Annotated in this window: 451 protein-coding genes and 7 pseudogenes (1 of these 458 only partly in view); 233 read left to right on the top strand and 225 right to left on the bottom strand. The window is 72.7% G+C overall.

From position 1 onward, the window contains the following. The 4 genes from ACFQBR_RS02875 to ACFQBR_RS02890 form a co-directional block, all read left to right on the top strand. Positions 1–1,765 carry the 3' portion of a hydantoinase/oxoprolinase family protein gene (locus ACFQBR_RS02875; protein WP_344175950.1) on the top strand. Its footprint begins 419 nt before the window's first position, so only the last 1,765 of its 2,184 coding nucleotides appear in the window; the start codon falls outside the window, past its left edge; its stop codon occupies positions 1,763–1,765. Beyond that, positions 1,762–2,433, top strand: a complete 672-nt coding sequence (locus tag ACFQBR_RS02880; protein WP_352985230.1) for a hypothetical protein — start codon at positions 1,762–1,764, stop codon at positions 2,431–2,433. The genes ACFQBR_RS02875 and ACFQBR_RS02880 overlap by 4 nt, the downstream gene beginning before the upstream one ends. Further along, the gene (locus tag ACFQBR_RS02885) at positions 2,430–3,761 is read left to right on the top strand and encodes a transporter (RefSeq protein WP_378551969.1); all 1,332 of its coding nucleotides are present in this window, start codon (positions 2,430–2,432) and stop codon (positions 3,759–3,761) included. Before ACFQBR_RS02880 ends, ACFQBR_RS02885 begins: the two co-directional genes overlap by 4 nt. Positions 3,762–3,933: 172 nt before the next feature. Continuing rightward, positions 3,934–4,857, top strand: a complete 924-nt coding sequence (locus tag ACFQBR_RS02890) for an alpha/beta hydrolase fold domain-containing protein (RefSeq protein WP_267944639.1) — start codon at positions 3,934–3,936, stop codon at positions 4,855–4,857. An 89-nt stretch (positions 4,858–4,946) separates the two neighbouring features. Here ACFQBR_RS02890 and paaK read toward each other — a convergent pair whose 3' ends face one another. Further along, entirely contained in the window at positions 4,947–6,305 is a 1,359-nt protein-coding gene (gene paaK, locus ACFQBR_RS02895; RefSeq protein WP_267944638.1) for a phenylacetate--CoA ligase PaaK, read from the bottom strand. 246 nt (positions 6,306–6,551) lie between these two features. On the opposite strand from paaK, the gene ACFQBR_RS02900 reads away from it, so the two are divergent. From ACFQBR_RS02900 to ACFQBR_RS02950, 11 genes are all read left to right on the top strand, one after another. Beyond that, positions 6,552–7,787 (top strand): thiolase family protein, encoded by a 1,236-nt coding sequence (locus ACFQBR_RS02900; RefSeq protein ID WP_344175958.1) that lies wholly within the window; start codon positions 6,552–6,554, stop codon positions 7,785–7,787. After that, entirely contained in the window at positions 7,784–8,533 is a 750-nt protein-coding gene (locus tag ACFQBR_RS02905; RefSeq protein WP_267944636.1) for an enoyl-CoA hydratase/isomerase family protein, read from the top strand. Before ACFQBR_RS02900 ends, ACFQBR_RS02905 begins: the two co-directional genes overlap by 4 nt. Next, complete coding sequence (locus ACFQBR_RS02910) at positions 8,530–9,420, top strand: 3-hydroxyacyl-CoA dehydrogenase family protein (RefSeq protein ID WP_352985234.1); 891 nt, start codon at positions 8,530–8,532, stop codon at positions 9,418–9,420. Before ACFQBR_RS02905 ends, ACFQBR_RS02910 begins: the two co-directional genes overlap by 4 nt. Before the next feature lie 4 nt (positions 9,421–9,424). After that, positions 9,425–10,213, top strand: a complete 789-nt coding sequence (locus tag ACFQBR_RS02915; protein WP_267944634.1) for an enoyl-CoA hydratase/isomerase family protein — start codon at positions 9,425–9,427, stop codon at positions 10,211–10,213. A gap of 97 nt (positions 10,214–10,310) precedes the next feature. After that, the gene (gene paaA, locus ACFQBR_RS02920; protein ID WP_267944633.1) at positions 10,311–11,288 is read left to right on the top strand and encodes a 1,2-phenylacetyl-CoA epoxidase subunit PaaA; all 978 of its coding nucleotides are present in this window, start codon (positions 10,311–10,313) and stop codon (positions 11,286–11,288) included. After that, positions 11,285–11,602: a 1,2-phenylacetyl-CoA epoxidase subunit PaaB gene (paaB, locus tag ACFQBR_RS02925; protein WP_344175965.1), complete on the top strand. Its 318-nt coding sequence runs from the start codon at positions 11,285–11,287 to the stop codon at positions 11,600–11,602. Before paaA ends, paaB begins: the two co-directional genes overlap by 4 nt. Before the next feature lie 44 nt (positions 11,603–11,646). Continuing rightward, complete coding sequence (gene paaC / locus ACFQBR_RS02930; RefSeq protein WP_344175967.1) at positions 11,647–12,525, top strand: 1,2-phenylacetyl-CoA epoxidase subunit PaaC; 879 nt, start codon at positions 11,647–11,649, stop codon at positions 12,523–12,525. Then, positions 12,519–13,040 (top strand): 1,2-phenylacetyl-CoA epoxidase subunit PaaD, encoded by a 522-nt coding sequence (paaD, locus tag ACFQBR_RS02935; RefSeq protein ID WP_267944630.1) that lies wholly within the window; start codon positions 12,519–12,521, stop codon positions 13,038–13,040. Before paaC ends, paaD begins: the two co-directional genes overlap by 7 nt. A 2-nt stretch (positions 13,041–13,042) precedes the next feature. Continuing rightward, complete coding sequence (gene paaE / locus ACFQBR_RS02940) at positions 13,043–14,146, top strand: 1,2-phenylacetyl-CoA epoxidase subunit PaaE (RefSeq protein WP_267944629.1); 1,104 nt, start codon at positions 13,043–13,045, stop codon at positions 14,144–14,146. Further along, complete coding sequence (gene paaI, locus ACFQBR_RS02945) at positions 14,143–14,550, top strand: hydroxyphenylacetyl-CoA thioesterase PaaI (protein WP_267944628.1); 408 nt, start codon at positions 14,143–14,145, stop codon at positions 14,548–14,550. The genes paaE and paaI overlap by 4 nt, the downstream gene beginning before the upstream one ends. A gap of 287 nt (positions 14,551–14,837) precedes the next feature. Then, on the top strand, positions 14,838–16,979 hold the full coding sequence (locus tag ACFQBR_RS02950; protein ID WP_344175969.1) for a LamG domain-containing protein: 2,142 nt from the start codon (positions 14,838–14,840) through the stop codon (positions 16,977–16,979). 198 nt (positions 16,980–17,177) lie between these two features. Here the strand turns inward: ACFQBR_RS02950 and ACFQBR_RS02955 are convergent, their stop codons facing one another. Next, positions 17,178–18,380: an MFS transporter gene (locus tag ACFQBR_RS02955; RefSeq protein ID WP_344175971.1), complete on the bottom strand. Its 1,203-nt coding sequence runs from the start codon at positions 18,378–18,380 to the stop codon at positions 17,178–17,180. A gap of 274 nt (positions 18,381–18,654) precedes the next feature. Next, positions 18,655–19,641: a LacI family DNA-binding transcriptional regulator gene (locus ACFQBR_RS02960; RefSeq protein WP_267950406.1), complete on the bottom strand. Its 987-nt coding sequence runs from the start codon at positions 19,639–19,641 to the stop codon at positions 18,655–18,657. Between the two features lie 744 nt (positions 19,642–20,385). Between ACFQBR_RS02960 and ACFQBR_RS02965 the strand changes: the two genes are divergently transcribed. Continuing rightward, positions 20,386–20,748 (top strand): ADP-ribosylation/crystallin J1, encoded by a 363-nt coding sequence (locus ACFQBR_RS02965; RefSeq protein ID WP_267950405.1) that lies wholly within the window; start codon positions 20,386–20,388, stop codon positions 20,746–20,748. A gap of 57 nt (positions 20,749–20,805) precedes the next feature. Here the strand turns inward: ACFQBR_RS02965 and ACFQBR_RS02970 are convergent, their stop codons facing one another. Continuing rightward, positions 20,806–20,958 (bottom strand): hypothetical protein, encoded by a 153-nt coding sequence (locus ACFQBR_RS02970; RefSeq protein ID WP_267944625.1) that lies wholly within the window; start codon positions 20,956–20,958, stop codon positions 20,806–20,808. Positions 20,959–21,429: 471 nt separating this feature from the next. Between ACFQBR_RS02970 and ACFQBR_RS02975 the strand changes: the two genes are divergently transcribed. From ACFQBR_RS02975 to ACFQBR_RS02985, 3 genes are all read left to right on the top strand, one after another. Further along, positions 21,430–21,591 carry an LPXTG cell wall anchor domain-containing protein gene (locus tag ACFQBR_RS02975; protein WP_344175973.1) on the top strand — a complete coding sequence of 54 codons (162 nt, stop codon included), beginning with the start codon at positions 21,430–21,432 and terminating at the stop codon, positions 21,589–21,591. Continuing rightward, positions 21,588–23,066 (top strand): glycosyltransferase family 2 protein, encoded by a 1,479-nt coding sequence (locus ACFQBR_RS02980; RefSeq protein WP_344175975.1) that lies wholly within the window; start codon positions 21,588–21,590, stop codon positions 23,064–23,066. Before ACFQBR_RS02975 ends, ACFQBR_RS02980 begins: the two co-directional genes overlap by 4 nt. Before the next feature lie 220 nt (positions 23,067–23,286). Beyond that, positions 23,287–24,396: an LLM class flavin-dependent oxidoreductase gene (locus tag ACFQBR_RS02985; RefSeq protein ID WP_344175977.1), complete on the top strand. Its 1,110-nt coding sequence runs from the start codon at positions 23,287–23,289 to the stop codon at positions 24,394–24,396. Between the two features lie 54 nt (positions 24,397–24,450). On the opposite strand, the gene ACFQBR_RS02990 is transcribed toward ACFQBR_RS02985, so the two are convergent. Next, positions 24,451–24,894: a hypothetical protein gene (locus tag ACFQBR_RS02990; protein WP_344175979.1), complete on the bottom strand. Its 444-nt coding sequence runs from the start codon at positions 24,892–24,894 to the stop codon at positions 24,451–24,453. Positions 24,895–25,133: 239 nt separating this feature from the next. Between ACFQBR_RS02990 and ACFQBR_RS02995 the strand changes: the two genes are divergently transcribed. The 11 genes from ACFQBR_RS02995 (at position 25,134) to ACFQBR_RS03045 (ending at position 38,425) form a co-directional block, all read left to right on the top strand. Continuing rightward, positions 25,134–25,754, top strand: a complete 621-nt coding sequence (locus tag ACFQBR_RS02995) for an FMN reductase (RefSeq protein WP_344175982.1) — start codon at positions 25,134–25,136, stop codon at positions 25,752–25,754. A 196-nt stretch (positions 25,755–25,950) separates the two neighbouring features. Beyond that, on the top strand, positions 25,951–27,249 hold the full coding sequence (locus tag ACFQBR_RS03000; RefSeq protein WP_344175984.1) for an extracellular solute-binding protein: 1,299 nt from the start codon (positions 25,951–25,953) through the stop codon (positions 27,247–27,249). An 87-nt stretch (positions 27,250–27,336) separates the two neighbouring features. Continuing rightward, a complete protein-coding gene (locus ACFQBR_RS03005) occupies positions 27,337–28,206 on the top strand; it encodes a carbohydrate ABC transporter permease (protein WP_267944617.1) in 870 nt (289 codons plus the stop codon). Beyond that, complete coding sequence (locus ACFQBR_RS03010) at positions 28,203–29,042, top strand: carbohydrate ABC transporter permease (RefSeq protein WP_267944616.1); 840 nt, start codon at positions 28,203–28,205, stop codon at positions 29,040–29,042. The genes ACFQBR_RS03005 and ACFQBR_RS03010 overlap by 4 nt, the downstream gene beginning before the upstream one ends. Further along, a complete protein-coding gene (locus ACFQBR_RS03015) occupies positions 29,039–29,947 on the top strand; it encodes an IclR family transcriptional regulator (protein WP_344175987.1) in 909 nt (302 codons plus the stop codon). The genes ACFQBR_RS03010 and ACFQBR_RS03015 overlap by 4 nt, the downstream gene beginning before the upstream one ends. Positions 29,948–29,969: 22 nt before the next feature. Continuing rightward, positions 29,970–30,641 carry a maleylpyruvate isomerase family mycothiol-dependent enzyme gene (locus ACFQBR_RS03020; protein ID WP_267944614.1) on the top strand — a complete coding sequence of 224 codons (672 nt, stop codon included), beginning with the start codon at positions 29,970–29,972 and terminating at the stop codon, positions 30,639–30,641. A 206-nt stretch (positions 30,642–30,847) separates the two neighbouring features. Then, positions 30,848–31,567 (top strand): nuclear transport factor 2 family protein, encoded by a 720-nt coding sequence (locus ACFQBR_RS03025; RefSeq protein WP_267944613.1) that lies wholly within the window; start codon positions 30,848–30,850, stop codon positions 31,565–31,567. A gap of 540 nt (positions 31,568–32,107) precedes the next feature. After that, positions 32,108–34,243 carry a glycoside hydrolase family 48 protein gene (locus ACFQBR_RS03030; protein WP_344175992.1) on the top strand — a complete coding sequence of 712 codons (2,136 nt, stop codon included), beginning with the start codon at positions 32,108–32,110 and terminating at the stop codon, positions 34,241–34,243. Positions 34,244–34,330: 87 nt separating this feature from the next. Further along, entirely contained in the window at positions 34,331–35,761 is a 1,431-nt protein-coding gene (locus ACFQBR_RS03035) for an endo-1,4-beta-xylanase (RefSeq protein WP_344175994.1), read from the top strand. Between the two features lie 156 nt (positions 35,762–35,917). Next, the gene (locus ACFQBR_RS03040; RefSeq protein WP_267944610.1) at positions 35,918–37,276 is read left to right on the top strand and encodes a cellulase family glycosylhydrolase; all 1,359 of its coding nucleotides are present in this window, start codon (positions 35,918–35,920) and stop codon (positions 37,274–37,276) included. Between the two features lie 78 nt (positions 37,277–37,354). Beyond that, positions 37,355–38,425, top strand: a complete 1,071-nt coding sequence (locus ACFQBR_RS03045; protein ID WP_344175997.1) for a lytic polysaccharide monooxygenase auxiliary activity family 9 protein — start codon at positions 37,355–37,357, stop codon at positions 38,423–38,425. A gap of 230 nt (positions 38,426–38,655) precedes the next feature. On the opposite strand, the gene ACFQBR_RS03050 is transcribed toward ACFQBR_RS03045, so the two are convergent. After that, complete coding sequence (locus ACFQBR_RS03050) at positions 38,656–39,249, bottom strand: flavin reductase family protein (protein WP_344175999.1); 594 nt, start codon at positions 39,247–39,249, stop codon at positions 38,656–38,658. Between the two features lie 59 nt (positions 39,250–39,308). Here ACFQBR_RS03050 and ACFQBR_RS03055 point away from each other — a divergent pair, with 59 nt between their 5' ends. After that, positions 39,309–40,268 carry a threonine ammonia-lyase gene (locus tag ACFQBR_RS03055; protein WP_344176001.1) on the top strand — a complete coding sequence of 320 codons (960 nt, stop codon included), beginning with the start codon at positions 39,309–39,311 and terminating at the stop codon, positions 40,266–40,268. A 315-nt stretch (positions 40,269–40,583) separates the two neighbouring features. Here ACFQBR_RS03055 and ACFQBR_RS03060 read toward each other — a convergent pair whose 3' ends face one another. Together ACFQBR_RS03060 and purB are read right to left on the bottom strand one after the other, a co-directional pair. Continuing rightward, positions 40,584–40,826, bottom strand: coding sequence for a histidine kinase (locus ACFQBR_RS03060; protein WP_378551989.1), 243 nt, complete (start codon positions 40,824–40,826; stop codon positions 40,584–40,586). A gap of 202 nt (positions 40,827–41,028) precedes the next feature. Beyond that, on the bottom strand, positions 41,029–42,459 hold the full coding sequence (gene purB, locus ACFQBR_RS03065) for an adenylosuccinate lyase (protein ID WP_344176005.1): 1,431 nt from the start codon (positions 42,457–42,459) through the stop codon (positions 41,029–41,031). A gap of 192 nt (positions 42,460–42,651) precedes the next feature. On the opposite strand from purB, the gene ACFQBR_RS03070 reads away from it, so the two are divergent. The 3 genes from ACFQBR_RS03070 (at position 42,652) to ACFQBR_RS03080 (ending at position 45,812) form a co-directional block, all read left to right on the top strand. Next, positions 42,652–44,040, top strand: coding sequence for a sensor histidine kinase (locus tag ACFQBR_RS03070; protein ID WP_344176007.1), 1,389 nt, complete (start codon positions 42,652–42,654; stop codon positions 44,038–44,040). Beyond that, positions 44,007–44,696 (top strand): response regulator, encoded by a 690-nt coding sequence (locus ACFQBR_RS03075; protein WP_267944603.1) that lies wholly within the window; start codon positions 44,007–44,009, stop codon positions 44,694–44,696. The genes ACFQBR_RS03070 and ACFQBR_RS03075 overlap by 34 nt, the downstream gene beginning before the upstream one ends. A gap of 186 nt (positions 44,697–44,882) precedes the next feature. After that, complete coding sequence (locus tag ACFQBR_RS03080) at positions 44,883–45,812, top strand: oxygenase MpaB family protein (protein WP_344176010.1); 930 nt, start codon at positions 44,883–44,885, stop codon at positions 45,810–45,812. Between the two features lie 215 nt (positions 45,813–46,027). Here ACFQBR_RS03080 and ACFQBR_RS03085 read toward each other — a convergent pair whose 3' ends face one another. Continuing rightward, complete coding sequence (locus ACFQBR_RS03085; protein ID WP_267944601.1) at positions 46,028–47,125, bottom strand: pyridoxal-phosphate-dependent aminotransferase family protein; 1,098 nt, start codon at positions 47,123–47,125, stop codon at positions 46,028–46,030. A 188-nt stretch (positions 47,126–47,313) separates the two neighbouring features. Between ACFQBR_RS03085 and ACFQBR_RS03090 the strand changes: the two genes are divergently transcribed. From ACFQBR_RS03090 to ACFQBR_RS03105, 4 genes are all read left to right on the top strand, one after another. Next, positions 47,314–47,601: a hypothetical protein gene (locus tag ACFQBR_RS03090; protein WP_378551993.1), complete on the top strand. Its 288-nt coding sequence runs from the start codon at positions 47,314–47,316 to the stop codon at positions 47,599–47,601. A 129-nt stretch (positions 47,602–47,730) separates the two neighbouring features. After that, positions 47,731–48,264 (top strand): GNAT family N-acetyltransferase, encoded by a 534-nt coding sequence (locus tag ACFQBR_RS03095; protein WP_378551995.1) that lies wholly within the window; start codon positions 47,731–47,733, stop codon positions 48,262–48,264. Between the two features lie 226 nt (positions 48,265–48,490). Further along, the gene (locus tag ACFQBR_RS03100) at positions 48,491–49,981 is read left to right on the top strand and encodes an aminopeptidase P family protein (protein ID WP_267944599.1); all 1,491 of its coding nucleotides are present in this window, start codon (positions 48,491–48,493) and stop codon (positions 49,979–49,981) included. Positions 49,982–50,230: 249 nt separating this feature from the next. Next, a complete protein-coding gene (locus tag ACFQBR_RS03105) occupies positions 50,231–51,388 on the top strand; it encodes a glycerol dehydrogenase (protein ID WP_344176015.1) in 1,158 nt (385 codons plus the stop codon). A gap of 160 nt (positions 51,389–51,548) precedes the next feature. On the opposite strand, the gene ACFQBR_RS03110 is transcribed toward ACFQBR_RS03105, so the two are convergent. After that, positions 51,549–52,595, bottom strand: coding sequence for a phosphotransferase family protein (locus ACFQBR_RS03110; protein WP_344176017.1), 1,047 nt, complete (start codon positions 52,593–52,595; stop codon positions 51,549–51,551). 811 nt (positions 52,596–53,406) lie between these two features. Between ACFQBR_RS03110 and ACFQBR_RS03115 the strand changes: the two genes are divergently transcribed. The 8 genes from ACFQBR_RS03115 to ACFQBR_RS03150 all read left to right on the top strand — a co-directional run bounded on the left by ACFQBR_RS03115 (position 53,407) and on the right by ACFQBR_RS03150 (position 63,182). Continuing rightward, positions 53,407–55,047, top strand: coding sequence for a BCCT family transporter (locus ACFQBR_RS03115; RefSeq protein WP_267944596.1), 1,641 nt, complete (start codon positions 53,407–53,409; stop codon positions 55,045–55,047). Between the two features lie 296 nt (positions 55,048–55,343). Further along, positions 55,344–56,831: an MDR family MFS transporter gene (locus ACFQBR_RS03120; RefSeq protein ID WP_378552001.1), complete on the top strand. Its 1,488-nt coding sequence runs from the start codon at positions 55,344–55,346 to the stop codon at positions 56,829–56,831. A 190-nt stretch (positions 56,832–57,021) separates the two neighbouring features. Continuing rightward, a complete protein-coding gene (locus tag ACFQBR_RS03125) occupies positions 57,022–57,549 on the top strand; it encodes a hypothetical protein (protein ID WP_344176021.1) in 528 nt (175 codons plus the stop codon). 36 nt (positions 57,550–57,585) lie between these two features. Next, positions 57,586–58,146 (top strand): TIGR03086 family metal-binding protein, encoded by a 561-nt coding sequence (locus ACFQBR_RS03130; protein ID WP_267944593.1) that lies wholly within the window; start codon positions 57,586–57,588, stop codon positions 58,144–58,146. A 205-nt stretch (positions 58,147–58,351) separates the two neighbouring features. Further along, on the top strand, positions 58,352–58,870 hold the full coding sequence (locus ACFQBR_RS03135; RefSeq protein WP_267944592.1) for a 2Fe-2S iron-sulfur cluster-binding protein: 519 nt from the start codon (positions 58,352–58,354) through the stop codon (positions 58,868–58,870). Next, on the top strand, positions 58,867–59,859 hold the full coding sequence (locus ACFQBR_RS03140) for an FAD binding domain-containing protein (protein ID WP_344176024.1): 993 nt from the start codon (positions 58,867–58,869) through the stop codon (positions 59,857–59,859). Before ACFQBR_RS03135 ends, ACFQBR_RS03140 begins: the two co-directional genes overlap by 4 nt. Next, positions 59,856–61,946: a xanthine dehydrogenase family protein molybdopterin-binding subunit gene (locus ACFQBR_RS03145; RefSeq protein WP_344176026.1), complete on the top strand. Its 2,091-nt coding sequence runs from the start codon at positions 59,856–59,858 to the stop codon at positions 61,944–61,946. The genes ACFQBR_RS03140 and ACFQBR_RS03145 overlap by 4 nt, the downstream gene beginning before the upstream one ends. Positions 61,947–62,063: 117 nt before the next feature. Then, a complete protein-coding gene (locus tag ACFQBR_RS03150) occupies positions 62,064–63,182 on the top strand; it encodes a sodium:calcium antiporter (protein WP_267944589.1) in 1,119 nt (372 codons plus the stop codon). Positions 63,183–63,651: 469 nt separating this feature from the next. Here ACFQBR_RS03150 and ACFQBR_RS03155 read toward each other — a convergent pair whose 3' ends face one another. Then, positions 63,652–64,320 carry a lysophospholipid acyltransferase family protein gene (locus tag ACFQBR_RS03155; protein WP_267944588.1) on the bottom strand — a complete coding sequence of 223 codons (669 nt, stop codon included), beginning with the start codon at positions 64,318–64,320 and terminating at the stop codon, positions 63,652–63,654. A gap of 147 nt (positions 64,321–64,467) precedes the next feature. After that, the gene (locus ACFQBR_RS03160) at positions 64,468–65,397 is read right to left on the bottom strand and encodes a threonine/serine dehydratase (protein WP_344176029.1); all 930 of its coding nucleotides are present in this window, start codon (positions 65,395–65,397) and stop codon (positions 64,468–64,470) included. A 99-nt stretch (positions 65,398–65,496) separates the two neighbouring features. Between ACFQBR_RS03160 and ACFQBR_RS03165 the strand changes: the two genes are divergently transcribed. Continuing rightward, a complete protein-coding gene (locus ACFQBR_RS03165; RefSeq protein WP_267944586.1) occupies positions 65,497–66,417 on the top strand; it encodes a LysR substrate-binding domain-containing protein in 921 nt (306 codons plus the stop codon). 264 nt (positions 66,418–66,681) lie between these two features. Here the strand turns inward: ACFQBR_RS03165 and ACFQBR_RS03170 are convergent, their stop codons facing one another. Next, a complete protein-coding gene (locus ACFQBR_RS03170; protein ID WP_330159290.1) occupies positions 66,682–67,314 on the bottom strand; it encodes a trimeric intracellular cation channel family protein in 633 nt (210 codons plus the stop codon). Between the two features lie 303 nt (positions 67,315–67,617). On the opposite strand from ACFQBR_RS03170, the gene ACFQBR_RS03175 reads away from it, so the two are divergent. Beyond that, complete coding sequence (locus ACFQBR_RS03175) at positions 67,618–68,976, top strand: dihydrolipoyl dehydrogenase family protein (protein ID WP_344176032.1); 1,359 nt, start codon at positions 67,618–67,620, stop codon at positions 68,974–68,976. A 22-nt stretch (positions 68,977–68,998) separates the two neighbouring features. Here the strand turns inward: ACFQBR_RS03175 and ACFQBR_RS03180 are convergent, their stop codons facing one another. Further along, entirely contained in the window at positions 68,999–69,853 is an 855-nt protein-coding gene (locus tag ACFQBR_RS03180) for a siderophore-interacting protein (RefSeq protein ID WP_267944583.1), read from the bottom strand. A gap of 212 nt (positions 69,854–70,065) precedes the next feature. Continuing rightward, entirely contained in the window at positions 70,066–71,094 is a 1,029-nt protein-coding gene (locus ACFQBR_RS03185) for an N-acetylglucosamine kinase (RefSeq protein ID WP_352985352.1), read from the bottom strand. Between the two features lie 345 nt (positions 71,095–71,439). Here ACFQBR_RS03185 and ACFQBR_RS03190 point away from each other — a divergent pair, with 345 nt between their 5' ends. The 10 genes from ACFQBR_RS03190 to ACFQBR_RS03235 all read left to right on the top strand — a co-directional run bounded on the left by ACFQBR_RS03190 (position 71,440) and on the right by ACFQBR_RS03235 (position 85,436). Next, positions 71,440–72,711, top strand: coding sequence for a GNAT family N-acetyltransferase (locus ACFQBR_RS03190; protein WP_352985274.1), 1,272 nt, complete (start codon positions 71,440–71,442; stop codon positions 72,709–72,711). A gap of 35 nt (positions 72,712–72,746) precedes the next feature. Continuing rightward, the gene (locus ACFQBR_RS03195; protein WP_267944581.1) at positions 72,747–74,024 is read left to right on the top strand and encodes a GNAT family N-acetyltransferase; all 1,278 of its coding nucleotides are present in this window, start codon (positions 72,747–72,749) and stop codon (positions 74,022–74,024) included. Between the two features lie 389 nt (positions 74,025–74,413). After that, positions 74,414–75,862 (top strand): alanine/glycine:cation symporter family protein, encoded by a 1,449-nt coding sequence (locus ACFQBR_RS03200; protein WP_267944580.1) that lies wholly within the window; start codon positions 74,414–74,416, stop codon positions 75,860–75,862. A gap of 380 nt (positions 75,863–76,242) precedes the next feature. Further along, entirely contained in the window at positions 76,243–76,332 is a 90-nt protein-coding gene (locus ACFQBR_RS03205) for a potassium-transporting ATPase subunit F (RefSeq protein WP_267944579.1), read from the top strand. Continuing rightward, positions 76,332–78,002 (top strand): potassium-transporting ATPase subunit KdpA, encoded by a 1,671-nt coding sequence (gene kdpA / locus ACFQBR_RS03210; RefSeq protein ID WP_267944578.1) that lies wholly within the window; start codon positions 76,332–76,334, stop codon positions 78,000–78,002. Before ACFQBR_RS03205 ends, kdpA begins: the two co-directional genes overlap by 1 nt. 6 nt (positions 78,003–78,008) lie before the next feature. Continuing rightward, positions 78,009–80,171, top strand: a complete 2,163-nt coding sequence (gene kdpB / locus ACFQBR_RS03215; RefSeq protein ID WP_344176039.1) for a potassium-transporting ATPase subunit KdpB — start codon at positions 78,009–78,011, stop codon at positions 80,169–80,171. Between the two features lie 24 nt (positions 80,172–80,195). Then, positions 80,196–80,816, top strand: coding sequence for a potassium-transporting ATPase subunit KdpC (gene kdpC / locus ACFQBR_RS03220; protein ID WP_344176041.1), 621 nt, complete (start codon positions 80,196–80,198; stop codon positions 80,814–80,816). Further along, positions 80,813–83,314: an ATP-binding protein gene (locus ACFQBR_RS03225; RefSeq protein ID WP_267944575.1), complete on the top strand. Its 2,502-nt coding sequence runs from the start codon at positions 80,813–80,815 to the stop codon at positions 83,312–83,314. Before kdpC ends, ACFQBR_RS03225 begins: the two co-directional genes overlap by 4 nt. Next, positions 83,311–84,018 carry a response regulator transcription factor gene (locus ACFQBR_RS03230; RefSeq protein ID WP_267944574.1) on the top strand — a complete coding sequence of 236 codons (708 nt, stop codon included), beginning with the start codon at positions 83,311–83,313 and terminating at the stop codon, positions 84,016–84,018. Before ACFQBR_RS03225 ends, ACFQBR_RS03230 begins: the two co-directional genes overlap by 4 nt. A 53-nt stretch (positions 84,019–84,071) precedes the next feature. Next, on the top strand, positions 84,072–85,436 hold the full coding sequence (locus ACFQBR_RS03235; RefSeq protein ID WP_344176044.1) for a TrkH family potassium uptake protein: 1,365 nt from the start codon (positions 84,072–84,074) through the stop codon (positions 85,434–85,436). Positions 85,437–85,715: 279 nt separating this feature from the next. Here the strand turns inward: ACFQBR_RS03235 and ACFQBR_RS03240 are convergent, their stop codons facing one another. From ACFQBR_RS03240 to ACFQBR_RS03250, 3 genes are all read right to left on the bottom strand, one after another. Further along, a complete protein-coding gene (locus ACFQBR_RS03240) occupies positions 85,716–87,074 on the bottom strand; it encodes a flavin monoamine oxidase family protein (RefSeq protein WP_344176046.1) in 1,359 nt (452 codons plus the stop codon). Between the two features lie 164 nt (positions 87,075–87,238). Then, positions 87,239–88,294, bottom strand: coding sequence for an aminotransferase class V-fold PLP-dependent enzyme (locus ACFQBR_RS03245; protein ID WP_267944571.1), 1,056 nt, complete (start codon positions 88,292–88,294; stop codon positions 87,239–87,241). Between the two features lie 114 nt (positions 88,295–88,408). After that, entirely contained in the window at positions 88,409–88,948 is a 540-nt protein-coding gene (locus ACFQBR_RS03250; protein WP_267944570.1) for a MarR family winged helix-turn-helix transcriptional regulator, read from the bottom strand. Positions 88,949–89,310: 362 nt separating this feature from the next. On the opposite strand from ACFQBR_RS03250, the gene ACFQBR_RS03255 reads away from it, so the two are divergent. From ACFQBR_RS03255 to ACFQBR_RS03280, 6 genes are all read left to right on the top strand, one after another. After that, a complete protein-coding gene (locus tag ACFQBR_RS03255; RefSeq protein ID WP_267944569.1) occupies positions 89,311–90,273 on the top strand; it encodes an MBL fold metallo-hydrolase in 963 nt (320 codons plus the stop codon). A 96-nt stretch (positions 90,274–90,369) separates the two neighbouring features. Next, positions 90,370–92,067, top strand: coding sequence for an FAD-dependent monooxygenase (locus tag ACFQBR_RS03260; RefSeq protein ID WP_352985284.1), 1,698 nt, complete (start codon positions 90,370–90,372; stop codon positions 92,065–92,067). A gap of 143 nt (positions 92,068–92,210) precedes the next feature. Continuing rightward, entirely contained in the window at positions 92,211–93,419 is a 1,209-nt protein-coding gene (locus tag ACFQBR_RS03265; RefSeq protein ID WP_267944567.1) for a homogentisate 1,2-dioxygenase, read from the top strand. After that, complete coding sequence (locus tag ACFQBR_RS03270; protein WP_378552015.1) at positions 93,416–94,285, top strand: hypothetical protein; 870 nt, start codon at positions 93,416–93,418, stop codon at positions 94,283–94,285. Before ACFQBR_RS03265 ends, ACFQBR_RS03270 begins: the two co-directional genes overlap by 4 nt. A gap of 78 nt (positions 94,286–94,363) precedes the next feature. Beyond that, entirely contained in the window at positions 94,364–95,578 is a 1,215-nt protein-coding gene (gene fahA, locus ACFQBR_RS03275; protein WP_344176053.1) for a fumarylacetoacetase, read from the top strand. Positions 95,579–95,869: 291 nt separating this feature from the next. Beyond that, entirely contained in the window at positions 95,870–96,493 is a 624-nt protein-coding gene (locus tag ACFQBR_RS03280) for an HAD-IA family hydrolase (protein ID WP_344176055.1), read from the top strand. Between the two features lie 57 nt (positions 96,494–96,550). On the opposite strand, the gene ACFQBR_RS03285 is transcribed toward ACFQBR_RS03280, so the two are convergent. The 5 genes from ACFQBR_RS03285 to ACFQBR_RS03305 form a co-directional block, all read right to left on the bottom strand. Then, positions 96,551–97,888 (bottom strand): MFS transporter, encoded by a 1,338-nt coding sequence (locus ACFQBR_RS03285; RefSeq protein WP_267944562.1) that lies wholly within the window; start codon positions 97,886–97,888, stop codon positions 96,551–96,553. A gap of 309 nt (positions 97,889–98,197) precedes the next feature. Beyond that, positions 98,198–98,854 (bottom strand): nucleoside/nucleotide kinase family protein, encoded by a 657-nt coding sequence (locus ACFQBR_RS03290; RefSeq protein WP_267944561.1) that lies wholly within the window; start codon positions 98,852–98,854, stop codon positions 98,198–98,200. A gap of 61 nt (positions 98,855–98,915) precedes the next feature. After that, complete coding sequence (locus ACFQBR_RS03295; protein ID WP_344176058.1) at positions 98,916–99,530, bottom strand: TetR/AcrR family transcriptional regulator; 615 nt, start codon at positions 99,528–99,530, stop codon at positions 98,916–98,918. Then, the gene (locus ACFQBR_RS03300) at positions 99,493–100,176 is read right to left on the bottom strand and encodes a hypothetical protein (protein ID WP_344176060.1); all 684 of its coding nucleotides are present in this window, start codon (positions 100,174–100,176) and stop codon (positions 99,493–99,495) included. Before ACFQBR_RS03300 ends, ACFQBR_RS03295 begins: the two co-directional genes overlap by 38 nt. 142 nt (positions 100,177–100,318) lie before the next feature. Then, entirely contained in the window at positions 100,319–100,855 is a 537-nt protein-coding gene (locus tag ACFQBR_RS03305) for an NUDIX hydrolase family protein (protein ID WP_267944558.1), read from the bottom strand. Positions 100,856–101,306: 451 nt separating this feature from the next. Between ACFQBR_RS03305 and ACFQBR_RS03310 the strand changes: the two genes are divergently transcribed. Then, a complete protein-coding gene (locus ACFQBR_RS03310; RefSeq protein WP_267944557.1) occupies positions 101,307–101,666 on the top strand; it encodes an STAS domain-containing protein in 360 nt (119 codons plus the stop codon). A gap of 55 nt (positions 101,667–101,721) precedes the next feature. On the opposite strand, the gene ACFQBR_RS03315 is transcribed toward ACFQBR_RS03310, so the two are convergent. Further along, positions 101,722–103,593, bottom strand: coding sequence for a PH domain-containing protein (locus tag ACFQBR_RS03315; protein ID WP_344176062.1), 1,872 nt, complete (start codon positions 103,591–103,593; stop codon positions 101,722–101,724). After that, entirely contained in the window at positions 103,590–104,087 is a 498-nt protein-coding gene (locus tag ACFQBR_RS03320; protein WP_267944555.1) for a PH domain-containing protein, read from the bottom strand. The genes ACFQBR_RS03315 and ACFQBR_RS03320 overlap by 4 nt, the downstream gene beginning before the upstream one ends. A gap of 105 nt (positions 104,088–104,192) precedes the next feature. Between ACFQBR_RS03320 and ACFQBR_RS03325 the strand changes: the two genes are divergently transcribed. Continuing rightward, a complete protein-coding gene (locus ACFQBR_RS03325; protein WP_267944554.1) occupies positions 104,193–105,101 on the top strand; it encodes an SPFH domain-containing protein in 909 nt (302 codons plus the stop codon). 17 nt (positions 105,102–105,118) lie between these two features. Beyond that, positions 105,119–105,379: a type II toxin-antitoxin system antitoxin gene (locus tag ACFQBR_RS03330; RefSeq protein ID WP_267944553.1), complete on the top strand. Its 261-nt coding sequence runs from the start codon at positions 105,119–105,121 to the stop codon at positions 105,377–105,379. A gap of 63 nt (positions 105,380–105,442) precedes the next feature. Here ACFQBR_RS03330 and ACFQBR_RS03335 read toward each other — a convergent pair whose 3' ends face one another. The 3 genes from ACFQBR_RS03335 to ACFQBR_RS03345 form a co-directional block, all read right to left on the bottom strand. Further along, positions 105,443–106,084: a Uma2 family endonuclease gene (locus tag ACFQBR_RS03335; protein ID WP_344176065.1), complete on the bottom strand. Its 642-nt coding sequence runs from the start codon at positions 106,082–106,084 to the stop codon at positions 105,443–105,445. 155 nt (positions 106,085–106,239) lie between these two features. After that, positions 106,240–107,904, bottom strand: coding sequence for an FAD-binding dehydrogenase (locus ACFQBR_RS03340; RefSeq protein ID WP_344176067.1), 1,665 nt, complete (start codon positions 107,902–107,904; stop codon positions 106,240–106,242). A 195-nt stretch (positions 107,905–108,099) separates the two neighbouring features. After that, positions 108,100–109,194, bottom strand: a complete 1,095-nt coding sequence (locus ACFQBR_RS03345; RefSeq protein ID WP_344176069.1) for an alcohol dehydrogenase catalytic domain-containing protein — start codon at positions 109,192–109,194, stop codon at positions 108,100–108,102. A gap of 205 nt (positions 109,195–109,399) precedes the next feature. On the opposite strand from ACFQBR_RS03345, the gene ku reads away from it, so the two are divergent. From ku to ACFQBR_RS03360, 3 genes are all read left to right on the top strand, one after another. Next, the gene (ku, locus tag ACFQBR_RS03350; RefSeq protein ID WP_267944549.1) at positions 109,400–110,377 is read left to right on the top strand and encodes a non-homologous end joining protein Ku; all 978 of its coding nucleotides are present in this window, start codon (positions 109,400–109,402) and stop codon (positions 110,375–110,377) included. 229 nt (positions 110,378–110,606) lie between these two features. Continuing rightward, positions 110,607–111,443, top strand: a complete 837-nt coding sequence (ddaH, locus tag ACFQBR_RS03355) for a dimethylargininase (protein WP_267944548.1) — start codon at positions 110,607–110,609, stop codon at positions 111,441–111,443. 204 nt (positions 111,444–111,647) lie between these two features. Continuing rightward, positions 111,648–112,274 carry a TetR/AcrR family transcriptional regulator gene (locus ACFQBR_RS03360; protein ID WP_344176074.1) on the top strand — a complete coding sequence of 209 codons (627 nt, stop codon included), beginning with the start codon at positions 111,648–111,650 and terminating at the stop codon, positions 112,272–112,274. Between the two features lie 45 nt (positions 112,275–112,319). On the opposite strand, the gene ACFQBR_RS03365 is transcribed toward ACFQBR_RS03360, so the two are convergent. From ACFQBR_RS03365 to ACFQBR_RS03380, 4 genes are all read right to left on the bottom strand, one after another. Next, positions 112,320–113,762, bottom strand: a complete 1,443-nt coding sequence (locus ACFQBR_RS03365) for an aminobutyraldehyde dehydrogenase (protein ID WP_344176076.1) — start codon at positions 113,760–113,762, stop codon at positions 112,320–112,322. Between the two features lie 112 nt (positions 113,763–113,874). After that, positions 113,875–115,500, bottom strand: coding sequence for a thiamine pyrophosphate-binding protein (locus tag ACFQBR_RS03370; RefSeq protein WP_344176078.1), 1,626 nt, complete (start codon positions 115,498–115,500; stop codon positions 113,875–113,877). A gap of 4 nt (positions 115,501–115,504) precedes the next feature. Then, positions 115,505–116,458 carry an agmatinase gene (gene speB / locus ACFQBR_RS03375; RefSeq protein WP_267944544.1) on the bottom strand — a complete coding sequence of 318 codons (954 nt, stop codon included), beginning with the start codon at positions 116,456–116,458 and terminating at the stop codon, positions 115,505–115,507. Between the two features lie 71 nt (positions 116,459–116,529). Beyond that, complete coding sequence (locus ACFQBR_RS03380; protein WP_344176080.1) at positions 116,530–118,038, bottom strand: sodium:solute symporter family protein; 1,509 nt, start codon at positions 118,036–118,038, stop codon at positions 116,530–116,532. Positions 118,039–118,286: 248 nt separating this feature from the next. Between ACFQBR_RS03380 and ACFQBR_RS03385 the strand changes: the two genes are divergently transcribed. Beyond that, entirely contained in the window at positions 118,287–119,882 is a 1,596-nt protein-coding gene (locus ACFQBR_RS03385; RefSeq protein ID WP_352985305.1) for a PucR family transcriptional regulator, read from the top strand. A 367-nt stretch (positions 119,883–120,249) separates the two neighbouring features. Then, positions 120,250–121,569, top strand: a complete 1,320-nt coding sequence (locus ACFQBR_RS03390) for a helix-turn-helix domain-containing protein (protein ID WP_344176084.1) — start codon at positions 120,250–120,252, stop codon at positions 121,567–121,569. 298 nt (positions 121,570–121,867) lie between these two features. On the opposite strand, the gene ACFQBR_RS03395 is transcribed toward ACFQBR_RS03390, so the two are convergent. Beyond that, positions 121,868–122,479 carry a hypothetical protein gene (locus ACFQBR_RS03395; RefSeq protein WP_344176086.1) on the bottom strand — a complete coding sequence of 204 codons (612 nt, stop codon included), beginning with the start codon at positions 122,477–122,479 and terminating at the stop codon, positions 121,868–121,870. A gap of 560 nt (positions 122,480–123,039) precedes the next feature. On the opposite strand from ACFQBR_RS03395, the gene ACFQBR_RS03400 reads away from it, so the two are divergent. Further along, on the top strand, positions 123,040–124,272 hold the full coding sequence (locus ACFQBR_RS03400; RefSeq protein WP_267950402.1) for an aminotransferase-like domain-containing protein: 1,233 nt from the start codon (positions 123,040–123,042) through the stop codon (positions 124,270–124,272). A gap of 56 nt (positions 124,273–124,328) precedes the next feature. After that, on the top strand, positions 124,329–125,279 hold the full coding sequence (locus ACFQBR_RS03405; protein WP_344176088.1) for a D-alanine--D-alanine ligase family protein: 951 nt from the start codon (positions 124,329–124,331) through the stop codon (positions 125,277–125,279). Between the two features lie 226 nt (positions 125,280–125,505). On the opposite strand, the gene ACFQBR_RS03410 is transcribed toward ACFQBR_RS03405, so the two are convergent. From ACFQBR_RS03410 to ACFQBR_RS03440, 7 genes are all read right to left on the bottom strand, one after another. Beyond that, positions 125,506–126,504 (bottom strand): FAD binding domain-containing protein, encoded by a 999-nt coding sequence (locus tag ACFQBR_RS03410; RefSeq protein WP_344176090.1) that lies wholly within the window; start codon positions 126,502–126,504, stop codon positions 125,506–125,508. Next, complete coding sequence (locus tag ACFQBR_RS03415) at positions 126,501–129,152, bottom strand: molybdopterin-dependent oxidoreductase (RefSeq protein WP_344176092.1); 2,652 nt, start codon at positions 129,150–129,152, stop codon at positions 126,501–126,503. Before ACFQBR_RS03415 ends, ACFQBR_RS03410 begins: the two co-directional genes overlap by 4 nt. Positions 129,153–129,389: 237 nt before the next feature. Beyond that, positions 129,390–130,832 carry an NCS2 family permease gene (locus ACFQBR_RS03420; protein WP_267944536.1) on the bottom strand — a complete coding sequence of 481 codons (1,443 nt, stop codon included), beginning with the start codon at positions 130,830–130,832 and terminating at the stop codon, positions 129,390–129,392. Positions 130,833–131,044: 212 nt separating this feature from the next. Further along, positions 131,045–133,477 carry a xanthine dehydrogenase subunit D gene (pucD, locus tag ACFQBR_RS03425; protein ID WP_344176094.1) on the bottom strand — a complete coding sequence of 811 codons (2,433 nt, stop codon included), beginning with the start codon at positions 133,475–133,477 and terminating at the stop codon, positions 131,045–131,047. Beyond that, positions 133,477–134,859 (bottom strand): 8-oxoguanine deaminase, encoded by a 1,383-nt coding sequence (locus ACFQBR_RS03430; RefSeq protein WP_344176096.1) that lies wholly within the window; start codon positions 134,857–134,859, stop codon positions 133,477–133,479. The genes pucD and ACFQBR_RS03430 overlap by 1 nt, the downstream gene beginning before the upstream one ends. Further along, positions 134,856–135,371 carry a (2Fe-2S)-binding protein gene (locus ACFQBR_RS03435; protein WP_267944533.1) on the bottom strand — a complete coding sequence of 172 codons (516 nt, stop codon included), beginning with the start codon at positions 135,369–135,371 and terminating at the stop codon, positions 134,856–134,858. Before ACFQBR_RS03435 ends, ACFQBR_RS03430 begins: the two co-directional genes overlap by 4 nt. After that, a complete protein-coding gene (locus ACFQBR_RS03440; RefSeq protein WP_344176100.1) occupies positions 135,362–136,231 on the bottom strand; it encodes an FAD binding domain-containing protein in 870 nt (289 codons plus the stop codon). The genes ACFQBR_RS03435 and ACFQBR_RS03440 overlap by 10 nt, the downstream gene beginning before the upstream one ends. Before the next feature lie 244 nt (positions 136,232–136,475). On the opposite strand from ACFQBR_RS03440, the gene ACFQBR_RS03445 reads away from it, so the two are divergent. From ACFQBR_RS03445 to ACFQBR_RS03465, 5 genes are all read left to right on the top strand, one after another. Next, positions 136,476–138,050 carry a PucR family transcriptional regulator gene (locus ACFQBR_RS03445; protein ID WP_344176102.1) on the top strand — a complete coding sequence of 525 codons (1,575 nt, stop codon included), beginning with the start codon at positions 136,476–136,478 and terminating at the stop codon, positions 138,048–138,050. A gap of 44 nt (positions 138,051–138,094) precedes the next feature. After that, entirely contained in the window at positions 138,095–138,796 is a 702-nt protein-coding gene (locus tag ACFQBR_RS03450) for a pentapeptide repeat-containing protein (RefSeq protein WP_344176104.1), read from the top strand. A gap of 138 nt (positions 138,797–138,934) precedes the next feature. Then, positions 138,935–139,504: a TetR/AcrR family transcriptional regulator gene (locus tag ACFQBR_RS03455; RefSeq protein ID WP_267944529.1), complete on the top strand. Its 570-nt coding sequence runs from the start codon at positions 138,935–138,937 to the stop codon at positions 139,502–139,504. Between the two features lie 153 nt (positions 139,505–139,657). Beyond that, positions 139,658–140,842, top strand: coding sequence for a GDSL-type esterase/lipase family protein (locus ACFQBR_RS03460; protein WP_344176106.1), 1,185 nt, complete (start codon positions 139,658–139,660; stop codon positions 140,840–140,842). A gap of 257 nt (positions 140,843–141,099) precedes the next feature. Beyond that, complete coding sequence (locus ACFQBR_RS03465; protein ID WP_344176108.1) at positions 141,100–141,666, top strand: hypothetical protein; 567 nt, start codon at positions 141,100–141,102, stop codon at positions 141,664–141,666. A 400-nt stretch (positions 141,667–142,066) separates the two neighbouring features. Here the strand turns inward: ACFQBR_RS03465 and ACFQBR_RS03470 are convergent, their stop codons facing one another. Next, a complete protein-coding gene (locus ACFQBR_RS03470; RefSeq protein WP_344176110.1) occupies positions 142,067–142,987 on the bottom strand; it encodes an NAD(P)H-binding protein in 921 nt (306 codons plus the stop codon). An 80-nt stretch (positions 142,988–143,067) separates the two neighbouring features. Between ACFQBR_RS03470 and ACFQBR_RS03475 the strand changes: the two are divergent. Next, positions 143,068–144,008, top strand: a pseudogene (locus ACFQBR_RS03475) (AraC family transcriptional regulator). A gap of 93 nt (positions 144,009–144,101) precedes the next feature. Here ACFQBR_RS03475 and ACFQBR_RS03480 read toward each other — a convergent pair. Together ACFQBR_RS03480 and ACFQBR_RS03485 are read right to left on the bottom strand one after the other, a co-directional pair. Further along, a complete protein-coding gene (locus tag ACFQBR_RS03480; RefSeq protein ID WP_344176115.1) occupies positions 144,102–145,037 on the bottom strand; it encodes an aminoglycoside phosphotransferase family protein in 936 nt (311 codons plus the stop codon). Positions 145,038–145,217: 180 nt separating this feature from the next. Further along, a complete protein-coding gene (locus ACFQBR_RS03485) occupies positions 145,218–146,186 on the bottom strand; it encodes a LysR family transcriptional regulator (RefSeq protein ID WP_344176117.1) in 969 nt (322 codons plus the stop codon). Between the two features lie 38 nt (positions 146,187–146,224). Here ACFQBR_RS03485 and ACFQBR_RS03490 point away from each other — a divergent pair, with 38 nt between their 5' ends. Both ACFQBR_RS03490 and ACFQBR_RS03495 read left to right on the top strand, forming a co-directional pair. Then, positions 146,225–147,085, top strand: a complete 861-nt coding sequence (locus ACFQBR_RS03490; protein WP_267944522.1) for a serine hydrolase — start codon at positions 146,225–146,227, stop codon at positions 147,083–147,085. Positions 147,086–147,207: 122 nt separating this feature from the next. Further along, entirely contained in the window at positions 147,208–148,176 is a 969-nt protein-coding gene (locus tag ACFQBR_RS03495) for an MBL fold metallo-hydrolase (RefSeq protein WP_267944521.1), read from the top strand. Here the strand turns inward: ACFQBR_RS03495 and ACFQBR_RS03500 are convergent. Both ACFQBR_RS03500 and ACFQBR_RS03505 read right to left on the bottom strand, forming a co-directional pair. Then, on the bottom strand, positions 148,100–149,272 hold the full coding sequence (locus ACFQBR_RS03500; RefSeq protein WP_378552249.1) for an endo-1,4-beta-xylanase: 1,173 nt from the start codon (positions 149,270–149,272) through the stop codon (positions 148,100–148,102). The genes ACFQBR_RS03495 and ACFQBR_RS03500 overlap by 77 nt on opposite strands. 183 nt (positions 149,273–149,455) lie before the next feature. Then, the gene (locus ACFQBR_RS03505; RefSeq protein WP_344176120.1) at positions 149,456–150,709 is read right to left on the bottom strand and encodes a cytochrome P450; all 1,254 of its coding nucleotides are present in this window, start codon (positions 150,707–150,709) and stop codon (positions 149,456–149,458) included. Positions 150,710–151,273: 564 nt separating this feature from the next. Between ACFQBR_RS03505 and ACFQBR_RS03510 the strand changes: the two genes are divergently transcribed. Continuing rightward, positions 151,274–153,082: a serine/threonine protein kinase gene (locus ACFQBR_RS03510; protein WP_355011848.1), complete on the top strand. Its 1,809-nt coding sequence runs from the start codon at positions 151,274–151,276 to the stop codon at positions 153,080–153,082. A gap of 750 nt (positions 153,083–153,832) precedes the next feature. Continuing rightward, positions 153,833–154,498 carry a lytic polysaccharide monooxygenase auxiliary activity family 9 protein gene (locus tag ACFQBR_RS03515; protein WP_330160490.1) on the top strand — a complete coding sequence of 222 codons (666 nt, stop codon included), beginning with the start codon at positions 153,833–153,835 and terminating at the stop codon, positions 154,496–154,498. Positions 154,499–154,581: 83 nt separating this feature from the next. Here ACFQBR_RS03515 and ACFQBR_RS03520 read toward each other — a convergent pair whose 3' ends face one another. Beyond that, positions 154,582–155,745, bottom strand: coding sequence for a 4-hydroxybenzoate 3-monooxygenase (locus ACFQBR_RS03520; RefSeq protein ID WP_344176125.1), 1,164 nt, complete (start codon positions 155,743–155,745; stop codon positions 154,582–154,584). Between the two features lie 296 nt (positions 155,746–156,041). On the opposite strand from ACFQBR_RS03520, the gene ACFQBR_RS03525 reads away from it, so the two are divergent. The 4 genes from ACFQBR_RS03525 (at position 156,042) to ACFQBR_RS03540 (ending at position 160,225) form a co-directional block, all read left to right on the top strand. After that, positions 156,042–156,905: an ABC transporter permease gene (locus ACFQBR_RS03525; protein WP_378552043.1), complete on the top strand. Its 864-nt coding sequence runs from the start codon at positions 156,042–156,044 to the stop codon at positions 156,903–156,905. After that, a complete protein-coding gene (locus ACFQBR_RS03530; protein ID WP_352985329.1) occupies positions 156,902–157,759 on the top strand; it encodes an ABC transporter permease in 858 nt (285 codons plus the stop codon). Before ACFQBR_RS03525 ends, ACFQBR_RS03530 begins: the two co-directional genes overlap by 4 nt. A 64-nt stretch (positions 157,760–157,823) precedes the next feature. Further along, the gene (locus ACFQBR_RS03535; RefSeq protein ID WP_344176168.1) at positions 157,824–158,672 is read left to right on the top strand and encodes an ABC transporter ATP-binding protein; all 849 of its coding nucleotides are present in this window, start codon (positions 157,824–157,826) and stop codon (positions 158,670–158,672) included. Positions 158,673–158,764: 92 nt separating this feature from the next. Next, positions 158,765–160,225: an aldehyde dehydrogenase family protein gene (locus ACFQBR_RS03540; protein WP_344176131.1), complete on the top strand. Its 1,461-nt coding sequence runs from the start codon at positions 158,765–158,767 to the stop codon at positions 160,223–160,225. 162 nt (positions 160,226–160,387) lie between these two features. Here the strand turns inward: ACFQBR_RS03540 and ACFQBR_RS03545 are convergent, their stop codons facing one another. Then, positions 160,388–161,041 (bottom strand): TetR/AcrR family transcriptional regulator, encoded by a 654-nt coding sequence (locus ACFQBR_RS03545; RefSeq protein WP_344176133.1) that lies wholly within the window; start codon positions 161,039–161,041, stop codon positions 160,388–160,390. A 59-nt stretch (positions 161,042–161,100) separates the two neighbouring features. Here ACFQBR_RS03545 and ACFQBR_RS03550 point away from each other — a divergent pair, with 59 nt between their 5' ends. Further along, the gene (locus ACFQBR_RS03550) at positions 161,101–162,513 is read left to right on the top strand and encodes an aldehyde dehydrogenase family protein (RefSeq protein ID WP_267944512.1); all 1,413 of its coding nucleotides are present in this window, start codon (positions 161,101–161,103) and stop codon (positions 162,511–162,513) included. A gap of 148 nt (positions 162,514–162,661) precedes the next feature. Here the strand turns inward: ACFQBR_RS03550 and ACFQBR_RS03555 are convergent, their stop codons facing one another. Together ACFQBR_RS03555 and ACFQBR_RS03560 are read right to left on the bottom strand one after the other, a co-directional pair. Continuing rightward, positions 162,662–164,287: a polysaccharide deacetylase family protein gene (locus tag ACFQBR_RS03555; protein ID WP_344176136.1), complete on the bottom strand. Its 1,626-nt coding sequence runs from the start codon at positions 164,285–164,287 to the stop codon at positions 162,662–162,664. Positions 164,288–164,430: 143 nt separating this feature from the next. Then, the gene (locus tag ACFQBR_RS03560; protein ID WP_344176138.1) at positions 164,431–165,525 is read right to left on the bottom strand and encodes a pyroglutamyl peptidase; all 1,095 of its coding nucleotides are present in this window, start codon (positions 165,523–165,525) and stop codon (positions 164,431–164,433) included. 201 nt (positions 165,526–165,726) lie between these two features. Here ACFQBR_RS03560 and amaB point away from each other — a divergent pair, with 201 nt between their 5' ends. The 3 genes from amaB to ACFQBR_RS03575 all read left to right on the top strand — a co-directional run bounded on the left by amaB (position 165,727) and on the right by ACFQBR_RS03575 (position 168,410). After that, a complete protein-coding gene (amaB, locus tag ACFQBR_RS03565) occupies positions 165,727–167,274 on the top strand; it encodes an L-piperidine-6-carboxylate dehydrogenase (protein ID WP_344176140.1) in 1,548 nt (515 codons plus the stop codon). A 150-nt stretch (positions 167,275–167,424) separates the two neighbouring features. Next, positions 167,425–167,916, top strand: a complete 492-nt coding sequence (locus ACFQBR_RS03570) for a MarR family winged helix-turn-helix transcriptional regulator (RefSeq protein WP_330160480.1) — start codon at positions 167,425–167,427, stop codon at positions 167,914–167,916. Between the two features lie 65 nt (positions 167,917–167,981). Next, the gene (locus ACFQBR_RS03575; RefSeq protein WP_267944507.1) at positions 167,982–168,410 is read left to right on the top strand and encodes an organic hydroperoxide resistance protein; all 429 of its coding nucleotides are present in this window, start codon (positions 167,982–167,984) and stop codon (positions 168,408–168,410) included. Between the two features lie 303 nt (positions 168,411–168,713). Here ACFQBR_RS03575 and ACFQBR_RS03580 read toward each other — a convergent pair whose 3' ends face one another. The 4 genes from ACFQBR_RS03580 to ACFQBR_RS03595 all read right to left on the bottom strand — a co-directional run bounded on the left by ACFQBR_RS03580 (position 168,714) and on the right by ACFQBR_RS03595 (position 172,678). Further along, entirely contained in the window at positions 168,714–169,724 is a 1,011-nt protein-coding gene (locus ACFQBR_RS03580) for a hemolysin family protein (RefSeq protein ID WP_267944506.1), read from the bottom strand. Beyond that, positions 169,721–171,103 carry a hemolysin family protein gene (locus ACFQBR_RS03585; protein WP_267944505.1) on the bottom strand — a complete coding sequence of 461 codons (1,383 nt, stop codon included), beginning with the start codon at positions 171,101–171,103 and terminating at the stop codon, positions 169,721–169,723. The genes ACFQBR_RS03580 and ACFQBR_RS03585 overlap by 4 nt, the downstream gene beginning before the upstream one ends. Before the next feature lie 235 nt (positions 171,104–171,338). After that, positions 171,339–171,899: a TrmH family RNA methyltransferase gene (locus ACFQBR_RS03590; protein WP_267944504.1), complete on the bottom strand. Its 561-nt coding sequence runs from the start codon at positions 171,897–171,899 to the stop codon at positions 171,339–171,341. A 122-nt stretch (positions 171,900–172,021) separates the two neighbouring features. Then, a complete protein-coding gene (locus tag ACFQBR_RS03595; protein ID WP_267944503.1) occupies positions 172,022–172,678 on the bottom strand; it encodes a class I SAM-dependent methyltransferase in 657 nt (218 codons plus the stop codon). Between the two features lie 140 nt (positions 172,679–172,818). Between ACFQBR_RS03595 and ACFQBR_RS03600 the strand changes: the two genes are divergently transcribed. Next, a complete protein-coding gene (locus tag ACFQBR_RS03600; protein ID WP_267944502.1) occupies positions 172,819–173,325 on the top strand; it encodes a dsRBD fold-containing protein in 507 nt (168 codons plus the stop codon). A gap of 342 nt (positions 173,326–173,667) precedes the next feature. Next, entirely contained in the window at positions 173,668–174,933 is a 1,266-nt protein-coding gene (locus ACFQBR_RS03605) for an APC family permease (protein ID WP_267944501.1), read from the top strand. Positions 174,934–174,970: 37 nt separating this feature from the next. On the opposite strand, the gene ACFQBR_RS03610 is transcribed toward ACFQBR_RS03605, so the two are convergent. From ACFQBR_RS03610 to ACFQBR_RS03630, 5 genes are all read right to left on the bottom strand, one after another. Continuing rightward, positions 174,971–175,744: an NUDIX hydrolase gene (locus ACFQBR_RS03610; protein ID WP_344176147.1), complete on the bottom strand. Its 774-nt coding sequence runs from the start codon at positions 175,742–175,744 to the stop codon at positions 174,971–174,973. After that, complete coding sequence (locus ACFQBR_RS03615; RefSeq protein ID WP_267944499.1) at positions 175,741–176,481, bottom strand: HAD family hydrolase; 741 nt, start codon at positions 176,479–176,481, stop codon at positions 175,741–175,743. Before ACFQBR_RS03615 ends, ACFQBR_RS03610 begins: the two co-directional genes overlap by 4 nt. Before the next feature lie 141 nt (positions 176,482–176,622). Continuing rightward, the gene (locus tag ACFQBR_RS03620) at positions 176,623–177,570 is read right to left on the bottom strand and encodes a VWA domain-containing protein (RefSeq protein ID WP_267944498.1); all 948 of its coding nucleotides are present in this window, start codon (positions 177,568–177,570) and stop codon (positions 176,623–176,625) included. Between the two features lie 77 nt (positions 177,571–177,647). Further along, on the bottom strand, positions 177,648–178,616 hold the full coding sequence (locus tag ACFQBR_RS03625) for a DUF58 domain-containing protein (RefSeq protein ID WP_344176150.1): 969 nt from the start codon (positions 178,614–178,616) through the stop codon (positions 177,648–177,650). Between the two features lie 4 nt (positions 178,617–178,620). Continuing rightward, entirely contained in the window at positions 178,621–179,688 is a 1,068-nt protein-coding gene (locus ACFQBR_RS03630) for an AAA family ATPase (RefSeq protein WP_267944496.1), read from the bottom strand. Between the two features lie 149 nt (positions 179,689–179,837). Here ACFQBR_RS03630 and ACFQBR_RS03635 point away from each other — a divergent pair, with 149 nt between their 5' ends. The 5 genes from ACFQBR_RS03635 (at position 179,838) to ACFQBR_RS03655 (ending at position 185,638) form a co-directional block, all read left to right on the top strand. Then, positions 179,838–180,548, top strand: coding sequence for a hypothetical protein (locus tag ACFQBR_RS03635; RefSeq protein ID WP_267944495.1), 711 nt, complete (start codon positions 179,838–179,840; stop codon positions 180,546–180,548). Positions 180,549–180,880: 332 nt separating this feature from the next. Further along, positions 180,881–181,648 carry a HipA family kinase gene (locus ACFQBR_RS03640; RefSeq protein ID WP_267950399.1) on the top strand — a complete coding sequence of 256 codons (768 nt, stop codon included), beginning with the start codon at positions 180,881–180,883 and terminating at the stop codon, positions 181,646–181,648. Further along, positions 181,645–182,082 (top strand): DUF3037 domain-containing protein, encoded by a 438-nt coding sequence (locus ACFQBR_RS03645; protein ID WP_267944494.1) that lies wholly within the window; start codon positions 181,645–181,647, stop codon positions 182,080–182,082. The genes ACFQBR_RS03640 and ACFQBR_RS03645 overlap by 4 nt, the downstream gene beginning before the upstream one ends. A 147-nt stretch (positions 182,083–182,229) precedes the next feature. Beyond that, on the top strand, positions 182,230–183,537 hold the full coding sequence (locus ACFQBR_RS03650; protein WP_378552054.1) for a multidrug effflux MFS transporter: 1,308 nt from the start codon (positions 182,230–182,232) through the stop codon (positions 183,535–183,537). A gap of 142 nt (positions 183,538–183,679) precedes the next feature. Next, on the top strand, positions 183,680–185,638 hold the full coding sequence (locus tag ACFQBR_RS03655; protein WP_344176153.1) for an AMP-binding protein: 1,959 nt from the start codon (positions 183,680–183,682) through the stop codon (positions 185,636–185,638). Between the two features lie 58 nt (positions 185,639–185,696). Here ACFQBR_RS03655 and ACFQBR_RS03660 read toward each other — a convergent pair whose 3' ends face one another. The 3 genes from ACFQBR_RS03660 to ACFQBR_RS03670 all read right to left on the bottom strand — a co-directional run bounded on the left by ACFQBR_RS03660 (position 185,697) and on the right by ACFQBR_RS03670 (position 188,681). Beyond that, a complete protein-coding gene (locus ACFQBR_RS03660) occupies positions 185,697–186,344 on the bottom strand; it encodes a LuxR C-terminal-related transcriptional regulator (RefSeq protein ID WP_267944492.1) in 648 nt (215 codons plus the stop codon). Continuing rightward, positions 186,296–187,561, bottom strand: coding sequence for a sensor histidine kinase (locus tag ACFQBR_RS03665; RefSeq protein ID WP_344176155.1), 1,266 nt, complete (start codon positions 187,559–187,561; stop codon positions 186,296–186,298). The genes ACFQBR_RS03660 and ACFQBR_RS03665 overlap by 49 nt, the downstream gene beginning before the upstream one ends. 148 nt (positions 187,562–187,709) lie before the next feature. Beyond that, positions 187,710–188,681 (bottom strand): hypothetical protein, encoded by a 972-nt coding sequence (locus ACFQBR_RS03670; protein WP_344176157.1) that lies wholly within the window; start codon positions 188,679–188,681, stop codon positions 187,710–187,712. Between the two features lie 376 nt (positions 188,682–189,057). On the opposite strand from ACFQBR_RS03670, the gene ACFQBR_RS03675 reads away from it, so the two are divergent. From ACFQBR_RS03675 to rnhA, 3 genes are all read left to right on the top strand, one after another. After that, positions 189,058–189,501, top strand: coding sequence for an SMI1/KNR4 family protein (locus tag ACFQBR_RS03675; RefSeq protein ID WP_267950397.1), 444 nt, complete (start codon positions 189,058–189,060; stop codon positions 189,499–189,501). Positions 189,502–189,606: 105 nt separating this feature from the next. Continuing rightward, complete coding sequence (def, locus tag ACFQBR_RS03680) at positions 189,607–190,275, top strand: peptide deformylase (RefSeq protein ID WP_267950193.1); 669 nt, start codon at positions 189,607–189,609, stop codon at positions 190,273–190,275. Positions 190,276–190,778: 503 nt separating this feature from the next. Beyond that, positions 190,779–191,252 carry a ribonuclease HI gene (gene rnhA, locus ACFQBR_RS03685; protein WP_267950192.1) on the top strand — a complete coding sequence of 158 codons (474 nt, stop codon included), beginning with the start codon at positions 190,779–190,781 and terminating at the stop codon, positions 191,250–191,252. A 91-nt stretch (positions 191,253–191,343) separates the two neighbouring features. On the opposite strand, the gene soxR is transcribed toward rnhA, so the two are convergent. From soxR to ACFQBR_RS03700, 3 genes are all read right to left on the bottom strand, one after another. After that, positions 191,344–191,817, bottom strand: a complete 474-nt coding sequence (gene soxR, locus ACFQBR_RS03690; RefSeq protein ID WP_267950191.1) for a redox-sensitive transcriptional activator SoxR — start codon at positions 191,815–191,817, stop codon at positions 191,344–191,346. Positions 191,818–191,858: 41 nt separating this feature from the next. Then, positions 191,859–192,557 (bottom strand): ABC transporter ATP-binding protein, encoded by a 699-nt coding sequence (locus ACFQBR_RS03695; RefSeq protein ID WP_378552059.1) that lies wholly within the window; start codon positions 192,555–192,557, stop codon positions 191,859–191,861. A gap of 213 nt (positions 192,558–192,770) precedes the next feature. After that, the gene (locus ACFQBR_RS03700; protein WP_378552062.1) at positions 192,771–193,535 is read right to left on the bottom strand and encodes an SDR family oxidoreductase; all 765 of its coding nucleotides are present in this window, start codon (positions 193,533–193,535) and stop codon (positions 192,771–192,773) included. Between the two features lie 132 nt (positions 193,536–193,667). On the opposite strand from ACFQBR_RS03700, the pseudogene ACFQBR_RS03710 reads away from it, so the two are divergent. The 3 genes and pseudogenes from ACFQBR_RS03710 (at position 193,668) to ACFQBR_RS03720 (ending at position 196,429) form a co-directional block, all read left to right on the top strand. Then, positions 193,668–194,621 (top strand): annotated as a pseudogene (locus ACFQBR_RS03710) (GlxA family transcriptional regulator). Between the two features lie 87 nt (positions 194,622–194,708). Beyond that, on the top strand, positions 194,709–195,362 hold the full coding sequence (locus ACFQBR_RS03715) for a DJ-1/PfpI family protein (protein ID WP_378552069.1): 654 nt from the start codon (positions 194,709–194,711) through the stop codon (positions 195,360–195,362). An 83-nt stretch (positions 195,363–195,445) separates the two neighbouring features. Beyond that, positions 195,446–196,429: a DUF2332 domain-containing protein gene (locus ACFQBR_RS03720; protein WP_378552072.1), complete on the top strand. Its 984-nt coding sequence runs from the start codon at positions 195,446–195,448 to the stop codon at positions 196,427–196,429. Between the two features lie 55 nt (positions 196,430–196,484). Here the strand turns inward: ACFQBR_RS03720 and ACFQBR_RS03725 are convergent, their stop codons facing one another. After that, positions 196,485–197,474, bottom strand: a complete 990-nt coding sequence (locus tag ACFQBR_RS03725) for an adenosine deaminase (protein ID WP_267950188.1) — start codon at positions 197,472–197,474, stop codon at positions 196,485–196,487. A gap of 193 nt (positions 197,475–197,667) precedes the next feature. Between ACFQBR_RS03725 and ACFQBR_RS03730 the strand changes: the two genes are divergently transcribed. Then, entirely contained in the window at positions 197,668–198,849 is a 1,182-nt protein-coding gene (locus ACFQBR_RS03730) for an aminotransferase class V-fold PLP-dependent enzyme (protein WP_344185022.1), read from the top strand. Between the two features lie 64 nt (positions 198,850–198,913). On the opposite strand, the gene pip is transcribed toward ACFQBR_RS03730, so the two are convergent. Next, positions 198,914–199,858 (bottom strand): prolyl aminopeptidase, encoded by a 945-nt coding sequence (gene pip / locus ACFQBR_RS03735; protein WP_344185023.1) that lies wholly within the window; start codon positions 199,856–199,858, stop codon positions 198,914–198,916. Between the two features lie 175 nt (positions 199,859–200,033). On the opposite strand from pip, the gene ACFQBR_RS03740 reads away from it, so the two are divergent. Together ACFQBR_RS03740 and ACFQBR_RS03745 are read left to right on the top strand one after the other, a co-directional pair. Next, positions 200,034–200,219, top strand: a complete 186-nt coding sequence (locus tag ACFQBR_RS03740) for a MerR family transcriptional regulator (RefSeq protein WP_344185024.1) — start codon at positions 200,034–200,036, stop codon at positions 200,217–200,219. A 135-nt stretch (positions 200,220–200,354) separates the two neighbouring features. Then, the gene (locus tag ACFQBR_RS03745) at positions 200,355–200,921 is read left to right on the top strand and encodes a TetR/AcrR family transcriptional regulator (protein ID WP_344185025.1); all 567 of its coding nucleotides are present in this window, start codon (positions 200,355–200,357) and stop codon (positions 200,919–200,921) included. Positions 200,922–201,087: 166 nt separating this feature from the next. Here ACFQBR_RS03745 and ACFQBR_RS03750 read toward each other — a convergent pair whose 3' ends face one another. Next, positions 201,088–201,477: an Hsp20/alpha crystallin family protein gene (locus ACFQBR_RS03750; RefSeq protein ID WP_267950183.1), complete on the bottom strand. Its 390-nt coding sequence runs from the start codon at positions 201,475–201,477 to the stop codon at positions 201,088–201,090. A 168-nt stretch (positions 201,478–201,645) separates the two neighbouring features. On the opposite strand from ACFQBR_RS03750, the gene ACFQBR_RS03755 reads away from it, so the two are divergent. Continuing rightward, positions 201,646–202,053: a pyridoxamine 5'-phosphate oxidase family protein gene (locus tag ACFQBR_RS03755; RefSeq protein ID WP_378552077.1), complete on the top strand. Its 408-nt coding sequence runs from the start codon at positions 201,646–201,648 to the stop codon at positions 202,051–202,053. 107 nt (positions 202,054–202,160) lie between these two features. Here the strand turns inward: ACFQBR_RS03755 and ACFQBR_RS03760 are convergent, their stop codons facing one another. The 3 genes from ACFQBR_RS03760 to ACFQBR_RS03770 all read right to left on the bottom strand — a co-directional run bounded on the left by ACFQBR_RS03760 (position 202,161) and on the right by ACFQBR_RS03770 (position 204,770). Continuing rightward, the gene (locus ACFQBR_RS03760; RefSeq protein WP_378552252.1) at positions 202,161–203,195 is read right to left on the bottom strand and encodes an aminotransferase class V-fold PLP-dependent enzyme; all 1,035 of its coding nucleotides are present in this window, start codon (positions 203,193–203,195) and stop codon (positions 202,161–202,163) included. Positions 203,196–203,218: 23 nt separating this feature from the next. Then, positions 203,219–204,202 (bottom strand): phosphotransferase family protein, encoded by a 984-nt coding sequence (locus ACFQBR_RS03765; protein ID WP_344185027.1) that lies wholly within the window; start codon positions 204,200–204,202, stop codon positions 203,219–203,221. Positions 204,203–204,284: 82 nt separating this feature from the next. Continuing rightward, entirely contained in the window at positions 204,285–204,770 is a 486-nt protein-coding gene (locus ACFQBR_RS03770) for a MarR family winged helix-turn-helix transcriptional regulator (RefSeq protein WP_344185029.1), read from the bottom strand. A gap of 77 nt (positions 204,771–204,847) precedes the next feature. Here ACFQBR_RS03770 and ACFQBR_RS03775 point away from each other — a divergent pair, with 77 nt between their 5' ends. Then, a complete protein-coding gene (locus tag ACFQBR_RS03775; protein WP_378552079.1) occupies positions 204,848–206,497 on the top strand; it encodes an FUSC family protein in 1,650 nt (549 codons plus the stop codon). Between the two features lie 54 nt (positions 206,498–206,551). Here ACFQBR_RS03775 and ACFQBR_RS03780 read toward each other — a convergent pair whose 3' ends face one another. The 5 genes and pseudogenes from ACFQBR_RS03780 to ACFQBR_RS03800 form a co-directional block, all read right to left on the bottom strand. Further along, positions 206,552–207,499, bottom strand: coding sequence for a DMT family transporter (locus ACFQBR_RS03780; RefSeq protein WP_344185438.1), 948 nt, complete (start codon positions 207,497–207,499; stop codon positions 206,552–206,554). Between the two features lie 32 nt (positions 207,500–207,531). Then, a complete protein-coding gene (locus ACFQBR_RS03785; RefSeq protein WP_344185437.1) occupies positions 207,532–208,233 on the bottom strand; it encodes an ArsR/SmtB family transcription factor in 702 nt (233 codons plus the stop codon). A 178-nt stretch (positions 208,234–208,411) separates the two neighbouring features. Beyond that, positions 208,412–209,692 (bottom strand): purple acid phosphatase family protein, encoded by a 1,281-nt coding sequence (locus tag ACFQBR_RS03790; RefSeq protein WP_344185436.1) that lies wholly within the window; start codon positions 209,690–209,692, stop codon positions 208,412–208,414. Between the two features lie 142 nt (positions 209,693–209,834). Then, positions 209,835–210,053: pseudogene (locus tag ACFQBR_RS03795) on the bottom strand (ribonuclease Z); the annotation flags it as partial. Positions 210,054–210,114: 61 nt separating this feature from the next. Further along, positions 210,115–210,690 (bottom strand): recombinase family protein, encoded by a 576-nt coding sequence (locus ACFQBR_RS03800; protein WP_344185435.1) that lies wholly within the window; start codon positions 210,688–210,690, stop codon positions 210,115–210,117. 320 nt (positions 210,691–211,010) lie between these two features. On the opposite strand from ACFQBR_RS03800, the gene ACFQBR_RS03805 reads away from it, so the two are divergent. Both ACFQBR_RS03805 and ACFQBR_RS03810 read left to right on the top strand, forming a co-directional pair. After that, positions 211,011–212,231, top strand: a complete 1,221-nt coding sequence (locus ACFQBR_RS03805) for an FAD-dependent monooxygenase (protein ID WP_344185434.1) — start codon at positions 211,011–211,013, stop codon at positions 212,229–212,231. Between the two features lie 42 nt (positions 212,232–212,273). Then, positions 212,274–213,002, top strand: a complete 729-nt coding sequence (locus ACFQBR_RS03810) for a TetR/AcrR family transcriptional regulator (protein WP_344185433.1) — start codon at positions 212,274–212,276, stop codon at positions 213,000–213,002. Positions 213,003–213,034: 32 nt separating this feature from the next. On the opposite strand, the gene ACFQBR_RS03815 is transcribed toward ACFQBR_RS03810, so the two are convergent. From ACFQBR_RS03815 to ACFQBR_RS03825, 3 genes and pseudogenes are all read right to left on the bottom strand, one after another. Further along, positions 213,035–216,016: a Tn3 family transposase gene (locus ACFQBR_RS03815; RefSeq protein ID WP_344185432.1), complete on the bottom strand. Its 2,982-nt coding sequence runs from the start codon at positions 216,014–216,016 to the stop codon at positions 213,035–213,037. Positions 216,017–216,192: 176 nt separating this feature from the next. Then, positions 216,193–216,906 (bottom strand): annotated as a pseudogene (locus ACFQBR_RS03820) (ribonuclease Z); the annotation flags it as partial. Positions 216,907–217,004: 98 nt separating this feature from the next. After that, positions 217,005–220,265, bottom strand: coding sequence for a BTAD domain-containing putative transcriptional regulator (locus tag ACFQBR_RS03825; protein ID WP_378552085.1), 3,261 nt, complete (start codon positions 220,263–220,265; stop codon positions 217,005–217,007). Positions 220,266–220,393: 128 nt separating this feature from the next. Between ACFQBR_RS03825 and ACFQBR_RS03830 the strand changes: the two genes are divergently transcribed. Further along, complete coding sequence (locus ACFQBR_RS03830; RefSeq protein WP_267950173.1) at positions 220,394–221,272, top strand: alpha/beta fold hydrolase; 879 nt, start codon at positions 220,394–220,396, stop codon at positions 221,270–221,272. Between the two features lie 169 nt (positions 221,273–221,441). Here ACFQBR_RS03830 and ACFQBR_RS03835 read toward each other — a convergent pair whose 3' ends face one another. Next, entirely contained in the window at positions 221,442–221,813 is a 372-nt protein-coding gene (locus tag ACFQBR_RS03835; RefSeq protein WP_344175343.1) for a VOC family protein, read from the bottom strand. Positions 221,814–221,975: 162 nt separating this feature from the next. Further along, positions 221,976–223,193, bottom strand: coding sequence for an acyltransferase family protein (locus tag ACFQBR_RS03840; protein WP_378552088.1), 1,218 nt, complete (start codon positions 223,191–223,193; stop codon positions 221,976–221,978). A 270-nt stretch (positions 223,194–223,463) separates the two neighbouring features. Here ACFQBR_RS03840 and ACFQBR_RS03845 point away from each other — a divergent pair, with 270 nt between their 5' ends. Continuing rightward, positions 223,464–224,513 carry a sensor histidine kinase gene (locus ACFQBR_RS03845; RefSeq protein ID WP_344175349.1) on the top strand — a complete coding sequence of 350 codons (1,050 nt, stop codon included), beginning with the start codon at positions 223,464–223,466 and terminating at the stop codon, positions 224,511–224,513. Next, entirely contained in the window at positions 224,510–225,130 is a 621-nt protein-coding gene (locus tag ACFQBR_RS03850) for a response regulator transcription factor (RefSeq protein ID WP_344175351.1), read from the top strand. Before ACFQBR_RS03845 ends, ACFQBR_RS03850 begins: the two co-directional genes overlap by 4 nt. A 924-nt stretch (positions 225,131–226,054) precedes the next feature. On the opposite strand, the gene ACFQBR_RS03855 is transcribed toward ACFQBR_RS03850, so the two are convergent. Next, a complete protein-coding gene (locus ACFQBR_RS03855) occupies positions 226,055–226,675 on the bottom strand; it encodes a TetR/AcrR family transcriptional regulator (RefSeq protein ID WP_344175353.1) in 621 nt (206 codons plus the stop codon). A gap of 122 nt (positions 226,676–226,797) precedes the next feature. Here ACFQBR_RS03855 and ACFQBR_RS03860 point away from each other — a divergent pair, with 122 nt between their 5' ends. Continuing rightward, positions 226,798–227,790: an aldo/keto reductase gene (locus ACFQBR_RS03860; protein WP_344175355.1), complete on the top strand. Its 993-nt coding sequence runs from the start codon at positions 226,798–226,800 to the stop codon at positions 227,788–227,790. 265 nt (positions 227,791–228,055) lie between these two features. Here the strand turns inward: ACFQBR_RS03860 and ACFQBR_RS03865 are convergent, their stop codons facing one another. After that, positions 228,056–228,310 (bottom strand): DUF4158 domain-containing protein, encoded by a 255-nt coding sequence (locus ACFQBR_RS03865; RefSeq protein ID WP_344175357.1) that lies wholly within the window; start codon positions 228,308–228,310, stop codon positions 228,056–228,058. A 137-nt stretch (positions 228,311–228,447) separates the two neighbouring features. Between ACFQBR_RS03865 and ACFQBR_RS03870 the strand changes: the two genes are divergently transcribed. Further along, entirely contained in the window at positions 228,448–229,041 is a 594-nt protein-coding gene (locus tag ACFQBR_RS03870) for an XRE family transcriptional regulator (RefSeq protein WP_344175359.1), read from the top strand. Positions 229,042–229,371: 330 nt separating this feature from the next. Continuing rightward, positions 229,372–230,244, top strand: a complete 873-nt coding sequence (locus ACFQBR_RS03875; RefSeq protein WP_344175361.1) for a class I SAM-dependent methyltransferase — start codon at positions 229,372–229,374, stop codon at positions 230,242–230,244. 157 nt (positions 230,245–230,401) lie between these two features. Here the strand turns inward: ACFQBR_RS03875 and ACFQBR_RS03880 are convergent, their stop codons facing one another. Continuing rightward, a complete protein-coding gene (locus ACFQBR_RS03880; protein ID WP_344175363.1) occupies positions 230,402–231,241 on the bottom strand; it encodes an alpha/beta fold hydrolase in 840 nt (279 codons plus the stop codon). A 394-nt stretch (positions 231,242–231,635) separates the two neighbouring features. Between ACFQBR_RS03880 and ACFQBR_RS03885 the strand changes: the two genes are divergently transcribed. The 3 genes from ACFQBR_RS03885 (at position 231,636) to ACFQBR_RS03895 (ending at position 234,287) form a co-directional block, all read left to right on the top strand. Then, the gene (locus ACFQBR_RS03885) at positions 231,636–232,199 is read left to right on the top strand and encodes a TetR/AcrR family transcriptional regulator (RefSeq protein ID WP_267950163.1); all 564 of its coding nucleotides are present in this window, start codon (positions 231,636–231,638) and stop codon (positions 232,197–232,199) included. Positions 232,200–232,243: 44 nt separating this feature from the next. Continuing rightward, on the top strand, positions 232,244–233,749 hold the full coding sequence (locus tag ACFQBR_RS03890; RefSeq protein WP_267950394.1) for an MFS transporter: 1,506 nt from the start codon (positions 232,244–232,246) through the stop codon (positions 233,747–233,749). A gap of 94 nt (positions 233,750–233,843) precedes the next feature. Then, positions 233,844–234,287 (top strand): hypothetical protein, encoded by a 444-nt coding sequence (locus ACFQBR_RS03895; protein ID WP_267950162.1) that lies wholly within the window; start codon positions 233,844–233,846, stop codon positions 234,285–234,287. An 88-nt stretch (positions 234,288–234,375) separates the two neighbouring features. On the opposite strand, the gene ACFQBR_RS03900 is transcribed toward ACFQBR_RS03895, so the two are convergent. Beyond that, positions 234,376–235,383: an aldo/keto reductase gene (locus ACFQBR_RS03900; protein ID WP_344175370.1), complete on the bottom strand. Its 1,008-nt coding sequence runs from the start codon at positions 235,381–235,383 to the stop codon at positions 234,376–234,378. A gap of 225 nt (positions 235,384–235,608) precedes the next feature. Here ACFQBR_RS03900 and ACFQBR_RS03905 point away from each other — a divergent pair, with 225 nt between their 5' ends. Both ACFQBR_RS03905 and ACFQBR_RS03910 read left to right on the top strand, forming a co-directional pair. Continuing rightward, the gene (locus tag ACFQBR_RS03905) at positions 235,609–236,460 is read left to right on the top strand and encodes a helix-turn-helix domain-containing protein (protein ID WP_344175372.1); all 852 of its coding nucleotides are present in this window, start codon (positions 235,609–235,611) and stop codon (positions 236,458–236,460) included. 86 nt (positions 236,461–236,546) lie between these two features. Further along, entirely contained in the window at positions 236,547–237,089 is a 543-nt protein-coding gene (locus ACFQBR_RS03910; protein WP_267950160.1) for an MOSC domain-containing protein, read from the top strand. Positions 237,090–237,160: 71 nt separating this feature from the next. Here the strand turns inward: ACFQBR_RS03910 and ACFQBR_RS03915 are convergent, their stop codons facing one another. After that, the gene (locus tag ACFQBR_RS03915; protein WP_267950159.1) at positions 237,161–238,033 is read right to left on the bottom strand and encodes a sigma-70 family RNA polymerase sigma factor; all 873 of its coding nucleotides are present in this window, start codon (positions 238,031–238,033) and stop codon (positions 237,161–237,163) included. Between the two features lie 100 nt (positions 238,034–238,133). Between ACFQBR_RS03915 and ACFQBR_RS03920 the strand changes: the two genes are divergently transcribed. After that, a complete protein-coding gene (locus tag ACFQBR_RS03920) occupies positions 238,134–239,444 on the top strand; it encodes an FAD-binding oxidoreductase (protein WP_344175375.1) in 1,311 nt (436 codons plus the stop codon). 42 nt (positions 239,445–239,486) lie between these two features. Here the strand turns inward: ACFQBR_RS03920 and ACFQBR_RS03925 are convergent, their stop codons facing one another. Further along, positions 239,487–239,912, bottom strand: a complete 426-nt coding sequence (locus tag ACFQBR_RS03925) for a DNA-binding protein (RefSeq protein WP_344175377.1) — start codon at positions 239,910–239,912, stop codon at positions 239,487–239,489. A 147-nt stretch (positions 239,913–240,059) separates the two neighbouring features. After that, positions 240,060–240,800 (bottom strand): SDR family oxidoreductase, encoded by a 741-nt coding sequence (locus ACFQBR_RS03930; RefSeq protein ID WP_344175379.1) that lies wholly within the window; start codon positions 240,798–240,800, stop codon positions 240,060–240,062. Between the two features lie 227 nt (positions 240,801–241,027). Between ACFQBR_RS03930 and ACFQBR_RS03935 the strand changes: the two genes are divergently transcribed. The 3 genes from ACFQBR_RS03935 (at position 241,028) to ACFQBR_RS03945 (ending at position 243,851) form a co-directional block, all read left to right on the top strand. Further along, complete coding sequence (locus ACFQBR_RS03935) at positions 241,028–242,404, top strand: FAD-binding oxidoreductase (RefSeq protein WP_344175381.1); 1,377 nt, start codon at positions 241,028–241,030, stop codon at positions 242,402–242,404. Between the two features lie 58 nt (positions 242,405–242,462). Further along, the gene (locus tag ACFQBR_RS03940) at positions 242,463–243,065 is read left to right on the top strand and encodes a helix-turn-helix domain-containing protein (RefSeq protein WP_267950154.1); all 603 of its coding nucleotides are present in this window, start codon (positions 242,463–242,465) and stop codon (positions 243,063–243,065) included. Positions 243,066–243,140: 75 nt separating this feature from the next. Continuing rightward, positions 243,141–243,851 (top strand): hypothetical protein, encoded by a 711-nt coding sequence (locus ACFQBR_RS03945; RefSeq protein ID WP_344175383.1) that lies wholly within the window; start codon positions 243,141–243,143, stop codon positions 243,849–243,851. Between the two features lie 10 nt (positions 243,852–243,861). Here the strand turns inward: ACFQBR_RS03945 and ACFQBR_RS03950 are convergent, their stop codons facing one another. After that, positions 243,862–244,491: a histidine phosphatase family protein gene (locus ACFQBR_RS03950; RefSeq protein ID WP_344175385.1), complete on the bottom strand. Its 630-nt coding sequence runs from the start codon at positions 244,489–244,491 to the stop codon at positions 243,862–243,864. A 207-nt stretch (positions 244,492–244,698) separates the two neighbouring features. Between ACFQBR_RS03950 and ACFQBR_RS03955 the strand changes: the two genes are divergently transcribed. Then, complete coding sequence (locus tag ACFQBR_RS03955) at positions 244,699–245,244, top strand: type 1 glutamine amidotransferase domain-containing protein (protein ID WP_344175387.1); 546 nt, start codon at positions 244,699–244,701, stop codon at positions 245,242–245,244. Between the two features lie 84 nt (positions 245,245–245,328). Here the strand turns inward: ACFQBR_RS03955 and ACFQBR_RS03960 are convergent, their stop codons facing one another. The 9 genes from ACFQBR_RS03960 to ACFQBR_RS04000 form a co-directional block, all read right to left on the bottom strand. Then, the gene (locus ACFQBR_RS03960) at positions 245,329–245,442 is read right to left on the bottom strand and encodes a methionine/alanine import family NSS transporter small subunit (RefSeq protein ID WP_267950150.1); all 114 of its coding nucleotides are present in this window, start codon (positions 245,440–245,442) and stop codon (positions 245,329–245,331) included. Further along, positions 245,442–246,986, bottom strand: coding sequence for a sodium-dependent transporter (locus tag ACFQBR_RS03965; protein ID WP_344175389.1), 1,545 nt, complete (start codon positions 246,984–246,986; stop codon positions 245,442–245,444). Before ACFQBR_RS03965 ends, ACFQBR_RS03960 begins: the two co-directional genes overlap by 1 nt. A 266-nt stretch (positions 246,987–247,252) precedes the next feature. After that, positions 247,253–248,299, bottom strand: coding sequence for a pirin family protein (locus ACFQBR_RS03970; RefSeq protein WP_344175391.1), 1,047 nt, complete (start codon positions 248,297–248,299; stop codon positions 247,253–247,255). Positions 248,300–248,363: 64 nt separating this feature from the next. Further along, entirely contained in the window at positions 248,364–249,368 is a 1,005-nt protein-coding gene (locus ACFQBR_RS03975; RefSeq protein WP_344175393.1) for a DUF2804 domain-containing protein, read from the bottom strand. 140 nt (positions 249,369–249,508) lie between these two features. Beyond that, on the bottom strand, positions 249,509–250,027 hold the full coding sequence (locus tag ACFQBR_RS03980; RefSeq protein ID WP_344175395.1) for a hypothetical protein: 519 nt from the start codon (positions 250,025–250,027) through the stop codon (positions 249,509–249,511). A 181-nt stretch (positions 250,028–250,208) separates the two neighbouring features. Next, on the bottom strand, positions 250,209–250,841 hold the full coding sequence (locus ACFQBR_RS03985; RefSeq protein WP_344175397.1) for a GyrI-like domain-containing protein: 633 nt from the start codon (positions 250,839–250,841) through the stop codon (positions 250,209–250,211). Between the two features lie 105 nt (positions 250,842–250,946). Further along, a complete protein-coding gene (locus ACFQBR_RS03990) occupies positions 250,947–252,092 on the bottom strand; it encodes a winged helix DNA-binding domain-containing protein (RefSeq protein ID WP_344175400.1) in 1,146 nt (381 codons plus the stop codon). A gap of 116 nt (positions 252,093–252,208) precedes the next feature. Beyond that, on the bottom strand, positions 252,209–253,180 hold the full coding sequence (locus ACFQBR_RS03995) for a CPBP family intramembrane glutamic endopeptidase (RefSeq protein WP_344175924.1): 972 nt from the start codon (positions 253,178–253,180) through the stop codon (positions 252,209–252,211). 53 nt (positions 253,181–253,233) lie between these two features. After that, positions 253,234–253,797, bottom strand: coding sequence for a DUF3887 domain-containing protein (locus tag ACFQBR_RS04000; protein ID WP_344175926.1), 564 nt, complete (start codon positions 253,795–253,797; stop codon positions 253,234–253,236). 333 nt (positions 253,798–254,130) lie between these two features. Between ACFQBR_RS04000 and ACFQBR_RS04005 the strand changes: the two genes are divergently transcribed. The 6 genes from ACFQBR_RS04005 to ACFQBR_RS04030 all read left to right on the top strand — a co-directional run bounded on the left by ACFQBR_RS04005 (position 254,131) and on the right by ACFQBR_RS04030 (position 259,950). Continuing rightward, on the top strand, positions 254,131–255,285 hold the full coding sequence (locus tag ACFQBR_RS04005; protein ID WP_267950143.1) for a Gfo/Idh/MocA family protein: 1,155 nt from the start codon (positions 254,131–254,133) through the stop codon (positions 255,283–255,285). After that, complete coding sequence (locus ACFQBR_RS04010; RefSeq protein WP_267950142.1) at positions 255,282–256,442, top strand: dihydrodipicolinate synthase family protein; 1,161 nt, start codon at positions 255,282–255,284, stop codon at positions 256,440–256,442. The genes ACFQBR_RS04005 and ACFQBR_RS04010 overlap by 4 nt, the downstream gene beginning before the upstream one ends. Then, a complete protein-coding gene (locus ACFQBR_RS04015) occupies positions 256,439–257,359 on the top strand; it encodes a sugar phosphate isomerase/epimerase family protein (RefSeq protein ID WP_378552104.1) in 921 nt (306 codons plus the stop codon). The genes ACFQBR_RS04010 and ACFQBR_RS04015 overlap by 4 nt, the downstream gene beginning before the upstream one ends. Positions 257,360–257,429: 70 nt before the next feature. Further along, positions 257,430–258,335, top strand: coding sequence for a 5-dehydro-4-deoxyglucarate dehydratase (locus ACFQBR_RS04020; protein ID WP_267950141.1), 906 nt, complete (start codon positions 257,430–257,432; stop codon positions 258,333–258,335). 2 nt (positions 258,336–258,337) lie between these two features. Continuing rightward, on the top strand, positions 258,338–259,426 hold the full coding sequence (locus ACFQBR_RS04025; RefSeq protein ID WP_344175404.1) for a mandelate racemase/muconate lactonizing enzyme family protein: 1,089 nt from the start codon (positions 258,338–258,340) through the stop codon (positions 259,424–259,426). Positions 259,427–259,563: 137 nt separating this feature from the next. After that, entirely contained in the window at positions 259,564–259,950 is a 387-nt protein-coding gene (locus ACFQBR_RS04030) for a DUF2784 domain-containing protein (protein WP_344175407.1), read from the top strand. Positions 259,951–260,111: 161 nt separating this feature from the next. Here the strand turns inward: ACFQBR_RS04030 and ACFQBR_RS04035 are convergent, their stop codons facing one another. Continuing rightward, the gene (locus tag ACFQBR_RS04035; RefSeq protein WP_344175409.1) at positions 260,112–260,897 is read right to left on the bottom strand and encodes a hypothetical protein; all 786 of its coding nucleotides are present in this window, start codon (positions 260,895–260,897) and stop codon (positions 260,112–260,114) included. A 228-nt stretch (positions 260,898–261,125) separates the two neighbouring features. On the opposite strand from ACFQBR_RS04035, the gene ACFQBR_RS04040 reads away from it, so the two are divergent. Further along, positions 261,126–261,614: a GNAT family N-acetyltransferase gene (locus ACFQBR_RS04040; RefSeq protein ID WP_267950137.1), complete on the top strand. Its 489-nt coding sequence runs from the start codon at positions 261,126–261,128 to the stop codon at positions 261,612–261,614. A 138-nt stretch (positions 261,615–261,752) separates the two neighbouring features. Here ACFQBR_RS04040 and ACFQBR_RS04045 read toward each other — a convergent pair whose 3' ends face one another. Both ACFQBR_RS04045 and ACFQBR_RS04050 read right to left on the bottom strand, forming a co-directional pair. Continuing rightward, positions 261,753–261,896 (bottom strand): hypothetical protein, encoded by a 144-nt coding sequence (locus ACFQBR_RS04045; protein ID WP_344175411.1) that lies wholly within the window; start codon positions 261,894–261,896, stop codon positions 261,753–261,755. Positions 261,897–261,911: 15 nt separating this feature from the next. Continuing rightward, positions 261,912–262,313: a MerR family transcriptional regulator gene (locus ACFQBR_RS04050; protein ID WP_344175413.1), complete on the bottom strand. Its 402-nt coding sequence runs from the start codon at positions 262,311–262,313 to the stop codon at positions 261,912–261,914. 64 nt (positions 262,314–262,377) lie between these two features. Between ACFQBR_RS04050 and ACFQBR_RS04055 the strand changes: the two genes are divergently transcribed. Both ACFQBR_RS04055 and ACFQBR_RS04060 read left to right on the top strand, forming a co-directional pair. Beyond that, a complete protein-coding gene (locus ACFQBR_RS04055; protein WP_344175415.1) occupies positions 262,378–263,169 on the top strand; it encodes an SDR family NAD(P)-dependent oxidoreductase in 792 nt (263 codons plus the stop codon). Positions 263,170–263,210: 41 nt separating this feature from the next. Then, entirely contained in the window at positions 263,211–264,008 is a 798-nt protein-coding gene (locus ACFQBR_RS04060; protein WP_344175417.1) for an SDR family oxidoreductase, read from the top strand. A gap of 56 nt (positions 264,009–264,064) precedes the next feature. On the opposite strand, the pseudogene ACFQBR_RS04065 reads toward ACFQBR_RS04060, so the two are convergent. Continuing rightward, positions 264,065–264,705 (bottom strand): annotated as a pseudogene (locus ACFQBR_RS04065) (DUF4158 domain-containing protein). A 33-nt stretch (positions 264,706–264,738) separates the two neighbouring features. Beyond that, positions 264,739–265,305, bottom strand: coding sequence for a TetR/AcrR family transcriptional regulator (locus ACFQBR_RS04070; RefSeq protein ID WP_344175421.1), 567 nt, complete (start codon positions 265,303–265,305; stop codon positions 264,739–264,741). 103 nt (positions 265,306–265,408) lie between these two features. Between ACFQBR_RS04070 and ACFQBR_RS04075 the strand changes: the two genes are divergently transcribed. Continuing rightward, positions 265,409–266,332: an NmrA family NAD(P)-binding protein gene (locus tag ACFQBR_RS04075; protein ID WP_344175423.1), complete on the top strand. Its 924-nt coding sequence runs from the start codon at positions 265,409–265,411 to the stop codon at positions 266,330–266,332. 86 nt (positions 266,333–266,418) lie between these two features. Here the strand turns inward: ACFQBR_RS04075 and ACFQBR_RS04080 are convergent, their stop codons facing one another. The 5 genes from ACFQBR_RS04080 to ACFQBR_RS04100 form a co-directional block, all read right to left on the bottom strand. Further along, on the bottom strand, positions 266,419–267,480 hold the full coding sequence (locus tag ACFQBR_RS04080; protein WP_344175425.1) for a LacI family DNA-binding transcriptional regulator: 1,062 nt from the start codon (positions 267,478–267,480) through the stop codon (positions 266,419–266,421). 85 nt (positions 267,481–267,565) lie between these two features. Continuing rightward, positions 267,566–268,456, bottom strand: coding sequence for an NAD-dependent epimerase/dehydratase family protein (locus ACFQBR_RS04085; protein ID WP_267950133.1), 891 nt, complete (start codon positions 268,454–268,456; stop codon positions 267,566–267,568). Between the two features lie 367 nt (positions 268,457–268,823). Next, complete coding sequence (locus tag ACFQBR_RS04090) at positions 268,824–269,669, bottom strand: DUF6807 domain-containing protein (RefSeq protein ID WP_344175427.1); 846 nt, start codon at positions 269,667–269,669, stop codon at positions 268,824–268,826. Next, the gene (locus ACFQBR_RS04095; protein WP_344175429.1) at positions 269,666–270,883 is read right to left on the bottom strand and encodes a Gfo/Idh/MocA family protein; all 1,218 of its coding nucleotides are present in this window, start codon (positions 270,881–270,883) and stop codon (positions 269,666–269,668) included. Before ACFQBR_RS04095 ends, ACFQBR_RS04090 begins: the two co-directional genes overlap by 4 nt. Further along, positions 270,880–272,199, bottom strand: a complete 1,320-nt coding sequence (locus ACFQBR_RS04100; RefSeq protein ID WP_267950130.1) for a Gfo/Idh/MocA family oxidoreductase — start codon at positions 272,197–272,199, stop codon at positions 270,880–270,882. Before ACFQBR_RS04100 ends, ACFQBR_RS04095 begins: the two co-directional genes overlap by 4 nt. Positions 272,200–272,623: 424 nt before the next feature. Here ACFQBR_RS04100 and ACFQBR_RS04105 point away from each other — a divergent pair, with 424 nt between their 5' ends. Genes ACFQBR_RS04105 through ACFQBR_RS04115 form a run of 3 tightly spaced genes read left to right on the top strand, consistent with a single transcriptional unit; the run spans position 272,624 to position 275,801 of the window. Next, the gene (locus tag ACFQBR_RS04105; RefSeq protein ID WP_267950129.1) at positions 272,624–273,589 is read left to right on the top strand and encodes a carbohydrate ABC transporter permease; all 966 of its coding nucleotides are present in this window, start codon (positions 272,624–272,626) and stop codon (positions 273,587–273,589) included. After that, a complete protein-coding gene (locus ACFQBR_RS04110) occupies positions 273,579–274,454 on the top strand; it encodes a carbohydrate ABC transporter permease (RefSeq protein WP_267950128.1) in 876 nt (291 codons plus the stop codon). Before ACFQBR_RS04105 ends, ACFQBR_RS04110 begins: the two co-directional genes overlap by 11 nt. Positions 274,455–274,472: 18 nt before the next feature. Beyond that, on the top strand, positions 274,473–275,801 hold the full coding sequence (locus ACFQBR_RS04115; RefSeq protein ID WP_344175433.1) for an ABC transporter substrate-binding protein: 1,329 nt from the start codon (positions 274,473–274,475) through the stop codon (positions 275,799–275,801). A gap of 108 nt (positions 275,802–275,909) precedes the next feature. On the opposite strand, the gene ACFQBR_RS04120 is transcribed toward ACFQBR_RS04115, so the two are convergent. Both ACFQBR_RS04120 and ACFQBR_RS04125 read right to left on the bottom strand, forming a co-directional pair. Then, entirely contained in the window at positions 275,910–276,866 is a 957-nt protein-coding gene (locus tag ACFQBR_RS04120; protein WP_344175435.1) for an EamA family transporter, read from the bottom strand. Positions 276,867–277,162: 296 nt separating this feature from the next. After that, complete coding sequence (locus ACFQBR_RS04125) at positions 277,163–277,687, bottom strand: GNAT family N-acetyltransferase (RefSeq protein ID WP_267950125.1); 525 nt, start codon at positions 277,685–277,687, stop codon at positions 277,163–277,165. Between the two features lie 40 nt (positions 277,688–277,727). Here ACFQBR_RS04125 and ACFQBR_RS04130 point away from each other — a divergent pair, with 40 nt between their 5' ends. The 3 genes from ACFQBR_RS04130 (at position 277,728) to ACFQBR_RS04140 (ending at position 280,579) form a co-directional block, all read left to right on the top strand. Then, complete coding sequence (locus tag ACFQBR_RS04130; protein WP_330159765.1) at positions 277,728–278,291, top strand: helix-turn-helix domain-containing protein; 564 nt, start codon at positions 277,728–277,730, stop codon at positions 278,289–278,291. 207 nt (positions 278,292–278,498) lie between these two features. Next, positions 278,499–279,404 (top strand): NADP-dependent oxidoreductase, encoded by a 906-nt coding sequence (locus ACFQBR_RS04135; RefSeq protein ID WP_344175437.1) that lies wholly within the window; start codon positions 278,499–278,501, stop codon positions 279,402–279,404. Between the two features lie 311 nt (positions 279,405–279,715). Continuing rightward, complete coding sequence (locus ACFQBR_RS04140; protein WP_344175439.1) at positions 279,716–280,579, top strand: DUF1963 domain-containing protein; 864 nt, start codon at positions 279,716–279,718, stop codon at positions 280,577–280,579. 391 nt (positions 280,580–280,970) lie between these two features. Here ACFQBR_RS04140 and ACFQBR_RS04145 read toward each other — a convergent pair whose 3' ends face one another. Next, the gene (locus tag ACFQBR_RS04145) at positions 280,971–281,804 is read right to left on the bottom strand and encodes a phosphotransferase (RefSeq protein ID WP_344175441.1); all 834 of its coding nucleotides are present in this window, start codon (positions 281,802–281,804) and stop codon (positions 280,971–280,973) included. Positions 281,805–281,900: 96 nt separating this feature from the next. Between ACFQBR_RS04145 and ACFQBR_RS04150 the strand changes: the two genes are divergently transcribed. Together ACFQBR_RS04150 and ACFQBR_RS04155 are read left to right on the top strand one after the other, a co-directional pair. Then, positions 281,901–282,278, top strand: coding sequence for a hypothetical protein (locus ACFQBR_RS04150; protein WP_344175444.1), 378 nt, complete (start codon positions 281,901–281,903; stop codon positions 282,276–282,278). Between the two features lie 313 nt (positions 282,279–282,591). Further along, positions 282,592–284,160 (top strand): helix-turn-helix domain-containing protein, encoded by a 1,569-nt coding sequence (locus ACFQBR_RS04155; RefSeq protein WP_378552111.1) that lies wholly within the window; start codon positions 282,592–282,594, stop codon positions 284,158–284,160. Between the two features lie 140 nt (positions 284,161–284,300). On the opposite strand, the gene ACFQBR_RS04160 is transcribed toward ACFQBR_RS04155, so the two are convergent. Further along, on the bottom strand, positions 284,301–285,353 hold the full coding sequence (locus ACFQBR_RS04160) for a Gfo/Idh/MocA family protein (protein WP_344175449.1): 1,053 nt from the start codon (positions 285,351–285,353) through the stop codon (positions 284,301–284,303). 289 nt (positions 285,354–285,642) lie between these two features. Here ACFQBR_RS04160 and gdhA point away from each other — a divergent pair, with 289 nt between their 5' ends. Beyond that, positions 285,643–287,010, top strand: coding sequence for an NADP-specific glutamate dehydrogenase (gdhA, locus tag ACFQBR_RS04165; protein ID WP_267950116.1), 1,368 nt, complete (start codon positions 285,643–285,645; stop codon positions 287,008–287,010). A 193-nt stretch (positions 287,011–287,203) separates the two neighbouring features. Here the strand turns inward: gdhA and ACFQBR_RS04170 are convergent, their stop codons facing one another. Further along, positions 287,204–288,235, bottom strand: a complete 1,032-nt coding sequence (locus ACFQBR_RS04170; protein ID WP_344175451.1) for an aldo/keto reductase — start codon at positions 288,233–288,235, stop codon at positions 287,204–287,206. A 139-nt stretch (positions 288,236–288,374) separates the two neighbouring features. Continuing rightward, positions 288,375–288,797 (bottom strand): VOC family protein, encoded by a 423-nt coding sequence (locus ACFQBR_RS04175; RefSeq protein WP_267950114.1) that lies wholly within the window; start codon positions 288,795–288,797, stop codon positions 288,375–288,377. A 265-nt stretch (positions 288,798–289,062) separates the two neighbouring features. Here ACFQBR_RS04175 and ACFQBR_RS04180 point away from each other — a divergent pair, with 265 nt between their 5' ends. After that, positions 289,063–290,067 (top strand): helix-turn-helix transcriptional regulator, encoded by a 1,005-nt coding sequence (locus ACFQBR_RS04180; RefSeq protein WP_344175454.1) that lies wholly within the window; start codon positions 289,063–289,065, stop codon positions 290,065–290,067. 136 nt (positions 290,068–290,203) lie between these two features. Here ACFQBR_RS04180 and ACFQBR_RS04185 read toward each other — a convergent pair whose 3' ends face one another. Further along, positions 290,204–291,178 (bottom strand): aldo/keto reductase, encoded by a 975-nt coding sequence (locus tag ACFQBR_RS04185; protein ID WP_344175456.1) that lies wholly within the window; start codon positions 291,176–291,178, stop codon positions 290,204–290,206. A 142-nt stretch (positions 291,179–291,320) separates the two neighbouring features. Next, the gene (locus tag ACFQBR_RS04190) at positions 291,321–292,295 is read right to left on the bottom strand and encodes a helix-turn-helix domain-containing protein (RefSeq protein ID WP_344175458.1); all 975 of its coding nucleotides are present in this window, start codon (positions 292,293–292,295) and stop codon (positions 291,321–291,323) included. A gap of 51 nt (positions 292,296–292,346) precedes the next feature. Between ACFQBR_RS04190 and ACFQBR_RS04195 the strand changes: the two genes are divergently transcribed. Further along, on the top strand, positions 292,347–292,748 hold the full coding sequence (locus ACFQBR_RS04195) for a cupin domain-containing protein (RefSeq protein ID WP_267950110.1): 402 nt from the start codon (positions 292,347–292,349) through the stop codon (positions 292,746–292,748). A 33-nt stretch (positions 292,749–292,781) separates the two neighbouring features. Here ACFQBR_RS04195 and ACFQBR_RS04200 read toward each other — a convergent pair whose 3' ends face one another. Beyond that, positions 292,782–293,438 carry a CatB-related O-acetyltransferase gene (locus tag ACFQBR_RS04200; RefSeq protein WP_344175460.1) on the bottom strand — a complete coding sequence of 219 codons (657 nt, stop codon included), beginning with the start codon at positions 293,436–293,438 and terminating at the stop codon, positions 292,782–292,784. 191 nt (positions 293,439–293,629) lie between these two features. On the opposite strand from ACFQBR_RS04200, the gene ACFQBR_RS04205 reads away from it, so the two are divergent. Further along, positions 293,630–294,385, top strand: coding sequence for a class I SAM-dependent methyltransferase (locus ACFQBR_RS04205; RefSeq protein ID WP_267950108.1), 756 nt, complete (start codon positions 293,630–293,632; stop codon positions 294,383–294,385). Here ACFQBR_RS04205 and ACFQBR_RS04210 read toward each other — a convergent pair. Beyond that, positions 294,351–295,169: a TetR/AcrR family transcriptional regulator gene (locus ACFQBR_RS04210; protein WP_344175463.1), complete on the bottom strand. Its 819-nt coding sequence runs from the start codon at positions 295,167–295,169 to the stop codon at positions 294,351–294,353. The genes ACFQBR_RS04205 and ACFQBR_RS04210 overlap by 35 nt on opposite strands. Positions 295,170–295,242: 73 nt before the next feature. On the opposite strand from ACFQBR_RS04210, the gene ACFQBR_RS04215 reads away from it, so the two are divergent. After that, the gene (locus tag ACFQBR_RS04215; RefSeq protein ID WP_344175465.1) at positions 295,243–297,516 is read left to right on the top strand and encodes an excinuclease ABC subunit UvrA; all 2,274 of its coding nucleotides are present in this window, start codon (positions 295,243–295,245) and stop codon (positions 297,514–297,516) included. A gap of 131 nt (positions 297,517–297,647) precedes the next feature. Here the strand turns inward: ACFQBR_RS04215 and ACFQBR_RS04220 are convergent, their stop codons facing one another. Beyond that, positions 297,648–298,511, bottom strand: coding sequence for a hypothetical protein (locus ACFQBR_RS04220; protein ID WP_344175467.1), 864 nt, complete (start codon positions 298,509–298,511; stop codon positions 297,648–297,650). Between the two features lie 553 nt (positions 298,512–299,064). On the opposite strand from ACFQBR_RS04220, the gene ACFQBR_RS04225 reads away from it, so the two are divergent. After that, entirely contained in the window at positions 299,065–299,685 is a 621-nt protein-coding gene (locus tag ACFQBR_RS04225) for a TetR/AcrR family transcriptional regulator (protein WP_344175469.1), read from the top strand. Between the two features lie 29 nt (positions 299,686–299,714). Further along, positions 299,715–300,902 (top strand): acyltransferase family protein, encoded by a 1,188-nt coding sequence (locus tag ACFQBR_RS04230; RefSeq protein ID WP_267950103.1) that lies wholly within the window; start codon positions 299,715–299,717, stop codon positions 300,900–300,902. A gap of 185 nt (positions 300,903–301,087) precedes the next feature. Here the strand turns inward: ACFQBR_RS04230 and ACFQBR_RS04235 are convergent, their stop codons facing one another. Next, positions 301,088–302,263, bottom strand: coding sequence for a winged helix DNA-binding domain-containing protein (locus ACFQBR_RS04235; protein ID WP_344175471.1), 1,176 nt, complete (start codon positions 302,261–302,263; stop codon positions 301,088–301,090). Positions 302,264–302,362: 99 nt separating this feature from the next. On the opposite strand from ACFQBR_RS04235, the gene ACFQBR_RS04240 reads away from it, so the two are divergent. Both ACFQBR_RS04240 and ACFQBR_RS04245 read left to right on the top strand, forming a co-directional pair. Beyond that, positions 302,363–303,028, top strand: coding sequence for a TetR/AcrR family transcriptional regulator (locus ACFQBR_RS04240; protein WP_344175473.1), 666 nt, complete (start codon positions 302,363–302,365; stop codon positions 303,026–303,028). A 177-nt stretch (positions 303,029–303,205) separates the two neighbouring features. Continuing rightward, positions 303,206–303,748, top strand: a complete 543-nt coding sequence (locus ACFQBR_RS04245) for a sugar O-acetyltransferase (protein WP_344175929.1) — start codon at positions 303,206–303,208, stop codon at positions 303,746–303,748. A gap of 377 nt (positions 303,749–304,125) precedes the next feature. Here the strand turns inward: ACFQBR_RS04245 and ACFQBR_RS04250 are convergent, their stop codons facing one another. Both ACFQBR_RS04250 and ACFQBR_RS04255 read right to left on the bottom strand, forming a co-directional pair. Beyond that, positions 304,126–306,024, bottom strand: a complete 1,899-nt coding sequence (locus ACFQBR_RS04250; protein ID WP_344175475.1) for an ABC transporter ATP-binding protein — start codon at positions 306,022–306,024, stop codon at positions 304,126–304,128. A 134-nt stretch (positions 306,025–306,158) separates the two neighbouring features. Further along, positions 306,159–307,136, bottom strand: coding sequence for an EamA family transporter (locus ACFQBR_RS04255; protein WP_378552117.1), 978 nt, complete (start codon positions 307,134–307,136; stop codon positions 306,159–306,161). 33 nt (positions 307,137–307,169) lie between these two features. Here ACFQBR_RS04255 and ACFQBR_RS04260 point away from each other — a divergent pair, with 33 nt between their 5' ends. Then, positions 307,170–308,033: a LysR family transcriptional regulator gene (locus tag ACFQBR_RS04260; protein WP_267950387.1), complete on the top strand. Its 864-nt coding sequence runs from the start codon at positions 307,170–307,172 to the stop codon at positions 308,031–308,033. Positions 308,034–308,064: 31 nt separating this feature from the next. Here the strand turns inward: ACFQBR_RS04260 and ACFQBR_RS04265 are convergent, their stop codons facing one another. Continuing rightward, positions 308,065–308,802, bottom strand: coding sequence for a sensor domain-containing protein (locus ACFQBR_RS04265; RefSeq protein WP_344175477.1), 738 nt, complete (start codon positions 308,800–308,802; stop codon positions 308,065–308,067). 107 nt (positions 308,803–308,909) lie between these two features. Next, a complete protein-coding gene (locus ACFQBR_RS04270) occupies positions 308,910–309,620 on the bottom strand; it encodes a GAP family protein (protein WP_344175479.1) in 711 nt (236 codons plus the stop codon). Positions 309,621–309,691: 71 nt separating this feature from the next. On the opposite strand from ACFQBR_RS04270, the gene ACFQBR_RS04275 reads away from it, so the two are divergent. Further along, positions 309,692–310,321: a TetR/AcrR family transcriptional regulator gene (locus ACFQBR_RS04275; protein ID WP_344175481.1), complete on the top strand. Its 630-nt coding sequence runs from the start codon at positions 309,692–309,694 to the stop codon at positions 310,319–310,321. 111 nt (positions 310,322–310,432) lie between these two features. Further along, positions 310,433–311,005: a GNAT family N-acetyltransferase gene (locus ACFQBR_RS04280; protein WP_344175483.1), complete on the top strand. Its 573-nt coding sequence runs from the start codon at positions 310,433–310,435 to the stop codon at positions 311,003–311,005. Positions 311,006–311,023: 18 nt separating this feature from the next. Here ACFQBR_RS04280 and ACFQBR_RS04285 read toward each other — a convergent pair whose 3' ends face one another. Next, positions 311,024–311,431, bottom strand: a complete 408-nt coding sequence (locus ACFQBR_RS04285) for a MarR family winged helix-turn-helix transcriptional regulator (RefSeq protein WP_344175485.1) — start codon at positions 311,429–311,431, stop codon at positions 311,024–311,026. 208 nt (positions 311,432–311,639) lie between these two features. Here ACFQBR_RS04285 and ACFQBR_RS04290 point away from each other — a divergent pair, with 208 nt between their 5' ends. Further along, positions 311,640–312,134: a macro domain-containing protein gene (locus ACFQBR_RS04290; protein ID WP_267950094.1), complete on the top strand. Its 495-nt coding sequence runs from the start codon at positions 311,640–311,642 to the stop codon at positions 312,132–312,134. Between the two features lie 111 nt (positions 312,135–312,245). On the opposite strand, the gene ACFQBR_RS04295 is transcribed toward ACFQBR_RS04290, so the two are convergent. Next, a complete protein-coding gene (locus ACFQBR_RS04295) occupies positions 312,246–313,721 on the bottom strand; it encodes an MFS transporter (RefSeq protein ID WP_344175488.1) in 1,476 nt (491 codons plus the stop codon). A gap of 367 nt (positions 313,722–314,088) precedes the next feature. On the opposite strand from ACFQBR_RS04295, the gene ACFQBR_RS04300 reads away from it, so the two are divergent. Together ACFQBR_RS04300 and ACFQBR_RS04305 are read left to right on the top strand one after the other, a co-directional pair. Then, complete coding sequence (locus tag ACFQBR_RS04300; protein WP_344175490.1) at positions 314,089–314,538, top strand: MarR family winged helix-turn-helix transcriptional regulator; 450 nt, start codon at positions 314,089–314,091, stop codon at positions 314,536–314,538. 229 nt (positions 314,539–314,767) lie between these two features. Next, on the top strand, positions 314,768–316,021 hold the full coding sequence (locus ACFQBR_RS04305; protein ID WP_344175492.1) for an oxidoreductase: 1,254 nt from the start codon (positions 314,768–314,770) through the stop codon (positions 316,019–316,021). Positions 316,022–316,243: 222 nt separating this feature from the next. Here the strand turns inward: ACFQBR_RS04305 and ACFQBR_RS04310 are convergent. The 4 genes and pseudogenes from ACFQBR_RS04310 to ACFQBR_RS04325 form a co-directional block, all read right to left on the bottom strand. Next, positions 316,244–316,621: pseudogene (locus ACFQBR_RS04310) on the bottom strand (SAM-dependent methyltransferase); the annotation flags it as partial. Between the two features lie 69 nt (positions 316,622–316,690). Further along, positions 316,691–318,124 carry a tyrosine-type recombinase/integrase gene (locus ACFQBR_RS04315; protein WP_344175494.1) on the bottom strand — a complete coding sequence of 478 codons (1,434 nt, stop codon included), beginning with the start codon at positions 318,122–318,124 and terminating at the stop codon, positions 316,691–316,693. A gap of 145 nt (positions 318,125–318,269) precedes the next feature. Then, positions 318,270–318,620, bottom strand: coding sequence for a hypothetical protein (locus tag ACFQBR_RS04320; RefSeq protein WP_344175496.1), 351 nt, complete (start codon positions 318,618–318,620; stop codon positions 318,270–318,272). 195 nt (positions 318,621–318,815) lie between these two features. Beyond that, positions 318,816–319,358, bottom strand: a complete 543-nt coding sequence (locus ACFQBR_RS04325; protein WP_344175498.1) for a helix-turn-helix domain-containing protein — start codon at positions 319,356–319,358, stop codon at positions 318,816–318,818. 155 nt (positions 319,359–319,513) lie between these two features. Here ACFQBR_RS04325 and ACFQBR_RS04330 point away from each other — a divergent pair, with 155 nt between their 5' ends. The 13 genes from ACFQBR_RS04330 (at position 319,514) to ACFQBR_RS04390 (ending at position 325,540) form a co-directional block, all read left to right on the top strand. After that, on the top strand, positions 319,514–319,747 hold the full coding sequence (locus ACFQBR_RS04330) for a helix-turn-helix domain-containing protein (RefSeq protein WP_344175500.1): 234 nt from the start codon (positions 319,514–319,516) through the stop codon (positions 319,745–319,747). After that, entirely contained in the window at positions 319,744–320,019 is a 276-nt protein-coding gene (locus ACFQBR_RS04335; RefSeq protein ID WP_344175503.1) for a helix-turn-helix domain-containing protein, read from the top strand. Before ACFQBR_RS04330 ends, ACFQBR_RS04335 begins: the two co-directional genes overlap by 4 nt. A 73-nt stretch (positions 320,020–320,092) precedes the next feature. After that, positions 320,093–320,428: a hypothetical protein gene (locus ACFQBR_RS04340; protein ID WP_344175505.1), complete on the top strand. Its 336-nt coding sequence runs from the start codon at positions 320,093–320,095 to the stop codon at positions 320,426–320,428. Next, on the top strand, positions 320,425–320,655 hold the full coding sequence (locus ACFQBR_RS04345) for a hypothetical protein (protein ID WP_344175507.1): 231 nt from the start codon (positions 320,425–320,427) through the stop codon (positions 320,653–320,655). The genes ACFQBR_RS04340 and ACFQBR_RS04345 overlap by 4 nt, the downstream gene beginning before the upstream one ends. A 1-nt stretch (position 320,656) precedes the next feature. Next, a complete protein-coding gene (locus tag ACFQBR_RS04350; RefSeq protein ID WP_344175509.1) occupies positions 320,657–321,151 on the top strand; it encodes a hypothetical protein in 495 nt (164 codons plus the stop codon). Then, on the top strand, positions 321,148–321,336 hold the full coding sequence (locus ACFQBR_RS04355; RefSeq protein WP_344175511.1) for a hypothetical protein: 189 nt from the start codon (positions 321,148–321,150) through the stop codon (positions 321,334–321,336). Before ACFQBR_RS04350 ends, ACFQBR_RS04355 begins: the two co-directional genes overlap by 4 nt. Then, positions 321,336–322,220 carry a PD-(D/E)XK nuclease-like domain-containing protein gene (locus ACFQBR_RS04360; protein ID WP_344175513.1) on the top strand — a complete coding sequence of 295 codons (885 nt, stop codon included), beginning with the start codon at positions 321,336–321,338 and terminating at the stop codon, positions 322,218–322,220. The genes ACFQBR_RS04355 and ACFQBR_RS04360 overlap by 1 nt, the downstream gene beginning before the upstream one ends. After that, positions 322,220–322,975 carry a hypothetical protein gene (locus ACFQBR_RS04365; protein WP_344175515.1) on the top strand — a complete coding sequence of 252 codons (756 nt, stop codon included), beginning with the start codon at positions 322,220–322,222 and terminating at the stop codon, positions 322,973–322,975. Before ACFQBR_RS04360 ends, ACFQBR_RS04365 begins: the two co-directional genes overlap by 1 nt. Before the next feature lie 238 nt (positions 322,976–323,213). Continuing rightward, positions 323,214–323,633 carry a hypothetical protein gene (locus ACFQBR_RS04370; protein WP_344175517.1) on the top strand — a complete coding sequence of 140 codons (420 nt, stop codon included), beginning with the start codon at positions 323,214–323,216 and terminating at the stop codon, positions 323,631–323,633. Positions 323,634–323,699: 66 nt separating this feature from the next. After that, positions 323,700–324,083 (top strand): hypothetical protein, encoded by a 384-nt coding sequence (locus tag ACFQBR_RS04375; RefSeq protein WP_344175519.1) that lies wholly within the window; start codon positions 323,700–323,702, stop codon positions 324,081–324,083. Continuing rightward, positions 324,080–324,766, top strand: a complete 687-nt coding sequence (locus ACFQBR_RS04380; RefSeq protein WP_344175521.1) for a WhiB family transcriptional regulator — start codon at positions 324,080–324,082, stop codon at positions 324,764–324,766. The genes ACFQBR_RS04375 and ACFQBR_RS04380 overlap by 4 nt, the downstream gene beginning before the upstream one ends. A 283-nt stretch (positions 324,767–325,049) precedes the next feature. Then, positions 325,050–325,358, top strand: a complete 309-nt coding sequence (locus ACFQBR_RS04385) for a hypothetical protein (RefSeq protein WP_344175523.1) — start codon at positions 325,050–325,052, stop codon at positions 325,356–325,358. After that, positions 325,355–325,540 (top strand): hypothetical protein, encoded by a 186-nt coding sequence (locus ACFQBR_RS04390; RefSeq protein WP_344175525.1) that lies wholly within the window; start codon positions 325,355–325,357, stop codon positions 325,538–325,540. Before ACFQBR_RS04385 ends, ACFQBR_RS04390 begins: the two co-directional genes overlap by 4 nt. A gap of 49 nt (positions 325,541–325,589) precedes the next feature. Here the strand turns inward: ACFQBR_RS04390 and ACFQBR_RS04395 are convergent, their stop codons facing one another. Beyond that, on the bottom strand, positions 325,590–325,820 hold the full coding sequence (locus tag ACFQBR_RS04395) for a hypothetical protein (protein WP_344175527.1): 231 nt from the start codon (positions 325,818–325,820) through the stop codon (positions 325,590–325,592). A 223-nt stretch (positions 325,821–326,043) separates the two neighbouring features. On the opposite strand from ACFQBR_RS04395, the gene ACFQBR_RS04400 reads away from it, so the two are divergent. The 19 genes from ACFQBR_RS04400 to ACFQBR_RS04490 all read left to right on the top strand — a co-directional run bounded on the left by ACFQBR_RS04400 (position 326,044) and on the right by ACFQBR_RS04490 (position 336,772). After that, positions 326,044–326,232, top strand: a complete 189-nt coding sequence (locus ACFQBR_RS04400; protein ID WP_344175530.1) for a hypothetical protein — start codon at positions 326,044–326,046, stop codon at positions 326,230–326,232. A 36-nt stretch (positions 326,233–326,268) separates the two neighbouring features. Then, positions 326,269–326,448: a hypothetical protein gene (locus ACFQBR_RS04405; RefSeq protein WP_344175532.1), complete on the top strand. Its 180-nt coding sequence runs from the start codon at positions 326,269–326,271 to the stop codon at positions 326,446–326,448. Beyond that, complete coding sequence (locus ACFQBR_RS04410) at positions 326,445–326,999, top strand: hypothetical protein (RefSeq protein ID WP_344175534.1); 555 nt, start codon at positions 326,445–326,447, stop codon at positions 326,997–326,999. The genes ACFQBR_RS04405 and ACFQBR_RS04410 overlap by 4 nt, the downstream gene beginning before the upstream one ends. 11 nt (positions 327,000–327,010) lie before the next feature. Then, on the top strand, positions 327,011–327,310 hold the full coding sequence (locus tag ACFQBR_RS04415) for a hypothetical protein (RefSeq protein ID WP_344175536.1): 300 nt from the start codon (positions 327,011–327,013) through the stop codon (positions 327,308–327,310). A 72-nt stretch (positions 327,311–327,382) separates the two neighbouring features. Then, the gene (locus ACFQBR_RS04420) at positions 327,383–327,799 is read left to right on the top strand and encodes a hypothetical protein (RefSeq protein WP_344175538.1); all 417 of its coding nucleotides are present in this window, start codon (positions 327,383–327,385) and stop codon (positions 327,797–327,799) included. A 216-nt stretch (positions 327,800–328,015) separates the two neighbouring features. Next, the gene (locus ACFQBR_RS04425; RefSeq protein ID WP_344175540.1) at positions 328,016–328,891 is read left to right on the top strand and encodes a GIY-YIG nuclease family protein; all 876 of its coding nucleotides are present in this window, start codon (positions 328,016–328,018) and stop codon (positions 328,889–328,891) included. Between the two features lie 25 nt (positions 328,892–328,916). Continuing rightward, the gene (locus ACFQBR_RS04430; RefSeq protein WP_344175542.1) at positions 328,917–329,894 is read left to right on the top strand and encodes a hypothetical protein; all 978 of its coding nucleotides are present in this window, start codon (positions 328,917–328,919) and stop codon (positions 329,892–329,894) included. Beyond that, a complete protein-coding gene (locus ACFQBR_RS04435) occupies positions 329,891–330,595 on the top strand; it encodes a P-loop NTPase family protein (protein ID WP_344175543.1) in 705 nt (234 codons plus the stop codon). Before ACFQBR_RS04430 ends, ACFQBR_RS04435 begins: the two co-directional genes overlap by 4 nt. Further along, positions 330,592–330,918 carry a hypothetical protein gene (locus tag ACFQBR_RS04440; RefSeq protein ID WP_344175544.1) on the top strand — a complete coding sequence of 109 codons (327 nt, stop codon included), beginning with the start codon at positions 330,592–330,594 and terminating at the stop codon, positions 330,916–330,918. The genes ACFQBR_RS04435 and ACFQBR_RS04440 overlap by 4 nt, the downstream gene beginning before the upstream one ends. After that, the gene (locus tag ACFQBR_RS04445; protein ID WP_344175545.1) at positions 330,915–331,475 is read left to right on the top strand and encodes a WhiB family transcriptional regulator; all 561 of its coding nucleotides are present in this window, start codon (positions 330,915–330,917) and stop codon (positions 331,473–331,475) included. The genes ACFQBR_RS04440 and ACFQBR_RS04445 overlap by 4 nt, the downstream gene beginning before the upstream one ends. 1 nt (position 331,476) lies before the next feature. After that, positions 331,477–332,604, top strand: coding sequence for a DNA cytosine methyltransferase (locus tag ACFQBR_RS04450; RefSeq protein ID WP_344175547.1), 1,128 nt, complete (start codon positions 331,477–331,479; stop codon positions 332,602–332,604). A gap of 154 nt (positions 332,605–332,758) precedes the next feature. Next, positions 332,759–333,163, top strand: coding sequence for a hypothetical protein (locus ACFQBR_RS04455; protein WP_344175550.1), 405 nt, complete (start codon positions 332,759–332,761; stop codon positions 333,161–333,163). Beyond that, a complete protein-coding gene (locus tag ACFQBR_RS04460) occupies positions 333,160–333,405 on the top strand; it encodes a hypothetical protein (RefSeq protein WP_344175552.1) in 246 nt (81 codons plus the stop codon). The genes ACFQBR_RS04455 and ACFQBR_RS04460 overlap by 4 nt, the downstream gene beginning before the upstream one ends. Next, positions 333,405–333,596, top strand: a complete 192-nt coding sequence (locus ACFQBR_RS04465; RefSeq protein ID WP_344175554.1) for a hypothetical protein — start codon at positions 333,405–333,407, stop codon at positions 333,594–333,596. Before ACFQBR_RS04460 ends, ACFQBR_RS04465 begins: the two co-directional genes overlap by 1 nt. Next, the gene (locus ACFQBR_RS04470) at positions 333,596–334,066 is read left to right on the top strand and encodes a single-stranded DNA-binding protein (RefSeq protein ID WP_344175556.1); all 471 of its coding nucleotides are present in this window, start codon (positions 333,596–333,598) and stop codon (positions 334,064–334,066) included. The genes ACFQBR_RS04465 and ACFQBR_RS04470 overlap by 1 nt, the downstream gene beginning before the upstream one ends. A 325-nt stretch (positions 334,067–334,391) precedes the next feature. Then, a complete protein-coding gene (locus tag ACFQBR_RS04475; RefSeq protein ID WP_344175558.1) occupies positions 334,392–334,556 on the top strand; it encodes a hypothetical protein in 165 nt (54 codons plus the stop codon). A gap of 44 nt (positions 334,557–334,600) precedes the next feature. Next, the gene (locus ACFQBR_RS04480; protein ID WP_344175561.1) at positions 334,601–335,146 is read left to right on the top strand and encodes a hypothetical protein; all 546 of its coding nucleotides are present in this window, start codon (positions 334,601–334,603) and stop codon (positions 335,144–335,146) included. Between the two features lie 48 nt (positions 335,147–335,194). Beyond that, positions 335,195–335,875: a phage minor head protein gene (locus tag ACFQBR_RS04485; RefSeq protein ID WP_344175563.1), complete on the top strand. Its 681-nt coding sequence runs from the start codon at positions 335,195–335,197 to the stop codon at positions 335,873–335,875. A gap of 96 nt (positions 335,876–335,971) precedes the next feature. Next, positions 335,972–336,772 (top strand): hypothetical protein, encoded by an 801-nt coding sequence (locus ACFQBR_RS04490; protein ID WP_344175565.1) that lies wholly within the window; start codon positions 335,972–335,974, stop codon positions 336,770–336,772. A gap of 212 nt (positions 336,773–336,984) precedes the next feature. Here the strand turns inward: ACFQBR_RS04490 and ACFQBR_RS04495 are convergent, their stop codons facing one another. The 26 genes from ACFQBR_RS04495 to ACFQBR_RS04620 form a co-directional block, all read right to left on the bottom strand. Further along, positions 336,985–337,185: a hypothetical protein gene (locus ACFQBR_RS04495; RefSeq protein WP_344175567.1), complete on the bottom strand. Its 201-nt coding sequence runs from the start codon at positions 337,183–337,185 to the stop codon at positions 336,985–336,987. A gap of 47 nt (positions 337,186–337,232) precedes the next feature. Further along, positions 337,233–338,063: a peptidoglycan recognition protein family protein gene (locus ACFQBR_RS04500; protein ID WP_344175569.1), complete on the bottom strand. Its 831-nt coding sequence runs from the start codon at positions 338,061–338,063 to the stop codon at positions 337,233–337,235. A gap of 59 nt (positions 338,064–338,122) precedes the next feature. Further along, positions 338,123–338,425: a putative phage holin gene (locus ACFQBR_RS04505; RefSeq protein ID WP_344175571.1), complete on the bottom strand. Its 303-nt coding sequence runs from the start codon at positions 338,423–338,425 to the stop codon at positions 338,123–338,125. After that, positions 338,418–338,639 (bottom strand): DUF7620 family protein, encoded by a 222-nt coding sequence (locus ACFQBR_RS04510; RefSeq protein ID WP_344175573.1) that lies wholly within the window; start codon positions 338,637–338,639, stop codon positions 338,418–338,420. The genes ACFQBR_RS04505 and ACFQBR_RS04510 overlap by 8 nt, the downstream gene beginning before the upstream one ends. Continuing rightward, positions 338,636–338,932 carry a hypothetical protein gene (locus ACFQBR_RS04515; RefSeq protein ID WP_344175575.1) on the bottom strand — a complete coding sequence of 99 codons (297 nt, stop codon included), beginning with the start codon at positions 338,930–338,932 and terminating at the stop codon, positions 338,636–338,638. Before ACFQBR_RS04515 ends, ACFQBR_RS04510 begins: the two co-directional genes overlap by 4 nt. An 8-nt stretch (positions 338,933–338,940) precedes the next feature. After that, the gene (locus ACFQBR_RS04520; RefSeq protein ID WP_344175576.1) at positions 338,941–339,129 is read right to left on the bottom strand and encodes a hypothetical protein; all 189 of its coding nucleotides are present in this window, start codon (positions 339,127–339,129) and stop codon (positions 338,941–338,943) included. Positions 339,130–339,137: 8 nt separating this feature from the next. After that, complete coding sequence (locus ACFQBR_RS04525; protein ID WP_344175578.1) at positions 339,138–341,006, bottom strand: hypothetical protein; 1,869 nt, start codon at positions 341,004–341,006, stop codon at positions 339,138–339,140. Position 341,007: 1 nt separating this feature from the next. Beyond that, on the bottom strand, positions 341,008–342,276 hold the full coding sequence (locus ACFQBR_RS04530; RefSeq protein WP_344175581.1) for a hypothetical protein: 1,269 nt from the start codon (positions 342,274–342,276) through the stop codon (positions 341,008–341,010). Between the two features lie 17 nt (positions 342,277–342,293). Further along, positions 342,294–343,307, bottom strand: coding sequence for a hypothetical protein (locus ACFQBR_RS04535; protein ID WP_344175583.1), 1,014 nt, complete (start codon positions 343,305–343,307; stop codon positions 342,294–342,296). Positions 343,308–343,316: 9 nt separating this feature from the next. Continuing rightward, positions 343,317–344,207, bottom strand: a complete 891-nt coding sequence (locus tag ACFQBR_RS04540; protein WP_344175585.1) for a phage tail family protein — start codon at positions 344,205–344,207, stop codon at positions 343,317–343,319. Then, positions 344,200–347,694, bottom strand: coding sequence for a hypothetical protein (locus ACFQBR_RS04545; protein ID WP_344175587.1), 3,495 nt, complete (start codon positions 347,692–347,694; stop codon positions 344,200–344,202). The genes ACFQBR_RS04540 and ACFQBR_RS04545 overlap by 8 nt, the downstream gene beginning before the upstream one ends. An 11-nt stretch (positions 347,695–347,705) precedes the next feature. Beyond that, a complete protein-coding gene (locus ACFQBR_RS04550; RefSeq protein WP_344175589.1) occupies positions 347,706–348,038 on the bottom strand; it encodes a hypothetical protein in 333 nt (110 codons plus the stop codon). Positions 348,039–348,127: 89 nt separating this feature from the next. Continuing rightward, on the bottom strand, positions 348,128–348,490 hold the full coding sequence (locus ACFQBR_RS04555) for a hypothetical protein (RefSeq protein ID WP_344175592.1): 363 nt from the start codon (positions 348,488–348,490) through the stop codon (positions 348,128–348,130). An 86-nt stretch (positions 348,491–348,576) separates the two neighbouring features. Further along, the gene (locus ACFQBR_RS04560; protein ID WP_344175595.1) at positions 348,577–349,398 is read right to left on the bottom strand and encodes an Ig-like domain-containing protein; all 822 of its coding nucleotides are present in this window, start codon (positions 349,396–349,398) and stop codon (positions 348,577–348,579) included. A gap of 83 nt (positions 349,399–349,481) precedes the next feature. Beyond that, a complete protein-coding gene (locus tag ACFQBR_RS04565) occupies positions 349,482–349,940 on the bottom strand; it encodes a hypothetical protein (protein ID WP_344175597.1) in 459 nt (152 codons plus the stop codon). 8 nt (positions 349,941–349,948) lie between these two features. After that, complete coding sequence (locus ACFQBR_RS04570) at positions 349,949–350,230, bottom strand: hypothetical protein (protein ID WP_344175599.1); 282 nt, start codon at positions 350,228–350,230, stop codon at positions 349,949–349,951. Beyond that, entirely contained in the window at positions 350,223–350,528 is a 306-nt protein-coding gene (locus ACFQBR_RS04575; RefSeq protein ID WP_344175601.1) for a hypothetical protein, read from the bottom strand. Before ACFQBR_RS04575 ends, ACFQBR_RS04570 begins: the two co-directional genes overlap by 8 nt. Positions 350,529–350,536: 8 nt before the next feature. Then, complete coding sequence (locus tag ACFQBR_RS04580) at positions 350,537–350,917, bottom strand: hypothetical protein (protein ID WP_344175603.1); 381 nt, start codon at positions 350,915–350,917, stop codon at positions 350,537–350,539. Position 350,918: 1 nt separating this feature from the next. Next, complete coding sequence (locus tag ACFQBR_RS04585; RefSeq protein WP_344175605.1) at positions 350,919–351,287, bottom strand: hypothetical protein; 369 nt, start codon at positions 351,285–351,287, stop codon at positions 350,919–350,921. 1 nt (position 351,288) lies between these two features. After that, the gene (locus tag ACFQBR_RS04590; RefSeq protein WP_344175607.1) at positions 351,289–351,690 is read right to left on the bottom strand and encodes a head-tail connector protein; all 402 of its coding nucleotides are present in this window, start codon (positions 351,688–351,690) and stop codon (positions 351,289–351,291) included. A 14-nt stretch (positions 351,691–351,704) separates the two neighbouring features. After that, positions 351,705–351,890: a hypothetical protein gene (locus ACFQBR_RS04595; protein ID WP_344175609.1), complete on the bottom strand. Its 186-nt coding sequence runs from the start codon at positions 351,888–351,890 to the stop codon at positions 351,705–351,707. Then, entirely contained in the window at positions 351,890–352,234 is a 345-nt protein-coding gene (locus tag ACFQBR_RS04600) for a hypothetical protein (RefSeq protein WP_378552148.1), read from the bottom strand. The genes ACFQBR_RS04595 and ACFQBR_RS04600 overlap by 1 nt, the downstream gene beginning before the upstream one ends. Next, on the bottom strand, positions 352,227–353,294 hold the full coding sequence (locus tag ACFQBR_RS04605) for a major capsid protein (RefSeq protein WP_344175613.1): 1,068 nt from the start codon (positions 353,292–353,294) through the stop codon (positions 352,227–352,229). Before ACFQBR_RS04605 ends, ACFQBR_RS04600 begins: the two co-directional genes overlap by 8 nt. 15 nt (positions 353,295–353,309) lie before the next feature. Beyond that, positions 353,310–353,993, bottom strand: a complete 684-nt coding sequence (locus ACFQBR_RS04610) for a hypothetical protein (RefSeq protein ID WP_344175615.1) — start codon at positions 353,991–353,993, stop codon at positions 353,310–353,312. A gap of 51 nt (positions 353,994–354,044) precedes the next feature. Then, the gene (locus ACFQBR_RS04615) at positions 354,045–355,571 is read right to left on the bottom strand and encodes a phage portal protein (protein WP_344175617.1); all 1,527 of its coding nucleotides are present in this window, start codon (positions 355,569–355,571) and stop codon (positions 354,045–354,047) included. Positions 355,572–355,687: 116 nt separating this feature from the next. Further along, positions 355,688–356,827, bottom strand: coding sequence for a PBSX family phage terminase large subunit (locus ACFQBR_RS04620; protein WP_378552256.1), 1,140 nt, complete (start codon positions 356,825–356,827; stop codon positions 355,688–355,690). Here ACFQBR_RS04620 and ACFQBR_RS04625 point away from each other — a divergent pair. Continuing rightward, entirely contained in the window at positions 356,766–356,933 is a 168-nt protein-coding gene (locus ACFQBR_RS04625) for a hypothetical protein (RefSeq protein WP_378552262.1), read from the top strand. The genes ACFQBR_RS04620 and ACFQBR_RS04625 overlap by 62 nt on opposite strands. An 84-nt stretch (positions 356,934–357,017) precedes the next feature. On the opposite strand, the gene ACFQBR_RS04630 is transcribed toward ACFQBR_RS04625, so the two are convergent. After that, positions 357,018–357,554, bottom strand: a complete 537-nt coding sequence (locus ACFQBR_RS04630; protein WP_344175621.1) for a hypothetical protein — start codon at positions 357,552–357,554, stop codon at positions 357,018–357,020. A gap of 82 nt (positions 357,555–357,636) precedes the next feature. Between ACFQBR_RS04630 and ACFQBR_RS04635 the strand changes: the two genes are divergently transcribed. Continuing rightward, complete coding sequence (locus ACFQBR_RS04635; RefSeq protein ID WP_344175623.1) at positions 357,637–358,029, top strand: putative periplasmic lipoprotein; 393 nt, start codon at positions 357,637–357,639, stop codon at positions 358,027–358,029. Between the two features lie 54 nt (positions 358,030–358,083). Here ACFQBR_RS04635 and ACFQBR_RS04640 read toward each other — a convergent pair whose 3' ends face one another. From ACFQBR_RS04640 to ACFQBR_RS04675, 8 genes are all read right to left on the bottom strand, one after another. Next, complete coding sequence (locus tag ACFQBR_RS04640; protein WP_344175625.1) at positions 358,084–358,341, bottom strand: hypothetical protein; 258 nt, start codon at positions 358,339–358,341, stop codon at positions 358,084–358,086. Positions 358,342–358,465: 124 nt separating this feature from the next. Next, complete coding sequence (locus tag ACFQBR_RS04645; RefSeq protein ID WP_344175627.1) at positions 358,466–358,651, bottom strand: hypothetical protein; 186 nt, start codon at positions 358,649–358,651, stop codon at positions 358,466–358,468. Further along, on the bottom strand, positions 358,648–358,797 hold the full coding sequence (locus ACFQBR_RS04650; protein ID WP_344175630.1) for a hypothetical protein: 150 nt from the start codon (positions 358,795–358,797) through the stop codon (positions 358,648–358,650). Before ACFQBR_RS04650 ends, ACFQBR_RS04645 begins: the two co-directional genes overlap by 4 nt. A 32-nt stretch (positions 358,798–358,829) precedes the next feature. Further along, the gene (locus ACFQBR_RS04655) at positions 358,830–359,084 is read right to left on the bottom strand and encodes a hypothetical protein (protein WP_344175632.1); all 255 of its coding nucleotides are present in this window, start codon (positions 359,082–359,084) and stop codon (positions 358,830–358,832) included. Between the two features lie 190 nt (positions 359,085–359,274). After that, the gene (locus ACFQBR_RS04660; RefSeq protein ID WP_344175634.1) at positions 359,275–359,655 is read right to left on the bottom strand and encodes a hypothetical protein; all 381 of its coding nucleotides are present in this window, start codon (positions 359,653–359,655) and stop codon (positions 359,275–359,277) included. A 78-nt stretch (positions 359,656–359,733) separates the two neighbouring features. Next, complete coding sequence (locus tag ACFQBR_RS04665) at positions 359,734–359,943, bottom strand: hypothetical protein (protein WP_344175636.1); 210 nt, start codon at positions 359,941–359,943, stop codon at positions 359,734–359,736. Positions 359,944–359,960: 17 nt separating this feature from the next. Next, complete coding sequence (locus ACFQBR_RS04670) at positions 359,961–360,173, bottom strand: hypothetical protein (protein WP_344175638.1); 213 nt, start codon at positions 360,171–360,173, stop codon at positions 359,961–359,963. Positions 360,174–360,182: 9 nt separating this feature from the next. Further along, on the bottom strand, positions 360,183–360,536 hold the full coding sequence (locus ACFQBR_RS04675) for a hypothetical protein (RefSeq protein ID WP_344175640.1): 354 nt from the start codon (positions 360,534–360,536) through the stop codon (positions 360,183–360,185). Between the two features lie 152 nt (positions 360,537–360,688). Between ACFQBR_RS04675 and ACFQBR_RS04680 the strand changes: the two genes are divergently transcribed. Beyond that, complete coding sequence (locus ACFQBR_RS04680) at positions 360,689–360,898, top strand: helix-turn-helix transcriptional regulator (protein ID WP_344175642.1); 210 nt, start codon at positions 360,689–360,691, stop codon at positions 360,896–360,898. A gap of 36 nt (positions 360,899–360,934) precedes the next feature. On the opposite strand, the gene ACFQBR_RS04685 is transcribed toward ACFQBR_RS04680, so the two are convergent. The 14 genes from ACFQBR_RS04685 to ACFQBR_RS04750 all read right to left on the bottom strand — a co-directional run bounded on the left by ACFQBR_RS04685 (position 360,935) and on the right by ACFQBR_RS04750 (position 366,197). Next, the gene (locus ACFQBR_RS04685) at positions 360,935–361,144 is read right to left on the bottom strand and encodes a hypothetical protein (RefSeq protein WP_378552155.1); all 210 of its coding nucleotides are present in this window, start codon (positions 361,142–361,144) and stop codon (positions 360,935–360,937) included. Between the two features lie 29 nt (positions 361,145–361,173). Then, positions 361,174–361,326, bottom strand: a complete 153-nt coding sequence (locus ACFQBR_RS04690; RefSeq protein WP_344175646.1) for a hypothetical protein — start codon at positions 361,324–361,326, stop codon at positions 361,174–361,176. A gap of 635 nt (positions 361,327–361,961) precedes the next feature. Next, positions 361,962–362,126 (bottom strand): hypothetical protein, encoded by a 165-nt coding sequence (locus ACFQBR_RS04695; RefSeq protein ID WP_344175648.1) that lies wholly within the window; start codon positions 362,124–362,126, stop codon positions 361,962–361,964. Continuing rightward, on the bottom strand, positions 362,123–362,362 hold the full coding sequence (locus ACFQBR_RS04700) for a hypothetical protein (protein ID WP_344175650.1): 240 nt from the start codon (positions 362,360–362,362) through the stop codon (positions 362,123–362,125). Before ACFQBR_RS04700 ends, ACFQBR_RS04695 begins: the two co-directional genes overlap by 4 nt. A gap of 82 nt (positions 362,363–362,444) precedes the next feature. Continuing rightward, positions 362,445–363,653 (bottom strand): helix-turn-helix domain-containing protein, encoded by a 1,209-nt coding sequence (locus ACFQBR_RS04705; protein ID WP_344175652.1) that lies wholly within the window; start codon positions 363,651–363,653, stop codon positions 362,445–362,447. 14 nt (positions 363,654–363,667) lie between these two features. After that, entirely contained in the window at positions 363,668–364,174 is a 507-nt protein-coding gene (locus ACFQBR_RS04710) for a flavoprotein (RefSeq protein ID WP_344175654.1), read from the bottom strand. Positions 364,175–364,299: 125 nt separating this feature from the next. After that, positions 364,300–364,551 (bottom strand): hypothetical protein, encoded by a 252-nt coding sequence (locus ACFQBR_RS04715; protein ID WP_344175656.1) that lies wholly within the window; start codon positions 364,549–364,551, stop codon positions 364,300–364,302. Next, entirely contained in the window at positions 364,548–364,838 is a 291-nt protein-coding gene (locus ACFQBR_RS04720; RefSeq protein WP_344175658.1) for a hypothetical protein, read from the bottom strand. Before ACFQBR_RS04720 ends, ACFQBR_RS04715 begins: the two co-directional genes overlap by 4 nt. Continuing rightward, a complete protein-coding gene (locus ACFQBR_RS04725) occupies positions 364,835–365,155 on the bottom strand; it encodes a hypothetical protein (RefSeq protein WP_344175660.1) in 321 nt (106 codons plus the stop codon). The genes ACFQBR_RS04720 and ACFQBR_RS04725 overlap by 4 nt, the downstream gene beginning before the upstream one ends. Further along, the gene (locus ACFQBR_RS04730) at positions 365,155–365,361 is read right to left on the bottom strand and encodes a hypothetical protein (protein ID WP_344175663.1); all 207 of its coding nucleotides are present in this window, start codon (positions 365,359–365,361) and stop codon (positions 365,155–365,157) included. Before ACFQBR_RS04730 ends, ACFQBR_RS04725 begins: the two co-directional genes overlap by 1 nt. Continuing rightward, a complete protein-coding gene (locus ACFQBR_RS04735; protein ID WP_344175666.1) occupies positions 365,361–365,498 on the bottom strand; it encodes a hypothetical protein in 138 nt (45 codons plus the stop codon). Before ACFQBR_RS04735 ends, ACFQBR_RS04730 begins: the two co-directional genes overlap by 1 nt. A gap of 54 nt (positions 365,499–365,552) precedes the next feature. After that, positions 365,553–365,750 carry a hypothetical protein gene (locus ACFQBR_RS04740; protein WP_344175668.1) on the bottom strand — a complete coding sequence of 66 codons (198 nt, stop codon included), beginning with the start codon at positions 365,748–365,750 and terminating at the stop codon, positions 365,553–365,555. A 13-nt stretch (positions 365,751–365,763) separates the two neighbouring features. Continuing rightward, entirely contained in the window at positions 365,764–365,952 is a 189-nt protein-coding gene (locus ACFQBR_RS04745) for a hypothetical protein (protein ID WP_344175670.1), read from the bottom strand. Next, positions 365,952–366,197, bottom strand: coding sequence for a hypothetical protein (locus ACFQBR_RS04750; RefSeq protein ID WP_344175672.1), 246 nt, complete (start codon positions 366,195–366,197; stop codon positions 365,952–365,954). Before ACFQBR_RS04750 ends, ACFQBR_RS04745 begins: the two co-directional genes overlap by 1 nt. A gap of 94 nt (positions 366,198–366,291) precedes the next feature. Here ACFQBR_RS04750 and ACFQBR_RS04755 point away from each other — a divergent pair, with 94 nt between their 5' ends. The 6 genes from ACFQBR_RS04755 (at position 366,292) to ACFQBR_RS04780 (ending at position 370,420) form a co-directional block, all read left to right on the top strand. Continuing rightward, on the top strand, positions 366,292–366,501 hold the full coding sequence (locus tag ACFQBR_RS04755; protein ID WP_344175674.1) for a helix-turn-helix transcriptional regulator: 210 nt from the start codon (positions 366,292–366,294) through the stop codon (positions 366,499–366,501). Positions 366,502–366,759: 258 nt separating this feature from the next. Further along, positions 366,760–368,016 (top strand): hypothetical protein, encoded by a 1,257-nt coding sequence (locus ACFQBR_RS04760; RefSeq protein WP_344175676.1) that lies wholly within the window; start codon positions 366,760–366,762, stop codon positions 368,014–368,016. Positions 368,017–368,082: 66 nt separating this feature from the next. Next, positions 368,083–368,541, top strand: coding sequence for a hypothetical protein (locus tag ACFQBR_RS04765; protein WP_344175678.1), 459 nt, complete (start codon positions 368,083–368,085; stop codon positions 368,539–368,541). 118 nt (positions 368,542–368,659) lie between these two features. Further along, on the top strand, positions 368,660–369,127 hold the full coding sequence (locus tag ACFQBR_RS04770) for a tyrosine-type recombinase/integrase (RefSeq protein ID WP_344175680.1): 468 nt from the start codon (positions 368,660–368,662) through the stop codon (positions 369,125–369,127). Positions 369,128–369,198: 71 nt separating this feature from the next. Then, positions 369,199–369,444 (top strand): hypothetical protein, encoded by a 246-nt coding sequence (locus ACFQBR_RS04775; protein ID WP_344175682.1) that lies wholly within the window; start codon positions 369,199–369,201, stop codon positions 369,442–369,444. Positions 369,445–369,877: 433 nt separating this feature from the next. Beyond that, complete coding sequence (locus ACFQBR_RS04780; protein WP_344175684.1) at positions 369,878–370,420, top strand: hypothetical protein; 543 nt, start codon at positions 369,878–369,880, stop codon at positions 370,418–370,420. Positions 370,421–370,454: 34 nt separating this feature from the next. On the opposite strand, the gene ACFQBR_RS04785 is transcribed toward ACFQBR_RS04780, so the two are convergent. The 4 genes from ACFQBR_RS04785 to ACFQBR_RS04800 all read right to left on the bottom strand — a co-directional run bounded on the left by ACFQBR_RS04785 (position 370,455) and on the right by ACFQBR_RS04800 (position 373,882). Then, entirely contained in the window at positions 370,455–370,889 is a 435-nt protein-coding gene (locus tag ACFQBR_RS04785; protein ID WP_344175686.1) for a GNAT family N-acetyltransferase, read from the bottom strand. 56 nt (positions 370,890–370,945) lie between these two features. Then, positions 370,946–371,707 carry a metal-dependent hydrolase gene (locus ACFQBR_RS04790; protein ID WP_344175689.1) on the bottom strand — a complete coding sequence of 254 codons (762 nt, stop codon included), beginning with the start codon at positions 371,705–371,707 and terminating at the stop codon, positions 370,946–370,948. A gap of 180 nt (positions 371,708–371,887) precedes the next feature. Next, positions 371,888–373,048, bottom strand: a complete 1,161-nt coding sequence (locus ACFQBR_RS04795) for a hypothetical protein (protein WP_344175691.1) — start codon at positions 373,046–373,048, stop codon at positions 371,888–371,890. Positions 373,049–373,135: 87 nt separating this feature from the next. Beyond that, entirely contained in the window at positions 373,136–373,882 is a 747-nt protein-coding gene (locus ACFQBR_RS04800) for a GIY-YIG nuclease family protein (protein WP_344175693.1), read from the bottom strand. Between the two features lie 58 nt (positions 373,883–373,940). On the opposite strand from ACFQBR_RS04800, the gene ACFQBR_RS04805 reads away from it, so the two are divergent. Next, entirely contained in the window at positions 373,941–374,162 is a 222-nt protein-coding gene (locus tag ACFQBR_RS04805) for a type II toxin-antitoxin system prevent-host-death family antitoxin (RefSeq protein ID WP_344175695.1), read from the top strand. 175 nt (positions 374,163–374,337) lie between these two features. Here the strand turns inward: ACFQBR_RS04805 and ACFQBR_RS04810 are convergent, their stop codons facing one another. From ACFQBR_RS04810 to ACFQBR_RS04865, 12 genes and pseudogenes are all read right to left on the bottom strand, one after another. Further along, complete coding sequence (locus tag ACFQBR_RS04810) at positions 374,338–376,311, bottom strand: hypothetical protein (RefSeq protein WP_344175697.1); 1,974 nt, start codon at positions 376,309–376,311, stop codon at positions 374,338–374,340. A 27-nt stretch (positions 376,312–376,338) separates the two neighbouring features. Beyond that, a complete protein-coding gene (locus ACFQBR_RS04815) occupies positions 376,339–377,274 on the bottom strand; it encodes a hypothetical protein (protein WP_344175699.1) in 936 nt (311 codons plus the stop codon). A gap of 709 nt (positions 377,275–377,983) precedes the next feature. Continuing rightward, the gene (locus ACFQBR_RS04820; RefSeq protein WP_344175702.1) at positions 377,984–378,220 is read right to left on the bottom strand and encodes a hypothetical protein; all 237 of its coding nucleotides are present in this window, start codon (positions 378,218–378,220) and stop codon (positions 377,984–377,986) included. Positions 378,221–378,304: 84 nt separating this feature from the next. After that, on the bottom strand, positions 378,305–378,493 hold the full coding sequence (locus tag ACFQBR_RS04825; protein ID WP_378552171.1) for a hypothetical protein: 189 nt from the start codon (positions 378,491–378,493) through the stop codon (positions 378,305–378,307). Next, a complete protein-coding gene (locus tag ACFQBR_RS04830) occupies positions 378,490–379,077 on the bottom strand; it encodes an NUDIX hydrolase (RefSeq protein WP_344175706.1) in 588 nt (195 codons plus the stop codon). Before ACFQBR_RS04830 ends, ACFQBR_RS04825 begins: the two co-directional genes overlap by 4 nt. 74 nt (positions 379,078–379,151) lie before the next feature. Next, complete coding sequence (locus ACFQBR_RS04835) at positions 379,152–379,454, bottom strand: hypothetical protein (protein WP_344175708.1); 303 nt, start codon at positions 379,452–379,454, stop codon at positions 379,152–379,154. A 94-nt stretch (positions 379,455–379,548) separates the two neighbouring features. After that, complete coding sequence (locus ACFQBR_RS04840) at positions 379,549–379,770, bottom strand: hypothetical protein (RefSeq protein ID WP_344175710.1); 222 nt, start codon at positions 379,768–379,770, stop codon at positions 379,549–379,551. Next, positions 379,767–380,000: a hypothetical protein gene (locus ACFQBR_RS04845; protein ID WP_344175713.1), complete on the bottom strand. Its 234-nt coding sequence runs from the start codon at positions 379,998–380,000 to the stop codon at positions 379,767–379,769. Before ACFQBR_RS04845 ends, ACFQBR_RS04840 begins: the two co-directional genes overlap by 4 nt. Then, on the bottom strand, positions 379,997–380,212 hold the full coding sequence (locus ACFQBR_RS04850; protein ID WP_344175715.1) for a hypothetical protein: 216 nt from the start codon (positions 380,210–380,212) through the stop codon (positions 379,997–379,999). Before ACFQBR_RS04850 ends, ACFQBR_RS04845 begins: the two co-directional genes overlap by 4 nt. A 224-nt stretch (positions 380,213–380,436) precedes the next feature. After that, positions 380,437–380,868 (bottom strand): annotated as a pseudogene (locus tag ACFQBR_RS04855) (class I SAM-dependent methyltransferase); the annotation flags it as partial. Positions 380,869–380,930: 62 nt separating this feature from the next. Next, positions 380,931–381,353, bottom strand: coding sequence for a DUF4180 domain-containing protein (locus tag ACFQBR_RS04860; RefSeq protein ID WP_344175717.1), 423 nt, complete (start codon positions 381,351–381,353; stop codon positions 380,931–380,933). Continuing rightward, positions 381,350–381,790, bottom strand: a complete 441-nt coding sequence (locus tag ACFQBR_RS04865) for a helix-turn-helix domain-containing protein (RefSeq protein ID WP_344175719.1) — start codon at positions 381,788–381,790, stop codon at positions 381,350–381,352. Before ACFQBR_RS04865 ends, ACFQBR_RS04860 begins: the two co-directional genes overlap by 4 nt. 200 nt (positions 381,791–381,990) lie before the next feature. On the opposite strand from ACFQBR_RS04865, the gene ACFQBR_RS04870 reads away from it, so the two are divergent. Further along, positions 381,991–382,473, top strand: coding sequence for a VOC family protein (locus tag ACFQBR_RS04870; protein ID WP_344175721.1), 483 nt, complete (start codon positions 381,991–381,993; stop codon positions 382,471–382,473). A gap of 310 nt (positions 382,474–382,783) precedes the next feature. On the opposite strand, the gene ACFQBR_RS04875 is transcribed toward ACFQBR_RS04870, so the two are convergent. The 3 genes from ACFQBR_RS04875 to ACFQBR_RS04885 form a co-directional block, all read right to left on the bottom strand. Next, a complete protein-coding gene (locus tag ACFQBR_RS04875) occupies positions 382,784–383,089 on the bottom strand; it encodes a hypothetical protein (protein WP_344175723.1) in 306 nt (101 codons plus the stop codon). A gap of 532 nt (positions 383,090–383,621) precedes the next feature. Then, complete coding sequence (locus ACFQBR_RS04880) at positions 383,622–384,377, bottom strand: SAM-dependent methyltransferase (RefSeq protein ID WP_344175725.1); 756 nt, start codon at positions 384,375–384,377, stop codon at positions 383,622–383,624. A 91-nt stretch (positions 384,378–384,468) separates the two neighbouring features. Further along, on the bottom strand, positions 384,469–385,200 hold the full coding sequence (locus tag ACFQBR_RS04885; protein ID WP_344175727.1) for a (2Fe-2S)-binding protein: 732 nt from the start codon (positions 385,198–385,200) through the stop codon (positions 384,469–384,471). A gap of 96 nt (positions 385,201–385,296) precedes the next feature. On the opposite strand from ACFQBR_RS04885, the gene ACFQBR_RS04890 reads away from it, so the two are divergent. From ACFQBR_RS04890 to ACFQBR_RS04900, 3 genes are read left to right on the top strand one after another with little or no spacing between them, the layout of a single operon-like run. Further along, a complete protein-coding gene (locus ACFQBR_RS04890) occupies positions 385,297–386,694 on the top strand; it encodes a sensor histidine kinase (RefSeq protein WP_378552177.1) in 1,398 nt (465 codons plus the stop codon). Beyond that, the gene (locus ACFQBR_RS04895) at positions 386,691–387,401 is read left to right on the top strand and encodes a response regulator transcription factor (protein ID WP_267950084.1); all 711 of its coding nucleotides are present in this window, start codon (positions 386,691–386,693) and stop codon (positions 387,399–387,401) included. Before ACFQBR_RS04890 ends, ACFQBR_RS04895 begins: the two co-directional genes overlap by 4 nt. A gap of 46 nt (positions 387,402–387,447) precedes the next feature. Next, entirely contained in the window at positions 387,448–388,422 is a 975-nt protein-coding gene (locus ACFQBR_RS04900; protein ID WP_344175731.1) for a DUF4097 family beta strand repeat-containing protein, read from the top strand. Between the two features lie 16 nt (positions 388,423–388,438). Here ACFQBR_RS04900 and ACFQBR_RS04905 read toward each other — a convergent pair whose 3' ends face one another. Continuing rightward, positions 388,439–388,822: a hypothetical protein gene (locus tag ACFQBR_RS04905; RefSeq protein WP_267950082.1), complete on the bottom strand. Its 384-nt coding sequence runs from the start codon at positions 388,820–388,822 to the stop codon at positions 388,439–388,441. Between the two features lie 132 nt (positions 388,823–388,954). Between ACFQBR_RS04905 and ACFQBR_RS04910 the strand changes: the two genes are divergently transcribed. Next, complete coding sequence (locus tag ACFQBR_RS04910) at positions 388,955–389,971, top strand: Gfo/Idh/MocA family protein (RefSeq protein ID WP_267950081.1); 1,017 nt, start codon at positions 388,955–388,957, stop codon at positions 389,969–389,971. Here the strand turns inward: ACFQBR_RS04910 and ACFQBR_RS04915 are convergent. From ACFQBR_RS04915 to ddaH (ACFQBR_RS04935), 5 genes are all read right to left on the bottom strand, one after another. Continuing rightward, complete coding sequence (locus ACFQBR_RS04915; RefSeq protein ID WP_267950080.1) at positions 389,949–390,866, bottom strand: GNAT family N-acetyltransferase; 918 nt, start codon at positions 390,864–390,866, stop codon at positions 389,949–389,951. The genes ACFQBR_RS04910 and ACFQBR_RS04915 overlap by 23 nt on opposite strands. Positions 390,867–391,172: 306 nt before the next feature. Then, a complete protein-coding gene (locus tag ACFQBR_RS04920) occupies positions 391,173–392,129 on the bottom strand; it encodes a helix-turn-helix transcriptional regulator (RefSeq protein ID WP_267950079.1) in 957 nt (318 codons plus the stop codon). Between the two features lie 156 nt (positions 392,130–392,285). Continuing rightward, positions 392,286–392,690 carry a RidA family protein gene (locus tag ACFQBR_RS04925; RefSeq protein WP_267950078.1) on the bottom strand — a complete coding sequence of 135 codons (405 nt, stop codon included), beginning with the start codon at positions 392,688–392,690 and terminating at the stop codon, positions 392,286–392,288. A gap of 133 nt (positions 392,691–392,823) precedes the next feature. Next, positions 392,824–393,579 (bottom strand): alpha/beta fold hydrolase, encoded by a 756-nt coding sequence (locus ACFQBR_RS04930; protein ID WP_267950077.1) that lies wholly within the window; start codon positions 393,577–393,579, stop codon positions 392,824–392,826. 162 nt (positions 393,580–393,741) lie between these two features. After that, the gene (gene ddaH, locus ACFQBR_RS04935) at positions 393,742–394,527 is read right to left on the bottom strand and encodes a dimethylargininase (protein ID WP_276567192.1); all 786 of its coding nucleotides are present in this window, start codon (positions 394,525–394,527) and stop codon (positions 393,742–393,744) included. A 134-nt stretch (positions 394,528–394,661) separates the two neighbouring features. Here ddaH (ACFQBR_RS04935) and ACFQBR_RS04940 point away from each other — a divergent pair, with 134 nt between their 5' ends. Both ACFQBR_RS04940 and ACFQBR_RS04945 read left to right on the top strand, forming a co-directional pair. Continuing rightward, a complete protein-coding gene (locus ACFQBR_RS04940) occupies positions 394,662–395,780 on the top strand; it encodes an NAD(P)/FAD-dependent oxidoreductase (RefSeq protein WP_344175734.1) in 1,119 nt (372 codons plus the stop codon). A 121-nt stretch (positions 395,781–395,901) separates the two neighbouring features. Next, complete coding sequence (locus ACFQBR_RS04945) at positions 395,902–396,183, top strand: YiaA/YiaB family inner membrane protein (protein WP_344175736.1); 282 nt, start codon at positions 395,902–395,904, stop codon at positions 396,181–396,183. Between the two features lie 107 nt (positions 396,184–396,290). On the opposite strand, the gene bioB is transcribed toward ACFQBR_RS04945, so the two are convergent. Then, positions 396,291–397,352 (bottom strand): biotin synthase BioB, encoded by a 1,062-nt coding sequence (bioB, locus tag ACFQBR_RS04950; protein ID WP_344175739.1) that lies wholly within the window; start codon positions 397,350–397,352, stop codon positions 396,291–396,293. A 319-nt stretch (positions 397,353–397,671) separates the two neighbouring features. Between bioB and ACFQBR_RS04955 the strand changes: the two genes are divergently transcribed. Beyond that, the gene (locus tag ACFQBR_RS04955) at positions 397,672–399,120 is read left to right on the top strand and encodes a sugar porter family MFS transporter (protein WP_352982510.1); all 1,449 of its coding nucleotides are present in this window, start codon (positions 397,672–397,674) and stop codon (positions 399,118–399,120) included. Between the two features lie 163 nt (positions 399,121–399,283). Continuing rightward, positions 399,284–400,714: a sugar porter family MFS transporter gene (locus ACFQBR_RS04960; RefSeq protein ID WP_344175743.1), complete on the top strand. Its 1,431-nt coding sequence runs from the start codon at positions 399,284–399,286 to the stop codon at positions 400,712–400,714. A gap of 25 nt (positions 400,715–400,739) precedes the next feature. Here the strand turns inward: ACFQBR_RS04960 and ACFQBR_RS04965 are convergent, their stop codons facing one another. After that, positions 400,740–400,988: an SHOCT domain-containing protein gene (locus tag ACFQBR_RS04965; RefSeq protein ID WP_344175745.1), complete on the bottom strand. Its 249-nt coding sequence runs from the start codon at positions 400,986–400,988 to the stop codon at positions 400,740–400,742. A gap of 416 nt (positions 400,989–401,404) precedes the next feature. On the opposite strand from ACFQBR_RS04965, the gene pabB reads away from it, so the two are divergent. Then, complete coding sequence (gene pabB, locus ACFQBR_RS04970) at positions 401,405–403,477, top strand: aminodeoxychorismate synthase component I (protein WP_378552185.1); 2,073 nt, start codon at positions 401,405–401,407, stop codon at positions 403,475–403,477. Between the two features lie 8 nt (positions 403,478–403,485). On the opposite strand, the gene ACFQBR_RS04975 is transcribed toward pabB, so the two are convergent. Then, positions 403,486–404,229: a TetR/AcrR family transcriptional regulator gene (locus ACFQBR_RS04975; RefSeq protein ID WP_344175749.1), complete on the bottom strand. Its 744-nt coding sequence runs from the start codon at positions 404,227–404,229 to the stop codon at positions 403,486–403,488. A 131-nt stretch (positions 404,230–404,360) separates the two neighbouring features. On the opposite strand from ACFQBR_RS04975, the gene ACFQBR_RS04980 reads away from it, so the two are divergent. From ACFQBR_RS04980 to helR, 3 genes are all read left to right on the top strand, one after another. Continuing rightward, positions 404,361–405,749 (top strand): serine hydrolase domain-containing protein, encoded by a 1,389-nt coding sequence (locus ACFQBR_RS04980; protein ID WP_344175751.1) that lies wholly within the window; start codon positions 404,361–404,363, stop codon positions 405,747–405,749. A gap of 86 nt (positions 405,750–405,835) precedes the next feature. Then, the gene (locus tag ACFQBR_RS04985; protein ID WP_344175753.1) at positions 405,836–406,444 is read left to right on the top strand and encodes a DUF4291 domain-containing protein; all 609 of its coding nucleotides are present in this window, start codon (positions 405,836–405,838) and stop codon (positions 406,442–406,444) included. 186 nt (positions 406,445–406,630) lie between these two features. After that, positions 406,631–408,793: an RNA polymerase recycling motor ATPase HelR gene (helR, locus tag ACFQBR_RS04990; RefSeq protein WP_344175936.1), complete on the top strand. Its 2,163-nt coding sequence runs from the start codon at positions 406,631–406,633 to the stop codon at positions 408,791–408,793. A gap of 80 nt (positions 408,794–408,873) precedes the next feature. On the opposite strand, the gene ACFQBR_RS04995 is transcribed toward helR, so the two are convergent. After that, positions 408,874–409,476 (bottom strand): hypothetical protein, encoded by a 603-nt coding sequence (locus ACFQBR_RS04995; RefSeq protein WP_344175754.1) that lies wholly within the window; start codon positions 409,474–409,476, stop codon positions 408,874–408,876. A gap of 195 nt (positions 409,477–409,671) precedes the next feature. On the opposite strand from ACFQBR_RS04995, the gene ACFQBR_RS05000 reads away from it, so the two are divergent. Beyond that, on the top strand, positions 409,672–410,064 hold the full coding sequence (locus ACFQBR_RS05000) for a nuclear transport factor 2 family protein (protein ID WP_344175756.1): 393 nt from the start codon (positions 409,672–409,674) through the stop codon (positions 410,062–410,064). A gap of 4 nt (positions 410,065–410,068) precedes the next feature. Here ACFQBR_RS05000 and ACFQBR_RS05005 read toward each other — a convergent pair whose 3' ends face one another. Both ACFQBR_RS05005 and ACFQBR_RS05010 read right to left on the bottom strand, forming a co-directional pair. Next, a complete protein-coding gene (locus ACFQBR_RS05005; RefSeq protein ID WP_344175758.1) occupies positions 410,069–410,419 on the bottom strand; it encodes a helix-turn-helix domain-containing protein in 351 nt (116 codons plus the stop codon). 2 nt (positions 410,420–410,421) lie between these two features. After that, positions 410,422–410,784: a type II toxin-antitoxin system RelE/ParE family toxin gene (locus tag ACFQBR_RS05010; protein WP_344175760.1), complete on the bottom strand. Its 363-nt coding sequence runs from the start codon at positions 410,782–410,784 to the stop codon at positions 410,422–410,424. 281 nt (positions 410,785–411,065) lie between these two features. Here ACFQBR_RS05010 and ACFQBR_RS05015 point away from each other — a divergent pair, with 281 nt between their 5' ends. Further along, the gene (locus tag ACFQBR_RS05015; RefSeq protein WP_344175762.1) at positions 411,066–412,022 is read left to right on the top strand and encodes an ABC transporter substrate-binding protein; all 957 of its coding nucleotides are present in this window, start codon (positions 411,066–411,068) and stop codon (positions 412,020–412,022) included. A gap of 59 nt (positions 412,023–412,081) precedes the next feature. Next, on the top strand, positions 412,082–413,710 hold the full coding sequence (locus ACFQBR_RS05020; RefSeq protein ID WP_344175764.1) for a thiamine pyrophosphate-dependent enzyme: 1,629 nt from the start codon (positions 412,082–412,084) through the stop codon (positions 413,708–413,710). Between the two features lie 50 nt (positions 413,711–413,760). Here the strand turns inward: ACFQBR_RS05020 and ACFQBR_RS05025 are convergent, their stop codons facing one another. From ACFQBR_RS05025 to ACFQBR_RS05045, 5 genes are all read right to left on the bottom strand, one after another. Then, the gene (locus tag ACFQBR_RS05025) at positions 413,761–414,264 is read right to left on the bottom strand and encodes a GNAT family N-acetyltransferase (RefSeq protein WP_344175766.1); all 504 of its coding nucleotides are present in this window, start codon (positions 414,262–414,264) and stop codon (positions 413,761–413,763) included. 121 nt (positions 414,265–414,385) lie between these two features. After that, positions 414,386–415,030 (bottom strand): response regulator transcription factor, encoded by a 645-nt coding sequence (locus ACFQBR_RS05030; protein ID WP_344175768.1) that lies wholly within the window; start codon positions 415,028–415,030, stop codon positions 414,386–414,388. Continuing rightward, positions 415,027–416,064, bottom strand: coding sequence for a sensor histidine kinase (locus ACFQBR_RS05035; protein WP_378552192.1), 1,038 nt, complete (start codon positions 416,062–416,064; stop codon positions 415,027–415,029). The genes ACFQBR_RS05030 and ACFQBR_RS05035 overlap by 4 nt, the downstream gene beginning before the upstream one ends. Positions 416,065–416,245: 181 nt before the next feature. Then, a complete protein-coding gene (locus tag ACFQBR_RS05040; protein WP_344175772.1) occupies positions 416,246–417,031 on the bottom strand; it encodes a hypothetical protein in 786 nt (261 codons plus the stop codon). Positions 417,032–417,387: 356 nt separating this feature from the next. After that, positions 417,388–417,831: a winged helix-turn-helix transcriptional regulator gene (locus ACFQBR_RS05045; RefSeq protein WP_267950056.1), complete on the bottom strand. Its 444-nt coding sequence runs from the start codon at positions 417,829–417,831 to the stop codon at positions 417,388–417,390. 130 nt (positions 417,832–417,961) lie between these two features. Between ACFQBR_RS05045 and ACFQBR_RS05050 the strand changes: the two genes are divergently transcribed. Beyond that, entirely contained in the window at positions 417,962–418,834 is an 873-nt protein-coding gene (locus tag ACFQBR_RS05050) for an oxidoreductase (RefSeq protein ID WP_344175775.1), read from the top strand. 13 nt (positions 418,835–418,847) lie between these two features. Here the strand turns inward: ACFQBR_RS05050 and ACFQBR_RS05055 are convergent, their stop codons facing one another. Both ACFQBR_RS05055 and ACFQBR_RS05060 read right to left on the bottom strand, forming a co-directional pair. Then, a complete protein-coding gene (locus ACFQBR_RS05055) occupies positions 418,848–419,405 on the bottom strand; it encodes a putative immunity protein (RefSeq protein WP_344175777.1) in 558 nt (185 codons plus the stop codon). Positions 419,406–419,561: 156 nt separating this feature from the next. Continuing rightward, the gene (locus tag ACFQBR_RS05060) at positions 419,562–420,491 is read right to left on the bottom strand and encodes a LysR family transcriptional regulator (RefSeq protein ID WP_344175779.1); all 930 of its coding nucleotides are present in this window, start codon (positions 420,489–420,491) and stop codon (positions 419,562–419,564) included. A gap of 97 nt (positions 420,492–420,588) precedes the next feature. Between ACFQBR_RS05060 and ACFQBR_RS05065 the strand changes: the two genes are divergently transcribed. The 5 genes from ACFQBR_RS05065 (at position 420,589) to ACFQBR_RS05085 (ending at position 424,787) form a co-directional block, all read left to right on the top strand. Further along, positions 420,589–420,798: a hypothetical protein gene (locus ACFQBR_RS05065; protein WP_267950052.1), complete on the top strand. Its 210-nt coding sequence runs from the start codon at positions 420,589–420,591 to the stop codon at positions 420,796–420,798. 92 nt (positions 420,799–420,890) lie between these two features. Continuing rightward, positions 420,891–421,589 (top strand): metal-dependent transcriptional regulator, encoded by a 699-nt coding sequence (locus ACFQBR_RS05070; RefSeq protein WP_267950051.1) that lies wholly within the window; start codon positions 420,891–420,893, stop codon positions 421,587–421,589. A gap of 124 nt (positions 421,590–421,713) precedes the next feature. Beyond that, complete coding sequence (locus ACFQBR_RS05075; RefSeq protein ID WP_344175782.1) at positions 421,714–422,538, top strand: class I SAM-dependent methyltransferase; 825 nt, start codon at positions 421,714–421,716, stop codon at positions 422,536–422,538. A gap of 173 nt (positions 422,539–422,711) precedes the next feature. Further along, a complete protein-coding gene (locus ACFQBR_RS05080) occupies positions 422,712–423,734 on the top strand; it encodes a DUF6924 domain-containing protein (protein ID WP_344175784.1) in 1,023 nt (340 codons plus the stop codon). 153 nt (positions 423,735–423,887) lie between these two features. Further along, positions 423,888–424,787 (top strand): aminoglycoside phosphotransferase family protein, encoded by a 900-nt coding sequence (locus ACFQBR_RS05085; RefSeq protein ID WP_344175786.1) that lies wholly within the window; start codon positions 423,888–423,890, stop codon positions 424,785–424,787. 47 nt (positions 424,788–424,834) lie between these two features. On the opposite strand, the gene ACFQBR_RS05090 is transcribed toward ACFQBR_RS05085, so the two are convergent. Then, positions 424,835–425,083: a hypothetical protein gene (locus ACFQBR_RS05090; protein WP_344175788.1), complete on the bottom strand. Its 249-nt coding sequence runs from the start codon at positions 425,081–425,083 to the stop codon at positions 424,835–424,837. 197 nt (positions 425,084–425,280) lie between these two features. Between ACFQBR_RS05090 and ACFQBR_RS05095 the strand changes: the two genes are divergently transcribed. Continuing rightward, complete coding sequence (locus ACFQBR_RS05095; protein WP_267950046.1) at positions 425,281–425,619, top strand: hypothetical protein; 339 nt, start codon at positions 425,281–425,283, stop codon at positions 425,617–425,619. A 68-nt stretch (positions 425,620–425,687) separates the two neighbouring features. Here ACFQBR_RS05095 and ACFQBR_RS05100 read toward each other — a convergent pair whose 3' ends face one another. Continuing rightward, the gene (locus ACFQBR_RS05100; RefSeq protein WP_267950045.1) at positions 425,688–426,638 is read right to left on the bottom strand and encodes a phosphotransferase; all 951 of its coding nucleotides are present in this window, start codon (positions 426,636–426,638) and stop codon (positions 425,688–425,690) included. A 24-nt stretch (positions 426,639–426,662) separates the two neighbouring features. On the opposite strand from ACFQBR_RS05100, the gene ACFQBR_RS05105 reads away from it, so the two are divergent. From ACFQBR_RS05105 to ACFQBR_RS05115, 3 genes are all read left to right on the top strand, one after another. Continuing rightward, entirely contained in the window at positions 426,663–426,902 is a 240-nt protein-coding gene (locus ACFQBR_RS05105) for a DUF397 domain-containing protein (protein WP_378552202.1), read from the top strand. Positions 426,903–427,022: 120 nt separating this feature from the next. Beyond that, positions 427,023–428,270, top strand: coding sequence for an MFS transporter (locus ACFQBR_RS05110; RefSeq protein WP_344175793.1), 1,248 nt, complete (start codon positions 427,023–427,025; stop codon positions 428,268–428,270). 61 nt (positions 428,271–428,331) lie between these two features. Then, on the top strand, positions 428,332–428,913 hold the full coding sequence (locus tag ACFQBR_RS05115; RefSeq protein ID WP_267950043.1) for a hypothetical protein: 582 nt from the start codon (positions 428,332–428,334) through the stop codon (positions 428,911–428,913). A gap of 90 nt (positions 428,914–429,003) precedes the next feature. Here ACFQBR_RS05115 and ACFQBR_RS05120 read toward each other — a convergent pair whose 3' ends face one another. Further along, positions 429,004–429,702: a type 1 glutamine amidotransferase domain-containing protein gene (locus ACFQBR_RS05120; protein WP_267950042.1), complete on the bottom strand. Its 699-nt coding sequence runs from the start codon at positions 429,700–429,702 to the stop codon at positions 429,004–429,006. Between the two features lie 182 nt (positions 429,703–429,884). Continuing rightward, positions 429,885–430,871 (bottom strand): phosphotransferase enzyme family protein, encoded by a 987-nt coding sequence (locus tag ACFQBR_RS05125; RefSeq protein ID WP_344175796.1) that lies wholly within the window; start codon positions 430,869–430,871, stop codon positions 429,885–429,887. Positions 430,872–431,404: 533 nt separating this feature from the next. Between ACFQBR_RS05125 and ACFQBR_RS05130 the strand changes: the two genes are divergently transcribed. Together ACFQBR_RS05130 and ACFQBR_RS05135 are read left to right on the top strand one after the other, a co-directional pair. Further along, entirely contained in the window at positions 431,405–432,205 is an 801-nt protein-coding gene (locus tag ACFQBR_RS05130; RefSeq protein WP_344175938.1) for a SigB/SigF/SigG family RNA polymerase sigma factor, read from the top strand. A gap of 134 nt (positions 432,206–432,339) precedes the next feature. Further along, a complete protein-coding gene (locus ACFQBR_RS05135; protein ID WP_344175799.1) occupies positions 432,340–433,116 on the top strand; it encodes a tyrosine-protein phosphatase in 777 nt (258 codons plus the stop codon). A 113-nt stretch (positions 433,117–433,229) separates the two neighbouring features. Here ACFQBR_RS05135 and ACFQBR_RS05140 read toward each other — a convergent pair whose 3' ends face one another. Then, positions 433,230–433,472, bottom strand: coding sequence for a peptidoglycan-binding domain-containing protein (locus ACFQBR_RS05140; protein ID WP_267950040.1), 243 nt, complete (start codon positions 433,470–433,472; stop codon positions 433,230–433,232). 967 nt (positions 433,473–434,439) lie between these two features. On the opposite strand from ACFQBR_RS05140, the gene ACFQBR_RS05145 reads away from it, so the two are divergent. Both ACFQBR_RS05145 and ACFQBR_RS05150 read left to right on the top strand, forming a co-directional pair. Continuing rightward, on the top strand, positions 434,440–434,766 hold the full coding sequence (locus ACFQBR_RS05145) for an AbrB/MazE/SpoVT family DNA-binding domain-containing protein (protein WP_344175802.1): 327 nt from the start codon (positions 434,440–434,442) through the stop codon (positions 434,764–434,766). 86 nt (positions 434,767–434,852) lie between these two features. Then, positions 434,853–435,071 (top strand): hypothetical protein, encoded by a 219-nt coding sequence (locus tag ACFQBR_RS05150; protein ID WP_344175804.1) that lies wholly within the window; start codon positions 434,853–434,855, stop codon positions 435,069–435,071. 217 nt (positions 435,072–435,288) lie between these two features. Here the strand turns inward: ACFQBR_RS05150 and ACFQBR_RS05155 are convergent, their stop codons facing one another. From ACFQBR_RS05155 to ACFQBR_RS05165, 3 genes are all read right to left on the bottom strand, one after another. Next, positions 435,289–436,953 (bottom strand): alkaline phosphatase D family protein, encoded by a 1,665-nt coding sequence (locus tag ACFQBR_RS05155; RefSeq protein WP_267950039.1) that lies wholly within the window; start codon positions 436,951–436,953, stop codon positions 435,289–435,291. A gap of 447 nt (positions 436,954–437,400) precedes the next feature. Further along, the gene (locus tag ACFQBR_RS05160) at positions 437,401–437,898 is read right to left on the bottom strand and encodes an SRPBCC family protein (RefSeq protein WP_267950038.1); all 498 of its coding nucleotides are present in this window, start codon (positions 437,896–437,898) and stop codon (positions 437,401–437,403) included. Between the two features lie 3 nt (positions 437,899–437,901). Then, the gene (locus ACFQBR_RS05165; RefSeq protein WP_267950037.1) at positions 437,902–438,243 is read right to left on the bottom strand and encodes an ArsR/SmtB family transcription factor; all 342 of its coding nucleotides are present in this window, start codon (positions 438,241–438,243) and stop codon (positions 437,902–437,904) included. Positions 438,244–438,400: the final 157 nt, after the last annotated feature.

Raw genomic sequence — 438,400 nt, forward strand, 5'->3', positions numbered from 1 at the left:
CGCGGCCGCGCTCGCCGGCGTGGACCGGGTGCTCGCCGAGGGCGCCGAGGTCGTGGTCGCGGTCGAACCCTTCAGCGTGGACGACCCCAGGGGCGAGGCCGCCGTCCGGGCGGCGGCCGAGCTGCGGGGCGTCCCCGTCACCGCCACCCACGAGATCACCCAGCTCTACGGCCTGGGCAAGCGGGCCCGCACCGCCGCGCTCAACGCCGGGGTGATGCCCCGCATGCTCAGGACCGCCGACCTCGTCGAGAGCAGCATCCTCAAGGCCGGGGTGAGCGCGCCGCTGATGGTGATGCGCTGCGACGGCGGGGTCATGTCCCTGGCCGAGATGCGCAGCCGACCCCTCCTGACGGTCCTCTCCGGCCCCGCGGCCGGGGTCGCGGGAGCCCTCATGGGGGAGAAGGTGAGCGAGGGCGTCTTCCTGGAGACGGGAGGCACCTCCACCGACGTCAGCGTGATCCGGCGCGGGCGCGTGCAGATCAGGCACGCCGAGCTGGGGGGTAAGGAGACCTACCTGTCGGCCCTGGACGTGCGCACCGTCGGGGTGGGCGGCGGCTCCCTCGTGCGCCTGTCCGGAGGCGACGGCCCCGGCGGGGCCGCACTGACGGACGTGGGCCCCCGCAGCGCCCACATCGCGGGCCTGCCCTACGCCTGCTTCGCCGACCCGGCCGAACTGGAGGGGGCCCGGCTGGTCCGGGTCAGCCCGCTGGCCTCCGACCCCGCCGACTACGCCGTCCTGGACACCGGAGGACGGCGCTTCGCCCTCACGGTCACCTGCGCGGCCAACGCCGCCGGGCTGGTGCCCGAGGGCGACTACGCCCGCTCCGACGCCCGCGCCGCACGGGCCGCCCTGGCCCCGCTGGCACGCGCCCTCGGGGTCGACGTGGACGGGGCCGCGCGCGCCGTCCTGCACCGGGCCACCGAGCGCGTCAGCGCCGTCGTGGAGGCCCTCGTGCGCGACTACGGTCTCGACCGCGACGTGTGCGACCTCGTCGGCGGGGGAGGCGGCGCCGCCACCGTCACCCCCTACCTGGGCGAGCGCACGGGCATGCGGTCCCGCATCGCCGCCCACAGCGAGGTCATCAGCCCCCTCGGCGTGGCCCTCGCACTGGTCCGCGAGTCCGTCGAGCGCATCGTCCCCGGCGCCACCCACGCCGACGTGCTCGCCGTGCGCTCCGAGGCCGAGCAGGCGGTGCTCGCGCAGGGCGCCGACCCCTCCGGGGTGGAGGTGGACGTCACCGTCGACCCGCAGCGCAACCTCGTCACCGCCGTCGCCACGGGCGCCACCGAGCTGCGCACCAAGGACCGCACCGCCGTCACGGACGCCGGCGCGGCCCGCGCCGCGGCCGCCGCCAGCCTCGGCGCGGACCCGGGGGCCGTCACCGAGTACGCCTCCAACGGCTGGTACCGGGTCTTCGGCCTGCTCCGCCGCCCCGGGGGGCCGTTCGGCCGCTTCGCCCGGGAGCGCGCCCACGTGCGCGTCGTGGACGCCGAGGGCGTCGTGCGCCTGCACAGCGCCGACGCCCGGGTGGACACCCTGACCGCCGCGGAGGCGGAGGGAAGGCTCAGGGACCTGGTGGCGGAGCGCACCGCCTACGGCGACGGAGGGGCGGTCCCGCCCGCGGTGTGGCTCCTGCTGGGTCCCAAGCTCGCCGACCTGTCGGGGGTCATGGACCCCGGCCACCTCCTGGCGCTCGCGGCCACCGAGATCGGCCGCCGCGGCCCCGACGAGACGGTGATCGCCCTGATGGAGACACGCCGATGACCGCGCCGCCGCGCCCCGGTGCCGACTACGGCCGCATCTCGGCGGCCTCCGACGAGGACCTGGCCGCCGAACTCCTGGCCCTGACCCCCACGCACGAGGGCCGCGACCCCGGGCAGCTGCGCGACTGGGCGCGCACCGCCCTGGCCTTCGGGCGCGAGCTGGCCGACACCGCCCGCGCGGGGCCCGCCGGGCCCGGGGGAGCGGGGGCCGAGGTGACCGACAGGGCCACCGGGGGCCTGCGCCCCGGCGAGGTCCTGCTCGCCGAGTACCTCCACCGGGCCGCGGGGGACCGGGTGATCGTCTACGCCGACGCCCTGGACTACGCCCGCGGGGTGGCGGAGGCGGCGGGCTGGGGCCGGGACTACCCGCGCGCCGCGCTGCGCGGGGCGGCGCTCGCCCACGAGGAGGCCCACCGCATGCTGCACCGCGGCCACGGCCGGGAGCTGCGCCGCAGACTCGGCCACACGGCGCTGAGGCTGGGGCCCCTGCGGGTGCGGGGGCACGTCGCCGGCGCGGACGAGATCGCCGCCCACGCCTACGCCGGACGGCGCGGGGCGCTCCGCCGGAGCCCGCTCGCGCTCACCGCGGCCATCGCCGCCACCCTCGCCCACCGGGGCCCGGACCAGCACGGTCCGGGCCCGAGAACCACCTCCGGAGACCGCCCGTGACCGCCCTGGGAATCCTTCTCGCCATGGCCGTGGGCGTCGGCCTGATGCTGACGCGCCGCCTCCCCACCGCCTTCGCCCTCGTCCTGCTGTCCGTCGCCGTCGCTCTGATCGCGGGGGCGCCCCTCACCGGGGAGGAGGGCAGCGTCGTCGGCACGGTCGTCCAGGAGGGGGCTCCGCGCCTGGCGGCGACCATGGTCGCCATCCTGCTGGGCTGCTGGCTGGGCACGCTGATGTCGGAGGCGGGGATCGCCTCGACGCTCGTCCGCAAGATCGTGGAGTTCGGCGGCGAGCGCCCCTCCGTGGTCGCGGTCGGCGTGTTCCTGGTCGCGATCCTGTGCGGGGCCATCACGGGCTCGGCCCCGGCGGCGATGCTCGCGGGCGTCGTCGGCATCCCGGCGATGATCGCGGTCGGGGTCACGCCCACCGTCGCGGCGGGCACCGTCCTGGTGGGCATCGCCGCCGGGCTCCCCCTGGAGCTGATCAACTGGCAGTTCCTGTCCGACGCCATCGGCGTCCCGGTCTCCACGGTGCAGCACTTCCAGCTGCGCATGTTCCCGATCGCCCTGGTCGGCGGCCTCGCCTACATCCTCGTGGAGATGCGCCGCAAGGGGGCGCGGCACACGTGGGCGGTGCGCGTCCCCGCGCCCGACGGGGGCGGGGGCCCCGGCCGTCCCGCCGGCCGGCGCGCACGCGCCGCCGAGCGGCGCCGCCGCCGCGGGGACGCCCCCTGGTACGCGCTGGTCACACCCCTGGTCCCGATCGTGCTGGCGCTGGGGCTGGAGATCCCCATCGTGCCCTCGCTGATCGCGGGCGTCGTCTACGCGCTGCTCACCGCCGTGCCCTGGCGGGACATGACGAGCACCGCGCTGCGCACCCTCTACCAGGCGTTCGACGTGGCGGCCCCGCCCATCGTCCTGTTCATCGCGATCGGGATGCTCCTCGCCGCGGTGAACCTGCCCGGCGCGGTCCAGGCGCTCAGCCCCGTGGTCACCGCGATCAGTCCGGGCAGCCCGTGGCTGTTCGTCCTGGTCTTCGCCGCACTGGTGCCGCTGGCCCTCTACCGCGGTCCGATGAACATCTTCGGCCTCGGCGCGGGGGTGGCCGGGGTGCTCATCTCCGGCGGCATCTACCCCGCCCCGGCGGTGCTGGGCATGATGGCCTCCTACGGCCAGGTCCTGGGCGTCTCGGACCCCACCAGCACCCAGACGGTGTGGGCCTCGCAGTACGCCGGGGTCCGCCCCGAGCGCTCCATGCTCTCCACGCTCCCCTACACGTGGGTGGTCGCCGTCGCCGGCCTGGCCCTCACCGCGTTCCTCTACCTGCGGTGAGCCGCCCGGCGGCGGGTCCCGCCCGGAAGGGGCGAGGCCTCCCGGGCCCGTCCGCCGGGGCACGTCACCGCGCTGACGCCCCGGCCCTCCCGGAGGGCCGGCGCCGCAGGGGAGCCCGCCGGTGGGCCGATCGGCCCACCGGACCGCGGCCGCGCTGGTAGCGTGGCGCGCCATGACGATCCTGAGCCGCCCCCCGTTCGCGCGCCTGGTGGCCCGGTCGATGCAGGCGGGCATGGCGCTCGCGGCGGGACCCGCGACCCGCCGCGCGCACGCGAGGCTTCCCGAGTACCCCCGAAGGACCGAGGCGCTCACCGTCCCCACCTCCTACGGTCCGGCGCGCGTCACCGTCCACCGCCCCGGACCCGCTCCCAGGCCCCCGGCGGTGTACGTCAACCTGCACGGCGGGGGCTTCGTGCTGGGGTGGACGGAGATGGACGATCCGCTGTGCCGCGCGCTGGCGGCCGAGGCCGGGGCGGTCGTGCTCAACGTCGGCTACGCGGTCGCGCCACAGCACCCGTTCCCGGCCCCGGCCCGCCAGGCGCACGAGATCGTGCGGTGGGCGGCGGCCCACGGCGGCGAGCACGGCTGGGACGGGTCGCGCCTGGTGGTCGGCGGGCAGAGCGCGGGAGGCGCCCTGGCCGCGGCGGCGGCGCGGCTGGACCTGGAGGCCGGCGAGTCCCTGGTCGGGTTGCAGGTGCTGCACTACCCGCCGCTGGACATGACCGTGGCGGCGGGGGACAAGCCCTCGGTCGTCGACCGGCCCCTGCTGCGGCCCTGGATGGGCGAGGTCTTCAACTCCTCCTACCTGCCCGACCCGGCGGAGCGGGGCCACCGGCTGGCCTCCCCGGCGGGGCCGCGGGACACCGCGGACCTCACCGGTATCGCGCCCGCCCTCGTCATCGTCGCCGAGCACGACATCCTGCGCGAGGAGGGGCGCCGCTACGCCCGCCGGCTCGACGGGGCCGGCGCGCTCGCGGCCCTGCACGAGGTCGCCGGCCGCGACCACGGCTACGACGTGGGCGACGACGACGCGGCCCGGCAGACCTACCGTCTGATCGCCTCCCACGTCGCACGGGCGCTTCCGGCGCCGGGGTAGGGCCCGCGGGCCCGGCGCCGGGCCCGTCTTCCGCGGGCGGCACGCGCACGCCGACGGCCGCCGGCGTGCAGGACCGTGGGACGTGCCGCCTACGCCCGGGGCCGCTGGTCGACGATGCGCCGGAACTTGCCCACGGACCGCTCGATCTGCTCGGGGTCCACGACGTCCACGGTGACGCTCACGCCGACCCTGTCCTTGACCGTGGCGACGATCTCCCGGCTCAGGGCGGTGCGGCGCTCGGCGGTGCAGTCCGGGGCGGCCTCGATCCGCACGGCCATGCGGTCCAGGCGGCCCTCCTTGGTGAGCACCAGCTGGAAGTGCGGGGCGAGCCCGTCCAGGCCCAGGACGATCTCCTCGATCTGGGTCGGGAAGACGTTGACGCCGCGCAGGATGATCATGTCGTCGCTGCGTCCGGTGACCTTGTCCATGCGGCGCATGGGCCGGGCGGTGCCCGGGCGCAGCGTCGTCAGGTCGCGGGTGCGGTAGCGGATCACGGGCATCGCCTGCTTGGTGAGCGAGGTGAAGACCAGCTCGCCGCTCTGCCCGTCGGGCAGGACCTCCTGTGTGACGGGGTCCAGGACCTCGGGGTAGAAGTGGTCCTCCCACACGTGCAGGCCGTCCTTGGTCTCCACGCACTCGTTGGCCACGCCCGGCCCCATGACCTCGGACAGGCCGTAGATGTCGACGGCGTGGATGTCGAAGCGCTCCTCGATCTCGCGGCGCATCTGCTCGGTCCAGGGCTCGGCGCCGAAGATGCCGATCCTGAGGGAGGTCGTGCGCGGGTCGATGCCCTGGCGCTCGAACTCGTCCATCAGGGTCAGCATGTAGCTGGGGGTGACCATGATGATCTCGGGCCGGAAGTCCTGGATGAGCTGGACCTGCTTGGCGGTCTGGCCGCCGGAGGCCGGGATGACCGTGCAGCCGAGCTTCTCGGCGCCGTAGTGGGCGCCCAGGCCGCCGGTGAAGAGCCCGTAGCCGTAGGAGACGTGGACCTTGTGGCCGGGCCGCCCGCCCGCCGCGCGGATGGAGCGGGCCACGACCGTGGCCCAGGTGTCGATGTCCTCGCGGGTGTAGCCCACGACCGTGGGGCGGCCCGTGGTGCCGCTGGAGGCGTGGATGCGGCTGACCTGCTCCTGGGGGACGGCGAACATGCCGAAGGGGTAGTTGTCGCGCAGGTCGGCCTTGGTGGTGTGCGGGAAGAGGCCGATGTCCTCCAGCGTCCGCAGGTCCGCGGGGCGCACCCCGGCCTCGTCGAACTTCTTCCTGTACAGCGGCACGTTGGCGTACGCGTGGTCCAGCGTCCACCGCAGGCGCCTCAGCTGGAGGGCGCGCAGTTCGTCGACACCCATGCGCTCGGCCGGGTCCAGGAGGTCGGGCGCGGGCGCCTGCCCGAGGCGCTGGTGAGGGGCGGCACCGGCCGACTGCGTGGTGGTGTCGTGGCTTGCCATGGGCCTCTCCGTGTACTGTGCGCGGGAACCCGCCGGGCCGGCAGGCCCGGGGGGAGGGTGGGCGGGGGCCGCGCGGTCGTGGATGTGGTGCGGGCCCTGTGCGGGGGGACCCGACTTGCTTACTGACCGAACGTTCGGTTACTAATGCATTAACGCAGTCTCCGGGCGAGCATGTCAAGGAGAAGTGTCGATGATTTCACAGATGGCGGTGGCGCAGGCCACTGCCGCCAACACGGGAGGACGCACGTGAGCGACGTCTACTTGGTCGACGGGGTGCGAACCCCCCAGGGCCGCTACGGCGGCGCCCTCGCCGCCGTCCGCCCCGACGACCTCGCCGCCACGGCCGTCGCCGAGGCGGTCCGCCGCTCGGGAGTCCCCGGCGAGGCCGTCGACGAGGTGATCCTCGGCGCCGCCAACCAGGCCGGCGAGGACAACCGCAACGTGGCACGCATGGCCGTGCTGCTCTCCGGACTCGACCCCCGGGTCCCCGCCTACACCGTCAACCGGCTCTGCGCCAGCGGGCTGACCGCCGTCTCCTCCGCAGCCCAGGCCATCCGCGCCGGGGAGGCCGACGTGGTCGTCGCGGGCGGCGTCGAGTCCATGACCCGCGCCCCCTGGGTGATGGCCAAGCCCGGCACCCCCTGGGCCAAGCCCGGAGAGGTCGCCGACACCTCCCTGGGCTGGCGCTTCACCAACCCGCGCTTCACCGAGGCCGACGCGCGGGTCCCCGCCGGCGCCGCGCCCACCGACCTGCGCTACACGCTGTCCATGGGCGAGACCGCCGAAGAGGTCGCCCTCCTGGAGGGCCTGACCCGCGAGGAGTGCGACGCCTTCGCCCTGCGCAGCCACGAGCGCGCCGTCGCCGCGGCCGGGGCCGGGCGCTTCGACGCGGAGATCGTCCCGGTCACCGTCACCGACCGCAAGGGCCGGACCCACGAGGTCACCGCCGACGAGGGCCCCCGCCCCGACTCCGGCATGGAGAGCCTGGGCAGGCTGCGACCCGTCTTCCGCGAGGGCGGCGTCGTCACCGCCGGCAACTCCTCCTCGCTCTCCGACGGAGCCTCCGCCCTCGTCCTGGCCGGCGGGAACGCCGTCCGCGAGTACGGCCTCACCCCCCGCGCCCGCGTCGTCGCCTCCGCCTCCGCCGGGGTGGACCCGCAGCTCATGGGGCTGGGCCCCGTCCCGGCCACCCGCAAGGCCCTGGACCGCGCGGGCTGGACGGTCGGCGACATCGGTGCGGCCGAACTCAACGAGGCCTTCGCCGCCCAGTCCCTGGGCGTGGTGCGACAGCTGGGGATGGACGAGGGGATCGTCAACGCCGACGGCGGCGCGATCGCCCTGGGCCACCCGCTCGGCAGCTCGGGCTCCCGCATCCTCGTCACCCTGCTCAACCGCATGGAGCGCGAGGACGCCCGGCGCGGACTGGCCACCCTGTGCGTCGGCGTCGGCCAGGGCGTCGCCCTCCTGGTGGAGCGCCCGTGAGCGCCCGCCAGGACTTCGGGACGCTCCTCGTCGACCGCCGCGAGGACCGCGTGGTGGTCGAGCTGCACCGCCCCGAGGCGCGCAACGCCATCAACGCACGGATGATCGCCGAGCTGCACGAGGTGTGCGCCGAGATCGAGGCCGACCCCAGGCCGCTGCTGCTCACCGGGCACGGGAGCGTGTTCGCGGGCGGCGCCGACATCGCCGAGCTGCGCGAACGCGGACGCGAGGAGGCGATGGCCGGCATCAACAGCCGCCTGTTCGAGCGCCTGCACCGGCTCCCGGCGCCCACCGTGGCAGCCGTGGACGGGTGGGCGCTGGGCGGCGGGGCAGAGCTGTCCTACGCGTGCGACATCCGGCTCGCCACGCCCACCGCCGTCTTCGCCCAGCCCGAGCCGGGACTGGGCATCATCGCCGGGGCCGGCGCGTGCTGGCGGCTGCGGGAACTGGTCGGCGCCTCGGTCGCCAAACAGGTGCTGCTGGGCGGTTTCCGGCTGGACGCCGAGGCGGCCCTGCGCCACGGCCTGGTCGCCGAGATCGTCCCGGCCGGGGAGCTGCGCGCGAGCGCCCACGCCCTCCTGGACCGGATGGCGGCCTCCTCGGCACCGGCCCTGCGCATGACCAAGCTGGTCCTGGACGCCGACGGGGCGCACCCGCTGGCCGACGACATGGCGCAGGCCGTGCTGTTCGAGAGCGCCGACAAGCACGACCGGATGACCCGTTTCCTGGAGAGGAAGAAGCGTTGAGCACCCACGAGCAGAGCGCCGCCGGGGCGGGCGTCCCCGCGGTCGTCGCCGTCGTCGGCGGCGGCACCATGGGCGCCGGGATCGTCCAGCAGTTCCTCACGGCGGGCGCGGACGTGGTCCTGGTCGAGGCCACCGCCGAGGCCGCCGGGGCCGGCCGCGCCCGGGTGGCCGCCGGTCTGGAGGGGGCCCGCTCCCGGGGCAGGATCGACGCCGAGCCGGCCGTCTACCTGGCCCGGCTGCGCACGGTCACCGACACCGCAGCCATCCCCGCCGACACCGGCCTGGTGGTGGAGGCCGTGCCCGAGCGGCCGGAGCTGAAGATCGCCGTGCTCACCGCCGCGGAGGCGGCCGTGGGCGAGGACGCCGTCCTGGCCTCCAACACCAGCTCCCTGTCGGTCACCGAACTCGCGGCCGCGCTCCAGCGCCCCCACCGCTTCCTGGGCACCCACTTCTTCAACCCGGTCCCCGCCTCCAAGCTGGTGGAGATCGTGGTCGCCCCCGGGACCGACCCCGCCGTGCTGGAGTCGGTGCGCGGCTGGGTCGGCGCCCTGGGCAAGACCGAGATCGCGGTCAGGGACGCACCCGGGTTCGCCACCAGCCGCCTGGGCGTGACGCTCGGCCTGGAGGCCATCCGCATGGTCGAGGAGGAGGTCGCCTCCCCCGCCGACATCGACACCGCCATGGAACTGGGCTACCGCCACCCGATGGGGCCGCTCCGGCTCACCGACCTGGTCGGGCTCGACGTGCGCCTGGCCATTGCGGAACACCTGGCCTCCGAGCTGGGGGACCGGTTCGCGCCCCCGGAGCTGCTGCGCCGTATGGTCGCGGAGGGAAAGCTCGGCAAGAAGACCGGCCAGGGCTTCCACACCTGGGACGAGGGAGAATAGAGCGTTGAGCGAACAGAGGGCGGCGGAGTTCGTCGAGGCCGACGGGATCGCCACGGTGCGCCTGAACAGGCCCGCGCTGACCCGCGAGGTCAAGGAGGAGCTGCTGGCGGCGCTCCGGGGCGCGGCGGCCTCCACCACGGCCCGCGCCGTACTGCTGCTGGGGTCGGCCAAGGCCTTCTGCGTGGGCCAGGACCTGGCAGAGCACGCGCGGATCCTCGAGGAGGAGCCGGGGCAGGCGCTCACCACGGTGCGCGAGCACTACAACCCGATCGTGCTGGCCCTGGAGGGCATCCAGGTGCCCGTGGTGGTTGGGATCGGCGGGGCGTGCGTCGGGGCCGGCCTGGGGTTCGCCCTGGCCGGGGACGTGCGCATCGCCGCGCGCAGGGCCAAGTTCGGCACGGCCTTCACGGGCATCGGGCTGGCCTCGGACTCCGGCCTGGCCTACCGCCTGGTGTCGTCGCTGGGACAGGCACGGGCCATGGAGCTGATGCTCCTGGGTACCGTCGTCGGCGCGGACCGCGCCCTGGAGCTGGGCCTGGTCACCGAGGTCGTGGAGGACGACGCCTGGGAGGGGCGCGCCCGCGAGGTCGCCGCCCTGCTCGCCTCGGGCCCGACCAGCGCGTTCGTGGCCGCCAAGCGCGAGGTCCGCTCGGCCGCCGACGGCGCCCGTGACCTGCCCGAGCTGCTGGAGGAGGAGGCCGACCTCCAGAACCAGCTCGGGATGACCGCGGACCACGCCGGGGCGGTCGAGGCCTTCCTGGCCAAGCGGGCCCCGACCTTCGGCGGCGGCTGAGCTGGGGGATCCCCCCGCCCCGGGGACTTGCCCGGGCGGGGGAATCCGGGGATACTAATTACTGACCGAACGTTCGGTTATGAATGGGGAACGATCAATGTCCACCGTGACGGCCCAGGAGACGCCCCCCGGCGCAGACCTGGAACACCAGGCGGAGTTCGACGCCAAGGTCGCCGCCGACCAGCGCATCGAGCCGCGTGACTGGATGCCCGAGGCCTACCGCAGGACCCTGGTGCGCCAGGTCTCCCAGCACGCCCACTCGGAGATCATCGGCATGCAGCCCGAGGGCGACTGGATCGCCTCCGCGCCCAGCCTGCGGCGCAAGGCCATCCTGCTGGCCAAGGTCCAGGACGAGGCCGGGCACGGCCTGTACCTGTACGCCGCGGCCGAGACCCTCGGCGTGGACCGCGCCGACCTGACCGAGCGCCTCATCGAGGGGCGCCAGAAGTACTCCTCGATCTTCAACTACCCGTCGCTGACCTTCGCCGACGTCGGCGTGATCGGCTGGCTGGTCGACGGCGCCGCGATCTGCAACCAGGTCCCGCTGTGCCGCAGCTCCTTCGGCCCCTACTCCCGCGCCATGGTGCGCATCTGCAAGGAGGAGTCCTTCCACCAGCGGCAGGGCTACGAACTGCTCATGCGGATGATGGAGGGCACCGAGGGCCAGCGCCGGATGGTCCAGGACGCCGTCGACCGGTGGTGGTGGCCCTCCCTGATGATGTTCGGCCCGCCGGACGCCGAGTCGCCCAACACCCGCCAGTCCATGGCCTGGCGCATCAAGCGCGACACCAACGACGACCTCCGCCAGAAGTTCGTCGACATGAGCGTCCCCCAGGCCGAGAAGCTGGGCGTCACCCTCCCCGACCCCGAACTGGCCTGGAACGGGGAGCGCGGCCACTACGACTTCGGCGAGCCCGACTGGGTCGAGTTCAAGCAGGTCGTCTCCGGAGCCGGCCCCAAGAATGCCGAGCGCGTCGCGCGCCGCCGCGCCGCCCACGAGAAGGGCGCGTGGGTCCGCGAGGCCGCCACCGCCTACGCCAGGAAGCACCAGAGCGCCGAGGAGGCCACGGTATGAGCGACGACGGCACCGGCGCCACCGGGGCGGCCCGCCCCGAGTGGCCCCTCTACGAGGTCTTCGTCCGCGGCAAGCGCGGCCTGAACCACGTCCACGTGGGCTCCCTGCACGCGCCCGACCGCACCATGGCGCTCCACAACGCCCGCAACCTCTACACCCGCCGCAACGAGGGCGTCAGCATCTGGGTGGTGCTCGCGCAGGACATCACCGCGTCCAGCCCCGACGAGAAGGACCCCTTCTTCGCGCCCAGCGGTGACAAGGTCTACCGCCACCCGACCTTCTACCCCATCCCCGAGGACGTCCCGCACATCTAGCGCGGACGACGGGACCGGGGAACACGAGGCCAAAGGAAACAACCATGAGTGGCGACACCATCTTCACGGCCCTGACCGAGGAGCACGGCGGCGACGCCCGCTGGGCCTTCGGCACCGGCTTCACCGACGCCCTCGCGGGCGTGGACACCACCCTCCCCGCGGGGGTGGACGGCGGCGACCTCGCGCTGTACTGCCAGATGCTCGGCGACGACGCCCTCGTCCAGGCGCAGCGCCTCGTCGAATGGGTGACCGACGCGCCCGAACTGGAGGAGGAGGTGGCGCTGGCCAACATCGCCCTCGACCTCCTCGGCCAGGCGCGCCTGCTGCTGGCCCGCGCCGGCCAGGCCGACGGCACCGGCCGCGACGAGGACGCCTTCGCCTACCGGCGGGGCCCCACCGAGTTCCGCAACGTGCACCTGGCCGAGGCCCCCCGGGGCGACTTCGCCCGAGCCGTGGTCACCCTGCTGGCCCTGTCCAGCTCCCGGCTCGCCCTGTTCGCCCGGCTCACGGACAGCAAGGACCCCGTGCTCGCCGCGATCGCCGCCAAGGCGGTCAACGAACTCGCCTACCACCGCGAGTACGCGGTCTCCTGGACCCTCCGCCTGGGCGACGGCACCCCCTACTCCCGCGAGCGCACGGCCGAGGCCGTCGCCGCCGTGTGGCCGCTCACCGGCGAACTCTTCGCCACCCACCCCGTCGAGGCGCGCCTGGCCGGCCAGGGCGTGGGCGTGGACCCGGCCACCGTGCGCGACGAGGTCCACGCCGTCCTCGCCCGGGTGCTGGTCGAGGCCACGCTGGACGCCCCCGCGCCCTTCCCCGAGAGCGCCACCGCCGGGCGCGACGGCAGGCACACCGAACTCCTCGCCCCGCTGCTCGACGAACTCCAGAAGGTGGTTAGGGAGCACCCGGAGGCGACATGGTAGCCACGGACCGGACCACCGGCCCCGAACGCGCCCGGGCGGCGGCCGCGGCGGTCACCGACCCCGAACTGCCCATGCTCACCCTCGCCGACCTGGGCATCCTGCGCCGGGTCGAGATCGAGGAGGACGGGACCGCGGCCGTGTGGATCACCCCCACCTACTCCGGCTGCCCTGCGCTGGCCGAGATGCGCGCCGACGTGGACCGGGCCGTGCGCGGCGCGGGCTTCGACCGGGTCGAGGTGCGCACCGAGCTGTCCCCGCCCTGGACCACCGACTGGATCACCGACGAGGGCAGGCGCAAGCTCTCCGAGAACGGCATCTCACCGCCCGGCGGGGCGCCCCGCCGGGCGCCGGGGCCCGTGCCGCTGACCCTGATGCCCACCCGCACCGTTCCGCGCTGCCCGCTGTGCGGCGCGGCCGACACCGAGGAACTGTCCCGGTTCGGCGCGACCTCCTGCAAGTCGCTCCACCGCTGCCGGTCCTGCCTCGAACCGTTCGAGCACGTCAAGGAGATCTGACAGTGACCACACCCGTCACCGACGCCGGGCAGGCCCCGCCGCGCCGCCGGGGCGCCTTCCACCGGCTGCGCGTGGCCGCCGTCGAGCGCCTGTGCGACGACGCCGTCGCCGTCACCTTCGAGGTGCCCGACCACCTGGCCGAGGAGTACGCGTTCGCCCCCGGGCAGTCGCTGACCCTGCGCCGCGAGGTCGACGGCGTGGAGGAACGGCGCAGCTACTCCATCTGCGCCCCCGTCGGGGAGGCCCCCCGCGTGGGCGTGCGCCTGGTACCCGACGGCCTGTTCTCCGGATGGCTGGTGAACGAGGTCCGGCCGGGCGACGAGGTCGAGGTGGGCGCGCCCACCGGACGCTTCAGCCCCGACCTGGGCGCCTCGGCCCGCCACGTGATGATCGCCGCCGGCTCGGGCATCACCCCGGTGCTGTCGATGGCCTCGTCCCTGCTGCGCCGCACCGGGTCCCACGTCACCCTGCTGTACGGCAACCGCCGCAGCGACACGGTGATGTTCGCCGACGACGTGGCCGACCTCAAGGACGCGTACGGGCACCGCTTCGAGCTGGTGCACGTGCTCTCCCGCGAGCCGCGCGAGGCCGACCTGTTCACCGGGCGCCTGGACGGCGGGAAGCTGGAGGCGCTCCTGGACACGGTCGTCGCCGCCGACGCCGCCGACCACTGGTGGCTCTGCGGGCCCTACGGGATGGTCACCGACGCCAGGGAGGTCCTGGAGGGCCGCGGCGTGCCCGGCGACCGCATCCACCAGGAGCTGTTCTTCGTCGAGGGTGCGGAGCCGCCCCCTCAGACCAGGCACGAGGAGCCCGGGGTGGAGGGGCCCTCCAGCGAGGTCACCGTCGTCCTGGACGGCCGCACCAGCACCCTGACCCTGCCGCGCGGCGTACCTGTGCTCGACGCGGCCCAGCGCTACCGCCCCGACCTGCCCTTCGCCTGCAAGGGCGGCGTGTGCGGGACCTGCCGGGTGAGGGTCTGCGAGGGGGAGGTGCGAATGCTGCGCAACTACGCGCTCAGCGACGCCGAGGTGGAGGCCGGGTACGCCCTGTCCTGCCAGTCCGTCCCCGAGACCGACACCGTGACCGTGGACTTCGACTCGTGAGCGCCCGCAACGAGACCGCCTGGCGGATGTTCGAGGCCGACCGCGCGTCCAAGAACCTGGGGATGCGCCTGGTCCGGGCCGACCACGGCACCGCGGTCGTGGAGATGACCGTCGGCCCGATGATGGTGAACGGGCACGGGATCGCCCACGGCGGATACGTGTTCACCCTCGCCGACACCGCCTTCGCCTGCGCGTGCAACACGGACGGGGGAGGGGTGACGGTGGCCTCCGGCGCGGACGTGACCTTCGTGGCCGCCGCCCACGAGGGCGACGAGCTCGTGGCCACCGCCCAGGAGCGGACGCTGTTCGGCCGCAGCGGCCTCTACGACGTCACCGTGCGCCGGGGCGAGGAGGTCGTCGCCGAGTTCCGGGGGCGCAGCCGCACCCTGCCCGGCCGCACCTGACGCGAGAGGGGACCCGACACACGTGGGGCCGGGCCGATGAGGGCCCGGCCCCACGTGTGCGCGGGGGAGAACATCCGTGATTCCTGCTGCGCAAGTCCTGGCCCTTCGTGTGCGGAAGAGTCCGTGTCCGCAACCGGCCAAGGGGGTTTATGGCCAAGTCACTGTACACAAAGGGCCTTGTGGGGCTTTCGAGAGTCTTGTTGCTTATGTGGGGTTGTCAGTAGGTTTCTCCCATTCGGTCCCTCCGTCCGCGCACAGGCGGACCCGACCAGACGGGCATCCCCCACATGCGTCGTTCCCTGACCCGTACGACGGCGGCCGCGGCCGCCCTCGCACTGGCCCTCTCCCTTCTCGGGCAGTCTCCCGCACTGGCCGAGGACAATCGCCCCCCGGACCGGCCGGAGACCTCCACGCTCACCGCGCGCGGCGAGGCCTGCTCGACGGACCCGGCCGATCCCACCCTCCTCAACAGCACTACGCTCACCCTGAGCGGAGGCATCTCCGACCCCGACGCGGAAACGGTGTCACAGCAGGTCAAGGCACAGTTCGAATGGGGCCTCGAAGGCTCCGAGGAGCCACTCGGCAGTTCGGACTCCGTGTACGTCTCACAGGCTCCGGGCGGTCCCCCCGTGACGCACTCGGTCACCGCGAGGGACCTGCCCGAAGAGGTCCTGGTCGGCTACCGCGCCCGGGGCCACGACACACGGGCGTGGGGCGAGTGGTCCGACCGGTGCTGGATCGAGATCAGCACGAGCAAGCCCGCAGTGCCGCCGACCGTCACGTCCGACGACTACCCCGCCGACAACAGGTTCCACGGTGCACCTGGGCGGTCGGGCGACTTCACGTTCGACGCCAACGGCGTGGACGACGCGGTCGCCTTCTACTACTCCGTCGACGACAACATCTGCACCACGCGGGTGGAGCTGGAGGAGCCCGGTGGGGAGGCCACGGTTCGGATCACACCGCAGAGGTCCGGCCCCCGGTCGATCCACGCGCGTTCCGTGGACGCCTACGGCAATTCGTCTCCGTGCGCGAGGGTCTACGAGTTCTGGGTCGCGCCGCACGCCGACCCCGTCGCCTACTTCCCCCTCGACGAGGGCGGGGACTCCACCGCACACGACTCCATGGTGAGGGGCAGGACCGCCGAGGGCACCGGTGCCATCGACTGGGCGCGGGGCAGGGCGGGCACACGCGGCGGCACCCACCGACTGGAGGGGGCGTCGGTGGTGACGTCCGACGGCCACCTCCGCACGGAGGGGCCCGTCGTCGACACCTCCGGCGCGTTCACGGTGACGGCCTGGGTGCGGCTGGACGACGCCGACGAGGACGCCGTCGCCGTTTCCCAGGACGGTGAGCACGTCAGCGGATTCCAGCTCGGCTACGACGCGCACGAGCGGCGCTGGGCCTTCCGGCAGACGTCTGCCGACGACGTGGACGCCGAGTTCGACCGTCAGGTCCTCTCCCGGGAAGCAGCCGAGACGGGTGCCTGGACCCGGTTGCTCGCGACCCACGACCCCGCGGAGGACAGGATCGACCTCTACGTCGACGGCGTCCACCAGGGCGGAGCGGACCACGCGTCGGCGTGGAACGCCGGGGGAGCCTTCGCCATCGGCGGCGGCACGGGGCAGGGCGGATCGGTCCTCGGCTGGCCGGGGGCGGTCGACGACGTGATCGTCTGGGAACGTGTCCTCTCCGACGAGGCACTGGTCGATTCGAGCACCGGTCGATCGGAGGTCTGGGAGTACGCCAACAGGCCCGTCGTCCAGGAGGGCGTGTGGCTGCTGGACGAGTACGACGGTCCCGCGGCCGCCGACAGCACCGACCACGGGCTCGACGCGACGCTGCACGGCGATCCCGCCACGGTGTGGGACGCCACCTACTCCGAAATCCGGTTCGCCCCCGCCGTCGTGCTGGACGGCGCGCTCGCCGAGCACTTCCGCACCGACGGGGCCGCCGTGCGGACCGATCGCAGCTTCACGGCCTCGGCTGAGGTCCGTCTGGACGATGGCGAGGCCGACGCGGTGGCGCTGTCACAGAGCGGCGAACACACCTCGGGGTTCGCGCTCGGGTACGACGCGGACAGCCGCCGGTGGGTCTTCGAGACGGCCTCGGAGGACGCCGGCGGGGGCGGCGGTGCGCACCGGGTCCTCTCCGACACCTTCGCCGTGACCGGTAGGTGGGTCCACATCCTCGGCGTCTACGACCACACCGTCGGCACGCTGGAGCTCTACGTGGACGGACAGCTCGCGGGAACGACGACGCGTGAAGGGTCCTGGCACGCCGACGGGGACGTCGTCATCGGCGGAGCCGGCCACGCCGGCGGCGTCGAGCGTGCCTGGACCGGAGCGCTCGGCCTGGCCCAGGTGCACCAGGGAGTGGCGCTGCGGCAGGACATCACCCACATCAGGTTCGGTCGGCCCCCGGTGTGAGCCCGGCGGGGCGGGCCCGTCGCCGACGGGCCCGCCCCGCCGCTGTCGTTCGTGGCGTCCCCGACCGCGAACACGCGGGGAAGGAGGTGCGTCCCATGGGGGACGGTCCTTCTTCCCTCCCCGGTGAGGAGACGCCCTGCGACCGCGCCGTGGAGACCGCCGGGGAGGCTGCTTCGGCCTCCCCGGCGCGGCCCGGACTCAGGGGGCCGTGCTGAAGCTCGGCGACTCCGCCCCGGCGCCCTCCCGGGCGCCTCCCGCGCGGGGGCGGTCCAGGAAGCCCGCCAGCACGGCGATGCCCAGGCCCACGACGGCCAGCAGCGCGCCGATCGCGGCGGGGGAGGTGTAGCCCAGGCCCGCGCTGATCCCGACGCCGCCCAGCCAGGCCCCGCCCGCGTTCGCCAGGTTGAAGGCGGAGTGGTTCGAGGCCGCGGCCATGGTCGGCGCCGCCCCGGCCCGGTTCATCACCAGGACCTGGAGCGGGGTGCACACGCCGAACCCCACCGCCCCCAGGACGACCAGGCTGACCGCCGCCGTCCAGGGGTTGTGCACGGTCACGGTGAACAGCGCCAGCACGATCGCCAGCGCGGCGAGGGAGCCGTAGATGGTGGGGCGCAGCGCGCGGTCGGCCAGGGGCCCCACGACCAGGGAGCCCAGGGTCATGCCGACCCCGAACAGGGCCAGGACGACCGGCACGGACGACGCGGACATCCCCGCCAGCTCGGTCATCATCGGCGAGACGTAGCTGTAGACGGCGAAGACCCCGGCGAAACCGAAGACCGCGGTGGTCAGGCCGAGCACGACCTGGGGGCGTCCCAGCTCGGACAGCTCCTGGCGCAGGCCAGCCCCCGGCGCCGCGGGCTGGCGCGGCACGAACGCCGCGACGCCCAGGGCGGCGAGCAGGGCGATGCCGGAGACGACCAGGAAGGCGGCGCGCCATCCCATCGCCTGGCCCAGGAAGGTGCCCACCGGCACCCCGACGATGTTGGCCACGGTCAGGCCCAGGAGGACGCGCGACACCGCCGTCGCCTGGCGGCCGGGGCCGGCCATCTGCGCGGCGACCAGGGACCCCACGCCGAGGAAGGCCCCGTGCGGCAGGCCGGCCAGGACCCGGGAGGCGAAGACGGCCCCGTAGGAGGGCGCCAGGACGGTGGCGAGGTTGCCCGCGAGGAAGAGTCCCATGAAGAGCAGCAGGACCGTCTTGCGGGGGACACGTGTGCTGAGCGCGGTGAGCAGCGGCGCGCCGACGACCACGCCCAGCGCGTAGGCGGAGATGAGATAGCCGGCGGTGGGGACCGAGACGCCGAGGTCGGCGGCGACGTCGGGCAGCAGCCCCATGATGACGAACTCGGTGGTACCGATGGCGAAGGCCCCGAGGGCCAGGGCGAGCAGGGCCAGAGGCATGGGTGGGCCCTCCAGACAAGGGACGGGGAAGAGACGGGGATCGCGGCGGGCGCCGTCGCCCGAAAAGCCCGCGCCTCGGCGACCCTGCCGGAGCGCCGAGGCGCGCAAGGGTCGTTTGGCACGTGCTAAATCCAGCCTCGCAGCACGGCCGGGGGGTTCTCAAACGATTCCGGTGTGATCTGTCCCGTGCGGGGGGAGAGCCTCACCACTCCCGCGTCCCGGCCGGACCCGCAGCGGGGGCAGGCCCCGGCGGGGCCGCCCCGGCGGGGCCGGATCAGCGCCGCGGAGGAGGTCCGGTGCTGCTCCGGACGGTGAGCACGGGCTCCAGGACCAGGTGTCGGCTCCCGGTGCGCCCGTCGTCCAGCCGCTCGGCCACCGAGCGGACCGCGAGCCGGGCCATCTGCGCCGCGTCCTGGCGCACGGAGGTGAGCCGCAGGAAGGGCAGGCGGGCCGTGCGGCTGTCGTCGTATCCCACCACGGACATGTCCTCCGGAACGGAGGTCCCGGCGCGGACCAGGGTTCCCGCCAGGCCCAGGGCGCACAGGTCGTTGCACGCGACCACGGCCGTCGGGGGCCGGACCCGGGAGAGCAGCGTGCGCGCCGCCCGGGCCCCGGACTCCTCGGTGTAGTCGCCGGGGAGGACGTCGACGCGCCCGGAGAGCCCGTGGGCGGCCATCCCCTCCCGGTACCCCCTCAGGCGCTCACGTGCTCCGGGCAGGTCGCCCCCGTCGACGTGGGCGATGTCGCCGTGCCCCAGGGAGACCAGGTGGTCGACGGCCTGGCGGACCCCGCGCGCGTCGGCGGTCCGGACGCTGTCGGTGCCGGGCGCGCCGGTGCGCTGCCCGATCTCCACCACCGGCACGAGTTCGGCGACCTTGGCCAGGTCGGCCGGGGCGGCGGCGGACATGCCGATGAGGATGAGGGCCTCGCACCGCAGGCCCAGGAGGTCGTCGACGGACTCGCGCTCGGTGCGGGTGGGCAGCATGGCGCTGAGGACGACGCTGTAGTCGAGTTCGGCCGCCACCGGGTAGACGGCCTCGACCACGTGCGCGTCGAGGGGGTGTTCCAGGGTGAACAGCACGCCGACCTGGCGGCTGCGCGTCCGGCGCAGGAGGCGGGCGGCGGTGTCGGCCCGGTAGCCGAGCTCCTCGGCCGCCCGCAGGATCTGCTCGCGGGCGGAGGCACTGGGACCGGGGCGCCCGCCGAGGACGAGGGAGACCAGCTGCCGGGAGACGCCCACGCGGGCGGCGACGTCGGCCATGGTCGGGCGCCGGGCGGGCCGCTGCCCCCCGGGCCCGCCCGCGCCGGGGTCACCGGGCTTCGGCATCTGCGTCCCCTCGGACTCGCTGGTGTAAGCGCATCGTACTGCGGGGCGCGGCCCCGGCCGTCCGGGTGCCGTCCGCGTCCTCGGCGCGGGGCGCCGGTAGGGCCCGACACCTCGCGGAGGAGATGTGGGAGTCGGGGGTCCGTGCCGGGGGCCTCGTCTCGCGGGCGGGCCCCGGCCTTCCGCCGGAGCGGCGGGGCGACCCCGGCACGCGCACGTGCGGGAGGCACGGGGAGCGGAGGCCGGGGGAAGGGCGGTGAAAAGGGTCCGGGGACGTGCCGGTGTGGCGGCACGTCCCCGGACGTAGCTGTGGCCCACGTCCCCCAACGCGGGCCACAGCGGGCGCGGCCAGTGTGCACTGAGTGCGGTCTGGCCGCTGGGAAGGCGGATGCAGCGACTGAATACGTGCCGGAAACCCCCATTGCCGACACGAGCGCGTGCATCCGCGCTTGGTTTGTGGTGGGAGCGCCTCACAGGACCTGGGTGGGTGTGGGAAGACTACGGGGTCGGGGTTCGGTCTGGGGCGCTTCACCTGTGAGAACGCTTCGTCTGATTGTGGTGTTCCCGTTCCTCGCACCGATTTTCGGTCCGGCCGGTAAAAAGCGGGTGCTGACTGGGGCAAGGGATGCCTATGCTCCTGCTGTGAACAGCACAGCAGGGGGCGCGGGCACGCCGGGGACGATGACCCTGTGGCGGCCCACAGGGCCCCGGGAACTCGCCCTGGTCAGGGATTCCGGCTGGCGGGAGTGGCCGCCGCGGCTGCCGGAGCAGCCCATTTTCTACCCGGTCCTGAACCGGGGGTACGCGGAGAGGATCGCCAGGGAGTGGAACCTGCCACGCGACGGTGAGGGGCACGTCACCCGGTTCCGCGTGGACGCCGGATTCGCGTCCCGGTACCCCGTGAGGCAGGCGGGCGGACGCACGATCCTGGAGCTGTGGGTGCCCGCGGAGGAGCTGGCGGAGTTCAACGCCCACCTGCGCGGCCCGATCGAGCTGGTGTGGTCCTACCTGCCCGAGCACCCCGAGGGGGTCTCCCCCCGCTGACGGGAGGGGAGCGGGCGGGACCCCGGCCGCGGGGGCGGGGTCCCGCCGGTCGGCGTGTCAGGCGTCGGGCACGAGTGCCAGGTCGGGGTCCAGGTCCGTGAGGGCGGCGAGGACGTCGCCGAAGGCGTCCGCGAGCACGACGGGCTCGCGGTCGGTGCGGTCGGTGGCCGGTGCGGAGGGGTCGCGTCGGGGGTCGAGGGTGGTGGCCATGGGGTTCCGGGCGCGGGGGCCGGTGGGGCGCGCCCTCCTCCTTCTCGTGTGATCACGTGCTCGGACGTCCCGGTCGCCGTGACTCCCGGTGACCGCGGGGTTCGGGTCAGGGATAGCACGCGGTGACGACCGTTCGGCTTGCGTCGCACCGGTCTCCCTTCCCCGGGAGGTGTCCGGTCCCTGGGCATGGTCATACCCGCGCACCACATCCGCGTGAACAGACGGTCTCCGGCCTGTGGACGGAGTGCCGGAGCGGGCCGGGCCGACCGTCCGGCGGACCGCTCGACACCGGTTCCGGTGCCGTGTTCCGGACATGTCGGTCCCGCGCACGCTCCGGTGTCCCCACCCCCGGCGGAGCGGTTCGCGAACCATGCCCCGGTCTTTGCGTGAAATTGGCCTTTCTCTTTTGGGGGCGAGGACGTTCCGTGGGAGACATGTGACGTAAAGTCACCCGATCCCGAGGAAGCCCACATGCCCTACGGATACTCCACAGGTTCCGGAGCGACGCTCGCGGCGACGGGGTTCGCCGCCGGCTACCTCTGGCTGGTCGTCGTCGGCCTCGTCCTGGTCGTCGCCGGAGCGCTGCTCGTCCGCGTCTCCTTCCGCCGGAACAGGGGGCCGCTGGAGCGATGACCCTCACTTTCCGCGACGCGGACCGGTCCGGGGGCCGGACCCGGCCGCCGCATGACCCGGTCCTGCCCACCGCCAGGACCGCGCGCCCCGGCGCGATGGCGTTCCTGGGGATGCTCGCGTTCGCCGCGTTCACCGTGTGGGGCATGGCCCACGTGGTCGGCGCGGTCGGCGGGTTCCACGAACCCCGGGCGAGCCTGGCCATGGTGTGGCTCGCCTCGTTCCTGCTCCTGTGGTGGGCGCCCTTCGCCTGGCTGGAGAGGCCCGTCCGCGCGACCGCCGACGAACAGGTGGCGCTCGACTCCCTGACCGTGACGGTCCAGGTCCCCGTCTACAACGAGGACCCGCTGGTCCTGCGCGCGTGCCTGGACTCGGTCCTCGCGCAGAGCCGCGCGGTGGACCGTGTGCGGGTCGTCGACGACGGCTCCGTGGACGCCGACGGGGAGCCCGTGGACTACGGCGGCATCCGCGACGCGTTCCTCGCCCGGGCCGCCGGCCTCGGGGTGGAGGCCACCTGGGACCGCACCGCCAACCGCGGCAAGCGCTTCGCCCAGATGCACGTGCTCGCCGAGGACGACGCCGACGTCTTCGTCACCCTCGACAGCGACTCGGTGCTCGACCGCCACGCCGTGAGGGAGGGCCTCGCGCCCTTCGCCGATCCGCGGGTGCAGTCGGTGGCGGGCCACGTCCTGGTGCTCAACAGGGACGCCAACCTGCTCACCAGGCTCACCTGTGTGCTCTACCTGCCGTTCACCCGGGGCCTGCGCAGCGCCCAGTCGGTCCTGCGCCGGGTGACGATCAACTCCGGCACCCTGGCCTTCTACCGGGCGCAGACGGTCCGCGAGAGCGCGGGGGCCTACGAGAACGAGCACTTCTGGGGCCGTCCCATGCAGATGAACGACGACTCCATGCTCACCTTCTACGCCCTGCTCAAGGGCGACACCGTCCACCAGCCGTCCGCGATCGTCTTCACCCTCGTCCCGGAGCGCCCGCGCCACTACTTCGGCCAGCAGCTGCGCTGGATGAGGGGGACGACGGTGCGGCACCTGTGGTGGCTGAGGTACATGCCGCTGCGCGGCGTGGTGTTCTGGGGGACGGTGACCGAGTACCTGCACATGCTCGTGGCCTACGCGGTTCCGCTGCTCGTGCTGTGCGACGAGGGCCTGCGCGAACAGTGGAGGTCCATCGCGGTCGCCGCACTCGTGATCGGCCTGGCGATCAACTACATCATGGCGCTGCGCCTGTTCACCGTGCGCAGGAGCGACGAGTCGGCGGGCTACCTGCTCCTGCTGTACCTGGTCTCCCCCGCGGCCGCGGTGTGGAGGCTCCTGGTGCTGCGGCCCCTGTACCTCTACGCGATGCTGACCTGCAGGCGGATCACCCGCTGGGGCACCAGGGAGGGGGTCGAGGTCGCCATGGCCGGCGGTTCCCCGCAGGCGGAACCCGGGGCCGCCGCCCGGAGCGCCTCCCCGGGGTGAGGGAGCGGGGCCGTCGGGGCCGGGGGAGGGGACCCATGAACCGAGGGGACCCCTCCTCCCGCACGGGGCGCCCCGGACCCCGGGGCGGCGGTCCTTCGGGGGCGCCGCCGTCCACGCCCTCCGCTCCGGAGCGCCGGGGAATACCTGTGTCGCCCCACCCGTTCCCCGTGATACCTTCATAGGAAATTACTTCTCAGGAAACAATATCGGGGAGCAGGCCATGCAGTTCGGAATCTTCTCAGTCAGCGACGTGACCACCGACCCGACGACGGGACGCACGCCGACCGAGGCCGAGCGGGTCAAGGCGATGGTCGCGATCGCGCTCAAGGCGGAGGAGGTCGGCCTCGACGTCTTCGCCACCGGAGAGCACCACAACCCGCCGTTCGTGGCGTCCTCCCCGACGACGATGCTCGGCTACATCGCGGCGCGGACCGAGAAGCTGATCCTGTCCACCTCCACCACGCTGATCACCACCAACGACCCGGTGAAGATCTCCGAGGACTTCGCGATGCTGCAGCACCTGGCCGACGGCCGGGTGGACCTGATGATGGGCCGCGGCAACACCGGCCCCGTCTACCCCTGGTTCGGCCAGGACATCCGCCAGGGCATCCCGCTGGCGCTGGAGAACTACAACCTGCTCCACCGCCTGTGGAGGGAGGACGTCGTCGACTGGGAGGGCAAGTTCCGCACCCCCCTCCAGGGCTTCACCTCCACGCCCCGGCCCCTGGACGGGGTGCCGCCTTTCGTCTGGCACGGCTCGATCCGCAGCCCGGAGATCGCCGAGCAGGCCGCGTACTACGGTGACGGCTTCTTCCACAACAACATCTTCTGGCCGGCCACGCACACCAAGAAGCTGATCTCCCTGTACCGGCGCCGCTTCGAGCACTACGGCCACGGCAAGGCCGACCAGGCCGTCGTCGGCCTCGGCGGGCAGGTCTTCATGCGCAAGAACTCCCAGGACGCGGTCAAGGAGTTCCGCCCCTACTTCGACAACGCCCCCGTCTACGGCGGCGGGCCCAGCCTGGAGGAGTTCACCCGCGAGACCCCGCTGACCGTGGGAAGCCCGCAGGAGGTCATCGACCGCACCCTGACCTTCCGGGACTCCTTCGGCCACTACCAGCGCCAGCTCTTCCTCATGGACCACGCCGGCCTGCCGCTGAAGACGGTCCTGGAGCAGCTGGACCTGCTCGGCGAGGAGGTCGTCCCGGTGCTGCGCAAGGAGTTCGCGGCCGGGCGGCCCGCCCACGTCCCCGACGCCCCGACCCACGCCTCCCTGCTGGCGGCCAAGGCCGCCGGGGGCGACAAGGGTGCGCAGACCGGCCGCGCCTGAGCCCCGGCCCGCCCGGCCCGGGGTGCGGGTGCGCCCCGCACCCCGGAGCGGGTGTCAGGCGAGGGTGCCCGGCGCCGCCGGGGAGGCGCTCCCGGCGAAGTACGCCCTGGCGCCCCCGGAGTAGAGCAGCGCGATCACGGTGAAGGCGAACGCGGCGGCGACGAGCTCCGGGAGCCCCGCGACCGGGGTGAAGGCCAGGGCGAGGATGCCCACGCCGTAGACGGCGTTGACGCCCAGGGCCGCGGGCCGCGCCGCGGGACGGCCCCGGGCGACCATGACGGTGAGCGCCAGCGAGGCGGCCCCGTACACGAGGGCCACGGCGGCGGCCACGAAGATGGCCCAGGGCGGGACCTCGGTCGCGGTCGGCATCGAGGGCGCGGCCTGCGCGGCGAACCCGCCGAGGAGGGCGAGCCCGCCGGCTCCGAGCTGGTAGAGGGTGATCAGGATCAGCAGGACGAGGACCGCGGTGACGCTCGACGGTCTGGTGCGTGCGTTCATGTGACGTTTCCTCCGCGCTAGGGGACGTCTCCTCCCAGGCACATAGCCGCAGGGAAGGGCCCTACACGTGAGCCGTACGGGCGCCGGGGCGTTCCCCCAGGTGGTGCGGGGGAAACTCATGCGTTCCCGGGGAGCTCGGCCGACCGGTCACGGGGAATAGGCCCCGGGGGCCGGACGTTCCGAGTGTTATCCTTTCCAGGAAACTTCTTCTTAGAAAACCTTTCGCGTGGAGGCCAGGCATGAGCACCCGAAGGATCGTCACCGTGTCGGCGGGGCTGAGCACCCCGTCCTCCACCCGGCTGCTGGCCGACCGGCTCACCGCCGCCACCGAGGCCTCGCTGGCCGACCGGGGGGAGAAGGCCGAGACCCGGGTCGTGGAGCTGCGCGACCTGGCCCACGACATCATGAACGCCATGACGACCCGGGTGCCCACCGGGGAGCTCCCCGGGGTCCTGGAGGACATCGCCGCCGCCGACGGCGTCATCGCCGTCACCCCCGTGTTCAACGCCTCCTACAGCGGCCTGTTCAAGTCGTTCTTCGACATCGTCGAGCCCGAGGCCCTGGACGGGACGCCGGTGCTCGTCGCCGCGACCGGCGGCAGCCCGCGCCACTCGCTGGTGCTGGAGCACGCCCTGCGCCCGATGTTCGCCTACACCCGCTCCGTGGTCGTGCCGACCGGCGTGTACGCGGCCTCGGAGGACTGGGGGGCGGGAGGCGGCGGCGGTCGGGAGCTGTCCGAGCGCGTCGACCGCGCCGCACGGCAGCTGGCCCTGCTCGCGGCCGACCACGCCCCCGGGGCCGACGACCCCTACGAGGAGCCCACGTCGTTCGCGGAACTGATGTCCGGCCTGGGAACCTGACCCCCCGCCGCACCCCGAACACGCCCGACCGGGGCCGATCCACGGCGCGCAGTGCACTGCACTGCGCGCCTCCGTTGTGCCCTGCACAACATTGGCACTCCTCCCTTCAACGGAGTCGGACCGAGTGACTACGGTCACTCCACCAGGCTGTCGGTCCCCACCGACCCCACCCCACCGGCCTGGTGAGGGAGTACCGATGCGATTCTCAGGACCCGCGCGCGCCTGCGCGCTCCTCGGGCTTGCCGCCCTTGTCTCCGCGTGCGCGCCCCTCCAGACCAGCGGCGCCGCCTCCGGTGTCGACGAGACGGAGGGAACCCTCCGCGTCTGGCTGTTCTCCGAGGTCGACCAGGCACCCAAGGAACGGGTCGTGGCGGCGGCGGTGGAGGAATTCGAGGCCGCGCACGACGGGGTCGAGGTCGAGGTCCAGTACATCCCGGTGGAGACCCGCGCGGAGCGCTTCCAGGGCGCCTTCCTCGACCCCGCCTCCGCCCCCGACGTCGCCGAGTACGGCAACACCGACCTGGCCGGGTACGTGGAGTCCGCGGGCCTGGCCGACCTCACCGAGGACCTGGCCGACTGGGAGCCCCGCGCGGACATCTCCGACGACGTCGCGGCCACCGCACGGGTCGACGGCGCCGACTACGGCGTGCCCTGGTTCCTCGGCGTGCGCGCCCTCTACTACCGCACCGACGTCCTCGGGGACCTCGGGCTGGAGGTCCCCCGGACCCTGCAGGAGGTCGTGGAGACCGGCCGGGCGGTGCGCGAGGACGACCCGCGGATGCTGGGCGTCTCCGCCGGCGGCGCCTACACCTACGCGATGATGCCGTTCGTCTGGGCGCACGGCGGCGACATCGCCGAACCCGACGGCGACTCCTACACCGCGACCATCGACTCCGCCGAGGCCAAGGAGGGCCTGGAGCTGTACGGGCAGATCCTCTCCGACGACGTGTGCCCGCCCCAGACCTGCTCGGAGATGCGAGGGGACGCCTCCGTGCAGAACTTCGTGGCCGGCAGCGCCGCGATGACCATCGGGGGCAACTTCAACCTCAACGCGGTGCGCGCCAGCGACATCGCCGACGACGCCGCGGTCGTACCGCTCCCGGGCACCGAGCCCGGCAGCATCGCCCCGGCCTTCGCCGGGGGCAACAACCTCGGCGTCCTCGCCGGAACCCAGCGGCGCACGCTCTCCGTGGAGTTCGTGAAGCTGCTGGCCGGAAAGGAGTACCAGCTGCGCATGTACGAGGCCATGGGCAACCTGCCCGTCTTCACCGACGTCCGGGCGGGGCTGGCCGCCTCCGACGACGAGATCGCCCCCTTCGTCGAGACCATCGACGCGGGCACCCGGTTCGTCCCGGTCACCCCCTCCTGGGCGACCGTCGACGCCGAGGGCATCCTGCCGGCCATGGTGCAGCGCCTGGCCGCGGGGGACGCCTCGGTCGACCAGGCCGCGGACGAGGCCGCGCGGGCCCTCGACGACGCCTTCGGGCGGGGGTGACGCGCCGACATGGACAACCGGACAGCTCTGCGCCGCCGCCCGACCGGCGGACCCTCCGGCAACCGGAGCCGAAGGGTCGAACCCTGGATGTACCTGGTGCCCGCCGCGGTGGTGCTGGGCGGGATGCTCGTCTACCCGCTCTACCAGCTGGTGCTCGTCTCCTTCTTCGACTACCGCCAGCCCCAGGTCACGGGCGCCGAGCCCCTGCGCTTCGTCGGCTGGCAGAACTACCGTGAACTGCTGGCGGACGCCCAGTTCTGGGAGGTGCTGCTCAACACGGTCGGCTTCGCCGCGGCGTGCGTCGCGGGCACGCTCGCCGTGGGCGGAGCGCTGGCCGTGCTCGCCACCCGGCTGACCCCCTGGGTGCGCACCCTGCTCTTCCTCGCCGCACTCGGGGCCTGGGCGACGCCCGCCGTCACCGGCAGCGCGGTCTGGCTCCTGCTGTTCGACCCCACCCTCGGCCCGGTCAACCAGGCGCTCGCCGGGCTGGGCCTGACCGAGTTCGCCGGGCACTCCTGGACCTACGACAAGTGGTCGGCCTTCGGCCTCGTCGGCGCGCAGGTGGTGTGGTGCTCGTTCCCGTTCGTCATGGTCACCCTCTACGCCGGCATCCGGGCCATCCCCGGGGAGGTCGTCGAGGCCGCGCGTCTGGACGGCGCCTCCACGTCCCGGATCGCCTGGTCGGTGATGCTGCCGATCCTGCGCCCGGCCGTGACCATCGTGACCATCCAGTCGATCATCTGGGACTTCAAGATCTTCACGCAGATCTACGTCATGACCGGGGGCGGCGGGATCGCCGGACAGAACCTCGTGCTCAACGTCTACGCGTACCAGAAGGCGTTCGCCTCGGGCCAGTACGGGCTCGGCTCCGCCATCGGCGTGATCACCACGCTGCTGCTCCTCCTGATCACGCTCGTCTACCTGCGCGCCCTGCGCCGCCAAGGGGAGGTCCTGTGACGCTCCGCCGACTCAGGAACGACATCGCGGGACTGCTCGTCGCGCTGGTCGTCGCCCTGCCGCTCTACTGGATGCTGCTCTCGGCGCTCAGGCCGCGCGCCGAACTGGAGGCCGGCGACACCACGCCCTACACCCTCACCCCGTCCCTGGACTCGTTCCGACGGGTGCTCACGGTCGACGGGTTCGGCCAGTACCTGCTGAACAGCGCGCTGGTGGCGGTCGTGGTCGTGACCGCCTCGACCCTCTGCGCGTTCCTGGCCGCGGTGGCGCTCACCCGCTACCGCTTCCGGCTCCGCACCACTCTGCTCGTCATGGTGCTGGTGGCGCAGATGGTCCCGGTGGAGGCGCTGACCATCCCGCTGTTCTTCCTCATGCGCGCCGTGGGCCAGGGGGTCCCCGAACTGGGCCTGAACCACCTGGGATCGCTCATGCTGGTGCACACGGCGTTCGCCCTGCCGCTGGCGATCTGGATGCTGCGCAGCTTCGTCTCGGCGGTCCCCCGGGAGCTGGAGGAGGCGGCCTGGCTGGACGGCGCCGGAAGCCTCGCCTTCGTCACCCGGGTGCTCTTCCCCCTCGTGGCCCCGGGCGTGGTGGCCTGCAGTATCTTCTCGTTCATCATGACGTGGAACGACTTCCTGTTCGCCCGGACCTTCATCATCTCGGCGCAGGAGAACCAGACGCTGCCGATCGCCCTGCTGTCGCTCTTCAAGCCGGACCAGAACGACTGGGGCGGCATCATGGCGGGCTCGGTCCTGATGACGATCCCCGTCCTGGTGTTCTTCCTGTTCGTGCAGCACCGCCTCGCCTCGGGGCTGGGAGGGGCGGTGAAGGGGTGAACCGGGCCCCGGCGCCCCGGCGCAACTCGTCGGCGTCGCTGCGCCGCGCGCTGGCCATCGTGGACTTCGTCCGGGCGAGCCCGGCCGGGAGCGGCGGCGCGACCCTCACCGAGGTGGCCGAGAACGTGGGGGTGAACAAGAGCACGGTGCTGCGCCTGTCCGTGCCGCTGGTGGAGTACGGCCTGCTCACCCGTGACCCGCGCAGCGGACGGTTCCGCCTGGGCACGGCCGCCCTCACCCTGTGGCAGGCCTACCTGGACGACATGGAGCTGCGCTCGGTCGCCTCGGACCACCTGCGCGACCTCATGAGGCGCACCGGGCACACCTGCCACCTGGTGCTGCTGGACGGCCACGACGTCGTCTACGTGGACAAGGTGGAGAACACGGCCACGGTCCGGATGGCCTCGCGGATCGGCGCGAGGATGCCCGCCTACCGCACCGCGGTGGGCAGGGCGATCCTCGCGTTCTGTCCGGACGACCTCGTGGAGGACGTGGTGGCGGCGGGCCTCCCTGCGGTCACCGCGAGGACGGTGACCGATCCGGCGGTCCTCGCCGGGGAGCTGCGCCGGGTGCGCGAGCGCGGCTACGCCATCGACGACCGGGAGAACGAGCCCGAGGTCCGCTGCGTCGCCGCACCGGTGTTCGACCACAACCGCGACCCCGTGGCGGCGATCAGCGTCTCCTCCCTCGTGAGCCGTCTGCCGGTGGTCGAGGTGCGCAGGCTGGGGCCGGAGGTGGCCGCGGTGGCCGCGCGCATCTCCGCCGAGCTGGGCGGCGGGCAGGTCGAGGCAGCGAGCAGTGCACGTCGGGCGGGTAGGGGCGCCGCGGCCCCCGCTCCCCGGAGCCGCACCCGGGAGGCGTCCGCGGGGACCGCCCTCCCCGGGGGCGGCCCCACCCTGGCCTAACGCTGTTAGTTAGGCTCGGGGGATGGACTCCGCGCGCATCTACGAGACGTGTCAGAACCGCCTGCTCGACCTTGCCGCCACCCTTGACGGGGAGCAGCTCGGCACCGTCGTGCCCGCCTGCCCCGACTGGACCGTCAGGCAGGTCTACGCCCACCTCGCCGGGCTCTGCGCCGACGTGGTGCACGGCGACGTCACCCCTCCGGCCGGCGACGAGGTCACCGCGCGCCAGGTCGCCGACCGGGAGGGCCACGGCCTCGAGGCCGTCCTCGCCGAGTGGACCCGCACGACCCCGGCCCTGCTGGAACTCCTCACCGCCCGGAGGCGCAGGCGCCACAGCCTGCCCGCCCTGGACGTGTGGCACCACGAGAACGACGTCCGGGGCGCCCTCGGCCTGCCCGCGCAGACCGAGGACGCCGACCAGCTCGCGGACTTCCCGCTGGGCGGCCTGGCCGGGGGATGGTCGGCGCAGCTCCCGCCGGTGCGCGTGGTCGCGACCGACACCGGCCAGGAGTGGGCGCTCGGCGAGGGCGCCGTGCTCACCCTCAGGGGCACGGCCTTCGAGCTCGCCCGCGCCGTGACCGGTCGGCGCAGCCTCGCCCAGATCCTCGCCATGGACTGGAGCGGCGGCGACGCCGCGTCCGCGGCCCCGTTCCTGCCGACGCTGCCCGCGCCCGCGGCCGACCTGGTCGTGTGACGGCAACGCGGCCCCGTGCCCCGCGGCCGGGGACGGGGACGGGGACGGCGGCCCCCGACAGCAGGGGGCGGCGCCCGGGGCCTCCGCCGGCATGTGCAGAGATGGCCCCGTCTTGACGCAAGCGGGACCCGGACCGGGCGCAGACTGGGTAGAGAGCCCGACCGGTCAAGGGTTGGCCGCCCGGGCAGGGAGGGGAGGGCCGGACGATGTCCACCCGTACCGAGACGGACCCCCGGTTCGACAGCGGGGCGCTGACGCGCGCCGTCGAGTCGGCGGACGCCGACGCGATGCTCGCGCTGTTCGCGGACGACGCCGAGATGGAGATGATCGACAAGAGGGCTCAGCCCAGCAGGCCGGCGGTCCTGCACGGGAAGGCCGCCATCGCGCCGGCCCTGCGCGAGGTCTTCTCGCGCGACATGACCCACGAGGTCCTCGACTGCGTGGTGGACGCCGACCACGCCGCCTACACCGAGCGCTGCTCCTACCCCGACGGCACCCGGGTCATGAGCATGACCATGCTCGACCTGAGGGACGGGCGGATCTCCCACCAGTCCACGGTGCAGGCCTGGGACGAGCCCGCGGCCCCGCGGCCGGAGACGGGCGACTTCGCCCGGGCGGAGGAGACCGAGGTCCTCGACCGGGCCCGCACGGAGGCACTGCGGGTGGGCGGCCACACCGCCGTCCGGATGACCCTGCGGCCCGGTTGGCGCTGGACGGTGGACATGGCCGAGTCCAGGGGTACCGCGAAGTGCATGGCGAACCACCGCGCCTACGTCGTCTCGGGCGCCCTGCGCTGGCAGATGGACGACGGCACGGAGGGCGAGGTGCGCGCCGGACAGGTCGTGTGCCTGCCGCCGAACCACGACGCGTGGGTGCTCGGCGACGAGCCCGTCACCCTGGTCGACTGGCCGGTGGCCGAGGGCTGACCGCCGCGGCGGACCGAAACGCTCCGGGGGCCGGGGCGCGTCGGTCGCGCGCGTTCCGGAGCGGGAGCGGGGGCCGGTCCCGTCCCGGCTCCGACGGGCCCCGGGACGGAGGGTCCGGCGGTCTCCGGTCCCTCCTTCGGGCACGCTTCCCACTGTCTGTCCGAAAAGCCCCGTAGATCACGAATCCTGGGCCGGATTCCTCTGGTTGACCCCATTGCAGGCGCTTATCAATGGTGTTAACTTTTCGGCACTGCTCATGGGAGCGCTCCCGAAAAGGGATCGGGTCCCCCTGGGCACCGGAAGGCACCGCTAGCGAGACCGGCGCGGACACCGCGCCCCCCATGGCCCCGCACCGTCGACGCCGACGCCGCCGCGGCCAGCGCCCCCCGTCCTCAAGGCCCGCACAAGCCCCCTGTCTCGGCCCCCCGCTGCCCCCGCCGAGGCGCCGCCACACCCCGGCCGACGCACCGCCCGGGGCGCCGCGCCCCTGCTCCGCGGCACCGGAGAGGCCCCTGCGGGGCACCCTCCGAGGAGAACGATGTGACCGACCGACCCGCAACCCGCCGCCACAGACGGCGGTGGCCCCTCCCCGCGGCCGTGAGCGCCGCACTCGTGGCGGCCACCTTCACGGTGGCCCCCTCCGCCCAGGCCGGGCCCGCCGAGCCCGCCTCCACCTACGAGTACACGCCCGTGGCCGACGCGCTCCTGGCCGAGAACCCGGAGATCACCGAGTACGAGGCCTCCTTCCTGGAGCAGTACGACAAGATCAAGGACCCGTCCAGCGGCTACTTCCGCGAGTTCGACGGCCTCCTCGTCCCCTACCACTCCGTGGAGACCCTGATCGTGGAGGCGCCCGACCACGGGCACGCCACCACCTCGGAGGCCTTCAGCTACTACCTGTGGCTGGAGGCGACCTACGGGCGCGTCTCCGGCGACTGGCAGCCGTTCAACGACGCCTGGGCCTCCATGGAGGCCTTCATCATCCCCGGGACCGCCGACCAGCCCACCAACGGCGCCTACGACCCCTCGTCGCCGGCCACCTACATCCCCGAGTCCCTGGATCCCAGCGACTACCCGATGCCGCTCGACCAGGGGGTGGAGGCCGGACAGGACCCCCTCGCGGCCGAGCTCAGCAGCACCTACGGGACCGACGAGGTCTACGGCATGCACTGGCTGCTGGACGTGGACAACACGTACGGCTACGGGTTCTGCGGCGACGGCAGCGACGAGGCCCCCGCCTACATCAACACCTTCCAGCGCGGCTCCAACGAGTCGGTCTGGGAGACCGTGCCCCACCCCTCCTGCGAGACGTTCGCGCACGGCGGCGACGACGGCACCGGCTACCTCAACCTGTTCGTCGACGACCCGCAGGCCTCGGAGCAGTGGCGCTACACCAACGCCCCCGACGCCGACGCGCGCGCCGTCCAGGTCGCCTACCTCGCGCACGAGTGGGCGAGCGAGCAGGGCAACGAGTCCGCCATCGCGGAGAACGTCTCCAACGCGGCGATGATGGGCGACTACCTGCGCTACGCGATGTTCGACAAGTACTTCAAGGAGGTCGGCGACTGCGTCGGCGCCCAGTCCTGCCCGCCCGGAACGGGCAAGGACTCCGCGCACTACCTCATGGCCTGGTACTACTCCTGGGGCGGCGCCCTGGAGAGCGCCCAGTACCCCTGGGCCTGGCGCATCGGCGGATCCTCCGCCCACCAGGGCTACCAGAACGTGATGGCCGCCTACGCGCTCTCGGAGGTCGACGAGCTCCGGCCGCAGTCGGCCACCGGGGCCGACGACTGGGGCACCAGCCTCGACCGCCAGCTGGAGTTCCTCCAGTGGCTCCAGTCCTCCGACGGCGGCATCGCCGGCGGCGCGACCAACAGCTGGGAGGGCACCTACGCGCAGCCCCCCGCGGACACGCCCACCTTCTACGGCATGTTCTACGACGAGAAACCGGTCTGGCACGACCCGCCCTCGAACCGGTGGTTCGGCTTCCAGGTCTGGGACATCGAGCGCGTGGCCGAGTACTACCGCATCAGCGGGGACGAGCGCGCCGGGGACATCCTCGACTCCTGGGTGCCCTGGGCCATCGCCAACACCACCGTCGGCGAGGGCGGCGACTTCGCCGTCCCGGCCGACATGGAGTGGAGCGGCGCCCCCGACGACTGGACCGGTGAGCCCACGGGCAACCCGGACCTGAGCGTCGAGGTCGTCTCGCACAACCAGGACGTCGGCATCGCCGCCGGCCTGGCCAAGACCCTGATGCACTACGCCGCCGCCACCGGCGACACCGCCTCCCAGGAGACCGCCGAGGGCCTGCTCGACGCGCTGCTTGTCCACCAGGACGACCTGGGCGTCGCCGTCCCCGAGACCAGGGCGGACTACGAGCGCTTCGACGACCCGTTCGACTCCCCGAACGGCGGGCTCTACGTCCCCGACGGCTGGACCGGGCAGATGCCCAACGGCGACGTGATCGACTCCGACTCCACGTTCGCCTCCATCCGCTCCTTCTACGAGCAGGACGAGGACTGGCCGCAGGTCCAGGCCTACCTGGACGGGGGAGAGGCACCCGAGTTCACCTACCACCGCTTCTGGGCGCAGGTCGACGTGGCCACCGCGCTCGCCACCCACGGCGAGCTGTTCGGCGGCGCGGCCGGGGAGGGCGGTGAGGGCGCGGGATAGGCACGGACGGACCACCTCGGGGCCGGGCGCCACGGGCGCCCGGCCCCCCATCCCGCAACGCCACATCGTGGAAAGGTAGGAGACACCATGTCGGAGAACACGGGGCACGCGCGCCGCCGTGCCGGGGCCGTCGCCGCGACCGTCCTCGCGGCGGGCCTGCTCGCCGGGGGCTTCGCGGCCTCCGCCCACGGGCAGGAGGAGCCGCCGGCCCAGACAGCGCAGGAGGAGACCCTCCGGGACCTGGCCGACCAGCGGGGCGTGTTCATGGGCACCGCCCTCGCGTCCCACCGCCTCGGAGAGGCCCAGTACGCGGAGACCGCCTCCGCCGAGTTCAACTCCGTCACCCACGAGAACGACCTCAAGTGGGAGGCGGTCCAACCGCAGCGGGGCCAGTACTCGTGGGCCGGCGCCGACCGGGTCGTGGACTTCGCCGAGGCCAACGGCCAGGACGTCCACGGACACACCCTGGTCTGGCACAGCCAGCTGCCCTCGTGGGTGTCCGGCGGCGGTTTCACGGCCGACGAGCTGCTGGCCGTCATGGACGACCACATCAGCACGACCATGGGCCGCTACGCCGGGCGGATCGACACCTGGGACGTCGTCAACGAGCCCATCGGGGACGACGCGCGGTTCCGGGACTCGGTCTTCCACCGCACCCTGGGGGAGGACTTCGTCGCCGAGTCCCTGCGCATGGCCAGGGCGGCCGACCCCGCGGCGGAGCTGTACATCAACGACTACAGCATCGACGGCGTCAACGCCAAGAGCGACGCCTACTACGACCTGGTCGTCGACCTGCTGGACCAGGGCGTCCCCCTGGACGGGATCGGCTTCCAGAGCCACCTGATCGTCGGACAGGTCCCCGCCAGCATGCGCCAGAACATCGAGCGGTTCACGGACCTCGGGTTGAAGGTGCGGATCACCGAGCTCGACATCCGGATGAACGTCCCCGCGAGCCAGGCCGACCTGGAGCGGCAGGCGGACGACTACCGGGAGGTCGTGACCACCTGCCTGGAGGTCGACGGCTGCACGGGCGTGACCGTCTGGGGCGTCACCGACGCCTACTCCTGGGTCCCCGACCACTTCGACGGCCAGGGCGCGGCCCTGCCCATCGACGAGTCCTATCAGCCCAAACCCGCCTACTGGGCGGTCCACGAGGCCCTCGGGGGCACCCCGGGCCCACAGCCGACCGACCCGCCCACGGAGGAGCCCACCGACCCGGCCGGGGACTGCGAGGCCGAGTACCGCGTCACCAACCAGTGGCCGAACGGCTTCCAGGCCGAGGTGACCGTCACCGCCGGCAGGGACCTCGACGGATGGACCGTGACCTGGGACTTCGGCGGAGGTGAACGCGTCGGCCACGCCTGGAACGCCTCCGTCTCCAGCAGCGGGTCCGCCGTCACCGCCGTGAACGCCGTCCACAACGCCAGGGTCGCGGCAGGCCGGTCCACCTCGTTCGGCCTCACCGGCACCCACGAGGGGACCGTCTCCGCACCGCAACCCGTCTGCACCGGGACCTGACCCCCGCGGGTCCGCCCCACGACCGGGCACCGGGGACCGGGGCCGCCTCCCACGGCGGCCCCCGGCCGGCGCCCACCGACCGCCACCGGCCCGCCCCTCCTCGGGCCGGTGGCGCCCGGACCCCTCCGCGACACACCCCCCACCACTGGAGACCCCATGGCCACACGCCTGCTCATCGCCCTCGGGGCGGTCCTCAGCCTCGTCACCGCACTCCTCGTCCACACCGCGCCGGCCCACGCCGACACCGGGTTCCGGGTCAGCGACGGCCGACTCGTCGACGCCGCCGGGAACGACTTCGTCATCCGGGGCGTCAGCCACGCCCACACCTGGTACCCACAGGAGACCGGCGCCCTCGCCGACATCAAGTCCCTGGGCGCCAACACCGTCCGCGTCGTCCTCAGCAGCGGGCAGCGCTGGACCGAGAACAGCGCCGCCGACGTCGCCGCCGTCGTGGCCGACTGCAAGGCCAACCGGCTGATCTGCATGCTGGAGGTGCACGACACCACCGGCTACGGCGACCAGGACGGAGCGGCCACCCTGGACCAGGCCGTCGACTACTGGCTGCGCGTCCAGGACGCCGTCGAGGGGGAGGAGGACCACGTCCTCGTCAACATCGGCAACGAGCCCTTCGGCAACGACGCCGCCACCAACCAGAACTGGGCCTCCGCCACCGGCGAGGCGATCAACCGGCTGCGCGACGCCGGGTTCGACCACACCCTGGTCGTGGACGCGCCCAACTGGGGCCAGGACTGGTCGGGGACCATGCGCGACAACGCCCAGGGCGTCTTCGACGCCGACCCCGACGCCAACACGGTGTTCTCCGTCCACATGTACGGGGTCTACCAGCAGGAGTCCACGGTGGTCTCCTACCTGGAGCACTTCACCGACGCCGGCCTGCCGCTGATCGTCGGCGAGTTCGGCATCGACCACAGCGACGGCAACCCCGACGAGGACGCCATCATGGCCCACACCGAGCGCCTGGGCCTGGGCTACATCGGCTGGTCCTGGAGCGGCAACGGTTCCCCCGTGGAGTACCTCGACATGGTCGAGGGGTTCGACGTCGACAGCCTCACCCCCTGGGGCGAGCGCATCTTCCACGGTCCCGACGGCATCGCCGAGACCTCCGTCGAGGCCCCGGTCTACGGCGGCCCGGGCGAGCCCACCGACCCGCCGACCGAGGAGCCCACCGACCCGCCCACGGAACAGCCCACCGACCCGGCCGGGGACTGCGGGGCCGAGTACCGCGTCACCAACCGGTGGCACGACGGATTCCAGGGCGAGGTGACCGTCACCGCCGCGACCGACATCACCGGCTGGACCGTCACCTGGACCGCCGGCGCGGGCGAGGCCGTGGGCCACGCCTGGAACGCCACCGTCTCCAGCAGCGGATCCGCCGTCACCGCCGTGAACGCCCCCTACAACGGAGCGCTCGACGCGGGCGAGTCCACCTCGTTCGGCTTCACCGGCACCCACGGCGGCACCCTCTCCGCTCCCGCACTCTCCTGCTCCGCCTGACCCGTACAGGGTCGGAACAGAACCCCGGCCGCGCCGCCCCGCGCGGCCGGGCCTCCCCCACAGAGATAGGAGTGGCCCATGAGGTCACGCAACGCCATCGCCCTGGCAGCGGCGCTCGGCGGGCTCGCCGTCGGCACCGCCGTCGTCGTCCTGCCCGAATCCGCCGAGGCCCACGGAGCGTTCACCTACCCGGCCAGCCGCACCTACGCCTGCTTCCAGGACGCCACCGGCGGCACCGGCGGCGGCGCGCTCCGGCCCACCAACGAGGCCTGCGCCGACGCCCTGGCCGAGGGCGGCGACTACCCGTTCTGGAACTGGTTCGGCAACCTCATCAGCGACGCCGACGGCCGCCACCAGGAGGTCGTGGCCGACGGCGAGCTGTGCGGCCCCACCGACAGGTTCGCGGCCTTCAACGCGGCCCGCACCGACTGGCCCACCACGGCCCTGGAGCCGAACACCACCGTGGAGTTCCGGCACAACGCCTGGGCCCCGCACCCCGGGGTCTTCCGCACCTACGTCACCGAGGACGGCTTCGACCCCGAGCAGGCGCTGAACTGGGACGACCTGGAACTCGTCGACGAGGTGACGGACCCGCCGCTGCGCAGCGGCGGCGACGCCGGAGCCGAGTACTACTGGGACGTGGACCTGCCGGACAGGGAGGGGCGCCACATCGTCTACGTGGTGTGGGAGCGCTCCGACAGCCCCGAGGCGTTCTACAACTGCTCCGACGTGGTCTTCGGCGAGGACCCGGGCACCGGCCCCGGACCGGACCCGGACCCCTCCCCGGACCCGGATCCCTCCCCGGACCCCACGGAGGAGCCGACGCCCGGCCCCACCGACCCGCCCGGTGACCACTGCACGGCCGAGTACACCGTCACCAACCAGTGGTCCAACGGCTTCCAGGTGGACGTCGAGGTCACCGCGGGGGAGGAGGGCGTCGACGGCTGGATGGTCGACTGGGTGTTCGCCAACCGCCAGGAGATCTCCAGCGTCTGGAACGCCACCCTCGTCAACCACGGCGCGCACTTCGAGGCCCGCAACTCCGCCCACAACGGGCAGCTCGATCCCGGGGAGTCCACCAGCTTCGGGTTCACCGCCACCCACCCGGGCGTGAACATCGAGCCCCTCGTGGCCTGCCACGAGGACTGACCGGCCCCGCCCGCGACCGCGGGCCCGGACCGCCGCGCTCCGACCCGCGCGGGGCGCCGGCGTGCGAAACGCCGAACACCGGCCGCAGCACGCCGCGCCCCGAACCGCTCCCGGGCCGGAGCGCGGACCGGCCCCTCGGGCCGGGGGCCCCGGTGGCGCGCCGGCGGCCCGGGCGGAGCCGCCGGCCCCGGAACCGGCTCTTCCGGGGCCGGTCGCCTCCGCGCCCGCACTCAGGGGCGGTAGGGGAGGCGGTCCACCGCCCGCACCTCGCCCAGCGTCGACCACTCGTTGCGGCCCAGCCGCGCCAACGGGCGCATCAGCTCCACGTCCGGGTGCCCGTCCGCGAGCACGTCCTCGCGCACGGCCACACGCACGACCCTTCCGAACACCACCGTGGAGTCGCCCAGCCCCAGCGTCGAGTGCAGGGTGCACTCCAGCGCCACCGGGGACCCCGCCACGCGCGGCGGACGCACCGACACGCTCGCCTCGCGCCCGATCCCCAGGGCCTCGAACTCGTCGACCTCCGGCGGGTAGGGGGTGCCGCTGGCGTTGACCTGGTCCCACATCGCCTCCGGGGCCAGGTTCACCACGAACTCGCCGGTCTCCTCCGCGTTGCGCAGCGAGTCCTTGCGCCGCACCGACGTGAACTGCACGATCGGGGGCTCGGTGCAGGAGATCGTGAAGAACGAGTGCGGCGCCAGGTTGTCCACGCCGTCGCCGGACGTGGTGGAGACCCACGCGATGGGGCGCGGCACCACCACGGAGGTCATCAGCTGGTAGAACGCCCGTGCGGGCAGGTCGTCTGGGGTCCATTCGGTACGCATCGGCTCCGATTATGCAGCCTCGGCCGTGTGCCGGCGCAGCCGACGGGCATACACGGCGCATGGAACTGGTCACCGCCGACGACGTCCGCGCCGCAGCCACCCGCCTCCAGGGCCACGTGGTCCGCACGCCCCTGACGGCGGGTCCCCCGGGTGCGGACTTCCTCCTCAAACCCGAGAGCCTTCAGGCCACGGGCGCCTTCAAGATCCGGGGCGCCACCAACGCCGTCGCCCTGCTCGGCCCGGGGCAGCGCCGTTCCGGCGTGGTCACGCACTCCTCCGGCAACCACGGACAGGCCCTCGCCCTCGCCGCCGCCCGGCACGGGGCGCCCTGTACCGTCGTGGTCCCCGAGGGGGCGCCCGAGGTCAAGGTCGACCGGATACGCGCCCTCGGGGCCCGCGTCGTCATGGCGCCGCCCCGGGAGCGGGAGGCGGTCGCCGGGGACCTGGCCCGGACCGAGGGGCTCGCGCTGATCCCGCCCTTCGACGACCCGGACGTCATCGCCGGGCAGGGCACCGTCGGCCTGGAGATCCTGGAGCAGTCGCCCGAGGTGACCACCGTCGTCGTCCCCGTGGGCGGGGGAGGGCTGGCCTCCGGGGTGTCCACCGCGGCCTGGACCGTCCACCCGCGCCGCGTCCGCGTCATCGGCGTCGAACCCGAGCTCGCCGCCGACGCGGCCGAGAGCCTGAGCGTGGGACACCCCGTCACCTGGCCGCCCGAGCGCACCGGCCGCACCATGGCCGACGGCGTCCGCGTGGGCCTCTCCGAGCGCACGTTCGCGCACCTCGCCGCCAGACTCGACGGGATCGTCACCGTCACCGAGGACGAGATCGCCCGCGCCGTCGGCGTGCTGGCCCACGGCGCCCGCGTCGTCGCCGAGCCCAGCGGGGCCCTGGCGGCCGCCGCCCTCCTCGCCGGCCGGATCGACACCGTCCCCGGGCGGCCCGAGGCGACCGTGGCGGTGGTGTCGGGAGGCAACGCCGATCCCGGCCTCTTCGCCCGCCTGGTGGCGCAGGGCTGAGGACGGCTCCCCTCGGGGCCGGGGCCGGCGGAGGCGCAGGCGCCTCCCGGTGGGCAGGTCCCCGGGCTGCCGGGCACGGCCCTGCCCCTCCGCCGGCCGTCGGCGTTCGTGTGGGCGGCCCGCCGCCCGGGCCGCACGGCCGAGGCCGACAGCCGGCTCGTGTCGTCGGTGATCACGGCGTTTGGCCGGGCCCGGCCCGGGACCGGCGCGCGCGTCCACGACGGGCCCGGCGGCCGAGCGAGGGGAGGCGGAGCGCTGCGCGGTCACGGTCTCCGCGGGCGGGCACCGGACGTCCCGCGGGAGGTGCTGCTGCGGTCAGCGGCGTTCGGCGGCGTCGCGGTCGGGGGCGCCGCCCGCGGTCGCGCCCGCCTGCGGCGCCCGGGGGGCGTGGGAGGCGGAACGGGAGCCCGGGCCGGTCGCCGGGGTGTTCCGGGCGGCTCGGTCCTCGCGGCGGCGCATGGCCATGTCGGACACGGCGGCCAGTCCCAGCGCGACGACGAGCGCGGCGACGATCAGCAGGGTCCACAGGGCGGTGCCGAAGGAGGAGGGGTCGGTCACGGGGGCTCCGGGGGTTCGCGGGCGGTCTGGTCCCCTCACCGTAATAGGCGTTAACTTTCGGACCCAGTGTTAGCACGAGTGAACTGCGTCATACGCGGCCCCGGACGGGCGAGGGCCCAGGACACACGGAGGGCCCGGGACGGCGCCCCCGTCCCGGGCCCGGCGGCCGGCCCCGCGGCGACGCGTCGCGGGGCCGGAACGGCTACAGGATCGAACCGGGGGAGTAGGCGGCGGCCTCCGGGCGCTCCGCCACGATCCCGTCGATCCGCGCCACCACGGAGGCGACCTGGTCGGCCGCGGCCCCCGTGAAGGTGATCCGGTCCTCGAGCAGCTCCTCCAGCGCGGCACGGTCCAGCGGGAAGCGCTCGTCCGCGCCCAGCCGCTCCAGGAGCCGGTTGCCCGCGCCCTCCTGGCGCATCGCCAGGGCCGCACCCACCGCGTGCTCCTTGATCAGCTCGTGGGCCGTCTCCCGGCCCACGCCCGCGCGCACGGCCGCCATCAGCATCTTGGTCGTGGCCAGGAACGGCAGGTACCGGTCCAGCTCGGCGGAGACCACAGCGGGGAAGGCGCCGAACTCGTCCAGCACCGTCAGCATCGTCTCGACCAGGCCGTCGAAGGCGAAGAACGCGTCCGGCAGCGCCACCCTGCGCACCACCGAGCACGACACGTCGCCCTCGTTCCACTGGTCCCCGGCCAGCTCGCCGGCCATCGACGCGTAACCGCGCAGGACCACGGTCAGCCCGTTGACCCGCTCGCACGAACGCGTGTTCATCTTGTGGGGCATGGCCGACGAGCCGACCTGGCCCTCGGCGAACCCCTCGGTCACCAGCTCGTGCCCGGCCATCAGCCGGATCGTCTTGGCCAGCGAGGACGGGCCCGCCGCCAGCTGCACCAGCGCCGTCAGCACCTCGAAGTCCAACGAACGGGGGTACACCTGCCCCACGCTCGTGAACCGGTGCGCGAAGCCCAGGTGCCCGGCCACCTCGTCCTCCAGGGCGGCCAGCGCCCCGCGGTCGCCGCCCAGCAGGTCCAGCATGTCCTGCGCGGTGCCCACCGGCCCCTTGATCCCGCGCAGCGGGTAGCGGGCGATCAGCTCCTCCAGCCGGCCGTGGGCGACCAGCACCTCGTCGGCGATCGACGCGAACCGCTTGCCCAGGGTCGTGGCCTGCGCCGCCACGTTGTGGGAGCGGCCCGCCATCACCGTCCCGCCGTACTCGGCCGACAGCCGTCCGAGCCGGGCCAGCAGCGCCACCACGCGGTCGCGCACCAGCAGCAGGCTGTCGCGCACCTGCAGCTGCTCGACGTTCTCGGTCAGGTCGCGCGAGGTCATGCCCTTGTGCACGTGCTCGTGGCCGGCGAGGGCGTTGAACTCCTCGATCCGGGCCTTCACGTCGTGCCGGGTGACCCGCTCGCGCTCCGCGATCGAGGCCAGGTCGACCTGCTCCAGGACCTTCTCGTAGTCCTGGACGACGCCGTCGGGGACGTCGACGCCCAGACGCGACTGGGCCCGCAGCACGGCCAGCCACAGCCGCCGCTCGGAGACCACCTTGTACTCGGGGGACCACAGCCGGGCCAGCTCCGCCGAGGCGTAGCGGGCAGCCAGGACATCGGGGATCAGAGGTTTCGCGCTCACGTCGCCCCACCCTACCGTCCTGAGCTGCGCCGCCCGGCCCGTTCGTGCTCCACGGGTGGGGAAGCGCGGTGGGAGGAGGCCCGGTGGACGCGGGCCCGGAGAAGGGGGCACGCCCCGGGTGGGTCCTGCCCCACCCCAGGCCCGGGGGCGGGGCCGATTCCGGCCCCCGCGCCCGCTGCCTACGGTGGGGGCATGACCACGCCCCGCACGACGAAGGCGCAGCCGAGGACACTCCTGGCAGCCCTGCTGAGCCCCCGCTTCCTCCTCACCGCCTGGCCCTGGCGCGCCCTGGCCCATTCCGCGAACACCGTGTTCGTCGGCCTGGCGGTGGCCGTGGTCGCCATGCCCGTCTACCTGCCGTGGACGCTCGTCGGGGGGATGCTCCTGAGGAGGCCGTGGGACACCCTCTCCACCGGCCCCGTGGCGGCCGGGTTCCTGGGCGGCCTGGCCATGGTCCTGGTCTTCGCGCCGCTCATCGCCCTCCCCCTGGGGGCGCTGGAGCGCAGGCGCCTCGTGTTCATCACGCGGGGGCCCTTCCCCAGCGGCCACCGTGTGCCGGAACCCGGCCTGTGGGCCTGGGCCCGCACCCGCCTGACGGAAGGAGCGACCTGGCGGGAGATCGCCTACTCGGTGCTCCTGGTCCCCGTCGCACTCCTGGTCTGCCTGGTCCTGGGCTCCCTGATCAGCGCGGCGGCGGTCTTCGCCACGGGCCCGCTCCTCGCCCAGGAGTCCCGGGGCGGCCAGGTCTCCCTGGGCCTTGTCACGATCACCTCCTCCGCGGAGGCCGTGCCCTACATGCTCCTCGCCCCGGTCATCCTCGTCGTGCTGCTCTACGCCTCGGCGGTCCTCGCCCAGACGCACCTCGCCATCGCCCGCGCCCTGCTCGTGGGGCCGCCCAAGGACGAGCTCCGCGCCGAGCTCAGCCAGGTCACCGAGTCCCGCGCACGGCTGGTCAACGCCTTCGAGTACGAGCGCAGGCGCATCGAGCGCGACCTGCACGACGGCGCGCAGCAGAGGCTCGTCGCCCTGTCCGTGGACCTGGGGCTGGCCCGTCTGGACCTGGAGGAGGGCAGTGAGGCCGACCGCCGCGTGGCCGCCGCCCAGGCCAACGCCGACGAGCTCATCGACGAACTGCGCGAACTGGTGCGCGGCATCCATCCCAGGGTCCTCACCGACCGCGGCCTGCCCGCCGCCCTGGAGGAGTTGGCCGACCGCTGCCCCGTCCCCACGCGCGTGGAGGCCGCGGTCCCGGTCCGCCTGCCCGCCCACGTCGAGGGCACCGCCTACTTCGTGGTCGCCGAGGCGCTCACCAACGTGGCCAAGCACGCCGGGGCGACGGCGGTGACCGTGCGCGCCTCCGTCCCGCCCGGGACGGGCGGTTCCCCGGACACCCTCGTGGTGGAGGTCGCCGACGACGGTGCGGGCGGGGCCGAGCCCGGCCGGGGAACGGGCCTCACCGGGCTCACGGACCGGGTGGCCGTCATGGGCGGCACAATGGAGCTGTCCAGCCCCCAGGGCGGACCGACCCGAATCCGAGTGGAGCTGCCGTGCGGACCGATTCCCCCGACCCCGCTGACCTGACCCCCGTGCCGACCGTCCTCGCCGAGGACGGCGTGCTGCTCAGGGAGGGCCTGGCCGGGGTCCTGGAGCGCTTCGGCTTCCCCGTCGCCGCCGCGGTCGGGGACGGGGAGGCGCTCCTGGCCGCGGTCGCCGAGCACCGCCCCGGCCTCGTCGTCACGGACATCCGCATGCCCCCCGGCTTCACCGACGAGGGGCTGCGCGCCGCGGTCCGGCTGCGCGCCGAGCACCCCGGGCTCGCGGTGGTGGCCCTGAGCCAGTACGTGGAGCTGAGCTACGCCTCCGACCTGCTGGACTCGGGGGACGGCCGGGGCGTCGGCTACCTGCTCAAACAGCGTGTGGGGGACGTGCGGGAGTTCGCGTCCGTGCTCCGGCGCGTGGTGGACGGGGCGACCTTCGTCGACCCCGAGGTGGTCCGCCAGCTGCTGCGCCGCCGGTCCGACCCGCTGGAACGCCTCACCCCCCGGGAGCGCGAGGTGCTCGCGCTGATGGCGGAGGGGCACTCCAACGGGGCCATCGCCCGCAGGCTCGTGGTCAGCGACGCCGCCGTCGGCAAGCACGTGGGCAACATCCTGGCCAAGCTGGACCTGCCCCTGGACGAGGACGTCCACCGCAGGGTCCAGGCGGTCCTGGCCTACCTGCGGGGGCGCTCCGCCTGAACGGCGGGCGGGCCGGGCCCCGCGAACGGTTCGGCCGCCCCTCCCCTCCGGAGCGCCGCGCACGCACCCCACCGGCCGGGACGGCGTCCGAGGGGGCCGGGGGCGGCGCCCGGACCCCGGACGTATCGTGGGACCACCGCCCGCCACAAGGCGCGAACCCCCCCCGCGCAGCCCGGAGGAGAACGGATGCAGCCCACCGCCGCCGCCCCGGAGAGCGTCACCTGGAAGATCCACCTGGACCGGTCGATGTGGGTGGCGGGCGTGCGCGCCCTCATGCTCCAGGCGCTCCACCCCGTGGCCATGCAGGGGGTGTGGCAGCGCTCGGACTTCCGCTCCGACCCGACCGGACGCCTGCTCCGCACCGCCCACTTCGTGGCCGTCACCACCTACGGCAGCCTCACCGAGGCCGAGGCCCTCGGCGCGCACATCCGCCGCGTGCACCGCGCGCTGTCCTTCACCGACCCGGCCACCGGACGCCTGCACCGGGTGGACCAGCGCGACCTGCTCGTGTGGGTGCACTGCGCGGAGGTCTCCTCCTACCTGGAGACCGCCCACCGCGCCGGAGTGCCGCTGACGGCGGAGGAGGGGGACCGCTACGTGGACGAGCAGTCGCGCACCGCCGCCTACGTCGGCCTCTCCCGCGACGACGTGCCGCGCGACCTCGCCGGGATGCGCCGCTACCTCGCCGCGGTCCGGCCCTCCCTGCGCGCCACCCCCGAGGCCCGGCAGGCGGTGCGGTTCCTGCTGTGGCCCAAGGTGCCCGAGCGCCTGGCCTGGCTGACCCCGCTCAAACCCCTGTGGTTCCCCGTCGGCGCGCTGTCCTACGCCACCCTGCCCGCGTGGGCGCGCCGCGCCTACGGGATGCTGCCGGACCCGCCGGGGAGCGACGCCCTCGCCACCACCGCACTGCGGGGGCTGCGGGCAGGGCTGGAGCTGGTGCCGGAGCGGTACTACAACCTCGTCTTCGACGAGGCCACCGTGCGCAGCGCCGACGAGGCGAGGAAGCGCCTGCTGGCCGCGGGGTACGAGGTCGAGAACGGGTTCCGGGCGCTGCGCGCCCGCACGCGCTTCCGGGCGCCGGCCGTGCCGGCGCCCCGCGACCCCGCCGAGGTCTGAGGCCCGCTCGCGGGCGGGCCGCCGTCCGGCACGGCGTGGGGCCGGTCGCGGCCGGAGCCCGCCCCCGGCCCCGCGGGCCGGTACGCGTCGTGGTCCGGCACACGCCCGAGGAGGTACGGCCTCCGGCGGGGGGACTTCGCGCGGAGAGGACGGGACGGCCCGTGGGCGGCCCCGCCCGAGCCCCGGGGCTTCCGGGCCGACTGCGGGCCGTGCCCCTACCTGTCCAGGACCCGGCGGAGCGCGGCGAGCACCACCTCGGCGCGGTCCAACCGGGCATTGTGGCCCATGAGGCCGATCCGCCACACGGACGCCGCGTAGCGGCCCACGCCCGCGCCGATCTCCAGGCCGTACTCGTCGAGCAGGCGCATCCGGACCTTGGCCGAGTCCACGCCCTCGGGGACGAGCACCGACGTGAGCTGCGCCAGCCTGTGCCCCTCGGCGGCGAACAGCTCCAGCCCCATGTCCACCAGGCCCTCGCGCAGGCGGGCCCCGGCCGCGCGGTGGCGCTCGGCCACCGCTTCCGGGCCCTCGGCCTCGATGCGTGCGAGCGCGGCGTCCAGGGACGCGATCATCGCCGTCGGCGCGGTGTGGTGGTAGGCGCGTCCGCCGGGGCCGCCGCGCACGTAGGCGCCCAGGAGCCCCAGGTCGGCGTACCACACGGGCGGGGTCGTGACCCTGCGCTCCCAGGCGCGCTCGGAGAAGGTGAACGGGGCCAGCCCCGGTGCGACGCCCAGGCACTTCTGGGTGCCGGAGTAGGCGATGTCGACCTTCCACGCGTCCAGCTCCAGGGGCATGCCGCCCAGGGAGGTCACGCAGTCGGCGAGCAGGAGGGTGTCGTCGGAGCGCTCGCGCAGGGCGCGGCCCAGGGCGCCGACGTCGCTGACCACGCCGGTCGAGGTCTCGGCGTGCACCACGGCGACCAGCCTCGGGGAGGGGTGGGCGTCCAGCACGCGCCGCACGTCCACGGGCTGTCCCCACTCGTGGTCGACCCGTACGACATCGGCTCCGTAGCGGCGGGCGACCTCGCACATGCGCTCGCCGAAGAGGCCGTTGACCGCGACGACCACCACGTCGCCCGCGGAGACCGTGTTGGCGAAGGCCGTCTCCATGCCCAGGGAGCCGGTTCCCGACAGGGGCAGCGTCAACGGGTTCCCGGTGCCCCACAGGGCCCGGAGCCGGTCGCAGGTGCGTTCGAGCACGGCGATGAACTCGGGGTCGAGGTGACCGAGGAGGGGCGCGGCGAGCCCCAGGGTCGCCTCCGGATAGGGGTTGCTCGGGCCGGGGCCGAGCAGGATGCGGTCCGTCAGTGGCATGCGCACACACTAGCGGGGCGTGTGCGCCGGACGCGTGACGGGGAGCGGGGGGAGGTCCGCCCCGCGGCGGCGGTGCGGACGGCGGGGCCCGGCCCCCGGACGGGTTCCCCGGGGCCCGCGGCCCGGGCCGCGGGTGCGGGTAGCGTGGATGCCAGCGCCGGTGAGGGGGTTCCCCGATGAGACGCAGGGTGCGACAGTACGGGATCCTCATGGGTGTCTGCCTCGTCCTCTTCGCCGGTTCGCTACCCGTCTACTACGTGTTCGGCACGGGGTGGGCGGTGGCCATGTGCGCGGTGGCGTCGGTCCTCCCACCGGTCGCGGCCACCCTGGGCAACCTCGCCGACCCGGCCGACCCGCAGGACCGCGGCGCCCGTTTCGGGCCCAACGCCGACCCGGGCGGCGGGAGCGGCGACGGCCCCGACCGCGGGGACCCCGGCGACGGTGACGGTCCCGGCCGCGCCCCGGGCCCTCCGTAGCCCCGCGGCCCCGGGCCGGCCGACCCCCTTCGGCGGGAGCGGCGGTCCCGCACGTAGTATTCCGGCGGGGTCGGGCACCGTGCGCCCGGACGGCCGCCGCGACTCCCGGACGACAGGGGAGGGGAAGCGGTGACGCACACCAGCACCGAGGACGCCGGGGCGGGCGGCAGCACCGGAGGGGTGCGCATGCTGCGGGTGCTCCACGACGACCCCCGGGTGGCGGGGCTGCTCGCGGGCCTGCTGGAGGAGTACACCGAGCGCTACGGCGCCGAGGGCGCCGCGAAGGAGCTCGCCCGGTACCCGGTGTCCGAGTTCGTCGCCCCCCACGGCCGCATCGTCCTGGCGGAGTCGGACGGGGAGGTCGTCGCCGGGGGCGCGATCCGCCCCTACAAGAAGGACCGCGCGTCCATGGCCGACACCGCCGAGTTCAAGCGGATCTGGACCTCGGGCCGCCACCGCCGCCGCGGGCTCGGACGAAGGGTGATGGCCGCACTGGAGGAGGCTGCCCGGGACCTCGGCTACACCAGGGTCCTGCTCTTCACCGGCCCCTCCCAGCCCGAGGCCGTCGCCCTGTACGAGGGCATCGGCTACCGGTGGGTCGACCCGGCCGAATTCGACGAGCTGCCGTACTCCTCCGCGATCCCCTTCGCGCACGAGCTGTGAGCCCGGACCCTCCGCCACAAGGGCCGCCCGACCTGCGGCGATCCGGTTCCGCGGGGTCGGCTCCGGGCACAGCGGGCGCCCCACGGGCGTTATGGGGGCCGCTATGCCCGTCGGTCGGTCGCCCGTACGGTACCCCCCGTACGATGGGCGGCAACGGCCGTCACCAGCGGTCACCGAGGGCCGTCACCCGCGGCCCCTACGACGGATCCGACAGGAGAGTCACGACGTGAGCGAGCAGCAGCGCCCCGGAGCCCAGACGGACGCACCCGTGTTCAGTCCACGCAAGAACGGGCAGGCGCAGTCGGTCTCCGACGAGCTCGCCGCGTGGATGAGCACCGGGTGGGCCGACACCGAGCTGCGGGACCTGAAGCCGGTCGAGCAGGCCGGGCACACCGCCCGCCGCCGCGCGGCCCTCAGCGCCGCCTTCCCCGGCGAGCGCCTCGTCGTCCCGGCCGGACAGCTGCTCACCCGCTCCAACGACACCGAGTACCCGTTCCGGGCCGCCACCGCCTACGCGTACCTCACCGGGGACACCTCCGACGGCGGCTGCCTGGTGTTCTCCCCGGACTCCGACGGCGGCCACGACGTGGTCCTGTACCTCAAGCCCCGCTCCAACCGCGAGAACGGCGAGTTCTGGCTGGGCGGCTACGGCGAGCTGTGGACCGGCCGCCGCCACAGCCTGGACGAGGCCGCCGCCCTGCTCGGCGTGCCCACCGCCGACGTGACCGGCCTGACCGAGGCCCTGCGCTCCGACGCGGTGACCACCCGGATCGTGCGCGGCCACGACGCCGCCCTCGACGCCCTGGTGGACGGACTGCGCGCCGACGCCGACGAGGACTCCCGCGCCGGGTCCGCCCGGCTCGACGAGGAACTGGCCGTGACGCTGGACGACCACCGCCTGGTCAAGGACGAGTGGGAGGTCGCCCAGCTCCAGCTGGCGGTGGACGCCACCGTCCGCGGCTTCGAGGACGTCGTCCGGGCGCTGCCGCAGGCCAAGGACACCTCCGAGCGGTTCGTCGAGGGCACGTTCTTCCTGCGCGCCCGGGTCGAGGGCAACGACGTCGGCTACGGCACCATCGCCGCCTCCGGCGCCAACGCCACCACCCTGCACTGGACCCGCAACGACGGGCCGGTGCGAGAGGGCGACCTGCTGCTCCTGGACGCGGGTGTGGAGACCACCACCCTGTACACGGCCGACGTCACCCGCACGATGCCGGTGTCGGGCACCTTCACCGACCTCCAGCGCAAGGTGTACGACCTGGTCTTCGCCGCGCAGGAGGCGGGGATCGCCGCCGTCGCCCCGGGACGGCCGTTCACGGCCTTCCACGAGGCGTCCCAGCGCGTGCTCGCCGAGGGCCTGGTCGAGTGGGGCCTGCTGGAGGGTCCGGTCGAGAGGGTCCTGGAACTGGGCCTCCAGCGCCGGTACACGCTGCACGGCACCGGCCACATGCTCGGCATGGACGTGCACGACTGCGCGGTGTCCCGCCAGGAGGTGCACCTGTACGGCGACCTCGAGCCGGGCATGGTGCTCACGGTCGAGCCCGGCCTGTACTTCCAGCCCGACGACCTGACCGTCCCCGAGGAGCTGCGCGGCATCGGCGTGCGCATCGAGGACGACGTGCTGGTCACCGAGGAGGGCCGCACCGTGATGTCGGCCGGCCTGCCCCGCTCCTCCGCCGACGTCGAGGCCTGGCTGGCCGAGCGCCTGCCGCGCTGACCCCGCCGAGCCGTACGCGCACGGGCCGTCTTCCCTTCCGGGAGGCGGCCCGTCGCCGTCGGGGCGCCGCGACGTCGGACGACGGATCCGGGACGGGGACGCCGAGCCGCGTGTGGGACGCCCGCCGCCGAACCCCCGGGTTTGCCCAAGGACGGGTGATGCTTCGCACCCCGGGGTTTGCGTCGCCGTGTGAACGGTGAGCAGGGGGAGAAGGACAGGACACACCGAGCAAGAGGAGGTTCTCCTCTCATGGGAGACGACAACCAGGGCCCCACGCTGCGGATCTTCGCCTCGCCGGGGCGCTACGTCCAGGGACGCGGCGCCCTGGCCCGGTTGGGCGAGCTGGTCGCCGACCACGGATCGCGGCCGCTCGTCCTGGCCGACGACGTCGTCCGCGGCCTGACCGAACAGGTCGTCACCGACTCCTTCCGCGAGGCGGGGCTGCCCCTCGTCTTCGAGCGGTTCGGGGGCGTCCCGACCCGGGCGGAGGCCGCGCGCGTCGCCGCGGTGATCGGGGACGGCGGCCACGACGTCGTCATCGGCCTCGGCGGGGGGACGGCGATCGACACCGCCAAGGCCGCGGGCGACGACTCGGGGGTCCCGTGGGTGAGCGCGGCGACGGTCGCGTCGACGGACGCCCCCACGTCGGCGCTGTCCGTCGTCTACACCGAGTCCGGCGCGTTCGAGTCGTACCGCTTCTACGACCGCAATCCGGCCCTGGTCGTGGTGGACACGCAGCTGGTCGCCGAGGCTCCCACCCGGTTCCTCGCCGCGGGGGTCGGCGACGCGCTCGCCACGTGGATCGAGGCGCGGGCCGTGCGCGACGCGCACAGCCACAACATGGTGGGCGGCCTCCCGACCCGCTCGGGGACCACGCTCGCGCGCCTGTCCTGGGACATCCTGTGGGAGTCGGCCCTCCCCGCGCTGGAGGCGGTCGACCGGAACCTGGTGACACCCGCCGTCGAGGCGGTGGTGGAGGCCAACACCCTCCTGTCCGGCCTCGGCTTCGAGTCCGGCGGACTGGCCGCCGCGCACGCGGTCCACGACGGCCTGACCGCGGTGGACCAGACGCACCACCTGGCGCACGGGGAGAAGGTCAACATCGGCTCCCTCACGCAGCTGCTCCTGGAGGGCGCCCCGACCTCGGAGGTGGACGCGTTCGCGGAGTTCACGGCCCGTGTCGGCCTGCCCACCACACTCACCGAGGCGGGGCTGGGCGACGCCGACGACGCCACGCTCGACCGGGTGGTGGCCGCGGCGACCGCGCCGGAGGAGACCATCCACAACCTGCCCTTCGCCTTCACCCCCAGGGACGTGCGCGACGCGCTGCGCGCCGTCGAGGGGGTCGGCCGCCGCGCACGCGCGCGGGCGGGCCTCGGGGAGCCGTCCGCGCCGGACCACGGCTGACCGTCGTCCCGTGCCGGCCCGGGGCGAGGACCCGCCCTGCCGGGCCCGTGCTCCGGGGGCAGCGGCTCCGGCGGCCCGGCCCGGCGGGGCGCCCCCGCCCGGGGCCCCGCGACCGTGCGGGAAGGGGGCCGCGGGCGGCGCCCGCGCCGGAGGGCCCGCCTCAGGAGGCCGGTCCGGCGAGCCCCGCCAGTTCGGCCTCCAGGAGCGGTCCCAGGAACCCCCTGGTGCGGGCCGCGTCCGCGGGGGCGCGACCGCGCGGCGTGGGCTCGACGAACATGATCAGGTACAGGTACGTCCGGTAGAGGGCGAGCCGGCGGAGCAGGCCGGGGGAGAAGTCGAGGACGCCGCCCGTGTCGCGGTACCCCGCGAGGAAGTCGGCGTCGTCCCGGATGTCGCCGAACAGGGCCAGGGAGACCAGGTCTGCCGCGGGATCGCCCCAGAACGCGCGCTCGGCGTCGATGATCCCGGTGAGGCGCGGTTCGCGGTCGGGGCCCCCGTCCGCGCCGGGCCGCGACGCCAGGACGTTGCCGTCCCACAGGTCGAAGTGCGTGAGGACGGGGGTGCGGACCGGTGCGAGGTGGACGAGGTTCGCGGACACCAGCCGCACGACCTCGGCGCCGCCCCCGGGCAGGGGCACGGAGAAGCGCCGCGCGTCCGCCACGACCGCCTCGACCATGGCGCGGAAGGCCTCCGGCCAGGTGTCTGCCCGAAGCCCCGCGGACCCCGCCGGATAGCCGAAGGCGTCGCCGGTGACCGTGTGCAGGGCCGCCACGGCACGGCCCAGGTCCCGGCGGGCGGCGGAGGACCGCACGGGCGCCTCGCCGGACCGCAGGTCCTCCAGGGTCTCCCCGGGCAGGTGGTCGAGGAACAGGTACTCCCGGCCCGGTTCTCCGGGGACCCGTCCGGAGGCCAGGACGCGAGGGACGAGTCCGCCCAGCAGCGGACGGGCCCTCGCGTAGACCAGGGCCTCCGTGGCCAGGAGGCCCTGCTCATAGGTCAGGCGGGGGCGGTCGGCGGGCGGCGCGACCTTGAGGACCGACCTCCGGCCGTCGCGCAGGACCACGGAGCGGACCGTGTTGTAGGTGCCGCCGGACAGGGCGGTGTGCTCGCGCACCCGCGCCCCGCGCCCGAAGGCGGAGCCGACGAGGGCGTCGAGGGCGGGGTCTGCGGGAAAGGGGCGGTCGGCTGCGGGGGGCTGCACGCACATGGGCCCAACCTAGCCGTACCGGCCACGGAGGCCGGTGACGACCTCCCCGCCCGACACACGGCAAGAGGGCCTCCGGCATCGGTGCGGACCGCGGCATCCGCACCGACGCGCCGGAAGGCCCTCGACGCCCCTCACCACCCATGCCCGTGCCACCCCCGCACCCGCCGGACGCCGCAGCCGCCCGAGGGGCGCGGGGCGGCCGCGGCGCCCCGCACCCTGTCTGCGCCGGTTCCGGTCGGCCCGCCTACACCGCCCGCCCCGGCCCGGAAGACCACGCCTCCGGCCCGGGCCGCCCCGTGTGCGTCCCCGGCCCGGTCGGGAAGCCGCCGTGGCGGGCGCCCCCGGAACGGCCGCGTGCTCCGAGGACGGGAGTTCCGGTCCGGACGTGCCGGGGCCGGGCGGCCCCCGAGGCGTTCCCGGGACACGGGTGCGTTATCTCACGGGCGCCCCGGAGCCCCCGCACAGGCGTCATCGCGGCCGGACGTGGCCTCCCTCACGGGAGAAGCACGCCCCGTCCCTGGTTGACTGGTCCGCGCTGCACGGGCCGGAGGCGTGCCAGGGGGCCGTAACGCACCGCCGCCCCACCCCTCCGCTCCGTCCACAGTCCGCGTACGTCGCCGAAGCGGCCCGGGACGACCGTCTCCGGGCGGACCCGCGCCGCCCGACGGCGTCCGGCTCCGCGTTTCGCCGGACGGCGCGCCCCGTAGCGGGCGCCGTCCGACCGGCCTGCCGCCGACCGGGGCGGACCCTTCCACGCCGACCGTCGACAATGCCGGTCGGCAGTTTCCCACCGAGGAGCATCCCCTTCTCCATGTTCTCCACCCTGCGCACACGTGTGTCCGCGTCAGGAAACCGTCCCGACCTCTGGGTCATGGGCGTCACCTGCGTGCTCCTGATCGCCTTCGTGGTGACGGCCCTGGCCTCACCCGGGGCGGTCGGCGCCGCCGTCGACGCCGCCTTCGCCTGGTCCGCACAATGGTTCGGCGCGTACTGGCAGGTCCTGCTCCTCGCCATGCTCGCCGTCGCCGCCGTCCTCGCGTTCTCCCGCTACGGCAGGGTCCGCATGGGCGGCATGCCCGCACCCGAGTTCGGCATGTTCCGGTGGGTCGCGATGGTCATGACCACCCTGCTCGCCGCGGGCGGGGTGTTCTGGGCCGCGGCCGAGCCCATCGCCCACTACACCGCAGCGCCGCCGGCGTACGCCGACCAGGCCGGAGGCATGGAGGGGGCCGCGGTCGCGCTGGCCCAGAGCTTCGTGCACTGGGGCTTCCCCGCCTGGGCCATCGGAGGGTCCCTGGCCACCCTGGTCATGATGCGGGGTGTCGAGAAGGGCATGCCGCTGCGCCCCCGGACACTGCTGTGGCCGGTCATGGGCGAGCGTGTGCGCACCCACTGGATCGGCGCGGTCGTCGACATCAGCTGCGTGGTCGCGGTCGTCGCCGGGACCGTCGGACCGATCGGCTTCCTCGGTCTCCAGGTGTCCTACATCGGGGGCCGGCTGTTCGGGCTGCCCGACGGGTACGGCACCCAGGCCGCCATCATCGCGGGGCTGACCGTCGTGGGCGCCGTGTCGGCGGCGAGCGGCCTCAACCGGGGCATCCAGCTGCTGAGCAAGGCCAACGTCTGGGCGGCCCTCGCGCTGATCCTGGCCATCGTCGGACTCGGCTCCGTGCCCTTCGTCGTCGACCTCTACCTCCAGGCGATGTCCGTCCACGTCCGCGAGTTCGTGCCGATGGCGCTCTTCCGGGGCGACCAGGAGTGGCTGGGCTACTGGACCGTCTTCTTCTTCGGCTGGTTCCTGGGCTACGGGCCGATGATGGCGATCTTCATCGCCCGCATCTCCCGGGGCCGCACCGTGCGCCAGATCTTCGTGGGGGCCACGGTCGCCCCGGCCGTGGTGACCACCGTCTGGTTCACCGCGCTGGGCGGCACCGGCATCTTCCTGGAGCAGCAGAACCCCGGAGCCGTCTCCGGCGCCTACGAGGCGGACGGGCTCCCCGCCGCCGCCCTGGCCATCGTCGAGGCGCTGCCGATGAGCGCGTTCCTGGGGGTGCTCATGGTGGTGGTGACGCTGATCTTCTTCGCCTCCACCCTGGACGCGATGTCCTACGCGATCGCCTCGTCGAGCATGCACGAGGGCACGCCGCCCGGGTACTTCCGGGCGTTCTGGTGCTTCGGCATGGGCGCCGCCGCCATCGCGCTCCTCCTGGTCGGGGACGGCGGCGTGCAGGCGCTCCAGTCCTTCATCGTGGTCACCGCGGTCCCGGTGGGGCTGATCATGCTCCCGACGCTGTGGACGACTCCGCGCCTGCTCCGGACCATGGCCGTCGAACAGGGGATCGTCGCCGACCCCGCCTCCCCGGCCGCGCGGGACGGGGGAGCGCAGTCGGACCCGGGGGACGGCGCCCCCTCGGCAGAGGGCGACCGGGTCGCGGCGGGCGGCGCCCGGTAGCCGCGGCGCCGTCGGCGGCGCGGGCGGGTACACCCGTCAGGGACCCCGCCCGCGCCGTGGACGGGCTCCGTGCAAACCTTCCGGACAGCCGGTTCCCGGCACGCGGAACGGCCTCCGAAGGTTCCCGGACGATCCATGATCTGGAACACAGAAGTAAATGGGCCCCGTCCCGTAGGATCGGGAATGTCCCGGTCCCATGGGAGGTTGGTGTACCTCTGGGCGGGTCCGAACGCGTCCCCCGCGGACCCCGTTCCTTTCCACGACACGACCACCCACACGACGACGCGAGGACACCAGTGACCGGGCAGCACAATCCATCAGTGGCCGAGGAGAACTCGGCCGGCAGTAGCGGCGGAGCGGAGCCGCGCACCGCCGACCGCCTCGTCATCCCGCTGCTCCTCGTCTCGGCGTTCGTCGTGATCCTGAACGAGACGATCATGGGAGTGGCGCTTCCCGCGCTCAACAGGGACCTCGGGATCTCCGTCTCCACCGGGCAGTGGCTGACCTCGGCGTTCATGCTCGTGATGGCCGTGGTCATCCCGGCCACCGGGTTCCTGCTCCAGCGGTTCCACCTCCGCCAGGTGTTCATGGCGGCCATGACGCTGTTCAGCATCGGCACGCTGATCTGCTTCCTCGCGCCCGGGTTCGGGCTCCTCCTGGCGGGCCGTGTCGTCCAGGCCGTCGGCACGGCGATCATGATGCCGCTGCTCATGACGACCGTGCTGAACCTCGTGCCGCCGGACCGCCGCGGCCGCACCATGGGCAACATCTCCATCGTCATGGCGGTCGCCCCCGCGGTCGGCCCCACACTCGCCGGCTTCATCCTCAGCGCCCTGGACTGGCGCTGGATGTTCGGCCTCGTCCTGCCCATCGCCCTCCTCGGCCTGGTCCTCGGCTCGCTGTTCATCCGCAACGTCACCGAGCCCCGCCACGCCAGCATCGACCTCCTCTCGGTCCTGGTGTCGGCGTTCGCGTTCGGCGGCCTCGTCTACGGGTTCTCCAGCCTCGGCGAGGGCCACGCCACCGCGATCGTGCCCCCGTGGGTCGCGATCGGCGGCGGCGCCGTGGCACTGGTGCTGTTCGTGTGGCGGCAGCTGCGCCTCCAGCGCGGCGACCGCGCCCTGCTCGACCTGCGCGTGTTCCGCTCGCGTCAGTTCTCGATCTCGATCGGCCTCGTCGCGGTCAGCTTCATGGCGCTGTTCGGCACGCTCATCCTGCTGCCGCTCTACATGCAGAACGTCCTCCAGCACGACACGCTCGTCACCGGCCTGACCCTGCTGCCGGGCGGCCTGACGATGGGCCTGCTCGCCCCGGTGGTCGGCCGCCTCTACGACCGGTTCGGCCCGCGCCCGCTGGTCATCCCGGGCGCGGCGGTCGTCTCGCTGGTGCTCTGGACGATGACGCTGTTCGGCACCGAGACACCGCTGGGCTTCGTGGTCGCCACGCACGTCCTGCTGAGCGCCGGGCTGGGCTTCATGTTCACCCCGCTGCTCACCGGCGCGCTCGGGTCGCTCAAGCCCGAGCTCTACTCGCACGGCAGCGCCGTGGTCGGCACGGTGCAGCAGGTCGCGGGCGCGGCGGGCACCGCCACGTTCATCGCGGTCATGTCCGCCAGCTCGGCGAGCCTGCTCACCGACGGCCTCCCCGAGATCAGCGCCCAGGCCGGCGGCATCCACGTCGCCTTCCTCCTCGGGGCCACGATCTCGGTCCTGGCCTTCGCGGCGACCTTCTTCGTGCGCCGCGTCGAGTCGGGCACCTCGGAGGGCGCTCCGATCGCCCACTAGGAACCTCGCGACGGCGACGGCCGCGCACGGGAGCTCCCGTGCGCGGCCGTCGCCGTGTCGGCGGGTCCTCCTTCCCCGCCCTCCTCCACGCGCCGCGCCGTCCGCGGCTCGTTCGCCCCGTCCCCGGGACGCCCCTGGATAATCGGTGCGGAGCGGCCGTGCACGGGCGGCCGGGACCGGAGGGGGAGACATGGGCACGACGCGAACGCACGCGGTCGGCGCCGTGATGCTCGGTCTGGCGGCGGGCGCGCGCTCCTCGCTCGGGACGGCCGCACCCCTGTGGCCGGCCTCGTCCGGGCGGCGGCGGGTGTTCCTCGCCGCTGGAGTCCTCGGGGAGTTCGTCGCGGACAAGTCTCCGGTCGTCCCCAGCCGCCTCTCCTGGCCGAGTCTCCTCGCCCGCTCCGCCAGCGCGGCCGCCGGAGGCGCGATGCTGGCCCGGGAGCGCTCGCGACCGGTCGCCGGCAGCGCCGTGCTCGCGGCCGCCGCCGCGCCCCTCGGCGCGCTCGCGGGGTCCGGGTGGCGGAAGCTGTGGACCGACGGCGGACTCCCCCCGTGGATCGGCGCCCTCGTCGAGGACGGCCTCGCCCTCGCTCTCGCGGCGGCCGCCTGCCGGGGGGTCCGCGGCGCGGCCGGGGACGAGGGGCCCGGCCCGTGGTGGCCGGCCGCCCGCACCTCCTCGCAGGGGCGGGTTCGGCCCGCGCCCGCTCCGGGTAGGTGATCCGGGCAGAACACGCATCCGACCCTGGGGAAGCACATGGCACGCCTGATCGACCTGCACGGCACCGCGCTGGAGGAGTTCGACCGCCGGGTCCGGGCGGTCGGGCTCACCGACTGGGCCCGGCCCACGCCCTGCACGGACTGGGACGTGCACGACCTGGTCAACCACCTGGCCACCGAGCAGCTGTGGGTCCCGCCCCTGCTGGGCGGGGCCCGGATGGAGGACGTCGGCGACCGTTTCGACGGGGACAACCTGGGTGAGGAGCCCGCGGCCTCCTGGGCGGTGGTCTCGCGGGAGGCCCGGACGGCCTGGCTCGGCCTGTCGTCCCTGGAGCGCACGGTCCACCTGTCCTTCGGGGACGTGCCCGCCGAGGTGTACCTCTGGCAGATGACCTTCGACCTGGCCGTCCACGCCTGGGACCTGGCCCGCGCGATCGGCGCGGACGAGGCGCTCGACCCCGACCTGGCCAAGGAACTCCACGCCTGGGCCTCCGATCAGGACTTCGGGCCGGGGCAGATGTTCGACGCGCCCTCCCCGGTCGGCCCCGACGCGACGGCCCAGGACCGCCTGATCGCGCTCACCGGACGCACGCCCTGAGCGGTCCCCGGACGCGGGCGGCCGGGGGACGCACCCGCCCCTCCGCCGGGCCGCCGCAGCCCCTGTCCCCGGCGGCTCCGGGGCGCCCCCGGACGCGGCACGAGCCGTCCGGCACCGCCCCGACGTGGCGGCTTCGCCGAGCCACCCCCGTGTCACACACTGGGACGAGAGCTGTACGAGGGGCAACGAGGGGAAGGCACATCCGGTGGACGCCACGATCACCCTGCGGGTCGACGGTGAGGAGCGCCGGCTCACCGTCGACACCCGCACCACACTGTTGGACGCGCTGCGAGACCGGCTGGAGGCGACCTCGCCCAAGAAGGGCTGCGACCACGGGCAGTGCGGAGCGTGCACCGTCCTCCTGGACGGGCGCCGCATCCTGTCCTGCCTGGCGCTCGCGGTCGCGCACGACGGCGCCGACGTCACCACCGCGGCCGGCCTGGGGAGCGGGGACGGCGCCCCCGGCGGGGAACTCCACCCCGTGGCCCGCGCCTTCGTCGACCACGACGGCTTCCAGTGCGGCTACTGCACCCCCGGCCAGGTCTGCTCGGCCGTGGGCATGCTGCGGGAGGCCGAGGCCGGCTGGCCCAGCCACGCGACCGCGGACCTCGACGCCCCGGTGAGCCTGGACGACGAGGAGATCCGCGAGCGCATGAGCGGCAACCTGTGCCGGTGCGGCGCCTACACCAACATCGTCGCCGCGATCAGGGAGGCGGCACGGTGAGGCCCTTCGACTACACGCGGCCCGACGGGCCCGCGGACGCCGTCGCCCTGGTCGCCGACGACCCCGGCGCCGCCTACCTCGCGGGCGGCACCAACCTGGTCGACCACATGAAGCTCGGCGTGGCCTCGCCCACCCGGCTCGTGGACGTGCGCGGCCTGCTCGGCAACCGGGTCGAGGAGCTCCCCGGCGGGGGGCTCAGGATCGGCGCCTCCGTGCCCAACAGCGACCTGGCCGCCCACCCGGCGGTCCGCCGCCGCTACCCGGTCCTGTCCGCCGCGCTGCTCGCCGGCGCCTCGGGGCAGCTGCGCAACGCCGCCACCACCGGCGGGAACCTCTTCCAGCGCACCCGCTGCCCGTACTTCCAGGACACCACCACGCCCTGCAACAAGCGCGAGCCCGGCACGGGCTGCTCGGCCCTGGAGGGGCACGGACGCGACAACGCCGTCCTCGGCGCCTCCGACCACTGCGTGGCGACCCACCCCTCCGACATGGCGGTGGCGCTCGCCGCACTGGGCGCGGAGGCGCGGGTGCTCGGCCCCGGCGGGGAGCGCGTCGTGCCGATCCCGGGCCTGCACCGGCTCCCCGGCAGCGAACCCGAACGCGACACCGTCCTCGGACACGGCGACCTGGTCACCGCGGTCGACCTGCCCCACCTGCCGGTGGCCGCACGGTCGGCCTACCGCAAGGTGCGCGACCGCGCCTCCTACGCGTTCGCGCTGGTGTCGGTGGCCGCCGCGCTCGACGTCGTGGACGGCACGGTCGCGGACGTGCGCATCGCCTTCGGCGGACTGGCGCACGTCCCCTGGCGCGCCCACCGCGCGGAGGAGGCGCTGATCGGCGGACCGGCGACGGAGGAGGCGTTCCGCGAGGCCGCCCGCGCCGAGCTCGCCGACGCCCGCACCGGGCGCGACAACGCCTTCAAGGTCCCCATGGCCGTCAACACGCTCGCGTCCACGCTGCGCGGCCTCACCGCCGAGGAGGCACGATGACCACCACGCCGAGCACGCCGTCCGTCGGGCGTCCGCTGACACGCCTGGAGGGGGAGGCCAAGGTCACCGGCCTGGCGCCCTACGCCTACGAGTACGCCCTCGCCGACCCGCTGTACCTGGGCCCGGTCCTGTCCACCGTCGCCCGGGGCCGGGTCAGCGCCGTGGACACCGCACGGGCGGAGGAACTCCCGGGGGTGCGCGCCGTCCTGACGCCCGCCAACGCCGAACGGCTGGCCGACACCGAGGACCGGGAGTTCGCCGTCCTCCAGAGCGACGAAGTGTCCTTCCGCGGCCAGTTCGTGGCGGCCGTGGTCGCCGACACGCCCGAGACGGCCCGCGAGGCGGCCGGGCTGGTGGACGTCGCCTACGAGACGCTCGCGCACGACGTGACGCTGACCGCCGACCACCCGCGCCTGTACCGGCCGGAGGCGGTCAACACCGGTGTCGAGGCGGACACCGAGCAGGGGGACCCCGACGCCGCGCTCGCCCGCGCGGCCGTCGTGGTGGACCGCACCTACCGCACGCCCATGGAGCACAACAACCCCATGGAGCCGCACACCACCGTCGCCCTGTGGGACGAGGGGGGCGGCCGTCTCACCCTCTACGACTCCACCCAGGGAGCGCACCCCGTCCGGCACACGGTCGCCGGGGTCTTCGGCCTCGACCCGGAGCGCGTCAGGGTGGTCGCCCCGTACGTCGGGGGAGGGTTCGGGTCCAAGGGCTCGGCGCACGCGCACAACGTCCTGGCCGCGATGGCGGCCCGCGCCGTCCCCGGACGCCCGGTCAAGTTCGCGCTGACCAGGCAGCAGATGTTCAGCCTGGTCGGCTACCGGACGCCCACCATCCAGAGGCTGCGGCTCGGGGCCGACCGCGACGGGCGCCTGGACGCCGTCGTGCACGACGTCGTGGAGCAGACCTCGAAGATCAAGGAGTTCGCCGAGCAGAGCGGGGTGTGCACCCGCATGATGTACGCCGCCCCCCACCGGCGCACCACGCACCGGCTGGCGCCCCTGGACGCGCCCATCCCGTTCTGGATGCGCGCCCCGGGCGAGGCGCCGGGGATGTACGCGCTGGAGTCGGCCATGGACGAGCTCGCCCACGAGTGCGGGGTCGACCCGGTGGAGCTGCGCCTGCGCAACGAACCCCCGGTCGACCCCTCGACGGGGGAGCCCTGGTCGGACCGGGCTCTCGTCAGGTGTCTGCGCGAGGGCGCCGAGCGCTTCGGCTGGCACGGGCGCGACCCCGCGCCGGGCGCCCGCCGCGAGGGCGACTGGCTGGTGGGCACGGGGGTCGCCTCCGCCATGTACCCGCACATGGTGAACCCGGGGTCGGTGGCCGAGATCCGGTACGGCGAGGACCGCCGCTACCACGTCGGCATCGGCGCGGCAGACATCGGCACCGGAGCGCTGACGGCCCTCACCCAGATCGCCGCGGACGCGCTGGGGCGCCCGCTGTCGGAGGTCGTGGTCTCCATCGGCGACACCGACCTGCCGGAGGCCTCCGTGGCGGGCGGCTCCAGCGGCACCACGTCCTGGGGGGCGGCGCTGGTCGCCGCGGCCCGGGTCTTCAGGGCCGAACACGGCGAGGCTCCCGCGCCGGGCGCGAGCGCGCGCGGGACCGCGCCCGAGGACACCGCGACGCCGGGCTACTCGCAGTACTCGTTCGGCGCCCACTTCGTGGAGGCGCGGGTGCACGCCGACACGGGGGAGATCCGGGTCCCGCGCATGCTGGGCCTGTTCTCGGTCGGCCGGGTCGTCAACCCCCGCACGGCGCGCTCGCAGTTCCTCGGGGGGATGGTCATGGGCCTGTCGATGGCGCTCTACGAGCAGAGCGTGGTCGACCCCGCCTTCGGCCATGTGGTCAACCACGACCTGGCCCAGTACCACGTCGCCGTGCACGCGGACGTGTCCGGGCTGGAGGCCGACTGGCTGGAGGGGGAGGACCCGCACGCGGGCCCCCTCGGTTCACGGGGCGTGGGGGAGATCGGCATCGTCGGCACGGCGGCGGCCGTCGCGAACGCCTGCCACCACGCCACCGGCGTCCGGGTCAGGAACCTGCCCCTCACCCCGGACCTCTTCCTGCGCTGACCTGCGAGGAGGGACGGCTCGCCCCGGCGGCGGGCCCGCGCGCGTGCGCGGGCCCGATTGGAGCGCCCCGCCGCGGGTAGCTCGGGGACCGTGCACCGACACGGGGAGGGAACGCACATGGTGGAAGCGATGGCACCGCCGTGGTCGCTGGGCTGGAGTATCGCGATCTTCGTCCTGGTGGCCGCGGTGACCGTGGTGGCCAGCGTCAGGATGGCCACCCTCGGGGACGTCCTCGCGGACCGCACGGGGTGGGGGGAGGCCGTCTTCGGCGCGGTCTTCTTCGGCCTGGCCACGTCCCTGTCGGGGATCGTGATGACGGCGGTGAGCGCCGCCGCGGACCAGCCGGGGCTGGCCTACAGCAACGCCGTCGGGGGGATCGCCGCCCAGACCCTCGCTCTGGCGGTGGCCGACTTCTTCCACCGCCGCGCCAACCTGGAGCACGCCGCGGCCTCGTCGGCGAACCTGCTCTTCTGCTGCCTGCTGATCGGGATGCTGTCCCTGGCCCTGATGTCCGGCTTCGGGCCCGACGTGACGGTGCTGGGGGTCCACCCGGCCTCGGTCGTCCTCGTCGCCTTCTACGCGGGCGGGCTCCGGCTGATCCACCACGAGGGAGCGCACCCGATGTGGCGCGCCGTACACACGCGGGAGACGGTGGTGGACGTCCCCGGCGCCTCCGGCGGCGCCCCGGCGCCCGGCTCCGGGGGCGGTTCCGCGGGGAGCGGGACCGTGGACGCCGTCCGCGCGGACACCCCGGCGGGCGAGGGGGCCGGGGGCACGGCCTCCCTGTGGGCGGGTTTCGCGGTGGTCGGCACCGTCGTGGCCGTGGGCGGCTGGGCCCTGGCGGAGGCGGCGGTCGTCGTCGTGGAGTCCACCGGGCTCAGCGCGGGGCTCGTCGGCGCGGTGGCGATGGGCGCGGTCAATGCCCTGCCCGAGACGGTCGCGGCGGTCGCCGCCGTCCGGCGGGGCGCCATGACGCTGGCCGTGGCGGCGATCATCGGCGGCAACAGCCTGGACGTGCTCAACCTGGCGGTGGGCGACGTCTTCTACCGCTCGGGGTCGCTGTTCCACGTCGCGGGAACCGACGAGCTCTTCCTCACCTGCGGTGCGCTGCTGATGACGGTGGTGCTCCTCGCCGGGCTCATCGTCCGCCAGGCGCGCGGATGGGGCCGGATCGGCTTCGAGGGCGTGCTGCTGATCGCCGTGTACGCGGGGATCGTCGGTGTGCTGGCCTTCTGAGGCGGGTCCGCCGGCCGCCCCGCCGCGGGGCGCGGTCCGGAGGGCGCCGGGCGGGAAACCCGCCCGGCGCCCCGCCCGCAGGAGGTAGGCGGCTGGGAGTCGGCCCCCGGAGGGGGCGCCGGGGGCCGAACTGGGGAGAGGGTCAGCGGTCCCCGGCCCTCGCCCGGGGAGGAGAACCGGTACGGCCCGCAGGCGCGCCTTCGGCTTCCATGACCCTAGGTGACCACATTCCGGGACGCACGGTGTGCGATTCCAGAAAAAAACTTCGGGAAATCCGGGAACGGCCAGGACCTCGGTCCCGGAAAACGCCCCGGCCGCTCCGATCGCCCGGGAGCCGGGCCCCGGGAGCCCGTGTTCCGATACGCACACGGAGTCGTCGTCCACCCACGGAAAACCCGTGTGCGCACGGCTCCGCCGGAAGGGCGGGGCCGTGCGCACACGGGAAGGGAGAGGGAGGCGCCGGGACCTGCTAGCCGCCGCTGTAGGAGTTGTACCTCTCGGCGCGCTCCTGGCCGGACATCGCCTGGATGGCGTCCATGACCTGGTCGGCGATCACCCTGCGGGCCTTGCCCGGAGCGAGGTGGTCGTAGCCGGAGGAGAAGTCCAGGGGTTCGCCGAAGCGGATGGTGAAGGGGCGCGGACGCGGCATGGACGCCCCCACCGGCTGCACGTCCTGGGTGCCCGACAGCGCCACCGGTACGACGGGGGCCTTGGACTCCATCGCCAGGTGCCCCACACCGGTCCGGCCCCGGTAGAGGCGCCCGTCGCGCGAGCGGGACCCCTCGGGGTAGATCACGCACGCCTCGCCCTCGCGCAGGCGGTCCAGCATCAGCTCCAGCGACATCATGGCGCCGCGGGCGTCGGAGCGCTTCACCGGCATGGCGCCCAGCGAGGAGAACACGGCCTTGGTCAGGCGGCCCTTGACGCCGGAGCCCTCGAAGTAGTCCGACTTGGCGAGGAAGCGCACCGGGCGCTGCGTGACCGACAGCGGGATGATGATGCTGTCCACGAACGACAGGTGGTTGCTGGCGAGCAGGACCGCGCCGGTGGCGGGGACGTTCTCACGGCCCAGGATGGTCGGGCGGCACAGGGTGCGCGCGAGTACCGACGCAGACTGCCTGAACGCACCATAGAGCACGTGGTCTCCCTCACGAGATTGGTCGGATGCCGGATCCAATGTAAGGGCGACCGGTCGGTAACATCGGCACCGGGTCACCCGGGTGCCCCAGGTCACCGCTTCGCGCGGCGGAGCCCGGGGACGGAGCGGCTCCGCTGCCCCGGCCCGTCAGCCGACGCGTCTCCAGTCCGCGTTGGCGCCGCACACGACCAGGCAGGGGCGCTCCCCGGGGACCCGTCCGGCGAGCCAGGCGGCGAAGGGCACCGCTGCCGCCGGTTCGGTGGCGATCCGGAACTCCTGCCACAGGCGGTCCTGCGCCTCGACGATCTCGGCGTCGTCCACGAGCGCCGGGGTCACCGGGTGGGCGCGCAGCACCTCGAACGGCACGCGGCCGAGGACGGACGCGCCCAGGGCGGAGGCGGCCACCGAGTCCACCGGGGTCTGCACCGGCCGGCCCGCCGCCAGTGCGGCGTGCAGGCTCTGGCAGCCCTCGGGCTCCACGCCCACGACCTCGCGTCCGCCCGCTCCCAGACGCACGCCGGCGGCGAGCCCGCCCCCGCCGACCGCGACCGCGATCGTGTCGCACTCGGGCGCGTCCGTGGCGATCTCCAGACCGATCGTGCCCTGGCCCGCGACGACCAGGGCGTCGTCGAAGGCGTGGAGGTAGCGCACACCCTCCGCCTCCGCGCGGGCCCTGGCGGCCTCGGCGGCCACGGCGTAGTGCTCGCCCAGCCGGACGATCTCGGCCCCGGTGGCGGCCAGTGGCGCCGCCTTGGCCTCGGGGACGGTCTCGGGCACGTACACCGTGGCGTGCACGCCCAGCAGCCGCGCGGCGGTTGCCACGCCCAGCCCGTGGTTGCCGCCGGAGGCGGTGATGACGCGCTCGGCCGGCTCCCCGCCGAGCAGCGCGTTGAGGGCCCCGCGCAGCTTGAACGCGCCCGTGAGCTGGAGGTGCTCCAGCTTCAGGGACAGCGGACGGCCGTCCACCTCGGTGTGCAGCACGGGGGTCCGTCGGGCGTAGGGCGCGATGCGCTCCGCCGCCGCGCGGACGTCGGTGGCCGTGGGCGTGCGCGCGGCGTGCGCGGTCGTGGGGCTCATGGCTCCACTCTGCCGCTACTGACGATTAACTTAAAGTTGGGTCTGCTAAAGATCAGTAAGCAGAACTTTGTGCCGGATGTTGTTTGGGGGAGGGTCGCCGTGCTGGACGCCAACCGGCTGCGCGTGCTCGTGGAGATCGCGCACGCGGGATCCATCGCCGCCGCGGCCGAGCGACTGTCGTTCACCCCGCCCGCCCTCTCCCAGCAGCTCACCAAGCTGGAGCGCGAGGTCGGCTGCGCACTGGTCGAGCGCGGACGCACGGGGGCCACCCTCACCGAGGCGGGGCGGGTGCTGCTCGCCCACGGGGAACGCGTCCTGGGCGAGCTGCGCGACGCCGAGACCGCCGTCCGCGCGTTCGCGGGGGTGGTCCCCGACCGCCTGTCCCTGGGGGCCTTCGCCAGCGCGGGCAAGGTCCTGCTGCCCGCCACCCTCGCCGCCTTCGGCCGCGAGCACCCGCACGTGCGGCTGTCCCTGTCCGACATCGAGCCGCCCGGAGGGTACGGCCTGGTCGCCTCCGGCGAGCTGGACCTGCTCGTCACGCACCGCTACCCGGGCGTGCCCCTGCCGCGGGCCGGCGGCCTGCACCGCGAACGCGTCCTCGTCGACCCGCTGCTCGCGGTCGCCCCCACCGGGCACCCCCTCGGCGACCACGACCTGGGGCTGGCGGACCTGGCCGACGAGGAGTGGATCTGCGGGGCGCCCGGGATCCACAACCGCGTCAGCCTGGACACCGCGGCGGCCGCGGCAGGGGTCCGCCTGACCGTGGCCTACGAGACCCGCGACTACGAGGTCGCCCTCGCGCTCATCGAGGCCGGGGTCGGTGTGGCGCTCGTGCCGAGCAGCATCCTGGGCGCCGCGCGCCCGGGGCTCCGGGTGAGCCGCCCCCTGCGCGACGCCCGCCTGGCCAGGGAGATCTACGCCGTCCACCGGCGGCGGCCGACCGGGCCCGTCCACGCCATGGTCACGATGCTGCGCGAGGTGGCGGACCGTGCCCTGGGGGCGACACCGGAACTCCCCTGAGGCGGGGACGGCCGTCGGCGCGCACGCGGGTGCGCGTGCGGAGCTCGCCCCCGCCCGGCCGAGCGCCTGGCCCGTCGGCGCGCACGCGTGCGTGCGAGGTCCCGCACGACGAGTGCCGCCGGCCGGGAGAGGTCCAGGGTCACCCGTGCGGGCCCCGCGCCCCGCTCCCCGGGGACCGGGTCCTCCTCCGCGCACACGGATGCCCGGGCCCGCGCCCCGTCCGCGGACGTGCGGGGCGGCCGGAGCCCGGTGCCGGGGCGGGGGTCACAGCGGCGGCGCCCCGGGCGGCAGGGGGGCGTTCCACCGGTACCGCAGCGCGAGGATCCGCACGGTGAAGCAGACCAGGGCGCCGACGACCGCGACCAGGCCCGTGCCGAACCCGGCCACGTTCGCGAGCACGACGAACGCGGCGCCGAGCATCGCCGGTATGGCGTACAGGTGCGAGTTGGCGCTGAGCACGGTCGGTACGCGGTTGAGCAGCACGTCGCGGACGGTGCCGCCGCCGACCCCGGTGATCGCGCCCAGCAGGACCGCCTGGAGCGGACCGAACCCCATCTCCTGCGCCTTGGTCGCGCCGATCACCGCGAACAGGCTCAGGCCGGCCGCGTCGAACAGCAGGATCGGCCTGGACAGGTGCGTCAGCTGGCGGCTGAGGAAGAAGGCCAGCGTGCCGCCGACGAGCGCGGTCGTGATGTAGCGCCAGTCCTGGAAGGTCGCCGGGGTCACCCCCAGCAGGACGTCGCGGATGACGCCGCCGCCGATGGCGGTGACCAGGCCGAGGGACAGCACACCGACGATGTCCACCCGGGCGGTGCGGATGGCCGTCAGGGCTCCGTCGACGGCGAACGCCAGGATGCCGACGAGGTCGAGGACGAGGAGGAGGCTCTGCGTGGACATGGGGATGCGCCGGGGAGGCGGTTCCTTCCGGATCGGACCGGGTGACGACCTGCAATTCCATCACGCCCCGGCCCGCGCACGGCCTGTTCTGGGGGTGACGCGCCGCACGCGGGCGCTCCGCCGGACCGCGCTCCCCGTGCGCGTCCGCGGACGTCCGCCGTACGCGTGCGGGCCGCCTCCGCGCCTCCCGCGCGGTCCCGGGGGCGCGAACCCGTGGAATAGCCGCGTGTCGGACCTTCCCCCCACCCCGGGCAGGGGCCACCATCGTGGTTGACCCACCGGGCTGCGGGCGGAACGAGGCACATGGAACACCTGGACGCGATCATCATCGGCATGGGACCGGGCGGCGAGACGGTCGCGAGCCGTCTGCTCGAGGCGGGCAGGCGGGTCGCCGTCATCGAGCGCGAACTCGTCGGCGGCGAGTGCGGCTACTACGCCTGTATCCCCACCAAGGTGCTGCTGCGCCCCCCGGAGGTGCGCGCGGAGGCCGCCGGCGCGGCGGGCGTCTCCCGGCCGGACCTCGACTGGCCCCGGCTGCGCGAGTACCGCGACCAAATGATCCGCCACCTCGACGACTCCGCACAGGTCCAGGGGTACCGGGACCAGGGCGCGCTGGTGTTCAAGGGCGAGGGGCGCGTGATCGGCCGCGACCCGTGGCGCGTGGCGGTGGGGGACACCGAGCTCACCGCCGACCACGTGGTCGTCGCCACCGGATCCTCGGCCGTGCGCCCGCCGATCGACGGCCTCGACGCCCTGGACGAGTCCGTGGTGTGGACCAACCGGGAGGCCACCACCCTCACGGAGATCCCCCGCAGCGCCCTCGTGGTCGGCGGCAGCGCCGTCGGCGTCGAACTGGGGCAGTTCCTGTCCCGGATGGGCGCCGCGGTGACGGTCGTCCAGCGCGGGCCCCGTCTGGTGAACCGCGAGGAACCGCGGCTGTGCGAGCTGATCGGCGACCAGTTCGCCCGCGACGGCATCTCCGTGCACCTGGGGGCCCAGGTCGCCTCGGTGTCCAGGGACGGCGACGGCGTGCTGGCCACCCTCGACAACGGCGAGCGCGTCCGCGCCGACGTGGTGGTGCTCGCCACCGGGCGACGGCCCCGGACCGACGGCCTCGGGCTGGAGGAGGCCGGCGTGCGGACGGAACGGAGCGGCCTGCCGGTGGACGAGCGTTGTCGGGCGGAGCCGGGCCTGTGGGGCATCGGCGACGCGACCGGGGTGTCGATGTTCACCCACGTGGCCAAGTACCAGGGGCGCGTCGTCGCCGACAACATCCTGGGCACGGAGCGCACCGCCGACTACACGGCGGTCCCCCGCGTGATCTTCTCCGAGCCCGAGATCGCGGCGGTGGGGCTCACCGCCGGGCAGGCGGTGGAGCGCGGGATCGACGCGGTCACCGCCGAGGCCGACCTGCCCGAGTCCCTGGCCCGGCCCTGGACCTACGGGACCGACCCGCGCGGCACGCTCGGGCTGGTCGCCGACCGCGGGCGCGGGGTCCTGGTCGGCGCGTGGGCGTTCGGGCCGATGGCATCGGAGTGGATCCACACCGCCGCGCTGGCGATCCGGGCAGGGATCCCGGTGGCGACCCTGCTCGACTCCGTCCCCCAGTTCCCGACCTTCAACGAGGCCTACCTGATCGCGCTGGAGAAGCTGGAGGCGTAGCGGCCGGACCGGGACCGCGGCGTCAGCCGGAGGAGGCCAGGGTGGCCTCCTCCTCGGCCTCCACGCTGCGGTTCCACTCGGCCTTGGAGGCCTGCCAGCCGTCCTCGTCGCGGCCCAGGCGCCAGTAGCCGGAGATGGACAGGCTCTCCTTGGCCAGCCCGTACTCGACGCGCAGGAGGCGGCGCAGGTCGCGGACGAAGCCCGCCTCACCGTGCACGAACGCGTGCACGGCGCCCTCGGGGAGGTCGAGCGCGCGCACGGCCGGGACCAGGAGGGACCCGACGGGCCGGTCTCCGCGGTGCAGCCAGTGCACGTGGACGTCGTCGTGGGCGTCGAGCTTGTGCTCCTCCTCGGGCCCCTGGACCTCGACGAACACGTGCGCGGTGCGGCCGACCGGAAGCCGCTCCACGGAGGCGGCGATGGCGGGAAGGGCGCTCTCGTCCCCGGCCAGCAGGTGCCAGTCGGCGCCGGGGTCGGGGGAGTAGCCGCCGCCCGGCCCCAGCATGCACAGCCGGTCGCCGTGCGAGGCGCCCGCCGCCCAGGCACCGGCCAGGCCGGAGCTGCCGTGGTGGACGAAGTCGATGGTCAGCCGACGGGAGTCGGGGTCCCAGGCGCGCACGGTGTAGGTGCGGGTGACCGGCCACTCCTCGCGGGGGCGCTCGGCGCGGATCCGGTCCACGTCGAGGGGTTCCGGGTCGCCTGGGGCGGGCGGCGGGAACAGGAGCTTGACGTAGCTGTCGGTGTGGCCCCCGGTCGCGAACGAGGAGAGTCCGTCACCGCCGAACACGACCCGGACCATGTGCGGCGTCAGCTGCTCGACCGACTCCACCCGTCCCGTGTGGACGGTCCTCTTCGGACGTTCCCGCCGCTCTGCCATGGTGTCCCCGTTCTCGCGTCGTGGGTTAGGTAAGCCTAACCACCTCACACGGTAGGGCACCCTGCGCCAACAGGGCAAACCGCCGCGAACCACAGGGCCGGTCCGGGGCCGGGGCGGAGCCTCACGGACGTTCCCGCGCGGGGGCCGGGGGAAGTGTGAACGCCCCGTCACGCGTCCCCCGGCACCGCCCGCGCGGGCTCGAGGGCCGGCCCCTACGCCGCGTCGGTGCGGTCCCTGCCGCGGTCGGCGCCCCCGTCCGGGGCGGGCCGGGTGAACGCCCCGTGCAGCTCGCGGTCCCCGTCCGCCGCACCGGCCCGCAGTGCGGCCAACCAGGCCGCTCCGCCCTCCGTGCACCCGGCCGCGACGACCTCCGACCCGGCGGTGCCCATCGTCAGCTTGCGGGTGAGCGCCGACCGCACCGGTTCCGAATGCGCGAGCACGCCGCCCGCCAGCACCACGGGCAGGCACTCGCCGGGGTTGCGCACCTGGTGCACCGAGTGCGCCAGGTGTCCGGCGGCGGCGTCCACGATCACCTCGGCCGCAGGGTCGCCCAGCGCGTACGCCTCGCTGACCAGCGGCGCGAGTGCGGCGAGTGCGATCGGGGGCGCCGCGGTCAGGGTCCGGGCGAAGTTCCTGGCGTGCTCCTGGGGTATGTGGGACTCCCCGTCCACCGGCCTCTGGCCGGGGATGACACGTTTGGCCACCGCCCGGGCCAGCGGGCTGAGGTCGCCGCCCCGGGACAGCTGACGCGCCGTCTCCTTGGCCGCGTGGTGCCCGATCCAGAACGCCGAGCCGTCGTCGCCGATCAGCCACCCCATGCCGTCCGCGGACCGGGTCCGTCGGCGGTCGTCGATCCGGGTGGCGATCGCCCCGGTCCCGGCGATCAGCACCGTGCCGTGCGCGGACGGGGTCCCGGCGGCGAAGGCCACCTCGTCGTCCCCGGTGAAGACACCCCGGCCGACGGCCGGCCCGGCCTCGTGCAGGGCGCGCTCCATCCGCGCGCGCACGCCCGGGTCGCGGAGCGCGGAGACTCCGGCCAGGCCCACCACCACCGCGGCCACCGCGTCGCGCGCCCCCCGCCCGGCCTGGTCCAGGGCCCCCGCGACCGCCTCGGCGAGCCGGTCGGCGGCCGTGTCGGCGCCGTGCGCGTTGGGGTTGGCTCCCCCGGACCGGGCCCGGCCCAGGCGCTCGCCGGACAGGGTGGCGACCAGTGCGCGGGTGGCGGTGCCGCCCGCGTCCACCCCCACCACGAGTCTGCGCCGACCGTCGCGGGGCGGGTGGTCGGACGGGGTCCTGAGGGGAGGGGTCGTACGTTTCACACGGTAGGAGTGCCCCCTGGGGCGGCGGGTTACTCCTCGGTCCCGCGCCTGTGGACGACGGCCGCGGGACGGAGGTCGCGCGCGACCTCCGGCGCCGCGACGGCCTCCTCCTCCTCGCGGCCCCGGAGGGGCGCGGGCCGCGGGGGAGCGGTCGGGTCGGCGAGGTGCACCCGCCCCCGGCGACCGGGGCCGGTCGCCGGGGGACGATCGCGCCGACACGCGGAAAACCACTGGCGCCGCGCCGGGCGCGACTGAGAGGGTCGGCCCATGGCAGGCGCTCACCACCCCGTTCCCCCTCGCAACGACGACCTGGGATGGGCCGTGCGCACAAGCACGGAGCAGGAGTACCCCGAGTTCGCGGCGGTCTTCTCGGAGGCCATCGGCCTGCCGGTGGAGAGGCTCCTCCGCGAGGAGCGGGACTTCCCCAGCGCGGAGTACGACCGCGCCCTGGTCGCCCTGGACGGTGAGCGGATCGTCGGCACCACCATGGCGTACTCGCTCACCCTCACCGTGCCCGGCGGGCCCCGCGCGGTCGCGGGGGTCACCGCCGTGGGCGTGTGGCCCACGTACCGGCGCAGGGGCGTGCTCAGCGCGCTGATGCGGCGCCAGCTGGCCGACGTCCGCGAGCGCGGCGAGAAGCTCGCGGTCCTCTGGTCCTCGGAGGGCACGATCTACGGCCGCTTCGGCTACGGCCCGGCCGTCCGGCAGTTCGAGGCCTCCGTCCAGCTCGCCCACGCCGCGCTGCGGCCCGGGGCCCCGCGCGACCCGGCCCTCACCGTCGACCTCACCGAACCCGGGCACGTCCGCGGCGAGATCGAGGAGCTGCACCGCCGGACGGCCTCCGCCCGCAACGGCCACATCCTCCGGAAGCCCGGCTGGTGGGGATGGCTCCTGCACGACGAGGAGCGGGACCGCCGGGGCGCCGGGCCGCTGCGCGCCGCCGTCGTGCGCGGCCCCGACGGGGCCGAGGGCTACGCCCTCTACCGCGTCCTGCACAAGTGGGAGGACCGCCTCCCCACGGGGGAGGTCCGCGTCCGGGAGGCCGTCGCGGCCACGGCCCGGGCCGGGGTCGCCCTGTACGACCACCTGTTCTCCAGGGACCTGGTCTCCTCGGCGCACCTGGACAACCTCGCCGAGGACGACATCCTCACCGTGCTGCTGGCCGACCCGCGCCGACTGGCGCGCCGGGAGTTCGACTCCCTGTGGGTACGCCTGGTGGACCTTCCCGGCGCCCTGGCCGAACGCTCCTACGCCACGCCCCTGGACACCGTCCTGGAGGTCACCGACCGGTTCGCCCCCTGGAACGCCGGGCGCTGGCGGCTCAGGGCCGGCGGCGGGGAAGCCCGCGCCGACGCGGCCGACGCGGCCCCCGACCTGACCCTGGACGTGTCCCACCTGGGCGCCGTGTACCTGGGGGGCGGTTCCCTGACCGCCTTCGTGGACGCGGGCCTGGCCGTCGAGCACGCGCCGGGGGCGGCCGCCCGCCTGGACACCGCGCTGCACGTGCCCCGCGCACCCCTGTGCACCACGGACTTCTGACCGACCGCGAAGACACGAAGAACGGTAGCAACGGCATGACGAAGAACCCCGAGACCGAGAGACCCGCGTGGACCGTGCGCGGCTCCGACCGGGACGAGTTCCCCGAGGTGCTCAGGGTCGTGGGCGAGGCCCTCCTCGCGGGCGACGACCCGGACACGATGGCGGAGCGCGCCTTCCCCCTGCACGACGCCGTCGGGTACGACCGCGTCCTCGTCGCGGTCGACGGGGAGGGGGACGCGGAGGAGGTCGTGGGCGCCACCAACCACTTCCCCTTCGAGATGGCGCTGCCCGGCGGGCCCCGCGCGGTCGCGGGGGTCACCGCCGTGGGCGTGTGGCCCACGTACCGGCGCAGGGGCGTGCTCAGCGCGCTGATGCGCCGGCAGCTGGCCGACATCCGCGCCTCCGGCGGCAGGTACGCGGCCCTGTGGGCCTCGGAGGGGGCCATCTACGGCCGCTTCGGCTACGGCCCGGCCGCGACCGAGATGGAGACGGCCGTCCAGCGCCAGTACGGCGTGCTGCGCCCGGAGGCGCCCCGGGACCCCGCCCTGCGGGTCCGGCTCGCCGACCCCGTCCGGGTCCGCGACGACCTCGCGCTCGTGCACCGCGAGGTGGCGGCGGCCCAGGTCGGCCAGTTCCAGCGCGGGAGCCACTGGTGGGACAGGTTCTTGCGGGACAAGCCCGACTCCCGCGACGGTAAGAGCCCGAGGCTGGCCGCCGTCGTGAGCGGGCCGGACGGCCCCCTGGGATACGCCCTCTACCGCACCCTGAACAAGTGGTCGGGTGACGGGGCCCGTGGCGAGGTGCACGTCGAGGAGGTCCTGGCGACCGCCCCCGCCGCCTGGACGGCCCTGTTCGAGCACCTGTTCAACCGCGACCTGACGAGCAGGGTCAGGTTCGGCTTCCTGGCGGAGGACAACCCCCTGCGCCACCTGGTCGTGGACAGGGACCGCGTCGTCCCCACGCTCTACACGTCCCTGTGGATGCGGCTGGTGGACGTGCCGGGGGCGCTCGCCGAGCGCTCCTACGCGGCACCGGTGGAGGCGGTGGTGGAGGTCGCCGACCGCCACGCGCCGTGGAACGCCGGGCGGTGGAGGATCGGCGCCGACCGCGGGGGAGCCCGGGTGGAGGCCGTACAGGACGCCCCGGACGTCTCCCTGGACGTGTCGCACCTGGGCGCCGCCTACCTGGGGCAGACCTCCCTGGAGGGGTACCTGCGCGCGGGCCTGCTCACCGAGCACACCCCCGGCGCCGTGGCCGGCCTGGACGCGGCCCTGCACCGGGCGGACGCCCCGTTCTGCGGCCGCATCTTCTGACCGTCGCCCGCCGCGGGCCGGTCCGCTCCCGCCACGGGCAGCGGACCGGCCAGCAGGGCCCCCTCCCGCCGCTCCGACGGGCACGGGACACGGCGTGCCCCGCCCCGGGGCTCCACGGCCCGCCCCGGCGGACCGTCCCGGGACCCGCCGCGCGTGGGCGCGTGTCCGCGCCCCCGGAGCGGGATACTGGTCGCCGCGGCGGCGCCGCCCGGCCCTCCGGACGGCCGGGGACCGCGGTGCGGGCGGCGCGGCGCGTGAGCAGAGACCGTAGCGGCAGGAACACGTGACACGGATGTAACCGTCACCTGTAACGCTTCCGTGCACGCCTTCGGACCCGCCTCCGGCCCGCCGGGGGCGCCCACCCATCGACGACAGGGAGACACACTCTGATGACCGATACGATCCAGGCGATCCTGGACGCCGTCGTTTCCTTCGTGTGGGGACCGTTCTTCCTGATACCCCTGCTCCTGATCGTGGGCGTCTACCTCACCATCAGGCTGGGCGGGCTCCAGTTCCGCGTGCTCGGGCACGCGCTGTGGCTGGCGCTGATCCGCCGCACCGAGGGCGGCCAGGCCAAGGGCGACATCTCCCACTACCAGGCGCTCAGCACCGCCCTCGCGGCCACCGTCGGCGTCGGCAACATCGCGGGCGTGGCCCTGGCGATCGGCGTCGGAGGCCCCGGAGCCCTCTTCTGGATGTGGGTCACCGGCGTCCTGGGCATGGCCACCAAGTACAGCGAGGCCCTGCTCGGCGTGAAGTACCGCCGCCCCGACTCCAAGGGCGAGATGAGCGGCGGCCCGATGTTCTACCTGCGCCACGGGTTCGCCGAGAAGTTCGGCCCCGGCAGCGGAGGGGCGAGACTCGGCCTGGTGCTCGGCACCCTGTTCGCGCTCTTCGGCGCCGTGGCCTCCTTCGGCATCGGCAACATGACGCAGGCCAACGCCGTCGCGGGCCAGCTCGACTCGACCTTCGGCGTGCCGACCTGGCTCTCCGGGATCGTCATGGTCGTGCTGGTCGCCGCGGTCATCCTCGGCGGCATCAAGAGCATCGGCCGCTTCGCCGCCGGCGTCGTGCCGTTCATGATCATCGCCTACGTCCTGGCCGCCCTCGTGGTCCTGGCCGTCTACGTCACCGAGATCCCGGCGGCCATCGCCCTGATCTTCACCGACGCCTTCACCGGCACCTCCGCGGTCGGAGGGTTCCTGGGCTCGGCGTTCATCCTCGCGATGCAGCAGGGCATGGCGCGCGGCATGTTCTCGAACGAGTCGGGTCTGGGCACCGGCGGCATCGCCGCCGCCGCGGCCAAGACCGCGCACCCGGTCCGCCAGGCGATGGTCTCCATGACCCAGACCTTCATCGACACCATCATCGTCGTGACGATGACGGGCCTGGTCATCATCGTCACCGGCGCCTGGCACGCCGAGGCGGACACGGGCGACGGCGCCCTGATGACCAACTGGGCCATGAGCGAGGCCCTGGGCTCCATCTCGCCGGGGCTGGCCCCGGTCGGCGGCGCCATCGTGGCGATCAGCCTGATGTTCTTCGCCTTCACCACGCTGGTCGGCTGGTCCTACTACGGTGAGCGCTGCCTGGACTACCTGGTCGGCCGCAAGGCGGTCATCCCGTTCCGCATCGTGTTCGTCCTCGTCGTGTACGTCGGCGCCACGACCGACCTCAGCATCGCCTGGGCGTTCAGCGACGCGGCCAACGGCCTGATGGCGGTCCCCAACCTCATCGGCCTGCTGGTGCTCAGCGGGGTCATCGTCGCGGAGACCAAGAAGTACTTCTCGGACCCGGACTGGAAGAAACCCGACCTGGTGGACGCCCGTCAGCAGTGACGGGGGCGCCGGAGCGGATCCGGACGGGGTGAACGGGGGCGCGGTCGAGACCGCGCCCCCGTTCCGTGTTCCGGGGAGTCTGGGGCCACGGCTCCGCAGGGAAGGGCGCCGTGCGGGGGCCGGCCCCGCGTCCCGCACGGCGACGGGCCGCATGGATGCCGTGAGGATTCACCACCGGTTCCGCATGGAAGCCGTTAGGAACGGCATCGGCGCAGTTCCAGGGGTTTTGTATGGGTTTCAGGCCTTCGAGGCCCGTGCCCCGGACAGAGGGGCACACCCTTCACCCCAGGGAGTCGCCCCGTGCTCGACGTTGTCTACGTGCTCACCGCGCTCGCCGCTTTCGCGCTGGTCGGCGTGATCGGCCGGGGGGTCGCGAAGCTGTGATCGCCTTCGACCTCCTCGCGGCCGCGCTCGCGGCGGCCGCGGTCGCCTACCTCGTGTACGCCCTCGTCAAACCGGAGCGGTTCTGATGGCCGTCCTCCTCGCGGTCCTCCCCGCCGCCGCCGTCGCGCTGGTCCTCGCCCTGCTGTACCGGCCCCTCGGCGAGTACATGGCGCGCGTCTTCACCTCCCCCCGCGACCTCGCGGTCGAGCGGGGCTTCTACCGGCTCATCGGAGTGGACCCGGCGTCCGGGCAGTCGTGGCAGGCGTACCTGCGCGGGGTGCTCGCCTTCTCCGCGGTCGGCCTGCTGTTCCTGTACCTGCTCCAGCGGCTCCAGGCGTTCCTGCCCCTCTCCCTCGGGCTGCCGCCCGTCCCCGAGGGGCTCGCGTTCAGCACCGCGGCGTCGTTCGTGACGAACACCAACTGGCAGTCGTACTCGCCGGAAGCGACCGTGGGCCACCTCGTGCAGTTCGGCGGGCTGGCCGTCCAGAACTTCGTCTCGGCCGCCGCGGGCCTCGCGGTCGCCGTCGCCCTGGTCCGCGGACTGGCGCGCCGCCGGTCGGGCACGATCGGCAACTTCTGGGTCGACCTCACCCGTGGAACGCTGCGCATCCTCCTGCCGATCTCCCTGGTCGCGGCCGTGGTCCTGATCGCGGGCGGTGTCGTCCAGAACCTCGGCGGCCCCACCGAGGTCCGGACCCTGGCCGGCGCGACGCAGACGATCCCCGGCGGAACGGCGGCCTCCCAGGAGGCGGTCAAGCTCCTGGGCACGAACGGCGGCGGTTACTTCAACGCGAACTCCGCGCACCCGTTCGAGAACCCCTCGCCGTGGACCAACCTGTTCGAGATCGTCCTCATGCTGGCGATCCCGTTCTCGCTGCCGCGCACCTTCGGCCGGATGGTCGGCGACCACCGGCAGGGCTACGCCGTCCTCGCCGCCATGGCGGCGATCTTCGTGGTCTCCCTCACCGCCCTCACCGCCCTGGAGCTGAACGGCGCCGGAGCGGCGCCCGAGGCCGCCGGAGCGGCGCTGGAGGGCAAGGAGCAACGGTTCGGCGTCATCGCCTCCGCCCTGTTCGGCTCGGCGAGCACCCTGACCTCGACCGGCGCGGTCAACTCGATGTTCGACTCCTACACCGCCCTCGGCGGCATGGTGCCGATGGTCAACATGATGCTCGGCGAGGTCGCGCCCGGCGGTGTCGGCTCCGGCCTCTACGGGATGCTGGTGCTCGCCCTCCTGGCCGTCTTCGTCGGGGGCCTCCTGGTCGGCCGCACCCCGGAGTACCTCGGCAAGAGGATCGGTCCGCGCGAGATCAAGCTCGCCAGCCTGTACATCCTCGTCTCCCCGACCCTGGTCCTCGCGGGGACGGCGCTCAGCTTCGCCGTGCCCGCCGTCCGCGCCGGCGTGGAGGCGACGTCGATCCTCAACCCCGGCCTCCACGGCCTGTCCGAGGTGCTGTACGCGTTCACGTCGGCGTCCAACAACAACGGCTCGGCCTTCGCCGGGCTGACCGCGGACACGCCCTGGTTCAACACCGCGCTGGGCATCGCCATGCTGCTGGGACGGTTCGTCCCGATCGTGTTCGTCCTCGCCCTGGCCGGCGCACTCGCGGCCCAGGACAAGGCGCCCGCGACCGGCGGCACCCTGCCCACCCACAGACCGCAGTTCGTCGGCCTGCTGATCGGCGTCACCGTCGTGGTGACCGCCCTGACCTACTTCCCCGTGCTCGCGCTGGGCCCCCTGGCGGAAGGACTGTAACCGACCATGACCACGACATCCCGCACACCCGTCGCCGAGGCGCCGCCGAGCGCCGACCCCGCGACCGGAGACCGCCGCAGGGCGTTCGGACCGGCCCAGGTCGCCGCCGCGCTCCCCGGGGCGCTGCGCAAGCTCGACCCGCGGATCATGTACCGCAACCCCGTCATGTTCGTCGTCGAGGTCGGGGCCGCGCTCACCACGGCCATGGCGGTCGCCGAACCGTTTTTCGGAGGCCCCGAGGCGTCCGGGGGCTCGCCGATCCCGGCGGGCTTCACCTGGGCGATCGCCGGCTGCCTCTGGCTGACCGTGGTCTTCGCCAACCTGGCCGAGTCCGTGGCCGAGGGCAGGGGCAGGGCCCAGGCCGACAGCCTGCGCAGGACCCGGACCAGCACCGCGGCGAACCTGGTGGTCGGCTACGACCCGGAGGCCGACCCCTCCGCGGAGGACACCGGGACACGCCCCGTCTCCTCGGCCGATCTCAGCCCCGGGGACGTCGTGGCCGTCTCGGCGGGAGAACCGGTCCCCGGCGACGGCGACATCGTCTGGGGCATCGCCTCGGTGGACGAGTCGGCGATCACCGGGGAGTCCGCGCCCGTGGTGCGCGAGTCCGGCGGCGACCGCAGCGCCGTCACCGGCGGCACCCGCGTGCTCTCGGACCGGATCGTCGTCCGCATCACGTCCAGGCCGGGGGAGACCTTCGTCGACAGGATGATCGCCCTGGTCGAGGGTGCCGAGCGGCAGAAGACCCCCAACGAGATCGCGCTCAACATCCTGTTGGCGAGCTTGTCGGTCGTCTTCGTGGTCGTCGCCCTCACCCTGCACCCGATCGCCTCCTACGCCGGGGCGCCGGTCAGCGTCCCCGTCCTGGTCGCGCTGCTCGTGTGCCTGATCCCCACCACCATCGGCGCCCTGCTGTCCGCCATCGGCATCGCCGGCATGGACCGCCTCGTGCAGCACAACGTGCTGGCCATGTCCGGCCGCGCCGTCGAGGCCGCCGGCGACGTGACCACCCTGCTGCTGGACAAGACCGGCACCATCACCCACGGCAACCGGCGGGCCAGCGAGTTCGTGCCCCTGGAGGGCGTGCGGAAGCCGGACCTGGTCAGCTCCGCGGCGCTGGCCTCCCTGGCTGACCCCACCCCCGAGGGCACCTCCGTGGTGGAACTCGCCCGCGCCGAGGGGGTGGTGGTGGACGCCGCGTCACCCGGCGAGGTCGTCCCCTTCACCGCCCAGACCCGGATGAGCGGTGTCGACCTGCCCGACGGCACCCTGATCCGCAAGGGCGCGGGCTCGGCGGTGCTCGCCTGGGTCCGGGAGACGGGCCCCGTGGGCCCCGTCGTCCGCACGGAGCTGGAGGACCGGGTCGGACGGATCTCCGACAGCGGGGGCACACCGCTGGTCGTGGCGGTGCGCAGGCCCTCGGGACACACCGCCGTACTGGGCGTGATCCACCTCAAGGACGTGGTCAAGGAGGGCATCGCCGAACGCTTCGCGCAACTCCGCGAGATGGGCATCCGCACCGTGATGGTCACCGGGGACAACCCCCTGACGGCGAAGGCGATCGCCGCCGAGGCCGGGGTGGACGACTTCCTCGCCGAGGCCACCCCGGAGCAGAAACTCGCCCTCATCCGCAGGGAGCAGCAGGGGGGCGGGCTCGTCGCGATGACCGGGGACGGCACCAACGACGCCCCCGCGCTGGCCCAGGCCGACGTCGGCGTGGCGATGAACACCGGCACCTCGGCGGCCAAGGAGGCCGGGAACATGGTGGACCTGGACTCGGACCCCACCAAGCTCATCGACGTGGTCCGTATCGGCAAGCAGCTGCTCATCACCCGGGGGGCGCTGACCACGTTCTCCGTCGCCAACGACATCGCCAAGTACTTCGCGGTCATCCCGGCCATGTTCGCCGGGGTCTTCCCCGGTCTGGGCGCGCTGAACGTCATGGGCCTGGCCTCTCCCGCGTCCGCGATCATGTCGGCGATCGTCTTCAACGCCGTGATCATCGTGGTCCTCATCCCGCTCGCGCTGCGCGGTGTCCGGTACCGGCCCCTGCGCGCGCCGCAGATCCTCAGCCGCAACCTGCTCGTCTACGGGCTCGGCGGAGTGGCGGCCCCCTTCGCCGGCATCAAACTCATCGACCTCGCCGTCAGCCTTCTTCCCGGTTTCTGACGGCTCCGAAGGGAGACACCCACCATGGGTTCCACACGCGTACTGATCCGCCACCAAGGAACCGCCCTCCGGGCGTTCCTGGTCCTCACCGTCGTCCTGGGCCTGGTCTATCCGCTGGCTGTGACCGGCGTCGGCCGGGTGCTCATGCCGGAACGCGCCGACGGCTCGCTCGTCAGGGCGCAGGACGGCACGGTCGTCGGCTCGTCCCTGATCGGGCAGTCCTTCACCGGCGCCGACGGCGCACCGCTCCCCGAGTGGTTCCAGTCCCGGCCCTCCGCCGCCGGCGACGGACACGACGCCGGGGCCTCCGGCGGGAGCAACCTCGGCCCGGAGAACCCCGACCTCGTGGACACGGTCGAGGAACGGCGGGCGGCGGTCGCGGAGTTCGAGGGGGTCGATCCCGGGAGCGTCCCCGCGGACGCCCTGACCGCCTCGGGTTCCGGTCTGGACCCGCACATCAGCCCCGCGTACGCGCTGCTCCAGGCGCCGCGCGTCGCGGAGGCGCGGGGGGTGCCGGCAGCGGACGTCCAGGACCTGGTCCGGCGTAGTATCGAGCCCCGGGACCTGGGGTTCCTGGGCGAGGAGAGGGTCAACGTCCTGAAGCTGAACCTCGCCGTCGACGGGTGGGGGGCGGAAGGCAGATGAGGAGAGGCCGGCTGAGGGTCTTCCTGGGCGCCGCTCCCGGGGTCGGCAAGACCTACACCATGCTCGAGGAGGGGCGGCGCCTGCGCGAGGAGGGCGGGGACGTCGTGGTCGCCGTCGTCGAGACGCACGGCCGCTGCGGCACGGCGGCGATGGCCGAGGGCGTCGAGGCGGTGCCCCGGACGACGGTGTCCCACCGGGGCGTCGGCCTGGCCGAGATGGACCTGGACGCCGTCCTGGCGCGCCGTCCGGGGACGGCGCTGGTCGACGAGTACGCGCACACCAACGCCCCGGGGGCGCGCCACGAGAAGCGCTGGGAGGACGTGTCGGCGCTGCTGGCGGCCGGGATCGACGTCATCACGACCGTCAACATCCAGCACATCGAGTCCCTCAACGACGTCGTCCAGCGGATCACCGGCGTCCCGCAGCGCGAGACCGTCCCGGACCAGGTGCTGCGCGCCGCCGACCAGATCGAACTGGTCGACCTGGCGCCGCAGGCCCTCCGGGACCGCCTGGCGGCGGGGAACGTCTACCCCGCCGAGCGGATCGACGCCGCCCTGTCCAACTACTTCCGCCTGGGCAACCTCACCGCGCTGCGCGAGCTCGCGCTGCTGTGGCTGGCGGACGAGGTGGACAGCGCGCTGAAGGACTACCGGGCCGAGCACCGCATCGACAGCACGTGGGAGGCCCGGGAGCGCGTCGTCGTCGCCCTGACCGGCGGGCCCGAGGGGGAGACCCTGCTCCGCAGGGGGGCGCGCATCGCCGCGCGCTCCTCCGGGGGCGAGCTCCTGGCCGTGCACGTGAGCAGCCAGGAGGGGCTGCGCGAGGGCCGTCCCGGGGCACTCGCCGCGCAGCGGGCCCTGACCGAGAAACTCGGCGGCACCTTCCACCAGGTGGTCGGCGACGGCATCCCCGAGTCCCTCGTCGGGTTCGCCCGCGCGGTGAACGCCACCCAGCTGGTCATCGGCATCAGCCGCCGGGGGCGCCTCGCCACCGCCCTGACCGGCCCCGGCATCGGCGCCACCGTCATCCGCGAGTCCGGCGGCATCGACGTCCACATCGTCAACCACGCGGCGGCCGGGGGACGCTTCGCGCTCCCCCGGCCGGGCGGGGCGCTGACCGCCAGGCGCCGCCTCCTGGGCTTCGCCCTCTCGGTGCTCGGCGGCCCCGTCCTGACCTGGCTGCTCGTCGGCCAGCGCAGCGCCGAGTCCATCGTCGTCGAGGTCCTGGCCTACCAGCTGCTGGTCATCGTCGTCGCGCTCGTCGGGGGCATCTGGCCCGCGCTGTACACCGCCGTCCTGTCGGCGGTCACACTGGACTACTTCTTCATCGAACCGGTGCGGACCATCACGGTCGACGAACCGGTCCACCTGCTCGCCCTGGTCCTCTACGTCGTCAACGCCTCCCTCGTCAGCTACATCGTCGACCAGGCGGCGCGCCGGTCGCGCTCCGCCCTCCGGGCCGGGGCGGAGTCCGAACTCCTCGCCACGGTCGCGGGCAGCGTCCTGCGGGGCCAGGACGCCCTCCAGGCGCTGGTGGACCGCACCAGGGAGGCGTTCGGACTGGACGCCGTGCGGCTGCGCTCGGGGGAGGACGTCCTGTGCGCGTCCGGGCAGCCACGGGGAGGGGAGGAGCCCGCCGTCGTGCGGGTCGGCGACCGCGCCTCCCTCGAACTCCACGGCGCCGAGCCTGGCGCCTCCGAGAGGCGGCTCCTCGGCGTGATCGCCGCGCAGATCGACGCGGCCCTCGAACACCAGGACCTGAGCGACACGGCCAGCGAGGTCGGCCCGCTCGCCGAGAACGACCAGGTGCGCAGCGCCCTGCTGTCGGCGGTCAGCCACGACCTGCGCAGGCCGCTGACGGCGGCGACCACCGCGGTCAGCAGTCTGCGCTCGTCCGAGGTCAGCTGGTCCCCCGCGGACCGCGACGAGCTGCTCGCCACGGCGGAGGAGAGCCTGACCACGCTGACCGGCCTGGTGACCGACCTCCTCGACGTCAGCCGCATCCAGGCCGGAGCCCTCGTGGTCTCGCTCGCCGCCACCGACGTCGACGAGGTGATCCTGCCGTCCCTGGACGAGCTGGACCTCGGTCCCGCCGACGTCGACCTGGACCTGGACCCCGACCTGCCGTGCGTGCGCGCGGACGCGGGCCTGCTGCAGCGGGCCATCGTCAACATCCTCGCCAACGCCGTCCGGTTCTCGCCGGGCGACCGCAGCGCGCGCGTGGCCACGAGCGTGTTCGGGGACACCGTGCAGATCCGCGTCATCGACCACGGGGGCGGCGTCCCGCCCGACCGGCGGGAGCAGCTGTTCGTACCGTTCCAGCGCCTGGGCGACACCGACAACACCACCGGGCTCGGCCTGGGGCTCAGCCTCTCCAAGGGCTTCGTGGAGGGGATGGGGGGCGGGCTCTCCGCCGAGGACACCCCCGGCGGAGGACTGACGATGGTCATCTCCCTGCCCGTCGCGGACGGACAGGCTTCTGGAAGGACGGACCGGTGAAGATCCTCGTCGCCGACGACGACCCGCAGATCCTCCGGGCACTGCGGGTCACCCTGCGCGCACGCGGCTACGACATCGTCGTCGCCACGAACGGCGCCGACGCCCTCAGGGCCGCCGTCGACCAGCGCCCGGACCTGTACCTGATCGACCTGGGCATGCCCCGCCTGGACGGCGTCGGGGTCATCGAGGGCATCCGGGGGTGGACGAGCGCGCCCATCCTCGTCGTCTCCGGGCGCACCGACTCCGTGGACAAGGTCCGGGCCCTGGACTCCGGTGCGGACGACTACATCACCAAGCCCTTCGCCATCGACGAGCTGCTGGCGCGCGTCCGCGCCCTGACCCGCCGGGGCGTCGGCGGCGACTCGGACCCGGTCGTGCGGGTGGGGGACCTGACCGTCGACCTCTCCGCCAGGACGGTGACCCGGCCCGGCCCCTCCGGCGGGGAGCTCGTCCGGCTGACGCCCACCGAGTGGCGCCTCCTGGAGATCCTCGTCCGCCACTCGGGCAAGCTCGTGACGCGGCAGACGCTCCTCTCCGACATCTGGGGGTCCGACCACGTCCACGACACCGGCTACCTGCGCCTGTACGTCTCCCAGATCCGCAAGAAGATCGAACCGGAGCCGAAGTCGCCGCGCTTCCTGATCACCGAGCCCGGCATGGGATACCGGTTCCTGCAGGGCGGCTCCGACGGCGGGGAGGCGTGAACCCGGGCCCCGGGCGAAGACCTGGACCGCCGCGGCGTCGGGGCCGGACCGGCGTGCGCGCCGGACGACGGCTTCGGGACCTCTCGCAGCGGATCAGCCCGCCGCAGCTCACCGTGCTGACGTTCGCGCTCCTCGTGCTCTGCGGGGCGGGTCTGCTGGCGCTCCCCGCCGCCACCGAGAGCGGGGAACGGACGCCGTTCGCCGCCGCCCTGTTCACCTCCACCTCCGCGGCCAGCGTGACCGGCCTCGCGGTGGTCGACACGGGGGGCCACTGGTCCCCCCTGGGCGAGGGCGTGATCCTGGCGCTCATCCAGGTGGGCGGCTTCGGCATCATGGCCCTGGCGACCGTGCTCACCCTCGTGGTGGGCCGCCACCTGGGCCTGCGCATGGCCGTGCGCACCGGCTCGGAGACCAAGACCCTCACCCTGGGGGAGGTGCGCCGGATCGCCGTCGGCATCCTCACGGTGACCCTCGTCTTCGAGACGGCCGTCATGGCGGTCCTCACGCTGCGCTGGTGGATCGGGTACGACCTCCCCCTCGGCTCCGCGGCCTACCTGGGCCTCTTCCACGCGGTCTCGTCCTTCAACAACGCCGGCTTCTCGCCCTTCGCCGACAGCCTCATGGGGTACGCCACCGACCCGTGGATCACGGTGCCCGTCGCCGTGGGGGTCGTCGCGGGAGGTCTGGGGTTCCCGGTGTGGGTGGAACTGTGGCGGTTCGCGCGACGCAGGGGTGAGCGGCACACCTGGACGATCCACGCCAGGATCACCCTGTCCGTCACGGGGTGCCTGCTGGCGGTCGGCTTCGCGGCCTTCCTGGCCCTGGAGTGGGACAACCCGGCCACGATGGGCGGGCTGGACCTGCGCGGCAAGCTCCTCACCGGGTTCTTCCAGGCGGTCATGCCGCGCACGGCCGGCTTCAACAGCCTGGACTTCGGTGCCATGAACACCCAGACGCTGCTGGTCACCGACCTCCTGATGTTCGTCGGCGGCGGCAGCGCGGGCACCGCCGGCGGCATCAAGGTGACGACGTTCGCGGTCCTGCTGTTCGTGGTCCTGGCCAACGTGCGCGGAGAGCCCACCGTCCACGTCGGCCACCGCCGCCTGGGCGAGGGCGTCGCCTCCCAGGCGGTCACCGTGGTGCTGCTGTCCCTGTCCCTGGTCCTCGCCGGCACGCTCGCGCTGATGACGATGACCACCTTCACCCTGGACGAGATCCTGTTCGAGACGACGTCGGCCTTCGCCACGGTCGGCCTGTCGACCGGCATCACCGCGGACCTCCCGGTCCCGGGGCAGATGGTGCTCGTCTTCCTGATGTTCGTCGGCAGGATCGGCCCGATCGCCCTGGCGTCGGCCCTGGCGCTGCGGCGCCGGGCGCGCGCCTACGAGCTGCCCGAGGAGCGCCCCATCGTGGGCTGAGGGACCTCCGCGCCCCCCACGGGCGGGCGCCGCGGTGGCTCCGGGTCCGGCGGGACCTCTCCCGGAGCCTCCGCCCTCACGGGCGCCACCGCCCCGCGCCGGCGGGTCGCGGGGCCCTGCCGGGGGCGGGACAGGCGCCTCCGCCCCCGTCAGGGAGGAGCGGGGCCGCCGCGGCGGAGCAGGGGCGGCACGGCGGCCCCCGCCCCGGCCGCAGCGGCGGCCCCTCCCCGCGCGGGGAGGGGGTCTCCGGTCCCGCGCCCCTCCCCGGGCTCCGGACCCTCAGGCTCCGCGGGCTGTCGGGTCCAGGACCTCGTCGGCCGCGCGGTACCCGCTCCTGACGGCGCCGTCGAGGGTCCCGTTGCACGGGAACACCGCGGTCTCCGTCGCGGCCCAGTGGAGCGGCCCCACCGGAGCGCGCAGGAGGGGGCCGAACTCGGTCAGGAACCCCGGAGGCATCGGGGACTGGTAGGCGCGGCTGTAGGGGTCGGCGTCCGGCAGGGGCTGGCGGAGGGAGACCGGATTCGCCGCCAAGGGGCCGAGCACACCGCTCAGGTTCTCCAGCAGCAGGGCCCGGTGGCGTTCCGGGTCGTCGGCGACGCTCTGGTCGGCGCCCAGGGGATCGGCCTCGCCGAACGTGTAGGTGTGGGCCACCAGGCGTCCCTGGGAGGCCCCGGGCGGGCTGTCGTCGACGGTCCACGCGGGGACGCCGTCGTCGAAGTGCATCTCCCCGGACAGGCCGAACCCGCGCCAGAAGGGTCGCCAGTAGACGATCTCGGTGCGGATGACCTCGGCCTGCGGCCACTGCCTCTGGAGTCGGCGGCGGCTCGCCGGGAGCGGGGGCGCCACCTCCAGGCGGCCGGCGTCGGAGGGCGGGCACGCGACGACCACGCGGTCGGCCGACAGCGACCCCCAGTCGCCCGAGAGCCGCACCCTCCCGTCGCCGTGCTCGATGCGGGAGACGTGGTGGCCGGGCCGGACGGCGTCGCCCGCCCACGCGGCCAGCCTGCGCACCAGGAGGTCGGCGTCCAGGCGCAGGGGCCGTTCGCCCCTGTCCGGCTCCGGCCCCAGGTGGGCGAGCAGCCACAGCATGCTCATGCGGTCGGCGGGCAGGGCCGCGGCCAGGGTCAGCTGCTCCTCGACCAGTTCGAGCAGGTCCGGGTCGGAGGTGTGCGAGCGCAGCCACCCGCGGACGGTCAGGGCGTCCAGGTGCTCGGCGTCGGCCGAGCGCCAGGGCTCGGCGAAGTCGACCCCCTCGGCGAGCCGGGCGACGCGCCCCAGGATCCACTCGTTGCGGAGCAGGGTCCACCAGGAGGCGCCCAGGGGCATGTGCTCGTCGCTGGCCTCGGTCCCGCCGTCCTCGTCGATGCGCAGGTCGCTCAGCCCGGGGTCGTCGGGCAGCTCGTCGACCGGGACGTCCAGGGCCGCCGCCAGCTCCAGCAGGTCCCGGTCCGACCGCCGCGCGTACATGCTCGCCGGAGGCAGGCCGTCCGGCGGCGGGGACACCGCGGCCGCGCGCCCTCCCGGCGCGACCCGGCCCTCCAGGACCACCACCGAGCGGACGCCGCCCGCCCTCAGCCGCCACGCCGCGGCCAGTCCCGACAGCCCGGCTCCCACGATGACGACATCGCTGTGCTCCACGGCCCACTCTCTCCTCGTCTTCCGCTTCCCTGTGATGGCTCAACGGTCCCAGGTGCGGTGGAGTGCCGGGCGGCGGCCCCGAGCGGGCCGCCGGCGCCGTACGCGACCGGCGCGGGGAGGGCGGACGCGCGGGACCGGCGCCGGGGGAGCGGGAGCCCGGGGTCTCAGGAGGTCAGGACCTTGACGAGCCGGTCCACCTCCTCCTCGGTGTTGTACAGGTGGAAGGACACCCTGAGCCGTCCGGCGCGGGTGGACGCGGCGATCCCGGCCTCGGCGACCTTCCGGGACAGGTCCTCGGACACGGCCAGGGACACGATCGCCGACCCGGCCGGCGGGAGGTCCAGTGCCGTGAGCAGCCGGTCGCCGAGCCCGGCGTCGTGTTCGCGGACCGTCTCGAGGCCGACCTCCTCGACCAGCTCCAGGGCGGGCGCCAACCCGACCCACGAGAACCACACGGGGGCCAGGTCCAGGCGCCGCGCCCCGTCGGCGAGCTCCAGGGGGCCTCCGTAGAGGGAGTTCCACGGGTCGGCGGCGGCGTACCAGTTCGCGGCCAGGGGGCCGAGCCCGGCCAGCGCCTCCGCGGTCGCGGTGAGGAAGGCCGAGCCGCGCGGCCCCAGCAGCCACTTGTAGGTGCTGCACACGGTGTAGTCGACCCGCTCCAGGGGGAGGGGCAGCCATCCCGCCTGGGTGGTGTCCAGCATCAGCCGCGCCCCGTGGTGGGCGCAGGCCTCCAGGAGGTCCTCCACCGGGGCGACGGCGCCGTCGGAGGACTGCACCGCCGAGACGGCGACCAGGGCGGTGCCCGGGCCGACCTCGTCGGCCAGCCGGTCCAGGGGCACCTCGCGCACCCGGACGCCGTGCGGCTCCCGGGCGAGGAAGGGGTGGACGACGGAGCTGAACTCGCGGGCGGCGGTCAGGACCTCGGAACCGGGCGGCAGGCTCGCGGCGATCGTCCCGACGAACTGGGAGGCGTGGGAGCCGATGGCCACCCGTTCGACGGGAACGCCCGTGAGGCGGGCATAGGCGCCGCGGGCCGCGGCGATGCCGGGGTCCGCCTCCGCGGGGGAGAACCGTCCGGCGCCCACCGAGCGCAGGTGCCGCTCCAGTTCGAGGAGGGCCGTGCGGGGGGTCAGCCCGTGGGTGGCGGTGTTGAGGTAGGTCGTCTCGGGGGAGAACTGGCTCTGCGCGGAGCGGAGGCGGTCGCGGCCGGTGTTGTGCATGGTCCGATGCTCGCCGTTCGCGGGACGGCGCTCAAGGTCCAATCCGGGTCGGAGCGGACTCCGCCTCGGCCGGGGCCCGCCGGCTCCGGGCGGCCCGGGGCGCAGGCGTGCGGGTCAGTTGCGGAACTTGGCCTTGGCCTCGGTGGACCCGGCCATGAGCTTGTTGAGCAGGCGGACCAGCTCGGTGCGCTCCTCGGGTTCGAGGGCGGCGGCCCAGGCGGTCTCGCGCCTGTTGTGCGCGCGGAAGCCGCCGAGGATCGCCCCGTACCCGGCCTCGGTGAGGGTGAGCTGGAGGGCGCGCCGGTCGTGGGTGGCGCGTTCGCGGACGATCAGCCCGTCGCGTTCGAGGGTGTTGAGGAGCGCGGACAGGGCCGCCCGGCTCATGCCGGAGATCTCGGCGGTGGTCTTGGCCTCCATGGGGCCGGCCAGCCACAGCGCGAAGATCACCCGGAACCCCGGCCAGGTGAGACCGCGCGGGCGGTGGACGGAGGACTCCAGGTCGTAGACGACCATGCTCGTGGCCCGGTTGAGGGTCAGGACCATGCGCATGGCGTCGGCGTTGACGGAGGGCAGTTCCTGTTCGGCCTTCCGCACCGCGTAGTCGACGAACGACCAGAAGGTGAGATCGCTTGGGGGGGCGGTGTCGTGGGTCACGGCGCCCAGCCTAACCCCTGGTGCGGCGCGTCCGCGGGCCGGGGAACGCACGCTCCGGCCCCGTGTCGCGGCGGGCCGGAGCGGCGCGCGGGCACGCCGGCGCCCCGGCGGGAGCCCGGGGCGGGACCGGGACCGCGATGCTCCTTCGGCGGGGTGCGCGGTGGTCGTGGGGCGGGTGGGACAGGCGAACGGGCTGGTCGGAGTGGTTCCCCGGGTAGCCTTGATGTGTGACCTGTATCACTCCACTGGTGGCTCCGCGTCTCTTGGTCCTGTGGCGTGGAGCACGTTAGGGTCATGATCGTCAAACCTTTGATCAATTGGGTGGCCGCGGCCATCCTGAGCGAGTGAAGGGTCCTCAGACCATGGCAGCCAAGCCGTTCGCCTCCTCCGCCGACACCGAGGCCAAGCCGCAGACACTGGAGGTCCTGGCCGACGGGGTCTACGCGCTGACCGCGGAGGGCGACCCCAACGTCGGCGCCATCGAGGGCGAGGACTTCGTCGTCGCCTTCGAGGCCCTCGCCACCCCCGCCGCCGCACGCGACTGGCTGAAGGTCCTGCGCGAGCAGACCGACAAGCCGGTCCGCTACCTGGTGCTCTCCCACTACCACGCGGTGCGCGTCCTCGGGGCCAGCGCCTTCGACGCCGAGATCATCCTCACCCACGAGAAGACCCACGAACTCATCCGCGAGCGGGGCGAGGAGGACTGGGCCAGCGAGTTCGGCCGCATGCCCCGCCTGGCCAAGGACGCCGACTCCGTCCCCGGCCTCACCTGGCCCACGCAGACCTTCGCCGACCGCACCACCATCGACCTGGGCGGCGACCGCGGAGAACTCGTCCTGCAGTACTTCGGGCGGGGCCACACCGAGGGCGACATCGTCGCCTGGCTGCCCCGGCAGAAGATCCTCTTCGCCGGCGACCTCGTCGAGGCTCAGGCCGCCCTCTACACCGGCGACGCCTTCCACAAGGACTGGGCCGGGCAGACCCTGGACCGGGTCAAGGCGCTCGGCGCCGAGATGCTCGTCGGCGGGCGCGGCGCCGTCAGCAGGGGCCGCGACGAGGTCGACGCCGCCATCGAGCAGACCCGCAACTTCCTCGACGTGATGATCCGCGAGGTCGGGGCCGTCCACGAGCGCGGCGGCACCCTCAAGGAGGCCTTCACCGCCACGCACGCGGCGCTCGAGGGCGACTACGGCCACTGGCCCATCTTCGAGCACTGCCTGCCCTTCGACGTCTCGCGCCTGTGGGACGAGTTCCGCGGTATCGAGCGGCCCGTCATCTGGACGGCCGAGCGCGACCGCGAGGTGTGGGCCCAGCTCCAGGGATGATCCGGCCTGACCCGTCCGGCACGGGTCCGGCGCCGACCGCCTCCCATCCACTCCACTCCGCGCCCCGCCGGGCGCCCAGACCGAACGGAGCCCCACATGCGACCCCCCGCTCCACGCACCCCCGCCGACCCCGGCGCCGACCCCGTCCTGGTGCTCGGAGCGGGACCGGTCGGCCAGACGGCCGCCCTGCTGCTCGCCCGGCGCGGCGTCCCCGTCCAGCTCCTGGACGGACGCCCCGAGCGGGACGCCGTGGGCTCCAAGGCCATCTGCCAGCAGCGCGACGTCCTCGACGTCTGGGACTGGCTGGGCGCGGGCGGCCTCGTGGAGGAGGGCGTCACCTGGGACACGGCCCGTACCTTCTACCGCGAGAACGAGCTGTTCAGCGTCCACCTCGCCGACCCGGGGGCCTCGCCCCTGCCCCCGTTCGTCAACATCTCCCAGTCCCGCACCGAGGAGGTCCTGGACGAGCGCCTGGCCGCGGCGGGGGTGCGGACCCGGTGGAACCACCGGGTCACCGGCATCGCCCAGGACGCGCGCGGCGTCACCGTCGAGTGCGACACCCCCGGGGGGCCCGTCCTGCTGCGCGGCTCCCACGCGCTCTCCTGCCTGGGCGCCCACGGCGGCGTGGTCCGCGACGCGCTCGGGCTGTCCTTCGACGGGACCACCTTCGAGGACCGCTTCCTCATCTGCGACATCCGCGCCGACCTCCCCGGGTGGGAGCGCGAACGCCGCTTCTACTTCGACCCCGCATGGAACCCGGGCCGACAGGTCCTCATCCATCCCTGCCCGGACTCGGTGTACCGCATCGACTGGCAGGTCCCGGCCGACTTCGACCTGGAGGCGGAGGAGTCGGACGGGCGCCTGGACGCGCGCATCCGCCAGATCGTCGGGGACACGCCCTACGAGATCGTCTGGCACTCGGTGTACCGGTTCCACACCCGCGTCGTCGAGCGCATGCGCGAGGGACGCGTCCTGCTCCTCGGCGACAACGCCCACCTGGTCGCGCCCTTCGGCGCCCGCGGGCTCAACTCCGGGGTCCAGGACGCCGAGAACGCCGCCTGGAAGCTCGCCTACGTCCTCGCCGGATGGGCGGGGGAGGACCTCCTGGAGAGCTACCACGCCGAACGCCACGCCGCGGCGCGGGAGAACGCCGAGGTCACCGGTGCGACCATGCGCTTCCTCGTCCCCCACGGGGACGAGGAGCACAGCACCCGCGTCGGCGTGCTCGAACGGGCCCTCACGGACGACTCCGCCCGGGCCCTGGTCGACTCCGGCCGCCTCGCCGAACCCTTCTGGTACACGGAGTCGTCCCTGACCACCCCCTGCCCCGAACGCCCCTTCGGCGGACGGCCGCCGAGGGGCGCGACCCCCTCCCCGTGCCCCGGTGTGATCCTTCCCGACGCCCCGGTCACCGTTCCCGGCGCGGCGGAGCGGATCCGGCCGCTGCTGCGCGAGGGGCTCACCCTCCTCCTGGGCGCCGCCCCCGCCGGCCTCGACCCGGCCTCCTTCCTGGACGGCGCGCGCAGCGCCGCGCAGGAGGCGACCCGGGCCCCCGTCACCGCCCTCTACCTCGACGGGATCGACACCACGGGCGCGCTCGCCGCCGCGCTGGAGCCCGAACCCGGACAGGTGTGGCTGGTGCGCCCCGACGCCCATGTCGCCGCCGTCGTCCCCGGAGCGGACCACGGCGCCGTCCGCACCGCCGTCCGCACCTGCCTCGGCCTCGCCGCGGCGGAGGCCCCCGCGTCCCCCGCGGCGACCGCCCGCCCCGAGCGGTCGGCCCCGACCGCCTGACCCTCCGCCGACCCCGGTTCCGTGCCCGCCCCCGGGCGGGCCGGGCCGCCGTCCGCACCGGACCAGGAACCCGAACCACGACAGCCCAGCACGGGTACGACCACGGTCGGCCCGGACCAGCCCACGGTGAGGAGAGAACCGCCATGGCCCACTACCGACGGATCGGCGAGGTGCCCCGTACCCGCCACACCCAGCACCGCAACCCCGAAGGCGGGCTGTACTACGAGGAGCTGATGGGGGAGGAGGGATTCTCCTCCGACTCCTCGCTCCTCTACCACCGCGCCATCCCCTCGGCCATCGTCGCCGCGGCCGAATGGGAGGTGCCCGCCCAGACCCGCACCCGCAACGCGCCGATGGTCCCGCGCCACCTCCGCCTCCACGACCTGTTCACCGGAGAGGACTGGAAGGCCGCCGACGTCGTCGAGTCGCGCCGCCTCGTCCTGGGCAACGACGACGTGCGCATCTCCTACGTGGTCGCGGGCGCCCCCTCCGAGCTGTACCGCAACGGCATCGGCGACGAGTGCGTGTACGTGGAGTCCGGCAGCGCCCGGGTGGAGACCGTGTTCGGCCTCCTGGAGGTCGGTCAGGGCGACTACGTCATCCTGCCGCGCGCGACCACCCACCGCTGGGTGCCCACCGGCGAGGAGCCGCTCCGCGCGTACGTGGTGGAGGCCAACAGCCACATCGCCCCGCCCAAGCGCTACCTGTCCAGGTACGGCCAGCTCCTGGAGCACTCCCCCTACTGCGAACGCGACCTGCGCGGCCCCTCCGAGCCGCTGCTGGCCGAGGGCGAGGACGTCGACGTACTCATCAAGCACCGGGGCAACGGCCCCGGCGGGATCTCCGGCACCCGGTACACCTACCCCCAGCACCCGTTCGACGTCGTCGGCTGGGACGGCTGCCTGTACCCGTACGCCTTCAACATCGCCGACTTCCAGCCCATCACCGGCCGCGTCCACCAGCCGCCGCCCGTCCACCAGGTGTTCGAGGGCCACAACTTCGTCATCTGCAACTTCGTCCCCCGCAAGGTGGACTACCACCCCGGCGCCATCCCGGTGCCCTACTACCACTCGAACGTGGACTCCGACGAGGTCATGTTCTACTGTGGCGGCGACTACGAGGCCCGCAAGGGCTCCGGCATCGGCCAGGGCTCCGTCTCCCTGCACCCCGGCGGCCACTCCCACGGGCCGCAGCCCGGCGCCTACGAGCGCAGCATCGGCGCCGAGTCCTTCGACGAGCTCGCCGTCATGGTGGACACCTTCCGCCCGCTCGACCTCGGGGAGGGCGGCGTCGCGAGCGACGACGGCGGATACGCGTGGACCTGGGCCGGGGGAAGGGGGGACCGGTCGTGAGCGGCGCCCTCTACCGGAAGCTGTTCGACGACGCGGCCCTCTTCCCGCCGGGCAACGCGCCGATGGGCGAGGCGCTGGCCGCCCACCGGGCCCACCTGGCGGGCCCCCGGGCCGGGTACGTGGGCCCCTTCCTGGTCGCCGACGCGCGCGTGGCCGAGCTGCGCGCCGTCCTGGGCAGGGAGCCGGAGGACGACGGCCGCGCCCCCCTCGCGGTGGCCGTCACCGTCCCCGGCGGCGCGGGCGCGGTGGGGGCGGCCGTCGACGCGGTCCTCGCCGACCCGGCCCTGCGCCTGGCCGGTGTCGAGGTCGCGGCGGCGCCCGGCGGCGCCCGGGAGGCGGCCGGGGCGCTGGACTCCCACCTGCCGGGGGGCGCCGAGGGCTTCGTGGAGGTCTCCCGCGGGGCAGGCGTGCGCGAGGACCTGGAGGCACTGGCCGGCAGCGGCCACAGCGCCAAGTTCCGCACCGGAGGACTCACCCCGGAGGCACACCCCGGCGAGGACGAGCTCGCGGAGCTCCTGCACGCGGCCGTCGCACTGGGCCTGCCGTTCAAGTGCACCGCCGGGCTCCACCACGCGGTCCGCCACACGACCCGGGAGGGGTTCGAGCAGCACGGGTTCCTCAACGTGCTCCTCGCGACCGGCGCCCTCCTCGACGGCGGCGGTTCCGGCGACGCAGCCCGGATCCTGGCCGAACGGGACGGCACGACCGTGGCCGGCCTCGCCGCCGGGCTCACCGACGGCGGGGCGGAGGAGGTGCGGGGACGCTTCCGGTCCTTCGGCACGTGTAGCGTCACCGAGCCGCTGGAGGACCTGGTCGTCCTCGGAGCCCTGCCCGCACCCCGTCCCCGGCGGGCCCTGCACCACTGACCGGCTCCGGGGCGGCTCCCCGGCCGGACCGCCCCGGACCCCGGACCACCGAACGCCCACTCCCAGAAAGCACCGCTCATGCCCGACAGCTGGCTCGACCTCGACCCGGACGCGCAGTTCGGCCCGGCCACCCTGCCCTACGGGGTGTTCAGCACCGCCTCCGACCCCGGGCCGCGCGTGGGCGTGGCCATCGGGGAACACGTCCTGGACCTCGGCGGCACGGCCCGCGCACTGGGCGCCCCGTTCGCGGACACCGTCGCCGGGCCCGGCCTGGACGCCCTGCTGGCGGCCGGACGCCCCGTGTGGGACCAGGTGCGGACCGCCCTCACCGCGTGGCTGACCGATCCCGTCCACGCCGACGCCGTCCGCCCGCACCTGGTGGACCGGTCGTCGGTGCGCCTGCACCTGCCGTTCACCGTGGCCGACTACGTGGACTTCTACGCCTCGGAGCACCACGCCACCAACGTCGGCCGGATCTTCCGCCCCGACCAGGAGCCCCTCACCCCGAACTGGAAGCACCTCCCGATCGGCTACCACGGCCGCTCGGGGACCATCGTGGTGTCGGGCACCGACATCGTGCGCCCCACCGGCCAGCGCAAACCGCCGACCGAGCCCGCACCGGTGTTCGGGCCGTCCGTGCGCCTGGACATCGAGGCCGAGGTCGGGTTCGTCGTGGGCACGCCCAGCCCGATGGGCGAGAGCGTGCCGGTGGACTCCTTCGCCGACCACGTGTTCGGGGTCTTCCTGCTCAACGACTGGTCCTCCCGGGACCTCCAGGCCTGGGAGTACGTGCCGCTGGGCCCGTTCCTGGGCAAGTCGTTCGCCACCTCCGTCTCCCCCTGGGTCGTGCCCGTCGCCGCCCTGGAGGCAGCCCGGGTCGAGCAGCCCGCCCAGGACCCCGAGCCGCTGCCCTACCTGCGGGGCACACGGCCCTGGGGTCTGGACCTGCGCCTGGAGGTACGGCTCAACGGTCACGTGGTGTCGAACCCGCCCTTCGACCAGATGTACTGGACCGCCGCGCAGCAGCTCGCCCACATGACCGTCAACGGGGCCTCCCTGCGCACCGGGGACGTCTTCGCCTCCGGGACCGTCAGCGGCCCGGAGCCGGACCAGCGCGGCTCCCTCCTGGAGCTGACCTGGAGCGGCAAGGAGCCGCTGCGCCTGCCCGACGGCACCGAGCGCGCCTTCCTGGAGGACGGCGACGAGGTGGTCATCACCGCGACCGCGCCGGGGCCGGGCGGGACGGTGGTGCACTTCGGCGAGGTGGCAGGCCGGATCCTCCCCGCCAGGTAGGCGGGAGCCGCGGCCGCGCCGACCAGGGGGTCGGCGCGGCCGTTCGCGCGGGGCCGCCCCTTCTCAGGGGAGGGCGGGGACGAACCCCCTTCGCAGGGTCGACCCCTCCCCGCGGAGATCCGCTCCGATCACCCGGGTCCGGGGACGCCCGCCCGCGCGACCGGAAGCGGCCGGGCGGAGGCCCCGGCCCCGGGCGGACACGGGCGGCCCGGGGCGCGTGCGGCTCTGGGCCCGGAGTGTCCTCGCGGGGACGCTTTGCCCGGGCGCAGCTCCGTCGGGTTCACTGGCGGCATGGTGCATTCCGAATATCCCGGGCAGACCCCCGACATCGTGCTCTTCGACCTCTTCGGCGTCATCGCGTGCCACCAGTCCGAGGAGGGCAGGGACCGGTTGGTGAGAGTCGCGGACGCGCCGGCGCCCGCCTTCTGGAAGGCGTACTGGGACCTGCGCCCCGACTACGACCGGGGCGATGTGGACGGCCCCGGCTACTGGGACAGGATGGGCCGGGCCCTGGGCACCCGCTTCGACGACCGCCGGGTCGCGGACCTGGTGGAGGCCGACATCGCCAGCTGGAGCGCCGTCGACGCCGCCATGGTCTCGCTGGTCGCGGAGCTGGCGGACGCGGGGCGGACCGTCGCCCTGCTCTCCAACATCCCGGAGGAGCTGGCCGCCCACTACGAGGCCGAGCATCCCTGGTTCGACCGCTTCCGGGTCCGTGGCCTCTCCTGCCGCATCGGCCACGCCAAGCCCGAGGAGGGTGCCTACCTCTGGTGCCGGGACGCGCTGGGAGCGGACGCGGAGCGCATCCTCTTCGTGGACGACCGGGAGGACAACATCCGCGCGGCGGAGGGGGTCGGCATGCGCGGCCACGTCTTCACGTCCCGCGACCTGCTCGCGGAGGTCCTGGCCGCGTAGCGCCCGTACGAGGACGGGCCGGCCGGCTCCGGCCGGCCCGTCGGAGGGGCTGGGGTCCTACCGCGCCCGGGCGGGGATGGCGTCCAGGTCGTCGTCCCGGGTCTCGCGGCTGATCAGCAGGGCCACGAGGGTGATCACACTGACGAGCACCAGGTAGCCGCCGACCCACGCCAGACCGAAGGTGCCCGCGAGCCAGGTCGCGATGTAGGGGGCGAACGAGGCCCCGAGCAGGCCCGCCAGGTTGTACGCGACCGAGGCGCCGGTGTAGCGGACGTTGGTCGGGAACAGCTCCGGTAGGACCGCTGCCATGGGGCCGAAGGTCAGGCCCATCAGGGACAGGCCGATGATCAGGAAGGCCATGACCCCGACCGTGCCCCCGCCGGCCATCATCGGCCCCATCGCGACGCCGAAGGCGATGATCGCGACGGTGACCGCGATCAGGGTGGGCTTGCGGCCGAACCGGTCCGCGAGGAGGCCCGAGACCGGGGTGAACAGGGCGAAGAACACCACGCCGATCATCAGGAAGACCAGGAACTGTGAGCGCTCGTAGCCCAGGCCGTCCACGGGGTCGGTGCCGAAGCCCAGCGAGAACACGGTCATCAGGTAGAACAGCACGTAGGTCGCGACCATGATCAGGGTCCCCAGGACGACCGCGCGCCAGCTGGTGCGGAACACCTCGACCATGGGGGTCTTGACCCGCTCCCCGGAGGCGACGACCTTGGCGAACGCGGGGGTCTCGTGCAGGGTCAGCCGGACCCAGAGGCCGACGACGATCAGCAGGGTCGAGAGCAGGAACGGCACCCGCCAGCCCCAGGCCAGGAACGTCTCGTCGCTCATGGTCTGGGTCAGGGCCAGGAACACGCCGTTGGCGAGGAAGAACCCGATCGGGGCGCCCAGCTGCGGGAACGTGCCGTAGAAGCCGCGCTTCCCGGCGGGGGCGTTCTCGGTCGCCAGCAGCGCCGCGCCGCCCCATTCGCCGCCCAGGCCGAGGCCCTGGCCGAACCGGCAGACCGCCAGCAGGACGGGGGCGAGGACGCCCACCTGCGCGTAGGTCGGCAGCACGCCGATGCCGACGGTCGCGATGCCCATGGTGAGCAGGGAGGCGACCAGCGTGGCCTTGCGGCCGATCCGGTCGCCGAAGTGCCCGAACACCCAGGAGCCGATGGGGCGGGCGACGAACGCGATCGCGAAGGTGGCGAGCGACTGGAGCCGAGCCGCCAGCATGTCGCCCTCGGGGAAGAACAGCAGCGGGAAGACCAGGACCGCGGCGGTGGCGTAGATGTAGAAGTCGTAGAACTCGATGGACGTGCCCACGAGGCTGGCCGTGAGGACCTTGCGCCTGGGGTTGGTCGGTGGCTCTGCCACATCCGGTGAGCGTGGGGCGACGTCCGTCATGGGACTTCTTTCCAGGTCAGTGCTGTGATGATGGCTGGATGCTAGCCCCGGTGGACACTATGTGAAACATTTGTCTCGCTATGTGGACGCCTGGGGTGCTCGTGTCCGTCTGGTGTCCCCCGGGCGGAACGCGGGGAAGCCGTTCGTTCCAGGCGTTCCCGTCCCTGGGCGTGAGACCCGTCACGCGGGGCGGGTGCGGCCCCGGGACGCGCGCGGCGGGCCGGGGAGCGCCGGGGGCACGGTGCCGGGTCGGGGCGCTCCCGCGGCCCCGGCCCCTTCCCGCGGACGTCCCGGGCGGAGGGGCCGGACTCACCTCCGGGGCACGGTCCCCGTCGTCACCACCCGGGTGCAGTTCGCACGGAACCGTTTGACCAGCTCGCCGTTGGGGCGGTCGCTGCGCTCCACCCAGTCCCGGGCCGCCTCCTCGCTCGCCCCGCCCGACACCTGCCGCCGGTGCAGCCTGCGCTCCCGCAGCCCGTCGTCGGCCTCCACGTACCAGAGCCCGGCGAACAGGCCCCGCAGCCCCGCCCAGGGCTCGTCGTCGCTCGCGAGGTAGTTGCCCTCGGTCACGACCAGCCGCGTGTGCGGATCGATCACGTGCCGCGCCGCCACCGGCTCGTGCAGGGTCCGGTCGTAGTCGGGGACGTAGACGGGGTGGTCCGCCTCGGTCAGCAGACGGCGTACGAGCGCCGCGTACCCGTGCGCGTCGAAGGTGTCCGGCGCGCCCTTGCGGTCGAGCCTGCCCAGCCGGTCGAGCTGGGCGTTGGACAGGTGGAAGCCGTCCATGGGCAGGTAGCCGGCGGCCCCGGGCCCCAGCACCCGGCAGACCTCGGCCACCAGGTGGCGGGCGAGGGTCGACTTCCCCGCGGCGGGAGGGCCGGTCAGGCCGAGCACGGCCCTGCGGGCCCCGCTCCCGGCGGCCTCCCGGGCCAGGGCGAGGGCGTCGGGGACAAGCGGTTCGGGCATGGGTCCGAGCTTATGCGCCGGGGGCTCCCCGCGTCCTCCCCCCGGGCCCGCCGGAGGGCGGTCACGGCCCGGTCGGCCCGCCCTCGGCGCGCAGGCCCGACAGGCAGACCTCGACCACGGTGCCGGCGAGCCCGTCCAGCCGTACGCCGGGGTCCATCAGCCACTGGACGAGGCAGCCCTCGATCGCTCCGACCACCACGGTGGCCTCGGGTTCGCCGACACCGGGGCGCAGGTCGCCCTCGTCGGCCGCGCGGCGGAGGAGGTCGGCGACCGCGCCCCGGTACTCGCGGTAGACCGAGGCCATGTCGAGGGGGGCGGCCCCGCCGTGGCGGCCGGCCGCCCACAGGTCGACCATCACGCGCGTGAGGTCGGGTTCGTCGGCGAGCATGGCCACGGCCGCCCGCACGAGTGAGGCGAGCCGTTCGACCGCCGGGGCCCCCTGTGCGGAGGCGTGTGCCAGCACGTCCGCGGAGCGCTCGGCCAACCGCGCGAACGCGGCGGCCAGCAGTTCGTCGCGGCTGCCGAAGGAGAGGTAGACACTGCCCTTGGCGATACCGGCCTCGGCGGCGACGTCCTCGATCCTCGTGGCGGCGAACCCCCGGCGCGCGAACACGCGTACGGCGGCCGAGAGGATCTCCTCACGCCTCGCCTCCCGGTCGACCCTCTTCGGTGCCATGGGCTCCCCTCTCCGCCGCTCCCCGTGCCGCTCCGGGGAGCATATGGCCCAGGAGGAGTTTGACGAGCATGACCGGGGCCAGCCAGGACAGGGCGTCGGGCACCGGCAGGAGCAGCAGGGCTGCGGCGGAGCCGGTCGCCGTGGCGCAGAACGCGACGGGCGGGCGCAGGGGGAGCGGGGCCAGGCCCACGGCCGCCGCGCTCCCCAGGGCGAGCAGGTACAGGGCGGTGGCGGTCCACCAGTCGAAGCCGGGCACGAACAGGGCCAGGGCGAAGGGCTGGACGTGGAGGGCCACGAACCCCAGATGGTGGCGGAGGGTGCGGCCCGGCGCGTGGTAGCGCCGTTCGGCCGCCGCCGTGGAGGTGGCCGCGGCACCGCCGAAGAAGTCGAGGGCGACGACCCCGGTGACCGCGGTCGCCGCGGCCGGCAGGCCCGCGGCCAGACAGGCCCCGACGGCGAGTGCGGTGCCCGCCGCGGCGGAGACCAGGGTGGCCGCGGTCTCGCCGGGGGAGGGGTCGGGGCCGACCAGGACCGTGGCGAGACCGCGCAGGGTGCGTGCGAGGGGACCGGTGCGCGGTGCGGGCGGGCCCGTGCGCGGTCCGCGCGCGGCGGCGGGCCCGGAGGCCGGTGGGCGGGTGTGGTTCACGGTGGCGCCGCTCCTTAAATGACTGACTGGTCAGTCATAATAAGGGACGGGGCGGGGGCGGGAAAAGGGGTCGGCGCCGGAGAAGCTCCGGCGCCGACCCCTCAACGGTCGTGCGGGGCCGCCGCGGCCCGCGCGGCGGGTCTCAGGGCGCGTGGCCCACGTAGGCCAGCGCCTGGCGCAGCAGCACCCCCTGGCCGCCCGTCATCTCCTCGCGCAGCTGCGGGCTGGCCGCCTCCTCCGGGGTGAACCACACCAGGTCCAGCGCGTCCTGGCGGGGCTGGCAGTCGCCCGAGACGGGGACGATGTAGGCCAGCGCCACCGCGTGCTGGCGGGCGTCGTGGAACGGGGTGACGCCCGGGGTGGGAAAGTACTCGGCGACCGTGAACGGCTGCGGGGAGCCGGGGATGCGCGGCAGGGCCACCGGGCCCAGGTCCTTCTCCAGGTGACGGAGCAGGGCGTCGCGCACCCGCTCGTGGTAGAGCACGCGGCCCGAGACCACCGAGCGCTGGAAACTGCCGTCCGGGGTGGCGCGCAGGAGCAGGCCGATGTGGGTCACCTGCCCCGCCTCGTCCACCCGGACGGGTACCGCCTGGACGTAGAGGACGGGCATCCGGCCCCGGACGCTCTCCAGTTCCTCGGGGGCGAGCCAGCCGGGCTGTGTGTCGGCGGTTTCGGTCATCGGGTGCGCGGTGGGTGCCCCCGGTCTGACGGCCGGACGCGGTCACCGCTCCCTCCCTTCGTCTTGCTGTCCCTGAGGTCGGCCCGGGGGTCCGGCCCGGAGGCGCGGACACCTGCGGGTGTCACATGTACTGCTTCTACCGCATTCACGACCGTAAAGCACGGCGCGGCCGGGGGTTCGGGAGTGTCCGAGAGAGATGAGGAGGGGTCCGGAGCCGCGGACCCGCAGCCGTGTGTCCCGGCATCCCCGGACAGGGTGACACCAACCTGACCGGGTGGCCATATCAGCGAGATTTCGCGGGTTTTTCTCACGGAAAGCCTCCCAGGGGTTCTCTGTAGAGGCTACGATCTCGTACGCGGTTGCGTAGTGGAAAGGTTACGTCCGGTGAGAGGTGGCCCGAGTGGTGATGGATGCCCGGTTCTCTGCCCAGGAGCGTTTCCGCTGTACAGGTGTGACGGTCGTGCCCGTCCACGGCGAGGTGGACCTCGCCACCGCCGACCGCATGCGCGATCGGCTGCTCCAGGCCGCGCACGCCTCACGGTGCGACTGCCTGGTCGTGGACATGTCGGGGCTCGACTTCTTCGACGCGAGCGGGGTGAGCGCCCTCGTGTCGGTCTTCAGGACCCTCACCGCTGAGGGGCGCCACGTGGTGCTCGCCGAACCCGCGCCCATCGCCGCGCGCGTGCTCGACGCACTCGGCATGGGGCGCCTGTTCGAGATCTACCCGATCCTGGAGATGGCACTGACCCACACCAGCGGACTGCGGGTCAACGGCGACCCGATCGGCGACACGGTCCCCGGCGGACCGTGAGCCGACGCCGGCCCCGGGCCCCCGCACCAGGGGGCCCGGGGCCGGGACGCGGCCCTCAGTGCGGGTCGGGGACCCCGGGACCGCCCGCCGGCCCCCCGCCGCCGCGCACCAGGAACGGCTCCAGCAGTTCGGGCACCGCCTCGTCGGCCCAGGCCAGCCCTTCACCCAGCCCCACGTCCGCCGCCGCGTACATCCCCTCGCCCGCGGCCGTGGTCGCCGCCACGTCCGCCAGGCCCAGCCGCCGCTGGAACGGCGACCTGGTGATCCGCCAGCCGATCACGGCGGCCCTCTCCAGGGTCACCGTCCTGCGCACCGCCATCCCCCGCCGGACCACCAGGTAGCGCGGGTGCAGCCCGTGGCCGAGCCCCCGGTAGGAGCCGACCGCGTACCAGAACGCCGCCGCGCCGAGCAGCACGGCGACCACCGCCCACCCCCAGCCCGGAGCGGACTCCACGGCCCGGACCGTCAGCGGAACGGGCATGATGTACTCCTCGACCTCGTGCGCGGCCTCCCACCACGCCTCGGACGCCAGCGTGTGGAGCCAGGCCAGGACCCCTGCCAGCACCAGGGCCAGCACCGTGGCGTACCCCGCGCGGGTGAGCCGGCGGCGCAGCGCCGCCCGCGGGTGGGGGGCCAGGGGCACGTCCAGGGGCGAGTCCTGCGTCCGCATCAGGTCGGCGGCCAGCCCCCGCGCCAGCTCCCGGGGCATCACCGGGGACAGGCGGCTCTTGGCGCTGGCCTTCTGGTCGTCGGCCGCGCCCAGGCCGGTCGCGACCGCCCGCACGTCCGCGCCGCCCGCGGACCTCAGCAGGAACGGCTCGTACAGGGTCACGCCGTTCAGACGGCGCCCCTCCACCGACAGCGACACGCTGGTGAGCAGGCCTCGGCGCAGGCGCACGGTGCCGTCCGCCTCCCGCGTGAGCCGGTAGTCCCACCAGGTCTCCACCGCCACGGCCGTCACGACGAGTACGCCGGAGACCAGCAGGCCGAGCAGGGTCAGGGGCGCCACGAGCAGTATCTGGCCCACGACGAAGGAGGCCATCTCCTCGCCGCTGGGCAGGTTCGCCCGGTCGGAGATCCACCGCCACGGGGCGCCGTTGCTCTGGGCGTTCGCCCCCAGGAGCGTGGCGATGACACCGAGGCCCACGCCCACCGTGGCGGTGGTCACGGGGGCGAAGGCGAACCAGCGCCGGTCCAGCCGGGCCAGTTCGACCTCGATCCCCCCGTCGTCGCCGGGGGCCGGGTCCTCCCCCGCGGCGGTGGCCCCGGCGGTCCGGGGGGCGCCCCGGTGGAGGAGTTCGCGGCGCAGCCATTCGCCCTGCTCCGCGGTGACGTAGAGCAGCTGGAGCTGCTCGGACCCCGCGCCGACCTGCTCGCCGGTGCCGACCGTCACCGAGCACAGGCCGAAGACCCGGGCGTAGAGGGGGGCGGCGACGTCCACGCTGCGCACGCGCTCGCGCGGGATGGAGCGGTACGACTTGGCGATGATCCCGGACCGCACCTCCATGCGCTCGACGGTGACCCGGTAGCGGGTGGCCCGCAGCCGCAGCAGGTCGAGGTACGTCATGAGCGCGAGGAAGGCGAGTGCGCCGGGAACGGGGGCGAGGGCCCACAGGGGCTGGCCCGCGACCACCAGGACCACGGTGGCGACGATCGCCCCGGGAACGAGGAACGCGCCCGCCACGAGGGTGCTCGCCCACACGCTCAACGGGTGCAGCCGCCGCCAGCCATCGTCCTCGGTGGCAGCGGTGCCCGCGCCGGGGGTGTTCCCCGCCTCCGGGCCGTCCGCCCCGACGGGGTCGTGGGCTTCCGCGCCGCCGGTCGGCGGCGGGAGGGGGGAGCCGCCGGCCGTGAGGCCCTCCGGCCCGTCCGGGCGGACCGGTCCGCCTTCGCCCAGGGGCTGCCTGTGCTCGTCGGGGGTGCTCATGTCGCGTCTCCCGGGGTCGCCTGGGTGGTCTCGGTGAGCTGCTCCGCGACCTCGGTGGCCCGGACGTGGTCCAGGCCCGCGATCTCGATCGGTCCCGCCGCCGAGGCGGTGGTCACGGTCACGCTGGACAGGCCGAACATCCGCTGGAGCGGGCCCCGCGCGGTGTCGACGGTCTGGATGCGCGACATCGGGGCCACGCGCCACTCCTGCCAGATCCATCCGCTGGACGTGTACACGGCGGTGTCGGTGACCTCCCACCGGTGGACGCGGTAGCGCCACTGCGGCATGAGGACGGTGATCAGGAGTCCGACCCCGCCGACCACGGCGGTGGCGAGCAGGAACCAGGCGCGCGGCGGTTCCCAGATGATCGCGGGGACGAGGGGGATCGCCGTGAGGACGACGGTCACGGCCAGCGACCGTGTCGTCCACCACCGGATCGCCCGTCGGTCCACGCGGTGGTGGGGCGGGCGCAGGCGCGGCGCGTCTGTGGTCATCGCTTCCACGTCTCCTCTCTTCGGGGCCCTGCGGGCCGTTCGCTATTAAAAGTGATATCACAATGCTATGCTCGAGTCATCACCTTGAAGAGAACGGAAGAAGCGATGGCCGAAACCAGCCAGCCCACCACACCGGCGCCCGAGTACAGGGAGCACACGGCGAAGAGCCACGACGGCATCCTGTTCGCCGTGATCAGCCTCGTGCTGGTCCTGGGCGGCGTGGGCACCGCCCTGCTCCCGATACTCGGACTGCCGCCCCTCCTGATCGGCGTCGGCATCGTCGTCGGACTGGTCGGACTGGGGCTCTCGTTCGGGCTGACGATGGTCGCGCCCAACGAGGCCCAGGTCGTCCAGCTGTTCGGCCGCTACGTCGGCAGCGTCCGCACCGACGGCCTGCGCTGGGTCAACCCCTTCACGCTCCGCAAGGGGATCTCCACCCGCATCCGCAACCACGAGACCTCCGTCATGAAGGTCAACGACGCCTCCGGCAGCCCCATCGAGATCGCCGCCGTCATCGTCTGGCAGGTCGAGGACACCGCCCGCGCCTCCTTCGAGGTGGACGACTTCGTCGAGTTCGTGTCCATCCAGACCGAGGCGGCGGTCCGCCACATCGCGGGCTACTACCCCTACGACTCCTACGACGCCGACACCAGCCGGTCCCTGCGCGGCAGCGCCGACCTCATCACCGAGGAACTCTCCAGGGAGGTCGGCGAGCGGGTCCAGGCCGCGGGCGTCAAGATCGTGGAGTCCCGGTTCACCCACCTGGCCTACGCGTCGGAGATCGCCCAGGCCATGCTCCAGCGCCAGCAGGCCAGCGCCCTGATCGCCGCCCGTCAGGAGATCGTCGAGGGGGCCGTCGGCATGGTGGACCGCGCGCTCACCCGCCTGTCGGCGGAGAACGTGGTCGAGCTCGACGAGGAGCGCAAGGCCGCGATGGTCAGCAACCTGCTCGTGGTGCTGTGCTCCGACCGGCCCGCCAGCCCCGTCGTCAACACCGGGACCCTGTACCAGTAAAACGGGGGGAGGCGGCCGTGCCCGATCGCAAGAAGGTGCTGCTGCGGCTCGACCCCGCCGTCCACGACGCGCTCGCGCGGTGGGCCGGGCAGGAGCTGCGCAGCACCAACGCACAGATCGAGTTCCTCCTGCGCCGGGCGCTGGACGACGCGGGGCGGATGCCGAAGGAGGCCGGGGTCATCCCCCGCCGGGGCAGACCGCGCAGATCCGCGCCGGAGCAGGACGCGCCCGTGGAGGAGCCCCGGGGCGAGGAGTCCCAGGAACCGACCGAGGAGTGACACCCCCCGCCCACGACGGCGCCGGGCACCCGAAGGTGCCCGGCGCCGTTCGCCGTGTGCGGCCTAGTCCCCGGCCGGGGGCCTCGTGGTCTCCTCGGTCTCCTCCGGTCCGGCGATGTGCGCGCGCCAGTCGCCGTCGAGCCTGAGCATCCATTGCGGAACGATCCGGGCCGGGAAGGGAACGCTGGTCTCGAAGACCTCCTCCCCGAACGCGGCCGAGACCTCCGCGTACTCGCCGTCCTCCAGCCGCAGTTCGATGATGCTCGCCTTGTCCCGGTCGGGGGTGATGACCCAGTACGAGGGGATGCCGAACTCCGCGTACTCGCGGCGCTTGGTGTGGTGGTCGCGGAAGACGCTCTCGGGGGAGACCACCTCGATCGCCAGCACTGGCGGCCTCGTCGTGTACGGCATCTGGAAGTCCTCGCTCCGGATCACGGCCACGTCGGGTATCCGGTGCCGTGTCCGCTCCGTGTCGAGAGTGATGCCCGGGCCGTCCATCACGAGCATTCCCACGGGTGCGGCGTAGCTCAGGTGGGCGGTGAGGCGCCCGGTGGCCAGCGTGTGCAGGCTGGAGGGAGCGGGAGCCACGTCAAGCCGCCCGTCGACCAGCTCGTAGCGCCGTCCGTCGTCCGGCGTGTGCTGAAGGTCGTCCACTGTGAGCGGCCCCGGTTTCGGGACGGTCTTGCCGATAGTCATAACTGCCATCATGCCTCCTCATATGCATGAGGACCAGGATTGTGGAGGAGAGGCGGTCGTGGGCCGGAATCGAGAAACTCGTGAATAAACGACCTTCCCTCTCATCTTGGGCGGTCGGCCGTAACCCGGATCGGGGGGCGGGGCCCCGCCCCCGACGCGCGACGCTAGTCGACGGCGGACGCGGCGGCCCGGCCCGCGATGCGGCCCGAGAAGAGGCATCCGCCCAGGAACGTCCCCTCCAGGGCCCGGTAGCCGTGCACGCCCCCGCCGCCGAAACCGGCGACCTCACCCGCCGCGTACAGGCCCGGCACCGGGGCGCCGTCCGCCCCCAGCACACGCGCGTCCAGGTCGGTGTGCAGACCGCCCAGGGACTTGCGGGTGAGGATGTGCAGCCGCACGGCGATCAGGGGGCCGGCCTTCGGGTCCAGGATCCGGTGCGGCCTGGCCACCCGCACCAGCTTGTCGCCCCGGTAGGTGCGTGCCGAGTGGATGCTCATGACCTGGAGGTCCTTGGTGAAGGTGTTGGCCATCTCGCGGTCGCGGGCCACCACCTCGCGGGTGACGGTGTCGGCGTCGAGCACCCCGTCCCCGGCGATCTCCCGCATCTTCCGGATGAGCGCGGGCAGCCTGTCGGCGACGACGAAGTCCGCGCCGCGCTCCTTGAACGCCTCCACGGGGTCCGGGGCGCCGGGGAGGACGCGCTGGAGGAGAAGTTTGAGGTCCTTGCCGGTCAGGTCGGGGTTCTGCTCCGAGCCCGACAGGGTGAACTCCTTCTCGATGATCTTCTGGGAGAGTACGAACCACGTGTACTCGTGGCCGCTCCGCATGATGTGGTCGAGTGTGCCGAGGGTGTCGAACCCGGGGAAGCAGGGCGCGGGCAGCCGCTTGCCTGTCGCGTCCAGCCACAGGGAGGACGGGCCCGGCAGGATGCGGATGCCGTGCCCGGCCCAGACGGGGTCCCAGTTCTGGATGCCCTCGGTGTAGTGCCACATGCGGTCCGGGTTGACGATCCGCCCGCCCGCCCGCTCGGTGATGCCGAGCATCCGCCCGTCCACGTGCTCCGGCACACCCGACAGCATGTGCTTCGGAGGGGCGCCCAGGCGCTCGGGCCAGCTCTTGCGGACCAGGTCGTGGTTGGCACCGATCCCCCCGGAGGTGACCACGACCGCCTGCGCGGCCATCTCGAAGTCGCCGACCACGTCGCGGTTGCTGGCCTGGCCGCGGGAGATGCCACTGGGGGCCAGGACGGCGCCGCGCACCCCGGTGACGGTCCCGTCGGTCACGACCAGTTCGTCCACCCTGTGCCGGAACCGCAGCGTGACCAGGCCCCGTTCGACCGCCGCGCGCACCCGGCGCTCGAAGGGCGCGACCACGCCGGGACCGGTGCCCCAGGTGATGTGGAAGCGGGGGACGGAGTTCCCGTGTCCGCCGGCCAGGTGGCCGCCGCGCTCGGCCCAGCCCACGACGGGGAAGATCCGCAGCCCCTGGGCGTGCAGCCAGGAGCGCTTCTCGCCGGCGGCGAAGTCCACGTAGGCCTCGGCCCACCGGCGCGGCCACTCGTCCTCGGGGCGGTCGAAGGCCGCGGTGCCCATCCAGTCCTGGAGGGCGAGTTCGCGGGAGTCCCTGACACCCATGCGCCGCTGCTCGGGGGAGTCCACGAGGAAGAGGCCGCCGAACGACCAGAACGCCTGGCCGCCGAGGGACTGCTCGGGCTCCTGGTCGAGCAGGACCACCCTCTTTCCCGCGTCGGCCAGCTCGGCGGCCGCGACCAGCCCCGCCAGTCCGGCTCCGACGACGATCGCGTCGGCTCGGTCGGCTCCGCTGCTCATCTGCTTCCTTCCCCTCGGATGGTCCGCGCCCGGAGGGCACGGTGTGCGCGATGGTGACGACTGTGCCGCGCCGTGCCCCCGCCGACAAGGGTGTCGTGTGTCCTGCGCCACATCATTTGTCACACCGTGACAAACGAGGCGGGTGTTCCGCGGTCGGCGCCGTGCCGTGGGGAGGAGGTGGCGCCGACCGCGGGCTCAGGCGCCGAAACGCACGAGGGACCGCCCGCCCAGGCCCCGGCGCATGCGCTCGAAGGCCTCCGGCAACCCCTCCAGGGAGATCTCGTCGGTGACCATCGCGGCGAGCTTCAGCCCGCCGGAGCGCACGTGCGCGGCGATCACCGGGATGTCGCGCTCGGGGTCGCTGGAGCCGTAGACGCACCCGCGCAGGGTGCGTCCCTGGTGGAAGAGCTCCAGGGCGTTGAACGAGACCTCGTCGTCGAGTGCCCCCACGCCCACCACCGTGACCGTCCCGCCGCGCCGTGTGGCGTCCCAGGCCGAGCGCACCACCCGGGCGGAGCCGACCACCTCGAACGCGTGGTCCGCCCCCCGGCGCCCGGTCAGCCCGCGCACGGACCGGGTCAGCGTCTCGTCGGCGATCAGGAAGTCGGTCGCCCCCAGGGACCGGGCCAGCTCCTCCTTGTCGGGGGACACGTCCACGGCGATCACCTGGTCGGCGCCGGCGAGGCGGGCGGCCTGCACCACCGACAGCCCGACCCCGCCCAGGCCGAGCACCACGGCCGTCTGCCCCGCGCGCACGGCCGCGGAGTTGTTGACGGCGCCCCAGCCGGTGAGCACCGCGCAGCCCAGCACGGCGGCGACGGAGGGGTCGATCCCGTCGGGCAGGGGCACGACGGCGCGGGCGGGGACGACGGTGGCCTCGGCGAAGGCCCCGCAGCCCAGGCCCGGGTGGACGGGGGTGCCGTCGGCCAGCTCGGCGTACGGTCGGGCCGCGCCGTCGAGGGCGTGCTCGCACAGGTGGGGCTCGCCCTGGAGGCAGAACCAGCACTCCCGGCAGGCCGGGGCCCAGTTGAGGATGACGTACTGGCCGGGCACCACGCCGGTGACGCCCTCGCCCACGGCCTCGACGGTCCCCGCGCCCTCGTGGCCGAGCACCGCGGGCCACTTCTGCGCCAGGGTCCCGTTGGACAGGGAGAGGTCGGAGTGGCACACGCCGGCCGCGGCGATGCGCACCCGGACCTGTCCGGGGCCGGGGTCGGGCAGGACCAGGTCGCGGATCTCGGGGGGCGCGCCCTGCTCGGAGAAGACGGCGGCCTTGACGGTCGTACTCATGGGAGCAACTCCAATCGGGGATTGCCGCGACAGTAGCAATACCGACCGGTCGGTCCGATCCCGGGGCGCTCTCTCCCGCCCCGGCGCGCCGCGGGGCCGCGGTCGCCCGGGACGGCCGCCGTCCGGTGGACCTGACCTCCCCTTTGCCCTCCGTGGGCGGAGTCCTGCCCGGTGGGAGTGATGATGGGAGGCAGAGGGAGGGATCATGGTCAATCCGGTTTGGGTGGGAACCCTGATGTTCGGTCGGGTGCCGATCGGCGTGCGCCTCTACAGCGCCCGGGAACGCAGGGGCCCCGTGCTGCACCAGTTCCAGCGGGGCACCGCGGACCGCATCCGCTACGTGCGCGTCAACGAGCGCACCGGGGAGGAGGTCGCCCCCGAGGAAGTCGTGCGCGGGGCGCGCACCGGGATCGAGGACGAGTACGTGGTCCTCGAACCCGAGGAGCTGGAGGACATCCTGCCGGCGGGCTCGCGCACCATGCAGATGCACGGCTTCCTGCCGGAGGGGGCCGTCGACCCGCTCTGGTACGCGTCCACCTACTACGTGTCCCCCCGGGGCCCCGCCGACACCGAGGCCTACCGCCTCCTCCACGCGGCCCTGGACCGGACCCGCCGGGTGGGCGCGGCCACCGTCGTCCTGCGGGAGCGCGAGTACCCGGTCCTGGTCCAACCGCACCGGGGGGTGCTGGCAGCCTCCACCCTGTGGTGGCCGGACGAGGTCCGGGACCCGGACGACGTGATGCCGCCCGTCACGGGCGCCGAGCCCGGCAAGGGCGAGCTGGAGCTGGCCCAGGAGCTCGTCAGGGCACTGTCCGTGGAGTGGGACCCCGGGGACTACGAGGACAGCTACGGCAGGCGGCTCACCGAACTGGTGCGGGCCAAGGCCCGGGGGAGCACGTTCTCCCACCGCCCCGACCGCTCGGAGGGGGGAGGGGAGGTCGGCGCGATCGGCGAGGCGCTCCGGCAGAGCCTGCCCAACCGCCCGCACAAGCGGGGGCGCGCCCCCGTGCCGCGCAGGCCCGCCACCGTCCGCGCCGAGGCGAGGGGCGCAGCCGAGGGCCGCCGGACCAAGCGCGAACTCCTCCGGCAGGCCTCGGAGCTGGAGGTCCCGGGCCGCTCGAGGATGAGCAGGGACGAACTGGAGGAGGCGGTCGGCCGGGCGGGCGCGGGCCGCCGCCGGTGACCGGCGCCCGCCGGGCGGGGCGCGGCGCCCTCCTCGGACCGGCGCCGCGCCCTGTTCCGGACCGGGGCCGGGGGAGGGGCGGGGCCCGGGGGACAATTCTGGAAAAACGGTCTGTTGCCGGAACTCCGGGGGAGGGTATCTCCTCTTCATCCGTGCGGGAACCACGATGTGGTAAATGCGTGTACCACCGAGGGCTGAACAGCGTTCCGCGCGTCTCACGGGAGGTCCCATGGCTCGTCCGGCTGCATCGGCACCGGCAGCGCGGCACTACCTGATGTGTCGGCCGACCTATTTCGCGATCGAATACGCCATCAACCCCTGGATGGACCCGGCGGCGGGAGTGGACAGGGAAAGGGCGATCCGGCAATGGGAGGGGCTGCGCGACCTCTACCTCCGCCTCGGGCACCGGGTCAGCGAGATCGAGCCCGTCGACGGCCTGCCGGACATGGTCTTCGCGGCCAACGGCGCCCTGGTCGTGGACGGCCGGGTCTACGGCGCGCGCTTCGCCAGCGCCGAGCGCACCCCCGAGGGCCCGGCCTACCTGGACTGGTTCCGCAAGGCGGGCTACACCGAGACCCGTGAGCCCAAGCACGTCAACGAGGGGGAGGGGGACTTCGTCACCCTGGACGACGTGGTCCTGGCCGCCACCGGGTTCCGTACCGAGGCCGCCGCGCACCAGGAGGCCGAGCGCTTCCTCGGACGCCCCGTCGTCACCCTGCAACTGGTCGACCCGCGCTTCTACCACCTGGACACCGCGCTGTTCGCGCTCTCGGGCCGAGAGGTCGCCTACTACCCGGGGGCCTTCTCCGAGGGGAGCCGCCAGGTGCTGCGGGCGCTCTACCCGGACGCGCTGCTGGCCACGGAGGAGGACGCGGCGGTGCTCGGCCTCAACGCCGTCTGCGCGGGGAACGACATCGTCGTCGCCGCGGAGGCTACGGCCCTCGCCGACCGCCTGAGGGAGCTCGGCCGGACCGTCCACCCGGTCGAGATGGACGAGCTGCGCAAGGCCGGGGGCGGCGCCAAGTGCTGCACCCTGGAACTGCGCGACACGCCGGACCCCGTGTGACGGGGGCGGCCGGGTCCCGCGCACCCGTGCGCGGCGCCCGGCCGCCCGCACCGGCCCGGTGTGGGAAATACCACCGCGGGCCGGCGGCGGTCCGCCCGTCGCCACAGGTCACGCATGCGCGGGCCGCCGGCGCCCCGCGGGGCGGGCGGCGCGTGTGACAAGCGGCCCTGGACCCGCGCCCCCGCCGCAATAAAGTCTGGGTTCGTGAAGACCACACAGCGCAGACTTCCGCGACGGATCAGGGAACAGCAGATGATCGACGCCGCGGTGACGGCGTTCTCCCGTGGCGACTACCACTCCGTCAGGGTGGAGGAGATCGCCGAGGCGGCCGGCACCTCCAAGCCCACGGTTTACCACTATTTGGGCTCGAAGGAGGGGATCTTCACGGCCTGCGTGCACAGGGAGGGCGAGCGGCTCATCGCCGCGATCCGGGAGGCGGTCCACGACCCCCGGGCCCGCTCCGGGGAGGACCCCCTGCGCCGGGGCATGCACGCCTTCTTCACCTTCGTGACCGGGAACCGTGAGAGCTGGACCGTCCTGTACCGGCGCGCCGCCGTCCAGGGGGAGCCGTTCGCCGCGGAGGCCACGCGCATGAGGGACCGGGTCATGGACGAGGTCGCCGGCCTCATCACCAGCTGCACCGGAGGCCTCCTGGACGAGCACGGCGCCAAGGACGCGCAGCTCCTGGCCCGCATCGCCGTCAGCACGGCCGACGCCTACGCCGACTGGCTCCTGGACCACCCGGAGGAGAGCCCCGACGCCATGGCCGGGCACGTCACCGAGCTCACCTGGTCGCACCTGCGGGCCCGGCGCGCGGCCCCCGCACTCTGAGGGAGGCCCCGAGCCCCGTCCGGGCCCGGGACCGTCCGCCCGCGGTCAGCGCAGCGCGCTCATCACGTGCTTGACCCGGGTGTAGTCCTCCAGGCTGTACGCCGACAGGTCCTTGCCGTAGCCCGAGTGCTTGAACCCGCCGTGGGGCATCTCCGACACCAGCTCCCCGTGGCTGTTGATCCACACCGCGCCGAAGTCCAGCTCACCGCTGACGCGCAGGGCGCGCCCGTGGTCGGCCGTCCACACGGACGAGGCCAGTCCCTGCTCCACGCCGTTGGCCAGCCCGACCGCCTCCTCCTCGGTGGCGAACCGCTGGACGGTGACGACGGGGCCGAAGACCTCCTCGCGCACGATCTCGTCGTCGGCCCGGAGCCCGGACACGACGGTGGGCGCCAGGAAGAACCCCTCCCCGCCCACGCGGTGCCCGCCGGTCTCCACGACCGCGTGCCCGGGCAGGCGCTCCAGGAGCCCGGTGACCCGGGCGAACTGGTCGGCGTTGTTGAGCGGGCCGAAGTCGGAGGGCTGCTCCGAGGGGCGCCCCGTGACCTGTGCGGCAGCCCGTGCGGTCAGTTCGGCGACGAACGCGTCGTGGACGCCCTCGTGCACCAGGACCCGGGTGGCGGCGGTGCAGTCCTGGCCCGCGTTGAGGAAGGCCCCCGCCACCACCCCCGCGGCGGCGCCGGCCGGGTCGGCGTCGTCGAAGACCAGGACCGGGGCGTTGCCGCCCAGCTCCAGGTGCAGCAGCTTCAGGTCGGCGGAGGCCGCCCGTGCCACCTGCACGCCCGCTCGGGTGGAGCCGGTGATCGACACCAGCCGCGCCGCCGGGTGCTCCACCAGCAGGCGGCCGGTGTCGCGGTCGCCCACGACCGCGTTGAGCACGCCCGGGGGCAGGACCTCCGCGGCGGCCTCGGCGAGCATGACGGTGGTGGTCGGCGTGGTCTCGGCGGGCTTGAGCACCACGGTGTTCCCGGCGGCCAGGGCCGGCCCGATCTTCCACACCGCCATCATCAGGGGGTAGTTCCACGGGGTGATGCCCACGCACACGCCCACGGGCTCGCGGCGGATCCACGAGGTGTGCCCCTCCAGGTACTCGGCCGCCGCCCGCCCCTCCAGGTGGCGCGCGGCCCCGGCGAAGAACCGCAGGGTGTCCACACAGAACGGGATCTCCTCGTCGAGCACGGACGCGCGGGGTTTGCCGGTCTCACGGCACTCGGCGTCGGCGAACTCCCCGGCCCGGGCCGCCAGGGCGTCGGCGAGGGCCAGGAGGGCGTCCTGGCGGCGGGCGGGGGTACCGCCCCGGCGCCAGAGCCGGAAGGCCCGGGCGGAGGAGGACACGGCGGCCTCCACCTCCCCGGGGCCGAAGACCCCGGACCTGCCCGCGACCCCTCCCGTCACGGGGTCGACCAGGTCCTGGACGCGCCCGTCCGCGGGCGCCAGGGGTTCTCCGTCGACGAAGCCGGGCAGTGTGTCGAACTCGTGGATGCGCATGGTGTCCTCGCGTCGGTTGCGGTGGTGTCGGGAGGCCGGGAGCCGGGCCGACCGGTGGCGGCGCGCCGTCCGGTCGGCCCGCCCGGCGGGCCGGGCCAGGGCGGCGGAGGCCCTACCCGTCCAGGTGGGTGGGGGCGAACAGCCCCAGCACCATGGGCAGCACGACCACGTTCGGGCCGGGCCGGGACAGGGCGGCGGACAGGTCCTCGCGCAGCCGCTCCGGGGAGGTCCGGGTGGCGGGCACCCCGAACGCCCCGGCCAGGGCCACGAAGTCCGGTCGGGCCAGCTCGGTGTGGGTGGCCTCCCCGAACGACGACTCCATGTACTCGCGCAGGATGCCGTAGCCGCCGTCGTCCACGACCAGCCACGTCACGTCCAGGTCGTGCTGGCGGGCCGTGGCCAGCTCGGCGACCGAGTACATCGCGCCCCCGTCCCCGGAGACGGCCAGAACCGGGCCGCGCCCGGCCGCCGCGGCGCCCAGGGCGGCGGGGAACCCGTACCCCAGGCCCCCCGACCCCTGCGCGGAGTGCGCACCGCCCCCGCGCGGGTCCCACGCGGACCACGCCCAGTAGGCCAGCATCGTCATGTCCCAGAAGCTGGGTGCCCCGTCGGGCAGGGCATCCCGCACGGCCGCCAGCACGGCGCGCTCCGCTGCCAGGTCCTGCGCGTCCAGGCGGGCGGCCACAGCGGCCTTCACGGACGCCACCTCCCCTTCCACGGCCGGATCGGCGGGACGGCGGGCCACCGCCTCCGCGAGGCCGGCGAGGGTCGAGGCCGCGTCGCCGTGCACGCCGAGCGCGGGGTGGTTGGACTCCAGCTTGCCCAGGTCGGCCTCGACCTGGACCACGCGGCCCCGGGGCGCGAACGTGTGGTAGTTGCTGGACAGCTCGCCCAGCCCCGAACCCACCACGAGCAGGACGTCGGCCCCCTCCAGGTAGTCGGTGGTGTGCCGGTCCTCGATCCACGACTGGAGGGAGAGCGGGTGGTCCCAGGGGAAGGCGTCCTTGCCCCCGAAGGTGGTGGCCACCGGGGCCCGGAGGGCCTCGGCCAGGGCGACCAGCGCGTCCCGCCCCCCGGAGCGGCTCACCCCGCCCCCGGCCAGGATCCTCGGGCGCCGGGCCCCGTCCAGCAGGCGGGCCGCCTCGGCCACCAGTTCGGCGCGCGGCGTGAGCGGGGCCGGGGCCGGGTCCACGTCCTCCACCGGGGGCACCACGGTCGGCTCCAGCAGCACGTCCTGCGGGATCTCCACCAGGACGGGACCGGCCGGGGCGCTCGCCGCGGCCCGCCAGGCCCCGGCCAGGGCCGAGGGGATCTGCGAGGCGTGCCGCACCGTGAACGCCGTCTTGGTGACGTTGGCGAAGCTCGCGGACTGCTCGGGCAGCTCGTGCAGGTACCCGTGGCGCCCGCCCCCCAGTCCCGCGCGCGGGACCTGGCTGCTGATCACCAGGACCGGGGCGCTGGACGCCCGGGACTCCTGGAGGGAGGCCAGCGTGAGCAGCGCCCCGGGCCCGGTGGAGACCAGCAGCGGTGTCACCTCGCCGGTGAGCCGGGCGTGCCCGTCGGCGGCGAAGGCGGCGTTGTTCTCGACCCGGCTGGAGACGAACCTCAGCCCCGGGGCCCGGCGCAGCGCGTCGAACAGCCCCAGCGCGTGCTGACCGGGGATGCCGAAGGCCACCCGCGCGCCGAGCGCGGTGAGCGTCTCGGTGACCAGGTCCCCGCCGTTGCGCGGAGCTCCCATGGGCTCAGGCTCCCGTCGTGTGGTGGAGGGCCAGGACGCTGACCAGGTCGTAGGCCACGTGCGAGGCCGCGGTGGCGGTGATCTGCGCGTGGTCGTAGGCGGGGGCGACCTCCACCACGTCCGCGCCCACCAGGTTGCAGGCGGCCAGGCCGCGCAGGATCTCCAGCAGTTCGCGGCTGGTCAGGCCGCCCGCCTCCGGGGTGCCGGTGCCGGGCGCGTGCGCGGGGTCGAGCACGTCGATGTCCACCGACACGTACAGGGGGCGGTTGCCGATGCGCTGGCGCAGCGCGTCGGCGATCTCGTCCACGCCCTTGCGCATCACGTCGGCCGAGGTGACGATGCCGAACCCGAACCGGCGGTCGTCCTCCAGGTCCTTCTTGCCGTAGAGGGGGCCGCGGGTGCCCACGTGGCAGATGGCCTCGGTGTCGAGGATGCCCTCCTCCACGGCGCGGCGGAACGGGGTGCCGTGGGTGTAGGGCTCGCCGAAGTAGGTGTCCCAGGTGTCCAGGTGGGCGTCGAAGTGCACCATCGCGATCGGCCCGTGCACGCGGTGCAGCGAGCGCAGCAGGGGCAGGGCGATGGTGTGGTCGCCGCCCAGGGTCACCAGGCGCGTGCCCTCCCGCACGAACCGGGAGGCGCCCTCGTCCAGGGTCTCCACGGCGTCGCCGATGGAGAACGGGTTGACCGCGATGTCCCCGGCGTCGACGACCTGCGCGTGCGCGAACGGGGACACGTCCAGGCCCGGGTTGTAGGGGCGCAGCAGGCGGCTGGCCTCACGGATGGCGGAGGGGCCGAAGCGGGCGCCGGGGCGGTAGGAGACCCCGGTGTCGAAGGGGACGCCGACCACGGCGATGTCGGCCTTCTCGACCTGGTCGATGCGGGGGAGGCGGGCGAAGGTCGCCGGCCCGGCGAAGCGCGGTACGAGGCTGGAGTCGGTGGGTCCGATCGGTGCGTTCATCGCGTGGTCCTGTCCTTCTCGTCGTCGGTGCGGCCGGTGGGGCCGCGGTCGGTGCGGTCGGTCGGTGCGGGTCAGCCGTCCCGGGGCGCGGGCGCGTCCACGGGGTCCACGGCGGCCGGTGCGGCCCCGGCCCCCTCCGGTGCGTCGTCGCCGCGCAGGCGGCTCTGCCAGGCGGCCAGGACGGCCGGGTCCGTCGGCGGGGTCAGCAGGCTCACGGCCACGTACACCACCAGGGCGGTGCCGAGCCCCACGTAGATCGGCTCGTTGGCGAGCATCCCGGTCAGGGCCATGGTGACGATGACGGCCACCGACCCGGTGAGCATGGAGGCCAGGGCGCCCGCGCGGGTGCCGCGCTTCCACACCAGGCCGCCCAGGATGGCGACCAGCAGGCCGCCCACGAGCACGTTGTAGGCCAGGGTCAGCGCCGCGACGACGTCGTCGACGGCCAGGGAGACGCCGATGGTCGCGGCGCCCAGGACCAGGGTGAAGACGCGGTTGGAGGCGACCTCGTCGCGGTTCCCGCCCCCGTGGGAGGCCCCGCCGCGCCCGAACAGGCGGCGGACCTGGGGCCACAGGTCGGTGGACGTCACCGTGGAGCAGGCGATGAGGGCGCCGCTGGCGGTGGACATCACGGCCGACAGCGCGGCGGCGATCACCAGGCCGGCGAGGCCCACGGGCAGGGTCGCGTCGACCATCAGGGTGAACGCGTCGTCGGGGTTGGCCAGGTTCGGGAAGAGAACGGCCGCCGCGGTGCCGATGAGGGCCCCGCACACGCCGTAGACCAGGCAGTAGACACCCGCGCCGATGCCGCCGACCCTGGCGACCCGGTCGTCGCGGCCGGTGAACACGCGCTGCCAGATGTCCTGGCCGATGAGCAGGCCGAGCGAGTAGATGACGAAGTAGGTCAGGATCGTCTCCCCGCCGATGGCGGTGGGACTGAAGTAGGAGGGGTCCAGGGACTCGCGCATCCCGGAGAAGCCGCCCGCCGACCAGATCGCCACCGGCGTCAGGATGAGGACGAGCCCGATGGTCTTGATGGCGAACTGGGTCATGTCGGTCATGGTCACCGACCACATGCCGCCCATCGTGGAGTACAGGACCACGATGGAGCCGCCCAGGATGATCGCCACCGCGCGCGGGAGCTCGAAGAGGCCGCTGAAGATGGTGGAGAACGCCAGGGTGGAGGGCACCGTCAGCATGAAGGTGTAACCCCACATGACCAGGCCCGACACCACCCGCGAGTTGCCGCCGTAGCGCAGGTCCAGCATCTCGGAGACGGTGAAGACCCGCAGCCGCGAGATGCGCTTGGCGAAGAACAGGTGCAGCGCGAGGATGCCGACGCCGATGGCGACGACCAGCCAGGCGCCGGAGACGCCGTAGGTGTATCCCAGGCCGATGCCGCCGACGGTGGAGGCGCCGCCGAGCACGACCGCGGCCATGGTGCCCGCGTACATCAGCGGACCCAGGCGGCGTCCGGCGACCAGGTAGTCGGACTTGCTGGTGGCGCGGCGCATGCCCCACCAGCCGAGGGCGACCATACCCAGGAGATAGGCGGCGATCACCGCGAGGTCGACGGTCATGGCACTCCAAATGTGGACGCGGGGGTACGGGGGAGTGAACAGCGGCGACATTGACGCAGGTCACACGGACTTCGGACAGACTAGGCAGCGTCTCGACTACGCTCCAGTGGACGAACCGCACCGTCAAACCTCCTTGTATGTGCGAACCATCCAGAAAGTGCGGTCGGCGCACCCCTGTGCGCAACACGGGGGACACGAGGCACCCGGCGCCGGAACCTGCGGCGCGGGGCGGGGAGAAGGGGAACGCCGTGGCAGACCGGGCCCGACGCACCGACGTCCACACCGTGCCGCTGAGCGTGGTCACGGGCCGCCGAGATCTGGCGCTGGCCACCGTCGTCGAGGCGGGCGACCCGGGGATCGCCTGGGCCGTGGTCAGCGAGCTGACGGACCCCTCCGCCTACCTGCGCGGCGGCGAACTCCTGCTCACGGCGGGGGTCAACCTGCCCCGAACCGCCGCCGGCCTGCGCGCCTACGTCGACGCCGTGGTCGGCGCCGGGGTCAGCGCGGTCGGCTTCGGAGTCACCCCCGTCCACGACACCGTCCCCGCGGGCCTGGTCGAGCAGTGCCACGCGCGCGGACTGCCGCTGGTCGCGGTCCCCCGCCCCACCCCGTTCGCCGCCGTCAGCCAGGCCGTCGGCGCGGAGCTGGAGGAGCGGCGGCTGCGCGACCTGCGCCGCCTCGGGGAGGCGCACCAGGCACTGGCCCTGGCCGTCACCGCCGACGCGCCGGTGGACCGCGTCCTGAGGGTGCTCGCCGAGGCCCTCGGAGGGTGGGCGCTGCTCGCCCGCGTCCCGCCCGGGGCCCCGGACGCCGGGACCCCGGCCTCGTCCGGGGAGGCCGCACCGGCGCGGACGGGGGCCGCAGCCGGTGGACGGCACGCGACACCGGGTGCGCCCCGGGACCTGGACCCCGACCTCCACGGGCTCGTCGCCCGGCTCACCCTCCCGCACGGTCCCCGCAGCGCCAAGGCGCGGTACGGCGCGGACGAGGTCTTCCTGCACACCGTCGGCTCGCCCCCCGACGACCACGGGGTGGTCCTGGTGGGGCGCCCCGACCCCCTCGGCATCACCGACCGCGCGGTCCTGCGCACCGCGACCGCGCTGCTCGACCTCCTCGCGCGCACCGACCGGGCCGCCCCGCCCGCCCCGGGCCGCCTCCTCACCGCCCTGCTGCTGGACGGAGGGGTCGCCGAGGAGGCCCTGCCCCTGCTCGCCGGGCTCACCGGGGGCGGGGACGGCCACGCCGGCGCCTACCGCGTCCTGCACGCCCTTCCCGCCGACCGGGGGCGGCACACCGCTCCCGCCGGCCTGCCCCTGGACACCCGGGTCCTGGACGCCGCCCCCGGCCCGCCGGGACTGCTGCGCGCCGTCCTCGCGGACCGCGGCGACGCCGCGCACCGGGAAGGGCTGGACCTGCTCCTGCTCCACGGGTGGATCGGCGCGCTGAGCGGCCCGGTCTCCCCCGAGGAGCTGTCCTCCGCCGACCGCGCGGCGGCCTCCCTCCTCCCCCGCGCCCGTGCGGCCGGGGGCCCGCTGCTGTGGGAGGAGGACACCGACCCCTTCGAGGCCCTCCTGGACCCGCTGGGCGCGGACGCGCTCGCACGCGGCGTCCTGGGGCCGCTCGCCGAGGACACCGCTCCCGCGGGGCTCCTGCGCGCGACCCTGCGGGCCTGGCTCACCCGCCACGGCAACTGGGACCGGGCCGCGGCCGACCTCGGAGCCCACCGCAACAGCGTCCGCTACCGGATCGGCAGGATCGAGCGGGACCTGGGAGTGGACCTGGCCGACGCCGAGCAGCGCATGCGCCTGTGGTTCGCGCTCACCCGGTGGCGGTCCGGCCCCTGACCGCGCTCCCGGGACCTCTGCCGCGCTCGGGCCCAGGCCCGGCCGCACGTGCGGGTGTGCGACGCGCACGCACGTGCACGGGCCCGGACCGGCCCCTCCCACCTGCCCTCGCCCGTGCGGGCGTGGCCGCTTCCGGCCAATTCCCCGATTCGGGGTGCGCGGTGCCCGATCCTGGTCGCGCACATCGTCGTCCCGGCGGGGGCAGCGGCTGCCATGTGCGGCGTACGGACCCGGTTTTCGCTGGGAAAGCGGAAGTTGTGCGCCGACCACGGTTCCGAATCGTGCGCGTGTTCCGGTTCCCTCACCCTGTCGGGGCTCAGCCTGGACACTTGGTATCTCCGTAGCGAACCCGAAGTCAGGGGGCCACATGTCGTTTCCTCCGCTGGACACGGCCCTGCCCGCCGGGGCCGATGCCCGCGAGCACGCGCTCATGCTCAGACGGGTGCACGAGGCCTCGCTCACCGGGCGTCCCGCGCCCGCGCCGCTGCGCCCCGTGATCGAGGACTCCTGGGGAAGGATGCGCGGCTTCGGCATCGACCCCGACAGCGCGCCGCCCCCGCGGGTGGCGCGCGTGGACGAGCTCCAGCGCAACCGCGACGCCTCCCCGATCGCGGCGGTCCTCCCGCTGATCCGCCGGTCCCTCGTCTCGGTCGCGGACGAGGCCGACCACATCATGCTGGTCGCCGACTCCGCCGGGCAGGTCCTGTGGCGCGAGGGCTCGCACCGCATGCGGTCGGTCGGCGACAGGGTGGGGCTGGTCGAGGGCGCCTACTGGAACGAGGGCAGCACGGGCACCAACGCCATCGGCACGGCCCTGGTCGTGGGACGTCCCGTGCAGGTCTACTCGGCCGAACACTTCGTCCGGAGCCTGCACACCCTCACCTGTGCCTGCGCCCCGATCCACGACCCCCGCGACGGGCGCCTGCTCGGCGCCATCGACGTGACCGGTCCCGTCTCCACCATCCACCCCGCGACGCTGGCGCTGGTCAGCGCGGTCGCCCAGCTCGCCGAGGCCCACCTCCAGGGGATCCACCACACGCATCTGGAGCGGCTGCGCTCGGTGGCGGCGCCCCTGCTGGCCGGGATGAGCGAGCGCGCCCTGGTCGTGGACGACGCCGGGTGGACGGCCGCCGCCGTCCACATGGAGCCGGTCCGCAGGGTCCTGCTGCCCACGCAGCGGGACACGGGGACGGCCTGGCTCCCCGCACTGGGGGAGTGCGCGCTGGAGCCCCTGCCCGGGGGCTGGCTGGTGCGCCCCCGGCCGGAGCGGGAGAGCGGCGGGGCCACGGTCACCCTGGACCTGACCCGTTCCGCCCCCACGGTGGCGGTCGCCGGGGCCAGCGGGGAGTGGACGCACCGGCTGACGCCGCGCCACGCGGAACTGCTCCTGCTGCTGGCCGGCCACCGCGAGGGGCGTACGGGCGCACAGCTGTCGCAGGCCGTGTTCGGCGCGGGCGGCCACGTCGTGACCGTGCGGGCCGAGCTGTCGCGCCTGCGCCGGCACCTGGGCGGCATCATCGAGAGCCGCCCCTACCGGTTCAGCGAGGAGGTCCTGGTACGGGTCGTCGCCCCGCCCGCCCCGACCGACCTGCTGCCCGGGTCGGTGGCGCCCGGCGTCCGGGACCTCCGCGAGGCACTGAGGTCGGGCGACCACTCGGTTGCTCTGCGCGATCTTCTCGCAACCTAGTGCAACCGTTGCGCCCCGTTCCCGGGTGCGGTGGACTGTGCTTGCGCGGCCCCGGCCGGGGCGGTCGCCGGGCCGGAGAGGGCACGGCGACCGGAGTACCGGTCCACCGGCGCGTTCACGACCTTCGGGCCTTGAGGGGGGCCACGGGGAGGGACGTACGCGCCGCGGGGCCCAGGCGGTCGTTCGGGGTATCGGGGGAGAGCCCGAGACCGCCGCGCGACGCGGCGGGACGTCTCCCGAGGTGGTCTCCTCCGGGACGTCCCGCCGCGCACCACGGGGGCGCGGGCGCGCCGGAGCCCTAGTCGAGGGCCTCCTCGACGTTCTCCGCCTTCTCCGTCCCGGGTTCCTCGCCGCCGGGCTCCCGTTCCCCGGCGTCCTCGGCCGCGGGGGAGCACTGGAAGCAGTCCATGGTGAAGACCTGCTCGCCGTCGACGCTCCCGGTGAAGCTCCCGTGAAGGCTGTCGTCGCCCGCCTCCCGCTCGGCCAGCGCCCCGCGCAGGAGGCGCCCCTCGAACACCGCCCGCGCGCCCTCCTCGGTCTCGCCGGTGCAGTGGACCTCCAGCCGGCCGCCGCGGGGCTCGGGGGAGGCGGACGCCTCGTACCCCTCCGTGCCGGCGGTCCGGTTCGGGCCCGGGGCCACAGAGGCGGCCGGGGAGGCGGCCGGGTCTCCCTGCGGGCGGCTGCCGCAGATCAGGCCCCCCGGGACGGGGTGTCCCTCGCGGGCGAAGGCGCGCTCGGCTCCCGGCCGCAGTGCCGTCGCGGACAGGGCGTCGGCCGCCTGCTCCAGTTCGACCCGCGCCGCGTCGGCCTCCGCGTCGTGCGCCCCGCCGGGGGAGCAGGACGTGGCGAGCACCCCGCCCAGGACGAGGACGGCCAGCGGGACGAGGACGGTGGTCGAGCGGACTCTCATGGCTTCCCCCTGGAATGTCGGGCCGGGCGGCGGCCCCACGGACCACCGTGCCCCATGCGACCAATGTCGCTGATGGGAAAGATGGGGCCTATGTCCGACTCGGAGGAGAAGCGTGAACAGTTCCTCATATTCTCGTCATCCCCCTGTGAGTCGACCGCGGGGGATGGGTAGCCACGATGAGGACGATTCGGGATGAAGGAGACGGGGGTGGTCGGTGTGGCGAACAGCACGGAAGGCCCTTCCCCCCGGACCCGGGGCCGTGGGCTGGGCTACACTCAGCACATTTACCGAACCGTGCTCACCCACGGCTCGACCGACCCGACCGTCTCACCAGACCCCCGCGGCCCAGCCGCCACAGGGGCACCGTGTGAACCATGGGGGCACGACGGGCGTCGTACCGGAAGACCGCACCCGGGTCCCGGCCGACACCCTGCCGGCCCCTCAGACCGTCCTTCCTTCGGAGGTGGACCGTGTCCGCTGACCACCGAGAGCAGCAGCCCGCGCAACAGGGCTCGCGCATCGACCCCCACGTCGGCCGCTACGCACGTCGAGCACAGGGAATGGTCGCATCGGAGGTCCGGGCACTCTTCGCGGTGGCCTCCAGGCCGGAGGTGGTCTCCCTCGCCGGGGGAATGCCCAACGTCTCCGCCCTCCCCCTCGACCAGATCGGAGAGCTCGTCAAGGACGTCGTCTCCGAGGAGGGCACGGCCGCACTCCAGTACGGATCGGCCCAGGGCGACCCCGTCCTGCGCGAGCAGCTCTGCGAGTACATGGCCCTGGAGGGCGTCACCGCCAGCCCCGAGAACGTCATCGTCACCGTCGGCTCCCAGCAGGCCCTCGACCTCCTCACCCGCGTGTTCGTCGACCCGGGCGACATCGTCCTCACCGAGGCCCCCACCTACGTCACCGCGATCAACACCTTCGCCGCCTTCCAGGCCGACATCCGGCACGTGGCGATGGACGACCAGGGCGTCATCCCCTCCGACCTGGAGGAGGCGCTCGTCCGGGCCGAGCTGGACGGCCGCCCGGTCAAGTTCTTCTACACCGTCCCCAACTTCCAGAACCCGGCCGGGATCACCATGAGCGCCGAGCGGCGCGCCCAGGTGGTCGCGGCCTGCGAGCGCCACGACGTGCTCATCGTCGAGGACAACCCCTACGGCCTCCTCCGCTACGACGGCGAACCCGAGCCCACCCTGTACTCGCAGAGCGAGGGCAACGTCGTCTACCTCGGATCGCTCTCCAAGACCTTCTCCCCGGGACTGCGCATCGGCTGGGCGCTCGCGCCCGCCGCCGTGCGCGCCAAGCTCGTCCTGGCCGCGGAGTCGGCGATGCTCAGCCACTCGACGTTCAACCAGCTGGTCGTGCGCCGCTACCTCAACACCTTCCCGTGGCGCGAGCAGATCAAGGCGTTCAACTCCATGTACGGCGAGCGCCGCGACGCGATGCTCAACGCGCTGACCGCGATGATGCCCGCCGGGTGCACCTGGACCAGGCCCGAGGGCGGGTTCTTCGTGTGGGCCACCCTGCCCGAGGGCATCGACGCCAAGGCGATGCTGCCCCGCGCCGTCGCCGAGCGGGTCGCCTACGTCCCCGGCACCGGCTTCTACGCCGACGGCCGCGGGCGCGACAGCATGCGCCTCAGCTTCTGCTACCCCACGCCCGAGCAGATCCGGGAGGGCGTGCGACGCCTCGTCGGCGCCATCGAGGGGGAGGTCGACCTGCGTGATACGTTCGGCACCACCCTGGCCCCGAGCACCGAGGGCCACCAGTCGCCGGCCCCCGACCTGCCCTGACACCCCCGAGCAAGGCACCAAGCACCATGACCGCAGCACAGAAGGAGGTTGGCGCCGTGGCCGACCTTGACCGGGTCCTCGTTCTCGCCGGGGGCCTGTCCCCCGAACACGAGGTGAGCGTCCACTCCGGGCGCAGCGTCGCCGAGGCGCTCCGCCGACTGGACGTGGAGGTCCAGGTCGCCGACGTCGACTCCACCCTGCTCGACCGGCTCTCCGACGACCCGCCGCAGGTCGTCTTCCCCGTCCTGCACGGGTCCGCCGGCGAGGACGGCGCCATCCGGGAGGTCCTGGAACTGGTCGGGGTGCCCTACGTGGGAGCCCGGCCCTCCGCCTGCCGCCTGGCCTACTCCAAGCCCGCGGCCAAGGCCCTGCTCGCCGAGCAGGGCGTGCGGGTGCCGCGCGGCGCGGCGCTGCCCAAGTCGGCGTTCCACGACCTGGGGGCCCCGGCCCTGCTCGACCGGCTCGCCGAGCGCCTGGGCCTGCCGCTGTTCGTCAAGCCGGACAGGGGCGGGTCGGCCTTCGGCGCCGCCCCGGTGACGTCGGTGCAGGGCCTGTCCACCGCCCTGGTCTCCTGCTTCGCCTACAGCGACTCGGCCCTGGTCGAGGAGCAGGTCCAGGGCACCGAGCTCGCCGTGGGGGTCCTGGACACGGGCGACGGCCCGGTGGCCCTGCCGCCGGTGGAGATCGTGCCGGACGGCGGGGTCTACGACTACGCCGCCCGCTACACCGCCGGCCGCACGGAGTTCTTCTGCCCGGCCCGCCTGGACGCGGAAGCCCTGGCCGCGGCCGCGGAGGTGGCGCTGACCGCGCACCGCGTCCTGGGGCTGCGGGACTTCTCCCGCACCGACCTCATCGTGGGGGCGGACGGCCGGGCCACCTTCCTGGAGACCAACGTCGCCCCGGGGCTGACCGAGACCTCCACGTTCCCGATGGCGGCGGCCGCCGCCGGGCTGGACTTCGCGGTCGTGTGCCGCGAACTCGCCCACCGGGCGCTGCTGCGGCACTGACCGGAGCCGCCCGGCGGACGCGGGGCGCCCTTGCGGCGCCCGAACCCGCAGACCCGATCGGAACAGCACGCCCGAACGCCCGGCCGGGGCACCCCGGCCGGGCGTTTCGCGTGTGTGACCGCCGGGCGGCACGGCCTCCGTCCCGCACCCGGGCCGCCGGTCCGGGACCCGTGGGCGCGGACCGGCGCCGTCACGCCGCCCCGCGCCCGGCGGGGTCTCCCGCGCCTCAGGACCGGGGGACCCCCAGAGCCCGTTCGAGCACGTCGCGCACGGTGGCGCGAAGCAGGTCCACCTTGTACCCGGTGGAGGGGAGCGGGGAGCACAGCGAGGCCAGGTCCGCGAGGGCGTCCTCCGCCTCCGGGCCCAGCGCGCGCCCCGGAAGGGCGCCGACCAGGGCGGACTCCACGCCTGGCAGCCTCAGCGGGGTGCGTGCCACCCCGCCGACGGCCACGGCCGCCCGGGTCACCGGTCCGGCGCCGTCCACGCCGCAGTCCAGCCGCGCCACCGCCTCCACCAGCGGCCACTCCGAGCGGGAGCGTCCCGTCGCCCTCCTGTGGGAGGAGCGCTCGCCCCGCACCGGAACCGGCAGGGAGACCGACACCAGCACCCGGCCCGGCGCCAGCACGTGGTCCCGGGCGGGGTCCGCCCCGTCGTACAGGTCGGCCACCGGCCTCTCCTCCGGCTGCGCGGAGCCGGCCCCCGCGACCAGCACCGTCGCGTCGTGCGCCAGCAGGGCGACCGCCAGCGACGAGGGGTGCGGGGCCACGCACGGCCCCTGGTCCACGACCACCCCGTACAGGTGGTCGCCCGAACGGGCGGGGCAGGAGTCACCGCCCGTCTGGAAGCAGTCGAAGGCCGGGTTGCGCAGGTACCAGCAGCGGTTGCGCTGCAACAGGTTCCCGCCCAGGGTCGCCGCGTCGCGTACCTGCGGGGTGGCCAGGACCCGCGCCACGGCGGCCAGCGCCGGGTAGGCGTCGGCCAGCCCCGGGTCCCCGGCCAGTTCGCCGACGCCCGTCAGGGCGCCCACCCGGGCCGATCCGTCGGGGAGCCAGTCCACCCCGCGCAGCTCGCCGACGCCGGACAGGTCGACCACCGGCGCGGAGCCGATGACCCCCGATCCCAGGCAGGCGGTCAGGTCGGTTCCCCCGGCGCGCGGGAGCGCGCCCGTGCCGTCCAGTCCGGACAGTGCCTCGTCCAGGGTCGCGGGTCGTGTGACGGTGATCATCGCAGTCCTTCGATCAGTCGGTCCGGACGGACGGGCAGCTCGTGCGGCCGCCAGCCGGTGGCGTCGTGCACGGCGTTGGCCAGGGCTGCGGCGACGCCGACGACCGACACCTCTCCCAGGCCGATCCCGCCGCCGGGGACGTGCTCGAACCCCTCCTCGTGGAAGTACACCTCGGTCTCGGGCACGTCCCCCGGCCCCGGGATCCGGTAGTCCTCCATGTTGTCGGTGAGCGTCACCCCTGTGGCGGGGTCGTGGCGCCGCTCCTCGAACAGCGCGTACCCGACCCCCTGGACGACCGCGCCCTCGCACTGGTTGCGGGCCAGCCGTTCGGCGTAGACGCGGCCGGCGGCGATCCCGGCCCAGCAGCGGGTGGGCTGCACCCGGCCCAGCAGGGTGTCCACCTCCACCTCCATCACGTGCACCGCGCCGCTGAGGCCCCGGCCCAGGGCCAGGTCGTCGGCCATGTTCGGGGAGAGCTGGCCCCAGCGGTCCAGGCCGCGCCCGCCCTCCACGCGCACGCCCTCGGCCGCGGTGAGGGCCTCCTTGAACGCGTGCTCGGGGACCGGGCCGACGGCGGGGACCGAGGGGGAGCGCTCCCGCAGGGCGTCGCGCAGCCGGTCGGCGGCCTGCACAGCGGCGGGCCCCATCGACGTGGTGGTGCGCGAACCGTACGACCCGGTGCCGTGCACCGGCCCGCTGCGCCCGATCTCCACCCGCAGGTCCGAGGCGGGCACGCCCAGCCTGTCGGCGACGGCCCCGGCGAGCACCGTGCGGATCCCGGTGCCGATGTCCTGGGTGGACGATCGCACCACCAACGAGCCGTCCTCCACCGAGAGCTCGACCCTGGCCTGCGGCCCGAGGAGGTAGAGCCAGCTCGCGGCGGCCACCCCCACTCCGCGCCGGAAGCGGCCGGAGCGGGGGCCGCGCGGCCGGTCCCGCCACAGGTCCAGTTCCGCGGCCCGCGCGTACAGGGCGCGCCGCTTGGGGTTGCCGTCCCAGCGGGCGCGCAGCGCCAGCGGGTCCTCGCCCAACCGGTGCGCCATCATGTCGACGGCCTGCTCCAGCGCCCACGCCATGGGCGGTCCGCCAGGGCCGCGCATGGGCATGCCGGGGGGCAGGTTGGTGACCACGTCGAAGTCGCGGACCCGCCGGGGCGAGCGGCCGTACATCATGAAGGCGAGCGCGGCGGCGGAGGAGCCGACCGACACCCCTCCCTCGCCACGGGAGTCCACACTCATCGCGGCCAGGTCCCCGTTCCGGTCGGCGAGCAGCGCCACCCGGGTGCGGGCCGCGGGCCGGTGCCCGGCGTCGGTCAGCTCCTCCGCGCGGTCGAACGCGACCCGTACCGGCGCGCGGGCGGCCCTGGCCAGCTCCACCGACGCCACGATGTCGGCGGAGAGGGCGTTCTTGGCGCCGAACCCGCCGCCGACGTACTCGCTGACGACGTGCACCCGGTCCGGGGGCAGGCCCCAGTGCTTCGCGGCGCGTTCCGCGGTCTTGGCCACGGCCTGTGTGGACACGCGCAGGTACAGGTCGCCCCCCGGCTCCCAGGAGGCCACACACACGTGCGGTTCCAGGGGGTTGTGCGCCTGCGAGGCGGTCGTGAACTCCCCGGAGACCAGGAGCGGGTCACTTGCCCGCGCGGCCCGGCGCAGCCTGCGCACGGCGGTGGGACCGCGCCAGCTCAGGGTGCCGGGACCGCGCAGGTTGCCCTCCCACCGGGCCGGAGGGGTCGGGGCCTCGCCGTAGCTGGGGGCGGCGGCCCGCTCGGCCCGGGTCGGGTAGAGGACCGGGGCCCCGGGCGCCCGGGCGGCCTCGGCGTCGAGCACGGCCGGGAGCGGGTCGTAGTCGACCCGGACGGCGGCCGCGGCCGCCCGGGCGCCGGCGGAGGTCGGCGCGGCGACGGCGGCGATCGGCTGGCCGACGTAGCGGACGGTGCGGTCCTCCCCGAGCAGGTCGGTGAACACGGGTGCGGTTCCGGGGGCTGCGGCGGTGTCCTCCGGGGCGCCCCCGGTGCGCGCGGCGCCCGGGTCGACGGCGCGCACGCGGGCGTGGGCGTGGGTCGAGCGGACGATCACCCCCTCCCAGTGGCCGTGCGGAGCCAGGTCGGCGCTGAACCGCGCCCGGCCGGTCACCTTGTCGACGGCGTCGCGGCGGGGGGGCTCCCGGTCCGGCCGGGAGTCGAACTCCCCGGCGCAGGCGGCGGCGACGGCGGCGAAGATCCCCTCGTAGGCGCCGCAGCGGCACAGGTGGCCGGACAGCGCTTCGGCGATCGTGTCGCGGTCGGGCCGGGTGTCGCCGTGGTCCGCCCGCCAGGTGTCGACGAAGACCGAGGCGGAGACGACGAACCCCGGGGTGCAGTATCCGCACTGGAGCGCGTCGTGCGCCGCGAAGGCGTACTGGACGGGGTGGGTGCCGCCGAGGCCCTCGACCGTCGTGACGGTGCGGCCCGCCAGGCGGTCGGAGGGCAGGAGGCAGGAGACGGTGGGGGAGCCGTCGACGAGGATCGTGCAGGCGCCGCACACTCCGCCGCCGCAGGCGATCTTGGTGCCGGTGAGGCCGAGGCGGTCGCGCACGTGCTCGGCGGTGCTGGTCTCGGGGTCGACGGGTGCGGGATGCCGTGCGCCGTTGACCGTGACGTGGTCCATGGGTGTCCGTCCCTGGTGCGCATGAAAGTTGTCAATGTCAACTTAGGGTGGCTCCGCCGGGCTGTCAACGCCCTTCGGACACCGGCCGCGGACGCTTCCGCCGGGGCACAGGTCAGCGTTCCGCGGTCCGCTCCGGGGGCGCCGCCGACCCGCCGCGTGCCGGCGGCGCCCGTGCTCCCACGACGGCGGGGCCGGTGCGCGCCGAGGTGCGCACCGGCCCCGCGGGGGCGTGCCGGGTCAGAGCCCCAGGGCGTGCATCGAGAAGTGGAACACGAACACGGCGCTGAGCAGCCACATCAGCCAGCCCACCTCGCGGAACCGGCCCTGTGCCGACCTCAGGACCGTGGAGGCGATGATTCCGATGCCGATACCGCTCGCGATGTCGTAGGCGAACGGCATGACCGCGATCGTCAGGAACGCCGGGATCGCGACGGACATGTCGTCCCAGGCGATGCCGCGCACCTGCGTCATCATCAGGGCCCCCACCAGCACCATCGCCACCGATGCCGCCTGGGCCGGGACGATAGCGAACACCGGGGCGAACACGATGGCGGTGAGGAAGAGCAGGCCCGTGACCACGCTGGCCAGCCCGGTCCGGGCGCCCTCGCCCACCCCCGCCGTGGACTCCACGAACACCAGGGTGGCCGACGAGCTGGTCAGGCCGCCGACCACGGCCCCGGTCCCGTCCGTGGCCAGGATCTGGTTGACCCGGGGCATGTTCCCGGCGGAGTCGGCGATGTTCGCCTTGGCGCCGATGGCCAGGATGGTGCCGACGGCGTCGAAGAACCCGGCCAGGACGAGGGTGAACAGGATGACCCCCGCGGCCGTGGGCCCCGCCGTGGTCCAGGCCCCGAACATGTCCACCTGGAACAGGAGCCCGAAGTCGGGCACGGCGACCGGGCTCGCGGGCAGCTGGGGCGCGCCGCCGCCCCAGTCCTCCGGCGTCAGGCCCAGGGCGTAGTGCACCGCGACGGCCATCACCGTGGCGCCGACGATGCCGTAGAAGATGGCGCCGGGGACGCCGCGCGCCAGGAGCGCGCCGGCCAGCACCAGTCCGCACACGAACACCAGCAGGGGCCAGCCCAGGAGGTGCCCGCCGTCGCCGGAGGCGCCGATCTGGAGCAGGCCGTCACCGTCGCCCTTGCTGACGAAACCGGCGTTGGCCAGGCCGATCAGCGACACGAACAGGCCGATGCCCACGCCGATCGCGAGCTTGAGGTCGTGCGGCAGCGCGTTCATCACGGCGGTGCGGACACCGGTGACGACCATCGCGACGATGGCGACGCCCTGCCACACGACCAGGCCCATCGCCTCGGGCCAGGACATGACGGGGGCGGCCTGGTAGGCGACGACCGCCATCACCCCGAGGGCGGCGGCGCAGGCGATCGGCGCGCGGCCGACCACCCCCATCATGATCGTGACCAGGCCCGCGGCCAGGGCCGTCATGGTGGTCAGCTGTGCGGCCGACAGGGTGTCCCCGTTCACGTCGGCGACGCCGCTCAGGACGATCGGGTTCAGGACGATGATGTAGGCCATCGCCATGAACGTGGTGAGACCGCCCCGGACCTCGCGGGCGATGCCGGAGCCGCGCTCACCGATGAAGAAGAAGCGGTCGAGCCAGGATCGACCTGTGGCGGACGCGGGCTGTTCGCGCCTACGGGCGCGCTCACTTCGGGTCATGTCCCCTCCTGGAGGGAAACGGGGCGGCATGGAGCCACCATAGGTGAGGGGGGCGCTACTGTGCGTAGTCACCTGGGTGTCGGCGCCGGGACGGTACCGTCCCGGCGCCGACCGGCCGCGGCACCCGCGTGGCGGGGCCGACGGACCGGGGGAGCGGGAGCAGGGGGTCCACGGGGCGCGGCGGGGCTCCCCGCCCACCGCGCCCCGACGGGCTACAGGTCGATGCCCACGATGTCCTCCGGCCGCACCGGTGCGTGCGTCAGCGGACGCCCCGTCGCCGCGCGCACCGCGGCGACGACCGCCGGGGTCGACGACAGCGTCGGCGGCTCGCCGGCGCCCCGCAGCCCGTACGGCGCGTGCGGGTCCGGATGCTCCAGGACCTCGATCCGCATCGGGGGCGTGTCCAGGATCGTCGGGATCAGGTAGTCGGTGAACGACGGATTGCGGATCACGCCGTCCTCCACCAGGATCTCCTCCATCAGCGCCAGGCCCAGGCCCTGGGCGGACCCGCCCTGGATCTGCCCGGCCAGCTGCTGAGGGTGCATCACCTTGCCGACGTCCTGCACCGCGTCCAGGGCCACCACCTTCACCAGGCCCAGGTCCACGTCCACGTCCACCACGGCGCGGTGGACGCACATCCCGAACTGGGTGTGCGAGGCGCCCTGGCCCAGCAGCGGGTCGAGCATCTCGGTGGGCCGGTGGTGGAACTCACGGGTCTCCTCGACCACCACACCGCCCTGCGCCGCCTCGCCCAGCAGGTCCGCCAGCGACACCAGCGCTCCGGCCGTCGCCGACACCACCTTGCCGCCGGCCAGGGCCAGGTCGGTGTCGGGCAGGTCGCCGGGCACCAGCCCGCGCTCGCGGGCCAGGGCGAACACGGCGGCGCGCACCGACGCGCACGCCGTCCTGACGGCGCCGCCCGTCATGTACGTCTGGCGAGAGGCGGAGGAGGAGCCCGCCGAGCCCACCTGGGTGTCGGAGGGGTGGATGACGACCTTCTCCACGCCCAGCTCGGTCCGGGCGATCTGCCCCTTGACCGTCACCAGCCCCTGGCCGACCTCGGCCGCGGCGGTGTGCACCATCACCACGGGCTCGCCCGCCACGACCTCCAGCCGCACCCGGGCGGTGGAGTAGTCGTCGAAGCCCTCGGAGAAGCACAGGTTCTTCAGCCCCACGCCGTAGCCGACGCCGCGCACCACGCCCTCGCCGCGGGTGGTCCCCGCCACCCCGCCGGGCAGGGTGCGCAGGTCGCCGGGGTCGGGCAGCGCCCCGCGCTCGGGCGGCATCGGCAGGTCGCGGCAGCGCTGCAGCATCTCCGCCATGGGCAGCGGCATGTCGATCTCCTGGCCCGTGATGATCCGCGAGCCCTGCGACAACGCGTTCTTGATCCGCAGGTCCACCGGGTGCATCCCCAGCTCGGCCGCGAGCCTGTCCATCTGCGACTCGTAGGCGAAGCACGCCTGCACCGCGCCGAACCCCCGCATCGCGCCGCACGGCGGGTTGTTCGTGTACACGCCGTAGGCGTCGACCAGCACGTTGGGCACCTCGTAGGGGCCGATGCCCAGCGAGGACGCCACACCCACCACCGCGGGAGTCGCCGACGCGTACGCGCCGCCGTCCACGACCACCTCGGCCGTGGCGTACAGCAGCCTGCCGTCGGACGAGGCGCCGTGCTCGTAGCGCATCTTCGCCGGGTGCCGGTGCACGTGCCCGTAGAAGGACTCCTCGCGGTTGTACACGAACTTGACCGGCCTGCCGGTGCGCAGCGCCAGCAGGCAGGCGTGGATCTGCATCGACAGGTCCTCGCGCGCGCCGAACGCACCGCCCACGCCCGCCAGGGTCAGCCGCACCTTGTCCTGCGGCAGCCCCAGGGCGGGGGCGATCTGGCGCTGGTCCACGTGCAGCCACTGGGTGGCCACGTACAGGTCCACCCCGCCGTCCTCCGCCGGAACGGCCATCCCCGACTCCGGGCCCAGGAAGGCCTGGTCCTGCATGCCCACCTCGTACTCGGAGGACACCACCACGGCGGCCTCCGACCGCAGCCTCTCCAGCACCGCGCCCTCGCGGGCGGCCGACCCGGCGGCCTCGGCGAACGCGCCCGTGCGGATCGGCTGGTGGCGCAGCCGGTTGCCGCGCTGGTTGAACTCGGGGTGCTCGGGCAGCGACCCCGCCTCGTGCACCGGCGGGCAGTCCGGGTCCATCGCCGCGCGCCGGGAGTCGGTGACCGGCTCCAGCACCGCGTAGTCCACCCGGATGCGCTCCATGGCGCGCCGGGCCGTCTCCGGGTGGTCGGCGGCGACCACCGCCACCGGCTCCCCCTTGTAGCGCACCTTGCCGAAGGCCAGCACCGGCTGGTCCTGGAACTCCAGCCCGTAGCGCTTCTCGCCGGGCACGTCCTCGTGCGTGAGCACCGCGTGCACACCCGGCACCTCCAGGGCCCCGGTGACGTCGATGCCGCGGATCTCGGCGTGCGGGTGGGGACTGCGCAGGGTCGCCCCCCACAGCATGTCCTCCATCCACATGTCCGAGGAGTACGCGAACTCACCGGTCACCTTCAGCGTCCCGTCGGGACGCCGCGGGCTCGCGCCCACCCCGTCCTTCGTGGTGCTGGTCAGGCCGGTCACGGTACGGGTCGTCGCCGCCATCAGCGGTTCACCTCCTGTGTCAGTGCGCGGTGCGCGGCCCGGCCGCGCGCGGCGGCCGTCTCGGCGGACAGGGTGCGGAGCTCGCCGCGGTCGACGACGGTGCTCCCGCCGACCCAGAGCCGCTCCAGCGGCGGGGTGGGGCCGAAGACCGCCGCCACCACCGGGTCGGCGACGACGTCGTAGCCGAACCCGTCCACCCGCCACAGCGCGATGTCGGCGAGCTTGCCGACCGTCAGCGAGCCCAGCTCCGCGTCGCGGCCCAGCACCCGGGCACCGCCCAGGGTGGCCATCTCCAGGGCCTGGCGCGCGCTGAGCGCCTGCGGGCCCTTGCGGGCCCGGGCCATCAGCAGGGCCTGGTGCATCTCCCCCGCCAGGGGCGTCAGCTCACTGGAGGCGGGGCCGTCCACGCCCAGCCCGACCCGCACGCCCGCCTCCAGCAGCTCGGTGACCCGGCAGATCCCCGCGCCCAGGCGGGCGTTGGAGGTGGGACAGTGCGCGATGCCGGTGCCCGTCGCGGCGATCCTCGCGATCGCCGCGTCGGACAGGTGCACGGCGTGCGCGAACCACACGTCCTCGCCCAGCCAGCCCAGCTTCTCCGCGTACTCCACGGGGGTGCACCCGAACTCGGCCAGGCACTGCTCCTCCTCGTCGAGGGTCTCCGCCAGGTGGGTGTGCATCCGCACCCCCCTGTCCCTGGCCAGCGCCGCGCCCTCCACCATCAGCTCCCGCGAGACGGAGAACGGCGAGCAGGGGGCCACGGCCACCCGCGTCATCGCGTCGTCGGCGCGGTCGTGGTAGGCGTCGATGGCCGCGGCGGTCCCGGCCAGCGCCCCCTCCAGCGTCTCGACGACGCCGTCCGGGGGCAGTCCGCCCTGGCTCCGGCCCCGGTCCATCGACCCCCGGGCCAGGTCCAGGCGCACCCCCACCTCGCGGGCGGCCTCCACCTCGGCGGCCACGATGTCCCCGCGCCCCGAGGGGTGGATGTAGTGGTGGTCGGAGGCGGTCGTGCACCCGGACAGGGCCAGGTGGGCCAGCCCGGCCGAGGTCGTCCCCGAGACCACGGCGGCGTCCAGGCGGCCCCAGATCTCGTAGGACCCCACCAGCCACTCGAAGAGCGTGCCGTCGGCGAACAGCCCCTGCGTCGCCCACTGGTAGAGGTGGTTGTGCGTGTTCACCAAGCCCGGCGTGGCCAGGCACCCGCGCCCGTCCACGCGCTCGGCGCCCGGGGCCGCCGGGGCCGGGCCCGCGCCCACGGCGGTGATCCTCCCGTCGCGCACCACCACGTGGCCGTCGGCGTACTCCGCCCCGTCGACGGTGACCACGTGCGCGCCCTCCACGACCACGGCCCGGCCGGTCCCCGCCACGGTGTCCGCCGCGCTCATGCCCCGCCCCCGGTTCCCGCGTGGCGCTCGGCCGCCAGGTGCACCGCGTCGATGATCTTCTCGTACCCGGTGCACCTGCACAGGTTGCCCGCCAGCGCCTCCCGGATCTCGGCGTCGTCCGGAGCGGGCAGGCCCGCCCCCACGGTCCGCTCCAGCAGGTCGTCGGTCTGGACGAGGAGTCCCGGCGTGCAGAAGCCGCACTGGACCGCCCCCGCCTCGACGAACGCGTCCTGCACCGTGCCCAGCTCGCGTTCGGGGCCCTTGCCCGACCCCTGCGCCAGGCCCTCCACGGTACGCACGCGGCGCCCCTCGGCCTGCCCGGCGGCGATCATGCACGAGCACGCCGTCACGCCGTCGAAGTACACCGTGCACGAACCGCACTCGCCCTGCTCGCAGGCGTTCTTGCTGCCCGGCAGGCCCAACCGCTCACGCAGCACGTACAGCAGGCTCTCGCCCGGCCACACGTTGTCGGCGGTCACGTCCTCGCCGTTGACGTTGAAACTCACGCGCATCGCGTGACTTCCTTCCTGTAGTCGGTGACGGACCAGCTCAGAGCGCGGCGCGCCATCACCGAGAGCGCGTGCCTGCGGTACCCGGCGCTGCCCCGCTGGTCGTCGATGGGACGGGAGGCCGCGGCCACCAGCTCCCCGAAACGGCGCACGGCCGCCTCCGAGAGCGGTGCGCCGCCCTCCCAGTCGAACTCCCCGGCCAGGAACTCCTCCGCCGCCTCGGCCCGCAGCGGTGTGGGGCCGGCCGAGCCCAGGCCGGTGCCCACGGTCCTGCGCTCCGCGTCCAGCGCCAGGGAGAAGGAGGTCACCGCGATGACCATCGCGTTGCGCGTGCCGATCTTGGCGAACTGCTGGGGCCCCGACGGCTCGGGCAGCAGGACCGCCGTGATCAGCTCGTCGTCACGCCTGGCCGTGGTCCGGAACGACAGGTAGAACTCCCGGGCGGGCACCCGGCGCCTGCCCCGCACCGACGCCAGTTCGATCACGGCGTCGGTGGCGAGCAGCGGCGGGTGCGCCTCCCCCGCGGGGGAGGCGCCGCCCAGGTTGCCCCCCACGGTGCCGCGGTTGCGGATCTGCGGGGAGGCCACCGAGCGGGAGGCCTTGGCCAGTGCCGGCGCCGCCGCCGACAGGTGCTCGATGATCCGGGTGTAGGGCACACCCGCGCCGAGGCGTGTGCAGCCGTCCTCGGCGCCCCACTCGGCCAGTTCGGGGATCCGGGTCAGGTCGATCAGGGCGGCCGGGCGCCGCTTGTCGAAGTTGAGTTCCACCATGACGTCGGTGCCGCCCATGATGGGCAGCCCGTCGGGATGGGCGCTCTTCGCTTCGAGCGCCTCCTCCAGTGTGGAGGGGCTCAGGAATTCCATGCTGGTCCTCGTCGTCGGGGTTCGGTCAGGTCGTCGGCGGGCGCGCAACCCCTGCTCGGTCCGTTGCTGTTGTGAAGTACAACACCGATACACGGGCCCGGCCAGAACGTGATGACATGAAGTGATCCTGGAACGAACCGTTAGGGTTGGGCGTTTCCTACAAGCGGCGTTTCCGAAAAACCTTCCCACCGCCGCCCACCGGTCTCGGGCGAGCACCCGCCCGCACAAGCACAGAAGGACGTCAATGCAGATCAGTGAGCTGCTCGCCATCAAGCGGCTGCACCTGAGGTTCCTGTCGGGAGCGGAGCACGCGCACCGCACCCTGCGGTGGGCGTACACCACCGATCTGCTCGACCCGGCCCGCTACCTGCGCGGCGGGGAGTTCGTCCTCACGGGCATGATGTGGCGTACCCGCCCCCAGGACTCGGAGGCCTTCGTGTCCTCCGTGGCCGGGGCCGGCGCCGTCGCCCTGGGGGCCGGCACCGCCCTGGGCGAGGTCCCCGACGACCTGGTGGAGGCCTGCCTGGCCCACGACCTGCCCCTGGTCGAGGTCCCGGCGGAGACGTCCTTCGGCGCGGTCACCGAGGAGGTGCTGCGCTCCCTCACCCAGCGCCGCTTCACCACCATCGCCGAGACCCGCGACCGCCACCGCCGGCTGATGGCCGACGTCGCCGCCGGGGCCGACTTCTCCGACGCGTTCACCGCCGCCACCGCGCAGGAGGGGCGGACCGCCTGGGTGATCTCCTCCACCGGGCGCCACGTCGCCTCCTCGGGGGCGCCGCTGCCGGAGGCCGACCGCGAGTGGATCGCCGCCAAGGCGCTCACCTGGCAGAACTTCCCGCACACCACGCGCCTGCCGGAGGAGGGGGGCCGCGTCCTGACCGTGGTCCCCGTCCAGACCAAGGAGTCCCACCCCCTCGCCACCTGGCTGATGGTCTGCGCCGGCGACCACACCGCCTGGACCGACGAGGAGCACGAGGCGGTCGCCGAGCTCGCCTCCGTCGCGGGCCTCGCCCGCAGCCGCGCCGACGAACGCGCGCTGGCCGACGCGCGCCACCTGGAGGGGCTGCCGCGCCTGCTGGCCGCACAGCGCTTCGACGAGGTCACCGAGCTGATGCGCGGAACCGGGACGGCCACGGGCGCCGACGAGGGGGGCCACGTCGTCGTGAGCGCCGTCATGCTGCCCGAGCCCCGCGTGCCCGACCTGCCCCGGCGGGTGGTCACCGAGCTCGTCGCCGACCACCCCGGCGCCGTCGTCACCGGGGACGCCGACACCCTCGCGATCCTCCCGGTGGCCGGAGCGGGGACCGACGCCCGCGCGCGGGCCGAGGAGATCCGCGCCCGACTCCTCCACCGCGCCCGGGTGCTGGACGGAGGCCTGCTCGACCACCGCCTCGCCATCGGTCTCAGCTCGGCCGCCCGGGGCATCCCCGAGCTGCGCGGCGCCGCCGTGGAGGCGCGCCACGCCCGGCGGCTGGCCGAGCTCCGGGGCGGGCGGTCCCGCGTGATCGCCGGGGCCGAGATCGACTCCCACGAGCTCCTGCTCGCCTCGGTCCCCGAGGAGGTCCAGGCCTCCTACCGGGAGCGCCTCCTGGGGCCGCTGCTCGCCTACGACCGCGACCACCGCTCCGAGCTGGTGGACACCCTGGAGCGCTTCCTCGCCCACTCCGGCTCATGGCAGCGCTGCGCCGCCGCCATGCACGTCCACGTCAACACCCTGCGGTACCGGATCGGACGGGTGGAGGAACTGACCGGGCGGGACCTGAGCAGCCTGGAGCACAGAGTGGACCTGTTCCTCGCCCTCAAGCTCCGCGACTGAGGGGACGGCGCCGGATGTCGCCGGCGACCGCTAGGGTCCTCGCGATGAGTACCGACCCTTCCTCTCCAGAGACCACGGACGCGGACCTGTCCGACTCCGACCTGCGCGACGTCCTGGCCGACGCCGTATCCGCCCCGCGCGTGTTCACCAGGTGCGACCTCTCCGGCGCCGACCTGAGGGACACCGACCTGACCGATGCCGTCTTCGCCGACTGCCGCATGGACGGCGCCCGGTTCGAGCGCGCCGTCCTGGACGGCGCGAGGTTCACGGGGGGAGGGGCGCCCGGGGCTCTCTTCGCCGGGGCGGAGTGCGCCGACACCCGCTTCGAGAGGATGGACCTCGCCAACACCCGCTGGCAGGGCGCGCTGCTCACCGACACGGTGTTCACCGGGTGCCGGCTCACCGGCGCGGGGCTGACCTCGCTGCGGGGGATCGGCTACACGTTCTCCCAGTGCAACATGATGCTGGCCCGCTGCAAGGGGCTCTCGCTGCGCGGCCGCACGCTGGAGGGCCTGCGCCTGGACGAGGCCGACCTGGCGAGCGCCGACCTGCGGGAGACCGTGTGGAAGGAGTCGCGCCTGCGCGGCGCCAACCTGGTCAACGCCAGGTTCGCGGGCGCGGACCTGCGCGGGGCCGACCTGGGCGAGCTCGGCCTGGACCAGGCGGGGTACCTGCGGGGGGCCAACATCAGTCCTGCCCAGGCCGGCCTCATCCTCGGCGCCCTCGGCATCACCGTCGTGGAGTAGGAGCCCTTCGGGCCGGGCCGTCGCGCACCTCGCGGACGGCCCGGCCCTTTTCCGTCCCCGTCGGCCTTCGATCTGACGGGACTTGCCTAAAGGCTTTAGGGAGAAGTAGAGTACTTCAAGGCGAACGGAGAAGGCATGATGGCACGCGCGGGACTGACCCCGGAGCGCCTCGCCCGGGAGGGCGCGGAGATGGCCGACGAGGTCGGCTTCGAGAACGTGACCGCCTCGGCGCTGGCCAGGCGGTTCGACGTCAAGGTCGCAAGCCTGTACTCGCACGTGCGCAGCTCCCGGGACCTGAGGACCCGGATCGCGCTGCTCGCCCTGGAGGAGATGGCCGACCGGGCCTCCGAGGCCGTGGCGGGCCGGGCGGGAAAGGACGCCCTCGGCGCTCTCGCGAACGTCTACCGCGACTACGCCCGCGAGCATCCCGGCCGCTACGAGGCGGCCCAGCTCAGACTCGACCCGGAGACGGCGGCCGCCAGCGCCGGCGTCAGGCACGCCCGGACGACCCGGGCGATCCTGCGCGGCTACGAGCTGGACGAACCGGACCAGACCCACGCGGTCCGCCTGCTGGGCAGCGTCTTCCACGGCTACGTGACCCTGGAGATGGGGGGAGGGTTCAGCCACAGCGCCCCCGACACCCAGGAGACCTGGTCGCGGACCATCGACGCCCTCGACGCTCTGCTGCGCAACTGGCCCGCGGCCTGACCTGCGGCGGACACCCGCTCGCCCCTCGCGCACGGTGCCGGTGCCCAGTTCCGGCACCGGTTCAGGTGAGCTGTCGCCTCGGCGCCGTCCCGCCGTGCCCGGGCGCCGGACCGGCCCACCACGCACACACGACCACCACAGGAGGCCGCCACCATGCACGCCCAGGACGACTGGACCACCACGACCGTCACACCGGAGCTCCTGCGCGGAGCCCTCGACCTGGAGCGCACCGAACGCGGACTGCTCCCGCACAGGCTCCCCGCCCGGGCCCGGGCCCAGTGCGCCGACCCGCAGCTCGCCATGGCGGAGTCCCAGCCCTCCGGGGTGCGCCTGGCCTTCCGCACGCGGGCCACCGCCGTCGAACTCGACACGGTGCCCACCAGACGCGTCTACCCGGGAGCGCCGCCCCGCCCCGCCGGGGTGTACGACCTGCTCGTCGACGGCCGCCTCACCGACCAGGCCGTCGCGACCGGAGGTGACACCCTGCGCGTCGACCTGGCGACCGGCGCCGTGGAGCACAGCCGGGGTCCCGCGGCCACACTCCGCTTCGCCGGCCTGCCCGACCGGGACAAGGACGTCGAGATCTGGCTCCCGCACAACGAGACCACCGAGGTCGTCGCCCTGCGGGCCGACGCCCCGATCGCGCCCCTGCCGGACCGTGGGCGCCGGGTGTGGCTGCACCACGGCAGTTCCGTCAGCCACGGCTCCGACGCGGCGAGCCCCACCACCACCTGGCCCGCGCTGGCCGCATCGCTCGGCGGCGTGGACCTGGTCAACCTCGGCCTGGGCGGCGGCGCCCTGCTCGACCCCTTCACCGCCCGCGCCATGCGCGACACCGACGCCGACCTGATCAGCGTCAAGATCGGCCTCAACCTGGTCAACGGCGACCTGATGCGCCTGCGCGCCTTCGGCCCCGCGGTGCACGGTTTCCTCGACACGATCCGCGAGGGCCACCCCGAGGCGCCGCTGCTGGTCGTCTCGCCGATCCACTGCGCCATCCACGAGGACACCCCCGGGCCCTGCGGTTTCGACGCCGAGGCCCTCCGGGCGGGTGAGCTGCGGTTCCGGGCCAACGGGGACCCGGCCGAGCGGGCCGAGGGCAAGCTGACGCTCACCGTGGTCCGGGAGGAGCTGGCGCGGATCGTACGGCAGCGGGCGGTCGAGGACCCGAACCTGCACTACCTGGACGGCCTGGTCCTCTACGGCGGGGCGGACGCCGACGAACTGCCCCTGCCCGACCGGCTCCATCCGGACGCCGCCACGCACCGGCGCATCGGGGAGCGCTTCGCCGGGTTCGCCTTCGGGGAAGGGGGCCCGCTCTCCGGGAAAGCGGCCTGAGGGCCCCTCCCGCTGGTTCCGCGTGGCCCGGCGGGCGGTGCCCGCGCCGGACGGCGGACTCGCGTCGCCGGTGAGCGCGCTTAGCACACCGGTCGGCTCCAGGGGTGGATTCGGTGTGATTGGCCGGGTCGGGACAGTCCTGTTACGCAAAGTGAACCAGTGGATACGTTTGTCCCGGCGGTGGTCGTCGGCCGGTTCGGCTCACCGGCCCGGCCGAGCACCGCCACCGGCAGCGCACTGGTACAGGAAGAGGTTGTATGGCCAACGAGATCAGGTTCGGCGACCGGATCCACCTGCTGAACGGCTACAACGGCTGGCACGGCGGTTACCTCGACAGCATCAACCACCGCCCGGCCCCCGCCAAGTACGGGGTGCAGACCGCGGACACCCCCACCCGCGGGGCGGGAACCGGGACCTGGGAGATCCTCTCGCCCGAGGGCAAGGCCACCGGTGCGAACGTCCTCAGCGGTGACGTCGTCTGGCTGCGCAACCTCTACGGCGGCGACGGCGGCTACCTCGACACCAACGGCCACGCCAGCAGCACCCAGAAGTCGGCCGGCGCCAAGTACGACGTGTCGACCTCCCAGAGCCGGGACCGCGCCGAGGGTACCGGGCGGTGGCGGATCTTCGCGCAGACCTCCACCCCCACCGACCAGCACGTGCGCACCGGTGACGTGCTCCTGATCTGGAACCTCTACGCCGGCAACGGCGGCTTCCTGGAGACCAACCAGCACTCCACCGAGGGCGACAAGTACGACGTGTGCACCAACGCCTACTTCAACCGCGCCGCGGACGTCGCCTACTGGAAGGCGTCGCGGGCCTGACCGCGGGGACGGGCCGGTAGCGCTCCCGCGCGGAGGGCGCACCCGTCACGGGGGTGGAACGAGGACACCCCCGCCATAGCGCGCCCGTGCGGAGGGCGTACCCCGGTACCCCGGACCGGCGCGGTGGCGGGGGAGTGCGGGGACCTCCCCGGCCCCCCCCGGGCACGGCTCCGCGCACGCACGCCCCCGGCGCTCCTGCCGGGGGCGTGCGTTCCACCTTCAGGCCCGCCGACGCCCCCGGAGGAGCCCGTGGAGGTGCGCCCCCGGGGCCCGCTCCCACCTCCGCCGGCTCGCGGGTGTCAGGACCCGGTCGCGGGCCGCTCCGTCGAGTGCCCGGCGGAGGAGGGCCGGGGGGGCGGCCCCGGCGTGCACGCCGCCTTCCTCGGCGACTTGCGTGAATCTACGAGGTAAAGGTGGCCGTTCCTCTTTTTTCCGAAACTGGCCCAGAACTCGCCCAGGCACCTGACGCCACCGCATTCCTCACGTATTCCCCGAAGGCCCGTGGCTCGCGTCCCAGAACCCGCTGGACCCCCTCCGACAGGTGCGCGTCCTTGCCGCGCAGGATGGGGGAGACCGTCGTCGCCAGCGCCTCGGCGTCCTCGGCCCCCACCCCCTGGCCGACGAGCTCCGCGACGAACTCCTCCGGTGGGAGCGCGACGTACTCCACCGTCCGTCCGGTGGCCGTGGAGATCTCCGCCGCCACCTCCGCCAGGGTCAGGGCGCGGGGTCCCGACAGTTCGTGGATCAGACCCGCGTGTCCCGTCCCGGTGAGGGCGGCGACGGCCACGTCCGCGATGTCCTCCGCGTCGACGAAACTCGCCGCGCCGTCCCCGGCGGGCAGCCCGATCCTGCCGGAGCCGACCATGTCGGCGAGGAAGCCCTCGTCGAAGTTCTGGGAGAACCATCCCGGCCGGAGGATCGTCCACTCCAGGCCGCTGGAGCGGACGGCCTCCTCGGCGTCCACGAGCGTGCTGCCCGCCAGGGCGTCTCCGGGCAGGTAGTCGGGGTCGTCGATCCCCCGGCCGGAGAGGAGCACGAGCCTGCGCAGTCCTGCGGCCTCGGCCTGCTCGACGAAGGGCCGTACGACCGGTGCGGGGTCGAAGGGGACCACGTAGGCCGTCTCCACGCCCTCCAGGGCAGGGCCCCACGTGGTGCGGTCGTTCCAGTCGAAGGGCCATGCCCCGGAGCGTGACGCCGCGCGCACCTCGTGTCCGGCTGCGCGCAGCCGCGCCGCCACCCTCCGGCCCGTCTTGCCCGTGGCGCCGACCACCAGGACCGGTCGCCGGGCCGTGCTTCGCGCGGTGTTCCGTGTGTCTGTCATGCCCTGAGTCAACCGGAGGAGAGTGAGACGATCCATGGTTGAAAGCCTCACTCAGATGTCTTCGCGTCTAAGGTGGGGGCATGGATGCTCTCGCTGACCTGTTGGACGGAGTCCGGGCCCGGGGGCCCTGTTCAGCCAGTCGATCATGGCCCCTCCCTGGGCCGTGCGCTTCGAGAACCGGTCGCCGTTGAGCGTGGCCACCATGGTGCGCGGGCGTGGCTGGGTCGTTCCGGCGCACGGCGAACCGGTCGTGCTCGGCACCGGTGACGTCGCGATCGTGCGCGGTCCCGATCCGTACACCGTGGCGGACCGTCCGGACACCCGGCCCACCTGCCTGGTGCACGGCGCCGACCTCTGCACGACCCCCGAGGGGGAGGAGTTCGACGAGGGGGCCCTGCTCGGGCCGCGCACCTACGGGGACCGCCCCGACGCCCCGGACCGGTTGCTCGGGGCCTCGTACGAGGTCGGGGGAGAGGTCGGCCGGCGCCTGCTCTCCGCCCTCCCCGAGGTGCTGGTGGTGCCGGCGGACGACTGCCACCGCCCTGTCACCTCCATGATCGCCGAGGAGGTCGTCTGCCGGGCGCCCGGGCAGCAGGTGGTCCTGGACCGCCTGCTGGACCTGCTGCTCATCTCCACCCTGCGTGCCTGGTTCGACCGCCCCGGCACCCGGGCGCCCTCCTGGTACGCCGCCATGGGCGATCCTGTGGTGGGCCGGGCCCTGCGGCTGCTCCACGACGCCCCGGCGCGCCCGTGGACGGTCGCCGCCCTGGCGGACGGCTGCGGGGTCTCCCGGGCCTCGCTGGCGCGCCGGTTCACGTCGTTGGTCGGGGAGCCGCCCATGGCGTACCTGACCGGTTGGCGTATCGCCAGGGCGGCCGACCTGCTGCGCGGAGGGGACGCCACGGTCGCCTCGATCGCCCGGAGCGTGGGCTACGCGAACACGTTCGCGCTGAGCGTGGCGTTCAAGCGCCTGCGCGGTGTGAGTCCCACCGAGTACCGCCGGGCGCTCGTCGCCGCCTGAGCGGTTCGCCGGTCCCGGGTGCGGACGTGTCGGCCGGGAGGGGCCGGGGCACGCCCGCCGGGCGGCGGGCCCTGCCGCCGCCCCGCGGGCGCCTCACCCGGTCAGGGCGTCGGCGACGGCCCTGGTGGCGCCGAACCGTGTGCGTTTTCCCTCCTCCATCTGCCAGAGGCAGTCCTCCAGGGCGCGGACGAGGGTCCAGGCGCGGGCGCGGTCCCGGTCGATGCCTGCGGCGCCGGTCAGCCGGTCGAACCTGCGGCGTACGGAGGCGGGGGCGCCGCCGGGGGCCGCCTCCTCGGCGAACCTGTTGCGGAGCGCGGGCATCAGCTCGTATCCGGGGTCGCCGACGAGCGGTTTGGGGTCGATGGCGACCCAGGGGTCGGGGCGTGTGCCGGGCAGGGGGGCGAGGACGTTGGCGTAGTGCAGGTCCCAGTGCAGGAGCCGGTCGCCGGGTTCGGCGGCCATCTCCCGGGCGACCGCCGTCCATCGGGCCAGGGAGCTGCGTGCGCGGTTGTCGATCCGCTCGTCGGTCAGGAAGGGTCGGACGCGTTCCACCAGGGACCGGGTCATGGTTGCGAGCCTGCGTACCCCGGTCGGTCCGGGGTGGGCGCCGAGCCGGGCGAGGAGTTCGCCGACGGTGGTGAGGGCCTGGTCCAGGGGCGCGTGTTCGAGGGTGCGGGTGGGGTCGAGGGCTTCGAGGAGCAGGGCGCCGGTGTCCGGGTCGTGGTCCAGGAGGCGGACGGCTCCGTCTCCCGCCCAGGCGCGCAGGGCCCGGGGTTCGCCCTCGGTCTCTTCGTCGACGGGTTGCATCTTGAGTACGGCGGGGGTGCCGTCGGCGCGCCGCACGGGGACCACGAGGGCGACCATGCCGTGCATGGGAGTGCCCGTGGGGTGCAGGTTCCACCGTCGGAGCAGGTGTGCGGTCAGTGCGGGCAGGCAGGAGGTCCACTCGGTGCCGAACTCGCGGTCCAGGAGCGGCGCCAGGGTCTCGGGGACCCTGATGGGGTGTGGTGGGGGTGTTGTCTCGTGCACGGGTTCCTTCTCTTCTTCGTCGTCGGTTCCGGCGGTGACGGAGAAGGGCGGGGGGCCACGGGTCTAAGGCATGCCGAACACCTCACGGCTCGTCGGCGGTCACGGACGGCACGACCCTACCGGCGCCGTCCGTGCGGCGCTTCCCATTGGGGGGTGTCCGGCGGGGCGCCGGCCGGGTTCTCACCGGGGGCGGGTGAGGGTTCCGCCTCCGTAGACCAGTGACCAGGGGCGTTCCCCGTGGGGGTCGGCGAGGGCGCTGCGGGGGTGTTCGGCGAGTACCCGTGCGGCCACCTCGGCGAAGGCGGGGGCGGCCGGGTGGGCGTCCCGGGCGGGGCGTACCGCCTCCGTGCTCCGGAGCAGGGGTGCGCCCTCCAACGGGCGCCAGGCCAGGCGGGGCTCCCGTGCGGCCACCCGTGCGCTCTCCAGTCCCACGCCCAGGCCTGCCAGGACCAGGCCCAGCAGGAATCCCGCGTCGCCGGCCTCCCGGACCCTGGGAGGCGTCCATCCGTGTTCCCGGCACACGGACAGGACGCGCTCGAACCAGGCGGGGTCCGAGCGGCGCGCGGACAGGACGAGTTCGCGGTCGGCCAGGTCGGCGAGGGCGACGGGGGCGGAGTGCGGTGGCGCCTCGGCCCGGGGGAGCACCGCGCCCAGCTCCTCCCGGAGCACCGGTTCGCCGAGCAGGCCGGAGCCCTCGAAGGGTGTGGTGAGGAGGCCGGTGTCGACGGTGCCCTCGCCCAGGGCGCGCACGAGTTCGGCGCCGGTCATCTCGCACAGGTCGACGTCCAGTCCGGGGGCGTGTTCGGCCATGCCCCGGAGGAGGCCGCGCAGTGCCGTCGCCGGGGTGCCGGGTCGTACAGCGGCCCGGAGGGTGCCGAGTTCGCCGTCGCGTGTGCGGCGCATGGTCTCCCTGAGCCGGGCCTCGCCCGCGACGAGGTCGCGGGCCTGGGAGACCAGGAGGCGTCCGGCGGGGGTGAGGGAGACCCGGCGGCGTGACCGGTCGAAGAGGGTGACGCCCAGTTCCTCCTCCAGCCGGCGCACCGATTGGCTCAGGGCCGGCTGGGCGATGCCCAGCTCGACCGCCGCCTCGCCGAAGTGGCCTTCGCGTGCCACGACCAGGAAGTACCGCAGGTGTCGTCCGAGATCCACGGCCAGACACTAGCGGAAGGGGTTGTAGCGTGAGCGCCGTGACCACCACCGACGCCCCTGCCGTGCGCGTGCACGTTCGCGAGGTCGACGGGACCCGTGAGTGGGGGCGCCTCGCGGACGTCCCCGTCGTGCTGGCCTCCGTCGCCAAGGTCCTCATCGTCCTGGAGTTCGCCCGTCAGGCCGGGGCGGGGATCCTGGATCCGGCCGAGCGGGTCGTGGCGCGGCGCGCGGACCGCCTGGGCGGGTCGGGCATCGCGGACTTCGCCGACGACGTCGAGTTGTCCCTGCGCGACTGCGCCCACCTGGCGATGACCGTCAGCGACAACACGGCGGCCGACCTGCTCGTGGACCGGGTGGGCGTGGAGCCCGTCCAGCTGCTGGCGGCCGAGCTGGGGCTGGGTTCCACCCGTTTCACGGGCGGTCCCCGGGACCTGTTGCGGATCCTGTTGGAGGAGGGCGGGCCGGGGGGTGCGGGTTCCGCGGTCCTGCCGGCCGGTGTGCTGGGGCGCGTCACGTCCGGCACGCCGGCGGATCTGACGCGGCTCCTGCGGCTGGTGTGGACGGACGGGGCCGCGCAGCCGGAGGCGTGCGCGTTCGTCCGCGATCTCATGGCGCGCCAGCTCGTGCGTACGCGGATCGCGTCGGGGTTCGGTCCGGGGGTGCGGGTGAGTGCCAAGTCCGGCACGCTGCCGGGGCTTCGTGCGGAGGCGGGCGTGGTGGAGTACCCGGACGGTGCGCGCTATGCCGTGGCGGTGTGCGCGGTCGGCCCCGACCCGGGGAGGACGGGGCTGGAGGCGGACCTGGCGCTGGGGCGTGCGGCGCGCGGTGCGGTGGAGCGGCTGCGCCGGGTTTCCGGGCTGCCCGCGGCGGGGCGGACCGGGGTGGACCGGGGCCGATAGGCGAACGCCTATGGTCGGGTGCCGCCTGCTTATTGGACGCCTGTTCGGAGCCCGTGTTTGGCTGTGCGCCGTTCGGTCCACCGGGGCCGGGCTCGGGAGCGGGTGGAAGAGGTGACCGGCGCATGGCGATCGGACGACGGGGTTTCCTACGGGGTGCGGTGGCGGCGGGGGCGCTCACGCCCTTGCTGTCGGGGGCGGCGGGTGCGGTTGCGGGGGCGCCGTCGGAGTCCTCGGGCGGGGGGTCGGGTGCGACGTTCCGGTGGCTGGGGACCAGTGGTTGGCGCATCGATGTCCCGGGGCGGGCGCCGATTCTGGTGGATCCGTTCCTCACCCGGTTCTCCACCGGCCTGTTCGACCCCGAGCGGGGGTTCGACGCCGCGACGGAGCTGGTCGTGGACCCGGTGCTCGTGGACGAGCACACCGCCGACCTCGGTGAGGACGGCGTCGTCCTGGTGACCCACAGCCACTGGGACCACTTCTCCGACGTCCCCCACATCGCGACCACGACGGGGGCGCGGGTCGTGGGGACCCTGACGACGTACCACCTGGCCCGGGCGATGGGGGTTCCCGCGGGCCAGGTGTCCACGGTGCGGGGCGGGGAGGTCCTGGACTTCGGCGGGTGCGTGGTGGAGGTCGTCCGGGCGCTGCACAGCCGCAACGCCTCCAGGTCGGTGCTCTTCCCCGGGGTGCGCGTCGGTGTCCCCGAGGCCCCGGTCACGGTCGCGGACCTGCCGGAGGGCGACACCCTCGCCTTCCAGGTGCGGCCGGGGTCGGGGCCGTCGGTGTTCTTGATGGGGGCGAGCGACTTCGCGGAGCGGGAGGTGGCGGGGCTGGCGCCGGACGTGGCGATGGTCGCGCTGCCGTCGACCTCCAGTACGCACGAGTACGTGCCGCGGCTCATCGAGGCGCTGGACAGGCCGGCCACGGTCGTGCCCGTGCACTGGGACCACTTCGAGCGGGAGCTGGTGAACCCGCCCCTGGACGGGACGGGGGAGGGGATGGGTGTGGAGGAGTTCACGGCGGAGGTGTTGCGGGTCGCTCCGCGGACGCGGGTCGTGGTTCCCGAATACCTGGTCCCTTTGAGTTTTTGAGCCGTGTCCTGTGGCCCGGGGGCGTGCGAGGGGTCGTCCGGCCCGGTCGGGCCCCTGTCCGGCGTCGTTCCAGTGCCTGCGCCATGCCTGCCAGGGCGGGTTTGGGCCGGTAGGAGCCGTCGAAGGGCAGGGCCGCGGTGTAGCCGGGGAACCACTCGGGGATCCAGGAGTGCTGGTCGCTGACGCCCCACACCGTGACGTTGACGCACCGGGGCACGTCCAGGCAGGCCTGGACCACCCGCCGGTACTCCCGGGCCTGTTCCTCCAGCTGTTCCTGTCCGGCCGGTTCGGGTATGCGCACGTCGAGTTCGCTGACGGTGACGTCCAGGCCGAGGTCGCTGTAGCGGCGCATCTGCTCGGTGAGGTCCTCGGGGACGGAGCCGTGGACGAAGTGTCCCTGGAAGCCGATGCCGTGCAGCGGCACGCCGCGGTCCAGCAGGTCGGTCACCAGGGTGTGGAGGGCGTCGGCCTTGGGGCCGGCGCCCTCGATGCCGAACTCGTTGATGTAGAGCCTGGCCCCGGGGTCGGCCTCGTGGGCCATGCGCAGCGCCTCGGCGATGTAGTCCTCGCCCAGGACCCGGTGCCACAGGTTGTCCCGCAGCCGGGGGCCGTCGTCGACGAGGGGTTCGTTGATGACGTCCCAGGTGGTGATCCTGCCCCGGTAGCGGCCCAGCAGCGCGTCCGTGTGCTCGCGCATCACCTCGCGCAGCTCCGTGCCGGTCCAGGTCCCCTCGGACAGCCAGGGCGGCTGCTGGTTGTGCCAGAGCAGGGTGTGGCCGCGCACGTCGAGGCCGTGGCGTCGGGCGAAGTCCACCACCGCGTCGGGGCCGCTCCAGTCGAACTCGTCCCGCTCGGGCTGCACGTACTCCCACTTCATGGTGTTCTCCGCGGTGACGGAGGTGTAGTTGGAGGTGACCACGTCCTGGTAGCCGCCGTCGCGGGCCAGCGGGTCCACGGCCACGGCCACCCCCAGGCCGATGCCGTGCGAGCGGGCCAGCGCGGGGAGTTCGCCGACCGGCGCCCGGTCGGGCAGGGCGAGGAGCAGGGTCGCGGTGACCGTGAGGACCGCCGCGCCCAGGGCGCCGGCGGTCAGCAGCGCGCCCCTTGCCCGGGTGGGGGCCCGGCGGGCGCCGGGGGCCGTGTCGTGCCTGTGGTCCGCCGGTGTGCCGTGTTCCTCGGGTTCTCGCGGGCTCGGTTCCACCGGGGTTCCTCTCGCTGGGCCTGTGTGCCGGTGGGGCACGCCGGGGTCGGGTCGCGCGTGTCGTGCGGGGGCTCCTCCTCAGGGGGTGCCGGTGGTGACGGGGAACCGGGAGAGGGAGCGTACGACGGTGGTGCCGCGGCGGGTGGGGACGGCGGTGGGCCGCAGGCGCGGGAGCCGTTCGGCGAGGGCTCGCAGGGCGATCTCGCCCTCGAGGCGGGCCAGCGGGGCTCCCAGGCAGTAGTGGGCGCCGCTGGAGAAGGAGAGGTGGTCGGAGGCGTCCTCGCGGGTGATGTCGAACCGGTCGGGGTCCTCGAAGCGGTCCGGGTCGCGGTTGGCGGACCCGATCAGGCACAGTGCGTAGTCGCCCGGTTGCAGTCGCCTGCCCTGTACGGTCGACTCGGTGTGCGCCCATCTGGTGGTCATCTGCACCGGTGAGTCGAAGCGCAGGACCTCTTCCACGGCCCCCGGCGCCAGGCCGGGGTCCCGCACCAGCCGTTCCCACTGTTCGCGGTGGCGCAGCAGGGCCATGACCCCGTTCCCGATCAGGTTGACCGTGGTCTCGAACCCGGCGACCAGCAGCAGGCGGCACATCGCGCGCAGTGCGGCGGGGGTGAGCGCGCCGTCGTCGGCCTCGGCGACCAGGGCGGAGATCACGTCCTCGCGGGGGTGGGTGCGCCGTTCGGCCATGAGCCGGTCGAAGAGGGCGTCCAGTTCGGCCGAGGCCTTGTCGATCCGGCGCAGGTGGCCCGCCGAGCGGGCGCCGTCCAGGGCGCCGCCGATGGTGTGGCCGATCTGGACGAACCGGGCGTCGTCGGACTCGGGGATGCCCAGGAGGCGGCTGATCACCGCGATCGGCAGGGGTTGGGCGAAGTCGCGCATGAGGTCGAAGTCGCGCCGGGCGGTCGCCGTGTCGAGGAGTTCGTGGGTGATCTTCTCGATCTCGGTGCGGTACCCGGCCATGCGGCTCGGGCTGAAGGCGGGGCGGGCGAGGGCGCGCAGACGGGTGTGCTCGGGCGGGTCGAGCATGAGGAAGGACAGGTCGATGATGTCGAACTGTCCGGGGAGGGCGGCCCCGGCGGGCGGTTGCACGCCGAAGTCCCGGCTGCGCAGGAGGGTGCTCACCGCCTCGTAGGTGTTGGCGGAGCGGAAGCCGAGCTTGCTGGTGGTGAAGGGGCCCTGGGAGCGCATCCGCCGGTAGGTCGGGTAGGGGTTGTCGCGCCAGGGGTGGTGCAGGAGGCGGCTGGGGTGGTCGCCCGTCTGCGCGGACAGCCATGACAGGCTGTGGGCCGCGCGCAGCCGGGCGTCGATGCGCAGTGCGTCGATGGTCTGCATGGCCGTGTGGTCCTCTCCTCGGTGCTCCGGCGTTCCCGGCCCGGGCGGGCGGGCCCGTCCTCGCACGCAGTGCGGCGGGGGAGCGGCTGTCGGGTGGCGGGCCGGGGTTGCTGTGCCGTTCCGAGGGGGCCGGGCCGGAGGGCGCGTACCCGGTCCCCCGTTCCCCCGCGGGCGCGGCGGGGGCCGCCGTGGCGGTCCTGTGCCGGGCCGGACGCCGTCCCCGGGCCGGCGTCCGCGGCGTCCTCCGTGCGAGTGGGGGTGATGTGGACGACACTAGGTGTGACGTGAGGGCCGCAGCCACTGCGTGCGGCAACTTGGCCGGTGGCGGCCAGGGGGGAACTTCGCGGTCGGCCGGGGCGTTTCCGGCGGGGTCCGGCGAACGGCGGACACGCGCCCCCGCTTCCGGGAGGGAGGGGTGCCGTGTCGGCCGAACCCCCTAGACTGGGCCCCTTCCCGCGCGGACGCGGGGGTCGGTCCGCGGTCGGCGCGCCACCCGCCGTTGGCTACGATCGCGGGGGTCCCGGGAGCGCAGTCGCGGGACGACAGTCGCGGCAGAGTCGGAGGATGAGGACGTTGGGTCCCCTAGAGAACACTGACCCCGAACGCATTGGCCGGTACCGGCTGATCGGGCGCCTGGGCGCCGGCGGCATGGGGCAGGTGTTCTTCGGACGCTCGGCCGCCGGCCGGGCCGTCGCGGTCAAGCGCATCCATCCGCACCTGGCCGCGGACGCCTCCTTCCGCCAGCGCTTCGCGCGCGAGGTCACCGCGGCCCGCCAGGTGAGCGGGGCGTTCACCGCCCCGGTGATCGACGCGGGTCCCGACGACGAGGTGCCGTGGCTGGTCACCTCCTACGTTCCCTCGCTGCCCCTGGACGAGGCGGTGCAGGCGTACGGGCCGCTCCCGGAGGCGAGTGTGCGGGTGCTCGCCGCGGGGCTCGCCGAGGCGCTCGTGGAGATCCACCGGGTCGGCCTGATCCACCGCGACCTGAAGCCGGGCAACGTGCTGCTGTCCGAGGACGGGCCGCGGGTGATCGACTTCGGCATCGCCCGTGCCACGGACGGCACGGCCGCCACCCAGTCCATCATCGGGACCCCGGGGTTCATGAGCCCCGAGCAGGTGCAGGGGGAGCACCTGACGCCCGCCGGCGACCTGTTCGCCTACGGCGCCGTCCTGGCCTTCGCGGCGTCGGGCACCGGGCCCTTCGGCGAGGGCAACATGCCCACCATGGTCATGCGCATCATCAGCCGGGAGCCCGACCTGTCGGCGGTGCCCGAGAGCCTGCGCCACCTGGTCGCCGCCTGCCTGTCCAAGGACCCGCAGGGGCGGCCCGGGCCGGGCGAGATCCTCGACTACCTGGGCGATGTGCACGCCGGGGCGTCCTGGCTGCCCCCGGCGGTGATGGCGGGTGTGCAGGAGCAGGTGGCCAAGGTCAACCGGGCGCTGGCGACCTCGGCGGGGGACCCGCAGGCCACCGGCGGCCACCAGCGCACGGAGGTGCTCGGCGCCGGCGGCGCGGCCGCCCTGGGCGGCGCGGCCGGGGCCCTGGGGGGAGCCGCCGCGGCGGGGGCGTTCGGCGACGACCAGGCCACCCGGGTCGCGGGCACGCAGGGCGCCGGCCACGGGGCGGGTTCCGCGCCGGGCGGGTACCAGCCCACGGCGCAGTTCCCGCCCACGCAGCAGCAGCCCGGACAGACGGCCTCCCCGTACGGGCAGGGGGCCACGTCCCAGTACCAGCAGGGGCAGGCGTACGGCGACCAGGGCGCGGACGACCCCTACGCCGACCTGTACGGCGGGCCCCGCGGCGGGCGTGCCGACACCGGCGCCCACCAGCGGCGCCAGGAGGAGGAGCGCCGCCGGCAGCAGGAGGAGCAGCGCCGCCTGGCCGCGGAGCAGCAGCGCCAGCAGGAGGAGCAGCGGCGCCGCATGGAGGAGCAGAGGATCGAGGAGCGCCGCCGGCAGGAGGCCGAGCGCGTGCACCGCGACCGCCTGCGCGCGGAGCAGGACGCGGCCCGCAGGGCGCAGTCCGAGGCGCGCCGGGCCGACCAGCCCGGCCTGTGGGGTTTCGTCAAGCTCCTGCCGCTGCTGATCCTGCCGCTGATCCAGATCCCGCTGGGGTACGGTGCGGCCCTGGCGTGGGCGTGGTTCACGACCGAGACGGATGTGTGGACCGGTTCGGCCTACTACTTCGAGCCGCTGTCGATGGACGGGTTCTGGCACGCGACGATGCTGGGCTACTTCCTCCTCAACAACCTGGTGTCGCTGGAGTTCCTGGTGCGTTCGCTGCGCACCTCGTTCGTCACGGGGGCTGTGCTCGCCCTGGGCGTCGTCGCGGCGACCAACGGCCTGCTGTACAGCTTCGGTTTCTGGGGCTGACCCAGGAGGGCGCCCCCGAGGGGCCCGGGCCGACCGGGGGCGCCGTGCCGGTGGGAGCGGAGAGGGTCCTCGGGCCTGCTCCGCTCCGCCCGGAGGTGGGCGCCCGGGGGCGCCGGTCCGGCCGGGCGGCCGCCCGGGGAGGGGGCGGGGCGGTCCCCGTCGGCGGGGCGGCCCCGGCCATGTCCCCGGGCCCCTCGTGCACGGGGTCGCGCCACCCCGTGCGGTGCGCGTCGGCGGGCCTCGCCGGACACGGTTCCGAATACTTTCCTGAGGGTGCGAACACACTGACCTTTGCGCACTCCGGCGTTCGCGGCGGTGGGCTCGCGCGGAGGCGGTCCCGGGTGCCCGGGCGGTGGTCGGCGCACGTCAGGGGCGCCCGGTCCGTGCGAGGACGGACGGGGTTCCGCAAGGGCCTGTAGCTCAGCGTGTCCGGTTCGATCCGTACCGCGAAAATTCTTCTCCAGGACCCGTTGTGGGCCTGTGTCGTTCCTGTTAACTTGCACCGTGCAAGGCCATGGGAGCGTTCCCAAAATGAATGCCCGTTCATGGTGCTCACGAAAGCCCTGATACGCCCCCGCCCCCGTCGGGGCGGCGCAGCCGATTCCTCGGCGGGCGCCGCCATCGTGCGAGGAAAAGGGGCGGTCGGGGCAGCCCTGCCGGGGCCCTCGCCGGGTCCACCCGGAACGGGCAGGGCGAGGAGCCGCCGGGAGGCCGGGCGGACAGGCCCGCAGACGGAAAGGAAGACCCCCCGTGAAGACTGTGACCAAGGCGGGCGCGATCGCCGCGGCCGGCACCCTCGCAGGTGCGCTGGCCGTGTCGCTCGCCCCGCAGCCCGCCGCCGCCCACGGCGCGTTCACCTACCCCGCCAGCCGCACCTACGCCTGCTACGTCGACGGACTGGAGGGCGGCGCGGGCGGCAACGTCGAGCCGACCAACCCCGCCTGCGCCGACGCCCTGGCCGAGGGCGGCTCGTACCCGTTCTGGAACTGGTTCGGCAACCTCATCAGCGACGCCGACGGCCGCCACCAGGAGGTCGTGGCCGACGGCGAGCTGTGCGGGCCCACGCCCGCCTTCTCCGCGTTCAACGCGGCGCGCACCGACTGGCCGACCACCGGCCTGCCCTCGGGGCAGACGGTCGAGTTCCACCACAACGCCTGGGCCCCGCACCCGGGCACGTTCTTCACCTACGTCACCGAGGAGGGGTGGGACCCCGGCTCCCCGCTCGCCTGGGACGACCTGGAGCTCATCGACGAGGTGACCGACCCGCCGCTGCGCCAGGGCGGCGTCCAGGGCGCCGAGTACTACTGGGACGTCGACCTGCCCGAGCGGCAGGGCCAGCACATCGTGTACGTGGTGTGGGAGCGCTCGGACAGCCCCGAGGCGTTCTACAACTGCTCGGACGTCGTCTTCGGGTGATCCGCAGCCCCGGCCGCGCCGTTCCCCCGCGCGGGGGCAACGGCGCGGCCGGCCGACGTGCCCGCGTCCGCCGCCGAACGCCTCTAGGGGTGTGGCAGGCCGGTGTAGTTCTCCGCCAGCTGGGTCGAGGCGGCCCGGGAGGAGGCCAGGTACTCCAGGTGCGAGAGCTGGAGGCGGTGGTCGAAGGCGTCGCCCGAGGTGTGCAGCAGCGTGGTCATCCAGTAGGAGAAGTGCTCGGCCCGCCACACGCGGCGCAGCGCCGCGGCCGAGTAGTTCTCCAGCGCCCCCGTCCCCCCGTGCGTGTACCGGGCGCGCAGGCCCTCCGCGAGCAGCGCCACGTCGTGCAGCGCCAGGTTGAGCCCCTTGGCCCCGGTGGGCGGCACGATGTGCGCGGCGTCCCCGGCCAGGTAGAGGCGCCCGTGGCTCATCGGCTCGGTGACCAGGCTGCGCATGGGGGTCAGGCCCTTGGAGGTGAGCGGTCCGCGTCGCAGTTCCCAGCCGGGCACGGCCATGCGCTCGGCCAGCTCCTCCCACACCCGCTCCTCCGGCCAGTCGTCGGGGTCGGTGCCGTTGGGCACCTGGAGGTAGAGGCGGCTCACCTCCTCCGAGCGCATGCTGTGCAGGGCGAAGCCGCGTTCGTGGCGGGCGTAGACCAGCTCCTCGCACGAGGGCGGCACGTCGGCCAGCACGCCCAGCCAGCTGAAGGGGTAGAGGCGCTCGAAGGTGCGGACGACGCCCTCGGGCAGGCTGCGCCTCCCGATCCCGTGGAAGCCGTCGCAGGCCGCCACGTAGTCGCACTCCAGCACCTCCTCCCGGCCCTCCAGGGTGTGGCGTACGCGGGGGCTGTCGGTCTCGATCCCCTCGATCGCGGTGGCCCGGGCCCCGAAGAGGACCTGTCCTCCGTCGGCCAGGCGCCGGGCGGTCAGGTCCTTGACGATCTCGGTCTGTGCCCAGATCTCGACGCTGCGCCCGCACAGGTCGGAGAAGTCCACGCGGTGGGATCGGCCGTCGAAGCGCAGTTCGATGCCGTCGTGGGTGATGCCCTCGCGGTCCATGCGCTCGCCGAGACCGCTGTGGCGGAGGAGGCGGGCGACGCCGTGTTCCACGACGCCCGCGCGCTGGCGGGCCTCGACGTAGGCGCGGTCCCGCGTTTCCAGCACCACCGACTCGATGCCGGCCAGGTGCAGCAGGTGGGAGAGCAGGAGGCCGGCGGGCCCTGCTCCGATGATGCCGACGCGTGTGCGCATCAGGTGTCCCCTCGTCGGTCGGGCGTGGCGCCCGGGTGCCACAGAAGTTCCTTATGCGAACACATATTCACATGACGAACGAGCAGGAGGGGCGGTGGGCCCCGTCCGGCGGCGCGGATCCCGGAGCTTCCCGCCCGGGCGCGGCCGTCCCGCCGTCGGCGTCCATGGCGTCGAAATGCGCCCGCGCCATATCTTGACCCGGTGAGCCGCATCACCTATGTTCGCCAAAAGAACAAGTGTTCGCAAAACGTACAGTGGTGGGCGCCGGTGCCCACCCCGACGCGGTTGGAGCGCCGATGCGCCGTGGGCCGGCAGTCCTCACCACCGGGGCCGCCCCGCCGGCCGCACCCGCGGGCGGCGGCGCCCGCACGCCCCGGGCCGCGCGCGCGGGCCCCGACAGGCCGCTCCTCGGGGCCCTGGGCATCGCCGCCCTCCTCGCGCTCTGGGAGGCCGCGCCGCGCCTGGGAGCCGTCTCCGCCCGCCACCTGCCGCCCGCCTCCGAGGTCCTGGCCACCCTGGCCGAACGCGCCGCCACGGCCGCCTTCTGGGCGGCTGTGGGCGACACGCTCACCGGATGGGCACTGGGCCTGGCCATCGCCTTCGCCGCCGCCGTCCTGCTCGGCCTCACCCTGGGCTCCCTGCCCCGGGTGCGCGCCTTCACCGACTCCACGGTGGACTTCCTGCGCCCCATCCCCTCGGTCGCGCTCATCCCGCTCGCCGTCCTCATGTACGGCACCGACCTGCGCTCCACCCTGCTCCTGGTCGTGTACGCCTCCTTCTGGCTCCTCTACATCCAGGTCCTGTACGGGGTGGCCGACGTCGACCCCGTCGCCGAGCAGACCGCGCGCTCCTACGGGCTCGGCCGCCTGGCCCGCGTCCGCCACGTCGTGTGGCCCACCACCCTGCCCTACCTGATGACGGGCCTGCGCCTGGCCGCGGCGGTCGCGCTCATCCTGTCCGTCACCGCCCAGCTCGTCATCGGCTCCCCGGGCCTGGGCCGCGAGATCGCCGTCGCCCAGTCCAGCGGCGCCGTCGCCTCGGTCTACGCGCTCATCGTCGCCACCGGCGGCCTCGGGGTCCTGGTCAACACCGGGGTGCGCGCCCTGGAACGCCGCGTCCTGCACTGGCACGCGTCCGTCCGAGGGGAGGCAGCGGCATGAACCGTCCCCTCGGGGCCGCCCGGTCCGACGACCGCGCCGGGACGCGGGCCCCGGCCGCGCGACCGCGCCGCGGCGCCGCGGGCCGGCTGGGCCTGCGCACCCTGCACGTGCTCCTGCTCCCCGTCGTGCTCGTCGGGGTCTACGCCTACGCCGGCGCCGCCTCGGACAGCTACTACACGCCCACCCCCGACCTCATCGCCGCCGCCTTCGTCGAGCTGTGGTTCTCCGAACGCCTCTTCACCGACGTGCTCCCGAGCATCGCCCGCCTGCTCACCGGCTTCACCGTCGCGGCGGTCCTCGGTGTGGGCCTGGGGGTCCTGCTGGGCCTGTCCCCCCGGACCCGGGCCCTCCTGGAGCCGGTCCTGGAGTTCCTGCGCGCCGTCCCGCCGCCGGTCCTGGTGCCGCTGATGATCCTGCTGGCCGGCATCGACGACTCCATGAAGGTCATGGTGATCGTCTCCGGCTGCGTGTGGCCCGTCCTGCTCAACACCGTGGAGGGCGTGCGCGCCGTGGACCCGGTCCTGGCCGACACCGCCCGCTGCTACGGCATCACCGGCGCCACACGGCTGCGCGTCCTGGTCCTGCGCTCGGCGGCTCCGCAGATCATGGCCGGGCTGCGCCTGGCCCTGGCCCTGGCGATCATCCTCATGGTCATCAGCGAGATGTTCGCCAGCTCCAGCGGCCTGGGGTTCGCCATCGTCCAGTTCCAGCGCAGCTTCGCCATCCCCGAGATGTGGGCGGGCATGGTCCTGCTCGGCCTGATCGGTTTCGCCCTGTCGGCGCTGTTCGAGCTCGTCGAGGGCCGCGTCCTGGGCTGGTACCGGGGCCTGCGCGCCGCGAACCGGGGCGGGTGAGCCCGTGGGCGCCGCCGCGGAACCGACCACGACCACGACCGACCACGAGGGAGAACGCCCCACCATGCTCAAGGTCACCGGCCTCCGGAAGGTCTACGACGGGGGAGCCGTCGCCGTCGAGGCCGTCCGCGACCTCACCTTCGAACTCGCCGAGGGCGAACTCGTCTGCCTCGTCGGTCCCTCCGGCTGCGGCAAGACCACCCTGCTCAAGTGCATCGCCGGGCTCATGCCGCCCACCGGCGGCACCGTCGAGCTCGAAGGCCGCCCCGTCACCGCGCCGCCGCCCGACATGGCCGTGGTCTTCCAGGAGTACGGGCGCAGCCTCTTCCCGTGGATGAGTGTGCGCGCCAACGTCGAACTGCCGCTGAAGCAGAAGAGGCTCCCCGTGGAGCGGCGCACCGGCCTCGTCCGCGAGGCACTGGAGGCGGTGGGGCTGGCCGGATCCGCCGACGCCTACCCCTGGCAGCTCTCCGGCGGCATGCAGCAGCGCGTGGCCATCGCCCGCGCCGTCGCCTACGAGCCCAAGGTCCTGCTCATGGACGAGCCCTTCGCCGCCGTCGACGCCCAGACCCGTGCCGACCTGGAGGACCTGATCCGCGCGCTCTGGAAGCGCCTCGGGGTCACCGTCCTGTTCGTCACCCACGACATCGACGAGGCCGTCTACCTGGGGGAGCGGGTCCTCGTGCTCTCCTCCTCGCCGACCGTGGTGCAGGACGACGTCACCGTCGACCTGCCTGCCGGGCGGGACCAGCTCACCACCCGCCGGGACGGTCGCTTCACCGAGCTGCGCACCCGCGTCTACGCCGAGATCCAGAGGGCGAAGAGGGGCGCCGCGGGGGCGGACGGCCGCCCGCAGGACCGGACCGGGGGCCGGGAGGACAGCCCGGTCGCCGGCGGGTCCCCGGCGGGCTGACCGCCCACCGTCCGCGGGCGCCGGTCCCGTGCACCGGCCCCACCGAACAGCTCCCGCACGCACGCGCGGGAAACCGTCGAAGGAGACACACCGTGACCCTGATCGCCTCCGAGGACTTCACCTCCGCCGTCTTCACCGGGGCGTGGACCCCGGCCAAGGGCGGTGACGCCCCCGTGGTCTCGCCGTCGAGCGGGGAGGTGCTGGGACGCACCGGCATCGCCGACGCCGACGACGTCCGCGACGCCGCCGCGCGGGCCGCCCGGGCCCAGAAGGGGTGGGCCGCCGCGTCCTTCGAGGAGCGGGCCGCCGTCCTGCGCCGCGCCGGAGACCTGTTGGAGGCCAACGTCGGCGAGATCATGGGGTGGCTGCGCCGCGAGGGCGGCGCGGCGGCCGGGATGGCCGGCTTCCAGGTGCACGTGGCGGCGGGGGAGTGCTTCGAGGCCGCCGCCCTGGCCTCCCAGCCGTACGGCGAGATCCTGCGCACCGGGAAGCCGAGGCTGAGCTTCTCCCGCCAGGTGCCGGCCGGGGTGGTCGGTGTGATCGCCCCGTTCAACGTGCCCCTGATCCTGGGCATCCGCTCGGTCGCCCCGGCCCTGGCCGTCGGCAACGCCGTGATCCTCAAGCCCGACCCGCGCACCGCGGTCTGCGGGGGCGCCGTCATGGCCGAGGTCTTCCGCAGGGCGGGTGTACCCGGGGGCGTCTTCCAGGTGCTGCCCGGAGGGGCCGCCGCGGGGGAGGCCCTGGTGGCCGACCCGCACGTGCGGGTCATCTCCTTCACCGGGTCCACCGCCGCCGGGCGCAGGGTCGGAGAGGCGGCCGGGCGCCACCTCAAGCGGGTCCACCTGGAACTGGGCGGGAACTCGCCGCTGGTGGTCCTGGACGACGTGGACGTGGACGCGGCCGCCTCCGTCGGCGCCTGGGGCTCGTTCCTGCACCAGGGGCAGATCTGCATGACCACCGGCCGCCACCTGGTGCACGAGTCCGTCGCCGACGCCTACGTGGACCGGCTCTCGGCCAGGGCGGACGCCCTGACCGTGGGAGACGCCGAGTCGGACGGCTCGGCGCTCGGACCGGTCATCGACGCCGGCCAGCGCGACAAGATCCACGCGCTGGTCACGGGCAGCGTGGACCACGGGGCCGAGCTGCGCGCGGGCGGGACCTACGAGGGGCTGTTCTACCGGCCGACCGTCCTGGACCGGGTCGACGCCGCGACCCCCGCCTACGCGGAGGAGGTGTTCGGGCCGGTCGCCCCGGTCGTGCGCTTCTCCTCGGTGGACGAGCTGGTGGAGCTGGCCAACTCCTCGGAGTACGGCCTGTCCCTGGGTGTGCTCACCAGCAACCCGATGCGCGGCATGGAGATCGCGGACCGGGTGCCCAGCGGGATCGTGCACATCAACGACCAGACCGTGGACGACGAGGCCGTCGCCCCCTTCGGCGGTGTGGGCGACTCCGGGACGGGGTCCCGTTTCGGCGGCACCCGCGCCAACCTGGAGGCGTTCACCGAGACCCAGTGGGTGACGATGCAGGCCGCCCCGGCCCGTTACCCGTTCTGACCCCGCTCCCGGCGGCGGGGGCCGCGGGGATCTCGGAGCCCCACCGGTTCCCCGGGGCCCGGTCCCCGGGTTCCGGGGCCTGCGGGCGGGGCAGCGCGCCCTCGCGGTCCGCGCCGAGGCGGAGCAGGCGGGCGCCGCGGGCCCTTCGAGGGCCCGCGCTCCTCACTCCCGCCCGGCGGCCTCGGGCACGGGTGCGGTGGCCGCTCCCAGGGCCCTCAGCAGGTAGGGGAGCAGCCGCTCCGCCATGTCCACGCCCGGTCGTGACCCCGGGGTGTGGGGGATGAGGAAGGTGTGGCTCACCATGGGCCCGATGACCATCTCCCCCACCACGAGGGCGTCCTCCACCGGGGGGATCTCCCCGCGCCCGGCCGCCCGGTCCAGGACGGCGCCGACCCGCTCCTGCAGGGGCATGACGAACTGGTCCATGAGCACGTCGGCCAGGGCCCGGTTGTGGGCGGCCTCGCCCAGGACGGCGCGCAGGAGGCGGCCGGAGGGCCCGTCCAGGGCGGCGGCCTTGTCGTGCAGGAGGGCGCTCAGGTCCGAGTGCAGGGCGCCGGTGTCGCGGTCGGGGCCCAGTTCCTCGGCCCAGGCGCGGGCGGCGCCGACGACGAGGTCCTCCTTGGAGCGCCAGCGGCGGTAGAGGGTGGCGGTGGAGACCCCGGCCCGTTTGGCGACGGCCGCGGTGGTCAGGCCGCTGTAGCCGTTGGCCTGGAGTTCGGCGAGGGTGGCGTCCATCAGCGCGCGGTCCCGGGCGGCGTCCCGCGGGCGCCCCCGGCGGGGGGTGCGGGAGACGCCGGGCAGATGGTCGGTGGTCATACCGGAATCCTATGCGAGCGCCCTGTTGGAAACGAAACACTTTCGTTTACCATCGGTTCATGACGACAACCGACACCCCCGCCGAACCGCTGACCCTGACCACCGACATCCCGCCGATCGTGGCAGGGCTGCGCTCGGCGTTCGCGTCGGGACGCACCAAGCCGATCGCGTGGCGGCGCGCCCAGCTGCGCGCGCTGCGGCGCCTCCTCACCGAGGAGCGGCCGGCCCTGGAGAAGGCCCTGTACACCGACCTGGGCAAGAGCCCGGTGGAGGCCCACACCACCGAGATCGGCTTCGTGGTCAACGAGATCGACCACACGCTCAAGCACCTGGCGTCGTGGCTGCGCCCGCAGCGGGTGCCGGTGCCGGTGGCCCTGGCCCCGGCCAGGGCGCGCAAGGTCCGCGAGCCGCTCGGCACCGTGCTGATCGTGGCGCCCTGGAACTACCCGGTCAACCTGTCGCTGGCGCCCCTGGTGGGCGCGATCGCGGCGGGCAACGCGGCCCTGGTCAAGCCCAGCGAGCTCGCCCCGGCCACCTCGGCAGCCCTGGGGGAGCTGGTGCCCCGGTACCTGGACGGCGAGGCGATCGCGGTGGTGGAGGGCGGCATCCCCGAGAGCACCGCCCTGCTGGAGGAGCGCTTCGAGCACATCTTCTACACGGGCAACGGCGCGGTGGCCCGCATCGTCCTGGCCGCGGCCGTCAAGCACCTGACCCCCGTCACCCTGGAACTGGGCGGGAAGAGCCCGGCCGTGGTCGAGCCCGGCGCGGACCTGGCGGTCACCGCACGGCGCCTGGCCTGGGGCAAGTTCACCAACGCGGGCCAGACCTGTGTGGCCCCCGACTACGTGCTCGCGATCGGGGACACCGCCGAACCCCTCCAGCGGGAGCTGGCGGCCGCCATCACGGAGATGTTCGGCGAGGACCCCTCCCGAAGCGCCGACTACGGGCGCATCGTCAACGAGCGCCACTTCGACCGGCTGTCCGCCCTGCTGGAGAGCGGGACGGTGACGGCCGGGGGCGAGCGCGACCGCAAGCGGCTCTACATCTCCCCCACGGTGCTGGGCGACGTCGACCCCGACTCGCCCGTGATGGGAGAGGAGATCTTCGGGCCGATCCTGCCCGTCGTCCGGGTGCCGGACCTGGACGCCGCGATCGCCTTCGTCAACGAGCGGGACAAGCCGCTGGCGCTGTACGGGTTCACGGCCTCGGACCTGACCAAGCGGCGCCTGACGACCGAGACCTCCTCGGGCGGCCTGGCGTTCGGCCTGCCCATCGCCCACCTGGCCGTCCCCGGCCTGCCCTTCGGAGGCGTGGGGGACAGTGGCATGGGCGCCTACCACTCGACGGCCTCGATCGACACGTTCTCGCACACCAAGTCGGTGCTCGACAAGTCGCTCTTCATGGACACGATGAAGGTCGCCTACGCGCCCATCACGGGCGTCAAGGAGAAGCTGCTCCGCAAGCTCCTGTGACCGGGGCCGGGCCGGCGGGGCCGCGCGGAACTCCCCGGCGGCGGGAGCGCGGCCCGCGGGCCCGCCGCCGGGGACCTGCCACGCGCCCGCGGCCCGGACCGGGGCCCCCGTGGGAGCCCGGACCGGGCCGCGGATGCGATCCCCGGGATCAGTCCCCGCCGCCCTCTCCGTCCCCGTCCCCGCCGTCCTGTCCGGCGGGCTGGGCGTCGGTGTACACCTTGCCCGCGGTGAGCGCGTCCGCGCCGAAGATGTCGGTGACCGTCACGAAGTGGTAGCCCTCCCGGTGCAGCCCGGAGAGCACGTCCGGGATGGCCCGCACCGACGTCTCGTGGATGTCGTGGAAGAGGACGACGCTGCCGGGCACGGAGTGCTCCAGCGCGTGCTCGCTGATCGCGCCGGTGTCGCGGCTCTGCCAGTCCAGGGTGTCCACGTCCCACAGGATGAGCGGCTGGTCGACGGCCTCGCGCACCGTGCCGTTGAGCGACCCGTAGGGCGGGCGGATGGTCGGCGGGTCGGAGCCGATCACCTCCTTCACGGCCTGGTTGGTGCGTTCGATGTCCCGCCGCACCGCCTCGCCCGACATGCCCGCGAGGTCGTCGTGCTTCCAGGTGTGGTTGCCGAGCTCGTGCCCCTCCGCCGCCATGCGCTCCAGGGGCTCGGGGAACTCGCCCACCAGGGACCCCAGCACGTAGAAGGTGGCGCGGGCGTCGTACTCGGCGAGGATGTCCAGGAGTTCGTCGGTGTGCTCGCCGGGCCCGTCGTCGAAGGTCAGGGCCACGCACTTGAGGCGCTCGCAGTCCAGGGCGCCGGCCCGGGCGCTCAGCCCCCCGCCCAGGGGGAAGTCCTCGTCGGCGGTGTTCCGGCCCAGCGCGGCCTCGCGGGCGTGGTAGCCCAGCTCGGACAGCAGCTCCTCGGCGTCCCCGGGCTCCACCGGCAGCAGCACCTCGTCGACACGGCCCGCGCCCGGCACGTCGGCCGCCTCCATGCGGACGGCCAGGCCGCCCGCGGTGCTGAACGCCAGGTCCTCCAGAGGGGAGCCCGCCCAGCGCTCGGCGGCCTCCGCGGCCTGCTCCGGGTCGGTCAGGTCCAGGGGCTCGCCGCTCCCGTCCGGCCCCCCGTCCCGGGGGTCCCCGGGGGACGGGGCGCCGCCATCGGCGGCGGCGGTGTCGGCGCCCTCCTCGCCCTCCTCCCCGTTCTGCGCGGCCCGGGCGGCGACCTCGCCGACCAGGCCCGGCATCTCCTGGACCGGGAGGTGGTAGCTGTCCTCCAGGATCCCGGCCACCTCCAGGTGCGCCTGCTCGATGGCGGCCTCGTCGCGAAAGAGCGAGGTCCAGGGCAGGACCCTCTCCCCGGCGACGTCGTACCACAGGCTGCGCGCGTCGAAGGTGTCGTTGGTCCCCGCGGAGGCGGCCGCGGTGAGCCGCACCCCGACGACCTCGGAGGAGGCGGCCAGCAGGGCCACGTCCTGGTGCAGTTCCGGGGTGCCGCCCCCGGGAAGCTCCTCCAGGAAGGCCGTCTGCCGCTCGGCCATGGAGGTGCGGAGTTCGGTCATGAGCGCGGGCGCGCCGCTCAACAGCGGATACCGGTAACTCACCACACTGTGGTCGGTGGTCACCGACAGGGTCTCCGACTCCAGGCCGGGCATCTCGTCGACCGGGGTGCGGACCGCCTCGGCGTACGGGAGCGCCTGGTCCGCGGCATGGCAGCCCGGGACCAGGAGCAGGCCCAGGGCAGCGCTGACAGAGAGATTTCGTCGCAGTGAGGTGACAGCCACGGGGGGACCATATCGAAGCGCCCGGCCGGGGGAGGACCACCGCGCGTCTCCTGGAGCACTCTGGGTGCCGAATTGGCCAATTCGATGCACTCACCAGGCCGAACGGGACCGTGAACGCCTCCGCGGCCCCGTCGGCCGACCCCTCAGGCCGTCGGGGGAGCGGCCCCCGCGGCCTCGGCCACGGTGCGCACGATCTCGCGCACCTGGGCCAGGACCGCGGCGTTCTCGCCCGGATCCGCGACCTTGGGCAGGTGGACGTGCCCGGCCGGGACCTCCCACCCGGAGCGGTCCCGGAGCAGGGTGTTGCGGTAGGCGATCTCGTTGGAGAGGTAGTTCCCGCCGCCCCCGCGGCGCGCGGCGGAGCCCTCGCTGGGGCCGTCGGGCCGCTCCCTCTGCTCGTCGGCCCCGGCGGGGACCTCGGTGACCGCGGTGTTGACCACCACCGGGTAGGGGCGCCCCGCGGTGGCCTCCGCGATCCTGGCGCCGGGGAGCGACGAGCGCGTCCACTCCGGCGCGTCGGGGCCGGGCACCGGGGCGCGGCCGGTGCGGACCTCGCGGACGTTGTCCGGCCCCCCTCCGCGCCAGATCCCGTTCCACTCCTCGATGTCGAACCGCCCGGGGCGCCCCCGGCTGAGGGTGACCACGGCGTCGGCGCGCCCGTGCTGGTCGGCCAGGGCCTCCTCCACCAGGCCGGCGTCGAAGTCCGCCCACCGCACGGGGAACACGGCGGTGCGCACCACGGCGGTGCGCCCGCCCACGGGGAAGGTCCATCCGTTGAGGTCCAGGGCCGCGGCCCCCGACGGGTTGGAGCACCCCGGGTCCTCGTCCAGGCGGAAGGGGTCGAAACCGGTCACGACGATCCGGATCCACCGCTCGCCCGGAGGGAAGTCGAGGTCGGTGATCCCGCGCGAGCCGGTCTCCAGCAGGTGCAGCAGGTCGGCGCGCTCGGCCTCGGAGAGCGCGAACCCCGGTCTCCAGGTGCGCAGGCGGGCGGCGAGCACCAGCCGTGCCCAGTACGGGGGGCGGTCGTCGGGGCCGTCGACGTCGGTGCGTGTGGCCTCGGTCCACAGGCGGGAGGCGTGTGCGGAGACCGCCTCTCGGGCCTGGGCGAGGTCGGTGGCGGCGCGCAGGTCGGCGCTGAACAGGGGTTCGGCTGCGCCGAAACCGGAACGGGCCAGGATGCGGCGGGGCTCGGGGAGCCCGGCGCGGTCCTCTTCGGGCGTGGTGTCGTGGTGCACGGGGTCGCTGTCTGTCGGAAGGCGGGGCTGGCGTGTGCGGGGATCCGGGGGGTGGAGCCAGCCGAGTCTAACGTCGCCCGAACCCCGCTGTGGCAGGGGTGTGCGGCGCGTCCCGGAACAGGTCCCGGGGGCTGGACCGGGCGGCTCGGACTTGGCAGGGTGTGTGGTGACCGCAGGCCCTCTCAACGGAGAGAGAAACACATGGACACTTCCGCCCTCCCCGACACCGAGCGACTCGCCGGGCGCGCGAGGGACGCCCTGGGACGGTGCGGCGTCGAGCGGCTGCGCGAGCCGGTCGGGGCCGCCGGGGTGGCGAGGACGCCGATCACCGGACAGATCCTCTTCCCCGTCGAGTTCGACACCGCCGCCTCCGCCGAGCGGGCCGTCACCGCCGCCCACGAGGCCTTCACGTCCCAGTGGCGGGACACCCCGGCGCCCGTGCGGGGCCGGCTCGTGCACCGGCTGGGCGAGCTCCTGCGCGAGCACAAGGCGGACCTGGCCGCGCTGGTGACCGTGGAGGCGGGCAAGATCCACTCCGAGGCCCTGGGCGAGGTCCAGGAGATGATCGACATCTGCGACCTCGCGGTGGGCCTGTCCCGGCAGCTGTACGGCCGCACCATGCCCTCCGAGCGGCCCGGCCACCGCCTGATGGAGACCTGGCACCCCCTGGGCGTGGTCGGTGTGATCACGGCGTTCAACTTCCCGGTGGCCGTGTGGTCGTGGAACACCTGTGTGGCGCTGGTGTGCGGCGACACGGTGGTGTGGAAGCCCTCGGAGCTGACCCCGCTCACCGCGCTCGCCTGCCACGGGCTCCTGATGAGGGCGGCGGAGGACGTGGGCGCGCCCGCCGACGTCCACCGGCTGGTGCTGGGGGACCGCGAGGTCGGTGAGGCCCTGGTGGAGGACGGGCGGGTGGCGCTGCTGTCGGCGACCGGGTCGACGGCGATGGGCCGCGCCGTCGCGCCGCGTGTGGCCGCGCGGATGGGCCGCTACCTGCTGGAGCTGGGCGGCAACAACGCGGCCGTGGTCGCCCCGTCCGCCGACCTGGACCTGGTGGTGCGCGGGAGCGTGTTCGCCGCGGCGGGGACGGCGGGGCAGCGGTGCACGAGCCTGCGGCGGCTCATCGTGCACGAGGACGTGGCCGACGAGGTCGCCCGGCGGGTCGTGGACGCCTACAAGCAGCTGCGCGACCGCATCGGGGACCCCTTCGAGGAGTCGACCCTGGTGGGTCCCCTGATCGGCGAGCGCTCCCACACCGCGATGCGGGCCGCGCTGGAGCGCGCGCAGGCCGACGGGGGCGAGGTGCTGGTGGGCGGCGCCCGCAGGTGGGAGGAGGCCGCCGCGGACGCCTACTACGTGGAGCCCGCGGTGGTGCGCATGCCGGCGCAGACCGAGGTGGTGCGGGAGGAGACCTTCGCACCCGTCCTGTACGTGCTGGCCTACAGCACGCTGGAGGAGGCGGTCGAGCTGCACAACGGCGTGCCCCAGGGGCTGTCGTCGGCGATCTTCACCCAGGACCAGGCCGAGGCCGAGCGGTTCCTGTCGGCGGCGGGGTCCGACTGCGGGATCGTCAACGTCAACATCGGCACCTCCGGCGCGGAGATCGGCGGCGCCTTCGGCGGTGAGAAGGACACCGGTGGCGGCCGCGAGTCGGGCTCGGACTCCTGGAAGGCGTACATGCGCCGGGCGACGAACACCGTGAACTACGGCGGAGAGCTGCCCCTGGCCCAGGGGGTCCGCTTCCTGTGACACCCCGCTGTCCGCGCCCCGCCGCGGGGCGCGGACAGCGCGCCGCACAAAAAGTTGTGGTCAACCATGTTGTGTGCAACTGAATTCTGCTACGGTGGTGCCACCGGCAAGCCCGCAGGCGCGGGGGCCCGCGAGGCAGGAGGGAACACCGTGGCGCATCCCGACGAGGGCGACCCCCTCGCGCTGGACAACCAGCTGTGCTTCTCCCTCTACACCGCCTCCCGGGCCCTGACCGGGCTGTACCGGGAACTGCTGGGGGACCTGGGACTCACCTACCCCCAGTACCTGGTGATGATCGTCCTGTGGGAACGCGGAACGCTCACGGTCAAGGAGCTCAGCCGCGCCCTGCACCTGGACTCGGGCACGCTCTCCCCCCTGCTGCGCAGGCTGGAGGCCTCCGGGCTCCTGACCCGGGAGCGCAGCACCACCGACGAGCGCGTCGTCCGCGTCACCGCCACCCCGCGGGGCCTCGCCCTGAGGGAGCGGGCGACGGACATCCCCGGCCGGCTGGTCTGCGCCACGGACCTGACGGCCGCCCAGGCCCGCGAGCTGCGGGACGCGCTCGGCCGCCTCACCTTCTCGGTGGAGACGGCCGCGAGCAGGCGCGCCCCGTGCGACACGGCCGACGCGCCCGGAACCTGACCACGCACCGGAAGAAACCCACCACTGTTGGCTCCGCGCGCGCGGAGCCGGGAGAGAGGCAAGCAATGGCATACAAGGCCATGTACACCACCAACGCCACCGTCACCGGCGAGGGCCGCAAGGGCAGCGGGAAGACCGACGACGGGCGCCTCGCGGTCGACCTGTCCGTGCCCAAGGGCGTGGGCGGCGACGACGGCCTCGGCACCAACCCCGAGCAGCTCTTCGCCGTCGGCTACGGCGCCTGCTTCCACGGTGCGCTCAAGAACGTGGCCCGCCAGTCCAAGACCGACGTCGAGGGCTCGTTCATCGAGGCCCGGGTGACGCTCGGCAAGTCCGACGAGGGCCTGGACATCGCCGTGCAGCTCACCGTCACCATCCCCGGCGTGGAGCAGGCCAAGGCCGAGGAGCTCGTCGAGGCCGCCCACCAGATGTGCCCCTACTCCCGCGCCACGCGCGGCAACATCGAGGTCGACCTGGTGGTCAAGACCGCCTGACGCGCCGACCGCAGGCGCGGCCGGTACGGGGCGGGGGCCCGCTCCCGGCGGTCCCCGTACCCGCCGGCCGGGGTTCGACGCCCGCACGCGCCCCCGGCAGGGGAGGGCGGCGGAGGGCGGGCCCCGGCCGCCGCATCCGGCACGATCCACGACGAGGGGGAGGGCGCGTGAGCGCCCTCCCCCTCACGCGTGCGCCAGGCCGCCGGGCGCACGCGCAGCCCCCCGGCGACCCGCGCGTGCGAAGGGGCCGGGAGGGACCCCTCGGTCCCTCCCGGCCCCCGTGACGCACCGGTTCCGCCCTCGTCAGGCGGCCGTCTCCAGCAGCAGCAGGCGGTCCAGGATGTCCTGGAGGGTGACCAGGCCGATCACCTCGCCGTCCTCCTCCACCAGCGACAGGTGGCTGCGGCTCTCCCGCATGATGCTCATCGCCGCGTACATCGGCGTGCCCGAGGGCAGCGTGAGCACGGGGCGCATCAGGTCCGCCGCGGTCGTCCCGGCGGGGCTCGTCAGAGCCTCGCGCACGTGCAGGACGCCCACGGGCTCCTCGCGGTCCATGACCACCAGCCTCAGGTGCGTGGAGCTGCGCGACACCTGCTTGATGACCTCGACCCCGTCCTCGGGGGCGACCGAGGCGATCTCCTCGCGCCGGGTGACGATCTCGCTCAGCGGGCGGGAGTTCACCTCCAGGGCGGTGGCCAGCTGGGCGCGCCTCTCGGCGTCCAGGGCGCCCGCCTTGGCGGAGTGCTCCACCAGCTCCCGCACGTCGTCCGGGTTGTGGCCGGAGGACATCTCGTCCACGGCCTCCACACCCAGCCGGTGCAGGCACCAGTTGGCCATGCCGTTCAGCATCAGCAGGGCCGGGCGGGTGAACCACATGAACGCCCGCATCGGGATCGCCAGCATGATCGCCGACTTCTCCGGGTGGGAGATCGCCCAGGACTTGGGCGCCATCTCGCCCACGACCAGGTGCAGGAAGGTCACGATGATCAGCGACACCACGAACGAGACCACGTACCCCACCGTGCTGGGCAGGCCGCCGAACAGCGGCTCCAGCAGGTGGTGGACCGCGGGCTTGGAGATCGCGCCCAGCGCCAGGGCGCACAGCGTGATGCCCAGCTGCGATCCGGCCAGCAGCAGCGACAGGTCGCGGGCGCTCTTGAGCGCCGCCCGCGCCGAGGCGCTGGTCTCCGCGGCCTCCTCCAACCGGTAGCGGCGGGCCGCCACCAGGGCGAACTCGATGGCCACGAAGAACGCGCTCAACGCGATGATGACCGCGGTCACCGCCATGGCCACCCACACGTTCATGTCACTCATGCGCGCACCTCCTCGGCGCCGTTTTCGGCCGCTTCGCGCAGGCGCAGCTCCACGGTGTGCGGAACGTGCCTCTGCACGGTGTTGACGATCAGGGTCAGCGCCATGTCGGGGTCGCCTTCATGGGCGCTGGGCGGACGGGGCAGGGCGATGTCCACCCGGTCGCCCGTCTCGGGCAGCCGGTGCAGCTCGTGGATGACCAGCCCGCCGACGGTCTCGTAGTCGCCCTCGGGCAGGTCGTGCCCGATCAGCCGCTCGACCTCGTCGATGTGCAGCGCGCCGGGGACCAGGTAGGAGCCCTCGCCGTCCAGGTAGGACGGGGACTCCTCCTCCGGGGTGTGCTCGTCGGCGATCTCGCCGACCAGCTCCTCGGCCAGGTCCTCGGTCGTGATGACCCCGGCCAGGCCGCCGTACTCGTCCACGACGCAGGCGAACTCCTCGCCCGCCTCGCGCAGCTGGTCCAGCAGCACGGGCAGCGGCAGGGACGCGGGAACCATGACGGTCTCCCGGGCCACCTCGCTGACCTTGACGTCGGACAGGTCGCGATCGCCCTGGGCGAGCACGTCCCGCAGGCAGATGACGCCCACGATGTCGTCCACCCCGTCGCCCAGGACCGGGAAGCGGGAGTGGTCGGAGGCCATCAGCTCGACGACCCGGCTGACCGGGTCGCCCTCCTCCACGGTGGTGACCTCCGGACGCGGGATCATCGCGTGCCCGGCGGTGCGCTCGTGGAAGTCCAGGGTCCGGTCCAGCAGGGTGGACAGCTCGGCGGGCAGGTCCCCGCTCTCGCGGGACTCGGCGATGATGCTCTCCAGGTCGCGGGCGGTCGCCGCGTGCTGGACGTCCTCCACCGGCTCGATCCGCACCGCCTTCAGCAGCAGGATCGCGGCCTGGTCGAAGAGCCAGATGACCGGACCGAAGATCTTGAGGTAGATCCCCGTGGACAGCGCCAGCCAGCGTGCCACGGGCTCGGGCCGGGCGATGGCCAGGTTCTTGGGGAAGAGCTCACCGAAGACCATCTGGATGACGGTGGAGAAGACAAGGGCGAGAACGGTGCCGATCGCGACGCCGGCGCCCGTGGGCACCCCGACGCCGCCGAGGAGTTCACCGATGCCCTGGCCGATCATGGGCTCTGCCACGTAACCCACCAGAAGGGCGGTCACGGTGATGCCCAGCTGGGCGCCGGAGAGCATGAACGACGTGCGGTTGGTGATGTCCAGGGCCCGTTTGGCCCCTGCGTCACCGGCCGCGGCCCTCGCCCGCAGGCGCGAGCGGTCCACGGCCATGTAGCCGAACTCCTGGGCGACGAAGTAGCCCGTCGCCACGGTGATCAGGAAGACCACCAGGAATCCGAAGGCGATACTGAGGACTGTGCTCATCATCGGGCACGCACCGCCTGGTTCCGGTTCGTGGTCGGATCCTGGTTGCTACGAGGGTGCGCGCCCTTCGGAGAAGGAGGCTCGTCGAGGTCTGGGTCACAGCATCCGTGAGGGATGCTGCTGGTACTTCGGGACGGGTCCACTGTTCCTCTCTCTGCGCTGACACGCGTTGAGTGTGTGACTGGTGTTGGTACTGCGATGGAATGACGAAAAAGCCGCCGGGAAAGTTCCCGGACGCTCAGCTCCCGACGGGAGCGTCGGCCTCTTCGCCGAAGGAGACCCACTCACGACGGCGGGCCTCGGCGAGGGCGATCGAGGTGGCGACGGCCACGTTCAGCGATCCCACCCGCCCGATCTGGGGAATGTAGGTGACGGCGTCCGCGCCCGCCAGGAGGGCGGGGGAGCAGCCGTGGTCCTCGGCGCCGACGGCCAGGCACACGTCAGGCTCCAGGGGGGCCGCGTGCAGCGGCACCGCGCCCCGGGCCAGTTCGACGGCCACGACCTTGTAGCCGTCGGCCCGCGCCGCGGACAGGGCCTCGGCGGTCGAGGAGAGCCGCGTGTGGCTCACCTTGGCGGCGGTGCCCAGGGCGGTCTTGCCGACCTTGGGGTCGTCGGGGTCCGCGCTGTTGCCCGTGAGCCAGACCTGGTCCACCCCGAAGGTCGCGCAGGTGCGCAGGATCGATCCCAGGTTGAAGGGCTGGGTGACGGATTCGACGATGAGGGCGAGTCGCCCCTCGGTGCGCCGGCGCCATTCACGGTTGAGGCGTTTGACGTCGGTGGGGCGCAACTGCGTGCTCAACTGCGGTGTGTTCCTCAGCGGGTGTACCCGGGCGGTCCCGGTGTGCGGATGTTCGCAACAGGCTACCGGTCAGCGGGCCCGCGCGCACGCATGACCCCTGACACATCCAGGCAAAACGTCTCTCAGTCGGCCGAACGCCGCACGGCCAGGACCCGGAAGCCGGCCCGTGAGGCCACACGTTCGGCGGGCAGGCCCTCGGCGTCCAGCCACTTCTGGAGCGAGTCGGACCCCAGGTGGCGCTGGACCACGAGGTGGGCCACGCCCTCGGGGGAGAGCCGGCCGAGCCAGGTGCGCAGCATCGCGTGCAGCACGCCCTTGCCCACCCGGATCGGCGGATTGGACCACAGCGCGTCGAAGGGGCCGAGCAGGTCCTCGGCCAGGGGCGCGGGAGCCCCTTCCCGGTCCTGCTCCGGCACCGGCTCCCCCTCGGGGGAGACGACCGCGAACCGGACGTTGTCCAGCCCGTGGTCGGAGGCGTTGCGCCGGGCCAGGCCCACGGCGCGGGAGTTGACGTCCACGCCCAGCACGGTCGCGCCCGGGGCGCGTGAGGCCATGGTCAGGGCGACGGGGCCGTAGCCGCACCCCAGGTCGAGCAGGCGCCCGCCCGCCGGCGGGGCCGGGACCGTCTCCAGGAGCACGCGTGTGCCGAGGTCGACCCTGTCGGGGGAGAAGACGCCCCGGTCGGTGTTCAGGCGCAGGTGCAGGTCCGGCAGGACCAGGTCCGCGGTGGAGGGCCGGCTGGCGGCGTCGGGGTCGGAGTCGAAGTAGTGCTGGGCCACGCCGTGACGCTACCAGGGCCCGTGGCGCGCCGCGTACCGGCAAAAACCTCACCTGCCCGGGGGAACGAAATCCCCAACCCCGGAGACCGTGCCCGGGACAGTGCGGAAGATGGAGGTATCCGAGGTTTGTGGGGTATCCCATGCGAGCAGAGGTAGGGGACCGACTGGTGGTGGAGAGCCCGCGCGACGACGCCCACCGCAGGACCGGCGTCGTCACCGGGATCCGGGGGGCGGGCGGGTCGCCCCCGTACCAGGTGCACTGGTCCGACGCCGAAGGCGGGCACGACGCCCTGGTCTACCCGGGGCCGGACGCCCACATCGAACACCCGCCCGGCGGCACGGGCGCGGAGGCAGAGGGGACGGACGCAATGCACACGACCAAGCGCTGGAACGTCGACGTCGTCGTCGAGGAGGAGAACGAGGGCGAGAGCGCGCGCACCTGGGCCGAGGTCGGGCTGGTGGCCGACGACGGTACGGCTCTGCGCGGACACGGCATGTCGCGCAAGCACCCCACCGACCTCGACGTCCCGGAGATCGGTGAGGAACTCGCGGTCTCGCGGGCGCTCTCCGACCTCTCACGCCAACTCCGCCAGGTCGCCGCGGAGGACATCAACGACAACACCGGGACCCCCTGGCGTCCCACCTGACGCCCGGGAGGCACGGCCGCCGCTCGCCCGCCCGGGTCGCCCGGAGGTCCGGAACCGGCCACCTCCGCCATAGGAGGTTTGCACCCGGTGGTCACCGGCATCGGGCACACTCGGAAGTCGGGCACGACTCCCGCCCCCTCGGCGGGGGGACGTCCCAGCCCCGGACGGGCTGGGACTTCGTCGTGTCCGCCAGGGAACGGACGACGAGGGGCGGATTCACCCGAGCAGCACAAGGCCCGACGTCACGTTCCGAGGTACCGCTGTGCTTTTGCCGGAGGAACTCCGGGGAGAAGCGCGTCGCCGTCCGGCGCGAGCCGGGAGTACTCACGCAAGGAGACCCCGTTGACCACCCCTTCCGGGCCCCAGGCCAGACCCGCCAGGGTCCTCGGTACCGTCGACGCCGTCGCCATCGGTGCGGCCTCGATGCTCGGCGCGGGCGTCTTCTCCGTCTTCGCCCCCGCGGCCCTGGGCGCGGGGGCGTGGCTGCCCGTGGCCATCCTGATCGCGGGCGCCGTCGCCTACTGCAACGCCGTCTCCTCGGCCAGGCTCGCCGCCCGCCACCCCGAGTCGGGCGGGGCCTACGTCTACGGGCGCGAGCGACTGGGGGAGCTGTGGGGCTACCTGGCGGGCTGGTCCTTCGTCGTCGGCAAGGTCGCCTCGTGCGCCGCCATGGCGCTGACCTTCGCCGCCTACGTCCTGCCCGGCTGGGAGAAGCCCCTGGCGGTGGCAGCGGTGGTCGCGGTCACCGCCCTCGACTACCGGGGCCTGAGACGTTCGACCCTGGTGCTCAAGCTCATGCTGGGCGCGGTCCTGGCCGTCCTGGCCGCCGTCGTCGTCACGATGCTGCTCAGCGGCCGGCTGGCGGCCGTGGCCGAGGTCGACGGCCTGGGGCCCTGGCCCGGCTCCTTCGGCGTGCTGGGCGCGGCCGGGATGATCTTCTTCGCGTTCGCCGGGTACGCGAGGGTGGCGACACTGGGCGGGGAGGTGCGCGACCCCGGGACCACCATCCCCCGCGCCATCGCCCTGTCCCTGGGCGGCGTGCTGGCGCTGTACCTGGTCGTGGGCACCGGCCTGCTGATCGTGCTGGGGCGCGAGCGCCTCACGACCAGCGCCGCGCCGATGGCCGACGCCGTCCAGGTGGCCGGGTTCCCGTGGATGGTCCCGGTGGTGGCCGCGGGCGCCGCCGTGGCCAGCCTGGGCGCGCTGCTCACCCTCGTCCTGGGGGTCTCGCGCACGACCGCGGCGATGGCCTCCGACGGGCACCTGCCCCGCGCCCTGGCCGCGGTCCACGAGCGCCACGGCGTGCCGCACCGCGCGGAGATCGCCGTCGCGGCCGCGGTCGTCGTCCTGGTCCTGGTGGCCGACCTGCGCGGCGCGATCGCCTTCTCGGCGTTCGGCGTCCTGGTGTACTACGCCATCACCAACGCGTCGGCGCTGAGGCTGGGCCCCGACGAGACCCGCCCGCCGCTGCTGGTCCCCCTGACCGGGCTGGTGGGGTGCGTGGTCCTGGCGTGCAGCCTGCCGCTGCCGGCGGTCATCACCGGGATGGCGGTCCTGGCCGCCGGAGCGGGCCTGTGGTGGCTGCGCGAGCGGCTCGCGCTGCGCTAGCCGGCCCTGGCGGGCCTCCCCGGCGGCACGCGCCGCCTCAGCGGGGCGGGGCCGACCGGCCGTCGCCCGCGACCACGTGGGCCAGGCCCCTGCGGGCGGTCGTGGACAGGTGCAGCCCGGCCACCTCCCCCGGCTCGAACCAGCCGCAGTCCGAGGTGGAGCCGTTCTCCTCCATCACCCGGGCCGGCCCGGGGTTCGCGACGTACACGCGGAAGAAGGCCCACACGGCGTAGATCTCGTAGCCGGTCGGCGGGACCCGGTGGTGGCTGGCGGCGGTGACCAGTTCCCCGACCTCGCCGTCCTGCCCGGTCTCCTCGGCCACCTCGCGCCGCAGCGCGGTGCGCACGTCCTCGCCCGCGTCCACGCCCCCGCCCGGAAGGTGCCAGGTGCCGCCGCCGGGGAACCCCTCGGCGATCCGGCTGAGCAGGATGCGCCCGGCGGGGTCGGTGACGATCCCGTAGGAGGCGAACCGGCGCAGGCGGGGACGGGTGTCCTCGGGGAGCTCCTCCTCGGGCAGCAGCTCGGCGGCCGAGGGCGCCAGCACGCCCTGCGGGGCGTCCGCCGGGGCGGTCCCGGCCTCGGCGAAGACGACCCGCTCCACGTGCAGGGGGGTGCCGTCGGGGGCCTGTACCAGTTCGGTCAGCACGTCCACCGCGACCAGGGGCGTGTGGGGGGAGAGCCCGCCCAGCTCGCGCACCACGTCGGCCGGGTCCTGCCCGAACAGCACGCGCGCGCCGAGGACGGAGGGGCCCCCGGTGAGCAGGTGCGCGGTGACGCGCCGGCCGGGCGCCTCCGGGGGGACTGCTGTCACAGGGACCCCGCGGCCGGCGCCAGGCCGGGCGCGCCCAGGCCCACCATGCGCAACAGCTCGTCGAGGCCGCCGATGGTGGTCACGCCCTCGACGCGCGGCCGGCCGTGCCGGTCGATCAGCACCGGGCGCATCCGCGAGGCGACCGCGCCGACGCCGTCGGACTGGATCTGGTCGCCCACGTGCCAGCAGGCGGCGGGGTCCACGCCCAGGCGCTGGGCGGTCATGTGGAAGATGCGCGGGTCGGGCTTGCCCGCCCCCGCGGTGTCGGCGCACACGACGGCGTGGAAGTAGGGGGTCAGTTCCAGGGCCTGGAGCTTGGCGTGCTGGAGCGACTCGGCCCCGTTCGTGAGCACGGCGAGGCGGTAGCCGGCCGATCCCAGGGCGTTGAGGGCGGCGACGGTGTCGGGGAAGACCCTCCAGGCGGAGCGGTGCGCCTCCAGGTAGAGCCGGTAGAGGTCGTCGCAGTGCTGGTCGGCGATGTCGGCGTGCCCGGCCTGGACGGCCAGGGCGCGGACGCGCTCGCGGCGCTGCTGCTCCAGGCTGAGGTTTCCCCGCAGGTAGGCGGCGAAGGAGATCTCGGTCTGCACGTCCCACAGGGCGCGGGCCGCGCCGAAGTCGGGGTGTCCGAGCCGCTCCATGACCGCGCGCAGCCCCTGGGACGAGGCCCCGGTGTCGTCGATGAGGGTGTCGTCCAGATCGAAGCAGATGGCGGTCGGCGGTGCGGGTAGGTTCGGCATCGTTCCTCAACAGGGTGGCCTGACAAAACATGCCAACGCTAACCCCTGGACATAACATAAATGGTGTAAACCCCACCTAAAGGGTTGTGACCAACCTCACCGAAGCCCTGGTTTACGACCGGTTTCCGCACTCCGCCGACGTCACGGAAGCCGCTGGAACCACAGCAGGGACGTGAGAGCGGTGGCCAGCCCCAGGATGATCGCGACCAGCACGAACCGTGTGACGATCTCCTCGTGGACGAGCTCGGTGCCCAGGGACGAGCCGATGTCCTCGTAGACCTCGTTGAGCTCCGTCTCGCTCTCCGCCTCGTAGAAGTGGCCCTCGGTCTCCTGCGCCAGCCCGCGCAGCGCGTCCTTGTCGATGTCGGCCGGCACCTGGTACCCGTCGATCTCGATCATCGCCGCCCCCGTGCCGAACGCGATCGTGGAGACCGGCACCTCCTGCTCGGCCGCCGTCGCGGAGGCCTGCACGATGTCGCGCCCGCTGGTGTTCTCCCCGTCCGACAGCAGCACGATCGCCGACGGGGGCGGGTCCTCCTCGGAGTCCTCGTCGAAGCTGCTGATCGCCTCCAGGGAGGCGAACACCCCCTCGCCGATGGCCGTGCCCGGCCCCAGCTGCAGGTTCTCGATCGACCCGATCACCGCCTGGTGGTCCTGCGTGGGCGAGGACACCACCGTCGCCGTCGAGGAGAACGCCACCAGCCCCACGTTGAACCGGTCCGGGAGCGTCTCCACGAACCCCTGCGCCGACTCCTTGGCCGCCTGCAACCGGTCGGGCTCGATGTCGGTCGCCGCCATCGACAGCGACACGTCCACGGCCACCATGATGGTCGCCCGCTCGCGCGGCTGCTCCACCGGCATCGCCGGCAGGGCCATCGAGGCGATCAGGACCGCCAGGGAGGACACGAACAGCACCGCCGGGACGTGCCTGCGGATGTCGGGGCGGTGCGGCGCCACCTGGTCCAGCAGCGCCAGGTTCGTGAAGCGCAGCGTGTACTCGCGCCGCTGGTTCTGCGCGAACACGTACGCCCCGACCACCAGGACGATCAGGAGCAGCCACCACAGCCGCTGGGGCTCCAGGAAGGTCATCGCTCAGTCCCCCGTGCGTCGGCACTGTCCCGCGGGTCCGGCCCCGCGCCCTCGTTCGGTTCCATCGTGCTCCGCTCTCACCGGGGAGACCCCGGGGTGTGGCGGGCCAGGTGGTGCGCGGTGCGCCGTTGGTGGATGACGAACCGTGCCGTATCCAGTACCCAGTCCCGGTCGGTTCGTAGCAGGAGGTGGTGCACCCCGCACCGGCGCAGGGCGTCGCGCACCGCCGTCCTCTGGTCGGCCGCGGCCCGCCGGTAGCGCTCGCGCACCGCCTTCGTCAGCCGCACGTCGCGCACCCGGCCCGACCGGGGGTCGCGCATGGTCACGTCCCCGACCTCCGGGAGGTCGAGTTCGCGCGGGTCGACCACCTCCACCACGAGCACCTGGTGCCGCGAGGCCAGCTGGCGCAGGGGCCGCTCCCAGTCGATCTCACCGCCGAACGCGGGGGTGTCCAGGAAGTCCGACACCACCACGCGCAGGCCCCGGCGCCGACGGGTGCGGACCAGGTCCGTGAGCGCGTCGGCCAGGGTCGCCCGATCGGCGGAGGGGGCGCGCTCGTCGCCCGTCGGGGCCGCGGCCACCGTGGCCAGGAGGGCCAGCAGCGCCTCCTTGCCCGAGCGGGCCGGCCAGCGCCGGATCCTGCCGTGGTGCAGGAAGTGGGCGCCGAACCGGTCGCCGACCTTCTGGGTCAGCAGGTTCGCCGCCACCATCGCGCCGACGGCGACGTCGCGCTTGGAGCGCAGACCGGTGCCGAAGTCCATGCTCGGCGACAGGTCCAGCAGGGTCCAGCTCTCCAGCTCCCGGTCCGCGACCAGGTCGCGGACGTGCGGGGTGTCGGTGCGCGCGGTGACGGCCCAGTCCATGCGCCGCACGTCGTCCTCGCCCGGCTGGTAGAGGCGCGCCTCGGCGGCCTCCGAGCCCGGGCCGAGCCGCAGGCCGAGGTGCTCGCCGTGCAGCAGCCCCTCCAGCCGGTGGACGATGTTCAGGTCGAGGCGGCGCAGTGCCGCGCGGAGTCGGGGATCGGTGCCGATCGCCGGAGTGGTCACGGGGTCACCTCGGGGAGGCGAGGGAAGCGGTCTCTCCGCTGGGAGGCTCGTCCCAGATCACGCGGGGCGCCAGGACGGTCGACAGGATGCGGTCGACGACCTGGGCCGGGGTGATCCCGTCGGCCAGGGCGTCGAAGGTGAGCACCAGCCGGTGCGCGATGACGTCGTGGGCGAGCACGCGCACGTCGTCGGGGAGCACGTAGTCGCGCCCGCGCAGCAGGGCCAGGGCCCGCGCCGAGGCCACCAGGCCCAGGGTGGCGCGCGGGCTGGCGCCCACCTCCAGCACCTGGCGCAGGTCCGGCATCTGGTAGGCCTCCGGCTCCCGGGTGGCCATGACCAGCCGCACGACGTAGTCGGCGATGAGCTGGTGGACGTGCACGCGCTCGGCGTCGGACTGCAGCTCGCCCAGCGTGACCGGGTCCAGGACCTGGTGTGCCGTGGGAGGGCTGCTGGACATGCGCCGCAGGATCTCCATCTCCTCGTGCGCGCGGGGGTGCCCGACGTCGACCTTCATCAGGAACCGGTCCCGCTGGGCCTCGGGCAGCGGGTAGACGCCCTCGGACTCGACCGGGTTCTGTGTGGCGATGACGATGAAGGGGGAGGGGAGTGGGTAGGTCGTCCCCCCGAGGGACACCTGCCGCTCGGCCATGACCTCCAGCAGGGCCGACTGGACCTTGGCGGGGGCGCGGTTGATCTCGTCGGCGAGCACGAAGTTGGCGAACACCGGCCCCAGCTCCACGTCGAACTTCTCGGTGGAGGGATGGTAGATGCGCGTTCCGACGATGTCGGAGGGCACCAGGTCCGGAGTGAACTGGAGCCTGGTGAACGAGCCGCCGGTGACCTTGGCCAGGGTGGACACGGCCAGGGTCTTGGCGATGCCGGGAACACCCTCGATCAGGCAGTGGCCCTTGGCGACCAGGGCGATGAGGGAGCGCTCCACCATGCGTTCCTGGCCGACGATGACCGTGGACACCTCGTGCAGCGCCGCGCGCAGCAGCCTGGTCGGCTCGCCCGGCGCGCTCTCGGAGCCCGACCGGGGCGCTGAGCCGTTTCCGGGTGAGGTTTCTGCCATGTCCCGCCTTCCTGGCTGGGAGCCCCCGGGAGGGGCACCGGATAGGTTGTGGATCACTCACCTGTGGCGACACTACCTGCTTCGCGGCCGCCGGTCCGGTACACGACGCGGCGGAGCGGACCGGGTGGGGACGGGAAAGGGGGCGTGACATGGCGGTTCCCACGATGGGACTGAACGAGGGCGATCCGCGCCAGCTGGGCGGCTACCGCCTCCTGGGAAGGTTGCGCGACTCCTCCCTGGGCGTGGTGTACCTGGGACGGGACGGTGCGGGGGACCGGGTCAGCGTGGCCGTGCTCGACTCGGGCGCGGGCGGCGACGGCTCGGCGCGCTCCCGCTTCGTGGAGGCGGTCAAGGGGAGCGAGGACGTGGTGGCGGCGCGCACCCACGGGCGCTCGCCCCTGTGGGTGGCGGTGCCCTACGACGGCTCCGGCCGGGGCGCGGAGGACTTCCTGGAGTCGGCGGCCAGGTCGGGGCGCGTGTCCGAGCACGGGCCGGTGGTCATGCCGCACTGGGCGGGTTCGCGGGGAGGGGCCGCGGTGCGGTGGGCGCCGTGGGCCTCGCGCGGGGGCAGTGCGGTGGAGTCGGGGAGGGGCAACTGGTGGCTGATCGGCGGCCTGGGCCTGGTCCTGCTGCTGCTCCTGCTGCTGGTGTCGCTCCTGTACTGGTGGATGCTCCAGTTCCCGCCGCCCGAGATGCCGGGGCCGGCGCAGCCCTCGGAGGCGGAACAGGAGGAGGGCGGCGAGGGGGAGGAGGCCCAGCCGACCCCCGGTGAGGACGGGGGGAGCGGACCCTCCCAGCCGATACCGACGCCGGGGGAGGGCGACGGGGAGTGGGGCGAGCAGCCCGAGGACAACCTCTGACCGGGGGTCGGGGGAGATTGCCGGGGGCGCGGCACAGGTCCGCGCCCCTTCTCGTCCCATCACAAAAATCTACGTCGTAAAGGTGGGCTGCTGCTTCTGTAAAAACAGAACAGAGAAACCTGATTCGTGCGGCTACGCCGCCCCCTTCCAAAACTTCCGATGCCGGAGAAGCCGGGCGTGTCGTGGTCGGAGAGGTAAGGGCCTGGAACGTGTTCAGCGTCGTTCAGTGGGCCCGCCGGGGAGGGACCCGGTAGGCGGGGAGGGGCGGAGGCGCGCTCCTCCTACCGGCGATCTGAGCGCCGCGGCGTCCGGGCGTCGGCGGGCCGGTGCCTATGCTGGTCCGCGTGCTGAAAAAGGTGATAGCGACGCGATACGTGCTCGCGCTGCGCGAAGGTGGTTCGCTCCCGGGGTTGGTCGAGGCCGACGACCTGGGGATGTACGTGGTCAAGTTCATCGGCGCCGGCCAGGGGCGCAAGACCCTGGTCGCGGAGGTCGTCGCCGGGGAGCTGGGCCGGGCCCTGGGGCTTCCGGTTCCCGAGCTGGCCCTGGTGGACTTCGACGCGGTGATCGCCCGCGGTGAGCCCGACCAGGAGGTGCAGGCGCTGCTCAAGGCCAGTGGCGGGCTCAACCTGGGGATGGACTTCCTGCCGGGGTCGCTCGGGTTCGATCCCCTGACGTTCGAGGTGGACCCGGGGTTCGCCGGGCGGGTCCTGTGGTTCGACGCGCTCACGGGCAACGTGGACCGCTCGTGGCGCAACCCGAACATGCTGCTGTGGCACGGGAGTCCCTATCTGATCGACCACGGTGCGACGCTGATCTTCCATCACAACTGGTCGGGCGCCGACCGCTTCGTGGGTCGTGCCTACGATGCCGCCGACCACGTCCTGTCGGGGTTCTCGCCCGACGTGGCCGCGGCGGACGAGGAGTTCGCCCCCCTGGTGGACGAGGATCTGCTGCGGGGTGTGGTGGGGCTGGTGCCTGACGAGTGGTTGGTGGACGAGCCGGGGTTCGGCGCCCCGGAGGAGGTGCGGGAGGCGTACGTGAAGCACCTGTCGGCGCGTGTGGCCGACCGTTCGTGGCTGCCGGGGGTGGCGGGGTGAGCGACGTGAGGCGTTACAGCGATGCGGTGACGACGGGGCGTGTGGGCGTGGAGCGTGACCGGGTGGTGTTCGAGTACGCGTTGTTGCGGGTGGTTCCCTGTCTGGAGCGCGGTGAGTGCGTGAACGCCGGTGTGATCGTGTACAGCCAGGAGCGGGGGTTCCTGGCGGCCCGGTGGTCGTTGGACGAGGGGCGTCTGCGTGCGGTGTCGCCGGGGGTGGACGTGGCCGGTGTGCGGCGTGCGCTGGAGGCGGTGGAGGCGATGTGCCGGGGTGGGGCCGGGGCGGGTGCTGCGGGGCGTGAGCGGCCGGGGCAGAGGTTCCGGTGGTTGACCGCTCCGCGGAGCACGGTGGTGCAGCCGGGGCCGATTCACGGGGGGTTGGCGGAGGATCCGGAGGCGGAGTTGGAGAGGCTGTTGGATCGCCTGGTGCGGTGACGCACGGGTTGGTAACGGACATCACAGGCGATTGGTCGGTCGGCGGGGGAGCGATTCGTCCCTTTGGGGTGTTGGTATGGAGTGGTCCATGCCTGTGGGTTCGCTCCCACGCGGCCCCCTTTTCCTCTTTCTTGAGCTGGAGCGCCTGTGCAGTCCCCGAACTCCCCCGCCTCGCCCCCTGTGCAGGGGGCGGGTGAGAGGTCCGAGAACCTGTCGTCGTCCGAGAGTCCTGCTGTGTCCCGGACCGTGCCTTGGACGCGGTCGCGTAGGTCGATCGCGCTGTTGGTGATGGTGCTGGGTGTTCTGACGGCCACGGGGCCGTTGGCGACCGACATGTACCTGCCGGCTTTTCCGGAGATCACGCGGGCTCTGGGGACGGGTGAGGCGCAGATCCAGCTGACGCTGACCTCGATGATGCTGGGTCTGGCCGTGGGGCAGTTGATCCTGGGGCCGATGAGTGACGCGTGGGGGCGTCGGGGGCCTTTGTTGGTGGGTGTGGCCGTGTTCACGGTCACGTCGGTGCTGTGTGTGTTCGTGCCGGATGTGACGTCGTTCATCGTGTTGCGGTTCGTGCAGGGTGTGGCGGGTGCTGCGGGTGCGGTGATTTCGCGTGCGGTGGTGCGTGACCTGTTCGCCGGTGATGACGCGGTGCGGTTCTTCTCGCGTCTGGCGCTGGTGATGATGCTGGCTCCGCTGTTGGCGCCTTTGGCGGGTGCGCAGTTGTTGCTGGTGGGTCCGTGGCAGGTGAGTTTTTGGGTGCTGGCGGTGATGTCGGCGGTCAGTTTCGTGTTGGTGCTGGTGTGGTTGCCGGAGAGTCTTCCGGTGGAGGCGCGTCGTCGTCAGGGGCCGCGTCAGTTGTTGTCGACGGTGGCGGGGTTGGTGCGTCAGCCGCGTTTCGTGGGTCCGGTGCTGACGCTGGGTCTGAGTTTCGGGATGTTGTTCACGTATGTGTCGGCGTTCTCGTTCGTGTCGCAGCAGGAGTTCGGTGCGTCGCCGCAGACGTATGCGTGGCTGTTCGCGGTGAACTCGTTGGGGATGATGGCGGGTACGCAGGCGAACGGTTTCCTGGTGGGTCGTGTGGATACGTTGCGGCGTCTGGGGTTGGGGCTGGGGATGGCTCTGGCTTCGGTGGGTGTGCTCGCGGTGTTGGCGTCGGTGGGTGTGGCGTCGTTGTGGACGGCTGTGGGGTTGTTGGCGTTGATGATGTTCAGCGTCGGTTTCATCATGCCGAATGCGACGGTGACGGCTCTTGACGGGCAGCCGGTCTCGGTGGCGGGTACGGCTTCGGCGTTGATGGGGTCGTTGCAGTTCGCGCTGGGTGGTGGTGTGGCGGCGTTGGCGGGGATGACGCCTTCGGGGCAGGCGTCGTTGTTGAGCATGGCGGTGGTGATGGTGTGTGCTGCGTCGTTGTCGTTGGCGGCGTATGTGTGGACGGTGCGTGCGAAGGTTCGGTGATCCCGGTGGTGTTGGGGTTCGGGTCGTGGTGCCAGGTTGCCGTGGGGTGTGGATTGTGGGCACAGTAGGTCACAATTCACCGATTGAGGCGGGTCTGGTCTTGTGTGGGCCCGTCTTCCGATGTGGCAGAGGATGAATTGGTATGGGCGAGCCGAGTGACACCCCTGGTGCGTGGGCTGTGGGCCTTTCGGGTCTGAGTGACCTGGTCTATGGGGTGGCGAACTCCGACGCCCATGCGGAGGTGTTCTCGGTGCCCCGGGGTGAGGGTGGTTGGGAGCGGGTCACGGCGGGTGAGTTCGCGACCGAGGTGACGGCGGTGGCCAAGGGGTTGGTGGCTGCCGGGGTGGGGGCGGGGGACCGTGTCCTGGTGGCGGCTTCGGCGCATCAGGACTGGGTGCGTGTGGCGTTCGCGGTGTGGTCGGTGCGGGGTGTGCTGGTTCCGTTGCCGGAGTCGGCTTCGGTGGAGCGGGTGGCGCATGTGGTGCGGCAGACGCGTCCGGCGGCGGCGGTGATCCAGGGGGATCGGTTGTTGCGTGCTGCGACGGGGTTGCAGCGTGAGTTGCCGGATCTGGGTCGTGTGTGGCGGATGGAGGCGGGCCTGGAGGGGATCGTCTCGTTGGGCCAGTACATGGATGCGTCGTCGGTGCGGTTCAGGCGGGACGAGACGATGCCGGAGGATGCGGCGGTGGTGCTGTATCCGGTGAGTACGGTGTCGCGTTCGATGCGTGGTGTGGTGTTGTCGCACGGGGCGTTGTTGGCGTCTGCGGCGGGTGTGGTGGATCGGGTGTGGCCGCGGTTGTCGGAGTTGCCGGCGGGGCGGGCGAGTGCGTTGTTGGATCTGCCGTTGTCGCAGGTTCAGGGGTTGGCTTCGTTGTTGGCGTGCATGGTGGGGCGTGTGCGTGTGGGTTTGGCGGGGCCGGGTGGGTTCTTGCGTGGGGCGGAGGTGTTCCGGCCGACGGTGTTGGTGTGTGGTGCGGGGTTGTTGGAGTCGGTGTTCGAGTCCGAGCGCGGGAGTGCGCGTTCGACGGGGTGGGACTCGTTGGGGACGTTCAATTCTGCGGTGGATTCGGCGGTGCAGTTCGACCGGTCGCCGAGGAAGGGTGCCTGGCAGCGGTTGTCGAGGTCGATGTACGACTGGCAGTTCGCGAGGTTGCGTGAGGCGTTGGGGAACCGGGTGCACTTGGCGGTGTGCTGGGGCGGGGGGTTGTCGGACCGGTTGGACTCGTTCTTCGGCGGTGTGGGGATTCCGGTGTTCCAGGTGTTCGGTACGGCGGAGACGGCGGGGGCGTTCGCGGCGGCCGGTGTGGGGGAGCGGGTGCCGGGGACGGTCGGGCGTGCGGTTGGCGGTCGGGAGGTGTGGGTCTCGCGGGAGGGTGAGGCCCATGTGCGTGGCGGGGGCGTGTTCTCGGGTTATTGGGGGGATGAGGAGGCGACGCGGAGTGCGTTCCGTGAGGGGTGGTTGGCGACGGGGTTCGCGGTGGAGGTGGACGGGGACGGTTTTGTGAGTGTGGTGGGGCGGTTGCGTCCGCAGGCGGCTTCGGTGGAGGTGCCCGGGCGGTTCGTGTCCGGGGCCGTGGCGGAGTTGGAGGTGTCGTCGGAGTCGGAGTCGGTTTTGGTGGGGCGGGTTGTGGAGCCGGCGGCTTCTCCGGTTGCTGCGGTTGCTGCGTTGCCGGCGGTGGAGGAGCCGGTGGAGCGCGGTGATGCGGAGTTGGTGGCGGAGTTCGAGGCGCGGTTGCGTGCTCATCCGTTGATCAGTCAGGTGCTGGTGATCGTGGAGGGGCGTCCGTTCGCGAGTGCTCTGGTGACGTTGGTGCGTGATCAGTTGGAGTACTGGCGTTTGGTGAACGGTCGGCCGTTGGCGATGGCGCCTGAGGAGATCGCGGGGGATCGTGATCTGCTGCGTGAGGTGCAGGGGTTGGTGTATGAGGCCAATCGGAGCGTGCCGCGGCATTTGGCGGTGCGGTCGTTCCATGTGTTGGCTGAGGAGTTCACGGTGCAGTCGGGGTTGGTGCAGCCTTCGGGTGAGTTGCGGCGTGAGGCGGTGTTGCGGGCGTTTTCGGAGGAGATCGACGGGTTGTATCGGGCGCGTCGGGATCGGTAGTGGTGTGGTGGTGGCCGCGGCCCTCGGTGTTGTTGCCGGGGGCCGCGGTTTTTTGTGTCTATTGGCCGTTGAGGTAGGCGAGGACGGCGAGGACGCGGCGGCTGTCGTCGGAGGAGGGGGGGAGGTCGAGTTTGGTGAAGATGTTGTTGATGTGTTTGCTGACGGCTTTTTCGGTGATGTAGAGGCGTCCGGCGATGGCGGAGTTGGAGCGTCCTTCGGCCATTTCGGCGAGGACTTCGCGTTCGCGGGGGGTGAGTTGGGCGAGGGGGCCGCTCTGGTCCTGGCGGGCGAGGAGTTGGGAGATGACGGCGGGGTCCATGGCGGTGCCGCCGGCGGCGACGCGGCGGACGGCTTCGATGAACTGGCCGATGTCGAAGACGCGGTCCTTGAGGAGGTAGCCGACTCCGCCTTCGGCGTCGGAGAGGAGTTCGCGGGCGTAGAGCTGTTCGACGTGTTGGGAGAGGACGAGGATGGGGAGTCCGGGGATCTGGGCGCGGGCTCCGATGGCTGCTTGGAGGCCTTCGTCGGTGAAGGTGGGGGGGAGTCGGACGTCGACGACGGCGACGTCGGGTTTGTGTTCGGTGAGGGCTGTGTGGAGGTCGGGTCCGTTGTCGACTGCGGCGACGACGGTGAAGTCGTGTGCTTCGAGGAGTCTGATCAGTCCGTCGCGGAGGAGGGCAAGGTCTTCGGCGATGACAACGCGCACGGGATCTCCAGGGTCACGATGGTGGGGCCGCCCGGTGGGCTGGTGATGTTCATCGTGCCATCGAAGGCGTCGAGGCGTCGTCTGATGCCGGCGAGGCCGCTGCCGGGGGCGGGGTCGGCGCCGCCGGTTCCGTTGTCGGTGACGGTGATGACGAGGTGGTTGCGGCCGTGGTTGATGTGGATCCAGGCCTGGGTGGCGTGTGCGTGTTTGGCGGTGTTGGTGAGGAGTTCGGCGATGGCGAAGTAGGCGGCGGATTCGACGGGGTCGGCGGGGCGGCCGTCGAGGTCGATGGTGACGGTGATGGGGAGGTGGTGGGTGAGGGCGAGGGCGTGGACGGCTCCGTGGAGTCCTCGTTCGACGAGGACGGGTGGGTGGATGCCGCGGACGAGGTCGCGGAGTTCGGTGAGGGCGTGGCGGGTGGTTTCGCGGGCTTCGGTGAGCATGGTGCGGGCGGTGTGGGGGTCTTGTTCGACGATTTGTTCGGCCATGCCGAGGTGCATGCCGAGGGCGACGAGTCGGGCTTGGGCTCCGTCGTGGAGGTCGCGTTCGATGCGTCGGATTTCGGAGGCCTGGGTGTCGATGGTGTTGGCGCGGCTGGTGGCGAGGTGGGCGACGCGGGCGGTGAGTCGGGCTTTTTCGGAGGGGGCGAGGAGGAGGCGGTTGAAGCGGAGGTAGATGTCGAGGGCGGGTGGGAGGAGGAGGAGTCCGAGGGTGAGGAGGAGGGCGGAGGGGGCGAGGAGGATGAGTTGGTCGGTGAGTGTGGTGGGGGCGTAGGTGTTGTAGAGGGCGTTGCCGGCGAGGCCGAGGGCGAAGAGGAGTTGGTAGAGGGCGTGGCCTATGAGGGCGCCGGGGATGGCGATGAGGGTGATGTTGGCTGTTCCGGCGATGAGCCAGAGGAGGTCTTTCCAGGTGCCGGGGTCGGTGATGATCGTGGTTCCGCGGCGGGTGAGGCCTCCTGGGGGGATGGGGCGGTAGGCGGAGGGGATGGGGCCTTTGGGGAGGAGGTGGCTGAGGGTGCGGCGTTGGCTGTCGGCGAGGGTGCGTAGGAGGGTGCCGGTGAGGATGACGAAGGGGAGGCCGATCCAGAAGAGGGTGAGGATGGCGGAGGCGAGGACGAGGGGGAGCAGGAGGAGGGCGGCGATGTTCTGGGAGAGCAGGAGGAAGAGGTAGGCCAGGGTGGTGAGGCGGCCTGCGCGGTGGTGGGGTGCGGTGGCCATGGGTGTTCTTCCGTTCCTGCTGGTGTGGTGTGTGGTGTCCATTCTGGCTTGTGGTGGGTGGTGGTTGCGGTGGTGGTGGCTCCCCTTTTTCGGGGGTGGGCATGGGTGTGGCCCGCCCGGGTGGGGGCGGGTGGGGTGGTGTTGTGGGTCAGGGCCAGCGGATGTCGGTGGCGGTGTCGAGTGCGGGGATGCGGGTGCTGGCGTGGGCGTTGAGGGCGTCGGTGAGTTGGGTCCAGGCCTGGCGGGGGGTGTTGTCGGTGTTGTTGCAGGTGCGTTGTTGGCAGGCGGTGTGTTGGGACATGGCTCCGGCGAAGCGGAGGGGGTCGTCGGCGTGGGTGTGGCCCCAGCGGCTGATGTTGGCCCATTGGCGGGCTTGGATGCCGTCGGTGCGGTAGATCTGGGGGAGGGCGTGGACGGTGGGTCGGCCGCCTCCGGCGAGGTGGTGGACGTCGGCGAGGGTCCAGTTGTTGTTGCAGTGGGCGGTGCCGGTGGTGGGGCAGCCGTCGGCTGAGTTGGCGGTGTGCAGGGGTGTGGTGGTGTTTTTCGTGTAGGCGTCGATCCAGCCGCGGGCCCAGGTGGGGGTGGACCAGGCGGGTTCGGCGTCGAGGGCGCCGGTGATGGTGACGGCGGGTGTGGTGGAGCGTTGGCGTGCGTCGTGGACGAGGGTGGCCCATTGTTTGCCGGCGGTGGGGCCGGTGAGGTTGCCGTCGTCCTTGTTGTTGACGCCGAGGGCGAGGGTGGCTGTGGTTTGGCCGGTGCGGCAGTCGGTGAAGCCTTGGGCCCAGTGGTGGGCGTAGGAGGCGGCTTTGGTGGTGGCTGCGCGGGGTGTGGTGGTGGCGTGGCTGGTGCCGGGTTCGCGGAGTTGGTGGTCGGTTTCCTGGGTGCCGAAGAAGAGGATGCGGACGCCGTTGGTGCCGGTGCGGGCTTCGGTGCATCCGGCGTCGCGTGCGTGGTCGGCTGTGGCGGGGCCCAGGGGGACGTAGCGGCTTGTGGTGTGTCCGGGGTAGGTGGTGGTGTGGGTGGGGGTGGTTGTGGGGGTTGTGGTGGCGTGTGCGGGGGCGGGCAGGGTGAGTGCGGTGGCGAGTGCGGTGGCGAGCAGGCGTTGTGTGGTGGTGGCCATGGCAGTATTATTACCGTTTGTGGCTTTGCCTACACTCAGAGTGACGTTTTGGGCGTGTTCGGGGCGTTCGCGGCATCTGGTGCGTGGGGTGGGAAGGAGTGCGGGACGGTGCGGCGGTCGCCTCACGGCGTGGCGCACAACGCGGTTCCGTGGCCGCCCCTGGGGGCGCGGTGTTCCGCGAAGGCTTTGTGTGAGCCCGGGGGACACTTGCTACCGCACCGTCCCGCAGTGGGGTCAACGGGTCGGGGGGTGCGGCTATTCCCGTGGGGGCCGGTTGGGGGTGTGGGTGGTGGTTTGTGACGCTGCGGACGTGGTCCGTGCGGGTTTTTGGCGCAACTCGCCGTCGACGATTTCCCGTGTCTTGCCACGACCTGTGATGATCGGGAGTGTGTGGCGTGAACTGATCCTGGAGATGTATCCCGAGGCCGATCTGTACGATCCGGCCGATGAGGTGACCCTTGCCGAGGTGGAGAAGCGGTTGATGCTGCCTCTGCCGTTCGAGTTGGCCTCCCTGTTGCGGGAGACGGACGGGGTGACCAACGAGTACGGGGACGCGGTGGTGTGGAGTGCCCGGCGCCTGGTGGAGGACAACCTGGCGATGCGGGGTGAGCCCGATTATCTGGAGTTGTACGCGCCTTTCGACGAGATGATCTTCTTCGGCGACTCCGACATGGGGCCGCAGTTCGCCTACGTGCACACCGACTACGGTCCGGGGATCGTGGTGTGGGATCATGAGAGCGACCGGCGGCGGCTGGTGGTGGTGTCGTTGCGCGACTACCTGGCGCGATGCCTGATCCAGGGCAATTCCTGGTTCCGTTGACCGGGTGCTCCGTGCGTGGCTGACCTGCCGTTTCGTGCTATTTTTCGGGGTATTGGTGGCGTTGTGTCACTGTTTGTCTCCCCTAGTGCGTTTGAGAGTAGGACCATGTCGGAGCAGTCCACGCCTGCCCATGTCGCCGCTGTTGTCCAGGGCCGGGAGGTGGAGGACTTCCCCGAACTGGCCCCGGAGGCCTCGCGCGGCCGTGTGCGGCGCATCACCGTGACGGGTGAGGAGGTCCTGCACCGGCGCAACGCGGAGGTGCCCGAGCAGATGTGGGGCGGCCGGGAGCTGCACCAGCTCGTCGACGACATGTTCGTGACGATGTACGCGGCCGAGGGTGTGGGCCTGGCGGGCAACCAGGTGGGTGTGGACCTGCGGCTGTTCGTCTACGACTGCCCCGACGACGACGGGGTGCGCCACGTGGGGCACGTGGTCAACCCGGTGCTGGACGAGCGCGACCCGGAGGAGGCCGTGGAGGTCGACAGCGAGGGCTGCCTGTCGGTACCGGGCCCGCACGCGGACCTGGGGCGGGCCGCGACCGCGACGGTGCGTGGCGTGGACCGGGACGGCAACCCGGTGGTGGTGAGCGGGAGCGGGTACTTCGCCCGGTGCCTGCAGCACGAGACCGACCACACCATGGGCCGGCTGTACGTGGACCGGCTCTCGGCGCGCGAGCGCAAGCGGGTGTTGAAGAAGATGAACGAGATGGCCAACGACGTGTTCGCGCGTCGTGAGGAGCGTGCGGCGCAGCTGGCGGAGGAGTTCGCGGGCTGAGCGCGCGAGCGCGAAGGGGGTGTCCCGGCGTCGGCCGGGGCACCCTTTTTCTGTGGCCGCCGGGGTGGGCGGTCGGCGCCGTGTTCTCACCACGTGCCCTGCCCGTGGCCTGTGGCGGGGGCGGCCTCCGGGGCCGGGGCCCGAAGGCGTGCGGACCGGTGGGGCCGGGGCGGGCGCCCCGGGGAGTGGGGTCGGAGGGGTTCGGCCGCTTGTGCGGCGCCGTGGTCCCCCGAGGGCCCCGCCGACGGGGTCCGGCGTTCTGGGGCTAGGCCTTCGCGACGGCCGGTTCGGGTACTCACGGTGGCGTTGTCATCGCGGAGGGTGGCGGTGGATGGTCGTGTGCGGTGGTCGGTGGTGGTGTGGTCGGCGGGTGCCTTTGGGGGACTTGTTGGTCCGAAATGATGGGTTTAGGGGTGCCAGTGGTGGAATGTGGCTCTGTTTATGGCTCCTCCGGTGGGGGGTGTGACTCTTCTGTGACCGCGGGGGGCGGTAGATTGCGCGGCATGCACAACGGGGACGAGGTCGGCCGGGAGCCGGCGCACAGGGTGGTCGTCTACACCGACGGGGCGTGCAGCGGCAACCCCGGCCCGGGAGGGTGGGGGGTGTGGCTGAGCTACGGCGAGCACGAGAAGGAGCTGTACGGGAGCGAGGAGCAGACCACCAACAACCGGATGGAGCTGATGGCGGCCATCCAGGCGTTGGAGAGCTTGAAGAAGCCGCTGCCGGTGCTGGTGCACACCGATTCCTCCTATGTGCGCAACGGGATCACGACCTGGCTGCACGGGTGGAAGAAGCGCGGGTGGCGCACGGCCGACAAGAAGCCGGTGAAGAACGTGGACCTGTGGCAGCGCCTGGACGAGGTGGCCTCGCGCTACGAGGTGGAGTGGCGCTGGGTGCGCGGGCACAGCGGCGACGAGGGCAACGAGCGTGCGGACGAGTTGGCCCGGCGCGGGCGTGATGAGGCGGCCGGGCGGTAGGCGGTCTGCGGGTGTGGGGTGGCGGCGGTCCCTGTGGGGGCCGCCGTTCTCGTGTGCGGGGCCGGGTGCGGCGGGGTGGGCCGCGGGTGGTTCAGAGGGCGTCGGCGTCCTGGGCGAGGGCCTGGACCATGAGGCGGCGGGGTCCGGGGCCCGCGGCGGCGAGTTCGTCGTCGGGGTTGGACAGGGTGCAGGTGTCCAGGGACAGGCAGCCGCAGCCGATACAGCCGGTGAGGTCGTCGCGCAGGCGGATGAGCTGGGCGATGCGCGTGTCGAGTTCGTCGCGCCACTGTTCGGAGACGGCGGCCCAGTCGGTGCGGGTGGGGGTGCGGTTGTCGGGGAGGGCTTCGAGGGCCTGGCGGATGCGGGCCAGGGGCATGCCGACGCGTTGGGAGATGCGGATGAAGGAGACCCGGCGCAGGGTGTCGCGGCGGTAGCGGCGCTGGTTGCCGCTGGTGCGGCGGCTGTGGATGAGCCCTTGGCGTTCGTAGAAGTGCAGGGCGGAGACGGCGACTCCGGCGCGTTCGGCGACCTGGCCGACGGTGAGTTCCTTGGTGATGGGTGGCACGGTGCCCATCTTAGGTCGTGGGTGGTGGTGGGGTGCGTGGGTCAGGGGGTGCGGGTGCGGTGGGCGCCGTGGAGGGCGTACAGGCGTGCGTAGGCGCCGCCGCGGACGAGGAGTTGGTGGTGGGTGCCGGTTTCGGTGACGCGTCCGTTGCGCAGGAGGAGGATGCGGTCGGCGGTGCGGGTGTGGGTGGGGTGGTCGGTGAGGGAGAGCAGGGCGGTGTCGGGGGTGGGGGTGGGCGGGGGTGGTGCTGGGGTGGTCAGGAGGAAGAGGCGGGCGCCGGTGTGGCGGGTGTAGAGGGTGCGGGCCTGGTGGATGCGGGTGGTCAGGGCGGGGTCGAGGCGGGTGAGGGGGGTGTGCAGGTGGGCGGGGTCGAGTCCGGTGGTGGTGAGGGTGTGGGTGAGGTGGGGGTCGTGGGGGTCGGGGGCGGGGTGGCCGGTGATGGTCTGGGCGAGGGTGGTGTGGGGGGCGGGGGTGAGCAGGTGGGTGGGGGTGTGGGTGGTGATGCGGCCGCGGGTGGGGGTGGTGCGGTGGGTGAGCAGGTGGGTGAGGGCGGTGGTGGCGGTGGGGGTGAGGCCGACGAGGGAGACGTGTTCGCCGGGGTGGACGGTGAGGTCGAGGTGGTCCAGCAGCGGGGGGTGGGCGGGGGGCAGGGACACGTCGTGGAACTCGAGGAGGGGTCGGGTGGTGGGTGGGGTGTGTGCGGGGCTGCGGCGCAGCTTTCCGCGGTTGGTGAGCCTCACGGGTGTCCGTTCGTGTGGGTGGTCGTCACCTGCCTGGGATTGTCCTGGGCGCATGAGAGTTCTCGTTATCTGTTCGTGTCCTTGGTCTCCGTGGGTGGGTGTTCGGTGTGTGGAACGGGCGGTGGGGCGGGTTGGTTCCCGGGGGTGGTGGTGGGTGTGGGCAGGGGTGTGGGCCCGCGCCCGGTGGTGGGTGCGGGCCGTGGGGGGCGGGGGTCAGCGGAAGTCGGTGGCGTGGTCGGCGACCCATTGGCGGTAGGAGCGTGCGGGGCGGCGGAGGATCTTTTCGACGGTGGTGGTGGCGGGTTCGGGCTCGGCGGAGGCGGGGTCGTGGGGGGCGGTGTGGGTCAGGGTCAGGTCCAGGACCTGGGCGAGGATGCGGACCTGTTCGGCTTCGGTGTGGTGGTGGGGGCCGGTGAGGTGGTGGGTGCGCTCGTGGTGGTGTTCGGGGTGGGTGAGGGCGTGGACGGCGACGTCGGCGATGTCTGCTTCGTGGATGAGGGGCCCGCCCGGGTGGGGGCGGGTGGAGTGGACGGTGCGGTGGGTGCGGATGCGGGGGGCCCAGCGCAGGGTGGTGGCGGCCGGTGTGCCGGGGCGCAGGAGGGTCCAGTGGGCGCCGGAGCGGGTGATGAGGTTCTCGAGGTGTCCGTGGGTGCTGTCGCGGGGGTCGGGGGCGCGGGGGTCGGCTGTGGCTGAGGAGAGGTAGACGATGTGGCGGGCGTGGTGGGCCAGGGCGGTGATGAAGTCGGCGGCGTGGTCGGGGGTGGGGTGGGGCCAGGTGAGGAAGGCGGAGGTGGCGCCGTGCAGGGCGGCGGGCCAGGTGGCGGGGTCGTGCAGGTCGGCGCGGACGGTGGGTGTGCCGTGGGGGATGCGGGGGTGGTGGGGGTGGGGGGTCAGGGCGCGGACGGGGTGGGTGTGGGTGAGCAGGGTGGTCAGGACGTGGTGTGCGACGGTGCCGGTGGGTGTGGTGATCAGGTGCACGGGTGGTTCCTCGGGGTGGGTGGGTGTGCCCCCACGCTTGCACCTGAAGTTTGGTTGAGGTCAAGGTGTGGTGGCAGGAAGGGTGGGGTGTGCGACCTTGTGGCCGCCTCGGGGGCCGGTGAGGATGGGGGCATGGTCCATGAGGTGGTGGTGGTCGTCTTCGACGGGGTGCAGAGCCTGGACGTGACGGGTCCGCTGGAGGTGTTCTCGGGGGCCTCGTATGTGCGCGAGGGGTTCTACCGGGTGCGTACGGCGTCGTTGGGCGGGGGCGCGGTGGTCTGCTCCAGCGGTCTGGGGTTGGCGCCGTAGGTGGCGTTGGAGCGGGCGGGGCGGGTGGACACCCTGGTGGTGGCGGGGGGTGAGGGCACGCGGGGCGAGCAGCCCGGCCTGGTGGGGTGGCTGCGCGCGAACGCGGGGGGTGCGGGGCGGGTGGCGTCGGTGTGCACGGGGGCGTTCCTGTTGGCGGAGGCGGGTGTGCTGGACGGGTTGCGGGCGACCACGCACTGGGCCTCGTGCGGGCGTCTGGCGCGGGAGTACCCGTCGGTGCGGGTGGAGGCGGAGCCGATCTTCGTGAGGTCGGGGGGTGTGGTGACCTCGGCGGGGGTGACGGCGGGGATCGACATGGCGTTGGCGCTGGTGGAGGAGGACCTGGGTGCCGGTGTGGCGCTGGAGGTGGCGCGCCACATGGTGGTGTTCCTGCGCAGGCCCGGCAACCAGGCGCAGTTCTCGACCCATGTGTCGGTGCGGGCTGCGCGTGCGGGGCCGGTGCGCCGGGTGCTGCACTGGATCGCCGAGCATCCGGGGGAGGACCTGTCGGTGGGGGCCCTGGCGGAGCGGGCGGGGTTGTCCGCGCGCCAGTTCGCGCGGGTGTTCGCGCGTGAGGTGGGGTGTACGCCGGGCCGGTATGTGGAGCGGGTGCGGGTGGAGACGGCGCGGCGCCTGTTGGAGGAGGACGGGGCTCCGGCGGCGGTGGTGGCGCGGCGGGCCGGGTTCGCCAGTGCCGAGGTGATGCGGCGTTCGTTCGTGCGTGCGCTGGGGTGCGGGCCGGCCCTGTACCGGGAGCGGTTCGGTTCGGGGGCGGGCTGAGGGCCTGCCCCCCTTTTTTCTTTTTCCGTGGGTTGTTCGTGTGTGTCCCGCCGTGTGCGGCGGGGCCTGTTAGGTGATGGACGGAGTGTGGTCGTGGTGCGTGCGGCGATCGTGTTGTTCGAGGGTTTCACCCTGTTGGACGCGGCCGGTCCCTATGAGATGTGGAGCGGTCTGCCGGGGGTGGAGACGGTGTTCGTGGCCGCCGAGCGGGGGCCGGTGCGCGATGCGGGCGGGGGTGCGGCGCTGGTGGCGCAGGCGTCCTTGGGGGAGGTGGACCGTGCGGAGGTGGTGTGCGTGCCCGGCGGTCCGGGGCAGGGGCGGCACATGGGGGGCGGGCCGCTGGTGGAGTGGGTGCGCCAGGTGGACGGGGCCAGTACGTGGACGACGTCGGTGTGCACGGGTTCGCTGGTGCTGGCGGCGGCGGGGCTGTTGGAGGGGCGCCGGGCCACCTCGCACTGGGCGGCGGTGGAGGAGCTGGGGCGCTGGGGTGCGGTGCCCGTGCGCGAGCGGGTGGTGTGGGAGGGCAAGTACGTGACGGCGGCGGGGGTGTCGGCGGGGATCGACATGGCGTTGGCGCTGGCGGAGCGGTTGGCGGGGTTGCAGGCGGCGCAGCTGGTGCAGTTGGCCACCGAGTACGACCCGCGCCCGCCCTTCGACGCGGGGTCGGTGGAGAGCGCGCCGGCCGGGGTGGTGGCGCTGGCGCGCTCGTACTCGCGGTTCCTGCTGGGGGAGCAGGGGTGAGGGGCGCCACAGGGGCGGTGCGGTGTGGGGGCGGGTAGGGGTTCGGTGTCCTCTTCCCCCGGTGTGAGAGGTGGGTGTGGGCCGTGGGCCCTGCTGTGGACGGTGGAGCGGACCTTGAGCGCCTTGCGCGCGGGTACCGCGGTTTCGCCCGGCACTGTGCGGCGGGGGGTTCCCCCGCCTATGCGCGGATCTGTGAGGAGGTGGCGCGGGACGGGGAGGTGCTGGGTCTGGTGGCGTCCCTGCCGCGGGGCAACAAGAGGCAGCCCAACCTGTTGTTGGGGGCGGTGCGCTACCTGGGCGGGCCGGTGCAGGGGTGGGAGCCGTGGCGGGCGTGGCTGGTGGGGCACTGGGAGCAGGTGCGGCGGGTGGTGATGGAGCGGCACACCCAGACCAACGAGGTGCGCCGGTGTACGGCGCTGCTGCCGGTGCTGGCGGGTGTGCCGGGCCCGTTGGCGCTGTTGGAGGTGGGTGCCTCGGCGGGGCTGTGCCTGTATCCGGACCGGTACCGGTACTCCTTCGACAGCGGGGCGCAGGTGGGCCCTGCGGGCAGCCCGGTGCTGTTGGAGTGTGCGACCTCGGGCGGGGTGCCGGTTCCGGAGCGGGTGCCGCGGGTGGTGTGGCGGGCGGGGGTGGACCTGAACCCGTTGGATGCGGGCGCCGAGGAGGATGTGCGCTGGTTGGAGGCGCTGGTGTGGCCGGGGCGGGAGGAGGAGGGGCGGCGTGCGCGGCTGCGCGGGGCGGCGTCGGTGGTGGCGGCCGATCCGCCGCTGCTGGTGGAGGGGGACCTGGTGGAGCGGGTGGGTGCGGTGGCGGCCCTGGCCCCGGCGGGGGCGACGCTGGTGGTGTTCCACAGTGCGGTGCTGGCCTACCTGTCGCAGGAGCGGCGGGAGGAGTTCGTGCGGGTGGTGGGTGCCCTGGAGGGGCGCTGGGTGGCGAACGAGGGGTGGCGGGTGTTCGCGGGGTGGGAGAACGCGGAGCCGGTGGTGGAGACCGATTTCACGGTGGCGGTGGACGGGCGGGTGGTGGCCTATGCCGGTGAGCACGGGCAGTCGCTGGCCTGGGTGTGAGGCGGTGGCGGTGGAGGGGCCCCCTCCCCTGGGGGGGAGGGGGCCTGTGGTGTGTCTACCCGGTGGCGGGGTGGGCGTCGACTTCGGCGATGAGGGCCTTCTTGCGTTCGGGGGGCAGGAAGGAGGCGGTGAAGGAGTTGCGGGCGAGTTGGCGCAGGGTGGCCTCGTCCAGGCCCAGGTGGGTGCGCAGGGCCTCGTAGTTGTCGTGGACGTAGCCGCCGAAGTAGGAGGGGTCGTCGGAGTTGACGGTGACCAGGAGCCCGGCGTCGAGGAGGGCGGGCAGGGGGTGCTGGGCGAGGGTGGGCACGGCGCGCAGGCGCACGTTGGACAGGGGGCACACGGTGAGGGGGGTCTGGGTGCGGGCCAGGTGGGCGAGCAGGTCGGGGTCCTCCAGGGCGCGGATGCCGTGGTCGATGCGTTCGGCGTGCAGGAGGTTCAGGGCCTGCCAGATGTAGGAGGGGGGTCCTTCCTCTCCGGCGTGGGCGACGCAGCGCAGGCCCAGGTCGCGGGCGGCGGCGAAGACGGCGGTGAAGTTCTGGGGCGGGTGTCCGACCTCGGCGGAGTCCAGGCCCACGGCGCTGATGCGGTGCAGGTGGGGGCGGGCCTGGTGGAGGGTGTGCAGGGCTTCGGAGGCGGGGCGGTCGCGGAGGAAGCACAGGATGAGGGCGGTGCTGATGCCGTGGTCGCGCAGGCTGGTGTCCAGGGCGGCGGCCAGGCCGTTGACGACGGTGTCCAGGGGGATGCCGCGGCTGGTGTGGGCCTGGGGGTCGAAGAAGATCTCGGCGTGGCGCACGCCCTGGGCTGCGGCGCGGGTGAGGTAGGCGTTGGCCAGGTCGGTGAAGTCGGCTTCGGTGCGCAGGACGTCCATGAGCTCGTAGTAGAGGTTCAGGAAGGACTGCAGGTCGGTGAAGGAGTAGGCGGCGCGCAGGTCCTGGACGGTGGGGTGGGGCAGGGTGATGCCGTTGCGGTGGGCGAGGGTGAAGGCGAGTTCGGGTTCGAGGGTGCCTTCGATGTGGAGGTGGAGTTCGGCTTTGGGCAGGGGCATGGCGGTGCTCTCTTGTGACGGGTGTGGTGTGTGTGGTCATTGTGGCTGATGGGTGGGGGTGGGTGGGTCGTGTGCGGGGGCGTTGTGGCCCACATCGGGTGTGGGTGTTGTGGGTGGCTGCGGTGCGCTGGGCGGGGTGGGCGGTGGGTAGGTTCCGGGGGGTTGGTGGTCTCCTCCTGGAAGGTGGCGGTGTATGGGAATCGATGTGGGCGCGGTGCGGGCGGACACCCCGGCGGTCGCGGATCTGGTGCATCTGAACAACGCGGGTTCGTCGTTGCCGCCGGTGCCGGTGGTGGAGGCGGTGGTGGGGCACCTGCGGTTGGAGGCGCGGGTGGGCGGCTATGAGGCGGCCGAGCGCGCCGAGGGGCTGGTGGAGGGGTTCTACACGGCGGTGGCGCGGATGCTGGGGGCGCGGCCGGAGGAGGTGGCGTTCGTGGAGAGTGCGACGCGGGCGTGGGAGGCGGGGTTCGGTGCGGTGCGCCTGGAGGCGGGGGACCGGGTGCTGACGACCACGAGCGAGTACCCCAGTAACGCGTTGGGGCTGGTCAAGGCGGCCCGTGAGCGGGGTGTGCGGGTGGAGGTGGTTCCGGACGGCCCGGAGGGGGTGGTGGATCTGGGGGCGTTGGAGCGGGAGCTGGGGCGGGGCGGGGTGCGGTTGGTGGCGTTGAACCACATGCCCACGCACAACGGGTTGGTCAACCCCGTGCAGGAGGTGGGGGCGCTGTGCCGGGCGGCGGGGGCGGTGTTCCTGTTGGATGCGTGCCAGTCGGTGGGGCAGTGGGATCTGGATGTGGAGCGGTTGGGGTGCGATCTGTTGACGGGGACGGGGCGCAAGTTCCTGCGGGGGCCGCGGGGGACGGGTTTTCTGTACGCGCGTGCGGGTGCGGACCTGGTGGAGCCGGCGGTGGTGGATGTGTCCTCGGCGCACTGGGTGGGGGAGGGCGAGTACCGGGTGCGTGCCGATGCGCGTCGTTTTGAGAGTTTCGAGCGCAGTGTGGCTGGTCAGATCGGTTTGGGTGTGGCGGTGGACTACGCGGTGGCGCTGGGGTTGGAGCGGGTCCGGGAGCGGGTGGGGGCTCTGGCGGAGTACGCGCGGGAGCGGTTGGGGCAGGTGGCGGGGGTGCGGGTGCTGGACCGGGGGGCGGTGCGGTCGGGGATCGTGACGTTCGCGGTGCGGGGGGTGCCGGCCGAGCATGTGCGGGCGCACCTGGTGGGGGCCCGGGTGAACGTGAGTGTGGCGCGGGTGTGGAACCAGGTGTGGGAGCCGCGGGAGGGGGTGGACGAGGCGGTGCGGGCCTCGGTGCACTACTTCAACACCGAGGAGGAGGTGGAGGTGTTGGTGCGGGAGGTGAAGGAGCGCCAGGGGCGGGGGTGAGCCCTGCCGGGCGGGGCGCCTGAGGCGCCGCCCCGCCCGGCGCTCGGCCGCTGGGGCGGGGGTCTCAGGGGGCGAGCCGGTCGGTGGCGGCGCGGGTCGCCGCTTTGAGGGTGGTGGTGCCCGCTCCGTGTCCGGCTTCTTCGACCACCACCAGGTCGGCGTCGGTCCAGGTGCGCGAGAGCCGGTAGGCGATGTCGGCGGGTCCGCTGATGTCCATGCGCCCGTGGACCATGGCCCCGGGGGTGCCCGCCAGGCGGTGGGCGTCGCGTTGGAGCTGCCCGTCGGGGAGGAAGGCGGCGTGGGACCAGTAGTGGGTGACCAGGCGGGCGAAGGTCATGCGGAAGGCGGGGTCGGCGAAGGCGGGGTGGGGGGTGTGGCCGGGGGCGGTGGAGACGTGGACGTCCTCCCAGCGGCACCAGGCGCGGGCGGCGTCGAAGCGTACCTGGGGGTCGGGGTGGGCCAGGCGGTGTGCGTAGGCGGTGGACAGGTCGTGGGGGTCGGCGCCGGGTCCGGCGCCGTGGCGGAAGAGTTCCCATTCCTCGGGGAAGACCCGGCCCATGGCGTGGGTGAGCCAGTGGACCTCGGCGGCTGTGGTGTTGGTGACCGCGGCCAGGATCAGGGCGCTGACGTGTTCGGGGTGGGCCTGGGCGTAGGCCAGGCCCAGGGTGCAGCCCCAGGACAGGCCCAGGACGTGCCAGGTGGTGAGGCGGTGGTGGGTGCGCAGGGCTTCGATGTCGTGGATGAGGTGGTGGGTGGTGTTGGTGCTCAGGTCGGTGGTGGTGTGGCGGGCGTTGGGGGTGGAGCGTCCGCTGCCGCGCTGGTCGAGCATGATGACGCGGTAGCGGTCGGTGTCGAAGAAGTCGGTGTAGGCGGGGTGGCAGCCGCTGCCGGGGCCGCCGTGCAGGACCAGGGCGGGGTGGCCGCGGGGGTTGCCGTACTCGTGCCAGTACAGGTGGTGTCCGTCGGCGGTGGGGAGTAGGCCCTGGGTGTGGGGGGTGGGCGCGGTCATGGGGGTCTCCGCGGTCGCAGGGGTGGGCCGGGGACTCTACTACAGGGCGGTGCGGGGTCGACCGTGCCCTTGGGGCAGGGGGCACACTGGCGCGCATGGTTGCCGAAGGGGTCCGGGGCGGGCTGTCGCGGGGGGAGTTCGCGCGTCGTGGGGGCTCTCTCCCAAGGCGTTGCGGTTGTACGAGCGTTCGGGGCTGCTGGTGCCGGACCGGGTGGGGGACTGGTTCTATGCGCCGGGGCGGGTGGAGCGGGCGCGGCGGATCGGTCTGCTGCGCCGGTTGGGGGTGCCTTTGGCGCTGGTGGCGCAGGTGGTGGATCTGGTCTCGCGGCGGGCGGATCCGCCCGTGTGGGGGCGGGGGTGAGGGGTTTCCTCCCGGGGGTGGTGGTCGCGGGGGTGCGGAGGTCCCCGGCTTGCGACTCTACCGACTGGTCGGTAGAGTCGCGGGTGCGGGTCGGCGCCCCGGTCCGCACCGCCGTCCACCAGCGAGGAGCCCACCATGACCGGCGACACCCGGGCCAGGGCCATGTCCGTCTACGCCGCCCACTTCGCCGCCCGCGGCTACCGCGGCACCTCGCTGGAGGCCGTGGCCACCGAGGTCGGCGTGCGCAAGCCCACGCTCTACCACCACTTCCCCGGCGGCAAGGAGACCCTGCACAAGCTCGTGGCCCTGGACTTCATCGACAGGCGCGGCCGCAGCCTGCAGGAGTCGCTGGCCGCCCCGGGCGGGCTCGCCGCTCAGCTGCGGGCCGTCATCGTGGGCGCCGTGGCCGACCCCACGGGTGCCACCTCCTCCTTCGAGCAGCACCTGTTCGACTCCCTGGGGCAGCTGGAGGGGGATGCGGAGAAGGAGCTGCGCGAGGCGTACGTGAGCAGGCTGCTGGAGCCGGTGACGGCGCGCCTGGCGCGGGCGGTGGCCGAGGGCGAGCTCGCCGACCGGGACCCGGCTCTGCTGTGCAACGCCTTCCTGCACCTGGCCAGGGCGGTGGACATGGCGCCGGGTTCCCCCGAGGAGGCGGCCGCCGCCCTGGTGTCGCTGTTCCTGGACGGGGCCCGCGCGGCCTGACCGCGCACCGGCCCCCCGGGTGCGGGGCCGGGCGCCGTCGGCCCCCGGTGTGCCCGGCCGCACCTGCCCGCGCGGGGGCGCCCCTGGGTGGGGCGCCCCCGCGCGTTCTCGCGCCGAGGGGGCGCGGGGTTCCCCGTGGCCCCGCGCCCCCTCGGCCGTGTGGGCGTCAGAGGGTCGCGCCGCCCTGGTCCAGGAGGATCTTGCGCGGCTTGGCCTTCTCGGCCACGGGAAGGCGCAGGGTCAGGACGCCGTCGGTGTAGTCGGCGCCGATGTTGTCGGTGTCCAGGTCCCGGCCCAGGCGCAGGCGCCGGGTGAAGGGGCCGGTGGGGCGCTCGGTCAGGACGGGGGCGGCCCCCTCCTGGCGGGCGGGGCGCCGGGCGTTGACGGTGAGTACGTCGCGTTCGACCTCCAGGTCGATGCTGTCGGCGTCGGCGCCGGGCAGGTCGAGCCGGACGAGGAGTTCGTCCTCGGTGCGCAGGATGTCCATGGGGACGGTGCGCTGGTGGGCGGTGGCGGCGCGGGTGGGGTCGAAGGGGATGGTGCGGGTGAGGAGCATGGTGTGAACCCCCGAGAAAGTCTCAGAAACATAACTTGATGCTGATGGACTCAAGTTTATTGACGGAGTTTGACGCGTCAATGTGGTGTGCGCCACCGCACACCCGGGGTTCTGGGATCCTGGGGTCCTCAGCCGTGCCCTGATTCGACGACCAGAGAAGAGCCGCCCGTGTCCCAGATCCCCGACGACCCCTTCCTCGCCTTCTGGAGCGAGCGCCGCATCTGCACGCTGGCCAGTCCGCGTCCGGACGGCAGCATCCACCAGGTCCCGGTGGGGGCGACCTACGACCCCGGGCGCCGCCTGGTCCGGGTGATCGCCGACGGGGCCAGCTTCAAGGCGCGCAACCTGGCCGCCCACCCCGGGGCGCGGGTGTCGGTGTCGCAGGTGGAGGGTGCGCGCTGGTCCACCCTGGAGGGCACGGCCACGGTGACGCGCGACCCGGAGGCGGTGGCCGAGGCGGTGCGCCTGTACACCGGGCGCTACCGGGCCCCGCGTCCCAACCCCGGGCGGGTCGCCATCGAGATAGCGGTCACCCGGGAGCTGGGCAACGTCCGCTCGGGCCCGGCGCGGGACTGATCCGGGGCGCACGGGTGCGGGCGCGGTGGCCGGTGCGGGTGAGGGCCCGGCCCGCAGGGCCGTGCGTCCTTGCGGCCACCGCGCCGTGCCCCTGCCGGGCCCGCGGCTCAGAGCAGGGCGCGCGCGGCCAGGTCGGCGTCCTGCGGGGTGTTGTACAGGTGGAAGGCCAGGCGTGTCCCGCCGCCCCGGCTCGTGGTGACGATCCCCGCACGCGCCAGGCGCTCGGCGGCCCCGGGCCGCTCCACCGAGGTGATCGCCGAACCGCCGGGCTCCTGGCCCAGGGCGGCGCGCAGGCGGTCGGCCAGGGCGACGTTGTGGTCGCGGACCCGTTCCACTCCGGCCTGCAGGAGCACGCGGGTGGAGGCGGCCGCGGCCACGCACGCGAACCAGTTGGGGGAGGTGTCGAAGGCCCGGGCGGTCTCGGACAGCTCCGGGGCCGGGTCGCCGGCGTAGAGCGAGGCGGCCGGGTCCCGGGTGGCGGCGGGGCCGGCGTTGTGGGGGCGCAGCTCGGCGCGCAGTGCCGGTGACAGGTAGGCGAAGGCCAGCCCGCGCGGGGCCATGAGCCACTTGTAGGCGGCGCCGAGCAGGGCGTCGAAGTCGGTGGCCCGTACCGGCAGCCATCCGGCGGCCTGGGTGGCGTCGCCCACCAGGCGCGCGCCGTGGGCGCGTGCGGCGGAGGCGATGTCGGCGGTGGGGGCGATGCGCCCCGTGGCGGAGTGGACCAGGCTGTAGGCGACCAGGTCGGTGTCGGGGCGCACGCTCTCGGCCAGGTGCTGCAGGGGGGCTGTGCGCACGGTGACGCCGCGGTCGGCCTGGGACAGCCACGGCAGGACGAGGGAGGAGAACTCGTCCTGGGGGACCAGGACGCGGGCCCCGGCGGGCAGGGAGGCGGCGAGGGTGCCGGCGATCTGGGAGACCGCGGTGCCCAGGGCGATGTCCTGGGCGGGGGCGTGCACGAGCGCGGCCAGGTTGGTGCGTGTGTCGTGGACGGCCCGCCCCCAGTGCAGGGGGTCGCCGGTGCCCGACCTCCAGGCGTGCAGGGCCTGGTCGAGGGCCTGGTGGGCGGGGGCGGGCGGGATGCCGTACTGGGCGGTGTTGAGCCAGACGGTGTCGGTGTTCCACAGGTGGTCGAAGGTGTCCATGGTGTCCATGGTCGGCGAGTGTGTCAGGCGGTGGTCTGCAGGGCGCGTGCCAGGTGGTGTTCGGCGATGGAGAGCATGAAGGCGCGGTCGGGGTAGTCGCCCTCGAGCAGGCGCAGGGGGCCGGCGACCAGGGACAGGTGCATGGCCAGGTCGTACAGGGCGCTGCGGTGGGGGTCGGGGGTGCGTGTGCGCAGGCGGGGGTGGTGTTCGCCGAAGCGCAGGCGCAGGAAGGAGTGCTCCCATTCGGCGTCGAAGAACATCATGCCCTCGATGTCGATGAGGACGGGGGTTCCGTCGGTGTCGACCAGGACGTGGTCGGGGCCGAGTTCGCCGTGGATGAGCACGTGTTCGCGGCGCGGGGTGATGCGGTGGGCCAGGGTGTGCAGGGCGCTGGTGAGCCGTGCGTGGTGGGGGTGCAGGCGCGCATCGCGTGCGGCGGCCTCGTCCAGGTCGGCCAGGGCGCGGTCCAGGACGGTCTGTTCGCAGGAGGGGGCGTGGGGGCGGCCTCCCGTGGTGAGGTGGTGGACCTTGCCGAAGCCGGGGTGGGTGGTGGCGTGCATGGTGCGCAGGAAGGCGCCGAGGCGGTCCAGGACGGGGGCGGCCGTGGCGGGGTCGCGTTCGAGGAGTTCTTCGAGGGTGGGGCCGGGCACGTCCTGGACCAGGGCGATGGCGCCGGGGTGGTGGGTGCCGGTGGTGTCGTGGGCGAGCAGGCGGGGCACGCGTACGCCCAGGTCGGTCAGGGCGCGGTGGGCGGCGGTGAACAGGTGGGGGCCCGAGGCGTGGGAGAAGGGGTCGGCGGGGTCCTGGCTGTGGGCGGCGCCGGTGTGCCAGTAGTCCTCGGTGCTGTGCCACAGGTAGGCGATGACGGTGTCGGTGTGGTCGAGGGTGAGGCGGTAGACGCCCTTCTTGCTGCCGCCGCGCAGGCGTTGGACGCCGGTGACGGGGCGGGGGTCCTGGAGCAGGGCCGCCAGGGCTCGGGCGAGGCGGGTGTGGGGTTCGCGGCTCATGAGGGGGTCCTGGTGGGTGTGGTGGGGCGGGTGGTGGACGGGGGTGGGTGGTGGACGTCCGGGTGGTGGGGCGGGTACGGGTTCAGGCTCGGTCGATGGGGGCCAGGACGCGGGCGAGCAGGTCGGCGAGCTGGGCTTGTTCGTCGGTGCTCAAGGGGGCCAGGACGGTGGCCTCGCGGTCGAGTTGGGCGGCGAAGAGGGTGTCGGCCAGGGTGCGGCCGCGGTCGGTGAGGCGGACCTGGACCTCGCGGCGGTCGCGTTCGAGGGGGGTGCGGGTGATGAGTCCGGCGGACTCCAGGCGGGTGAGGCGCTTGGTGGTGGAGGCGCCCGAGGCGATGGTCTCGCGGGTGAGCTGGCGGGGGCGCAGGCCGTCGGGGGAGCGGCGCAGGGCGGCCAGGACCTCGAACTCGGGGCGGGTGACCTCGGCGCCGGCCAGGCCGTCCTCGGTGATGTTGTTCATCAGGGCGGCCAGGCGCAGGACGCGGCCCATGGCGGCCACGGTGGACAGGTCCAGGTCGGGGCGCAGGCGGGTCCAGCTGCGGAGGAAGCGGGAGACGGCGTCGCTCATGGTGGCCTTCCTGGTGGGGGAGGTCTCCCTCTCCGCGGGTGGTGTGTGCCGGTGGACCACCCTAATATAATTTACTTGTGAATTACTTTTTGTCCAAGGTGGCGTCCCTGCGCGGCGTCCTCGGTGTCCGCGGGGCCTTCGCCCCCCGCCGCGTCCACGGCAACGTCACCCTCACCGCCCTGCGCGCGGGGGCGTGCGTGGCCCTGCCCCTGCTGCTGCTCCACGCCCTGGGGCGCGTGGACCTGGCGCCCTACGCCGCCATGGGCTGCTTCACCGCCCTGTACGCGCGCGACGACACCTACGCCCGCCGCGCCCGGGTCCTTGCCGTCGTCGGCGCCGCCCTCACCCTGGCGGTGGCGGTGGGCGGGCTCACCGCGGCCCTGTTCTCCCACCCCCTGGCCGCGGTCCTGGCGGGCTCCCTGGTGGCCGCCGGAGCCAAGTACCTCTCCGACGCGCTGGCCTTCGGCGCCCCCGCGGGGCTGATGTTCGTCTTCGCCACCGGTGTGGCCGCCTACAACCCGCAGACCCTGGCCGCGCTCCCCCTGGAGGTGGCCGTCACCGCGGCGGCCGCCGCCCTGTGCTGGGCCGCGGCCGTGGCCGGAGCCCTGGTCCACCCCACCGCCCCCGAGCGCCTGGCGGTCTCCCGCGCCCTGTACGCCCTGGCCCGGCACCTGGGCGGGCCCACCGGCGCCACCCGCGCCGCCGCCGAGTCCGCCGTGCAGCACGCCTGGACCACGCTGCTCTCCCGCACCCGCCCCGCCCGGCCGGGGAGCGCCCCCGTGCTGGAGTCGCTGGAGATCCTCACCGCCCGGTCCGAGTCCCTGCTCGGCGGCACGGGGGACGCCCTCGGCGACGCCCGCGCCGCCGCCGAGATGGGCGAGCTCGCCCGCCGCACACGGCGCGAGCGCGGGGTGCGGCCCCTGGTCGCGGGCCGAGAGCGCGCCGCCCTGGCCGCCCACGCCGAGCACCTGCGCCGGCACAGCACCCCCGCGCCCGGTGCGGCCGAGCGCCTGCGCGGTGCGCTGCGTTCCCCCTCGCCCACCCCGGTCTCGGTGGCCCGGGTGGGGCTGGCCTCCCTGCTCGCCGGGGCCCTGGCCTGGGCCGCGGGGATGGACCACGGGTACTGGGCGGCCGTCTCGGCCGGGTCGGTCCTGCAGGCCACCGACGTCACCACCACCTGGCACCGCACCCTGCAGCGCGCCCTGGGCACGCTCGTGGGCGTGGCCCTGGCGGCCGTGCTCTTCTCCTTCGACTACTCGCCCCTGGGCGTCATCGCGCTGGTGGTGCTGTGCCAGATGGCCGCGGAGATGGTGGTGGTCACCAACTACTCCTACGCGATCGTGTTCGTCACCCCGCTCACCCTGGCCCTGTCGGGGCTGGCCCACCCGACGGGCGGGGCGCAGGACCTGGCGGCCGAGCGGCTGTGGGCGACCGTGCTGGGGGCCGCGGTGGGCATCGTGGTGTGCGCCGTGCTGGCCAACCGCAGGGCCGACGAGCACCTGGAGGCCGCCCTGGCCGAGGGGGAGCGGGCCCGCCTGGCGCTGGAGCGGGAGGGCGGCGCCCACCCGGCCGCCCGGCGGGGCCTGGCCCGCGCACTGGTCGCGCTGCGCGAGGCCCACGCCCTGGCCTCGGGCGAGCCCCGCTCCCGCGGGGCGGCGCGCACGGGCGAGGTCGAGGACCTGCACCGGCGCGCCCGCGCCCTGCTGGACGCCCCCCGCGGCGGCTGAGGCCGGGGCGCCGCCTCCTCGCGCGGGGGGACCGTCGGCCCGCAGGCGGGCCGCTCACGCACCTGATGCGCGGCCGGGGGAGGGCGCCGTCGGCGGGCCCTCGTGCGCGGGGGAGGGCGGTGCGGGCGAACGGCGGCGGGAGATCGCCACCCCGGCCAGGCACAGGGCCCCTCCCGCGAACGCCGGCGGCGCGGGCGTCTCCCCCAGGGCCGCCCAGGAGAGCACCACCACCAGGACCGGCACCAGGTAGGTGGTGGCGCCCAGCCGGCCCGCGGGCATGCGCGCCAGGGCGTAAGCCCACGTGGTGAAGGCGATCGCGGTCGGGAACACCCCCAGGTAGAGCATGTTGAGCGTGGCCGCGGCGGGGGCGCGGGCCGCCTCGGCGGCCAGGTCCCCGGCGAAGGGCAGGCACGCGGCCGTGCCCACCAGGCAGCCGAACGCGCAGACCTGCAGGGGGGAGGCGTGGCGCAGCGCGGGCTTCTGGCAGACCGTGCCGACGGCGTAGGTCACCGCGGCCACCAGGCACAGCAGGACGCCCAGGACGGAGGCGTCCTCGGTTCCGGCGGTGGCGATCCCCACGACCACGGCGCCGGTGAAGGCGACCGCGGTCCCCCACAGCAGCGGGCGGGGGAGCCCCTCGCCCAACCACGCGGCGCCCAGCAGGGCGATGAGGATCGGCCCGAGGTTGACGACCATGGCGGCGGTGCCCGCGTCGACCTCGCGCTCGCCCCGGTTCAGGGCGACCGTGTACACCCCGAACCAGAGCACGCCCGAGGCGGCGATGCCCGGCCAGGCGGCGCGGGCGGGCAGGCCTGTGCGGGTCGCCGCCAGGAGTGCGACCAGGACCAGGGAGCCGGCCGCCAGGCGGCCCAGGGCCAGGGCGCCGGGGGAGTAGAACTCCCCGGCGCTGCGGATGGAGACGAAGGCCGAGGCCCACAGCAGCACGGTGAGGCCTGCGGCTGCCGGGGCGGCCCGGTGGCGGGGGGTGGGCGAGGAGGTCATGGGAGGACGGTAGGGGGCGGACGCTGCGGCGGTCAGCGAAGTGTGTCCGCGTCCAGGTCCAGGGCCTCCCCCAGGGCCTGCGCCCCCCGGTCGGTGATCCTCAGGGCGCGGCCCGAGCCGATCCGGGTGAGCCAGCGCGCGTGGAGGGCGTGGGCGCACAGTGCGGCTCCGGCGGTCCCGGCCAGGTGGGTGCGGCGTTCGGTCCAGTCCAGGCAGGGGCGGGCCAGGGGGCGTGAGCGGGTGCGCTCCAGGGGGATGGAGTGGTCGCCGAACCAGGCCAGGCCGTCCTCGGTGAGGGCGAACCCGGTGTCCTGGCGGAGCAGTCCGCGGCGGGTCATGGCGTCGGTGAGGGCGCAGCCCAGGCGTCCGGCCAGGTGGTCGTAGCAGGTGCGTGCGCGGGCCAGGGCCTCGTTGGCTCGTGAGGTGCGCAGGGTGCGCGGGGGGTCGGCGGCGGGGGCGGCCTGGGAGGCCAGGGTCTCGACCAGGCGGGCCGCGCCCGCGTCGGCCAGGCGGACGTAGCGGTGGCGGCCCTGGCGTTCCTGGGCGAGGAGGCCGCCCTCGGTGAGCCTGGTCAGGTGCGCGCTGATGGTGGAGGCGCCCACACCGGTGTGGCGGGCGAGTTCCCCGGCGGTCCAGGCGCGCCCGTCCAGCAGGGCCAGGCACACCCCGGCCCGGGTGGGGTCGGCCAGGAGTGCTGCCAGTGCGGCCAGGCGGGATCCGTCGGGAGCGTGCATGTCCTCCAGGATGCGTCATGGACGGTGCGTTCGCGGACGAAGCGTCCGGGCGGGTGCGGGCAGGTGGTCCGCGGGGCGCCGTGCCCGGGGGCGCGCCGTGTGCGGGAGGCTCCTGCCGCCCCGGGGGCGGGGTGTCCCCGCCCGAACACGGGGACACCCCTGGAGGGAGGGCCGGGGGTCAGAGGGTGTCGGTGACGCGCTTGCCGTCCTGGTCCTTGACGATGGTGAAGGAGTCCACGACCGTGCCCTGGGCGGTGCGCGCCCGGTACCGCAGGGTGTCGCCGTCCACCGACACCGCCTGGAAGGTCTGGGTGTGGCCGAGCTGTACGCGGGCCTCGGCTCCGTTGGCGGTCCAGTTGCCGTCGCCGACGTCGTACATCTTGGGGCCGGTCACCGTGACCGCGTAGACGGGGCCGGTCTGCACGTCGGGGTCGCCGGTGCGGTTCCGTACCAGGTTGCCGCGGCTGTAGGAGTGGTCGTGGCCCTGCAGGACGAGGTCCACGTCGTACTCCTCCAGGGTCTGCAGCCAGGCCTGGCGCAGGGGGGCGTTGTCGCGGCCGGGGCTGTTGGAGAAGACGGGGTGGTGGAAGGTGACCACGGTCCACCGGTGGGGGTTCTGGCTCAGGGCCTGCTCCAGCCACTGCTGCTGGGTGCGCAGCCACGCCGACGCGTTGAGCGGGGCGGCGTTGCGGTAGTTGGAGTTGAGGACGATGAAGCGCACACCCTGGTAGTCGGTGTGGTAGACGGTCCGGGGCAGGTCGCGGCCGGAGTCGGGCCCGTTGGCGGCGCCGGGGAACTGCGGGGCCCAGTGGCCGCTCAGGTTCGCGCCGGAGTACTCGTGGTTGCCGGGGGCGGCGATGTGGTTGATGCCGCCGGTGGCCTGGGCGCCGAAGGCGTCGAACCACTCCCCCCACTGGGAGTCGCTGTTGGCGCTGTCGACGAGGTCGCCCGCGTGCACGGCCAGTTCGGCGTCGGGTTCGGCGGCCAGGGCGGCGCGGACCACGGGGGCGGCGCCCCGGGTTATGTCGTTCTGGATGTCGCCGAAGTAGAGGAAGTCGAAGGGCTGCGCGTCCTGGGCGGGGGTGGTGAGGGTGCGCCAGGGGGTGTCGGCGCCGGCCCCGTCGCCGACCCGGTACCGGTAGGCGGTGTCGGGTTCCAGGCCGGTGGCGGTGGCGGCGTGGTAGGTGCCGCCGATGCGGGCGGTGGTGCGTGCCGGGACGCGGGTGACCTGGTCGGGGTCGGTCCGGGGGGCGATCTCCAGGACCTGGTCGCCGGCCTCGGCGGTGCGCCAGGTGAGGGTCTGGGAGGTGGAGGGGTCGGCGGTGGGGGAGAGGAGGACGCGTTCGGGGACGGTCTGGGCCAGGGCGTGGGGGGAGGCGGGGAGTGCGGCCATCGCCAGGGCGGCGCCGCTCAGGAGGGCGAGGGTGCGGCGGGCGGCGGATCGGGGGGAGGCGGGCATGGGGTGCCGGGCCTTTCTGCCGGGTGCGCTGACGGTGCGAACGTAGCGACCCTGCCGCAACGGTGCGTGAACGCCCGGCGCTCCTCCGTGTCCGGCCGGTGAACTCGGCGCCCGCGCGCCCGCCCCGCGCGGGGGCGCCCCTTCAGGAGTCGCGGGCCGGCAGGGGGATGCGGTCCAGGTCCTGGGCCAGGACGATGCGGCCGTCGAACTCCTGGCCGGCCTGGGCGGCGAAGAGCGGGTCCTCGCTCTGCTCGTAGCGTTCGGAGATGTGGGTCAGCACCAGGGTGCGCACCCCCGCCCGGGCGGCGATGCGCCCGGCCTGGCGTGCGGTCAGGTGCCCGTAGGAGGCGGCCAGCCCCTCCTGGGGGGCGAACCAAGTAAGCCCGAAAGGGGCAATGGGCAGGTCGTCGGGTAGCTGAGAGCTATTGCGGCTCGGGGTTGTTCTCCGCTGCTTTGATCTCACCGTGCACCACAGCCAGGCTCACCCCGACGCCGCGGGCGATCTGCCTCAGCGACTGGCCCTCGGCGCGGCGGGCCAGGATCGCGCGGCGCTTGTCGGCATCGACCACGCGGGGGCGTCCGCCCTTGCGCCCGGCGCGGGCGGCCGATTCCAGGCCGCTCTTGGTCTTGCGGACGATGTCGCGGCGGCGGTCCTCGGCCAGGGCCAGCGCCAGGTCCAGGATCAGGCTGCGCTCGGTGTGCTCGCCGGCGGCGATGCCGTCCAGGATCTTGACCGCCACGCCGCGCTCGAACAGGTCGTTGAGCACGATCAGCCCTTCGAGGAGGTTGCGGCCCAGCCGGTCGGCCTCCTGGACGGTGAGCATGTCGCCGGGGCGCATGTAGTCCAGGGCGGCCTTCAAGGCGGGCCGGTCGCTGACCTTGAGCTTGCCGCTGACCTTCTCCTCGAAGACCTTGACGCAGATCGGGTCCAGGTCCGCGTGCTGGCGTCGGGTCTCCTGCTTGCTCGTGCTGACCCGCACCAGTCCGACCAGCGCCATCCCTACCTCCCGGCGTTCGGAAAACGCGTTCGGAATCCAGGGTAGGACCGCCGGGTGAACGAACGGGTTGATGAACACCGTGTCCTGGAAGAACGCCACCGGCCCGCCCCAGGCCGGTGGCGTTCGGCAATCGACCGTTTGAACGACACCCGAAGCATCTGCGCGCCCAGTCGCTCTCACCGCGAGGAATGCCACCGCCCAAGCCCGGGCCGATCCCCCCGGAGGGGCATTGTGCCCCACGCCACAAACTGACTATTTGGGTATTTTGGTCAGTTGGTTCTACCGTGGGGCGGACAGCCTCCGATGAAGGGACGAAAGATATGACGGGCACGAGTCGCAAACCGCGTGCGCTGGTAGTCGGGCTGGGTATCGCCGGGGCCGCTGCCGCGCTGCGGCTGCACCAGATCGGCTGGGAGCCGGTGGTGGTCGAACGCGCCCCCTCGCGGCGTTCGGGCGGCTACTTCGTCGGTGTGTTCGGCACCGGCGTCGCCACGGCCCAGCGACTGGGGGTCCTGGAGCAGATCGGTGACCGCACCGCCCCTGACACCGCCGGCTACGAGGTCGACCGCGCCGGCAGGCGCAGCAAGGGGATGTCCTACGGCGAACTGCCCGGCCATCCGCGCCTGGTGCTGCGCGGCGACATCGAGGGCGCCCTGTTCGAGGCCCTGCCCCAGAACGTGCAGATCCGCTACGCCACCGTGCCCGTGCACATCCGCCAGGACGCCGGGGCCGCGCACGTGACCCTGCGCGAGACCGACGCCGGTACCGAGACCACCGAGACCTTCGACCTGGTCGTGGGCGCGGACGGGATGCGTTCGACCGTGCGCCGCCTGGTCTTCGGCCCCGACGCCAACCACCTGCACGCCCTGAACTACATGATCGCTGCCACGCTCATGCGCGAACCGTTGGAGGGCTTCCGCTCCCAGGACGCCGTGGTGATGGCCGAACCGGGCCGCTCCGCCTGGACCTTCGCCTTCGGCGACCGCGCCCCGGGCCTGCTCTTCTCCTGGCGCACCGACGACATCGACGCCGAGTTCACCCGCGCGCCCATCGACTCGGTGCGCGCCGCCTTCGGACCTGACGCCCCCGGGCCGGTCCTGGGCCCGCTGATGGAGGAGTTCGAGCAGGCCGAGGACTTCCTCTTCGACTCCGTCCACCAGGTACGGATGAAGCAGTGGCACCACAACCGCGTCGTGCTGCTGGGCGATGCCGCCTGGTGCCTGACCCTGTACTCGGGCATGGGAGCCTCCACCGCCATGGCCGGCGCCGAACTGCTGGGCACCATGCTCGACCGCCACCCCGACGACCTGGACCGTGCCCTGGACTCCTGGCACAAGCGCCTGTCACCCTTCATCGCCCACCAGCTCAAGAGCGGCATGCAGATGCGCCAGCTCTTCACCCCCGGCGACCGGCCCCAGCAGCGTCGGCGGACTGCGATGATGCGGCTGAGGAACGCGCCGCTGATCGGCACGGTCCTGCAGAAACAGATGTCCAAGAGCGAGGACTTCCAGATGAAGACCCTGGACATCGCCGCGCCCTGACGGCTTACCGGGCCTGCCCACGACCCAGGAAGGACGATCCCCATGCCTCAGCCGGTCGAGCACGACTCGCCCAAGGCCACCCGGATCCTCAGAGCCACCCGCGAGCTGGTGTTCGACCACGGGATCCGCAAGGTCACCATCGCCGAGATCGCCCGTGCCGCCGGGGTGGGCAAGGGAACCGTGTACCTGTACTGGGCCACCAAGGAGGACCTGCTACTGGACCTGTTCGGCCGCGAGCTGGTGGGGGGCCTGAACCAGGTCCGCCGAGCCCTGGCGGCCGATCCGGGCCTGGTGCGGCCCGGACGCCTGACGGCTCTGCTGCTGCACACCATGCTCACCCCGCCGTTGAACCGGCGCCTTCAGGCCGGTGACGAGGACGCCCTGCGGTTGATGGCTTACCACACCGACAGCAGGGACGTCTTCGCCCGGGCCGCGCCCGCGGCCCTGTGCACAGCGGTGCTCGATGTCCTGCGCCAGTACGGTCTCGTCCGCCAGGACCGGGCCCTGAGCGACCAGGCCTACGCGCTGCACGCGCTGCTGAACGGGTTCTTCGAAGTGGAGACCAGGGCGGTCTTCACCGGACCGCCCATCGACCGCGACCCCGGCCTGGTCCTGGCCGAGACGGTCACCACGTTGTTGGAGGTGGACTCCGAACCCGCAGAAGCGGTACTGGAGGCGGCCACCGAGAAGGTCTTGGTCGTCTTCGACCGGGTATGCGCCGACATCGTCGAGCACCTGCGGTCACTGGCCGTGGGCGCGCCCCGGAGTTGATCGCACCCACGCCTGCTGTGGCCAGGTCTGTTCTAGGCGGCCAGGTCCAAGGCGGTGAAGTCGATCTCGGCCAGGGCGGCCTCGAAGGCCTCCGGTTCGATCCCGAGTTCGTCGGTGGCGTAGGCGCCGAACCGGCGGATGTGGGCGCGCAGGTAGGGCGAAAGCCCGGCCAGGTCCTCGGCGGTGATGGTCCACCCCTCGGCCACCAGGGCGCGGACGATGTCGGCGATGTCCAGGGCGTTGTGGAAGATGACCAGGTTGGCCAGCAGGGTGTTGAGCTTGATGAGCTTCTCCTGCTCGACGGGGTCGTTGTCGGCCAGCACCCCGCCGTTGCCGAACCGCAGCCAGGCGGAGAAGGCGTTGTAGGACTCGACCTTGTTGGTGGCCGCGGTGATCCGTGAGCGCAGCGCCGGGTCGTTCAAAAAGCGCAGCAGCGCCACCGTGCGCACCGACCGGCCCACCTCGCGGAACACCTTGTAGATACGGTTCTTGCGCGAGTTGGAGCGCAGCCGGCGCATCAGCGCGGCCGAGGACAGCCGGCCTTCGCTGATGGAGAGGGCGACCTGCATCAGGTCGCGCCAGTGCCGCTCGATCAGCCGCCAGTCGATCAGGTTGCGGCCCCTCTCGCCGTACAGCTCCTCGGTGCCGGGGTAGAGCACCTTGTCGGATGCGCGGAAGAACGTCAGGTCGGCGAAATTGCGGATCCGGGGCAAAAGGTCGAACCCGAACAGGGTGGCCAGGGTGAACACCGGCGCCGACTGCCCTTGCGTGTCGGCGTGCACAGTGGAGGGCTTGACCTCGGAGGTGTTGGACAGCAACCCCTCGATCAGGTGGACCGCCTCCCACACCCCGCAGGGGATGAACCGGGAGAACAGGGCCACGTAGGTGTCGGCGACGTAGTGGTAGGCGATGCCGCCGACCCCGCCGTAGCGGATCGAGGTCTCGGCCAGCAGGTTGTCGACGTAGGTGGCCACCTGGGTGCCATCAGCGGCCACCGAGGTTCCGTCCCCCCAAGCCTTGACCACGTCCAACTCGTTGAAGGCGCCCACCACGGTGCCGATGGCGGCGTTGACCTTGGCGATGTCGATGTGGCGGTTGCGCACCATCGACAGCTCCCGCGCGGTGACGCCGGCGATGTGGCGGGCGGCCTCGGTGGGGCCGATGTTGATGCCGCCGGTGAAGACCGCCAGCGCGTACCGGTCCAGTGGGTCCTTGAGCTTGGGGTCCGATCCCGAGGCGGGCCCGAACCGGTGGTGCCAGCCCAGCCAGTGCGCGGTGCGGCCCACGATCCCCAGCAGCGACCGCTCGGGCAGGCGGGCCTCGATCGCCGCAGCCAGCCGCTCCACCGCCTGGGCCGAGCCGGGGCCGCGGCGCTTCTTCAGCCGGGGCACACCCTCGTCGATGACCAGGTCGGCGTTGTCGGCGTACCCCACCTCCAGGGCCCGGGAGGCGTCCAGGTGCCGGTTGCGCAGGTGGTCCACGAACCCCGCCGCGGTGGCGGGCAGGCCGACCTCGGCGCAAAAACCCTCCAGGCGGCGCTCGCACTCCTCCCACGGCAACAGGTGTTCGGTCCAGTCGGCGTACTCGTTCGACCCGGCCACGGCGATATCGCCGGTGCGCAGCTCCTCGGCCAGATAGCAGAAGACCATCGCCTCGAAGTGGCGCCGCTCCACCATGCCCGGGCGGCGCCGGTCGCACACCACCCGCCGCCAGTTGCCCGAGGCGAAGCCGACCCCCGAGGCGGGGTCGCCGGGGTCGGTGGGCGGGGGCAGCGGGATGAAGTCGCGCCGCTTGGCCGCGTACTCCCGGGCGTGCTCCAACGCGACCAGCACCGAGTCGTCCGAGGAAGTCGCCGTCAACTCCAGCTTCTCGACCAGGTCGAACATCACCGCCCGGTCCTTGCGGAAGAACCGGTGCACCAGCACCTCGTGGTTGTCGCCGTGCAAGGCCGACACCTCCTCGATGTCGGCGAACTGGGCGTCGAACCCGCCCGCCTGCTCCACCACCTGCGCAGCGCGCTCAGCCCGCTCGGCCGCAGTCTCGGGGGTGGCGGGATCCAGGTGCTCCAGCACACCCCGGTAGGTGCCGATCAGGTGCTCGTTGACCGCCCGCTGCCGGTGGCGGATCTCCTCCAGCTCGGTCTTGGCCTTCTTCACATTGGAGGCCACCCGCTTGCACAGCATCTCGGCCAGGTCATCGCGGGCCCGCATCCGGGCGGCGTGGACCAAGCACGCCACCAGCGCCAGGCGCTTGACAGGCTCGTAGCGCGAGAGCGTGTCGGCGTCCTGGGCCGCGGCCTCCCCGGCGAAGTCCGCGACCTTGGTCGGCGCCACCCCCTCCAGCCAGAGGTCGGTGTCCCCGATCTCGTCCACCTGGGCCAGGTGGGCGGCCTGGGCCTTGAACCGCGACCACGACGCCCGCTGCGCCGGTTTCTTGAGCCGATGGAACATCGAGTACCCGTCCTCGGCCACGCTCACCAGAGCCTGGAGGCGGGCCTGGCCCTGCTCGCCCATCCGCTCGGTGATGCGGGTGGCCATCTCGTTCAGGGTGGAGAACCCCGGCAGTTCGAGGGAGGCTTCCACCAAACGGTCCAGCGCGACGTTGATCAGGTCCGGCGGGTTGTTGCGCGCCTGGGCGGCTTCTGCGATCGCTTGGGCGGCCACCGCCCGGGCCCGCACCGGGTCGTAGGTCACGCCCAGCCGGGTGCGGATCTGCTTGCGGTGCCACTTGGCGGTGCGCCCCGCCCCGTGGTCGGGCTCGACCTCGGCGTCCAGGTCCAGGCAGCGGCGCACGTGGTCGACCACCTCATCAGGCACCTCACCCGCGGCGGGGAAGCGTGCCATTTTCTGATGGCACTTCAACGCGACCAGCACTGCGAGCAGCGCCTGGGGGCTGTTGGTGTGCCCGCGCGCCCAGTCGATCTCGTCGCTCTGGGGGGTGAAGGAGGCGTGCAGCATTCGCGCGGAGGTCAGCTTGGCGAACCGGGGGTAGGCCGTGCGCTCGATGGAGGTCACCGGCAGTCCTTTTCGACCAGGGGGTGGTGAACGCGCACACCGTAGCCGGGGGCCGGGCGGGGCCGCAGGGGGTTCACCGAACCGCAACCGGCCGGGGAGAGATCAGCGCCTCTCAGTGTTTCGCGACGGGCTCAGGGGGTGGCGTTGCCCCTTTCGGGCTTACTTGGTTCGCCCCCCTCCTCGGTGTCCAGGTAGGTGGACTCGATCACCAGCATGTCGGCGCCGCGTGCCAGTTCCAGGGCGCCCTCGCACTCGGCGGTGTCCATGACGAACGCGAACACCTGGCCGCGGCGCGGGCGGGCGCACTGGGCCAGTTCCACCCGGCGCCCGTCGCCGGTGGTGACCGCGCCCTCGCGCTGCAGGCGTCCCACCAGGGGGCCGCGGACCCCGTGGGCGGCCAGCCGTTCGGGGAGCATCCGCCACCCGTCGGGCTCGGCGAGCCGGTACCCGTAGGCGGGGACCGAGTGGCGCAGCGGCAACGCGGTCAGCGTCAGGTCCTCCTCGCCCAGTAGGCAGGCGCCCAGGCCGCCGACCGGTTGGGGCAGGACGGCGTCGGTGTCGCGGAAGGGGGTGGCGTGGCGCAGCCTGCGCCAGTACTCCTCGCCCTGGGCGGGGTAGCAGACCCGCACGGTGTGGGGGACCTGGTCGCGGGCGATGCGCTGGAGGGTGCCGGGCAGGCCCAGGCTGTGGTCGCCGTGGAAGTGGGTGAGGCAGATGCGGGTGATGTCGGTGGCGGCGAGCCCGGCCGTGCGCATCTGGCGCTGGGTGCCCTCGCCCGGGTCGAACAGGATGCCGTGGCCGTCCCAGCGCAGGAAGTAGCCGTTGTGGTTGCGGCGGCGGGTGGGCACGGCGCTGGAGGTCCCCAGGACGACGAGTTCGCGTACGGACATGACAGGGATGCTGCCACATTCGTGGCGGGGCCCCGGCCGCCCCGGGGGTCGGTGGCCGGGGTCCCGCCGGCGGGGTCCGGGCTGCCGGTGCGGGGCGCTCAGCCCAGTGCGTCCGCGGCGCGGCGGGCGGCGCGCGCCCAGTGCGGTGCGCCGGCCCGCTCGGCGGTCTCCAGGGCCCGGCGGTAGTGGCCCGCGGCCCGGGCGGGGTCGCCCAGGGCCAGGGCGAGGTCGCCGAGCTGGTGGGCGACCGGGCCCAGGGTGAGCAGTCCGCTGCCGGCCCCGGCCAGTTCCCCGGCGGCGGGCAGCAGCAGGCTGTGGGCCCGTTCCATGGCGGCGCGGTCGCCGCGTTCGACGGCGGCCCGGGCGCCCAGACAGGCCAGGGCCTCGGCGAGCAGCCCGGGGGGCGGTCGGGGCGGCAGCGGTGGCCGGTCGGGGTCGGTGAGGGCGCGGATCCACGGCGCGTGGGGGCCGGGGGCGTCGGTGGTGGGCGGGGGGTGGCCGTGCTGCAGGTGCAGGCACACCAGGGCCAGGTCCAGCAGCCCCTCCTCCATGCCGGGCATGCCGCCTCCCGCCAGGCGCACGCTCGCGGTGCGGTAGGCGGCCTCGGCCTCGCGGGCGGTGCCGGTCACGGCCAGGCGCAGTGCCGCGTACCAGTGGGTGAACACGCCCACCAGGGGGATCTCGTGGAGGGCGCCCAGCCGGTCGGCGGCGCGCATGTGGGTGTCGGCGGCGGCCAGGTCGGCCAGGGCCGCGTGGGCCTGGACCAGGATGAGGTGGCCCAGGACCTCGAAGGTGACCAGGGAGTGCTCGGTGGCCAGCGCGACCAGTTCGGCGCCGATGCGCAGCCGTTGCGGGGCCCGGCCGGTGCGGGAGAAGGACTGCATGAAGCGGGCGTTGAGCGCCAGGGCGAGCAGTGCGGGCTCGTCCAGGCGTCGGGCGCTCTGCTCGGCCAGGCGGGCGGCCCGGGCGCCGCGCCCGTCGAGGGTTCCGCGCATCTCCAGTGCCTGGGCGGCCAGCAGGCGGGCGCGCAGGGCCTCGCGGTCCCGGGGCAGGGCGGCCAGGGTGCGTTCGGTGGCGCGGACCAGGTGCGCGGACAGGTCCGGGTCGTCGTTGCGGGGCCACAGGGCGGGCACGTCGAAGGCGGTGATGACGCGGGCGCTCAGGTCGGGGTCGCCGAGCCGTTCGGCCTCGGCGACGGCCCGGCCGCGGTGGTGGCGGGCGGACTCCAGGCGGCCGGTGAGGGCCAGGGCCCGCACCAGTCCGGTGAGGGCGTCCAGGCGGGCGCGGGGGTCCTCCTCGCCGGAGCGGTCGTGGGCGGTGAGGGCGTCCTGCCACAGGCGGGCGGCCTCGTAGGGGGCGAAGCGGTGTTCGGCCTGCAGGGCGGCGGCGCGGGCGTGGTGCGCGGCCAGGGCGGCGGTGGCGGGGGTGTGCGCGCGGGCGTAGTGGTGGGCCAGGGCGGCGTCGGCGCCGGGCCGGTCCGGGTGCAGGGCGGTGATCGCCTCGGCGGCGGCGGTGTGCCAGCGGGCCCGGCGGGGGTGGGACAGGGAGTCGTAGAGGGTGTCGCGCACCAGGACGTGGGAGAAGCGCAGCGGTGTGTCCTGCTGGGTGAGGAAACCGGCGTCCAGGGCGGCGTCCAGGGCGTCCAGGTGGGTGTCCTGGTCCGGGGCCAGGGCGGCCAGGACGTCGGGGTCGATGTCGTGGCCGATGACGGCGGCCTGGTGCAGGAGGCGCTGCGCGGGCGGGGGCAGGGCGGCCAGGCGGTGGCGGATGACGTCGCGTACGCCGGCGGGGACGGTGGCCAGGGCGCTCGGGCCGTCGGTGCGCAGCAGGCGGGCGAGCTCGCGGGCGAAGAAGGGGTTGCCGCCGCTGCGCCGGTGGATGGTGCGCAGGGTGGGGGCGTCCACGTCGTGGTCCAGGACGGTGCGCAGGAGTTCGCCGGTGGTGTCCTGGGGGAGTCCGCCCAGGTAGACGCGGACGGGTTCGTGGGGGGCCAGGCGGGCCAGGGCTGCGGCCAGGGGTGCGGAGATCTCCCCGGTGCGGTGGGTGCCCACGATGAGCAGGGGGCCGGGGATGTGTTCGGCGACCAGGGCGGTGAGCAGTTCCAGGGTTTCCTGTGCGGCGCGGTGCAGGTCCTCCAGGACGAGCAGGAGGGGGCCCTGGCCGGTGGTGCGTGTCAGGAGGTCGGTGGTGCTGCGCAGGGTGTGGAAGCGTGCGGCGGCGGGGTCGCCCGGGGCGGGGCCGGGGTGGGGTGTGTCGGTGTCGGTGCCGGTCAGGGCGGTGGTGATCTGTGTCCAGGGCCAGGTGGGCGGGGCTCCGTCGTGTTCGGGGCTGCGCCCCCAGGCGGTGCGCCAGCCGCGGTGGGCCAGGCGCCGGGTGAGTTCGCGGGCCAGGGCGCTCTTGCCCGCCCCGGCGTCGCCGGAGACCAGGACGGGTGTGGTGCGGGCGTGTGCGGTGGCGGTGGCGGCGGCCTGTTCGAGCAGGTCCAGTTCGTGGGCGCGGCCCACGAAGGGGTGATCGGCGGGGAGGGGGCGGTCGGTCGGGCCGGGCAGGTCGGGGGCCGCGGGGGTGGGGGGAGTCAGGCGGGGTGCGTGGTCGAGGATGTCGGCTTCGAGGCGGCGCAGGTCGGGGCCGGGGTCCACGCCGAGTTCGTCGGCCAGGGTGCGGCGGGCGCGGCGCAGGGCGTGCAGGGCCTCCCCCTGGCGCCCGCACCGGTACAGGGCCAGGGCCAGCAGGTTCCAGGCGTTCTCGCGCAGGGGGTGGGCGGCGGCGTGGGGGTCCAGGTCGGCGGCGGCCTGCTCGGCGCGGCCCAAATCCAGCAGGGCGCGGGCGCGCTGTTCCACGGCCAGGAGCCGCAGCCCTTCGAGGCGGTCGGCCTCCTGGTGCGCCCACGGGTAGGCGGTGAACTCGGCGTAGGCGGGGCCGCGCCACAGGGCCAGCGCCCGGTCCAGTTCGGCCAGTGCGGGGCCCGGCTCCCCGGTGTCCAGGTGGGTGCCGGCGCGGGTCAGGGCGGCCTCGAACCTCCAGGCGTCGACGCCCTCGGGGCCGGTGCGCAGGGCGTAGCCGGGCGGGGCGGTCACGAGCAGGCGGGCGGGCCGGCGCGGGGCCCGGTCGGGTTCCAGGGAGCGGCGCAGCGCGGAGACGAAGGTGCGGACCGCGGACACCGAGCCCTCGCGGGGGTGTTCCCACAGGTCCTCCACGAGCAGGTCCACGGGGACGGTGCGGCCCCGGGCCAGGATCAGCCGTGCCAGGACGGCCCGGTGGCGGGGGCCGGGGAGGGGGAGCGGCCCCTGGGCGCGGTGGGCCTCCAAGGGGCCCAGGACGCGCAGCTCCACGGCCGTGTCCTCGTGTTCCCCCGTCATGTCCTCCACGGTAGCGGGCTCGGGGCCGTGGCCGGTCGTCGCAGGCGGGGGCGCTCAGCGGGCGCTCATCGCCTGCTCATCCGCGCCCGGCATGCTCTGGACCGAGAACCGAACCAGTGGAGGTAACCGTGGAACCGAGGATCAGCGGATTCGACTACCAGCGTGTGCCCGTGGCCGAGGGGGTGGCGCTCAACGCCGCCGTGGGGGGCTCGGGCAGCCCCCTGGTGCTGTTGCACGGGTTTCCGCAGACGCACCTGATGTGGCGCCACGTGGCGGCGGACCTGGCCGCCGACCACACCGTCATCTGCCCGGACCTGCGCGGCTACGGTGACAGCGACAAGCCCGCCGACACCGACGGGCGCGCCTACGCCAAGCGGACCATGGCCGCGGACGTGGTCGCCCTGGCCGCGGCCCTGGGCCACGACCGGTTCGCGCTGGCGGGCCACGACCGCGGTGCGCTGGTCGCGATCCGCGCGGGCCTGGACCACCCCGGCGCCGTCACCCACCTGGCGTCGCTGGACGTGCTGCCGACCCTGGACATGTGGGACGTGATGCACGGGGTGTCGGCGTCGGTGGGCTTCCACCTGTACCTGATGGCGCAGCGGCCGGGTCTGCCCGAGGCGTTGATCGGCGCGGAGCCCGACGTGTTCTTCGGCCACTTCCTGGACGTGTGGGCGCGTGACCCCGAGGCGATCCCGGCGCCGGTGCGCGCCGCCTACCTGCGGGCGAGCCGGGAGGCGGTGCCCTCCATCGTCGCCGACTACCGGGCCTCGGCCGGGGTGGACGTGGCCGACGACGAGGCCGACCGGGCGGCGGGGCGGACGTTGTCGATGCCCGTGACGGTGCTCCAGCAGGACTGGGGGTCCGAGCTCGGCTTCGACGCCCTGTCCCGGTGGAGGGAGTGGGCGCGGGACCTGCACCACGCCACGGTCTCCTGCGGCCACTTCATGGCGGAGGAGGACCCGGCGGAGGTCGTCAAGGCGCTGCGCGCCCTGCTGGCCCGGTAGGGGGGACGGACCCTCGGCGGGGGCCTGCTCCTGCCGGGGGTCCGGGGCGCCGCCGCCCCCGGGGCGCGGTGGAGGAGCCGGGCCGCGCCGTGGGGGGATTCTCACGCCCGGGGGCGGGTGCCACCGCCGGGGTCGGCGCGGTGTGCGGTCCCCGCCCCCGGCGGTGGGCCTAGGAGTGCGCCCATACCCCCAGTTCGTTGCCGCTGGGGTCGGCGAAGTGGAAGCGGCGCCCGCCCGGGAAGGCGTAGGGGGCTTCGACGATGCGCCCCCCGGCGCGGGTGACCGCCTCCACCGACCGGTCCAGGTCCTGGGAGAAGAGCAGCACGAAGGGGCCTCCGGGCTGTACCCGGCCCTGGGTGGTGAGGCCGCCGACCTCGTGGTCCTCCTCCCCCGGGCCCCGGATGCCCGCGTACATGGGGCCGTAGTCGTTGAAGCGCCACCCGAACGCCTCGGCGTAGAAGCGTTGGGCCTCCTGCAGGTCGGTGACGGTGAGTTCCACGTAGTTCAGGGCGTGGTGGGCTGGTGCGGCTGACGGGTTCATGGGCCGCATTGTGCCGGAGGGGTCCGACAGCGGGCGGTCGCGTGTCCCGGACGCGGCCCCCGTGGCGTTGCCCGTGGGGCGGGGCGTGGAGCCGGGAGAAAACGTCGGATGCTCCGCGAAAACTACTGGGACACCGGCAGCGCGGGAGCGGCCAAGCGGCGTTCACGCCCCTCGTTCGGCACTCTTCCACGGGTGTCGGTGTCCGTTCAGCCAGGCGCCGAGCGGTGTGCAGCGGACGGCTAGCTGGTACGTGAGGAGCAGCATCGCGCTGGAACCGATCAGGGTGATCGACAGCTTGACCGCGACCGGGAGGCTCAGGTCCGCAAGGCTCATCCCGATGGCGACCACGATCGGCAGGTGCATCAGGTACATCCAGTAGGAGGCGTCGGCCAGGTACCGGATCGCCGGGCGGGGGCGGCTGAGGAAGCGCACGCACACGCCGACCAGACCGTAGGTCACGCACCATCCGCCGAGGGCGACCAACGCCGCGCCCATGGGTAGCGGAACCTGCCCTTGGGCGATCAGCATGATCGACAGGCTGATCGCCCCGACGGTGAGATACGCGGCCCAGTCCCTGCTGATTCCGGCCAGTGCGTCGGAGCGACGGCGCAGCGCCCAGCCGACCGCGAAGGCGCCGAGGTATCCGACGAGTGGGGCGACCTCGGGAACGATCGTTGCGGGCTCGATGATCCCCGACATCGGCCTCCCCTGGATCAACACGACGACGGTGTAGGGCACGGATGCCACGAGGACGCCGGCGCGCGACGAGAACAGCGTCGCCATCCGCTCGGAGAACGCCGACGCCCGTTCCCTCCCGATGAACCGGATGAGCAGAGCGCGCACCGCCACGGTGATCACGATGCATTCCATGAGCACGAGAAGGAACCAGAGCTGACCGGGACCGAACATGACCAGCGGGTCGGTCACCTCGGGCTGCGCCGTGCCGGGATGAGTGCTTGCGAACATGAGCGCCAGCAGGCCGAGCGGAAACACCGCGACCGGCCAGAACGCGAACATGGGCAGCAGGACGCGCTTGGCTCGATCACCCACGTACCGCCGGGCGCCGCGCCGGTCGAGCATCAGAGCCCCGAAGTAACCGGCCAGCGTCATGAACAGCACCATCCTGAACGAGTGGATGACGAAGTTCGTCTCGGCGAGTCCCACCGGCGTGTATCGATCGTGGAAGAACCAGGGCTGGGTCGCGATGAACGGCACGCATGCGTGCAACACGATGCCCAGCAGCAAGGCACCGCCACGAAGCGCATCCAGTCCGTGTATCCGTTGCGGGCGGCCGGCGGGCTCCGCCGTGCGGACAGGGGCCGGTTCCTTGGAGGAGGTCGTCATGCCAGCGACGCTACGGATCGCACCGGGCCGGCACATCGATCATCGGGTCAGCCGGATATCCACCGATCGGTGGAGCGGAGACGCTGGCGGATCGTCGTTCGGGACGGCGACAATCGAGTGGTGCCAAGACGAAGCGGATCGGGGCGAGGCCCGGCGCCGACATCTGCCGGCCCGGCGGGAGCCTCCGCGCTGTGGATCGGATTGTCGGTCGCCGCGCTCTCCCTCGTGCTCGCGATCAGCCTGGGAATCGGCGGAGACTTCCCTCCTCTTCTCAGTGGTCGAGCGGAGCCGGCTCCGCTGCGGGTCGTGTCACCGATCGTCGTGCTGCTCGTGCTCCGCGTCTGTATGGAACTGGTGCACCAGAGGGCGCAGGAGGGCAGCCGCGTGGCGACGGCCCTCTACCTCGTGCACGGCCTCACCCTGCTGGCGGGGGTCACCCTCAACCCGTTTCTGTGCGTCTACGCCTTTCTGGGCTTCCTCGACGTCGAGCGTTTCCTGCCTCGACGTGTCGTCTTCGCAGGGATCATCGGTACGGCTCTGCTGTGCGCCTTCGGCCAGGCGGGCGCTGTCGCAGGCGTGACGACCAGCCCGCTCGTCTTCGTCACCCTGCTCCTGGTCAACGTCGGCCTCGCCGGCGCGATGACATGGTTCGCGCAGTTGCGGGAGGAGCACGCGGACGAACGGGAGCGCGTCGCCGCCGAACTCGCCGAAGCTCACCGGGAGAACCTCGCCCTTCACGAGCTACTGCTCGAACAAGCCCGCTCCGCGGGCGTCGCTCAGGAACGCGCCCGGCTGTCGCGCGAGATCCACGACACGGTGGCCCAGGGCCTCGTCGGAGTGATCCGCCAGCTCGAGGCGCTCCCCGGCGATCTCGGGCAGAGCGCACGGCCGGGGATCGAACGGGCGGAGCACGCAGCAAGGGACTGCCTCTCCGAGGCACGCAGAGCCGTGCGCGCCCTGGCTCCACACCAACTGGCCAAGGACGATCTCACCAGCGCGCTCCGCGGCCTCATCGAACGCTGGGCCGCGTCTCAGGCAACGCCGGCCGAACTCGTCGTCGTCGGAGCCCCGGTCGCCGGCGACGGTGACGACGTGGTGCTACGAGTCACGCAGGAGTCGTTGGCCAATGTCGCACGCCATGCCCGGGCCTCGTCGGTCACCGTGACGCTGAGCTGGCTCCCTGACACCCTGCTGCTGGACGTCGCGGACGACGGCGTCGGATTCGACCCCGACACGATAGTTCGAGGAAGGGGTCTCTCGGGAATGAAGGAGCGACTCGCCGAAGTCGGCGGCCATCTGATCGTCGAATCCGAACCCGGCCACGGCACCACGATCGCAGCGAAGGTGCCACGATGAGCGCCGTCCGCATCGTCATCGTCGACGACCATCCGATCGTCAGGCACGGCCTGGCCGGAGTCTTCGCCGACGAGCCCGGCATCGACGTGGTCGGCGAGGCGGACAGCGGCCCCCGAGGCCTGGTTGTCATCGCCGACACCGAACCGGACGTCGTCCTCATGGACCTGCGCATGCCGGACGGCGACGGTGCCCCCGCGATCCGGGAACTCGTCAAGAACAGAACCCGGGGCCGACCGCGAGTGCTGGTCCTCACGACCTACGACACCGATCGTGACATCCGCAGCGCCCTCAACGCGGGCGCAGACGGATACCTGCTCAAGGACGCCTCGCGCACCGAACTGGTCCGCGCCGTGCGCGACCTGGCCGTTGGCCGGCCGGTGCTGGCACCCGCAGCACTCGCGGCCCTCCTCGGACGCGAGGCGGAGACCGAGCTCAGCACCAGAGAAATCGACGTACTGCGCCTCGTCGCCGACGGCCTCACCAACAGAGCGATCGCAACCCGACTGCGAATCAGCGAGTCCACCGTCAAAACCCATCTCCTCCACACGTACTCGAAGCTGGGAGCCGCCGACCGCGCGCAAGCCGTCCGCATCTGCTGGGAACGCGGCCTCGTCTGACCCCCAGCAGTGCGGGATCCCGCTCTCGGGACCGGCCGACAGGCGCCGCACGACCCTGGCCCGTCGCGCCGATGGCCCGTCGCTGGGCGCGATCCCCCGCGGGGCCGGGGTAAGCCTGGCCGTCGTGCACTGCGAGGTCACCGCAGTTCGCCTTCCGGAAGCCGACCGGGCCTGCCGGTCTTCGTCACGAGCACGGGTCCCGGGGTGTGCCGGCGCATGTCCGGCGGCTCACCGCACCGGGGTCCGCACGGGTGTGATCCAGGGGGCGTCGGCCCCCGCGGCGTGAAGAGGGCCCCGCACCCGGCGACATGACAGCGGACACTGAATTCAGGGGATGGTGTACCCATCGCGTTCTCGATGCCCCCTGACCTGCCCTGAATTACGTTGCGGGGCCCTGGAGGGGGTCGCCGGGGGCCTCGGCCGCCCCCGCGGGGGTAACCGCCGATAAGGTTCACTTATCGGGGGTGAGGATTCGGAGGCCTTCAGGGATTCGTTTCGTGTGCTCGAGGGGTTTTTGTTGTTGAGTTACGTTACCAACGAAACGTTATTAACGAGGGGTGGGGAACGGCCGCCCACGGGAAGGACGCCGGTCGCGGGGCGACACGGGCGGGCATCGCCCGCGTACACGGGGCCCGGTAGCTTTCGTGGAAAATCCAACGCTCAGCGCTCGACCCGGTTGAGCAAACGAGGGTGCGCACCGCCGCACGGTGCCAGACCGGCCCGCACGAACGAGGGCGTCCATCGCGGCGAGCCACCCCGGTGCCGGTGTGCCGTGGCCGCGGCCAGCCGACCGTTGCCCCTTTCCGGCTTATCGGGACCCCGGGAGCGCTGATTCGTCAGCAGGATGTGCCCATCGGTGAGCGGCAAGGGTGGCCGACGCCGTTCGGGGGATGTCCGGGCAGGGCTGCCGCAGGTCGGGGGACCTCAGCGCGCTCGAGGGAAAAGCCGCTCGACGGCGGTCACCACCGCGGTGCGGCGGGCGGCGGTGGTGGGGTCCACGGCGTGTGCGGCGGCGGCCTCGCTGAGTTCGGGCTGAGACGCCCAGGTCATGGCGATTTGATTCACCAGGGCGAGGACGTCCGCCGGGTCCCAGGCGGGGTCGAGCTGTCCGGCCTGCTGCACTTGGCGGATCTGGTCGATCTTGCGGGCGATCGCTGCCCGGGCGGGATCGTCGGCACCGGCTGCGGCGCCCGCCAGTTCGAGGCGGCCCCAGGTGATCAGGCGGTGGTGGTCTGGACGGGCGACGAAGTAGTCGAACAGGCGGCCCGCGTAGCCGGGGAGGTCGGACGGGTCTATCTGGGTGGCCTCGGCGATGACGACGTACTCCCGTGCAGTGACGTCGGCATAGAGCGCGTCTTTGCCGCGAAAGTAGGCGTAGACGCGTTCTTTGCTGGTTCTGGCGAGTTTGGCGATGCGGTCCACACGGGCGCCTGCGATGCCGTGGCGGGCGAACTCCTCCATGGCAGCGTTGAGAATGCGCTCGCGGGTGGCGTCGCCGACGGCGGCTGCTGCTGTGCTCTGATCGGAGTCGCGAGACTGAGGCATATCCCCAGGGTAGAGCACCGAACCGTTCGGTTTGCCGTTGCGGTGATCGACGCGTAGTGTCAAACCGAACAGTTCGGTTTGACCTCTGGGTGGAACCGGCGAACCGTTGAGGGAGTGAACTCATGCAGCACCGCAATCTGGGCTCTCAGGGTCTGCGCGTCTCGGCGCTCGGCCTGGGGACCATGGGCATGTCCATGGCCTACGGCGCCTCGAACGACGACGAGGGCATCGCGACCATCCGCCGCGCCCACGAACTCGGGATCGACTTCTTCGACACCGCCGAGCTGTACGGCGCCGGGACCGGCAGCAACGAGATCCTCCTGGGCAAGGCGGTCAAAGACTTCCGCGACGAGGTGGTCCTCGCCACCAAGTTCGGCTTCGACATGACCGCCCCGGCGATCGGCTCCGCCTTCGACAGCCGCCCGGAAAACATCCGCAAGGTCGCCGAGAACAGCATGCGCTACCTGCAGAGCGACCACATCGACCTCTTCTACCAGCACATCTCCGACCCCGACATCCCGGTCGAGGAGGTCGCCGGCGCGGTCGGCGAACTGATCACCGAAGGCAAGGTGAGGTACTTCGGCCTGAGCAACGTCGGCCCCCGGTACATCCGCCGCGCCCACGCCGTCACCCCGGTCTCCGTGCTCCAGTACGAGTACTCGCTCTTCGAGCGGGAGGTCGAGGAGGAGATCCTTCCCGTTCTGCGGGAACTCGGCATCGGCCTGGTGCCCTACTCCCCGCTCGGCCGCGGCTTCCTCACCGGCCAGGTCAAGCCCGCCGGCGAGTACGCCGCGGACGACATGCGCAGCTGGGACGAACGTTGGCAGGGCGAGAACTACGCCTACAACCTGCACGCCACCGAACAGCTCAAGAATCTGGCCGACACCAAGGGCACCACCACCGCCCAACTCGCGCTGGCCTGGCTGCTCGCCCAGGGCGAGGACGTCGCGCCCATTCCCGGCACCCGCAGCACCAAGCGCATCGAGGAGAACGCCGGTGCCACCGACGTCCAGCTCTCCGCCGCCGAACTGGCCCGCATCACGGAGATCCTTCCCCACGGCTCGGCAGGCAGCCGCCTCCCGGCCGCGGCCCTGTCCAGCTTCACCACGGACTGACCGTGTCGGCACCCGCGTGTGCGCTCGTAGGCGCAGCGGCTGACGTGGACGTACGGGCGGCGGCGCCCCGGTTCGGTCCTCCGTGCTGCCACACCGGGCCGGGCCGGATCACACACGCGCTGCGAAGGTGCGCGCACGCGGCGCGGAACAGGGCGGTGGGCGAGTCGTGCTCCATCGCGCGGGCGAGCGGGTAGGTCTCCAGCTCCTTGGCCTGGGCCTCCTTCATCGCCCGCCGTCGCAGCCGGAGCGGGGGCGGGGACCCCGGTCAGGTCGGTGGGCACGTACCCGGGCCAGGGCAGTGTGCACAGTTGCACCGCCGGCCGAGTCGGTTGGCCGCTCCGCGGCGGTGTTCGACGAACTCGACGTCGGTGGGGGCCAGGGTGAAGTAGCGGATCAGCTCCTGGGAGCTGATGGTGTCGGGGAACGCGCGGAGCTGGTCGGGCTCGGCCTCGGAGAAGACCTGGATGGCCGACGTGAGCCTCCGGTCGGGGGTGAGGAGTGACCGTCGGCGAACAGCCAACAGCGGGGGCGGCTCAGCGTTGGATCTTCCGCGAGAACTACCGGGCCCCCTACGCAGGGGCCTCGGCTTTGCCCTCGTGTCGGGCTCCGCGCCCACAGGGACGGCCCCGGGCGCACCGGAGGCATACGCTATTGCTCATGACGCACGAAGACGGGGAGCTGGACAGCCTCGTACGCAAACGCATCCGTGCCCTGCGGGTGGCGCAGGGGTGGTCCCTGGCCGAACTGGCCACCCGTGCCCACCTGAGCCAGTCCTCGCTGAGCCGCATCGAGAACGGCAGGCGCCGCCTGGCCCTGGACCAGCTGGTCACCCTCGCCCGGGCCCTGGACACCACGCTGGACCAGCTCGTGGAGACCGCCACCGACGACATCGTCACCAGCCCGATGATCGACGCCGCCCACGGCCTGATGCGCTGGCCCGTCAAGGGTGACCCCGGCATGAGCGTGGTGCGCCAGCGCATGACCGAACCGCCGCCCGACAACCCCGCGCGCATGCGTGCCCACCCCGGGCGCGAATGGCTCGTCGTCCTGTCCGGCACCGCGACCCTCATGCTCGGCCACCGCCGGTTCCGCGTCGAGGCGAACCAGGCTGCCGAGTTCCCCACGATGATGCCGCACGCGATCGGCGCCGAGGGCGGCCCCTGCGAGATCCTGGGCATCTTCGACCGCGACGCCCGCCGCGGACACCAGCGCGAGGGCGAGGCTCCCGGGGGTCGGGGCTCCGACGGGTGAGCTCACCGGCCCGGGGCGGCATCGGACCGGCGGGACCGGTCCCGCCGGCGGCGGCGAGGCGGCCGCCGAACCGGTCGACGTGCTCTGGCGGCCGGACCGATGGGGCACGTCGGCCCGGACACCGCCCGCCGCTGTGCCCTGCCCGGCGAGGTGGGCGCGGCCCGGGCGTCGGAGGCGCTCACCGGTGGGCCGGTGGGTCCTGAGGCCGCCATCCCCTACCGATCCTCCTCGACCCGCGTGTCTTGCGCGTCGGGCCGCGCATCCGACCATCGTCTTGCGCAACGGGGAAGGAATCGCGCTTCAAAGGCATGACCGTCCTACGGTGAAGGCATGAACGAAGCGCACTCGCACACTTCCCACCACGGCACCCGGCACGAGCACCACCGGGAGCACGACTCCGAGGTCCAGGCGGAGATCCTCGACCTGGACGCCGAGGTCCTCGCCGAACACATGGCCTCGATCACCGCGTGGCTGCCGCTGGAGACCGTCCCGCGCCGGATCGTGGACCTGGGCTGCGGCACGGGCGCGGGGACCTTCGCCCTCCTGGAGCGCTTCCCCGACGCGCACGTCACGGCCGTGGACACCTCCGCCGGTCACCTGCAGCGGCTGCGCGCCAAGGCCGCTGACCGCGGCGTCGGGGCGCGCGTGCGCACGGTGCAGGCCGACCTGGACGCACCCGGGTGGCCCGACCTCGGCTCACCGGACCTGGTGTGGGCGTCGGCCTCGATGCACCACCTGTCCGACCCCGACCGCGCCCTGCGCAACGTCCGTGGCGCGCTCGCGCCCGGCGGCCTGTTCGCCGTCGTCGAACTGGCCGGGTTCCCGCGCTTCCTGCCCGAGGGCGCCCCGGAGGAGCGGCCCGGCCTGGAGGAGCGCTGCCATGCCGTGGCCGACCGCCTGCACGCCGAGCACCTGCCCCACCGCGGTGCGGACTGGGGTCCGATGCTGGCCACCGCCGGGTTCACGGTCGAGGGCGAGCGCACGGTCTCCGTGGACGTCAAGGGCTCCCGCAGCGAGGCGGTCGGCCGCTACGCGCTCGGTGGACTGCAGCGCATCCGCACCTCCGTGGCCGCGGAGCTCTCCCCGGAGGACCTCGCCGCGCTCGACCGGCTGCTGGACGCCGGGAGCCCGCACGGCATCCTGCGCCGCGAGGACCTGGCTGTGCGCACCGAACGCACCGTGTGGGCCGCGCGCCGTGCCTGACCCCGGGTTCCTCCTGGTTGCGGGGCGGGCCGACCGGTAGCCGGCGGCCCGCTTGTTCGCGCGGATCGGCGGGGCCGGTCCCCGGTCACCGGCCGGCTGTGGCCGGGCTCCTGTACGGCCCGGCCCGGGTGTCCGCCCCGGGTCGGGCCCGCCGTGGTCAGGCGCGGAGGAATTCCAGGACGGCCCCGGACCGGTCCAGGATCGCGTGCCCGACCCCGGGCAGGACGTGCACGGAGGCGTGCGGCACGCACCTTCGCACGCGGCTCGCGGTTCCCGCGGAGTCGAACATCGCGTCCCGCTCGCCCACGCTCACCTGCACCGGCATGGTCAGGCGGCGCAGAGTGTCGTCGGAGAACACCGGGAGCCGCTCCGTGCGCGGCCGGAACTGCTCGAAGGTCAGGCTGATCCGGTCCAGGGCGGGTCCGGCCGAGAGCGCGTCCAGGCCGGTGGCCACCAGCACCGAGCGGCGCCGGCCCCGGCGCCCGAAGGGTCGCAGCAGGAGGGTCGCGAACAGCCATCCCACTTTCTGGGCGCCCACGCCCCCGGGGCACAGCAGTGCCAGGCGGCGCACCCGGTCGGGGCGGTGGGCGGCGTAGTCCAGTGCCATCCAGCCGCCCAGGGAGGTGCCGACCAGGGCCGTGTCGACGAGCCCCAGTCCCTCCAGCACGTCGTCGAGCCAGAGCCGGTGGGCGCCCGAGGACAGGGGCGGGCGGGAGGGGGCGCTCAGGCCGGGTTCGCCCACCAGGTCCACGGCGTAGGTGCGGAAGTGCCGTGCCCAGGCGGCCGCGTCCTGGCGCCACATCGTCGCGTTGGCCCCCGATCCGTGCAGCAGGACCACGGGGGGCGCGTTCGCGGGGCCCGAGGCGAGCACGAAGGTCTCGCCCTCGCGGGTGGGCACCCGCAGGTGGTCGGCGGGAACAGGCCAGGTGCGCAGCTCCTCCTGGTGGCGGCGGCGCAGCTCCTGTTCCCCCGCTTCGGTCTTGTAGATGGCACTCATGGGTGGAGCGGTCCTCCCCGGATCGGCCGCCCGTGTCCGTCGGGGCAAGGGGCCCCGGTCGACACAGACGAACATGTGCCACCAAAGTAAACCAAACTTCCCTAAAAGCGAACCAATAAAGGGTGTTTTAGGGAGTATTAGAGTAGGGCGGTGGAAGGCCGGTGGCCCCTGGCGTGCTCCTGCGGCCCCGTGAGCCGGGGATACTGCGCACGGCGACGCGCCCCGACCGGGGCGCGGGGGTTCCGGAGTGGCCGGGATCACCTCCGCCGCAGGGCCTCGGGGGCGTGCGGGGTTCCAGTACTCTCGTACATGTACAGATGTACTAGAGCTTGTCCGGGGCAGGAGGGATACGTATGCGCCGCAGGAACGGCCGCGCGCCCGGGGCGGTGCGGCGGTGAGCGCCCGACGCGACCCCCAGGGGCGCCGCCGGAGCATCGTCGAGGCCGCCGCCGCGCTGATCACCGAGAGCGGCGTCTCCGGCCTCACCCACCGCGGCGTCGCCGCGCGCGCCCGTGTGCCGCTGGGCGCCACCACCTACTACTTCGCCACGCTGGACGACCTCAGCACAGCGGCCCTGGAGCACCTGGCCCAGGACACCGACGAGGCCCTGCGCGAGCTCGCCGGGCAGATCGCCCGCGACCGGGGCGACCCGGCCGCCGTGGCCGCGCTCCTGCACGACTACCTGCGCCAGGGCCCCCGGGTGCGGGCCGACGCCGAGCTGTACCTGGCCGGAGTGCACCGGCCCGACCTGCGCCCGCTGACACTGCGCTGGTTCGAGGGGCTGGTGCGGATCCTGGCCGAGCACACCACCCCCCGGGCCGCGCGGGCGCTGGCCCTGTACGTGGACGGGGCGATGCTGCACGCCCTGACGCACGACGACCCCCTGGACCCGGACGAACTCGCCTTCGCGGTCACCGCCCTGATGGGCCGGGCCGCCACCACCGACACGGAGCTCTGATGGGAACCGATCCCGCCCCGACCGCCACCACCGGGAAGGGGCCGATGTCGGCCGCCCGGCGCTGGGCCGCGCTGATGGTGCTCTCCGGCAGCCTCCTCGTGGTGGTCATGGACATGACCATCCTCAACGTGGCCCTGCCGGCGCTCTCGGCCGACCTGAGGCCCACCTCCGGCCAGCAGCTGTGGATCGTGGACGCCTACTCCCTGGTGCTGGCCGGGCTCCTGGTGACGATGAGCGCCCTGAGCGACCGGTGGGGCCGCAAGAGGATGCTGCTGGCCGGCTTCGCGGTCTTCGGCGGCGCCTCTCTCGCGGTGCTGGCGGCCGACAGCCCCGGCACCGTGATCGCGGTGCGCGTCCTGCTGGGCGTGGGCGGGGCGATGATCATGCCCACCACCCTGTCGATGATCCGCACCGTGTTCCCCGACCCCCGCGAGCGCGCCACCGCGCTGGGGATCTGGGCGGCCATCGCGTCGCTGGGCGCGGCGGTGGGCCCCATCGTGAGCGGGCTGCTGCTGGAGCACTTCTCCTGGCACGCGGCGTTCCTGGTCAACGTGCCGTTCATGGCCGCGGGCCTCCTGGCGGGGCTGCTCCTGCTGCCCGAGGCCCGCGACCCGCACCCGGGCAGCTGGGACATGGTGGCGACCGTGCTGTCGATCGTGGGCATGGTCGCGCTGGTGTGGGGCATCAAGCAGTTCAGCAAGGCCGGGATCCTGGACCCCTCGGCGCTGCTGGCGTTCGCCCTGGGCGCGCTGGTGCTGGGCTGGTTCGTGGTGCGCTGCCTCAGGCGCCCGGACCCGCTGCTGGAGGTGCGTCTGTTCTCCTCCCCGTCCTTCACCGCGGGGACCGTGGCCGCGCTGGCCTCCATGTTCGCCATGGCGGCGATGCTGCTCCTGGTCGCCCAGTGGCTCCAGCTCGTGGAGGGGCACTCGCCGCTACAGGCGGGGGTGCGGCTGCTGCCGATGGCGCTGGGCGCCGCGGTGGCCTCGCCTCTGGCGCCGGTGCTGGCCCGGCGCCTGGGGAGCCGCACCGTGCTGGCGGGCGGGCTGTTCGTGGCCGCGCTGGGGTTCGTGCTGATGTTCGCCCTGCCGGGGCCGCTGTCCTACCCGGTGGTCATGGTCGCCCTCGTCCTGCTCGGAACGGGTTCGGGCTCCCTGGCGATCGCCTCGGCCGTCATCATGTCCAGCACCCCGCAGGCGAAGGCGGGCAACGCCGCCGCCATCGAGGAGACCTCCTACGACCTGGGCAACGTCCTGGGGGTGGCCGTCCTGGGCAGTGCCGCCGCGGCGGTCTACCGGGCGGAGCTGCCCGTGGGGCTCCTCACCGGCACCGGCCTGGGCGAGCAGACGGTGCTCGCCGCCCAGGAGTCGCTCGGGGGAGCCCTCGACATCGCCGCCGAGACCGGCTCCGCCGAGCTCGCCGCGCTGGCCCGGTCGGCCTTCAGCGAGTCGCTGACACAGATCAGTCTGGCGGGCGGCCTCGCGCTGCTGGCCGCCGCGGTGGCCGTGTTCGTGCTCACGCCCAGGTCACTGGACGTCTCCCAGGGGCACTGAGCCCGGGCCGGGGGCGGACAGGGGCGAGAAGGGCCGGAACCGGGTCTGTGGACAACCGGTTCCGGCCGCCTCCGACCCCGCATACTCCGTAGGTATGGACTCCCACAAGGTCCGGGCCCTCCTCGACCCGCTCCTGGACGGCGCCCCCGGCGACCTGCACATCCTCACCCTCCTCACCACCTCCTCCGCCTACACCTGCCTGCGGCGCCGTCTGGGCGTGCTCAGCGTCGAGCACCCCGAGGTGGTCGACGCCCTGGGCGCGGCCCTCCTGGACGGTTCCCCCGGGACGGCCGTGCTGCGCACCTTCACCGACCGCACCTCCCACACCCTGCCCGACGGCCGCGCCGTCCCCCTCAAGAGCGTGTGCGGGTGGCGGCTCGACGGGGGAGGGCTCCATCCGCTGGACGCGCGGGGCGTCGCCGCGGTCGCCCGTACCGACGCCCTCACCGGTCGGCGGCTGCCGCCCGAGCGCGGGGTCGGGTACGCCGACGCCTGGCCCGTGGACCTGGCCCGCTTCCACGCCCCGGCCAGGAGGTGAGGGGCGTGGAAGCGGCGGCCCGCGCGTGCGGCGCGGGCGCGTTCGGCACGGGTCCTCGCCCCGCTCCTGGGGCGAGGACCGTCGGCCCCTAGGAAACCTGCGCCCCGCTCCTGGACGGCGGGACCACCTCGCTGTCGCCGTTCAGCCATGAGCGCGTGCCCCTGTCCTCGGGTCCCGGATATCCGGGGTCGAACCCGGCCACCGCGTCCAGGCGGCGCACCGCCTGCTCGGGCAGGTCCACCCGGACCGCGCCCAGGTTGTCCCGGAGCTGGTCGGCGGTGCCGGCGCCGATGATCGGGTGGACGGTGTGCGAGCGGGCCAGGGTCCAGGCGATCGCGACCTGGGCCGGGCTCGCCCCCACCTCCCCGGCCACCTCGCGTACGGCGCGTGCGGCCCCGTGCTCGTGCGGGGAGAGGGCGGCGGCGTCGACCCGGCGGCCGGAGGCCTCGGCGCCGGGGCCGGTGAACCTGCCCGAGAGCACCCCGGCGGCCAGTCCGCCGTAGGTGGCCGCGCTCAGCCCCAGGGCCTCGGACATGGGCAGCAGTTCGCGTTCGATGTCGCGCCGCAGGAGGCTGTAGGGCACCTGCACGCCCACAAAGGGGGACCAGTCCCGCCACAGGGCCAGGGTGTTGGCCTGGGCGACGAGCCACGCCGGAAGGTTGGAGGCCCCCACGTACAGGACCTTTCCCGCGCGCACCGCCTCGTCCAGGGCGCGCATGGTCTCCTCCACGGGGGTGTACTCGTCCCAGGTGTGCACCCACAGCAGGTCGACGTAGTCGGTGCGCAGCCGTCGCAGGCTCCGGTCGAGGGAGCGGGCGAGGTTCTTGCGGTGGGTGCCGCCGGTGTTGGGGTCGGTGGGGTCCCGGGGCAGGGCGTACTTGGTGGCGAGCACGAACCGGTCGCGACGCCCCCGCAGGAGTCCGCCCACGACCTCCTCGCTGTCGCGGTAGGCGGAGGCGGTGTCGATGACGTTGCCGCCCGCGTCCTGGTAGAGGTCGACCATGCGGCGCGCCTCCTCGGGCCCGGAGAAGGTCATCGCTCCGAGGAAGAGCTGGGAGACGCGCAGGCCCGAGGGGCCCAGGAGCCGGTAGCGCATCAGGCGGCTTCCCCCGTCGCGTGTGCGGCGCCCCCGGTGCGGGCGGGCCGGTCCGCCGCCGGGTGCGGCCTGCTCGCCGGGGGCCGGCCGTGCGGGTGGGCGGTTTCGTCCGGTGTGAAGGTCATGGGGCCAGTGTGGAGAGGAGGCGGGCGCGGAGGAAGGCCGTGGCGAGGCTGGCCCTGAGGGGGCCAGGACGGCAGGGGCGCCCGATCCTAGACTCGGCCCATGGACGACAACGCATTGGGAGAGTTCCTGCGCGCCCGCCGGGAGGCCCTGCCCCCGGACCGGGTGGGGCTTCCGGCGGGGCCGCGGCGGCGCACCCCCGGTCTGCGGCGGGCCGAACTGGCCACCCTCTCGGGGGTGAGCGTGGACTACCTGACCCGGTTGGAGCAGGGGCGCGACCGCAACCCGTCCGGGCAGGTGCTGGTGGCCCTGGCCGACGCGCTGCGCCTGTCCGTGGGAGATCGGGTGCAGTTGCGCAACCTGTCCAAGGCCGCCTCCGGGGTGGGGGCGCTGTGCCCGCAGCAGCCGCCCGAGCGCGAGGTGCGCCCCACCATGGTGTCCCTGCTGGAGCGTTTGGAGCCCGCCCCGGCGGTGCTGTTCAACAGGGTCGGTGAGACGCTCGCGCACACGGCCGCGTACGCGCGCCTGGCGGGCCCGGTCGGGCTCCTGGACGAGGACGGCGAGCCGGTGAACCGGTGGTGGTTCGTGTTCGCCGACGACCGGGCGCGGCAGGTGTACCCGGACTGGGACGGCGTCGCGGACGAGCGGATCGCCGAGCTCAGGGCCGAGAGCGCGCTCGACGACCCCTTTCTCGCGCACCTGGTGGAGGAGCTGGAGATCGTGGGCGGCGCGCCCTTCACCGACCGGCTCGCGGCGGCGCCTGCCGTGCCCCGGCGCACCGGCCTCGAACGCCTGGTGCACCCGGAGGCGGGCGAGCTGCGGTTGTCCTACGAGAGCCTGGACGCCGGAGGCCAGCGCCTGGTGGTCTACCTCCCCGCCGACGAGGGGACCGCCGCGGCCCTGGACCGCCTCACCATGCGCGGACCCGTTCCCCTGCGGGCGGTGTCCGGGTAGCGTCTCCGGCCGCCCCGGCACGGGGGCGCCCGCCTCCCGGTGGCTAGGCTGTGGGGCTCTGGCGGCCGAGAGAGAGGACTGCGCCCATGGGACCGGTCGTGGAATCGGTGAGCAGCAGCCCCGTGCACGCTTTCAGCAAGGACGTCCTTCCCGGTATCCGGCTCCTGGCCGGGCTGGGTGTGGAGGGCGACGCCCACATGGGCGCCACCGTCAAGCACCGGTCCAGGGTGGCCGTCGACCCCACCCGGCCCAACCTGCGCCAGGTGCACCTGATCCACGCCGAGCTGTTGGAGGAGCTGGCCGCGGCCGGTTTCGCGGTCGCCCCCGGGCAGTTGGGGGAGAACGTCACCACGCGCGGGCTGGACCTGCTCGCCCTGTCGACCGGGACCGTCCTGTGCTTCGGCGGCCGCGCCCGGGTGGAGGTCACCGGGTTGCGCAATCCGTGCCTGCAGATCGACGGGTTCGCCGGGGGCCTGCTCAAGCGGCTGGTCCACCGCGACGGGGACGGGGGCATCGTGCGCCGGGCCGGGGTGATGGGGGTCGTCCTGGAGGGAGGCCCCGTGGAAGCGGGCATGCCCGTCGAGGTGAGCGCGCCCGCGGGGGAGCACTCCCCCCTCGTGCCGGTCTGAGGAGGGCCCGTCCCCGCCCCCGTGGCCGGGGGCGGGAGCGGGGGGCGGTCCCGCCGTCGGGGCCCGCGGGGTCAGGCCAGCCCGGCCAGGAGTTCGGGTTCGTAGAGGACGTCGAACCCGGTGATGCGGTCCCCGTGCACCGTGAACGCCAGTGCGGCGTAGGGCCGCCCGTCCTTGAGGGAGACGAACCCGGGCAGGCCGCGGACCAGTGCCGGGCGCGCCTGCTCCGCCAGCCGCGCGAAGGTGATGGCCTGGGAGGCCACGGCCCGCGCGCCCCGGGTCTCGGCGGGGACGCCGGCGAGTCTGGCGGCGGTGTCGGGGCGGACGACCACGTCGGGGGCCAAGACCCGCAGGAGCGCCTCGAAGTCGCCCCCGCGGGCCGCGGCGAGGAAGGCGTCCACCACCTCCCGGCGTCGTGCCAGGTCGGTGCGGCCGTCGGCGCCGCCCCCGCGGACCCTGCGCCGGGCGCGGCTGGCCAGCTGCCGGGTGGCGGCGGGGCTGCGCTCGACGACGGGGGCGATCTCCTCGAAGGGCAGGGCGAACATGTCGTGCAGCACGAACGCCAGCCGTTCGGCGGGAGAGAGGGTGTCCAGGACCACCATGAGCGCCGTGCCGACGGTGTCGGAGAGGACCGCCTGGTGCTCGGGGTCGGTGTCCGGGGCGGGTGCGGCGGCGGGTGCGGGTTCGGGCAGGTCCTCGCCGGCGGGGTCCTCGCGGCGCGCCGAACGGGATCTGAGCAGGTCCAGGCACACCCGGCCGGTGACCGTGGTCAGCCAGGCCGCGAGGTTGTCGATCTGCGAGGCGTCCGTGCGGCTCAGCTTCAGCCAGGTCTCCTGGACGGCGTCCTCGGCCTCGGCGCGGGAGCCGAGCATGCGGTGGGCGATGGAGTGCAGCAGCCCGCGGTGTTCGTGGAAACGGGCGGCGAGGGATTCTGCGGTGTTCACCGGTCACATTCTTCCGTGCAGGTTCGTCGTGGTTCCGACGCTTGTTGATGCTGACGTTTTCGGGTCAGCCGGTGTGACCGATGTCGACGGAGGATGACGCATGAGTGACCTGGGCGATCTGCGCGGGATGCTGCGGGGCCGGGTGCTGGTGGCGGGCGAGGAGGGCTTCGACGCCGCTGCCCGGCCCTGGAACCTGGCGGTCGAGCAGCCGGTGGCGGCGGTGGTGGAGGCCGCCGGTGCGGACGACGTGTCCGCGCTGGTCCGCCACGCCCGCCGGTGCGGGCTGACGGTGGCGGTGCAGCCCACCGGGCACGGCGCCTCGGGGGCGGTGGAGGGTGTGGTGCTGCTGCGCACCGGGGCCCTGGACGGGGTGGAGGTGGACCCGGTCCGGCGCACCGCCCGTGTGGGGGCGGGGGTGGCCTGGGGGCGGGTACAGGAGGCCGCCGCCGCGTACGGTCTGACCGGGCTGCCGGGAAGTTCCACGGTGGTGGGGGTGGTGGGGTACACGCTGGGCGGCGGTCTGAGCTGGTTCGCCCGACGCCACGGGTGGGCTGCCGACAGTGTGAGGGCGTTCGAGGTGGTGGACGCCGAAGGCGGGCGGGCCCGGGTGGACGCGGCTTCGGACCCGGACCTGTTCTGGGCGCTGCGCGGGGGCGGAGGGGACTTCGCCGTGGTCACCTCCGTGGAGTTCGACCTGTACCCGGCGCCGGAGCTGTACGGGGGCCGGGTGGTGTGGCCGGTCTCGGCGGCGGCGCGGGTGATGGCGGCTTTCGCCGAGGTCGTGTCCGGGGCGCCGGAGGAGTTGACGGTGTGGGCGAACCTCCAGCAGATCCCGGGGCTGGATCCGACGGTGTCGGTGGACGTCACCTTCCTGGGCGGGGAGGAGCGGGCGCGCAAGCTGCTGCGGCCGCTGGAGGCGGTGGGCGCGCCGCTGCGGGACGGGCGCGGGACGATGTCGTCGGCGGCGCTGGGGTCGATCACCGCCGAGCCCACCGCCCCCTCGCCGGGGATGGCGCGTGCGGAGCTGCTGAGGGGGTTGGACGGGGGTGCGGTGCGGGCTCTGGTGGAGGAGCCGCCGGCGCCCCTGCTGGGGGTGCAGGTGCGGCACCTGGGCGGCGCCCTGGCGCGGGAGTCGGCCACCCCGTTCGGTGCGGTGGAGGAGCCGTACTACGTGTACGCGCTGGGGGTCCCCGTCTCCGCGCAGGCGGCGCAGGGGATCCGGGAGCGCCTGGGGCGGCTGGTGGCGGACCTGGGGCCGCTCGTGAGCGGACGCAAGCCGCTGACGGCGCTGGCCCCGGGGGAGTCGGTGGCCGACGTGTTCGGGCCGGAGGCGTTGGCGCGGCTGCGGCGGATCAAGCGCGAGCGCGACCCGCACGGGGTGGTGCGGTCCAACTATCCGGTGGGCGGCTGAGGGCTGCGGGGGCCGGCCGCGCGGCCGGCCCCCGCAGCGCGGTCAGGAGTCGGTGCGCCGGGAGAGCCGTTCGTGGCGCTGTCGGGCGGCCTGGGCCGAGCCGAGGCCCAGTCCGAAGGCGATCTCCTGCCAGGTCATGCCGCGGCCCCTGGACATCTGGAGCAGGCCGGCCTCCAGCTGGTCGAACTCCGCGCGGGCCCAGGGCACCAGGGTGAGTGCGGCGGTGAGGTCGTCCTGGTCGACGGGGGGTTCGCCGTCCTGGGGCAGGGCGCTGCCGGCGGCGAGGTCGGCGACGCGGCGCAGGGCGTCGAAGGGCTGCATGGGCATGCGCTGCTCGTCCCAGCGCGTGCGGTGCTCGCCGGCGGCGTGGCGTTCGGTGATGTGCAGGAGCGCCTGGTGGGTGCGCAGGCGTTGGGCGTTGCGGGCGTCGGGCCGGGTGAAGGCGTCGTCGCGTTCTTGCTCGGTCATGCACCCAGCATGGAACTTGAACAAGTTGTTGTCAACTAGTTTTTTTCAACCAAGTGTTCACGGTCGGGGTGGCGGGTCCCGGGGCCGTTCCCCGGCGACCGGTCGGCGCGCCCGCCGCACGGTCCCGGCCCGGGAGCGCCCTGGTCCTCAGCGGGCCAGGTACTCCGCGAAGGTGGTCCTTCCGACCGCCCTGTCCGGGGCCAGGTGACCGCCCGCCCGGTAGGCGGCGAAGGTCCTGCCGGGCAGGCGCACCGGCAGGAGCCGCCGACGCAGCCCCTCCGCCTCCAGGTAGGCGCGGGCCAGGTCGCGGAAGGACTCCACGCGCGGTCCGCCCATGTCGGGGGCGCGGCCCGCCGGGGCCCCCTCCGCCAGGCGTGCCAGGCGGGAGGCGACCTCGGCGCTGTCGACCGGCTGCACGTCCACGTCCGGAAACGGCATGAGCGGTGAGCGGGCCGCGCCCGCGCAGATCCGCCGGACCAGGGCGTGGAACTGGGTGGCGCGCAGCACCGTCCAGCCCAGACCGGAGGCCTCCAGGGCCCTCTCGACCAGCAGCTTGTCCTTGTAGTAGCCCAGGGGTACGCGGTCCACGCCGACGATCGAGACGTGGACCACGTGCGCCGTGCCCGCCGCACGCACCTCGCGGACGAGGTGGGTGGCGGACTCGATGTCGCCGCCGGCGGGACTGGAGGCGCAGTGGACCACCGTGTCGACCCCCTCCAGTGCCCGGCCCAGGCCGGCGCCGGTGCGCAGGTCGACGCCGACGGCGTCGGGGTCCCCGGGGTCGGGGTGGCGGCTCAGGGGGCGCACGCCGTGCCCCGCCCGGCGCAGGTGCTCCACGACGGCACGGCCGAGGGTTCCGGTACCGCCTGTGACCAGCACTGTCTTCATGATGGCTCCCTCCGTGGCCGGTGGGGACGACGCTAACACCGGAGCAGGGTCGTACGTGTGCTTTCGCGGTGGTTCGTCGCGGTGTGTGTTCCGGCCGCCGAAGGGCCCCGCCGGACCGTTCGGCCGGTTGCCCGGGGGACGGGTGACCTGCGGGGGAAGGCGCGGCGCTAGGGTGCTGGCAGCGTCGGCGCAGCGGGCGGCGGCGCGAAGCGGTGAGGAGCGTGCCCATGTCCGGGATCGCCGAGAGGCTGACGGCAGCGATCGGGGAGGAGCAGGTCGTCACCGACCCCCAGGTCATGGAGGGCTACTCCCACGACGAGGCCGAATGGGCCCCCTACGGGCGCCCCGCGGCCGTGGTGCGCCCCCGCGACACCGCCGACGTGTCGGCCACGGTCGCCCTGTGCGCCGAACTGGGGGTCCCGGTGGTCGCGCGCGGCGCGGGCACCGGGCTCTCCGGGGCGGCCAACGCCGTGGACGGCTGGGTGGTGGTCTCCTTCGAGCGCATGAACCGCGTGCTGGAGGTGGACCCGGTCCAGCAGACCGCGACGGTGCAGCCCGGCGTCGTCAACGACGACCTGCGCGAGCGGGTGGCCCGGGACGGCCTGTGGTACCCGCCCGACCCCGCCTCCGCACCCTGGTCCACCATCGGCGGGAACGTGGCGACCAACGCGGGCGGGCTGTGCTGCGTCAAGTACGGGGTCACCCGCGACTACGTGCTGGGCATGGAGGCGGTCATGGGGTCCGGGGAGGTGGTGCGGCTGGGCCGCGTCACCGCCAAGGGCGTGACCGGCTACGACCTGTGCGGGCTGATGGTCGGGTCGGAGGGCACCCTGGGCATGGTCACCGAGGTGACGCTGCGGATGCGGCCCCTGCGCACCGGCGCCGAGCACACGGTGGTCGGCTACTTCGACTCCCTCACCGACGCCGGGCGCGCCGTGGCCGCCGTCTCGGCGGCGGGGGTGGTCCCCTCGGCGATGGAGCTCATCGACCGGTTCTGCCTCCAGGCGGTCGACGCCTGGAAGAACATGGGGCTGTCCGCCGAGGGCGAGGTGCTCCTGCTGGCGCGCAGCGACCAGCCGGGCGCGGCCGGGGAGGAGGAGGCCGAGCGCATCCTGTCCTGCTTCCGGGACGAGGGCGCGGTGTACGCGGTGCGCTCCACCGACCAGGAGGAGGCCGAGGCGCTTTTCGAGGCCCGCCGCCTGGCCTACCCGGCCCTGGAGCGGCTCGGCCCGCTGCTGACCGAGGACATGTGCGTGCCCAAGGCGAAGCTGCCGGAGATGCTGGAGAGGATCGAGGCCGCCGCCGAGCGGTTCGACACGCGGATCGGCAACATCGCCCACGCGGGCGACGGCAACCTGCACCCGCTGTTCATCGTCCCCGCCGGCGACGAGGCGGCCAAGAAGCGCGCGCAGGAGGCCTTCGAGGTGATCGTGGACGAGGCCCTGGCCCTGGGAGGGACGGTCACGGGTGAGCACGGTGTGGGGTTGTTGAAGATGCGCGGCGCGGCACGGGAGATGGGGCCGGACGTGGTGCGGATGCACCACGCGGTCAAGAACGCCCTCGACCCCCGGGGCATCTTCAACCCGGGCAAGGTGTTCGCCTGACCCGCGGGCCGGGCGGGCCGGGGCCTGCCCGGGGGCAGCGCTGTGGCAGATTGTGGTCATGGACGACGAACTCGCGCCGACCCTGGCCGCGGTCGGGCCCCGCCTTCGCGCCCTGCGCCGAGAACGCGGGGCGACCCTCTCCCAGCTGTCGGAGGCCACCGGCATCTCGGTGAGCACCCTGTCGCGCCTGGAGGCCGGACGCCGGCGCCCCACCCTGGAACTCCTGCTCGCGCTGGCCCGCGCGCACGGCGTGCCCCTGGACGAACTCGTGGGGGAGGACCCCGCCTCCGATCCGCGCGTGCGGCGCAGCTCCTTCGTCCGCAACGGGATCACGTTCGTGCCGCTGACCCGCAAGCCCGGGGGGCTGCAGGCCTTCAAGGTCACCTATCCGCCGCCCCGGGGCCACACCGAGATCGAGCAGCGCACCCACGAGGGCTACGAGTGGCTGTACGTCCTGAGCGGGCGCCTGCGCCTGGTCCTGGGCGACCACGACATGGTGCTCTCGGCCGGGGAGGTCGCCGAGTTCGACACGCGCCTGCCGCACGCCTTCGCCAACCCCGGCCCCGAGCCGGTGGAGTACCTGGGCCTGTTCGGCCCCCAGGGGGAGCGCGCCCACGTGCGGGTGCGCCCGCGCACCAGGGGATCCGCCGACAAGGAGTGAGCGGGAAAGGGGAACCGGTCCGGTGGTGGGCGGCGTCTCACCGTGGGAGAGCCGCACCCGGATGAGGAGTTCCCCTTGGACGTCGCCCTACTGGTCCTGGCCGTCACGGTCGCTGTGGTCGCCGCGGTCGGCGCCCTGGTGTTCGCGGGCTCGGCCGCCGAGCGCCGGCGTGCGAAAGCCCTGGCCGCCTGGGCCGAACGCGAGGGGTGGCGCTACGACCGGGAGCGCCCGGAGCTGGTGGACCGCTTCTCGGGGGATCCGTTCGTGGAGGGCCGTTCCGACGCCAGGGCCACGCACGTGCTGTGCACGGAGCTGCGCGGCCACCGTGTCCTGGCCTTCGAGTACCGCTACTCCTCCTCGCACCACGACGGGCGCCAGACCAGGACCGCCACCCACACGCACACCGTCGTCGTGCTCCCGGTCCCGTCCGGCGCCCCCGTGCTGGAGCTGCGGGAGGAGGCCCTGGGGCATGCGGTGCTGGGCCCTCTGGGGGTCCACGACCTGAGGCTGGGCGAGACGGCGTTCGACTCCCTCTTCTACGTCGCCACCTCCGACGACGGCTTCGCCCGCGCCGTCCTGGACGAGGACGTGCGGTCGTGGCTGGCCGGCGCCGGCGCGGCGGCCGTGCCGTTCCGCATCCACGGCGACCGCCTGCTGTGCTGGGACCACCGGGAACTGGACGCCGAACGGGTCCGTGCCTCGGCCCGGACCATGGTCGGACTGCTGGAGCGGATCCCCGCCTCGGCCTGGGAGGGCGCCCCGAAGGCCCCGGAGGTCCGTCCCTGAGGCGGCTGTCTCAGGGGCGCCGCGCGGGCGCGCATCCGCTCCACCGCAGGTCCGGTTCCAGGTGCGAGACGTCGTTGAAGGCCAGGACCTCGGCCGCCCGCCCGGGCGTGTGGCGGATGACGGTCAGGGCGGCGTTGGCCGGGGCCAGGGTCGCCCACCGCCAGGCGGGCGCCCCGAGTGCGGCCACCGTCAGCCAGCCCACCGGGTAGGCGTGGGTGATGACCGCCTCCCGGACCTCCCGCTCGCCCGGGGCCGGACCGGAGAAGCGTTCCAGGCACCGGCGGCCCAGCTCGGGACCGGGTCCGCGCTCCTGCTCCGGCAGGGAGGCCGTGAACGCCATGACGGTGTCGGCGTACTCGGGCGGCACCTCCTCCCGGGAGGGGAGGTGGGGCGCGTAGTCGCCCGCCTCGGGCGCGGCCGCCGTTTCGACGCCGGCCCCGTCCAGGGCGAGCCGGTCGGCTACCAGGCGCGCCGTCTCGGTGGTCCGCTCCGAGGGTCCGTGGTGGAGCGTTCGCACCCCGGCCTCGCGCAGGCGGTCGCCGAGCAGGACGGCCTGGCGCAGGCCGGTGCCGGTCAGTCCGCCGTGACCGGGGTCGGCTTCGGCGTGGCGGGCCAGGTACAGGTAGCGGGTCGCGGGCATGGGGGCCTCCGGTCGGATCGGTCCTGGGCGCCGGGAAGCCGCCGCCCCTCCCGGGCGCGGCGGCGGGGCTGCGGCCGTACCGGTCGGATCCCGCGGAGCGGTGCGCGGTTCGGCGCGCGGGCGGAAGGTGAGACGTCCCCCCTGAGCGGGTAGGGCGGCCAACGCGGCACCGGAGCGGTGCCGAGGACGCGACCCGAGGGGGCAGCCATGGCCGACAGGCTCAACGGACGCAGGATCGCGATTCTGGCCGCGGACGGGGTCGAACGGGTCGAACTCGTCCGCCCGCGCGAGGCGCTGCGGGAGGAGGGCGCGAGCACCGACCTGGTCTCGCTGAGCGAGGGGGAGATCCAGTCGATGAACGGCGACATCGAGCCCTCCGAGCGGTTCGCGGTGGACCGTGTGGTCTCCGAGGCCAAGGTGGAGGACTACGACGCCCTGGTGGTCCCGGGAGGGACCGTCAACCCGGACAACCTGCGCCTGGACGCGGACGCCGTAGGGTTCGTACGCGACTTCATCGCGGCGGGCAAGCCGGTGGCGGCGATCTGCCACGGGCCCTGGATCCTGGTGGAGGCCGACGTGGTGCGGGGGCGCACGGTGACCTCCTACCCCAGCATCCGCACCGACATCCGCAACGCCGGCGGGGTCGTGGTGGACGAGGAGGTGGTCACCGACCACGGGGTCACCACCAGCCGCAACCCCGACGACCTGCCCGCGTTCTGCGAGCGCATCGTGCGGGAGTTCGCCCAGGGGTGAGGCGTGCGACGGCGCGGTGCGAACGACGGGCGGGGCGGTGGATGCTCCCGGCATCCACCGCCCCGCCCGTCGTCTGCCCGGCGCCTACTCCGGCCCGGACTCGTCGGGGTGGCGCCGCAGGTGGACGACGGCCGCGACGAGGCCGCCCCAGAGCACGGCGATGGAGACGACCATCATGACGATCGCGCTGGTGGACATCAGCTGTCACCTTCCTTGGCGGTCAGGGCGGCGTCGGCCGCGTCCTCTCGGGCGATGGCGTCGGCGCGCTTCCAGGGGAACAGCGAGACGACGATCCCGAACACGAGGGCGCCGATCGCCACGCCCCAGCCCGCGGAGAGCAGGAACCCGGTGGAGTAGCCCGCGTAGTTCTCCGTGAGCTCGGTGCGCAGGCTGTCCCACATCATGAAGCCGAGCAGGACCGGTGTGATCCCGCCCAGCACGACCTTCCACCCCGTGCCCAGGCGGATGGAGGACACCTCGTTGGCGTGCTTCTGGAACATCGGCAGTCGGCGCAGGACCCACCCGAAGACGATGAGCATCGCCAGGGCGGCCAGGACGATGCCGTACTGGTTGATGAAGTGGTCGAACACGTCCAGGTAGTGCAGGCCCTGGTGGGTGGGGAAGATCAGGATGGAGACCAGGGCGATGATGCCGCCGACCAGGAAGACGGACTGCAGGCGGCCCAGGCCGACCCGGTCCTGGACGGCGGAGACGACGACCTGGACGATGCTGATCAGGGAGGTCAGCCCGGCGATCATCAGCGAGGCGAAGAAGAGCACGCCGAACAGCGCCCCGCCGAAGGGCAGGGTGGAGATGATCTGCGGGAAGGCGATGAAGGCCAGCCCGATGCCCGAGGTGGCGACCTCGTCGACCGCGGTTCCGGCGGCGGTGGCCATGAAGCCCAGCGCCGCGAACACACCGATGCCCGCGAGCAGCTCGAAGGAGCTGTTGGCGAAGCCCGCGACCATGGCCGAGCCGGTCAGGTCGGCCTTGCGCTTGAGGTAGGAGGCGTAGGTGACCATGATGCCGAACCCGATGGACAGCGAGAAGAAGATCTGTCCGTAGGCCGCCACCCACACGCTGCCGTCGAGCATGGCGTTCCAGTCGGGGGTGAACAGGGCGTCCAGGCCGGCGACGGCGCCGTCCAGGGTGAGCGCCTGCACCACCAGGACGAGGAACAGGACCGCCAGCAGCGGGATGAAGACCTTGTTGGCCTTCTCGATGCCGTTGCGCACGCCCAGGGCCAGGATGGCCAGCACCACGACCCACACGCCGACCAGCGGCCATGCCACCGCGGGCACGTACCCGGTGATCCCGCCGGGGGTCTCGCTCATCTGGAGGTAGTCGCCGAAGAAGAACCCGTTGGGGTCGTCCCCCCAGGCGCCGGTGACCGAGAAGTAGATGTACGAGGCGCTCCAGGCGATAATCGCGCCGTAGAAGATGGCGATGACGAAGCAGATCGCCACCTGCCACCAGCCGATGGCCTCGGCGGGCCGGGAGATCCGTCTGTAGGACAGGGGGGCGGAGGACCGGTACCGGTGGCCGATCGAGTACTCCAGGATCAGGAGTGGGATACCGGCGGTGAGCAGGGCCACCAGGTAGGGCAGCATGAACGCCCCACCGCCGTTCTCGTAGGCGATGTAGGGGAATCGCCAGATGTTCCCGAGTCCGACGGCGGATCCGATCGCCGCCATCAGGAATCCCGCGCGCGTCCCCCACTGCTCGCGAGGCTGTTGGGCCATGTTCAGGCCTCCTAAATCATCCCGTAGTTCGCGAACCGCACCGTAGCAGGAGTTGGTCCAGGCGGCATCGTTGGGACATTTCGCCTCGCCGCATGTCGTGCAGCAATACGGTTTTCGTATCACTTTGTCCAGGTATGGACGTACCCCGCGTGTGTGTCAAGGAACACTGGACACCTCTCTTCAGTCGCGCTTGCACACGCGTGTGGCGGCGCCCCCGGGGTACGGGGGCGCCGCCACAGGTCCTGCCGTACGGGGCCGGAGGGGTCTCAGGGGCGGTGGCGGGGCCTGGGCCGCAGGCGGGCGTTGGGCAGGTCGGGCGCGGGCAGTGCCGCGCCCCCGTCACCGGCCACCGCGGGGAAGCGGGATCCGGGTGCGGGCGCCTCGCGGCCCTGTTCCCAGGCGGTGCGCGCCCGGACGATCTCGTCGTGGTCGCGTCCGACGAAGTTCCACCACATCACCAGGTCCTCGGCGAAGGGCTCGCCGCCGATGACCAGCAGGTGGGCGCGCTCCTCGGCGTGCAGGACGGCGTGGTCGCGCCCCTGCCCCAGGTAGAGCAGGGATCCCGCGCCGACCCGGTGCCCGAGGGTGTGCACGGTCGCGTCCAGTGCCAGCACGCCGTGCTCGAACCCCGGTTCCAGGGGCATGCGCACGCGGGCGCCGGGCTCCAGCACCAGTTCGGCGCCCATGAGCGGGGTGTAGGTGCGGGCGGGGGAGCGGCGCCCGTCCACCTCGCCCATGATCACCGTGACCCTCGCCCCGTGGGTCGGCGGTTCCGCGGGGGCCGCGCCGGCCCGGTCCAGGAGAGGAAGGTCCAGGACGGGCAGGTCGGCGTGGTGCTCGAAGTGCGGGTCGCCCTCGCGGTCGGCCCCGGGCAGGGCCACCCACAGCTGGGCGCCGTGCAGGTCGCGGGGGGCGTCGGCGGGGGTGCGCTCGGAGTGGGCGATGCCGTGCCCGGCGGTCATGAGGTTGAGCTGGCCGGGGCGGACCAGCTGGTCGGAGCCGACGCTGTCGCGGTGGTGGACCGTCCCCCTCACCAGCCAGCTGACGGTCTGGAGGCCGATGTGGGGGTGCGGCGGCACCTGCATGCCGGCGCCCGGGGAGACGTCCGTGGGGCCGTAGGCGTCGGCGAAGCACCAGGCGCCGACCATGCGGCGGTTCTTGCCCGGGAGGGCCCGGCGGACCAGCATCGCGCGGGGCCCGCCCAGGGGGACCTCGCGGGGTTCGAGGAGTTCGGTGTCCGGGTCGGGGAGGGCGGGGTCGATCTCCCCGGCGCACACGCGCTCTTCGGCGGGGTGGGGTTCGAGATTGCTCACCCTGCCGAAAATAGCCGAGGCGGCGCCGGCTCGGGCACCGCCACGGACCGGGACCGCACCCGTGTCACCAGCGCATGTGCACGTGTTCGGCGAATCCGAAGAGGCCGTCCACGGCCACCGGGTGGCCGTCGTCGGTGTGCACGGTGCCGGTGTAGTGGCCGAAGCACTGGTGGGTGTCGTTGACGAGGACGCCGGCGTCGGTGCGGTCGACCCGCTCGTGGAAGGGGGTGAAGACGAGGTCGACCTGGTCGGAGCCGGGGGTGCGGATCCACCAGGGGGTGAGGACGTCGTCGGGGTCGTACTCCCATTCGAGTTCCTCGCCGATCTTGGACAGGCGCCCGTCCACGCACAGGGCGTTCTCGGTCAGGCCGGTGCCCTCGGTCCACCTGCCGCCGAACTGCAGCCCCACCGTGCGGCCGTCGGTGCGGCCGGAGGCCGCGCCCCAGTTCCACCGGGTGTCGTAGGGCCAGCGGCCGCGCCCGTGGTCGAGCACCCCCCAGCCGCCCCCGAAGTCCAGGACGTCCCCTCCGAGACGGACCGCGCCCCGGGCGGGGCGGGCGGTGTGCTTGGAGGTGTACTGGAAGCGGTCGGCGCTCCAGGGGATGACCACGTTCATGGTCTCGTGGTCCTGGGGCAGGTCGACGGTGAGGTCGCCGTGGAGCCTGCCCTCGGGGGTGTCGCAGGAGAAGCGGAGCCGTGTCGCGCCGGGCGCCTCCTGGACGAGGGCGCGCACGGGTCCGATGGCCGCGCCCGTCCCGGCGCCCAGGGTGTCGGGCAGGCGGACGCCGTGGGCGAGAGGACGCAGGGAGGTGCGGCTCACCTCGCGGCCCCCGTACTCCAGGAGGTACACGCCGACCACTCCGAGGTAGTCGATGTCGGCGACGGTGAGGGCGACCAGGTGGGTGGGGGTGGACACACACCAGTACTCCCACTTCTTGCGGCGGCCCCAGCCGGGGAGCGCGCTCCGGTGCAGGGGGGTGCGCGACCACCCCACGGCGTCGGGGTTGAGGCGGCCGTCGGGCGCGCACAGGTCGACAGGGGCGGTGATCTCCCGCTCGTGTGTTGCCATGCCCGGCAGCATAGGGGGGAGCGGGGCCGCCGGTAAGGGCCCGGCGGGCCAGGTCGGCGGCGGTGCGGCGTGCGCGGCCGCCCAAGGCGGCGGTGTGTCGGGCCGGTCCGTCGCGCCTCGGCCCGGGCCCCACACGGGCGTCAGGCCGGCCCCGGCCCCTCACCGAACCTGGTCGCCTGCATGCGCTGCGCGGCTGCGGACGCGTCGCCGACGGCCTCCCAGTCCTTGGGCCTACATCCCCGGAAGATGCGCTGGACCGGTGTCCATCCGACCCAGCGCGGGGGATCCCAGCCCGGAGGCGCCGCCAGGTCCGGGATGTCGAGATAGTGGTCGATCCTGACCCGGTCCCAGGCGTGCACGACCCGGCCGTCCCCGACGCACAGCCCCACGTGGCCCCAGTCCTGTCGGCGGCCGAACAACTCCCCGGTGCTGTCGTAGAAGGCGAAGGCGCCGGTCGGAGGAACTCCGGTATTCTCCCGCGCCGCATAGATCCGGGCGGACTCACCGGCGAAGTCGCCACCGAAGATCTCCACGTGGTTGGACCGTTCGTAGGCGTCCTCCACGAAGGCGAGGCAGCGCGAGGCGTAAGCGGTCGATCCGAGATGCTGTCGTGCCCAGGTGACGGCGTTGTCGGCACAGACCTGCCAGTCGTGTTCCATGGCTCCCCTGGATGAGAGAACAGGCGGTTGTGCATGTTAGCGCCGCGCCGGCGCGCAACAGAAAGGGTTTTCCGCGGGGCGGCGGGCCGAACGCCTCCGCCGAGAACCCGCGCGTGGACCGGCCCGGGCGTTCCGGACCGGGCGGGCGCGGCACCGTCTCCCGTACCCGCCCGGCGTGCCGCTACCCGCCCGCGGCCGCGGCCTCGACCGGTTGCCGGAGGATGGTGCGCATCCTCTCCGGTGCGACCCTGCGGAAGTCGCCGAGGTAGATCTCATGGTGTTTTCCGGTCATGCGCAGCCCGTGGTCGGGGATGAACTCGTGGTGCATCCGTGCCAGGACCCCGGCCTCCCCGTCGAACGGGCCGACGTGCAGCGTCTGCACGCACCGGCCCTCCGACAGCCGCTCCAGGCGGACGTCGCCCAGGCGCGCCGGCCTGTTCCCGGCCGCCGCACGCTCGACGGCGGAGGCGAACATGTCCTGGTCGGTCCAGTCCGGGACCATGATCATCATGGTCCAGTCCCACCGGGACTTGTCGCGGGCCGCCGTGAAGGCGTCCATGTCCTCGGCCCACCACAGGCCCTCCAGGGGCATGACGACGTAGTCGCGCCCGAGCTCCCGCTTGCTGGCGAACTTCAGCTTGTAGGCCACCGGGTAGAGCGCCCCGACCGCCTCGGCGAAGGCCGGTGAGGTGTTCGGGTCCCCGCGGCCGTCGATCATCAGGTAGTGCAGGTCCGGTATCTCGGCGATCCGGAACCGGCCCCGTGGCGCCCGGTAGGCGTCGAGGGTCTTCTTGAAGTCGGTCTTGTTCGTCATCGCGTACCTGGGCCCGGACTGCGAGCCGCGGCCTTTCCGCCTCGGGAGGCTCGGGTGGGTGGGTGGAGGGTCCGGGTCCGCCGCCGGTCGGCGGCGGACCCGTCGTCAGGCGTGGGGGCCCACGGTGACGGTGTCGAAGGCCAGGCGCGGAGAGGCCTGGAGGATGCGCCCGACCCGTTCGGCCTGCTCGGCGACGGCGTCGCGCCGTGCCGGCGGGAGCGGGGCCAGGGCCTCCACGGTGATGTCGAGGTGACGGCCCGACCGCCGCTGGTGCCAGACCCCGGCCGCCAGACCGTCCACGAACAGGACGGGGTGGGTCCCGGCCTGGCCCCGGGCCAGCACACGCCGGCGGGCCGGACCGGGGAAGACCACGTCGCGCGGGTGGCAGCCCACGGTGTAGGCGTCGAAGTAGGGCAGCAGCAGGACCTCCGGGGCGGGTGCGGGAGGGGCGGCGGCGTCCCCGGAGACCTGGTAGAGGGTGACGCCCTCCACCTCGACGGGTTCGACGAGCCCGCCCATGGACGCGAACAGCTCGACCGCCCAGCGCCTGGGCGCGGAGAGCCACTGGGCGAAGTGCTGGGGCGTGGCCGGGCCGTAGGCGCGCAGGTAACCGGTCAGCACGTGGGCGAGGGCCCGTTCGGTGTCGGCCGGAGCGGCGTCCGGCAGCCATCGGCGGGGGCTGGTGTAGGTGACCTTGCGGCCGCGCATCGGGCCGAAGCACAGGGAGCCGCGGTTGGCGAGGGTGTGGGTGGCCTGACGCCAGCGCGGCCACTTGGCCTGGAAGGCGTCCATGACGGGGTCGGCCGCCCAGGAGCCGGCCCGTTCGGCCAGGGCCTCGGTGAGCTCGTCCACGGTCATCTCGGTGCCGGCGAGGACGGCGGCGGAGGCCTCGACCAGTTCGTCGGTCTGCTCGGGGGTGAGCAGCGCCCCCTTGGGGGAGGGGTTGCCCGCGCGCTGGGCCGCCGAGAGCGCCGCGGTCCACAGCGGCAGCTCGCGGGTGGGCAGCAGGTGGACGGTGCCGCGCGGGCCGAAGGTCTTGACCAGCTCGTGGGTCTCCCACAGGGCGGCGCGCACATGCGTGCGGTCGGCGCCCTCCAGGCGCAGGCCGAGCGACACCTCGGCCGCCGACATCACCTGGGCGTGGGCCCCGCACATGGCGCCGACCACGTCGGCCGCGCTCGTGCCCGGGGAGGTGAGCGCATGGCGCCACAGGCGTCGCGCGGTCATGTCCTGCCAGGTGGGGGTGCCCATGGGTCTCCTCGGGGTGCTGTGGTGTGCCCCCACTCTAGGAACCGTGCAGGTCGGGAACTGTCCTCTACTCGGCGTGCGGTGACTTCCTCCACGACCGCGTGCGAGGCCGCCCGCGGCTACTCACCGGTCGCCTGTCCCGTCACCGGGTGCTCGGGGGGACGCCCCTTCTCCGTCGGCGGGGTGGAGGGGTGCTTCGCAGAGGAGAACTGTCCCGTGGCGATCAGGACCACGACGAGCGCGAGCGGCACGATCCATCCGCTCCAGCCCAGGACCGTCGCCTGCGTGGTGTCGACGTGCTCTCCCGCCTTCGCGAAGAGGAGGTAGGACCCGCCCGCCCCGTTGAACGCGGCATGCGCCAGGGCTGCGGGCCACACGGACCCCGATCGGAGCCTCAGCCAGCCGAAGACCGCGCCGATCAGAACGCACATGCCGACCATCGCGGCCAGGCCGAGCCAGCCCGGCGCATCGGGGTAGTTGTACCCGAGGAGGATGAGCGGCGCGTGCCACAGGCCCCAGATCACGCCGGAGACCAGGAGGGCCGGCAGGGTGCCGAGCGGCATCAGTTTCGGGAGCAGCCACCCCCGCCACCCGAGTTCCTCGCCCAGGGCCGGGAGCAGGTTGACGAACGCCGCCAGGGGGAGTGCGGCGAGCTGGACGGCGATGAGCGCGCCGATGGGTATCGGGAGCTCGGCAGACCCTGCGGCGCCCGCCTGCTCGTCGAGGACCCGCTGGAACGCTGAGAAGTTCGCGAAGTCGGCCGGATAGACCCCCAGCAGCGCGCCGACCGGGAGCGCCACCAGGACCAGAGCGATGGACACGAAGATCCCCAGCACCCCGTGGCCGAGCACCCTCCGGACCGGTCTCAGCGGCCACACCCCGAGATTCCACGCCTTGTGCTTCGGCCTCTCCACGAAGAACACGACGACGAGGGCGGCGATCGCGGGGGTCGCCATCGTGGCGGTCGCCACGAGGGGGAACCAGGGGCCGGCGAGCCCGTCACCGAACCAGAGCGGGAGCGCGAGGAGCCAGGCGAGCGCGAACGCCAGGGCGGTGAACACGCCGATGGATCGCAGATCACGGCTGTTCATGCGGGGCCCGCCCCGGGCCGCGGTCGTCTTCGGTGCGCCCGGAGATCCGATGGTCACGGCGCCTGCCCCTCCAGGATGTGCAGACCGGCGATGGCGCGGTCGTCGCGGAACGCGATCCGTGCCGTGTAGTCGCCCGCCTCGAACGAGAGCGGCGTGTTCGTGATCGTCACGTCGCCGGCCCGGGTGACCTCCGACTCCCCCCTTCCTTCGAGAGCTCCCGACAGGCCGACGATCTGCGCCCACGCGGCCGCGAGCGCGTCCTCCGACAGGCCGTCGCGCATGGCCGGATCGAACTGCTCGGTGACCCGCGCCCATTGCCCGGAAGCGAGGTCCCCGATCACCGAGGCGGCCAGTTCGGCGGCGCCGGGGAGCGGCGTGGTGTTCATGGGTTCTCCCGTTCTGGGATCGATCGGTTTGCCATAGCGCTGAAACGCCGCTTGCCTGCTCACGCCGAGCGCGTCACCGATGACCTGCCACGTGGCGCCGTTCTGGCGCGCCTGCTGCACGACAGCGCGCACGACGTCGTCGGCGGCCGCCTGCATGCTCACGGCACGCCCTATCGCGTCGGCCCAGTCGTCGTCCTTCGTCAGGACGCGTGACGCGAGGAACGCGTCCAGGCGCGTCTTCACGACCTTCAGCGCATCTGTCAAGATTTCTTGCACGCGTAAAGGATAACTTGACAACCGGACCGCGCGACAGGGGGTGTGCGCAACGGCGTGCGACGCCGCCCGGCCGGGTGGGTCCGCCCACCGCGAGGACCCGTCGAGCCGTCTCCGCCCGCTTCTCCGGGGCGCCACGGCCCCCTCCCCGGCGGGAACGCCCCCGGTGCGCGGGGGTTTTCCGCGGTTTTCCTCCTCGGAGCCCCTTGCGGCACCTCCGGCCCACTGGTGTGGACGGACGGTTTGCCGTACGCTGGAAAGCGCTTTCACAAGGAGAGGTGGTAACAACCCATGAGTGATCACGTGCTGGGTGTCGCCATGAACGGCGTCACCGGACGCATGGGGTACCGGCAACACCTGACCAGGTCGATCCTGGCGATCCGCGAGGCCGGAGGGGTTCCCCTGCCCGACGGCTCCCGGATCATCCCCGAACCCGTGCTGGTCGGGCGCTCCGAGCGGAAACTGCGCGAGATCGCGGACCGGCACGGCATCGAGCGCTGGACCACCGACCTGGACTCGGTTCTCTCCGACGACCGGATCTCGATCTACTTCGACGCGCAGATCACGCACGCCCGCGAGGCCGCGGTGCGCGCCGCCATCGCCGCGGGCAAGCACGTCTACGTCGAGAAGCCCACCGCGAGCACGCTCAGCTCGGCGCTGGAACTGGCCAAGCTCGCCCGCGACGCGGGCGTGCGCAACGGCGTCGTCCAGGACAAGCTCTTCCTGCCCGGACTGCTCAAACTGCGCCGGCTGGTCGAGAGCGGCTTCTTCGGAAAGGTCCTTTCCGTCCGGGGTGAGTTCGGCTACTGGGTCTTCGAGGGCGACTGGCAGCCCGCGCAGCGGCCCAGCTGGAACTACCGGGCCGAGGAGGGCGGCGGCATGGTGCTGGACATGTTCCCGCACTGGCACTACGTGCTGGAGCACCTGTTCGCCCCGGTGCGCACGGTCACCGCCAAGGTGGCCACCCACATCCCGCAGCGCTGGGACGAGGAGGGGCGCGCCTACCAGGCCACCGCCGACGACTCCGCCTACGGCATCTTCGAGCTGGAGGGGGGCGTCATCGCCCAGATCAACTCCTCCTGGAACGTGCGCGTCAACCGCGACGAGCTCGTGGAGTTCCAGGTCGACGGAACCCACGGCAGCGCCGTGGCGGGGCTGCGCTCCTGCCGCTTCCAGCACCGCGCCTCCACTCCCAAGGCCGTCTGGAACCCCGACCTGGAGGACCCCGCCAGCTACCGCGAGCAGTGGGAGGAGGTCCCCGACAACACCGACTTCCCCAACGGGTTCCGCGCCCAGTGGGAGGGCTTCCTGCGGCACGTGGTCCTGGACGCCCCGTTCCCGCACGACCTGCTCTCCGGCGCGCGGGGCCTGCAGATGGCCGAGGCCGGGCTGCGCTCGGCCCAGAACGGGCACACCGTCGAACTGGACGAGGTCACCCTGACGTGAGCACACTGCGCCTGCCCTCCCCCGACGGCGCCGTCGCGCCCTACACGCTGACCGGCGCCCCCGCCGACACCTCCCCCCTGCCGCCCGCGCGCTCCCGCGTCGCCTACGCGGCGGCCCACGTGGTCGCCGACCCGGCCGCCCCCAACGCGCCCGGGGCCCCCGCCCGCCTGGACTGGGAGGCCACCCTCGCCTTCCGCCACCACCTCTGGGACCAGGGGCTGGGCGTCGCCGACGCCATGGACACGGCCCAGCGCGGCATGGGCCTGGACTGGGAGGCCACCGCCGAGCTGATCCGCAGGTCGGGGGCGGAGGCCGCCGCGCGCGGCGCCGCCCTGGCCTGCGGGGTGGGAACCGACCAGCTCGATTCTTCCCATGTCGACCTGGAAAGCGTTATCACGGCCTATGGGGAACAGCTCGACGTCGTCCAGGGCGCCGGTGCCACACCCGTCCTGATGGCCTCGCGGGCCCTGGCCGCCGTCGCCCAGGGGCCGGGGGACTACGCCAAGGCCTACGGCCGCCTGCTGCGGCGGGCGGAGCGCCCGGTCGTCCTGCACTGGCTGGGCACCGCCTTCGACCCGGCCCTGGCCGGGTACTGGGGGTTCGCCGACCCGGCCGAGGCGATCGAGCCCGTGGCCGCGCTGATCGCCGAGCACGCCGACGCGGTGGAGGGCATCAAGGTCTCCCTGCTCGACGCCGCCCTGGAGGTCCGTCTCAGACGCCTGCTCCCCGAGGGCGTGCGCCTGTACACCGGCGACGATTTCAACTACCCCGACCTGGTGCTGGGCGACGAGCAGGGCCACTCCCACGCCCTGCTCGGGATCTTCGCCGCCATCGGACCGGCCGCCGCCCGGGCGCTCGCGGCGCTGGACGAGGGCGACACCGGCCGCTACCGCGCGCTGATGGACCCGACCGTCCCCCTGGCCCGGCACCTGTTCGCCGCGCCCACCTTCTACTACAAGACCGGCATCACCTTCCTGGCCTGGCTCAACGGCCACCAGAAGGGGTTCCACATGGTGGGCGGCCTGCACAGCGCCCGCGACCTGCCCCACCTGGCCCAGGCCCTGCGCCTGGCCGACGCCGCCGGGGTCCTCTCCGACCCCGACCTCGCCGCGGCGCGCATGCGTGCCCTGCTCCAGGTGTCGGGGGTGGACCAGTGACCACGTACCCGCCCCACGGCGCCGCCCCGGTGGTGCCCGGCGCCGTCGACGTCCCCTCCGGCCTCCCCGCGGCCGTGGACACCCCGGAGCCGGGCGACCCCCGGCTCGCGCGGCTGTCCCTGAACCAGGCCACCGTCAAGCGCTGGAGTCTGACCCAGGCGGTGGACGGGTGCCTGCGCGCCGGGCTGCCCGCCATCGGCCTGTGGCGCGAACCGGTCGCCGAGACCGGGCTCGCCAAGGCCGCTGACCTGGTGCGCCGCAGCGGTCTGCGGGTCTCGTCCTACTGCCGTGGAGGGTTCCTCACCGGTGGGGACAGGGCCGCCGCGCTGGAGGACAACCGCCGGGCCGTCGACGAGGCCGCCGAGCTGGGCGCGCCCTGCCTGGTCATGGTGGTGGGCGGCATGCCGGACGGGGACCGCGACCTCGCCGGCGTGCGCGAGCGGATGGTCGAGGCCCTGGCCGAGCTCGTCCCGTACGCGGTCGAGCGCGGTGTGCGCCTGGCCCTGGAGCCGCTGCACCCGGTGTTCTGCGCCGACCGCGCGGTGCTGTCCACCCTGGGGCAGGCCCTGGACGTGGCCGAACGCTTCGACGCCGAGGCGGCGGGCGTGGTCGTGGACGCCTACCACGTGTGGTGGGACCCGCAGGTGTGGACCCAGATCGAGCGGGCCGGGGCGGGCGGGCGCATCGCCTCCTTCCAGGCCTGTGACTGGGTGGTGCCGCTTCCGGCCGACAACCTGCTGGGCCGGGGCATGGTCGGTGACGGCCACGCCGACGTGCGCGGCCTGCGCCGGGCCGTGGACGCGGCGGGGTACGACGGGGACATCGAGGTGGAGATCTTCAACCGGCAGGTGTGGGACGCCGACGGCGACGACGTCATCGCCACCCTGGTCCGGCGTCACGTGCAGCACGTCCTGTGAGGTCCTGCGGACCTCGCCGGGGCCGCCCGTACCCGGGGCGGCCCCGATCCCTCAACAGCCAAGGAGCGGCATGAACTTCGAAGGAATCCTGTTCTTCCCCCTCACCCCCTTCGACTCCGGAGGAGGCGTCGCCGAGGCCGTGCTGGCCGAGCACGTGGCCTCGGGCGTGGAGCACGGGGCCGGCGGGGTGTTCGCGGCGTGCGGTACCGGTGAGGTGCACGCCCTGTCGGCCGCCGAGCACGCCGCGGTGGTGCGGCGGTCGGTGGAGGTCACCGCGGGGCGTGTGCCCGTGGTGGCCGGTGCGGGCGGCAGCGTCGGCACCGCGGTCGAGCAGGCCCGCGCGGCCCGGGAGCTGGGCGCGGACGCCGTCCTGCTGCTGCCCCCCTACCTGGTGGGCGCCCCGCAGCGGGGGCTGGTGGAGTACGTGCGCACCGTGACCTCGGCCGTCGACATCCCGGTGATCGTCTACCAGCGCGGATCGATGGTGTTCACCCCCGAGAGCGCCGCCGAGCTGGCGGCGATCCCCACGGTGGTGGGCATCAAGGACGGGGTGGGCGACCTCGGGCGCATGCACCAGATCGTCCTGGCGGTGCGCGAGGTGCGCGGGGACGAGTTCACGTTCTTCAACGGGCTGCCCACGGCGGAGCTGACCGTGGCGGCCTACCGGGGTGTGGGTGTGCCGCTGTACTCGTCGGCGGCGTTCGCGTTCGTGCCCGAGGTGGCGAACGCGTTCTACACGGCCTTCCACGCGGGGGACCCTCTCGCGGACCGGCTGCTGTCCGGGTTCTTCGAGCCGCTGGTGCGGCTGCGCGACCGGGTGCCCGGGTACGCGGTGTCCCTGGTCAAGGCGGGGGCGCGGCTGCGCGGGGTGGAGGCGGGCGGGGTGCGGGCCCCGTTCACCGACCCCACGGCCGAGGAGGTGGCGGCTCTGGGTGAGCTGATCGAGACGGGCCTGTCCCTGGTGAAGGAGGGCTGACGGTGCGTGTCACCGAGGTCGTGGCCCGTGCCTTCCGGCTGCCGCTGCACCGGGCGTGGGACGGCGGGGTGGATCGCAACGACGTGGTGGTGGTGCGGGTGGCCACCGACACGGGGCTGGTCGGCACGGGGTTCTCGTGGACCCCGCTGATCGGGGCCCGTGCGGTGGCGGCTCTGGTCAACGACGACCTGGGCCCGGTCCTGTCGGGGGGAGCGGCGCACCCCTCCCGGTGGGACGAGCTGCGCTGGCACCTGCGCGAGGCGGGGACCAGCGGGCTCACCCTGATGGCGCTGGCCGGGGTGGACATCGCCCTGTGGGACCTGTCCGCCCGTGCGGCGGGGGTGAGCCTGGTCGACCTGGTGGGCCGGCGCCGTGACTCGGTGGAGTCCTACGGCAGTGGGGTCAACCTCGACTACTCGCTGCCGGACCTGGTGGAGCAGGTGCGGGGCTGGGTCGGGGCGGGGCACCGGGCGGCCAAGATGAAGGTGGGCTCGGCCGAGATCTCCCGCGACGTCGAGCGCGTGGGCGCGGTGCGGGAATCGCTGGGGCCGGAACGGTTGTTGATGGTGGACGCCAACCAGCGCTGGGACGTGCCCAGGGCGGCGCGGGCGCTGCGCGCGCTGGAACCGTTCGATCCGTACTTCGTGGAGGAGCCCCTGCCCGCCGAGGACCTGGAGTCGCATGCCCGGCTGCGCGAGCGGACGGGCATCGCTTTCGCGATCGGTGAGAACCTGCGCACGGCCGCGGAGTTCGAGCGGGCCGTGGACCTCGGTGTGTGCGACGTGGCGCAGCCCAACGTGGTGCGGGTGGGCGGGGTGACCCCGTTCCTGCGGATCGCGGAGTCGATGGCGCGCCGCGGCGTGCCGGTGGCTCCGCACCTGTTGCCCGAGCTGTCGGGCCAGTTGGCGCTGTGCCTTCCCCGGGTGGCCATGGTCGAGGACATCGACCGTGCCTCCTTCGCCGCGCTGGGAGCGTTGGCCCGCCCCAGCGGGGTGGAGTTCGACCGGGGGACGGTGCGCGCCGACACCGGGCTCGGCCACGGCCTGGTGTTCGCCGACACGCTCACCCCGGTCGCGGACCCCTCCCCCTAGCACAGGGTCCGCGACCGTGCGCCGGGGCGCCCTCCGCAGGTCGGGGGGCGCCCCGGCGCGGTCATGAGCACGGGTACTCAGAGGGGGTGGGTGCGGGTGCCGATGTGCGCGGCGCCGCCCCGGCCTAGGTTCGGGGCATGCCCTACCTCCTCCTCGGCCACACCGCGATGGTCCTCCACTTCGCGTTCCTCGGCTTCGTCGTCCTCGGCGGGTTCCTGGCCTGGCGATGGCCCCGGCTGTTCCGGGTGCACCTGGTGGTCGCCGCCTACGCCCTGGGCATCGTGATCGTCGACTGGCCGTGCTTCCTGACGGAGATCGAGAACTGGGCCCGGCTCAACACGGGTCGCCCGGTGATGGAGTTCGGCTTCATCGACTTCTACCTGACGGAGCGCCTGTACCCCCGCGAGCACCTCATGACCTCGCGCTGTGTGATGGCCGCCGTCGTGGCCGCGGCCTGGGCGGGTGTGTGGGTGCGCCGCCGGCGCGCCCGGTCCGGCGGCGGCGTCTCCGCACCGGCGGCCTGAGGGCGGTGACGGGCAGAACCCGGCCGGGGCCCGTACGACGGCCCCGGGATCGTTCTCCATCGGGGACGTGCGCAGTGCGGGCTCCGGGTCGAGGGGGTGGCGGGGGTCCGCCGCGGCGGCCGGTGCCCTCCAGGACCGGGCGCCCCGGACGCGGGGGCTGGTCAGGGAGTGGTGGTCTCCGTCGCTGCCTGGTCGTAGGCGCGGATGCCCGCGCTGATCGCGTGCATGGTCCACAGGTAGTACTCGTCCCAGTCGTACAGGTCGACCTCACCGGGGTCGGGGAAGGCGATTCCCAGCTCGTCGTAGGCGTTGGCCAGTGCCCAGCGCGCCGACGCCTCGTGCTCGAGGTCGTAGCCGTTGTTCTCGCTCAGGACCTTGCGCGCCCGCTCCAGGACACCAAGGGACTCGGCCTCCTCGGTCAGCCAGTCCCGGAAGCGCTGCTCGGACCAGGAGCGGGCGGTGCCGGCGTCCAGCGTCTGTGCCCAGTAGGCGGGGTCGACGCCGCTGAAGCGGAAGCTGCTGAAGATGTCGGGGGAGCCGTTGGCGAAGACGAAGGCGCCGTGGTCGCCGCGCACCATCAGCCCACCGGGGAAGGCGTGCAGATCCCACCAGGCTGTGCCCTGTTCGAAGTGCAGGTGGCGGTATCCGGCGTTGTCCATGCGCACGTCCATGGTGAACCCCGCGCTGTCGCGGGCGAACGCCTGCTGGGCGCGGTCGAGTTCGGCGGTGGTGATCATCCGGGGTTCGTCCACGGGTGCGGTGCGATCGGTCGGGTCGATGCCGGCGGCGCGCAGGTCGGCGTGGACGGTGTCGCGGCCCACGCTGTGGCGGGTGGCCAGGGCTCTGATGTCGCGGTCCCCGCGCTGCCAGGCGGCGGCGATGTCGCGGGCGCGCTGCTCGGCGACGGCTCTGCGGGCGGTCAGGGGCGAGGTGGTGCGGTCGTTCATGGGCACAGCCTGTGTTGGACAAGACGGCATGTCCAATCACTCGTCACGTCTGATGAGTGGGCACAGGGGGCATTCGGGGGTGGGCCGAGTACGCCGGAGAACGGCAATGGTCTGCTCAAGGCGCCTGAGCGCAAGCGCGTTGGGGGGTCTGCTCCCCGGTGGAGGCCACCGGCTTCGCCGTGCGGAAACCGGTTGCGGAGGACGGCGCCCGCCAGCATGCTGGCGGGCATGCAGATCCGTGAGGCCGCTTCCGCCGACTGGCCCGCCATGTGGGCCTTCATGCGCCCCGTCATCGCCGCGGGGACGACGTTCACGTGGGAGACCGACCTCGGTCCGGAGGAGGCGCGCGAGCGCTGGTTCCCGCCCCCGCCCGGACGCACGTTCGCGGCCGTGGACACCGACGGGACGGTGCTGGGCACCGCCAACTCCGTCCGCAACCACCGCGGGCCCGGTTCGCACATCGCGAGCGCGAGTTTCATGGTCGACCCCGCCCACGGCGGGCGCGGTGTCGGCCGTGCGCTGGCCGCCCACGTGCTGGACACGGCTCGCGCCGACGGGTTCCGCGCGATGCAGTTCAACGCGGTCGTGGAGACCAACACCCGCGCGGTCGCGCTGTGGCGCTCCCTGGGCTTCACGGTCGTGGGCACCCTGCCCGAGGGGTTCGCGCACCCCGAGCACGGCTACGTCGGCCTGCACATCATGCACCGCAGGCTCTGAGCCAGGGCCGCCGGCCTCGGCGACGGGGTCGGGGGAGCCGGCGCCCGCCTTCGCGCCGCGCTCCCTGATCCGGGGTTGAGACCGGCATGCTCGCGTATCCGAGTAGCGCCTGTTCGAGGCCGGACTCCTGCAGAACCATCACGGAGAGTCGTGGTCGGGGGCGTAGCGGCTCCAAGGGCCGCCTGCGTCTGCGGCGATCCGGGTCAGGGTCACGTCGTGGAAGCCCAGCGAGCGGGTGATGGCGGGGGCAGGCGCCTGGAGGACGAGCTGCCGCAGGAGCAATGCACGAATGGCCTGTCAGTCCGCCATGCTGTCCGTGGCTTGCCGGGGAGACGCGGCCAGCAGGCCGCGGGGTGTCGCTTCACCGGCGAGATAACTGTCGAGGGTCTTCCGGCGTTGTGCCAGGCGCAGCTCCTGCCGGGCGAGTTCGTCACGAACCTCGCGGACACGAGTGAGAAGTGCTGAGCAGTCCGCTTCCGTGCGCGCGTGTCCGGCAAGCGGAAGGCTGTCGCGGATGACCTGAGAGGACAGGCCCGCGCTGAACAGGTCCTGGATGAAGGCGACTCGCTCCACCGCGTCCGGCTCGTACTCCCGGTAGCCGTTGGCTGTACGGCGGCTTCGCAGCAGGCCCTGTTGCTCGTAGTAGCGCAGGGAGCGACTGCTCGCGCCCGTGGCCGCGCTGAGTTCTCCGATTCGCACCGCGCTTCTCCGAACATCTCCGATGTTGACCTTGACACTGATGTCATAGTTTAGCGTTCCGGGCATGACCACCGCACCGCAGATGAAAGGCCGAACCGCAGTCGTGACCGGCGCCACGTCCGGCATCGGAGCCGAGATCGCCGACCAGTTGGCCGGAAACGGCGCCCATCTCGTCCTGGTGGCCCGCTCCGCCGAACTCCTGGAGACGACGGCGGCCCGCCTACGCGTTCAGTACGGCGTCGATGTCCTCACCGCCCCCCTCGACCTCGCCGACCGCGAATCACCCCGGCTGCTCGCGCACCAGCTCGCTGAGGCAGGGATCGAGGTGGAGATGCTGGTCAACAACGCCGCCGCCAGCCAACTGGGGGCCCTTGCCGACACCGACCCGATGCGGCTGCGCGCGATGCTGGAACTCAACGTCGGGACACTGGCGGAACTGACCGCCCGGCTGCTCCCCGGCATGGTGCGACGCGGCCGCGGATCGGTGCTCAACATCTCCAGCACGGGCGCCTACCAGCCGACGCCGTACATGGCGGCCTACTCCGCGTCCAAGTCCTTCGTGCTCTCATTCACCCAGGCCCTATGGGCCGAGGTCGCTGGCACTGGCGTGCGGGTTGTGGCCGTCGCCCCCGGACCCACCGACACTCCGATGAACGCAGCGGCGTCGCCACTGCGCAAACGTCAGCCCGCAGACGTGGCCCGCACCGCTCTGGCCGCACTGAGCCGGCGGCGGCCCGCCATGGTGGACGGCGGTGGAAACGCTCTGCAGACCTTCATCTCCAGCAGGCTGCTACCGGCCGGAATCGCCGCCCGTGTCGGGAAGCGAATCATCGAATCCACGATTCTCCATCGCTGACCCGCGACCACTACCTACCTCCTTCGTGAAAGAGGAACAGCATGCCCGAACCGATCATGACGACAGCCCACGAGTCGGGCGGCCTGCGCGGGCGCCGCGTTCTTGTCACCGGTGGCAGCAAAGGAATCGGGCGCGCCGTCGCCTCCCGGCTCGCAGCCGCCGACGCGACGGTCGTCGCGACGGCCAGAAAAGATCCCGGGAACCTGCCGCCCGCAGTGCATTTCATCTCAGCCGACCTCAGCACAGCAGACGGCTGCGCCGAGCTGATCACCGCCGCGACCGATCTGCTCGGCGGTATCGACGTACTGATCAACAACGTCGGTGCCGGTACCCCACCACCCGACGGACTGCTATCGGCATCGGACGACATCTGGGAACAGGCACTCCAGCTGAACCTGCTGCCTTCGGTCCGCCTGGACCGCGCGGTGCTCCCCGCGATGATCGCAGGAGGCAGCGGCGCGATCATCCATGTCACCTCGGTGGGCGCCTACCTCCCGATCGGCCCCGACGCCCCCTACCAGGCAGCGAAGGCGGCGCTGTCGACCTACAGCAAAGCACTGGCCAATGAATTCGCCGGGCGCGGTGTCCGGGTCAACAGGATTTCCCCCGGCCTGATCGCCAATGACGCAATTTCCGCGCTGCTCGCACAATCCGCCCACGGCGCCCCCGACGACCCCACTGCGCAGATGCTCGAAAAATGGGTCGGCGGCATTCCCCTGGGACGTCCCGGGCAACCCGCCGAGGTCGCCGACCTGGTCACTTTCCTGGTTTCCGACCAGGCCGCCTGGATCACCGGCTCGGACTTCCGTATCGACGGCGGCTCATTCCAAGCCGTGTGACCGGCACGTCGAACGCTGACCTGGAATACACCACGAGGAACCGCAGCTCGGCGGGTTCAGCCTCGGAGAACACCTGAGTAGCCAACGGGAGCCTCCGCTCGCGTCAGCGGCGGCCATCGGCGACTACTCAACCAGGCAACGAGGAGCGACTCCAGATTCACCTGCTGGACAGGGGTGATGAGGGCACACAGCGCTTCCCGCGGCCGCTCGGTCACCTCCTCGCGCACCTGTGGGACCAGCCGGGCCAGGACCGTGACGCCGGGCAGCAGCACGGCTCGTCGGCGCATCCAGGCCACCGCGCCGTCGAAGAGCGCCTTGGGGCCGTCGGTGGTGGTCCACACCTGGGCTTCCAGCCACGCACCCAGGTCGCTCTGCTTGGCGGAGAACTCCTCGAAGCCGCACTCGCGTTGGAGCTCCCAGGCGTGTGCCGACCGCGCCTTCTCGCGTGTGGCGTAGTCGGACAGGCATCCGGGGTCGGCGATGTCGAGCTGTCCGGAGAGGTAGGCCACGGCCTCCTCGGGACTTCGCCCAGGTCGGTGAGGAACGTGCCCGGGAAGCGGGCGGTGCACAGCTGGACGGCGTAGCCCAGGCGGTTCGTCTCGCGCCTCCTGGGGGTGATCAGCTCCCAGTCGGCGTCGTCGAGGAAGAAGAAACGGTCCAGCTGTGCGCGCGAGGGCGGCTCGGTGTAAACGCTCAGCGCCGGATCCTGCTCGCTTGTTCCTCGACCCCGTCATCCCTGCGGGAGAACTCCCACCATGGTCAGACCGAGCATCCGGTCCGCCTCGGCGACGGGGTCGGGGTGGTGTTCCGTGGCCAGGGTGATGCCGGTGACCAGGGTGACCAGATCCTCGGCCGTCACGCCCGGGGCCACCGCTCCCGCCTCCGCGGCGCGCTCCACCAGCGGTTCCCCGGCAGCGGCGAGCTCGTTCGCGCAGGTGTTCCCGTGCTCCGCGTCGGCGGAGGCCCCCATGTCGCGGAGCAGCGCCACGGCCAGTCCCCGGGTGGACGCGCCGTACTCGGTCACGGCGCGCAGCCACTCCAGGAGCGCGGTCCGGGCGTCGGCCGTGCTTCCCAGGTCCCGCGCGTGGGCGCACAGGGCCTCGATCCGTCCGCGGAAGACCGCGTCCAGCAGGGCACGGCGGTTGGGGAAGTGGCGGCGTACGGTGGCCGATCCGACCCCCGCGACGCGGGCGATCTGCTCCAAAGAGGCGTCCGCGCCGTGCGCGGCGATCTCCTCCTCGGCCACGGCGAGCAGGCGGGCGTGGTTGCGCCGGGCGTCCGCGCGCTGGGCGGGCATGGTGTCACCTCTGCGGTTGCTAAGTGGCGGGGCCCTCCGTATCTTAGCGGACAAGAAACGGCGGACCCCGCCGTTTAGCGGTGCACACCCGAGGAGCGACCCCATGTCCACCGATTCCGCACCCGTCCTGGTCACCGGCGCCACCGGCCGCCAGGGCGGCGCCACGGCCCGCGCCCTGCTCGCGGCGGGCGTCCCCGTCCGCGCCCTGGTACGGGACCCCGCGACCGACCGGGCCAGGGCCGTCGAGGCGCTCGGCGCGGCCCTGGTCACCGGCGACCTCCGCGACCGCGACTCCGTGGCTGGGGCCGCCGAGGGGGCCCGGGCGGTCTTCTCGGTCCAGCTGCCCGAGATGAGAGGGGACTCCGTCGACTTCGAGGGCGAGGTGGCCCAGGCCGCCAACCTGATCGCGGGCGCACTGGCCGCGGGTGTGCCGCAGTTCGTGCACACGTCCGTCTCCGGAGCCGGGCAGCACACCGGCATCGCCGGATGGGACGAAGGCCGCTGGACGGCGCTGGAGCCCTACTACACCGCCAAGACCGGGATCCAGGACCGGGTGCGGGAGGCGGGGTTCCGGCACTGGACGATCCTCAAGCCGGGCTTCTTCATGGAGAACTTCCTCCCGTCGATGGCGTTCCTGTTCCCCCGCGGCGTCGAGGGCGGCCTGGTGAGCGTGCTGAAGCCCGGGACGCCGGTGTCCCTCGTCGCCGTCGACGACATCGGCGGGGCGGCCGCCGCGGCGGTGGCCGCCCCGGAGCGGTTCCACGGGGTCGAGCTGGAGCTGGCGAGCGACCACCTGACCATGACCGAGATCGCGCGGACCCTGTCACACGCTCTGGGGACCGAGCTGGGCGCGCCCGACATGAGCACGGAGGAGGCGGTCGCCGCGGGGATGCCGGGGATGGGGGCGTCGCACGAGTTCATGAACGTGACCGGCCAGCCCGCCCGGCCGGAGTTCGCGCGGGCCCTCGGCATCCCGCTCACGACCTTCGCGGAATGGGCGGACCGCTACCTGCGCACCGCCGGCTGACGCCGCCCGCGCATCCGCCGGACACACGTGTGGGCCCGCCCCCCCCGGGGGGGCGGGCCCACACCGGAGCGGTGTCGGCGGCGGGGTCAGACGGTGCCGACGGCCGGGTTCCGGGCCGACCGGGAGGGCGGCGCGGTGCTCTCCCGCTCGACCACCTCGCCCCGGACGGTGATCACGCGGGCCTCCTGGCCGGACTCCTCCTCCAGGGCGAGCACCGCGGCCCGCTCGCCCATCTCCTCCAGCGGAAGGCGCACGGTGGTCAGTGCGGGGGTGAGGTCGCGCAGGGTCGGGATGTCGTCGAAGCCCGCCACCGACAGGTCCTCGGGCACGCGCAGCCCCAGGTCGCGCAGGGCGGCCATCGCCCCGGTGGCCATCACGTCGTTGACCGCGAACAGGCAGGTGGCCCCGGTGCCGACCGCCATCAGGCGGCGGGTGGACTCGTAGCCCCCGTCGCGGGTGAACGCGCCGTGCACCACGTTGTGGTGGGCCAGCTCCAGGCCCGCGCCCGAGAGCGCCGAGTGGAACCCGTCCAGGCGCTCGCGCGCGGTCCACAGGTCGGTGGGCCCGGCCAGGATGGCGAACTCGCGGTGCCCCTGCGCGATGAGGTGGCGTGCGAGGTCGGCCGCGCCGGTGTGGTTGTCGGGGGTGACCGTGTCGGCGGGCAGCCCCTCCTGGGACACGCACGCCACCCGTCCGCCCTGGCGGCGGAACAGGCGGATCTCCTCGGCCAGGCGGCGGTTGCTCTCGTCGTCGGTTGAGCGCGATCCGACCAGTACCACCGCGCGCGCCCGGTGGGCGCGCAGGGCGGCCAGGATGCGCCCCTCCTTCTGGGCGGAGCGGCTCGTGGTGCCCAGCACCAGGACCAGTCCGCGCTCCTCGGTGTGGCGGGTGACCCCCGCCGCGATCGAGGAGAAGTAGGGGTCGGCGATGTCGTGGACGAGCAGCCCGACCAGTGAGCTGCTGTTGCGGGCGAGCGTCTGCGCCGAGGCGTTGGCCAGGTAGCCGAGTTCCTGGGCGCTCGCGGTGACCTTGTCGCGCAGCCGCTGGCTCACCTGCCTGGTGCTGCCGTTGATCACCCTGGAAGCCGTGGCCAGGGACACCCCGGCGTGTGAGGCGACCTGTTCCAGCGTCACGTAACCGGACTCCACACCGCTCCCTCTTCTGGTTCGGGCCACTGGGAAAACTCTTTCCTAGCGTAGCGGAGCCCTCGACCTGTTCACGGCCGATCGGGTCTCACGGGGTGGGGGCGGACATCTGGTCGCGCCAGGTCCGGGTGGGGTTCCAGCCGAGGGCGGTGCGGGCGGCCTCCGAGGAGAACACGGAGCGGCCGTCCGCCAGGGACGCGGCGGTCTGCGCCGTGGAGGGGTGGAAGCGGGGGAGCAGCTCGTGGACCGGGCCCTCCGCGAGCGGGTCCGGCGCGACGGCGTTGAAGACCTGGCCGCTGCGCACCCGCTCCGGCCGCTCCACCACGAGCGCGAACAGCTCGGCGGCGTCGCGCGCGTCCACGTAGTTGAACAGGGAGGTCGCGGCCAGAGCCGGGTCGGCCAGGCGCTCGGCCATGGTGTGGCCGAGCTGGGTGACCGCGCCCCGCCACTCCTCGGGGGCGACCACGTAGCCGGGGCGCACGCAGGACAGCACGCAGGTGTCGCTGGTGCGCGCCAGGGAGCGCACGGTGTCCTCGATGATGGCCTTGCTCAGCCCGTAGGCGTGCCAGGGGGCGACGGGGTGCTCCTCGTCCAGCGGCAGGGCCAGGGGCCGCCAGGAGGGCGTGTTGTAGCCGTAGACGGTGGGGCTGGAGGCGGCCACCGCCGAGCGGGCCCCGTGGGCCACGGCGGCGGAGAGCACGGCCCAGGCCAGGCCGGTGTTGACCTGGAGGGTCTCCACGTCGGGGCGGGCGAAGGGCACGGCGATCCCGGCCAGGTGGACGACGGCCTCGGGCCGCGCCCGGGTGAAGGCGTCCTCCCGTCCGGCGTCGTCCAGCAGGTCGGCGACGATCCCGGTGACCCCGGCCGGGTGGTCCGCCTCGGCGGTGTCCACCGACGTGACGTCGTGGCCGCGCTCGGCCAGGGTGGCCACGACGCTGCGGCCGAGCCTCCCCGAGCCTCCGGTGACGAGGACGCGCATGGGTGATGCCTTTCTCTCGTACGGCGCGTGGGCGCCGTGGTCGTCCACAGGCCGGTGAAGGGCCTGGTCCGGCCCGCTCCGCGGGCCTACATTCGTTATAGGGGGCCGCCCGGACGGACGGCCCCGTGCTGCCCGCCCGCGGGGGCGTCGCAGGGCCCGGGGCGGCTTCCGGCACGGGCCTGCGCCGTTCCGGCGGCCAGGGGTTGCCGGGCCGCGAGGACCCACGGTCCCACGCCCCGGCCCCCGTGATCCCGGAACCCGGAGGCGTGCCCACCCGGCCGGGGCCCGACGGCCGCCCCCGATCCCTCGGAACCCACGGCCGCCGTTCCGGCCCCGTCCGGCTCTCCCGCCCCGGGGCCTCCCGCGCTCAGTCCAGCGCGCCCACGGCCTCCGCCAGGGCCGCCGGGTCGGCGGGACGGCCGTCGCACACCGCCACGCGCAGTCCCCGCTCCAGCCGGCCGCCCCCGGGCAGGGGCAGTCGCTCCTCCCAGGCCAGGGCGGGGCCCACCCCCGGGTAGTCCGAGGCGCGCAGGAACCACGGGTCGCGGTGCACGCCGGGCTGGACGAACAGGAGCGTCCACGGCGCACCGGAGCCGTCCTCCCCGGCCAGGGCCAGCCACGCGGCCCGGGAGCCGTGCAGGGCCTCCTCGCCCCGCAGGCCCCCGGCTCCGGTGACCTCCGGGGGCCGCGCGCCCAGCGGGGCGCGCCAGAACAGCCCGCCGTACCCCGCCCCGGGCCGGCCGTTCGTGGCGGGGCTGCCGATGCTCAGGTCCCGCCCGGAGGTGTTGGCCAGTTCCACCCGCAGGTCCAGCACCCAGGTGCGGGTGTCCAGGTCCAGGGCCCGGGTGGACCGCAGCTCGCGCAGCAGTTCCGCCCCGTCGGGCCCGGTCCAGGACAGCTCCTCGACCCGTTCGGCGTCCTTCTGCACCGCCCAGGCCAGGTGCTCCTGGCGACCGTGGTTGTCGAGCATCACCGAGCCCCGGTCGCGTACGAAGGTGCGCCCGCCCCAGAAGCTCACCCCCGAGACGTCGGGGACGGCCACGCCGACCCCCAGGTGGTGCAGGTGGTCGGCGGGCAGGTGCTCGGTGACCTCCGTGCCGCCCCGCGTGCGTACGGGGTGCAGGTAGGGGCGGGGCGAGAGCCGGGGGTCGATGTCGGCACCGTCCCGCTGGACGGCCAGGACGGCACCGTTGAGGGACAGGGACGCGGTCATGGGCGGGCCTTCGTGGTCGGTGTCGCCTCCGCGGCCCCGGGGAGCCACGCGGGTGCGAGTTCGGAGAACAGGGCGAGGTTCTGCGCGCTGCGGTGGACGAGCGCGCCGATCCCGTTGACGGTGCGGTGGGTGACGTCGTCCTCGTTCCACACCCGCTGGTGTTCGAGGGGGATCGGGGCCGGGTCCGGGGCGTGCCGGACCGCTTCCAGCACGTGCATGAACCCCCGGGTGGCCTCGGGCGGCACCAGCAGCGGAACGCCGTCGCGCAGGTGGTCGACCAGGTTCTCCAGCAGGCCCGTGCGCGGGTGGACGGTGGTGGCCGGCGCACGGCCGGGCCGGTGCAGGGTGACCCGGTCGAGGGTGTAGTCCAGCTCGATCCGGCCGCGCTCGCCGTGCACGACCAGGCGCGGCGGTTGGCTGTCGGGGGCGCACAGCGTCACCGCGAGGGTGATGACGGTTCCGTCGGCGGTGCGCAGCCGCAGGCAGGAGGTGTCGTCGCTCTCGATGGGGTGGGCGTGGAACAGCTCCAGCTCCACGTCCCGGGGCGCCTCGGTGGCGGCCCCGGCCACGGCCAGGGCGGTGGCGACCGCGTGCGCGAACGGGTTGGTGAGCGCCCCGTCCACGACGTCGCGGCCGTCCAGGTGGCGGCGCCCGGCCCAGGGGGCCCGGTCGTAGTAGGCGGAGGTGCGCTTCCAGGCGCCTTCGCCGCCGATGCCGCGCACGCGGCCCACCGTTCCCTCGGCGATCAGGTCGCGCACGGCCGTGACCGCCTGGGAGCCCAGGCTCTGGAAGCCGACCTGGCAGGCGAGCCCGGAGGCGTCGACGGCCGCGCGCAGCTGCTCGAACTCGGCCAGGCCCGCCGTGGTGGGCTTCTCCAGCAGCAGGTGGGAGCCGTGGTCCAGGGCGATCCTGGCCAGCGGCAGGTGGGTGTGGATCGGGGTGACCAGGACGGTGATCCGGGCGCCGGTCTCGTCGACGGCCCTGCCGAGGTCGTCGAACCAGGGGACCGGGCCGTGGCCCTCCAGGTCGTCCCCGGGTTCGGGCGGTCGGCTGTCGCAGACGCCCGCCAGCCGGACGAGTCCGCTCTCGCACAGGGGGAGCAGGGAGCGCAGGTGCGAGCGGCCGTGGCCGTGCAGGCCGACCAGGAGCACCGGGACGGGGCCGCCAGCGCGGCCCGCCCGTTCCTCGGCCCCGGCTCCCCGGGGCGCGGTCACCGGTCCGTCCCGAGCAGGTCGGCGATCCTGACCGGGGTCCCGGAGTCGATGGAGGCGTTCGCCGCGAGCCCGGTGAGCAGGGCGTTGCCGCCGTCGGCGTGGTCGGGGCGGATGCCGTCGTCGGATCCGCCGAACAGGGAGTCGAGCATGACCTGGTCGCCTCCGCCGTGGGGGCCCTCGCCGACCGCGATCGGGATCTCCTCGGGCTCCTGCCAGTGGCGGCGCAGGAGGAGGCGGGCCGAGGTGTGGTCCTTGGGGGCGGGCATGCCGCGCACGGGGGTGGACTCGTCCTGGTGGGGGGAGGTGTGGTCGAACTCGGTCATGTCCAGTTCCAGGCGCCCCCGGCTGCCGGTGATGGAGATCCGGTAGCCCTCCCAGGGGGCGTAGGCGACCAGGTGGTAGCTCAGGCGAGCTCCGGTGTCGTAGCCGACGAGCACCGACATGTCGTCCTCGATGGTGATGCCGGGGCCGAACACGTTGAGGTCGCGCCGGTAGCCGTCCTCGTGCTCGGCGTCCAGGTACAGGGCGGTGAGGTCGGGGCTGTCGCCCATGTGCAGGGCGAAGGGGTCGGCCTCGGCGGCGGGGGAGCCGTGTCCGCGTTCGTAGTCACCCGCGAGGCCGTGGCGGCGGCCGTTCTCGTCGCCGTAGAAGAACAGGCGGCCCCAGGCGAACACCTCGGTGGGCCGGGCGCCGATCCACCAGTTGACGAGGTCGAAGTGGTGGCTGGCCTTGTGGACGAGCAGTCCGCCGGACTGGGTCTTGTCGCGGTGCCAGCGGCGGAAGTAGTCGGCGCCGTGGCGCAGGTCCAGCAGCCACTCGAAGTGCACCGAGCCCACCTCGCCGATGACCCCGGAGGCGATGAGGTCGCGCAGCTGGCGGTGGACGGGGTTGTAGCGGTAGTTGAAGCCGACGGTCACCCGGCCCCCGGTGCGGGCCTGGGCCTCGTTGATGCGCCGCAGACCTTCCAGGTCCGCGGTCATGGGCTTCTCGGTGATGGCGTCGAGGCCGGCGTCCAGCGCGGCGACGACGTAGTCGGCGTGGGTGCGGTCGACGGTGCACACGATGACCTCGTCGACCCGCTCCTCCTTCAGCATGCGGGTGAAGTCGGAGGGGGAGTAGGTCGGCACGGGGTCGAGACCGGCCTCGGTCACGATGCTGTTGTGCACGGCCATCCGGGTGGCGTTGGTGTCGCAGAGGGCGACCAGTCGTCCCTGGTCCCGGTGGGTGCCGGTCAGCGCCCGTGTGTACATCCGGGCCCGGGAACCGGTGCCGACGATCGCGTACCTGCGTGGAGTGGTGTCGTTCACATGCTGCATGGTAAACGCTTTCCAGAAAAAACGACAGGGGTGTCCTGCGACGAACTGGTCAAATCCGCGTCCCAAACCGATCACACTCACGCGTGTTCGCGTGGCTACCTGGAGTGGTGTTTGGCGCGCGAAGATCCCGGGAAGCGCGTTCACCGGCTCGTTCCCGCGCTGTGAGGGGGGCGCGAACGGTAACGATCTGGGGTGTGGATCACACTTGTGGGGAAACGAATCGTTGACACCCATGTAACCCGGTGCTAGAAACTGAACATCCTAATACTTGGATAGCGCTTACCAGGGCTACTCAGCCCGGTTCTCCCCGTGTTCTCGCACACACAGCGCCCGTGCCCTCCGAGTGAGATTGGCTCCCCATGAACCCAGGACCGAACGCCACCGGTCGCCGCCTTCCGTCGGCCCTCCGGGACGGCGGCGCGCCGTGAGCGCCCTGCTCCAGCGGGGGAGGGCGGCGGCTCAGGACCAGGCCGCGCCCGCGTCGCGCCCCCGCAGCGGAAAGAGCGCGGCCCCCCGCGCCAAGCGCGAGAACCTCGCCGCCTACGGCTTCCTGGCCCCGTGGTTCATCGGCCTGGTGTTCATCACCGCGGGTCCCCTCCTGGCCTCCCTGTACTTCTCCTTCACCGACTACAACCTCATCGGTGACCACGAGTGGGTCGGCGCCGAGAACTACGAGCGGATGTTCACCGACGCCCGGCTGCACAGCGCGCTGAGGGTCACGTTCGTCTACGTGTTCGTGTCGGTGCCGCTCCAGCTCGCACTCGCCCTCGCCCTGGCGATGGTCCTGGACCGCGGTGTGCGGGGGCTGCCCCTGTACCGGTCGGTCTACTACCTGCCCTCCCTGCTGGGCGGCAGCGTCGCCATCGCCATCCTGTGGCGCCAGGTGTTCGGCGCCGAGGGCCTGATCAACCAGGTCCTGGGGTTCTTCGGGATCCAGGGCGAGGGGTGGGTCTCCCATCCCGACTACGCGCTGGGCACGCTGATCGTGCTCAACGTGTGGACGTTCGGCGCGCCCATGGTGATCTTCCTGGCCGGCCTGCGGCAGATCCCCGCCATGTACTACGAGGCGGCCTCCGTGGACGGGGCGGGACCGGTGAGCCGGTTCTGGAACATCACCGTTCCCATGCTCACGCCGATCATCTTCTTCAACCTGGTGCTCCAGATCATCAACGCCTTCCAGACCTTCACCCAGGCGTTCATCGTCAGCGGCGGCACCGGGGGCCCCTCGGACTCCACCCTCTTCTTCACGCTCTACCTCTACCAGCGCGGCTTCGGCGCCTTCGACATGGGCTACGCCTCGGCGATGGCCTGGCTGCTGCTGATGATCATCGGAGGGTTCACCGCGGTGAACTTCCTGGCCTCCAAGTACTGGGTCTTCTATGGCGACTGAGACAACGGCCCCCGCGACCTCCACCAGGCGCCTCGGGGCCCGACGCACACGACGGCTGCTCGTCCACATCGGGCTCATCGGGTTCGGGCTGATCATGCTCTACCCGCTGCTGTGGATGCTCTCCAGCTCCTTCAAGCCGACCGCGGAGATCTTCCGCGCCCCCGGGCTCATCCCGGAGACCTTCACCCCGGGCAACTACACCGAGGGGTGGACGGCGCTCCAGTTCCCGTTCCACCACTACCTGCTCAACTCGGCGGTCGTGGTGGCCGGATCCATCATCGGCAACCTCGTCGGCTGCTCGATGGCGGCCTACGCCTTCGCCCGCCTGGAGTTCCGCGGCAAGCGGCTCTTCTTCGCGGTCATGCTCGCCACGATCATGCTGCCGATCCACGTCGTGATCGTGCCGCAGTACATCCTGTTCGCCGAGCTGGGCTGGATCAACACGTTCCTTCCGCTGATCGTGCCCAAGCTCCTGGCGACGGACGGCTTCTTCATCTTCCTGATGGTGCAGTTCATCCGCGGACTGCCCAAGGACCTGGACGAGGCGGCGCGCATCGACGGCTGCGGTCACGTGAGGATCTTCTTCCAGATCATCATGCCGCTGTCGCTGCCGGCGCTGGCCACCACCGCGATCTTCACGTTCATCTGGACCTGGAACGACTTCTTCAGCCAGCTGATCTTCCTCACCAGCCCGGACATGTACACCGTCCCGGTCGCCCTTCGCACCTTCGTCGACTCCAGCTCCCAGACGTCCTGGGGGCCGCTGTTCGCGATGTCCGTCGTGGCACTCGGCCCGGTCTTCGGATTCTTCCTGGCCGGCCAGCGATACCTGGTCAAGGGCATCGCCACCACCGGAATCAAGTAGTCGAAAGGAAATCGACCCATGTACACACCCCCTGGCGTCGGGCGCCCCCGGGCCCGCCGTCGCAGTACCCTCCTCCCCCTGGCGGCCGCGGCGACCGCGCTCGTGATGGCCGTCACGGCCTGCGGAGGAGACTCCGGCTCCGAGGACGGCGTCGTCGAACTCCGCTTCTCCTGGTGGGGCGCCGACGACCGCCACTCCACGATGCAGCAGGTCATCGACGTCTTCGAGGCCGAGAACCCCGACATCCGGATCGTCGGGGACTACACCGACTGGAGCTCCTACTGGGACCGGCTGGCCACGAGCACCGCGGCCAACGACGCTCCCGACATCCTCATGCAGGAGGAGCGGTACCTGCGCGAGTACGGTGACCGGGGTGCGCTGGCCGACCTCACCGAGTTCAGCGATGTGCTGGACCTGTCGAAGATCGACCCGCTGGTGGCCGAGAGCGGCGACCTGGACGGCCAGACCTTCGGCGCCGCCAGCGGCGTGAACGCGTACGCGATCCTCGCCGACCCGCAGGCGTTCGAGGACGCGGGCGTGGAGATGCCCGACGACGAGACGTGGACGTGGGACGACTACGTCGAGATCTCGGCGCAGATCAGCGAGGCGACCGACGGCGAGACCGTGGGCACGCAGAGCATGTCCTACAACGAGTCCGGGTTCCAGATCTTCGCCCGTCAGCGGGGCGAGAACCTGTACGCCGAGGACGGCTCGCTCGGTTTCTCCCAGGAGACCATGGCGGAGTGGTTCGGCATCACCGAGCAGCTGCTGGAGAACGGCGGCCAGCCGGGGGCGGCCGAGAGCGTGGAGATCGAGGGCGGCGGTCCCGACCAGTCGGTCCTGTCCACGAACCAGGGCGCGATGGCGCACTTCTGGACCAACCAGCTCGGCGGCATCAGTGAGTCCTCCGGCCGGGAGATCGAGCTGCTGCGCTACCCGGGCGAGTCCGAGGGGGAGCGCACGGGGATGTACTTCAAGCCCGCGATGTTCTACTCCGTCGCGGCGTCCTCCGAGCACCCGGAGGAGGCGGCCCGGTTCGTGGACTTCATGCTCAACGAGAACGCGGCGGCCGAGCTGATCCTGGCCGACCTGGGCCTGCCCGCGAACGTGGACGTGCGCGCGCACATCCTCAACTCGCTGCCGGAGGCGGACGCGCGCAGTGCCGTGTTCCTGTCCGACATCGAGGGCACGATCGTGGACGGCAACCCGCCGCCCCCGATCGGCGCCGGCCAGGTCGTGGAGATCACCAAGCGGGTCACCGACGACCTGGCGTTCGGGAACCTGACGCCCGAGGAGGCCGCGGAGCAGTTCATGTCCGAGGTGGAGGCGGCGACCGGGGGCGCCTGACCCGGATCGGTGCGAGTGGTGGCCGGGCCCGGCGGGAGATGTCTCTCCCGCCGGGCCCGGCGCCGTGTGCGGTCCTGCACGGCCCCGCAGACCGGTGCGGGCGGGGTCTCAGGGGGAGGCGGTGGCGTCGGCGCGCCGGACGTCCGACGGGGGCGCCGGTGCGCCGGGGACGGCGGTCTGGGCGATGAACGCGCCGGTGACGATGACCGCGGCGCCCAGGATCTGGACCGGGGTCAGCGCCTCGCCGAGGAGCACCCACGCCAGCACGATCGCGGTCACGACCTCCAGGTAGGCGACGGCCCCGGCGACCTGCGGGGACAGGCGCCGGATCGCGGAGACGCCGGCGAAGTAGGCGACGGCGGTGCACACCAGCCCCAGCCACAGGGCCGGGGCCCAGCCGGGCACGTGGAGACCGCCCAGGGGGACCGGGTCGGCGAGCAGGCCCCACGGGATCGTCCACGGGCGGGCGAGGGCCCCCAGGAGGACCGTGGCGACCAGGGAGCCGAAGGCGATGACGGCGAGCGGATCGGTGTCCTCCCCCATGCTGTCGCCCAGGAGGAAGAACGTCGCCTGCGCGGCGGCGGCGCCCAGGGCCAGGGCCACGCCGATCGCGTCCAGGCGCATGCCGGCCCAGACCTCCAGCAGCAGTCCGAGCCCGGCCACGGCCAGGACGACCCCGACGACGGCGGCGGGGGGGACCCGGGTGCGGCGTACCACCCTCAGCCACAGCAGGACCAGGACCGGGCCGAGGAACTCGATGAGCAGGGCGATGCCGACGGGGATGCGGGCGACCGCGGCGAAGTACAGGGCCTGGACCCCCGCCATGGGGAAGACGCCGTAGGCCAGCACGAGCAGGGGCCGGCGGCGGGCGACCCGCCAGTGGGCGGCGGCGACGGGAAGGAGGAGGAGCGCCGCTCCGGCGACCCGCAGCCACGTGACGTGCAGGGAGTCCATCCCCGCGTCGAGGAGGGGGCGGGCGAACACGCCCGAGCCGCCGAAGGCGAGCGCTGAGCCGAGCGCGAACGCCAGCCCGGAGGGGCGGTGGCGTGCTGAGGGGGCGGACACGTGGCTGCTCCAGGGGATTCATGGGGAGATCGGATCTGGGCAGAGCATACGGTCGGCGCGTCGGCCCCGGCGGGAGGGGGCGGCGGCGCGAGGGCTGTCCGGTCCCGGCGGGAGCGTGGGTTCCCCGCCTGGCGGGCGCTGCGTGGGGAGAGGCCCCCGCGGTGGCGGGGCCGACGCGCCGGGTCTCCCGCCCCCGGTGCTCCGGACGGGTCGGCGGGCCTGCGGGAGACGGATGGCGGGCTTGGGCCGGCTCGAAGGTCGAGGGCCCTCGGGGAAGCCGCCGCGTCTCCTCGCGGTCAGTGCCGGGGGGCGAGGGCGGTCAGGTCGAGCTGGGCCCAGGCCACGTCGTGCCAGGCGTCGTGCTTCCAGCCCACGCGCGACATGACGCCGACGTCCTCGAAACCCAGGGCACGGTGCAGTCCGAGGCTCGCGTCGTTGGGCAGGGTCATGCAGGCGACCGCGACCCGCATGCCGCGCTCGGCCAGGCGGGGCAGGAGGGCGCCGTACAGGGCCCGGCCCGCTCCGGTGCGGCGGCGGCCCTGCTCGAGGTAGACGCTGACCTCGCACGTGCGCCGGTAGGCGGCGCGGGTGCGGAACGTGCCGCCGTAGGCGTAGCCGAGGACACCGTCGGCGTCCTCCATGACGATCCAGGCGTGCTCGCGCTGGGCGGCGGCGATCCGCGCCGCCATCTCCTGCGCACCGGGAGGGTCGAGCTCGAAGGTGATCGCGGTGTCGGTGACGTAGGGCGCGTAGATCGCGGCGCAGACCTCGGCGTCCGCGGGGGTCGCGTCGCGGACGGTGAGGGTGGGCATCGAAGTCATGTTCATTATAGTAATCCGGGGCTGTCACTATAGTGAACACATGAGCGACGAACTGGGTTCTGCCCTCGCCCTGACCCTCAAGGAACTCCGAGGCTCCCGCGGTTTGAGCGCCTCGGCGCTGTCCGAACTCTCCGGCGTCTCACGCACCATGGTCAGCCGTATCGAGAACGGCGACGTCCAGCCCACGGCCTCCCTCCTCGGGCGCCTGTCCGCGGCGCTCGGCATCACCCTCTCCGAGCTGATCTCCCGTGCCGAACAGGGCGACCGGCGCCTGGCCCGCTCCCACGAGCAGCCCACCTGGACCGACCCCGACACCGGCTACGTGCGCCGGGCGGTCTCCCCGACCTCCGGCGGCCCGATCGAACTGGTCGAGGTGGAGCTCCCGGCGGGTGCGAGGGTCGCCTTCCCCGTGGAGGCCTACGTCTTCACGCACCACCAGATCTGGGTCCTGGACGGCACGCTCGCCTTCCGCGAGGGCTCCGTCGAGCACCTCCTGGAGGCGGGGGACTGCCTCCAGCTGGGTCCGCCCGAGCCGTGCGAGTTCCACAATCCGGGCCGGTCCCCCTGCCGCTACCTGGTGGTCATCGCCCGGCGCGGCGCCTGAGGGACCGCCCGGGGACACGGGCCGTGCGGTGACGGCGGACGGCCCCCGTCCCTTCGACCGGTCGGCGCCGATCGGGGTCTTCGGGCGTGGCGCGGCACGGAGGGCGCGGGCCCGGTGCGTAGGGTGCGAGACGGCCTGGTGAGCCTCCGGGCCGAGTCGTGCTCCCGCCGCCCCCGGGGCCGGACACCCAGATCCGAAGGAAGAACCATGCGTGCTGTGAGCTTCTCCGACTACGGCGACCCGTCCGTCCTGACCGTCGTGGAGTCCGAGGTCCCCGAGCCCGGCCCCGGTCAGGTGAGGGTGGCCGTCCGCGCCGCGGGCGTCAACCCGTTCGACGTCAAGGCGCGTTCGGGGCTGATGGCGCAGGGCAGGCCGCTGCCCGCACCGCGCGTGCCGGGCCTGGAGGCCGCCGGGGTGGTGGACGCGGTCGGTGAGGGCGTCACGGGCACGGCCGTCGGCGACGCCGTCGCCGGATGGACCGCAGGCGGCGGCGGATACGCCGAGTACGCCGTGCTGTCGACCTTCGCGGCCAAGCCGGAGGCGCTGACCTGGCAGGAGGCGGCGGCTCTCCCGGTGGCGGGGGAGGCCGCGGTCCGCGCGCTGCGCGTCCTGGACCCCCGGCGCGGGGAGACGCTGCTGGTCAACGGCGCCTCGGGCAGTGTCGGAGGGATCGCCGTCCAGCTCATGGTCGAGGTCGGGATCACGGTGATCGGGACGGCAGGCGGCGCGAACCTGGACCGGGTGCGCGCGCTCGGAGCGCTCGCCACCCCCTACGGGGAGGGGCTCGCCCAGCGCGTGCGGGCGCTGGCGCCCCGGGGCGTGGACGCCGTCCTGGACGCGGCCGGGCACGGGGCGCTCCCCGACGCGATCGCCCTGCGCGGCGGTACGGACCGGATCGTCACCCTCGCCGACCCGGCCGCCTTCGACCTGGGCGTCCCCTTCCTCTCCAAGCCGGAGGACCAGACCGCGCAGACCCTGGAAACGCTGCTGGGGGCTGCGGCCGAGGGGCGGATCACCCCGCCCGCGTCCCGCGCGATGGGGCTGGAGGAGGCCGCGCAGGCCCACAGGGAGTGGGAGCGGAAGTCCTCCGGCAAGATCGTCCTGGTTCCCTGACGCGTCCGCTCAGGGGCGTGTCCGCGGGGAGGAGCCCGACCACGGCACTGCCGCGCCTGGATCGGCCAGGCCGACCGCCCCAAGGCCCACGGCGCTTTTCCGGACCGACAGCGTGTTCGAGAAGGGACAGGAAACAGGGCCCTGGCTCGTCCGGGCCTTCTGTCGCGTCGCGGCTGTGGGCCAGACGGCGGGCCACCTGTTCGATCACGGCCCAGCGGTTGTGTCGACGGGGCAGACCGGGCACCTGTTCGACGAAGGTTCGTCGACCGCGTGAGGGGGCCGGGCATCGGAAAGGGTTTATCTTCCCGGGTATGGATCATCAGGGGGAGTTTCGTCGGGCAGCACTTGGGTTGGGCATCCCGGACGACGAGATCAGCAGGTTCAGCCGGCACCTTCGTTTGGCGATCGGATTGTCCGGGGGCGGCGATGGTTCTCCGGTAGGCCACATCGGCGGGTTGCCCCGGCTTCCGGTGGGCATGAAGTGGCCGTCCGCCGAGGACATTCCGTTGCCGTTGTTCCTCTCCGTCGATTGTGGGGCGCTGCCGGGGGTCGACGGCTTCGACCTCCCGGCGGACGGGACACTCCTCTTCTTCGTTCACCAAGAGATGGACTTCGGCGAACTGCGGGCCGATCCGGGGCAGTACGCGCGAGTCGTGTACGTACCGGACGGCACCGAAACCGCGGTCGCAGAACCCCCCGGCCCCGCATGTGTCAGCGAGCGGATCGACGTCTGCGCCGAACTCAGAGCCGATCTGCCCCTGTGGTTGGAGGAGGGCGAAGAGGACTGGCACGAGTTCTGGGAGGATCTCGAGTGGGACGACATGTCACCCTTCCAGCAGCAGCTGGCCCGGTACATGGAGCGTGAGCTGCCGCACCTGGACGAACTCCGGTCCCTGGCCTACGACCTCTGGTCGTCCGGCGCCTACCTCGCCATCGGCGGGTACGCCGATGACGAGACGACGGTCGGCAGCATCACGGCGAAGACCCTCGCCAAGGGAGAATGGCTTTCCTATCTGGACGAGGACGCTTTCCGGTTGGCGAGCGAATGGTTGCCGCTCGCCAATGAAGGACGGACCTACACGGAGTACTACACGAAATTTATGATCCGCCACGGCGACCTGGCCGCCGCTCGATGGGACAAGGCACTCACCGTGACCAATTTCGAGGCCCCGTGACCAGGTTCGACGCACCTCTACCCCCGGGGGTGCCCAGCTCGTTCTTCACCCCCGGCAGGAAACGATCCTGTCGAGGGGGAAGAACGAGCTGAGAACGCGGTCATGAAGAGTCCTTCCTGAGCAAGCGGGGCAGGTGGGCGTGAAGGTGCTGGACCTTGACGCCTTGCCCGAGAACTCGGAGTCGTTCGCTGAGGATTTCGATCAGCCCGCAGGCTCGGTGTTTTCCTCCTGCGCCGCCGATGACGATGCTGCGCGGCCCCGCGGGGCGCACCACGTCAGCGACCAGGCGGAGGCACGGTGGCGGAACCCGGCCGTGCTGCTGCCCGGGGTCTCCCCCCTGGGTCGGTGGGGCCCGGGGCGGGTCGCCTGCGCCGACCGGGCCGCGCCCGCGTCAGCCGAGGAGGGCCCGGGTGAACACCGGGCGCTGCTCGGCGAGCCAGGTCTGGCGGCGGTCCCAGCGGTCCCAGCCCCCGGACCGCTCCAGGCCGCGGACGAACGCCTCCTCGCCGCCGTCCACGCGTGCCGCCACGAACGTCCGGGCCACGGCCGTGTACTGCTCGATCACGCCGGGGAGGGCGGCGCGGTCCCCGCGGGCGAGGCCGTAGGCGTCGGCGGCCGACCGGAGCCGGCGGGGCACGTCCGCGCCCTCGCTCCAGGTCCCGGCGGCGGAGACCGGGTCGAGGGCGGGGACCAGGTAGTAGGCCAGGGCGGCCACGTCCCACACGGGCCTTCCGGGCGCGGCGAGGTCGAAGTCGATCAGGGCCTCGGCGCGTCCGTCGCGGAAGACGAGGTTCTCCGCACAGGGGTCGTTGTGGCACAGGATCGGCCCGCCCCCGGGATCGGCCAGCCCGGCCGCCCCCGAGGCCCACGGCGCGGTGGCGTCCACGCCGACACGGGACGCGGCCTCGTGGTAGCGGCGCAGCAGCGCCGCGGCCGAGCGCAGGGCCGGCTCGGTGCGCACCCAGTCGGGGAAGGGCGGCAGGGCCACGTCGCCCTCCACGAAGGTCAGCTCCTCGCGGCCGTCCCCGCGCAGCCGGAGGGGGAGCGGGGCGCCCCGGTAGCCGGTGTCGGCCAGGGCCCGCAGGTGGGTGTGGAGGGCGGGGGAGGCGGGGGAGGCGGTGCGCACGACGCGGCCACCGTGCCGGAAGACCGTGTTCATCATCCCGCCGCCGAGCCGGTGCGCGTCTTCGCGGGCGTCGTCGTCGGGGCCGGCAGCAGCGGGCATCGCTCTCCTCGGGGTGCACGGAAAACCTGTGGCGACGGGGATGCGTCGAATCCTACGGTCGGGGTCGGGGTCGGGGTCGGTGGAGGGGGAGGGCTCGTGCCGCGTCGAAGGTCACCGCAGGAGAAGAAGGCCCTGAGCTACGCCAGGGACCGCCGCAACGACTACGGCGAGAACGACAAGAGTTCGCGCCGCAACATCCCCCTGTCCAAGCGCATCGCCAGGAGGGCCGACCGGCGGATCGCGGCGACCGCGCTGGCCGCCGGACGCGGGGGCGCGGACGCCGACTCGGGCGCGGCGGCGCAGGAGCGGGCCGAGCGCAGGAGGCCCGGGGTGTGGCGCAAGTGGCCGGACGGACCGCTGGGCGTGCACGTCGAGTGCGGCCTGGAGCGCCGTGCCCGGGCCGAGGGCGGGAAGGGCCGCAACGCCGACCGCCTGGGGAGACTCCGCGCGCGGTTGCGCCGACCGGGCCGCTGACCCGGTCCCGGGCGGAGGGCTCCGGGACGTGCGGAGGAAGGCCGGGAGGTTTTCCACAGCCGCACCCGAACCCGTGTTCGCTCCACTACTCTGGGTCCCGAAAGCAGTCGAGCCCGACATCGGTGTTGGTAGCACCTGCCGGGCTCTGACCCCCAACCTGGTCTCATCAGGAAGGCGGCTAGTGGTGGAGTGTATCCAACTCGGCCCCGATGTCACGGCCATATCCCGCATGTCGTCTCCTTCGGACACGGCGACGCAGGCGTCGCAGCCCCCGCCGGGGCCCGTCGGTCCGCGCCGGCGCACCCCGGGCGCCATGCGCGGTATCGGCTTCATGCCCTCGCTCTGGATCACCGACGCCCTCAGGGCGGGCCTGCTGCCCAGCACCCGCGCGCACACCGTCGCGGCGATCATCGCCGACGCCGCCGACGCGGACGGGCGCTGGTGCTACCTGTACCTCGACACGATCGCGGAGCGCTCCGGCGGGACGATGAGCGTCTCCACCGTCAAACGGGCGCTCCACGACCTCGTCGGCGCGGGCCTGGTGCGCAGGCTCGGCCCGTCGCAGGCGCGCCTGTTCTTCCGCGCCGACATCGCCGCCGGGCGCCGGTGGCCCGACCGGCTCCCGCCGGTGCTGGAGCTGCTGATCCCAGCGCAGGCGTACACCGCCCAGGCGCTGGAGGAGGTCAACCGCGTGCGCCGGGTGCTGGGGGAGGAGCCGTTGTCCCCGGCCTCCCGCCCCTGTCCTCCGGTGCGAACGACCGTTCATCCTGACCTGGCCGACAGGTCGGAACGACCTGCAGACCTTTCCCCTGTAGACCCCTCCCCGATCCGGCGCTCCGTCCGCGGGAGCGCCACCACAGGGCGGGTGGCCGCCCGGGCGTACGCGCGAGGGGTCCGTCCCCTGCCGGTGCCGGTGCAAGCGCCCGTGGTCGGCCCGGAAGGGGTCCCCGGCCCCGCACCGGACACGGGGACGCCCGGTGCGCCGACGCGCGACGGTCCTCCGGAACGGAGGCCGGACCCCGTACCGGAAAGGGTGACCGCCCCGGGGCCGCGAGGGCTCGCCCGGAGCCTCCTCGCCCGGATACCGGACTCGGTGCTGCGCCGCCCCGGACCGGACCGCGAGGCCCTGGCCGGTGCCCTCGACCGGCTCGCCGGACAGGGGATGCGCACGGCCGAGCTGGGCGCGCTTCTGGAGGGCGCGGAGACCCTGCGCAGCCCGTTCCCGGCGCTCATGCGCCGCCTGGGCGGCGTGGAGGACGCGCGCGGGTTCCTGAACGGCCGCCTCGGCGCGGGCGTGCGGCGCGGCGGCGGAGGCGCCCCGGCCCCGCCGTGGGCTCCCGCGCCGCGCACGGCCCGGCTCGCGCAGGGGGTACCCGATCCCCGGCGCCCGGACGACGGGGACGCGTTCGCCGAGCGGCCCGGGTTCGCCGTCGGCCCCGACGGCGCGGCGCCGCGCACCTGCCCCGACCACCCGGGCGTGCGCAACGTCCCGGGCGGGAGCTGCCGTGTGTGCGGCGGGGCCTGCCGGAGCGTGCCCGGCGAGATCCTCCACCCGCACCGGGACCCCGGTGCGGGGGCGGCCCGCACGGGCGGTGATCCGCCCGGGAGTCCCGCCGGGCCCGAGTGGCCCGAGGGGCCTGTGCGGGCCGCGGAGGACCCGGCCGGGGTCCTGCTGGACGGTCCTGACACCGGCGGCGCCGGGGAGGCCGGGGAGACGGATCCCGCGGTCCTCGCGCTCATGCGCGCCTCCCTCTCCGGGGACCGCCGCGAACCGGTGCGCCCACCCGGGCGGAAGGGCCGCGCGCCCACGCCCGCGGCCCGTGCCGCGGTCGACTCCGTGCGCCGCCGGCTGGACCTCCTCCGCGAACGGGCCGCCGGGTGAGGGGCGTCGGGGAGGGCGGCGGCGCGGCGGGCCCGCGGGCCGTCCGGGCGGGACCGTCCGGTGCGCCGGAAGGCACGGCGTCCCCGGGGACGGGGCTCGCGGTGTCGCGCGGCACCGCCCCCTGCGCTCGCGGGCGCGGCTCAGACCTGCGGCACGGGGACCGGGCGGGACCCCTGGGCCAGCGACTCCGCACCGGCCACACCCACCAGGGAGGCCGCCACGGCGTCGCGCACCGGCACCAGGGGCGGTGCGCCGTGCAGGACCGTGTCGCGAAAGCCCCGCAGCAGCAGGACCGTTCCCTCGGTCCCGCGCTCCAGGGGCTCGCCGTCCAGGGTCACCGGAGGCGGTACACGCTCCTCCTCGCGCGTCACGCCGTCCTCCTGCGTCCAGCCCTCCTGGCGGACCCGCACCGACCAGGCCCGGTCGCCCCCGGCGCGCACCGACTCGGCCAGTCCCCGGGTTCCGCGCACCGACACCCAGCTCCAGTGGCTGTCGGACTCGCCCTGGAGGAACCCGTTGCGGGTGATGGCCAGCGCCCCCGTGGACAGGCGCACCACCATGGTGGAGGCCTCGCGCGGAGAGGCCTCGTCCACGCCGAAGGCGGTGACCTCGACGGGACGCGCCCCGGTGATCGCCAGGATCGGGGACAGCGAGTGGGTGCAGTACGCGGTCGGGGGGATCCTGCCGCGCCAGTGCGCGGGGTCGCCGATCAGAGCCGCCCGCTCCTCGGGCGACATCCCGTGCAGGTAGTCGGCCTCCACCAGGCTGATCCGGCCGACCTCTCCCGCCTCCACCGCCTCGCGCAGGAGCCGCACGTGCGGGTGGAGCACGTAGTTCTCGGCGAAGGAGTAGGTGGCTCGGGAGCGGTCGGCGGCCTCGACCAGGGCCCGGCCCTCCTCGGCACTCGCGCAGGCGGCGGCCTCGGAGAGCACGTGGACGCCGTGTTCGAGGAAGGCGGTCGCCAGCGGGGCGTGGGCGTCGAAGTCGTTGGCGAGCACCACCCCGTCCAGGCGGTGGCCGGGGTCCAGCAGGTCCTGCCAGCGGTCGACGGCGACCGCGCCGGGCAGCAGCTCGCGCGCCCGCCGTCGCGGTTCGGCCTCGCGGTCGCAGACCGCGACCACGTCGATGCCCGCCCTGGCGGCCCACACCGCCAGGTGCAGCCCCATCCCCAGTCCCACCACTCCCATGCGCATGGGGGGCATCCTCCCGGAAGTCACCGGGGCGGACAACGGGTTTCCCCCGGGGGGCTCCCGGGCGTGCGCCTCCGCCCGCGCCTCCCCGGCCGACGGCAGAGGTCGGGAAGCACCGATGCGCCCAAAAGTATGTTTACGTCAAGGCAATACACTGGCAACACCACGGGTGGACAGGGCCTGTATGAGCCCATGGCCCCGTCTCCTCGAACCGATTCCTCCGACGATCGAGGTTCCCGGCACAACGGCGTGCGGGGTGCCCGTTCCAGCAGTGAGAAGGGAACGCACTCGCATGCCGTTTTCCGATGGTGCCCGCAGCGGGCACCACCCGGGGGTCCGAAGCGCGTACGAGCACGTGGTGCGGCGCAACCCCGACGAGCCCGAGTTCCAGCAGGCCGTCCTGGAGGTGCTCGACAGCCTCTCGCCCGCCCTCTCCCGCCACTCCGAATACGCCGACCAGCGCATCCTGGAGCGCCTCTGCGAACCCGAACGCCAGGTCATCTTCCGGGTGCCGTGGCGCGACGACCAGGGCAACGTGCACGTCAACCGTGGTTTCCGGGTGGAGTTCAACAGCGCGTTGGGCCCCTACAAGGGCGGGCTGCGCTTCCACCCCAGCGTGAACCTCGGGGTGATCAAGTTCCTGGGCTTCGAGCAGATCTTCAAGAACGCCCTCACCGGCATGAGCATCGGCGGCGGCAAGGGCGGCAGCGACTTCGACCCCAAGGGGCGCTCCGACAACGAGATCGAGCGGTTCTGCCAGTCGTTCATGACCGAGCTCCACCGCCACCTGGGCGAGCACACCGACGTCCCGGCCGGGGACATCGGGGTGGGCGGCCGCGAGATCGGCTACCTGTTCGGCCAGTACCGGCGCCTCGCCAACCGGTGGGAGGCCGGGGTCATCACCGGCAAGGGCCTGGAGTGGGGTGGTTCGCGCGTCCGTACCGAGGCCACGGGGTACGGGAACGTGCTGTTCACCCAGCGGATGCTGGAGCGCTCGGGCAGGAGCCTGGACGGCCGGCGCGTGGTGGTGTCCGGTTCGGGCAACGTGGCGATCTACTCGGTGGAGAAGGCCCAGCAGCTGGGCGCCACCGTGGTCGCCTGCTCCGACTCCGGCGGCTACGTCGTGGACGAGAAGGGCATCGACCTCGACCTGCTCAAGCAGATCAAGGAGGTGGAGCGGGCCCGGATCTCCGAGTACGCCGAGCGGCGCGGCGACGCCCGCTACGTGGAGGGCGGCAACGTGTGGGACGTGCCCTGCGACGTGGCGCTGCCCTCCGCCACCCAGAACGAGCTGGACGCGGCATCGGCGCGCACCCTGGTCCGCAACGGCGTCCTGGCGGTGGCCGAGGGCGCGAACATGCCCACCACCCCCGAGGCCGTCCAGGTGCTGCGCGAGGCCGGTGTGCTGTTCGCGCCGGGCAAGGCCGCCAACGCCGGCGGCGTGGCGACCAGCGTCCTGGAGATGCGGCAGAACGCGCGGCGCACGTCGTGGTCGTTCGAGCACGCCGAGGCCGAGCTGGCCGAGGTGATGACGGGGATCCACGACCGGTGCGAGGAGGCCGCCGAGAGGTACGGCGCCCCGGGCGACTACGTGCTCGGTGCGAACGTGGCCGGGTTCGAGCGTGTGGCGGGCGCGATGCTCGCCCAGGGCCTGATCTAGGCACCGCCTCCGTCCGGGGCCTGGGAAAGGCCCCAGGACGGAGGCGGCGGCCCTCCTTCTCCGGTCGGGCGGCGAACCCACCGGAGCAGGAGGACCCGCCCCCGTGCCGACCGGTCGGGCGGACCGGGGAGACGGCCGGGCACGGAGGAGCGCGCGACCGCCCCCGGGACCGTGCCGGGGACGCGGGCAGGTCTCAGGCCGCGGACCGCTGGTCGGCCGGGCGCCTGCGCAGTTCCGGGCGGATGACGGCGGGCGGGTCGTAGGAGACGTCGAGGGGGCCGATGTCGGTCCCGGGCGCGACGATGTCGTCGATCCTGTCGAGGACGCCGTCGCCGAGTACGGCGCCGGCGCCCGCCAGCAGGTCCTCCAGCTGTTCCATGGTGCGGGGGCCGATGATGGCGGAGCTGACGTCGGGGTGGGCGGAGACGAAGGCCATCGCCAGGTGGGCCAGGGACATCCCGGCCTCCTCGGCCACCACGATGAGCCGTTCGACGGCGTCGAGCTTGCGCTCGTCGGTCAGGTGCTCGGGCATCCAGTGCATCCTGGCGTTCTCCACGGGGGAGGCGCCCTTGCGGTAGCGGCCGGTCAGCAGGCCCGAGGACAGCGGCCCCCAGGTCAGCACGCCCAGGCCGTAGCGGCGGCAGAGCGGCAGGACCTCCCGCTCGATCCCGCGGTTGAGGATGGAGTACGTGGGCTGCTCGGTGCGCAGCCGCTGGAGTGCGCGCCGCTCGGCCACCCACTGCGCCTCCACGATCTCCGAGGGCGGCAGGTTCGAGGAGCCGACGACGCGGACCTTGCCGCTGCGCACCAGGTCGGTCAGCGCCGAGAGCGTCTCCTCGATGTCGGTCCGGGGGTCGGGGTGGTGGAGCTGGTAGAGGTCGATGTAGTCGGTGCGGAGGCGCCGCAGCGAGTGCTCGACCTCGGCGATGATCCAGCGCCGGGAGCTGCCGTGCCGGTTGGGGCCCTCACCCATCCGGCCGTTGACCTTGGTGGCCAGCACGACCTCGTCGCGTCGGCCCTTGAGGGCCTTGCCGACGATCTCCTCGGTCTCGCTGTAGCCGTACACGTCGGCGGTGTCGACGAAGTTGACGCCGGCGTCCAGTGCCCGGTGGGTCATACGGATGCATTCGTCGTGGTCGGGGTTGCCCACCCGGCCGAACATCATGGTGCCCAGGCAGTAGGCACTGACCTCGATGCCGGTGCGCCCCAGCTCGCGCGTTCTCACAGTGATCCGGTTCCTCTTCCTTTCCGGCAGCCGCACGGCACACGCCTGCGGCGGCGACGCTCCCGTGCCCGCTCCGGGCGGGCACGGGGGCCGGGGCGGCGGGGCGCTCAGCCCGCCCCGCCGCCCCGGCACACGGAGGTCAGCCGTTGTACGGGGCCGCGACGTCCAGGACCCAGACGATGCCGAAGCGGTCCTTGAGCATCCCGTAGAGCGGCGCCCACGGGGAGGCCTCCAGCGGCTGCACGACGGTCGAGCCGACGGCAAGCTTCTCCCAGAGGGCGGTGATCTCCTCGGTGCCGTCCCCGCGCACGGAGACGAAGACGGCGTTCTCGCCCCGGTCCCACGGCATCGGGGAGGGCACGTCGTAGGCCATGACGTGGAAGCCGTTGTCCGCGATCACCTGGCCCCACGTCACCCAGTCCGCCTCGTCCGGGTTCTGCACGTTGCCGGTGTCCTTGTAGGTGACGACGGCGATGTCCCCGCCGAAGACGGAGTGGTAGAAGTCGAGCGCCGCGCGGGCCTCGCCGCGGAAGTTCAGGTGGGTCGTGGTCGTGATGGACATGGTGGCTCCCGGTCTTCGTCTGCTCGGGTGAGCTTTGTACGGCTGGTGTCGGTGGCAGTCGGCCGTGTGCCGCCGCGGCGGTGCACGGCCGGGTGTCGGGGGCGGTGGACGGCCGCGCCCCTCGGCGGCGGACACGGAAACGTCCGCCGCCGAGGGGTCCTGACCTGCGATGACCGCGTTTGCGCCCGCCCCTTCGCTGCCTGCGGCCCTACATTCGCAGGCTCACAGGACAGGGTGTGTCCTCTATGTCGAGCAGGATGGGTCCATGGTGAAAACGTCCGCCCGCCTGCTCGCGCTCCTGTCCGTGCTCCAGACCCGCCGGGACTGGTCGGGTGACGAGCTGGCCGAGCGGCTCGACGTCAGTGCGCGCACGGTCCGCCGCGACGTGGACCGCCTCCGCGAACTCGGCTACCCGATCACGGCCTTCAAGGGGCGCGACGGCGGCTACCGGCTCGACGCGGGCTCGCAGATGCCCCCGCTGCTGTTCGACGACGAACAGGCGGTGGCGCTGGCGGTGGCGCTCCAGGCGGCCACCGCGACCGGCGCCGGGATCGGGGAGGCCGCGGAACGCGCGCTCAACACCATCCGCCAGGTCATGCCCGCACGCCTGCGCCAGCGGATCCGCCCGATCCGGGTCGAAGCGGTCGTGCCGCCCGACGCCGTTCCCGCCCGGGCCGACGGCAGCCTGCTCATGGCGCTCAGCGCCGCCGTCCACGCCCGCGAGGAACTGCGCCTCGACTACACCCCCGCCTTCCGGTCAGCCTCGGAGCCGGGCGACACCGCGGTGGTCCGGCGCCGGGTGCAGCCCCACCACCTGGTCACCTGGCGGGGGCGCTGGTACCTCCTGGCGTGGGAGGAGGAGCGCGGCGACTGGCAGACCCTCCGCGTGGACCGCATCTCGCCGCGCACCCCCAACGGTCCGCGCTTCACCCCGCGCGAGGTGCCCGGCGGCGACGTGGCCGCCTTCGTCACCGGCAGGTTCCGGGGCTCGGGCGGACCGGCCGACTGGCCCTGCCGGGGGGAGGTCGTCCTCGACCTGCCCGCCGCGTCCGTCGTCCCCTTCGCCTACGACGGGCTGGTCGAGGAACTGGGGCCGGAGCGCTGCCGGCTGGTGCTCGGTTCGTGGTCATGGGTCGGCCTGGCCTCCGCCGTCGGGCGGTTCGACGCCGACTTCGAGGTCGTCGGACCGCCCGAGCTCGAGGACGCGTTCGAGCGCCTGGCCCGCCGCTTCGGAGGCGCCGGCCGCAAGGCCCGCCTCCCCGAGGGCTGACCGGGCGCGCCGTTCCCGGCCGCCGCACTCCGCGGCCGGGAGCGCCGGGGTCTCCCCGGCCGCCACGGCCCCCGTCGGACGCGGGGCCGACAGGGGCCCGTGGCGGTCTCCCGTCAGCCCGCGGAGTTCTCGCCGGTCACCACAGGTGGTGGACGTGGGGCCGGACGAGCTCGTCGTAGACCTCGCCGATCCGGGCGTGGACCTCGGGGGAGAGGGGAGCCAGGTCCGCGGCGGCGTTGCCGCGCGCCTGGTCGGCGTTGCGGGCCCCGGGGATGACGACGCTCACGCCGTCCTGGTCCAGGATCCAGCGCAGCGCGAACTGGGCCATCGTCATCCCCTCGGGGACGAGCGGGCGGATACGCTCCACGGCCTCCAGCCCGGTGGCGTAGGGGACCCCGGAGAACGTCTCCCCCTTGTCGAAGGCCTGCCCCTCGCGGTTGAAGGCGCGGTGGTCGTCGTCGGCGAAGGAGGTGTCGGCGGTGAACCTGCCCGAGAGCAGGCCGCTGGCCAGCGGGACGCGGGCGATGACACCGACCCCGGCCTCGCGCGCGGCGGGCAGGAACCGCTCCAGGGGCTTGTGGCGGAAGGCGTTGAGGATGATCTGGACGGTGGCCACGTGGGGGCGGGCGATGGCGGCCAGGGCTTCGTCCACGGTCTCGACCGAGACGCCGTAGGCGCGCATCCTCCCCTCCTCGACCATGGCGTCCAGGTCGTCGAAGACGGCGTCGGTGGAGATGACGGCGGAGGGCGGGCAGTGCAGCTGGACGAGGTCGACGGTGTCCACGCCCAGGTTGCGGCGGGAGTCGTCGTTCCAGGCCCGGAAGTTGGCGGGGTTGTAGTTCGCGGCGAGCTGCTCCTGGCGCCGGCCCATCTTGGTGGCCACGGTGATGTGGGGGAGTTCCTTGAGCAGGCGTCCCACGAGCCGTTCGCTGCGGCCGTCGCCGTAGACGTCGGCGGTGTCGAAGAAGGTGACGCCCTCCTCGGCCGCGGTGTGCAGGGCGGCGGTGGCGTCGGCCTCGCTGACCTCGCCCCAGGAGGCTCCGATCTGCCAGGCGCCGAAACCGACGACGCCGACGTCCTTGCGGGTGCGACCCAGTACACGTGTTTCCATGCGGCCGATCCTAGACCTCTGGAAGCGCTCCCAGGCGAGGAGGGCCGTGGTCTCCGACGGTCCGGCGGCCGCGCGACCGGCCCGCCCCGTGAGGACGGGAGCCGGGACCGCGCGGTCAGGCGCGGGCCGGGGACCGGCCGCCTCACCGGACCGGGGGACGCGGACCGAACCGCTCCCGGTACCGGGCCGGGCCGACCCCGGTGTGCGCCCGAACGCTCGCCCGCAGGTTGGCGGTACTGCCCAGGCCGCTGGCCCGCGCCACCGCCTCGAAGCCCATGCCTCCGGCCTCGATCAGGCGGCAGGCCAGCAGCACGCGCTCGGAGCGCAGCCAGGCCAGCGGGGTCGTGCCCAGTTCGGCCCGGAACCGGCGGTGCAGGGTCGCCGGGCTGACCGACGCCCGAGAGGCCAGGTCGGCGACGGCGATCGGTTCGCCCAGGTGCTCTCGGGCCCAGGCCAGGACCGGGGCCAGGGAGGTGTCGGCGGTCTCGGGGAGCGGCCTGCGGACGAACTGGCGCTGCCCTCCCTCCCGGTGGGCGGCGAACACCAGCCGTCGGCTGACCGTGTTGGCGGTCTCCGCACCGTGGTCGCGGCGGATCAGGTGCAGTCCCAGGTCCAGGGCGGCGGCGCTGCCCGCCGCGGTGAGCACGTCGCCTTCGTCCACGAACAGCACGTCGCGTTCGAGGCGGACCCCCGGGTGCATCCGGGCGAACAGTTCCTCGAACCTCCAGTGCGTGGCGGCCCTCCGCCCGTCCAGGACCCCGGCGGCGGCCAGGGTGAACGCACCGCTGCAGAAGCTGACCAGCCGGGCTCCCCGCCGGGCCGCCCGGCGCACGGACGCGACCACCTCCGGCCTGGGCGGCACCCACGGGTCGGGGCGGTTGGGCACGATGACCGTGTCGGCCTCCTCCACCGCCTCCAGCCCGGCCAGGTCGGTGATGGTGAACAGCCCCAGGTGGACGCGCACGTCGGGGACCGCCGAGCACACGGTGAGGTCGTACCAGGGGTGGTCGAGCTCGGGACGGCGCAGTCCGAAGAGCTCGGTGGCCACGCTCATCTCGAAGGGGTTCGAGCCCTCGTCGACGACCAGTGCGACTCGGTGCGAGGATTCTTGCGGCATGTGCGATTCCTAGCACTTCCCCGGTCGGGGCGCCATGGCCAGGATGGCCCTATGAGCGAACGACCGATCAATCTGCGGGACGCACTGGCCTCCTTCGACGAGCTGTGGAGTCCGCGCATCGTCACCCGGGTCAACGACTACGACGTGCGCGTGGCCAAGGTCCGCGGCGAGTACGTGTGGCACGCCCACGACGGCACCGACGAGTTCTTCCTCCTCCTGGACGGGGACCTGCGCATCCGGCTGCGCGAGCGCGAGGGCGCCCCGGAGCGGGTTGTCACCCTGGAGAGGGGATCGGTGTTCGTGGTCCCGCGCGGCGCCGAGCACCGGCCCGAGTCGGACGGGGGCGCGTCGATCCTCCTCTTCGAGCCCACCGGCACCCTGACGGTCGGCGACCGCCACGAGGAGGTGCCCGACCACGTGGACGCCACCACCGGGCACGTCCTGGACGGCTGAGGCCCCGCGGCCCGCCGCACCCAGCCCCCCGGTTCAGCCGCCGAGGACGCCCTCGGCCACCGCGGCCACCTCGGCGGGGCTGCCGCCCATGATGAGGGCGGCGTGCTCGGTGATCGCCTCGACGGGCCAGTCCCACCACCGGGCCGCGAGCAGGCGGGCGACGTCGTCCTCGTCGAAGCGGCTGCGGATGTGCCGCGCCGGGTTGCCGCCGACCAGCGCGTAGGGGGCGACGTCCTTGGTCACGACACTGTGCGCGGCCACGACGGCGCCGTCGCCGATCGCCACCCCCGGCATGAGCGTGGCGCCCCGGCCGATCCACACGTCGTTGCCGATCCTGGTGTCGGGCGGGGCGGGGATCGACAGGTAGGTGTCCATGGTGCGCTCGGACCACTCGCCGCCGAACATCGTGAACGGGTAGGTGGAGGGGCCCACAGTGGGGTGGTTCCCGGCGGGCATGAGGATGGTGGCGCCCGGCGCGATGGCGCTGAACCGGCCGATCACCAGGCGCTGGGGGCCGTAGTTGTAGAGCACGCACGCCTGCTCGAAGGGGACTCCGCTGCCCTCGTCGTCGTAGTAGGTGTACTCGCCCACCTCGATGAGGTCGGAGGTGACCTGTGCCTTCAGGAAGACGACGTTGGTCAGGTCCGGCCGGGTCGTGGGGTGCAACCGGTCCGGGTCGGGTGCGGGCATGGGTCTCCCCGTTCTCCTCTCCCGGGGCCGGGCGGCGCCGGGCTCGTCGGGGACGAGGCTAGCGAACCGGGGCCCGCCCCGGCCCGCGGCGCCCCTCGGCCGCGGCCGGGACGAGGACCCCTCCGCGGGCGGAGGGGCGCGGTCCGGGAAATCCGGGTGCGGGCGCGGGGCCGGTCCACCACACTGGCCGCATGGTCGACAACGTCTTCTCCGATGCTGCGATGGCCGAACTCTACGACGTCTTCCACCCCTGGGGCCTGGCCCCCGACGACGCCTTCTACATCGACCTGGTCATGTCTGCGCGGTCGGTCCTGGACGTGGGCTGCGGCACCGGGCTGCTCCAGCGGGAGGCCAGGAGGCGGGGCCACACGGGGCGGCTGGTGGGGCTCGATCCCGCCGACGCGATGCTGGAGGTCGGCCGACGCGACCGCGGGGACGTCGAGTGGGTCCTCGGAGACCTGGCGACGACGTCCTTCGAGAACGAGTTCGACCTCGTCGTGATGACCGGGCACGCGTTCCAGGTGCTCACCACGGACGAGGAGCTCCGGTCGGCCCTGGCGGCCGTGCGGCGGGCCCTGGCGGAGGACGGCCGGTTCGTGTTCGAGACGCGCAACCCCGCGGCGCGGGGATGGGAGGCGTGGCGGCCCTCGCGCACGCGCACGGTGACCGGTCCGGACGGGGCCGAGGCGACCTCCGTGCACCGGTTGGAGGGTGTGGAGGGCGACCTGGTCACCTTCACCACCGCCTACTCCAGTACCGCGTGGGGCGGAGAGGTCCGGCACAGCCGCAGCACGCTGCGCTTCCCGGACTCCGGCGCGCTCGACGCGCTCCTGGCCGGGGCCGGCCTGGAGGTACGGGCCCGATACGGCGACTGGGCCCGCGGTCCGCTCACGGACGCCTCCGAGGAGATCATCACGTGCGCGGTTCCGGGCGGGTCCGCGCGCTGAGCTTGCCCCGCACCCCGTCGAGCAGGGCGTTCAGACCGAACTGGAAGGTCTCCCACGCCTCCTGCTCCAGGTAGGGCTCGCTCTCGTCCTCGTTGGAGAACGCGCCCGCCTCGGACATGCGGGCGAGGGTGGGGAAGCGCTCGGCGAAGTCGGGCACGAGCTCGTCCAGCTGCGCGGACCGGGCGAACCACCACTCGTCCTCGGGCACTCCCGTCACGGCCTCGGCGCGGCGGGCCTCCGCGGCCGTCCGCACGGAGCCGCGCACGAGGGAGAAGAGGTTGCCGTAGGTGCTGCGGATCCCGGCGGCGTCCAGACCCGCACGGTGCAGCACGAGGGCCATGGACTCGAACAGCCGGTACTCGTTGGGACCCAGCACCGGCCTGGCCTGGGACACCTCCAGCGCCCAGGGGTGGCGGAGGTAGAACTCCCACAGCCGGGTCGCCCAGTTCGTCGTAGCCTTGCGCCAGTCCGGTTCGCCATCGGCTTCGGCTGCTTCGGCGAGTTCCCCGAACGCGTGGTCGTACATCAGCTCGATGAGCTCGTTCTTGCTGGCCACGTAGGTGTACAGCGACATGGCGGTGCGCCCGAGCCGCTGTCCCACCGCGCGCATCGACAGCGCGTCCATGCCCTCTTCGTCGGCGACGCCGATGGCGGTCTCCACGACCAGGTCCACGCTGAGTTCGGGCTTGGGGCCGGGGACGGCACGCGCGGACGGGTCCGCGGGGGCGCGCCACAGCAGGCCCATGGAGCGACGAGCGTCACCCTGCCCGGCGTAGATGACCACTTGCATCTCCTTATGCCATAAACTAACGTTCGCAGGCCGCCAGTTTACCGCATAAGGATTTCTGAGGAGCAGCGTGTCTTCCGAACCCACCTCCATGGCCGACAGCCACGACACCATCCAGGTCAGGGGCGCAAGGGAGAACAACCTCGCCAACGTCTCGGTGGACATCCCCAAGCGGAGGCTGAGCGTGTTCACCGGCCTGTCCGGGTCGGGAAAGTCCTCCCTCGTGTTCGGCACGATCGCCGCCGAGTCGCAAAGACTCATCAACGAGACCTACACGACGTTCGTCCAGTCGTTCATGCCCAGCCAGGGCAGACCCGACGTGGACACCCTGCGCAACCTGAGCGCCGCCATCATCGTCGACCAGGAGCGGATGGGCGCCAACTCCCGCTCCACCGTCGGCACCGCCACCGACGCCGCGGCCATGCTGCGGATCGTCTTCAGCCGGGTCGGCACCCCGCGCCTGGAGCCGTCGAGCGTGTTCAGCTTCAACAACTCCGAGGGCATGTGCCCCGAGTGCGAGGGGCTGGGCCGCACCAACCAGGTCGACCTGGAGGAGCTCTACGACCGGGACCTGTCGCTGAACGAGGGCGCCATCACCGTCCCCGGGTTCGCGGTGGACTCCTGGTACTGGCAGGTCATGGCCAACTCCGGGTTCCTCGACCCGGACCGCAAGCTGCGCGACTACACCCCCGAGGAGTGGGAGACCTTCCTCCACGGCCCCGCCACCCGCGTCAAGGTGGGCGGCAACTCCTTCTCCTACGAGGGGCTGGTGGTCAAGCTCAAGCGCACCTACCTGGCCAAGGACCGCGACTCCATGCAGCCCGGGATCCGCGCCTTCGTGGACCGCGCCGTCACCTACTCCACGTGCCCCGAGTGCGAGGGCACGCGGCTCAACGCCGAGGCCCGCTCGGTCAAGGTCGCCGGACGCACCATCACCGAGTGCTCGTCCATGCAGATCAACGAGCTCGCCGATTTCGTCGGCTCCCTGGACGAGCCCTCGGTGAAGCCGCTGCTGGACAACCTCGGCCACACCCTCGACTCCCTGGTCGAGGTCGGCCTGGGCTACCTCAGCCTGGACCGGGAGTCGGGCACGCTGTCCGGCGGCGAGGCCCAGCGCGTCAAGATGGTCCGTCACCTGGGCTCCAGCCTCAGCGACGTCACCTACGTCTTCGACGAGCCCACCGTGGGCCTGCACCCGCACGACATCGAGCGGATGAACAACCTGCTGGTGAGCCTGCGCGACAAGGGCAACACCGTGCTGGTGGTCGAGCACAAGCCCGAGACGATCGCGATCGCCGACCACGTGGTGGACCTGGGGCCGGGCGCCGGACCGTCCGGCGGGCGGATCACCTACACCGGGGACGTGGCCGGACTGCGCGCCTCGGGCACCCTCACCGGCGACCACCTGGACCACCGCGCCACCCTGCGGGCCGAGGTCCGCCGCCCCACCGGGGCCATCTCCATCACCGGGGCCGACAGCCACAACCTCAAGAACGTCAGCGTAGACGTCCCCCTGGGAGTGCTCACCGTGGTCACCGGGGTCGCGGGATCGGGCAAGAGCTCGCTCATCCACGGCGCCCTCCCCGGAAGGGAGGGCGTGGTGGTGGTCGACCAGTCACCGATCCGCGGGTCGCGCCGCTCCAACCCGGCCACCTACACCGGTCTGCTCGACCCGATCCGCACCGCCTTCGCCCGCGCCAACAAGGTCAAGTCCTCCCTGTTCAGCGCGAACTCCGAGGGGGCCTGCCCCGAGTGCAAGGGCGCGGGGGTCATCTACACCGACCTGGCGATGATGGCCGGAGTCGCCTCCACCTGCGAGCAGTGCGAGGGCAAGCGGTTCCGGCCCGAGGTGCTCACCCACGAACTGCGCGGCAGGAACATCAGCGAGGTGCTCTCCATGTCGGTGGTGGAGGCCCGGGAGTTCTTCACCACCGGCAACGCCCGCACCATCCTGGACCGGCTCTACGACGTCGGCCTGGGCTACCTGGGCCTGGGCCAGCCGCTGACCACCCTGTCGGGCGGTGAGCGCCAGCGCCTGAAGCTGGCGATCAGCATGGCCAAGGAGGGTGCGGTGTACGTGATGGACGAGCCCACCACCGGCCTGCACCTGGCCGACGTGGACCGGCTCCTCGCCCTGCTGGACCGTCTGGTCGACGACGGCAACACGGTGGTGGTGATCGAGCACCACCAGGCGGTCATGGCGCACGCCGACCACCTCATCGACCTGGGGCCGGGCGCCGGGCACGACGGCGGCCGCGTGGTCTTCGAGGGCAGTCCCGCCGAGCTGGTGGCCGAGGGCGACACCCTCACCGCCCGCCACCTGCGCGCCTACCTGGAGCGCTAGGCCGTGGGCCGCCCCGGGGGCGGCCCACGCGCTCGGACCGGGGAGGGCGCCCCGCCCCCGACGGCCGTGAAGGACGGCGTGCCGGGGGCGGGCAGCCCCGGGGCTCGGGAACGGCTCGGGTCCCGCAGGGCTCAGGGGTGGTCCCCGTGCCCCTCCAGCACGACCTTGAGCTGCCCCAGCCGGTGCCTCCAGAACGCCTTCGTCTCGGCGGCGGTCTCCGCGTCCGCCAGCTTGGTGTGCTCGAAGGCGACCGTGCTCCTGCCACCGTCCTTGGCGGTGAAGTTGGCGCTGATCCGTGTGGACCGGTCGAAGTCGGCGGTCAGGCGCCGGGGCTCGGTGGAGGTGCGCACCGACAGGTCGTGGTCGGGCAGCCACCTCCCGCGCTCGCCCTCCTCGACGAAGGCGGCGAAGAGGCGCTCGACCGGCGCGTGGACGGTCTTGCTGACGCTGACCGCGAACCCGTCCTTCTTCTGGCCCGCGACCCGCATTCCGCGCTCCTGCTCGTAGGCGACCGTGACGGTCTGCGCCCACCACGCGGGGACGCCCTGCTCCCGGCCCAGCCATGCCGCCAGCTCGGTGTGGGTGCGGGCGGTGCCGTTCCAGCCGTCCAGCAGGGCGAACCATCCGGCGTAGTCGCGGCCGGTGCGCTCCCGCACGGAGTCGTCGGTGACGCGGCCGCGCATCGTCCCCGTGGTGCGCCGGTCGGCCGCTGACGGGGCGGATGCGCCGGTGGGACCGGCGGAGCCGGCCGGGGCCCCGTTCGTGGGAGGGGCGTCGGCGGACACGGTGCGCTCCCCGCCGGGCGGAGGCTGGACGGCGGGTGAGCGGTCGGCGGCGGTTCTCCCGGGCCCGACGGCGGGCTCGGAGGACGCGCGGTCGGACCGGGGGCCGGTTGCGGTGCGGCCGATCAGGTGCGCGCGGGCGGCGGTGTAGCTCTCGCCGGTCTTGTCCATGCGGGCGCGCACGCGCTGCTTGAAGGCCTTGTGGCTGGTCATGACGGCTCCTCGGCGACAGCGTCGGAACTCGCGCTCCCTCCGCCCCGCCGGTGGGGCACATCGGACCGGCGTCCCGAGGACCCTGAGTCCCCTTTGCCCCCTCACAGCCGGTGGCGCGAGCACCGGGACCGGGGGTTGGGCGCGGGACCGCGCCTACGGACAACGGTACCCCTGTCCCCGTGGATTCTCCAGGGCCTGTGGACGAGGGCCGGGGAACCCGGGCCGCGGCCGGTCCGGGAGGCGAGGAGTTCCGGCCGGCGTCCGATCACGGCGCCCGGGAGGGAGCCGGCCCGCCCCCGCCCGTGTCGACCGAGGAGCGCCCGGGTGGGGGCGGGCCCGTCCGGGCCGCTCCCGCCCCCGCTCCCCGGCGATCGGCCTCCAGGGGCCGACCTGCCGGGCCGGTGGGCTCCCCCGGTCGGGGACCTCGGCTCGGCCGCCGGGGGACGGGACCGTGCCGTCCCGGGGTTTCCACCCCCGGCCCGACGGGGGCGGACCAGGGGCGGTTCAGGGACATCCCCCATGGATTCCTGGCCTCCTGTGTTAGATTCTGGCCATGCGGTCAGAAAATAATCCAGCCGGTCAGAAAAGGTCCTTCATCGAGGAGGCCCGCAGGGCGCAGATCGTCGCCGCGGCGATCGACACCATCGCCGCGGTGGGCTATCCCAACGCCTCACTGGCACGGATCGCCGAGGGGGCGGGCGTGAGCAAGGGCGTGATCTCGTATCACTTCGCGGGAAAGGACGAGTTGATGGACCAGCTGGTGACGGGCGTCTACACGGAGATCGCCGAGTCCGTCGTCCCGCGGATCCTCGCCCAGGACAACGCCGCCGACATGCTCCGCGCACACGTGCGGGGTGTGGCCGCCTACGCGCTGGAGCACCGGAGCCGCATGGCGGCCCTGGCGCAGATCTTCATCCACGCGCGCAGGCCGGACGGCTCCCCCCGGTACGGGGCCGGCGAGTCCGAACCCCTCTACGAGTCCCTGGAGGGGCTCTACCGGGAGGGGCAGAGGAGCGGCGAGTTCCGCGACTTCGACGTGCGGGCGATGGCCGTGACCCAGCAGTCCGCCACCGACGGGATGTTCGAGTACTGGCGCGTCCACCCCGACCACGACCTCATGGCGCACGCCGCCGAACTCGGCGAACAGCTCGTCCGCGCCACCCGCGCCGACTGACCGGCGCACACCCCCATCACGAGGACCCCATGACACAGCAACCCGCGCCCGCCCTGAGCCCGGAGGCGGCGCCACCGCCCCCGAGGCGCCTGCACTACGTCGACAACCTGCGCGTGGCGATGACCGTCCTGGTCGTGCTGCACCATGTCGCGCTCACCTACGGCAACATCCCGGTCTGGTTCTACACCGAGCCCGCGCAGGACCCCACGGGCGGGCTGCTCGACCTTCTGGTCGTCGTCGACCAGACCTACTTCATGGGCCTGTTCTTCCTGCTCGCGGGCTACTTCGTGCCCGGAGCGAGGGACCGGAGGGGGCGGCGGGGGTTCGTCCGCGAGCGCCTGGTGCGCCTGGGCGTCCCCCTGCTGCTGTTCGCCCTGCTCGTACGGCCGCTGCTCACGACCGGCACCTACCGGATGTTCGCGGAAGGGGCCGCCGCCGAGGGCGCGGAGATGCCCTACTGGCTCTTCTACGTGATCACCTTCGACCCCGGCCCCATGTGGTTCGTCGAGGTCCTGCTCGTCCTCAGCCTCACCTACGTCATGGTGCGCGGCTTCCGCGAGCGCCGCGCCGAGCGCCGGGGCACGGCGGTCCTCCCCGCCTCCCGCCCGGAGGACACGGCCCCACTGCGCTGGCTCGGTCCGGTCGTCGCCTTCACCGTGGCCCTGGCCCTGGTGTCGTTCGTCTGGCGCTGGGTGAACCCCGCCCCCTACTGGCCGTTCGTGGGGCTGCCCAGCCCCGACTACCTGCCCCAGTACGCGGCCCTCTTCACGGTGGGCGTGCTGGCCTACCGCCGCAACTGGTTCACCCGCCTGCCCGGCCGGGCAGGCTGGTACGGGGGCGCGACGGCCGTCCTCGGCCTGGCCGCGTTCCTGGGAGGGGGGCTCGTCCTCGGTCCGGAGAACGCCCCCGGGACCGCTCCGGCGCTGTTCCACATGGTGGCGGAGACGTTCTTCGCGGTCGGCGTGACCCTCGCGCTGATGGTGTCCTTCCGCCGTTTCCTCGACCGGCGGACCCGCCCCTCCGCGTTCCTGGCCGACAACGCCTTCGCCGTGTACTTCCTGCACCCGCTGGTGCTGGTCGGGCTCGGAACGGCGCTGAGCGGTTGGGAGGCACCCGCCGCGGTGAAGTTCCTGGGCATGGCCGCCCTTGCGGTCCCCGCCTGCTGGGCGCTCGCCGCCGCGGTCCGCGCGATCCCGGGGGCCCGTCGGATCCTCTGACGCGCCCCTCCGCGGGGCCGCCCCGGCGAAGAGCCGGGGGCGGCCCCGCCGGTCACCGCGCTGGCCGACGCCGCCCCGCCCTCCGGAACCCGTGCGTCCCACGGCGCCGGGGAAGCGGGCACCGGTACAACGGCGGGTCGATGGGCCCCCGACCCACGGCCCCGGGGGCGGAACCCCGGCAGACCTCACCCCAGGGCGTCCAGGGCCACCCGCATCGCCGGTGACACGTAACCGGTGCCGACGCGCACCCCGCCGAGCCACGCGGTCAGCCGCTCCGCCTCCTCGTCGAGGGCGCGCCGCGTCGGGGCCGGGACCGGCTCCAGCAGGTGCACCCGGACGGCCCCGGCGCCGTCCTGCACCCATGTACCGACAGCGCGGCCGTCGGCCCAGGCCGTGGTGCCGGCGTTGCCGCGCCGCTCGAAGAGCTGCTCGCGGTGCGGCCCCAGGTAGAAGTCCCGGTCGCGCCAGCCCATCACGGTCGGGTCGAGCACCGGCAGGAGCGCGACCCACCCGCCCGGGTCCTCCACCGGTCCCACGTCGTCGGGCAGGAGCCAGCCCGTGGCGCCGTTGTCCAGGGACACCGCGACGGCGTCCAGGTCGGCCAGCGCGCCGCGCACGATCGCCTTGGTGGCGCCCAGCCACCAGACGATGTCGTCCTCGGTCCCCGGGCCGAAGCGGAGGAGCCAGCGACGGACCAGTTCGCGGTACCCCTCACCCGGACTCCACAGGTCGGGGACGCCGTCCAACCAGTGCGAGGCCAGGGTCCACCGGGGCCGTGAGACGGGGAAGCGGCCGGCGTCGGCGCCGCGGACGATGTCGCCGGCTGCCCCGAGGAGGGTGAGCACCCGGGGCGCCGACCACAGCTCGCCCGGCGCCCCCTCGACCTTCACGTCGAGCATCGGCACCGCCCGGCGCACGTCGATGGCGGCGAGGCCCTCCGGCGCGTCGGCGAGCACGGCGAGGATCTCGGCCCGGGCCCGGTCGAGCCAGGCGCCTCCGTCGTCGGTGAGGCCCGCCCTGACGAGGTCCTTGGCCATGCGGGCGCGCTCCGCCGCGGCGACACGGGCGGAGGCGCTCGGCCACACGCCCGGCAGCATCTCGCGCGGGAACACGAAGAGGGTGCGCCGCATCGCCAGCTGCTTCACGAGCAGGCGCTCCCGGTGGAGCACCCCGTCGACGTCGGCGACCGTCAGTGAGGAGACGCGGGCCCAACAGGAGAGGTGGACCGTGGCCGGCTCGGTCGCGTGCAGCGCGACGACGGCACGGGCGGCCGCTTCGGGGGAGTCGGCGCGGGCGCCGGGCGCCAGTGCGTGTCGCACGGCCATTCGGGCCCGGCGTTCGCCGTCGGTGACATGGTGCATCGGGTCATCGTGCCACATCGGACGGACCATTCGATACAGTGTCGTTCCGGAACTGATGTGTATCGCTTTCGGGGTCGAAGAGACGAGGAGGCGGCTGCCATGGCGCGAGACGGCGAGACCCGGGAACCCGCGGAGGGTCCCGTGCGCCCCGGCCGCAAGCGGGACCCCTCCCGGGACGGCGCCATCCTCGACGCGGCGCTGGAGGTCCTGGCCGACGTCGGCTACTCCCGGCTGTCCATGGACCTGGTCGCCGCGCGGGCCGGGGCCGGGAAGGCCACGCTCTACCGCCGCTGGCCCTCGAAGGCCGAACTGGTCGTCGACGCCGTGGCGCGCATGAAGCGCGACCAGGTCGACCTGGAGCACCTGCCCGACACCGGGGACCTCCGGGGCGACCTCCTCGGCCTGTTCAGGCCGCAGACGGTCGAGGAGGCCGAGCGCAGGCTCGAGGTCATGGCGGGGCTCGCGTCGATGCTCGTCCAGGACCGGGCCCTGGCCGACGCGGGCACCGCCGCCATCGTCCAGCCGTGGGCCGAGGCCCACCACGCCCTCATGCGGCGTGCCGTCGACCGGGGCGAGATCCCGCCCACGGCCGACATCGAGGCGCTGTCGCAGCTCATCCCCTCGATGGCCGCCTTCCGCGCACTCGTCCGGGGCAAGCCGTTCGACCGGGACTTCCTCGTGTCGATGGTCGACGGAGTCCTGCTCCCGGCCCTGCGCCACCCGCCGGAGGCCCCCGCGGAGCCCGACCGCGGGCCCGCCTCCTGAGGCGGGCGCCACCGGTCCCCGCCCGCCGGTCCCACCGTTGGCCGGGACGCCCGGAGGGCGGGCCGCCGGGGAGGGGCGCCGGACGCGGGGGCCCGCTTCGGGGGAGACACGCCCGGGGCTAGGGTCGGGGGCGAATCATGATCGAAGGGACCCCGTGTGACCACTCAGAAGGACCGCATGCTCGCCGGTGAGCTCTACCTCGCCGACGACCCCGAGCTGCAGGCCGACCTCTTCCTCGCCGAGAAGCGGACGGAGACGTTCAACTCGTCGACGATCGACGACCTGGAGGCGCGGCACGCGGCGCTGGCCGAACTGGTGGGCGAGCTGGGGGAGGGCAGCGTGATCCGGCCCCCGCTGCGGGTCGACTACGGCTATCAGATCAGCGTCGGTCCCCGTACGTTCGTCAACTGCGGCGCGGTCATGCTGGACGTGGCCCCGATCCGGATCGGGGCGGACGTGCAGATCGGCCCGAACGTCCAGCTGCTCACCCCCACCCACCCGGTCGACCCCGAACTGCGGCGCGCCAAGTGGGAGGCGGGCGAGCCGATCACCATCGGCGACAACGTGTGGCTGGGCGGAGGGGTCATCGTCTGCCCCGGCGTGACGATCGGTGAGAACACCGTGGTGGGCGCGGGCTCCGTGGTCGTCAAGGACCTGCCCGCGAACGTGGTGGCGGTCGGCAACCCGGCCCGCGTCGTCCGCGAGATCGGCGCCTCCTAGGTGTACTGACAACGGAGGTTGGTAACACCCACCCCGCCTGAGACAAGCGAAGAGGGCGCCTCCGGCAACGGTGCGGATCGCGACATCCACCACCGGACCGGAAGGCCCTCGACGCCCCACACCACCCACGCCGGCGCCACCCTCACACCCGCCGGACGCCTCGCGCCGGCCCGCTGCGTCGTCGACCGGCGCCGGCCCCTGCGACGGGCCGCTCCTACCCCCGGGCCCGGTCCTGGAGGCGCTCCTCGGCTTCTTCGAGGCCTCCGCGACCAGAGCGTCGCGGCCCTGTACGAACTGCTCAGGAAGCCCGCGCCCGCGGCGTGAAAAGGGTCCGTCCCCCGGTGTGGCGCCACCGGGGGACGGGGTCCGCGGGGCCGCTATCCGGCCGCGGCGGTCGCGGCGGCGGTCGCCCCGGGGTCTTCGGCGGCGAACTGGGTGCGGTACAGCTCCGCGTAGCGGCCGTCCCGTGCCAGCAGCTCGGCGTGGGTGCCGCGCTCGGCGATCCGCCCCTCCTCGACGACGAGGATGGCGTCGGCCGCCCGGACCGTGGAGAGCCGGTGGGCGATGACCAGGGCCGTCCGGCCCCTCAGCGCCTCGGTGAGGGCCGCCTGGACCGCGGCCTCGGAGGTGGAGTCCAGGGCGGAGGTCGCCTCGTCCAGGATGACCACCTCGGGGCCGGCCAGCAGCAGGCGCGCGATGGTCAGGCGCTGGCGCTCGCCGCCGGAGAACCGGTAGCCGCGCTCGCCCACGACGGTGTCCAGCCCGTCGGGCAGTGCGGCCACGAGGGCGTCCAGCCTGGCCCGGCGCAGCGCGTCCCACAACTGCTCGTCGGTGGCCCCGGGTGAGGCCAGGGCCAGGTTGGAGCGGATGGACTCGTGGAAGAGGTGCCCGTCCTGGGTGACCATCCCCAGGGTGGCGCGGATGGAGTCGAAGGTCAGGTCGCGCACGTCCGTTCCGCCCAGGCGCACGGCGCCGGAGTCCACGTCGTACAGGCGGGGGACGAGCTGGGCGATGGTGGACTTGCCCGCGCCGGAGGAGCCGACCAGGGCGACCATCTGCCCGGGTTCGACGCGGAAGGACACCCCGTGCAGGACGTCCCCGTTGTCCTGGACGTCGAGGGAGGCGACCTCCTCCAGGGAGGCCAGGGACACCTTGTCGGCGCTGGGGTAGGCGAAGGTGACGTCGTCGAACTCCAGTGACACCGCTCCGTCGGGGACGGTCCGGGCGCCGGGCTTCTCGTCCACGATCGGTTTCAGGTCGAGGATCTCGAAGACCCGGCTGAAGCTGACCAGGGCGCTCATGACCTCCACCCGGGCGCCGGCGAGGGAGGTGAGCGGCGCGTAGAGGCGGGTGAGCAGCATGCCCATGGACACGACGGTGCCCGCGTCGAGCTGCCCGCGCAGGGCGTAGAAGCCGCCGAGGCCGTAGACCAGCGCCAGGGCGAGCGCGGACACCAGGGTGAGGGCGGTGAAGAAGACCTCCTGGACCATCGCTGTGCGCACGCCGATGTCGCGCACCCGGCTCGCCCTGCGGGCGAACTCGGCCGACTCCTCGTCCGGGCGGCCGAAGAGCTTGATGAGGGTGGCTCCGGGAGCGGAGAACCGCTCGGTCATCTGGGTGCCCATCGCCGCGTTGTGGACGGCGCGCTCGCGCTCGATCCGCGCCAGGCGGGCGCCCATGCGGCGGGCCGGCACGACGAACACCGGCAGCAGCAGGAGCGAGAGCAGGGTGATCTGCCAGGACAGGGTGAGCATCACGGCCAGGGCGAGGACGAGGGTGACCAGGTTGCTCACCACCCCGGAGAGCACGTCGCTGAACGCGCGCTGGGCCCCGATGACGTCGTTGTTGAGGCGGCTGACCAGGGCGCCTGTGCGGGTGCGCGTGAAGAAGGCGACCGGCATGCGCTGGACGTGGTCGTAGACGGTGGTGCGCAGGTCGAGGATGAGCCCCTCGCCGACCCGGGCCGACAGCTGTCGCACGACCAGCCCCAGGGCCGCCTCGGTGACGGCGACGGCGGCGATGAGCCCGGCCAGGACGAGCACGGGGCGCAGGCCGCCGTCGACGATCGCGTTGACGACCCGTCCGGCGAGGAGGGGGGAGGCCACGGCCAGGGCCGCCGTGGCCACGCTCAGGAGGAGGAACCAGGAGAGGTGGCGGGAGTGGGGGCGGGCGAAGGAGGAGATCCGGCGCAGGACCGGCAGGGAGAAGGGGCGCTGGTCCTCCTTCGCGTGCATCGCGTGGTACACGGAGTTCCACGCGGCCATTTCCATGCTCATGTTCGACCACCGGGTGTGTTGGGGCTGTTGGCAAGAACCGTAGAACCTCAACTAATGTTCTGGTCAAGTCGGAGGGCGACCAGGGGACCCGCGCCCGTCCGGGCGTCCGGAGGCGCACCGCCCCCGGACGCGCCTCACCCCTCGGCGGCGCGTGTCCGCCGCCCCGCGCGGCCCGCCGCCAGGGCGCTGGCGGCGTTCGCCGCCACGATGGCCGCCACGGCCGCCCAGTCGACCCACTCCAGCGCCTGCCCCAGCACCGCCAGCCCCACGAGGGCCGCCATCACCGGGTGCACGCTCATGAACAGGCCGAAGTAGCGGGCGGGAACCCGCCTCAGGGCGAACAGGTCGCCCAGGAACGGCACGATCGAGGACAGCACGCCCGCCGCCGCCGCGCACGCCAGGGCGGCGGGGGTCGGCGGGTGGGCGATGAGCACCAGCGCGCCGACGGGCGCGAAGACCAGCGCGGAGACGCCGGCCGCGGCGGCCGAGCCCCCGACGCCCGGCACCCGCCGCCCCACGGTCCGGTTGAGCAGGATGTAGGCGGCCCAGCAGGCGGCGGCCACCAGTGCCAGCGCGATGCCCGCGTGGTCGGTGCTGGCCTGGGGGCGCATCAGCACCGCGACCGCTCCACCCGCCACCAGCGCGCACACCAGGTCCACCCACCGGCGCGAGGCGGCCAGGGCCACGGCCAGCGGGCCGAGGAACTCCAGGGTCACCGCGAGCCCAAGCCCGATCCTGTCGACGGCCGAGTACAGGGTGAGGTTCATGGTCCCGAAGACCAGGGCCATGGACAGCACCGGCCACCACTGGGACCACGTGAACGCGCCCAGTCGGGGCCGACCGACCGCCAGCAGGACCGCGCCGGCGACCCATTGCCGTACGGCCACCACCCCGACCGGGCCGATCACAGGGAAGGCCAGGGCGCCCAGAGACGCGCCGAGCTGGTTGGACAGGCCGCCGCCGAGCATCACGGCCGTCCCCGCCAACCGCGCCCGCCCGTCCGGTTCGGCCGAGGGGCAGGCGGGGGCGGCGGCGGTTCCCGCCCCCGGCGTGTTCACCGATGTCTCCATGGGGGCGAGCATGCTGCCCACGCCCGCATACGCAAAATGCATGTGGGCGACCGTCTATACGCTGTGCGCATGGATATGCGTCCGAACGACCTGGAGCTGCGGCACCTGCGCTGCCTGGTCGCGATCATCGACACCGGGAGCTTCACCGACGCCGCCCTCGACCTGGGCGTCTCGCAGGCCGCGGTCTCCCGCAACCTCGGAGCCCTGGAGAGTGCACTGGGGGTGCGGCTGCTGCACCGCACCAGCCGCAACGTCACCCCGACCACGGCGGGGGTCCAGGTCCTGGCCAGGGCCAGGGTCGTGCTGGCCGAGGTCGACAACCTCGTACGCGAGGCCGTCGACGGGCACACGCGGCTGCGCCTGGGACACGCGTGGTCGGCGGTGGGGCGCCACACCGGGGAGTTCCAACGGCGCTGGGCCGACCTGTACCCCGGCACCGAACTGCACCTGGTCCGCACCAACTCGCCCACCGGGGGCCTGGCCGAGGGCCTGTGCGACCTCTCGGTCGTGCGGGCGGCCTTCGACGGGCGCAGGTTCGAGAGCGCCGTCGTGGGCAGGGAGCGCCGGTACTGCGCGATGGCCGCCGACGACCCCTGGGCCCGTCGGCGGTCGCTGCGGCTGTCCGAGATCGCCGGACGGCACCTGATCTTCGACCGGCGCACCGGGACCACCACCGCCGACCTGTGGCCCGAGGAGACCAGGCCGGTGATGGAGCACGTCAACGACATCGAGGACTGGTTCGCCGAGATCGCCACCGGGCGCAGCGTCGGCATCACCCCGGAGAGCACGGTGGCCCAGCACCGGCGCCCCGGGATCGTCTACCGTCCGGTGCGCGACGCGTCCACGATCCCGGTCCGCGTGGTGTGGCGGCGGCACGACCCCCATCCGGCCACCCACGCGGCCGTCGCCCTGCTGACGGAGCTGTACCGGGGGCGGTGAGGACCCCGGCCCGCGGGGAGCCCTGGCCGGGTCAGACGCCCGAGGGGACGCGCTGCCCGGCGGGCGGGGCGGCGTGCGGCGGGGCGTGTCGGCGGGCGCCCTCGTCCGGGACGCCGCCGGGGTGGGCGGTGTACACCCGCACCCCCGCGTCCTCGGGGGCCAGCAGCAGGGCGCGGCCCACCGTGGACCGGGCGTGGGCGCAGCCGCGCACGACCATCGGCAGGCTCAGCGCGAACAGCGCCCCGGCGGCCATGTGGATCACGGTGGTGGCCACGACGGGGTTGTCCGGGACGACGTAGGTCCCCAGGTCGGTGTAGCCGGGGACGGTGTACAGGGACCACCCCCACAGGGGGTGGAGCAGGCCGGCCGCGGCCCCGGCCCACCAGGTGACGGTGACGCAGAAGCCGACCACGGCGACCGGCAGTCCCACGGCGGCGTGCAGCGCGTCCAGCCAGCTCTGCCTGCAGGCGAGGGCGCCGAGAGCCCGGCGCAGGGGGCCCGTGCCGGGAGCGGGGGAGCGGTAGGGGCGGCGCACCACCGGTCGGCCGTGGAGGTCGGCCAGGCGGATCCGCTCGACGTGGGCGAGTCCCCTGGCGGCGTGCAGGGTGCCTGCGGCCAGGAACAGCCCGGCCCCGACCACGGCGGTGCCCGCTCCCGCGGCCAGACCTACCACGACGAGCACGAAGGAGACGAGGGCGAGGGGGAACCCCCACAGGTTGTAGCGGGAGTCGGCGACGACCTGGGCGAAGACGGACTTGGGCCTGTTCATGGCACCGAAACTACGCCCGGAGGGGCCGTCCGTCAGGGTCGCACGCATGCGCATCGGTGGTGGTGCGGACTCCACCGCGCGTTGGCGCCGGGACACGCCTTCCCGGCTCACAGGCCGTTGAGGAAGGTGATGACCCCGACCCCCTCCAGGGCCGCGACGGCCCCCGTCTGGGCGAGGCCGTTGACCAGGAGGAGGAAGCCGACCAGGCCGATGATCCACCCCATCGCCTCCCGGGAGCCGGACTCGACCCTGGTGCGCCAGCGCTCCAGCCGGGGACGCAGCCGCTCGCCCAGGGCCCGGTGGCCCAGGTAGAGCAGGACCGGGGGGAGCACCATCACCGCGTTGTAGGCGGCGAGCAGGGGGAGCCAGGTCGCGGCGGGCAGCCCGGCGGTGGTCATGATGCCGATCGCGCCGAAGTAGGGGAAGGCCGTGCCGCCCTCCAACAGGCCGGTGGCCAGGCCCAGGCCGACCATCGCGACCGTGCGGAAGGAGGCGGGTCTGCGCGGCTCGCGCGGCTTGGTCGGCATGAGGAAGCTGTAGACCAGCAGGCCGCCGCCCAGGACGGCCATCGCCCAGCCGACGGGGGCGCTGTCGGCCAGACCGCCGAGGGCCTCCAGCAGGACGCCGAGGCCGAGCACGAGCGCGCAGCCGAGCACGAAGTAGAAGAGGGCGACGGTGCCCAGGAAGGTGAACAGGGGACGGGCCACCGAGCGCGCGCCGCTCAGCAGCACGTACAGGGAGATGCCGAGGGTGGCCGGACTGAGCGTGTCCAGCAGGGCCAGTCCGGCGACGGGCAGCAGTACTTCCCAGGGGGGCATGGAGGACTCCTCGCAGTTTTTATCGCACGACTGTGTGAAATAAAATAACACAGATGTGTTAGAAAGAGGACGTGCCAAAGATCGTCGATCACGAACAGCGCCGCCGGGAACTGGCCGAGGCCCTGTGGCGGGTCATCGCCGCGTCCGGCCCCGCCGCCGTGTCCATCCGCTCCGTGGCGGCCGAGGCGGGCTGGTCCCCGGGGGCACTGCGCCACTACTTCCAGACGCGCGAGGAGCTCCTGGTCTTCGCCATGAACCTGTCCGAGGACCGCGCCACGGAGCGGATCAGGGGCCTGTCCGAGCGGCAGCCCGCCGACATGCCGCTGACCGACCGCGTGGCCGAGTACGCCGAACAGCTCCTGCCCCTGGACGAGACGCGCCGGGCCGAGTACCGGGCCTGGGAGTCCGCCGGGATCCTGGGCGAGCACGACAAGGACCGCGCCCAGCGCTGGAACCTTCAACGCAGGCTCTACCGGCAGCTGGTCGCCTCGCTCGTCGGAACCCCGGTCGGGGACCCCTTCCAGCCCCATGCCGACCCCTGGGTGGAGGAGTGGGCCGGCTACCTCCACACCCAGGTGGACGGGCTCTCCCTCGAACTGATGGTCACCCCGGGGATGCTCGGCGCGGACGGCGCCCGGCGTCGCCTGCGGAGCTTCCTGGTGCGGACCGGAGAGGCGTGGCGGCACCGGGCGGACCCCTGACCTGGGGGTGCGTGAGGTGCCGGTTTTCGCGCTGGGGGTCCGTATTTGCCCGACTTCGCGGTAGTCGATACTGGGTGGTGCCAGTGACCGTAAGCGACGGGGGAGACGCGCGTGACCACCAGCCAGACCAGCGAGACGGCAGCCGGCGGGCCGCTCAGTCCGACCTACCGGCACGCCGTCCTCGCGGACGTCCCGGCCCTCGTCGAACTGGTCAACGCCTGTTACCGGGGCGACTCCTCCGCAGGGGGCTGGACCACGGAGGCCCACCTGCTCGACGGCCAGCGCGTGGACGCCGAGGGCATGGCCGAGCTGCTGGGGCGCACCAACACGATCGTCCTCGTCGCCGAGGCCGACGGCCTCCTCGTGGCCTGCTGCGAACTCCAGCGGGGCGTCAACGGCGCCTACTTCGGGATGTTCTCCGTCCGGCCCGCCATCCAGGGCGGCGGGCTGGGTCGGCAGGTGCTGGCCGAGGCCGAGCGCACCGCCGTCAAGGAGTGGGGCTGCCGCCTGATGCGGATGAAGGTCCTCAAGCAGCGCCCCGAGCTGATCGCGTGGTACGAGCGGCGCGGCTACACCGGTACCGGCAAGACCGAGCCCTTCCCCTACGGGGACGAGACCTTCGGCCTCCCCAGGCGCGCCGACCTGGCGTTCGTCGAGCTCACCCGGGAGCTGCCCGCCCCGTGACCCGGGGCGTCCGGCTCCTCAGTCCTGTTCGAGGTTGGCCGACATCCTCTCCAGGACGTCGACGGCCACGCGGTACTCCTCGTCGCCGATCCCCCGCGTGAGCCGTGCCCTGGCCTCCTTGACCCGGGCGAGGAGCTTGTCGTGCTCGGCCTCGCCCCGGGGCGTGAGCGCGAGGGCGACCAGGCCCTCGACCCACCCCAGTTCGCGCAGGCGGTCGACGGCGGGGGCGACCGTGGACTCGTCCTCCTCCAGGAAAGGGGTCAGTCTGCGGTCGAGGTCGGCGGTCGTGCCGGGCTCGGTGTGCAGGGAGTTGAGCACCTGCCAGTGGCGGCGTCCCAGCGACTCCGAGGCGAGAACCCGGTCGAAGTCGTTCTCGATGAGCCGGTCCAGGTGCTTGAGCCAGTAGCCGATGGGCAGGTCGGACATGCTTCCTCCAGCGGGCCGCGTACATGCGTACACTGCCGCGCGTGCGCGGCAGGTCGACGATATGCCGCCCGACCGCGGCTTGTCAGGGGCTCGCGACGGTGTCGCGCCGGCAGGCTCCCCGGGGCCGCCCGTGGCCGAGGCGGAGGAAGGCCCCCGGCGGCCCGCTGTCCCGGGACGCCTTGTCACCACCGACCGCTAGCGTTCGGCCATGCCCACCGAGACCCTCCCGCCCGGACTGCGGATCATCCGCGGCGACGCCACGAGTCCCCGGGCCGCGGGGCCCAAGATCATCGCCCACGTGTGCAACGACCGGGGCGGCTGGGGCAAGGGGTTCGTGCTCGCCGTCTCCCGGCGGTGGCCCGGACCCGAACGCGACTACCGTGCCTGGCACCGCGAACGTGCCCGCAACGACTTCGCCCTGGGCGCCGTACGCCTGACCGCGGTCGGGTCCGAGACCTGGGTGGCCAACATGGTGGCCCAGCACGGCACGGGGCGGGGCAGCGGCGGGCCGCCCATCCGCTACGACGCGGTCGCCGCCTGCCTGCGCGCACTCGCCGCGCACGCCCTCGACCTCCGCGCGACCGTGCACATGCCCCGTATCGGCTGCGGGCTCGCCGGCGGGAAGTGGTCACGCGTCCAGCCCCTGGTCGAGAGCGAACTCCTCGACCGGGGGATCGGGGTCACCGTCTACGACGTCGACTGAGCCGTGCGCGTGGGGCTGCAGAGGGTCCCGGGACGACAGCCGGTGCTGCGGAGGCCGTCGTCCCCGGGTCCGCGGCACGCGTACCGCGGACCCGGGGCGCGCTGCCGCCTGTCAGGCGCGGCCGGCCCTGCGGGCGAACAGGGCGACGCCCGCGGTGGCGACGAGGACGCCCGCGGTCGCCCAGGTGAAGGCGGTCCTGTACCCCTCGACGGCCGCGTCGGTGTCGCCGGACGCGCCCGCGGCGACCGCCGCGCCGACCAGGACGGCCATGCCGGTGGCGCCGCCGAGCTGGTCCACCGAGCGCTGGACGCCCGAGGCGACCCCCGCGTCGTCCTCGGTCACCCCGTGCAGGGCCGCGTTCTGCAGGGCGATCAGGCCGACGCCCATGCCGACGCCGACCAGGACCATGCCGGGCATGGCGTCGGTCCACAGGTCGCCGTCGACCGGCAGCCTCGACAGCCAGGCGGTTCCGGCGGCGGTCGCCAGCAGGCCGGCGATCGCCGCCCCGGAGAGTCCGAGCGCGCCGATGACGCGGCCGACCACGGTCGCCGAGGCCAGGATCGCCGCGCAGAACGGCACGTACGCCAGCCCCGCCTGGAGCGGGCTCATCCCCAGCACCTGCTGGAGGTAGAGCGTCACCAGGAGGAACGAGGTCGACAGCGCCGCGCTGAGCAGGACCGTCGCCGCGTTGGCCACCGTCCTGGTCCTGTTCGCGAAGAAAGACAGCGGCACCAGCGGGTTGGCCGACCGCGCCTCGACCAGGACGAACAGCCCCAGCGCCGCGACCCCCGCGGCGAGCGGACCGAACACCTGCGGGTCGCTCCAGGGGGCCTCCGCCGCCCGCAGCACCCCGTAGACCAGGGCGAGGGGGCCGGCGGTCAGCAGCACCGCGCCCGTGACGTCGGGGCGGCGCCGCACGGGTGCGGACGCGTCGGCGGGCGCCGTGTCCCCGGACCCGCCCGCCGCACGGCGGGCGCCGTCGGGAGCGACCAGGAGCGGAACGGCGACCAGGACCACCGCCACCACGGGGAGGTTGACGAGGAAGATCCACCGCCAGTCGAGCAGTTCGGTGATCACTCCGGACAGCAGCACCCCGCCGACCAGCCCGGAACTGGAGATCGCCCCCCAGATGCCGAGCGCCCTGGCGCGCTCCCGGGGAGCGGGGAACAGCATGGCGATGAGCGACATCGCCGCCGGGGAGGCCAGGGCCTCGCCCGCCCCCTGCCCGAAGCGCGCGGCCAGGAGCCACGGCAGGTCGGGGGCCGCACCGGCCACGAGCGAGGCCGCGCCGAACAGGGCGGCGCCCAGCAGCAGCATGCGGCGTCGGCCGAGCAGGTCGCAGATCCTCCCGCCGAGGAGCAGCAGGCCGCCGCCGACGAGCGTGTACCCGGCGACGACCCAGGTCAGGCCCTGGGGACCGGCGCCGAGGTCCGCCCCGATGGAGGGCAGGGCGATGTTGACGACCGTGACGTCCACGGCGATGAGGAACTGCAGCATCGAGACCGCAGCCAGGGCCCACCAGCGGCGGGTACGGGTGAAGCGCTCCTGGCGGCCGGAGCGCGCGCCAGGAGTTCGGAACGAGGTCATGTGTGATGGCCGATCGGGTCGGGCCCGCCCGGAGGCGGGCCGAGAACGGAAAGAGAGAACAACCGTTCCGCCCGCGCGGCACGCCGAACGGGCCCCGCCGGTCCTCCCAGGACACGGCGCGGCGCGCGGCGGGCGCGGACGCCCGCCTACTCCGTGACTGCGACTGCCATCATGGACGGCATTCTAGGAGCCCCGTGCCGCCCGGCGCACCCGGTTTTCCCGGCCGCCCGCCCCGGGGGGAGCGAACCGGGTGAGCCGGAAAGGGGCGACGGACGGTTGACCGCGCCTGCGGGCGGGAGGGAGCCGCGTGCGCACCCGGCGGCCCCGCTCGCTCTGGCCGAGTCTCGGTCGGTAATATAGTTCGTATATGAACGTTCATGAGCGAACTAATCAGTGGTCGAGTGAGACCGTTGCGGCGAGCCCGATGCTCGCGGTGATCGCCGCGGCGCGTGTGCTGGAGTCCCAGGTGAATGAGGCGCTGTCCTCGGTGACGTTGTCGTTGGCGCGGTTGGCGCTGCTGCACCGACTCGCGGACAGTACGAAGCCGGTGGGCCTGAAGGATCTGGCCGAGGCGCTGGGGTGCTCGAAGTCGAACGCGAGTGTGCTGGCGGATCGGATGCTTCAGGAGGGGTACCTCACGCGCGAGACGGACCCGGCGGACCGGCGCGGTGTCCTGCTTTCCTTGACTCCGGCGGGTGCGGCCGCGCATGCGGCGGGGTTCGAGGTGGTGGCCCGTCAACAGGACGAGGTGTTCGCGGACGTGGCGCCGCGGGACTGCGACACACTGCTGCAGGTCCTCGGGCAGGTCACGCGGTGAGCGCACCCTGGAGCCGCACACCCGTCCCGGGGCTGGTGCGGAGCGCGGCTGACGGGGCGCCGGACGGGGCTGGGGCGCTCGTCATCCGGATCCGGCGGCCCCGAGGCGTGTCCGTCGTGTTCTCCCGCGCCGTGGGCCCTGCCGCACTCGGGTGGAACCAGCCGGACCGCAGCCGCATCGAGCCCGTGACCGGGACGCCGCCGAGGAACGGAACAGGACAGAACCTGACATGAACCAGCCCCGAGACGGTAAACCGCAGACCCGGCGCATCCTGGACACACCGCTCCGCCTGCGCAGCGGCCTGGTCCTGCGCAACCGCGTCGTCAAAGCCGCGATGGAGGAACAGCTCGCAGGGCCGCGACGGCAGCCCGATCACCGCCTCGTCACCCTCTACCGGCGACTCGCCGACGGTGGCGCCGGGCTGCTCATCACCGGCCACGTCATGATCGAACGCCGGGCCGTCGCCCAACCGGGCGACATCGTTCTCGATGAGGCCAGCGACCTCGACGCGTTTCGCCACTGGTCGGCGGCCGCGGGCACGCTCCCGGTGTTCATGCAGTTGAACCATCCCGGGCGGGTCGTGCGCCGCGACACCGGCTCCATCGCCTACGCCCCCTCCCCGGTCCCCGTTCAGGCCGGCGGGTTGTCCGGACTCTTCGCACCCCCGGTGGAGATGACCGCATCGGACATCGCCCGCACGATCGGCCAGTTCGCCGCCTCGGCCCGCCTCGCCCGGGAGTCGGGTTTCGCGGGTGTCGAGATCCACGCCGCCCACGGATACCTGCTGTCGCAGTTCCTCTCCCCACTCGTCAACAACCGTACCGACGAATGGGGCGGGGCTCTGCGGCAACGGGCCCGACTGCTGCTCCGGGTCGTGGACGCGGTGCGCGACAGCGTGCCGGACTCGTTCCCCGTCGCGGTGAAACTCAACTCCGCCGACTTCCAGCGCGACGGCTTCGACATCGACGACGCCGCTGAGGTCATCGACTGGCTGTCTCCCGCCGTCGACCTGGTCGAACTCTCGGGAGGCAGCATCGAGTCGCTCGCAACAGCGGGGCATCCCGCCGACAACCGCACCCTCGCCCGCGAGTCCTACTTCCTCGACCTCGCCACCCGCCTCGTCGGACGGACCGCTACCCCGCTCATGCTCACCGGCGGCATTCGCCGCGGCCACGTAGCGGAGAACGTCCTACGGCAGGGTTTCGCGCTCGCCGGGGTCGGCACCGCCTACGCGCAGAACCCCCGCGCGGTACGGCAGTGGCTCGACGGACACGATGCCCCCGTCGCCCCGCCCACGACGTGGATCCGCTCGAAGGCCCTGCGCGCCGCCGCCGTCCAGGCCGCCGTCACGGACCGCCTCCACACCGGCGCCTGTGACCGGCGCCGCCCCCGAATGCCGACCGGCGCGGCCCTCCTCGCCGACCAGATCCGCCGGGCCCGGCAGCTCCGGCACTACCGGAAGGAGCAGGACGAGGCGGTCTGAGGCTCCGGCCGACGAGGCGTTCCCGCGGTACCGGCGGAAAAGGACGGGACGGGTTCCGAGCCGGGAACCGGTGGGTCCGGCCGGAGCCCGTTCCGGGCTGAGCAGGTGTGCGCGGACGAGTGGTCGGAGAGCCTGCGGAGCTTCCCGGAGATCGGTCGGGAGGAACCGGCCAGGTTCTCCTCCCCGGTCCCGGCCGGTCCGGGAACCGCGGGGGCGGCGCGGTCAGGCACGGCACAGGATCGCGCCGTGCGGGACCACGAACACCCCGTCGGGGTCCCGGCTCCAGGCCGTCCACCCGCGCGAGATGCGCTCCAGCTCCTCCCGGGTGGCGTCGCCCTCGGCGACGGCCTGCCGCCCCAGGTCGGACTCCAGGATGCGCCGGGCCCACATGCCGCCCCACCAGGCGCGGCCGTCGGGGTCGGAGTGGCTCCACACCTCGGCCACGTAGGTGACGTCGGTGAACCCGGCCTCACGGGCCCAGGCCGCCAACCTGCGGCCCGCGTCGGGCTCGCCGCCGTTCCCGCGCGCGACCCGCTGGTAGAGGTCCATCCAGGAGTCCAGCTCGGGCAGGCGCGGATACCAGTACATGCCGGAGTAGTCGCACTTAAAGTGCGTTGACCACCCAGGACCAGCAAGCCTGATCCGCAAAACCCCAGTAAGTGAGGGACTTTAGGCCACTCTACCCCGACCGGTCGCCTGGAGTCGAGGCTTTGCATCTGGAGTGGATCTGGAGTGGAGCCGCGAAGACGGCTCCAGAAGCTCCTGCACGACCGCCACTGGCGACTTCACGCCCATGGCGCGCCGCTGCTCCAGAGCAGACTCCCAGGCCTCCTGGAGGATCTCCACCAGGCGCTCACGCATGGCCGGGGTCACATGCGAGTAGATCGACGTGGTGTCCCTGGCGGAGGCATGCCCCATCCGGTCCATCACCAGAACCTTGGGAACCCCTCTCTCTTCAATGAGGGCCTGGAGAGAATGTCGGAGGCCGTGAGGCTTCATCCCCGGGCAGATCGGAGCCCAGCACGCCTCAGGATCCTTGGGCCGGCGCACACCCTGCCCAGTGGCCACGAACGAGAATGGTGCATCCGCGGACCGCTGGTACACCGGGGTTTCTTGGCGGCTACCCGCGTAGTAGAGGCCTCGTGCGGCCGGATGGAAGTACTGCGCCCGGAGCATGCTCGACTTCCAGTGCGGCTGGCCACCGATCCCGGTGAACAGGTGGATTCCCGGAGCGTGGCGGTACTTCTCATCCAATCCCTCCCCACACGGGCACCACTTGCCATCAACGTCAGGGTGGCGCACTCGCTGGGCTTGCCGTGCCAGCAGGGGGAGCAGCCCGGGAGGCACGTCGATGGTGCGCTCCGAGCCGGACTTCACCCCCTTCCAGTAAATGCGCCCGTCACCTTCAGTGAGCTGGCGCTCCAGTCGGAAACTGCGACTAATCGAGGCTTTCTCCAGACCGAGGACTTCACCGAGTCGCAGGCCGAGGTAGTACTTCGTGGTGAGCAGGATGAACTCGTCGTCCCGGCCGCTCAGTGCAGCAGCTCGTTCTGCTATCAGGAACGCGCCGAAAGGATCCGTGACGCTCTCATAGCGGCCCGCCTGGTGGGTCTGGCGCTTCGGGGCCTGACGTCCACGCCGGCGGGGTCGGACCGCGGGATTGCGGGGCATGAGGCCCTGAGAGACCGCGTCGGAGCACAGGGTGGAGAACACCCCTGAGATCAGGTTGACGGTCGTCTCGGCGTAGTCCCCAGCCAGCTCTCGACGCCACGTCGAGATGCGATTGTCGGCGTGGGCGAGCTCGGTGAGCTTCCAGTCGCCCCACACCCGCAGTAGGTGGTTGCGGAGGATGGACCGGTAGTTGCGCATGGTCGATGGCTCAAGGTCTTGGGCGTCGAGCCATTCCTGGGCCCAGTCGCGCACGAGGAGCTGGGAGGCGTCAGAGCGGACGCGGCCGACGCGGCGCGCTTCGGCTTCTTGCTCTTCGGCGTACTGTCTGGCCTCACGCTTCGTGGCGAACCCGCTGAGCTTGTCGGGTGTCTTCTTGCCGGGCACGGACCAGCAAGCTCGCCAGCTTTTCACCAGCTTCTCTGCGTAGGCCATCGGACTCCTCGGGGGTGGATGTCTCCATGATGCCCTGCTGGAGTGACGCGTGGGAGGGCTGACACACGAATGCCCCGGCAGTCCGGGGCTTGTGTGAGCGGGGGGTGTGTGGCGCCCCGGGGGAAGAGTCGGGGCCACAGGGTCGTCAGATGGTGCTCAGCCACGGGGCCCGCTGGATGCGGGGGACCACGTGGGGGAGCGCGGGCACTGTCAGGATAGTGGGATTGACTCCGGCGATGTAGCGGAGGGGGTCACGGGCGATGGCCGCGAGGTCGACGCCTTCTCCGAACCACGGGGTGGCCCAGGGGCCGATCTCTCCGTCGCGGAGGCGTCGAGCGATCTCCTGAATGCCGGGTGGGGTCGGGGTGCCGGGGTGGATGGTGATGAGGGTCCACAGGTCACTGCGGGTGATGTCTATGGGGTCGATGTCGGGTCTGAGTACCTCTGCGATCTGCATGTAGACGTGTCGGGTGATGGGTTCTGTGCTGATGGTCAAAGCGGACAACCCCCCTTGTTCCCGGCTGATCCTAGCGTCTTTGCCAGTTTCGGCTGGGTCACTGAGCCAATAGGCCAGTGACTTGGGTCACACGATACGGGGTTGCCCTGAAAAGGTAAAACAGCGGCGAGTGACCATAAAAGTCACTCCGGGTGACATCGCTTGCCCCATAAGGGCTCTCGGACCCCGTTTCGGTCAGGATCCGCTATGAGACCTCAGTAGATCCCCGCTCACCTGCGCAACGCGCACAGCAAGGGTGCGGCGCAGGTCCCCGATGACGTCCTCGGGAGTGCTGCCCGGCTCCATGCCAGCCTCGAAGGACAAGCCGCGCACCGTCAGCTCAAAGGTGCGCCGGCCGGGCGCGTCTCGCCAGCGGAGCTCCTCACCCTCACGCAGCGGCCCGTCCGGACCGATAATCTCCCCGTCCCACGACGGGGCCGCGGACGCCGGTTGCGGGTCGGCGTCCGCGATCTTCCGAGCAACGTCGGGGCGGCCGGCGTCTTCCATGGCTTCGGCGGTCACGCCGACGAGCCGGGCCATTCGGGCCACGGTTTCGGCGCCACCCCTGACGGACACGCGCGAACCCTCCGAGCTGCCGCTGCCCTTGACGATCTGCCTCCACCTGGTGCCGCTGATACCGATCTCGCGAGCTGCCGCGTTCTGGGATAGCCGAAGCCTCTCGCGGGCTGTCTCGATGAGCTCTCCTGCTGGGGAAAGCGTCTGCTCGTCCTGTGTCATGAGCCCCATTATCTTCGCGAAGCTTCGCGAAGTCGAGTCTTTGTCACCTGCTGGTCAGGTGAGGCAACCCTGTGTGCGCAGCTAGCTGGGAAGCTTCGCGGAAATGTCCCGTGCATCCACTTGTGCTTCGCGAAGCTTCGCGCTAACTTCGCAGTATGAAGCTGAACCACCGACCCTCCCGGGTCACCGAAGCCCGCACGGCGGCGAAGCTGACCAAGACGGAACTTTCCGAGAAGCTTTGCTGCTCGCTCAGCCTCGTCAGTGAGATCGAGAGCGGCAGCAGGAACGCTTCACCGCAGCGGCTGGAGCGCATGGCGGAGGTCCTCGGAGTCGACATCGATTACCTCGCCAGCGACGCATACCTCGCGGATTCGGAGGACGCGGCATGACGCATCGGGTTCTCACCATCGCCCAGGTCGCGGAGCAGCTCCAGATCAAGGAGTCCTGGATCCGGGCGAAGTGCGAAGGCCGCGAGATCACGTTCTCGATGCTCGGTGGCCAGTACCGGTTCACCGACGCACACGTCGACGAGATCATCCGCCAGTTCGAGGAGAAGCCCGCCAAGGTCCAGCGCGGCCCCAGGGCTATCGCTCCGCGGAACGTGACCCGCCTCGACGCGAAGGTCCCTCCCCGCCTGCGCAAGAAGCAGCAGGCCTCCTGACCACATGAAGATGCCCCCGCCAGGAGCTGACCCCGGCGAGGGCGAAGGCACCACCAACTAAAGGAGCAGTGCCGTGACTTACCTTACCGACACCCTCACGATCAGCGCGACGCGCGTCCTCGATCTCGCCCGCGACGTCACCCTCCAGCTCGGCGAGTGGCAGTTCCACCGCGACCTGACCGTGTCCGTGAACAACCGGCACGGCGGCGCGCCGCTCGTGTACATGTCCCTCTCCCCGGACGCCAACGACAGCACCCGCCGCGAGTTCATCGACGCGTTCGCCGCCGCCATGGACACCCCGGTGGCCGTGCTCCCGTGCCGCGCCGGCGGGCACCTGCTGTCCGTGTCGGTGTCCGACTTCGACCGGTCGGGTGTGACCGTGGCGGCGTCTGTGCAGGTGGCGTCGTGACCGCTGAAGCTGCTGCCGCTGAGGCCCGCCGCCGGGTGCGTGAGCACCGCTACCACTCGACCCTCCCCGCGTCCGTGTCCGCCCGCGTGTGGCGGATGGACGACGACCAGTTGGGGTTCACCCACACCCGTTGTGGCCGTTGGTTCGGCCCGTACATCGACCCGCAGCAGACGACCGAGCACGCGGTCGCGCACGACAAGGGATGCGAGGCGGGCCGTGAGCGCTGACATGAGCCTTGACCAGATGGGTTTCCGGGACTTCCTCGAAGCCCACCGCCGCAACATCGCCGCCCTGGAGGCCGCCTACGAGGCCGGGATCGACGGCACGGGGACGCTCAGCGAGTTGACCGAGCTGTTCGACGACGCGGGGTTCAGCCTCGTCCTCGCCCGGTCGAAGGCCACCGCCGACCTCCGTGATCTGGAGAGGGCCTCCGCTGGCGACATGGTCCCGGAGGACGTGGACGGGCTCCCGCAGGACCTGATCGACGCCATCACCGCTGACGCCGAAGACGGCCTCACCGACCCGGCCACACTGCACCAGGTCGTCCCGGAGGAGGACGCGGCTGGCGAGCTCGCTGCCGCTGACGGGTCTCGGGTGACGAAGTGGGTGCCCGCTGGCGATCTGCTGGCGGCGTTCGATGACGGCCCGCGGGACCTCCCCGACCGCGACACGTACCGCGCCGACCACCCGTTCCCGATCGACGACGAGGAGGTGCAGTGGTGACCGCTCCTGTGACTGTCTTCCAGGTCGTCCGTTACACCGATACCCCCTTCTGGTACGCGCTGTGCAGGCGCTGCGGCTGGCACGTCGAGCGGTCGGCTTGGGCTACCGCACTGGATGAGTCGGTTGACCACGTCCGCCAGTACGTGGGCCGTGAGGACGAGCACGCTGCGGAGGTGCCGTTCTGATGACCGCCATCGAGGAGCGGACTCTGTCCGCGATCACCCGCCCCGGCGTGTACGACGGCATCCCCGAAGCCGTGTACCACCGCGATCCCGTTCCCGGCGGGTCGCTGTCCTCCAGCGGCGCCCGGAAGCTGCTCGCCCCCAGCTGCCCCGCCCTGTTCCGGTACGAGCAAGACCACAAGCAGCCCCACAAGGCCGTGTTCGACTTCGGTCGCGCCGCACACGAAGAAGTCCTCGGAGTTGGCGGAGGCATCGAGGTCGTGGACGCCGCCGACTGGCGGGGAGGCGACGCCCGCAAGGCCCGCGACGCCGCCTACGACGCCGGGAAGACGCCGCTGCTCCCCAAGGACTACAAGGTCGTCAAAGCCATGGCCGACGCCCTGAAGGCCCACCCGATCGCCGGAGCCCTGTTCCAGCCCGGTACCGGGAAGGCAGAGCAGAGCTTGTTCTGGAAGGACCCGCAGACGGGCGTCATCTGCCGGGCCCGGTTCGACTGGCTGCCCACACAGGTCAAGGGGCGTCGCCTCGTCATCGGCGACTACAAGACGTGCCGGAGTGCGGCCCCCGCCGACCTGTCCAAGGCCATCCACGAGCACGGCTACCACCAGCAGGACGACTGGTACCGGGCCGGGGCGAGGGCGTTGGGGATCGGCGACAAGCACACGTCATTCGTCTTCATCTTCCAGCAGAAGACCGCCCCGTACCTGGTCACCGTAGTCGAGCTCGACTGGGAGGCCCGCCGGATCGGCGCTGAGCGCAACCGCCGCGCGCTGGAGACCTACGCGCGCTGCATGGAGACCGGCCAGTGGCCAGGCTTCTCCGACGACATCGAGGTTCTTTCCCTGCCCGCCTACGCGGAGCGGCAGCACGACGAGGAGTTCATCTGATGACCGAGATCGACACCCGCCCCGAGCAGCAGACCGACATCGCTCTCCCGTCGATGCAGGACCACGCCCTCGTGCAGTGGGCCTACGCCGCACAGGAAGCCCACAAGATCGCCCAGTCCCTGGCCCGCACGAGCTTCGTGCCCCGGTCCCTTCAGGGCAAGCCCGGCGACATCACCGCCGCGATCCTCGCCGGACAGGAGCTGGGACTCCAGCCCATGGCCGCTCTCCGCAGCATGGACATCATCCAGGGGACACCCGCCCTCCGCGCCCACGCCATGCGCGGCCTCGTCCAGTCGCGCGGTCACCAGGTGCAGCTCGTCGAGTCCGGCGAGGGGCTGTGCGTGATGCGGGGCCGACGCAAGGGTGACGGTGACGACGGGTGGCAGCAGGTCGAGTGGACGATCGAGCGCGCACAGCGGCTGGGGCTGACCGGCAAGGACCAGTGGAAGAAGCAGCCGCAGGCGATGCTGATCGCCCGCGCGACCGGTGAGATCTGCCGGCTGATCGCCTCCGATGTCCTGCACGCCATGCCCTATGCCAGCGAGGAGCTGGACGGCTACGGGCAGGCGGACGGGGCGATGCAGGTTCGCCCGGTGACCATCCGGGAGCTCGCGCCGGACGCGGCGCCGGCGGAGGAGCAGCCGCAGTCGGAGGGTGAGCCGCGGACGGAGTTGTCGAAGGACGACCCGTGGTACGTGCCCACGGACTCGGACGAGGACGCTGAGGCGCTCGCTGAGTACGAGGCCCAGTCATGAGGCCGTCGCCGCGGCAGATGGTGACTTTGCTCCGTCAGCGTCCGATCCAGCTGGCGCCCGCCACCCCCGCACCGAAGCTCATCGTGCGCACGGATGGCCCGTGTGGGTTCTGCGAGCACCCCGGGGCGGCCACGGCGTCCGCTACTCGACGTTCGGTGGGGCCCACGAGTGGCTGCCCCGCCACCCCGGATCGCACATCACCGCTCTGCACCGCTCTGCACCCGATCGGAGACGACCGATGACCGAGTTCTACGCCGACATGCACGGCGGCGAAGAGGTTGCCCCCGGGGCGATCGCTGCCGCTGAGACCGCACTCGAAGGGGTTGCTGTGTACGAGACCCCCGAAGAGCTGGTCGAGGAGATCGAGCGGCTGCGGGGAGAGCTGGCCGAGGCCAACCGGGCAGCCGAATTCAACTGGTCCTCGTACCAGAACGCGGTCACCTGGCATCTCGCGATGGCCCGGGAGATCGTCCGGCGCGGCGGGACCATCCCCAAGGGCGCGCCCGACCTGACCGCCTACTACCTCGGTGAAACGCAGTGGCTCCACCACCGCACGGACGCCGATGCCGCTGGTGAGCACCCGGTCATCCCGGTCCGCCCCGGCACGACCCTCGCGGACCTGATGCGGGCTGTACTCGCGCACACCTGCAACACCTGACCAACCCCCTCTGGGCGGCCCCGTCGCGGGGGCGCGGGGCCGCCCACCCCACACGCAGGAGCGCACATGGACGCCACGCAGACGGGCCGCACCGTCACCGTCGCCCTCCCCGCCATGCCCTACCTCAACTCGAACCAGAGGTTGCACTGGGCCACGAAGGCCCGCAAGACCAAAGCCATCCGCGACGCCGCCGCATGGGCCACCAAAGCCCTCCGGCAGCCCCCCATGAACGCTGTCGAGATCACCGCCGTCATCCACCCCAAGACCAACCGCCGCTTCGACCCCCACAACTTGCAGCCGACCGTGAAGGCCGCGATCGACGGCATCGTCGACGCCCAGCTCATCGCTGACGACGACTCATCGCGACTCGTCTCCGTGGCCTTCCGTGCCGGAGAGAAAGACCCGTCGGGCACTCGTATCGACCTGATCGTGAAGGAGGTGGCCCGGTGAGGAAGACGACCATCGAGCGCACCGGAAGCCCCCTCGTCCTCGACACGCCCATCACCGCATGGGCCACCAAAGCCGCCTGCAAGGGCGAAGAGCTGGAGCTGTTCTTCGGCCCCGACCACGAGAAGCAGGCCGACCGGGAAAAGCGCGAGCAGGAAGCACTCTCCATCTGCCGCAGCTGCATCGTGGTCAGCGAGTGCCTCGAAGCCGCCCTCTCCCAGGGCGCCCGCCAGTGGGGCGTCCAAGGAGGGATGACCGCCGACCGGCGTCGGACGGCGCGGAAGGGCAGGGACAAGCTCGCCGTAGAGGAAGCGCCGGCGCCGAAGCCGAAGAAGCCGCAGCGCCTCTCGACTGAGCGGGTCGATGTGGTCGGGACGATGCGTCGTCTCCAGGCTCTCGCGGTGATCGGACACAGCCCGAAGGCGATCGGGGCGGTGATTGGGGCGTCCTCGTCGTACCTGAACGACCTGCGCACGGGCGGGGCGCGTATGGCGTCGGTGTCGGTGGAGGTCGCGGACGCGCTGGCTCGCGAGTATCCGCGCCTGGTGCGCACTCCTCCGGGGGTTCAGTCCGCTCTGACGATGCGTAACGCGGCGAAGCAGGGCTGGGACGGGCCGCCTGCCTGGGTCGGTGTGGACATGGACGACCCGGCTGCTCGCCCCCGTGAGACCGCTGCCGCCGCCTGACCCAGACCGCCCGCCGTGCCCTCGGATCGCCATGGACACGGCGGGCCCCACGCCCCGAGGAGGAATCGTGCACCGGAAAGACCGCGAGGTAACCCGCGTCACCCATTCCGACCCACAGAAAGATTCCTGCCAGCGGAACCGTGGATCGCGACCGAGAACCCGTCCGACCTTCCCGAACATACCTGGTCACGGGCCTGTAGAAGAGGAAGCGCCGAGGACGTCAACGGCCCCCAGAAAAGGAACTCGTCTTGTGGGTCTATTCGCTATGCCAGGAGGTTTTCCCATGACTTCTCAGCTCACCATTGCGGACGCTCTCGCCGAGGAGGGCATGGCGCGGGCGACCGCTGCGTCAGCGCCGTCCGCTGTCGAGCTGCTCGACCGGCTCATCGCCCAGTGCGCGGCGACGGGGGAACGCTTCTCAGCGAACTCGATCCGATCCCAGCTCCCCGAGGGCCTGCGCCCCGCGGCAATCGGCGGGCGTTTCCGAGAGGCAGCGAGACGGGGCCTGATCCGCCCGGTCGACTACGTCCCCTCCACGGACCCGCGCACGCACGGGCACCCGGTCCGGGTGTGGCAGGGGAGGACGGCATGAGCCACTCCTACGACCCGTTCCGCGCCCCCGCGACCACCAGCCAGTACGACCCCGACGCCGAGCACGACCAGCAGGTGCGGGAGCGCTTCGCCGTCGAGCTCGCGATCATGCTCGACGAGCACGGCCAGGACTACGCCGCGACCCTCGTCCGCCACGCGCCTACCGACGGGCAGTGGCCATGAGGCACGCCGAAAAGCCCGCACAGCGGCGGGCTGATGAGTGCAGGTCGGGCTACTCGGTGACCTTGCCGTCGCGGATGTTCGCCACGTGCTCCCGGGTCCAGCCAACGGCCTTGGCGACCTCGGTGAGCCGGCCGCGCACCTGCGGCTCGCCTCGGGTCTCAGGGAACGCGCTGCGCACAAGGAGGAGCTTGCGGGCTCGCTGCCGCTTCTCCAGCTCGGTGATCTCGCTGAGCTCGCGGATCTTCTGGTCGTCGGTCATCTGGTCGATGGGCGTGTTCATGACAACTAGCTTGCCACACCACGTTGGCCAAGCCAATACGCCAAGTGACTTGACATTGCCAAGTGAGTTGGCATACAGTCATGTCAACGCAGTTGGCCAAGTGGTTTAACGCTCGGCGTGAGGCTGTGAGAAGACTTTACTTTACTAGCACCTTTAAATAATTCTCTGACCTGCGGAAACACAAAAGAGCGCTGCTAGTAAACCCCCGAATCAAGGAGTTCAAATGGCCCGCGACACCCGCCCCTGGTCCATCTGGGACAACCGCAGGCAGGAAGAGAACGACCGCGCCCGCAGCCTCGACGACGCCCGCGACAAGCTCCGCGGCGCCGGCAGCTGGGGTCGCAAGCTCACCGTCCACGACGCCGAGGGCCGCATCGCGGAGATCTGGGAGGACGGCCGCAAGGTCGCCTGACCGCCCACTTGCGCTTGACCAACACCAAGGACACCCGTGAAAGCCTCCCGCCTCCGCAAGGGCCACATCCTCCTCCACGAAGGCCACGCCTTCCGCATCACCGCGATCCGCAAGCGCGGACTCCGCCGCACCGTGACCGCCTTCGGGTTCTACGTCCCCTCCGGCGCACCCGGCACCTACGTCCTCAACCCGCAGCACGAAGTGGAGACCCGATGAAGCGCACCACCCACCGCACCAGCAAGTCGCTGGCCGTCAAGGCCCAGCTCAACTACCAGATCCAGACCCGCCTGAAGGGTGGCGGATCCGTCTGGCTGACCGTGGCCACCGTCCTGTGGACCCGCGAGCGCGACGGAGTCCGCACCGTCTACCTCGGGGAGCTGCGCGGGCACCAGGAGCAGCGGGCCAACTCCGCCACCGAGTGGATGGGCCAGTACACCCAGCCGATGGAACGCCGCCGCTCAGCCTCCTACGACGGCACCCGGATGTGGCACCGGGGCGCCGGCCTCGACTCGCACGAGGACATCCTCCGGCGGTTCCACGCCACGGGCGAGCTTCCCGACGGCTTCGAGGGGTGGTGGACGCCCGGGGCCAGCCAGCCCCCCGGTGGCTACATCCACGAGCCCCGTGTCGACGACCCGACGGTGGCGCTGTGCGGGACGACCCCGCTCATGCTCATCTCCGACGGGCCGACCAATGCGGACGGCACCGACCGCATGTGCCCGGTGTGCGTGGCCAAGCAGGCCGCCCTGGCCGGACACAACGCCTGAGGAGGAACGCCATGGCCATCAAAAGGGTCGAGTGCTACGTCGCCACCTGTGACACCCCCGACTGCAAGCCCTTCGACGGGGAGTTCACACCCCACTTCGACACCGAGGAAGAGGCCGTCGAGCGTTTGTGCGCCGAGGACGAGTGGACCTTCGACGGCAAGGTCCTGCTCTGCCGCGACTGCACCGACATCCGCGAGTGCGAGCGCAACGGCCACGACTGGTGGCCAGGGGGGACCGACCCGTCCACCGGGGTCCGTGAGGAGTACTGCGGCAGGTGCCACGCGGCAAGCCGCCTGCTCGCCACCACCTGACACGCGTGAGGCCCCGGATGGGAAAAGCACCCGGGGCCCACGCCCACCGTACCGAACTTCAAGGAGAACACCATGGCCCTCCCACACACCTACACCGACGACGACGGCGACGCGCTCCGCGTCGGGCATGGCACCTACACCGCCTACGACGCCCTCAGCGGCCATTCGGTCGGGATCACCGCCCCCACCGGCCAAAACGCCGTCGAGCTGGCCCGCGCGATCCTCGCCGCCGCCGGTGACACCGGGCACGTGGTCGTCAGCATCCAGGGCTCCGAGCGCACCATCCGCATCCGGGAGTCCATCGCCGCCGAGACCATGCGCGAGCGGGCCGCCGAGACCGCCTACCACGACCTCTCCACGGAGAACGCTGAGATGGCGGACGCGATCCGCAAGCTGCCGCTACTGCCCGACGGTGTGGCGGCCCTCCGAAACGCCGCCGCGATACACGCGGAAGCCCGCACGCCCCTCACCGCCGACACCGACGCCTAGGAGACACCGTGAGCACCGACAACCGGCCCCACCAGATCGACCTCATCGACTGGGACGGCGACTGCGAAGACGGCCACGTCTTCGACGGCGACGGCATCTGCCTGCGCTGCGACCACGAGAAGTAGCACCCAGCCCGACCGGACCCAGCCGGACACCGCGTGCAAGGCGCGGCCGGGCACCAGAACCGCCGAGACCGACCCCCCTCAGGAGGGCCCCGTGGACAGCCACGCGCTCTACCGCTTCTACAACGACCGCGGACAGCTCCTCTACACCGGCATCACCAACGACCCAGGCCGGCGCTTCACCGAACACGCCAAGGCAAAGCACTGGTGGACCGACATCCGTGGCATCTCCGTCGACTGGTACGACAACCGCGACAGCGTCCTCGCCGCCGAGAAACGCGCCATCCGCATCGAGAACCCCGAGCACAACGTCCGTGACAAGCGGACCCGCGTCACCGACGAGGACGAGTTCACCTACGAGGACCACGTCCACATGGGAGCGGCCATCGCCGCGGCTTCGCAGCGGGAGACCTCGCGTGAGTTCTACAAAGACCTCGCCGACCAGGTCGGTGTAGCTATCGCCCAGGGCTACAGCTACTCCGAGATCGTGGACGCGTCCGAATCGTTCGGGTGGGTTGAGGGATCCACAGTTGCTGATCACCTCCCTGCTTTCCCCGGTCGCCTGCATGCACAGGGCCTCGAAGACCTGAATGACGCCAACGTCTACCTGGCCTCTTTCATCCCCTCCGAGGTTGAGCAGTTCACTTCGAAGGCCCGCTCCGAGCTGGAGATGGCCCGCGCTCATGCCCACGAGATCACCGTCCGTGCGTACCGGCTCGCCCAAGAGTTCATGTCCACCGAGCAGCGCGACCTCGAAGCCCTGAGCGACTTCCTGGCGTCCTCCCCGCAGGGGCAGAAGTGCCTCGAATGGGCTCAGGGCAGGTCCGGCATGGATGCGATCTTCCCTCTCCCAGCCGACTGCCGTGAGGTGATCGAGTCCGCCGTCGGGTGGCTGCTTGGCACCTGGACACCTGAGCAGGCACCGACCACCGAGTACCGGTGGCGCGAGTTCGCCAGCACTGCCCATTGACCAACTACTACCGGGGGAGACACCTATGGCGTGGGTCCGTCTGAGCGACGACTTCTACGATCACCCCAAGTTCGACAAGGCCGGAAGCCTCGGCATCGCCCTTTTCGCCGCCGGGCTCGCCTGGTCGAACAGGAACCTCACCGACGGGTTCATCCCGCGCAAGACGGCGCTTCGGATGCTCGACTTCGAGGACGCGGTGGAGGCCGTGCGTAACGCCGACCGTAACGGTGTGACTAACACGCTACATAACGACGACCTAACACCCGCAGTCACGCGCTCAGCAGTGCAGTCGCTCGTTGACGCTGGCCTTTGGCACGCCGAGGAAGACGGGTACCGCATCCACGACTACCTCGACTACCAGGCGTCCAAGGAGCAGATCGAGGCCGGGCGTGAGAGCAACGCCGCACGTCAGAAGGCATGGAGGGACCGAAGGGCTGCCGAAAAGCAGGGCCGGAAGAACGGGGAGAGTAACGCCGACCGTAACGGTGTGACTAACGGGGGCGTAACGCCCCCTCCCAACCCCAACCCCAAGAAAGAAGAAGTACTACGTACTTCTTCTAGTACTGGCGAAGTCACCGACCTCTTCGGAAACGCCATCGACAACGGGCGCGCCAAGCGGGAGACCAAGGCGAAGAAGAAGACGAAGGCCGAGAAGGAGAACGACCCCTTCTTCATCGAGTTCTGGGACGCCTACCCCAAGAGCACCCACAAGCCCACCGCCGTGAACGCCTTCGCCAAAGCCGTCGACGCCGGCGCGGACCCTCGCCAGATCATCGCGGGCGCCCACCTGTACGCCCAGATGTGGGACGGAGCCACCCCCGAGGAGCGCCAGTTCATCACCAAGGCCTCCAACTGGCTCAACGACGGCTGCTGGGACGGGTCCTGGCACATGCGTGACATGAGTCAGGCCAATGGCGGCCGTCACCTCCGCGCAGTGTCTGGCGGCTACCAGCCGTACCGCAACCCCATCGACCAGGACGCTTACGAAGGAGGACTGCTGTGACCGAGAAGACCAAGGACCTCATCAGCCGGGCGCGCGCCGCGTTCCCTCACATCACCCCCGCCATCCCCGACTTCGACGCCATCGACGGTCAGGGCGGCGACAGCTTCACTGCGATCCGGGACACCGCCGCGATCATCGAGACGACGAACAGCCTGATCCCGCCCTTGTACCGGCGAGCCGACGTCACCGACGAGCGTCTCCTGGCGTGGGTGGATGCCCTGGTGAAGGGCTCTAAGCCCAACAAGTTCTCCCGGGTGCCGTACCTGGGTCGGGGGCCGTCGGTGTTCCTGAAGGGCCAGACGGGTGTCGGTAAGACCTACCAGGCTTTCGGGGCGCTGCGGCGTCTGTCGATCATCGGGGTGGGGTGCGCTCCGGTCGCTGCGTCCATCACTGACATCTACGCCAAGATGCGGCCCCGCCCCGGAGTCGACAGTGAGGCCGTGTTCGAGCGGTACGCCAACGCCCCGTTGGCGTTCATCGACGACCTGGGGGCCGCGAAGACCTCCGAGTGGGTGGAGGAGGTCAACTACCGGCTCATCAACTTCCGCTACGAGCATCAGCTGCCCACGATCGTCACCACGAACGTGCTTCCTGATGACCTGGGCAGGAAGCTCGGCGACCGTGTCGCTTCCCGGATCACGGAGATGGCCGAGCCGATTGCCCTGAAGGGCATCGACCGTCGCCTCGGTGGTGCGGCGTGAGGGGCCGCAGCGAGCCGGGTGTGGCCGGCGACATCAAGCTCATGCAGGAGTTGGCGGTGCGGGCGATGCGCCACGGCGCGGAGATCGACGTGACCACGAACGCGGAACGCCGCCGCGCGGTCCTGGCGCACCCGGACCTGGCCGCACGGCTGTGCGAGGCCCCCCTGGGCTACAGCGACCCGTCCCGGTGGACGGGCTACATCCCCCCGGAGATGTGGCAGCAGCTCCCCAACCGCTCCCCGCGCCGCCTAGCGCTGGTGGAGATCTACGAAGAGGCCCTGTCCCGGGCTTCTGCCGCTCACCAGGCCCAGGAGGCAGCGTGATCACCGACGAGCGCGCCGGATGCAGCGGCCTCGACCCGGCGATGTTCCGGCCCACGACCGCCACCGGCCGCCGGAAGGCACTGGCCGTGTGCCGCCACTGCCCACTCGCCGAAGCGTGCCTCGACGCCGCGCTCGCGGACCCCGCGGGCGCCTACGGGCAGATCGCGGGAGGTACGACCACCGAGGAGCGTGCGCACATCGCCGCGGTACGCGACCGGGCCCGAGTGAGGGTGTCCAAGCCGAAGGTCGCCTCCGCGTACCGGGACCTGTGGGACGGGCACGTGGGCGAGTCCGCGGACCCGGCCAGGAGGCAGGCGGCTCGGCACATGGTGCAGGACCAGGCCGCGGTCAAGGCGTTGGGGGAGCGGCGGTTCGTCGCCGAGTCGGTGCGGTGCTTCGGTTCGGCGCTGCGTTCCGCGGTCGCTGATGGGGACCGGGCCGGGGTGAAGCACGTGCTGCGGGGTCTGCCTGCTGAGCACCGTGCGGCGCTGTTGGTGGCCTTCGCGGGAGAGCTGGGGATCGTGGACATGGCCGGGACGAACTGGGGCGGTGCGTGAGATGACCCTGACGATCGGCTCCCTCTGCTCCGGCTACGGCGGTCTCGACCAGGCCGTGCAGTCCGTCCTCGGCGGTGACCTGGCGTGGGTCGCCGACCCCGACCCGGGCGCCACCAAGATCCTCAAGCACCACCACCCCGACGTGCCCAACCTCGGCGACATCACCGCCCTCGCGTGGTCCACAGTCCCCCAGGTCGACGTTTTCACCGGCGGCTACCCCTGCCAGCCGTTCTCCCAGGCCGGACTCCGGAAAGGAATCGAAGATGAGCGCCACATCTGGCCCCACATCTGCGATGCCATCTGCGTACTACGACCCCGCCTCGTCGTCCTTGAGAACGTGCGAGGTCACCTTCGACGAGGATTCGACTCCGTCCTCGCCGACCTTGCCCGCATCGGGTTCGATGCGAGCTGGGTTTGTGTTCGAGCATCGGACGTCGGCGCCCCGCACCGCCGCGAGCGGCTGTTCGTCATCGCGTGGCCGAAGGGCGAGCGCCCGTACTTCCCCCGCCGCCCCGCCGACGCTGGAGGGCCAGGAGGCGTTGTTCCCGGCGGTGTGACGCTCTTGCCGACGCCGGACGCCTACCAGGGCAGCCGCGGCGGGTCGCAGGACCCGGCGAAGCGCCGTGCCGGCGGACACTCTGTCAGCCTCGCGGATGTGGTCGAGCACCTGCTGCCCACGCCCAGGGCGCGCGACTCGAAGGGGCGCGGGTACGACGACCAGCTCCCCAACGTGATTGAGGACCTGTCACTCCTGCCGACGCCGCGCGCTTCCGGCGGAGCCCACGGCGGCCCGAATCAGAGGGGCAGTAAGGGCGACCTGGCGCTGCCGGCCGCTGTCCAGCCGGAGCACTTCGCCCAGTACGCCGCCGCGATAGCCCGGTGGGAACCGACCATGGGTCGGCAGGTCCCGGCACCCACGGACCCGACGGGCAAGGGCGGTCGGGCACAGCTCAGCCCCCGCTTCGTGGAGTGGGTGATGGGACTTCCGGCCGACCACGTCACTGCCCCGGAGATCGGTCTGACCCGAGCGGAGCAGCTTCACGCCCTGGGCAACGGCGTCGTCCCGAAGCAGGGCGAGATGGCGTTGCGTCTCCTCCTGGAGCGCGTGACCGCCGAAGTGGCCGCATAGGTGCGCCCCGCCAGTCTCTACCTGGCGGGGCACGCCCCCGATCCTCTCATACGCCCGCACAATGCACGCTGACGGCTCAGATGGACTGTCAGCACCCCGAGTCACACTCAAGATTCCTGAGCGTCTGACGCTCACCACAGCCCCGGGAGGGGACATGTCCGACACCGACCTCCTACGAGAAGCCGCCGCGAAGGTGCGCGAGACCGCGAACGCCGCCACCGACGGCCCGTGGAAGCCGCATGACACCCACCTGGACATGGGCGGTCACACCGCGACGATCCTCACCAAGCGCGCGGGGCTGGCCGACACCGGGCTCGTGGCGTGGCTGCCGACGTTCTCTCACAGGCCGTGGGATGAGAAGACCAACGCGTGGGCGAACGCGACCCACGTCGCCCTGTGGCACCCCGCCGTCGCGAAGGAGATCGCGGCGATGCTCTCCTGCGCCGCCGATCTCGACCCGTCCGACCGGGAAACCGTCGCCCTCGACCGGTGCGGGATGTGCGGCACCGCGCACCTCACCGACATCGCGCTCGCCCTGACCTCGAAGGACCCCCGATGACCCCCACTGACGTTCAGGTCGCCGCTGTGATGGCCGCGATCGTCGCCCCGGACAGCGAACAGCCCCGCAGCGTGGCCGTGGAGTTCCAGCGGTGGCAGCTGGAGCAGACCATCCGGCGTGCGTGGCCGTACATCGCAGTACAGGTCCTCGCCGCCGCCCCGTGCGAGCACGGCGTCGAGCTGGACATGTGCGACACCTGGGAGTGCTCGCAGCGGCTCAACGAACTCGACGAGGAGGCGTGATGGCCGTTGTCCGTCACGGCGACCACACCCACCGCCTCGCCCCCGCCCGCGAAGACCCCGACCGGGGATACGCGACCCGGCGCACCCGCACCGTCTGCCGGATCCCGCTCAACGAAGCCACCATGCCGCCGCTACCCGCAGGCACGACCGTGACCTGCCCCCGATGCACCCGACACACCAAGGAGAACTGATGTCCCTTCCGAGCATCACGCACACGTACCGCCTCGCCGCCGACCCCGAAACGAAGTTCCTCGACGACGGCAAGCCCATGGTTCGCCTGCGTCTCGCCGCGAACGCGAACCGGAAGAACGACGCTGGCCAGTGGGAGAAGACCGACGAGCTGTTCATCACCACGACCGCGTTCGGTGACCAGGCTCAGGCCATCGCGGACGCGAACCTGTCCAAGGGGCAGGAGGTGATCGTGTCGGGTCGTCTGCGTACCCGCTCGTGGGAGCAGGAGGGGCAGAAGCGGTCGGCGATCGAGATGAAGTTGGACGCGATCGGTCCGAAGATCTCGGCACCCCGCCAGCAGCAGTCCGTCGGCGGGTCCGCGGCGAACGGGGCCTACGGCCAGCAGGGCGGGTTCTCCGGTGGCCAGCAGCAGGCCGACCCGTGGGGTCAGGGCGGCCGGCCGGGCTTCAGCGAGGAAGCGCCGTTCTAGCGATGACCGCTCTGCGTGGCTTAGACGGGGTGGGTCGGATGTACGCGGTCGTGTGCGCTTCCTGCGGCACCGACCACCGTTCCCGGCTCACCCCGCGCACCGCATCGGACGCCCGCCATCTCGCCCGGAAGGACGGGTGGCGGGCACCCACCTCGAAGCAGAAGCGCGGTCGGGACCTGTGTCCTGACTGTCGGGAAAGCACAAGCGGCGGGCCAGGTCCCGTAGGACCCTAAGTGGCAAGCCCGCCGCCGCGCTGATTGAAAACTCACAGAGAGCTTCGCGGGAGAGCGTAGCGCCCCTAGCCGTACCAAGGAAAGGAGACCTGATGGACACCCTCGACCGACTCACTGCCGCCCTGCACGCCGAACTGTGTCGCCTCCACGACGTCACCCCCGAAGGATGGTCGCTCACCGGGGACTACGCGGCACTGCGGGACGACGCTGAGCGGCTGGCGGAGGTCGCGGTGAAGGTCATGGAGGAAACGGAGTGACGAAGGGGCGGCCCGTCCCCGCCCCACTCGCGAGAAGATGAAGCATGGAACCCCTCGAAGTCTTCACCCAGCTCTCGGGCGTCCTCCTCGGAGCCACCATCGGCTGGGGAGCGACCGTTCTCCAAGCCAACCGGGCCCACCGCCTCCAGGTCGAACGTGACCGTCAGGTCCACTACGAGAAGCTTCTTCGCGTTCTTCACGAAGAACAGAACCGGCCATTCGAGCACGGCGAGTACGGCCGGTTCAAGGAGGTCAGGTACCTCCTATCTACGATTCCTTCGTCCAAGAGTCGCCGTGAGAAGCGCCGAATTCAGGAAGTCGAAGAGCAGTGCGTGAAGGCCATCGAGTGGGCTGAGAGCTACGAAGATGACGCCTTCACGCACTACGTGAAGGTGGACCCTTATGCGGCCCACCTTGCCCTGATGGACCATGCCATCAAGGTCGTCGGCGCTGCTTTCCACGGGCAACCGTTGCCGGGGCCGCCAACCCTTTACGAACGTCTTGAGGCTGCCATGCCAGAAGTTGAGGAGTTTCACATGGCCCACAACGCGGCGAGGGAGGCGGACGAGCGCGAATCCGGAGCGTCATGAGACCTGGTCGAACAGGGGTACCATCCCCGCAGACCAAAGGAGGTCAGGGTGACCACGCCGACGCAGACCACCCCCGCCCAGCAGCTCGACGCCGCAGAGGCGCAGGCCGACGCTGAGATCCAGGCGATCATCACCGCTGCGGTCGCGGCGGGGCTCAGTGGTGCGGCGGTTCTCGCTGTCCTCGCGGCGCTCACGGGGGCGGTGTCAGCGGCGGCGCAGCGCGGGTTCACGGTGGGCGCTCAGATCGTCCTACAGGGCGCGGCGGGCAGGCGGGCACGGATGCGTCAGCTCGTTGTGGAGCCCCTGCCTACGACCGTTGAGGCGGACGTCAGGGCGGTCGTGGAGGACGTTGCGAGGCGCATCGACTCAGCCATTGCGGGGGAGCCTCCCGACACGACGACCGCGCCCGTCACGGTGTCGCCCGCTGCCGTGGAGTTGGCCCGTTTCCGGCGGCGGATGCGCATCCTCGCCATCACCAAGATCCACCAAGCGGCATCGAGCGCCACCTACTCCTACGCGCGCTGGCTCGGACTCGACCTCGAATGGGTCACCCGGCGCGACGGGAAGGCATGCGCGGTGTGCGGCGCACTCAATGGGCGCAGGGTCCCGAGCGGCGAGAAGTTCGCCAACCCTCGCAGGCCCGGCGTTCCCCGCAAGTTGTGGGCAGGGTTCGAGGGATTGCCTCCAACTCACCCTTCGTGTCGGTGCAGGGTGATTCCCCGGACATGAGGAAAGGGCCCGCATCCCCCGATGGCAGGCCCTCTCCAACTGCCGAGAAGATCGCTCTTCCCCGTGGTCACATAGTACGACCACGGGGGAGATTCCATGACGTACCTGCTTTGCCGCCTGTGCTCCGCCGAGATGGACTCCGGCGTGGTGTGCTCACCGTGCGTGGGCGCGATGATGGCGGACCTGAGGGCCCTGTGGGCGACCGGGGACCTGCACGGCCTGGACGTCGACCTCGACATCGCGATCGCCCGACAGAGCCGCTTCGGCGGCGGTGGAGGCGGGCGCGGCGGGGGCGACGAGATCCCCATGTTGATCGATGACAAGGCGTCTGACGTGCGCCGCTACCTGCACAGCATGCTGTCCACGTGGTGCAGGGTCCTCCTCGCCCAGAGCGGCGGGAAGGCCCCAGCGGACACCATCCCCGCGATGGCGCAGTGGCTCCACGGGCAGGGCGTCCTCATCCGCAGCGCTGAGTGGGGCGACGAGTGCGTGACCCAGATCCGGTACGTCGTCCGCGAGGTTCGGCGGTGTGTGGACCGGCCGGCGGAGCGCATCTACGCCGGACCCTGCCCGGACTGCGGCGGGAAGGTGTACGGGCTCGCGGGGGCGACGAAGGCGTGGTGCCGGGTGGAAGGGTGCGAGGGTGAAATCGAGGACCCGGAGGCGCGGCGGGACGCGGCCGTCAAGCGGGCAGTTGCGGCGGCGCCGGAGCGGCTCGTGACCGCTGCGGAAGCGGCGATGGCCAGTCGGGCGCTGGGGCGGCAGATCACCGACCGGTACGTCCGCAAGCTTGCGGCGGAAGGGAAGATCCACGCCGTGCCCGGGTCGAAGCCGGCGCGATTCCCGCTCGGGGAGATCATGGCCTTCCTCGACCGGAAGAAGACGGCAGCGGCCTGACCCCGGGCATGACGAAAGCCCCCGCCCTCCGAAGAGGACGGGGGCGAGGCGCGTCAGGACTCGCGTGCGCGGCGCGCTTCTTCTCGGGTCAGCTCAGCTCCACAGGACACGCAGATGCGATCTCCCGTGTCCATGCCTGCTGAGCGTTCCTTCTTCGTTTCCCGGTGCGCGCACTCTTCGTCTGCCATGGGGCAGATCCTAGAGGCGACGGGTCAGAGGCCGCGCTTGGCCTCGACGTCAGGGCGGGATGTGTGGGGGGCGAGGTACCCGGCGGCGAAGGTGACCACGAGGCTGACGACACCGACGACGACTGCGTCGAGCGCGGACAGGTCCACGTCGGGGAGCAGGCCTGCGGCGAGCGGGGTGAGGATGGACGCGATCGCCGCTACGACGACCTTCACTTCAAGACGCATGATGCTCTTCTCTCTCAGGGTGGGTTACAGCCAGCTCCAGCCGTTGCTCACGTGATCGCCTCCTCCCATGCGGCCTTCCAGGTGGCGGGGCCGACGCGACCGTCTCGGGCGAGCTTCTTCTCGCTCTGGAAAGTCCTGCACACCAGCTCGGACTGGGGCCCGTAGAAGCCGTCGACTGTGATGGTCCAGCCGCGGGCGCGCATCTGCTTCTGCCATTGCTCAGCGGCCTTGGTCTTCTTGACGGGAGGCTGGAGCAGCACCGGCCCGGGGAAGCTTGGGGCCTTCGAGGTGGGAGGCTTGGGCTTCGGTGCGGGCGCCGGCGTGGGCTGGGTGGGCTTGGGGACGGACGGCGTGTCCTTGCCCCAGGTGGCCTTCTTGGTGAACGTGCCGTCCTTGACCATCTTGTAGGCGCGGTCGCCGGGGCACGAGGTGGCGATGAAGTCGCGGTGCCCGAGGACCTTCCCGCTGATCGACGAGGCGGGCTCCATCAGCCACTCGCGGAGCTGCCGGACAGCGTTGATCTGCGCGTCCGTCACCTTGTCTTTCGGGCCCGTCATCAGCGTCACGGAGTAGTGGGAGGAGTTCCCGCCGGGCTGCGCGGCCTGGACCTTGAAAAGCCCGCGGCCTTCCATGACGTACCCGTGGCTGCAACATCCCCAGCTGTAGCCGATGTCCGCCCATCCGCGGGAGGGGCCTGTGTGGAAGCCGCGGGTTCTCTTCCAGTAGGCGACGCACGCCTTGTGTTCCTTGTCGGCGAGGTTCTGGTCGCTGGAGTCGTAGTGGATGACGAGCCCGGACTTGGGATTCGCGGCCGACGCGGGGCTGTTCTTGGACCAGCCGAAGTCGGACCGCCACTGGAGTTTGTCGGGCTGGGGCATGGTGCCTCCTGGGCATGGGAAAGCCCCGGGCATGCCGGGGCGTATGTGGAGAAATCGGGCTAGGGCTTCGCGCGCTCGCGGTGCTTCCCTCGGCGGATCGCCCGGTGCAGCACCCACCCGCCCGCGAGAGCGAACAGCGCCGTCAGGAACACGACCAGCCGCACGAGTTCGTGCAGGTAGAAGTCCCCGAACCACACCCGGACCGCCACGAGCACGGTGATCAGGACGATGGCCGCGAGGGTCGTCATGACGATCCGACCCCCGGGGTTGGTCCACCAGCGGACTCCCATGGCGTAGTCGAGGGCGAAGCCCAGCGCGATCAGCGCCAGAACGGTCACGGCCACGTTGCCTGCCTCATACATCTGCCCCTCCCTCGCCCGTGAGGGCTTGCCAGATCAGGGGTCCGAAGTGGTTCTCGGTGCGCTGGATCTTGAGGCGGGTGGCGATGTCGCGCACCTCCTCGTCCAGTGCACGCGTCTTGGCGACGCTCTTCTCGGTGCGGGCGCGAGCCTTGGCGACCTCGTCAGCAGTGACGGGCGGCGGGTCGAAGCGCCGACGGCAGATGCGCCACTTCATGAGCCCTCCCCGGGCCGCTTCTCCACGAGACGCCGGATCTCCTCCAGGACGTGCGCGGAGGTTTTGCCCGACTCTAGGAGTTGGGTGATCTGGGAGGCCGTCAGGTCCGCGCGTACTTCCTGTCGGTCGATGGTGCCTTGCTGCTGCTCGATGATGCGGTCTCGTGCGGCGAGGAGCTTGTCGACGATTCCCCCGGGCACGAGCCTGCCGGTGAGGATCATGACGATGCCGAGGGACAGGAGCCCGCCCGCTCCGAGCTGAAGGAAGGGCGCTAAAGCGGACAGGGCGTCCAAGAGGCCTCCTACTCTCCGGGCTGAAGCGGCGGCGGCGGGGGCTCGTCGCTGTAGTCGTCACCCTCGCCGGGAGGCGCGAGGTCCTCGGGGTCCAGGTCCGCCGGCGGGTTCGGGTCGGAGGGGTCGACGGGGATGGGAGTGAGGGGCGGCGGCTCAACCGGGTCGGGTGTCGGCTGCTCAGGGGTGGGTTCTGACATGGGCTCTCCTACATGAGTGGGGTGATGAGGATGTGGTTTGCGAGTGCGGTGTCGAAGTACGCGACGGTGCCGCTGGTGATGCGGTACAGGGGGGTGAGGGTGTAGTCGGCGTTCGCGGTGAGGTTGAGCGTGTCCGAGAAGTACGCGGACTGGCTGGACCCGAACCCGGCCCCGGCGCTGCGCACGTAGGCGGCGCGTTTGAGGCTTCCGGCGACGGTGGACCCGCCGGAGAGGCGGAAGCCCAGTGCGATGCTGGATGCGTCGGAGGCGTTGTTGAGGCCGCACATCATGATCTCGACCTTGATGCGCCCCGACCAGCCGGTCTTGAAGGCGAAGGGCGCGAACGTGCCCGACGGGAAGTCGTAGAAGCTGCTGCCCGTGGAGAACGACGTCAGTGATCCGAGGAGTTCGCCGCGCACGGGTGCGTGTCGGGCCGCGTAGATGCTGTGGGTGTCCGCGAGTTGGACGCTGCCGTCCGTGGTGGTGTCCGTGGATCCGCTGACCAGCTCGCCCTGAAGGTAGTGGATGCGGGCGGCGTGGTTGATGACCGTGCTGGCGCGGGCGGTATTCGCCCCCTCCACGTGGATGATGCTGCGTCTGTCCGAGCCCGCTCCCGACGTCGACACAGGGGACTGGAGGCTGAGCGTGGGCGCGTCCGTGCCTGAGCGACGGAAGGCGTAGATGGTGCCAGGGATCGCGGGCGGCTGTCCGACGGCAGACGGCTCCGGTGTGGCGCTCACGCCCGCCCAGGCGTCCTGTGCGGTGATGCGCAGGTCTGACCCGGTGCCGCCCCGGGCCTGTACCCGGGCCTCGGTGGGCAGGGCGACCAGGGTTAGAAGCGGGCTCGTCACGGTGTCCGTGACATTGGAGAGGAGGTTGACCTGGCACGACCCGGGGGTCGCCAGCATGCCGCCCGCCGGCGTGGTCGACGACCCGGCGTCCCCCCACACGGAGAATTCTGCCTGCCCTGAGGTCGAGGCGAGCTGTGCTCGCGCACCTGCGGGGGAGACGACCTGGGTTCGGACGACGCCGCTGACGTCCTCGATGGCGCCGGTCGCGCCGGAGGAAGACGTGAGGCTGAAGCGACTGCCGCTGATCTCGGACGCGACGATGTCCCCGGAGAAGACCGCATTGCCGCTGGCGTCCACGGCGAAGACCAGGGCGTTCGACTCGTCGTAGCCTCTGAGGCCGTCCTGATCGATCTCGACCCGTGCGCCGCCGGGGATCCCGCCGATGATGGTGGTCGCGAGGACCAGGAGCGCTTCGAGCTTGTCCGCAGTCACGGCCCCCGCCTTGATGTGCACCGCTTCGATCGAGTCGGCTTCGAGGTCGACCCCGGAGGTCTGCAACGGGGTCGCAGCCACCTCGGCGGACGGGTCGCCCTGCACACCGCCGGTGGTCACCGGGATGAGCACCACGTAGTGCGGCACGTAAGGCAGCGGCACCACCGGGAGCATGCCGCCCTCGCCGGCGCGGCGGATGGATCCGACGTAGGTCGCGGCGGACGGGGTGAACCCCGACGTCGTGCTGATGTGGACGGCCATGTGGTCGAAATCGACGGGGATCGCGGGGTCGCCGTCGAGCAGACCGTCCCACGTCACCCTGAGGCCACCAAGGGAAGGGGTCACCTGCGGGGCGGTCGGCGCGGACACCGGGTCGCCGCCCTCGGTCACCAAGCCCACGGCGCCGTCCACCCAACCCCACCGGCCGCGGAGAGCACCGGTCTCGTCGCGGGCTTCGATGGTCTGGCCTTCCTCCAAGCTGCTGTTCGCGAGTTGGCCGGCGCGCTGTCCGCGCTGGAGAGTCGTCACCTCGGAGCGGAGCTTCGCGACCTCGCGGGCGTACTCGGCGATGGCGCGTCGGGTTTCGGCATCCACGTCAGGCACCTCCGGGGTAGTCGAAGCGGTCGGACCTGCGGCACGTCACGGTGACCTCGCCGGTCTCGGGTGCGATGTCCAGGGCGGTGATGCGCACCCACAGGCGGGTTGGCATCCACCCGGCGCGGGTCTGTACGAGGACGTCGTCGCCCACCGAGAAGGACCCGATGGCGGCGTTGGGGTGGTCGCGGACGGAGAAGCCCAAGATGTCGACGACCTGCGACCAGCGGCGCAGCTCTTCCTCCGCGACCGCCTTGCACTCGGCGACGGTGCTGAGGTCGGGCCGGTCGACCGACTTCGCTCGGAGGAGGCGACCGTCGCGCTTCGAGACCGTGGACCTGAGCTGCTTGGAGCCTTCCCCGGAGCCGTAGACCGTCACCGAGTTGGCGTAGTCGTCGCCGTCCCTGCGGACCGCGACCAACTCGCTGATGTTCGCGCCCTCGATGAAGACTTCGCGGGTGAGCCTCTTCCCGAGTCGCGGGTAGCCGAAGTGGATGTGGCGCACCACGGACTCACGGGCGGCGTCGGCCCATCGGAGGGATTCGAGCCAGTCGAACGGGGTCTGTGTCGCGAGGGTGGTGACCCTCTGCCCGATCTCGATGTCGTCCCACCACGGGAGCTTGTACTCCCAGTAGACCGTTTTTCCGGTCGCGCCGACCGGCTTCTTGTCGCGCCCCGGGTTCCAGATGCGGTCGATGGGGACCGGGTTGGGTGCGACCTCTTTCGCGGGACCCAGGCTCCCGTCTTCCTTGAGCGCCCTCGTGTTGTGCCACTCGCCGAGACGGTACGGAGTCGACGTCGAGTCCAGGGTGACGCCCAGGTTCCCGTCAGGCTGGCCTTGCAGCCACCCCCACAGGGCACGGACCACGTCCAAGGGATCGACGCCGTTCCCGGTAGTGCCGTCGGTCTTGCCGCCGAAGTCCAGGTTGTTGCGGAGCGGCTGACCCTCCAGCCACCCGGACACCCCGGTCATGTCGAGCGCGAGCTTGGGCCCGGTCGCGGTGATGCCCGTGAGGATCCCGCCGCCCCGCAGCTGCCCGCTGGCTTCGGCGACGATCATGGTCTGCCACAGATCCAGGACGAGGCCGCCGTCCGGAGTCTTGAGTGCCTGGTACTCGGGGTCGATCGTCGCGGCCATGCGTCCGGGGCCGGACAAGGTGGTGGTGAGACGGACGTCCGAGAGCGGAAGCTCCCTGTGAAGCCATTCGCCCGTGAGGACGTTGAAGGCGTAGTACCGCCACGCGCTCGCCGGAGGGAGAGGTTCCTGCAAGGGGAGCACCGGACCCCCTACAGCTCAGCCTGAGGCGCCGCCTGCTCACGAAATTCGAGGTCGACCGCAAAGTTCGCCCAACCGTCCGCGACGAGGTATCGGATGCGGTCGGCGTCGGACTTGGCGTACATCCTCAAGTCGCACGCCATGCCGCGCATCGCGGTCGGCACGTTCATCTGAGCTGCAAGACCGATGGAGCATCGGTAGCCGTTGGAAGCGGATGTCGCGTTGAAGTTGAACGCCGTCGCGGCCGTGTTGATGACGTTGCCGCCCGACCCCACCAGCCCAACCCGCACCTGTCCGCGCGCGTCGTAGTTGCCGCCCGTGCCGTCGATGGGCGCGGGGTACATGACGTTCAGCCAGTCGGCGCGGACCTGTACCTGTGTGGCCCACTCGGGGATCGTCACAGTCCAGTCGTGCTGTGGCCACCGCTCGAAGTCGCTGGTGAAGTCGGCGTGGTCGTCTCGCCCGTCCTCCAGGCCCTGCCCGCGCTGCACGCGGAGCTCGCGGAGCCGCTTCGGGTTGGCCATCTGCCGAACGTCGGTGATCATGCCGGACGTGATCGTCGCGGTGTTCGCGGGGATGTCGAGTCGGGCGAGCGCGACCCCGGTCGTCCCCGGCGGGACGTCGGTGGTGGTGGGGTCAACGCCCTCGATGACGCGGAAGTAGTAGACGGGGTCCGTGGTGACGTCATGCGTCCACGGGGTTCCGGAGATGTTGGGGTCCTCCACTCGGAGGATCACCAGGTCAGAGCGTCCACCACCCGACCCGGTAGGCGACACGGCGATCTCGGCGTCGCCGACGTTGAACGCGAAGTAGCTGCCCTGGAAGCTCGCTTCCGCCCCCAGGATCGTCGCCCCGCCGGAGGTCGCGCGGACGCTCGTGCCCGGGACGGTCAGCGGAAGGATCTGAAGGTGGGAGGAGTCGACCACCCCATTCCTCGACGCCGTCCCCGACTGAAGCTGAAGGCGGGCGATCCGCGACGACGACTGCGCGCCCTCTACCGCCCAGGAGTCCATCTCCAAAGCCATGCCGGTCTCCTAGGGGGTCTCGTAGGCGTCGCGCCACTGGATGGTGCACGTGGACTGGCCGGACAGGTCCGTGCCGCGGTATGCGAGAACGGTCTGCCCGACCGGAAGTCGGAAGTCCGACAGGGCGGCGCCGCGGGCCACGCCGGCGAAGCTCGCGCCATCGTCACGGAGGATGGTCTGCGCCCACGGGCGGGTGTCGATGGTGATGCTGCGGTCTGCGGCGAGGGTGGTGTCGAGGCGGAGGATGCGGCCGGTGCCGACGAGCTCGATGCTGGGTTGCGCGACCGGGCCTCGGATGGTGATCACGGGCCACGAGGGCTTGTTGCCCGTGTTCACCACGGCGTCTTGTCGGACTCCCTGCGCACCCCAGGTGATCGGCCATGTGACAGGCCACGTGATCCCGGTGCCTGCGGCGGTGACGAGGGTGAGGGTGACGGAGTTGCCCGCACCGTCGACGCCGTCGGCGTAGAAGGCGCTGTCGAAGGTCTGGAAGGTGGCGGTCAGCTCGACCACACCGTTGTCGCGTTGCCTCTGAGAGGACGGTGTGAGCCGTCTAGGCCTCCCGTAGGCGATCATCGTCGGGGACCCGGGCAGCCGCATCCGCAGTGGGATCACGGCCCGTGGCGTGGCCCTGGTCGTGCTCGCGTCCCACACGGTGGCGAGCTGCGACCACGCCGATCGGGAGTCCGCGGCCGTGGTGGTGTCCGTCCACAGGTCGAGGGTGATCGTCCGCCCGTCCTTGTAGTCCAGGCCGGCCTGTTCGCCGTCGGCGCCCGGGGTGGGCTGGTCTCCCAGCCGCATCCCCGGGTCGCCGATGGTGATGTCGTCGGACTGGACAGGGGTGAGGTCGCCGAAGACGATCCCGCCCAGCTCGTACTGGCGTTCTTCGAGGTCAGCCATCGGCGTACCTCCCGCCCTTGCTGATGACCCGGATCTCGTGGGTCATTGTGTCGGCGAGTTCGCGGATGCCGTCGTCGGCGCTGTGCAGGTGGAAGGACTGGCTGCCGACGAGGGGGGAAGCAGGTGTGCTGCCGCCCGCCTGCGTTGTGGCCTTGCCTGCGGTGGCGAGCATCCGCGCCGACTCGGCGTTGGAGTAGACGCGCGCCGGGTCGTCGAAGCGGGCGAGCTCGGGGCCACGTTCGCCGACGACCGCCCACCCTGAGGCGACGCCGCCGTCCGCGTACCCTGCGATCTCCCGGATCTGCCGCACCAGCGGCGACATCCCGGAGCGTTCGTCCTGCTCGCGGTCCTGCCTGACAATGTCCGCGATGGACACCAAGCCACCGGAGGCGAAGCCCGCGGCCGACCAGTTCGGGCGGAAGATCGAGCCTCCGCTGTACGGCGCCGCGGTGACGTTGTTGGACTGGTTTCCGCCGATGCGCCGGCCGCCACCTGGTGACGCGATCAGGTTGACGTGCCGCGTGCCGTACACGGCGACGTCGCCGGGTTGCGGCGAGTTCGTGCGCGGCATGCCGCTCGTGTAGTAGTCACCGGTCCACGCGGTCCGAGCAGCGCCACCGAGCGCCCGGCTTGCACCTGACTGGGCGAAAAGCCACGAAATGAACATGGCGCACCAAGGCGCGCCGTTCATCCCGTACCACTCGGTGATGGCGTTCCTGTTGTTGCCGCCCGACTCCGGGTACCTGCCCAGCGACGCCTCAGCGAGCCCGACCACCCCCCGCGGGCCCTGCATGCTGTTCTTCCAGTCCTCGGCCATGCTGTCGCCGATACGGCCAATCAGGCTGTTGACGAGCATGTTCCACTCGGGGCGGACGTCCCGGCGGTGGTCGTCGACGATGTCCCACGGGTCGGAGCCCGAGCCTTGGGAGGACCTGCTGACTCGACCTCCCGTCGCGTACTTCTGGACGGGGATCTGCTTGTGGCGGAGGGCTTCCATGAAGTCCACGCCGTAGTGGTCCACGACGTGCGTGGGCTGGACGAACTCGCCGTCGCTGAGCATCGCGGGGATGCTGTCGGAGGTCGCCGTACCGGGCCCGGACACGAAACCACCGGTGGCGTAGAACGCGGGCGCACCGCCGCGCGGGCTGGTGTGCGAGCTGTTCTGTGTCGGCGACGTGGTCCACGTGCCGTTGGCCGCGACCCGGATCGCCGTGTTCACCGACGACGGGATGCCGAGGTACTCGTCTGCGAGGTCTTCGGCCTCGGTCGCGGTGAGGCCCATCTGGCGGGCCACACGCACGAACTCCTCGCGCCCGCGCGCCGCCGTCGCAGTCTGCTCCTGGATGCTTTCGCCGTTGAGCCTTGTGGCCTCCGTGTTCGCGATGGTGGTGTCGCGGATCTGGCGTAGCGAAGCCTCGTTGGCGCGGCCCTGTTCCGTGTTCAAGTCGAGCGTCGCACCGTTGGTGGAGAGGCTGTCCGTGGCAGCGTCCACGGCTGCCTGGAAGTTCGATTCGGCCTCGACCGCGCCGACGTGCGCGCCCGTGAGAGCGTCCAGAGCGACCTTCAAATCCCTGGCCTGGAAAGCTCCCTCCGCCATGGCCGTGTTGACGGCTTCCTGCTGGGCAGCGGTCTCGCCCATCGCCTCCGTGCTGCGCTGGTACTCGGCGGTCGCTTCGCTGACCGCGTCGGACTCACCGTTGATCGCCAGTCGCATCTCCGCGATCGACCGGTACTGCGAGTCGTACTGCTCCTGGGTGAGCTCACCGGCCGCGAGACGCTCCCCGAGGATGTCGAGTTGTTCGTTCAGCTCGCGGTTGAGCTGCTCCTGAGCACCGGTTTCGCCGAGGGCAGCGTCAGTGACCCGGTCGAGGCTGAGGCCGAGCGCATCAGCGGCTTCGAGTACCCCTTCCATTTCCAGGGTGGAAACGGCGTGCGCCCGCGCGTTTTCACCGATAGCGCCGCTGTCAGCCTTGATCGCAGCGGTGTATTCCTCGACCTTTTGCCGGGCCTCCTGCTTGCGGGCGGCGAAGATGCCGAGTGCGGCTATCGCTCCGGTGATGGCGAGGCCCCATGGTCCGCCGAGGGCGCCGACGGCTCCGCCGATGGCACCGCGGAATCGGCTGGTGCTGGCTGCCGCCCCGTCGGCTTCTGGGGCGACGGTTCCGAGACTGCTGGTGTACTCGCGAATGCGACCCGGGATCTCCCGCATGGGCTGGATGAGGCCCTGATTGACCCGCCCGAACAGCTGGAAGGCAACCTGTGCGGTCTTCGCGGCGATGGCAGCCTGGAGCAGCCACGGGGCCGTCTCAGCGACCAGGGAGATCGCTTCAGCGAAGACGGTGAGGCCCTGCGCGTAGATGGTGCCGAGCGGCCCGATGGCCACACCGACGTCGATGGCGGCGGTCGCGATGGACCCGAACATCTCGGTGAAGACGGGGCCGTTGGCCAGCGTCCACTCGATGAAGTCGGTGAAGTTCTCGGCTTCGTGGCCCCACTCAGCGAAGCGTGCGGTGGACCGCTCAAGGCCGGGAGCGACCACGGTCCACAAGGGCTCCATGTTCATGACGAGCCCGGCGACGCCGCTGGTGAGGTTGCCGATGGAGCGGCCGAAGGTGATCGTCGACGGGTTGGCCTGACGGGAGATGAAGCTGAAGAAGCTGGTCCACCGGTCGTTGCCGAGGGCCGCTTGTGCCTCGTTACCGAGCGTGTTGAGCGCCGAAGCGGTGCGGTTCGTCGCGGGAGTCAAGGCCCGCAAGCCGACGTTGGCGACGTCGAGGCCGGACGCAGCGGCCTGAAGGACGGGGCGGTCGGTCTCTGCGCGGAAGGTTCGCCACGACGCGGTGAGTCCGCCCATGGAGTCCTGGAACACGCGCTGCTGGATCGTGAGATCGCCGGTTGCGGCGTTGGCTTCGCGGATCGCGGGAACCGCGGCCAGAGCAAAACCCGCCGCGCCCACACCAGCGGCAACGAACCCGCTCGCGACCGCGCCCAGACCCCCGGCGAGCGCACCCACGGCGGGCACGAGCGGGGGGATGAGGGTAGTGATCGCGAGGACCCCGGCGGGGGACACGTCAGAGAACGGGCGCTGCTGCCCACCTCCGCTTCGGGGCGTGCTTCCGCCGCCCCCTCCACCCGGAGGGGTGGAGGGGGTTCTCGGGGTGATGGGTGCGACCGGCCCGCCGCCGCTGGTGTTGACGCGCATGTTGATGACGCGGCCGTCCAGCCGGTCCGCTGCCTTCTCGGCACGGACCAGGGAGGCGAGCGCGGTGCGGGTGTCAGCGGACACGGTGATGCGCGGGGTACGGCGGCCCAAGTTGTCGACCTGGCGGCGGAAGGCGTCGAGCTCCGCCTTGGCCTTCGTCGAGTCGAGTCCGACGGGGATGTCCATGCCGCGGCCGGCGTGCTTCTGAAGCTCGGCGCGCAGCCGAGGTCCGAAGCGCTTGAGGTCGGGGAGGACGTCGACCCACACTGAACCGGCGTCGGGCATAGCGACACCCCCTATTCGGCTGGTGGTGTCTTCACGAGCTTCAGGTGCCGCTTCGGTGGCGCAAATCTTTCGAGGTACGCCTGTTTGCGCGGGTCAGGGCGACGCGACTGCCGCTCCTGCGCCTTCTCGCCCTTCGCGGCGGGCACCGGGTACGGGTGAATGTCCGGGGGTTCGCCTTTGAGGCGACCGCCGACCCACATGACCCGCATGAGCGCCTGGATCCGCGAGTCGAGCAGAGCGATCTGGTCGTTGGTCTCGTTCCACGGGCGTCCCGGGTCGCGGCCAGTGAGTGCCGCCCGGGTGCGGGGCATGCGCGCCATGTCGTGGATGACGAGGAGGACCATCCGCCGCATAGTGATCCGGCCGGCGTAGAAGTCGATCAGGTCGACGCCACGGTCGAGGAGATCGAGCTCGACCTCACGGGGATGCTCCTCTAGGACTGCGAGGAGCTGCTGCCTTCCCCCCGGGTGGCCCCAGCCATGTCGTCGAAGTAGCGGATGACACGGCCGACCTCGCGGCTGCTGTGGTCGAGGAAGTCGTCCATCTGGGAGGAGTCCGCGAGAGCGCCCTTCGCCCACGCCATGATGTCGCCGACCGCGAAGGCGACGTTGGCCTTGTACGGCCACTCCGACAGCGGCTTGAAGGTGAAGGCGGTGCCGTCGCCCATGACGAAGGTGGCGTCCTGCTCCATCGCTTCGGAGATCTGTGCGCCCTTGTTGTCGGGCAGGTCGGCGACAGCGATCGCGCCAGCAGGGGCGGAGGTCTTCTTCGCGGCGGGCTTTCGGGCAGCGGTCATGACGGAACTCCTTGTGTTCACGCAGGTTGAGCGCAGGTGGTTGTAGGTGGTCGGGTGCACCTGCGCGGACACCCGACCACCGGTCCTTAGGCGGTGACGGTGACCGCGAGGGTGTCGGACACACCCCGGTAGGAAGCGGTGATGTTCGCGGACCCGGCGCCGACCCCGGTCACGGTGCCGTCTGCGTCGACGGTCGCGATGAGGGGTGCGGAGGTGTCCCAGGTGGCGTCAGCGGACGCGTCGGTGTCCTCGCCGTTGTAGTAGGTGGCGGTCGCGGTGAGCTGGATGGTCGCGGCGACAGCGACGGTCGTTGCGGTCCCGGCGACTTCCAGGGTTTCCACGGGCAGCCACATGCCGTCGCTGAGGTAGAAGCGGTTGAACATGAGGCCGTCGCTGGCCTCGTATACCGTCCAGGTGAGGCCGCTCGCGGTGACGTTCTCGGCGTTCTTGGACCTTTCGGCGCGGGTCGTGACCTCCGCGATGGCGGCGACGGTGCGCTCGTGAGCAACGCCATCGAAAGTGTCGACCGCGAGCATGTACTTCTTCTGCCCGGTGGGCCGGTACACGGGGTAGGTGATGATGCCGCCGGGCAGCTCTTCGAGAGCGCTGAGGTCGACGTTGTCGTAGAGCGCCTGGGTGTAGGGGTTGACCTCCCACATGGGGGTGGTGAACGTCTTGGTGACGCCCGTGATGTCGGTGCGCACGGGGCTCTTGTAGCCGAGGGGAGTCTTGGCGTTGCGCTCTTCCTCGTAAGCCTCGGTGAGCCCGGCGGGGTCGATCGCCCCCAGGTCCCACCACTCCGGCCCGAACGCGTCCAGACCCTCCGGCAGCTGCGAGCCGAGCGGTGCGACGTAGCACTTGCCGCCATCGGTTCCATAGGCGCGGATCGCGTTGACGTTGTCCGCCATGTCCCCTCCTGGGGTGGTCAGCCCTGGTGCGGGCATGGAAAAACCCCGCCACCATGAGGCGTCGGGGTGTGGTCGAAGGTGGGTCAGGTGACCCTGAAGGGGCGCAGGTACAGTTCGCCCGTGAAGCTCAGGGCGAGCAGGTTGGTGTTGTCGTCGCGGAAAGGTGCCGGGTTCGACTGGTGGCGGACGCACCCGACGGTGGCCGCGCCGCCCGGCGTGTACGTGGTCGCCGGGAGAGTGATGGTCTGCCCGGACATGGCCGCGAAGTGCGCGGACACGTACCCGGCGAGGTCGATCGCGCCGGGTCTCCCCGTGGCCTCGTCCACGCGGACGATGCACTGGATTCGGGCGATGTCGTGCACCCGCCTGTCAGCGGGCGGTGATGGGAGCCGCACGAACTGGACGATGGGCAGCAGCCCGTCGAAGAGCTCGGGCTCGGGCAACTCGGAGCAGACCATGCCAACAGCGCCGCCGAGGCGTGCGCGGTGCCAGGTGATCGCGACCAGCTCAGCGTCCGGATAGAGGATGACGGGCAGGGCCACGACGCCCCCTAGCTGCGCTTGGGTGGCCGCCAGGACGACGGCGGGGCCTTGCTGTCCAGGTACGCGGCGACCTTCTGCTTCTCCTCAGCGGGCACCTCAGGGGCCTGCGAGTCGACCAGCCGAACCGCGTGCGCGGGGATGGTCACGTTGATGCCCGACGGGTAGCCCGGTGCCGCCATGACGCGCACACCCGACTCGTCCACGGGGACGCCGAGTGGGCTGCCGTCGATGAGGATGCGGAGGACGTCCCCGAAGCGCTCCACCTCAATCAGGCGGGGAACATCAGCCATCGGTGGGCTTCTCCGTCTTCGCTGGCGTGGGCCGCTTCGGGAGGGGCTTCGAGGCGGTGGGGGCGGCGTCGAGCTCGGGGCCGGGCTCGCTGACGACCTTGGCCTTGGGCTTGTCGGCCTTGGGCTTCGACGCCTCCGCGATCTTCACGGCCTCCTCCGCGCTGACCTTGACGATCTTGCCCTTGCCGTCAGCGACGATGCCCTCCGCCTCGGAGCTGGACACGTACACGGTCTCGCCCTGCGTTCGCTTCGTGCCGTCGGGGGCCTTGTGCGGGTAGCCGATCTTGACGTGCGGCATGGTTCTCCTCAGGTGTGTGTGGTGCCGCGCGCCGCCAACTCCAGCGCCTCGGCCATGTTGTTCGTGGCCTGGGTTCCGGGGTGACGGACCATGGCCACCGGATGGGCAGCGCCGGGCCACCACAGGGCGCCGGCCGTGCGGGGCCGGATGATGTGCGGACGCGTGCCGTCCTCGATCCACGCGCTTTTGCGGTCGCGGGCGATGACCCGCCAGCCGTGAGGCTCCAGACGCTCCGTGTCGATGCTGGACACGTAGTCTCCGCGGTCGACGGGGCCACGGCCTTGGGCCATCGCCTGCACACGGCGGGCGCGAGCCCGGATGTCGTCATCCACGGGACCCCAGCTGCCGAGCCGGTTTATCACCTGCTGGTTGAGTTCGACGCGGCCCATATCAGCCCTCGATCCAGTCGCCCTTGCAGATCATGTGACCGAGACCGCCGACGTCGGGGAGCTCGAACGGCTCCCCGTTGATCTGCCAGATGCGCCCGTTGATTTCCAGTCCGTCCGTGGCGAGCACGTCCGTCCCAGGCTGCAAGAACACCTGCGCCGACTTCGACAGCTGCTCCCTGCCGCCCCTGCGCTCCTCCTTGGTGGCCAGTGACGCCCCGAGCGTGGCCGAGTCCGGCTGTACACAGGCGTCGAAGGGGCCTGTTCGGACCGCGTTCGCCCAGTCCTTCGTGGATCGCGACCGGTTGCCGTGCGCGTCCTCCACGATCGGAGGGCGCAGTACGTACACCTCGTCGGTGATGATCGGCAGCACGTCACACCACCCGGGGGTGGGCGGGGATCAGCCCCTCGATCCGGAGGAGGGACACAGCCTGCGTCGAGTAGACGTCCTCCACGACCGCGCCTGTGGTCGGGTTGGTCGCGTAGGTCTTCGACACCTTGTCGACTTTGACCGACGCGAGCTTGCCGCCGGGGTCGGACGGGACGTTGCTGCCCTTGGGCTTGAAGCTCGCCTGAGCGCACGTGGCGTCCCGCAGGATGCCCGCGACCCGTTCATCCGTGGGCTTGCCGTCGGCGTCCGTCTCATAGACAGCACCGATCAGCAGCCCGTCGATGGTGAGAGAGGCGTCCCGCAGCGCCGTCACAGCACCCGCAGGCGGGGCGTCGAGACCGAGCCACTCAGCGAGCTCCTCGGGGGTGGCGTACACAGGAGCCACGGGACACCTCCCCTCTAAGCGATGACGCCGCGGTCCCGCAGAGCGGGCAGCAGCACCGTGTTGATGTACGTGACCAGCCCAGCGGCGTCCGTCGCGGTCGTGTTCGCGACCGTGGGGGCGTCCCCCTGAAGGGCACCCTCCTCCAGCGCGGCAATCTGGTCTCGGATGATTCCGGTGAACTCACCGGCGACGTGGCTCATCAGCTCTCCTCCTTGTCGTTGGCGAGCTCCTGGAGCTCTGCCTTGGTGAGGTCAGCAGCCTCAGCCTCAGTGAGGTCCGTGGTCGCGACCACGTAGGCCACCCACGTGTCCTTGGAGTCGGCCTGCTTCGGCTTCTCCGGGGTGGCGTCCTCGGCGGGCGTCTCCTCCGGCTGCTCCTCGCGGACCTCGGTGAGCGTGTAGCCGCGGCGGCGCATGTACTCCACCGCGGCGAAGTGCGTAGCGTCGTCCACGTGAGCTCGACCCCGGTAGAAGGTCACCCCACCGACGACGCCGTTGTAGCCCTTCACGGGAGATGTCACGTCGTAGCGCATGCGATCACCCACTCACGCGGACGTTGCGGAGCACACCGCACGCCTTGGTGTTCTTCAGGACGACTGCGGCCGGCCCGATCTCCAGCTCGCCGGTCTTCACCGCGCCGGGGGTTTCCCACTCGGGGGCGTAGAACTCCACGAGGGGCGTCGACGCCATGGACACGCCGTGGAAGGCGTCCATGCCGAAGCTGACCGCGTACAGGTCGGTCATGCCCGCAAGGGAGCCACCACCGCCCGCACCGTCGGTGTCGCGGGCCTCGATCGGGATGATCGGCCCGGACCCGTCGAAGGTGTCGCCGATGTCCATGAGCACCCACTGGCCGTACATCTCGACGTGGCGGCCCATGTCGTCCCGCTCAGCGGTGTACATGCCCGCCCACCGAGCGAGGCTCTTGATGCGGGTGATGCTCTTCGTGTTGCCGAGGATGGCCTTGCGGCCGGGCGGGAGCGCTCCGGGCTGCCCCTGGTCGCCGCCGCCCGTGGTGGAGGGGACGATCTTGGACAGCCAGTCGTCGAGGATGTCGAGCTGCGCCATCGCGAGCGCCTGAGTGTTGACGACGGACCCGCGCCAGTCCAGGTGGCCGCTGGTGACCCCGTTGGCGAGGGGCAGGTACTCGGTGTCGGTGCCGGTGAGGCTCTTGTCGAGGCCGTCGAAACCCAACGTGTTCACGGCGGTGTCACCGTGGATGATCTCGTTCTGCCACGCGATCGTCGACCCGGTGATGAGCTGCTGGGTCTGGAACGTCATCTCGTTCTGAGCGGCCGGACCCAATGCCCTCAGCTTGCGGTCCAGGGTGAAGCTGCCACCGAACGGCTTCAGCGACACCGTGAACTGCTCACGTTCCGCCATGTCAGCGGGGTACTCGGTGTTGAACGCACGGAACGACGCCCCGCGGGCGGTCTTCAGTCGGGTGTACCCGTAGATGAGGGTGCCGCCCCCACCGCCCGGGGTCGCGGCGTCGTCGAAAATCATCTGATCCCACAGCCACGAGTAGCGGCGAAGGTTGTCGATGACCTCGTGTTCGATGTCGTCTCGGGCGTTGACCTGCGCCATCGCCATAGTGACGGGCATGTTCTCTCCTAGCGGTTAGCCGCCGTAGTGGTTACGGAATGCGGCGTGGAGCCCGATGGGCTTTCGGACGCGCTGCTCGCCGGGCCCGCCGGAGAAGTCCGCGCTTGAGGAGGCCGCCACCTGGGCGACCCGATACTTCGGGTTGGAGTCGACGGTCTGCTTGACCAGGTCGCTCACGGTCGCGGCGAAGTCGTCCGCCGCGGGGTCTAGATCGCCGAGCTTCGTCGCGAAGCTGCGGCTGTCGAGCAGCACGTCGACGTCCGCGCCGTGCTCACGGGCGGCACGCTCAGCGGCGCGCTCCACGGTGAGCTGACGGAGGGCCGTGTCCCGCTCGGTGGCCTGCTGCTGAGCGGCGGTGAGCTGCGCGGTCAGGTCGTCCACCGACGGGGGCTTGTCGTCCTGCACCAAGCCCAGCGCTTTGCCGAGCTTCCCGGTGAGTTCGTCGACCGCGTCCTTGGCTGCCTGCTGCTTGGCCGTGGTGCGGTCGCTGGCGTTCTCGGCGCGGAGCTTGCGGACCATCTTCGCGAGGTCAGCGGACGACAGCTCGGAGAGGTCATCGGAGGCGGTGGGCTTGGTCGGCTTGGGGTCCGGCTTCGCCTGCTGCTGGGGCTGCTCCTGCTGGCCGGTGTCGGCCTGCGGGGGAGCGGTGGTCGTGGTGGTGTCGGCGGCTTCGGGCGCCTGGCCCTGCTGCTCGGTCACGTGGTCTCCAAAAGGAAGAGGCCACCGCCCGGGTGACCTCTGGATGGGTTGCTATTCGTCCCGCTCAGGCGGGGAGTTCTCGGCGGTGTCGCCGGGTGGTGTGTCCTGCCCGTTGACGAGGCCGGCGGAGACCATCGGGTCCACGGCCGGGTTCTCGTCCTGGATGCGCTGAACCTCTTGGGCGACCTGCTCGTCGTCCCAGTCCTTGTGGGCCATCCGGATCTTGATCTCCGTGGACACGGCCTGCGCGTCAGAGAGGAGCTGGATGGTGCGAGCGGTCGCCTCGGGCGCGTCCTGAACGCCATCGGGCCATTCGACCGTGGGTCGCTGCGGGGTGACGTCGGTCCCCAGCTGGGAGCGGTCCATCTCCAGCACGACCTCAGTGAAGCTGGCCAGCTCCGGGGTCACGTAGCCGATCTTCCGACTGCGGGTCGAGAAGCTCCGCCGCTCCCTGTGCTGCACCTCCGTCGCGGTGATCGCGAGGTCACCGGACTCACCGAAGGTCTGAGCGGAGTAGCCGCCACCGCGCACGATCTGCTCCGTGAGCGCTGTTGCTGCGGCGAGGTGTTCATCCACACGGATCGCGAACTGGACCTGGGTGATCATGTCCGTGAACTTGTCACCCGCACCCTGCAAACCAGTGAGAGGGGTGAACACCGACCGGGACATGTCGAAGCTCGCGCCTTGGCCCCGCCCGTGGGTGTCGAGGAAGCTCGTGGGCACCAGGAGGCGGGCCTTGCCGGAGTCGATGTCCTGGAGGAGCGACGACCACGTCTCGTCCAGGGCGTCCATGAAGTGCTCGACGCCGGAGTAGTCCGACCGTCCGAGCGGCGTGCCGCGGATGATGCGATGGGGTCGCATGTTCGGGATGTACACGACGGCGAGACGTCGCGCCCCGGTGGGGATGCCGCCGTTCGCGTCAACCTTGAACCCGATGGTCTCGGGGTGGTCAGCGAGCGGGAGTTTCCTGCCGAGACTGTCCCTGTTGCCCTCGTAGAGGCCGTGGTAGACGACGCCGGGCTCATGGCGCTCAAGGTGGCGAAGGACCGTGTTGTCGTCCCGGTCCTCCAGGACCCGCCACAGGGTCACCGCGACCAGGCGGCCGGCACGCCATTCGGGTGCGGCACAGTCCGGGGCGATGGCGTCGACGAGCGGATGGTCCGCGACGGTCTTGTCCCAGCTGGCACGCAAGAACACGCCACCGTAGGCGGACGCCAGCTCCGATGCTTCGAGGAGCGCGGCGTGCATGCCGCCTTCGGTCATCAGCCAGTCGATGCGGTCCTGGGTGACCTTGTCGGCCGTCTGGTCAGCGACAGCGAGCGTGGGGGCTTCCCCGAAGAGCAGGTCAGCGGACACGGAGCTGATGTCGCCGGCGAGGGGCACGTGAAGCTTGATCGTTGCCTGTTCGGGGCTGGGCGGTCTTCCCCACCACCACCGCGCGACGGTTCCGACGACCCCGCCGCGGTACTGGGAGGGCCGCGGCTGCGGGGACATCCGGTTGTGTCCGCCGCCTCCGCCGTAGTACGCGGCCAGCTGGTCGGGGTCACCGGAGTACCAGGCACCCCATGCGTCGTACAACGCCCTGGGCCGGTCGGTTTCGGCGGGCGGCCATGGCACGGAGCGGTCAGGGAGCGGCACCACACACCCCCATCTCACTGGTAGTAGTCATCAGGCCCGGGGATCTCCGCACGTGGTCACGCAGCGAGGTCAAGAGGGTCGATCAGATACGGGCGCCACAACGCCTCGGAGGTCGTCAGGGCGTACCGGCCGGCGTCGAGACTGTGGTCAGCGGTCTTGATGGGGGCGTCGAGGCCCTTCTCGGTGGCTTTCTCGTCCCAGCTGTAGCCGCCGACCTCGTTGATCCACCCGGAGCACCGGTCCGAGACGAGGAGCTGACGACGGGCGAGCAGCGTCGCAACCATCGAGATGCCGTGCGCGACATCGTTGTGAGCAGGCGACGTGGCCAGACCGTCCTGATGCAGCTGCACCCGGAACGACGCCGCGGCGGGGTCGACGGCCACGTACTCGACGGGGAGGCGTGCACCGTCGGGGAGGTGGGGGCGGTCCATCCACTCCAGCAACCGGGCCGACTGCTGGGCGTCGGTGAGGCGCTGGGTGTCGCGGCGGGGTTCGTGTCGGTACTCGTCGACGAGGAACAGCCGGCCGTCCTGAGCGATCCCGAGGAGCAGTCCAGCGCTGGCGTTCGTTGTGCCGTAGTCCACGCCGAGGCACACCAGCCGCTCCATGGCGGGCAGGTCCGCCCAAGGCACGACGTGTTCGTCGGGGTCCCACATGTCGTAGACAGCGCCCTGACCAGCGATCCAGTCTCCGAGGATGAACCTGCGGAACCACAACCCCGTGTACTGGCGTTTGAGCAGGTCCACGTAGCCCGTGTCGAGGCTGGGGTTGTCGTCCAGTGTGAAGTGCCAGTGCCGCATCCCGACCTCATCGGCGCGGAGCACGAAGTCTTGCCTCAACCAGTGGCCCGGGTGGTCGGGGTTCGTGGTGGCCAGCAGTTTCGCGCCCTTCACACGCAGGCGGCTGATCAGCATCATCCAGAAGCTCTGCGGCACGAGTGTGGCCTCGTCCACGTAGCTGAGCGCGATGGTCGCCCCGCGGATCCTGCCTTCGGAGCGGGCATCTGACGCGCCCACCAGGTGCACGGTCCGGCCGAGGATGACAGCGGTCGTCGACCCGGGCGTGTGGTGGATCTGGCCGGCGAGCACACCGAACAACTCGGGCGCGGACAAGGGGTCGAGCAAGTTGCGCTCGATGGTCTGTAGCGTCCGCCCGACCATCACGATCAGCCCGGTCGACGGGGCGCGGGTCAGCAAGATCAGGAACGCCAGCAGGCTGCTGATCGTCTTGCCGCTGGAGACCGCTCCCGACCACAACGCGATCTGCGGGGTCGACATCGACCCCACGATCGACCGGATCTGAGCGGGCGACAGATGCCCGGTGAGACGCGACAGATCCACGCCCACCCCCGAATCCTGACCCCCGATAAGCCAGCGTTATCGGCGGCTAGATATTGGTTGAGGTCTCATCGGGAGGCTCTGAGTCGAGGACTTCCGCGGCCTTCTCCAGAGCGTCCGCGATCCCCGACAGCATCGACGCCGCGGTCGTCGCACCCGAATCCGTCTCGGTGGCGAGGATCTTCAGGTGCTTGTCGAGGGCGACGGCGCTGGCGGTCATGAGGTTGCGGAGATCGCCCGTCGGCGCCCGTTCGAGGATCGCCTCGTTGTACGTGTTCTCCTTGCCGCCGAAGCTGAACACCAAGTGCGGCTGATCCATCTGGTCGAGCAGTTCGCTCGCCTTTCGGAGGTACTTCGCTGACACCTCAGCTCGCAGCGCCGCCATGTCGGTCGTGCGCGCGCGTGTGGCCTTTTCGGTGGCCGCACGTGCGAAGGCGTCCTTCACATTCCCCTCAGCTGCGATGCGGCGGACGGTGTCGGGGCTTACCTCGTGGGCCTTGGCGATTCCGCGACAGGTGCCGCCGGCGCGGATGTCTTCGAGGATGGCGGCGCGCTGTTCGTCGCTGATGCGCTGTCCCTGGGCCACAACACCCTCACCTCCGCCCGTTCCTGGTGCACACTGGTGTCCCGCGTCGCCCGCTCCGACGTCCCCCTACCGGAGGTGTGTCGTGAAGCGTTTGCTGGTGTGCGCTGCTGTCGTGGTCATGGTGTCGGGCTGCTCTGGCGCCGACGCTCCCGTGGAGGAGCCGTCCCCGTCGGAGGCCGCAGTCGAGTCCCCGTCCGCGTCTCCGGAGGTGGTGGTGGATCCGATGTCCGCTCAGATCATCTGCCAGGACCTCAGGCTGTGGGACGCGTACCGCCGAGCGAACCTTCCGCAGGAGCGCGAGGCAATGGTGTCGCTGGGGGAGGACATCTCCGCGAAGGCGCTGGAGGAGGATGCGGAACCGGAGTTGCGTGAGATCGCCGTGGAGTACGAGGGGGAGCCGGGGGTGTCTGCTGACGCGATGATCCCGTGGTGCACGGAGAACACGGAGGCGGCGAATCCGTCTTCGCCGTGGTGAGTCGCCCGGCCGCGCGCCTACCCCCTGTGGGCGGCGGCCGGGACGTGTGTGGGGTCAGCGCTTCTCGTTGTCCGCGTTGATCAGGTCTAGGTTGAGCCCGCCCGGGTGGACGTGGTGGACGTGCGTGACCGTGTCCGAGACCTGTTCGCGGGCGCGGCGGATGAGACGCACTCCGGCTCCCGGGACGGTCGCGACTGGCTTGCCTGCCCCGCCGTCATGGAAGAGGAAGTTGCCGTCGCTGTCGTAGTCGTACCGCTCGGACTCGATGGTCTCGACGTGCCCGTCGGTCCAGGTGACGGCGAAGGCGGCCATGGTGTCTCCTGAGGGCGTGGAGGGCTTGCCCCGGCCGTCCCGCCCTCACAGGACAGCCGGGACGGTGTTGTCCGGTCGCGGGCCATGCGCGGGAGCGCGAAGCGTGTGTGCCCGGCCGGACGGTCTAGTGGGTGCGCTTGCGTCGATCCCAGGCGATATTCAGCAACACGCCTGCCAGGAAGGTCGCAAGGCACAGGCCGACAAACACGGGCTCTTGGGTGAGCGCCCATACGACGACGGCGACGGGAATCGCGAGAATGACCGCCATTCCCGTGAGAAGGAGCCAGAGGCGGAGATGGAGCACGCTCACCTCTGCTCAGTCTCGTCGGCGGACTCCGCGTTCAGGGCCGCCAGTCGGGCGTTGACCATGCGCCGCCATCGGATGTCCAGGGCGAGCCGGAAGATGCCGTGGATCGCGACGACCACCAGGGCGCAGGCGACGAGGAGGAGTTCCATGGGCGTCTCCTGAGGGCCGGGAGGGCGGATGGTCAGATGCGGGAGCGTCCGCACGCGGTCCACGTGAGCAGTGCCGCGAGATCAGCGTCAGCGGGCGGGGCAGCGGCCACAGCGCACGCGAACGCCTCATCCTCAGACGAGACCACGGCGTGCGGCTGGTCATCGAGGTCGACGCACCACACGTCATCGATGCGGGTGATCCGAGCGAGGGTGCCGTCAGCGGACACCCACGCGAAGGCGTTCGCGAGAGCGAGCCGGGCGCGGGTCCTGTCCTGTGTCCGAGCCATGCGGGAGACGACCCCCCGAAGGTGGTCGCGTTCTTGGGCGGGGTCGACCATGAGCACCTCCGGGCACGCAAAAGGCCCCGGGAGCTTTCGCTTCCGAGGCCGATGTTCTGAGGGGTTTTCTCAACCCTATTGAATCTTACGGAACTTTTCGGTTGTGCGCAACTCTTCTGAGAAAGCGCAGGTCAACTGCTCACCGCTCGTCTCCCTCCCCCTGCCTGATGAGCTCTCCCCACGATCCGTCGTTGATCTCGCACTCCAGCACCCACGCCGTGTGCGACTCCGGGATGCGCGCTTCCCCGATGACGACACGCCCCGGACCCATCACGAGGAACGAGGCGACCCACGAGTACGAGACCGCCGGGACACCCCGCGCTTGAAGCGCCCCCACCACCCACAGGCCCACCGGGCTACACCGGTCCGACATGCGCTGCCCCACGATCTGGTCCGCGTCGATCAGACCTGCGAGCTGCTCCGTGGTCAGCCAACCCGCCTCCCCGAGGATCTCGTCCAGGGCGGCGTTCACATCCGGCCGCCCCAGACGTGGGGGAGCGAGCGCGATAGTCTCCAACATGATCCTTCTTCCGTAGCTGGTTGCAAGGTCGCGAGGCCCGGCGGGAGGTGGTGCTCCTGCCGGGCCGTCTTCGTGTGGTCAGTCGAAGTCGTGGTCAGAAGCCCGGTACGCCAACGTGAGCGGCCCCCAGGTGTCTGCGACCTGACCGATGGGATGGGGCGTAGCGTTCGGCGCGTACCCCGCAGTGATGGCGTGCAGGTTGTCGGGGGTGCCGTACACGAACCAGATGTCGCCGTCAGAGTCGCGGACGGTATCGCCGGGACATGGAACGTAGGGCGCTTCGGCCATTGGGCTCTCCTTCGTTGTCATACGCTTGCGTGCTTCAGGTACCGCCGGTACGCCTCGTAGCTGATCCGGCCCGCGTCGACGTCGAGCATGTGGCCGGCGCAGATCGGCCCGTCGTCACACAGCGCCCCGCACTCGTCCGGGTAGCCGAGCCTGGTCACCTCCACCACGCACCTGAGCTCCACGTCGGGCACCTCCTCCTGGAGGTAGTAGCGGTCCTCAATGAGCGTCATGCGAGTCTCCTAGGCGGCGAGTGCGAGCAGCTGGACACGGGCGGCCTTGTACGTGTCCTTGCGCGGCCGGTAGGTCACGAGCCCGCCCATGACCCGCCCGAGGGTGTACCGGGTGCAGGAGCGTCGCACGCCGTCCTTCCGGACGAACCCGTCGATGCCCCCGCTGATGCGCTTCCGCAGCGTCGCCGCCATCCCGGTCGCGGTCGTCTCGTCGACCCCGAGGGCCCGCAGGTGGCCGGCGACGGTCTTCAGTCCGGCCCGGTGCGCGGTCTTCGCTGCGGTGCGGGTGGCGACGGTGGCGCGGCGCTGGAGGCGGCGCATGTGCCGCTTGATCCGGGCTTCGGTGACGGTGGGGCGGCGCATGGGATCCTCCTAGAACCTTGCCTTGCTGACATTGACAAGGTTAGCCAGACTCGGGGAACCTTGTCAATGTGAAGCTGCAAAGTTCTGGTCAGAGAGGACACGACGTGCCGACGCTAGACTTTGTCCACATCACGCGGACAACGAGACGAGCCATGGCAGACCCCGAAGCCGAGTACTGGACGATCCCCGACGTCGCCGAACACTGGGGGGTGACACCCCAGACCATTCGCTCCTACAGGGCGCGCAAGCGCGGGGAGCTTCCGCCGGAGGACAAGATGTTCGGACGCACCCCCGCGTGGAAGCCGCAGACCATCCTGGAGTTCCAGCGCCCAGGGAAGGGTGCCCGCACGGACCTGAAGTAGACGAAGCCCGCCCCAGTTCCCCGGGGCGGGCTTCCGTCATCCTTGCGGCACCGCCACATACGACTGGCCGGAGAGCGTCTCCACGTCGCCCTTCGGCACGTCCTGCTCGACCCACCGCCACTGGTGCGGCTCCGCGTGCCCGGGGAGGGTCTGGTACTGCTCGCACCACCCCACACGCGCCCGGCCGCCCATCCACGCGAGGAGGTAGGCATGAAGCCGCACCCCCTGGACGGTCACGCGAACCATGGGCGGGGTGCGGTGGGTGGGCGGGGATCTCACCGGTAGTCCGGCCGGTAGGTCGAGTCGTTCTCGGCGTCGACGAGCCGGTCGAGCATCATCCCGACGAGGGCGCGCTGTGAGGGCGGCAGGGAAGCGAGCCACTTCTCGTCTTCGGCGGCTTCGGCGTCCGAGACCTCTTCATCGTCCACGCAGGTCATGTACCCGCAGACGACGAAACCCCCACCTTGCGTGGGGGCCTTCGTATCCCCGCGCGGGCGGGGAGCAAACGCACTCAACGTAGACCCCACCGAGGGGATCAACCCCGCGTGCGCGGGGAGCAGCTCAGCGGCAGTCGCACTGGCCGGTGAGCCCGCACGTGCCGCACGCGGAGGTCGGAGTGGCCGGTCCTTCGGGGCCGTCACTGGGCGCCCATCCGCCGGGAGTGCGGGGCTTCTGCCGACGCTTCGCCGCTGCTCGACGCCGTCCGGCCTTCGACCATCCGCTCGGCGGCTTCGGCTTCTCGGGGGTGTCTGCCATGGTGCTCCTCTCGGTGGGTCCATTTTCCCACCCGAGTACGACTGTCGGGCGGGATTGCAAAAACCCCCGCCCACTGGATCGTGGACGAGGGCCGGGCCCGCTCATGTGTCTTCCCCGCGGACCCTTCCCCGGGGAGCCACCCCGGGGCCACCGCGCTATGCCCCGTGGGGCGCGCGGAGGATCAAAGGGGGCGCCGCTGTCACGAACAGCTGGCGCCCCCGCCCGACATCTGGTCGGGCTCGTCGCTTCCCCTCGCAAGGTGCGACGTCAGGCCCCGCGCACGGCAAGGGAAGCGCGCGCGGGAAGCTCATCGGGTCTTCGGCCCCCACCGGACGCCGTCCATCGCGTCGGGCACCTCGTGGCCGGCCGCGCGGAGGTCGTCCTCCCACCGCAGCTCCATGGCGATCAGCTCGCCTTGGCGGTCGTAGTCGGCCTGTTCCTTCGGGGTGAGTGGGGCGTCGGCGCGGCTCACGTCGCCTCCACCGTGTACGGTCCGCCGACCCTGGGGCCGGGTACGCGCATCTTCGCTTCGAGGGCCTTGGCCGACTCCTCCATGAGGGTGGGCTCTACGCCGTCCTGAAGCGCGTTCGCCATCCAGTACCGGGGGGTGCGCCAGATCCGCCACGCATCCCCGTACATGCGCTGGAGGCGTTCGAGCTCCGCGCTGTCTTTGGTGGGGGACGGTGCAACCCCCGGTGAGGTGTCCATGGGTCGAAGGTACGAGCGCGGGCCCGCAGTGTTCCGCAGCGCCGAAAAGGTAAAAGACCCGCAGAATACTGCGGGTCCGGTCCTAGGCGACGCCCGCACGCTGAGCGAGAGGCCGCAGCTCAGGCGTGCTCCTCTTGTGCTCCCGGCGCAGAAGCTCCGTCAGCACAGCCGCAGTCGACGGGTCATGCCGAACGAGCTCCGCCGCGATCTTCTCGGCTTCGAGGAGAGTGTTCACCGCGGCGGCGTCCTGCCGGGTCTGCGTGTACGCGCACGCCACATCCAGATGCACCTGGGCCCGGCGCCCGACAAGCCCGGCGGGGAGCTGCGCGACGTCGAGGGCCTCGCCGGCCGCGACGGCAGCACGCGCGTCCCCGACCTTCACCGACGTGCTGATCGTGTGGATGGCGACGTTCGTCGGCCCGAACGCGGTCCCGTGAAGATTCAGGTCCGCGCCGAGACGGTCCGCCGCCCGCTGCGCCTGACGGAGGAAACGAGGCACTGCCGCCCGGTCGTACTCCGCCGCCGCTGCGGTCGCCGCCGCCAGGTGCAGTCCCCCGTACACGGACAGCTCCTCAGGGGTGCCGGGCTGCATCCGCCGCTCCAGGGCGTGCGCCGCACCCATGGCGAGCTCGGCGGCCACATCGGGATTGCCGCGGCTGATGAAAACGTAGGAGAGCCGGTACGCGCCGACGGCGGCGAGGAGGGTTTCGTCCGCCCACTCCGCTGCGGCCATCGCACGGTCCGCGGCCTGCCACGCCAGATCCTTCGCACCCACCCTCCTGAGTACCGCCGCGGCCGTGTTGTAGACCATCGCCCGCGCCGAGCACACCGCCGGACGGTCCGCACCCCGAGAGCGAGCAGCAGCCTCCACGTCCCGGATCAGGCGGGGGAGACGACGGCCCACCTCCGTGTACCGGGTGGCCTGGTAGGCGGCGTAGGTGCGGTGGGCTTCAGCGCGCAGCCGGGCCACGTCCACCGGGTCCTCGCGGCCGGTCTCCGCGACGATGACTTCCAGGGACGTGTACCGCATCATGGCGCGCTCGATGGCGTCGGCGGGTGTGTAGCGCACGGGGGTGGCCTCTTCGGTGTCTCCGGTGAGCTCGGACAGGGGCAGGCGGAGGATGTCAGCAAGCCGGGTCAGGACGTCATGGGAGTCGACCGACAGCTTGCCGCGCTCGACTTGGGACAGCCACGACTCGGACCGGCCCACGAGTCCGGCGAGGACGGTTTGGGAGTAGCCGCGCCGGCGGCGGTGGCTGCGGATGATCTGGCCCCTGGTGGCTGCGTCCACGCCGGGCCTCCTGTCTAGAGAGTGCGGACGGTGTGGAGTAGGTGTTCCCAGGTGGGGAGGCGGGACTCGTAGGGGGCGTCGTGGTCGTAGACGAGGGTGACGGCGGGGATGCTGCGGAGGGTGTTGAGGCTGCGCTGGAACGCCGGATGCGACGCCAACTGGGGTTTGCAGTGGGGGACGACGATGGTGGGGACGTCGTAGCCGACCATTTCGCAGAGGACGCTGAGGGCGAAGGTGTCGGCGTGCCCGTCAGCGAACTTGTTCACCGAGTTGAAGGTCAGCGGGCAGGCGACCACGAGGTCGGCTTTCGGGGACCCTTCGCCTTCTCCGGGCATCCGGTACTCGGTGCGGACGGGCGACCCGGTCAACTTCTCCAGCTCGGTGGTGTCGTGGAACCGAACGCCTGTGGGGGTGGACATGCACACCACCTGCCAGCCGTCGCCCTGGAGGAGCTTGACGAGCTTGGGGACGCCTTCGGGGGCTGGGGCGCCGGATACGACGAGGTAGAGGGTTTTCGCCATGTGGGCAGTGTAGGCGGGAGGGTCTGCGGGGTAGGGTGTTTCGCGAACGGGTTCCTTGCCGCTGCGTAGGTGAGGGCCCGTTTGTCATGACATGTATTGGGCCCCGCCGTGAGGCAGGGCCCGGGTCAATTCCTCTGGCTCTTCTTCACGGCGCGGCGCACGTGGGTGCGCAGCAGCTTGCCGAGCTGCTTCCACTCGGCGTCGAACTCCTCCAGGGACTTGATCTTGACGACCGGGGTCGGGCCGCAGCACCCGCAGTCAGCGACCGCGACCTCGACCGTCCCGTCGTCGTGCAGGTGGACTTCCCAGTCGCCGGAGCCGTGGTACGGGTCGCCCGACAAGTCAGTTCCCATCTGCTCCCAGATCATCTCGCTCATGCTTTCTCCTCCCAGTACTCGACTTTGACGCCGACGCTTTCCGCGTAGGCGATCTCCGAGGCGACCGCCCGCCCGATGGTCCCGTCGGGCTTGCGCACGGCCACCACCAGGTCGCTCATGTCGATCTTGCGGTGGTGGGTGTCGGTCAACTCCGCCATTTCCTCCTCGGTGACCGGGCGTCCCATGGGGAGCGGTGCGAGGACGGCGTGTCCGGCGAGGGTGAGCTCGCGGTCGGCGGCCACGAGGAGCTCGGGATGGGCGACGCTGCCGCACAAGGTGATGGTCACGTCTCCTCCCCGGCGATCTCCCGGGCGCGAGACAGGGCGGCGGCCAGCCGTTCCCGGTCGCGCGCTTCTCGAACCGTGCGGTTCACGTCCTCCAATCGGTCAACGCGTGCTGCCCAGAGTTCGGCTTGCTCGCTGAGCTGCTGGTTCTCCCCCTCCAGCTCCCGCACGCGCTCCTCACGCCGCCGGAGCCGGTCTACGAGTTCGGCCTCGCGGCGACGCATCGCAACCCCCTGCTTCAGGAGGCTCACGACGTACTCCTGGCTGCGTTCGTAGACGCGCCGCCAGTCGGTGGCGGTCATGGTGTCCAGCGGGTCCATCACTTCTCTCCCCTCATGTCCTTGAGTGCCCGCAGGTATCCGTGTTCCACCGGGTCGTCGCTGTACTCCTCGTGGACTTTCGCTTCGAGCTCTGACAGGCGGGTCTCGAACACCTCCATCACGGCGTCGGCGATTTCGGTGCACTCGTCCACCATGCCCACGCGGCGTGCGCGCAGCACCCCGGCGACCTTCTCTCGCAGGCCCATCACGACTCCTCGGAGCTGGTCACGCCGGGGCACACGCCGCACTCGTCGGAGTGCCAGTTCCGGTGTGCCATGTGTGCGTCCGTGCGCGGGCACGGGTCGTCGGGGGTTCCATCGGTGCGCTTAGTGGTGTCGGACATCTGCTCTCCTTGTGGTCTTCTGCCGCCCCGTGGCGGCCTCTTGCGTGCGGGGGGTCAGGCGCACCAGCGGTTGAAGTTGATGGACTTCGTTCCGAGCGCGACCCGGGCGAGCGCTGCGGGGCTGTCGGCTCCGTCCGCGATGGCCTGAAGCACGTCGGCATACAGGTCGTCTTCCTCGGAGTGAGCAACTTCGTCGTCCCCTCGGAGGTTGTTGACGTAGTTGACGCGGCTGGCAACGTCCTGCGGGGTCACTGTCTTCTCCTTCTCAGCTCTTGTTGACCTGGTGGTCCGGGTGTACGACGTCGCGCACCTCATCGCCGCGCACCGTGACGGGGATGCACAGCACCGCCCCGAGGAGCCCGTCGTCGGGGAACGGCGCGGCGGTCACGGTGTAGGTGTCCGGGCCGACTTGGTAGGCGTCGCCGGGGGTGAGGGAAGTCGCGGGGGTGAGCATCAGGAGGCCTCGTGCCGGGCGTGGAACCGGGCGTTCGTAAACGCCTCGGGGCCGTCTTCGTCGATGACGACCCAGTCCGTGGGGTGGACGCCAATGCCGTCATGGTCGGGGTCCACGCACAGCCCTCCGTCGCGGTACGTGTTCCACTGAAGGCGGTGTCGGGTGAGCAGGTCGGTCATGGGCCCGGGGTTGCGCGGGTTCCACTGGGCGGCGTGGACGGCGCGGGGCTTGAGGCGGTACTCCATGGGGGCTCCTTCGCAGTCTTGTCTATGTCCTATAGACATCGTACCCTGCATGCCACCCTTTGTCCATCGTTCATAGACAAGCTACGATCGGGGTATGGAGCAACCCAAGATCCCCGGATACCTGTCAGCGGCCGACATCGCACAACGCCTCGGCGTGCGTGTCGAGACCATCCACCGCTACCGCCACCGCAAGGAAATACCGCCTGAGGACGCCAAATTCGGGAGGTCGCCGGCGTGGAAGGAAGCCACGATCGAAGCGTGGGAGAAGGAGCGCGCGTCGGCGTCGTGGAACCGGAAGAAGTGACCCGCTGACGTGCGCGGAGCCCCCGCCTGTCGGGGGCTTTGTCCGCTTTGGTGCACGTGCACACAAGGTAGACTGAGGGCACATCTACATAAAGCGAGCCCGCTCGGTGGTGGAACACCGAACGGGCTCTGACCACCAGACCTGCGCTAATCAGGAAAGGCGGCTAGGCGTGAAGCTTAGTCACATGGTAGCCCGTACCCAAAACTGGGGCGCTACCCAGCGAGCCACACCCGCGTACCTCCCCCAGGGAGGCGCGCGATGAGCACCGACACCTTCGAGATCGAAGCGCTCGACCAGCCCACCTTCACACAGGTCGGGCACTGGGTCGCCTTCCGATCCGACCTCTCACCCACCGCGCGGCACCTCTACACCGTCCTCGCGACGTTCGTGAACCAGGGCCGCCGCGCCAACGGGGACACCGACGTGTGGCCGTCCCTCAACCTCCTCGCCGTCACCCTCGGGCTGTCCAAGGGAGAGTCCGTCACCCCCTACGTCGATGAGCTGATCCAAGCCGACATTGTCGTCAAGCGCACCCACACCATCGGCGGCATGAACGCCCGCAACACCTACGCGATCCGCTTCAACCCGCCCCCCGGCATCGCCACGGCGAGCAGCCTCAAGGCCCTCCTCGCGCCCCTCAAGGAGATCGCCGACGACCCCAAAGCGATGAGCAAGGCCGCCAAGGACACCCGCGAGCTGATCGCGAAGAGGCGCGAACGGGAGAAGGCGAAGCGCACCGACGGCAAGGGCAAAACCGCAGGTCGCGCCGTACCCCGGAAAACTGGGGTACGTGCCCCCGAATCCCGGGGTACGCACCCCGGAAAACCGGGGTGTAACAAGACGCAGGTCGAACTAGACGCAGGTCGAACTACATCTTCCTCCTCTTCCGCTGACGCTTCCGCTGAGCGGGAGCCCGCTCCCGCCGTTGAGAAGAAGACGAAGAAGATCACCAAGAAGTCAGCAGAGGACATCGTCCTCGAGCGGCTCGCCCACATGACCCCCACCCTCGAGGAAGCCGACGCCGTCATCACCCTCGTCATCGCGAAGGCAGCAGCGAAGGGCATCCGAGTGGAACAGCCCGACCGGTGGATCGACGGCCGCGACAAGCGGGTGCTCGAGCAGGACCTCGAGGACGTGCGCCGTGCCTCGAAGGTCACCCTGTCGGGGGAGTGCGGACTGCACGAGGTGTCGCTCGAGTCGGGTGCGTGCTCGAGCTGCATGGGCGACATCAAAGCGGGCGACGCCGAAGCGATCCGCGCCCACCTGCTCGAGGTCGGCGCGGACTCGAGGCCGGACCTCGTAGCGGTCCTCGGAGCGCCCCAGGCGGCCCGTGTCCTCGACGAAGGGGATCGCATCAGGAGGATGCAGAAGGGCGCGTACAGGCCGTACAGGAACCCCGCAGACCAGTCCGAGTACGACGCACCGCTCATCCCGCCCCGTCCCCGCGGCGGCGCGCTCGAACCCGTCCCCACCGCCGAGGACTGGCAGACCGGGCGAGCCAAGATCAACATCTGAGCAAGACGGGCCCGCCGGAGGTCATCCGGCGGGCCCATCAGCGACCATGAACACAGGAGGAACGCCATGCCCAGATTCGAAGCCGACTGCCCCACCTGCGACACCCCCATCGAGTCCTACGAGCTCGCCAGCGGGCTCCTCGCCACCTACCCCAGCGCCGTCGCCGTGCCCGGCGGAGGGTTCGCCGACGGCCACCAGATCGGTGTTGGTGAGGTGCCCGGCCCGATGCACGGGATGACCCCCACCATCACTTCCGCTCCCGACCACGACGTGATGACCCTCCACCCGTGCGGGCACGTCCTGCGCGGCCCCGAGGTTCACGAACTGCGTTTCCGCATGCGCCAGGACATCCCCGAGCCGCTGAGGATCGGGGCGCCGGCCATCGACATGGAACTGAAAGCGGACGACGACCGGGTCACCGTGTCACTCAACGCCCCCTCGGGGGGTCGGGCGAGGTCACTGGATCGCGCCCAGGCGGCCCGGGTGCGGGACTGGCTGACGAAGTACCTGGACGAGACCGCCTGACCCCCGGGGCGCTTCCACCACGGGAGCGCCCCGCCGGTTGCCCACTAGGTTGCCCACTACCCGTGTGAAACACCTAGTGGGCAACCCCCACTCCGAACACCCACACACAGGAGCACACATGACCAGCCTCACCACCACCGAGGAAACCCGCTTCGAGCGCGCCATCAGCGCCCTGCCGAAAGCTCGCAACCGCGCCATCTGCCGCCTACTCCTCCACGCCGGCCTGCGAGCCAGCGAAGTCGTCGCCCTGGACGTCGACGACCTCCACCTGGACGACCGGGCGATCCGTGTGCCCGACGGGAAAACCCCTGCGCGGACCGTCCCGATCACCGACGAGGCCACGCTCGCGGACCTCGCCACCGTTGCGAGGGAGCGTGGGACGGGTCCGCTGTTCCTCGGCCAGACCGGGAACCGGCTGAGGACCGCCGTGGTGCTGTGGGCCGTCCGCAACGTCGGCACCAGCGCAGGTCTGGACGTGCGGGCTTCCACGCTGCGACACACCTACGCTGCCCACCTGGAGCGCGACGGCATGGACCCGGCGGAGATCGCCGCACGCATGGGGCGCAGCGCGACTGCGACTGCCTGACCCCCTGCCGCGTCGGATGGTCGGCGCGGCGGGGAACCATTTCCTAACAGGAAAGAGTTCACGGAGGACACATGCAACCCCTCGTCGACGCCGCCCCCTTCTCGCGGCCCTTGCTCACCACCGAAGAAGCCGAACAACTCAGCGAGGCCCTGGAAACCATCGGCCGCAACCTGAGCCAGACACTCCAGGACGCCGCGATCGCCATGGGGCGCGCGCTGGAGTCCGACATGGCCCGCTGGCGGGTTCGCAGCCTCATGCCCGACCTCACGGTGCGCGGCGTCCTCGTGGACGGCTACGTGGCGTACAAGGAGGCGTGACCATGAGACTCCGACGACAGTCACCCCTGTGGTGGCCAGCCGCGCCCGAACCACACCACCGGGCCGCCCACCCCGCATTCGCCCGTGGCGGCCACATCCCGGGGCCCGCTGTCCTCACCCCTGATCAAACACGTCGCCTCGGCCGCGATGCGTTACACGCCCTGTGTCAACACCCCGACGCCGTCCCCGTGGAATCTGTGGTGGACGGGGAACTCCTCGCGTGGCTGTGCCCGGGGTGCGACCGGCAGCTCGACCGGGACGCGCTCACCCGGGAGTGACAGGGCGCCTGACCCGCACGGGCGCCACTTCCAACTCCGGGCCCCGATCACTTGGAAGCCCGGTCCCTACTTCCAAGCCGTGTTGCTCCCAGTGTTGGAAGAAGCTGGGAGCAAACTGGGAACAGCGTTGACCGGCCGATCGCTACGGTTCCGACATGAACCTCGACTGGATCCAGAACCCCGCCTGGTGGACGCTCATTGTCTCCGGTCTCAGTGCCATCGCCGCCACCATCTCCGCCGTGATCGCTCGAAGGAACGCGCGAACCGCCAGGGCCGTGGCTCGCGTCTGCCATGTCGATTTGCAGATGACCCCTGGCGACGAGGACGACTACTCGTATCACGCCCACGACATACGACGCGCCCGCATCACCAACCACGGCGACGAGATCGCGTACAAAGTTACTCTCGACAAAGGTGCCACCAACCTCAAGGTTGGGGAGGTTAAGACAAAGACGCTGAACAAGGGCGACTGGCTGGAGTTCGACTTCCACCCCCCTTCAGTGAAGCTTCCAGCTGGGGCAGAAGAGGCGGAGCTGGTCGATTACTCGAACGACTATGGGGATATGGGCATCTCTCACACGTTCCACTTCACGTTTCAGCGGGACAAAGATCTTGAAGGCGACATCCGCGAACGAACGTTCCGGTACGAGGACGTCTACGGCCACAGGGGGAAGTTGCCAGGTGGCGATGATGCGTAGCTTCGGCCCTTGACTCCTAGGACAGGGCCGCAACCTAAGCCCACCGCCCCATGACGGGCCACTCCTCGTCGGGGTCGTCGACCGCCTCGAACCCGGCCGTGCGGAAGAACGCGACGCGCGCCTCGACGCCCTCGCCCTCGTCCGGGAACAGGAACACCCACCGGCAGCCAGCAGTGCGCGCCTCCTCCACGAACGCGTCCAGCAGCCCCGTACCGACCCCCCGCTGCCTCCATTCGGCGTCCACCACCAGAGACAGCACATACCCGTGCGGAGGCGGTACAAGGGCACCAGGGCCCGTGTACGCACCATCCAAGACGCCCTCGATCCAGCCCACGACCGCGCCGGCGTCGACGGCGACCAGGGCGACGGCGTCCTCGGAGTACCCCTTCGCGCCGAAGGACGGGGCAGAGCGGGCGACCAGGCGGGCGATGTCCGGGCCGTCCTCGGTCAGGGCAGGGCGGATCAGCATGGGGGCACGGTACCCACACGAAAGGCCCCCGCCGAAGCAGGGGCCGAGGTGTGAGGTCACGCCGGCGGAGGCATCGGCGTACTCAACAACATCACCAGCGGAATCCCCGCCAGCGACGCCACTCGGATCCCCGCCTCCACCGGAGACCGGTCCTCCGTGCGGAAAGCAACCGGACTCCGGAACATCCACCAACGCTTGCCATGGACCACGAAGGGCCACGCCAGCGGCACTCCGGACTTTGTCAGCCAATCGCCCAGCACGTGCGTGAGCGCGCCGACGAACACCGTCAAGCCGAGCAGCCACGCCGGAGGAGCAGCATCCGCCCCCCAGTACGCGTACATGGCCAAAAAGATCGAGACCCCCAGCACGACCTGACGACGCTGCTTCTGCGTCCCCCAGTCCTTCTTGAGCTTCAGCGCCGCCGTCCCCAGCCCCAGCGCGGACATCGACAGCACCAGCAGGGCCGCCCCCAGAGGCAGCAGTGAAAGCACCAGGGCGACCAGGCCGAACGCCAGACACGCTGGCACGGTGTGTGTGAGATGACGGTGCCCGCCGTCCTGGGGCTTGCGGAGCTCCACTTCCGTGGCAGTGCGCCGGTACACCTGACGGGAAGCGCCACGGAGCTTCCCGGAGACGAGCTCGGTGACCGCGCCGAGCGATCGACCTACGCGGGACCGCGGCTCGTCCAAGTCGGGCAGGAGGGCGGCGCCGGCGCCGACGGTTGCGCAGACGAACATGAATTCCGGCCTCTGGCCGATCCAGTAGCCGACCATCGCTCCGGTGAAGAGACCGGTCGCAGCGTGACTGACACCCATCATGAGGGGCTCCAAGGGGGAGGAGGGGACGCGTCCTGAGGATCTCTCGGACGTGTGACAGACCGTGGGCGAATGGCCACAAGAGGACAAGGCGGGAAAGGTCGATCGCTCAGCTGAGCCCACCGCTCGTCGATGCGCTCAGATGAACGGGGCGCCCGCTCGTACTGAGCGGGCGCCCACCGATCACTCCCCAGTGACCGCCTTCCGGTCACGCTTCGCCGTCGGCACGCTCACCGGGTGACCCGCTTCCGTGAGCGCCTGAGCGATCTCCGGTCCGGTCATGTCCGGGCGCTCAGCGAGGAGCTGAGCGACGATCTTCTGACGCTCGCTCACCGACCCCGACACCGGACGGGCGGGCCGCTCATCCGCGGCGGGCTCCTCCGGGGCGTCCTCCGAGGGCTCACCGGAGAGCAGCCGCTCGTAGTCGGTCTCAGACAGCCGCTCACTGCCGCTGGCCTGCGTGATCGCGTCACGCTCAGGGGTGCGCTCAGCCCCGATCGCAGGGCCGTTCACGGTCCGCTCAGCGCCCCGCTCGCCCTTGACGCTCACACCCAGATCCGCGAGCGACGGCACCCGCTTGCCGTTCTGTTCGTCCGGCTTGGCGTTCGCCACGGCGTCGTCGATGATCCCGATCAGCCACGCCGTGAGCGCCGCACCGAGCGGGCCGATGCTGTGAGCGATCAGAGCGACCACCGCAGTGAGCGTTCCGCTCTCCGGCCAGTGACCGGCGGCGTTGAGCGCGATCGACACAGTGAGCGCTCCCCACTCCGCGAGCGTCGCCCGACCGCCGAGATCACCACCCGATGAGCGGAGCACGGCGCGGACGACGATGAGGCCGCCCACGATCGTGATCAGCGCGGGCTCCAGCGCCCATGCCGCCCACCACATCGGGGAGCCGGACTGGATGTCCAGAAGGACTGTCAGGCCCGCGTGCACCCCCGCGGTCGACCAGGCCGCGAACGCCACGAGGACGGGCAGCAGCACGGCGAGGCTGACAGTTCGGACGCGGGCAACGCGCATCGCGCGCATCTCCGCGGACTGCTGGATCCGGGCCCGAACCCGGGCGCGCTCACCCGAGACGGTGGCGCGTCGGTACAGGCCGGAGAGGGCGCTGGACTCGCTGGCGTCGCGGTCCTCTTCACGGCGGTCGCGCTTGTCACGACGGGCCTCAGCGCGGGCCGCAGACACCGCGATCTGGTGCTTCACACGTGCCTGGAGGCGCTGTACGGCGTCGGAGCGCTTCAGGGAGTCCAGCCCCTGGCGCAGCGTCAGGCGGCGCTGGAGGTCCTCTACAGGGCCCGGGGGGCGCTCCTGCGGCTCGGTGGCCTGCTGTTCCTGTGTCATTGTGGTGGTGCCCTTCTGGGGTAAGTGGCCCGCCCCGGTTCCGCCAAGATCCTGGGGGCGGGCCACGCTTTCTACCTGGGGTTTTAGTCAGACGAAAGAGGGCGTTAGCGCTTCTTCGATGTCTTTCCGGTACCAGCCACGGTGGTGTTTCCCGTCGATGCGCATGGACTGAGGAGGGCGTCCGCCAGCAGCCATGACCTGGAATCGGAGTTCGTCCTCGTCACCGTTGGTCAGCTGTCTCGCCAGCTGACTTCTGGTTGCGCGGTCAGTTCCCAGCGCCTCAAAGACCTTCAGGGCGCGAGTCAGGATGCCTTCCTGAGGCTCAGGCTGGGGCTGCACCTGCGGGGCTGTTGGCCTCGGGTCTTTAGATACCTCAGTGATGTAGCGGACGATCTCTGGGGCGAGGTCGAACCATTCGGTGTTCCCTCGTCGGTGGCTCGCGAAGTGCCCGTGAAGTGCACGTTCGACCTCAACTCCACCCCCAATCGCGGTGAGTACGTTGTCCGGGCGCAGGGACAGGGATCGCAGTCGACCAGGCAGGTTGGATGTGAACCCGATCTTCACTCGGCCGCCGTTCGCAATGAAGTACACGACCTCCTCGTGCGGGCCCGCCAGGAGACTGTCAACCGTGATGGCATCCGGGGTCGGCAGCGGAGTCGTGGGGATGGCCAGTAGAGATGACAGCTCGCGCCTCAGGATCTCCGGAATCACCGACATGGCGATCTCCACTCGGTGCTGCTGGCAGATCGGGACAGGGGAGGTGACTGCTGCCGGACGAGGGCACGCGATCCCGTCGGCTTGTCCTGAGCATGCGATCTGGGGGTTCGTGGTCATGATCCCAATTGTACAACACGGCGCATTGTACTTTGAGTCGTACCTGTAACATAGGCGCATGGAACAAGCCCCTGAAGAGATCCCCGTATCCGAAGCCAGGTCCAACTTCACCGATGTCATCGCGCAAACTCGCCTCCTGAGGCAGTGCATCTTCCTGACCAGAAGGGGCAAGCCCCAGGTCGCGGTCGTGCCTGTTGAACTCGGCGAAGCCGCCCGCAACGTCGGAGGAGTCGAGGCCGCCATCAAAATCCTTTCTGAGCACCAGCGCCGCGTTTCGTAGCGCCGTAACCGCCGACGCCAGAGTGGGGGGTGGGCGGCTTTTGGCTTCCGAACTCCACCTCCCGGGGGGAGGGGTGTAACCGCCGTAACCCGTGTAACCCCAGTTCAGGGGCGAAACGAGGAGGCGTCAGTGGCGTTACGGCCACTGACGCCGTAACTCTCGTTTCGCCCCACTGTTACGCCGCCACCGACGCCATCGCGTCCTCGATGTCAGACCGATACCAGCCCCGTGCGGGCTTCCCGTCCACCTTGAGTGGATGGATCGGGCAGCACCCCGCCTTCTTCATGCGGTCGCGAAGCGAGGCGTCATCCCCGCCCGTGAGCCGCGCCGCCAACTGCTCCCTCGTCGCCCTGTCCGACCCGGCGTCCGCCATCACCCGCAGGGCGCCCACGAGGATGTCGTTGATCGGGGTGTCCTCCACGATCTCCGCGTCCTCGATACCGTCGTCGCCAGCGACCAGAGCGGGACCTGAAGGCGCGGGGGAGGGGCCGGCGCCAGCGAACGCGTCCCACCCGGACGTCCACGTCCCAGACGTCGCATCGGTCGCCTCCGGCTCCTCGTTGACGATCTCCGCGTCCTCCACGAACAGCTTCCGCATCCGCTCGTAACGGGTCTCGTAGTCCTCACCCGCGGCCCGGCGCGCCGCCTCGTTCAGGTCCGGGCGCACCCGCGAGATCCGCCGACCCTGCTCCTCCATCTGTGCAGGGAGGATGTTCCACGCCTGCGATCGGAACGGCGGATCTCCGTCGATCCCCAGGAACATCGACCCCTTCGCGGTCAAGTGCTGCGGCATGAGCTTCATCTCCCACGCCTCCTCAAACACCGACGCGATCTCCCGCTGGTGCTTGACCTTCATACACACACCCACGCTCGTCTGCGTGGACATGGACGCCGGCACCAGGTCACCAGTGCCACGCAACACCGACAGGATCGGGTTCACGGCCTCGTTGCGAGCAATCCGCTGGATCTCGTCGAGGTTCGCGGCGAGCTCCGCGACCTTGCCCTTGCCCGCCGCGAGCAAAGCCTCAGCGCCCTCGTCGAGCATGATCACGATCTCCGGCATGTCCGCTGACACCGGCAGCAAGTTCGTGTTGTGGCGACGCTTCAACGCCCGGGTGGACGTCTTGCGGTCCTTCGCGATCCGCACCGCCGCTGCGGTCATGCGAATCGCCTCATCGATCGTCGGCGCGGCCCAGTCCACAGGCGGGCGCTCGACCTCTCCGCTCAACCACGGGGCGATCCACGGCTGCGTCATGCCGCCGCCGTTCAAGTCGATGTGCCACACCAAGGCGTCATGGCACATGCCCACAGTCGCGGTGACGCCGTGCAGCAGGGTCGTCTTGCCCGACCCCTTCTTCCCGACGACCAGCCACGACTCCTCGCGTGCGGGCGCGTCGACGGTGTCGCCGTTCAGCCGCACCCCGATCGGCACGCCGTCGAGGATGCTGCGCTGCTCCTCCCAGCCCGGATGGGGGATGTTCACGTCCTTCATGAGCTTTGTGGTGATGCGCAGCACGAACACCCGCTGGCCTTCACCCTCGGGTTCGATCAGTTCGATGGTGCATCCGTGTGGCAGGTCCAGGTCCATGGCCAGGCCGGGCAGGACGCCGCGGAGCTGGTCCATGGTCGCCCCCGATCGGGGGAGGACGCCGCGGGCGTCCTTGCCGTACCCGTTGTCCCACGAGGTGATGACCTCGATGACGACGCCAGCGAATGCCTGACCGCCGCGGGCGACGATCCTGTTGCGCAGCTCCTCGGTTTCGCGGGACAGTGACCCGAGCACCAGGCTTCCGCCGCCTTCCTTGCGCGGAGCGCCGGAGCGTCGCTTCAGCCAGGGCCCCAGGGATGCCCCGAGCACGGACCCGCCCACGAGCGCCCCGATGCCGAGCGCCGACCACGGGTCACCCGCGAGCGCCCACGTCATCCACCCGCCAACACCAGCCCACCTGCCCAACGTCGCCATGACCCGCTCCGGTGGGGCCATGCCGCCGGTCACGAGGGAGGAGAGGGCCCCGACAGCGGCGATGCCCACTCCGGCGATGGGGTGCAGGCCGAGCGTGTCCATGGCTGCGGTGGTAGCGGCCACACCGACAGCGGCCGTGATGGCGTTGCCTCCGACACTGTCGGTGGCGAGTGACCAGGTGGCCATCGGGGGTCTCCTCTCAGATCAGGTGGATCAGACGTTCCACAAGGACTCGTTGCCGCGGGGCGCTTCCTTCTTCGCGATGTCCTCGGCGTGCGCTTTCTGCAACAGGGGGTACAGCTCCTCAGCGACCGACCGAGATGCGGCCAGTGCCTGGAAGTACTCCTGCAACTTTCCGACGATCGCCGGGTTGAGGGGGAACCGTGCGCTTTCCAGGCGGTCCGCGTAGCACTTCACGGACATCGCTACCTGGGTGGACACGTCGGGCCACTGCTTGGCTTCCGCAACGACAGTCCAGGCATCGGCCGGCTCGTAGCGGGACATGGCAGCGGACATGTCGTGGGCGATCTGAGAGGCGGGCAGTCCAGCCATGGTGGTTCCTCCTGAGTGAGTGCTGTTGCTGGTCTTGTGGCTGAAGCCGGGCGCATCCCCGGCGGCGACGCGCTCTTCCCACGTGCGCGGGTCGACGTTGGCGTCGTAGCTACCGGTCGTGTAGCCGGGGTGGTCCGGGCCCAGGCCCCTGCGGTCGGCATAGCCGGGCCGGGTGTCGGTCGGGTCGGCGTAGAAGGATCCGGGCACTCCGGGCACCTCGGGGCCGAGCTTGTAGCCATCGCGGGCGTACCGGGCTTCCGGGGTGCCCGAGGGGGCTGCGGTGTCTGCGGCGTGCTTACCGGTGGGCGTCTTCTTCTTGGATCCTCCGAAGAGGGAAGCGAGCCCGGCCCACGCGGCGACGACGACGCCGACGATCCCGGAGGTGATCCTGCCTCCGCCCTTCTTGCGGACGGCCCGGGAAGCGGCCTTGGATCGGGCACGAAAGCCCTTCTGTCCCCGCGCGGCCTTGAAAGCCGTGGACGCCTTCTGCCCGGTCTTGCGGTCTACCCAGCCGCCAGCGGCGCGGCCGGCGCGCTTGAGTCGACCTGCGGGCTTGGCGGTGGGGCCGGAGCTGCCGCCCCACCTGGTCTTCGACATGCCGCCTCCAGAGGTGCGGGGCGACTTCGACTTCCCGAAGCCGCCGCCGGTCGGGGGTGTGGTCTTGCGCTTAGGCGGCGTGGCCCCGGGGGAGCGGCGACCGAACAGGCCGCCGCCGCGCGGAGCAGAGCCACCACGAGGAGACGATCCACGAGGCGATGAGCCGCGAAGACCCCCGCCGCGAGGAGCGTCGCCACGGGGAGAGAAGCCGCGGCCTGGCGAGCCCGGCTTCGGCCCGGCGCCCTTGAGCGCCGACGCCCCACCGAGCCCACCCGACCTACCGCGGCCCGGAGAACCGACACCGCCCGCGCGTGCAGCCGACGGCGAAGAGGCGCGCCCACGCCCACCGGGCAGGCTCGGTGACCCCATGCGGAGCCTCCCGCCCGGGGCGCGGCGGATCGTGCGAGGGCGACGCTCCGAGCGGCGACGACCGCCCCGCTTCCCGCGCTTCTTGCTGTGGCGGTACGCCACGTACCCCACGCCCGCGACACCGGCAGCGGCCGGAGCAGCCAGCCACCCCACGGGGCCGACGACGGACGCGAGCGCGTAGGAGCCGAGCGTCACCGCACCCAGGCCACCCACGGCGGCCTGACCGACAGGGAAGCCCGACTCCTTCTTCTCCTTGGTCTCCTTCGGAGTCTTCTCCGCAGGAGCCTCGACAGCAGGCGCCGGCGCGGGGGAGGCCTGCTCCTCCGTGGTTTCCGGGACCTCAGTCATCCCAGCCCTCCCTCATGTAGTCGTCAGGTGTGTCGTCGGGGGTGATCTCACCGAGAGCCCCCGCGTAGCTGACCGCGAGTCCCGTGGCGCACAGGCCCGCGATCGCTCCGGTGATGTGGATGACCGCCCAGGGGGTGTCCCGGTGGATCCAGGTGACCCATGCGGCGGTGCAGGTGTAGACGAGGAGCGCGAGGATGCGCATGGGAACCTCCGGGTGACGTGTCATCATGGGAGAGTCCTCCTCTCGTCTTGCAGGTGGTGGGGGATCATGGCCCGCCCGGTCCTTGGTCGTTCTGGGCGGGCCTTCGTTGTGTCAGATGAGGCCGTCGACCTCGGCGGTCAGAGCGGTGACCAGGGTGCCGATCGCGTCCCCGCCGTCAACGACTAGGCCGATCGCTGCTCCGGCGAGTCCCGCTACCGATTCCGGGTGGCGGAGGATCCAGAGGATGACGGCGACGATGAATCCCCAGGTGATGAGCTGCATCAGGCATCCGCGGATCACGACGCGACCTCCGCCATGTAGAGCTTCTGGACGGCGGCGATGTCCGAGTACGGCAGGCGCACGATCGTGTCCGTCATGTCCGCGAAGAGGCTGACCCGGCGGGGGATGGTCTCGAAAATGTCCACCCACACCGGCTCCAGACCCGGGGACGCCTGCCACTCCGCCTCGGTCACGTCCCCGTGCGCGTAGGCCACGGTTCGCTCCGCGAGGGCCTGGATCTTCTCGGCCGTGTACCAGGCGGCGCCCCGGGTCTCACGCTCGGACGGGGTCAGTTCGCCCGTCCACCGAGACGCGCTGAACACCATCCATTCGTGGCCCAGCGACGGTGCGGGGGTGCGGCGGCACCTGTTCTCGATGGCGCGGGCGTAGATGAGCGTCAGGTCCTCCGGCCACACGGTGAGACCGACTTCCTCCTGCGTTTCGACGACGGCGGCACCGAGGTGGGTGAGGGTCGGGATCTCGTCGCAGACGTGGCCCGCGATCGGGGCGATCCCACTGGGGGCGAGCTTGCGGGTGATCATCAGGATGCGGCCGTCGCTGTCGCGGAGGACGACGCCGACCGAGTTTCCATCGCACTGCTTCATGAGAGCTCCTTCGTGGTGGTCGTGCTGGTCCCCGAGCCGCCCGGGGCATGCCGGACGGCAGAGGGAGAGCACGGTCAGGGGCGCCACGGAGGGAGGTCCGGGAGCGGGGGACGGCGCGGCTTGCGCAGTACCATGCGGCGGTGCGGTGTGAGCTGACGGCGCAGCTTCTTGCACACCTCATCGACCGAGTGAGGCGAGTTGGCGGCGATGAGGTTCCCGGTGATGCGGGCGGCCTGCACAGCGACCATCGCGACTCCGGTGGCGTCCAAGTCGGCGAAAGCTTCCTGCACACCGTCTTCGTCGGCATGGTGGACGGCGCGGATGAGCGCGATCGCCCGCATGGACATCTCCACGACCTGGTCGGCGTCAGAGGTCATTGCTACCGCCCCTCGGAGTCAGCGGCGACGGAGACCGCGACGAGGACGCCGAGGGCCGCCCCGAAGGGGTTCGCGAGGATGAAGTCGATGAAGGTCACCGGGCACCGCCGAGGACGTCGGGCTCCAGCGAGAAGAAGATGACGTTCGGGCGCACCGCTCCGCGGGTCGCTGCGATCTCGTCCACGATCTGCCGGTACACGTCGCCTCGGGTCTGCTGCTCGCCGGGCTGGATGGTGCCGGTGTCCGTGGCCATGCCGAACCCGCCGCCATTCGGGAGGGGGTACTGAATGGTGAGTACGTAGTGGTAGGTCGTCATCGCCGGGCCTCGCCATCTGCCGCCGCAGACACGAGCTCGTCCGGGCCCACGAACCAGTAGATGATCGAGTACTGCTGCTCTCCCGGGCGGCCCATGGCCTTGAGGAACTCGCGGGTGACGAAGTCGAGGAGCTCGGAGGATGTGGCCCCCGGCTGCGGGACGCAGGTGCCCTTGTAGGTGGTCGGGTCGTAGCCGCGCAGCTGGAGGGTGAGCACGTAGTGGAACCTCATCGCCGGGCCTCCTCGACGGTCAGGCCCGCGTCGCGGACGCTGCGCTCGTTCAGGGTGACCACCGGGCGGCGGTACGACACGAGAGTGACCGCGAGGGCGATGGCGAGAGCGACCAGCGCGCACGCCTCGACGGGGGAGAGGGAGAAAAGCGCGAGGCGAAGAGCCTCAAGCGCGGGGGAGACGCCAGGGGCGTCGGAAGATATGCTGTTCACAGCTCGACTCCTGCTCAGATCAGGTGATCGGGTAGCCCTCGGACGGTGTTTGCAGCACCGGACGGGGGCTTCTTCAGTTCTGGGGTCAGACCCGCTCCATCTGGAGTGGATCTGGAGCGGAGTCCCCGGGAATCCCCGGATCAGACCGGGCGACTCTGGGTGCTCCTGGGCCCCTGAACTGGGGTTTCACTGATCAGGCAGGCTGTGAACTCTTACTGCTTTTAGCCGGAGTAGTCTGCGTCGCGGGCGGCGACGGTCCCGCCGGGGCGGGCCACCCGGCGCATCTCGGCCAGCGCCCGGACCGGGTCCGCGACGTGCTGGAGGACCTGGTGGGCGTGGACGACGTCGAAGGAGTCGTCGGGCAGGTCCAGGCGGTGCACGTCCGCGACCCGGAACCCGATGTTCTCGACCCCCGCCGCGGCCGCGGTCGCGCGGGCGAGGTCGACCGCCTCGGGGGAGGAGTCCACCGCGGTGACCGGCCCCGGGGCGACCCGCCGGGCGAGGTCGACGGTGATGCTGCCCGGGCCGCAGCCCACGTCCAGCAGGGAGCGGCCCGGGGCCAGCCGGTCGAGCGCGTAGGCGGCGGAGTTCTCCGCGTCGCGCCGTCGGTAGGAGTCGGTGACGGCCGGATGGTGGCCGTGGGTGTAACGCGTCATGGATCGCCCTCTCACCGGGTCGCGAGGCCTGTCTACACGTTCGACCCTACACCCCGCGTCTCTTACAGTGAGATGCCTTTCTCGATATATGAGACAAAATGAGCGTCGGACGGGGCCAGGCGCTCCCGGAGCGCGTCCATGTCGGGGACGAACCACAGGCCGCGGCCGCGGTTGGCCTCCCTGACCAGGTCACGCAGGGCGGTGCTCGCCGCCACGTGCGCGGAGACGTCCCCCACGACGGCCAGCCCCATCCCGTAGGTGACGAACTTCTGCGTCACGGCTCCCGCCATGCCGGTGCGCAGCGAGAAGAAGTCCCCGTCGATCCGTTCGACCGGCAGGACGACCCACGAGGCGCCCCCGTAGGAGGCCTCGCCGATGAGGTCGATCGCCTCGGTCTCACCGCGCAGGGGCGGGCCGTCGGCCGCGCACACCATGACCCGGACGCCGCCCAGTTCCCGCAGGACATCGGCCATCGGACCGCTCACCCTCTTTCCTCGTTCACCATGACGTCGATGAGCTCCAGGACCGCCGCGGTCGCGGAGAGGTCGCCCAGGACGACGACCTTCAGGCTCGCGCGCTCCCTGTCGTGGACGGTCTGGACGTGGACCTTCGCCGCGCCGCCCGGCGCCCCGAAGAGGGAGGACGTGACCAGGGTGGTCAGGCGCGAGGCGTCGTCGGGGCCGATCCCGTCCACCCGCACGACCGTGGAGGCCTCCGCTGTGCGCCCTCCGCCGTCGGCGGGCGCCTCCGGCCGGGGGAGGGGGCCGCCGGTGAACTCCTCCAGGTCCTGGCGCCGGACCCGGTACTGCTTGCCGATCCGGGTCGCCCTGAGCCGCCCGTCGCGGATGTAGGCCCGCACCGTCTTGACGTGCAGGTCCAGGAGCTCGGCCACCTGGTCCACCGAGTAGTACTGCTGATCCAACGCACTCTCCCCATCGGGGCGCTTGAAACTTCTCTATACATCCCTGACATTACCTTACGAAAGAGGAGTTTAAAGCTATATGGGACTTCCTGAGTGTGGAGAGAGAAAAACCGCGACCGCCCGATGAGTCGCGCCGTCCGGCCCGGTCGGTACGTGTAGGAAGGACGCGGGGAACCGCGCCCCTGTCGAGAGGACGACCGATGAGCACGCTGAACAAGATCACGCCCTGCCTGTGGTTCGACACCCGCGCGGAGGAGGCCGCGAACTTCTACGTCGGGCTGTTCGAGAACTCCCGCATCCTCAGGGTCCGCCGCTTCGGTCCCGGGGGACCCCGCCCCGCGGACATGGTGCTCACCGTGGACTTCGAGATCGACGGCCAGCAGATCACCGCCCTCAACGGCGGCCCCGAGTTCACGTTCTCCGAGGCCGTCTCGCTCCAGGTGATCTGCGACAGCCAGGAGGAGTCCGACCACTTCTGGGCCGTGCTCGGCGAGGGCGGCCAGGAGAGCCGGTGCGGATGGCTCAAGGACAGGTTCGGCTTCTCGTGGCAGGTTTTCCCGGCAGAGCTGGACGACCTCCTCGACGACCCCGACCCGGCACGCGCCGAGCGCGCCATGCGGTCGATGCTCTCGATGACCCGCATCGACCTGCCCGAGGTCCGCCGGGCCATGGACCGGGCCTGAGCGGCGGCGGAACGGGCCTACGCCCCCCGGCTCCGGAGCGCGCGAGCCGGCCCCGGCTGTGCGACCGGCGCGGCCGGGAGCTCGCCGGCCGCCCCTGCCGGCCCCGCGTCGGAAGCGGCGGGGAACCGGGCCCGGCCGCCGGGAGCGAAGGGCCTCGACCGTTCCCCGGAAGGGGGCGGGCCCGGAGGGGCCGTGGGAAGGGCGGCCACGGCCCACCCCCGGCCGGAGTCCCTGACCGGTGTCCGCACCGGGGCGCCCTCCCGGTCGGGGAGGGCGCCCGGGACGTACGGTCCCGGTCGGCGGGAACGGGTCAGCGGTGGAGCGCTCCGTCCTCGGAGTCGTGGTCCAGCCCCAGCACCGCCAGCAGCTGGGCCAGGTCCTCGGGGTCCGCCGCGTGGGTGTAGACCGCGCGACGGGCGTGGTCGGCCTCGCCCTCGCCGGTCGCGAAGCGCCGGGCGTTCATCCCCTCGGCCGTCACGAACCGGCCCTCGGGGCTGTCCGGGGTCACCCACTGGCGCTGCTCGGCGACGGTCCAGGTCTGCCAGAGGTGTTCTCCGGTGATGACCCTGCCGGTGGCGTCGGCCGAGTTCAGGAGCTTGAGGAGCGCGGGGTTCATGAATTCTCCAGTGGTGTGAGAGCGGGTTCGATGATGTGGCCGCGGACTGCCTCGAAAGGGCTCGCCGTCACCGGTGGGCCGGTGGGCTGGTGCGGTTGCTCGCTGCGTGGGATGCTCCGGGTTCGATGGTTCCGCCCGCGGGCCCCGGCAAGGGGCGGCCGCGTGGTGGTGTGCTCGGGGTCCTTCTCCCCCAGTATCGCACTTCGGCCCCGCCATCACCGCCCCTGGACGGGGCGGATGTCGCGCGGTTCCGCCCCGATCACGGAAACGGTCCCGTCCGGCGCCGCGGGGCGGTCGTGTGGGTTCCGGCGGTCCCCGCGAATCCCCGGGGTCCGGGGAGTCGCGGGGACCGTGGGTTCCGAGGGGGAGGGCGAGGTTCTTCGAGGCGCCGGACCGGGAGGCGGCCGTGTCCCGGGGGCTGCCCGGGCGGTCGGCGACGAGCCCTGACACGGCGGCTGACCGGCCGCGGAAGGCAGGTGCGCGCGACCGCGGGAAGACGGGCACGAGCCGCCTGGGGCGGGGCGGACGCCCCCTACACCCGGATGAGGGTCAGATAGGCGAAGCCGAGCGTCTCCCGGGTGCCGCGGACACGGAACTCGCGGTGCCGGTCGGCCCGGGCGCGGACCTCCTCGGCGTCGGGGGAGTCCGGGTTCTCCAGCAGCCAGTCCTCCCACCCCTGGGCGTGCCGGGACTCGAAGTCGTCCCATTCCTCCAGGGTCGCCTGGGACAGCGCCCGGAGCCGGAACCCGTGGGAGAGGGCGAGGTCGACCAGGTCGGGCACCGATCCGTACTGGGCGAGCGGGATGTCCTGCATGACGCCCAGCTCCTCCGGGGTGGGCTCGCGCAGCCAGAAGCCCTCGCCGAACAGGAGCCGTCCACCGGGAGCGAGCAGGTCGCTCGCCGCCGCCAGGGCGTTGCCGGTGTGCGTCACCGGATCACCGCCCCACACGTGGGACGCCCCGTTGTTGACCACGACGTCCGCCTCGGTCCCCGCCCATTCCCCGACGTCGCCGACCACCAGTTCGACGCGGTCGTCCAGCCCCCGTGCCGCGGCGAGTTCGCGCCCGTGCCGGACGTAGTCCTCCTTCCGGTCGATGCCGAAGCCGGTCGCGGTCGGCTCGGACTCCAGGGTGCGCAGGAGGAACTCGGCCCAGCCGCAGCCGACGTCGACGATCCGGCGCCCCTCCAGGGGCCCGAGGGTCCGGATCAGCCGCGCCGCGTGCGCGTCGGAGAGCGGGCCGTTGAAGTCGGAGTCGCGGTACAGGGGAGGTATCTCGGGAGTGGCCATCAGGGCAGGATGGCGCAGGGGGCCGATCGAGTCCAGGGATTTTCGTTCGGCGCCCCCGGCCGTCCGTGCGCATCCTTCGCGCCAGCGCACGTCAGGGCCTCAGCGCGCAGTCCCCGCAGTAGCCCCCGCCGGGCAGCCGGTAGTACAGGCAGCACGTCGTGCGCCGGAACACCCCCGCACCGCCGGCGTCCGTCCCCGCGTACCCGCCGGTGCCCTTCAGGGCCGTCCGCCCCAGCAGGTCGCCGACCAGGGCCTCGGCCTCCGCGCGCCGCTCGGGCCGGGCCGCGCCCAGCGAGCGGGCGGCCCCCGCCAGGGCCGAGGCCGTGTTGCCCCGCAGCAGCCCGGGGGCCACCCGGCCCGTTCCGGACAGGCTCCGGGCGACCCCCGTCAGCACGCCGAGGAGCACCGCCGCCTCGATCCGGTCGGCGGTCCGCCGGGGACCGCCGACCACCGCCTCGGCCGTCTCCTGGGAGGTGCGCAGCACCAGGGGCCCCTCCCTGTGCGGATCCCACCGGAACCGCGCCGCGTCCAGCAGCACACCGTGGCACAGGGCCGCCGCCAGTACCGGGGAGAGGATCCGCGTGGCCAGCCCCTGCTGGAAGAGCGACGCCGCCACCCTCCACTCCACCTCCTCGCCGGTGTGCCCGGCCGGTGGGCCCGACCGCGCGCGCACCCGCTCCACCTCGGCCGCGAGGACCTGTCGGCCGGCCCCTCCCGGGGAGACCCAGCCGGGCCCCGGGGGCTCCTCCTCCAGCGCGAACAGCGCGTTGATCCGGCCGACGTCCTCCAGGACCGGCCGCACCGGGACGCGGACGCCTCCCATGCGCACCCCTTCCTCCGGTGGGTAGTGCCAGCACCACCCGTGCTCCACGTGCTGACGGCCTCGTGCCGCCGTACCGCGGTTCCCTAGATTGGTGGCGTGACCGGTCTGAGCAGTCGTGGCGGCGGACGGGGCGGCGGGAGGGGCCTGCTGCCCGTCCTCGCCGGGCTGCCCCGCGTCGCAGAAGCCTACGGGCCGACCTGGCGGGTCCGCATGGTGGAGCTCCTCCACCTGGTCACGTCACTGGCCCTGGCCCTGTTCTACCTGGTGCCCGCGTGCCTGCTCGTGGTCTCCGCCACCTGGGTCGGTTTCGCGGTCACCCTGCCCTGGCTGCCGGACACCCCCGATCGGGGCCTCGGCGGGCTCGCCGTGGACGCGCTCCTGATGCTGGTGGCCTCCCCGGTCGCCGCCTCGCTGCTGGCGCGCCTGGCCTGCCGGGTCCAGCGCGAGCGCCTGGGTGCGGTGTTCGGGATCGTGGAGACCAGCCCGCCCGACCCCCTCCCGGGCGACGGTCCGGTGGTCCGCGCCTGGCGGTTCGTGTTCGGGCGCGACGCCTGGTCGATGATCGTCTACAGCACCGTCGCCGGGCTCCACGGCCTCGTCGCCGGAGGCCTCGTGATGTTCCTCGTGGTGTGCGGCGGCGCGGCGGCCGTCGGGGCCCTGTTCGGGATCATGTTCGTCCTGGCCCAGGGCGCCCCAGAGGACATCGCCGGGCCGCTCGCCCTGGTCGCCGTCGGTCCGCTGCTGGCGCTCGTCGGGCTGCGGCTGACCCCCTCCCTGGTCGCCACCGAGGTCCTCCTGCACCGGATGCTCCTCTTCGAGGCCCCGGAGCTGCGCATCCGACGGCGCCTCGTCCACGTCCAGGACAGCCGCCTGCGCATGGTCGACGCCGCGGAGGCCGAACGGCGCCGGATCGAACGCGACCTGCACGACGGGGCCCAGCAGCGCCTGCTCGCCCTCACCATGACCCTCACACGGGCCCGCTCCCGTGTCACCGCGGACCCGCAGAAGGCCCTGGAGCTCATCACCGAGGCCCAGCGGGAGTCCCGCGAGGTGATGGACGAACTGCGTCAGGTCGCGCGGGGCCTGCACCCCCGGGTCCTCACCGACCACGGCCTGGGCGCGGCCCTCCCGGTCGCCGCGGGGCGCGCCCCCGTCCCCGTGCGTGTGGACGTGGACCTGCCCGAGCGACCCTCGCAGCGTGCGGAGGGGGTCGCCTACTACGTGGCGTGCGAGGCGCTGAACAACGTCGCCAAGCACGCCGGGGCCGCACGGGTCACCGTGTCCGCCGAGCTGGTGGTCGGCGGGGCCCGCGGGTCCGCCGACCGGCTCCGTCTCACCGTCACCGACGACGGGGTCGGCGGGGCCGACCCCGAGGCCGGCACGGGCCTGTACGGACTGTGGGACCGCGTCGACGCGGTCGACGGCGTCCTGACGGTCCACAGTCCGGCCGGCGGGGGAACCGTCCTGACCGCCGACATCCCATGGGAGGCATGACCGTGTACAGCGGTGCGAACGCGGCGACGGAACCGGAGCCCGAGAAGGGGCCCCGGGTGATCATCGCCGAGGACTCGGTCCTGCTGCGCAGCGGCATGGCCCGGCTGCTGGAGGACGCGGGCGTGGAGATCGTCGACCAGGTCGGCGACGCCGACGCCCTCCTGCGGTCGGTGGAGGAGCATCCCGACGTGGACCTGTGCCTGGTCGACATCCGCATGCCGCCCACCTTCTCCGAGGAGGGCATCCGGGCGGGCGTCGCGATCCGGCGTTCCCATCCGGAGGTGGCGGTGCTGCTGCTGTCCCAGCACGTGGTGAGCCGCTATGCCGCCGACCTGCTGGGCGGCGGGTCCAGCAAGGTCGGCTACCTGCTCAAGGACCGGGTCGCCGACATCGACGAGTTCCTGGCGGTGCTGCGCAGGGTCGCCGGCGGCGGCGCCGCCATCGACCCCGAGGTGGTGTCACAACTGCTCAGCCGACACAGGGACAGCGCCATGGACCGCTTGACCCCCCGCGAGAGCGAGGTGCTGGAGGTGATGGCCCAGGGGCTGAACAACGCGGGGATCGCGTTGCGCCTGAGCGTCACCGAACGCGCGGTGGAGAAGCACATCCGCTCCATCTTCACCAAGCTCGACCTCGGCCAGGACGACCACGACCACCGCAGGGTCCAGGCCGTCCTGCACTACCTGCGCGGCGCCGACCGCACCTGACCGCACCGACATCCGGAGGGCGGGAGTCCTCCAGGAAGGGAAGACAGTGACATTCAAGGCACGGGGGCTGTACGCCTCGTCGAGCAAGGAGCCCCGCCGCAGGTTCCGCGTGGGCCCCTGGCTCGTCATCGGCGGCGTGCTGGTGGCGATCATGGTGGCGGCGACCTCGTTCTCCGTGCTGGGCAGCGTGGGCGTGGACAGGGGCGACCGCAGCGACTCCTTCGCCGGGATCCGGACCCTGGAGGTCGACAACCGCACGGGCGGCGACGTCGTCCTCGCCGGCGGCGGCGACGAGGTCGTGGTGGAGCGCACCCTGCGCGGCACGCCCCTCACCGAGCCGAGGGAAGGGGCCGAGGCCGACGGGGACGGCCTCGAGGTGGAGGCCGTCTGCCAGGGCATCCCCTTCTTCGGGGGGTGCGCGGTCAACTACGAGATCACCGTCCCGGAGGGGACCGAGGTGACCGTGGAGACCGTCAGCGGCCGGATCAGCGCGGAGAACGTCAACGGCGCACTGGAGCTGTCCACCACCAGCGGTCCGGTCGAGGTGTCCGACAACGTCGGCGACGTGGCCGTGGACACCACGAGCGGGCAGGTGTCACTGGCCGGGGTGGAGGGTTCGGTGGGGATCGACACCACCAGCGGCGAGGTCAGCGCCGCGGGCTCGGGCGAGAGGCTGGAGGCGTCCTCCACGTCCGGACGGGTGGACGTGTCCGGGTTCGAGGCCGAGTCGGTCAGGGCCGAGTCCACCAGCGGCGACGTGGCCGTGGGCGGGGGCTTCACCACGGCGGAGGCCTCGACGGTCTCCGGTCGGATCGAGGTCGCCACCGGGGGCGCCTTCGACACGCTGACCCTGGACACCACCAGCGGCAGCATCGACGTGCGGGTCCCCAGGGGCGCCTACGACGTCACCGGTGACTCCACCTCCGGGCAGCGGGACGTGGGCGTGGACGTCGAGGACGGGGCGGCGTCGCGCATCGACGCCAACACCGTCAGCGGCTCCCTCAGCGTCGAGCCGGGCTGACCGAGGCGGGGCTTCCTCAGCTCCGCTCGAAGCGCAGCGCCGCCCAGTCCGAGTCGATCGGCTCCTGGGCGGCGCGGCGCCAACCGGCGTCCACGAGCACGTCCCAGCCCTTGTCCGCGGTCAGGTCGGTGATGATGGTGCCGCCGCGCTGGGGGAAGCACACCCAGAGCCTGGTCCCCGGGCCCACGGAGGCGAGGGCGCGGGGGGCCTCGCGGTCCACGGTCCCCTTGTCCAGGGCGAACATGTGGACGTCGTCGTAGTCGGCGCCCTCGATGGGGCCCAGGTCGATGTGGATGTCGAGCGGTGGCTCCAGGAGCCGCAGGTAGCGCTCGGGGGCGTTGAGGACGAGCAGCCGGTCCCCGGGCCGTACCCCCAGCCTCCGTGCGAGCGTCTCCGACATGTCCTCCTCCGTTCGTGGTCCGGCGGGCGAGCTCGTCCGCCTCACTGGCCCCCACCGTACGGTTCCCGGGCGCCGAATCCGAGGACCTTCCCCGCCTCGCCCCCGAGATGACCCTGTTTTTAGGATGAGCCCATGACAGATGACAACGGTGGGCTGCGCTGGGGCGTGGTCGGAACCGGCGGTATCGCACACTCCTTCCTCGAAGGGCTCCGGGCCGTCCCCTCGGCCACGGTCACGGCGGTCGGTTCCCGCACGCGGGACCGGGCGGACGAGTTCGCGGACGCGTGGGGCGTCCCGGAGCGCCACGGCAGCTACGAAGAGCTGGCCCAGAGCCCGAACGTGGACGCCGTCTACGTGGCCACCCCCCACCCCTGGCACCACCCCAACACTCTGACCTGCCTGAACGCGGGCAAGCACGTCCTGGTCGAGAAGCCCATGGCGATGAACGCCCTCCAGGTGTCGGAGATGGTCGCGGCGGCGCGCGCCAACGACCGCTTCCTGATGGAGGCGATGTGGACGCGCTACCTGCCGGTCTCCCGCCTGGTCCGCGAGCTGGTGGACGACGGCGCGATCGGGGAGGTCTGCTGGCTGTCCGCGGAGTTCGGCGCCAACGTCCCCTACGACCCCGACCACCGGATCTTCAACGCCGACCTGGGCGGGGGCGCCCTGCTCGACCTGGGGATCTACCCGCTCGCCTTCGCCTCCCGCCACCTGGGCGAGCTGACGGTCGTGGGCGCCACCCGCCAGCTGTCGCCCGACCGCATGGTGGACACGCACACCACCGTCCTGGTGCGCGGGGAGAACGGGGCCACCGGGACCCTGTCCTGCTCCTCGCGCACCACGCTCCCCAACCGGGCGGTGGTGGCCGGGTCGAAGGGGTGGCTGGAGATCCCGAACTTCTTCGCGGCGACCACCGCGGTGCTGCACCGCGACGGCCGCGAGCGGGAGGAGTTCCACCGGCCCTTCCGGGCCAACGGCTACGAGTACGAGGCCGAGGAGGTCGCCCGGTGCGTGGCGGCGGGGGAGCGGGAGAGCCCTGACATGCCGTGGTCGGAGAGCCTGCACCTGGCACGGATCTCGGACCAGATCCGGGACGTGGGAGGGCTCGTGTACAGCCCGGCCAACGTCAAGGCCGTCCCCCTGGGATGAGCCCGGCCGCGCCCGCCCCGGTGGGCGCGGCGGGGACCGGCTCCCCGGGGACGGCTCCGCGCACGGGTCGGCCGCCGCTCGGGGGCCGCCGGCGGGCCCGCGCGCTGAGCGCGCGGGCCGCGGCGAACCGGGCCAGGCCGGGGACGCTCATGCGCGCGACGACCAGGACGGCGTCCTTGGGGCCGACCGCGTGGGCGAAGTAGTCGTCGATCGCCGGGTGGCCGCTGCGGGGCGGGACCCCGTAGACGTCGCCCTCGAACATGTGGTAGGCGTCGCGGACGCGCAGGCTCCCGGGGTCCAGCCGGGGGCCGTCCCCCAGCCACTCGGCCGCCTCGCCCGCGATGCGCCGGACCAGGGCGGGGAGGGGCCGGTGCTCGCTGGGGAAGACGCGTGCGGCGCCCAGGCCCTTGCGCCACCCGGCGTAGACCGCGGGGTGGCGGGTGCGCAGGACGACATAGGTGCGGCGCAGCGGGTGGGCGAGGATCTCCCGTGCCAGGAAGTGGGTCATCAGGGCGGAGGTCAGGCCGAACCGGCGGTGGGCGGGGACCACGCCCGCGGCGTCCAGGTACAGGGCGCGGCGCGAGGCGAAGCTGCAGCGGTGGTAGCCGCCCCAGCCGACGGGGACGCCGTCGGGGCCGAGGATGAGCGCCAGCGTGGAGACCTGGTCGAAGAACCCGGCGTCGACGCGGGCGCGCCAGTAGCCGGAGTGGTCGGCGCCGAAGGCGCGGGCGGCGAGTTCCCGCAGGGTCCCGTGGAGGCGCCTGCGGCAGTCCGGGGAGAGCGAGGCGGGGGAGTCCCACCGGGCGACCCGGTAGTCGGGGCCGAGGTCGCGGATGGTGGGCGGTGCGCTGAGGCCCCGCAGCTCAGGGCAGTGGAGTCGGGTTGGAGCGGGCACGGACACCCCTGCTTTCATTACTCTTCGGAGATAAATGACTCCCCAACGTAGTGGTTTTGGCGGGTTCGCGGGGCGAACTTCGACCAGAAGGTCCGCTCCCCGCCACGGTGGCCGTACAGGGGAATCCCCGCGCACGCGGGCGTCCCCCCGCTTCCGGCGGACCGCGGCGGCGTGCCGTTCGTGCACGGGCCGGGCACCGCCGACCCCCTCCACGGACCCGTCGGCGTCCACCGCGATCGTGGCGGGCCGACGACCGGTGTCCCCTGGACATCGCGGCCTGACCCGGGGCAGGGGGATCGGAGGCGCTCAGCCGGAGGCGGCCCGGTTGAGCCGGACCGCCAGGCGGGCCATCTCGGCGCGCAGCTCGTCGGGTTCCTCCACCTCCATCTCGACGTCGAGCATGGCCAGGTAGCAGGCCATCACCCGGAACGAGCCCCCCGCGCACACCAGCACGCACCAGTTCTCGTCCGCGGGTTCGATCCGGCCGTGGTTGCCGATCCCGCGGCGCTCCGCCTCCTCGGCGGGGACGGCCAGCCTGATGCGGGCCTGGTGCGGCCACATGTGCACGCTCATCCGCTCCGCCAGGTAGGCGGCCACCCCCTGCGCGGGAGGGTCGCGCGGCGGGAACCGGGGGCCGGTCGGGGTGAGGGGACGCATCCGGTCCGCCCTGAAGGTCCGCCAGTCCTCGCGGGCGGTGTCCCAGGCCACCAGGTACCAGCGCCGTCCCCGGGAGACCAGCCGGTGGGGTTCGACGATCCTTCGCGAGAGGGTTCCGTCGTGGCTCTCGTAGTCGAAGCGCAGCCGCTCGCTGTCCCGGCAGGCCGACGCGACCAGGGTCAGCACGTCGGAGTCGACCGTGGGTCCGGCGCCGGGCATGGGGACGGTGAAGGCGCCCAGGGCGTCCACCCTCCGGCGCAGGCGCGAGGGCAGGACCTGGAGGAGCTTGGCCAGGGCGCGCACGGAGGTCTCCTCGATCCCCGACACCCCGCCCTGCGCCGCCGTGCGCAGGCCCACGGCGACCGCCACGGCCTCGTCGTCGTCCAACAGCAGCGGGGGCAGGGCGGCGCCCGCCCCCAGCTGGTAGCCGCCGCCGGTGCCCATGGTCGCCCGGATCGGGTAGCCCAGCTCCCGCAGCCGGTCCACGTCCCGGCGCACGGTACGCGGACTCACCTCCAACCGGTCGGCGAGGTCCGCCCCCGGCCAGTCCTTGCGGGTCTGGAGCAGGGACAACAGGCGCAGCAGGCGTGCGGAGGTCGCTTTCATGCCCGCAGTCTGCCAGGGGTCCAGGACAGTCACGGTCCTGGACGCCGGGGCCGCCCGGGGGTTTCCCGCGTCCGGGACCCGCTCCGTCCGGGACCGGCGGGCGGTTCCCGGGCGGAGCGGGGAGGGCGTCTTCCGGCCCCGCGCCCCGGCGGTGGCTCAGTCCGCGGTGACCGCGACCGCCTCCACCTCGACGAGCTGGTCGTCGTAGCCGAGCGCGGCCACACCGAGCAGGGTGCTGGGCGCGTCGTGCCCGCCCATGTGCTCGCGCACCACGTCCCAGGCCTTCACCAGGTCCTCCTGTCTGGCGGACGCCACGTACACCGTGGTCCGGACGACGTCGGTGAGGGCGGCCCCGGCGTCGTCGAGGGCGGTGCGCAGGTTGCGCATGACCTGGTGGGCCTGGCCCGCGTAGTCGCCCACGGCGACGGTGCCGCCGTCCTCGTCCAGGGGGCACGCCCCGGCGGTCCACACGACCCGTGCCGGGGCGCTCGCCGTGGCCGCGTAGGCGTAGTCCACGTGTTCGGTCAGGGTCTGGCTGCGGATCAGCCTCACAGCGCTCATCGTGCTCCCGTGTGCTCGTTCGTCGGTGCGTACGGGACAACGCCTCGGGGCCCGGCCGGGGTTTCCGCCTCTGCCGACGGCAGAACGGCCCCGCGGCCGGTACCGGGGGTCGCAGAACGACCGGTCCCCGGGGTCAGGCCCCGCGCCGGACGGGCATGAAGGTGGGCGGACCGTCCCCGGCCAGGAACCTCCGCACGTGGGAGGCGCACTCCTCCGGCCGCTCCCACAGCAGAGCGTGGGAGGCGTGCGGCACCACCGCCAGCTCCGCCGAGGGCAGGCCCCGGTACGCCGCCACGGCGTGCTCGACGGGCACGATGTCGTCGTCGCCCACCATCACGAGCGTCGGCGCCCTCACCCCGGCCAGGTCGGCGCTCTCCATCGCGGGCTCGACGGCCATGGACTCGGCCACCTTGCGCAGGACCACGCGGATGTGGTCGGGACCGTCCGGGGAGAGGGCGGCGTAGGGCCCGGCGACCATCTCGGGCAGTTCGCCCTCGGGGCCGGGTTTGGAGAGCAGCGCGGAGTGGTGGAACACCCCGCTGATCAGCACCAGGCGTGACACCAGGTCCGGACGCAGCACGGCCAGCGTCAGCGCGACCATCGCGCCGTGGCTGTAGGCGGCGATGCGGACCGGTCCGCCCGCCACCTCCTCCACGAACGCGGCGGTGTCCAGGGCCAGCGTCTCCAGGGCGTAGGGCCCCTCCACGTCGGCCGTGCGCCCGTGCCCGCGGCGCTCCGGGACGAGGACGCGGTAGGTGTCGGACAGCGCGGCGAGTCCTCCCTGGAAGTCGTCCGCCGTGCCGAACCCGCCGTGCATCAGGAGCAGGGGTTCTCCCGCACCGCTCTCCTCGTAGTAGGTGTGGACGCCGTTGGCGTCGGCGTAGGCCATGGTGGTCTCCCTCCGGGCGGGCCCCGTGCGGGGGACGGGATCCGGCACTGTTTCGCTCTGCCGCGCCCGCGACGCTACGCACCGCCACGGACATTCGGGGCGGGCGGGCCCCGGACGCCTTTCGGTCCGCGCCCCCGCCGCCCGCACGCCCGGCCTCCCGGATCAGCGCGCCCGGTCCGGGATCAGGACGCTCAGGCAGGTCACGCACGCCTCCAGCTTCTCGAACTCCGAGATGTCCACCGGCAGCACCCGCCACCCCTCGGCCGCCAGCTCGTGGACGGTCTCGTGCGCGGCGGCGCTGACCAGCACGTCCCGCCCTCCCAGGGGCAGCACGTGCGCGCCCCGCTCCTCCGGTGGGCGGCGGACCGGCGGCAGGGCGTCGGCGTCCACCAGCTCGGACAGTCCGATCAGCGAGCCGTCCGGCAGGGCGGTCACCGCGGACTTCAGGTGCAGCGCGCGGCCCAGCTCCACGCGGACGACCTCGCGGCCCAGGGGCTTGACCAGCTGTTCGAGCTGGGCGGCGCCGTCGGCGTCGGTGCGCCCGCCCACCCCCACGTAGACGGTCGACCCCACCTGGAGCACATCGCCGCCGTCCAGCGTCCCGGGAGCCTCGATCCGGGCCACCCGCAGCCCCAGCAGGCGCACCGACGCCTCCACCCCGTCGACCTCGCCCCGCCGGGTGTCGGCGCCGGGCCGCGCCAGGATCGCGAGGTCCTCGCACACCACCACCGGGTCCTCCACGAACACCGAGTCGGGCAGGGCCGGAGCCGTCTCGACCTCGTGCACCCGCCACCCCGCCGAGGCGACGGCCTCCTGGTAGATCGTGTACTGGCGTGCGGCCAGGACCGGGTCCACGGGCGTCCGCTCCATGTGGGTCACGATGCCCTGCGCCAGCTCGGGGCCGGGGCGGCGCATCAGGGCGACCCCGTAGTAGGTGTATCCGTCCACGTACACGTCCTCCAGAGGATCGGGGGTCGACTCTCGGGAGAGCACAACCTATCGCGCACCCTTACCCCTTTCCCGGTCACGGCACGCGGGCCGTCCGGCTTGTCCCGCGGAGCCGGGAGGGGCAGGGTGGGGGCATGGACGTGATCGTGGTCGGCGGCGGGATCGTGGGGACGAGCGCGGCGTTCCACTTGGCCAAGAAGGGCGTGTCCACCGCGCTGGTGGACGCCTCGCACCTGGGGCAGGCCACGGCGGCCGGGACGGGCATCGTCTTCCCCTGGCCGTTCCCGTGGGACGCCGCGCCGGTGTGGGGCTTCAAGGCCCGCGCCGCGGAGCACTACCCCCTGCTCATGGCCGAGCTCTCGGAGGACGGGCACGCCCCCGGCTACGAGGTGGTCGGCGGGATGTCGGTGGACCTGGAGGGGGACGACGCCGGGTTCGACCTGATGCGCACCCTGTCCGAGCGCCCGGAGTTCGCGACGATGGGCCGGGTGGAGCGGCTGGCCCCGGGGGAGCCGCGCGCCCGGTTCCCCCTGGTGCCCGAGCCCTACGGCGGCCTGTACATCGAGGGCATGGCGAGGCTGAACGGCCGGGCCGCCCGTGCGGCGCTGTTCAACGCGGCCGAGGAGCGGGGCCTGCGCTACTTCAAGGGCGACTCACGCCTGCTCTGGAACGGCCACCGGGTCACCGGGGTGAGGGTGGGCTCCGACGACCTGGAGGCGCCCGTGGTGATCGTCGCGGCGGGGGCCTGGTCGGCGGGGCTGCTCGCGGTCGCCGGGGTCGACCTTCCGGTGCACCCGGTACGCGGCCAGATGACCCACTTCGCGCTCCCCGGCCGGGACACACGGGCCTGGCCGGTGGTGCGCTTCGGCGAACGCGACTACTTCGTGTCCGCGTTCGGCCCGGACCGGGTGGTCACGGGGGGCACGCTGGAACCCGGGGCCGGGTTCGACCGGAGGGTGACGGCCTCGGGGCTGCTGCACAACCTCTCCACCGCGCTGGAGGTGCTGCCCGAGCTGGGGGAGGCGACGGTCGTGGAGACGCGGGTGGGGTTCCGGCCGGGCACGCCCGACGGCCTGCAGCTGCTGGGCCCGGTGGAGCGGCTCCCCGGCGTGCTCGTGGCCACGGGCCTGGGCGGACAGGGGCTGAGCTTCGGCCCCTTCCAGGGCGTGGTCGCGGCCCGGTTGGCCATGGGGGAGGACCCGGGTGTCGACCTGTCCGCCTTCCGCCCCGACCGGTCGACGAGCCCGGCCTGAGCCGGCCGGGCGCCGACCCCGCCCGCCGGGGCGACCCGCGAGGGCCGGCCGGGGACACGGCGACGGGCCGTTGAGTAGCGGTACTCAGGCGTGGAGGCGTGGGGCGGGGCACCCTGGGGACATGAACACCTTCACCCCCCGGTCCTCCCCCCACTTCTACCTCCAGTCCGCGATCTCCTTCGGGATCTCCTCGGTCGGCGTCGGCGCGGGCATCGTCTACCTCCCCGTCGACCTCTGGATCCGCGCGTTCCTCGCGCTCGGCCTGCTCTACGTCGTCACGTCCACGTTCACGCTCGCCAAGTGCGTGCGCGACCGCCAGGAGGACGCGGTGGCCGCCGAGCTGGCCCAGAGCTACCAGCAGGCACCCCTCTGGAACGGCACCGAGCAGCCCGTCCAGCGCTGACCGGTGGCCCCCGGGACGCGGGCACGGCCGGCCCAGGGCCCCGTGGGCACGAGCCCTCGGCGGACGCCCACGGCGCCGGGGCTCCCGGCCACAGGGGCGCACGCACGTCAGACGTTGGGCGGAAGAGCCGTCCCCGCACCCCGCAGCCGCGGTTTCAGCAGTTCGCTGCGGTCGCCCGGCAGGGCGGGCCCGCCCGCGCCCTGTACCGCGAAGCCGGCGTCCTCGATCATCTCCCGGTCGGCCCGGCCCGCCTGCCCCTCGCTGGTGAGGTAGTCGCCCAGGAACACCGAGTTGGCGATGTGCAGGGCGAGCGGCTGGAGGGAGCGCAGGTGGATCTCACGGCCCCCCGCCAGGCGCACCTCCACGTCGGGGAAGACGAACCGGGCCGCGGCCAGGATGCGCAGGCACCTCTGCGGTGTCAGCTCCCAGGTCCCCTCCAACGGGGTGCCGTCGAAGGGCATGAGGAAGTTGACCGGAACCGAGTCCGGACCCAGCTCCCGCAGGGCCAGGAGGGCGTCGACCAGGTCGTCGTCGCTCTCCCCCATGCCCGCGATCAGGCCGGAGCAGGGGGAGAGGCCGGCCTGCTTGGCCTTCTCGACCGTGTCCACCCGGTCGGCGAACCCGTGGGTGGTGCAGATGTCGGAGTAGCGCTCCTCCGACGTGTTGAGGTTGTGGTTGTAGGCGTCCGCCCCTGCCTCGCGCAGGCGCTGGGCCTGCCCCTCGGAGAGGAGGCCGAGGCAGGCGCACACCTCCACGCCCGGGTGCTCGGCCTTGATGCCCTCGATGGCGGGGGCGAGCCGGGCCACGTCGCGGTCGGTGGGCCCGCGACCGCTGGCCACCAGGCAGACGCGGGTGGCCCCGGCCCCGACCCCGGCCGCCACGGCCGCACGGGTCTCGTCGGGCTTGAGCCAGGTGTACTTGACGACGCCCGCCCGCGAACCCAGGCGCTGAGAGCAGTAGGAGCAGTCCTCGGGGCACAGGCCGCTCTTCATGTTCACGAGGTAGTTGAGCTTGACGCGGCGCCCGAAGTAGCGCAGCCGGACCCGGAAAGCGGCGGCGACCAGGTCCAGCAGGTCGTCGTCGGGGCCGGCCAGGACCGCGAGGAGTTCTTCCCGGGTGGGCTTCTGTCGGCGGACGGCCTTCTCGGCCAGGGCGGGATAAGTGGTCACGTCATGATCCTGGAGGGGCGGGCCGGGAACGCGCAGCCGCCGGACGAGCCAAAAACACGGCGCAGGTCTTGTGCGGAAGCGCCGTTTCCCGTCCGGCGCGGAGCCGCCCGCGCCGACCCGGCACCCGTCGGGCGTGCGGTCCCGGCCGTGGGGGCGCCGGTTCCGGGAGAAGGCCCCCGCTTCCGGCAGCCGGAGGGGCCCGATGCCGGGGCGAACCGGGGCGCGGAAGCGCCAATCCCCGGACAACTTTTGACCCGTGGGCGTTTTGTCCGTGACCTCCGCCGCCTTGTGTGCTCACCCTGGAGGGCTATCGACCAACATGGCGCTGGGGGCAGTGGACGTGAGCGGAGCCAGTCAGTCCAGTACGGGGAAGACTCCGGAGGGTGAGGGCAACATCGTCCACGTGACGATGATCGCCGCCGCGGCGGCGATGGGCGGTTTCCTCTTCGGTTACGACAGCTCGGTCATCAACGGGGCCGTGGACGCCATCCAGCAGCGGTTCGACGTCGGCGCGGCCACACTCGGCTTCACGGTCGCGTCCGCGCTCCTGGGGTGTGTGCTGGGCGCCGCGGTCGCCGGCGGACTGGCCGACCGGCTCGGCCGCATCAGGGTCATGCAGATCGCGGGTGTGCTGTTCGCGGTGAGCGCCCTCGGATCGGCCCTCCCCTTCACGGTGTGGGACCTGACCGCGTGGCGCATCCTGGGTGGCGCGGCCATCGGGCTGGCGTCGGTGATCGCCCCGACCTACATCGCCGAGGTGTCCCCGGCCGCCTACCGCGGCCGACTGGCCTCCCTCCAACAGCTGGCCATCGTCCTGGGCATCGCCGCCTCCCAGCTGGTCAACTTCGGGATCGCGCAGATGGCCGACGGCAGCGCGCACAACATGCTCGGACCGCTCCAGGCCTGGCAGTGGATGCTGGGCGTCGAGATGCTTCCGGCCCTGGTCTACCTGGGCCTGAGCCTGCTCATCCCCGAGTCCCCCCGCTACCTGGTCCGTGTGGGGCGCGTGGACAAGGCCCGCGGCATCCTCGCCGACGTCGAGGGCGGCGGGACGGAACGGGTCAACCGCAGGATCGGGGAGATCCGCGAGGCCCTGGGCTCGGAGGTCCGGCCCCGGCTGCGCGACCTGACCGGACGCCACGGCCTCCTGCCCATCGTGTGGATCGGTATGGCGGTGTCGGCGTTCCAGCAGCTCGTCGGCATCAACGTGATCTTCTACTACTCCAGCTCCCTGTGGCAGTCGGTCGGTGTGGCCGAGACCGACTCGCTGCTGCTGAGCCTGTTCACCTCCGTCGTGAACATCGTCGGCACCTTCGTGGCGATCCTGCTGGTGGACCGGATCGGCCGCAAGCCCCTGCTGCTGGTGGGCTCCGCCGGCATGACCGTGGCGCTCGCCCTGGCCGCCTACGCCTTCTCCAACGCGGTCGTGGACGGCGAGGAGGTGTCCCTGCCGTTCGTGTGGGGCGCGGTGGCCCTGGCCGCGGCCAGCCTGTTCGTGCTGTTCTTCGCCCTGTCGTGGGGTGTGGTCGTGTGGGTGCTGCTGGGGGAGATGTTCCCGCTGCGGATCAGGGCTGCGGCGATGGGCGTGGCCACCGCCACGCAGTGGCTTGCCAACTGGCTGGTCACGGTGAGCTTCCCGAGCCTGCGCGACTGGAACCTGAGCGGGGCCTACCTGATCTACGCGGCCTTCGCGGCGATCTCGTTCTTCCTGGTGTGGAAGTTCGTCAAGGAGACCCGGGGCAAGACCCTGGAGGAGATGACCGGCTGACCTGTCCGCGTCCCCGTCCCCGGTAGGCGACCGGTCGGCTGGGGCCCAAGCGCCGGGCATCTTTTTCCCCGTGGGCGTTTCGTCCGTCCCCCTGCCCCCGCACCGCGTTCACCCTGTCGGTGACGGCCGACGGCGGCGGAGTGCCGCCGAGGAGGGAGCGGGGATGACGAGGACGGGCGGGCCCGGCGCCGGGGGGACGGGCCGGGCGGAGGGAGCAGGTCTCGCACGGGTGACCCTGATCGCCGCCGCGGCGGCGATGGGCGGTTTCCTGTTCGGTTACGACAGCGCGGTCATCAACGGGGCCGTGGACGCCATCCAGCAGCGGTTCGAGGTAAACTCCGCCGTCCTGGGCTTCACCGTGGCCTCCACCCTGCTCGGCTCGGTGGTGGGCGCGGCGATCACCGGCTGGCTGGCCGACCGCAGGGGCCGGATCAGCACGATGCGGATCGCGGGCGTGCTGTTCGCCGTGAGCGCCCTGGGGATGGCGCTGCCCTTCTCCATCTGGGACCTCACCGCCTGGCGGGTGCTCAGCGGTGTGGCGATCGGCATCGCCTCGGTGATCGCCCCGACCTACATCGCCGAGGTGTCCCCGGCCGCCTACCGCGGCCGACTGGCCTCCCTCCAACAGCTGGCCATCGTCCTGGGCATCGCCGCCTCCCAGCTGGTGAACTACCTTTTGGCGAGCCTGGCGGGCGGCAGCGCGCACAACATGCTCGGACCGCTCCAGGCCTGGCAGTGGATGCTGGCGGCCGAACTCGTGCCCGCCCTGGTGTACCTCCTGGTCAGCCTGGTCATCCCCGAGTCCCCGCGTTTCCTGGTGCGGGTCGGCCGCGCGGACGAGGCCGGAGAGGTCCTGGGCCGCGTGGAGGGCGGCGGAGACCGGCAGGTGGCCCGGCGGATCGCGGATATCCGGGAGGCGCTGGGCTCGGAGAGGCCCGCCCGGCTCCGGGACCTGCGCGGGCGGTTCGGCCTGCTGCCGATCGTGTGGGTCGGCATGGCGCTCTCGGCGTTCCAGCAGCTCGTCGGCATCAACGTGATCTTCTACTACTCCAGCTCCCTGTGGCAGTCCGTGGGGGTCCCCGAGGGGGACTCCCTCCTGTTGAGCCTGTTCACCTCGGTGATCAACATCGTCGGCACGGTCGTGGCGATCCTGCTGGTGGACCGGATCGGCCGCAGGCCCCTGCTGCTGGTGGGCTCCGCGGGCATGACGGTGACCCTGGCGGCGACCGCGTTCGCGTTCAGCCATGCCACGGTGGTGGGCGACACGGCGCAGTTGGGCTTCGGCTGGGGAGTGGTGGCGCTCACCGGGGCGAGCTCGTTCGTCCTCTTCTACGGCCTGTCGTGGGGTGTGGTCGTGTGGGTGCTGCTGGGGGAGATGTTCCCGCTGCGGATCAGGGCTGCGGCGATGGGCGTGGCCACCGCCACGCAGTGGCTTGCCAACTGGCTGGTCACGGTGAGTTTCCCGAGCCTGCGCGACTGGAACCTGAGCGGCTCGTACCTGATCTACACCGCCTTCGCGGCGATCTCGTTCTTCTTCGTCTGGAAGTGTGTGAAGGAGACCCGGGGCAAGACCCTGGAGGAGATGACCGGCTGAGCCCGGCCGCAGGAGGGCCGGGCGGTCAGCGCTCCAGATCGATCTTGCGCTGGAGGAACTCCTCGCGGCCGATCTCGCCGCGCGCGTATCTCAGGCGCAGCTCCTCCTCCGCCGCGTCCGGGACCCCGTGTCCGGGCGCTGCGGAGTGCTGCCTCCACTCCGCACGCGGGTGGTCGAACCGCGCGGAGCCCGACACGGTGGTCACCGCCCCGACGAGGAGGGCGCCCAGCGCCACCATGATGAGGATCACGGCCATGGCCATCACGTAGGACATCGTCCACTCCCTGTCCGGTGGAGGAGCCGCCTTCCACCTCTGACTACCTGTCTACCCGGACCGGCATCCCGCCACCAGGCCCCTCACGTACCTGTGGACGGAACCGCCGTGCCCTCCTCGCGCCGGGCGCACACCAGGCCGCCCGGGTCCCCTCCCCGCCCGTTCACGCCGTCCCCACCTCCTCCGGCAACCGTCGGAAGCGCGTCCCGTACCACGGCCCCCGTCCCTGGGCCCGGCGGAACGGTCCCCTGCCAGCCACGCGAGGGTCGGGCCGCAACCTGAGGTGTCAAAATAGGACAGAAATGGCGGGATGTGCGTTCTCCTCGTGGAATGGACCTGGAGCGGAGATCCCGGGAACCCCCGGGCAGACCGGTTGATATCGGGACCGCCTAGGACCTCTACCTGCGGATTCCCTCTTGAGACTGCTGCTGATCGACAACCACGACTCCTACACGTACAACCTCGTCCAACTGGTGGCGCACGTCCTCGGCGACACCCCCCTGGTCCTCACCAACGACGACCCCCGCTGGGCCGCGTTCGACACGTTCTCCGTGGACGCCGTCGTCGTCTCGCCCGGACCGGGCCGACCCCAGAACCCCCGTGACCTGGGCCGCGTCCCCGACCTCCTGGCGGACGGGCGCCTTCCGGTCCTGGGCGTGTGCCTGGGCCACCAGGCCATCGCCCACCTGGCCGGAGCCGACGTGGTCTCCGCCCCCCAGCCCCGCCACGGCCACCTGACGCGGGTCCGGCACACGGGCCGCGGCCTCTTCGCGGGTGTGCCGCAGGACTTCACCGCCGTGCGCTACCACTCCCTGGCCGTCCCGGCGCCCCTTCCCGAGCCCCTGGCCGCGACCGCCTGGGCGGAGGACGACGTGGTCATGGCGCTGGAGCACCGGCGCCTGCCCCGCTGGGGGGTGCAGTTCCACCCCGAGTCGGTGGCCAGCGACTTCGGAGCGGACCTGGTCGCGAACTTCCTGGACATGGCCCGCGCGCACCTGTCCGCGTCCCGCCCCGCACGGGCGTCGGCGGGGGTGCGCGCGTCCGCCGCCGAGGCCGCCCCCGCCCCTCCCGCGGCGGTGCACCCCCGGGCGCCCGAGACGCCCGCCGCCCGCCCCTCGGGCGCGCCGCGAACCCTCGAACTACCGCGCGCCGTCGACGCCGAGGCCGCCTTCTGCCACCTGTACGGCGACGCCGAGTACGCGTTCTGGCTGGACAGCTCCCGGCCCCAGGGGCCCGCCCGCTTCTCCTTCCTCGGCGCCGCCACCGGCGAGGTCCTCACCTACAGGGTCGGCGGCCCCGTCCGCGTGCGCGACGCCGACGGTGCCGAGCACCACGAACCCGGGAGCGTCTTCGACGCCCTCGAGCGCAGGATCGGGCGCCCCGGCCCCGCCCCCACGGGACTGCCCTTCGACTTCACCGGCGGCTACGTGGGCTACCTGGGCTACGAGTGCAAGGCCGACACGGGGGGCGCCGCCGCCCACACGTCGTCCACCCCCGACGCCGTGTGGCTGCGCTGCGACCGCTTCGTCGCCGTGGACCACGTCCTCGGGCGCACCTACGCCGTCTGCGCCGACGGCCTCCCCGACGGCGACGACTGGCTGGCCCGCACCCTGGCCTCCCTGGACGGGCTCGCGCCGCCGGCGCCGCCCGCGCCCCCCGCTCCGGCAGCCGACCTGGCCCCCCTGCTGGAGCGCCCGCGGGAGGGCTACGTCAGCGACGTGAAGGAGTGCCTGGGGCAGCTCACGGCGGGGGAGAGCTACGAGATCTGCCTGACCAACCGCGTCCGCAGGCCCGCCGACGGCGACGTCCTGGACTTCTACCGCCGGATGCGCGCCGCCAACCCCGCGCCCTACGCCGCCCTGCTGCGCCTGGGCGGCGTGAGCGTGCTCAGCGCCTCGCCCGAGCGGTTCCTGCGGGTGGAGGCGGACCGCACCGCGGAGAGCCGGCCGATCAAGGGCACCGCACCGCGCCACCCCGACCCGGCCACCGACGCGCGCGCGGCCGAGGAGCTGCGCACGGGGGCCAAGACCCGCGCCGAGAACCTGATGATCGTGGACCTGCTCCGCAACGACCTGGGAAAGGTGTGCGAGGTCGGCAGCGTGGAGGTGCCCGCGTTCATGTACACGGAGTCCTACGCGACCGTGCACCAGCTGGTGTCCACGGTGCGCGGGAGGCTCCGTCCGGACGTGTCCACCGTCGAGGCGGTGCGCGCCTGCTTCCCCGGGGGGTCGATGACCGGGGCGCCCAAGGTGCGCACCATGGAGATCATCGACCGCCTGGAGTCCTCGGCCCGCGGCGTCTACTCCGGCGCGCTGGGCTACCTGTCGCACACCGGTACCGCCGACCTGAACATCGTCATCCGCACGGCCGTGAGCGCCGACGGGGAACTGACCATCGGGGCCGGGGGCGCGATCGTGCTGGACTCCGACCCCGAGGAGGAGTACGAGGAGATGCTGCTCAAGGCCGCCGTCCCCGCCCGCGGCCTCTGACCCGTGCCTCAGCCGTCGCCGCCGAGGCGGGCGAGCCGCGCCTCCAGTCCGTCCAGGACCCGCTGGAGGCCGTAGTCGAAGCCGCTGTCGCGGATCTCCTCCAGGCTCCTGCCCTCCTGCGCGGCGTGTCCTGCACGCAGCCTCGGAAGGTCCCGGAGCGACTCCTCCATGGCGGGTGCGAGGCTCTCCCGCCACTCGCTCTCGCTGCGGCCGCTGCGCGCGAACACCGACAGGTAGGCGACCTCGCTGGTCACCATGCCCATGACGTAGGCGGTCACGGTGCTCATGGCCTGGTCGGCCTCCTCCACGCCGAAGCCCGCGGCCTCGAACACGCCGAGCAGCCCCTCCGACACCTGCGCCAGGTTCGGGCCGAGACGGGAGAGCCCGACCCGGCCGAGCACGGAGACCATCCACGGGTGCCGCAGGGCGGCCGCCCTCAGGTCCCGGGCGTTGCCCTCGACCGCGGCCCTCCAGCCCCCGGCCCCTTCGGAGGACGGCACCGGCAGCTCGCCGTAGACCTCGTCCACGACGAGTTCGATCAGCTCGTCCTTGCCGGCCACGTGCCGGTAGAGCGACGTGGCCCCGGCGTCGAGCCGGGAGCCCAGGGCGCGCATGCTCAGGGCGTCGATGCCCTCCTCGTCCAGGAGTCCGATCGCCTCGGCCACGATGCGGTCCCGGCTCAGCGCGGGTTGCCCCCCGGACTTGTTCCGCCTGGCCCACACCGACGGGACCGCTCCGGCCCGACCTGCCACGAAGCCTCCTTCGATCGCCACCGACCTCGAGCGGAGACTAGCGGACAGCGTTCTCCCTTGCGCACACCCGACCCTGTGCGTACGGTGTTCGCAATAAGAGAACGCTGTACGCACGAAGGCGGGGAACGACCATGGGCTTCGACACCTCCCACTGGCAGGGCCGGCTCGACGAGCTCGGCGCCGCCCACCGCGTCCCCGGGGCGGCCCTGGCCGTCCTCACCGGCGGCACCGTCCACGAACTGGCCACCGGGGTACTCCACCGGGGGACCGGAGTGGAGACCACGGCCGACTCGGTCTTCCAGCTCGGCTCCGTCGCCAAGGTCTACACCGCCACCCTGGCGATGGGCCTGGCCGAAGAGGGCCTGTTGGACCTGGACGCACCGGTGCGCGACGTCCTGCCCGACTTCTCCCTCGCGGACGAGGAGGCCGCAGGGGTCATCACCCCGCGCCACCTGCTCACCCACACGAGCGGACTCAGCTGCGACCTCGTCGTCGACACCGGTCGGGGCGACGACTGCCTGGCTCGCTTCGTCGCGGCGTGCGCGAAGGAGGACCTGGACTGCCCGCCCGGCACCGCGCTCTCCTACAGCACGAGCGGGTTCAGCGTGCTCGGCCGCGTCATCGAGGTCCTGACGGGCAGCACCTGGGACCGGGCGCTCAGGGACCGGGTGCTGGACCCCCTCGGCCTGGACCACACCATGACCCTCCCGGAGGAGGCCCTGCGCTTCCGCACGGCGATGGGCCACACGGGAGGGGCCGGGGAGGGCCCCGAACCGGCCCCGGCCTGGGACCTCATGACGCGTTCGTCCAGCCCCGGGGCCATGGTCCTGGCCACCGCCGGAGACATGGTGCGCCTGGCGCGGGCGCACCTGGAGGACGGCAGGGCGGCGGACGGCGTCCGTGTCCTGGCCCCCCGCACGGTGCGGGCCATGCGCGAACTGCAGGCGGAGTCCCCCGACAAGTGGTCCGTCGAGGCCGCCGGGTGGGGCCTGGGCTGGACCCTGTACGACTGGGACGGGGTCCGGGGCTTCGGGCACGACGGCGCCGCCACCGGCCAGTACTCCTACCTGCGCGCGGTGCCGGGCGCGGGGGTGGCCCTGGCCCTGGTCACCAACGGGGGAGGGGCGCGCAGCCTCTACGCCGACCTGTTCGGGGAACTGCTCGCCTCTCTGGCCGACGTGCGCATGCCCGACCGCTTCGCTCCTCCGGAGCAGCCTCCCGCCGTGGACACGGCCCGCCTCACCGGCGCCTACCGCCGTCCGGGCGTCGTCATCACCGTCACCGGGGGCGGGAACGGCCTCCGGATGGTCTACGAGTTCGTGGACGGCATGAGCCGCTTCTCGCCGCCGCTGGAGGCGGACCTGGTGCCGGTGGAGGAGACGGCCACGGCGACCGTGTTCGCGGCATCCGTCAGCGGTACCTCCTTCGGGGAGGACTGGATGCCGGTGGTCTTCACGACGTCCGCCGACGGCACACGGTACGCCTACGTCGGCATGCGGGCCGCGCCCGAGGTCGTCTGAGCGGCCGGTGCGCCACCGGTGGGGGAGCGGTCGCCCCCGGAAATCCGGTTGCCCGGGGACCGGCCGGGGCACCACCCTGAGCGGTCATGAACGCCCCCGACGTCCCGCGGTACCAGATCCGCGCCCTGCACACCGACACCTCCGTCACCGTCTACCAGGCCTACACCCCCTCCATCGGACTGCCCGCCGCCCGGCAGGGCCGCTTCCCCTCCTCCTGGAAGAGGGAGCGGATGACCTGGGTGAAACCGTCATTCATGTGGATGATGTACCGATGCGGGTGGGGTCTCAAGAAGGACCAGGAGACCGTGCTGGCGGTGGAGATCAGCCGTGAGGGGTTCGAGCTCGCGCTGCGCGACGCGTGCCTGTCGCACTTCGAGCCCCGCGTGCACACCGACCGGGAGACGTGGAGGCGTCGGCTGCGGGAGTCCTCCGCGCGTGTGCAGTGGGACCCCGAACGCAACCTGAGCCTGGCCCCGCTGGCCCACCGGTCCCTCCAGCTGGGGCTGTCCGGGCAGGCCTCGCGGCGCTACGCCGACGAGTGGACCGTGTCCATCACCGATGTGACCCCGCTGGTCCGGCGTGTGCACGCGCTCGTCCGGGAGGGGGACACCGCCGCGGCCGCCCGCCTGCTCCCCGAGGAGCGCCCCTACCCGGTTCCGCCGGAGGCCCTGGACCACCTGCGTCCCGCCGGCTGAGGCCGCCGACCGCCGTACGCGTGCGGCGGCCCACCGGGCCGTCCCCCCAGGGGCCCGCCCCCGGCGCACGAAAAAGGAGAGGGTTCTGGGAACTCCTCTCCACTCTCAACTTATAGCGCACCCGGGGGCTTGCGGCAAGACCCCCGTCGTGCTGCAGAATCGTCCTTCGTGACCAGCACCGACGACATGGGAGACGGCGTGAACAGCCTCACCACCAGCGCGTTCGACCTCCCCGAGCACCTCGCCGCCAAGGCCGCCCCGGCCCTGATCGCCGACGACGAACGGCACTTCGCGTCCATCGCGCAGAGCCTCGAACAGTCGGTCTCCGAACTGTCCGCCCGCCTGGACGCCCGGCGCAGCGCGCCCGTCGGCAAGGGGCGTGAGGTCCTGGACCGGGACCTGGAGATCCACCGGATGGCCAACCGCCTGCGCGCCCTGCGCCGTTTCGGCCTGGACCTGTGCCTCGGGCACATCGTCGGCGCGGACGGATCCGATCCCGTCTACATCGGGCGGCTCGGCCTCACCGACGTCGAGGGGCGCCGCCTCCTGATCGACTGGCGCTCCCCGGCGGCCGAACCGTTCTTCGCGGCCACCCACGCCGACCCGATGGGGCTGGCCAGCCGCCGCCGGTACCGGTGGACCCGCGGCCGGATCAGCGACTACTGGGACGAGGTGTTCACCGCCGACGGGTTCGAGGGGCACGCCGCCCTCGACGACCAGTCCGCCTTCATCGCCAGCCTGGGCGACAACCGGTCGTCCCGGATGAGGGACGTGCTCGGCACCATCCAGGCCGATCAGGACGCCATCATCCGCGCCGGGTCCCGCGGCGCCCTGGTCGTCGACGGCGGGCCGGGCACGGGGAAGACCGTCGTCGCCCTGCACCGCACCGCCCACCTCCTGTACTCCGACCCGCGGCTCGGCCACCGCCGGGGCGGCGTGCTGTTCGTCGGTCCGCACCAGCCCTACCTGGCCTACGTCGCCGACGTCCTTCCCAGCCTCGGGGAGGAGGGCGTGCAGACCTGCACCCTGCGGGACCTCGTCCCGGAGGGCGCCTCGGCGAAGCCGGAGAAGGACCCCGGAGTCGCCGCGCTGAAGTCGTCGGCGGGCCTGGTCGACTCGATCGAGGCGGCCGTCAGGTTCTACGAGAAGCCGCCTGCCGAGGGGATGACGGTCTCCACGGACTGGTCCGAGGTCTGGCTGGGCGCCGACGACTGGGCCGAGGCGTTCTCGGCCCCCGGGCCGGGGACCCCGCACAACGAGGCGCGTGAGCAGATCTGGGACGAGCTGGCGTCGATCGTGGCCGACAAGCACGACGACGAGGACGTCACCCCCGACCTCGTGCGCGGTTCGCTCATGCGGGACGAGGAGCTCGTCACGGCCCTCCAGCGCGCGTGGCCGATGATCGAGCCGACCGATCTCGTCGGCGACCTGTGGTCCGTCCCCGCCTACCTGCGCCTGTGCGCGCCCTGGCTGGACCCGGACGAGGTCCGCGGGCTCCAGCGGGAGGACGCCCAGGCCTGGACCGTGTCCGACCTGCCGCTCCTGGACGCGGCGCGCCGGCGCCTGGGCGACCCGGGGGCGTCACTGCGCGAACGCCGGCGCAGGGCCGCCGTCGCGGCCGAGCGCGAGCGCATGTCGGGCGTCATCGACAACCTGCTCGCGGCGGACGACGACGGCGAGGGCATCGTGACGATGCTGCACGGACGGGACCTCCAGGACACCCTGGTGGACGAGGCCGCACTGCCCTCCGCGAGCCCGGACCTCCTCGCCGGACCGTTCGCGCACATCGTCGTGGACGAGGCCCAGGAGCTGACCGACGCGGAGTGGCGCATGCTGCTGCTCCGCTGCCCCTCCCGGAGCTTCACCATCGTCGGGGACCGCGCCCAGGCCAGGCACGGGTTCACCGAGCCGTGGCGGGAACGGCTCGAACGGGTCGGGTTCGACCGGATCGCGACGGCCTCCCTGAGCATCAACTACCGGACGCCGGAGGAGGTCATGGCGGAGGCCGAGCCGGTCATCCGGGCCGCGCTGCCGGACGCCAACGTGCCGACCTCGGTGCGCGCGGGCGGGATCCCCGTCACGCACGGACCCGTCGAGGACCTGCACAGGGTCCTCGACGCGTGGCTCGCCGGGAACGCGGAGGGGACCGCCTGCGTCATCGGCGATCCGGCGTTCCGGGCGACGCCGCGCGTGCGTTCCCTGACACCGCAGCTGGCGAAGGGGCTGGAGTTCGACCTGGTCGTCCTCGTCGACCCGCAGGGGTTCGGCGAGGGGATCGAGGGTGCGGTCGACCGCTACGTCGCCATGACCCGCGCGACGCAGCGCCTGGTCGTCCTCACCGGCGGCTGACGGCGGCCGGTACGGCACGATCGGCGCCGCCGGGGCCGGGCCGCGCCTTCGCGGGCGCACCCGCCCCCGGGGGGCCTACGTCAGCTCCGGCCGTCCGCGGTGAGCGGTGCGCCGTCCAGTGCGGTGCCGGTGAGGGTGGCGCGGACCTCGGTCACGACATCGGTGCTGCTGATCGCCAAGCACGACATCGAGCAGAGGAGGAAGCCCGTGCGGTGCTGTCCGCGCACGGCGCCGGACCCCGGGGAGAGGCAGTGGCGCGCACCGTCGCGGAGCCAGGTGTACACGCCGTGGACGTCGTCGTCCTTCCAGCCCCTGAGACCGGCCGCGCCGATGCCGAGGGCCAGCGTCTCGGCCAGGTAGTCCGGGTCGAAGTAGCTCTCGAGGCGAATGGTCAGCTCCTTGAACCCGTGGCCCCCGCCGAAGGCCCACACGGCCTGGAGCGAGTTGACGCCCTCGGCCGCGGGAGTCGCCTCCAGCCGCCACTCGTACTCCTCCAGGAAGGGCGCGTGTCGTTCGAGCCACCTCTTCCGCTTGCGGGGCGGGACCACCCAGGGCCGGGGGATCTCGTGGAAGGGCGGCCACTCGACCTCACCGCATCCCCACCGCCCCGGCCAGGACCGGACCCGTTCCCGGTTGGCGACGAACTCCGCCCGGAGTCCGTCCGCCCCTCGTCGCACAGCCACGGCACCTCCTCGTCTCTCGGCCCCCGCCCTCACCTCTCGGCCACGGCGGCGCTCAGGCCGCAGATGTCGCCGCGTCGGGACATGCCGAAATCCTCTGCCATGGGATTGTCCCGGGGAGCGGGCCGCCCGAGGTGGTGAGACGCTGGGAGAGGGAGAACGAGGCGTGTGTCGGCCAGCGGCGAGGAACCACCGCGTGTGGCGGGTGAGGGGTACGGCATGGAGGACGGCGACGGTGTCGAGCGGGCGATCGAGGGGGAGCTGCGGCTGCTGGACCCCCGGGTGCGCGCGTCACGGCACCTGGCGGGGGAGCTGCTGGACCCGGAGTTCACCGAGGTCGGCAGGTCAGGGAGACGTTGGAACCGTCAGGCGATACTGACCGAGCTGCCGACCACGGACGGGCCGGTGCCCGCCGGGGCGGCGCCGGTCCGGGTTACCGGCATGGCAGGACGGTTGGTCGCACCGGGGGTGGTGCACCTGGCCTACACCACCGACCGCGGCGGGGTGCGGGCGCTGCGGAGTTCGCTGTGGCGCCTGAACCCCGACGGAGTGTGGCGGCTGTACCACCATCAGGGCACACCCGCCGCCTGACCGCTCAGGCGGCCGTCCCTTCCCTCGGAGCGCTGACGGGCATGCGCAGGAGGTGGTCGCCGAAGTCTGCCACGAGCTCGAGTCGACCACCCATCGCCTCCACGTATCGGGCCACGACGTCGAAGGAGGAGACCTCGCCGTGTTCGATCTGGGACACTCTGGCGACGCTCACCCCCATGGCCTCCGCGATCTCCCGCTGGGTGAGCTCATGACGTTTCCGGGTGAGGGCAAGCTGGTGCCCGCGAGCCTCGGCCAGGAGGAGGCGGGTCCCCTCTTCGATTTCCTCAGGGCTGACGCCCGCCGAGTACAGCTCCTGCTCCAGGGACCCCCAGTCCTCCGGTGTGCGCTTGGCCATGCTCATTCCTCCGGCTCGTCGGTGTATTCGGCATAGAGCCGCTCGGCACGCGGGATATTGGTCCGGTACCACCGTCTCCAGTCTCCCGACTTGTCACCCCCGAGGAGAAGCAGAGCCGAACGCGAGGGATCGAAGGCGAAGACGATCCTGATCTCAGAGCTCCCACCGGAGCCCGGGCGAAGCTCTTTGAGGTGGTGCAGACGTGATCCCTTGAGCCGGTCAACAAGTGGTCGTCCCAGCATGGGGCCTTCCTGCCGCAACGCCCCAACAGCTTCGGCGACCTGGGCAGCTGAACGAAGGTCCTCCTTGATCAGCGTTCGGAACCATTCCGCATACTCCTCGGTGCCCTTGACGGGCCAGGACAACAGAACGCCTCGTTCAAGGCCTCTTATAGCTTAAGAAATCCCTTGAATTGTAGCCATCCAGTAACTCCCTGAATCGAAAAGCGCAGAACTGCCAAGCCGCCACCCGCGCCGGAAACCCGGGCCACACCCTTGACCCGGTGACCTGGATCACTTAAGTTCGCGTTCAGCACAGCTGTTCGCAAAACGTACATCCGTGGCCTGTCGTGAGTTCGGGCCCCGCCCCCACCGGCCCCCCGGCGCGGCGACCCCTCCCCGACCGCCGACCGACTCAGGAGACACAGATGCGCCGACAGTCGACCGCCCTCAGCTGTATCGCCGTACTCGTCCTCGCCACGGCCTGCTCCGGCGGCGGTGGCGAGGAGGACGGGGAGGGCGGCCTGCGCCGGATCACCGCGGGCGCCATCCCCATCGTGGACGTGGCGCCCCTCCACCTCGGCGTCGACCAGGGCTTCTTCGCCGACCGCGGCATCGACCTGGAGATCCAGCCGGGCTCGGGCGGGGCCGCCGCCATCCCCGGCGTGGTCAGCGGGAACTTCGAGTTCGCCTTCGGCAACACCGTCTCCCTCCTCGTCGCCCGGGACCAGGGGCTGCCCCTCAAGGTGTTCGCCAACGGCGTCTCCAGCAACGGGGAGCAGGGCGCGGACTTCAGCGCCGTGTTCGTCCGCGACGACAGCCCCGTGGAGACCGCCGCCGACCTGGAGGGCATGACGGTCGCCGCCAACAACCTCCTCAACATCGGCGACACCACCGTCCGGGAGTCCGTCCGCGAGGCGGGCGGCGACCCCTCCGACATCGAGTTCGTCGAGATGGCGTTCCCCGACATGGTCCCCGCCCTGGAGAACGGCCGGATCGACGCCGCCTGGCTCGTCGAGCCCTTCACCACCGCCGCCCTCGACGCGGGCAACCGGGAGATCGCCTCCAACTTCGTGGACACCCACCCCGAGCTGTCCGTGGCCGCCTACTTCACCTCCGAGGAGATGCTGGCCCGGGAACCCGAACTCGTCGACGAGATCGAGGCCGCCCTCCAGGAGTCCTTCGCCTACGCCGAGGCCAACCCCGACGAGGTGCGCCGCATCCTCGGCGAGTACACCGAGATCGACGGGGCCGCCCTGACCGACATCCGCCTGCCCCGCTGGCCCGAGGCCGTCAACGAGGAGTCCGTGGGCGTCCTCGCCGACCTGATGCTGGAGGACGGCCTCATCGGGACCGAGGCCGACCTGGCCGCCCTGTACCGCTGACCGGGACGCCCACCGCCGAGCCGGGCCGTCCCGTCCGCACCGACCGAGAGAGGGGCGCCGTGCCCGAGCAGACGAGGCCGACCGTGCGCGAGCAGACCCTGGGGGCCATGCGCGAGCTGGGGATGACCACGGTCTTCGCCAACCCCGGCTCCACCGAGGTCCCGTTCCTGGTGGACCTGCCCGACGACATCGACTTCGTCCTGGGACTGCACGAGGGTTCCGTGGTCGGCATGGCCACGGGCTGGGCCCTCGCCCGCGACCGGCCCGCGATGGTGCTGCTGCACACCACCGCCGGCCTGGGCAACGCGGTCGGCGCCCTGGCCACGGCGCGCGTCAACCGCGCGCCGCTCGTGGTCCTGGTCGGCCAGCAGGACCGCCGCCACCTGGAACACGAGCCCTTCCTGGCCGGACGGCTCGAAGGCCTCGCCGGGGACTACCCGGTCGCGGTCCACCGGCCCCCGCGCGCCCAGGACGTGCCCGCAGCCGTCGTGCGCGCCCACCACGAGGCCTCGCACGGACGCGGCCCCGCCCTGGTCGTCGTGTGCATGGACGACTGGTCGCATCCGGTGGACCCCGGACAGCCCCGGGCCGCGGCGGTGCGGGTGGCCCGCCCCGCGCACGTGGCCCCCGACGACGGTGCGGCGGCCGAGGTCGCCGCGCTCCTGGACGGCGCCGCACACCCCGCCCTGGTGGTGGGGGCCGGCGCCGACAGCGCGCCCGCGTGGGCCGCCCTGACGGCACTCGCCGAACGGTTGGGCGCCCCCGTCTACCAGGAGAGCTTCGGCGCACGCGCCGGGTTCCCCCAGGACCACCCGCTGTTCGCCGGACACCTGCCCGCCGAGCGCTCACGGCTGCGGGAGGCGCTGCGCGGCCACGACGCGGTGTTCACGGCGGGCGCCCCGGTCTTCCGCCAGTACATCTACGCGGACGGCCCCCTCGTGGTCCCCGGCACCCGCCTGGCGATGGTCTCCGAGGACCCTGCGGAGGCCCACCGCGGGCCCGCGGGGATCGCCGTCATCGCCCCGGTCGCGCCCTTCACGGCGGTGGTCGCGGACCTGGTGCGCGAACGCCCCGTGTCACCGGCGCCCCGACCTGCGGCGGCCCCTGAGGAGACGGCGCCGCCGGCGGAGGGCGAGCCGCTGCGCGCGGCCCACGTCCTGCGGGCGCTGGCCGAACGGATCGCACCGGACACGGTCGTGGTCGAGGAGACCCCCTCCAGCCGGCCTCAGCTGCACCGGTTGCTGCCCGCCCGCGCCCCGCTGGGCTTCCTGTCGGCCGCCATGGGCGGGCTCGGCTTCGCGCTCCCCGCCGCCACCGGGGTCCGCATGGCCGCCCCCGGGCGCCCCGTGGTCGCGGTCGTCGGCGACGGGTCCGCGCTGTACCAGGTGCAGGCGCTGTGGAGCGCCCACCGCTACCGGGCCGGGGTCCTCTTCGTCGTCCTGGCCAACGGCCGCTACGCGATCATGGACCGCCTCGCCGAGCACAGGGGAGGCAAGCCGCCCTGGCCCGCGTTCGGCGAGGTCTCCCTGGCGGCCCTCGCCCGGGGGCTGGGCTGCCCGGCGGCGGAGGTCCGCGCCCACGGCGACCTGGTGCGGGTCCTGGACGAGGTCGTCCCCGGGCTCGCCGACCGCGACGAGCCGCTGGTCCTGGACGTGGCCGTGGTCCCGGACCCCACCTTCGCGCCCTGAGGGCGCCCGCCGGAGGAGGCACCGCGCGCACGCGTGGAGGCCCGGGGCGGTCAACCCCGGCCGAGGTCGAGGCGGTAGACGACGCTGGACCGGCCGGAGCCCTCGAACCGGCCCTCGCCGACCACCCGCCATCCCGTGGACCCGTAGAGGGCGCGGGCGGCCGCGTTGTCGGGGAGGACCTCCAGGGTGACCGCGTCGGACGTCCCCGACAGGCGGTCCAGGGTGGCGGCCAGGAGGCGGCGTCCCCATCCGCGCCCCCGACGGCCGGGGTCCAGCGCGAGGAAGGCCAGGTGCGCGGTGCGCGACGGGTCCCCGGCGGCGGGCGGGAAGCTCAGCGAGAACCCGGCCGGGCCGCCGCCCTCCACGGGGCGCACTACGAGGAGCAGGTGGGGCGGCGTGCCGAGCTTGCGCAGCACCCGGTCCCTGTCGGCGGGGTCGGGTGCCGTTCCGTCGCGGTGGGCGAGGGCGCGCGTCCACAGGTCGGCGCAGGCGGCGTGCTCGTTCTCGGTTCCCGGGACGACGCCGGGCCAGGGATCGCGGTGGGGAGCGCTCATCCGCGTGATGCTAGCGGAGCCGTGCCGTGCCCGACCCGGGACCGGACGGACTCCGGGGCCCGGCAGGTACCCGAAGATCCCCGCCGTACCACGAACCCCGGGGCTCCGGACGGGTGCGCTCTCACCGCTCGGCATCGCGCACGAGCAGGGCGATCTGGACCCGGTTGGCCAGACCCAGTTTGGCCAGGGACCGGCTGACGTGGGCCTTGACCGTGGTCTCGGTCATCACCAGCTCCCGGGCGATCTCCGCGTTGGCCAGCCCCCGGGCCACACCGTCGACGACGTCACGCTCCCGTGCGGTGAGCCTCGCCAAACGGTCGTGGGCGTCGCGCACTCCGGCGGGGCGGCGTTCGGCGAAGGCGTCGGCCAATCGACGGGTGAGGGCCGGGGCGAGGATCGCGGTGCCGTCGACCACAGCGCGGACGGCCGTTATCAGTTCACGGGGACCGCTGCCCTTGAGCAGGAACCCCGCAGCCCGCGCGCGCAGGGCGCCGTACACGTATTCGTCCAGGTCGAACGTGGTCAGCATGACGACCTTGGGCGGAGCGGGCTCGCGGTTGATCGCCTTGAGCGCCGCCACCCCGTTCATCCGGGGCATGCGGACGTCCATCAGGACCACGTCCGGCTGGAGGCTTCGGACGGCGGCGAGTGCCTCGGCGCCGTCCGCGACCTCGCCAACGACCTCCAGGTCGTCGGCCGTCTCCAGGATCATCCGCAGTCCGGTGCGGACCAGCGTCTCGTCGTCGGCGAGGAGGACCCGGATCATGTCGGCAGCCTCGCCCACACCCGGAACCCGCCCTCAGGGGTCGGCGCCGCCCGGAAGTCGCCGCCGAGTGCCTCGACGCGTTCGCGCAACCCGATGAGGCCTGACCCGGCCCCGGGCAGGGCCAGGGGAGCCCGCTCGGGCGGTGTGTTCTCGACTTCGACCTCGATGGCTTCGGGCTCCCGGCGCACCGCTACGCGGGCCGCGGCACCCCCCGCGTGCTTGTGCACGTTGGTCAGCGCCTCCTGCACGACCCGGTACACGGCGTGCTCCTCGACGAGGTCGCCCGTGTCTGCTCCGCTCCCGTCCGGAACTTCCAGCTCGACCGGGACGCCCGCCGACCGTGACCGGTCGACCAGCTCCGCCAGGTCCGCGAGTGCGGGCGGGGGGCGCAGAAGGTCCGGGGCGCCGGAAGCGGCCTCCCCCGACCGACCGAGCACCCCGAGCACCTGGCGCAGTTGGAGGAGGGCGTCCTGGCCGGTCCGGCGGATCAGCTCCGCCTCTGCCGCGGTGGCCCCGTCAGACGCGCCGACCTCCAGAGCCCCGGCCCGCAACACGATGAGCGACACCCGGTGCGCGACGACGTCGTGCATGTCGCGGGCGATCCGGGTCCGTTCCTCGGCACGGGCCTGCGCGGCCAAGGCGGACCGCTCACGTTCGAGCCGGTCGGCCCTCTCCACCAGCCCGGCCAGCACCTGGGCGCGAACGGCGGTCCACGCCCCCAGGGCCAGTGGCAGCCACACGAACAGGGGTGCGTTGCCGAGAGCCGAGTCCCAGTCCACACCGGGCCGCGGGACCACGGACAGGAAGGTCGTCCCCGTAGCGACCGCGGCAACGACCGGAGACCGGCCGTGGACCGCCACGAGGTAGAGGGCGATGGCGGTCACCGGACCGGGGGCTCGGAGCACGGCGTCCACTGCTGCCAGCGCCACCAGCGGCCAGACCGGGTGCGGTGCCGTCCGGACAGCGGCTGCGGCCGCCACCCCGACCACCAGGGCCGCGGCGACGCCGGGCACCGCGGTGAACCCGGTCACCATTGCGGCGTGGGACGGCGGTTGAAGCAGGGGGTAGAAGGCACCGCAGAACGCCCCCAGGGGGAGGACGACGGATACCGCCCTGCCGAGCAACCGGTCGACGCGGCCGAACCGAGGGCGGGTACGGCACTCGACACTCACCCGCCACACCCTAGCCGCAGCGCCGCCGCCCACCACCGCCCGGTCACCAGCTGAGAAGGCGCGACCACGTGTTCGCGGGCGCTCCGCTTCGCTCCGCCGCGCGGTCGGGCGCCGCCCTCCTCAGAACACGGACCCCGAGCGGTGCGAACACCAGCCCTGCCGCTGCCGCCGCGACAGCGCAGTCGAACAGTGTCGCCTCCTTCAGCACCCCGGTCCAGAGCACTCCCCACAGCAGCAGCAGGACGGTGCGGCCCGTGCCGAGCACCTCCGAGCGGTGGGCCCCGACCGCCAGCAGCAGCACGCCGGCGTACTGGCCGAAGTACGCGGTCACCGGCACACGCCACGGACCGTAGGCGAGATCGGCGTAGGCGGCGCTCACGGTCGCCGTCGCCGGACCGAGGCCGAGGTCGTCCACCAGGGCGAAGGCGGTCGCGTCGACGCCCACCGAGTACATGCGGCCGAGCAGCCCGAGCGCGATCAGCGCGGCGCCCGTCGTCGCGAGGCGCGGAGATCTCGGAGCGACCAGGCGTGCGAGGGCGGCGAACGCGAGGACCAGCAGCATGGCCCCCGAGGCGAACAGGGCCTGTGCGGCCGTGGCCAGTAGGGGCGACTCCGCGTAGGCGGCGAGCTGGGAGGGCGCCATGAAGGGTTGAGCCTCGAACGCGCGCAGCTCCGCCTCGGTGAAGGCGCCTCCGCGCAGGGCGAGGTAGCGCAGGAACAGGCCGGCGCACCACAGGAGCGGAGCGGCGATGAGCGCCGCGCCGCCGATGCGGCGGCCGGGGAATCCGGAGAGGTCCGGCGCCCGATCGGTCTTGTGGAAAGTGGTCATGCGCCCAGCCTGGGTCGCGCGGCGCGCGGGCGCATTCTCCTTTCGTGACCGGAGCCGTCTCTTTGGTCGGGGGTCGGGCCGGCCGTCCCGGTCGGGAAGCCTGGCCCCGGGGAGGGGCCGGGCCTGCTCGCCGCGGTCGGCGCGCCCATCCGTCGGCGCGCCCATCCGTCGGCGCGCCGGAGGGGCGCGTCCGGATCCGCCCCGGCACGGGAGGCGCGCCGGGGCCGGGAGGGCCCTCGGGAGGAGCGGTCCGGCTGCCGGCGGCGGCACTCCGCGTGACGCGGGCGGCTCGGGCCGAGCGGGCAGAAGCGGCAGGCGGGCCGGTGCGCTACCTCCGCTTCGCGGGACGGGGTGGTTCAGGCGTCGCGGGCGTCGTGCGCCTCGCGGTTGGCGAGCACGTCGTCCATGTGCGCCTCGGCCCAGGCCTTGATGGTGCGCACCGCCCCGTGCAGTGAGAGACCGAGGTCGGTCAGCTCGTAGGTGACCGTGACGGGCACGGTCGGCACGGCGGTGCGGATGAGGAGCCCGTCGCGCTCCAGCGAGCGCAGCGTCTGGGTGAGCATCTTCTGGCTGACGCCCGCCAGCCGGCGCGACAGCTCCGAGTAGCGCATCGGCCGGGGCTCGCCGGAGCCGTCGGGACCCGGCCGGGGCGAACCGCCCCCGCCCAGGGCGCACAGGATCAGCGTGACCCATTTGTCGGAGATGCGGTCGAGCAGTTGACGACTGGGACACACCGCCAGGAAGGCGTCGTACTCGGCCTTGGCCTGTGCCCTCTTCTGGGCCGCCGTCCTCGTCGCCATCGCCTGCTCCCCTCACCCGTGGGTGACTTACGCACCCTGAAGTGCCTACTTCCCAGAGGGAAGTTGCCTTCCCATACTGATGCAAGGAGCCCTCGGGAACCACCCCCTGACCGCGACGAAAGGCAAGAACATGAACACGCCCTCCACCCCCCTCCCCGGCGGCACCTGGGACCTGGGAGAGCTGTCCGTCTCCCGGTTCGGCTACGGAGCCATGCAGCTCGCCGGCCCCGGGGTCATGGGCCCGCCGACCGACCGCGACGCCGCACTCGCCGTCCTGCGCGAGGCCGTCGACCTCGGCATCACGCACATCGACACCGCCGGCGCCTACGGGCCGCGCTTCACCAACCAGCTCATCCGGGAAGCGCTGCACCCCTACCCCCCGGAGCTGCACCTGGTGACCAAGGTCGGCGCCGACCGCGACCGGAACGGCGGCTGGCCCCCGGCCCGCGAGCCCGAGGACCTGCGCCGCGCCGTCCACGAGAACCTCGACGACCTCGGCCTCGACGTGCTCGACCTGGTCAACCTCCGACTCGGTGACGCCCAGGGGCCCCGCCCCGGCTCGCTCGCCGCGCCCCTCGCGGCCCTCGTCGAACTCCAGCAGCAGGGCCTGATCCGGCACCTGGGGGTGAGCAACGCGACGGCGGAGCAGGTCGCCGAGGCGCGCGCCATGGCGCCGATCGTGTGCGTGCAGAACATGTACAACCTCGCCCACCGCCAGGACGACGAGCTGATCGACGAGCTCGCCGGACAGGGCGTCGCCTACGTGCCCTTCTTCCCGCTCGGCGGCTTCAGCCCCCTCCAGTCCTCGTCGCTCTCCGCCGTGGCCGACCGCCTGGACGCGACGCCGATGTCGGTGGCCCTGGCCTGGCTGCTCCGGCGGTCGCCGAACATCCTGCTCATCCCCGGGACCTCGTCGAGGGCGCACCTGCGCGAGAACGCCGCCGGCGCGGGGCTCCGGCTCTCCACCGAGGACCTCGCCGAGCTGGACGGGATCGGCCGCTGACAGGGTCCCTGCGTCAGCGCGCCGGCGGGGACCGCCGGAGGGACGCGTCCAACCGGCGGACGAGTTCCCCGATGCGCCCGCCGCCGGGCGGGGCGTCGGGGTAGCGTCCCAGGACGTCCACGACGACGGGGGTGGCGAGGAGCCTCAGCCGCGCGAGGTGGTCGTCGGCGGCGTCGGGACCGTCCCCGGAGGAGAGTTCGAGTGCGTGCGCGGTGTAGGCGGCCGACGCGAGGATGTGCTTGACCTGGGTCGCCTTGGCCAGGGGGTGGAGGAACGCCGCACCGCACGTGTTGGCGGCGGCGCGCGCGGCGGCGCTCGCCGCTCCCCGGCCCGCGTCGCGGGTCTCCTGGGCCGCGCGGTGCGCCGCCCACGCGTTGTCGCGGATCGCCTTGGTCCGCTCGGCCCCGTCCGCGAACGCCAGCGCCGCCTCGATCGCGGCCCGGGGGCGCCGGTCGCCGGGCCGCTCGCGCTCGAAGAGCGCCAGTGAGGGGCGCGCGCACGCCACCGTGAAACCGGTGACCTCGCGGAGTTCGGCCCGGTCGAGTTCGATGGCCGTGGAGGCGTCCGCCATGGTGCCGCCCTTCTGCGGAGGGGAGGAGACACCTTGATTTTATCTGTGAAACACCGGTGTAAGCTTTGCCGCCTTTCACGCCTGTCGGAAAGGTACAACCCTCAAAACGTGGTGAGGAACGGACATCTGCCCGACGTCGGCGTCGGGCGCAGGCGGTCAGGCGGGGACGGCGGTGGAGACGGCGGCGGTGGCGGCGAGCCTCTGGAGCTCCTCCTGGGCGGCGGCCACCGCGGGGTTGCGGCGCGATCCCTCCCGGACGCACGTGAGCATCTTGCGCGCCGGGACGTAGGGGCCCTCCAGGAGCACCCGTGCGATGGGCAGGCCGGGGGAGAGGTCGTTCATGCGTGGAATGAGGGCCACCCCCAGATCGTGCGCGACCAGGCTGGCGACGGCTCCCCAGTTCAGGGCCTGGTGGGAGCCGTCGGGGGTGAAACCGACCGCGGCGCAGGCGGTCATGGTGTGCGCGTGGCAGGTCGTGCCGGGGGTCGGCAGGATCCACGACTCGGCGGCGGTCTCGGCCAGCGCCACGCTCTCCCTCCCCGCGAGGCGGTGGCGGTCGGACACCACGAGGTCGAACACGTCGTCCAGGAGCGGGGTCTGGTCGAAACGGGCGTCGGTGCGGGGCGGCGCGCCCGGCGCGGCCTCGATGACCGTCAGCTCGATCTCCCCCTGGAAGAGCAGGTCCAGGCACTCCCCGGGCTCGGCCTCCAGGACGCGCACGTCGAGCTGGGGGTGGCGGGCTGTCAGGGCCGCGGCCATGGGGGCGAGAAGCCGGGACAGCGCCATGGGGAAGGCGGCCACCCGCAGGATTCCGGAGGGCTCGGTGCCCAGCCCGCGCATCTCGATCTCGGCCTGCTCCCACCGCGTGTAGATGGCGTCGGCGTGGTCGAGCAGGGTGCGGGCGGCGGGTGTGAGCCGCACGCCCCGTCCGTTGGGCTCCAGGAGCGTGACGCCGAGTTCCCTGCCCAGCTGGCGGATCTGCTGGGAGGCGGCGGAGGGGGTGAAGTGCAGGGCTCCGGCGGCGGCGGTCACCGTCCCGTAGTGGGCGACGGCCCGCAGGATACGGAGGCGCCTGAGATCGATCATGTACCTGATTCTTCACATAACCATGCGGAAATTCAACCTGGACATTAACGGTTTCGGCCGTGAGGCTGGTGTGAGACCCCGATGGAGAAGGTGTGCGATGACGACTCTCTGCCCTCACTGCGGATGGCCCGACGACCAGCCGTTCCTGGTGGTGTCCCGGCATGCCACGGGCCTCGGCCTGACCGTGTGGGTGCGTTGCGCCTGCGGTTCCGTGCAGGTTCGCGAGGTCGGCCCGGCCGGGGCGCGGATCGTCTCGCGGGGGCGTCCGGCACTGGGGCCGCCGTCCGGTCAGAACTGCCCGGGGTGAGGCCCTTCGCGGCTGTTCGAGGAGGTTCGGGCCCGTCCACAGGGCGGTACGGAAATCGTTTCCGGCGGGCGGTCCGCGATACGGTTATGGCCATGGGGAACACACCGGCACGGCCGTCCACGTCGGCCGAGGACTACGTGAAGGTCGTCTACGACCTACAGGAGCGCGGCACCGGCCCGGTGACGATCTCCGGGATGGCCGAACGCCTGTCGGTGTCCAACTCCTCGGTCTCGGGCATGCTCCGCAAGCTCACCGAGCTCGGCCTGGTCGAGCACCAGCGCTACGGCGCGGTCAACCTCACCGAGGCCGGGACCAGGGCCGCGCTGTCGGTGCTGCGCCGGCACCGCCTCCTGGAGACCTACCTGGTCGCCGAGCTGGGCTACTCGTGGGACGAGGTCCACGACGAGGCCGAGATCCTCGAACACGTCGTGTCGGACAAGTTCGTCGACCGTATCGCCGCCCACCTGGGCAACCCCGTGGTGGATCCCCACGGCGACCCCATCCCGACCCGCGACGGGCACATCGTCGAGCGCGAGTCCGTGCTGCTGTCCAACGCCGACGAGGGCGTCAGCGGCGTCATCGTGCGGGTCAACGACACCGACCCCGAACTGCTCCGCTACCTCGCCGACATCGAGATCGGCATCGGGATGAACGTGGAGGTGGTCGAGCGCCAGCCCTTCGCGGGGTCCCTCCAGATCGCGGTGCGCCCCGACGAGGGCGCCCCCGAGCGCTCCCAGGCCCTCGGCCTCGTGGCCGCCGAGGCCCTGTGGATCAGCCCCGAGACCAAGTAGCGCCCGGTACCGCGGGCGCCCCGCCCGGGCCCGACGCCGGGACACGGTCGCCGGTTCCGCGCGTCCGGCGGACGGTAACGGGTAGGGAACCGGTCACCGATCGCCGGACGAGAGGACACCGGGCATGGGCGAGGGCGGATCCGGAAACCGCGCGACGGACAAGGTCGACGTCCGCCTGGGCAAGGTCGAGAGCACCCTGCTGTGGACCGTCCACCACAAGGTCCTCGACTTCCGCAACACCGAACCGGTCCTCGGCGACGTGTGGGCCGTGGACGTGATGGACCGCCTGGAGTTCGACCGGCGCCACCTCCGGGGCACCTCGGGGGACCGCTACATGGTCCTGCTGCGCGCCCGCCGCATCGACGCGTGGGCGCGCGAGTGGATCGCGGCGAACCCCGGGGGGACCGTCCTCCAGCTGGCCTGCGGGCTTGACGCCCGCGCCCTGCGCATCGGCGCCCCCGAGCGGGGCCGCTGGATCGACACGGACCTTCCCGATGTCGTCGCCCTGCGCCGCAGGGTCCTGCCCGAGCCCCCGCGCTACCGGCTTCTCGCCGGATCGGCGACCGAGTCCGACTGGCTGGAGGAGGTCCCGACCGACGCGCCCGTCCTGGTGGTCGCCGAGGGCCTGGTGGAGTACCTGCGGCCGGAGGAGACCCATGCCCTGCTCGGCCGCCTCCTGGCGTGCTTCCCCGGCGGGGGCGAGATGGTGTTCGACGTCGTGTCCCCCCACGTGGGCCGCCTGGCCGGGGTGTTCGGCTGGCAGATGTACGGCCTGGAGGACCCCCGCCTGCCGGAGCGCTGGTATCCGGGGCTGTCGCTGACCGGCGACTACGAGGTGGTCGGGGACCACGCCTCCGTGCCCGAACAGCCCTTCCGCTCCCTGTACCGGGTGCTGTCCCGGTGGCCGTGGACCCGGGGGTTGATGCGGGTGCTGCGCTTCCGCTTCTGAGCCGGCGGCGCGCCCCGCGCCCGCCGCGGCGGGTTCCGGTCGGAGGGACCGGACGCGGGGGACCGCCGCCCGTGCCTTCGCGGGCGGGACGCCCGGTGCGGGAGGTCGGGCGGATCGTCGGTCCGCCCTGCTAGAACCGAGGGGACCCATCCCCTCCTGCGAAGCGGCCCCCGATGCACCCCACCCTGAACCTCCCCCCGGCCTCCGACGGCCCCCCGGTGCCCGGACTCCTGATCGTGCGCACCCACTACGCCGACGACGACGCCTGGAGGGACGTGCGCTCCCGCCTGGGCGACCTGCCCGGCGCGTACCCGCCCGGACCGGGCCCGGTGAGCGCGCAGGAAGCAGCGATCCTGGAGAAGAACCCCAAACACCTGGTCGTGGTGGACGACCCCGCCTGGAGCGGCGCCGGTCCCGACGAGGTCCGCGACGCCCTGCACCGCGCCGGGACGTGGACCCCCAGCCTGGTCCTGATCGCCGACGAGACGACCATGGCCGACACGCTCCTGCATCCCCTGCTGGCCATCCGGGACGGGGAGGACTCCTACCGGATCGGCCCGCACGCCGCAGCCGTGTTCCACCTGCTGGTCCAAGCGCTCGACGAGTATTTCGCGATCGGTTTCGCGGAGGACGAGGACTCCTCCCCGGGGCCCGACGACGTCTTCGGGGCCCGGCTGGAGATCTCGGCCCGCACGGCCCCGTACCGGACGCCGGACACGCGCATGGAACTGCTGCCCCACACCGAGGACCCGCTGATCATCCGCACCGACCACACCGACGACGCGGTCTGGGAGGCCGTGGTCGCGGAGGTCCGCGCTCCTGTGCCGGACGGCATCTTCCGGCAGGAGGGGGAGGAGGAAAAGTTCTACCACGCCTACGTGGACGTCCTCGACGACCCCCGGTACGCGGGCGCCACCACGGAGCAGATCCTCTCCCTTGTCCCGCGGGACTACGAGCACACCTTCCTGATCATCGCCGACAGGACGACCATGGGCGACCCCAGGCACCCGCTCCTGCTCGTGGACCTGTACGAGGAACCCGGCCTGTCCTTCCGCGCGACCCCCGTGGCGGTCCAGACGGTCCAGAACAACCTGTCCATCGCCAACATGGACTTCTCCGACTACTACATCGACGAGGGACACATCCAGTACCGGGACGCCAGGGAGACGCTCACCGACGAGCAGATCAGGTTGTGACACGGGGGCGCGGGGCGGAGGGGACGACGGTGCCCCACGCCGTCCCCTCCGCCCCGTCCCACGCGGTGAAAACCGGTGGACAGGCGGGCGCGCGGGACGCTGTGATGGCCCCGGCGCCCGCCGGACGCAGCGGGCCGACGGCTGGAGCTGCCCTTGGCGACCGACACGCCCCCGGACCCCCGACCCTTCATCGACACCGCGCTCGTCAGGCGCCTGGTCGACACCCAGTTCCCGCAGTGGTCCGGGCTGCCGCTCAGGCCGTTCGGCCCGGCCGGCTCGGACCACGTCATCCACCGCCTGGGCGGCGGGCTCTCGGTCCGGCTGCCACGCCACGCCGGTGCCCGCGGCCAGGCCCGCAAGGAGTTCGCGTGGCTGCCCCGGCTCGCCCCGCACCTGCCCCTGGCCGTGCCGACCCCCGTGGCGGTGGGCGAACCCGACCTCGGCTACCCGTGGCCGTGGGCGGTGTCGCGCTGGATGGACGGCGAGGTGGCGACCGTCGAGGCGCTGGGGGACTCCCGCGGCGCCGCTGTCGAACTGGCCGGGTTCCTGAGCGCCCTTCAGCGGTTCGCCCCCGAGGAGGCCCCGGCCGACGGCGCGGACACGGCGGCCGAGGACAGGTCGTTGGCCGCCCGGGACCGGCAGACGCGGACCGCCATCGCGGAGGTCGGCGGCGTGTTCGACGCCGCGGCGATGACCGGGCTGTGGGAGGCGGCGCTCGGCGCTCCCGGATGGGACCGGCCGCCCGTCTGGTTCCACGGCGACTTCCACACCGGAAACCTGCTGATGGACGACGGCAGCCTCAGCGCGGTCATCGACTTCGGCGAACTGGGGGTCGGGGACCCGGCGTGCGACCTGACCATCGCCTTCACCCTGATGTCGGCCGGGAGCCGGGCCGCCTTCCGCTCCGCGCTCGGTGTGGACGAGGCCACCTGGACCCGGGGGCGGGGCTGGGCGCTGGCCTCGGGGCTGAGCGCCTACACCGCCTACGCGGCACACGACGCGCGGGTCGCCGAGCAGACCACCCGCCAGATCGGCGAGGCCCTCGCCGGGTAGTGCGGCGGCCGTGGGGATCCACCGTCGCGGCCCGTGCGGAGCAGGGGTCACAGGGGCAGAGCGGCCAACAGCGCCGGTAACGCCGGCAGCGCCAGGAGGAGCATGAGGCATCCCCCGGCCGGCGGGGTGTTCCCCCGGGGCGCCTTCGCCTCCAGGTCGGCGATCATGTGCGCCTGGGCCGGGCATCCCGGGGTCACGACGTCCTCGGGGCTGAACACGCGGCAGGGCAGACCCGTCATGAACTCGCCGTCGTACTGCCGTCCGCACATGGAGCAGGTGGGGTCACTCGGCTTCATCGGCTCCGCCCTTCCCTCGACGGCCTGGTCCCGAGGTGCGACCACGCTACCCGCCCGCGGGCTCCGTGCAAGGGCGGCGACCACATCCGGTCAGGGGTCCGCGACGGCGTGCTGGGTTCTCCCACATCGGGGACGTGACGGCGGAACCGGGGGCCGGAGCGGATGTGACAGGAGAAGGGCCGCCCGGTACAACACTCGTGGACCATTCACGTTTTCCTCCACGAGGCGGGGGCGTCATCGTTTTCCACGGCAGGCGATTCGTCCACGGTTTCCTCTTCGGAGCGCTGGCGGGACTGGTCGTGCTGAATGCCGCCTTCGCCCTCACGTGGGCTTCGGTGCACATCGGCTACGGCGGGGTCTCCGACATGGGGGGCTTCCGCCTGTCGCACCATCCGAACCTCGGCCACCCCGTTCACCTGGACGTCAGGGAAGGACGTATCGGCGCCTTCCTCGCGCTGTGCGGGTTCACGGCCGCCGCGGCGAACCTCGTGCGGGGGAGGCGGGGCGAGGGCGCGGAACGGGTTCCGCGCCCCTGAGGAACGATGTGCGCCCCCGGCCGGGCCCGGCCACGGCGGGCTCCCCGGCCGGGACGGATCCTCCGGGGTCAGTCGGCCATCCCACCGGCGAACGGCGTCGTCCGCCACTGGTCGACGGCCGGCCCCAGGTACTCCACCAGCACGGGCAGCTGCGGCGCGAGGGCGAGGGCGGCGATGGCCCGCAGCATTCCCACGGCGTTCACGAAGCGCAGGACGTCCCCGTCCAGCTCCCGCACGCCGTTGCGCCGGGCTCCGCGGTCGTAGGCGGATTCGATCTCCGGGCCGAGCGCGGCCAGGTCCCATTCGACGGGGCCCAGGGTCACCAGCTCGAAGTCGGAGTAGAGGTCGCCGTCCGCCCCGGAGAAGATGTTCGCCGGAGGGGAGTCGCCGTGGATCGGCTGGATGCCGATCCCCGGGAACGCCTTCTCGAAGGCCGTGCGCGAACTCACGAGGGGCTCCAGGACACGCCATTCGCGGCGTGCGCGGTCCAGGTCGGACGGGTCGATGAGGTCGGGGCGCCCGTCGAGCCGGGCGAGGTCCTCGGCGAGGGTCTGCGGTTCGGCCGCGGACAGGAACGACAGGCGGCCCGGGTAGCCGCGCATCGCGGCGTGCAGTTTCGCGACGCTCTCGGCGTTCGCCGCGTAGTCGGGCTCCCTGCCCCGGTCCTCCTCGACGAACTGCCAGAACGTCATCGAGAACCCGTCGCGCCGCACCGGTTCCCGGGGGACGAGGGGGCTGGGAGGGATCACCGGCGTCCCCTGGGCCGCCAGCCACCGCGTCACGTCCAGTTCCGCGCGCTGGCGGTGCGCCAGGGCGTCGAGGTCCGTTCCGGGCGGCAGGACGACGGGGATCCGGGCCACGACCGGTGAGGGCGCGAGGTGGACCACGACGGAGAACAGGTCGTGGAGCACCCTCGCGTCGGTCACGGTGAGTCCGAGGTCGCGCCCCGCGCCGACGGCGGCGTCGACCGCGGCGGAGGCACGGCGGGCGGTCTCCTGCGGGGTCATGAAGTCGTTCATGGCCCGATCATCCCAGGGCCTCGGGTGGGCGGGAGCACGGCCGACGCGCTGAACCGGGCGCCGGGGCCCGGCCCCCGGTTCGCGGAACGCGGTCCGGCACGTGCTCGGCGCACGTCCAGCTACAGCGGCAAGTCGGGTGAGTGCGTCGAGGTGGCGGAGGGAGTTGTCACTGCAGTTCGGGACACGCGACACCGGGAACTGGGCCACCTCACGGTTCCTGCTGCGGAATGGTCCGCGCTGGTCAGCGCGGTACGCACCTCCTGACACCAGGCGACGGAGACCGGGGCAGGCGAGGCCCGGAATTCCGCACTGCCTCTGTCCGAGGCGCGCGCTAGCGTTCCCGGTGCCGAAAACCCCCACCGACAGGCACCGGAGGCCGCCCCGATGGCTCGGAGCGAACACGGACCCCCACGTCTCTACCGGGTCTGGCTGACCGGAGCAGGAGCGACGGCGCTCGGCACGCAGATACTCGTCTTCGGGCTCGTGTGGCACGCGGCCCTGATCGGTCCCGGCGCCGCCGCGGCCGTGCTCACGGCGCAGATCGTCCCCCGCGTACTGCTGACCCTGCACGGGGGCGCGCTCAGCGACCGTGTCGGGGCGCTGCCCGTCATGGTGGCCGCGAACGCGGTCCTGGGCGCGCTGGCGGCCGTGGGCGCACTGGCCATGTCCGTCGTCGATCCGGGGCCGGCCGCCATGGTCGCGACCGCTCTGGCCCTGGGCACGGTCGACGCGGTCAACATCCCGGCCTCGGCGTCGGTCCCCAAACTGCTGGTCCCCTCCGAGGCCATGGGCCGCGCCCTGGCGGCCCGGCAGATCGTCCTCCAGGGCGCGGTGCTGTGCGGGCCTCCGCTGGGAGGCGCGGCGATCACCTTCCTGGGGCTGCCCGCCACCTACGGGGCCGGGGCCCTGGGCTACCTGGTGATGCTCGCGGTACTGCGCCTCGTCGGCTCCCGGACACGGTTCCCGGCGTCCGCCGACGCCGGACCGGGCCTGAACCGCCAGGTCGGGGAGGGGCTGTCGACCGTGTTCGGCACACCGCTGCTGCGCGGGGTCGCGCTGCTCACCGGGGCCTTCGCCGTGTTCGCCATCCCCTTCTCCTCGCTCCTGGTGCCGGTGGTCTCCGCCGCACACGGGTGGGGCGCGGTGGCCACGGGTGCGGCGGCGGGCGCCTTCGGGGTCGGCATGGCCGGTCCGACCGCCCTGGTCCTGTGGCGTGGCACCGCCCGGCGCGCCGGCCCGGCCGCCGCGCTGGGGATGGTCACCGCGGGAGCGGGGATCGCGGTCGCCGCCTTCGCTCCGGGACCGGTGGCGTTCTGCCTGGTGTCCTCACTCGTGGGGCTGGGCACCGGTGTCTTCTCCACCCACGTCGGGCCGCTGTTCATGGCCGCCTGCCCGAGCGGAGCCGTGGGGCGGGCCCACGCGGTGCTGACCCTCGCCCAGTGGCTGCCGCTCCTGGTGGCCAACCCGGTGATCGGCGTCCTCGCGCGGGCGCACCCGGTGTCCGTCCTCCTGCTCCTGTGGGGCGCCGGGGCGTGCGCGGCCGGGGCGGCGGCCCTGGGCACGCGTGCCTTCCGCACGGCGGTGCTGTCCGGCGGCACCCGACGGGGAGAACAGGAACCGGAGAACGGCTGAGGCCCGCACGCGCTTCGGGCAATCGCTTCCGCCTCCTCCGGCGACCTGCTTGAGTGGTCGCATGGACGCCACTCCCCATCCGCGCCACGATCCCGCCGTGGTCGCGCACGCCGCCCACGTCCTGGACCTCCTCGGCGGCCCCCTGACGCCCGTGGAGGTCCCGATGCCGGGGCGGCCTCCGGTCCATGCCCCTGCCTATGGTCCGCCCGTCGAACGTCCCTACCGCCGACACGACGGCGAGCACCAACACCCCCCGCTCCCCACCGGACCGCCCCGGAGCAGGGGCCTGTTCTCCCGGCTCGCGTCCCTGGTCAGGCGGCCGCCCGGACCGGCCGGGGCGCCGCCGGGCGGGCCCGGTGGACCCACCGGGGAACGCAGGGACCTCACCCGCAGCCTGGCCAGGTACCGTGCCGCCCCCACCGAGGACCACCACCTCGTTCTCCTGGAGAGCATCTCCAAGAGCCTGGACGCCTACGTGGAGCTCCAGGAACAGCGCGCCCGTGCCGAACGCGAGCAGGCCGAGCAGGCGCACCGGTCGGCGGTGGCGGCGCACCGCGTAGCGGTGGCCGGGATGGTCTTCGGCGCGGCGGGCTGGCTCGTGGCCCTGGCGCAGCTGCTCCTCTCCCTCCTCGGGGGCGGGTAGCCCTGATCCGGGTGGGCGCGCCGGTTGGCCGGCCTCGCGGACGGGACCCGGGGCCGGCCCTCCGGGCCGTGTTCGTCACGGCGTGTGCGCTCATGCGCGTTCGCCGTCCACCTCGGCGACCAGATCGAGCAGGGCCTCGGCCGCGGGACCCGAGGACGCGGGGTTCTGACCGGTGAGCAGCAGGCCGTCGCGAACGACGTACGGCTCCCAGTCCCCGACCTTGGAGAAGACGCCGCCGAGTTCCTCGAGCTGGTCCTCCACCAGGAACGGGACCACGTCGGTCAGCCCGACGGCGGCCTCCTCCGAGTTCGTGAACCCCGTGACCCTCCTGCCCCGGACCAGCGGGTTGCCGTCCTCTCCGGTGACGTGGCGCAGGGCCCCCGGCGCGTGGCAGACCAGGGCGAGCGGTCTGCCCGCCCGCAGGGTGGTCTCGATGAGCCGGACGGAGTGCTCGTCCTCGGCGAGGTCCCACAGCGGACCGTGTCCGCCGGGGTAGAAGACCGTGTCGAACTCGGCGGCCGAGACCGAGTCGAGGCGCACCGTGCTCTCCAGGGCGGCCATGGCCTCGGTGTCGGACTCGAAGCGCCGGGTCTGGTCGGTCCGGGCGTCGGGCTCGTTGCTCTTGGGGTCCAGCGGCGGACGCCCGCCCCGGGGCGAGGCGAGCACCAGCTCGGCGCCGGCGTCCTTGAAGCGGTAGTACGGGGCTGCTAGTTCCTCCAGCCAGAAGCCCGTCTTGCGTCCGGTGTCACCGAGCTCGTCGTGCGAGGTCAGGACGATGAGGATCTTCATGAACGCTGCTCCTTCGAGTGGGCCGGTGGTCTCCCGGGATCGGTGGGCGCGGCCTGCGGCGCCCGCCGGACCCCGGCGGGGAGGTCCCTCCGCCGGGGTCTCGCCCGTGCCCACCCGGCTACCCGCCCGTGGCGCTCCCCATGCCTCCTGCAGGGGTGCGACCAGGGGCGATCCCGGCGGCCCTATTCGGACAGCGCCTGGGCGAGCAGACCCCTCGGGGAGAAGACGCCGCGGACGTGGCCGAAGGCCTCGCGGCGCTCCTCTTCGCCGCTGGCGGGGTCGATGACGATCCCCGCGAGTTCGGAGGCGTCCTCCAGCACGCGCAGGCCCCGGTAGTAGGCGAGCAGTTCGGCGTCGACCCGGTGGTGCCCGTACCCGTCGAGGAACAGGCCCTGCTGCTCCTCGGTGGCGGCCCGGTCCGCCAGGACACCGCCCCCGAGGACGAACATCAGGTCGCGTTCGCGCGGGGCGAGGACCGCGTCGTCGAAGTCGATGAGGACCGGGCGCCCGTCGGTGGCGATGACGAGGTTGCCCAGGTGCGGATCGGCGTGGCAGGCGGCGAAGCCGGGGAGGCCGTCCCGCTCCCGGAGGCGTGCGGCCAGGTCGATCGTGCGCCGGTGGACCTCGCGCAGTGCCGCGCGGTTCCCGGACCACAGCTCTGCCAGTCGCCGCCCGATCCCCTCGGCGGGTCCGGCGTCGAGCGCGGTGTCGACGCGTTCGAACAGCCCGGCCCACCGGCCGGGGTCGAAGTCCTCGCGCGGGACCCGCTCCAGTGCCTCGTCCCCGAGCGGCACCCCGTGCAGGGCGGCCAGGATCTGACCCAGCTCGCGCCATCCGGCCGGCCCCGGGGGCGTTTCGAGGGCGCTCGTGCCCTCGACCCACTCCATGACCGACAGGCGTGCGCCGCCGGTGTCGACCCACAGGGCTCCGGTGCGTGCGGGCAGCGGCTCCGGAGCGCTTCCCGGCCGGACCGCGTTGAGCGCGGCGGGCAGTACGAGCCCCGCGGGGGAGCCCCCGCTGCTCCACTTGACGGCGAAGCGGCGCCCGCGCGCGTCGGTGGCCCGCCACAGCGAGGCGTTCAGGTCCGCGCCGCCGCCGACCGGGACGAGGTCCGCTCCCTCCAGTGCGTAGTGCTCGCCCACCACGGAGGCGATACCGGATGGTGCCATCGGACGTCTTCCCCCGACTGCTCGTGCGTTCGCGTCCTGGCACGGTGCGCAGGACCGGTGGCCGCCGCAGGGCGACCACCGGGCATGGTACGGGTCCGACGACGGGGCGTCCTGGTGTTTTCGCGTCCGGAGAGACGAGGGGAGGGTCGCACCGGTTCTTCACGGGTCCCCGTCGGCGCGCGTTCGCGCCGCGGCTCCCGAGGCAGAGCGCGCGACGCCGCAGCCGGAAACGGGAAGCCGCCGACATGCCCCCGCGGGCGCGGGGGAGTGCCCCGGGTGCGTCGGCCGCTGAGCACTCCATACATGCCTGTACTAAATGTCTTGTTTGTCGCTCTGTGGTAGTAAGAGTTCCCCAAAGTTCTCTCTGGGCCTTTTAGTCTCCTTCGTGAGGGAAGGATGACAGTGGCACGTGCCTTCGAGGGCCGTGCCCTGCCGTTGCGGCAGCAACGCACAGGCCGGCTTTCAGGGGGTCTCTCTTGTCCGTCACCGACACCGACGCGCTTCCGGTCGACGCTCCCGCCGCACGAGGTCCGATGATCCCGGCGCCGCGACGGCCGGGACCGGGCGAACGGGACCCGGGCGAAGCCCTCCTCAGACAGCTCAAGGCCCTGGGCCCGGGCGGTCCCGGAGCACACGAGCTCCAGGAGCGGGTCGTGTCCCACTACGCGCCGGCCATGAAGCGGATCGCGCACCGCTACGGGGGTCGCGGGGAACCGGTGGAGGACCTGTACCAGACGGCGATGGTGGGGCTGTGCAAGGCCATCCGCGGCTTCGACCCCGACCGGGGGGCGCCGTTCCTCGGCTATCTGATGCCGACCGCGATCGGCGAGGTCAAGCGCCACTTCCGCGACCACACCTGGGCCGTGCGGGTGCCCCGGTCGGCGCAGGAGAACCGGATCCGCCTGCACCAGGCCCGGCAGGAGATGACGCAGGAACTGGGGCGCACGCCCACCGGCGACGAACTCGGGTACAAGCTCGGGATGACCCGCGAGCAGCTGGACGAGGTCCGCCAGGTCTCCGACCTCTACCGGGCCCTGTCGCTGGACGCCCCCGACAACCCGGACGCGGACGGGGACGACTCCCCCTCGCTGGAGGAGCACCTGGGCTGCGAGGACCACCTCCTGGACCTGGTGGTGGACCGCGAGGCCCTCAAACCGGCCCTGGCACGCCTGTCCGAGCGCGAACGCGACATCCTCATGCTGCGCTACTTCCACGACCACACACAGGCCGAGATCGCCGAGCGTCTGGGCTACTCCCAGATGCACATCTCCCGCCTCCTGCGGACGACCCTGGAGCGCCTGCGCGAGGAGATGGGCGTGGGGACCGCCGCCTGAACCGGATCGCGTCTTCGCCTACGGGGGAGCCGGCACGGTGGCGCTGCGGAGCCGGCCCCGAACGGGTCCGGAGAAGCCGATAACGGGACCAAGGTCCTTGGCTCTGCTCGCGGGGTGACGTATCCCTTGCGTTCATGAGCGACAGCAGAAGGATCACCTGGGAGGGGTTCCACAACGCACGGGACCTCGGCGGGCTTCCCACCCGACACGGCCGAGCGACCAGCCGCGGAGCCTTCTTCCGCTCCGCCGACCTGCGCTTCGTCACGTCCGACGGCTGGAACGCCGCCTACGCGGCGGGCGTGCGCACCGTCGTGGACCTGCGCAACGAGGACGAGATCAGGCCGGTTCCGGGGGAGGGCCCGACGGGCATCGCCGGATCGGCGACGCTGCCACCGGCCGAGAGTGAGGTCCGGCCACCGCCCGGGACGACGTGCTCGGAAGTCCCCCTGGACGGCGTCGAGGACGTGGAGTTCTGGGAGCGGGCCGACATCCGGCGGCTGAACGGCACACCCCTGTACTACGGGCCCTTCCTCGAGCACAAGGCCGACCGGTGCGCCGCCGCGGTCACCGCTCTGGCCCGGGCCGAGCCCGGCGGCGTCCTCTTCCACTGCGGGATGGGACGGGACCGCACCGGCCTGGTCACCCTGCTGCTCCTGTCCCTGGCGGGCGTCGAGGAGGAGGCGATCGCCGAGGACTACGAACTCTCGACCGCCGAACTCGCCCCCTTGCTCGCGGCGACGGGAGAGCAGGACCAGGCCCCGGCAATCGCGTCGCTCATGGAGGAGCACGGGACGACACTGCGCGAGGCCGTGCTCGGGGTCCTCGGGGGACTGGACGCGCGGACCCTCCTGCTTGAGGCGGGGGTGGGGGAGGACGACCTCGACCGGGTCCGCACCAGGCTCCTGGCCTGACCGTGGCGATCTGGCCGAGGCCGCGCCCCGGCCCGCTCGCAGGGGAGCCCCCCGCGGCGTGTCCGTCGCGAGGGGCCGGCCATGGCGTCATGGCCTTGTGGAGCGGGCGCGGGCTACTTCACCCCCGCCACCTTCTCCACGAACTCCTTCATGACCTGCCCGCCGGCGGTCCCGGTGATCGGCGTCCCGGGCTTGGTCGATCCCTGCGCCGCCCTGGCCTTGCGGACCGCTTCGGTGGTCTCGGTCCCGTACTCGCCGTCGGCGCCGGGGTTCTTGTCCAGGTGGCCCGCTGCGATGAGCAGTTCCTGCAGGTACGCCACCTTCTCCCCGCTGTCGCCTTGCTTGAGCCCAATCATGTCGTTCCTCTTTTCTTCCGGCGAGGTTGTTGAAGCCCCGTGCTGCAGTACTCCGGAGAACACAGAACCACCGTGCCGCGACCGGACGCCCCAGACGGGTTCTCCTCAGGAAAGTTCACACCCTTGACGGAGAACGCCTTTTTCCTGTCGATTTTCCCGCAGTCTCCATGAGCACGAGGTCCCGGTGTTCGGAGATATAAATGAAGACAAGGAAGGATGCGAGGAACCGCCTCTTTCCCGCAAGAAATGAGACAGTCTTCCTCTCTCGTGAATTCGCGTTCGCAGGACGACCCTCCGAACGAGCGGAGGCTTCCCTCGATCTCGTCTCCGAGGGCGGCGAAGACGCTTCCATCGGGCGTGTGCGCGACCGATGGCACCCTGGGGCGGACCTCGCGACACCGGTCGCGGTCACGCGCCCATGGGCCTCGGCGCCGCCTTCACCATTCCTTGTGTCCCGGGTCCGCATCCGGATCCTCCGGGAATCACGGCGGGCCTGTCGAGGACTTCCACCGCGAGAGACCGGTGCGCGTCTTCTCGCACTTCCAGCGCAACCGCCTGCGGGCCTCGAGTCGTCCTGGGGCGCGCGCTCGGCCTGCTTCTGATTATAGACCCGGAAGCGCGCCACCAGGCAACACTCAACTCCATGTATGCCTGGAAGAAAAACACCCGATTCCCTCCCCTTGAAGAATCGCGGAGAGTGGAAATAAAAGAACTTTTTCCTTGAGGTGCCGCTGGCCTGGCCCGCGGGTGGATGCAGGTGAAGTATTTACCGTCTCCGGTCGGCGCGCCGACCGGAGACGGGGTCCCGGCCCCGATGGGGAGCGCACAGGCGACCGGGCCACGCCGGACTCCTGGCCCTGCCCGGTTCACAGGTGCTGTCGTCCTTCCTGGACCGCAGTAGGAAAGTTGAACTGTCTGACTTTCTGATCCATGCTGTAGCCATGCCTCGGGAAGGGAAGCCCAGCGCATGACCACCAGGAAGGCCCAACCGATGAGCGAGACGAAGTCGAGACGCCGACGCGCGGTGATGCGTCGCAAGAACCAGGTCACACTGCCCCGTGAGGTGGCGGAGGCCCTCCACATCCGGGAGGGGGACGAGGTCGAGTTCGCCATCACGGAGAGCGGTCAGGTCACCCTTAGGGGCATGATCGCCGTGCCGACCGACCAAGCGTGGTTCTGGGACCCCGAATGGCAGCGGGGTGAGCGGGAGGCCAGTGAGCAGATCACCGAGGGCCGAACCGAGGAGTTCGAGGACGCGGAGTCGATGTTCGACGCCCTCGAAGAGGAGCGCTGAGAGCACTGGCCACGTTCGCCACCACCCCCCGGTTCCGGGCCGACTTCAAGAAGCTGACGCCTCAACAGGTCGAGCGGTTCCGCAAGGTGGTCACCACCGAGTTCGCACCCGACGTGGAGCAGGGACGGTTCCGACCAGGTCTGCGGGTCAAGGGCGTGCAGGGCGCTCCGGGGGTCTACGAGATGACCTGGGCGCCTGACGGGCGCGCCACGTGGGAGTACGGGGACGAGCGTTTCCCCGGGAAGGCGCACATCGTCTGGCGCAGGGTCGGCACGCATTCCGTCTTCAACCCCGGACCCCCCTGACACCCGTATCGGAACAGCGTCTGCCGCCCCGACCGCAGGAGGCCCCGGGCCGTCCCACCGTGGCCCCTCGGGCAGACACGCGCAGCGCCCGGCCGGAGAACTCCGGCCGGGCGTTCGTCCGACGGGGCGGAGTGCGGGCGGCGCACCGGCCGCCCCCGGCGTCCCGGCCCGGAGACGGGAGAGGCGGGCTGCCCCGCCTCCGGCAGCCGGGGGCCGGTCAGGCCTGGGGTCGCACGCCCGGGACGCCGTCGTCGATGACGAACCGGGCCCGGTCGGTGATGGGCGCGCCGGGGTCGGTCACGTAGTCGAGCGTCCTGTAGTCGGCCGTCCACCCGGTGGGGGTCACGACGTTGCGGACGTAGCCGCGTCTGCGGTTGACGAACCGGATGTGCGGGTTCTCCCTCAGCTGCACCGCGTCGCCCGGGTTCTGCTCCGCGCCGTCCCCTCCGCTGGTGAACGAGGTGCCCACCAGTTCCGTGGCAACCGTCGCCGAGCCCGGGTCGTCGAAGTCCGCCTTCACGTCGCACACGTAGTTGGCGTGCACGTCCCCGGTGATCACGACCGGGTTGCGCACACGGGCCAGCGCGTCGCGGACGGTGTCCCGCTCGACCCGGTAGTTGTCCCAGGCGTCGTCGCTGAAGTCGGTGGCCGCGCCGGCGGCGAAGTCGCGCTGGGAGAAGAACACCTGCTGCGCCAGCACGTTCCAGCGGGCCCGCGAGGAGGACAGCCCGTTCAGCAGCCACGCCCGCTGGTCCGCGCCGAGCAGGGTGCGCGAGGGGTCGCCGCGCTCGGAGTCCGCCACCTGCACGTCCCGGTACTGGCGGGTGTCGAGCAGGTGCACGTCCACGAGGTTGCCGAAGGACAGCTTGCGGTAGAGGTGCATGTCCGGCCCGGCGGGGATCTGGGAGCGGCGCAGCGGCATGTGCTCGTAGTAGGCCTTGAGCGCGTCGGCCCTGCGCTGGAGGAAGGCCTCCGAGGGCTCGCCGCCGTACGGGGTCTCGTCGGCCCAGTTGTTCTCCAGTTCGTGGTCGTCGAAGACCACCGCCCACGGGAAGGCGGCGTGGGCCGCCTGGAGGCCCGCGTCGGCCTTGTACTGGGCGTGCCGGACGCGGTACTCGGCCAGGGTCTGGACCTCCCGGGCTGGCACGTGGGGGCGCCCGGCGCCCCCGGCCTCACCGGTCTCGTAGATGTAGTCGCCCAGGAACACGACCAGGTCCAGGTCCTCCCTGGCCAGGTGCTCCTGGGCGGTGAAGTGGCCGCTGGTGTAGCTCTGGCAGCTGGCGAACGCGAACGCGAAGCGGTCCGTCCGCGCGTTGGGCGCCGGCGTGGTCAGGGTCCGGCCCACGGGACTGATCTCGTTGCCGTGGCGGAACCGGTAGTAGTAGGGGGTTCCGGGCCGCAGCCCCTGGACCTCCACGTGGACGGAGTGGGCTGCGCGGGGGCCGGTCCCGACGGTGCCGGAGGTGGTGATGCGGCGGAAGTTCTCGTCCTGGGAGACCTGCCACTCGACCTCGACCCGCCGGTCGGGCATGCCGCCGAGCCCGTTCTCCGCCAGGGGGTCGGGCGCCAGGCGGGTCCACAGGACGACGCCGTTGTGGAGGGGTTCTCCGGAGGCGACGCCGAGGGTGAAGGGTTCGGCCACCCGTCCGGGCCGGGGGGCGGCGTCGGCGTGTGCCTCGGGGGCCCAGCTGGAGGCCAGGGCGACGGCTCCCAGGGTGGCGGCGCCGCCCACCAGGAGCTGGCGGCGGGTGGCGCGGGCGGCCTCTTCCGCGAGGGAGGCGGAGACGGGGGCGGCGCTCGCCGGCGGGGCGGTCGGCGCGGGCACCGCGGTCAGGGGGGTGGGGGAAGGAGCGGGGGCGGGGGTGCGGGGAGTTCCCGGCATGCACGGTCTCCTGGAGTTCGTGGAGCGCCCGGCCCCGGTCGGGGCGGACGGGGACCGTGCTCTATCCGGCCACGGAAAGCGGAACGTCCCAACCACCGCCCGGTGAACGTTGAACCCGCGCGGGTGACCATCGGGTGACGGAGAGCTCCGAGGACCAAGATGCCCCGGGAGAACGCCGATGCCACGACCCGCATCCCCCTGCTTTCGTATAGTTCGTTCAATCGAACTGTAAAAACAGGCCGCCAAATCAGAATCAAAGCCGCAATTCAACTGGAAATAAAAGAATAGCCCCGAGTCGAATTGAACACCCCTTTTTCGGCCCTCCTCGCCCGGCTCCTCCCGCGCCCCGGATCCCCGCCGCGCACACGCCTCCGTCCGCGGAGGGGGACCGGGGCCGGCCCTCCGCGGACGGCCGGCCCCGGCGGCCTGCCGCCGGGGCCGGGGCAGTCACCGCTTCCGGACGGTCTCGGTGACGTAGGCGGCAAGGTTGCCCAGGGTCTGCCGGCCGCTCTCGACCGCGTGGTACTTCTCGGCCGCCTCGTCGCGCAGCTCCCTGGTGGGGAACACCGTGCGCATCTCGATCCGGGTCGCCGCACCGTCGGGCTCGAACGTGAGGACCGACTCGAAGGCGTTCGGGTCGTCGCGGGTCTCACCGTGGAGCATCGCGATCCGTTCCGGCGGGGCGAGCTCGGTCCAGGTGATCCACTCCTGGTAGTCCGTCCCGTCCGGTCCGTGCATCACGAAGTCCCACACCCCGCCGACGCGGAACTCGAACGCCCGCGTGGTGGTGGTGAACCCCTCCGGCCCCCACCACCGCGACAGGTGCCGCACGTCGGTGAACGCCTCGAACACCAGCTCGGGCGGGGCGTCGATGGTCCGGGAGACGACGATCTCGCGGTCGGCTGTCGCCGACCTCGTCGGCGTTCCTTGTTCTGTCGCGCTCATCGGCTACTCCGCTTCCCTTGTCTGCTTCAGGTCCTGCACGTAGGCGTCCAGCCGGTCGAAGCTCTCGTTCCAGAACCGCTCGAACCCGCCGGTCCACTCGTGGACGGGCCGCAACCCGCCGGCGTCGAGACCGTACAGGCGCTGCTTCCCCGCCCTGCGGTCCCGCACCAGCCCGACCTCCCGGAGCACCCGCAGGTGTTTGGACGCTCCCGGCTGGGTCATCCCCAGCTCCTGGGCCAACTCGGTCACCGAACGCTCACCCGTCCGCAGCAGTGCCAGGATCTCCCGGCGCTGCGGCTCGGCGATCGCGTTGAAGACGTCCGACGTCGTCGCTGCTCGTGCCATGGGACAATCATATTCCCATATCGGCATGCGTCAAGCCGGAGGAGCCGAGCGGATCCTGTCGGACAACGATCGCGACCCTTGGCAGCGGCGGCGGACACCGGGGGAGAGCGGGGCGCCTTCGCTCCGAAAGCCGCCGGCGGAGCACCCGTCACCCGGT

The sequence above is a fragment of the Nocardiopsis tropica genome, from assembly GCF_042660575.1.
Classification (GTDB): domain Bacteria; phylum Actinomycetota; class Actinomycetes; order Streptosporangiales; family Streptosporangiaceae; genus Nocardiopsis; species Nocardiopsis tropica.

What these genes read in the sequence shown, in the direction of transcription:
- ACFQBR_RS02880 (WP_352985230.1), top strand. Translation starts at nt 1,762, where the DNA reads ATGACCGCGCCGCCGCGCCCCGGTGCCGACTACGGCCGCATCTCGGCG.
- ACFQBR_RS02890 (WP_267944639.1), top strand. Translation starts at nt 3,934, where the DNA reads ATGACGATCCTGAGCCGCCCCCCGTTCGCGCGCCTGGTGGCCCGGTCG.
- paaK (WP_267944638.1), bottom strand. Translation starts at nt 6,305, where the DNA reads ATGGCAAGCCACGACACCACCACGCAGTCGGCCGGTGCCGCCCCTCAC.
- paaA (WP_267944633.1), top strand. Translation starts at nt 10,311, where the DNA reads ATGTCCACCGTGACGGCCCAGGAGACGCCCCCCGGCGCAGACCTGGAA.
- paaB (WP_344175965.1), top strand. Translation starts at nt 11,285, where the DNA reads ATGAGCGACGACGGCACCGGCGCCACCGGGGCGGCCCGCCCCGAGTGG.
- paaC (WP_344175967.1), top strand. Translation starts at nt 11,647, where the DNA reads ATGAGTGGCGACACCATCTTCACGGCCCTGACCGAGGAGCACGGCGGC.
- paaD (WP_267944630.1), top strand. Translation starts at nt 12,519, where the DNA reads ATGGTAGCCACGGACCGGACCACCGGCCCCGAACGCGCCCGGGCGGCG.
- ACFQBR_RS02950 (WP_344175969.1), top strand. Translation starts at nt 14,838, where the DNA reads ATGCGTCGTTCCCTGACCCGTACGACGGCGGCCGCGGCCGCCCTCGCA.
- ACFQBR_RS02955 (WP_344175971.1), bottom strand. Translation starts at nt 18,380, where the DNA reads ATGCCTCTGGCCCTGCTCGCCCTGGCCCTCGGGGCCTTCGCCATCGGT.
- ACFQBR_RS02960 (WP_267950406.1), bottom strand. Translation starts at nt 19,641, where the DNA reads ATGGCCGACGTCGCCGCCCGCGTGGGCGTCTCCCGGCAGCTGGTCTCC.
- ACFQBR_RS02965 (WP_267950405.1), top strand. Translation starts at nt 20,386, where the DNA reads ATGACCCTGTGGCGGCCCACAGGGCCCCGGGAACTCGCCCTGGTCAGG.
- ACFQBR_RS02970 (WP_267944625.1), bottom strand. Translation starts at nt 20,958, where the DNA reads ATGGCCACCACCCTCGACCCCCGACGCGACCCCTCCGCACCGGCCACC.
- ACFQBR_RS02975 (WP_344175973.1), top strand. Translation starts at nt 21,430, where the DNA reads ATGCCCTACGGATACTCCACAGGTTCCGGAGCGACGCTCGCGGCGACG.
- ACFQBR_RS02980 (WP_344175975.1), top strand. Translation starts at nt 21,588, where the DNA reads ATGACCCTCACTTTCCGCGACGCGGACCGGTCCGGGGGCCGGACCCGG.
- ACFQBR_RS02985 (WP_344175977.1), top strand. Translation starts at nt 23,287, where the DNA reads ATGCAGTTCGGAATCTTCTCAGTCAGCGACGTGACCACCGACCCGACG.
- ACFQBR_RS02990 (WP_344175979.1), bottom strand. Translation starts at nt 24,894, where the DNA reads ATGAACGCACGCACCAGACCGTCGAGCGTCACCGCGGTCCTCGTCCTG.
- ACFQBR_RS02995 (WP_344175982.1), top strand. Translation starts at nt 25,134, where the DNA reads ATGAGCACCCGAAGGATCGTCACCGTGTCGGCGGGGCTGAGCACCCCG.
- ACFQBR_RS03000 (WP_344175984.1), top strand. Translation starts at nt 25,951, where the DNA reads ATGCGATTCTCAGGACCCGCGCGCGCCTGCGCGCTCCTCGGGCTTGCC.
- ACFQBR_RS03005 (WP_267944617.1), top strand. Translation starts at nt 27,337, where the DNA reads ATGTACCTGGTGCCCGCCGCGGTGGTGCTGGGCGGGATGCTCGTCTAC.
- ACFQBR_RS03020 (WP_267944614.1), top strand. Translation starts at nt 29,970, where the DNA reads ATGGACTCCGCGCGCATCTACGAGACGTGTCAGAACCGCCTGCTCGAC.
- ACFQBR_RS03025 (WP_267944613.1), top strand. Translation starts at nt 30,848, where the DNA reads ATGTCCACCCGTACCGAGACGGACCCCCGGTTCGACAGCGGGGCGCTG.
- ACFQBR_RS03035 (WP_344175994.1), top strand. Translation starts at nt 34,331, where the DNA reads ATGTCGGAGAACACGGGGCACGCGCGCCGCCGTGCCGGGGCCGTCGCC.
- ACFQBR_RS03040 (WP_267944610.1), top strand. Translation starts at nt 35,918, where the DNA reads ATGGCCACACGCCTGCTCATCGCCCTCGGGGCGGTCCTCAGCCTCGTC.
- ACFQBR_RS03045 (WP_344175997.1), top strand. Translation starts at nt 37,355, where the DNA reads ATGAGGTCACGCAACGCCATCGCCCTGGCAGCGGCGCTCGGCGGGCTC.
- ACFQBR_RS03050 (WP_344175999.1), bottom strand. Translation starts at nt 39,249, where the DNA reads ATGCGTACCGAATGGACCCCAGACGACCTGCCCGCACGGGCGTTCTAC.
- ACFQBR_RS03055 (WP_344176001.1), top strand. Translation starts at nt 39,309, where the DNA reads ATGGAACTGGTCACCGCCGACGACGTCCGCGCCGCAGCCACCCGCCTC.
- ACFQBR_RS03070 (WP_344176007.1), top strand. Translation starts at nt 42,652, where the DNA reads ATGACCACGCCCCGCACGACGAAGGCGCAGCCGAGGACACTCCTGGCA.
- ACFQBR_RS03080 (WP_344176010.1), top strand. Translation starts at nt 44,883, where the DNA reads ATGCAGCCCACCGCCGCCGCCCCGGAGAGCGTCACCTGGAAGATCCAC.
- ACFQBR_RS03085 (WP_267944601.1), bottom strand. Translation starts at nt 47,125, where the DNA reads ATGCCACTGACGGACCGCATCCTGCTCGGCCCCGGCCCGAGCAACCCC.
- ACFQBR_RS03105 (WP_344176015.1), top strand. Translation starts at nt 50,231, where the DNA reads ATGGGAGACGACAACCAGGGCCCCACGCTGCGGATCTTCGCCTCGCCG.
- ACFQBR_RS03110 (WP_344176017.1), bottom strand. Translation starts at nt 52,595, where the DNA reads ATGTGCGTGCAGCCCCCCGCAGCCGACCGCCCCTTTCCCGCAGACCCC.
- ACFQBR_RS03115 (WP_267944596.1), top strand. Translation starts at nt 53,407, where the DNA reads ATGTTCTCCACCCTGCGCACACGTGTGTCCGCGTCAGGAAACCGTCCC.
- ACFQBR_RS03125 (WP_344176021.1), top strand. Translation starts at nt 57,022, where the DNA reads ATGGGCACGACGCGAACGCACGCGGTCGGCGCCGTGATGCTCGGTCTG.
- ACFQBR_RS03130 (WP_267944593.1), top strand. Translation starts at nt 57,586, where the DNA reads ATGGCACGCCTGATCGACCTGCACGGCACCGCGCTGGAGGAGTTCGAC.
- ACFQBR_RS03145 (WP_344176026.1), top strand. Translation starts at nt 59,856, where the DNA reads ATGACCACCACGCCGAGCACGCCGTCCGTCGGGCGTCCGCTGACACGC.
- ACFQBR_RS03150 (WP_267944589.1), top strand. Translation starts at nt 62,064, where the DNA reads ATGGTGGAAGCGATGGCACCGCCGTGGTCGCTGGGCTGGAGTATCGCG.
- ACFQBR_RS03160 (WP_344176029.1), bottom strand. Translation starts at nt 65,397, where the DNA reads ATGAGCCCCACGACCGCGCACGCCGCGCGCACGCCCACGGCCACCGAC.
- ACFQBR_RS03170 (WP_330159290.1), bottom strand. Translation starts at nt 67,314, where the DNA reads ATGTCCACGCAGAGCCTCCTCCTCGTCCTCGACCTCGTCGGCATCCTG.
- ACFQBR_RS03175 (WP_344176032.1), top strand. Translation starts at nt 67,618, where the DNA reads ATGGAACACCTGGACGCGATCATCATCGGCATGGGACCGGGCGGCGAG.
- ACFQBR_RS03180 (WP_267944583.1), bottom strand. Translation starts at nt 69,853, where the DNA reads ATGGCAGAGCGGCGGGAACGTCCGAAGAGGACCGTCCACACGGGACGG.
- ACFQBR_RS03190 (WP_352985274.1), top strand. Translation starts at nt 71,440, where the DNA reads ATGGCAGGCGCTCACCACCCCGTTCCCCCTCGCAACGACGACCTGGGA.
- ACFQBR_RS03195 (WP_267944581.1), top strand. Translation starts at nt 72,747, where the DNA reads ATGACGAAGAACCCCGAGACCGAGAGACCCGCGTGGACCGTGCGCGGC.
- ACFQBR_RS03200 (WP_267944580.1), top strand. Translation starts at nt 74,414, where the DNA reads ATGACCGATACGATCCAGGCGATCCTGGACGCCGTCGTTTCCTTCGTG.
- kdpA (WP_267944578.1), top strand. Translation starts at nt 76,332, where the DNA reads ATGGCCGTCCTCCTCGCGGTCCTCCCCGCCGCCGCCGTCGCGCTGGTC.
- kdpB (WP_344176039.1), top strand. Translation starts at nt 78,009, where the DNA reads ATGACCACGACATCCCGCACACCCGTCGCCGAGGCGCCGCCGAGCGCC.
- kdpC (WP_344176041.1), top strand. Translation starts at nt 80,196, where the DNA reads ATGGGTTCCACACGCGTACTGATCCGCCACCAAGGAACCGCCCTCCGG.
- ACFQBR_RS03225 (WP_267944575.1), top strand. Translation starts at nt 80,813, where the DNA reads ATGAGGAGAGGCCGGCTGAGGGTCTTCCTGGGCGCCGCTCCCGGGGTC.
- ACFQBR_RS03245 (WP_267944571.1), bottom strand. Translation starts at nt 88,294, where the DNA reads ATGCACAACACCGGCCGCGACCGCCTCCGCTCCGCGCAGAGCCAGTTC.
- ACFQBR_RS03255 (WP_267944569.1), top strand. Translation starts at nt 89,311, where the DNA reads ATGGCAGCCAAGCCGTTCGCCTCCTCCGCCGACACCGAGGCCAAGCCG.
- ACFQBR_RS03260 (WP_352985284.1), top strand. Translation starts at nt 90,370, where the DNA reads ATGCGACCCCCCGCTCCACGCACCCCCGCCGACCCCGGCGCCGACCCC.
- ACFQBR_RS03265 (WP_267944567.1), top strand. Translation starts at nt 92,211, where the DNA reads ATGGCCCACTACCGACGGATCGGCGAGGTGCCCCGTACCCGCCACACC.
- fahA (WP_344176053.1), top strand. Translation starts at nt 94,364, where the DNA reads ATGCCCGACAGCTGGCTCGACCTCGACCCGGACGCGCAGTTCGGCCCG.
- ACFQBR_RS03280 (WP_344176055.1), top strand. Translation starts at nt 95,870, where the DNA reads ATGGTGCATTCCGAATATCCCGGGCAGACCCCCGACATCGTGCTCTTC.
- ACFQBR_RS03285 (WP_267944562.1), bottom strand. Translation starts at nt 97,888, where the DNA reads ATGACGGACGTCGCCCCACGCTCACCGGATGTGGCAGAGCCACCGACC.
- ACFQBR_RS03290 (WP_267944561.1), bottom strand. Translation starts at nt 98,854, where the DNA reads ATGCCCGAACCGCTTGTCCCCGACGCCCTCGCCCTGGCCCGGGAGGCC.
- ACFQBR_RS03295 (WP_344176058.1), bottom strand. Translation starts at nt 99,530, where the DNA reads ATGGCACCGAAGAGGGTCGACCGGGAGGCGAGGCGTGAGGAGATCCTC.
- ACFQBR_RS03305 (WP_267944558.1), bottom strand. Translation starts at nt 100,855, where the DNA reads ATGACCGAAACCGCCGACACACAGCCCGGCTGGCTCGCCCCCGAGGAA.
- ACFQBR_RS03315 (WP_344176062.1), bottom strand. Translation starts at nt 103,593, where the DNA reads ATGAGCACCCCCGACGAGCACAGGCAGCCCCTGGGCGAAGGCGGACCG.
- ACFQBR_RS03320 (WP_267944555.1), bottom strand. Translation starts at nt 104,087, where the DNA reads ATGACCACAGACGCGCCGCGCCTGCGCCCGCCCCACCACCGCGTGGAC.
- ACFQBR_RS03325 (WP_267944554.1), top strand. Translation starts at nt 104,193, where the DNA reads ATGGCCGAAACCAGCCAGCCCACCACACCGGCGCCCGAGTACAGGGAG.
- ACFQBR_RS03335 (WP_344176065.1), bottom strand. Translation starts at nt 106,084, where the DNA reads ATGGCAGTTATGACTATCGGCAAGACCGTCCCGAAACCGGGGCCGCTC.
- ACFQBR_RS03340 (WP_344176067.1), bottom strand. Translation starts at nt 107,904, where the DNA reads ATGAGCAGCGGAGCCGACCGAGCCGACGCGATCGTCGTCGGAGCCGGA.
- ACFQBR_RS03345 (WP_344176069.1), bottom strand. Translation starts at nt 109,194, where the DNA reads ATGAGTACGACCGTCAAGGCCGCCGTCTTCTCCGAGCAGGGCGCGCCC.
- ku (WP_267944549.1), top strand. Translation starts at nt 109,400, where the DNA reads ATGGTCAATCCGGTTTGGGTGGGAACCCTGATGTTCGGTCGGGTGCCG.
- ddaH (WP_267944548.1), top strand. Translation starts at nt 110,607, where the DNA reads ATGGCTCGTCCGGCTGCATCGGCACCGGCAGCGCGGCACTACCTGATG.
- ACFQBR_RS03365 (WP_344176076.1), bottom strand. Translation starts at nt 113,762, where the DNA reads ATGCGCATCCACGAGTTCGACACACTGCCCGGCTTCGTCGACGGAGAA.
- ACFQBR_RS03370 (WP_344176078.1), bottom strand. Translation starts at nt 115,500, where the DNA reads ATGGGAGCTCCGCGCAACGGCGGGGACCTGGTCACCGAGACGCTCACC.
- speB (WP_267944544.1), bottom strand. Translation starts at nt 116,458, where the DNA reads ATGAACGCACCGATCGGACCCACCGACTCCAGCCTCGTACCGCGCTTC.
- ACFQBR_RS03380 (WP_344176080.1), bottom strand. Translation starts at nt 118,038, where the DNA reads ATGACCGTCGACCTCGCGGTGATCGCCGCCTATCTCCTGGGTATGGTC.
- ACFQBR_RS03390 (WP_344176084.1), top strand. Translation starts at nt 120,250, where the DNA reads ATGTCGTTTCCTCCGCTGGACACGGCCCTGCCCGCCGGGGCCGATGCC.
- ACFQBR_RS03395 (WP_344176086.1), bottom strand. Translation starts at nt 122,479, where the DNA reads ATGAGAGTCCGCTCGACCACCGTCCTCGTCCCGCTGGCCGTCCTCGTC.
- ACFQBR_RS03400 (WP_267950402.1), top strand. Translation starts at nt 123,040, where the DNA reads ATGGTCGCATCGGAGGTCCGGGCACTCTTCGCGGTGGCCTCCAGGCCG.
- ACFQBR_RS03410 (WP_344176090.1), bottom strand. Translation starts at nt 126,504, where the DNA reads ATGATCACCGTCACACGACCCGCGACCCTGGACGAGGCACTGTCCGGA.
- ACFQBR_RS03415 (WP_344176092.1), bottom strand. Translation starts at nt 129,152, where the DNA reads ATGGACCACGTCACGGTCAACGGCGCACGGCATCCCGCACCCGTCGAC.
- ACFQBR_RS03420 (WP_267944536.1), bottom strand. Translation starts at nt 130,832, where the DNA reads ATGACCCGAAGTGAGCGCGCCCGTAGGCGCGAACAGCCCGCGTCCGCC.
- pucD (WP_344176094.1), bottom strand. Translation starts at nt 133,477, where the DNA reads ATGGCGGCGACGACCCGTACCGTGACCGGCCTGACCAGCACCACGAAG.
- ACFQBR_RS03430 (WP_344176096.1), bottom strand. Translation starts at nt 134,859, where the DNA reads ATGAGCGCGGCGGACACCGTGGCGGGGACCGGCCGGGCCGTGGTCGTG.
- ACFQBR_RS03435 (WP_267944533.1), bottom strand. Translation starts at nt 135,371, where the DNA reads ATGCGCGTGAGTTTCAACGTCAACGGCGAGGACGTGACCGCCGACAAC.
- ACFQBR_RS03440 (WP_344176100.1), bottom strand. Translation starts at nt 136,231, where the DNA reads ATGGAATTCCTGAGCCCCTCCACACTGGAGGAGGCGCTCGAAGCGAAG.
- ACFQBR_RS03445 (WP_344176102.1), top strand. Translation starts at nt 136,476, where the DNA reads ATGCAGATCAGTGAGCTGCTCGCCATCAAGCGGCTGCACCTGAGGTTC.
- ACFQBR_RS03450 (WP_344176104.1), top strand. Translation starts at nt 138,095, where the DNA reads ATGAGTACCGACCCTTCCTCTCCAGAGACCACGGACGCGGACCTGTCC.
- ACFQBR_RS03455 (WP_267944529.1), top strand. Translation starts at nt 138,935, where the DNA reads ATGGCACGCGCGGGACTGACCCCGGAGCGCCTCGCCCGGGAGGGCGCG.
- ACFQBR_RS03460 (WP_344176106.1), top strand. Translation starts at nt 139,658, where the DNA reads ATGCACGCCCAGGACGACTGGACCACCACGACCGTCACACCGGAGCTC.
- ACFQBR_RS03465 (WP_344176108.1), top strand. Translation starts at nt 141,100, where the DNA reads ATGGCCAACGAGATCAGGTTCGGCGACCGGATCCACCTGCTGAACGGC.
- ACFQBR_RS03470 (WP_344176110.1), bottom strand. Translation starts at nt 142,987, where the DNA reads ATGACAGACACACGGAACACCGCGCGAAGCACGGCCCGGCGACCGGTC.
- ACFQBR_RS03495 (WP_267944521.1), top strand. Translation starts at nt 147,208, where the DNA reads ATGGCGATCGGACGACGGGGTTTCCTACGGGGTGCGGTGGCGGCGGGG.
- ACFQBR_RS03505 (WP_344176120.1), bottom strand. Translation starts at nt 150,709, where the DNA reads ATGCAGACCATCGACGCACTGCGCATCGACGCCCGGCTGCGCGCGGCC.
- ACFQBR_RS03510 (WP_355011848.1), top strand. Translation starts at nt 151,274, where the DNA reads ATGAGGACGTTGGGTCCCCTAGAGAACACTGACCCCGAACGCATTGGC.
- ACFQBR_RS03520 (WP_344176125.1), bottom strand. Translation starts at nt 155,745, where the DNA reads ATGCGCACACGCGTCGGCATCATCGGAGCAGGGCCCGCCGGCCTCCTG.
- ACFQBR_RS03525 (WP_378552043.1), top strand. Translation starts at nt 156,042, where the DNA reads ATGCGCCGTGGGCCGGCAGTCCTCACCACCGGGGCCGCCCCGCCGGCC.
- ACFQBR_RS03530 (WP_352985329.1), top strand. Translation starts at nt 156,902, where the DNA reads ATGAACCGTCCCCTCGGGGCCGCCCGGTCCGACGACCGCGCCGGGACG.
- ACFQBR_RS03535 (WP_344176168.1), top strand. Translation starts at nt 157,824, where the DNA reads ATGCTCAAGGTCACCGGCCTCCGGAAGGTCTACGACGGGGGAGCCGTC.
- ACFQBR_RS03545 (WP_344176133.1), bottom strand. Translation starts at nt 161,041, where the DNA reads ATGACCACCGACCATCTGCCCGGCGTCTCCCGCACCCCCCGCCGGGGG.
- ACFQBR_RS03550 (WP_267944512.1), top strand. Translation starts at nt 161,101, where the DNA reads ATGACGACAACCGACACCCCCGCCGAACCGCTGACCCTGACCACCGAC.
- amaB (WP_344176140.1), top strand. Translation starts at nt 165,727, where the DNA reads ATGGACACTTCCGCCCTCCCCGACACCGAGCGACTCGCCGGGCGCGCG.
- ACFQBR_RS03575 (WP_267944507.1), top strand. Translation starts at nt 167,982, where the DNA reads ATGGCATACAAGGCCATGTACACCACCAACGCCACCGTCACCGGCGAG.
- ACFQBR_RS03580 (WP_267944506.1), bottom strand. Translation starts at nt 169,724, where the DNA reads ATGAGTGACATGAACGTGTGGGTGGCCATGGCGGTGACCGCGGTCATC.
- ACFQBR_RS03585 (WP_267944505.1), bottom strand. Translation starts at nt 171,103, where the DNA reads ATGATGAGCACAGTCCTCAGTATCGCCTTCGGATTCCTGGTGGTCTTC.
- ACFQBR_RS03600 (WP_267944502.1), top strand. Translation starts at nt 172,819, where the DNA reads ATGCGAGCAGAGGTAGGGGACCGACTGGTGGTGGAGAGCCCGCGCGAC.
- ACFQBR_RS03615 (WP_267944499.1), bottom strand. Translation starts at nt 176,481, where the DNA reads ATGCCGAACCTACCCGCACCGCCGACCGCCATCTGCTTCGATCTGGAC.
- ACFQBR_RS03620 (WP_267944498.1), bottom strand. Translation starts at nt 177,570, where the DNA reads ATGACCTTCCTGGAGCCCCAGCGGCTGTGGTGGCTGCTCCTGATCGTC.
- ACFQBR_RS03630 (WP_267944496.1), bottom strand. Translation starts at nt 179,688, where the DNA reads ATGGCAGAAACCTCACCCGGAAACGGCTCAGCGCCCCGGTCGGGCTCC.
- ACFQBR_RS03635 (WP_267944495.1), top strand. Translation starts at nt 179,838, where the DNA reads ATGGCGGTTCCCACGATGGGACTGAACGAGGGCGATCCGCGCCAGCTG.
- ACFQBR_RS03640 (WP_267950399.1), top strand. Translation starts at nt 180,881, where the DNA reads ATGCTGGTCCGCGTGCTGAAAAAGGTGATAGCGACGCGATACGTGCTC.
- ACFQBR_RS03655 (WP_344176153.1), top strand. Translation starts at nt 183,680, where the DNA reads ATGGGCGAGCCGAGTGACACCCCTGGTGCGTGGGCTGTGGGCCTTTCG.
- ACFQBR_RS03665 (WP_344176155.1), bottom strand. Translation starts at nt 187,561, where the DNA reads ATGGCCACCGCACCCCACCACCGCGCAGGCCGCCTCACCACCCTGGCC.
- ACFQBR_RS03670 (WP_344176157.1), bottom strand. Translation starts at nt 188,681, where the DNA reads ATGGCCACCACCACACAACGCCTGCTCGCCACCGCACTCGCCACCGCA.
- ACFQBR_RS03675 (WP_267950397.1), top strand. Translation starts at nt 189,058, where the DNA reads ATGATCGGGAGTGTGTGGCGTGAACTGATCCTGGAGATGTATCCCGAG.
- def (WP_267950193.1), top strand. Translation starts at nt 189,607, where the DNA reads ATGTCGGAGCAGTCCACGCCTGCCCATGTCGCCGCTGTTGTCCAGGGC.
- rnhA (WP_267950192.1), top strand. Translation starts at nt 190,779, where the DNA reads ATGCACAACGGGGACGAGGTCGGCCGGGAGCCGGCGCACAGGGTGGTC.
- ACFQBR_RS03725 (WP_267950188.1), bottom strand. Translation starts at nt 197,474, where the DNA reads ATGCCCCTGCCCAAAGCCGAACTCCACCTCCACATCGAAGGCACCCTC.
- ACFQBR_RS03730 (WP_344185022.1), top strand. Translation starts at nt 197,668, where the DNA reads ATGGGAATCGATGTGGGCGCGGTGCGGGCGGACACCCCGGCGGTCGCG.
- pip (WP_344185023.1), bottom strand. Translation starts at nt 199,858, where the DNA reads ATGACCGCGCCCACCCCCCACACCCAGGGCCTACTCCCCACCGCCGAC.
- ACFQBR_RS03745 (WP_344185025.1), top strand. Translation starts at nt 200,355, where the DNA reads ATGACCGGCGACACCCGGGCCAGGGCCATGTCCGTCTACGCCGCCCAC.
- ACFQBR_RS03750 (WP_267950183.1), bottom strand. Translation starts at nt 201,477, where the DNA reads ATGCTCCTCACCCGCACCATCCCCTTCGACCCCACCCGCGCCGCCACC.
- ACFQBR_RS03760 (WP_378552252.1), bottom strand. Translation starts at nt 203,195, where the DNA reads ATGGACACCTTCGACCACCTGTGGAACACCGACACCGTCTGGCTCAAC.
- ACFQBR_RS03765 (WP_344185027.1), bottom strand. Translation starts at nt 204,202, where the DNA reads ATGAGCCGCGAACCCCACACCCGCCTCGCCCGAGCCCTGGCGGCCCTG.
- ACFQBR_RS03770 (WP_344185029.1), bottom strand. Translation starts at nt 204,770, where the DNA reads ATGAGCGACGCCGTCTCCCGCTTCCTCCGCAGCTGGACCCGCCTGCGC.
- ACFQBR_RS03780 (WP_344185438.1), bottom strand. Translation starts at nt 207,499, where the DNA reads ATGACCTCCTCGCCCACCCCCCGCCACCGGGCCGCCCCGGCAGCCGCA.
- ACFQBR_RS03785 (WP_344185437.1), bottom strand. Translation starts at nt 208,233, where the DNA reads ATGCACGCTCCCGACGGATCCCGCCTGGCCGCACTGGCAGCACTCCTG.
- ACFQBR_RS03790 (WP_344185436.1), bottom strand. Translation starts at nt 209,692, where the DNA reads ATGCCCGCCTCCCCCCGATCCGCCGCCCGCCGCACCCTCGCCCTCCTG.
- ACFQBR_RS03800 (WP_344185435.1), bottom strand. Translation starts at nt 210,690, where the DNA reads ATGGCGCTGGTCGGACTGGTGCGGGTCAGCACGAGCAAGCAGGAGACC.
- ACFQBR_RS03805 (WP_344185434.1), top strand. Translation starts at nt 211,011, where the DNA reads ATGACGGGCACGAGTCGCAAACCGCGTGCGCTGGTAGTCGGGCTGGGT.
- ACFQBR_RS03810 (WP_344185433.1), top strand. Translation starts at nt 212,274, where the DNA reads ATGCCTCAGCCGGTCGAGCACGACTCGCCCAAGGCCACCCGGATCCTC.
- ACFQBR_RS03825 (WP_378552085.1), bottom strand. Translation starts at nt 220,265, where the DNA reads ATGACGGGGGAACACGAGGACACGGCCGTGGAGCTGCGCGTCCTGGGC.
- ACFQBR_RS03835 (WP_344175343.1), bottom strand. Translation starts at nt 221,813, where the DNA reads ATGAACCCGTCAGCCGCACCAGCCCACCACGCCCTGAACTACGTGGAA.
- ACFQBR_RS03840 (WP_378552088.1), bottom strand. Translation starts at nt 223,193, where the DNA reads ATGTGCCGGCCCGGTGCGATCCGTAGCGTCGCTGGCATGACGACCTCC.
- ACFQBR_RS03850 (WP_344175351.1), top strand. Translation starts at nt 224,510, where the DNA reads ATGAGCGCCGTCCGCATCGTCATCGTCGACGACCATCCGATCGTCAGG.
- ACFQBR_RS03855 (WP_344175353.1), bottom strand. Translation starts at nt 226,675, where the DNA reads ATGCCTCAGTCTCGCGACTCCGATCAGAGCACAGCAGCAGCCGCCGTC.
- ACFQBR_RS03860 (WP_344175355.1), top strand. Translation starts at nt 226,798, where the DNA reads ATGCAGCACCGCAATCTGGGCTCTCAGGGTCTGCGCGTCTCGGCGCTC.
- ACFQBR_RS03870 (WP_344175359.1), top strand. Translation starts at nt 228,448, where the DNA reads ATGACGCACGAAGACGGGGAGCTGGACAGCCTCGTACGCAAACGCATC.
- ACFQBR_RS03875 (WP_344175361.1), top strand. Translation starts at nt 229,372, where the DNA reads ATGAACGAAGCGCACTCGCACACTTCCCACCACGGCACCCGGCACGAG.
- ACFQBR_RS03880 (WP_344175363.1), bottom strand. Translation starts at nt 231,241, where the DNA reads ATGAGTGCCATCTACAAGACCGAAGCGGGGGAACAGGAGCTGCGCCGC.
- ACFQBR_RS03890 (WP_267950394.1), top strand. Translation starts at nt 232,244, where the DNA reads ATGTCGGCCGCCCGGCGCTGGGCCGCGCTGATGGTGCTCTCCGGCAGC.
- ACFQBR_RS03895 (WP_267950162.1), top strand. Translation starts at nt 233,844, where the DNA reads ATGGACTCCCACAAGGTCCGGGCCCTCCTCGACCCGCTCCTGGACGGC.
- ACFQBR_RS03900 (WP_344175370.1), bottom strand. Translation starts at nt 235,383, where the DNA reads ATGCGCTACCGGCTCCTGGGCCCCTCGGGCCTGCGCGTCTCCCAGCTC.
- ACFQBR_RS03905 (WP_344175372.1), top strand. Translation starts at nt 235,609, where the DNA reads ATGGACGACAACGCATTGGGAGAGTTCCTGCGCGCCCGCCGGGAGGCC.
- ACFQBR_RS03910 (WP_267950160.1), top strand. Translation starts at nt 236,547, where the DNA reads ATGGGACCGGTCGTGGAATCGGTGAGCAGCAGCCCCGTGCACGCTTTC.
- ACFQBR_RS03920 (WP_344175375.1), top strand. Translation starts at nt 238,134, where the DNA reads ATGAGTGACCTGGGCGATCTGCGCGGGATGCTGCGGGGCCGGGTGCTG.
- ACFQBR_RS03925 (WP_344175377.1), bottom strand. Translation starts at nt 239,912, where the DNA reads ATGACCGAGCAAGAACGCGACGACGCCTTCACCCGGCCCGACGCCCGC.
- ACFQBR_RS03930 (WP_344175379.1), bottom strand. Translation starts at nt 240,800, where the DNA reads ATGAAGACAGTGCTGGTCACAGGCGGTACCGGAACCCTCGGCCGTGCC.
- ACFQBR_RS03935 (WP_344175381.1), top strand. Translation starts at nt 241,028, where the DNA reads ATGTCCGGGATCGCCGAGAGGCTGACGGCAGCGATCGGGGAGGAGCAG.
- ACFQBR_RS03940 (WP_267950154.1), top strand. Translation starts at nt 242,463, where the DNA reads ATGGACGACGAACTCGCGCCGACCCTGGCCGCGGTCGGGCCCCGCCTT.
- ACFQBR_RS03950 (WP_344175385.1), bottom strand. Translation starts at nt 244,491, where the DNA reads ATGCCCGCGACCCGCTACCTGTACCTGGCCCGCCACGCCGAAGCCGAC.
- ACFQBR_RS03955 (WP_344175387.1), top strand. Translation starts at nt 244,699, where the DNA reads ATGGCCGACAGGCTCAACGGACGCAGGATCGCGATTCTGGCCGCGGAC.
- ACFQBR_RS03960 (WP_267950150.1), bottom strand. Translation starts at nt 245,442, where the DNA reads ATGTCCACCAGCGCGATCGTCATGATGGTCGTCTCCATCGCCGTGCTC.
- ACFQBR_RS03965 (WP_344175389.1), bottom strand. Translation starts at nt 246,986, where the DNA reads ATGGCCCAACAGCCTCGCGAGCAGTGGGGGACGCGCGCGGGATTCCTG.
- ACFQBR_RS03975 (WP_344175393.1), bottom strand. Translation starts at nt 249,368, where the DNA reads ATGGCAACACACGAGCGGGAGATCACCGCCCCTGTCGACCTGTGCGCG.
- ACFQBR_RS03980 (WP_344175395.1), bottom strand. Translation starts at nt 250,027, where the DNA reads ATGGAACACGACTGGCAGGTCTGTGCCGACAACGCCGTCACCTGGGCA.
- ACFQBR_RS03985 (WP_344175397.1), bottom strand. Translation starts at nt 250,841, where the DNA reads ATGACGAACAAGACCGACTTCAAGAAGACCCTCGACGCCTACCGGGCG.
- ACFQBR_RS03990 (WP_344175400.1), bottom strand. Translation starts at nt 252,092, where the DNA reads ATGGGCACCCCCACCTGGCAGGACATGACCGCGCGACGCCTGTGGCGC.
- ACFQBR_RS03995 (WP_344175924.1), bottom strand. Translation starts at nt 253,180, where the DNA reads ATGAACAGCCGTGATCTGCGATCCATCGGCGTGTTCACCGCCCTGGCG.
- ACFQBR_RS04005 (WP_267950143.1), top strand. Translation starts at nt 254,131, where the DNA reads ATGAGTGATCACGTGCTGGGTGTCGCCATGAACGGCGTCACCGGACGC.
- ACFQBR_RS04020 (WP_267950141.1), top strand. Translation starts at nt 257,430, where the DNA reads ATGAACTTCGAAGGAATCCTGTTCTTCCCCCTCACCCCCTTCGACTCC.
- ACFQBR_RS04030 (WP_344175407.1), top strand. Translation starts at nt 259,564, where the DNA reads ATGCCCTACCTCCTCCTCGGCCACACCGCGATGGTCCTCCACTTCGCG.
- ACFQBR_RS04035 (WP_344175409.1), bottom strand. Translation starts at nt 260,897, where the DNA reads ATGAACGACCGCACCACCTCGCCCCTGACCGCCCGCAGAGCCGTCGCC.
- ACFQBR_RS04040 (WP_267950137.1), top strand. Translation starts at nt 261,126, where the DNA reads ATGCAGATCCGTGAGGCCGCTTCCGCCGACTGGCCCGCCATGTGGGCC.
- ACFQBR_RS04055 (WP_344175415.1), top strand. Translation starts at nt 262,378, where the DNA reads ATGACCACCGCACCGCAGATGAAAGGCCGAACCGCAGTCGTGACCGGC.
- ACFQBR_RS04060 (WP_344175417.1), top strand. Translation starts at nt 263,211, where the DNA reads ATGCCCGAACCGATCATGACGACAGCCCACGAGTCGGGCGGCCTGCGC.
- ACFQBR_RS04070 (WP_344175421.1), bottom strand. Translation starts at nt 265,305, where the DNA reads ATGCCCGCCCAGCGCGCGGACGCCCGGCGCAACCACGCCCGCCTGCTC.
- ACFQBR_RS04075 (WP_344175423.1), top strand. Translation starts at nt 265,409, where the DNA reads ATGTCCACCGATTCCGCACCCGTCCTGGTCACCGGCGCCACCGGCCGC.
- ACFQBR_RS04085 (WP_267950133.1), bottom strand. Translation starts at nt 268,456, where the DNA reads ATGCGCGTCCTCGTCACCGGAGGCTCGGGGAGGCTCGGCCGCAGCGTC.
- ACFQBR_RS04090 (WP_344175427.1), bottom strand. Translation starts at nt 269,669, where the DNA reads ATGACCGCGTCCCTGTCCCTCAACGGTGCCGTCCTGGCCGTCCAGCGG.
- ACFQBR_RS04100 (WP_267950130.1), bottom strand. Translation starts at nt 272,199, where the DNA reads ATGCAGCATGTGAACGACACCACTCCACGCAGGTACGCGATCGTCGGC.
- ACFQBR_RS04110 (WP_267950128.1), top strand. Translation starts at nt 273,579, where the DNA reads ATGGCGACTGAGACAACGGCCCCCGCGACCTCCACCAGGCGCCTCGGG.
- ACFQBR_RS04115 (WP_344175433.1), top strand. Translation starts at nt 274,473, where the DNA reads ATGTACACACCCCCTGGCGTCGGGCGCCCCCGGGCCCGCCGTCGCAGT.
- ACFQBR_RS04125 (WP_267950125.1), bottom strand. Translation starts at nt 277,687, where the DNA reads ATGACTTCGATGCCCACCCTCACCGTCCGCGACGCGACCCCCGCGGAC.
- ACFQBR_RS04130 (WP_330159765.1), top strand. Translation starts at nt 277,728, where the DNA reads ATGAGCGACGAACTGGGTTCTGCCCTCGCCCTGACCCTCAAGGAACTC.
- ACFQBR_RS04135 (WP_344175437.1), top strand. Translation starts at nt 278,499, where the DNA reads ATGCGTGCTGTGAGCTTCTCCGACTACGGCGACCCGTCCGTCCTGACC.
- ACFQBR_RS04140 (WP_344175439.1), top strand. Translation starts at nt 279,716, where the DNA reads ATGGATCATCAGGGGGAGTTTCGTCGGGCAGCACTTGGGTTGGGCATC.
- ACFQBR_RS04145 (WP_344175441.1), bottom strand. Translation starts at nt 281,804, where the DNA reads ATGCCCGCTGCTGCCGGCCCCGACGACGACGCCCGCGAAGACGCGCAC.
- ACFQBR_RS04155 (WP_378552111.1), top strand. Translation starts at nt 282,592, where the DNA reads ATGCGCGGTATCGGCTTCATGCCCTCGCTCTGGATCACCGACGCCCTC.
- ACFQBR_RS04160 (WP_344175449.1), bottom strand. Translation starts at nt 285,353, where the DNA reads ATGCGCATGGGAGTGGTGGGACTGGGGATGGGGCTGCACCTGGCGGTG.
- gdhA (WP_267950116.1), top strand. Translation starts at nt 285,643, where the DNA reads ATGCCGTTTTCCGATGGTGCCCGCAGCGGGCACCACCCGGGGGTCCGA.
- ACFQBR_RS04175 (WP_267950114.1), bottom strand. Translation starts at nt 288,797, where the DNA reads ATGTCCATCACGACCACGACCCACCTGAACTTCCGCGGCGAGGCCCGC.
- ACFQBR_RS04180 (WP_344175454.1), top strand. Translation starts at nt 289,063, where the DNA reads ATGGTGAAAACGTCCGCCCGCCTGCTCGCGCTCCTGTCCGTGCTCCAG.
- ACFQBR_RS04185 (WP_344175456.1), bottom strand. Translation starts at nt 291,178, where the DNA reads ATGGAAACACGTGTACTGGGTCGCACCCGCAAGGACGTCGGCGTCGTC.
- ACFQBR_RS04190 (WP_344175458.1), bottom strand. Translation starts at nt 292,295, where the DNA reads ATGCCGCAAGAATCCTCGCACCGAGTCGCACTGGTCGTCGACGAGGGC.
- ACFQBR_RS04195 (WP_267950110.1), top strand. Translation starts at nt 292,347, where the DNA reads ATGAGCGAACGACCGATCAATCTGCGGGACGCACTGGCCTCCTTCGAC.
- ACFQBR_RS04200 (WP_344175460.1), bottom strand. Translation starts at nt 293,438, where the DNA reads ATGCCCGCACCCGACCCGGACCGGTTGCACCCCACGACCCGGCCGGAC.
- ACFQBR_RS04205 (WP_267950108.1), top strand. Translation starts at nt 293,630, where the DNA reads ATGGTCGACAACGTCTTCTCCGATGCTGCGATGGCCGAACTCTACGAC.
- ACFQBR_RS04220 (WP_344175467.1), bottom strand. Translation starts at nt 298,511, where the DNA reads ATGACCAGCCACAAGGCCTTCAAGCAGCGCGTGCGCGCCCGCATGGAC.
- ACFQBR_RS04225 (WP_344175469.1), top strand. Translation starts at nt 299,065, where the DNA reads ATGCGGTCAGAAAATAATCCAGCCGGTCAGAAAAGGTCCTTCATCGAG.
- ACFQBR_RS04230 (WP_267950103.1), top strand. Translation starts at nt 299,715, where the DNA reads ATGACACAGCAACCCGCGCCCGCCCTGAGCCCGGAGGCGGCGCCACCG.
- ACFQBR_RS04235 (WP_344175471.1), bottom strand. Translation starts at nt 302,263, where the DNA reads ATGCACCATGTCACCGACGGCGAACGCCGGGCCCGAATGGCCGTGCGA.
- ACFQBR_RS04240 (WP_344175473.1), top strand. Translation starts at nt 302,363, where the DNA reads ATGGCGCGAGACGGCGAGACCCGGGAACCCGCGGAGGGTCCCGTGCGC.
- ACFQBR_RS04245 (WP_344175929.1), top strand. Translation starts at nt 303,206, where the DNA reads ATGCTCGCCGGTGAGCTCTACCTCGCCGACGACCCCGAGCTGCAGGCC.
- ACFQBR_RS04250 (WP_344175475.1), bottom strand. Translation starts at nt 306,024, where the DNA reads ATGAGCATGGAAATGGCCGCGTGGAACTCCGTGTACCACGCGATGCAC.
- ACFQBR_RS04255 (WP_378552117.1), bottom strand. Translation starts at nt 307,136, where the DNA reads ATGCATTTTGCGTATGCGGGCGTGGGCAGCATGCTCGCCCCCATGGAG.
- ACFQBR_RS04260 (WP_267950387.1), top strand. Translation starts at nt 307,170, where the DNA reads ATGCGTCCGAACGACCTGGAGCTGCGGCACCTGCGCTGCCTGGTCGCG.
- ACFQBR_RS04265 (WP_344175477.1), bottom strand. Translation starts at nt 308,802, where the DNA reads ATGAACAGGCCCAAGTCCGTCTTCGCCCAGGTCGTCGCCGACTCCCGC.
- ACFQBR_RS04270 (WP_344175479.1), bottom strand. Translation starts at nt 309,620, where the DNA reads ATGCCCCCCTGGGAAGTACTGCTGCCCGTCGCCGGACTGGCCCTGCTG.
- ACFQBR_RS04285 (WP_344175485.1), bottom strand. Translation starts at nt 311,431, where the DNA reads ATGTCCGACCTGCCCATCGGCTACTGGCTCAAGCACCTGGACCGGCTC.
- ACFQBR_RS04290 (WP_267950094.1), top strand. Translation starts at nt 311,640, where the DNA reads ATGCCCACCGAGACCCTCCCGCCCGGACTGCGGATCATCCGCGGCGAC.
- ACFQBR_RS04295 (WP_344175488.1), bottom strand. Translation starts at nt 313,721, where the DNA reads ATGACCTCGTTCCGAACTCCTGGCGCGCGCTCCGGCCGCCAGGAGCGC.
- ACFQBR_RS04300 (WP_344175490.1), top strand. Translation starts at nt 314,089, where the DNA reads ATGAACGTTCATGAGCGAACTAATCAGTGGTCGAGTGAGACCGTTGCG.
- ACFQBR_RS04305 (WP_344175492.1), top strand. Translation starts at nt 314,768, where the DNA reads ATGAACCAGCCCCGAGACGGTAAACCGCAGACCCGGCGCATCCTGGAC.
- ACFQBR_RS04315 (WP_344175494.1), bottom strand. Translation starts at nt 318,124, where the DNA reads ATGGCCTACGCAGAGAAGCTGGTGAAAAGCTGGCGAGCTTGCTGGTCC.
- ACFQBR_RS04325 (WP_344175498.1), bottom strand. Translation starts at nt 319,358, where the DNA reads ATGACACAGGACGAGCAGACGCTTTCCCCAGCAGGAGAGCTCATCGAG.
- ACFQBR_RS04330 (WP_344175500.1), top strand. Translation starts at nt 319,514, where the DNA reads ATGAAGCTGAACCACCGACCCTCCCGGGTCACCGAAGCCCGCACGGCG.
- ACFQBR_RS04335 (WP_344175503.1), top strand. Translation starts at nt 319,744, where the DNA reads ATGACGCATCGGGTTCTCACCATCGCCCAGGTCGCGGAGCAGCTCCAG.
- ACFQBR_RS04350 (WP_344175509.1), top strand. Translation starts at nt 320,657, where the DNA reads ATGAGCCTTGACCAGATGGGTTTCCGGGACTTCCTCGAAGCCCACCGC.
- ACFQBR_RS04360 (WP_344175513.1), top strand. Translation starts at nt 321,336, where the DNA reads ATGACCGCCATCGAGGAGCGGACTCTGTCCGCGATCACCCGCCCCGGC.
- ACFQBR_RS04365 (WP_344175515.1), top strand. Translation starts at nt 322,220, where the DNA reads ATGACCGAGATCGACACCCGCCCCGAGCAGCAGACCGACATCGCTCTC.
- ACFQBR_RS04370 (WP_344175517.1), top strand. Translation starts at nt 323,214, where the DNA reads ATGACCGAGTTCTACGCCGACATGCACGGCGGCGAAGAGGTTGCCCCC.
- ACFQBR_RS04375 (WP_344175519.1), top strand. Translation starts at nt 323,700, where the DNA reads ATGGACGCCACGCAGACGGGCCGCACCGTCACCGTCGCCCTCCCCGCC.
- ACFQBR_RS04385 (WP_344175523.1), top strand. Translation starts at nt 325,050, where the DNA reads ATGACTTCTCAGCTCACCATTGCGGACGCTCTCGCCGAGGAGGGCATG.
- ACFQBR_RS04390 (WP_344175525.1), top strand. Translation starts at nt 325,355, where the DNA reads ATGAGCCACTCCTACGACCCGTTCCGCGCCCCCGCGACCACCAGCCAG.
- ACFQBR_RS04395 (WP_344175527.1), bottom strand. Translation starts at nt 325,820, where the DNA reads ATGAACACGCCCATCGACCAGATGACCGACGACCAGAAGATCCGCGAG.
- ACFQBR_RS04400 (WP_344175530.1), top strand. Translation starts at nt 326,044, where the DNA reads ATGGCCCGCGACACCCGCCCCTGGTCCATCTGGGACAACCGCAGGCAG.
- ACFQBR_RS04410 (WP_344175534.1), top strand. Translation starts at nt 326,445, where the DNA reads ATGAAGCGCACCACCCACCGCACCAGCAAGTCGCTGGCCGTCAAGGCC.
- ACFQBR_RS04415 (WP_344175536.1), top strand. Translation starts at nt 327,011, where the DNA reads ATGGCCATCAAAAGGGTCGAGTGCTACGTCGCCACCTGTGACACCCCC.
- ACFQBR_RS04420 (WP_344175538.1), top strand. Translation starts at nt 327,383, where the DNA reads ATGGCCCTCCCACACACCTACACCGACGACGACGGCGACGCGCTCCGC.
- ACFQBR_RS04430 (WP_344175542.1), top strand. Translation starts at nt 328,917, where the DNA reads ATGGCGTGGGTCCGTCTGAGCGACGACTTCTACGATCACCCCAAGTTC.
- ACFQBR_RS04450 (WP_344175547.1), top strand. Translation starts at nt 331,477, where the DNA reads ATGACCCTGACGATCGGCTCCCTCTGCTCCGGCTACGGCGGTCTCGAC.
- ACFQBR_RS04455 (WP_344175550.1), top strand. Translation starts at nt 332,759, where the DNA reads ATGTCCGACACCGACCTCCTACGAGAAGCCGCCGCGAAGGTGCGCGAG.
- ACFQBR_RS04460 (WP_344175552.1), top strand. Translation starts at nt 333,160, where the DNA reads ATGACCCCCACTGACGTTCAGGTCGCCGCTGTGATGGCCGCGATCGTC.
- ACFQBR_RS04465 (WP_344175554.1), top strand. Translation starts at nt 333,405, where the DNA reads ATGGCCGTTGTCCGTCACGGCGACCACACCCACCGCCTCGCCCCCGCC.
- ACFQBR_RS04470 (WP_344175556.1), top strand. Translation starts at nt 333,596, where the DNA reads ATGTCCCTTCCGAGCATCACGCACACGTACCGCCTCGCCGCCGACCCC.
- ACFQBR_RS04475 (WP_344175558.1), top strand. Translation starts at nt 334,392, where the DNA reads ATGGACACCCTCGACCGACTCACTGCCGCCCTGCACGCCGAACTGTGT.
- ACFQBR_RS04480 (WP_344175561.1), top strand. Translation starts at nt 334,601, where the DNA reads ATGGAACCCCTCGAAGTCTTCACCCAGCTCTCGGGCGTCCTCCTCGGA.
- ACFQBR_RS04490 (WP_344175565.1), top strand. Translation starts at nt 335,972, where the DNA reads ATGACGTACCTGCTTTGCCGCCTGTGCTCCGCCGAGATGGACTCCGGC.
- ACFQBR_RS04495 (WP_344175567.1), bottom strand. Translation starts at nt 337,185, where the DNA reads ATGCGTCTTGAAGTGAAGGTCGTCGTAGCGGCGATCGCGTCCATCCTC.
- ACFQBR_RS04500 (WP_344175569.1), bottom strand. Translation starts at nt 338,063, where the DNA reads ATGCCCCAGCCCGACAAACTCCAGTGGCGGTCCGACTTCGGCTGGTCC.
- ACFQBR_RS04505 (WP_344175571.1), bottom strand. Translation starts at nt 338,425, where the DNA reads ATGTATGAGGCAGGCAACGTGGCCGTGACCGTTCTGGCGCTGATCGCG.
- ACFQBR_RS04510 (WP_344175573.1), bottom strand. Translation starts at nt 338,639, where the DNA reads ATGAAGTGGCGCATCTGCCGTCGGCGCTTCGACCCGCCGCCCGTCACT.
- ACFQBR_RS04520 (WP_344175576.1), bottom strand. Translation starts at nt 339,129, where the DNA reads ATGTCAGAACCCACCCCTGAGCAGCCGACACCCGACCCGGTTGAGCCG.
- ACFQBR_RS04535 (WP_344175583.1), bottom strand. Translation starts at nt 343,307, where the DNA reads ATGGCTTTGGAGATGGACTCCTGGGCGGTAGAGGGCGCGCAGTCGTCG.
- ACFQBR_RS04540 (WP_344175585.1), bottom strand. Translation starts at nt 344,207, where the DNA reads ATGGCTGACCTCGAAGAACGCCAGTACGAGCTGGGCGGGATCGTCTTC.
- ACFQBR_RS04545 (WP_344175587.1), bottom strand. Translation starts at nt 347,694, where the DNA reads ATGCCCGACGCCGGTTCAGTGTGGGTCGACGTCCTCCCCGACCTCAAG.
- ACFQBR_RS04550 (WP_344175589.1), bottom strand. Translation starts at nt 348,038, where the DNA reads ATGGTCCTCCTCGTCATCCACGACATGGCGCGCATGCCCCGCACCCGG.
- ACFQBR_RS04555 (WP_344175592.1), bottom strand. Translation starts at nt 348,490, where the DNA reads ATGACCGCTGCCCGAAAGCCCGCCGCGAAGAAGACCTCCGCCCCTGCT.
- ACFQBR_RS04560 (WP_344175595.1), bottom strand. Translation starts at nt 349,398, where the DNA reads ATGGCGGACAACGTCAACGCGATCCGCGCCTATGGAACCGATGGCGGC.
- ACFQBR_RS04570 (WP_344175599.1), bottom strand. Translation starts at nt 350,230, where the DNA reads ATGGCTGATGTTCCCCGCCTGATTGAGGTGGAGCGCTTCGGGGACGTC.
- ACFQBR_RS04575 (WP_344175601.1), bottom strand. Translation starts at nt 350,528, where the DNA reads ATGCCGCACGTCAAGATCGGCTACCCGCACAAGGCCCCCGACGGCACG.
- ACFQBR_RS04580 (WP_344175603.1), bottom strand. Translation starts at nt 350,917, where the DNA reads ATGGGCCGCGTCGAACTCAACCAGCAGGTGATAAACCGGCTCGGCAGC.
- ACFQBR_RS04595 (WP_344175609.1), bottom strand. Translation starts at nt 351,890, where the DNA reads ATGAGCCACGTCGCCGGTGAGTTCACCGGAATCATCCGAGACCAGATT.
- ACFQBR_RS04605 (WP_344175613.1), bottom strand. Translation starts at nt 353,294, where the DNA reads ATGCCCGTCACTATGGCGATGGCGCAGGTCAACGCCCGAGACGACATC.
- ACFQBR_RS04625 (WP_378552262.1), top strand. Translation starts at nt 356,766, where the DNA reads ATGGTCTGTAGCGTCCGCCCGACCATCACGATCAGCCCGGTCGACGGG.
- ACFQBR_RS04640 (WP_344175625.1), bottom strand. Translation starts at nt 358,341, where the DNA reads ATGGCCGCCTTCGCCGTCACCTGGACCGACGGGCACGTCGAGACCATC.
- ACFQBR_RS04650 (WP_344175630.1), bottom strand. Translation starts at nt 358,797, where the DNA reads ATGGAACTCCTCCTCGTCGCCTGCGCCCTGGTGGTCGTCGCGATCCAC.
- ACFQBR_RS04655 (WP_344175632.1), bottom strand. Translation starts at nt 359,084, where the DNA reads ATGGCTCGGACACAGGACAGGACCCGCGCCCGGCTCGCTCTCGCGAAC.
- ACFQBR_RS04660 (WP_344175634.1), bottom strand. Translation starts at nt 359,655, where the DNA reads ATGTTGGAGACTATCGCGCTCGCTCCCCCACGTCTGGGGCGGCCGGAT.
- ACFQBR_RS04665 (WP_344175636.1), bottom strand. Translation starts at nt 359,943, where the DNA reads ATGGCCGAAGCGCCCTACGTTCCATGTCCCGGCGATACCGTCCGCGAC.
- ACFQBR_RS04670 (WP_344175638.1), bottom strand. Translation starts at nt 360,173, where the DNA reads ATGACGCTCATTGAGGACCGCTACTACCTCCAGGAGGAGGTGCCCGAC.
- ACFQBR_RS04675 (WP_344175640.1), bottom strand. Translation starts at nt 360,536, where the DNA reads ATGCGCCGCCCCACCGTCACCGAAGCCCGGATCAAGCGGCACATGCGC.
- ACFQBR_RS04680 (WP_344175642.1), top strand. Translation starts at nt 360,689, where the DNA reads ATGGCAGACCCCGAAGCCGAGTACTGGACGATCCCCGACGTCGCCGAA.
- ACFQBR_RS04685 (WP_378552155.1), bottom strand. Translation starts at nt 361,144, where the DNA reads ATGGTTCGCGTGACCGTCCAGGGGGTGCGGCTTCATGCCTACCTCCTC.
- ACFQBR_RS04700 (WP_344175650.1), bottom strand. Translation starts at nt 362,362, where the DNA reads ATGGACACCTCACCGGGGGTTGCACCGTCCCCCACCAAAGACAGCGCG.
- ACFQBR_RS04710 (WP_344175654.1), bottom strand. Translation starts at nt 364,174, where the DNA reads ATGGCGAAAACCCTCTACCTCGTCGTATCCGGCGCCCCAGCCCCCGAA.
- ACFQBR_RS04715 (WP_344175656.1), bottom strand. Translation starts at nt 364,551, where the DNA reads ATGAGCGAGATGATCTGGGAGCAGATGGGAACTGACTTGTCGGGCGAC.
- ACFQBR_RS04725 (WP_344175660.1), bottom strand. Translation starts at nt 365,155, where the DNA reads ATGGACCCGCTGGACACCATGACCGCCACCGACTGGCGGCGCGTCTAC.
- ACFQBR_RS04730 (WP_344175663.1), bottom strand. Translation starts at nt 365,361, where the DNA reads ATGGGCCTGCGAGAGAAGGTCGCCGGGGTGCTGCGCGCACGCCGCGTG.
- ACFQBR_RS04735 (WP_344175666.1), bottom strand. Translation starts at nt 365,498, where the DNA reads ATGTCCGACACCACTAAGCGCACCGATGGAACCCCCGACGACCCGTGC.
- ACFQBR_RS04745 (WP_344175670.1), bottom strand. Translation starts at nt 365,952, where the DNA reads ATGCTCACCCCCGCGACTTCCCTCACCCCCGGCGACGCCTACCAAGTC.
- ACFQBR_RS04750 (WP_344175672.1), bottom strand. Translation starts at nt 366,197, where the DNA reads ATGGAGTACCGCCTCAAGCCCCGCGCCGTCCACGCCGCCCAGTGGAAC.
- ACFQBR_RS04755 (WP_344175674.1), top strand. Translation starts at nt 366,292, where the DNA reads ATGGAGCAACCCAAGATCCCCGGATACCTGTCAGCGGCCGACATCGCA.
- ACFQBR_RS04760 (WP_344175676.1), top strand. Translation starts at nt 366,760, where the DNA reads ATGAGCACCGACACCTTCGAGATCGAAGCGCTCGACCAGCCCACCTTC.
- ACFQBR_RS04765 (WP_344175678.1), top strand. Translation starts at nt 368,083, where the DNA reads ATGCCCAGATTCGAAGCCGACTGCCCCACCTGCGACACCCCCATCGAG.
- ACFQBR_RS04770 (WP_344175680.1), top strand. Translation starts at nt 368,660, where the DNA reads ATGACCAGCCTCACCACCACCGAGGAAACCCGCTTCGAGCGCGCCATC.
- ACFQBR_RS04775 (WP_344175682.1), top strand. Translation starts at nt 369,199, where the DNA reads ATGCAACCCCTCGTCGACGCCGCCCCCTTCTCGCGGCCCTTGCTCACC.
- ACFQBR_RS04780 (WP_344175684.1), top strand. Translation starts at nt 369,878, where the DNA reads ATGAACCTCGACTGGATCCAGAACCCCGCCTGGTGGACGCTCATTGTC.
- ACFQBR_RS04785 (WP_344175686.1), bottom strand. Translation starts at nt 370,889, where the DNA reads ATGCTGATCCGCCCTGCCCTGACCGAGGACGGCCCGGACATCGCCCGC.
- ACFQBR_RS04790 (WP_344175689.1), bottom strand. Translation starts at nt 371,707, where the DNA reads ATGATGGGTGTCAGTCACGCTGCGACCGGTCTCTTCACCGGAGCGATG.
- ACFQBR_RS04795 (WP_344175691.1), bottom strand. Translation starts at nt 373,048, where the DNA reads ATGACACAGGAACAGCAGGCCACCGAGCCGCAGGAGCGCCCCCCGGGC.
- ACFQBR_RS04800 (WP_344175693.1), bottom strand. Translation starts at nt 373,882, where the DNA reads ATGACCACGAACCCCCAGATCGCATGCTCAGGACAAGCCGACGGGATC.
- ACFQBR_RS04805 (WP_344175695.1), top strand. Translation starts at nt 373,941, where the DNA reads ATGGAACAAGCCCCTGAAGAGATCCCCGTATCCGAAGCCAGGTCCAAC.
- ACFQBR_RS04810 (WP_344175697.1), bottom strand. Translation starts at nt 376,311, where the DNA reads ATGGCCACCTGGTCACTCGCCACCGACAGTGTCGGAGGCAACGCCATC.
- ACFQBR_RS04815 (WP_344175699.1), bottom strand. Translation starts at nt 377,274, where the DNA reads ATGTCGAAGACCAGGTGGGGCGGCAGCTCCGGCCCCACCGCCAAGCCC.
- ACFQBR_RS04820 (WP_344175702.1), bottom strand. Translation starts at nt 378,220, where the DNA reads ATGATGACACGTCACCCGGAGGTTCCCATGCGCATCCTCGCGCTCCTC.
- ACFQBR_RS04830 (WP_344175706.1), bottom strand. Translation starts at nt 379,077, where the DNA reads ATGAAGCAGTGCGATGGAAACTCGGTCGGCGTCGTCCTCCGCGACAGC.
- ACFQBR_RS04835 (WP_344175708.1), bottom strand. Translation starts at nt 379,454, where the DNA reads ATGACCTCTGACGCCGACCAGGTCGTGGAGATGTCCATGCGGGCGATC.
- ACFQBR_RS04840 (WP_344175710.1), bottom strand. Translation starts at nt 379,770, where the DNA reads ATGACGACCTACCACTACGTACTCACCATTCAGTACCCCCTCCCGAAT.
- ACFQBR_RS04845 (WP_344175713.1), bottom strand. Translation starts at nt 380,000, where the DNA reads ATGAGGTTCCACTACGTGCTCACCCTCCAGCTGCGCGGCTACGACCCG.
- ACFQBR_RS04870 (WP_344175721.1), top strand. Translation starts at nt 381,991, where the DNA reads ATGAGCACGCTGAACAAGATCACGCCCTGCCTGTGGTTCGACACCCGC.
- ACFQBR_RS04875 (WP_344175723.1), bottom strand. Translation starts at nt 383,089, where the DNA reads ATGAACCCCGCGCTCCTCAAGCTCCTGAACTCGGCCGACGCCACCGGC.
- ACFQBR_RS04880 (WP_344175725.1), bottom strand. Translation starts at nt 384,377, where the DNA reads ATGGCCACTCCCGAGATACCTCCCCTGTACCGCGACTCCGACTTCAAC.
- ACFQBR_RS04885 (WP_344175727.1), bottom strand. Translation starts at nt 385,200, where the DNA reads ATGGGAGGCGTCCGCGTCCCGGTGCGGCCGGTCCTGGAGGACGTCGGC.
- ACFQBR_RS04895 (WP_267950084.1), top strand. Translation starts at nt 386,691, where the DNA reads ATGACCGTGTACAGCGGTGCGAACGCGGCGACGGAACCGGAGCCCGAG.
- ACFQBR_RS04905 (WP_267950082.1), bottom strand. Translation starts at nt 388,822, where the DNA reads ATGTCGGAGACGCTCGCACGGAGGCTGGGGGTACGGCCCGGGGACCGG.
- ACFQBR_RS04910 (WP_267950081.1), top strand. Translation starts at nt 388,955, where the DNA reads ATGACAGATGACAACGGTGGGCTGCGCTGGGGCGTGGTCGGAACCGGC.
- ACFQBR_RS04920 (WP_267950079.1), bottom strand. Translation starts at nt 392,129, where the DNA reads ATGAAAGCGACCTCCGCACGCCTGCTGCGCCTGTTGTCCCTGCTCCAG.
- ACFQBR_RS04925 (WP_267950078.1), bottom strand. Translation starts at nt 392,690, where the DNA reads ATGAGCGCTGTGAGGCTGATCCGCAGCCAGACCCTGACCGAACACGTG.
- ACFQBR_RS04930 (WP_267950077.1), bottom strand. Translation starts at nt 393,579, where the DNA reads ATGGCCTACGCCGACGCCAACGGCGTCCACACCTACTACGAGGAGAGC.
- ACFQBR_RS04940 (WP_344175734.1), top strand. Translation starts at nt 394,662, where the DNA reads ATGGACGTGATCGTGGTCGGCGGCGGGATCGTGGGGACGAGCGCGGCG.
- ACFQBR_RS04945 (WP_344175736.1), top strand. Translation starts at nt 395,902, where the DNA reads ATGAACACCTTCACCCCCCGGTCCTCCCCCCACTTCTACCTCCAGTCC.
- ACFQBR_RS04955 (WP_352982510.1), top strand. Translation starts at nt 397,672, where the DNA reads ATGGCGCTGGGGGCAGTGGACGTGAGCGGAGCCAGTCAGTCCAGTACG.
- ACFQBR_RS04960 (WP_344175743.1), top strand. Translation starts at nt 399,284, where the DNA reads ATGACGAGGACGGGCGGGCCCGGCGCCGGGGGGACGGGCCGGGCGGAG.
- ACFQBR_RS04965 (WP_344175745.1), bottom strand. Translation starts at nt 400,988, where the DNA reads ATGTCCTACGTGATGGCCATGGCCGTGATCCTCATCATGGTGGCGCTG.
- ACFQBR_RS04980 (WP_344175751.1), top strand. Translation starts at nt 404,361, where the DNA reads ATGGGCTTCGACACCTCCCACTGGCAGGGCCGGCTCGACGAGCTCGGC.
- ACFQBR_RS04985 (WP_344175753.1), top strand. Translation starts at nt 405,836, where the DNA reads ATGAACGCCCCCGACGTCCCGCGGTACCAGATCCGCGCCCTGCACACC.
- helR (WP_344175936.1), top strand. Translation starts at nt 406,631, where the DNA reads ATGGGAGACGGCGTGAACAGCCTCACCACCAGCGCGTTCGACCTCCCC.
- ACFQBR_RS05005 (WP_344175758.1), bottom strand. Translation starts at nt 410,419, where the DNA reads ATGGCCAAGCGCACACCGGAGGACTGGGGGTCCCTGGAGCAGGAGCTG.
- ACFQBR_RS05015 (WP_344175762.1), top strand. Translation starts at nt 411,066, where the DNA reads ATGCGCCGACAGTCGACCGCCCTCAGCTGTATCGCCGTACTCGTCCTC.
- ACFQBR_RS05025 (WP_344175766.1), bottom strand. Translation starts at nt 414,264, where the DNA reads ATGAGCGCTCCCCACCGCGATCCCTGGCCCGGCGTCGTCCCGGGAACC.
- ACFQBR_RS05030 (WP_344175768.1), bottom strand. Translation starts at nt 415,030, where the DNA reads ATGATCCGGGTCCTCCTCGCCGACGACGAGACGCTGGTCCGCACCGGA.
- ACFQBR_RS05035 (WP_378552192.1), bottom strand. Translation starts at nt 416,064, where the DNA reads ATGGTGACCGGGTTCACCGCGGTGCCCGGCGTCGCCGCGGCCCTGGTG.
- ACFQBR_RS05040 (WP_344175772.1), bottom strand. Translation starts at nt 417,031, where the DNA reads ATGACCACTTTCCACAAGACCGATCGGGCGCCGGACCTCTCCGGATTC.
- ACFQBR_RS05045 (WP_267950056.1), bottom strand. Translation starts at nt 417,831, where the DNA reads ATGGCGACGAGGACGGCGGCCCAGAAGAGGGCACAGGCCAAGGCCGAG.
- ACFQBR_RS05050 (WP_344175775.1), top strand. Translation starts at nt 417,962, where the DNA reads ATGAACACGCCCTCCACCCCCCTCCCCGGCGGCACCTGGGACCTGGGA.
- ACFQBR_RS05055 (WP_344175777.1), bottom strand. Translation starts at nt 419,405, where the DNA reads ATGGCGGACGCCTCCACGGCCATCGAACTCGACCGGGCCGAACTCCGC.
- ACFQBR_RS05060 (WP_344175779.1), bottom strand. Translation starts at nt 420,491, where the DNA reads ATGATCGATCTCAGGCGCCTCCGTATCCTGCGGGCCGTCGCCCACTAC.
- ACFQBR_RS05065 (WP_267950052.1), top strand. Translation starts at nt 420,589, where the DNA reads ATGACGACTCTCTGCCCTCACTGCGGATGGCCCGACGACCAGCCGTTC.
- ACFQBR_RS05070 (WP_267950051.1), top strand. Translation starts at nt 420,891, where the DNA reads ATGGGGAACACACCGGCACGGCCGTCCACGTCGGCCGAGGACTACGTG.
- ACFQBR_RS05075 (WP_344175782.1), top strand. Translation starts at nt 421,714, where the DNA reads ATGGGCGAGGGCGGATCCGGAAACCGCGCGACGGACAAGGTCGACGTC.
- ACFQBR_RS05080 (WP_344175784.1), top strand. Translation starts at nt 422,712, where the DNA reads ATGCACCCCACCCTGAACCTCCCCCCGGCCTCCGACGGCCCCCCGGTG.
- ACFQBR_RS05090 (WP_344175788.1), bottom strand. Translation starts at nt 425,083, where the DNA reads ATGAAGCCGAGTGACCCCACCTGCTCCATGTGCGGACGGCAGTACGAC.
- ACFQBR_RS05100 (WP_267950045.1), bottom strand. Translation starts at nt 426,638, where the DNA reads ATGAACGACTTCATGACCCCGCAGGAGACCGCCCGCCGTGCCTCCGCC.
- ACFQBR_RS05110 (WP_344175793.1), top strand. Translation starts at nt 427,023, where the DNA reads ATGGCTCGGAGCGAACACGGACCCCCACGTCTCTACCGGGTCTGGCTG.
- ACFQBR_RS05115 (WP_267950043.1), top strand. Translation starts at nt 428,332, where the DNA reads ATGGACGCCACTCCCCATCCGCGCCACGATCCCGCCGTGGTCGCGCAC.
- ACFQBR_RS05120 (WP_267950042.1), bottom strand. Translation starts at nt 429,702, where the DNA reads ATGAAGATCCTCATCGTCCTGACCTCGCACGACGAGCTCGGTGACACC.
- ACFQBR_RS05125 (WP_344175796.1), bottom strand. Translation starts at nt 430,871, where the DNA reads ATGGCACCATCCGGTATCGCCTCCGTGGTGGGCGAGCACTACGCACTG.
- ACFQBR_RS05130 (WP_344175938.1), top strand. Translation starts at nt 431,405, where the DNA reads ATGATCCCGGCGCCGCGACGGCCGGGACCGGGCGAACGGGACCCGGGC.
- ACFQBR_RS05135 (WP_344175799.1), top strand. Translation starts at nt 432,340, where the DNA reads ATGAGCGACAGCAGAAGGATCACCTGGGAGGGGTTCCACAACGCACGG.
- ACFQBR_RS05140 (WP_267950040.1), bottom strand. Translation starts at nt 433,472, where the DNA reads ATGATTGGGCTCAAGCAAGGCGACAGCGGGGAGAAGGTGGCGTACCTG.
- ACFQBR_RS05145 (WP_344175802.1), top strand. Translation starts at nt 434,440, where the DNA reads ATGACCACCAGGAAGGCCCAACCGATGAGCGAGACGAAGTCGAGACGC.
- ACFQBR_RS05155 (WP_267950039.1), bottom strand. Translation starts at nt 436,953, where the DNA reads ATGCCGGGAACTCCCCGCACCCCCGCCCCCGCTCCTTCCCCCACCCCC.
- ACFQBR_RS05160 (WP_267950038.1), bottom strand. Translation starts at nt 437,898, where the DNA reads ATGAGCGCGACAGAACAAGGAACGCCGACGAGGTCGGCGACAGCCGAC.
- ACFQBR_RS05165 (WP_267950037.1), bottom strand. Translation starts at nt 438,243, where the DNA reads ATGGCACGAGCAGCGACGACGTCGGACGTCTTCAACGCGATCGCCGAG.